General features: G+C 71.5%; 414 protein-coding genes and 11 pseudogenes (2 of these 425 cut by a window edge). 187 read left to right on the top strand and 238 right to left on the bottom strand.

Annotation, left to right across the window (positions count from 1 at the left end):
- The 4 genes and pseudogenes from rfbB to ACQEWB_RS46860 form a co-directional block, all read right to left on the bottom strand.
- Nucleotides 1-154, bottom strand: the 5' end (the start) of a protein-coding gene (gene rfbB / locus ACQEWB_RS46875; protein ID WP_432842585.1) for a dTDP-glucose 4,6-dehydratase. It extends 815 nt beyond the left edge of the window; 154 of the gene's 969 nt are visible here — the first part of the coding sequence; it begins with the start codon at nt 152-154; its stop codon lies beyond the left edge, outside the window.
- Nucleotides 151-1217: pseudogene (locus tag ACQEWB_RS46870) on the bottom strand (glucose-1-phosphate thymidylyltransferase). The gene rfbB and the pseudogene ACQEWB_RS46870 overlap by 4 nt, the downstream one beginning before the upstream one ends.
- Nucleotides 1218-1320: 103 nt before the next feature.
- The gene (locus ACQEWB_RS46865; protein WP_432842583.1) at nt 1321-1491 is read right to left on the bottom strand and encodes a hypothetical protein; all 171 of its coding nucleotides are present in this window, start codon (nt 1489-1491) and stop codon (nt 1321-1323) included.
- A 140-nt stretch (nt 1492-1631) separates the two neighbouring features.
- On the bottom strand, nt 1632-2600 hold the full coding sequence (locus ACQEWB_RS46860; RefSeq protein ID WP_432842581.1) for an alpha/beta hydrolase: 969 nt from the start codon (nt 2598-2600) through the stop codon (nt 1632-1634).
- A 140-nt stretch (nt 2601-2740) separates the two neighbouring features.
- On the opposite strand from ACQEWB_RS46860, the gene ACQEWB_RS46855 reads away from it, so the two are divergent.
- The gene (locus ACQEWB_RS46855; RefSeq protein WP_432842579.1) at nt 2741-3196 is read left to right on the top strand and encodes a MarR family winged helix-turn-helix transcriptional regulator; all 456 of its coding nucleotides are present in this window, start codon (nt 2741-2743) and stop codon (nt 3194-3196) included.
- On the opposite strand, the gene ACQEWB_RS46850 is transcribed toward ACQEWB_RS46855, so the two are convergent.
- Complete coding sequence (locus ACQEWB_RS46850; protein WP_432842577.1) at nt 3183-5624, bottom strand: SpoIIE family protein phosphatase; 2442 nt, start codon at nt 5622-5624, stop codon at nt 3183-3185. The two genes, ACQEWB_RS46855 and ACQEWB_RS46850, sit on opposite strands and share 14 nt — an antisense overlap.
- Nucleotides 5625-5820: 196 nt before the next feature.
- Between ACQEWB_RS46850 and lanKC the strand changes: the two genes are divergently transcribed.
- The 4 genes from lanKC to ACQEWB_RS46830 all read left to right on the top strand — a co-directional run bounded on the left by lanKC (nt 5821) and on the right by ACQEWB_RS46830 (nt 12600).
- Nucleotides 5821-8364 carry a class III lanthionine synthetase LanKC gene (gene lanKC, locus ACQEWB_RS46845; RefSeq protein ID WP_432842575.1) on the top strand — a complete coding sequence of 848 codons (2544 nt, stop codon included), beginning with the start codon at nt 5821-5823 and terminating at the stop codon, nt 8362-8364.
- Between the two features lie 73 nt (nt 8365-8437).
- Nucleotides 8438-8554, top strand: a complete 117-nt coding sequence (locus tag ACQEWB_RS46840; RefSeq protein WP_391689209.1) for a SapB/AmfS family lanthipeptide — start codon at nt 8438-8440, stop codon at nt 8552-8554.
- Nucleotides 8555-8669: 115 nt separating this feature from the next.
- The gene (locus tag ACQEWB_RS46835) at nt 8670-10376 is read left to right on the top strand and encodes an ABC transporter ATP-binding protein (protein ID WP_432842573.1); all 1707 of its coding nucleotides are present in this window, start codon (nt 8670-8672) and stop codon (nt 10374-10376) included.
- 190 nt (nt 10377-10566) lie between these two features.
- Nucleotides 10567-12600 (top strand): ATP-binding cassette domain-containing protein, encoded by a 2034-nt coding sequence (locus ACQEWB_RS46830; protein WP_432842571.1) that lies wholly within the window; start codon nt 10567-10569, stop codon nt 12598-12600.
- Here ACQEWB_RS46830 and ACQEWB_RS46825 read toward each other — a convergent pair.
- Nucleotides 12523-13104 (bottom strand): annotated as a pseudogene (locus ACQEWB_RS46825) (LuxR C-terminal-related transcriptional regulator); the annotation flags it as partial. The gene ACQEWB_RS46830 and the pseudogene ACQEWB_RS46825 sit on opposite strands and share 78 nt — an antisense overlap.
- A gap of 268 nt (nt 13105-13372) precedes the next feature.
- Between ACQEWB_RS46825 and ACQEWB_RS46820 the strand changes: the two are divergent.
- Nucleotides 13373-15516 (top strand): annotated as a pseudogene (locus ACQEWB_RS46820) (PP2C family protein-serine/threonine phosphatase).
- 83 nt (nt 15517-15599) lie between these two features.
- On the opposite strand, the gene ACQEWB_RS46815 reads toward ACQEWB_RS46820, so the two are convergent.
- On the bottom strand, nt 15600-16997 hold the full coding sequence (locus tag ACQEWB_RS46815) for a S1 family peptidase (protein WP_432842569.1): 1398 nt from the start codon (nt 16995-16997) through the stop codon (nt 15600-15602).
- A gap of 191 nt (nt 16998-17188) precedes the next feature.
- Here ACQEWB_RS46815 and ACQEWB_RS46810 point away from each other — a divergent pair, with 191 nt between their 5' ends.
- The 5 genes from ACQEWB_RS46810 to ACQEWB_RS46790 all read left to right on the top strand — a co-directional run bounded on the left by ACQEWB_RS46810 (nt 17189) and on the right by ACQEWB_RS46790 (nt 24236).
- Complete coding sequence (locus ACQEWB_RS46810; RefSeq protein WP_432842567.1) at nt 17189-17602, top strand: PaaI family thioesterase; 414 nt, start codon at nt 17189-17191, stop codon at nt 17600-17602.
- Nucleotides 17603-18053: 451 nt separating this feature from the next.
- Entirely contained in the window at nt 18054-18269 is a 216-nt protein-coding gene (locus ACQEWB_RS46805) for a type A2 lantipeptide (RefSeq protein ID WP_432842565.1), read from the top strand.
- 120 nt (nt 18270-18389) lie between these two features.
- Complete coding sequence (locus tag ACQEWB_RS46800; RefSeq protein WP_432842563.1) at nt 18390-19196, top strand: HlyD family efflux transporter periplasmic adaptor subunit; 807 nt, start codon at nt 18390-18392, stop codon at nt 19194-19196.
- Nucleotides 19193-21415, top strand: coding sequence for an NHLP family bacteriocin export ABC transporter peptidase/permease/ATPase subunit (locus ACQEWB_RS46795; RefSeq protein ID WP_432842561.1), 2223 nt, complete (start codon nt 19193-19195; stop codon nt 21413-21415). The genes ACQEWB_RS46800 and ACQEWB_RS46795 overlap by 4 nt, the downstream gene beginning before the upstream one ends.
- 1 nt (nt 21416) lies before the next feature.
- Nucleotides 21417-24236 carry an NHLP bacteriocin export ABC transporter permease/ATPase subunit gene (locus tag ACQEWB_RS46790; protein WP_432842559.1) on the top strand — a complete coding sequence of 940 codons (2820 nt, stop codon included), beginning with the start codon at nt 21417-21419 and terminating at the stop codon, nt 24234-24236.
- 4 nt (nt 24237-24240) lie between these two features.
- Here the strand turns inward: ACQEWB_RS46790 and ACQEWB_RS46785 are convergent, their stop codons facing one another.
- Together ACQEWB_RS46785 and ACQEWB_RS46780 are read right to left on the bottom strand one after the other, a co-directional pair.
- Nucleotides 24241-24768 carry an SRPBCC family protein gene (locus ACQEWB_RS46785; protein WP_432842557.1) on the bottom strand — a complete coding sequence of 176 codons (528 nt, stop codon included), beginning with the start codon at nt 24766-24768 and terminating at the stop codon, nt 24241-24243.
- 6 nt (nt 24769-24774) lie between these two features.
- The gene (locus ACQEWB_RS46780; RefSeq protein WP_432842555.1) at nt 24775-25119 is read right to left on the bottom strand and encodes an ArsR/SmtB family transcription factor; all 345 of its coding nucleotides are present in this window, start codon (nt 25117-25119) and stop codon (nt 24775-24777) included.
- 179 nt (nt 25120-25298) lie between these two features.
- On the opposite strand from ACQEWB_RS46780, the gene ACQEWB_RS46775 reads away from it, so the two are divergent.
- From ACQEWB_RS46775 to ACQEWB_RS46760, 4 genes are all read left to right on the top strand, one after another.
- Nucleotides 25299-26801: an MFS transporter gene (locus ACQEWB_RS46775; protein WP_432842553.1), complete on the top strand. Its 1503-nt coding sequence runs from the start codon at nt 25299-25301 to the stop codon at nt 26799-26801.
- An 82-nt stretch (nt 26802-26883) separates the two neighbouring features.
- Entirely contained in the window at nt 26884-27378 is a 495-nt protein-coding gene (locus ACQEWB_RS46770; RefSeq protein WP_432842551.1) for a methyltransferase family protein, read from the top strand.
- A gap of 41 nt (nt 27379-27419) precedes the next feature.
- Complete coding sequence (locus tag ACQEWB_RS46765; RefSeq protein ID WP_432842549.1) at nt 27420-28427, top strand: Ppx/GppA family phosphatase; 1008 nt, start codon at nt 27420-27422, stop codon at nt 28425-28427.
- Between the two features lie 137 nt (nt 28428-28564).
- Entirely contained in the window at nt 28565-28942 is a 378-nt protein-coding gene (locus ACQEWB_RS46760) for an STAS domain-containing protein (protein WP_432842547.1), read from the top strand.
- 136 nt (nt 28943-29078) lie between these two features.
- On the opposite strand, the gene ACQEWB_RS46755 is transcribed toward ACQEWB_RS46760, so the two are convergent.
- Nucleotides 29079-29510: a protease inhibitor gene (locus ACQEWB_RS46755; RefSeq protein WP_432842545.1), complete on the bottom strand. Its 432-nt coding sequence runs from the start codon at nt 29508-29510 to the stop codon at nt 29079-29081.
- Between the two features lie 334 nt (nt 29511-29844).
- Here ACQEWB_RS46755 and ACQEWB_RS46750 point away from each other — a divergent pair, with 334 nt between their 5' ends.
- The 5 genes from ACQEWB_RS46750 to ACQEWB_RS46730 all read left to right on the top strand — a co-directional run bounded on the left by ACQEWB_RS46750 (nt 29845) and on the right by ACQEWB_RS46730 (nt 35163).
- Nucleotides 29845-30396: a hypothetical protein gene (locus tag ACQEWB_RS46750; RefSeq protein WP_432842543.1), complete on the top strand. Its 552-nt coding sequence runs from the start codon at nt 29845-29847 to the stop codon at nt 30394-30396.
- Nucleotides 30397-30591: 195 nt separating this feature from the next.
- The gene (locus tag ACQEWB_RS46745; protein ID WP_432842541.1) at nt 30592-32184 is read left to right on the top strand and encodes a purine-cytosine permease family protein; all 1593 of its coding nucleotides are present in this window, start codon (nt 30592-30594) and stop codon (nt 32182-32184) included.
- 40 nt (nt 32185-32224) lie between these two features.
- Complete coding sequence (locus tag ACQEWB_RS46740; protein ID WP_432842539.1) at nt 32225-32917, top strand: alpha/beta fold hydrolase; 693 nt, start codon at nt 32225-32227, stop codon at nt 32915-32917.
- Between the two features lie 99 nt (nt 32918-33016).
- Nucleotides 33017-34186: a lactate 2-monooxygenase gene (locus ACQEWB_RS46735; RefSeq protein ID WP_432844357.1), complete on the top strand. Its 1170-nt coding sequence runs from the start codon at nt 33017-33019 to the stop codon at nt 34184-34186.
- Entirely contained in the window at nt 34183-35163 is a 981-nt protein-coding gene (locus ACQEWB_RS46730) for a 2-hydroxyacid dehydrogenase (protein WP_432842537.1), read from the top strand. Before ACQEWB_RS46735 ends, ACQEWB_RS46730 begins: the two co-directional genes overlap by 4 nt.
- Nucleotides 35164-35179: 16 nt before the next feature.
- Here the strand turns inward: ACQEWB_RS46730 and ACQEWB_RS46725 are convergent, their stop codons facing one another.
- The 3 genes from ACQEWB_RS46725 to ACQEWB_RS46715 all read right to left on the bottom strand — a co-directional run bounded on the left by ACQEWB_RS46725 (nt 35180) and on the right by ACQEWB_RS46715 (nt 37936).
- Entirely contained in the window at nt 35180-36793 is a 1614-nt protein-coding gene (locus ACQEWB_RS46725) for an RICIN domain-containing protein (protein ID WP_432842535.1), read from the bottom strand.
- Nucleotides 36794-37309: 516 nt separating this feature from the next.
- Entirely contained in the window at nt 37310-37687 is a 378-nt protein-coding gene (locus ACQEWB_RS46720) for a toxin Doc (protein WP_432842533.1), read from the bottom strand.
- A 3-nt stretch (nt 37688-37690) separates the two neighbouring features.
- Nucleotides 37691-37936, bottom strand: coding sequence for a hypothetical protein (locus tag ACQEWB_RS46715; protein ID WP_432842531.1), 246 nt, complete (start codon nt 37934-37936; stop codon nt 37691-37693).
- 146 nt (nt 37937-38082) lie between these two features.
- Between ACQEWB_RS46715 and ACQEWB_RS46710 the strand changes: the two genes are divergently transcribed.
- Nucleotides 38083-38589, top strand: coding sequence for a methylated-DNA--[protein]-cysteine S-methyltransferase (locus ACQEWB_RS46710; RefSeq protein WP_432842529.1), 507 nt, complete (start codon nt 38083-38085; stop codon nt 38587-38589).
- Nucleotides 38586-39308 carry a 2OG-Fe(II) oxygenase gene (locus ACQEWB_RS46705; protein ID WP_432842527.1) on the top strand — a complete coding sequence of 241 codons (723 nt, stop codon included), beginning with the start codon at nt 38586-38588 and terminating at the stop codon, nt 39306-39308. The genes ACQEWB_RS46710 and ACQEWB_RS46705 overlap by 4 nt, the downstream gene beginning before the upstream one ends.
- A gap of 36 nt (nt 39309-39344) precedes the next feature.
- Here the strand turns inward: ACQEWB_RS46705 and ACQEWB_RS46700 are convergent, their stop codons facing one another.
- The gene (locus ACQEWB_RS46700; RefSeq protein WP_432842525.1) at nt 39345-39956 is read right to left on the bottom strand and encodes a hemerythrin domain-containing protein; all 612 of its coding nucleotides are present in this window, start codon (nt 39954-39956) and stop codon (nt 39345-39347) included.
- A 185-nt stretch (nt 39957-40141) separates the two neighbouring features.
- Between ACQEWB_RS46700 and sigJ (ACQEWB_RS46695) the strand changes: the two genes are divergently transcribed.
- From sigJ (ACQEWB_RS46695) to ACQEWB_RS46685, 3 genes are all read left to right on the top strand, one after another.
- Nucleotides 40142-41062 (top strand): RNA polymerase sigma factor SigJ, encoded by a 921-nt coding sequence (sigJ, locus tag ACQEWB_RS46695; protein WP_432842523.1) that lies wholly within the window; start codon nt 40142-40144, stop codon nt 41060-41062.
- Entirely contained in the window at nt 41059-42546 is a 1488-nt protein-coding gene (gene qcrB, locus ACQEWB_RS46690; protein WP_432842521.1) for a cytochrome bc1 complex cytochrome b subunit, read from the top strand. The genes sigJ (ACQEWB_RS46695) and qcrB overlap by 4 nt, the downstream gene beginning before the upstream one ends.
- Before the next feature lie 101 nt (nt 42547-42647).
- On the top strand, nt 42648-43148 hold the full coding sequence (locus ACQEWB_RS46685; protein ID WP_432842519.1) for a hypothetical protein: 501 nt from the start codon (nt 42648-42650) through the stop codon (nt 43146-43148).
- 6 nt (nt 43149-43154) lie between these two features.
- Here ACQEWB_RS46685 and ACQEWB_RS46680 read toward each other — a convergent pair whose 3' ends face one another.
- Complete coding sequence (locus ACQEWB_RS46680) at nt 43155-45398, bottom strand: glycoside hydrolase family 9 protein (protein ID WP_432842517.1); 2244 nt, start codon at nt 45396-45398, stop codon at nt 43155-43157.
- Between the two features lie 155 nt (nt 45399-45553).
- Nucleotides 45554-48652, bottom strand: coding sequence for a glycoside hydrolase family 2 TIM barrel-domain containing protein (locus ACQEWB_RS46675; RefSeq protein WP_432842515.1), 3099 nt, complete (start codon nt 48650-48652; stop codon nt 45554-45556).
- Nucleotides 48653-48906: 254 nt separating this feature from the next.
- Here ACQEWB_RS46675 and ACQEWB_RS46670 point away from each other — a divergent pair, with 254 nt between their 5' ends.
- Nucleotides 48907-51294, top strand: coding sequence for a SpoIIE family protein phosphatase (locus tag ACQEWB_RS46670; RefSeq protein ID WP_432842513.1), 2388 nt, complete (start codon nt 48907-48909; stop codon nt 51292-51294).
- 3 nt (nt 51295-51297) lie between these two features.
- On the opposite strand, the gene ACQEWB_RS46665 is transcribed toward ACQEWB_RS46670, so the two are convergent.
- On the bottom strand, nt 51298-51867 hold the full coding sequence (locus ACQEWB_RS46665) for an RNA polymerase sigma factor (RefSeq protein ID WP_432842511.1): 570 nt from the start codon (nt 51865-51867) through the stop codon (nt 51298-51300).
- A 19-nt stretch (nt 51868-51886) separates the two neighbouring features.
- On the opposite strand from ACQEWB_RS46665, the gene ACQEWB_RS46660 reads away from it, so the two are divergent.
- The 3 genes from ACQEWB_RS46660 to ACQEWB_RS46650 all read left to right on the top strand — a co-directional run bounded on the left by ACQEWB_RS46660 (nt 51887) and on the right by ACQEWB_RS46650 (nt 55377).
- A complete protein-coding gene (locus ACQEWB_RS46660; protein WP_432842509.1) occupies nt 51887-53236 on the top strand; it encodes a serine/threonine-protein kinase in 1350 nt (449 codons plus the stop codon).
- A 117-nt stretch (nt 53237-53353) separates the two neighbouring features.
- Nucleotides 53354-54037, top strand: a complete 684-nt coding sequence (locus ACQEWB_RS46655) for a DUF4232 domain-containing protein (RefSeq protein ID WP_432842507.1) — start codon at nt 53354-53356, stop codon at nt 54035-54037.
- A gap of 83 nt (nt 54038-54120) precedes the next feature.
- On the top strand, nt 54121-55377 hold the full coding sequence (locus tag ACQEWB_RS46650) for an SLC13 family permease (protein ID WP_432844355.1): 1257 nt from the start codon (nt 54121-54123) through the stop codon (nt 55375-55377).
- Nucleotides 55378-55391: 14 nt separating this feature from the next.
- On the opposite strand, the gene ACQEWB_RS46645 is transcribed toward ACQEWB_RS46650, so the two are convergent.
- Both ACQEWB_RS46645 and ACQEWB_RS46640 read right to left on the bottom strand, forming a co-directional pair.
- The gene (locus ACQEWB_RS46645) at nt 55392-57335 is read right to left on the bottom strand and encodes a ricin-type beta-trefoil lectin domain protein (RefSeq protein ID WP_432842505.1); all 1944 of its coding nucleotides are present in this window, start codon (nt 57333-57335) and stop codon (nt 55392-55394) included.
- A gap of 427 nt (nt 57336-57762) precedes the next feature.
- Nucleotides 57763-58671: a helix-turn-helix domain-containing protein gene (locus ACQEWB_RS46640; protein WP_432842503.1), complete on the bottom strand. Its 909-nt coding sequence runs from the start codon at nt 58669-58671 to the stop codon at nt 57763-57765.
- Between the two features lie 62 nt (nt 58672-58733).
- Here ACQEWB_RS46640 and ACQEWB_RS46635 point away from each other — a divergent pair, with 62 nt between their 5' ends.
- Nucleotides 58734-59552: a phytanoyl-CoA dioxygenase family protein gene (locus ACQEWB_RS46635; RefSeq protein ID WP_432842501.1), complete on the top strand. Its 819-nt coding sequence runs from the start codon at nt 58734-58736 to the stop codon at nt 59550-59552.
- On the opposite strand, the gene ACQEWB_RS46630 is transcribed toward ACQEWB_RS46635, so the two are convergent.
- A complete protein-coding gene (locus tag ACQEWB_RS46630; RefSeq protein WP_432842499.1) occupies nt 59553-60524 on the bottom strand; it encodes an aldo/keto reductase in 972 nt (323 codons plus the stop codon).
- A 329-nt stretch (nt 60525-60853) separates the two neighbouring features.
- On the opposite strand from ACQEWB_RS46630, the gene ACQEWB_RS46625 reads away from it, so the two are divergent.
- The 6 genes from ACQEWB_RS46625 to ACQEWB_RS46600 all read left to right on the top strand — a co-directional run bounded on the left by ACQEWB_RS46625 (nt 60854) and on the right by ACQEWB_RS46600 (nt 67182).
- Nucleotides 60854-62137 carry an ABC transporter substrate-binding protein gene (locus ACQEWB_RS46625; protein ID WP_432842497.1) on the top strand — a complete coding sequence of 428 codons (1284 nt, stop codon included), beginning with the start codon at nt 60854-60856 and terminating at the stop codon, nt 62135-62137.
- Nucleotides 62138-62160: 23 nt separating this feature from the next.
- On the top strand, nt 62161-63126 hold the full coding sequence (locus ACQEWB_RS46620; protein ID WP_432842495.1) for a carbohydrate ABC transporter permease: 966 nt from the start codon (nt 62161-62163) through the stop codon (nt 63124-63126).
- Nucleotides 63123-63947 carry a carbohydrate ABC transporter permease gene (locus ACQEWB_RS46615; RefSeq protein ID WP_432842493.1) on the top strand — a complete coding sequence of 275 codons (825 nt, stop codon included), beginning with the start codon at nt 63123-63125 and terminating at the stop codon, nt 63945-63947. The genes ACQEWB_RS46620 and ACQEWB_RS46615 overlap by 4 nt, the downstream gene beginning before the upstream one ends.
- The gene (locus ACQEWB_RS46610) at nt 63944-64891 is read left to right on the top strand and encodes a carbohydrate kinase family protein (RefSeq protein WP_432842491.1); all 948 of its coding nucleotides are present in this window, start codon (nt 63944-63946) and stop codon (nt 64889-64891) included. Before ACQEWB_RS46615 ends, ACQEWB_RS46610 begins: the two co-directional genes overlap by 4 nt.
- Nucleotides 64891-66192 carry an alpha-glucosidase/alpha-galactosidase gene (locus ACQEWB_RS46605; protein ID WP_432842489.1) on the top strand — a complete coding sequence of 434 codons (1302 nt, stop codon included), beginning with the start codon at nt 64891-64893 and terminating at the stop codon, nt 66190-66192. The genes ACQEWB_RS46610 and ACQEWB_RS46605 overlap by 1 nt, the downstream gene beginning before the upstream one ends.
- A 138-nt stretch (nt 66193-66330) precedes the next feature.
- The gene (locus ACQEWB_RS46600) at nt 66331-67182 is read left to right on the top strand and encodes a hypothetical protein (RefSeq protein ID WP_432842487.1); all 852 of its coding nucleotides are present in this window, start codon (nt 66331-66333) and stop codon (nt 67180-67182) included.
- On the opposite strand, the gene ACQEWB_RS46595 is transcribed toward ACQEWB_RS46600, so the two are convergent.
- Nucleotides 67179-67703 (bottom strand): flavoprotein, encoded by a 525-nt coding sequence (locus ACQEWB_RS46595; RefSeq protein ID WP_432842485.1) that lies wholly within the window; start codon nt 67701-67703, stop codon nt 67179-67181. The two genes, ACQEWB_RS46600 and ACQEWB_RS46595, sit on opposite strands and share 4 nt — an antisense overlap.
- Nucleotides 67704-67712: 9 nt before the next feature.
- Nucleotides 67713-68174, bottom strand: a complete 462-nt coding sequence (locus ACQEWB_RS46590; RefSeq protein ID WP_432842483.1) for a nuclear transport factor 2 family protein — start codon at nt 68172-68174, stop codon at nt 67713-67715.
- Nucleotides 68175-68284: 110 nt separating this feature from the next.
- Here ACQEWB_RS46590 and ACQEWB_RS46585 point away from each other — a divergent pair, with 110 nt between their 5' ends.
- Complete coding sequence (locus ACQEWB_RS46585; RefSeq protein ID WP_432844353.1) at nt 68285-68833, top strand: TetR/AcrR family transcriptional regulator; 549 nt, start codon at nt 68285-68287, stop codon at nt 68831-68833.
- Between the two features lie 3 nt (nt 68834-68836).
- Here the strand turns inward: ACQEWB_RS46585 and ACQEWB_RS46580 are convergent, their stop codons facing one another.
- Both ACQEWB_RS46580 and ACQEWB_RS46575 read right to left on the bottom strand, forming a co-directional pair.
- The gene (locus tag ACQEWB_RS46580) at nt 68837-69043 is read right to left on the bottom strand and encodes a ferredoxin (protein ID WP_432842481.1); all 207 of its coding nucleotides are present in this window, start codon (nt 69041-69043) and stop codon (nt 68837-68839) included.
- A 13-nt stretch (nt 69044-69056) separates the two neighbouring features.
- Nucleotides 69057-70256 (bottom strand): cytochrome P450, encoded by a 1200-nt coding sequence (locus ACQEWB_RS46575; RefSeq protein ID WP_432842479.1) that lies wholly within the window; start codon nt 70254-70256, stop codon nt 69057-69059.
- Between the two features lie 276 nt (nt 70257-70532).
- On the opposite strand from ACQEWB_RS46575, the gene ACQEWB_RS46570 reads away from it, so the two are divergent.
- Nucleotides 70533-70985, top strand: a complete 453-nt coding sequence (locus tag ACQEWB_RS46570) for a nitroreductase family deazaflavin-dependent oxidoreductase (RefSeq protein ID WP_432842477.1) — start codon at nt 70533-70535, stop codon at nt 70983-70985.
- A gap of 89 nt (nt 70986-71074) precedes the next feature.
- Here the strand turns inward: ACQEWB_RS46570 and ACQEWB_RS46565 are convergent.
- Nucleotides 71075-71855 (bottom strand): annotated as a pseudogene (locus ACQEWB_RS46565) (cation diffusion facilitator family transporter).
- Between the two features lie 154 nt (nt 71856-72009).
- Between ACQEWB_RS46565 and ACQEWB_RS46560 the strand changes: the two are divergent.
- Together ACQEWB_RS46560 and ACQEWB_RS46555 are read left to right on the top strand one after the other, a co-directional pair.
- Nucleotides 72010-72661, top strand: a pseudogene (locus tag ACQEWB_RS46560) (hypothetical protein).
- Nucleotides 72662-72679: 18 nt separating this feature from the next.
- Nucleotides 72680-72988, top strand: coding sequence for a DUF4235 domain-containing protein (locus ACQEWB_RS46555; RefSeq protein WP_432842475.1), 309 nt, complete (start codon nt 72680-72682; stop codon nt 72986-72988).
- 208 nt (nt 72989-73196) lie between these two features.
- Here the strand turns inward: ACQEWB_RS46555 and ACQEWB_RS46550 are convergent, their stop codons facing one another.
- Nucleotides 73197-73898, bottom strand: a complete 702-nt coding sequence (locus tag ACQEWB_RS46550) for a TetR/AcrR family transcriptional regulator (protein ID WP_432842473.1) — start codon at nt 73896-73898, stop codon at nt 73197-73199.
- A gap of 146 nt (nt 73899-74044) precedes the next feature.
- On the opposite strand from ACQEWB_RS46550, the gene ACQEWB_RS46545 reads away from it, so the two are divergent.
- From ACQEWB_RS46545 to ACQEWB_RS46535, 3 genes are all read left to right on the top strand, one after another.
- Nucleotides 74045-75547, top strand: a complete 1503-nt coding sequence (locus ACQEWB_RS46545) for an APC family permease (protein WP_432842471.1) — start codon at nt 74045-74047, stop codon at nt 75545-75547.
- Between the two features lie 10 nt (nt 75548-75557).
- A complete protein-coding gene (locus tag ACQEWB_RS46540) occupies nt 75558-77192 on the top strand; it encodes an amidohydrolase (protein WP_432842469.1) in 1635 nt (544 codons plus the stop codon).
- A gap of 325 nt (nt 77193-77517) precedes the next feature.
- Nucleotides 77518-79248: a hypothetical protein gene (locus tag ACQEWB_RS46535; RefSeq protein ID WP_432842467.1), complete on the top strand. Its 1731-nt coding sequence runs from the start codon at nt 77518-77520 to the stop codon at nt 79246-79248.
- A gap of 69 nt (nt 79249-79317) precedes the next feature.
- Here the strand turns inward: ACQEWB_RS46535 and ACQEWB_RS46530 are convergent, their stop codons facing one another.
- From ACQEWB_RS46530 to ACQEWB_RS46510, 5 genes are read right to left on the bottom strand one after another with little or no spacing between them, the layout of a single operon-like run.
- Nucleotides 79318-80565, bottom strand: coding sequence for a cytochrome P450 (locus ACQEWB_RS46530; RefSeq protein ID WP_432842465.1), 1248 nt, complete (start codon nt 80563-80565; stop codon nt 79318-79320).
- Nucleotides 80562-81167: a GTP-binding protein gene (locus ACQEWB_RS46525; protein ID WP_432842463.1), complete on the bottom strand. Its 606-nt coding sequence runs from the start codon at nt 81165-81167 to the stop codon at nt 80562-80564. Before ACQEWB_RS46525 ends, ACQEWB_RS46530 begins: the two co-directional genes overlap by 4 nt.
- The gene (locus ACQEWB_RS46520) at nt 81148-81519 is read right to left on the bottom strand and encodes a DUF742 domain-containing protein (protein ID WP_432842461.1); all 372 of its coding nucleotides are present in this window, start codon (nt 81517-81519) and stop codon (nt 81148-81150) included. The genes ACQEWB_RS46525 and ACQEWB_RS46520 overlap by 20 nt, the downstream gene beginning before the upstream one ends.
- The gene (locus ACQEWB_RS46515; protein WP_030043913.1) at nt 81516-81926 is read right to left on the bottom strand and encodes a roadblock/LC7 domain-containing protein; all 411 of its coding nucleotides are present in this window, start codon (nt 81924-81926) and stop codon (nt 81516-81518) included. Before ACQEWB_RS46515 ends, ACQEWB_RS46520 begins: the two co-directional genes overlap by 4 nt.
- 5 nt (nt 81927-81931) lie before the next feature.
- Nucleotides 81932-83683, bottom strand: coding sequence for an ATP-binding protein (locus ACQEWB_RS46510; RefSeq protein ID WP_432842458.1), 1752 nt, complete (start codon nt 83681-83683; stop codon nt 81932-81934).
- 244 nt (nt 83684-83927) lie between these two features.
- Here ACQEWB_RS46510 and ACQEWB_RS46505 point away from each other — a divergent pair, with 244 nt between their 5' ends.
- Both ACQEWB_RS46505 and ACQEWB_RS46500 read left to right on the top strand, forming a co-directional pair.
- Entirely contained in the window at nt 83928-84290 is a 363-nt protein-coding gene (locus ACQEWB_RS46505; protein ID WP_432842456.1) for a DUF1304 domain-containing protein, read from the top strand.
- Nucleotides 84287-84850 (top strand): TetR/AcrR family transcriptional regulator, encoded by a 564-nt coding sequence (locus ACQEWB_RS46500; RefSeq protein ID WP_432842454.1) that lies wholly within the window; start codon nt 84287-84289, stop codon nt 84848-84850. The genes ACQEWB_RS46505 and ACQEWB_RS46500 overlap by 4 nt, the downstream gene beginning before the upstream one ends.
- A 4-nt stretch (nt 84851-84854) precedes the next feature.
- Here ACQEWB_RS46500 and ACQEWB_RS46495 read toward each other — a convergent pair whose 3' ends face one another.
- The gene (locus ACQEWB_RS46495; RefSeq protein WP_432842452.1) at nt 84855-85655 is read right to left on the bottom strand and encodes a hypothetical protein; all 801 of its coding nucleotides are present in this window, start codon (nt 85653-85655) and stop codon (nt 84855-84857) included.
- A gap of 62 nt (nt 85656-85717) precedes the next feature.
- Nucleotides 85718-86683 (bottom strand): GlxA family transcriptional regulator, encoded by a 966-nt coding sequence (locus ACQEWB_RS46490; RefSeq protein ID WP_432842450.1) that lies wholly within the window; start codon nt 86681-86683, stop codon nt 85718-85720.
- A gap of 71 nt (nt 86684-86754) precedes the next feature.
- Between ACQEWB_RS46490 and ACQEWB_RS46485 the strand changes: the two genes are divergently transcribed.
- Nucleotides 86755-87705: an NADP-dependent oxidoreductase gene (locus tag ACQEWB_RS46485; protein ID WP_432842448.1), complete on the top strand. Its 951-nt coding sequence runs from the start codon at nt 86755-86757 to the stop codon at nt 87703-87705.
- 7 nt (nt 87706-87712) lie between these two features.
- On the opposite strand, the gene ACQEWB_RS46480 is transcribed toward ACQEWB_RS46485, so the two are convergent.
- Together ACQEWB_RS46480 and ACQEWB_RS46475 are read right to left on the bottom strand one after the other, a co-directional pair.
- Nucleotides 87713-88819: an NAD(P)-dependent alcohol dehydrogenase gene (locus ACQEWB_RS46480; RefSeq protein ID WP_432842446.1), complete on the bottom strand. Its 1107-nt coding sequence runs from the start codon at nt 88817-88819 to the stop codon at nt 87713-87715.
- 40 nt (nt 88820-88859) lie between these two features.
- Nucleotides 88860-90314, bottom strand: coding sequence for an aldehyde dehydrogenase family protein (locus ACQEWB_RS46475; RefSeq protein ID WP_432842444.1), 1455 nt, complete (start codon nt 90312-90314; stop codon nt 88860-88862).
- Nucleotides 90315-90417: 103 nt separating this feature from the next.
- Here ACQEWB_RS46475 and ACQEWB_RS46470 point away from each other — a divergent pair, with 103 nt between their 5' ends.
- Both ACQEWB_RS46470 and ACQEWB_RS46465 read left to right on the top strand, forming a co-directional pair.
- On the top strand, nt 90418-90855 hold the full coding sequence (locus ACQEWB_RS46470; RefSeq protein ID WP_432842442.1) for a MarR family winged helix-turn-helix transcriptional regulator: 438 nt from the start codon (nt 90418-90420) through the stop codon (nt 90853-90855).
- A 231-nt stretch (nt 90856-91086) separates the two neighbouring features.
- Nucleotides 91087-91467 carry an anti-sigma factor antagonist gene (locus ACQEWB_RS46465; RefSeq protein WP_432842440.1) on the top strand — a complete coding sequence of 127 codons (381 nt, stop codon included), beginning with the start codon at nt 91087-91089 and terminating at the stop codon, nt 91465-91467.
- A 17-nt stretch (nt 91468-91484) separates the two neighbouring features.
- On the opposite strand, the gene tuf is transcribed toward ACQEWB_RS46465, so the two are convergent.
- Together tuf and ACQEWB_RS46455 are read right to left on the bottom strand one after the other, a co-directional pair.
- Nucleotides 91485-92678, bottom strand: coding sequence for an elongation factor Tu (tuf, locus tag ACQEWB_RS46460; RefSeq protein WP_432842438.1), 1194 nt, complete (start codon nt 92676-92678; stop codon nt 91485-91487).
- 55 nt (nt 92679-92733) lie between these two features.
- Nucleotides 92734-93687: a ribose-phosphate diphosphokinase gene (locus ACQEWB_RS46455; RefSeq protein WP_432842436.1), complete on the bottom strand. Its 954-nt coding sequence runs from the start codon at nt 93685-93687 to the stop codon at nt 92734-92736.
- 194 nt (nt 93688-93881) lie between these two features.
- Between ACQEWB_RS46455 and otr(A) the strand changes: the two genes are divergently transcribed.
- Nucleotides 93882-95744 carry a tetracycline resistance ribosomal protection protein Otr(A) gene (gene otr(A) / locus ACQEWB_RS46450; RefSeq protein ID WP_432842434.1) on the top strand — a complete coding sequence of 621 codons (1863 nt, stop codon included), beginning with the start codon at nt 93882-93884 and terminating at the stop codon, nt 95742-95744.
- Nucleotides 95745-95751: 7 nt separating this feature from the next.
- Here the strand turns inward: otr(A) and ACQEWB_RS46445 are convergent, their stop codons facing one another.
- On the bottom strand, nt 95752-96942 hold the full coding sequence (locus ACQEWB_RS46445; RefSeq protein WP_432842432.1) for a cytochrome P450: 1191 nt from the start codon (nt 96940-96942) through the stop codon (nt 95752-95754).
- A gap of 149 nt (nt 96943-97091) precedes the next feature.
- Between ACQEWB_RS46445 and ACQEWB_RS46440 the strand changes: the two genes are divergently transcribed.
- Together ACQEWB_RS46440 and ACQEWB_RS46435 are read left to right on the top strand one after the other, a co-directional pair.
- The gene (locus tag ACQEWB_RS46440; protein WP_432842430.1) at nt 97092-97754 is read left to right on the top strand and encodes a DUF4230 domain-containing protein; all 663 of its coding nucleotides are present in this window, start codon (nt 97092-97094) and stop codon (nt 97752-97754) included.
- 100 nt (nt 97755-97854) lie between these two features.
- Nucleotides 97855-98595 carry a VanZ family protein gene (locus ACQEWB_RS46435; RefSeq protein ID WP_432842428.1) on the top strand — a complete coding sequence of 247 codons (741 nt, stop codon included), beginning with the start codon at nt 97855-97857 and terminating at the stop codon, nt 98593-98595.
- Here the strand turns inward: ACQEWB_RS46435 and ACQEWB_RS46430 are convergent.
- Nucleotides 98592-98828 carry a hypothetical protein gene (locus tag ACQEWB_RS46430; protein WP_432842426.1) on the bottom strand — a complete coding sequence of 79 codons (237 nt, stop codon included), beginning with the start codon at nt 98826-98828 and terminating at the stop codon, nt 98592-98594. The genes ACQEWB_RS46435 and ACQEWB_RS46430 overlap by 4 nt on opposite strands.
- A 65-nt stretch (nt 98829-98893) precedes the next feature.
- Here ACQEWB_RS46430 and ACQEWB_RS46425 point away from each other — a divergent pair, with 65 nt between their 5' ends.
- Entirely contained in the window at nt 98894-99916 is a 1023-nt protein-coding gene (locus tag ACQEWB_RS46425; RefSeq protein ID WP_432842424.1) for a PHP domain-containing protein, read from the top strand.
- A gap of 285 nt (nt 99917-100201) precedes the next feature.
- Nucleotides 100202-101164 (top strand): SDR family NAD(P)-dependent oxidoreductase, encoded by a 963-nt coding sequence (locus tag ACQEWB_RS46420; RefSeq protein WP_432842422.1) that lies wholly within the window; start codon nt 100202-100204, stop codon nt 101162-101164.
- Here the strand turns inward: ACQEWB_RS46420 and ACQEWB_RS46415 are convergent.
- The 5 genes and pseudogenes from ACQEWB_RS46415 to ACQEWB_RS46395 form a co-directional block, all read right to left on the bottom strand.
- A complete protein-coding gene (locus ACQEWB_RS46415; RefSeq protein ID WP_432842420.1) occupies nt 101161-101817 on the bottom strand; it encodes a M15 family metallopeptidase in 657 nt (218 codons plus the stop codon). The genes ACQEWB_RS46420 and ACQEWB_RS46415 overlap by 4 nt on opposite strands.
- Before the next feature lie 173 nt (nt 101818-101990).
- Nucleotides 101991-103276 (bottom strand): annotated as a pseudogene (locus ACQEWB_RS46410) (ROK family protein).
- Nucleotides 103277-103367: 91 nt separating this feature from the next.
- Nucleotides 103368-104351 (bottom strand): phosphotransferase family protein, encoded by a 984-nt coding sequence (locus tag ACQEWB_RS46405; protein ID WP_432842418.1) that lies wholly within the window; start codon nt 104349-104351, stop codon nt 103368-103370.
- Between the two features lie 21 nt (nt 104352-104372).
- Nucleotides 104373-107600 (bottom strand): bifunctional cytochrome P450/NADPH--P450 reductase, encoded by a 3228-nt coding sequence (locus ACQEWB_RS46400; RefSeq protein WP_432842416.1) that lies wholly within the window; start codon nt 107598-107600, stop codon nt 104373-104375.
- Between the two features lie 127 nt (nt 107601-107727).
- On the bottom strand, nt 107728-108771 hold the full coding sequence (locus ACQEWB_RS46395) for a LacI family DNA-binding transcriptional regulator (protein ID WP_432842412.1): 1044 nt from the start codon (nt 108769-108771) through the stop codon (nt 107728-107730).
- Between the two features lie 135 nt (nt 108772-108906).
- On the opposite strand from ACQEWB_RS46395, the gene ACQEWB_RS46390 reads away from it, so the two are divergent.
- Nucleotides 108907-110553, top strand: coding sequence for a glycoside hydrolase family 13 protein (locus tag ACQEWB_RS46390; protein WP_432842410.1), 1647 nt, complete (start codon nt 108907-108909; stop codon nt 110551-110553).
- A 60-nt stretch (nt 110554-110613) separates the two neighbouring features.
- Complete coding sequence (locus tag ACQEWB_RS46385) at nt 110614-111318, top strand: PAS domain-containing protein (RefSeq protein WP_432842408.1); 705 nt, start codon at nt 110614-110616, stop codon at nt 111316-111318.
- A 290-nt stretch (nt 111319-111608) separates the two neighbouring features.
- Here the strand turns inward: ACQEWB_RS46385 and ACQEWB_RS46380 are convergent, their stop codons facing one another.
- Nucleotides 111609-112529: a DUF3626 domain-containing protein gene (locus ACQEWB_RS46380; protein ID WP_432842406.1), complete on the bottom strand. Its 921-nt coding sequence runs from the start codon at nt 112527-112529 to the stop codon at nt 111609-111611.
- A gap of 381 nt (nt 112530-112910) precedes the next feature.
- Here ACQEWB_RS46380 and ACQEWB_RS46375 point away from each other — a divergent pair, with 381 nt between their 5' ends.
- Nucleotides 112911-113987, top strand: coding sequence for a hypothetical protein (locus ACQEWB_RS46375; RefSeq protein WP_432842404.1), 1077 nt, complete (start codon nt 112911-112913; stop codon nt 113985-113987).
- Here the strand turns inward: ACQEWB_RS46375 and ACQEWB_RS46370 are convergent.
- Nucleotides 113918-114511, bottom strand: a complete 594-nt coding sequence (locus tag ACQEWB_RS46370; protein WP_432842402.1) for a TIGR03086 family metal-binding protein — start codon at nt 114509-114511, stop codon at nt 113918-113920. The two genes, ACQEWB_RS46375 and ACQEWB_RS46370, sit on opposite strands and share 70 nt — an antisense overlap.
- 116 nt (nt 114512-114627) lie before the next feature.
- Between ACQEWB_RS46370 and ACQEWB_RS46365 the strand changes: the two genes are divergently transcribed.
- The 3 genes from ACQEWB_RS46365 to ACQEWB_RS46355 all read left to right on the top strand — a co-directional run bounded on the left by ACQEWB_RS46365 (nt 114628) and on the right by ACQEWB_RS46355 (nt 118381).
- The gene (locus ACQEWB_RS46365) at nt 114628-115899 is read left to right on the top strand and encodes an FUSC family protein (RefSeq protein WP_432842400.1); all 1272 of its coding nucleotides are present in this window, start codon (nt 114628-114630) and stop codon (nt 115897-115899) included.
- Between the two features lie 55 nt (nt 115900-115954).
- Nucleotides 115955-117013, top strand: coding sequence for a hypothetical protein (locus ACQEWB_RS46360; RefSeq protein ID WP_432842398.1), 1059 nt, complete (start codon nt 115955-115957; stop codon nt 117011-117013).
- A gap of 117 nt (nt 117014-117130) precedes the next feature.
- Nucleotides 117131-118381 (top strand): lactonase family protein, encoded by a 1251-nt coding sequence (locus tag ACQEWB_RS46355; protein ID WP_432842396.1) that lies wholly within the window; start codon nt 117131-117133, stop codon nt 118379-118381.
- Here the strand turns inward: ACQEWB_RS46355 and ACQEWB_RS46350 are convergent.
- Together ACQEWB_RS46350 and ACQEWB_RS46345 are read right to left on the bottom strand one after the other, a co-directional pair.
- Nucleotides 118349-119074, bottom strand: coding sequence for a DUF2470 domain-containing protein (locus ACQEWB_RS46350; RefSeq protein ID WP_432842394.1), 726 nt, complete (start codon nt 119072-119074; stop codon nt 118349-118351). The two genes, ACQEWB_RS46355 and ACQEWB_RS46350, sit on opposite strands and share 33 nt — an antisense overlap.
- Before the next feature lie 87 nt (nt 119075-119161).
- Nucleotides 119162-119770: a TetR/AcrR family transcriptional regulator gene (locus ACQEWB_RS46345; protein ID WP_432842392.1), complete on the bottom strand. Its 609-nt coding sequence runs from the start codon at nt 119768-119770 to the stop codon at nt 119162-119164.
- Nucleotides 119771-119878: 108 nt separating this feature from the next.
- Here ACQEWB_RS46345 and ACQEWB_RS46340 point away from each other — a divergent pair, with 108 nt between their 5' ends.
- Nucleotides 119879-121474 carry a cytochrome P450 gene (locus ACQEWB_RS46340; protein WP_432842390.1) on the top strand — a complete coding sequence of 532 codons (1596 nt, stop codon included), beginning with the start codon at nt 119879-119881 and terminating at the stop codon, nt 121472-121474.
- Here the strand turns inward: ACQEWB_RS46340 and ACQEWB_RS46335 are convergent.
- Complete coding sequence (locus tag ACQEWB_RS46335; RefSeq protein WP_432842388.1) at nt 121436-122266, bottom strand: pentapeptide repeat-containing protein; 831 nt, start codon at nt 122264-122266, stop codon at nt 121436-121438. The genes ACQEWB_RS46340 and ACQEWB_RS46335 overlap by 39 nt on opposite strands.
- Before the next feature lie 150 nt (nt 122267-122416).
- Here ACQEWB_RS46335 and ACQEWB_RS46330 point away from each other — a divergent pair, with 150 nt between their 5' ends.
- Entirely contained in the window at nt 122417-122614 is a 198-nt protein-coding gene (locus ACQEWB_RS46330; protein WP_432842386.1) for a DUF5999 family protein, read from the top strand.
- 21 nt (nt 122615-122635) lie between these two features.
- Here ACQEWB_RS46330 and sigJ (ACQEWB_RS46325) read toward each other — a convergent pair whose 3' ends face one another.
- Nucleotides 122636-123529, bottom strand: a complete 894-nt coding sequence (gene sigJ / locus ACQEWB_RS46325; RefSeq protein WP_432842384.1) for an RNA polymerase sigma factor SigJ — start codon at nt 123527-123529, stop codon at nt 122636-122638.
- Between the two features lie 150 nt (nt 123530-123679).
- Between sigJ (ACQEWB_RS46325) and ACQEWB_RS46320 the strand changes: the two genes are divergently transcribed.
- A complete protein-coding gene (locus ACQEWB_RS46320; protein WP_432842382.1) occupies nt 123680-125839 on the top strand; it encodes a hypothetical protein in 2160 nt (719 codons plus the stop codon).
- A gap of 12 nt (nt 125840-125851) precedes the next feature.
- Here ACQEWB_RS46320 and ACQEWB_RS46315 read toward each other — a convergent pair whose 3' ends face one another.
- From ACQEWB_RS46315 to ACQEWB_RS46270, 10 genes are all read right to left on the bottom strand, one after another.
- The gene (locus ACQEWB_RS46315; RefSeq protein WP_432842380.1) at nt 125852-126454 is read right to left on the bottom strand and encodes an FxLYD domain-containing protein; all 603 of its coding nucleotides are present in this window, start codon (nt 126452-126454) and stop codon (nt 125852-125854) included.
- A gap of 101 nt (nt 126455-126555) precedes the next feature.
- On the bottom strand, nt 126556-127299 hold the full coding sequence (locus ACQEWB_RS46310; protein ID WP_432842378.1) for a PIG-L deacetylase family protein: 744 nt from the start codon (nt 127297-127299) through the stop codon (nt 126556-126558).
- A 28-nt stretch (nt 127300-127327) separates the two neighbouring features.
- Nucleotides 127328-128629, bottom strand: coding sequence for an alpha/beta fold hydrolase (locus ACQEWB_RS46305; protein WP_432842376.1), 1302 nt, complete (start codon nt 128627-128629; stop codon nt 127328-127330).
- Nucleotides 128630-128730: 101 nt separating this feature from the next.
- Nucleotides 128731-129756, bottom strand: coding sequence for a LacI family DNA-binding transcriptional regulator (locus ACQEWB_RS46300; protein WP_432842374.1), 1026 nt, complete (start codon nt 129754-129756; stop codon nt 128731-128733).
- 82 nt (nt 129757-129838) lie between these two features.
- Complete coding sequence (locus tag ACQEWB_RS46295) at nt 129839-131251, bottom strand: BNR repeat-containing protein (protein ID WP_432842372.1); 1413 nt, start codon at nt 131249-131251, stop codon at nt 129839-129841.
- 23 nt (nt 131252-131274) lie between these two features.
- Entirely contained in the window at nt 131275-131595 is a 321-nt protein-coding gene (locus ACQEWB_RS46290; protein WP_432842370.1) for an L-rhamnose mutarotase, read from the bottom strand.
- A 17-nt stretch (nt 131596-131612) separates the two neighbouring features.
- On the bottom strand, nt 131613-132695 hold the full coding sequence (gene rhaS, locus ACQEWB_RS46285) for a rhamnose ABC transporter substrate-binding protein (protein WP_432842368.1): 1083 nt from the start codon (nt 132693-132695) through the stop codon (nt 131613-131615).
- 30 nt (nt 132696-132725) lie between these two features.
- On the bottom strand, nt 132726-133718 hold the full coding sequence (locus ACQEWB_RS46280) for an ABC transporter permease (protein WP_432842366.1): 993 nt from the start codon (nt 133716-133718) through the stop codon (nt 132726-132728).
- Nucleotides 133711-134781, bottom strand: a complete 1071-nt coding sequence (locus ACQEWB_RS46275) for an ABC transporter permease (protein ID WP_432842364.1) — start codon at nt 134779-134781, stop codon at nt 133711-133713. Before ACQEWB_RS46275 ends, ACQEWB_RS46280 begins: the two co-directional genes overlap by 8 nt.
- On the bottom strand, nt 134778-136295 hold the full coding sequence (locus tag ACQEWB_RS46270) for a sugar ABC transporter ATP-binding protein (RefSeq protein WP_432842362.1): 1518 nt from the start codon (nt 136293-136295) through the stop codon (nt 134778-134780). Before ACQEWB_RS46270 ends, ACQEWB_RS46275 begins: the two co-directional genes overlap by 4 nt.
- Nucleotides 136296-136588: 293 nt before the next feature.
- Here ACQEWB_RS46270 and rhaI (ACQEWB_RS46265) point away from each other — a divergent pair, with 293 nt between their 5' ends.
- The gene (gene rhaI / locus ACQEWB_RS46265) at nt 136589-137749 is read left to right on the top strand and encodes an L-rhamnose isomerase (protein ID WP_432842360.1); all 1161 of its coding nucleotides are present in this window, start codon (nt 136589-136591) and stop codon (nt 137747-137749) included.
- Between the two features lie 106 nt (nt 137750-137855).
- On the opposite strand, the gene ACQEWB_RS46260 is transcribed toward rhaI (ACQEWB_RS46265), so the two are convergent.
- On the bottom strand, nt 137856-138698 hold the full coding sequence (locus ACQEWB_RS46260; RefSeq protein WP_432842358.1) for a LysR family transcriptional regulator: 843 nt from the start codon (nt 138696-138698) through the stop codon (nt 137856-137858).
- 162 nt (nt 138699-138860) lie between these two features.
- Here ACQEWB_RS46260 and ACQEWB_RS46255 point away from each other — a divergent pair, with 162 nt between their 5' ends.
- Nucleotides 138861-139736, top strand: coding sequence for an NAD(P)H-binding protein (locus tag ACQEWB_RS46255; RefSeq protein WP_432842356.1), 876 nt, complete (start codon nt 138861-138863; stop codon nt 139734-139736).
- A gap of 17 nt (nt 139737-139753) precedes the next feature.
- Here ACQEWB_RS46255 and ACQEWB_RS46250 read toward each other — a convergent pair whose 3' ends face one another.
- On the bottom strand, nt 139754-142387 hold the full coding sequence (locus tag ACQEWB_RS46250; protein ID WP_432842354.1) for a family 78 glycoside hydrolase catalytic domain: 2634 nt from the start codon (nt 142385-142387) through the stop codon (nt 139754-139756).
- Nucleotides 142387-143682: an MFS transporter gene (locus tag ACQEWB_RS46245; protein WP_432842352.1), complete on the bottom strand. Its 1296-nt coding sequence runs from the start codon at nt 143680-143682 to the stop codon at nt 142387-142389. Before ACQEWB_RS46245 ends, ACQEWB_RS46250 begins: the two co-directional genes overlap by 1 nt.
- Before the next feature lie 268 nt (nt 143683-143950).
- On the opposite strand from ACQEWB_RS46245, the gene rhaI (ACQEWB_RS46240) reads away from it, so the two are divergent.
- From rhaI (ACQEWB_RS46240) to ACQEWB_RS46215, 6 genes are all read left to right on the top strand, one after another.
- The gene (gene rhaI, locus ACQEWB_RS46240; RefSeq protein WP_432842350.1) at nt 143951-145111 is read left to right on the top strand and encodes an L-rhamnose isomerase; all 1161 of its coding nucleotides are present in this window, start codon (nt 143951-143953) and stop codon (nt 145109-145111) included.
- 58 nt (nt 145112-145169) lie between these two features.
- Nucleotides 145170-147209 (top strand): bifunctional aldolase/short-chain dehydrogenase, encoded by a 2040-nt coding sequence (locus ACQEWB_RS46235; RefSeq protein ID WP_432842348.1) that lies wholly within the window; start codon nt 145170-145172, stop codon nt 147207-147209.
- A complete protein-coding gene (locus tag ACQEWB_RS46230) occupies nt 147206-148654 on the top strand; it encodes a rhamnulokinase (protein ID WP_432842346.1) in 1449 nt (482 codons plus the stop codon). Before ACQEWB_RS46235 ends, ACQEWB_RS46230 begins: the two co-directional genes overlap by 4 nt.
- Before the next feature lie 72 nt (nt 148655-148726).
- Nucleotides 148727-149482: a (Fe-S)-binding protein gene (locus ACQEWB_RS46225; RefSeq protein WP_432842344.1), complete on the top strand. Its 756-nt coding sequence runs from the start codon at nt 148727-148729 to the stop codon at nt 149480-149482.
- Nucleotides 149479-150957: a LutB/LldF family L-lactate oxidation iron-sulfur protein gene (locus tag ACQEWB_RS46220; RefSeq protein ID WP_432842342.1), complete on the top strand. Its 1479-nt coding sequence runs from the start codon at nt 149479-149481 to the stop codon at nt 150955-150957. Before ACQEWB_RS46225 ends, ACQEWB_RS46220 begins: the two co-directional genes overlap by 4 nt.
- A complete protein-coding gene (locus ACQEWB_RS46215; protein WP_432842340.1) occupies nt 150954-151622 on the top strand; it encodes a LutC/YkgG family protein in 669 nt (222 codons plus the stop codon). Before ACQEWB_RS46220 ends, ACQEWB_RS46215 begins: the two co-directional genes overlap by 4 nt.
- On the opposite strand, the gene ACQEWB_RS46210 is transcribed toward ACQEWB_RS46215, so the two are convergent.
- On the bottom strand, nt 151595-151855 hold the full coding sequence (locus ACQEWB_RS46210) for an alpha-L-rhamnosidase C-terminal domain-containing protein (RefSeq protein ID WP_432842338.1): 261 nt from the start codon (nt 151853-151855) through the stop codon (nt 151595-151597). The two genes, ACQEWB_RS46215 and ACQEWB_RS46210, sit on opposite strands and share 28 nt — an antisense overlap.
- Before the next feature lie 60 nt (nt 151856-151915).
- On the opposite strand from ACQEWB_RS46210, the pseudogene ACQEWB_RS46205 reads away from it, so the two are divergent.
- Nucleotides 151916-152239, top strand: a pseudogene (locus ACQEWB_RS46205) (ABC transporter ATP-binding protein); the annotation flags it as partial.
- A gap of 43 nt (nt 152240-152282) precedes the next feature.
- Here ACQEWB_RS46205 and ACQEWB_RS46200 read toward each other — a convergent pair.
- From ACQEWB_RS46200 to ACQEWB_RS46180, 5 genes and pseudogenes are all read right to left on the bottom strand, one after another.
- Nucleotides 152283-152879, bottom strand: a complete 597-nt coding sequence (locus ACQEWB_RS46200; RefSeq protein ID WP_432842336.1) for a hypothetical protein — start codon at nt 152877-152879, stop codon at nt 152283-152285.
- Between the two features lie 54 nt (nt 152880-152933).
- On the bottom strand, nt 152934-153575 hold the full coding sequence (locus tag ACQEWB_RS46195) for a glycine betaine ABC transporter substrate-binding protein (protein WP_432842334.1): 642 nt from the start codon (nt 153573-153575) through the stop codon (nt 152934-152936).
- Nucleotides 153576-153577: 2 nt separating this feature from the next.
- Nucleotides 153578-153790 (bottom strand): annotated as a pseudogene (locus tag ACQEWB_RS46190) (ABC transporter permease); the annotation flags it as partial.
- On the bottom strand, nt 153766-154332 hold the full coding sequence (locus ACQEWB_RS46185) for an ABC transporter permease (RefSeq protein WP_432842332.1): 567 nt from the start codon (nt 154330-154332) through the stop codon (nt 153766-153768). The pseudogene ACQEWB_RS46190 and the gene ACQEWB_RS46185, both read right to left, overlap by 25 nt.
- Nucleotides 154333-154517: 185 nt before the next feature.
- The gene (locus tag ACQEWB_RS46180) at nt 154518-155087 is read right to left on the bottom strand and encodes a TetR/AcrR family transcriptional regulator (protein WP_432842330.1); all 570 of its coding nucleotides are present in this window, start codon (nt 155085-155087) and stop codon (nt 154518-154520) included.
- A 160-nt stretch (nt 155088-155247) separates the two neighbouring features.
- Here ACQEWB_RS46180 and ACQEWB_RS46175 point away from each other — a divergent pair, with 160 nt between their 5' ends.
- Complete coding sequence (locus tag ACQEWB_RS46175) at nt 155248-156105, top strand: AAA family ATPase (RefSeq protein WP_432842328.1); 858 nt, start codon at nt 155248-155250, stop codon at nt 156103-156105.
- A 59-nt stretch (nt 156106-156164) separates the two neighbouring features.
- Entirely contained in the window at nt 156165-157457 is a 1293-nt protein-coding gene (locus tag ACQEWB_RS46170) for a vWA domain-containing protein (RefSeq protein ID WP_432844351.1), read from the top strand.
- Here ACQEWB_RS46170 and ACQEWB_RS46165 read toward each other — a convergent pair whose 3' ends face one another.
- Nucleotides 157458-157823 carry a cupin domain-containing protein gene (locus tag ACQEWB_RS46165; RefSeq protein ID WP_432842326.1) on the bottom strand — a complete coding sequence of 122 codons (366 nt, stop codon included), beginning with the start codon at nt 157821-157823 and terminating at the stop codon, nt 157458-157460. It lies immediately after the preceding gene.
- A 133-nt stretch (nt 157824-157956) separates the two neighbouring features.
- Between ACQEWB_RS46165 and ACQEWB_RS46160 the strand changes: the two genes are divergently transcribed.
- Entirely contained in the window at nt 157957-158352 is a 396-nt protein-coding gene (locus ACQEWB_RS46160; protein WP_432842324.1) for a nuclear transport factor 2 family protein, read from the top strand.
- Here ACQEWB_RS46160 and ACQEWB_RS46155 read toward each other — a convergent pair.
- The 6 genes from ACQEWB_RS46155 to ACQEWB_RS46130 form a co-directional block, all read right to left on the bottom strand.
- On the bottom strand, nt 158347-159330 hold the full coding sequence (locus ACQEWB_RS46155; RefSeq protein WP_432842322.1) for a threo-3-hydroxy-L-aspartate ammonia-lyase: 984 nt from the start codon (nt 159328-159330) through the stop codon (nt 158347-158349). The genes ACQEWB_RS46160 and ACQEWB_RS46155 overlap by 6 nt on opposite strands.
- A complete protein-coding gene (locus tag ACQEWB_RS46150; protein WP_432842320.1) occupies nt 159327-160016 on the bottom strand; it encodes a helix-turn-helix transcriptional regulator in 690 nt (229 codons plus the stop codon). The genes ACQEWB_RS46155 and ACQEWB_RS46150 overlap by 4 nt, the downstream gene beginning before the upstream one ends.
- A gap of 102 nt (nt 160017-160118) precedes the next feature.
- Nucleotides 160119-161447 carry a hypothetical protein gene (locus tag ACQEWB_RS46145; protein WP_432842318.1) on the bottom strand — a complete coding sequence of 443 codons (1329 nt, stop codon included), beginning with the start codon at nt 161445-161447 and terminating at the stop codon, nt 160119-160121.
- A 78-nt stretch (nt 161448-161525) separates the two neighbouring features.
- Nucleotides 161526-162755, bottom strand: a complete 1230-nt coding sequence (locus ACQEWB_RS46140) for a 4-hydroxybenzoate 3-monooxygenase (protein ID WP_432842316.1) — start codon at nt 162753-162755, stop codon at nt 161526-161528.
- A gap of 38 nt (nt 162756-162793) precedes the next feature.
- Complete coding sequence (locus ACQEWB_RS46135) at nt 162794-163678, bottom strand: pirin family protein (protein WP_432842314.1); 885 nt, start codon at nt 163676-163678, stop codon at nt 162794-162796.
- A complete protein-coding gene (locus ACQEWB_RS46130) occupies nt 163675-165453 on the bottom strand; it encodes a PLP-dependent aminotransferase family protein (protein ID WP_432842312.1) in 1779 nt (592 codons plus the stop codon). The genes ACQEWB_RS46135 and ACQEWB_RS46130 overlap by 4 nt, the downstream gene beginning before the upstream one ends.
- Before the next feature lie 30 nt (nt 165454-165483).
- On the opposite strand from ACQEWB_RS46130, the gene ACQEWB_RS46125 reads away from it, so the two are divergent.
- Nucleotides 165484-166440, top strand: a complete 957-nt coding sequence (locus ACQEWB_RS46125; protein ID WP_432842310.1) for a DMT family transporter — start codon at nt 165484-165486, stop codon at nt 166438-166440.
- Here ACQEWB_RS46125 and ACQEWB_RS46120 read toward each other — a convergent pair.
- From ACQEWB_RS46120 to ACQEWB_RS46110, 3 genes are all read right to left on the bottom strand, one after another.
- Nucleotides 166376-167152, bottom strand: a complete 777-nt coding sequence (locus ACQEWB_RS46120; RefSeq protein WP_432842308.1) for a VOC family protein — start codon at nt 167150-167152, stop codon at nt 166376-166378. The two genes, ACQEWB_RS46125 and ACQEWB_RS46120, sit on opposite strands and share 65 nt — an antisense overlap.
- Entirely contained in the window at nt 167149-167952 is an 804-nt protein-coding gene (locus ACQEWB_RS46115; RefSeq protein WP_432842306.1) for a 3-hydroxyacyl-CoA dehydrogenase NAD-binding domain-containing protein, read from the bottom strand. Before ACQEWB_RS46115 ends, ACQEWB_RS46120 begins: the two co-directional genes overlap by 4 nt.
- Nucleotides 167953-168094: 142 nt before the next feature.
- Nucleotides 168095-169060 (bottom strand): pirin family protein, encoded by a 966-nt coding sequence (locus tag ACQEWB_RS46110; RefSeq protein ID WP_432842304.1) that lies wholly within the window; start codon nt 169058-169060, stop codon nt 168095-168097.
- Nucleotides 169061-169183: 123 nt separating this feature from the next.
- Between ACQEWB_RS46110 and ACQEWB_RS46105 the strand changes: the two genes are divergently transcribed.
- The 3 genes from ACQEWB_RS46105 (at nt 169184) to ACQEWB_RS46095 (ending at nt 170532) form a co-directional block, all read left to right on the top strand.
- The gene (locus ACQEWB_RS46105) at nt 169184-169675 is read left to right on the top strand and encodes a MarR family winged helix-turn-helix transcriptional regulator (RefSeq protein WP_432842302.1); all 492 of its coding nucleotides are present in this window, start codon (nt 169184-169186) and stop codon (nt 169673-169675) included.
- Nucleotides 169672-170115 carry a MarR family transcriptional regulator gene (locus ACQEWB_RS46100; RefSeq protein WP_432842300.1) on the top strand — a complete coding sequence of 148 codons (444 nt, stop codon included), beginning with the start codon at nt 169672-169674 and terminating at the stop codon, nt 170113-170115. The genes ACQEWB_RS46105 and ACQEWB_RS46100 overlap by 4 nt, the downstream gene beginning before the upstream one ends.
- 69 nt (nt 170116-170184) lie before the next feature.
- Entirely contained in the window at nt 170185-170532 is a 348-nt protein-coding gene (locus ACQEWB_RS46095; protein ID WP_432842298.1) for a tetratricopeptide repeat protein, read from the top strand.
- A gap of 69 nt (nt 170533-170601) precedes the next feature.
- Here ACQEWB_RS46095 and ACQEWB_RS46090 read toward each other — a convergent pair whose 3' ends face one another.
- Entirely contained in the window at nt 170602-172038 is a 1437-nt protein-coding gene (locus ACQEWB_RS46090) for a PepSY-associated TM helix domain-containing protein (RefSeq protein WP_432842296.1), read from the bottom strand.
- Nucleotides 172039-172184: 146 nt separating this feature from the next.
- Between ACQEWB_RS46090 and ACQEWB_RS46085 the strand changes: the two genes are divergently transcribed.
- Complete coding sequence (locus ACQEWB_RS46085; protein WP_432842294.1) at nt 172185-172829, top strand: peptide deformylase; 645 nt, start codon at nt 172185-172187, stop codon at nt 172827-172829.
- 60 nt (nt 172830-172889) lie between these two features.
- On the opposite strand, the gene ACQEWB_RS46080 is transcribed toward ACQEWB_RS46085, so the two are convergent.
- The gene (locus ACQEWB_RS46080) at nt 172890-174323 is read right to left on the bottom strand and encodes a dihydrolipoyl dehydrogenase family protein (protein ID WP_432842292.1); all 1434 of its coding nucleotides are present in this window, start codon (nt 174321-174323) and stop codon (nt 172890-172892) included.
- 121 nt (nt 174324-174444) lie between these two features.
- Here ACQEWB_RS46080 and trxA point away from each other — a divergent pair, with 121 nt between their 5' ends.
- Entirely contained in the window at nt 174445-174831 is a 387-nt protein-coding gene (trxA, locus tag ACQEWB_RS46075) for a thioredoxin (protein WP_432842290.1), read from the top strand.
- Nucleotides 174832-174840: 9 nt separating this feature from the next.
- Here the strand turns inward: trxA and ACQEWB_RS46070 are convergent, their stop codons facing one another.
- From ACQEWB_RS46070 to ACQEWB_RS46060, 3 genes are read right to left on the bottom strand one after another with little or no spacing between them, the layout of a single operon-like run.
- Nucleotides 174841-176277 carry a benzaldehyde dehydrogenase gene (locus ACQEWB_RS46070; RefSeq protein ID WP_432842288.1) on the bottom strand — a complete coding sequence of 479 codons (1437 nt, stop codon included), beginning with the start codon at nt 176275-176277 and terminating at the stop codon, nt 174841-174843.
- Nucleotides 176278-176312: 35 nt separating this feature from the next.
- Nucleotides 176313-177491: a 4-hydroxybenzoate 3-monooxygenase gene (locus ACQEWB_RS46065; RefSeq protein ID WP_432842286.1), complete on the bottom strand. Its 1179-nt coding sequence runs from the start codon at nt 177489-177491 to the stop codon at nt 176313-176315.
- Nucleotides 177492-177508: 17 nt separating this feature from the next.
- Nucleotides 177509-178555 (bottom strand): LacI family DNA-binding transcriptional regulator, encoded by a 1047-nt coding sequence (locus tag ACQEWB_RS46060; protein ID WP_432842284.1) that lies wholly within the window; start codon nt 178553-178555, stop codon nt 177509-177511.
- A gap of 95 nt (nt 178556-178650) precedes the next feature.
- Between ACQEWB_RS46060 and ACQEWB_RS46055 the strand changes: the two genes are divergently transcribed.
- The gene (locus tag ACQEWB_RS46055) at nt 178651-179322 is read left to right on the top strand and encodes a TetR/AcrR family transcriptional regulator C-terminal domain-containing protein (RefSeq protein ID WP_432842282.1); all 672 of its coding nucleotides are present in this window, start codon (nt 178651-178653) and stop codon (nt 179320-179322) included.
- A 21-nt stretch (nt 179323-179343) separates the two neighbouring features.
- Complete coding sequence (locus ACQEWB_RS46050) at nt 179344-180477, top strand: FAD-dependent oxidoreductase (protein ID WP_432842280.1); 1134 nt, start codon at nt 179344-179346, stop codon at nt 180475-180477.
- A gap of 7 nt (nt 180478-180484) precedes the next feature.
- Here the strand turns inward: ACQEWB_RS46050 and ACQEWB_RS46045 are convergent, their stop codons facing one another.
- The gene (locus ACQEWB_RS46045; protein WP_432842278.1) at nt 180485-181168 is read right to left on the bottom strand and encodes a TetR/AcrR family transcriptional regulator; all 684 of its coding nucleotides are present in this window, start codon (nt 181166-181168) and stop codon (nt 180485-180487) included.
- Nucleotides 181169-181267: 99 nt separating this feature from the next.
- Here ACQEWB_RS46045 and ACQEWB_RS46040 point away from each other — a divergent pair, with 99 nt between their 5' ends.
- Nucleotides 181268-181831, top strand: coding sequence for an NAD(P)H-dependent oxidoreductase (locus tag ACQEWB_RS46040; protein WP_432842276.1), 564 nt, complete (start codon nt 181268-181270; stop codon nt 181829-181831).
- Between the two features lie 86 nt (nt 181832-181917).
- Here ACQEWB_RS46040 and ACQEWB_RS46035 read toward each other — a convergent pair whose 3' ends face one another.
- A complete protein-coding gene (locus ACQEWB_RS46035; RefSeq protein WP_432842274.1) occupies nt 181918-182823 on the bottom strand; it encodes a LysR family transcriptional regulator in 906 nt (301 codons plus the stop codon).
- On the opposite strand from ACQEWB_RS46035, the gene ACQEWB_RS46030 reads away from it, so the two are divergent.
- Entirely contained in the window at nt 182822-183013 is a 192-nt protein-coding gene (locus tag ACQEWB_RS46030) for a hypothetical protein (protein WP_432842272.1), read from the top strand. The two genes, ACQEWB_RS46035 and ACQEWB_RS46030, sit on opposite strands and share 2 nt — an antisense overlap.
- Before the next feature lie 13 nt (nt 183014-183026).
- Here ACQEWB_RS46030 and ACQEWB_RS46025 read toward each other — a convergent pair whose 3' ends face one another.
- Entirely contained in the window at nt 183027-183908 is an 882-nt protein-coding gene (locus tag ACQEWB_RS46025; RefSeq protein ID WP_432842270.1) for an LLM class F420-dependent oxidoreductase, read from the bottom strand.
- 67 nt (nt 183909-183975) lie between these two features.
- Entirely contained in the window at nt 183976-184935 is a 960-nt protein-coding gene (locus tag ACQEWB_RS46020) for an ArsR/SmtB family transcription factor (protein WP_432842268.1), read from the bottom strand.
- Between the two features lie 56 nt (nt 184936-184991).
- On the opposite strand from ACQEWB_RS46020, the gene ACQEWB_RS46015 reads away from it, so the two are divergent.
- Nucleotides 184992-186278 (top strand): MFS transporter, encoded by a 1287-nt coding sequence (locus ACQEWB_RS46015; RefSeq protein ID WP_432842267.1) that lies wholly within the window; start codon nt 184992-184994, stop codon nt 186276-186278.
- Nucleotides 186245-187231 (top strand): FkbM family methyltransferase, encoded by a 987-nt coding sequence (locus tag ACQEWB_RS46010; RefSeq protein ID WP_432842266.1) that lies wholly within the window; start codon nt 186245-186247, stop codon nt 187229-187231. The genes ACQEWB_RS46015 and ACQEWB_RS46010 overlap by 34 nt, the downstream gene beginning before the upstream one ends.
- 7 nt (nt 187232-187238) lie before the next feature.
- On the opposite strand, the gene ACQEWB_RS46005 is transcribed toward ACQEWB_RS46010, so the two are convergent.
- Nucleotides 187239-188225: a TerC family protein gene (locus ACQEWB_RS46005; protein ID WP_432842265.1), complete on the bottom strand. Its 987-nt coding sequence runs from the start codon at nt 188223-188225 to the stop codon at nt 187239-187241.
- 215 nt (nt 188226-188440) lie between these two features.
- On the opposite strand from ACQEWB_RS46005, the gene ACQEWB_RS46000 reads away from it, so the two are divergent.
- Nucleotides 188441-189415, top strand: coding sequence for an alpha/beta hydrolase (locus ACQEWB_RS46000; RefSeq protein ID WP_432842264.1), 975 nt, complete (start codon nt 188441-188443; stop codon nt 189413-189415).
- Nucleotides 189416-189502: 87 nt separating this feature from the next.
- Here the strand turns inward: ACQEWB_RS46000 and ACQEWB_RS45995 are convergent, their stop codons facing one another.
- Complete coding sequence (locus tag ACQEWB_RS45995) at nt 189503-190969, bottom strand: FAD-dependent oxidoreductase (protein WP_432842263.1); 1467 nt, start codon at nt 190967-190969, stop codon at nt 189503-189505.
- 68 nt (nt 190970-191037) lie between these two features.
- Here ACQEWB_RS45995 and ACQEWB_RS45990 point away from each other — a divergent pair, with 68 nt between their 5' ends.
- Both ACQEWB_RS45990 and ACQEWB_RS45985 read left to right on the top strand, forming a co-directional pair.
- A complete protein-coding gene (locus ACQEWB_RS45990; protein ID WP_432842262.1) occupies nt 191038-191667 on the top strand; it encodes a TetR/AcrR family transcriptional regulator in 630 nt (209 codons plus the stop codon).
- A gap of 182 nt (nt 191668-191849) precedes the next feature.
- A complete protein-coding gene (locus tag ACQEWB_RS45985) occupies nt 191850-192851 on the top strand; it encodes a helix-turn-helix domain-containing protein (protein WP_432842260.1) in 1002 nt (333 codons plus the stop codon).
- 36 nt (nt 192852-192887) lie between these two features.
- On the opposite strand, the gene ACQEWB_RS45980 is transcribed toward ACQEWB_RS45985, so the two are convergent.
- From ACQEWB_RS45980 to ACQEWB_RS45970, 3 genes are all read right to left on the bottom strand, one after another.
- Nucleotides 192888-194183 (bottom strand): MFS transporter, encoded by a 1296-nt coding sequence (locus ACQEWB_RS45980; RefSeq protein WP_432842258.1) that lies wholly within the window; start codon nt 194181-194183, stop codon nt 192888-192890.
- Nucleotides 194180-194719 carry an ArsR/SmtB family transcription factor gene (locus ACQEWB_RS45975; protein ID WP_432842256.1) on the bottom strand — a complete coding sequence of 180 codons (540 nt, stop codon included), beginning with the start codon at nt 194717-194719 and terminating at the stop codon, nt 194180-194182. Before ACQEWB_RS45975 ends, ACQEWB_RS45980 begins: the two co-directional genes overlap by 4 nt.
- A gap of 98 nt (nt 194720-194817) precedes the next feature.
- The gene (locus ACQEWB_RS45970; protein ID WP_432842254.1) at nt 194818-195348 is read right to left on the bottom strand and encodes a 2'-5' RNA ligase family protein; all 531 of its coding nucleotides are present in this window, start codon (nt 195346-195348) and stop codon (nt 194818-194820) included.
- Between the two features lie 112 nt (nt 195349-195460).
- On the opposite strand from ACQEWB_RS45970, the gene ACQEWB_RS45965 reads away from it, so the two are divergent.
- Both ACQEWB_RS45965 and ACQEWB_RS45960 read left to right on the top strand, forming a co-directional pair.
- On the top strand, nt 195461-195919 hold the full coding sequence (locus ACQEWB_RS45965) for a MarR family winged helix-turn-helix transcriptional regulator (protein ID WP_432842252.1): 459 nt from the start codon (nt 195461-195463) through the stop codon (nt 195917-195919).
- 162 nt (nt 195920-196081) lie between these two features.
- Nucleotides 196082-197293 carry an MFS transporter gene (locus ACQEWB_RS45960; protein ID WP_432842250.1) on the top strand — a complete coding sequence of 404 codons (1212 nt, stop codon included), beginning with the start codon at nt 196082-196084 and terminating at the stop codon, nt 197291-197293.
- Nucleotides 197294-197415: 122 nt separating this feature from the next.
- Here ACQEWB_RS45960 and ACQEWB_RS45955 read toward each other — a convergent pair whose 3' ends face one another.
- From ACQEWB_RS45955 to ACQEWB_RS45920, 8 genes are all read right to left on the bottom strand, one after another.
- On the bottom strand, nt 197416-198246 hold the full coding sequence (locus ACQEWB_RS45955) for an NAD(P)-dependent oxidoreductase (protein ID WP_432842248.1): 831 nt from the start codon (nt 198244-198246) through the stop codon (nt 197416-197418).
- Nucleotides 198246-198773: a DoxX family protein gene (locus ACQEWB_RS45950; RefSeq protein WP_432842246.1), complete on the bottom strand. Its 528-nt coding sequence runs from the start codon at nt 198771-198773 to the stop codon at nt 198246-198248. The genes ACQEWB_RS45955 and ACQEWB_RS45950 overlap by 1 nt, the downstream gene beginning before the upstream one ends.
- Nucleotides 198770-199678 (bottom strand): alpha/beta fold hydrolase, encoded by a 909-nt coding sequence (locus tag ACQEWB_RS45945; RefSeq protein ID WP_432842244.1) that lies wholly within the window; start codon nt 199676-199678, stop codon nt 198770-198772. The genes ACQEWB_RS45950 and ACQEWB_RS45945 overlap by 4 nt, the downstream gene beginning before the upstream one ends.
- Nucleotides 199675-201333, bottom strand: a complete 1659-nt coding sequence (locus tag ACQEWB_RS45940) for a thiolase C-terminal domain-containing protein (RefSeq protein ID WP_432842242.1) — start codon at nt 201331-201333, stop codon at nt 199675-199677. Before ACQEWB_RS45940 ends, ACQEWB_RS45945 begins: the two co-directional genes overlap by 4 nt.
- 18 nt (nt 201334-201351) lie before the next feature.
- The gene (locus tag ACQEWB_RS45935; RefSeq protein WP_432842240.1) at nt 201352-202713 is read right to left on the bottom strand and encodes a cytochrome P450; all 1362 of its coding nucleotides are present in this window, start codon (nt 202711-202713) and stop codon (nt 201352-201354) included.
- 12 nt (nt 202714-202725) lie between these two features.
- Nucleotides 202726-202917 carry a ferredoxin gene (locus ACQEWB_RS45930; protein WP_432842238.1) on the bottom strand — a complete coding sequence of 64 codons (192 nt, stop codon included), beginning with the start codon at nt 202915-202917 and terminating at the stop codon, nt 202726-202728.
- A gap of 35 nt (nt 202918-202952) precedes the next feature.
- Nucleotides 202953-203813, bottom strand: coding sequence for a mycofactocin-coupled SDR family oxidoreductase (locus ACQEWB_RS45925; protein WP_432842236.1), 861 nt, complete (start codon nt 203811-203813; stop codon nt 202953-202955).
- A 61-nt stretch (nt 203814-203874) separates the two neighbouring features.
- Entirely contained in the window at nt 203875-204690 is an 816-nt protein-coding gene (locus ACQEWB_RS45920; protein WP_432842234.1) for an NAD(P)-dependent oxidoreductase, read from the bottom strand.
- Nucleotides 204691-204888: 198 nt separating this feature from the next.
- Here ACQEWB_RS45920 and ACQEWB_RS45915 point away from each other — a divergent pair, with 198 nt between their 5' ends.
- Nucleotides 204889-206100: a CaiB/BaiF CoA transferase family protein gene (locus tag ACQEWB_RS45915; protein WP_432842232.1), complete on the top strand. Its 1212-nt coding sequence runs from the start codon at nt 204889-204891 to the stop codon at nt 206098-206100.
- A 61-nt stretch (nt 206101-206161) separates the two neighbouring features.
- Here ACQEWB_RS45915 and ACQEWB_RS45910 read toward each other — a convergent pair whose 3' ends face one another.
- Nucleotides 206162-207076: a LysR family transcriptional regulator gene (locus ACQEWB_RS45910; protein ID WP_432842230.1), complete on the bottom strand. Its 915-nt coding sequence runs from the start codon at nt 207074-207076 to the stop codon at nt 206162-206164.
- Between the two features lie 143 nt (nt 207077-207219).
- Between ACQEWB_RS45910 and ACQEWB_RS45905 the strand changes: the two genes are divergently transcribed.
- The 3 genes from ACQEWB_RS45905 to ACQEWB_RS45895 all read left to right on the top strand — a co-directional run bounded on the left by ACQEWB_RS45905 (nt 207220) and on the right by ACQEWB_RS45895 (nt 210119).
- Nucleotides 207220-208461: an MFS transporter gene (locus tag ACQEWB_RS45905; protein WP_432842228.1), complete on the top strand. Its 1242-nt coding sequence runs from the start codon at nt 207220-207222 to the stop codon at nt 208459-208461.
- Between the two features lie 66 nt (nt 208462-208527).
- Nucleotides 208528-209364 (top strand): TauD/TfdA dioxygenase family protein, encoded by an 837-nt coding sequence (locus ACQEWB_RS45900; protein WP_432842226.1) that lies wholly within the window; start codon nt 208528-208530, stop codon nt 209362-209364.
- The gene (locus ACQEWB_RS45895) at nt 209361-210119 is read left to right on the top strand and encodes an SDR family NAD(P)-dependent oxidoreductase (RefSeq protein WP_432842224.1); all 759 of its coding nucleotides are present in this window, start codon (nt 209361-209363) and stop codon (nt 210117-210119) included. The genes ACQEWB_RS45900 and ACQEWB_RS45895 overlap by 4 nt, the downstream gene beginning before the upstream one ends.
- Nucleotides 210120-210202: 83 nt before the next feature.
- Here ACQEWB_RS45895 and ACQEWB_RS45890 read toward each other — a convergent pair whose 3' ends face one another.
- The gene (locus ACQEWB_RS45890; RefSeq protein WP_432842222.1) at nt 210203-210931 is read right to left on the bottom strand and encodes an enoyl-CoA hydratase/isomerase family protein; all 729 of its coding nucleotides are present in this window, start codon (nt 210929-210931) and stop codon (nt 210203-210205) included.
- A gap of 158 nt (nt 210932-211089) precedes the next feature.
- Here ACQEWB_RS45890 and ACQEWB_RS45885 point away from each other — a divergent pair, with 158 nt between their 5' ends.
- From ACQEWB_RS45885 to ACQEWB_RS45840, 10 genes are all read left to right on the top strand, one after another.
- Nucleotides 211090-212643 (top strand): AMP-binding protein, encoded by a 1554-nt coding sequence (locus ACQEWB_RS45885; protein ID WP_432842220.1) that lies wholly within the window; start codon nt 211090-211092, stop codon nt 212641-212643.
- Between the two features lie 38 nt (nt 212644-212681).
- Nucleotides 212682-213860, top strand: coding sequence for an amidohydrolase family protein (locus tag ACQEWB_RS45880; RefSeq protein ID WP_432842218.1), 1179 nt, complete (start codon nt 212682-212684; stop codon nt 213858-213860).
- A complete protein-coding gene (locus ACQEWB_RS45875; protein ID WP_432842216.1) occupies nt 213857-215290 on the top strand; it encodes a FadD3 family acyl-CoA ligase in 1434 nt (477 codons plus the stop codon). The genes ACQEWB_RS45880 and ACQEWB_RS45875 overlap by 4 nt, the downstream gene beginning before the upstream one ends.
- Nucleotides 215291-215339: 49 nt before the next feature.
- Nucleotides 215340-215606: a hypothetical protein gene (locus tag ACQEWB_RS45870; RefSeq protein ID WP_432842214.1), complete on the top strand. Its 267-nt coding sequence runs from the start codon at nt 215340-215342 to the stop codon at nt 215604-215606.
- A gap of 248 nt (nt 215607-215854) precedes the next feature.
- Complete coding sequence (locus ACQEWB_RS45865; RefSeq protein ID WP_432842212.1) at nt 215855-217060, top strand: MmgE/PrpD family protein; 1206 nt, start codon at nt 215855-215857, stop codon at nt 217058-217060.
- A complete protein-coding gene (locus ACQEWB_RS45860; RefSeq protein ID WP_432842210.1) occupies nt 217057-218247 on the top strand; it encodes a CaiB/BaiF CoA transferase family protein in 1191 nt (396 codons plus the stop codon). Before ACQEWB_RS45865 ends, ACQEWB_RS45860 begins: the two co-directional genes overlap by 4 nt.
- A 26-nt stretch (nt 218248-218273) precedes the next feature.
- Nucleotides 218274-219440 (top strand): acyl-CoA dehydrogenase family protein, encoded by a 1167-nt coding sequence (locus ACQEWB_RS45855; protein ID WP_432842208.1) that lies wholly within the window; start codon nt 218274-218276, stop codon nt 219438-219440.
- Nucleotides 219433-220179 (top strand): GntR family transcriptional regulator, encoded by a 747-nt coding sequence (locus ACQEWB_RS45850; RefSeq protein WP_432842206.1) that lies wholly within the window; start codon nt 219433-219435, stop codon nt 220177-220179. Before ACQEWB_RS45855 ends, ACQEWB_RS45850 begins: the two co-directional genes overlap by 8 nt.
- A 31-nt stretch (nt 220180-220210) precedes the next feature.
- Complete coding sequence (locus ACQEWB_RS45845) at nt 220211-220999, top strand: electron transfer flavoprotein subunit beta/FixA family protein (RefSeq protein ID WP_432842204.1); 789 nt, start codon at nt 220211-220213, stop codon at nt 220997-220999.
- 21 nt (nt 221000-221020) lie between these two features.
- Nucleotides 221021-221983 (top strand): electron transfer flavoprotein subunit alpha/FixB family protein, encoded by a 963-nt coding sequence (locus tag ACQEWB_RS45840; protein WP_432842202.1) that lies wholly within the window; start codon nt 221021-221023, stop codon nt 221981-221983.
- Nucleotides 221984-221999: 16 nt separating this feature from the next.
- Here ACQEWB_RS45840 and ACQEWB_RS45835 read toward each other — a convergent pair whose 3' ends face one another.
- Entirely contained in the window at nt 222000-223166 is a 1167-nt protein-coding gene (locus tag ACQEWB_RS45835; protein ID WP_432842200.1) for an acyl-CoA dehydrogenase family protein, read from the bottom strand.
- A gap of 73 nt (nt 223167-223239) precedes the next feature.
- Here ACQEWB_RS45835 and ACQEWB_RS45830 point away from each other — a divergent pair, with 73 nt between their 5' ends.
- Nucleotides 223240-224718 (top strand): class I adenylate-forming enzyme family protein, encoded by a 1479-nt coding sequence (locus ACQEWB_RS45830; RefSeq protein ID WP_432842198.1) that lies wholly within the window; start codon nt 223240-223242, stop codon nt 224716-224718.
- 5 nt (nt 224719-224723) lie between these two features.
- Nucleotides 224724-225488, top strand: coding sequence for an SDR family NAD(P)-dependent oxidoreductase (locus ACQEWB_RS45825; RefSeq protein WP_432842196.1), 765 nt, complete (start codon nt 224724-224726; stop codon nt 225486-225488).
- A 47-nt stretch (nt 225489-225535) separates the two neighbouring features.
- Here the strand turns inward: ACQEWB_RS45825 and ACQEWB_RS45820 are convergent, their stop codons facing one another.
- The 5 genes from ACQEWB_RS45820 to ACQEWB_RS45800 form a co-directional block, all read right to left on the bottom strand.
- Nucleotides 225536-226789 (bottom strand): amidohydrolase family protein, encoded by a 1254-nt coding sequence (locus tag ACQEWB_RS45820; protein WP_432842194.1) that lies wholly within the window; start codon nt 226787-226789, stop codon nt 225536-225538.
- On the bottom strand, nt 226789-227118 hold the full coding sequence (locus ACQEWB_RS45815; RefSeq protein WP_432842192.1) for a hypothetical protein: 330 nt from the start codon (nt 227116-227118) through the stop codon (nt 226789-226791). The genes ACQEWB_RS45820 and ACQEWB_RS45815 overlap by 1 nt, the downstream gene beginning before the upstream one ends.
- 12 nt (nt 227119-227130) lie before the next feature.
- The gene (locus ACQEWB_RS45810; RefSeq protein ID WP_432842190.1) at nt 227131-228399 is read right to left on the bottom strand and encodes an aromatic ring-hydroxylating oxygenase subunit alpha; all 1269 of its coding nucleotides are present in this window, start codon (nt 228397-228399) and stop codon (nt 227131-227133) included.
- 130 nt (nt 228400-228529) lie between these two features.
- A complete protein-coding gene (locus tag ACQEWB_RS45805; RefSeq protein WP_432842188.1) occupies nt 228530-229390 on the bottom strand; it encodes an NAD(P)-dependent oxidoreductase in 861 nt (286 codons plus the stop codon).
- Nucleotides 229387-229773, bottom strand: coding sequence for a carboxymuconolactone decarboxylase family protein (locus ACQEWB_RS45800; protein ID WP_432842186.1), 387 nt, complete (start codon nt 229771-229773; stop codon nt 229387-229389). Before ACQEWB_RS45800 ends, ACQEWB_RS45805 begins: the two co-directional genes overlap by 4 nt.
- Nucleotides 229774-229915: 142 nt before the next feature.
- On the opposite strand from ACQEWB_RS45800, the gene ACQEWB_RS45795 reads away from it, so the two are divergent.
- The 3 genes from ACQEWB_RS45795 to ACQEWB_RS45785 are packed head-to-tail and all read left to right on the top strand — an operon-like array spanning nt 229916 to nt 231725.
- Nucleotides 229916-231205, top strand: a complete 1290-nt coding sequence (locus tag ACQEWB_RS45795; RefSeq protein WP_432842184.1) for a cytochrome P450 — start codon at nt 229916-229918, stop codon at nt 231203-231205.
- A complete protein-coding gene (locus ACQEWB_RS45790; RefSeq protein WP_432842182.1) occupies nt 231202-231390 on the top strand; it encodes a ferredoxin in 189 nt (62 codons plus the stop codon). The genes ACQEWB_RS45795 and ACQEWB_RS45790 overlap by 4 nt, the downstream gene beginning before the upstream one ends.
- Before the next feature lie 23 nt (nt 231391-231413).
- Complete coding sequence (locus ACQEWB_RS45785) at nt 231414-231725, top strand: DUF1330 domain-containing protein (protein ID WP_432842180.1); 312 nt, start codon at nt 231414-231416, stop codon at nt 231723-231725.
- A gap of 59 nt (nt 231726-231784) precedes the next feature.
- Here ACQEWB_RS45785 and ACQEWB_RS45780 read toward each other — a convergent pair whose 3' ends face one another.
- From ACQEWB_RS45780 to ACQEWB_RS45770, 3 genes are read right to left on the bottom strand one after another with little or no spacing between them, the layout of a single operon-like run.
- Nucleotides 231785-232624: an SDR family oxidoreductase gene (locus ACQEWB_RS45780; RefSeq protein ID WP_432842178.1), complete on the bottom strand. Its 840-nt coding sequence runs from the start codon at nt 232622-232624 to the stop codon at nt 231785-231787.
- The gene (locus ACQEWB_RS45775) at nt 232621-233079 is read right to left on the bottom strand and encodes a VOC family protein (protein WP_432842176.1); all 459 of its coding nucleotides are present in this window, start codon (nt 233077-233079) and stop codon (nt 232621-232623) included. The genes ACQEWB_RS45780 and ACQEWB_RS45775 overlap by 4 nt, the downstream gene beginning before the upstream one ends.
- On the bottom strand, nt 233076-233801 hold the full coding sequence (locus tag ACQEWB_RS45770) for a TetR/AcrR family transcriptional regulator (RefSeq protein WP_432842174.1): 726 nt from the start codon (nt 233799-233801) through the stop codon (nt 233076-233078). Before ACQEWB_RS45770 ends, ACQEWB_RS45775 begins: the two co-directional genes overlap by 4 nt.
- A gap of 37 nt (nt 233802-233838) precedes the next feature.
- Between ACQEWB_RS45770 and ACQEWB_RS45765 the strand changes: the two genes are divergently transcribed.
- Nucleotides 233839-235140: an acyl-CoA dehydrogenase family protein gene (locus ACQEWB_RS45765; protein WP_432842172.1), complete on the top strand. Its 1302-nt coding sequence runs from the start codon at nt 233839-233841 to the stop codon at nt 235138-235140.
- On the top strand, nt 235137-236165 hold the full coding sequence (locus ACQEWB_RS45760; RefSeq protein WP_432842170.1) for a phosphotransferase family protein: 1029 nt from the start codon (nt 235137-235139) through the stop codon (nt 236163-236165). Before ACQEWB_RS45765 ends, ACQEWB_RS45760 begins: the two co-directional genes overlap by 4 nt.
- Before the next feature lie 73 nt (nt 236166-236238).
- Here ACQEWB_RS45760 and ACQEWB_RS45755 read toward each other — a convergent pair whose 3' ends face one another.
- The 13 genes from ACQEWB_RS45755 to ACQEWB_RS45695 are packed head-to-tail and all read right to left on the bottom strand — an operon-like array spanning nt 236239 to nt 249722.
- Nucleotides 236239-237387, bottom strand: a complete 1149-nt coding sequence (locus ACQEWB_RS45755) for an acyl-CoA dehydrogenase family protein (protein WP_432842168.1) — start codon at nt 237385-237387, stop codon at nt 236239-236241.
- 12 nt (nt 237388-237399) lie between these two features.
- Nucleotides 237400-238533 carry a thiolase family protein gene (locus tag ACQEWB_RS45750; protein ID WP_432842166.1) on the bottom strand — a complete coding sequence of 378 codons (1134 nt, stop codon included), beginning with the start codon at nt 238531-238533 and terminating at the stop codon, nt 237400-237402.
- Nucleotides 238518-239342, bottom strand: a complete 825-nt coding sequence (locus ACQEWB_RS45745; RefSeq protein ID WP_432842164.1) for an enoyl-CoA hydratase/isomerase family protein — start codon at nt 239340-239342, stop codon at nt 238518-238520. The genes ACQEWB_RS45750 and ACQEWB_RS45745 overlap by 16 nt, the downstream gene beginning before the upstream one ends.
- The gene (locus tag ACQEWB_RS45740; protein ID WP_432842162.1) at nt 239339-240523 is read right to left on the bottom strand and encodes a CaiB/BaiF CoA transferase family protein; all 1185 of its coding nucleotides are present in this window, start codon (nt 240521-240523) and stop codon (nt 239339-239341) included. The genes ACQEWB_RS45745 and ACQEWB_RS45740 overlap by 4 nt, the downstream gene beginning before the upstream one ends.
- The gene (locus ACQEWB_RS45735; RefSeq protein WP_432842160.1) at nt 240523-241290 is read right to left on the bottom strand and encodes an SDR family NAD(P)-dependent oxidoreductase; all 768 of its coding nucleotides are present in this window, start codon (nt 241288-241290) and stop codon (nt 240523-240525) included. Before ACQEWB_RS45735 ends, ACQEWB_RS45740 begins: the two co-directional genes overlap by 1 nt.
- On the bottom strand, nt 241290-242588 hold the full coding sequence (locus ACQEWB_RS45730; RefSeq protein ID WP_432842158.1) for an amidohydrolase family protein: 1299 nt from the start codon (nt 242586-242588) through the stop codon (nt 241290-241292). The genes ACQEWB_RS45735 and ACQEWB_RS45730 overlap by 1 nt, the downstream gene beginning before the upstream one ends.
- Nucleotides 242589-242613: 25 nt before the next feature.
- Complete coding sequence (locus tag ACQEWB_RS45725) at nt 242614-242931, bottom strand: hypothetical protein (RefSeq protein ID WP_432842156.1); 318 nt, start codon at nt 242929-242931, stop codon at nt 242614-242616.
- A complete protein-coding gene (locus tag ACQEWB_RS45720) occupies nt 242897-243334 on the bottom strand; it encodes a hypothetical protein (RefSeq protein ID WP_432842154.1) in 438 nt (145 codons plus the stop codon). The genes ACQEWB_RS45725 and ACQEWB_RS45720 overlap by 35 nt, the downstream gene beginning before the upstream one ends.
- On the bottom strand, nt 243331-244038 hold the full coding sequence (locus tag ACQEWB_RS45715) for an ABC transporter ATP-binding protein (RefSeq protein ID WP_432842152.1): 708 nt from the start codon (nt 244036-244038) through the stop codon (nt 243331-243333). Before ACQEWB_RS45715 ends, ACQEWB_RS45720 begins: the two co-directional genes overlap by 4 nt.
- Nucleotides 244035-244745: an ABC transporter ATP-binding protein gene (locus ACQEWB_RS45710; protein ID WP_432842150.1), complete on the bottom strand. Its 711-nt coding sequence runs from the start codon at nt 244743-244745 to the stop codon at nt 244035-244037. Before ACQEWB_RS45710 ends, ACQEWB_RS45715 begins: the two co-directional genes overlap by 4 nt.
- Nucleotides 244726-246837 (bottom strand): ABC transporter permease subunit, encoded by a 2112-nt coding sequence (locus ACQEWB_RS45705; RefSeq protein ID WP_432842148.1) that lies wholly within the window; start codon nt 246835-246837, stop codon nt 244726-244728. Before ACQEWB_RS45705 ends, ACQEWB_RS45710 begins: the two co-directional genes overlap by 20 nt.
- Nucleotides 246838-248223, bottom strand: coding sequence for an ABC transporter substrate-binding protein (locus ACQEWB_RS45700; protein ID WP_432842146.1), 1386 nt, complete (start codon nt 248221-248223; stop codon nt 246838-246840).
- A gap of 44 nt (nt 248224-248267) precedes the next feature.
- The gene (locus tag ACQEWB_RS45695) at nt 248268-249722 is read right to left on the bottom strand and encodes an aldehyde dehydrogenase family protein (protein WP_432842144.1); all 1455 of its coding nucleotides are present in this window, start codon (nt 249720-249722) and stop codon (nt 248268-248270) included.
- A gap of 168 nt (nt 249723-249890) precedes the next feature.
- Between ACQEWB_RS45695 and ACQEWB_RS45690 the strand changes: the two genes are divergently transcribed.
- From ACQEWB_RS45690 to ACQEWB_RS45670, 5 genes are all read left to right on the top strand, one after another.
- Nucleotides 249891-250322: a pyridoxamine 5'-phosphate oxidase family protein gene (locus tag ACQEWB_RS45690; RefSeq protein WP_432842142.1), complete on the top strand. Its 432-nt coding sequence runs from the start codon at nt 249891-249893 to the stop codon at nt 250320-250322.
- A 94-nt stretch (nt 250323-250416) separates the two neighbouring features.
- Entirely contained in the window at nt 250417-250989 is a 573-nt protein-coding gene (locus ACQEWB_RS45685) for a carboxymuconolactone decarboxylase family protein (protein ID WP_432842140.1), read from the top strand.
- Nucleotides 250979-251410: a nuclear transport factor 2 family protein gene (locus tag ACQEWB_RS45680; RefSeq protein WP_432842138.1), complete on the top strand. Its 432-nt coding sequence runs from the start codon at nt 250979-250981 to the stop codon at nt 251408-251410. Before ACQEWB_RS45685 ends, ACQEWB_RS45680 begins: the two co-directional genes overlap by 11 nt.
- A complete protein-coding gene (locus tag ACQEWB_RS45675) occupies nt 251407-252507 on the top strand; it encodes an acyl-CoA dehydrogenase family protein (RefSeq protein ID WP_432842136.1) in 1101 nt (366 codons plus the stop codon). The genes ACQEWB_RS45680 and ACQEWB_RS45675 overlap by 4 nt, the downstream gene beginning before the upstream one ends.
- A gap of 2 nt (nt 252508-252509) precedes the next feature.
- Nucleotides 252510-253271, top strand: coding sequence for an acyl-CoA dehydrogenase family protein (locus ACQEWB_RS45670; protein WP_432842134.1), 762 nt, complete (start codon nt 252510-252512; stop codon nt 253269-253271).
- 1 nt (nt 253272) lies between these two features.
- On the opposite strand, the gene ACQEWB_RS45665 is transcribed toward ACQEWB_RS45670, so the two are convergent.
- Nucleotides 253273-253980: an SDR family NAD(P)-dependent oxidoreductase gene (locus ACQEWB_RS45665; protein WP_432842132.1), complete on the bottom strand. Its 708-nt coding sequence runs from the start codon at nt 253978-253980 to the stop codon at nt 253273-253275.
- A 101-nt stretch (nt 253981-254081) separates the two neighbouring features.
- Here ACQEWB_RS45665 and ACQEWB_RS45660 point away from each other — a divergent pair, with 101 nt between their 5' ends.
- The gene (locus ACQEWB_RS45660; protein ID WP_432842130.1) at nt 254082-254927 is read left to right on the top strand and encodes a helix-turn-helix transcriptional regulator; all 846 of its coding nucleotides are present in this window, start codon (nt 254082-254084) and stop codon (nt 254925-254927) included.
- 154 nt (nt 254928-255081) lie between these two features.
- On the opposite strand, the gene ACQEWB_RS45655 is transcribed toward ACQEWB_RS45660, so the two are convergent.
- Genes ACQEWB_RS45655 through ACQEWB_RS45640 form a run of 4 tightly spaced genes read right to left on the bottom strand, consistent with a single transcriptional unit; the run spans nt 255082 to nt 258202 of the window.
- Nucleotides 255082-255864 carry an enoyl-CoA hydratase gene (locus tag ACQEWB_RS45655; RefSeq protein WP_432842128.1) on the bottom strand — a complete coding sequence of 261 codons (783 nt, stop codon included), beginning with the start codon at nt 255862-255864 and terminating at the stop codon, nt 255082-255084.
- Nucleotides 255865-255874: 10 nt separating this feature from the next.
- Nucleotides 255875-257050: an acyl-CoA dehydrogenase family protein gene (locus tag ACQEWB_RS45650; protein ID WP_432842126.1), complete on the bottom strand. Its 1176-nt coding sequence runs from the start codon at nt 257048-257050 to the stop codon at nt 255875-255877.
- A complete protein-coding gene (locus ACQEWB_RS45645) occupies nt 257047-258063 on the bottom strand; it encodes an acyl-CoA dehydrogenase family protein (RefSeq protein ID WP_432842124.1) in 1017 nt (338 codons plus the stop codon). The genes ACQEWB_RS45650 and ACQEWB_RS45645 overlap by 4 nt, the downstream gene beginning before the upstream one ends.
- Nucleotides 258053-258202, bottom strand: a complete 150-nt coding sequence (locus ACQEWB_RS45640) for a hypothetical protein (RefSeq protein WP_432842122.1) — start codon at nt 258200-258202, stop codon at nt 258053-258055. Before ACQEWB_RS45640 ends, ACQEWB_RS45645 begins: the two co-directional genes overlap by 11 nt.
- 135 nt (nt 258203-258337) lie before the next feature.
- On the opposite strand from ACQEWB_RS45640, the gene ACQEWB_RS45635 reads away from it, so the two are divergent.
- Nucleotides 258338-259003, top strand: coding sequence for a TetR/AcrR family transcriptional regulator (locus ACQEWB_RS45635; RefSeq protein WP_432842120.1), 666 nt, complete (start codon nt 258338-258340; stop codon nt 259001-259003).
- A gap of 18 nt (nt 259004-259021) precedes the next feature.
- On the opposite strand, the gene ACQEWB_RS45630 is transcribed toward ACQEWB_RS45635, so the two are convergent.
- Nucleotides 259022-260038, bottom strand: coding sequence for an alpha/beta hydrolase (locus ACQEWB_RS45630; protein WP_432842118.1), 1017 nt, complete (start codon nt 260036-260038; stop codon nt 259022-259024).
- Between the two features lie 157 nt (nt 260039-260195).
- Here ACQEWB_RS45630 and ACQEWB_RS45625 point away from each other — a divergent pair, with 157 nt between their 5' ends.
- A complete protein-coding gene (locus tag ACQEWB_RS45625; RefSeq protein ID WP_432842116.1) occupies nt 260196-261023 on the top strand; it encodes an acyl-CoA thioesterase in 828 nt (275 codons plus the stop codon).
- Complete coding sequence (locus tag ACQEWB_RS45620) at nt 261020-262051, top strand: NAD(P)H-dependent amine dehydrogenase family protein (protein WP_432842114.1); 1032 nt, start codon at nt 261020-261022, stop codon at nt 262049-262051. The genes ACQEWB_RS45625 and ACQEWB_RS45620 overlap by 4 nt, the downstream gene beginning before the upstream one ends.
- A gap of 84 nt (nt 262052-262135) precedes the next feature.
- Here the strand turns inward: ACQEWB_RS45620 and ACQEWB_RS45615 are convergent, their stop codons facing one another.
- Nucleotides 262136-263290, bottom strand: a complete 1155-nt coding sequence (locus tag ACQEWB_RS45615; RefSeq protein ID WP_432842112.1) for a thiolase family protein — start codon at nt 263288-263290, stop codon at nt 262136-262138.
- A gap of 99 nt (nt 263291-263389) precedes the next feature.
- Between ACQEWB_RS45615 and ACQEWB_RS45610 the strand changes: the two genes are divergently transcribed.
- Complete coding sequence (locus ACQEWB_RS45610; RefSeq protein WP_432842110.1) at nt 263390-264157, top strand: SDR family NAD(P)-dependent oxidoreductase; 768 nt, start codon at nt 263390-263392, stop codon at nt 264155-264157.
- An 18-nt stretch (nt 264158-264175) separates the two neighbouring features.
- Here ACQEWB_RS45610 and ACQEWB_RS45605 read toward each other — a convergent pair whose 3' ends face one another.
- Nucleotides 264176-265240: a LacI family DNA-binding transcriptional regulator gene (locus ACQEWB_RS45605; protein WP_432842108.1), complete on the bottom strand. Its 1065-nt coding sequence runs from the start codon at nt 265238-265240 to the stop codon at nt 264176-264178.
- Nucleotides 265241-265437: 197 nt separating this feature from the next.
- Between ACQEWB_RS45605 and ACQEWB_RS45600 the strand changes: the two genes are divergently transcribed.
- The 5 genes from ACQEWB_RS45600 to ACQEWB_RS45580 are packed head-to-tail and all read left to right on the top strand — an operon-like array spanning nt 265438 to nt 272236.
- Nucleotides 265438-267333, top strand: coding sequence for a glycoside hydrolase family 127 protein (locus tag ACQEWB_RS45600; RefSeq protein ID WP_432842106.1), 1896 nt, complete (start codon nt 265438-265440; stop codon nt 267331-267333).
- A 31-nt stretch (nt 267334-267364) separates the two neighbouring features.
- Entirely contained in the window at nt 267365-268633 is a 1269-nt protein-coding gene (locus ACQEWB_RS45595) for a sugar ABC transporter substrate-binding protein (protein WP_432842104.1), read from the top strand.
- A 15-nt stretch (nt 268634-268648) separates the two neighbouring features.
- A complete protein-coding gene (locus ACQEWB_RS45590) occupies nt 268649-269620 on the top strand; it encodes a carbohydrate ABC transporter permease (protein WP_432844349.1) in 972 nt (323 codons plus the stop codon).
- Complete coding sequence (locus ACQEWB_RS45585; RefSeq protein ID WP_432842102.1) at nt 269617-270426, top strand: carbohydrate ABC transporter permease; 810 nt, start codon at nt 269617-269619, stop codon at nt 270424-270426. Before ACQEWB_RS45590 ends, ACQEWB_RS45585 begins: the two co-directional genes overlap by 4 nt.
- A gap of 55 nt (nt 270427-270481) precedes the next feature.
- Complete coding sequence (locus ACQEWB_RS45580) at nt 270482-272236, top strand: RICIN domain-containing protein (RefSeq protein WP_432842100.1); 1755 nt, start codon at nt 270482-270484, stop codon at nt 272234-272236.
- On the opposite strand, the gene ACQEWB_RS45575 is transcribed toward ACQEWB_RS45580, so the two are convergent.
- From ACQEWB_RS45575 to ACQEWB_RS45560, 4 genes are read right to left on the bottom strand one after another with little or no spacing between them, the layout of a single operon-like run.
- A complete protein-coding gene (locus tag ACQEWB_RS45575; protein ID WP_432842098.1) occupies nt 272223-273002 on the bottom strand; it encodes an enoyl-CoA hydratase/isomerase family protein in 780 nt (259 codons plus the stop codon). The two genes, ACQEWB_RS45580 and ACQEWB_RS45575, sit on opposite strands and share 14 nt — an antisense overlap.
- A 1-nt stretch (nt 273003) precedes the next feature.
- Nucleotides 273004-274092 carry an acyl-CoA dehydrogenase family protein gene (locus ACQEWB_RS45570; RefSeq protein ID WP_432842096.1) on the bottom strand — a complete coding sequence of 363 codons (1089 nt, stop codon included), beginning with the start codon at nt 274090-274092 and terminating at the stop codon, nt 273004-273006.
- On the bottom strand, nt 274079-274972 hold the full coding sequence (locus ACQEWB_RS45565; RefSeq protein ID WP_432842094.1) for an acyl-CoA dehydrogenase family protein: 894 nt from the start codon (nt 274970-274972) through the stop codon (nt 274079-274081). Before ACQEWB_RS45565 ends, ACQEWB_RS45570 begins: the two co-directional genes overlap by 14 nt.
- The gene (locus ACQEWB_RS45560) at nt 274950-276383 is read right to left on the bottom strand and encodes a class I adenylate-forming enzyme family protein (protein ID WP_432842092.1); all 1434 of its coding nucleotides are present in this window, start codon (nt 276381-276383) and stop codon (nt 274950-274952) included. The genes ACQEWB_RS45565 and ACQEWB_RS45560 overlap by 23 nt, the downstream gene beginning before the upstream one ends.
- Nucleotides 276384-276482: 99 nt before the next feature.
- Between ACQEWB_RS45560 and ACQEWB_RS45555 the strand changes: the two genes are divergently transcribed.
- Nucleotides 276483-277484, top strand: a complete 1002-nt coding sequence (locus ACQEWB_RS45555; RefSeq protein ID WP_432842090.1) for a 2Fe-2S iron-sulfur cluster-binding protein — start codon at nt 276483-276485, stop codon at nt 277482-277484.
- Here ACQEWB_RS45555 and ACQEWB_RS45550 read toward each other — a convergent pair.
- From ACQEWB_RS45550 to ACQEWB_RS45535, 4 genes are read right to left on the bottom strand one after another with little or no spacing between them, the layout of a single operon-like run.
- Complete coding sequence (locus ACQEWB_RS45550) at nt 277461-278516, bottom strand: CaiB/BaiF CoA transferase family protein (RefSeq protein ID WP_432842088.1); 1056 nt, start codon at nt 278514-278516, stop codon at nt 277461-277463. The genes ACQEWB_RS45555 and ACQEWB_RS45550 overlap by 24 nt on opposite strands.
- On the bottom strand, nt 278513-279469 hold the full coding sequence (locus tag ACQEWB_RS45545; RefSeq protein WP_432842086.1) for a TIGR03564 family F420-dependent LLM class oxidoreductase: 957 nt from the start codon (nt 279467-279469) through the stop codon (nt 278513-278515). The genes ACQEWB_RS45550 and ACQEWB_RS45545 overlap by 4 nt, the downstream gene beginning before the upstream one ends.
- Nucleotides 279470-279516: 47 nt before the next feature.
- On the bottom strand, nt 279517-279918 hold the full coding sequence (locus tag ACQEWB_RS45540; RefSeq protein ID WP_432842084.1) for a cobalamin B12-binding domain-containing protein: 402 nt from the start codon (nt 279916-279918) through the stop codon (nt 279517-279519).
- Between the two features lie 22 nt (nt 279919-279940).
- Nucleotides 279941-281521: a methylmalonyl-CoA mutase family protein gene (locus ACQEWB_RS45535; protein WP_432842082.1), complete on the bottom strand. Its 1581-nt coding sequence runs from the start codon at nt 281519-281521 to the stop codon at nt 279941-279943.
- Nucleotides 281522-281605: 84 nt separating this feature from the next.
- Here ACQEWB_RS45535 and ACQEWB_RS45530 point away from each other — a divergent pair, with 84 nt between their 5' ends.
- Together ACQEWB_RS45530 and ACQEWB_RS45525 are read left to right on the top strand one after the other, a co-directional pair.
- On the top strand, nt 281606-282634 hold the full coding sequence (locus ACQEWB_RS45530; protein ID WP_432842080.1) for an enoyl-CoA hydratase/isomerase family protein: 1029 nt from the start codon (nt 281606-281608) through the stop codon (nt 282632-282634).
- Nucleotides 282624-284012, top strand: coding sequence for an amidohydrolase family protein (locus tag ACQEWB_RS45525; protein ID WP_432842078.1), 1389 nt, complete (start codon nt 282624-282626; stop codon nt 284010-284012). The genes ACQEWB_RS45530 and ACQEWB_RS45525 overlap by 11 nt, the downstream gene beginning before the upstream one ends.
- Here ACQEWB_RS45525 and ACQEWB_RS45520 read toward each other — a convergent pair.
- Genes ACQEWB_RS45520 through mftA form a run of 7 tightly spaced genes read right to left on the bottom strand, consistent with a single transcriptional unit; the run spans nt 283975 to nt 290247 of the window.
- The gene (locus ACQEWB_RS45520; protein WP_432842076.1) at nt 283975-285318 is read right to left on the bottom strand and encodes a CoA transferase; all 1344 of its coding nucleotides are present in this window, start codon (nt 285316-285318) and stop codon (nt 283975-283977) included. The two genes, ACQEWB_RS45525 and ACQEWB_RS45520, sit on opposite strands and share 38 nt — an antisense overlap.
- Nucleotides 285315-286721 carry a mycofactocin biosynthesis glycosyltransferase MftF gene (gene mftF, locus ACQEWB_RS45515; protein WP_432842074.1) on the bottom strand — a complete coding sequence of 469 codons (1407 nt, stop codon included), beginning with the start codon at nt 286719-286721 and terminating at the stop codon, nt 285315-285317. Before mftF ends, ACQEWB_RS45520 begins: the two co-directional genes overlap by 4 nt.
- Nucleotides 286718-287401 carry a mycofactocin biosynthesis peptidyl-dipeptidase MftE gene (gene mftE, locus ACQEWB_RS45510; protein ID WP_432842072.1) on the bottom strand — a complete coding sequence of 228 codons (684 nt, stop codon included), beginning with the start codon at nt 287399-287401 and terminating at the stop codon, nt 286718-286720. Before mftE ends, mftF begins: the two co-directional genes overlap by 4 nt.
- Nucleotides 287398-288576, bottom strand: coding sequence for a pre-mycofactocin synthase MftD (mftD, locus tag ACQEWB_RS45505; RefSeq protein ID WP_432842070.1), 1179 nt, complete (start codon nt 288574-288576; stop codon nt 287398-287400). The genes mftE and mftD overlap by 4 nt, the downstream gene beginning before the upstream one ends.
- A gap of 19 nt (nt 288577-288595) precedes the next feature.
- On the bottom strand, nt 288596-289819 hold the full coding sequence (gene mftC / locus ACQEWB_RS45500; protein ID WP_432842068.1) for a mycofactocin radical SAM maturase: 1224 nt from the start codon (nt 289817-289819) through the stop codon (nt 288596-288598).
- Entirely contained in the window at nt 289816-290112 is a 297-nt protein-coding gene (mftB, locus tag ACQEWB_RS45495) for a mycofactocin biosynthesis chaperone MftB (RefSeq protein ID WP_432842066.1), read from the bottom strand. The genes mftC and mftB overlap by 4 nt, the downstream gene beginning before the upstream one ends.
- 12 nt (nt 290113-290124) lie before the next feature.
- The gene (gene mftA / locus ACQEWB_RS45490) at nt 290125-290247 is read right to left on the bottom strand and encodes a mycofactocin precursor MftA (RefSeq protein ID WP_432842064.1); all 123 of its coding nucleotides are present in this window, start codon (nt 290245-290247) and stop codon (nt 290125-290127) included.
- An 82-nt stretch (nt 290248-290329) separates the two neighbouring features.
- Between mftA and mftR the strand changes: the two genes are divergently transcribed.
- On the top strand, nt 290330-290959 hold the full coding sequence (gene mftR, locus ACQEWB_RS45485) for a mycofactocin system transcriptional regulator (protein WP_432842062.1): 630 nt from the start codon (nt 290330-290332) through the stop codon (nt 290957-290959).
- Between the two features lie 55 nt (nt 290960-291014).
- Here the strand turns inward: mftR and ACQEWB_RS45480 are convergent, their stop codons facing one another.
- Nucleotides 291015-291710, bottom strand: a complete 696-nt coding sequence (locus ACQEWB_RS45480; RefSeq protein ID WP_432842060.1) for a type 1 glutamine amidotransferase domain-containing protein — start codon at nt 291708-291710, stop codon at nt 291015-291017.
- 86 nt (nt 291711-291796) lie between these two features.
- Between ACQEWB_RS45480 and ACQEWB_RS45475 the strand changes: the two genes are divergently transcribed.
- Nucleotides 291797-292750 (top strand): LysR family transcriptional regulator, encoded by a 954-nt coding sequence (locus ACQEWB_RS45475; protein ID WP_432842058.1) that lies wholly within the window; start codon nt 291797-291799, stop codon nt 292748-292750.
- A 79-nt stretch (nt 292751-292829) separates the two neighbouring features.
- On the opposite strand, the gene ACQEWB_RS45470 is transcribed toward ACQEWB_RS45475, so the two are convergent.
- Nucleotides 292830-293693, bottom strand: coding sequence for a fructosamine kinase family protein (locus ACQEWB_RS45470; protein WP_432842056.1), 864 nt, complete (start codon nt 293691-293693; stop codon nt 292830-292832).
- 283 nt (nt 293694-293976) lie between these two features.
- Between ACQEWB_RS45470 and ACQEWB_RS45465 the strand changes: the two genes are divergently transcribed.
- Nucleotides 293977-294150: a hypothetical protein gene (locus tag ACQEWB_RS45465; protein ID WP_432842054.1), complete on the top strand. Its 174-nt coding sequence runs from the start codon at nt 293977-293979 to the stop codon at nt 294148-294150.
- Between the two features lie 30 nt (nt 294151-294180).
- Here the strand turns inward: ACQEWB_RS45465 and ACQEWB_RS45460 are convergent, their stop codons facing one another.
- Nucleotides 294181-295473, bottom strand: a complete 1293-nt coding sequence (locus ACQEWB_RS45460) for a multidrug effflux MFS transporter (protein ID WP_432842052.1) — start codon at nt 295471-295473, stop codon at nt 294181-294183.
- A 91-nt stretch (nt 295474-295564) separates the two neighbouring features.
- Here ACQEWB_RS45460 and ACQEWB_RS45455 point away from each other — a divergent pair, with 91 nt between their 5' ends.
- On the top strand, nt 295565-296059 hold the full coding sequence (locus ACQEWB_RS45455; RefSeq protein ID WP_432842050.1) for a MarR family winged helix-turn-helix transcriptional regulator: 495 nt from the start codon (nt 295565-295567) through the stop codon (nt 296057-296059).
- A gap of 58 nt (nt 296060-296117) precedes the next feature.
- Here ACQEWB_RS45455 and ACQEWB_RS45450 read toward each other — a convergent pair whose 3' ends face one another.
- The gene (locus ACQEWB_RS45450; RefSeq protein WP_432842048.1) at nt 296118-296243 is read right to left on the bottom strand and encodes a hypothetical protein; all 126 of its coding nucleotides are present in this window, start codon (nt 296241-296243) and stop codon (nt 296118-296120) included.
- 281 nt (nt 296244-296524) lie between these two features.
- On the opposite strand from ACQEWB_RS45450, the gene ACQEWB_RS45445 reads away from it, so the two are divergent.
- Complete coding sequence (locus tag ACQEWB_RS45445) at nt 296525-297001, top strand: hypothetical protein (protein ID WP_432842046.1); 477 nt, start codon at nt 296525-296527, stop codon at nt 296999-297001.
- Between the two features lie 151 nt (nt 297002-297152).
- A complete protein-coding gene (locus ACQEWB_RS45440) occupies nt 297153-297593 on the top strand; it encodes an ATP-binding protein (RefSeq protein WP_432842044.1) in 441 nt (146 codons plus the stop codon).
- A 22-nt stretch (nt 297594-297615) separates the two neighbouring features.
- On the opposite strand, the gene ACQEWB_RS45435 is transcribed toward ACQEWB_RS45440, so the two are convergent.
- From ACQEWB_RS45435 to ACQEWB_RS45410, 6 genes and pseudogenes are all read right to left on the bottom strand, one after another.
- Complete coding sequence (locus ACQEWB_RS45435) at nt 297616-298317, bottom strand: SDR family oxidoreductase (protein ID WP_432842042.1); 702 nt, start codon at nt 298315-298317, stop codon at nt 297616-297618.
- A 90-nt stretch (nt 298318-298407) separates the two neighbouring features.
- On the bottom strand, nt 298408-298986 hold the full coding sequence (locus ACQEWB_RS45430; protein WP_432842040.1) for a PadR family transcriptional regulator: 579 nt from the start codon (nt 298984-298986) through the stop codon (nt 298408-298410).
- Between the two features lie 40 nt (nt 298987-299026).
- Entirely contained in the window at nt 299027-299821 is a 795-nt protein-coding gene (locus ACQEWB_RS45425) for an SGNH/GDSL hydrolase family protein (protein WP_432842038.1), read from the bottom strand.
- A gap of 45 nt (nt 299822-299866) precedes the next feature.
- Entirely contained in the window at nt 299867-300862 is a 996-nt protein-coding gene (locus tag ACQEWB_RS45420) for an MBL fold metallo-hydrolase (RefSeq protein ID WP_432842036.1), read from the bottom strand.
- Nucleotides 300856-301589 (bottom strand): annotated as a pseudogene (locus tag ACQEWB_RS45415) (enoyl-CoA hydratase/isomerase family protein). The gene ACQEWB_RS45420 and the pseudogene ACQEWB_RS45415 overlap by 7 nt, the downstream one beginning before the upstream one ends.
- Before the next feature lie 41 nt (nt 301590-301630).
- Complete coding sequence (locus ACQEWB_RS45410; protein ID WP_432842034.1) at nt 301631-302533, bottom strand: NAD(P)-dependent oxidoreductase; 903 nt, start codon at nt 302531-302533, stop codon at nt 301631-301633.
- A gap of 137 nt (nt 302534-302670) precedes the next feature.
- On the opposite strand from ACQEWB_RS45410, the gene ACQEWB_RS45405 reads away from it, so the two are divergent.
- The 5 genes from ACQEWB_RS45405 to ACQEWB_RS45385 all read left to right on the top strand — a co-directional run bounded on the left by ACQEWB_RS45405 (nt 302671) and on the right by ACQEWB_RS45385 (nt 307217).
- Complete coding sequence (locus tag ACQEWB_RS45405) at nt 302671-303267, top strand: TetR/AcrR family transcriptional regulator (protein WP_432844347.1); 597 nt, start codon at nt 302671-302673, stop codon at nt 303265-303267.
- A gap of 137 nt (nt 303268-303404) precedes the next feature.
- Entirely contained in the window at nt 303405-304796 is a 1392-nt protein-coding gene (locus tag ACQEWB_RS45400) for a Tat pathway signal sequence domain protein (protein ID WP_432842032.1), read from the top strand.
- Between the two features lie 74 nt (nt 304797-304870).
- Entirely contained in the window at nt 304871-305836 is a 966-nt protein-coding gene (locus tag ACQEWB_RS45395; protein ID WP_432842030.1) for an alpha/beta fold hydrolase, read from the top strand.
- A 45-nt stretch (nt 305837-305881) separates the two neighbouring features.
- Entirely contained in the window at nt 305882-306733 is an 852-nt protein-coding gene (locus tag ACQEWB_RS45390; RefSeq protein ID WP_432842028.1) for a helix-turn-helix domain-containing protein, read from the top strand.
- A gap of 58 nt (nt 306734-306791) precedes the next feature.
- The gene (locus ACQEWB_RS45385) at nt 306792-307217 is read left to right on the top strand and encodes a VOC family protein (RefSeq protein ID WP_432842026.1); all 426 of its coding nucleotides are present in this window, start codon (nt 306792-306794) and stop codon (nt 307215-307217) included.
- 21 nt (nt 307218-307238) lie between these two features.
- On the opposite strand, the gene ACQEWB_RS45380 is transcribed toward ACQEWB_RS45385, so the two are convergent.
- The 3 genes from ACQEWB_RS45380 to ACQEWB_RS45370 all read right to left on the bottom strand — a co-directional run bounded on the left by ACQEWB_RS45380 (nt 307239) and on the right by ACQEWB_RS45370 (nt 310801).
- Nucleotides 307239-308345 (bottom strand): NAD(P)/FAD-dependent oxidoreductase, encoded by a 1107-nt coding sequence (locus tag ACQEWB_RS45380; protein ID WP_432842024.1) that lies wholly within the window; start codon nt 308343-308345, stop codon nt 307239-307241.
- Between the two features lie 221 nt (nt 308346-308566).
- Nucleotides 308567-310021: an argininosuccinate synthase gene (argG, locus tag ACQEWB_RS45375; RefSeq protein WP_432842022.1), complete on the bottom strand. Its 1455-nt coding sequence runs from the start codon at nt 310019-310021 to the stop codon at nt 308567-308569.
- 111 nt (nt 310022-310132) lie between these two features.
- Nucleotides 310133-310801 carry a TetR/AcrR family transcriptional regulator gene (locus ACQEWB_RS45370; RefSeq protein WP_432842020.1) on the bottom strand — a complete coding sequence of 223 codons (669 nt, stop codon included), beginning with the start codon at nt 310799-310801 and terminating at the stop codon, nt 310133-310135.
- A gap of 162 nt (nt 310802-310963) precedes the next feature.
- On the opposite strand from ACQEWB_RS45370, the gene ACQEWB_RS45365 reads away from it, so the two are divergent.
- From ACQEWB_RS45365 to ACQEWB_RS45345, 5 genes are all read left to right on the top strand, one after another.
- The gene (locus tag ACQEWB_RS45365; RefSeq protein WP_432842018.1) at nt 310964-312472 is read left to right on the top strand and encodes an MFS transporter; all 1509 of its coding nucleotides are present in this window, start codon (nt 310964-310966) and stop codon (nt 312470-312472) included.
- A gap of 139 nt (nt 312473-312611) precedes the next feature.
- A complete protein-coding gene (locus ACQEWB_RS45360; protein ID WP_432842016.1) occupies nt 312612-313541 on the top strand; it encodes an ABC transporter ATP-binding protein in 930 nt (309 codons plus the stop codon).
- Nucleotides 313541-314374 (top strand): ABC transporter permease, encoded by an 834-nt coding sequence (locus tag ACQEWB_RS45355; RefSeq protein ID WP_432842014.1) that lies wholly within the window; start codon nt 313541-313543, stop codon nt 314372-314374. Before ACQEWB_RS45360 ends, ACQEWB_RS45355 begins: the two co-directional genes overlap by 1 nt.
- 27 nt (nt 314375-314401) lie before the next feature.
- Complete coding sequence (locus ACQEWB_RS45350) at nt 314402-315742, top strand: sensor histidine kinase (protein ID WP_432842012.1); 1341 nt, start codon at nt 314402-314404, stop codon at nt 315740-315742.
- The gene (locus ACQEWB_RS45345; protein ID WP_432842010.1) at nt 315739-316407 is read left to right on the top strand and encodes a response regulator; all 669 of its coding nucleotides are present in this window, start codon (nt 315739-315741) and stop codon (nt 316405-316407) included. The genes ACQEWB_RS45350 and ACQEWB_RS45345 overlap by 4 nt, the downstream gene beginning before the upstream one ends.
- Before the next feature lie 4 nt (nt 316408-316411).
- On the opposite strand, the gene ACQEWB_RS45340 is transcribed toward ACQEWB_RS45345, so the two are convergent.
- From ACQEWB_RS45340 to ACQEWB_RS45320, 5 genes are all read right to left on the bottom strand, one after another.
- The gene (locus tag ACQEWB_RS45340) at nt 316412-317740 is read right to left on the bottom strand and encodes an enolase C-terminal domain-like protein (RefSeq protein WP_432842008.1); all 1329 of its coding nucleotides are present in this window, start codon (nt 317738-317740) and stop codon (nt 316412-316414) included.
- A gap of 46 nt (nt 317741-317786) precedes the next feature.
- Nucleotides 317787-319124 carry a gluconate:H+ symporter gene (locus tag ACQEWB_RS45335; protein WP_432842006.1) on the bottom strand — a complete coding sequence of 446 codons (1338 nt, stop codon included), beginning with the start codon at nt 319122-319124 and terminating at the stop codon, nt 317787-317789.
- A 148-nt stretch (nt 319125-319272) separates the two neighbouring features.
- Nucleotides 319273-320040: a sulfite exporter TauE/SafE family protein gene (locus ACQEWB_RS45330; RefSeq protein ID WP_432842004.1), complete on the bottom strand. Its 768-nt coding sequence runs from the start codon at nt 320038-320040 to the stop codon at nt 319273-319275.
- Between the two features lie 97 nt (nt 320041-320137).
- A complete protein-coding gene (locus ACQEWB_RS45325) occupies nt 320138-320638 on the bottom strand; it encodes a cysteine dioxygenase (protein WP_432842002.1) in 501 nt (166 codons plus the stop codon).
- A 39-nt stretch (nt 320639-320677) separates the two neighbouring features.
- Nucleotides 320678-321568 carry an amidohydrolase gene (locus ACQEWB_RS45320; RefSeq protein WP_432842000.1) on the bottom strand — a complete coding sequence of 297 codons (891 nt, stop codon included), beginning with the start codon at nt 321566-321568 and terminating at the stop codon, nt 320678-320680.
- A gap of 191 nt (nt 321569-321759) precedes the next feature.
- Here ACQEWB_RS45320 and ACQEWB_RS45315 point away from each other — a divergent pair, with 191 nt between their 5' ends.
- On the top strand, nt 321760-322767 hold the full coding sequence (locus ACQEWB_RS45315) for a LacI family DNA-binding transcriptional regulator (protein WP_432841998.1): 1008 nt from the start codon (nt 321760-321762) through the stop codon (nt 322765-322767).
- A gap of 16 nt (nt 322768-322783) precedes the next feature.
- Here ACQEWB_RS45315 and ACQEWB_RS45310 read toward each other — a convergent pair whose 3' ends face one another.
- Complete coding sequence (locus ACQEWB_RS45310) at nt 322784-323965, bottom strand: FAD-dependent monooxygenase (RefSeq protein WP_432841996.1); 1182 nt, start codon at nt 323963-323965, stop codon at nt 322784-322786.
- A gap of 153 nt (nt 323966-324118) precedes the next feature.
- Nucleotides 324119-325072: a LysR family transcriptional regulator gene (locus tag ACQEWB_RS45305; protein ID WP_432841994.1), complete on the bottom strand. Its 954-nt coding sequence runs from the start codon at nt 325070-325072 to the stop codon at nt 324119-324121.
- A 168-nt stretch (nt 325073-325240) separates the two neighbouring features.
- Between ACQEWB_RS45305 and ACQEWB_RS45300 the strand changes: the two genes are divergently transcribed.
- The gene (locus tag ACQEWB_RS45300; RefSeq protein ID WP_432841992.1) at nt 325241-327541 is read left to right on the top strand and encodes an FdhF/YdeP family oxidoreductase; all 2301 of its coding nucleotides are present in this window, start codon (nt 325241-325243) and stop codon (nt 327539-327541) included.
- A 52-nt stretch (nt 327542-327593) separates the two neighbouring features.
- Here the strand turns inward: ACQEWB_RS45300 and ACQEWB_RS45295 are convergent, their stop codons facing one another.
- Nucleotides 327594-329096, bottom strand: a complete 1503-nt coding sequence (locus ACQEWB_RS45295) for an FAD-binding protein (RefSeq protein ID WP_432841990.1) — start codon at nt 329094-329096, stop codon at nt 327594-327596.
- Between the two features lie 185 nt (nt 329097-329281).
- Between ACQEWB_RS45295 and ACQEWB_RS45290 the strand changes: the two genes are divergently transcribed.
- The 3 genes from ACQEWB_RS45290 (at nt 329282) to ACQEWB_RS45280 (ending at nt 332012) form a co-directional block, all read left to right on the top strand.
- Nucleotides 329282-330493, top strand: coding sequence for a glycosyltransferase (locus ACQEWB_RS45290; RefSeq protein WP_432841988.1), 1212 nt, complete (start codon nt 329282-329284; stop codon nt 330491-330493).
- Between the two features lie 92 nt (nt 330494-330585).
- Nucleotides 330586-331164 (top strand): carboxymuconolactone decarboxylase family protein, encoded by a 579-nt coding sequence (locus ACQEWB_RS45285; protein ID WP_432841986.1) that lies wholly within the window; start codon nt 330586-330588, stop codon nt 331162-331164.
- A complete protein-coding gene (locus ACQEWB_RS45280) occupies nt 331161-332012 on the top strand; it encodes an RNA polymerase sigma-70 factor (RefSeq protein WP_432841984.1) in 852 nt (283 codons plus the stop codon). Before ACQEWB_RS45285 ends, ACQEWB_RS45280 begins: the two co-directional genes overlap by 4 nt.
- 17 nt (nt 332013-332029) lie before the next feature.
- On the opposite strand, the gene ACQEWB_RS45275 is transcribed toward ACQEWB_RS45280, so the two are convergent.
- On the bottom strand, nt 332030-332452 hold the full coding sequence (locus ACQEWB_RS45275; RefSeq protein ID WP_432841982.1) for an OsmC family protein: 423 nt from the start codon (nt 332450-332452) through the stop codon (nt 332030-332032).
- A gap of 107 nt (nt 332453-332559) precedes the next feature.
- Between ACQEWB_RS45275 and ACQEWB_RS45270 the strand changes: the two genes are divergently transcribed.
- From ACQEWB_RS45270 to meaB, 3 genes are read left to right on the top strand one after another with little or no spacing between them, the layout of a single operon-like run.
- Entirely contained in the window at nt 332560-334371 is a 1812-nt protein-coding gene (locus ACQEWB_RS45270) for a methylmalonyl-CoA mutase family protein (protein WP_432841980.1), read from the top strand.
- Nucleotides 334368-336542 carry a methylmalonyl-CoA mutase gene (scpA, locus tag ACQEWB_RS45265; protein WP_432841978.1) on the top strand — a complete coding sequence of 725 codons (2175 nt, stop codon included), beginning with the start codon at nt 334368-334370 and terminating at the stop codon, nt 336540-336542. The genes ACQEWB_RS45270 and scpA overlap by 4 nt, the downstream gene beginning before the upstream one ends.
- Complete coding sequence (gene meaB, locus ACQEWB_RS45260; RefSeq protein WP_432841976.1) at nt 336539-337525, top strand: methylmalonyl Co-A mutase-associated GTPase MeaB; 987 nt, start codon at nt 336539-336541, stop codon at nt 337523-337525. Before scpA ends, meaB begins: the two co-directional genes overlap by 4 nt.
- A 6-nt stretch (nt 337526-337531) precedes the next feature.
- On the opposite strand, the gene ACQEWB_RS45255 is transcribed toward meaB, so the two are convergent.
- Nucleotides 337532-338479, bottom strand: a complete 948-nt coding sequence (locus ACQEWB_RS45255) for an MIP/aquaporin family protein (RefSeq protein WP_432841974.1) — start codon at nt 338477-338479, stop codon at nt 337532-337534.
- Between the two features lie 177 nt (nt 338480-338656).
- On the opposite strand from ACQEWB_RS45255, the gene ACQEWB_RS45250 reads away from it, so the two are divergent.
- The 4 genes from ACQEWB_RS45250 to ACQEWB_RS45235 all read left to right on the top strand — a co-directional run bounded on the left by ACQEWB_RS45250 (nt 338657) and on the right by ACQEWB_RS45235 (nt 344878).
- Nucleotides 338657-339913, top strand: a complete 1257-nt coding sequence (locus tag ACQEWB_RS45250; RefSeq protein WP_432841972.1) for an EfeM/EfeO family lipoprotein — start codon at nt 338657-338659, stop codon at nt 339911-339913.
- Nucleotides 339910-341127 carry an iron uptake transporter deferrochelatase/peroxidase subunit gene (gene efeB / locus ACQEWB_RS45245; RefSeq protein ID WP_432841970.1) on the top strand — a complete coding sequence of 406 codons (1218 nt, stop codon included), beginning with the start codon at nt 339910-339912 and terminating at the stop codon, nt 341125-341127. Before ACQEWB_RS45250 ends, efeB begins: the two co-directional genes overlap by 4 nt.
- Nucleotides 341128-341340: 213 nt before the next feature.
- Nucleotides 341341-343218, top strand: coding sequence for a phospholipase C (locus ACQEWB_RS45240; RefSeq protein WP_432841968.1), 1878 nt, complete (start codon nt 341341-341343; stop codon nt 343216-343218).
- Between the two features lie 124 nt (nt 343219-343342).
- Nucleotides 343343-344878, top strand: a complete 1536-nt coding sequence (locus ACQEWB_RS45235) for an AMP-binding protein (RefSeq protein ID WP_432841966.1) — start codon at nt 343343-343345, stop codon at nt 344876-344878.
- 11 nt (nt 344879-344889) lie between these two features.
- On the opposite strand, the gene ACQEWB_RS45230 is transcribed toward ACQEWB_RS45235, so the two are convergent.
- The 3 genes from ACQEWB_RS45230 to ACQEWB_RS45220 all read right to left on the bottom strand — a co-directional run bounded on the left by ACQEWB_RS45230 (nt 344890) and on the right by ACQEWB_RS45220 (nt 347855).
- The gene (locus ACQEWB_RS45230; RefSeq protein ID WP_432841964.1) at nt 344890-345579 is read right to left on the bottom strand and encodes a M24 family metallopeptidase; all 690 of its coding nucleotides are present in this window, start codon (nt 345577-345579) and stop codon (nt 344890-344892) included.
- Between the two features lie 53 nt (nt 345580-345632).
- The gene (locus ACQEWB_RS45225; protein WP_432841962.1) at nt 345633-346910 is read right to left on the bottom strand and encodes a methyltransferase domain-containing protein; all 1278 of its coding nucleotides are present in this window, start codon (nt 346908-346910) and stop codon (nt 345633-345635) included.
- Nucleotides 346911-347057: 147 nt separating this feature from the next.
- The gene (locus ACQEWB_RS45220) at nt 347058-347855 is read right to left on the bottom strand and encodes a sulfite exporter TauE/SafE family protein (RefSeq protein WP_432841960.1); all 798 of its coding nucleotides are present in this window, start codon (nt 347853-347855) and stop codon (nt 347058-347060) included.
- A 102-nt stretch (nt 347856-347957) separates the two neighbouring features.
- Here ACQEWB_RS45220 and ACQEWB_RS45215 point away from each other — a divergent pair, with 102 nt between their 5' ends.
- Nucleotides 347958-348734, top strand: a complete 777-nt coding sequence (locus tag ACQEWB_RS45215) for an AraC family transcriptional regulator (protein ID WP_432841958.1) — start codon at nt 347958-347960, stop codon at nt 348732-348734.
- On the opposite strand, the gene ACQEWB_RS45210 is transcribed toward ACQEWB_RS45215, so the two are convergent.
- Nucleotides 348727-350112 (bottom strand): ABC transporter substrate-binding protein, encoded by a 1386-nt coding sequence (locus tag ACQEWB_RS45210; RefSeq protein WP_432841956.1) that lies wholly within the window; start codon nt 350110-350112, stop codon nt 348727-348729. The genes ACQEWB_RS45215 and ACQEWB_RS45210 overlap by 8 nt on opposite strands.
- Before the next feature lie 277 nt (nt 350113-350389).
- Between ACQEWB_RS45210 and ACQEWB_RS45205 the strand changes: the two genes are divergently transcribed.
- Nucleotides 350390-351508, top strand: coding sequence for a PP2C family protein-serine/threonine phosphatase (locus tag ACQEWB_RS45205; protein WP_432841954.1), 1119 nt, complete (start codon nt 350390-350392; stop codon nt 351506-351508).
- Here ACQEWB_RS45205 and ACQEWB_RS45200 read toward each other — a convergent pair.
- The 7 genes and pseudogenes from ACQEWB_RS45200 to ACQEWB_RS45170 form a co-directional block, all read right to left on the bottom strand.
- On the bottom strand, nt 351495-352421 hold the full coding sequence (locus ACQEWB_RS45200) for a GNAT family N-acetyltransferase (protein WP_432841952.1): 927 nt from the start codon (nt 352419-352421) through the stop codon (nt 351495-351497). The genes ACQEWB_RS45205 and ACQEWB_RS45200 overlap by 14 nt on opposite strands.
- A 49-nt stretch (nt 352422-352470) precedes the next feature.
- Nucleotides 352471-354348, bottom strand: a complete 1878-nt coding sequence (locus ACQEWB_RS45195) for a DUF2264 domain-containing protein (RefSeq protein WP_432841950.1) — start codon at nt 354346-354348, stop codon at nt 352471-352473.
- Complete coding sequence (locus tag ACQEWB_RS45190) at nt 354345-355364, bottom strand: hydroxyacid dehydrogenase (RefSeq protein ID WP_432841948.1); 1020 nt, start codon at nt 355362-355364, stop codon at nt 354345-354347. Before ACQEWB_RS45190 ends, ACQEWB_RS45195 begins: the two co-directional genes overlap by 4 nt.
- A 30-nt stretch (nt 355365-355394) precedes the next feature.
- On the bottom strand, nt 355395-356258 hold the full coding sequence (locus ACQEWB_RS45185) for a carbohydrate ABC transporter permease (RefSeq protein ID WP_432841946.1): 864 nt from the start codon (nt 356256-356258) through the stop codon (nt 355395-355397).
- The gene (locus ACQEWB_RS45180; RefSeq protein ID WP_432841944.1) at nt 356255-357235 is read right to left on the bottom strand and encodes a carbohydrate ABC transporter permease; all 981 of its coding nucleotides are present in this window, start codon (nt 357233-357235) and stop codon (nt 356255-356257) included. Before ACQEWB_RS45180 ends, ACQEWB_RS45185 begins: the two co-directional genes overlap by 4 nt.
- Nucleotides 357236-357261: 26 nt before the next feature.
- Nucleotides 357262-358589 (bottom strand): annotated as a pseudogene (locus ACQEWB_RS45175) (ABC transporter substrate-binding protein).
- A 98-nt stretch (nt 358590-358687) separates the two neighbouring features.
- Entirely contained in the window at nt 358688-359770 is a 1083-nt protein-coding gene (locus tag ACQEWB_RS45170; protein WP_432841942.1) for a substrate-binding domain-containing protein, read from the bottom strand.
- 261 nt (nt 359771-360031) lie between these two features.
- Here ACQEWB_RS45170 and ACQEWB_RS45165 point away from each other — a divergent pair, with 261 nt between their 5' ends.
- Nucleotides 360032-361489 carry an MFS transporter gene (locus ACQEWB_RS45165; protein ID WP_432841940.1) on the top strand — a complete coding sequence of 486 codons (1458 nt, stop codon included), beginning with the start codon at nt 360032-360034 and terminating at the stop codon, nt 361487-361489.
- A gap of 147 nt (nt 361490-361636) precedes the next feature.
- On the opposite strand, the gene ACQEWB_RS45160 is transcribed toward ACQEWB_RS45165, so the two are convergent.
- The 6 genes from ACQEWB_RS45160 to ACQEWB_RS45135 form a co-directional block, all read right to left on the bottom strand.
- On the bottom strand, nt 361637-362578 hold the full coding sequence (locus ACQEWB_RS45160) for an SDR family NAD(P)-dependent oxidoreductase (RefSeq protein ID WP_432841938.1): 942 nt from the start codon (nt 362576-362578) through the stop codon (nt 361637-361639).
- Nucleotides 362579-362667: 89 nt separating this feature from the next.
- On the bottom strand, nt 362668-363906 hold the full coding sequence (locus ACQEWB_RS45155; protein WP_432841936.1) for a cytochrome P450: 1239 nt from the start codon (nt 363904-363906) through the stop codon (nt 362668-362670).
- A gap of 31 nt (nt 363907-363937) precedes the next feature.
- Nucleotides 363938-364132 (bottom strand): ferredoxin, encoded by a 195-nt coding sequence (locus ACQEWB_RS45150; protein ID WP_432841934.1) that lies wholly within the window; start codon nt 364130-364132, stop codon nt 363938-363940.
- Between the two features lie 19 nt (nt 364133-364151).
- Entirely contained in the window at nt 364152-365357 is a 1206-nt protein-coding gene (locus ACQEWB_RS45145; protein ID WP_432841932.1) for an NAD(P)/FAD-dependent oxidoreductase, read from the bottom strand.
- Between the two features lie 54 nt (nt 365358-365411).
- Nucleotides 365412-366152 carry an SDR family NAD(P)-dependent oxidoreductase gene (locus ACQEWB_RS45140; RefSeq protein ID WP_432841930.1) on the bottom strand — a complete coding sequence of 247 codons (741 nt, stop codon included), beginning with the start codon at nt 366150-366152 and terminating at the stop codon, nt 365412-365414.
- 65 nt (nt 366153-366217) lie between these two features.
- On the bottom strand, nt 366218-366613 hold the full coding sequence (locus ACQEWB_RS45135) for a carboxymuconolactone decarboxylase family protein (protein ID WP_432841928.1): 396 nt from the start codon (nt 366611-366613) through the stop codon (nt 366218-366220).
- A 179-nt stretch (nt 366614-366792) separates the two neighbouring features.
- Between ACQEWB_RS45135 and ACQEWB_RS45130 the strand changes: the two genes are divergently transcribed.
- A complete protein-coding gene (locus ACQEWB_RS45130; RefSeq protein ID WP_432841926.1) occupies nt 366793-368433 on the top strand; it encodes a flavin-containing monooxygenase in 1641 nt (546 codons plus the stop codon).
- 66 nt (nt 368434-368499) lie between these two features.
- Here the strand turns inward: ACQEWB_RS45130 and ACQEWB_RS45125 are convergent, their stop codons facing one another.
- Both ACQEWB_RS45125 and ACQEWB_RS45120 read right to left on the bottom strand, forming a co-directional pair.
- Nucleotides 368500-368892, bottom strand: a complete 393-nt coding sequence (locus tag ACQEWB_RS45125) for a nuclear transport factor 2 family protein (RefSeq protein WP_432841924.1) — start codon at nt 368890-368892, stop codon at nt 368500-368502.
- A gap of 67 nt (nt 368893-368959) precedes the next feature.
- Nucleotides 368960-369358, bottom strand: a complete 399-nt coding sequence (locus ACQEWB_RS45120) for a nuclear transport factor 2 family protein (protein ID WP_432841922.1) — start codon at nt 369356-369358, stop codon at nt 368960-368962.
- A 166-nt stretch (nt 369359-369524) separates the two neighbouring features.
- Between ACQEWB_RS45120 and ACQEWB_RS45115 the strand changes: the two genes are divergently transcribed.
- Nucleotides 369525-370571 carry a cyclase family protein gene (locus ACQEWB_RS45115; protein WP_432841920.1) on the top strand — a complete coding sequence of 349 codons (1047 nt, stop codon included), beginning with the start codon at nt 369525-369527 and terminating at the stop codon, nt 370569-370571.
- A gap of 152 nt (nt 370572-370723) precedes the next feature.
- On the opposite strand, the gene ACQEWB_RS45110 is transcribed toward ACQEWB_RS45115, so the two are convergent.
- A complete protein-coding gene (locus ACQEWB_RS45110) occupies nt 370724-372718 on the bottom strand; it encodes an alpha-ketoacid dehydrogenase subunit alpha/beta (protein WP_432841918.1) in 1995 nt (664 codons plus the stop codon).
- Nucleotides 372719-372847: 129 nt separating this feature from the next.
- Between ACQEWB_RS45110 and ACQEWB_RS45105 the strand changes: the two genes are divergently transcribed.
- Complete coding sequence (locus ACQEWB_RS45105; RefSeq protein ID WP_432841916.1) at nt 372848-373555, top strand: TetR/AcrR family transcriptional regulator; 708 nt, start codon at nt 372848-372850, stop codon at nt 373553-373555.
- Nucleotides 373556-373595: 40 nt separating this feature from the next.
- Here ACQEWB_RS45105 and ACQEWB_RS45100 read toward each other — a convergent pair whose 3' ends face one another.
- From ACQEWB_RS45100 to ACQEWB_RS45090, 3 genes are all read right to left on the bottom strand, one after another.
- Entirely contained in the window at nt 373596-374750 is a 1155-nt protein-coding gene (locus ACQEWB_RS45100) for an acyl-CoA dehydrogenase family protein (protein ID WP_432841914.1), read from the bottom strand.
- A gap of 1 nt (nt 374751) precedes the next feature.
- The gene (locus tag ACQEWB_RS45095) at nt 374752-375819 is read right to left on the bottom strand and encodes a 2,3-butanediol dehydrogenase (protein ID WP_432841912.1); all 1068 of its coding nucleotides are present in this window, start codon (nt 375817-375819) and stop codon (nt 374752-374754) included.
- A gap of 92 nt (nt 375820-375911) precedes the next feature.
- Entirely contained in the window at nt 375912-376700 is a 789-nt protein-coding gene (locus ACQEWB_RS45090; RefSeq protein WP_432841910.1) for an enoyl-CoA hydratase/isomerase family protein, read from the bottom strand.
- A 171-nt stretch (nt 376701-376871) separates the two neighbouring features.
- Between ACQEWB_RS45090 and ACQEWB_RS45085 the strand changes: the two genes are divergently transcribed.
- Together ACQEWB_RS45085 and ACQEWB_RS45080 are read left to right on the top strand one after the other, a co-directional pair.
- Nucleotides 376872-378404, top strand: coding sequence for an acyl-CoA synthetase (locus ACQEWB_RS45085; protein WP_432841908.1), 1533 nt, complete (start codon nt 376872-376874; stop codon nt 378402-378404).
- Between the two features lie 3 nt (nt 378405-378407).
- Nucleotides 378408-379178: an SDR family NAD(P)-dependent oxidoreductase gene (locus ACQEWB_RS45080; RefSeq protein ID WP_432841906.1), complete on the top strand. Its 771-nt coding sequence runs from the start codon at nt 378408-378410 to the stop codon at nt 379176-379178.
- 47 nt (nt 379179-379225) lie between these two features.
- Here ACQEWB_RS45080 and ACQEWB_RS45075 read toward each other — a convergent pair whose 3' ends face one another.
- The 4 genes and pseudogenes from ACQEWB_RS45075 to ACQEWB_RS45060 form a co-directional block, all read right to left on the bottom strand.
- Nucleotides 379226-379984, bottom strand: a complete 759-nt coding sequence (locus ACQEWB_RS45075) for an IclR family transcriptional regulator (protein WP_432844345.1) — start codon at nt 379982-379984, stop codon at nt 379226-379228.
- Between the two features lie 255 nt (nt 379985-380239).
- A complete protein-coding gene (dmpG, locus tag ACQEWB_RS45070) occupies nt 380240-381256 on the bottom strand; it encodes a 4-hydroxy-2-oxovalerate aldolase (RefSeq protein ID WP_432841904.1) in 1017 nt (338 codons plus the stop codon).
- On the bottom strand, nt 381253-382215 hold the full coding sequence (locus ACQEWB_RS45065) for an acetaldehyde dehydrogenase (acetylating) (protein WP_432841902.1): 963 nt from the start codon (nt 382213-382215) through the stop codon (nt 381253-381255). The genes dmpG and ACQEWB_RS45065 overlap by 4 nt, the downstream gene beginning before the upstream one ends.
- Nucleotides 382212-383044, bottom strand: a pseudogene (locus tag ACQEWB_RS45060) (2-keto-4-pentenoate hydratase). The gene ACQEWB_RS45065 and the pseudogene ACQEWB_RS45060 overlap by 4 nt, the downstream one beginning before the upstream one ends.
- A 281-nt stretch (nt 383045-383325) precedes the next feature.
- Here ACQEWB_RS45060 and ACQEWB_RS45055 point away from each other — a divergent pair.
- Entirely contained in the window at nt 383326-384924 is a 1599-nt protein-coding gene (locus ACQEWB_RS45055) for an FAD-binding protein (protein WP_432841900.1), read from the top strand.
- A gap of 51 nt (nt 384925-384975) precedes the next feature.
- Here ACQEWB_RS45055 and ACQEWB_RS45050 read toward each other — a convergent pair whose 3' ends face one another.
- Nucleotides 384976-385566 (bottom strand): TetR/AcrR family transcriptional regulator, encoded by a 591-nt coding sequence (locus ACQEWB_RS45050; RefSeq protein ID WP_432841898.1) that lies wholly within the window; start codon nt 385564-385566, stop codon nt 384976-384978.
- A gap of 8 nt (nt 385567-385574) precedes the next feature.
- Nucleotides 385575-386444 carry an alpha/beta fold hydrolase gene (locus ACQEWB_RS45045; protein ID WP_432841896.1) on the bottom strand — a complete coding sequence of 290 codons (870 nt, stop codon included), beginning with the start codon at nt 386442-386444 and terminating at the stop codon, nt 385575-385577.
- A 163-nt stretch (nt 386445-386607) separates the two neighbouring features.
- On the opposite strand from ACQEWB_RS45045, the gene ACQEWB_RS45040 reads away from it, so the two are divergent.
- Complete coding sequence (locus tag ACQEWB_RS45040; protein WP_432841894.1) at nt 386608-387477, top strand: VOC family protein; 870 nt, start codon at nt 386608-386610, stop codon at nt 387475-387477.
- A 53-nt stretch (nt 387478-387530) separates the two neighbouring features.
- Here the strand turns inward: ACQEWB_RS45040 and ACQEWB_RS45035 are convergent, their stop codons facing one another.
- Genes ACQEWB_RS45035 through ACQEWB_RS45020 form a run of 4 tightly spaced genes read right to left on the bottom strand, consistent with a single transcriptional unit; the run spans nt 387531 to nt 389918 of the window.
- Complete coding sequence (locus ACQEWB_RS45035) at nt 387531-387719, bottom strand: ferredoxin (RefSeq protein WP_432841892.1); 189 nt, start codon at nt 387717-387719, stop codon at nt 387531-387533.
- A 15-nt stretch (nt 387720-387734) separates the two neighbouring features.
- Entirely contained in the window at nt 387735-388547 is an 813-nt protein-coding gene (locus ACQEWB_RS45030) for a mycofactocin-coupled SDR family oxidoreductase (RefSeq protein WP_432841890.1), read from the bottom strand.
- Nucleotides 388548-388554: 7 nt separating this feature from the next.
- Nucleotides 388555-388776, bottom strand: coding sequence for a hypothetical protein (locus ACQEWB_RS45025; protein ID WP_432841888.1), 222 nt, complete (start codon nt 388774-388776; stop codon nt 388555-388557).
- Nucleotides 388773-389918, bottom strand: a complete 1146-nt coding sequence (locus ACQEWB_RS45020; protein ID WP_432841886.1) for an amidohydrolase family protein — start codon at nt 389916-389918, stop codon at nt 388773-388775. The genes ACQEWB_RS45025 and ACQEWB_RS45020 overlap by 4 nt, the downstream gene beginning before the upstream one ends.
- 176 nt (nt 389919-390094) lie before the next feature.
- Between ACQEWB_RS45020 and ACQEWB_RS45015 the strand changes: the two genes are divergently transcribed.
- Nucleotides 390095-390958, top strand: a complete 864-nt coding sequence (locus ACQEWB_RS45015) for a mycofactocin-coupled SDR family oxidoreductase (RefSeq protein ID WP_432841884.1) — start codon at nt 390095-390097, stop codon at nt 390956-390958.
- 7 nt (nt 390959-390965) lie between these two features.
- Here the strand turns inward: ACQEWB_RS45015 and ACQEWB_RS45010 are convergent, their stop codons facing one another.
- The 5 genes from ACQEWB_RS45010 to ACQEWB_RS44990 all read right to left on the bottom strand — a co-directional run bounded on the left by ACQEWB_RS45010 (nt 390966) and on the right by ACQEWB_RS44990 (nt 396692).
- A complete protein-coding gene (locus ACQEWB_RS45010) occupies nt 390966-391952 on the bottom strand; it encodes an NADPH:quinone oxidoreductase family protein (protein WP_432841882.1) in 987 nt (328 codons plus the stop codon).
- A complete protein-coding gene (locus ACQEWB_RS45005) occupies nt 391949-393148 on the bottom strand; it encodes an acyl-CoA dehydrogenase family protein (protein WP_432841880.1) in 1200 nt (399 codons plus the stop codon). The genes ACQEWB_RS45010 and ACQEWB_RS45005 overlap by 4 nt, the downstream gene beginning before the upstream one ends.
- Nucleotides 393145-393912 (bottom strand): SDR family NAD(P)-dependent oxidoreductase, encoded by a 768-nt coding sequence (locus ACQEWB_RS45000; RefSeq protein ID WP_432841878.1) that lies wholly within the window; start codon nt 393910-393912, stop codon nt 393145-393147. Before ACQEWB_RS45000 ends, ACQEWB_RS45005 begins: the two co-directional genes overlap by 4 nt.
- A gap of 10 nt (nt 393913-393922) precedes the next feature.
- A complete protein-coding gene (locus tag ACQEWB_RS44995; protein ID WP_432841876.1) occupies nt 393923-395071 on the bottom strand; it encodes an acyl-CoA dehydrogenase family protein in 1149 nt (382 codons plus the stop codon).
- A gap of 148 nt (nt 395072-395219) precedes the next feature.
- The gene (locus tag ACQEWB_RS44990; protein ID WP_432841874.1) at nt 395220-396692 is read right to left on the bottom strand and encodes a FadR/GntR family transcriptional regulator; all 1473 of its coding nucleotides are present in this window, start codon (nt 396690-396692) and stop codon (nt 395220-395222) included.
- Between the two features lie 139 nt (nt 396693-396831).
- On the opposite strand from ACQEWB_RS44990, the gene ACQEWB_RS44985 reads away from it, so the two are divergent.
- From ACQEWB_RS44985 to ACQEWB_RS44975, 3 genes are all read left to right on the top strand, one after another.
- Nucleotides 396832-398031, top strand: coding sequence for an acyl-CoA dehydrogenase family protein (locus ACQEWB_RS44985; RefSeq protein ID WP_432841872.1), 1200 nt, complete (start codon nt 396832-396834; stop codon nt 398029-398031).
- Nucleotides 398032-398121: 90 nt separating this feature from the next.
- Nucleotides 398122-399363: a cytochrome P450 gene (locus ACQEWB_RS44980; protein ID WP_432841870.1), complete on the top strand. Its 1242-nt coding sequence runs from the start codon at nt 398122-398124 to the stop codon at nt 399361-399363.
- Between the two features lie 28 nt (nt 399364-399391).
- Nucleotides 399392-400429, top strand: a complete 1038-nt coding sequence (locus tag ACQEWB_RS44975; RefSeq protein ID WP_432841868.1) for a zinc-dependent alcohol dehydrogenase — start codon at nt 399392-399394, stop codon at nt 400427-400429.
- 54 nt (nt 400430-400483) lie between these two features.
- On the opposite strand, the gene ACQEWB_RS44970 is transcribed toward ACQEWB_RS44975, so the two are convergent.
- The 9 genes from ACQEWB_RS44970 to ACQEWB_RS44930 are packed head-to-tail and all read right to left on the bottom strand — an operon-like array spanning nt 400484 to nt 410364.
- On the bottom strand, nt 400484-401629 hold the full coding sequence (locus tag ACQEWB_RS44970; protein WP_432841866.1) for a thiolase family protein: 1146 nt from the start codon (nt 401627-401629) through the stop codon (nt 400484-400486).
- Between the two features lie 8 nt (nt 401630-401637).
- Complete coding sequence (locus ACQEWB_RS44965; protein ID WP_432841864.1) at nt 401638-402756, bottom strand: CaiB/BaiF CoA transferase family protein; 1119 nt, start codon at nt 402754-402756, stop codon at nt 401638-401640.
- 2 nt (nt 402757-402758) lie between these two features.
- Entirely contained in the window at nt 402759-403523 is a 765-nt protein-coding gene (locus tag ACQEWB_RS44960) for a crotonase/enoyl-CoA hydratase family protein (protein WP_432841862.1), read from the bottom strand.
- Between the two features lie 2 nt (nt 403524-403525).
- A complete protein-coding gene (locus ACQEWB_RS44955; RefSeq protein WP_432841860.1) occupies nt 403526-404791 on the bottom strand; it encodes an FAS1-like dehydratase domain-containing protein in 1266 nt (421 codons plus the stop codon).
- Nucleotides 404788-406287, bottom strand: a complete 1500-nt coding sequence (locus ACQEWB_RS44950) for a class I adenylate-forming enzyme family protein (RefSeq protein WP_432841858.1) — start codon at nt 406285-406287, stop codon at nt 404788-404790. The genes ACQEWB_RS44955 and ACQEWB_RS44950 overlap by 4 nt, the downstream gene beginning before the upstream one ends.
- Nucleotides 406288-406291: 4 nt before the next feature.
- Nucleotides 406292-407434, bottom strand: coding sequence for an acyl-CoA dehydrogenase family protein (locus tag ACQEWB_RS44945; protein ID WP_432841856.1), 1143 nt, complete (start codon nt 407432-407434; stop codon nt 406292-406294).
- A complete protein-coding gene (locus tag ACQEWB_RS44940; protein WP_432841854.1) occupies nt 407425-407901 on the bottom strand; it encodes a VOC family protein in 477 nt (158 codons plus the stop codon). The genes ACQEWB_RS44945 and ACQEWB_RS44940 overlap by 10 nt, the downstream gene beginning before the upstream one ends.
- A 5-nt stretch (nt 407902-407906) precedes the next feature.
- Nucleotides 407907-409106: a cytochrome P450 gene (locus ACQEWB_RS44935; RefSeq protein WP_432841852.1), complete on the bottom strand. Its 1200-nt coding sequence runs from the start codon at nt 409104-409106 to the stop codon at nt 407907-407909.
- Between the two features lie 25 nt (nt 409107-409131).
- On the bottom strand, nt 409132-410364 hold the full coding sequence (locus tag ACQEWB_RS44930) for a CaiB/BaiF CoA transferase family protein (protein WP_432841850.1): 1233 nt from the start codon (nt 410362-410364) through the stop codon (nt 409132-409134).
- 103 nt (nt 410365-410467) lie between these two features.
- Here ACQEWB_RS44930 and ACQEWB_RS44925 point away from each other — a divergent pair, with 103 nt between their 5' ends.
- Together ACQEWB_RS44925 and ACQEWB_RS44920 are read left to right on the top strand one after the other, a co-directional pair.
- Nucleotides 410468-411787 carry an acyl-CoA dehydrogenase family protein gene (locus ACQEWB_RS44925; RefSeq protein WP_432841848.1) on the top strand — a complete coding sequence of 440 codons (1320 nt, stop codon included), beginning with the start codon at nt 410468-410470 and terminating at the stop codon, nt 411785-411787.
- The gene (locus tag ACQEWB_RS44920) at nt 411784-412575 is read left to right on the top strand and encodes an SDR family NAD(P)-dependent oxidoreductase (RefSeq protein ID WP_432841846.1); all 792 of its coding nucleotides are present in this window, start codon (nt 411784-411786) and stop codon (nt 412573-412575) included. The genes ACQEWB_RS44925 and ACQEWB_RS44920 overlap by 4 nt, the downstream gene beginning before the upstream one ends.
- On the opposite strand, the gene ACQEWB_RS44915 is transcribed toward ACQEWB_RS44920, so the two are convergent.
- From ACQEWB_RS44915 to ACQEWB_RS44905, 3 genes are read right to left on the bottom strand one after another with little or no spacing between them, the layout of a single operon-like run.
- The gene (locus ACQEWB_RS44915; RefSeq protein WP_432841844.1) at nt 412550-413593 is read right to left on the bottom strand and encodes a phosphotransferase family protein; all 1044 of its coding nucleotides are present in this window, start codon (nt 413591-413593) and stop codon (nt 412550-412552) included. The genes ACQEWB_RS44920 and ACQEWB_RS44915 overlap by 26 nt on opposite strands.
- Nucleotides 413590-415125 (bottom strand): class I adenylate-forming enzyme family protein, encoded by a 1536-nt coding sequence (locus ACQEWB_RS44910; protein WP_432841842.1) that lies wholly within the window; start codon nt 415123-415125, stop codon nt 413590-413592. The genes ACQEWB_RS44915 and ACQEWB_RS44910 overlap by 4 nt, the downstream gene beginning before the upstream one ends.
- 14 nt (nt 415126-415139) lie before the next feature.
- Nucleotides 415140-415451, bottom strand: coding sequence for a hypothetical protein (locus ACQEWB_RS44905; RefSeq protein ID WP_432841840.1), 312 nt, complete (start codon nt 415449-415451; stop codon nt 415140-415142).
- A 102-nt stretch (nt 415452-415553) separates the two neighbouring features.
- Here ACQEWB_RS44905 and ACQEWB_RS44900 point away from each other — a divergent pair, with 102 nt between their 5' ends.
- Together ACQEWB_RS44900 and ACQEWB_RS44895 are read left to right on the top strand one after the other, a co-directional pair.
- Nucleotides 415554-416327 carry an enoyl-CoA hydratase/isomerase family protein gene (locus ACQEWB_RS44900; RefSeq protein ID WP_432841838.1) on the top strand — a complete coding sequence of 258 codons (774 nt, stop codon included), beginning with the start codon at nt 415554-415556 and terminating at the stop codon, nt 416325-416327.
- Between the two features lie 86 nt (nt 416328-416413).
- Nucleotides 416414-417424, top strand: coding sequence for an LLM class flavin-dependent oxidoreductase (locus ACQEWB_RS44895; RefSeq protein ID WP_432841836.1), 1011 nt, complete (start codon nt 416414-416416; stop codon nt 417422-417424).
- 79 nt (nt 417425-417503) lie between these two features.
- On the opposite strand, the gene ACQEWB_RS44890 is transcribed toward ACQEWB_RS44895, so the two are convergent.
- Nucleotides 417504-418778: an amidohydrolase family protein gene (locus ACQEWB_RS44890; protein ID WP_432841834.1), complete on the bottom strand. Its 1275-nt coding sequence runs from the start codon at nt 418776-418778 to the stop codon at nt 417504-417506.
- Nucleotides 418779-419015: 237 nt separating this feature from the next.
- Between ACQEWB_RS44890 and ACQEWB_RS44885 the strand changes: the two genes are divergently transcribed.
- Both ACQEWB_RS44885 and ACQEWB_RS44880 read left to right on the top strand, forming a co-directional pair.
- On the top strand, nt 419016-420494 hold the full coding sequence (locus ACQEWB_RS44885; RefSeq protein ID WP_432841832.1) for an aldehyde dehydrogenase family protein: 1479 nt from the start codon (nt 419016-419018) through the stop codon (nt 420492-420494).
- A 180-nt stretch (nt 420495-420674) separates the two neighbouring features.
- Nucleotides 420675-421343, top strand: a complete 669-nt coding sequence (locus tag ACQEWB_RS44880; RefSeq protein WP_432841830.1) for an ABC transporter ATP-binding protein — start codon at nt 420675-420677, stop codon at nt 421341-421343.
- Between the two features lie 88 nt (nt 421344-421431).
- Here ACQEWB_RS44880 and ACQEWB_RS44875 read toward each other — a convergent pair whose 3' ends face one another.
- On the bottom strand, nt 421432-422604 hold the full coding sequence (locus tag ACQEWB_RS44875) for a thiolase family protein (protein ID WP_432841828.1): 1173 nt from the start codon (nt 422602-422604) through the stop codon (nt 421432-421434).
- Nucleotides 422605-422702: 98 nt separating this feature from the next.
- On the opposite strand from ACQEWB_RS44875, the gene ACQEWB_RS44870 reads away from it, so the two are divergent.
- The 3 genes from ACQEWB_RS44870 to ACQEWB_RS44860 all read left to right on the top strand — a co-directional run bounded on the left by ACQEWB_RS44870 (nt 422703) and on the right by ACQEWB_RS44860 (nt 425550).
- Complete coding sequence (locus tag ACQEWB_RS44870) at nt 422703-423827, top strand: acyl-CoA dehydrogenase family protein (protein ID WP_432841826.1); 1125 nt, start codon at nt 422703-422705, stop codon at nt 423825-423827.
- Nucleotides 423828-424001: 174 nt separating this feature from the next.
- A complete protein-coding gene (locus tag ACQEWB_RS44865; protein WP_432841824.1) occupies nt 424002-424766 on the top strand; it encodes an SDR family NAD(P)-dependent oxidoreductase in 765 nt (254 codons plus the stop codon).
- Between the two features lie 28 nt (nt 424767-424794).
- Entirely contained in the window at nt 424795-425550 is a 756-nt protein-coding gene (locus ACQEWB_RS44860) for an SDR family NAD(P)-dependent oxidoreductase (RefSeq protein ID WP_432841822.1), read from the top strand.
- A gap of 18 nt (nt 425551-425568) precedes the next feature.
- On the opposite strand, the gene ACQEWB_RS44855 is transcribed toward ACQEWB_RS44860, so the two are convergent.
- Entirely contained in the window at nt 425569-426168 is a 600-nt protein-coding gene (locus ACQEWB_RS44855; RefSeq protein ID WP_432841820.1) for a TetR/AcrR family transcriptional regulator, read from the bottom strand.
- Nucleotides 426169-426225: 57 nt separating this feature from the next.
- Here ACQEWB_RS44855 and ACQEWB_RS44850 point away from each other — a divergent pair, with 57 nt between their 5' ends.
- Nucleotides 426226-426882, top strand: a complete 657-nt coding sequence (locus ACQEWB_RS44850) for an O-methyltransferase (RefSeq protein ID WP_432841818.1) — start codon at nt 426226-426228, stop codon at nt 426880-426882.
- Between the two features lie 65 nt (nt 426883-426947).
- Here the strand turns inward: ACQEWB_RS44850 and ACQEWB_RS44845 are convergent, their stop codons facing one another.
- The 7 genes from ACQEWB_RS44845 to ACQEWB_RS44815 all read right to left on the bottom strand — a co-directional run bounded on the left by ACQEWB_RS44845 (nt 426948) and on the right by ACQEWB_RS44815 (nt 431808).
- Nucleotides 426948-427685 (bottom strand): hypothetical protein, encoded by a 738-nt coding sequence (locus tag ACQEWB_RS44845; protein WP_432841816.1) that lies wholly within the window; start codon nt 427683-427685, stop codon nt 426948-426950.
- Between the two features lie 29 nt (nt 427686-427714).
- Nucleotides 427715-428245 (bottom strand): flavin reductase family protein, encoded by a 531-nt coding sequence (locus ACQEWB_RS44840; protein WP_432841814.1) that lies wholly within the window; start codon nt 428243-428245, stop codon nt 427715-427717.
- A gap of 32 nt (nt 428246-428277) precedes the next feature.
- The gene (locus ACQEWB_RS44835; RefSeq protein ID WP_432841812.1) at nt 428278-428760 is read right to left on the bottom strand and encodes a hypothetical protein; all 483 of its coding nucleotides are present in this window, start codon (nt 428758-428760) and stop codon (nt 428278-428280) included.
- Nucleotides 428667-429455: a hypothetical protein gene (locus ACQEWB_RS44830; protein ID WP_432841810.1), complete on the bottom strand. Its 789-nt coding sequence runs from the start codon at nt 429453-429455 to the stop codon at nt 428667-428669. The genes ACQEWB_RS44835 and ACQEWB_RS44830 overlap by 94 nt, the downstream gene beginning before the upstream one ends.
- Before the next feature lie 178 nt (nt 429456-429633).
- On the bottom strand, nt 429634-430458 hold the full coding sequence (locus tag ACQEWB_RS44825; RefSeq protein WP_432841808.1) for an SDR family oxidoreductase: 825 nt from the start codon (nt 430456-430458) through the stop codon (nt 429634-429636).
- 48 nt (nt 430459-430506) lie between these two features.
- The gene (locus ACQEWB_RS44820) at nt 430507-430980 is read right to left on the bottom strand and encodes a VOC family protein (protein ID WP_432841806.1); all 474 of its coding nucleotides are present in this window, start codon (nt 430978-430980) and stop codon (nt 430507-430509) included.
- Nucleotides 430981-431133: 153 nt separating this feature from the next.
- Complete coding sequence (locus ACQEWB_RS44815) at nt 431134-431808, bottom strand: response regulator transcription factor (RefSeq protein WP_432841804.1); 675 nt, start codon at nt 431806-431808, stop codon at nt 431134-431136.
- A 114-nt stretch (nt 431809-431922) separates the two neighbouring features.
- Between ACQEWB_RS44815 and ACQEWB_RS44810 the strand changes: the two genes are divergently transcribed.
- Entirely contained in the window at nt 431923-432963 is a 1041-nt protein-coding gene (locus tag ACQEWB_RS44810; RefSeq protein WP_432841802.1) for an LLM class F420-dependent oxidoreductase, read from the top strand.
- Between the two features lie 19 nt (nt 432964-432982).
- Here the strand turns inward: ACQEWB_RS44810 and ACQEWB_RS44805 are convergent, their stop codons facing one another.
- The 5 genes from ACQEWB_RS44805 to ACQEWB_RS44785 form a co-directional block, all read right to left on the bottom strand.
- Nucleotides 432983-433591, bottom strand: a complete 609-nt coding sequence (locus tag ACQEWB_RS44805; RefSeq protein WP_432841800.1) for a GTP-binding protein — start codon at nt 433589-433591, stop codon at nt 432983-432985.
- Nucleotides 433572-433946: a DUF742 domain-containing protein gene (locus ACQEWB_RS44800; protein WP_432841798.1), complete on the bottom strand. Its 375-nt coding sequence runs from the start codon at nt 433944-433946 to the stop codon at nt 433572-433574. The genes ACQEWB_RS44805 and ACQEWB_RS44800 overlap by 20 nt, the downstream gene beginning before the upstream one ends.
- Nucleotides 433943-434380 (bottom strand): roadblock/LC7 domain-containing protein, encoded by a 438-nt coding sequence (locus tag ACQEWB_RS44795; RefSeq protein ID WP_432841796.1) that lies wholly within the window; start codon nt 434378-434380, stop codon nt 433943-433945. The genes ACQEWB_RS44800 and ACQEWB_RS44795 overlap by 4 nt, the downstream gene beginning before the upstream one ends.
- Nucleotides 434377-437061 (bottom strand): nitrate- and nitrite sensing domain-containing protein, encoded by a 2685-nt coding sequence (locus ACQEWB_RS44790; protein WP_432841794.1) that lies wholly within the window; start codon nt 437059-437061, stop codon nt 434377-434379. Before ACQEWB_RS44790 ends, ACQEWB_RS44795 begins: the two co-directional genes overlap by 4 nt.
- A gap of 313 nt (nt 437062-437374) precedes the next feature.
- Nucleotides 437375-438199, bottom strand: coding sequence for an SDR family oxidoreductase (locus ACQEWB_RS44785; RefSeq protein ID WP_432841792.1), 825 nt, complete (start codon nt 438197-438199; stop codon nt 437375-437377).
- A gap of 249 nt (nt 438200-438448) precedes the next feature.
- Between ACQEWB_RS44785 and ACQEWB_RS44780 the strand changes: the two genes are divergently transcribed.
- Nucleotides 438449-439150, top strand: a complete 702-nt coding sequence (locus ACQEWB_RS44780) for a TetR/AcrR family transcriptional regulator (RefSeq protein ID WP_432841790.1) — start codon at nt 438449-438451, stop codon at nt 439148-439150.
- A gap of 56 nt (nt 439151-439206) precedes the next feature.
- Here the strand turns inward: ACQEWB_RS44780 and ACQEWB_RS44775 are convergent, their stop codons facing one another.
- Entirely contained in the window at nt 439207-440520 is a 1314-nt protein-coding gene (locus tag ACQEWB_RS44775) for a DUF3500 domain-containing protein (RefSeq protein ID WP_432841788.1), read from the bottom strand.
- A gap of 467 nt (nt 440521-440987) precedes the next feature.
- On the opposite strand from ACQEWB_RS44775, the gene ACQEWB_RS44770 reads away from it, so the two are divergent.
- Entirely contained in the window at nt 440988-442415 is a 1428-nt protein-coding gene (locus ACQEWB_RS44770) for an alpha/beta hydrolase-fold protein (protein ID WP_432841786.1), read from the top strand.
- 23 nt (nt 442416-442438) lie between these two features.
- Here ACQEWB_RS44770 and ACQEWB_RS44765 read toward each other — a convergent pair whose 3' ends face one another.
- Nucleotides 442439-443017, bottom strand: coding sequence for a TetR/AcrR family transcriptional regulator (locus ACQEWB_RS44765; RefSeq protein WP_432841784.1), 579 nt, complete (start codon nt 443015-443017; stop codon nt 442439-442441).
- A gap of 154 nt (nt 443018-443171) precedes the next feature.
- On the opposite strand from ACQEWB_RS44765, the gene ACQEWB_RS44760 reads away from it, so the two are divergent.
- A complete protein-coding gene (locus ACQEWB_RS44760; protein WP_432841782.1) occupies nt 443172-443537 on the top strand; it encodes a hypothetical protein in 366 nt (121 codons plus the stop codon).
- A protein-coding gene (locus tag ACQEWB_RS44755) for an MFS transporter (RefSeq protein WP_432841780.1) crosses the window boundary here: on the top strand, nt 443537-444014 show its 5' portion. The gene runs 1010 nt beyond the window's last position; 478 of the gene's 1488 nt are visible here — the first part of the coding sequence; it begins with the start codon at nt 443537-443539; its stop codon lies off the right edge, out of view. Before ACQEWB_RS44760 ends, ACQEWB_RS44755 begins: the two co-directional genes overlap by 1 nt.

Here is a 444014-nt window from a genome sequence, read left to right as displayed (position 1 = left end):
GGGGATGGCCGAGTTCGAGGTTGTCGAGGTTGCCGGCGTAGGTCAGCTTGTCCAGCACGGTGATCCGCGGTGCGTCGGGCGCGTCGGAGGCGAGCAGGGTGCGGACGTAGCAGGAGCCGATGAAGCCGGCGGCACCGGTGACGAGAAGGTTCATGTATGGATCTGCACCTTGCTGTGGTCGCCGAGGACGAGGCGGTGGGCGCTGGGCACACTGGGGGCCGGCGTCACCTCGACGTGCCGGCCGATCAGGGAGTTCTCGATCCGGCCCACGCCGAGGATCGAGGAGTCGCGCAGCACGATGGAGAACTCCAGCTCGCTGTCGGTGATCCGGCAGTTCTCCGCGACGGAGGTGAAGGGGCCGACGTAGGAGTCCTGGACCACGGTGCCGGCGCCGATCACCACCGGTCCGACGATGCGTGAGCGCTCGATGCGGGCGCCCTCCTCCACCACGACCCGCCCGATCGTCTCGGACTCCTCGTCCACCTCGCCGTCGATGCGGCGCTCGGCGACCTCCAGGACGGACCGGTTGACCTCGAGCATGTCGACGACGTTCCCGGTGTCCTTCCAGTAGCCCTTGATGACCGTGCAACGGACGTCGGCGTGGCTGTCGATGAGGTGCTGGATGGCGTGGGTGATCTCCAGTTCGCCGCGCCAGGAGGGGCGGATGGCGCGGACCGCGTCGTGGATGCGCGGCGTGAAGAGGTAGACGCCCACCAGGGCGAGGTCGCTCTTGGGGTGTTCGGGTTTCTCCTCCAGGCCGATGACCTGGCCGCTCGCGTCGAGTTCGGCGACGCCGAAGGAGCGGGGGTCGGCCACTTTGGTCAGGAGGATCTGGGCGTCGGGGCGGTTGCCGCGGAACTCGTCGACGAGGGCGGTGATGCCGCCGACGATGAAGTTGTCGCCGAGGTACATCACGAAGTCGTCCTCGCCCAGCCAGTCCCGCGCGATCAGTACCGCGTGGGCCAGCCCGAGGGGCCGCTCCTGGGGATGTAGGTGATCTCCAGACCGAACTTGGATCCGTCGCCGACCGCTTCCTGGATCTCGGCGGCGGTGTCGCCCACGATCACGCCGACCTCGGTGATGCCGGCGGCGGCGATGGATTCCAGTCCGTAGAAGAGCACGGCCTTGTTGGCCACGGGCACCAGTTGCTTGGCCGATGTGTGTGTGATCGGCCTGAGGCGTGTTCCGGCACCGCCGGACAGCACGAGAGCCTTCATCTGCTTCACCATAGCGTCGATCGGTGTAAAGCGACCGTTCGGCGATTGGCCGCCTGGTTACGGGAGCGCCGTGGCTGCGGTGTACGGGCGGTGAAGCGGCCGGTCAGTCCTCGCCGCGCACGATGTTCCACTCGGGGGCCGTTCGGGGGGTGCTGTCGTCCAGCACGGCCGGCACGCAGGTCCGCACGACGCCCTTGCCACGGCGGTCGCGGGTCTTCGCCCAACCGGTCCGGGGCCGGTGGATGACGAGCTTGTCGTCGATATGGGTCGTCACGGCGGGTCATCTTCCTTCTGCGTCGATGCTCGGGGACCGGGTCCCCGGCGGCGCCGAGATCAAACGCCGTGCGCGGCGCGGGCCGAAGTGGCCTGCGGGGCGGGCCCGTTGGGGTGCGCGCCCGCCCCGCGGCCGGGTGCTCAGGCGGTGCCGAGGGCCTCGCGCAGGGTGGCGACGGCCTGCCGGACGGCGGCCTCGGCGGCGTGCGTCCCGCGCAGGGCGTCGAGCATCACGAAGTCGTGGATGATCCCCTGGTAACGGACGGCGGTGACCGGAACCCCGGCCTCGCGCAGCCTGCCCGCGTAGGCCTCGCCCTCGTCGCGCAGCACGTCGGCCTCACCGGTGATGACGAGGGCCGGGGGCAGCCCGGCGAGCTGCTCGGTCGAGGCCCGCAGCGGGGACGCGGTGATCTGGGCGCGCTCCGCCTCGTCGGTCGTGTACTGGTCCCAGAACCACTGCATGGCGTCCCGGCGCAGGAAGTAGCCCTCTGCGAACTGGTGATAGGAGGGTGTGTCGAAGTTCGCGTCGGTGACGGGGTAGAACAGCACCTGCTGGACCAGCGGGACCTCGCCGCGCTGCTTGGCCATCAGGGTCAGAGCAGCGGTCATGTTGCCGCCGACCGAGTCGCCGGCCACCGCGATGCGGGTGGCGTCCAGGTCCTTGGCGGCGCCCTGCCGGACGACCCAGCGGGCGACGGCGTAGTTCTGCTCGATGGCGACCGGGTAGCGGGCCTCGGGCGACAGGTCGTACTCGGGGAAGACCACCGCGGCGCCGGTGCCGACGGCGAGTTCGCGGACCAGCCGGTCGTGGGTGTGGGCGTTGCCGAAGACCCAGCCGGCGCCGTGGATGTAGATGATCACCGGGAGGGTGCCGGTGGCGCCCGCGGGCCGGACGATGCGGGCCCGGACCTGCCCGGTGGGGCCGCCCTCGACGGTCACCCACTCCTCGTCGACGGCGGGCTTCGCGATGTCGCCGGACTGCACCTCGTCCACGGCCTTGCGGCCCTCGGCCGGGCCGAGGTCGAAGAGGTACGGCGGGTTGGCGGTGGCCTCGGCGAAGGCCTGGGCGGCGGGTTCGAGGACGGGGCGGGGTGCGGTGCTGCCGGTCATTTCGGGCTCCTCGGATCGGGTGAGACAGATAGTAGCGCTCGATTTAGTCGTGCACAACTAATTAGCCCTCGATAGAATAGGACGGACCCGAAGATAGAGTGGTGATCGTCGTGAGCAGCACAGCAACCGGGAGCCGAGCCATGAGCCCAGCCGCAGCCGAGCCGAGCGAGGGATCGCTCCTCCTCGACGACCAGCTCTGCTTCGCGCTGTACGCCGCCTCCCGCGCCGTCACCGCGCGCTACCGCCCACTGCTGGACGAACTCGCCCTGACCTACCCGCAGTACCTGGTGATGCTCGTGCTGTGGGAACAGGACTCGATCTCGGTGCGCGACCTGGGCGCCGCGCTCCAGCTTGAGTCCAGCACGCTGTCGCCGCTGCTGAAGCGGCTGGAGGCGAACGGGCTGCTGCGGCGGGAGCGCCGGGTCGAGGACGAGCGCTCCGTGGCGATCCGCCTCACCGAGGCGGGCGCCGGGCTCCGCGACCGGGCCGGCACGGTGCCGCTCGCCATCGGCGACGCGATGGGCCTGACGCCCGAGCAGGACGCCCTGGCGAAGCAGTTGCTGCGGCTGATCACCGCCAACGTCAGCGAGGGCTGAGCGCCAGCTCGGCCCACACCTGCTTGCCACCGCTCACCGGCACCGTCCCCCACACGTCCGACATGGCCTCGACGAGCAGGATGCCGCGGCCGCCGGTGGCCTCCCAGCTGATGCTGGTCGGCTTCACCGGGGTGCGGGGCGAGGAGTCGGCGACCGCGACGCGCATCCGGTCGTCGAGCAGGGTGAGGTCGAGGCGGACCTGTCCTTCGGTGTGCACCAGGGCGTTGGTGACCAGTTCGGAGACGACCAGCAGGACGCCGTCCATGTCGTCGCGGGGCACACCCCAGGCGCGCAGGATGCGCCGGGTGAACCGGCGGGCGTGTCCGACCGCCTCGGGGACGCGCCAGACCGTCCAGCTCTCGCGCAGCGGACGCAGCGCCATGCCGTCGTAGCGCAGCAGGAGCAGGGCGACGTCGTCGCTGCGCCGGGCGTTGCCGAGCAGGGCGTCGGCGACCAGACCGAGGTGGGCGGGGTCGGAGACGGCGAGTTCGTGGGCGACCCGGTCGAGGCCGTCGTCGATGTCGGCCTCGGCGGACTCGACCAGGCCGTCCGTCATCAGCGCGACCACGGTGCCGGGCCGGAGCCGGAGCAGGCTCATCGGGAAGTCGGCCTGCGTCAGCACGCCCAGCGGGGGTCCGCCGTCCGTCTCGGGGATCTCGGTACTGCCGTCGGGGTGGCGCAGCACCGGCGGCAGATGGCCGGCCCGGACGTACCAGGCGGAGCCCTCCTCCATGTCCACGTCGACATAGCAGCAGGTGGCGAAGAGGTCGGTCTCCAGGTCGGCCAGGAGGCGGTTGGCGTGCGAGACGACCACGTCCGGCGGGTGGCCCTCGACGGCGTAGGCGCGCAGCGCGGTGCGCATCTGGCCCATCAGGGTGGCGGCGCCCGCGTTGTGGCCCTGGACGTCGCCGATGACGAGGCCGACGTGGTTGTCGGGGAGCGGGATCACGTCGTACCAGTCGCCGCCGACCTCGAGGCCCGCCGTGGTGGGCAGATAGCGGGCGACGGCGACCGCGCCGGGCAGTTTGGGAAGGCGGCGCGGGAGCAGCTGGCGCTGGAGCATGCCGACGAGTTCGTGCTCGGCGTCGAAGGCGTGGGCGCGCATCAGGGCCTGCCCGGCGAGGCCGGCGGAGGCGGTGAGCAGGGCGCGTTCGTCGGGCCCGAACTCGTGCGGGGCGTCCCAGCCGATGAGGCAGGCGCCGGCCATACGGCCCCCGGCGGGCAGCGGCAGGACGGCGAGGCCGCCGGGGCCGACGTCCGCGAGGCCGGGCTCGAGGGCGGTGCCTGCGGGCCAGATCTGGGCGCGGCCCTCACGCAGGGCGGCGGCGAGGGTGGGCATGGCCCGCACAGGGGCGTCGGGCCACTCGGAGCGCCACTCCAGGCGCCACAGTTCGGGCCAGGACTCGGGTTCGGGCGGGTCGAGTACGGTCACGACGAGCCGCTCGTTCTCCAGTTCGGCGAGCGCGATGCGGTCGGCCTGGAGCGGCTTGCGCAGGGCGGAGACCACGGCCTGGCTGACGTCGCGGACGGTGCCGGCGGTGGCCAGGGCGGCGGCGAGCCGCTGGACGCGGGCCACGTCGGTGACGTCGGAGCGCAGCTTGGAGGCGTCGGCGACGGTGCCGACGAGTCGGGCGGGCCGGCCCTCGCCGCCCGGCAGCAGCCGGCCGCGCAGCCGGAGCCACTTCGGCGGACCGGACGGCTGGAGCACCCGGAACTCCAGCTCGCGCTCGCCGATGGACATGTGGTCCGCCTCGACGACGGACATCAGCGAGGGCAGGTCCTCCGGGACGGTCAGGCCCAGCAGGGTCTCGACCTTGCCGTCGAACTCGTCACGGGTGAGGGCGAACAACTCCAGGATGTCGTCGCCGACCTCGCCCCGGCCGGTGTCCAGGGCCAGCACGAACGCGTTCGCGGGCAGTTCGCCGCCCTCGGCGGCGGGGGCCCGGACGGGCGTGCCGACGGCGTCGGCGATCAGCTCCAGGCACTTGCGGTCCTCGGTGTCGAAGCCGTCCGGCCGCTCGGTCACCGCCAGCAGGCATCCGCCGCCGTCGTCCCCGCGCGCGGGCAGCACCGCCAGGGAGAACTCCCGCGACGGCGCCCGCCGCGACACGGCGAGCTCCTTGGACCCGAGCCACAGCGTCCGGCCGGCCCGACAGCCGTCGGCCACCGGCGAGTGCCCGGAGCGCGGATAGCTGTCCCGCACCCCGAACAGCGACCCCGGTACGCCCGCCGACTCCACCAGGCACAGCAGCTCGCCGTCCTCCCCCGGCGCGTACACGGCGACGAAGACCGCGCCGGCGAAGACGAGCGCCTGTTCCAGGACGCGGCGCACCCTTTCGGGCGAGGCCGGACCGTCGGTGAGCGCTTTCAGGGCACCTTCGGCACGCAGAGTCCTCGTTCTGCGTCCCTCGCCGCCCTCACTGACCACGTCCGCAATTACAGCGCGTATGAGGCGTCTGCGCAGCCCCTGTGAGCGTTTCGTGGAGGTCAGCGGGCGTGTCCGGTCGAAAGGCGCCGAACATGTCTTAACGCATGCGTACCGCACGGTGATCTCGTGACAGGCGTGACTGTCCCGGGCCTCGGCACGGCTGGAAGTCTCGTTGCCGGGCCACGGAGGGGGTTCGATGGACAAGCGGTACGAGGTGTACGCGCTCGCGGACAGACACTTCTACGAGACGCCGGACCGGCTGACCGCGGCCGGCCGGCAGGCGGCACCCCTGTTCGAGACCGCTCGCCGCGAGGTGCCCGAGGGGTGGCGGGCGGCGCGGATCGGGGACTGGCTGACGCTGACGCCGCCGGCCGCCCAGGGCGCCCCGGCGCAGGGCTGGAAGATCCACGCCTCGGCCACCCGGGCGAACGCCGAGCGGATCGCCGCGATCGTGTGGGACTACTGCGTGCCGCGCCGCATCCCGTTCAAGTTCGTCCCGGGCCCGCACCTGCTCCACCTGCGCAACACCAAGTACGCCGGCCGCGGCACCAGCGGCAAGTTCATCACCGTCTACCCGGCCGACGAGGACCAACTGCACCTCACCCTAAGGGAGTTGGGCAAACTACTGGAGGGCTTCGAGGGCCCGTACATCCTCACCGATCTCCGCTGGTACGACGGTCCGCTGTACGTCCGCTACGGCGCCTTCGCGCGCACCTTCACCGTCGACGAGCGGGGCTCGCTGGTGCCGGCGGTGCGGGACGGCGGAGGCCGGCTGGTGCCCGACCGGCGGGCGCCGTCCTTCCAGGTGCCCGAATGGGTGACCCTGCCCACCTTCCTCGAACCGCACCTCGCGGCGCGCAACACCACGACCGTGGGCGACCTGCCGTACCGCATCGAGAAGGCGCTGCACTTCTCCAACGGCGGCGGGGTGTACGCGGGCACCGACACCCGGGACGGACGCAAGGTGGTCCTGAAGGAGGGGCGGCCGCACGCGGGGCTGGCCTCCGACGGCGCGGACGCGATCGCCCGCCTCGAGCGGGAGAAGCTGGCGCTGGAGCAGGTGGCGGGGACCGGTGTGGTGCCCGAGGTGCGGGACTGGTTCATGCTGGGCGAGCACCGGTTCCTGGTCATGGACCTCGTCGAGGGGCGCCCGCTCAACTCCTTCTTCGCGCAGCGGCATCCGCTGCTCACCCCGGACCCCGATCCGCACGCCGTGACCGCCTACGCCGAGTGGGCGGTGCGCATCCACGGGGCGGTGGAGCGGGCGGTGGAGGCCGTGCACGCGCGCGGGATCGTCTTCAACGACCTGCACGTCTTCAACATCATGGTCGCGCCGGACGAGGAGTCCGTCTTCCTCATCGACTTCGAGGCGGCGGCCCCGGCGGCGGAGAACGGCCGCCAGGTCGTCGCCCACCCGGGCTTCTTCGCCCCGCCCGACCGCACCGGCGCCGACGTCGACCGCTACGCCCTGGCCTGTCTGCGGCTCGCGCTGTTCCTGCCGGTCACCACCCTGTTCGTGGTCGACCGGGGCAAGGCGGCCCACCTTGCAGACGTGATCGCGGAGCAATTCCCGGACGTACCACGGGAGTTCCTGGACGAGGCGGTCACGGAGATCACGCGGGGCGCCGAGCTGGGTGCGCCCGCCTTCGTGCGGCCCGGCGACTGGCCGCACAGCCGGGAGTCGATGGTCAAGGCGATCCTCGCCTCGGCCACCCCGGAACGCGACGACCGGCTCTTCCCGGGCGACATCGCCCAGTTCTCCGACGGCGGCGGCCTCGGCCTCGCCCACGGCGCGGCCGGCGTACTCCACGCGCTGGCCGAATCCGGCGAGCGTTACGAGGAGGGCGAACGCTGGCTGCTCGCCCACACCGCACCGCCTCCGGTCGGTACGCCGCTCGGTCTGTACGACGGTCTCGCGGGCGTCGCCCACGTGCTGGACCGGCTCGGCCACCGCGAACGGGCCCTGGACCTGATCGAAGGCATCCTGGCCGAGAAATGGCAGAACCTCTCCTCCGACCTGCACGGCGGCCTGGCCGGCCTCGGCCTGGTCCTCGGTGAACTCGCCCGCACGACCGGTGAGTCGGAGCTCGCCGCGCGGGCCGCCGAGGCCGCGGACATCCTCGTACGACGTCTCGCCGAACCACCCGCCCAGAAGCGCCGGCGCCGGGCCGGGCTGATGCGAGGGGCCAGCGGGCCCGCGCTGTTCCTGCTGCGGCGGTACGAGGAGACCGGTGAACCACGGCTGCTGGAAGCCGCCGTGGTGGCGTTGCGCCGGGACCTGGAGTGCTGTGTGGTGCGCGAGGGCGGGGCGCTGGAGGTCGACGAGGGGTGGCGGACGCTGCCGTATCTCGGCGACGGGAGCGCGGGCGTGGGGATGGTCCTCGACGACCACCTCGTCCACTCGGCCGACGTGAGCGGGGACTTCGCGCAGGTGCGCGAAGGGATCCTCACCGCGGCGACCTGCCGCTTCTATGCGCAGCCCGGCCTGTTCCAAGGTCGTGCCGGGATGATCCTGCACCTCGCCCGCACCGGCGCCGACCCGGGCCGGCTCGCCGAACAGATCGACGGGCTCGGCTGGTTCGCGATGGCCTACCAGGGCCAACTCGCCTTCCCCGGGCACCAGATGATGCGGCTCTCCATGGACCTCGCGACCGGAACGGCAGGCTGCCTCCTCGCGCTCGACGCGGCCACCGGGGGCACCGCCCACCTGCCGTTCCTCCAGCCGCTCCGGCGGCCCTGATGACGCGGCTCCGCAACCGGGCGGAGTCGTGACGCCACCCCGTCCCCACGGGTGAACACGGAAGGAAAACGAGATGGCACTGCTCGACCTGCAGACGATGGAGTCCGACGAACACACCGACGGCGGCGGCGCGAGCACCGTCAGCCTGCTCTCCTGCATCAGCGCGGCGAGCGTTCTGCTCTGTCTCTGACGCTCCATCGAGCACCGTGCGCATGCGGCTCCGGGCGGTCCGCTCCCTTCCGGGGAGGGGCCGCCCGGGGTCCTGCGCACCGCCCTTCTTCTCCTGACTGGGAGGCCGCGGCCGCATGACGACTCGTGCCGACACCGCACCGACGCCCCCATTGGCCAGTCTCGCCACCCGGCACAGCGCGAGCCGCTGCGCGGCCCTGTGTCTGGTGAGCACGGCCTCGACCGGGGTCGTCCTGCTGCTGCCCGCCGCGCTCGGCCGGACCCTGGACCTGCTGCTCGCGCACGCCCCGGCGGCCCGCTGGGTGCTGTACTGCGCGGGGCTCGTCCTGCTGGCGGCCCTCTTCGACGCCTGCGACGCGGTGCTGGGCGGCACCGTCGACGCGCGCACGACGGCCTGGCTGCGGGGCCGGCTGGCCGGACATGTGCTGGCCCTCGGTCCTCGGGCCGGCGCGCGCTTCGGGTCCGGCGACCTGGTAGCCCGGCTGGTCGGGAACGCGGCGCAGGCCGGAACGGCTCCGGCCGCCCGCGCCGCGCTGGTCGCCGCGCTCGCCGGCCCGCTCGGGGGCGTGGTGGCGCTCGGCCTCGTCGACTGGCGGCTCGCGGCCGTCTTCCTCGGCGGGGCGCCGGTGCTGACGCTGCTGCTGCGGGCGTTCGCCCGGGACACGACCCGGTGCGTGGCCGACTACCAGCGGGTGCAGGGGCGGATCGCGACCTCGCTCGCGGAGGCGGTGGGGGGCAGTCGCACCGTCCGGGCGGCGGGTACGGCCGACCAGGAGGCGGCGCGGATCCTGCGGCCGCTGCCCGAACTCTCCCGCGCGGGGCATCGGATGTGGCGCGTGCAGGGGCGGGCGGCCGGACAGGCGAGCGCCGTGGCACCGCTGCTCCAGCTCGGTGTCGTCGCCGTCGCAGGGGTGCTGCTCGCCCGGCACCGGCTGACGGCCGGCGAGGTGCTGGCGGCGTCCCGTTACGCGGTGCTGGCGACCGGAGTCGGCGTGCTGGTGGGCCAGTTCGCGAGCCTGGCCAGGGCTCGGGCGGCCACGACCCGCCTCGACGAGGTGCTGACGGAGCCCGCCCCCGCCTACGGCGACCGCCGACTCCCGCCCGGTCCAGGGATGTTGGAGTTCCGAGCCGTGACGGCCCGACGCGGCGAACGCACCGTCCTCGACGGCGTCGACCTGGTCGTCCCCGGGGGCACGACACTCGCCGTGGTCGGCCGCTCCGGCGCGGGCAAGTCCCTGCTCACCGCACTCGCCGGCCGCCTCACCGACCCCGACGCAGGGGAGATCCTCCTGGACGGCGTCCCGCTGCCCGCCCTCCCCCACGACCACCTGCGCCGAGCCGTCGCCTACGCCTTCGACCGTCCCACCCTCCTCGGCACGACCATCGAGGACACGATCGCCCTAGGCCTCCCGTCCCCCTCCCCCACCAGGATCCGCGAGGCGGCCCACAAGGCCCGCGCGGACGACTTCGTCCGCCGCCTCCCCCACGGCTACGCCACCCCCTGCGCCGACGCCCCCCGCTCGGGCGGCGAGTCCCAACGCCTGGGCCTGGCAAGGGCGTTCGCCCACAACGGCCGCCTCCTCATCCTCGACGACGCCCTCTCCAGCCTCGACACGGTGACAGAGGTCCAGATCGCGGACGCGTTACTGGCCGACGGCTCGGGCACCACGCGCCTGATCGTCACGCACCGGGCGTCCACGGCGGCGCGGGCCGACGCCGTGGCCTGGCTGGACGGGGGGAAGGTGCGGGCGGTGAGCTCGCATGCGGAGTTGTGGCGGGATGCCGGGTATCGGGCGGTGTTCGGGGACGGGGGGTGTGGGTGAGCGGCGGGGCAAGGCTGCGGCGCGACATCGGATCGGGCCGTCCAGGGCGGTGCGAGGCCGGAGCGAACGACGGGGAGAGGCGGCGGCGCAACGCCGGATCATGCCATCCACGGCGACGCGCGGCCGACGCGAACGACGGAGCAAGGTCGTGGCACGGCGTCGGGCCCGGCCGACGGCGACGGGGGCGGGCATGAGTGGCAGGAGCGAGCCGCGCGGGCCGCGATTCCTACGCGCACGGAAGGCTGACATTCGCGGCGACGACACCTTGCGCGAGCCGCAATCCCGACAGGCGCGGAGAGGCGGCACGAGCGGCAGCGTCGGCCGACGCAAGCCGCGAACCCTCTGGCCTCGGCGGAGCAGCACGAGCGACAGCATCGGCCCGCGCGGGCTGCGATTCCTGCGGGCGCGCCGGCGGGTTGTCGTGCGGCTCGGGGGGTGGTCCCTGGTGGAGGCGGGGCAGACCTTTCTCACCGGGTATGCCCCGGCGCGCGCCCTCGACGAGGGGTTTCTGGACGGGCGGGCCGGGGTCGGGCTCGGGTGGCTCGGGGTGGCCGGGATCGGCGTGGTCCTGGGGGCATACGGCACCGCGCGCGTGTACGCGGCCGTCGCCGCGCTGGTCGAACCCCTGCGGGACCGGCTCGTCGAGCGGGTCGTCCGGCGCGGGGTGCGGGAGGCCGACAGCGGGGCGCTGTCCGGGCTGACCCAACAGGTCGAGATCGCCCGGGACACCTTCGCCGGGCTGGTGATGATCTCGCGGTCGTTCGTGTTCACGGCCGTGGGGGCGCTGGCGGGGCTGGTCTCCCTCGATCCGCTTCTGCTGCTGGTCGTCGGGCCCCCGCTGCTCGCCGGCGTCGCCCTGTTCGCGGCGACGCTGCGGCCGCTGGCCCGCAGGCAGGAGCGATTCCTCGTGGCCGACGAGGCGCTGGCCGGTCAGTGGGGTGCCGTCTGCCCGGGCCTCCGGGACATCACGGCGACCGGCGCGGAGGAACGCATCGCCGCCGACACCGGGGAACGTATCGCCGCCGAATTCGGCGCCGCCCGTTCCCTCGCCCGCTGGGGCGTCCTGCGCGTGGCGTCCCTCGCGATCGGCGGCCAACTCCCGATCGTCCTCCTCCTCGCCGCCGCCCCCTGGCTGCTCGCCCGAGGCGTCACCACAGGCGCCCTGGTCGGCGCCCTCGCCTACGTCACCCAGTCCCTGCTCCCGGCCCTCCGGAACCTGGTACACGGGCTCGGCACGAGCGGCTCCCGCCTGACGGTGGTACTGCGCCGGCTCGCGCCGGGCGGCTCCGCTGACGCCGCCCGGTCCGACACTCCCGCCGAGCACCCTCGACCGAAGTCCGATGCACCCGCCCTCTCCCTGACCTCCGTCACCTTCGCCTACGGTCCCACCGCCGCCCCCGTCATCGAGGACCTCGACCTCGCCCTCCCGCCCGGCTCCCACCTTGCCGTCGTCGGACCCAGCGGCATCGGCAAGTCCACCCTCACCGCTCTCGTCGCCGGCCTGCTGCGACCCTGCTCCGGCACGATTCACGTCGGCGGGGCGCCGGTGCCCTCAGCCGCGGCCGCGACGCACCGCGTGCTCATTCCGCAGGAGGCGTACGTCTTCACCGGGCCCCTCGCCGAGAACCTCGGGCACTTCCGGCCGGACCCCGTGTCCGAGACGGAGTTGGGTGAAGCGGTGGAGGCGGTCGGGATGGGCGCGTTGGCCGAGCGGCTCGGCGGGCCGGAGGCCGACGTCGACCCGGCGGCGCTGTCGGCGGGCGAGCGGCAGCTCATCGCGCTCACCCGGGCCTATCTGTCGTACGCCCCGCTCGTCCTGCTCGACGAAGCTACCTGTCACCTGGACCCGCAGGCCGAGGCGCGCGCGGAGCGTGCGTTCGCGGCGCGGCCCGGCACCACCCTGGTCGTGGTCGCGCATCGGATCAGCTCGGCAAGGCGCGCGGACCGGGTGCTGGTGATGGACGGCACGGGGACCGCGTACGGGAGTCATGACGAGCTGCTGCGGGAATCGGCGCTGTACCGCGACCTCGTCGGCCGCTGGACGCCCGGCTCGGCGGGGCGTTCAGAGCCAGCCCTCCCCCTGCGAGATGCGGATCGCGTCGATGCGGTTGCGGGCCCCGGTCTTGCGGGTGATGGCCGCCATGTAGTTGCGCACGGTCCCGTGGGACAGATGCAGACTCCCCGCGATCTCCGCGACGGAGGCGCCCTCGGCGGCGAGGGATAAGACACTCAACTCCCGTCGGGTCAGCGGCATTTCGGCGGCCTTGAGGAAGCCGAAGCCGAGCGAGTCATGGACGAAACGTTTCCCCTCCGCGACCCGGCGGATCCCGTGCACCAGCTGGTCGGGCGAGCCCTCCTTGTCGACGTAGCCGAGCGCCCCCGCCTCGATCGCCCGCTTCAGCAGACCGGGCCGGTTCGCAGTGGCAAGGACGAGCAGCCTCGGCGGGATCCGGTCCGGGGTCCTCGGGCACAGGTCGCCGAGCGGTGGTATGCCGTACGCGTCCGAGCAGTCGAGGTCGACCGCGCAGACGTCGGGTCGCAGGCTCCGCACCCGGTGGGGTGCGCTGCGCCAGGGCGTGTCCTCGACCGCGAGGTCGGGTTCCCGGCGTAACCACTCCGCCAGGACCGATCGCACCAGACACGCGTCGTGCACCAGAAGTACCCGGATCACTGCCGCCGCCCCCTCAGCTCGCGTACGCCGGTTCCATGGTGTTGAACGCGTGCCCATTGTTCGCGCCCGTGACCGTTCATGGGCGCGAAGAACCGGCCATCGGGGTGCGCGGGGGCGCACGCGAGGTGCCCGTACACCGCCCCGCGCATCAACTGAGGGTGCATGGGTGCGGGGCTGCGGGGTACAGGGCGGTTCTCACCCGGTGCGGGCTCCCCTGCGCCGATGTCGAGCCGTTCCGCGCCCTCCTCCTCACCGCTCGCCGTGCGCGTCCGGCTCGCAGGGGGCAGATTTGATCCCTAGGACAGGGGACCGGCCGTGCGAGGAGGTGGTCGCCGTGTCCGACGGACGTACCTCCGCGCAGGGTCCGGTGGCCCCGCGGACGCGGGTGGGGCGGCCGCTGCTGTCCCTGGCGCTCGCCTCGATGATGGACGAGGTCCACGCGCACTCGGGCGCGGTGTACCTGCTGGCGGCCGAGGAACCGGTGCTGGAGATGGCCGTGATGGCGGGCCTGCCCCGGGCCTTCGCGGCGCCGTGGGAGCGGGTCGGGCTGAGCGCGCCGATCCCGGTGGCCCAGGCGGTGCGCGACCGGCGCCTGGTCTGGGTCGGCGGCGAGGAGGACATGGCCCAGCACTATCCGCGCATCGCGGTGGTGCTGCCGTATCCCTTCGCGCTGGCCGCGCTGCCGGTGGCGACCGCGTCCACGGCGTACGGCGCGGTCTTCGTGACCTGGCCGGGCTCGCATCCCCCGCAGCTGTCGGACCGGGAGCGGGAGCATCTGACGGCGGCCTGCGACCGGCTGGCGCTGCGGTTGGAGCGCGCCATGGAGGAGAGCCGTCCGCTGCTGCCGGAGCCGGATCTGCTCGCCGCGCCCACGGTGGGCGGGGTGGCCGGCACGCTGGGCACGGTGGAGGCGGCGCGGATGGTGGCCCGGCTGCCGTACGGGCTGTGCTCGCTGGATCTGCACGGCCGCGTCGCCTTCGCGAACGCGGCGGCGGCCGAGCTGATCGGCGTACCCGTCAGCCGGCTGCTCGGCACGCAGCTGTGGGCGTCGGTGCCGTGGCTGAACGATCCGGTGTACGAGGACCGCTACCGGGCCGCGCTGATCAGCCAGCACACCACCTCCTTCGTGGCGCTGCGGCCGCCCGGCGATTGGCTGTCGTTCCGGCTGTATCCCAACACGACCGGGCTGAGTGTGCGGGTGACCCGGGCGCGGGCGGTGGCGGAGATGGCCCGGGCCGGACCGCAGCCGGGTGACACCCCGTCCCGGCTGGTGACCATCTCCCAGGTGCTGACCCTGGCGGGGGCGCTCACCGAGGCGGTGGGGGTGCAGGACGTGGTGCAGCTGGTCGCGGACGAGGTCGCGCCGGCCGTGGGCAGCCAGGCGCTGGTCGTACTGGGGTCGCGGGCGGGGCGGCTGCATGTGCTGGGGCACCGGGGCTATCCGGACCCGCGGGTGGTGGAGCGGTTCGACGGGTTGCCGCTGGCCGAACCGACGCCGGGCGCGCACGCGTTGACCACCGGGGTGCCCGCGTTCTTCGACTCGCGGGAGGAGTTGGAGCGGCTGTATCCGTCCCGGCACGCCACCCCGGACGGCTTCGCGGCCTGGGCGTATCTGCCGCTGATCGCCTCCGGGCGACCGGTGGGCACGTGCGTGCTCGCCTACGCCGATCGGCACCCGTTCCCGGCGGACGAGCGCGCGGTGCTCACCAGTATCGGCGGACTGATCGCGCAGGCCCTGGAGCGCGCCCTGCTGTACGACGCCAAGCACCAGCTCGCGCACGGTCTGCAGGCGGCGCTGCTCCCCCACTCGCTGCCCCGGCTGCCCGGCATCGAGTCCGCCTCCCGCTATCTGCCCGCCACCCAGGGCATGGACATCGGCGGCGACTTCTACGACCTGGTGCCCACCCAGGGCATGGCTGCGGCCGTGATCGGGGACGTGCAGGGTCACAACGTGACGGCCGCCGGGCTGATGGGGCAGATACGTACGGCGGTACGGGCGTACACGACCGTCGGGCAGCCGCCGGAGGAGGTCATGCGCAGCACCAACCGGCTGCTGATCGACCTGGGTGTCGACCTGTTCGCCAGCTGCCTTTATCTGCGGCTGGATCCGGCGCGCGGGCGGGCCGTGATGGCCCGGGCCGGTCATCCGCCGCCGCTGCTGCGCCGCCCGGACGGGAAGGTGCGGGTGCTCGACCTGGCCGGGGGCCGCTGCTCGGCATCGACGGCCTGGCCGGCTATCCGACGACGGAGGTGGATCTCGCCCCCGGCTCCGTGCTCGCCCTGTACACCGACGGGCTGATCGAGTCGCCCGGCGTCGACATCGAGGACGCGCTGGCGGAGCTCGGGGAACGGCTGGGCGAGGCCGGGGAGCTGCCCCTGGACGAGCTGGCCGACCGTCTGATCAGGGACGGCGCGGGCACCCAGGAGCGGATCGACGACGTGGCCCTGTTGCTGCTCAGGGCCAGGTAGCCCGGCCGGACGCGACGACGGTCCGGCCCTCCCGCCGGAGGGCCGGACCGTCCACTGTCGACCGGAACCGCAGGCTCTGCCGATCAGTGGGTCTGGGTGAGGGACGAACCGTCGTCCGCACCGGTCCCGGACTCGTCGCCCGCACCGGACTGGTCACCGACGCCCGTGCCCGACTGGTCGTCGCCCGCCGTGGCGGACGGGTCGGCCGTGGCCGCGCCCTCGTCGCCGCCGCCGACCGCGTCGCCGCCGGCCTGGTCACCGGCGCCGTCGGTCGCCGAGGCGGACGGGTCGGCCGTACCGGCACCGTCGTCGCCGGCACCCGCGCCCGCGGCGCCGTCGCCCAGCGTGGCGCCCGTGGCCGTGAGGGCCGTGGTCACCGGCTGGAAGAAGGTCTCGCCGCCGCTGGTGCAGTCGCCGCTGCCGCCGGAGGTCATGCCGACCGCGCTGCCGTCCTGCGTGAACAGGGAGCCACCGCTGTCGCCGGCCTCGGCGCAGACGTCGGTCTGGATGAGACCGGTGACGGTGTCGACGCCGTTGGGGTCGGTCTCGCTCTGGAAGTTGACGGTGGCGTCGAGACCGGTGACCGTGCCGTCGTGCAGACCGGTGGTGCTGCCCATCCGGAAGACCTGCTCGCCGACGGTGGCGTCCGCGGCCCCGGTGATCTGGACGGTCTGGCCGCCGCCGACGTTGACCTCGCTCGGCGCCTGGGTGGCCGGGTCGTTGTACTTGACCAGGGAGAAGTCGCCGTCGCCGGGGAAGGTGGCCTGGTCGACGGTGGCGATGGGCTCGCCGTTCTCGGAGTCGGACCAGTCCTTGGCGGCGACACCGCAGTGTCCGGCCGTCAGGAAGGCCGGGGTGCCGTCGCTCGCGGTGACGTTGAAGCCGAGGGAGCAGCGGACCGTGCCGTCCTGCACCTGGGAGAAGATGGCGTCGCCGCCCGAGACCAGGGTCTTGAAGGTGCCGGAGGACTTCTTGACGGCCGCCACGTCCGAGCCGAGGCTCTTGACGGTCGACGTCAGTCTGTCCCAGTTGGAGCCGGTCACCGTGGAGTCGGCGGTAACCTGGATCTTGTTCGTCTTCGGGTCGAGGGCCCAGGCGGTGCCCGGGATGGTCGCGTCCGCCGCCAGGGTCTTCGCCCCGGCCTGCAGGGTGGCGAGGCTGTTCTTGACCTCGCGGACCTTCGCGCCGGCCTTCTCCGCCTGCACGACGACGTTGTTGTTGTCGCCGGATATGACGTTGACGACGAGCTGCTGGGTGCCGGAGTCGTAGTAGGAACCGGCGAAGGCCTGGCCGAGCAGGTCCTGAAGCTGCGCGGCGAGATCCGAGGCGTCGTTCGCCTTCAGGGTCTTGGGGGCGGCGTCCGTCGACGAACCGTCCTGCGAGGCGTTGGCGTTCGGCAGCAGGATTGCGGCTGCGCCGAGCGCCACGACGCTGCCTACCGCGATCGCGGCCTTGCGCTTCGGAATTCGCTTGTGACTCAAACTTCTCGACCTCCTGGGGGACCGGAGTCTGTGTGCCGCCGTTCGGCAGCGGTTCTGTTCGGGCGCCTGGATGGCTGTAGGTACGCAGGGGTCGCGTGGTGCGTTCAATTCCGTTTGCCAACTCGCTTTGCACGACGCCGAATCGGCCATGACCCGCGACTTACCGACGGGCGCCGGGAAGAATCCCCCATATGACGATGACCACCGCCGAAGCCGACAAGATCCTCTCCGCCAACTTCGCCCCTTGGGTGCTCGATCTGGGCCTGACCGTCGAGGAGTTGGGCGACGACCGCGCCACGCTGCGTCTGCCCTGGTCGGACCGGCTGTCGAGGGAGGGCGGCGGGCTGTCGGGACAGGCACTGATGGCCGCCGCGGACACCGCCACCGTGATCGCGGTGTCGGCCGCGCGCGGGGCCTTCGGACCCATGACGACGGTTCAGCAGTCGACGTCGTTCCAGCGCGCGGTGACGGGCTCGGATGTCCTGATCGAGGCGGTGCTCACCAAGCTGGGCCGCCGGATGGCGTTCGCCGACATCACCATGACCGCCGAGTCGACGGGCGAACTGGCCGCCCGGGCAAGCACCGTCTACGCCCTTCTGGGCTGACACGGTCCGCAGTCGGTCGACAACGGTCCGTTCCGAACCCGGAGCCGAAACGAAGCTCCAGAGAATCTGCACATTGAATACCCAACGAAGTCACCGCGCACGGAGGTTCTGCACAAGCCCGCGACGGCCATAACGCCATAGGGGCGGAGTGTCTGATTCGCCGAGCGATCAGCAAGGGGCCGGACGAGCCGATGCCGTGACGCATGTGAAGAACTCGCCATCGGGGCGTGACGGGACCTGCACGGATCGGGGCCTCTGGGACTCAAGTTGCCTGGTGAGACGGCTGGTTGATTGGAAGCGCCCGGCTGCACCGTGCTTTGATCCATCGCACCGCGGGGGCCGCGAAGGGTTCCCGGCAACGGGCGCCCGGCGCTCGCGGTCGCGGCCGTCGCTCTGTCCCCAGAGGGGGCCGCTCCCCCTTGTGAATATCCATATGAAGGGAAGTTCCATCATGAACTCCACCCCCCAGGTTGCGACCGTCGAGATCTCCGACGCCGAGCTCGACAACGTCTCCGGCGGCCTGGCCGTGAACGCCCTCGGCACCGTCACCGGCCTGGTGGACGGCGTCGCCCCGGTTTCCGGACTGGTCGACACGGTCGTCGGCACCGTCGAGGGTGTCACCGGTCTGAACACCGCCCCGGTCACCAACCTGGTCGCCGGTCTCTGATCGCACCTTTTGTGATCGTCGGGTCCCGGAGCCGTACAGCGGTTCCGGGGCTTGCGGTTGTCATAAACCAGCCGGCTCGCGCGAGCCGGTCCTCTCTCGTTTTCAGGTGAGGGAAGTTCCGTGCAGTTCCGCCAACAGGCCCTCGCCAAGCTCCAGTCGCCGGAGGAGCTCGACCTTCCGGTGCGCTTCGCCCGCCCCCAGGGCTGGCTGGTCCTCTCCGTGACGGTGGTCGCGGTCGCCGCCGCGTCCGTGTGGGCGGTGACCGGTTCGGTGGCCTCCACGGTCAGCGCGCCCGCCATCCTCACGCACGGCGAGGGCAGTTACATCCTGCAGAGCCCGGTCGCCGGCCAGGTCACCGCGGTCCTCGCCGAACAGGGCGAGCGGCTGCCGGCCGACTCCCCCGTCCTGAAGGTCAAGACGGCCCAGGGCGACACCGTCGTCCGTACGGTCGCCGCGGGCCGGATCACCGGACTCGCCGCCACCATCGGCCAGATCATCCAGACCGGCGCGAACGTCGCCGCGGTCGAGAAGGTCGCCAAGGCCTCCGACCCGCTGTACGCGACGGTCTACGTCCCCGCCGAGAACGCGGCCTCCATCCCCGCGGACGCGACGGTCGACCTCACCGTCTCCTCCGTACCGACCCAGGAGTACGGCGTGCTGCGCGGCCATGTGAAGTCGGTGGACCGCTCGGCGCAGTCGGCCCAGCAGATCGCCGCGTTCCTCGGGGACAGCCAGCTGGGCGAGCAGTTCACCAAGAAGGGCCGCCCGGTGGCCGTACTGGTGAAGCTGGACAAGTCGCCGGGCACCAAGAGCGGTTACCAGTGGTCGTCCAAGGACGGGCCGCCGTTCGTCCTCACCTCCATGACCACGGCCTCGGGTTCGATCCGGCTGGCCGACCAGCGTCCCGTCGATTGGCTGCTGCCGTGAGCACCGCACAGGAGACCCGGAGCAGACGCCGCTCCGCTCCGCCGAAGCGCCCGGTTCCCACGGGCAGGTCGAAGACCGTCCGTACCCCGACGGTCCTCCAGATGGAGGCCGTGGAGTGCGGCGCCGCCTCCCTCGCGATGGTGCTCGGCCACTACGGCAAGCACGTCCCGCTGGAGGAGCTGCGCATCGCCTGCGGTGTCTCGCGGGACGGCTCGCGCGCGAGCAACCTCCTCAAGGCGGCGCGGAGTTACGGCCTGACGGCCAAGGGCATGCAGATGGACACGGCCGCCCTCGCCGAGGTGAAGACGCCGGCCGTGCTGTTCTGGGAGTTCAACCACTACGTCGTCTACGACGGCATGGGGCGCCGCTTCGGCCGCCGCGGGGTGTACATCAACGACCCCGGCAAGGGCCGCCGTTTCGTCCCCATGGAGGACTTCGACGGCAGCTTCACCGGTGTCGTCCTGGTGATGGAGCCGGGTGACGGTTTCACCAAGGGAGGCCGCAAGCCCGGTGTCCTGGGCGCGATGCCGGCCCGGCTGCGGGGCACCGCCGGCACCATGCCGGCCGCGGTCCTCGCGAGCCTGCTGCTCGTGCTGGTCGGCGCGGCGGTGCCGGCGCTCAGCCGCACCTACATCGACATGTTCCTGATCGGCGGCCAGACCTCGCTGCTGACCGTGCTGTTCTCGTCGATGGGCGCCTGCGTCCTGCTCACGGTCCTGCTGACCTGGCTCCAGCAGACCAACCTGCTGCGCGGCCGCATCATCTCCTCCACCCTCTCCAGCGCCCGCTTCCTGCGCCATCTGCTGCGGCTGCCGGTGACGTTCTTCTCCCAGCGCAGCCCGGCCGACCTGGTCCAGCGCCTCCAGTCGAACGACCAGGTGGCCGAGACGCTGGCCCGCGACCTCGCCGCGGCGGGCGTGGACGCCGTGGTGGTCGTGCTCTACGCGGTCCTGCTCTACACGTACGACCCGCAGCTGACCTTCGTCGGCATCGGCGTCGCGCTCCTCAACATCGTCGCCATGCGCGTCGTCATCCGGCTGCGCGCGACCCGGACGGCGAAGCTGCGCGCCGACAGCGCCCGGCTCACCAACACCGCCTACACCGGCCTGCAGTTGATCGAGACGATGAAGGCGACCGGCGGCGAGGACGGCTACTTCCGCAAGTGGGCCGGGCAGCACGCCACCACCCTGGAGGAGCAGCAGCGGCTCGGAGTACCGAGCGCCTGGCTCGGTGTGGTCGCGCCGACGCTGGCCTCGCTGAACAGCGCGGTGATCCTCTGGATCGGCGGCATGCGCGCGGTCGAGGGCGGTATCTCGGTCGGCCTGCTGGTCGCCTTCCAGTCCCTGGTCACGCGCTTCACCGCACCGATCACCCGCCTCAACGGCGTCGCGGGCCGCATCCAGGACTTCGCCGCCGACGTCGCCCGCCTCAAGGACGTCGAGAACTTCCAGGCCGACCCGCTCTACGGCCGCCCCGGCGCCGGCGACTCCACGCGCCGCCTGCACGGTCACGTCGAGCTTCAGAACATCTCCTTCGGCTACAACCCGCTCGACAAGCCCCTGTTGACCGGCTTCGACCTCACCGTCGGCCCGGGCCAGCAGGTGGCGCTGGTCGGCGGCTCGGGCAGCGGCAAGTCGACCGTCTCCAGGCTCATCTCAGGCCTCTACTCCCCCTGGGAAGGCGTGATCCGCATCGACGGGCAGCGCCTGGACGACATCCCGCGCGGCACGCTCGCCGCCTCGGTCTCCTTCGTGGACCAGGAAGTCTTCCTCTTCGAGGGCTCGGTGCGCGACAACGTGGCGCTGTGGGACCCGTCCATCCCCGACGACGCCGTCGTGGACGCACTGCGGGACGCGGCCCTCTACGACGTGGTGATGCGCCGGCCCGGCGGCATCCAGAGCAGGGTCGAGCAGGACGGCCGCAACTTCTCCGGCGGGCAGCGCCAACGGCTGGAGATCGCCCGGGCGTTGGTCCGCCGGCCCAGCATCCTGGTCCTCGACGAGGTCACCAGCGCGCTGGACGCGGAGACCGAGCAGGTCGTGATGGACAACCTGCGCAGGCGAGGCTGCGCCTGTGTGGTGATCGCGCACCGGCTCAGCACCGTGCGCGACAGCGACGAGATCGTCGTACTCCAGCACGGCACGATCGTGGAGCGCGGGCGGCACGAGGAGCTGCTGGCGCACGGTGGCGCGTACGCGGCGCTGGTCAGGGAGCGATGAGATGACGACCGCACACGAAGGCGACCTGGTCCTGGGCGCCCTCGGCTCCATGGGCAGCTACGTCGACTGCTCCGGCCTGACCCGGCTCGACCTGGAGGGCCCGCAGGTGCTGTGGCTGGTCGCGGCGGGCAACCTCGACCTGTTCGCGGTGGACGCCGTGCAGCAGGGCCACTGGCACCACCTCGGCCGCCTGGAGGCGGGCTCGCTGATCCTCGGCCCGGTGCCGGGACCTCAGCACACCCTGGTCGCACGCCCGTTGCGCGACTGCGTGGTCCACCGCATCGGCCTGCGCGAGCTGTACCAGACGGCCGACACGCAGACCTGGTCCTACGACGAGTACGGCAACGCCCAGTACGTCCCGCCGACCACCAGCCCCCTCGAATACGCCCTCGCCCTCGGCGTCGGCCGTAGTCTGTCCGTCCTCTTCCAGGCGCCGATGGCGACCCAGGGGTCGGCCGCGGAGGTCACGGACGACGACGTCTTCTGGATGCAGGTGCCGCCGGGGAGTGTGCAGTACGGCTCGCTCTACGGCGCCGAAGCCGCCGCCGATCTGCTGATGGACCCGGCGGTCTGGCAGAGCATGGTCGACCAGCAGTACCGGCTGCTCACCACGCTGGACCGCTGGATCGAGCAGCTGGAGCGGACGCACGAGACGCGAACGGCCGCCGGGATCAAGGCCGGTGAGGCGGTCCGCGCCCAGGCCGACCGGACGCTGCTGGCCTCCATCGGCAAGTCCTCGGCGAAGCGCGCGACGGCCGCCGACGCGGACGCCACGTACGCGGCGTGCAAGCTGGTCGCCGAGGCGGCCGGGATCCAGCTCGCCGAGCACGCGCAGAACGGGACCGGCAGCGACCGGCTCGACCCGGTGGAGCAGGTGGCCATCGCCTCCCGGGTGCGCACCAGGGCCGTACGCCTGGACGGCCGTTGGTGGCGGGACAACGTCGGGCCGCTGGTCGGGCACCGGGCGCTGTCGGGTGCGCCGGTCGCGCTGCTGTGGCGGCGCGGCGGATATGTGGCCGTGCATCCGGCGACCGGGCGCGAGACGCCGATCGAGAAGGCGAACGCGGAGGAGTTCGAGCCGCGTGCGGTGATGTTCTACCGCCCGCTGCCGGAGCGGACGTTGAGCCCGCTGCGGCTGCTGCGGTTCAGCATGCAGGGCACCGGCAGCGACCTGCGCAACCTGTTGGCCGGCGGGCTGGTGACAGTGGCGATCGGTGCGCTGGTGCCGATCGCGACCGGCAAGGTTCTCGGCGAGTTCGTGCCCAAGGCCCAGACGCATCTGATCGTGCAGGTCTGTCTGGCGGTGATGGTGACCAGCGTGGTGGCGGCGGCCTTCATGCTCCTTGAGAACCTCACCATGCTGCGCCTGGAAGGCCGTATCGAGTCCACCCTTCAACCGGCCGTCTGGGACCGGCTGTTGAGGCTTCCGACGAAGTTCTTCACCGAGCGCTCGACCGGTGAGCTGGCGAGTGCGGCGATGGGCATCAGCGCGATCCGGCGCATGATGGCGGGACTCGGGCCCGTCGTCGCCCAGTCGGTGACCGTCGGCGCGATGAACCTGGGGCTGCTGTTCTGGTACAGCCCCTCGATGGCGCTGGCGGCGATCGGCATGCTCGTCGTCATCGCGGGTGCCTTCCTCGGGCTGGGTCTGTGGCAGGTGCGCTGGCAGCGCAAGCTGGTCGTGCTGAGCAACAAGCTCAACAACCAGGCCTTCCAGACCCTGCGCGGTCTGCCGAAGCTACGGGTGGCGGCGGCCGAGAACTACGCGTACGCGGCCTGGGCCTCGGAGTTCGCGCGCAGCCGGGAACTCCAGCAGAAGGTCGGCCGCATCAAGAACCTCACCACGGTGATGGGCGCGGTCTATCTGCCGCTGTGCACCCTGTTGATGTTCATGCTGCTCGCGGGTCCGGCGCGCGGTTCGATGTCGGCGGCCGCGTTCCTCACCTTCAACACCTCGGTGACGATGCTGCTGACCTCGGTCACCCAGCTGACCGGCGCCTTCGTGTCGGTGGTGGCCGCGCTGCCGCTGTTCGAGGAGATCAAGCCGGTCCTCGAGGCCACGCCGGAGGTGCGCACGGCGAGCACCCGGCCCGGCCCGCTGACGGGTGCGATCGAGTCGCGCCGGCTGTCCTTCCGGTACGCGGACGACGGCCCGCTCGTCCTCGACGACGTGTCCTTCGACATCCGTGCGGGCGAGTTCGTGGCGATCGTCGGGCCGAGCGGCTGCGGCAAGTCGACGCTGCTGAGGCTGCTGATCGGCTTCGACAAGCCGGTCTCCGGGAGCGTCCTGTACGACGGCCAGGACCTGGGCGCCCTCGACCAGTCGGCGGTGCGCCGGCAGTGCGGTGTGGTGCTCCAGCACGCGCAGCCGTTCACCGGCTCCATCCTGGACGTCATCTGCGGCACCGAGCCCTACACGCCGGAGGAGGCGATGGCGGCGGCCGAGATGGCGGGGCTCGCGGAGGACATCAAGCGGATGCCGATGGGTCTGCACACGATCGTCTCGGGCAGCGGTGCCGTCTCCGGCGGCCAGCGGCAACGCCTGATGATCGCGCAGGCGTTGATCCGGCGCCCCCGGATCCTGTTCTTCGACGAGGCGACCAGCGCCCTCGACAACGAGACGCAGCGCGTGGTCATCGAGTCCACCAAGGCCCTCAACGCCACCCGCGTCGTCATCGCCCACCGGCTGTCGACGGTCCTGGACGCCGACCGCGTCATCGTCATGGAGGACGGCAAGGTGGCCCAGCAGGGCCCGCCCGCGCAGCTGCTCGCGGACACGGGCGGGCGGCTGCACGAGCTGGTGCGCAGGCAGCTGGCGTGAAAGGTCAGTCCAGGCCGGGGACGGGGGCACCGGAGGGCACGCCGGCGTCGACGTATCCGGCGTAGAACTCCTTCCAGGGCGCGCTCGCCCCGGCATGCGGCCCCTCGAAACGCTCGCCCCGCGCCTTCGCGTCGAGTGCCGCCAGGCACACCTCCCAGCCGGCGCCGTTGCGCGAGGCGGTGTCGGCGGCCTGGAGGACGTTGGTGAGCGTGAAGCGGGTGCGCTTCTCGTCCAGTGCCTCCAGGTCGAAGCGGAGTTCGTCGCCGCCCCACTCGAAGGAGATGTGGCGCGGCTCGTCGAGGGCGAGCACCCGGCCCGTCGACTCCGGCATGTTCGGGTCGCCGCTGAAGGTGATCGTGCCGCCGGGGCGCGGGTCGATCTCGGCGCGGGACGGGAACCACTGGGCGAGCTCCTCGGCGTCGGTCACGAACTGCCAGACGCGCTCGACGGGATGGTCGTAGGTACGGCTGAAGCGGACGGCCGGGCGGCCGTCGTCCAGGGTCAGATAGGTGCCGGTGAGGTCAGCGGCCATGGTGGATCAGTCCTTCGGGGCGGGTTCCTCGGGATCGTCCGGCGCCGTCTCGTCGAGGCGGCGGCCCAGCTTGTCCAGGCTGCGGTTCCACAGTGCGCGGTACGGCGCGAGCCAGGCGTCGAGCTCGGCGATCGGGCCTGGATCGAGGGCGTAGACGCGGCGCTGCGCGTCCTGCCGGACCCGGACCAGACCGGCCTCCCGCAGCACCTTCAGGTGCTTCGAGGTGCTCGGCTGGCTCAGACCGCACGCCTCCACGATCTCCCCGACGGGCCGCGGCCGCTCCAGGAGCAGCGCGACGATGGCCCGCCGGTGGGGATCGGCGAGTGCGGTCCAGAGCGAGGCGTCGGACATGGCTTCAATATGCCTCGGTAGTTATATTCCCGTCAAGGAATAAGAGATGGAGGCCACATGCAGCGAAACGTTGCCGTTTCGCTCAGGAAGGGTCTAGGCTGCTTGCTGTACGAAACCGTTTCGTTCTTGGCTTCGGCACTCTCAGCAACCCCGAACGACTTCCCTGGAGTGGTTCTCCCATGTCCCAGAAGACCCTCACGGACGACACCTCCACAGGTGCCGTCGAGGCGCCCGCCTCGTCCTCGTCGAAGCGCTGGTGGATCCTTGCGGTCATCGCCCTCGCGCAGCTGATGGTGGTGCTGGACGCCACCATCGTGAACATCGCCCTCCCCTCGGCCCAGGCCGACCTCGGCTTCTCCGACGGCAACCGGCAGTGGATCGTCACCGCCTACGCCCTGTCGTTCGCCTCCCTGCTGCTGCTCGGCGGCCGGATCGCCGACCTGTTCGGCCGCAAGACGGCCTTCCTCGTCGGAGTCGTCGGCTTCGCCGCCGTATCCGCACTGGGCGGTGCCGCAGGCGGCTTCGGGATGCTGGTCACCGCGCGGGCCCTGCAGGGTGCCTTCGGCGCGCTGCTCGCGCCGGCCGCGCTGTCGCTGCTCAACACCACGTTCACCGACGCCAAGGAACGCGCGCGGGCGTTCAGTGTGTACGGCGCCATCGCCGGCGCGGGCGGTGCGGTGGGCCTGCTGCTCGGCGGTCTGCTCACCGACGCCTTCGACTGGCGCTGGACGCTGTACGTGAACGTGCTGATCGCCGTCGTCGCCTTCGTGGGCGGCTGGCTGCTGCTGACCAACCACCGCGACGACACCAGCGCCAAGCTGGACGTGCCGGGCACGGTGCTGGTCGCGTCCGGTCTGTTCGCCCTGGTCTACGGCTTCTCCAACGCCGAGACGCACGACTGGAGTTCGGGACTCACCTGGGGCTTCCTGATCGCGGGTGTGCTGCTCCTGGCCGCCTTCGCCTGGTGGCAGACGAAGGCCAAGCACCCGCTCCTGCCGCTGCGCATCCTGCTCGACCGCAACCGGGCGGCCTCGTTCCTGACGGTGATGATCTCCGCCGGCGGCATGTTCGGCGTGTTCCTCTTCCTCACCTACTACCTCCAGCTCAACCTCGGTTTCAGCCCGACCAAGACCGGCGTGGCGTTCCTGCCGATGGTCGGCGCCCTGATGGTGGCGGCGCAGGTCGGCACCACGGTCCTGCTGCCGCGCATCGGCCCGAAGGTGGCCGTCCCGCTCGGCTTCGCGGTGGCCGCGGTCGGCATGGCCTGGCTGACCGGGATCGGCACCGGGTCCAGCTACGTCAGCGCGGTACTGCCGCAGCTGATCATCACCGGTGTCGGCCTCGGCCTCGTGATGCCGGCGGCCATGCAGCTGGCCACCGGCGGGGTGGCGGCCGAGGACGCGGGTGTCGCCTCCGCCACGGTCAACGCCATGCAGCAGGTGGGCGGTTCGATCGGTACGGCGCTGCTGAACACCCTGGCCGCGAGCGCCGCGACCGACTACCTGGCCGGCAAGGACGCGACCAGCAAGCTGGTGCAGGCCCAGGCGACGATCGAGAGCTACACCACCGCCTTCTGGTGGTCGGCGGGCATGTTCGCCGCGGGCGCGCTGATCGCCTTCCTGCTCTTCCGCCGCGGGGTGCCCGAGCAGGACGCGGACGCCGCACCGGTCGTCCACATGTGATCACCCCCGACTGAGCCGCACGGACCGAGGGGCCGCCGTCTGCAGGGAGACGGCGGCCCCTCTTCGCTGGCATGGTGGGGATGTGCGCAGGGCGTCGGCGGCGCTGGGCAGCGCCGTGTTCCTCGTTCTCGTGTCCGGCAGCGCGGCCGTACTGGTGCCGTGGTGGCTGACGGGGTGGCGGGCCGGTGACTGGTGGCTGCCGGTGCGGCTGCTGGGTCTGGTGCCGCTGGTGGCCGGCGCCGCCGTGATCCTGGTGGCGTTCGGCCGGTTCGCCCTCGAGGGGCTCGGCACTCCGGCGCCGATCGCGCCTCCGGTGCGGCTGGTGGTGACCGGGCCATACCGGTACGTGCGCAATCCGATCTACCTCGCCGTGTCCGCGGTCCTGTGCGGCCAGGCCCTGCTGCTGGCCCGCCCGGTGGTGTTCGGGTACTGCGCCTGCGCCCTGCCGGTGATGTGGGCCTTCGTGCGCTGGTACGAAGAGCCCGGGCTGGTACGCCGGTTCGGCGCCGACTATGTCCGCTACCGGCAGTCGGTGCCCGGGTGGTGGCCGCGGTCCAGGCCCTGGCGCGGGGACTGACGGGCTTTTCGAACGGCACCGAACTGGGTACTCACGGGCCCATGCGAATCAGCGTGGTGGATGTGGGGTCGAACACGGTCCGGCTGGTGGTGGCGGATGCGGCGGGCGGGGTGCCGCTGCCGGTGCACACCGAGAAGTGGCGGCTGCGGCTGTCGGAGCAGGTGAAGCCGGGGACCGCCATCCCCGAGGAGGCCGTGGAGCGACTGGTCGCGGCGGTCGCCGAGGCGAGCCGCACCGCGGCCCGTTGGGGCGCGGCATCCCCGCTGGCCTTCGCGACCGCCGTGGTGCGGGCCGCCCCGAACCGCCTGGAGGTCCTGCGGACCGTCCGCTCGCGCACCGGGGTCCCGCTGTGCACTCTGCTGGGCGAGCTGGAGGCCGAGCTCACCTTCCTCGGGGCGCGCCGCTGGCTGGGGTGGCAGTCGGGTCCGCTGGCCCTGCTGGACATCGGCGGCGGTTCCCTCGAAGTGGCCTTCGGGCGGGGCCGGTTGCCGGAGTTCGTGGCCTCGCTGCCGCTGGGTGCGGGCCGGCTGACACACGAGTTCTTCCCGGCGGAGGATCCGCCGGCGCCGGAGCAGCTGAGGGCACTGCGCCGCAAGGTGCGGCATCAGCTGCGGGACGTGGCGGCGCGGATCCGCTGGGAGGGGCCGCGCACCGCGGTGCTCACCTCGCGTACGTTCCAGCAGCTGGGGCGGCTGTGCGGGGCGGCACCCGGGCGGCACGGCCCGTTCGTCGGACGGCAGTTGCGCCGCGCCGACCTGCGGACTGCCGTCGACCGGCTGGCCGCGCTGCCCGTCGCCGAACGCGCTCTGCTCCCCGGGATCTCCGCCCCGCGCGCCGCGCAGAGCCTGGCCGGTGCGGTGGTCGGCCACACCGCGCTGAAGCTGACCGGCCTCAAGACGGTGGACATCTGCCCGTGGGCGATCCGCGAGGGAATCCTGCTGCGCCACATCGAGGACGGAGCCTCCTGGTGGGCCGGGATCAACCGGCTCGACGACTCCCCCGCCGCCCCGGATCCGGTACCACTGCGCATCGCAACCGCGACCAACTGAGCGGGAAGTCAAGCAATTTCATTGCAATTCACCAGGTCGAGTGAACCAGATCTTACGCGCGGCGCGTCAGGGATGTTCGCCATCGCATCGGGGTAACTACCGAGATCGAATGCGCCCCTTGTCGAGGTGGAGCGGACATGACCCCCGACGCGGACGACCGTGCTTGCGAGACTCCCGCGGCGAACGCCCACGCCCGCACCCGGGCCTGCGGCCGGTTCACCGTGGTCGAGGTCTCGGGCGAGATCGACCTGGCGACCGCCGAGTCGCTCACCGAGCACTTGGACGCGGCGACCGCACGGGGGGAGCCGGACGTCCTGGTCGACCTGCGGCGCGTGGAGTTCTTCGACTGCTCGGGTCTGCGCGTGCTGTGCCGGGCCGCCGCCCGGGCCACTGAGCGCGGCGGCCGGCTGCGCCTCGTCTCCGACCAGCCGCGCATCCACCGACTGCTCATGGGCGCGGGACTGCTGGGACGGTTTCCGCCCCTCCCCGATGTTCCCGGGGAGGGGCGGGAGTGATCCCAGGGGTCGGCGGGCGGCCCCACTCCGCCCGACCGACCCCCGGTGCGAGATCGCCGGTGACCCCGCGACAGGGCCTCGCACTCCCCATCCGCGAGCCGCTGGATGTGCACGGGGGACCGTGCGATCCCGGCCCTCAGAACGTGAAGACGCTGGTCCCGTAGGAGGTCTTCACGCACTCGTTGGCGAAGGTCCGTTCGAAGGAGACGCGCTTGCCCTGCCAGACGCCGTCGACCGTGACGACGACGGGGTCGTACTCCTTCGTACACAGCACATCGGTTCTGGGCGCCAGGGCGTCGAGGCCGCCGGCGGCCCGGAGTTCGGCGCAGGCCAGGGCCGCGGCCGGGTGGGTGCCGGAGGGCGTCGGGGCGCAGTTGAGGGTGACCGCGCGCTGCGGCGCGGTGGTGGCGGCGCTCTCGCCGTGGCCGGTGGTGAGCACCAGGGCCGACGGGGCGTAGAGGGAGGCCGGCGCGGGGGCCGGGGTGGCGAGGGCGGTGCCGGTGAGCGGTACGCAGACGGCGGTGGCCGTGAGGGTCAGGGTCGCTGCCCAGCGCGCGGTGTTCCGCATTGTGTGCATCCTTCCGCTGGATTCGAGGGTGTGCCGGACCGTTCGGGTTGGTGCCGGACCGGCGAGCGCGAGTCTGCCGAGTCGGCGACGGAAACACACCTCGACCCCACGCGTTTCAGTAACATTGCGTGTTGAATCAGTGGCGTGAAGTCACGGAATCCGACCGGTCGAACCCCGGAGTTGAGCGGTTCTTGATCGCTCGAAGCAGCCAACTGGCCGGTTCCCACCGCTTCGTTAATAGGCCTGAAACATTCCGGTTGAGCTCTCGGCTGAGCTCTCGGCGGACTCCCCCGCACCCCTTGCGTTCATGGACGTACGGAGTAATCGTCATTACATGATTACGACAGAGCAGCACGAGAAACTGCGCGGCTGGTTCGCCGGCCGGCTGCCCGACGACCTCTTCGAGGAGGTCACCGAGTTCACGGTGGACCGCGAGGAGATCACGGTGATCGGCCGCATCCCGGAACCCCGGCTCGCCGAGGACGCCTCGGCCGCCGAGCGGGGGGCCGCGCTCAAGGCGCGGATCGAGGAGTTCCGGGAGCGCACCCGGGAGGCCCGGATCGAGGTGGCCCAGGAGGCGGAGCACCGGTTCCGCCGCAAGGTTTCCTGGGGCGTGGAGTGCGGCGGGGAGCGCGCGATGTTCACGCACATCGCCGCACCGGTCATGACCAGGCTGCGCCAGCCCGAGCGGCAGGTCCTCGACACCCTGATCGCGGGCGGCGTCGCCCGCAGCCGCAGCGACGCCCTCGCCTGGTGCGTGCGCTTGGTCCAGCGCCACACGGACGACTGGCTGACCGAGCTGCGGGAGTCCCTCGAACAGGTCCAGCGGGTACGGGCGCAGGGGCCGGACACCGAACCGGAGGACGCCACGCCGGACGACGAGTGATGGATGAATCGCACACACCCGACGCGAAAGATGGATGAACCGTCCTCTGGTGTGGCTCTTGACCGCCCCCGTACGGTCGGCAGACCCCCAAGAGGACGGCCACCAGGCACGCCGCACACCCCGCGGCGGCGACCGGCCGGCCACCCCGCCGCGCGCCACCCAGCGCTCCACCGCCCCGCCCCCGCTGGAGCCCCCATGACCTCGCAGTCGCCCGAATCCCCCGTCACGCCGCCGTCCCTCACCGAGGTCGAGGCGCACGGCGTCGAGCGCATCCCCGACGCGGACCGCACCGCGACCCCGCTCGACCTGTTCCGGCTCGCGTTCGGCGGCGCCAACACCTTCTCCACCTGCGTCCTCGGCGCGTTCCCGATCCTGTTCGGGCTCTCCTTCTGGCAGGGCCTCGCGGCCACGCTCCTCGGGGTGGTCGTGGGCGCGCTGATCCTGTGTCCGATGGCGGTGTTCGGCCCGGTCAACGGCACCAACAACGCCGTCTCGTCCTCCGCGCACCTGGGCGTGCACGGGCGCGTGGTCGGCTCGTTCCTGTCCCTGCTCACCGCCATCGCGTTCTTCTCGATCTCGGTGTGGAGCTCCGGCGACGCCCTGGTCGGCGGCGCGCACCGACTGTTCGGCCTGGAGCGCAGCAACCTGTCGTACGTCGTCGCGTACGCACTGTTCGCCGGTCTGGTGCTCGCGGTGTGCGTGTACGGCTTCCGGTTCATGCTGTTCGTCAACAAGGTGGCGGTGGCCTCGGCGACCGTGCTCTTCCTGCTCGGCGCGATCGCTTTCGCCGGTGACTTCGACCCGTCGTACGCCGGTGTCTTCACGGACTCGGCGGACGCGGCGACCCAGTCGCTGTTCTGGCCGTCGTTCATCGGTGCGGCGCTCATCGTGCTGTCGAACCCGGTGTCCTTCGGGGCGTTCCTCGGCGACTGGTCGCGCTACATCCCGGCGAGCACCCCACGCCGCCGGGTGGTCGGTGCCGCGTTCCTGTCGCAGATCGCGACGCTGGTGCCGTTCGTCTTCGGTCTGGCCACCGCGAGCATCATCGCGACCCAGGCCCCGAAGTACGTCGACCCGGCGGCCCCCGACTTCGTGGGCGGACTGCTGGCGATCTCCCCGGCCTGGTACTTCCTGCCGGTGTGCCTGCTCGCCCTGATCGGCGGCATGTCGACGGGTACGACCGCGCTGTACGGCACCGGGCTCGACTTCTCGTCCGTCTTCCCCCGGCTGTCGCGGGTGCAGGCGACGGTGCTGGTCGGCGTCCTGTCGATCGCGTTCATCTTCATCGGCCGCTTCGGGCTCGACCTCGTGCAGTCCATCTCGACCTTCGCCACCATGATCATCACGTGCACCACTCCGTGGATGGTCGTGATGACGCTGGGCTTCTTCACCCGGCGCGGCTGGTACGACCCGGACGCGCTCCAGGTCTTCAACCGCCGTCAGCGCGGCGGCCGTTACTGGTTCGCGCACGGCTGGAACTGGCGGGGCATGACCGCCTGGTGGGTCTCCGCGCTCATCGGCGTGCTCTTCACCAACATTCCGGGCCAGTTCGTCGGACCGCTGGGCGACCTGGCGAACGGCGTCGACATCAGCCTGCCGCTGTCGCTGGTGGTGGCCGCGGTGCTCTACCTGGCGCTGCTGCGGCTGTTCCCCGAACCCCGGGCGGTGTACGGGCCGCAGGGCGCCCGGCTGGCCCGGACCGTGGAGGTCCCGGTGCCGCCGATCACGGGGCCGGGCGCCGAGTCCGAGGGCGTCCCGGCCGCGTCGGCCGCCGGTCAGGGCGGCTGATCGCGGGGCGTTGTCAGTGCCTCCCGCTACGTTGGGCGGCATGACGAACTTCGTGCTGGTGGCAGGGGCCTGGCTCGGCGGGTGGGCCTGGGACGGGACGGCGGGGGCACTGCGCGAGGCGGGGCACGGCGTGCATCCGCTCACGCTGTCCGGGCTCGCCGAGAGACGAGGCGTGTCCGCCGGGCAGCAGACCCATGTGCGGGACATCGTCGACGAGGTCGAGCGGCTGGACCTGCGGGACGTCGTCCTCGTCGGGCACAGCTACTCCGGTGTGCCGGTCGGGCAGGCGGCCGGACGGATCGGGGAGCGGCTGGCCCGGATCGTGTTCGTCGACGCGATGGTGCCGGTCGACGGCGAGTCGGCGCTCTCGGGCTGGCCGAGCGACGAGGTGCGGGAGGCGATCGCCGCGACCGGCTTCTGGCCGCCGCTGACCGCCCCCGAATACGCGGGCCAGGGCCTGACCGACGACCAGATAGCCCGGATCGTGGCGGGCTCGACCCCGCACCCCGGCGCCACGGCGACCGAACCCGCTGTCCTGACAAGCCCGTTGAGCGAGGTCCCCGGCACCTACATCAAGTGCCTCTTGGACGGCGACGAGCCCTGGGGCGCCGCCGCCGAGTTGCTCAAGAGCGAGCGCTGGGAGCTGGTGAACCTGGACACCGGGCACTGGCCGATGTTCTCGCGGCCGGCCGAACTCGCCCGGATCCTCAATGAGTCCGTTTCCGGCCGCTGAGCAGGATCCGCGGGCCCACCCCGGTGGACGGACCTGCACTTACTCGCCAGTATCGTCGGGGTGCAACGCGTTCTCAGCGACGAGAGGCGGGACCTGGTCATGGCCAAGCACTGGGCGGACTTCCAGTACGAGATCTATCTCAACGGGATGTCGGGCGCGGTGCCGCGGCTGCCCACCGATCTGACCCGACTGGAGGAGCTGACCGAGCAGCGGCTCGGTCCCGGGCCCGTCGGCTATGTGGCGGGGAGCGCGGGCGACGGCAGCACGGCGCGGGCGAACCGGGCCGCCCTGGAGCGGCGCCGGATCGTGCCGCGCATGCTGCGGGACGTGCACGAGCGGGACCTGTCGGTCGAGGTGCTGGGCCGCGCCCTGCCCGCCCCGCTGGCCCTGGCACCGGTCGGCGTGCTGTCGATCATGCATCCGGACGCCGAGCCGGCCGCCGCCCGGGCCGCCGCCGCGCAGGGGGTGCCGTACATCCTGTCCTCGGCCTCCAGCACGCCCATGGAGCAGGTCGCGGCGGCGATGGGGGACGCCGAGCGCTGGTTCCAGCTGTACTGGCCGAAGGACGTCGAGGTGGCCCGGAGCTTCCTGAACCGGGCGAAGGCGGCCGGGTTCACCGCGCTGGTCGTCACCCTCGACACCCCGTTGCTGTCCTGGCGCCCCCGCGACCTGGACCAGGCCTATCTGCCGTTCCTGCACGGCGTCGGCACCGCCAACTACTTCTCCGACCCGGCCTTCCAGGCGGCCCTGGCCAAACCGGTGGCCGAGGATCCGAACGCGGCCGTGCTGCACTTCGTCGGCATGTTCGCGGACCCCGCCAAGACCTGGCCGGACCTGGCGTTCCTGCGGGAGAACTGGGACGGCCCGATCGTCCTCAAGGGCATCCTGCACCCGGACGACGCGCGCCTGGCCGCCGACGCCGGCATGGACGGCGTGGTCGTCTCCAACCACGGCGGCCGGCAGGTGGCCGGATCCGTGGCGGCCGCCGACGCGCTGCCCCGGGTGGCCGAGGCGGTCGGCGACCGGCTCACCGTCCTCTTCGACAGCGGCATCCGCACCGGCGACGACGTCTTCAAGGCGCTCGCGCTCGGCGCCGAGGCAGTGCTGCTCGGGCGGCCGTACGTCTACGGGCTCGGCCTCGACGGACAGGCGGGCGTCGAGCATGTGATCCGCTGTCTGCTCGCCGAGTTCGACCTCACCCTCGCTCTCTCCGGACACGCCGCACCCGCCACGATCGGCCCCGCCGACCTCATCGAGGAATCCGTATGACCACCGCCCCGAAGAACGTCCTCGCCGTCATCGCCCCGCACGTCGGCGGCCGCACCGCCGGCGCCGGACTCGCCACGCTCTTTCCGGGCGAGGCGAACGTCACCGTCGTGGAGGCGACGGACGAGCAGCCGTCCGCCCTGCGCGAGGCGCACGTCGTCATCACCGCGCTCGCCCCCGTCACCGCCGAACACCTCGCCGCCGCACCGGAGTTGCAGCTGGTGCAGTGCGCGAGCCACGGCTTCGACTACGTCGACCTGGACGCGGCGCGCGCCCGTGGGGTGCGGGTGGCGAACATCGGCTCCAGCGGTGCCGAGTCGCAGAACGTGGCCGAGCAGACCTTCGCGCTGATGCTCGCCCTGGCCAAGCAGCTGATCCCGGCGCACACCGCGCTGGTCGAGGCCGACTGGGCGCTCCCCCGCCTCCAGCGCTCGCTCACCGAGCTCTCCGGCAAGACCATCGGCATCGTCGGGCTGGGCAACATCGGGCAGGAGGTCGCCCGCCGCGCGGTCGCCTTCGACATGAGCATCGTCTACGCCGGCCGCCGACGCCTGCCGGAGGAGACCGAGGCCCGCCTCGGCGGCGCCCGCCATGTCCCGCTGGACGAACTCCTGCGCACCGCCGACTACATCACCCTCCACGCGCCCCTCACCGACGAGACCCGCGACCTCCTGAACGCCGAGCGCCTCGCCCTGCTCAAGCCGACGGCCTTCGTCGTCAACACCGCCCGCGGCGCCCTGATCGACCAGGACGCCCTGGCCGACGCCCTGGAGAAGGGTGCCGTGGCCGGGGCGGGCATCGACGTCTTCGACCCCGAACCGCCGACCGCGGCCCTGCGTCTCCTCAAGGCGCCCAACGTGGTCCTCTCACCCCATGTCGGGGGCGTCACCCGCGAGACCCTGATCCGTATCGCCCTGGCCGCCGTACAGAACGTGACCGGGTTTCTGACGGGCGGACAGCCGGCGGACGTCGTGAGCTAGTGCCCGGCCGGTGCCGCTATGCCGTCCCGTCGTCGAGACGCACCGGCCGGGCCGCGGGTCTCTCCGTTCCCGTGATCGACAGCGACCCCGGACTGGCCGTCGCCGACGGGTCGGCGAGCCAGCGCTGGGCGTCGGACCGGTCGCGCACCTTGACGACGATGGCGGCGCCCACGGACCCGGTGGTGGCGGCCAGGGCGAGCTGCTCGTCCCAGCGGGGCAGCAACTCCCCCTGCACGGTGATGTCGTAGCGCACGTCGGCGCCCCGCTTGTCCTTCTCGGCGGCGCACTTGCCGAGGACCACGACCCCGGCGTCCACGTGCGAGTCCAGACACAGCGCGGGATCCGCCTCGCTGCGCAGCAACCCGTCGGTCTCGTACGACCACTGCTGCGTCGCCGCGGACGAGCAGGCCGCCAGCACGGTCCCCGCACCGGCCTTCACCTCACCGGTGATGTCGAGGCACAGGTCGGCGGCAGCGTTGCGCAGCCTCGACCTGCCCGGCACCACGAGGTGTTGGGCCGTCGTGCCGGGCGAGGAGTCGGCCCCCGCGCCCGGTGTCGTACCGTCGCTGGCGCTGTTCGAGGCCGCCGGGTCGACGCCGTCGTCGTGGGACCAGAGCCCGGCGACGGCCACCGTGGCGATGAGGCCTGCGGAAGCGACACCCATCCCGGTCAGCAGCGCCCGGGAGTTGCGCGGCGAGCCCGGCGCACGGCGGCCGGGCAGCGGAATGCGGGGCAGGATGCGCGGCCGGCCGCCGCCGTGCCGGCCGGCGCTCCGCGGCAGCCGGGGCGACTGGCCCGAGCGCCCCGGGCGGGACTCCAGATAGCGGCGGGCGCCCCAGCCGAGTACCGACTCGGCCAGCAGCACACCCAAACCGCCCTCGAAATGGCTCAGTTGTTCAGCGGCGAAACGGCAGTAGCGGCACTCGCTCAGATGCTGCTGGACATCGGGCAGCAGCGCTCCGCCCCGGCGAATGGGAACGTCGAGGAGACGGTTGTAGAACCGGCAATCCTTGGTCGGCGCGAGTTCCCGATGGGCATGTACACAACCTTCGCGGAATTTTTCACGCGCCTGTTCGAGCGCCACCGACGCCGTGTCGGTGTCCATACCGAGCAGACCGGCGGGTATCGAAATCGGCTCGGCCTCCACCTCGGTGTGCCACAGCAAACACCGGGCGAGTCCGGGAAGAGCCTGGAATGAACGCTCGGCGAGCTTGCGGTTTTCGGGCGTCATGGACTTCGCGGTACGCATCCCGCGCCCGCCGGAGGGTTTCTGAAGTTCCGGCAGAACGGTTGATATTCGGTCCTCCGCGGACCACACCCGAACCGTTTCGCGCACGGCCACCAGAATGCGGGGGCGCAGGGCGAGACCGGTCTCGCCGAGCGCCAGCCGGTCCAGGACCTGATGAAAGGCGGCCGAGGTCACCATGGAGGCCAGCTCGGACGGGACCGTGACACAGATCGCCGCGTAGTCGCGGGCGGGCTGCCAGTGCCGCGTCATGAGCAGCGCGACGGAATGGGAGACCTCGCCGTCGGGACGGCCCCTCAGTCGGGCGGCGACGTTCTCGTCGGATTCTCCGGGAACCGCGCCGGCCGGCGGGTAAGGGGGACGAGGGGGGTGGGGGGTGGGCACTGAGCGGATTCCTTCCCACGCGCATGGGACACAAGGGAGTTGTGACCGCCGAAAAGGCCCCCTGGTTGGTACACACCTCTTGGACGGCCGGCGCGAGGACGGTGAATTCAGTCCGCCATTCCCCCCGCACGGCTGGTTCACCCTTGCACAACACACACATGCCCAACAAGGCACTTGAGCAACATCCGCCTCTTTGAAAGAAAGTCAGATACGGCGGCAACTCTCCTCACCCGTACGAGCTTTCCTCATTCCATGCGCCCCGTGTGAAACAGGCGCACGCGCCGGAGCGACGCGCACGCTCCCGGCGCGCACCACCCCGTAGTGCACTGGAGTCGGCCCTTCTCGAAAGGCCCCGCGCAGGACGGCGGCTCTCCTGCGCCGAACGGGCCGCCGACCTTGTTCCTCCCGCCCTCGGTCGGCGGCCCCGGGGCGGGTCGGCGCGCAGCGGGCGGCGGCCCCCGAAGGCGCGCCGACACCCCTCGGACACCGACGCCGCCCGGCGGAGGCCGGCGGCCGTCAGATCTGCCAGGAGCGCAGCCGGTCGGCCGCGCCGTACACGTCGACCTTGCCGTCGATCAGGTCACGGACCAGGTCGACGAGGGCGCCGTAGGGCGGGTCGATGCCGACGCCGCTGACGAACATGTACGCCACGGCGGTCGAGCAGGCGAAGCGGGCGTTGGCCGAGGGCAGCGGCTTGAGCAGCGCGAGGGTGTGCAGCAGCGCGGCGGCCCGCCAGGCCGGGTCGGAGTCGACCCCCAGGCGGGGCGGGTCGACGCGGTGCCGGGCGACGGCGGCGACCAGCGCGGAGAAGTCGTTGACGGTGGGCTGGTCCGGCAGGACCTCTTCGTGGCGCTGAAGCAGCCAGGGCACGTCGATGTGGATGACGGATGCCATCGGTCAGGCGACCCGCCCCTCGCTCGCGCCCGCTGGTTCGTCGTCGGGGAAGGCGGCCGCGAACTCGTCGGCGTGGGTGGCGAAGAAGCGGCGGAACTCCTCCGCGCCCTCCTGTAGCGCCCGGTGCCGGGCGATGTCGGCCGCGGCGGCCTCGCGCACGAGCGCCTTCATCGACGTACCGCGTTCCTTGGCGATCTGGCGCAGGTCCTCTAGTTCGCGATCGCTGAACTCCACATTCAGAGCTGGCATGCCTTCACGGTACCGCCGGGGTACTTACTCGTAAATACTCCCTGCTCAGAGCAGCCTTGCCGTGGTACCTTCCGGGGCTCGTCCGGGGCGAGGTCCAGGTCCGATTCCCGCCGGTCGCGGGCCGCGCGGCGCAGCAGACTGAAGCCATGACGACACAGACGACGTACGCGACGATCAACAGTCCACTGGGCGAGCTGCTGCTGACCGGCGACGGCACGGGCCTTCGGTCGCTGTCCCTGCCGGGGCAGCGGAAGGCGCCCGCCGTCGGTGCCGGATGGCGGCGCGACGACGAGGCCTTCGGCGAGGCCGCCCGGCAGCTGTCCGCCTATTTCGCGGGCCGGCTCACCCGCTTCGGGCTGAGCCTCGCGCCCGCGGGGACGGAGTTCCAGCAGCGGGTGTGGCGGGCGCTCGACGACATCCCGTACGGCGGCACGACCACGTACGGGGAACTCGCCGCGCGGCTGGGCGTGGAGCGGGACGAGATCCGCGCCGTGGGTGCCGCGGTCGGCGCCAACCCGCTTCTGCTCGTCCGCCCGTGTCACCGTGTGATCGGCGCCGACGGCTCGATGCGCGGGTACGCGGGCGGGGTCGAGGCCAAGGTGCGGCTGCTCACGCACGAGGGTGCACTACAGCCCATGCTGGAGCTGTCATGACGCCCACCCCCGCGCAGGCCCGCCGACGTGTCGCCGAGACCGACTGGGCGGCTCTCGCCGCCGAGCTCGACGTGCTCGGCAACTCGCCGACGGGGCGGTTGCTGACGCCGGCCGAGTGCCGTGACCTGGCCGCGCTGTACGAGAAGCCGGAGCTGTTCCGGACGACGGTCGACATGGCGCGGCACCGGTTCGGCTCGGGCGAGTACCGCTACTTCACCCATGACCTGCCGGCCCCGGTGGCCGCACTGCGCGCCGCGCTGTATCCGCGGCTGCTGCCGGTCGCCCGGGACTGGGCGGCCCGCCTCGGCCGTCCGGCGCCCTGGCCGGACTCCCTGGACGAGTGGCTGGAGCGGTGTCACGCGGCCGGGCAGGACCGGTCGGCGCAGATCCTGCTGCGCTACGCCGAGGGCGACTGGAACGCGCTGCACCGGGACGTGTTCGGCGAGCTGGTCTTCCCGCTCCAGGTGGTGATCGGCCTCGACGAGTACGGCGGCGACTACACGGGCGGCGAGTTCCTCATGGTCGAGCAGCGCGCCCGGGCCCAGTCCCGGGGCACCGCGACCGCGCTCCGGCAGGGGCACGGCCTGGTCTTCACCACCCGGGACCGCCCGGTGCGCACACAGCGCGGCTGGTCGGCCGGAGCGATGCGGCACGGTGTGAGCGTCGTACGCTCCGGGCACCGGCACGCGCTCGGCATCGTCTTCCACGACGCTTCCTAGCGGGGGCCGAGAGCCGGCCCGGGAACCCTGCGAGCGCTAGGCGCCGGCCCAGATCCCCTTGCGGCGGTAACTCCCCTCCCACAACAGCCGGTTGAGGACCCGCACGGGCGGTGGCATGGCGTCCAGGAACGCGGCGCGGTCGGCGGCCGGGGCGCCGTCCACGATCCACGGCACGAACACCGCGGCCCCGCGCAGGCCTTGGACCTCACGCATGCGGCCGGTGAAGGCGGACCAGTCGGCGGGCGTCAGGACGTCCTGCATCAGCGGCAGCGCGCTGTCCTCCTCGTGCCCCAGATGGTCGTCGAGGGTGGCCGTCAACGCCCGTACCAGGTCGGGCAGTTCGGGCGCCTGGTCGGCCAGCGCGGTGTCCACGGCCGCGAGCAGCGGGTCGATACGGGAGTGCTCGGACTCCATGTCGTCGAGCAGGGCCAGGTCGCGCGGGCGGCCGGCGGCGCGCTCCCGGGTGCGGGGCCACAGGTCGCTGTCCTCGGCGGTGTGGTGGATGTGCAGCTGATGCCTGAAGTTCTCCCAGCCGGCGCGGACTCCGGGGGTGTGCGCCCGGCCCTCGTCGACGGCCCGAGCGAGGCGCTCCAGGTCCCGTCGGAAGGCGTCGTGGGCGGCGTACATGGCGGTGAAGTCGATACTCATCGGACTGCTCCCTCGTTCGCGGTGCCGGACTCCTGGCTCCGGACTCGCGTTCAAGAGGGCGCTGCGGGCGGCGAGTGTGACGCGACCCGAAAATCATGAGACCTACGTCACATATCGGCCGTTCGTTGTCACATTCCGACCCCGCTGTCCCCTCCCAGTTGTGAGCGCGGCAGCGGGGAGGCCACATGTCAGAGAGCCAAGTCACCGACGGGGCGACCGATGTCTTCATGGACCATCGGGAGCTGTTGTTCAGCCTCGTCTACAACATGCTGGGGAGCGTCGCCGACACCGAGGACGTGCTCCAGGACACCTGGCTGTCGTGGTCGGCCCGGGGCACCGACGGCATCGCCCATCCGCGCGCCTACCTGGTCCGGATCGCCGTCAACCACGCCCTCCAGCGGCAGGCCACGATCAGCCGCCGCCGCGAGACCTACGTCGGCCCGTGGCTGCCGGAGCCCCTGGTCGCCGACGAGGAGACGCCGGACGACCCGGCCCTGCGCACCGAGTCCGTTTCACTGGCGATGCTGGTGGTCCTGGAGTCGCTGACCCCGCTGGAACGGGCGGTGTTCGTGCTCAACGAGGTGTTCGGCTACCCGCACACCGAGATCGCGGACATCGTCGACCGGAAACCGTCGGCCGTACGGCAGCTCGCGCACCGCGCGCGGACCCATGTGCACGCCCGGCGCCCGCTGTACCAGGCGCATCCGCGGGTCCGGCGGGAGGCGACCGAGCGGTTCGTGCGGGCGGCGCTCGGCGGGGACATCGGCGAGCTGATGGAGATCCTCGCGCCGGACGTCACCGTGTGGTCGGACGGCGGCGGCAAGCGCCGGGCGACGGGGCTGCGTCCCGTGCACGGCCGGGACAAGGTGGTCCGCCTGATCAGCTCGTTCACGACCCGGCGCGACCGGCCGCACCTCGACCTGAGCTACCGCCGGGTCAACGGCGACGACGCCGCCGTGCTGTTCGAGGGCGACTCCCCGTACGCCGTCATGGTCATGGACCTCACGCCCGAGGGCGACCGGGTCAGCGGCGTCTACATCGTCACCAACCCCGACAAGCTCACGCACGTGCACAGGGAAACCCAGGACCCCGAGGAGGCGGAGTGAGCACCACCGAGACCCCGGGCAGGGCGGCCGACCCCGGCAAGGGCGAGCGCGTCGCCGACTGGCTGGACGGCCGGCTCGGCATCCACTCGCTCGGCCGGAAGTACCTGCGCAAGGTCTTCCCGGACCACTGGTCCTTCCTGCTGGGCGAGATCTGCCTGTACAGCTTCGTCGTCCTGATCCTGACCGGCATCTACCTCACCCTCTTCTTCCATCCGTCGATGAACGAGGTGACGTACCACGGCAGTTACGTCCCGCTGAACGGCGTGCGGATGTCCGAGGCGTACGCCTCCACGCTGGACATCAGCTTCGACGTGCGCGGCGGCCTGCTGGTCCGGCAGCTGCACCACTGGGCGGCGCTGGTCTTCGTCGCCGCGATGCTCGTGCACATGATGCGGCACTTCTTCACCGGCTCCTTCCGCAGGCCGCGGGAGGTGAACTGGCTGTTCGGCTGGACGCTGCTGCTCCTCGGCCTGTTCGAGGGCCTGTTCGGCTACTCGCTGCCGGACGACCTGCTGTCGGGCACCGGACTGCGCTTCGTCAACGGCGCGCTGCTGTCGGTGCCGATCGTGGGGACGTATCTCTCGATGTTCCTGTTCGGCGGCGAGTTCCCGGGCCATGACATCGTGGCCCGCTTCTACTCGCTGCACATCCTGCTGATCCCGGGCATCATGGCGGCGCTCGTCGTGGCGCACCTGATCCTGGTCGTCCATCACAAGCACACCCAGTTCGCGGGCCCCGGGCGGACCGAACGCAACGTCGTGGGCACGCCGTTCATGCCGGTCTACCTGGCGAAGGCGGGCGGCTTCTTCTTCCTGGTGTTCGGCGCGCTGTCGATCCTCGCCGCCGTGGCGACCGTCAACCCGGTCTGGGTGTACGGCCCCTTCCGTCCCGACCGGGTCTCCACGGGCGCGCAGCCCGACTGGTACCTGGGCTTCGCGGAGGGCCTGGTCCGGGTGATGCCGGGCTGGGAGGTCAACGTGTGGGGCCACACCCTGGTGCTCGGTGTGCTGATCCCGATCGTGGTGTTCCCGCTGCTCCTGGTCTTCATCGGCGTCTACCCGTTCCTGGAGGCGCGGTTCACCGGTGACAGGCGCGAGCACCATCTCCTGGACCGGCCGCGCAACCGCCCGGTCCGCACGGCGATCGGCGCGGCCTGGATCAGCCTGTACCTGATCCTCCTGGCGGGCGGCGGCAACGACATCGTGGCGACCCGCCTGCATCTGTCGATCAACACGGTGACGTGGACGGTCCGCGTCGCGGTGTTCGTCCTCCCGGCCGTCGTCTTCGTCGTCACCCGCCGCGTCTGCCTCGGTCTCCAACTCCGGGACCGTGAACTGGTGTTGCACGGCCGGGAGACCGGCGTGATCAAGCGGCTGCCGCACGGTGAGTACGTCGAGGTGCACCAGCCGCTCACCCGGGCCGAGTTGCACACCCTGACGGCGCACGAGCGCCCCCGGGAACTCGTCGAGCACGAGCCGCAGTAGCGCGGAGGCCGGCGCAACCGCGGCCGCTCCCCCGGTGTCTCTCACACCGACAGCCGGGCATGCACCGACGTCCGCCCGTCGCTCCGCCTGGGGAGGCACCGATGGCCATGGTCGGCCTGTTCTGGATCACCGAGGACCGCGTGTACGTGGGGGCGGAGCCCGTCGGGACGGCGGCCGGGGTCAGACTGACCGAGCACGGCGTCGAGACCCTGGGCGTCGAGCACGGATCGTCCTGGGGCTGGGACGAGGTGCGGCGCATCGAGGCCACCGACGTGGCCGTGCGCTCGAGCGCACGGCGGCTGGCCTCGCTCGCGCTGGACTCGGTGCTCGTCCTGGTGAGCGGCGACGGCGTACTGCCCCCGGCCTTCACCGTACGGGTGGACACCACCGACGGCACCGAGGAGGTGAGTGTCTCCTCGGTCGTCGTCGGCGGCATCTACACACCCGACGAGCACGAGCTCTCCCGTGTCCTCCTGGACCGGATCACCGACCGGGGCGAGCCCCTCGACGACCTGCTCGCCTGGGGCCGCGCCCACGCCACGGAGGGCACCCCGCGCCGCGAGGAACGCGAGGCACTGCTCCGCAAGTGGGCCGGCGTCTAGACCCGGTCAGCCCTGGTCCGCGACGAAGGACGCCATCCGGGCCAGGGCCGCGTTCCAGTTGATCGCGGTCTCGTTGGTCGACCAGGACTGGATGTCGTCGATGTAGCAGAACTGGCCGACACAGCCCTGGAGTCTGCTCTGTGCGTAGGGGTCCTGGATGGAGGAGTTGGGGCCGCCCGCGAGTGTCCCGTGCGGTGGGTTCGGGAGGTTCGGGTCGAGCTCGTGGGCGTACCAACGGCTGTGCTCGTTGTGGGAGTTGACCTCCCCGTAGCCGGTGACGTACGAGATGTTCAGCGCGTTGCGGCCGAGGATGTAGTCCATGCTCTGGACCGCGCCGTCCCGGTACTTCGAGGCGCCGGTGATGTCGTACGCCGTCGCCAGCACGACCGAGTTGTTGAGGACCTGGTGGCTGGAGCCCCAGTCGTAGATGTTGTCGGGCGGGGAGTACGGCATGCCGTACGGCTGCGCCTTGAGCGTCGACAGGTAGGAGTCCGCGCCCCTGACGACCGACTCGCGCACCTTGTCCCGGCCGGGCAGCCTGCTCGGCACGGTGGCGAGGTCGAGGCGTCCCGCGGCCGCCGTCCGGCCCCAGTCGAAGCCGAGGGGGCCGAAGATGTCGGCCGTGTGCACCGGGGAGTTGAGGACGTGGTCCGCGAACTGCTTCTCGCCCGTGGTGAGATACAGCTCCGCCGCCGCCCAGTAGAACTCGTCGGTGGCGTTGGTGTCGTCGTAGGTGCCGCCTCCGGTGCCGTCGCTCGCGGAGGCGTACATGGCCGGGTGCGCGAGCGCCGCCGACCATGCCTTGCGGGCGGCCGTGAGGGCCTTGGCGGCGAAGGCGCGGTCGTAGGGGCGGTAGAGGCGGGCCGCCTGGGCCGCCGTCGCCGCCAGGTTGAGGGTCGCCTGCGTGGACGGCGGGTGCAGTTCGCGCTTCTGGGGGTCCTCGCTCGGCAGCAGGGGCAGGCCGGTCCACTGCTCGTCGTGGATCTTGTGGTGGGCCATGCCGGCCAGCGGCTGCCCGTCCGGCACCTGCATCTTCAGCAGGAACTCCAGCTCCCAGCGGGCCTCGTCGAGGATGTCCGGCACCTTGTTGCCGCTCTCCGGGATGGCCAGCGTGCCGTCGCGCAGTTTCTCCGACTCCCCTGTACGCGCGAGCAGTTCACGCTCGTACGTGCTCAGCAGCTCCCAGGTGGCGATGCCTCCGTTGACCACGTACTTGCCGTGGTCGCCGGCGTCGTACCAGCCGCCGGTGACGTCAAGCGTGTAGTCGCAGACGCCCGGCTGGCAGGGGACGTTGTCATCGCCCTGGTTCGGCGCGACGTTGAGGTGTCCGGCCGCCCTGCCGTACCCGGGGCGCAGGTCGTCGCTGATCGCGATGCCGCTGCGCTGTGTGTAGTAGTACTTCACCGAGTCGAGCCGCAGCTGCTTGTACGCGCCCGTGCCGATGTCGAACGGCCGGCTGGTCTCCCCGTCGGCCACCAGCGTCAGCCCCTTGCCCTGCTTGCGGTAGGCGCCGAAGTCGATCGAGTGCACGTTCTGCCCGGAGGAGACGTCCACCCCGCGCGGCGCTGTCCAGCCGTGCGCGACCGTGGCCCCGTCCGCATCATGAAGCTGCCAGGGCAGCTTGGCGGTGGCGTCCGTGACGAGGGTGGCGTTCTTCGGGCCGGACGGCAGATACGCGACCTGGTTGACGCGCACCCGCGGCCCGGTGTCCGGCTCGTAGACCTCCGGCGGGACCCCGCCGAGCAGTGACACGTCGTCCATGCAGAACCGCCAGGCGTCCACGCTGCCGCCGGCCTGGAAGGCGACCTGGCCCTGGGTCGTGTCGACGGGCGAGGTGAAGGTGTAGGAATAGGTGTCGCCGGAGACGCTCAGTTGCGGACTGACCTCGAAGTACGTGTCGTACGGCGCCACTTGCAGCCCCACGATCGCCCGCACCACATGGCCTTCGGGCGAGCCGGACGCCTTGAAGGCGAAGCGGTACGACTCCCCCTTGACCAGCGTGACGTCGTTCTGGCCGACGGCGGCGTCCCAGCGGTTGGCGGTGCCGCCGGGGACGTCCGCGCAGAGCTGTCCGCCGGAGAGACCGGCGGTGACGTTGCCGGTGGCCCACCAGGGGTCGGTGGTGGTGTCGAAGGTGCCGTTCTTCAGCTGCTCCACCTCGTCGGCGGCCGCGGGCCCTGCCGGGAGCGCGGTGAGCACGGCTCCCAGCAGGGCGGTCAGGGTCAGCAGCGCGGTTCTGCGTCGTTTCACGTCTGGGCTCCTCGGGAGGGAGGTACGGGTGACGCTCACCGGCACGCGCCGATGGGAGCGCTCCCAGATGCGGACGCAGCCATGCTTGTTGGAGCCATGACACCCCGTCAACGGTCCGGACGGGACTGGTTCCCGCCCGGACCGTCACGCCCTGCTCAGCTCGCGGGCGCCTCCAGCTTGCTGATGCGCGCCGCTCCGACGGCCTGCCCGGGATGCGCGCTGGTCAGCGTCAGCCGCAGCCGGGAGCCGCTCACCGCGTCGAAGGTGACGACGGTGGCCGCGTCCGAGGAGGTGGCCCAGTCGACCGCCGCGCCCGTGACGGGCACGTACGCGCGGCCGTCCCACACGGCCGCCTCCACCGAGGCGGGCAGGCTGTGCGTGGCGTCGACGGTGAAGGAGACCTCGACCCGGGTGAAGCTCCGGGTGCGCCCGTAGTCGACGGAGACCCAGTCCTTGGTCCTGGCTCCGCTGAAGGCGGGCAGCAGAGCCGTGGCCGACTTGGCGAAGCCGTTGGACCAGCCGGTGGCCGTGTCGCCGTCGAGCATCGCGGCGGGGAGGGTGTCGGGGCGGCCGGAGTAACTCGCGTCCACCAAGGGGTAGTTCGGGGCGGCCGGGTAATCCGGCTGGAACGGCGTCGGGGCGGTCGCCGCGACCGAGCGGGCATGCGTCGTACGCACGGTCGCCGTACCCTTCCGCAGCCCCTCCGCCCGCGCCGTCACCTTCAGCGCGCCCGCCTTGGTGCCGGACCGCACGATGGCGAGGGCCTTGCCGTGGAAGGCCGTCCGGGTGCTGGCCTGGTAGCGCTCGGCGCTCTCCTCGCGGCCGTTGTCGAGCCCGGCGAGGGAGCCGCCCGCGACGTCGAAGGTGATCAGGTGCTCGGCGTCCGGCACCACCACACCCCGGGCATCGACCACGTCCGCGGTCACGAAGACGAGCGAACGCCCGTCCGCGGCAAGGGACTTGCGGTCGGCGGTGAGCCGTACGGCATGGGGCTCCCCCGCCGTGCGCAGCACATCGGTGGCCACCACCTTGCCGTCGCTGCGCGCCACCGCCTTCAACTCACCGGGCACGTAAGGCACTTTCCAGATCAGGTGCAGCTTGCCCGCGCTGCCGTTGGGGCTGGTGTAACTGCCCGGGTAGGGGCCGCCGGTGAAGGTCTTGTCGTCGCCGGTCGCCTCGGTGGTCTCCAGGTAGGTGCGCCCGTCGGTGGTCTTCTTGGTGTCGAAGGTCCGCGTGCCGAGGGACTTTCCGTTGAGGAGGAGCTCGACGGTCCCGACGTTGGAGTAGGCCCAGACCTCGACCGTGTCGCCGTCCTCGTGGTTCCAGCTCATGGGCAGCAGATGGACCATGGGTTCGCCGATCCACTGGCTCTGGAACAGGTAGTACATGTCCTTGGGGAAGCCGGCCGTGTCGACCGCGCCGAAGAAGGACGCCTTGACCGGGAAGACGTTGTACGGCGTCGGCTCGCCGATGTAGTCGATGCCGGACCACAGGAACTGCCCGGCGAACCACTTCCGGTCCCGGTCCTTCTTGTGGCCGTACTCCCCGCTCATGGTCCAGGAGGCGAGGTTGTTGTCGTACGAGGAGGTGGCCCGCCTGCCCGGCGTGTAGTTCTCGCCGGTGTTCAGGTGCTCCGGCTCCTGGTACGTCGAGCGGGTCGAGGTCTCCGAGGAGGACTCGGACTCGAAGAGGAACAGGTGCGGGTAGGCCGCGTGCAGGGCGTCCACCGACTTGGCGGTGTTGTAGTTGAGGCCGAGGCCGTCGAGCTTGGCGAGCATCAGGTCGGAGGCCGAGCCCTTGGCGGGCACGCCCCGGTACTTGTCCGAGCCGATGACGAGGGGCCGGGTGTCGTCGGCCGCCCTGATCGCGCCGATGATCCGGTCGGCCATCGCGAGCCCGGCGGTGGAGGTGGAGTCGGGGATCTCGTTGCCGATGGACCACAGCACCACGGCGGGCGAGTTGCGGGCCGCGAGGACCATCTCGGTGGCGTCCTGCTCGCACCACTCGTCGAAGAAGCGGCCGTAGTCGTACTTGGTCTTGCCGGTCTTCCAGCAGTCGAAGGCCTCCACCATCATCACGATGCCCAGCTCCTCGCAGACCTGGATGATCTGCGGCGAGGGCGGGTTGTGGGAGGTGCGGAAGGCGTTGACGCCCATCGACTTCATGATGGTCAGCTGTCTGCGGACCGCGTCGACGCTGATGGCGGAGCCGAGGGCGCCCTGGTCGTGGTGGAGGTCGACGCCCTTGATCTTGGTGTGGGTACCGTTGAGGGAGAAGCCCTCGTCCGGGTCGAAGCGGTAGGTGCGGATACCGAAGGGGGTGCGGTAGGTGTCGACGGTCCTGCCGCCCACCCGGAGTTCGGTCTCCACGGTGTAGCGGTGGTCCGGGGTCGCGATGTCCCACAACTCGGGCTTGGGGACGGTGAGTTCGTGGGTCTCGACGGTCCTGTCGGTGACCGTGACCGTGCCGGCCGCGCGGGCCACCGTACGGCCGTCGGGGTCCTTCACCGCCGTGCGGACCTCGACCCGGCTCTCGGCTCCCGACTCGTTCACCACCGAGGTGCGCACCCGTACCACGGCCCGCTCGCCGGTGATGTCCGGCGTGGTCACGTACGTGCCCCAGCGCTCCACGTGCACCGGCTCGGTGATCACCAGGCGGGCCTCGCGGTAGATGCCGCTGCCCGAGTACCAGCGGCTGCTGGGGAGTTGGTTCTGCACCTTGACCGCGATGACGTTCTCGGTGCTGCCGTCCGTGTGCACCAGACCGGTGAGGTCGAGGGCGAAGCCGGTGTAGCCGTAGGGGTGACGGCCGACCTGGGTGCCGTTGCAGTAGACGTAGGAGTCCATGTAGACGCCGTCGAACTCCACCGAGATCCGCTTCCCGGCGAGCGCGGGCGGCAGGGTGAAGGCGAGGCGGTACCAGCCGAGGCCGCCGGGGAAGAAGCCGGTGCCGCTGGTGGTGCCGTTCTCGGTGGTGGGGGTCTGCTCGATGCTCCAGTCGTGCGGGACCGCGACCTCGCGCCACGCCGAGTCGTCGTAGCCGGGGTCGGGGGCGTTCGCGTACGCGCCGGTCGGATCGGTGATCCCGCCCGCGTTGACCAGCGCGAAGCGCCAGCCGTCGCGCAGGGCGACCGTGCGGCGGCCGGACGCGCTCCCGGCGGCCTCGGCGGCGCGGGCCGCCGGGGTGGCGAGGAGCGCTCCGGCCGCGGGCGCGGCGGTGGAGGCGATCAAAACCGATCTGCGAGTGACCGTCATGCGGCTCTCCCTCATCAGGGCCCAGAAGTACTCACAACTGATCGTGAACAAACAGATTCTGACGGGGCGCCGCACAGGCCCGTCAAGGGTGCGGCGGACGACTTCTGCCGCGTGCGTCACGACGACCGGAATTCCCCCTTGACCGTTCACACCCCCGGCCAGGGGTTCTCCGAACGTGGCGGGCTTTGACGCACTAGGCTGGAACCCAAGTGACCTGGCTGTTCACTGTGAGTGCGCGCGATGGAGTGGCGACGATGAGTCCGGTGTACCCGTTCGACGATGCCGCGACAGCGCGGGCGGTCATCGATGCGGGCGGCACGCTCGTCGAGTGGAACGACGGTGCTCAGCGGCTGCTGGGCTGGCCGGCGGCGGACGTCCTGGGCCGCCGGGCCACCGACCTGGTGATCGAGACGGCCCCGGGTCCGGAGTTCGATCCCCGCGACATCCGCTGGCACGGCATCGTCACGCTCCGCCACCGGGACGGCGACCCGGTGCCCGTCTGGCTGCTGGTGCACCGTGTCGAGGCCGAGGAGGGCGGACCGGTCCGCTGGCTCGTGGTGACGCCCCTGGAGGGTGACGCCCCGCGCGCGGCCGACGATCCGCTGGAGCAGGTCGGTCTCCTCCAGTCCCCCTGTGCCGTGGCGATCTACGACGAGCGGCTCCGGCTGCGGCGGATGAACGAGGTCATGGCGGACGTGCTGGGGCTGCCCGAGGAGCGGGTACGGGGGCTGCGCGCGTTCGAGATGACCGGCCGACGGCAGAGCGCAGACATAGAGCGTCATCTGCGGCGCGTCCTCACCACCGGCCAGGGCCACGACGTGCGCACCCATGTACCGGCCGGCGGGGACGTCCGCGCACACGCCTGGCTGGCCCGGATGGCCCCGGTCACCGACGCGACGGGACGGGTGCGGGGCGTGTGCGTCGCCGCCCACGACTTCACCGAGGAGTACATGGCCCGCGAGCGGCTCCAGCTCGTCAACGAGGCCAGTGTCCGTATCGGCACCACCCTCGACGTAACCCGAACGGCTCAGGAGCTCGCGGAGGTCTGCGTCCCCGCGCTCGCCGACTTCGTCAGCGTCGACCTGCTCGACCCGCCGGACTCCGGGGCCGAGCCCCTCGCCGGACCGCTGAGCGCCCCGATCAGCCTGCGCCGCGCCGCCCACCGCTCCCTCAACCCCGGCACCCCCGAGGCCGTGGTCAAGCCGGGGCACCTGGACCTCTACCCGGTCCCGTCCCCGCAGGCCGACTCGCTGCTGGCGGGCCACACCATCGTGGCCACGATCGAGTCCGACGACCTCGACGACTGGCTGACCTGGGACCCGGCCCGCCTCGAGCGGATCAAGGAGTACGGCATCCACTCCACGATGTCCGTGCCGATCCAGGCCCGCGGCCTCACGCTCGGCGTCGCCGTCCTGGCCCGCTTCAGACGCGAGGACCCGTTCACACCCGACGACGTACTGCTCGCCGAGGAGGTGACCGCGCGGGCCGCCGTGTGCATCGACAACGCCCGCCGGTTCTCCCGCGAGCGCGAGACCGCCCTCGCCCTCCAGCGCAGCCTGCTGCCGAGATCGCTGCCGCGCACGGCGGCCGTGGACGCCGCTTCCCGCTATCTCCCGGCGGCCCGGGCCGGGGTGGGCGGCGACTGGTTCGACGTGATCCCGCTGTCCGGGATGCGGGTCGCCATGGTCGTCGGGGACGTCGTCGGCCACGGCATCCAGGCCTCGGCCACCATGGGCCGGCTGCGCACCGCCGTCCGCACTCTCGCCGACATAGACCTCGCTCCCGACGAACTCCTCACCCACCTCGACGACCTGGTCGTACGGCTGTCCGCGGAGGCGGGCAGCGAGGGCAGCCCCGGCGAGGTGGGGGCCACCTGTCTGTACGCGGTCTACGACCCGGTCTCGCGCCGCTGCACGATGGCGCGGGCGGGGCATCCGCCGCCGGTCGTGATGGTGCCGGACGGCGAGCCGGAAGGGGTGAAGCTCCCGGCCGGGCCGCCGCTGGGCCTGGGCGGGCTGCCGTTCGAGTCGGCCGAGCTGGAGCTGCGCGAGGGCAGCGTGCTGGCGTTCTACACGGACGGTCTGATCGAATCCCGTGAGCGGGACGTCGACGCCGGCCACCAGTTGCTGTGCGACGCGCTGGCCACGTACGCCGACTCGCTGGACGAGACCTGCGACCGGATCCTGCACGCCCTGCTGCCGCCGGGCGGCGCGGCGGACGACGTGGCGCTGCTGCTGGCCCGCACCCGCGGGCTGCCCGCCTCCCAGGTCGCGACCTGGCACATCCCGGCCGACCCGGCGCTGGTCGCCCCCATCCGCAAGCAGGTCGTGGGGCAACTCGAGGTCTGGGGGCTGCTGGAGGCCTCCTTCACCGCCGAGCTGGTGGTGAGCGAGCTGGTCACCAACGCGATCCGGTACGGTGCCCATCCGATCCGGCTCCGGCTGATCCACGACGCGACCACGCTGATCTGCGAGGTCTCCGACACCAACCACACGGCGCCGCATCTGCGCCGGGCGAAGACCTTCGACGAGGGCGGCCGCGGGCTGCTGCTGGTCGCCCAGCTCACCCAGCGCTGGGGCAGCCGGCACACCACGGAGGGCAAGACGATCTGGGCGGAGATCGGGCTGCTCGACGACGAGTGAGCGTCAGGACCCGTCCGCGAGCCACGGCCTGACCTGCCGACGCGCCTCGTGCAGCCGCGACTTGAAGGTGCCCAGCGGCACACCGGCCCGTTCGGCGGCCTCGGCGTAGTCGAGCTGGCAGATGTCCCGGTAGACCAACGGCGCCACCAGGTGCGGGCGTTCGCGTTCCAGCCGGTCCAGGGCGTCGAGGAGGTCGAGGCGCGAACCGGCGATCACGCTGGTGGTGCGCGGATCGGCCTGCCGGTCGTCGTGGACCGGGACGGGCTGTTCGGCGGCCCGGCGTTTCAGCTCCCGGTACTTCTGCCGACAGCAGTTGGCGACGACAGTGTGCAGCCAGGTGCTGAAGCGGCTGCGCCCCTCGAAGGTGCCGATCCTGCGGGCGACTTGGAGCAGGACGTCCTGGGCCGCCTCCTCGGCGTCCTCCCGGCAGGGCAGGAACCGTCCGCAGCGCCGGAGGACCTCGGGCCGGATCGCGTGCAGCAGCTCCTCCAGCGCGGCGCCGTCGCCCGCCGCCGCGCCGCGGGCCAGCTCCTCGGCCGGCGGGACGAGCTGCTCTGCTCGGGATCGGTCCACGGCCAGGCATGATAGTCGTATGCACTCCGTCGAACGGATCGGGCGCTACCGCCTGGAGCGGCGCCTGGGTTCGGGCGCGTTCGGCACGGTCTGGCTCGCCCACGACGACGTGCTCGAAGCACCGGTCGCCGTGAAGGTCCTCGCCGACAACTGGTCCCACCGCCTCGACGTCCGCGAACGCTTCCTGGCCGAGGCGCGCATGCTGCGGCGGGCGGGTTCGGAGCGGGTGGTGCAGGTCTACGACATCGGTGAACTGCCCGACGGCAGGCCGTACTTCGTGATGGAGTACGCCGACGGCGGCACCCTCGCCGAGCTGCTGGACGCCGGTCCGCTGCCCGTGTCCGAGGCGCTGCGGCTGACGGCGGCGGCCGCCCGGGGCGCGGCCGCGCTGCACGAGGCGGGGATCGTGCACCGGGACATCAAGCCGACCAACGTGCTGCTGGCCGAGGGCGGTTCGCGGGTGCTGCTGGCCGACCTGGGGCTGGCGAAGAGCCTGGCGCAGGCGTCCGGGCTCACCCAGGCCGCGGGGTCGGCGGGCTACCGGCCGCCCGAGCAGGCGGAGGTGGGCGCGGGGATCGACGCGCGGGCCGACGTGTACAGCCTGGGGGCGGTCGGCTATCACCTGGTCACCGGGGCGGTGCCGGGTGCGCCGGGCCGGGTCGTACGGCCCGACCGGCTGCGGACGGGGCTCGACCCGGCGGTCCGGCGGGCCCTGATGCGGGCGCTGCAACCGGACCGCGGACGTCGCTGGCCGAGCGCGCAGGCCTTCGCGGAGGAGCTGGACCGCCTCGCCGCGGGACCGCGACCCCGGCGGCATCGGACGGTCCTCGCGCTGTCCGGCGTCGTCGCGGTGGCCGCGGTGGTCGGCGTGACGCTCACGCTGGCGCGCGGGGCGGCGCCGGCTGCCGAGCTGCGGGTCGCCGACAGCAGCGGCCGGGTCGTGGCCGACGTACCCGCCGCCTGGGATCGCCAACTGCGGGACTCGGGCTGGGATCCGCGGGCGCTCGGGCTGCCCGCCGGGCACGAGCCGGGGTTCGCGGTCGCGGACGACCTGGCGAAGTGGCAGGACCTGGGTGCGGGCGTCAACGGTGTGTTCGTCGGCCTCGGCGAGCACGGAGACCTCACGGCCGCCGTGAACGGTCTCGTCCACTCCGGCTGCCACTACGACGGCGGCCGGACCTACACCGGTCCGGCCTGGCACGGCAGGGTGCGCACCTGGAGCGGCTGCCCGGGTCCCGGGTCGGTGACCGAGGCCGCGCTGGCGCCGGCGGGCGGTGACGCGCGGCCGCAGGTGTACGTGCAGATCCGGGAGAGCGGCAAGGGTCCTTCGGCCGAGCGCATCCTCGGTTCCGTACGTCTCGGTGGCTGACGCGCAACACTCGCGAACTTTTCCGCCCCGTCGGGCATCGGACCTGTATGACGGGGCACAGAGCGCCGTACGCATACGCCGGGCGTGTGCGAGAAACCTCCGGGAGTGTTGAGGACCATGATGAAGAAGTCCCCCTCCGTCCGCCGGGCGGCCCTGCTCGCGAGCGCGGTCGCGGTGCTGGGTCTGCTGACCGCGTGTGGCAGCGGCGACGACACGGCGAGTTCGCCGAGCACCCTGCCGGGCACGGCCGCTCCCGCCACCGACGGGACCGCGACCGGGTCCACCACCGCGTCGCCGACCGGGACGCCGTCCGGCTCGGCCTCCGGCGCCGGGACGGGGACCAGTACTCCGTCCGAGGGCGTGTCGGCCTCCGGCAGCGTCAGCACCCGTTGTCTCACCTCCCAGCTCAGCGCGACGGTCGGGCGCAACAACCCCGGCGCCGGGCAGGAGAACTTCCCGATCGTCCTGACCAACAAGGCCTCCCACACCTGCACCGTGCGCGGCTACCCGGGCGCCGCGTTCACGGACGCCTCCGGCAAGCAGCTGGGGCCGGATCCCAAGCGCTCCTCGGGTACGCCGGAGACGGTCACCCTGGATCCGGGCCAGAGCGCCTGGGCCGGGCTGTCGTTCTCGAACCCGGACGTCAGCGGCGCACACCCCGCCACCCCGGCGACGCTGCTGGTGACCCCGCCGGACGAGCGGGACTCGCTCAAGGTGAAGTGGACCGGCGGCCAGGTGCCGGTCTCCGGGAACTCCTCGTCGGTCTTCCTGACCGTCTTCAGCCCCGGCACCGGGGCCTGAGGAGCCGGGGGCGGGGCAGGCGTCTTACTCCGACCTGTTTTCATTGACGGTTCCCGCCCTGAACCACTCCGAAGGACCCAGCCCTGAACACCCCGCTCGCCGAGACCCTGTCCGCCGTCCTGCTCGTCGCCGTCCTCGCCTTCGCCGTACTGCGCCCGAAGGGCCTGCCGGAGGCGGTGGTGGCCGTCCCGGCGGCGGGGATCGTGATCGCCACCGGGGCGATCTCGCTGGACCACGCCCGGGAGGAGGCGGCACGGCTCGGGCCCGTGGTCGGTTTCCTGGCGGCGGTGCTGGTGATCGCCCACTTCTGTGACGTCGACGGGCTGTTCCAGGCCTGCGGTGCGTGGATGGCCCGGCGCGCGGCCGGGTCCCCGACCCGCCTGCTGACCTCGGTGTTCGTGCTGGCCTCGGCGATCACCGCCGTGCTCAGCCTGGACGCCACGGTCGTGCTGCTCACGCCGGTGGTGATCGCCACCGCGGCCCGCGCGGGCGTACGGGCGAAGCCCCACCTCTACGCGTGCGCGCACCTGTCCAACACGGCCTCGCTGCTGCTGCCGGTCTCCAACCTGACGAACCTCCTCGCCTTCGAGACCAGCGGGCTGAGCTTCACCCGGTTCGCGGCCCTGATGACCCTGCCCTGGCTGGTCGCGATCGGCGCCGAGTACCTGGTCTTCCGGCGCTTCTTCGACGACGACCTCAGCGCCCGCGTCCACTCCCCCGAGCCCGGCGAGACGCCCGAGCTGCCCCTGTTCGCACTGATCACCGTGGGCTGCACGCTCGCCGGGTTCGTGGTGGCCTCCGCGGTCGGCGTCGAGCCGGTGTGGGTGGCCACCGCGGGCGCGCTGGTGCTGGCGGGGCGTGCGCTGGTACGGCGCAAGGCCGGCCCGGTCTCGGCGGTGCGGGCCTCGGCGCCGACGTTCCTGGCGTTCGTGCTCGCGCTCGGCATCGTGGTGCGGGCGGTGGTGGACAACGGGCTCGCCGACGCCCTCGACCATGTACTGCCCTCGGGCTCGGGCCTGCTCGCGCTGCTCGGCATCGCCGCGCTGGCCGCCATACTGGCGAACCTGATCAACAACCTGCCCGCGGTCCTGGTCCTGCTGCCGCTGACGGCCGCGGCCGGGCCGGGCGCGGTGCTCGCGGTGCTGCTCGGGGTGAACATCGGCCCGAACCTGACCTACGCCGGATCGCTCGCGACGCTGCTGTGGCGGCGGATCGTGCACCGGCACGGCGTGGACGCGGACCTCGGCGAGTTCACCCGGCTCGGCCTGCTCGCCACCCCGGCCGCGCTCCTGGCGGCCGTGGCGGCGCTGTGGCTGTCGCTCCAGACCGTCGGGGTCTGAGGCCGCCGACCGGATCAGTGGCCGTTACCGCCGCCGTAGCCCCCACCCCCGTAGCCGCCACCGCCATAACCCCCTCCGCCGGAACCGCCGCCCCAGCCGTCGCAGTAGGACGGGTTGTAGTAGCAGTAGGGGTTCGTGGTGGGGTACGCGTTCGACGGGGTCGGGGAGGCCGTCGTCGCGGTCGGCTTCGGCGTGGGGGTCTTCGACGGCGTCGGAGTGGCCTTCTTGACGGTGGGCGTCGGTACCGGGGTGCTGTCCGCGTCCCAGTTGACGACCTGCATCTGGAGGTCGGCCTTGGACGTGTCGAAGACCCAGCGCTGGGCGTCGCTGCCGTCGCGGTTCTTGACCACCAGGGCGCCCGAGCCGTCGGTGGCGGCGGGGCTCAGCGCAAGGTCCTGGTCCCAGCGCGGGACGACCGTGCCCTGGAGTGTGAAGTCGTAGCGGATGTTCTTCTGGGTCGTGGCCGCGCACGGGGCGAGCTGCACCGAGTAGCCGAGGTGGGAGTCCAGGCACAGGTCGGGGTCGGCGATGCTGCGCAGGCGGCCGTCGGTCTCGTACGACCACTGCTGGCTCGTCACCGCGGAGCAGGAGGCGAGTTCGGTCTCGGCGCCCTTGACGGCCTTGTTGCCGACGACGGCCACGCACAGCCCGGAGTCGATGTTGTGCAGCCTGCCTTGTACGTCGCCCTGGGCGGCCTCGCTCGCGCTGATCCAGGACGGGTCGCCGGCCACCGTGCTCTTGGACGGGGCCGGGGTCGGCGATGCGTGGCCGCCGTCGGCCGAAGGGGTGCTGTCGCCGGAGCCGAGGACCGTCCACAGGACGAGCGGGAGGACCACGAGCCCGCTCACCGTGAGGACGGCCGCGGTGAGGTTGCGGCGCCGGGCCGCGGCGCGCCGGGCGGCCGTCTGGGCCGAGCGGCGGGAGCCGGTACGGGGCTGGGGCGCGGGATGCGAACCGGTTCGGCTCCGGTCCGAGCGGCGGGAGCCGGGACGCCCCTCGGGTCTGGGTGGGGTGCCGGGCGGAAGGCCGATGGGGGCCATCGGGACGCCCGGGGTGCTGAACGGCTCGCCGGCCATCGTGGGGGGCTGCACCTCCGCCGGGAGGGGCTGGGAGATGCCCTCGACCGGTCCGGCCAGCCGCGCCTCCACATAGGCCTGGGCGCCCCAGCCGAGCACCGCCTCGGCCAGTGCGACGCCGAGCGCCTGGTTGAACTGGGCCAGCTGGTCGGCGGTGTGGCTGCAGTGCCGGCACCGGGCGAGGTGGGCGGCGAGGTCCGGGTCGATGTCGATTCCGCCGCGCCGGTAGGTCACGTCCAGCATCCGCAGGTAGCGGCGGCACTCCTGCTCGGGGGCGAGTTCGCGGTGGACCTGGAGGCACTCGTCGCGCAGCCGTTCACGGGCCCGGCCCAGCTCGACGCGCGCGTCCTCCACGTCCAGGCCGAGCAGGCCGCCGGGTATCTCCAGCGGCTCGGCCTCGACCTCCACGTGCCACAGCAGGCAGCGGGCCGACTGGGGCAGCCGCTGGAAGGCCCCCGACATCAGGCGCCGGTCGGCCGGCGGGAGCAGCCGGGCCGCGACCCGCTGCCCGCCCTCGGCGCCGGAGCGCAGGGCGGGGTGGAGGTGTTCGCGACGGTGGTCGTTGTCCCACTCGGCCGCGATCCGGCGCACGGTGACGAGGAGCCTGGGCCGCCAGGCGGAGGTCGGCCCGTTCTGCCGCAGGGTCTCCCCGAAGAGCCGGGTGAATGCGGCGGTGGTGAGCATTCCCGCGGCAGGGGCGCCGTCGGTGCACAGCCGGGCATAGGTGAACGCCGCTTCCCAGTGGCGGTCCAGGAGTTCACCGACCGGCTGCAGCGCGGGCGTCGTTCCCGTCCACTTCTTGAGTTCGGCGCTCAGTTGCTCGTCCGTCACGTCGAACCGGCGGGCAGGCGTGGGGGAATTCGACAGGCCGGCGTCTCTCACGGCTGCATTCCTCTCGGGGCCATGCGGCATAAAGTCCATACCAACCGGTATGGGGACCCGCCGACAAGGCGACGAGGTCCGCTCGTACAGGGTTCGGCGTCTCGAACGCCCGCCTGGGGCAGCTCTTTTGAAGCGTGGGGGCGAACGGGAGGCGCCTCGCGCACACAGAGTGAATAAGCATTCCCTGTGCGCCGACAGGCCACACCTTTGCACAGGTCAGGGAGGCCTAACAAGGGATCTCGCGGTTTTGTGCATTCCGCGCGGCACAGGATAAATTGACGATTCGTCAATCTCGGCGCCCGGCGATGTCCGGCTATCGGTCGGCCATTTGAGAACGGTATTCAGTTGGCCGCGCACGGACTCGATGCTCAACCATTGAACAACCTCTCCGACCACACAGGTGACCGGTCGCACCGGACGCCCCACGTCACGTCCCAACCATTGAGCCGCTCGTCCGGTACACGCCGGGCGGCACCCCGTAGCGCGCACGGAAGACCCGGTTGAAGTGGAACGGGCTGACGAACCCGGAAGCCGCGGCCACCCGGTCCACCGACAGATCGGTGCTTTCCAGCAGTCGCGCCGCGTGTCGCAGCCGCGCCTCGCGCAGGGCCCGCATCGGGGACAGGCCGAGCTGCCGGGTGAAGAGGTGGGCGAGGCGGGAGGGCGACAGGGAGACGCTCTCGGCGAGCGAGCGGACCGTGTGCGGGGCGCCCGGATCGGCGGCGATCAGCGTCTCCGCCCGAAGCACCCGCGCGTCGACACCGGGCACGGGCACCGGCGGACGTGCGGTCGCGGCCGTGAGCAGGACGACCTCCTCCAGTGAGGACAGGGCGAGTTCGCGGGCCGCGGTGCCGTGCGCCACGGCCACCCGGTCGTCCGCGGCTGCGGTGGTCGAGGGCGGCGGTTCGGTGCCGGTCCAGCGGGCGTCGGCGAGCATCCGCCGGAAGGCCGCCTCCACGCGGCCGTGCAGCGCGAAGGGGGTCGGGGTGACGACGTACAGGCCGTCGCCGGTGTCGTACGGGCGCAGCCACGGTGTCCAGGCGGGGCGGGCCTGGCAATGGGCCCACCAGAAGCGCCAGTTGGGCGCGCCGGGTTCGACGGCGTACTGGTGGCGGACGCCCGGGGCGAGCACGACGAGGTCCCCGAGGCCGGCCCGCGCCTCCGTGTCTCCCTGGCGGATCCGGCCGCTCCCGCCCGTGGTCCAGACGAAGAGCCAACTCTCGGCGCCGCCCGGCCGGTTGATGCCGTAACCCGGCAGCTCGTCGTAGCGGCCGACCACGACCAGCCCGGGTGGCGGTGCAGCAGCCATGGGCAATCCGTCAGCGTTCACGGGCATCCTCCTGGGGCGTGTGACGGCCTAGCGTTTCGGGTCGGGGGACCTGACCGAGGAGGGGAAGCATGACAGTCACGGACAACGGCGCCACCGGCGCTCCCATCCTGACGCAGGACGGACTGCGCCAGTTCCGGGAGGAGGGCTTCACGGTCGTACGCGGGCTGTTCGAGTACGAGGAGATCGACGGTCTCTGTGCCGAGTTCGCGGCGCTGCACGCGGGCGGGCCGGTGCCGGGGCACTTCCAGCCGCGCGACTCGGCGGACCCGCTCGCCGCGTATCCGAGGGTGATGCACCCGCACGAGATCAACGACCGGGCCCGGAGCGTCCTGCTCGGCGCGCGGCTGCGGACGGTGCTGGAGGTGCTGCTCGAGGAGGAGGTCCTGGCCGCGCAGAGCATGTTCTACTTCAAGCCGCCGGGGGCGCGGGGGCAGGCGCTGCACCAGGACAACTTCTATCTGCGGGTCGAGCCGGGCACGTGTGTGGCGGCCTGGGTGGCCTGCGACGTGATCGACCGGGAGAACGGCGGCCTCGAGGTCGTACCGGGAACGCATCTCATGGACGTGTTCTGCCCGGAGGAGGCGGACGAGGCGGTGTCCTTCGCGCGGGAGTACGTGCCCCCGCCGCCGGGGCTCGCGGCCGTGCCCGTCGACATGGCTCCGGGTGACGTGCTGTTCTTCAACGGCAGCCTGGTGCACGGGTCGGGGCCCAACCGTTCGGCGGACCGGTTCCGGCGGTCGTTCATCGGGCACTACGTGGGCCGCTCGGCCGAGCGCATCGGCGTGTACTACCGGACGTTGACGATGAGCGGCGACCCGGTCGCGCTGCCGGAGAGCGAGGGCGCCGGCCCGTGCGGCACGGAGTTCGCACCGCGCGGGCCGCACTAGTCAGCTGTGTCCGACGATCGGGTGCGGGGCGTAGGGCTGCTCCAGTTCCTCGATCTCCTTGTCGCTCAGCTCCAGTTCGACCGCGGCCGCCGCGTCCTCGATGTGGTGCGGCTTGGCGGCGCCGACGATCGGTGCCGTCACCGTGTCCTGGTGCAGCAGCCAGGCGAGGGCGACCTGGGCACGCGGGACGGCGCGGTCGTTCGCGATGCGGGTGACCGCCTCGACGATGGTGCGGTCGCCCTCCGGGTAGAGGCGGCTGCCGAAGTTGTCGCCCGCGCTGCGCTCGGTCACCGTGCCCCAGTCCCGGGTGAGCCGGCCGCGGGCCAGCGGGCTCCAGGGCAGTGCGCTGACGCCCTGGTCGGCGCAGAGCGGCAGCATCTCGCGCTCCTCCTCGCGGTAGAGGAGGTTGTAGTGGTTCTGCATGGACACGAACTTGGTCCAGCCGTGCCGCTCGGCGACGTACTGCATCTTGGAGAACTGCCAGGCGAACATCGAACTCGCCCCGATGTAGCGGACCTTGCCGGCCTTCACCAGGTCGTGCAGGGCCTCCATGGTCTCCTCGACCGGGGTGTGCCGGTCGAAGCGGTGGATCTGGTAGAGGTCGACGTAGTCGGTGCCGAGGCGGCTCAGGCTGTGGTCGATCTCGGCCATGATGGCCTTGCGGGACAGTCCGGCGGCGTTCTGCCCGGGCCGCATCCGGCCGTTCACCTTGGTCGCGAGCACGATCTCGTCGCGGTTGGCGAAGTCGCGCAGCGCCTTGCCGACGATCTCCTCGCTGGTGCCGTCGGAGTAGACGTTGGCCGTGTCGAAGAAGTTGATCCCGGCCTCCAGCGCCTGCCGGATCAGCGGACGCGACGCCTCCTCGTCGAGCGTCCACTCGTGCACGCCCCGGTCGGGCAGGCCGTAGGTCATACAGCCCAGACAGATCCGCGACACGTCCAGGCCCGTCGAACCGAGCTTCACGTACTGCATCGTTGCTGCTCCTGCCTTCCGGGTGGGGTACCAGTTCGGAGCGTACGTGGTTCCCTCCCGCGGGCCTCTGCTTTCCCGGCCCCCTCTTGACGGCGGGCGGCCCCTGGCGCTTTCATCCTGGACACGTGCCGCCGCGCGCAGCGGGGCACTCAGAGGTGCGCCCAGCCGGTAGCGGACGAATTCCAAGCCCGGCCAAAGTCGCCAGGACCGACGGACACCCGGTCCGAGGCGGGGTCGTACCCGCGATTGATGGAGCGGACATGCCCGTCAAGGGTGTCTACCGCGTCGGAAGTCCCGGGACGACCGGCGACGCCTGTTCTCCACCCGGAATGTCACGTCGTCGGCTGCTGCTCGGCGCGGCCTCGGCCGCCGCCGTGAGCGGCTGCGCGGGTGGCGCCTCGGGCGGGGTGGGGGCCGACGGCAGGGTGACCGTGGAGCTGTGGCACGGCCAGGCCGACACGGCGCGCAAGGCGGTGGAGGCGCTGGTCGCCGAGTTCAACCGCACGCATCCGGCGATCCGAGTCGACTCGGGCGGCGGCGGGGTGATCTCCGACGCGATGCTCCAGAAGGTGACCGCCGCCCTCGCCGCCGGGTCCTACCCGGACGTCGCCTACATCTTCGGCTCGGACCTGGCGAACATCGCGCGCAGCCCGCGCGTGGTCGACCTGACCGACGCGATGCACGACGGCCCGACTCCCTGGAACGCGTACTGGAAGCCGGTGCGGGACGCGGTCACCGTCAACGGGCGGGTCCGGGCGGCGCCCGCGCTGCTCGACTCGCTCGCCGTCGTCTACAACAGGAAGCTCTTCCGGCGGGCCGGCCTGCCCTTCCCGCGGGCCGGCTGGTCCTGGGACGAATTCGCCGCCACGGCAAAGGCGTTGACCGACCCCGGCCGCGGTGTCTTCGGCACCGGCTGGCCCGGCACCGGCGACGAGGACACCGTCTGGCGGCTGTGGCCGATGATCTGGGACCTCGGCGGAGACGTCGTCGCCCCCGACGGCAAGCACATCGGCTTCGCCGACGAGGGCGTACGGGCGCTCACGACCCTCGCCCGGCTCGCCACCGACAAGAGTGTGTACGTCGACCCGAAGCCCGGCGGCGAGCAGATGTACCAGGCCTTCCAGAGCGGCCGTATCGGCATGGTCGGGACCGGGCCCTGGAAGCTCCCCGACATCGTCGAGGCGAAGATCGACTACGACGTCGTACCGCTGCCGACGTACAGCGGGCGGCCGGTCACCATCTCGGGGCCGGACACCTGGACGGTGTTCGACAACGGCTCGGCCCGTTCGCGGGCGGCCGTGGAGTTCGTGCGCTGGATGACCGAGCCCGCGCAGGACGTGCGCTGGGACGCGTCGGCGGGCAGTCTGCCGCTGACCACGGCGGCCGCGAAGCTGCCGGGGTGGCGGCGGTACAGCGCCGGAACCACCGGCCTGGACGTCTTCACCGACTCGCTGACCTCGGCGCGGGTACGGCCCGTCCACCCCGCCTACCCGCAGATCTCCCAGCCGCTCGGCGAGGCGATCGTGTCCGTCCTGCTCGCCCAGGACTCCCCCGCACACGCCCTGCGCAGGTGCGCCGACAAGGCCGACGCGGCCCTGCGGATCCCCAGGTGACTTCCCCGGTACGGGAGACCGTCATGTCCACACTGCCCCGCCCCCTCACCCTCCCGCCGCCCACCGCGGCGGAGCTCCCCGTCGCGGCCCGCCGGGCCGCCCGCCGTCGTGCCCGCCGTGAACGGGCCACCGCCTGGGCCTTCATCGGCCCCTCGGTGGTGGTGATCCTCGGCCTGAGCGTCGTGCCCGTCGTCTGGTCCCTGCTGCTGTCCTTCCGAGCGGACGACCTGGTGACGCCCAGCCGCTGGGTCGGCCTCGACAACTACCGCGCCCTCGCCCAGGACCCGGGCTTCCGTACGGCGGTGGGCAACACGCTCCTCTACACCGCCCTGTACGTGCCGCTCAGCCTGGTCGGCGGCCTCGCCCTGGCCCTGGCGCTGAACCGCCGTATCCGCCTCATCGGCCTGTACCGCACGCTGGTGTTCATCCCGTTCGTGGTGTCGGCCACCGCGCAGGGCGTGCTGTTCTCCTTCATCCTCGACCCGGAGTTCGGGGTCGCCAACGCACTGCTGCACCACCTCGGCATCTCCTCACAGGGCTTCCTGACCGACCCGGGCCAGGCGCTCTACCTCCTAGTGCTGATCTCCCTCTGGAGCGGCGTCGGCTTCTGTGTCGTCGTCTACCTCGCCGCACTCCAGGACGTGCCGCCCGAACTCGTCGAGTCCGCCCGCCTCGACGGCGCGAACCGCCGGCAGGTGCTGCGCCATGTCACGCTGCCCGCGCTGACGCCGGTCACCGTGTTCCTGCTGCTGTGGGAGAGCATCACCGCCCTTCAGGTGTTCGACCTGATCTACGTGACGACCAAGGGCGGGCCGCTCGGATCGACGACGGTCGTCGTCTACTTCGTCTGGCAGCAGGCCTTCCAGATGTTCACCGCGGGGTACGGGGCGGCCGCGGCCTACGTCCTCGCGGTGGCGCTGCTGGTGGCCGGCGGCGCGCTGCGGGTCGTACGCCGTCGGCAGGGCCGTACGGAAGGAGCCGTCCGATGACGAGCACCCGCAGGTCGACCCTCGGTTGGCATCTGCTGCTCGCGCCGATCGCGCTGGCGTTCGCCGTGCCGTTCGTGTGGCTGGTGCTGAGTTCGGTGATGTCGGACGCCGAGATCAACCGGTTCCCGCCGGCGTTGTGGCCCAGGGGGATCCATCTGGACGGCTATCGCTACATGTTGGGCAACGCGCTCTTCCCGCGCTGGTTCGGCAACTCGCTGATCGTCGCCTCGGTGGCCGTGCTGTCGAACCTGCTGCTCGGGGCGCTCGGCGGCTACGCCTTCGCCCGGATGCGGTTCGGCGGTTCGCGGCTGATGCTCGGGCTGATGCTGGCGACGATGGTGGTGCCGTTCCAGCTGACGATGATCCCGACCTTCCTGGTGATGAAGTGGCTCGGGCTGATCGACACGCTGGGCGCGCTGATCCTGCCGTCGCTGGTGACGCCGTTCGCGGTGTTCCTGTTCCGGCAGTTCTTCCTGTCGCTGCCGCGGGAGATGGAGGAGGCGGCCTGGATCGACGGGTGCTCACGGCTGCGGGTGCTGTTCTCGATCGTGCTGCCACTGTCCCGGCCGGCCCTCGCGACGGTCGCCGTGCTGACCTTCCTGACCACCTGGAACGACCTGACCTGGCCGCTGATCGCCATCAACCACGACACGCAGTACACGCTCCAGCTCGGCCTGACGACCTTCCAGGGGCTGCACCACACCAAGTGGTCGGCGGTGATGGCGGGCAACGTCATCACGGTGCTGCCGGTCCTGGTCGCGTTCCTGCTGGCGCAGAAGACCTTCGTGCAGTCGCTCACGTCGAGCGGGATCAAGGGGTGAGCGGGGTGTCGTACGACCTGCTGGTGATCGGGGATGTCAATCCCGATGTGGTGGTCGGGCCGGTGAGGGGCGGGCTCGCCTTCGGGCAGCGCGAACAGCTCGTCGGGCACGGCCGGTTGGTGCTCGGCGGCTCCGGGGCGATCATGGCCTGCGGGGCGGCTCGGCTCGGGCTGCGGGTCGCCTTCGCGGGGCGGGTGGGCGACGATCCGGCGGGGGCGTTCGTCCGGCAGGCGATGGTGGCGCGGGGCGTGGACGTGAGCCATCTCGTCCAGGATCCCCGACTGCCCACTCCCCTCACGGCGATCGTGACCACCGCCGACGGCGACCGGGCGATCCTCACCTCGCCGGGCTGTCTGTCCGCGACCGGCCTCGAGGACGTGCCGGCCGGACTGCTGGCCGCCGTCCGGCATGTCCACTCCTCGTCCTTCTTCCTGATGCCACGCCTCGCACGCTCCCTGGCCGAGGTCTTCGCCGAGGCCCGCGCGCACGGGGCGACCACTTCGCTGGACACCAACGACGACCCGGCCGGCCACTGGGACCGCGCCCTCCTGGACCCGGTCCTGAAGGTGACCGACCTCCTGCTGCCGAACGCGGCCGAGGCCCGCGCCCTGTCCGGTGAAGTCCAACTGGCGCATGCTGCAGCCGAGTTGACCCGGTACGGCCCGACGGTCGTCGTCAAGGACGGGGCCGAGGGCGCCCTCGCCCACACCGGCGCGGAGTGGCTGCGTGTCGCCGCCGTTCCCGTCGAGCCGCTCGACACCGTGGGTGCGGGCGACAGCTTCGACGCCGGTTTCGTCGCCGCGCGGCTGCGCGGACTGGATCTGCGCGCGTCTCTGGCGGTCGCCGTCGCCTGCGGCTCGCTGTCGACGCGCGCCCACGGGGGTACGGCGGCACAGCCGACGTGGGACGAAGCCTGTGCCGCCACCGAGCCGGAAGGAACCTGATGAAGATCGTTTTCGTGGGGGCGGGCAGCGTGGTGTTCACGCAGGGCCTGCTGGCCGACCTGTTCGCCTTCCCCGAACTCGCCCACGTCCATGTCGCGTTGCACGACATCGACCCGGAGCGGCTGGCGACGGCGGAGGGCGCCGCCCGCCACATCGCGGACGTGCGCGGAGCGAAGCCGGTGATCTCCGCGCACCTCGACCGGCGGGCGGCACTGGCGGACGCCGACTTCGTCGTCAACATAGTCCAGGTAGGCATGGACGCGGCCACCCGCACCGACTTCGCCGTCCCGGCCCGGTACGGCCTGCGCCAGACCATCGCCGACACCCTGGGCGTCGGCGGCATCTTCCGCGCACTGCGCACTTTCCCGGTCCTCAAGGGCATCGCCGAGGACATGGCCGAACTCTGCCCCGACGCCCACCTGTTGAACTACACCAACCCGATGGCGATGAACGTCCTCTACCTGAGCCGCATCGCCCCACGGCTGAAGGTCACCGGTCTGTGCCACTCCGTCTACTGGACGATGCACGACCTGTCCGCCCTGGTGGACGTCCCCTTCGAGGAGGTCTCCTACCTCGCGGCCGGCGTCAACCACCAGGCCTGGGTGCTGCGTTTCGAGCGGGACGGTCAGGACCTGTACCCGCTGCTGGACAAGGCGATCGCCCGCGATCCGGGGCTGCTGCGCCGCGTCCGGGTGGACATGTACCGCAGGCTCGGCCACTACCCGACCGAGACGAGCGAGCACTCCTCGGAGTACGTGCCCTGGTATCTGCACCACGACAGCGAGATCGAGCGGCTGCGTCTGCCCGTCGGCGCCTACCTGGAGATCATCGAGGAGAACGCGGCGAGCTACGAGCGCACCCGCGAGGCCCTCGCCGCGGGCCGCCCGCTGCCCGTGGAGGGCACCCTGGAGTACGCCCCTCAGATCATCCACTCCATCGCCACGGGCACGCCCCGCACGATCTACGGCAACGTCCCCAACCGCGGCCTGATCGACAACCTCCCGGCCGACTCGGTGGTCGAAGTGCCTTGCCTGACCGACGCGTTGGGCGTCCAGCCGACCCGCGTCGGCGCGCTGCCGCCGCAGTGCGCGGCCCTGAACCGGGCGTACGTCTCGGTCACCGACCTGGTGGTCCGCGCGGCCACGGACGGCGACCCGCGGCACATCCGGCACGCGGCGATGGCCGACCCGGCGACGGCGGCCGCGCTGCCGGTGGAGCGGATCTGGGACCTGTGCGACGACCTCGTACGGGCGCACGGGGAGCTGCTGGCGCCGGAGCTGCGGGAGACGCTCGGGCACTGAGCGTGCCACCGGGTGTCGCCCGTTGCTGCCCTCAGGTGACCGTCCGGCGTGGGAGCCGCCGGGCGGTCGGCGCGCTCCCGCATCCTCGGCGCAGGTGACCGGCGCCCGGCCGGTCGCCCCGTACGGGAGGAACACCCGGTGCCGACGACGAAGCTGAGGACCCTGCTGGGGGCGACGGTGCTGCCGCTCGCCCTGATCACGCCGGCCTGGAGCAGCCCCGCCCCGGCATCGGCGCCGGTGACTGATGGACCGTCAACTCTTTGTGCTCCGGCGGGAGTTCTGCGTGGATCGTACGGGCAGAAGGCCTCGGTCAGCCTCTGTGCGGGCAGCGGCAGCCCGGTCATGGCCGTGTCGGCGCCCGCGGTCTGCCGACGGCTCGGGGCGGCCGACGGGCTCGGCTGTCTGACCTCGGGCACGTGGACCGCGCGGCGGGACGGCACAGTGGTGGCCTCCGGGCGGCTGCCGGGGTCGGGCGAGTATCCCGGTCCGGGGACCTACGAGGTCGAGGCCGACGTGCGGGTACGGTCGGCGCCGGCCGGCCTGGACCTGCACGGCACCGTCCGCGCCACGCTCACCCTGACCGCACCCAAGGCGCCGGCCACGCACCGCATCGAGGTCGACCGCGGCACCCTGCGGCGCGGGTCGGCGACCACTCTGACGTACCGGATCAGCCGCGACAGCGAACAGGGCGACGGCAGCGCGCGGTTCGGGCTGATCGCCGAGGAGGGCTCCGGGGCGACGCTGACGACCGCCGACCCGCGCTGCGTCAACCCGCTGATCGGCCGCTACCCGGCCACGGCCCGCCAGACCCACGCGCTCGACTGCGCCCTCACCGACCTCCAGCCGGGGCACCCCGCCACGGTCGTCGTCCGGGCGACCGTGAAGGGATCGTGCTCCACGGTCGTGTCGAAGCTGGGGTACTGGATGCCGCAGGGGCAGGCGCTGTACACGGGCGGCATGCTGGCGGGGCCGACGGTGGGCTGCGCCTAGAGCAGGTCCAGCGCCCGCCCCCAGCGGAACTCCGGCCGGACGCCGTCCTCCCCCGGCTCGCCGGAGTACGGCTCGCCGAACCGCACGCCCATCCCCGCCAGTCGTACCAGACTGTCCCGGTAGGCGGGGTGGGCGGCCAACGCGTCGGCCACGCACGGGAGTACGGCGACCGGGACGCCCAGGCCGTAGCTCTCGCAGAGGGTGGCGACGGCGAGGGTGTCGGCCAGCCCGTACGCCCACTTGTTGATGGTGTTGAAGGTGGCGGGCGCGACCACGACCGCGTCCGGCGGCGGGAAGGGCCGGGGTTCGCCGGGGGTGCGCCAGGCCGAGCGTATGGGGCGGCCGGTCTGCGACTGCACGGCGGCCGTGTCGAAGAAGCCGTTCATCGCGACCGGCGTCGCTATCACCCCGACCTCCCAGTCCCGCTCCTGCGCGGCGGTGATCAGCTTGCTGACGTCCGCTGCGATCCCGGCGGCGCAGACGACGACGTAGAGGAAGGGCTTCCCGGACTGTTCGATCATCCGGGAACCCTATGCGAGAGGGAAGGACGCCCCTCGCTCGGCATCCGGCCGGGGGCCGAGGATCCGGCGTTCCTTCTCCTCGATCGGTACGTCGTTGATGCTGGCCTCGCGCCGGGTCATCAGGCCGTGCTCGTCGAACTCCCACAGTTCGTTGCCGTAGGAGCGCCAGCACCGGCCGTCGGCGTCCCGGCACTCGTACTGGAAGCGGACCGCGATGCGGTTGCCGTCGAACGCCCACAGGTCCTTGCGCAGCGCGTACTCGTGCTCGCGCGCCCACTTGGCGGTCAGGAACTCGACGATCTCGGCGCGGCCGGTGACGAAGGTGTCCCGGTTGCGCCAGACCGAGTCCTCGGAGTAGGCGAGCGCGACCCTCCGCGGGTCGCGGGTGTTCCAGGCGTCCTCGGCGGCCTGGACCTTCTGTGCGGCGGTCTCCCTGGTGAACGGGGGCAGCGGCGGGCGGTCGGCGGCCATGGGTTCTCCTCGACTCGAGAGCACCGGAGAACGGGCGTTCTCCGATCCGGCTGCTACCGTAGGAGAACGCTCGTTCTCACGTCAAGGAGAGGTCGTACGGAATGGCCGTCATGGACAGCGCCGCCGCCCGGGAGCAGGCGCTGGACGCCGCCGAGGAGCTGTTCTACGGGCGGGGCATCCAGTCCGTCGGCATGGACGACATCCGTGGCGCGTCGGGGGTCTCGCTCAAGCGGCTCTATCAGCTCTTCCCGGCCAAGGAGCAGCTGGTCGAGGCGTACCTGGAGCGGCGCGACGTGCGCTGGCGGGGGCGGCTGGCCGAGTTCGTGGAGCTGCGCCAGGACCCCGAGGAGCGGATCCTGGCGGTCTTCGAGTGGCTGGAGGGGTGGTTCGGCGAGGACGGCTTCCGTGGCTGTGCCTGGATAAACTCGTACGGCGAGTTGGGCGCCACGTCGGCCCGCGTGGTGGCCCAAGTGCGGGCGCACAAGCAGGCGTTGCGCGACTACCTCGCCGGGCTGGTGGCGGATGCGGGGCTGCCCGGCGCGCTGGCCGGGCAGCTGCTCCTGCTGGCCGAGGGCGCCATGGTCACCGCCGGCATCACCGGGAGCGCCGAGCCGGCCCGCGAGGCGCGCGAGGCGGCCCGGACGCTCATGGCCTGCTGACCTTCACCCCTCCGACACCGTGATGGCGCTCACCGGGCAGGCCCGGGCCGCTTCCCGGACCATCGGGTCGCCGCCGCCGTCCTCGCGGCCCGGCAGCAGCATGCTGAATCCGTCGTCGTCCTGGGTGAAGACGTTCGGGGCCGCCATGGCGCACTGGCCGGCGCCGATGCAGACGTCCTGGTCGATCTCGATACGCGTGTCGGTGTGCATGGCCTCGAGCCTCTTACCAGGTCACGGGGAGTTCCAGCATCCCCTGGATCGTGTCGCCGGGCTTGAACGGGATCTCGTCGGCCGGAGCGGCCAGGCGCAGCGTCGGCAGGCGGTGGAAGAGCGTGCGCAGGGCGATCTCCATCTCGGCGCGGGCCAGGTTCTGGCCGAGGCACTGGTGGATGCCGAAGCCGAACGCGACATGGTGGCGGGTCGGCCGGTGCCAGTCGATGGTGTCGGGTTCGGCGTAGACGTCCTGGTCGCGGTTGATGACCGAGGTGGAGAAGACCACTCCGTCGCCCGCCCGGATCGTCGTACCGCCCGCTTCGATGTCCTCGGTGGCCCGGCGCAGCAGGCCGTCGGCGATGGACAGCATGCGCATCAGCTCCTCGACGGCCGAGGGCAGCAGCTCGGGGTCGGCGCGCAACTCCGCGAGTTTCTGCGGGTGTTGGAGGAGGGTGAAGGTGCCGAGGGAGATCATGTTGGCGGTCGTCTCGTGGCCCGCGACCAGCAGGATGGTCGCGAAGGAGACGACCTCCGTGCGGTCGAGGACCCCTTCGCGCAGCTGCTGGTGGACGAGTTCGTCGAGGACGCCCTCGCCGGGTTCCGGCTGCTTCTGCTTGCGGTCGATCAACTCCTCGAAGTACGCGTCGAGTTGGTTGCGCGCGTCCTGGACGTCCTCGACCGCCGGACCGCGCAGCAGGCGGCGCGACTGTGCCTCGAAGAAGTCGTGGTCGGCGTAGGGGACGCCGAGCAGGGCGCAGATCACCATCGAGGGGACGGGCAGCGCGAAGGCGTTCACCAGTTCGGCGGGCGGCCCCTGCGCGAGCATCGCGTCGATGCGTTCGTCGACGATCCGCTGGATCTCGGGGCGCAGGTCGACGGCGCGCCGGAGGGTGAAGCTGGGCACCATCATCCGCCGCTGGGTGCGGTGTTTCGGGTCGTCGACGCCGAGCAGCGCGACCCTCCGGTTCTTGACCGCCGAGAAGCGCTCGGTGGGTGCCGGGAAGTCGGGGTGGGTCCGGTCGGTCGACAGGCGCTGGTCGGCGAGCAGTTCGCGGGCGAGGCCGTGACCGGTCACCAGCCAGGCGGGACGGCCGTCGTAGAGGGTGATCCGGGCCAGTGGGCGGGCGGCGCGCAGCGGGTCGTAGGCGGTGGGCGGGTGGTAGGGGCAGGTCCGGTCCTGGGGGAAGGCGACGGGTTCCGTTTCCGTCATGGAAGACCTCGCAGACGAAGGCAGCGTCGTGCAGATCTTCATTAGATGCCCGGGGCATCTAAAGGGCACCGAGAAGTTCGGCCAGATCGGTGGTGCGGCCAATCTGGCCGGGGATGCTCGCTCACGCGCCGGAATCGGTCGTCGGCCTCGCCCGGTGCCGGGTGAAGCTGGCGCGATACGTGCGGACGGGGTTGCGGGGAGCGGATGAAACGCGTCCAGTTCGGTGTTGGGGAACAGTGGCGATGAGCCGTAAGACTCGACGATGGGACGGATGCCATGCCTCTTGAGGGCGAGTACGAACCGAGTCCGACGCAGTGGGTGCGGGACCAGGTGGAGCTGTACGAGAGCTCCGGCGGCACCAAGGGGACGACCCTGATGGACACCGGAATGCCCGTCATCGTGCTCACGACCCGTGGCGTGAAGAGCGGCAAGATCCGCAAGACGCCGCTGATGCGGGTGGAGCACGACGGCCGCTACGCCGTGGTGGCCTCGCAGGGCGGCGCGCCCACCCACCCGGTCTGGTACCACAACGTCAAGGGTGATCCGCGGGTGGAGCTCCAGGACGGGGCGGAGAAGCAGGACATGACGGCCCGTGAGATCACCGGCGCGGAGAAGGACGAGTGGTGGGAGCGTGCCGTCGCGGCCTACCCGCCGTACGCCGACTACCAGAAGAAGACCGACCGGCAGATTCCGGTCTTCGTCCTGGAACCGGCCGACGGGGGCGAGTGAGCCGGCGGCGCGTCGGAGCGTCGTAGGAAGTCTCCGGAAAAATCTTCCGGCGCGGGCGCATAAACCTGTTTTCGCCGGGAAGCCGTGCGTCAGGCCCCGCCGCGTTCCCCCGTCGCGGCGGGGCTCTCCCGTGCCTCCCCGGCCGGCCGCTCGGTGATGTCGGAGAAGATCTGGTCCGCCTCGGGGACGCGGGCGGCCACCAGGGCGGTGTCGAGGCCCGTCTTCATGGTGAACAGCGCCTCCACGCTGTCGATCTCGGGCTGCTCCGCGAGCAGGTCGCGGATCCGGCCGGTAGGCGACGTAGCCGAGCAGCGCGCCGATCGCGAGCGAGGCCGACGCCTCCCAGGCCACCTGCCCGGTGATCATGTGCAGGACCATGCCGGCGGCGGCCGGCGTCACGCCGATCACCGCGGTGCCGTCCTCGGCGACCACCGTGCGCAGCGCCGGGTCGCGCAGGCCGCCCGCGCCGCCCTCCCGGTGCACCTGGTGCAGGGCCCGCAACAGTGAGACACCCTCGACGACGAAGGCGACGCCGAGCACGATCAGGCCCGCCACATAGCCGCTGAGCTGCTCCTCGGCGCCGTTGCGCAGGGCCTCGAAGCCCTGGAAGCAGGAGAAGCAGCCGCCCATGACGAAGATGCCGACGGCCGCGAGCAGGGACCAGAAGAAGCGTTCCTTGCCGTAGCCGAAGGGGTGCCGTTCGTCGGCGGGGCGGCGGCTGCGGCGCAGCGCGGCCAGCAGGAAGACCTCGTTGAGGCTGTCCGCGACCGAGTGCGCGGCCTCCGAGAGCAGGGCCGGGGAGCCGGCCAGCAGACCGCCGACGGCCTTGGCCACCGCGATCACCAAGTTCGCGACGAGCGCCACCAGCACGGTGACCCGGGTGCGCCGGTCCCGCTTCGCGCCGGGCTTCTTCCTGGATGTCCCGCTCACCTTCGCCGACTGCCCCTCTCGGGTCGGCTCAGACCGTGCGCGCGGCGGAATTCGGGGAACGCGGCAGTCAACGGGCACATCGCAGGGAGGCGTCATGGGCGGCGGGGGCAACGACACGTGCGGCAGGAAGCCCCTCAAGCGGTCCAAGAGCCACTTCACGGACCGGATCACCGCGGACGGCCGGCACGGCCGACCGGTGTCGGCGGACCGTTACCGGCTGGTGGTCAGCCGAGCCTGTCCGTGGGCGAGCCGGGCCGTGATCTCCCGGCGGCTGCTCGGCCTGGAGGGCGTGCTGTCGATGGCGATCGCCGACCCGATCCAGGATCAGCGGCCCGGCGCCCCCGATCTGTATCCGCGGGCGCTGCGCGAGGAGATCGACACGGTGCTGGCGGACGTCCACGAGGACGTCAACAACGGTGTGTATCGGGCGGGTTTCGCCGCCGGCCCGCCATCTCGTCGGCGACACGATCACCGAGGCGGAGAGCCCGGCGCTGTGGGCGTACGCGCACGACCCCTACCAGACGCCCGGCTTCGGTGACACCGTCGACTTCGACCACATCAAACGGCACTACCACCAGGTCCACACCGGCATCAATCCGACCCGCAACGTGCCCCTGGGCCCGGACCTGTCCGGCCGGCTCGAATCCCATCACCGGGAGGAGCTGGGCGGCCGGCCGTTCGGCGAGGGGACACCGCCGGGGCCCGTGCCCGCGGGCGAGGAGGTTCCGGAGCGGGGGCGTCCCTGACCGACGGAGGAGACACACGTGGCCAAGAACAAGAAGAAGAAGCTGAAGCTCCCCCTCGCCTACAAGCCCCTCGGCTTCGTGCTGGGCTGGGCGAGCGGCGCCCTGGCGGGGCTCGCCTTCCGCCGGACGTGGCTGGCGCTGCGGCACGAGGAGGACGCGCCGGACGCCCTGGACCGGGACCGCGGCTGGGGAGAGATCCTGCTCGCGGCCGCGGTCCAGGGCGCCCTGTTCGCGGTGGCGCGCAGCGCGGCCGACCGCACCGGCGCGAAGGCGATCGAGCACTCGACCGGCGTCTGGCCGGTCGCCGACAAGGGTGGCCGGGACTGACGGCGGCGCGGGGTCCCAGCCCTGCTTGAGCGCCGCCGGGGTGACGCGGTCGGAGGGAGTTCCCGGGACGCGGCCGGCTCGGCGGCAGGCCGGCCGGCTGCCGTCGGCGCCCCTGATCTCCACAGGGTCGGCAGTCGCGCCCGTCTCCTCGGCCGCGAGGAACTCCGGTCCGGTCCATGGACCTCCCGGACAGCCAGGTCAGGCCGTTTCAGTCCGCGGCCAGTCGGGCCCGAGCCGCGCTCAGCAGGAGGTCGAGGGCGGCCGGGTAGGAGCTGTCCCGCATGTCCGCGACCAGGAGACGGGCGGTCGCGGCGATGTGCGGGTGGGTGTCGGCGGGCAGCCGGGCGTAGGTCGCCCGCCACACGTCGTCCTCCGCCTCCTGGGCCGGCCGCGGCATGGCGACGCTCGCCGAGTCCAGGGCGCCGAAGGCCAGGGCCTGGTCGACGAAGGCGTGGTAGATGCGCACCGCCTCGGCGTCGCGGAACCCGGCCCCGCGCAGTACCCCGAGGATGGTCTCGACGGCCTGGATCTCGTACGCCCGCCCGGTCACCCGGTAGGAGCTGAGGACCGCCGCCCGGGGATGCGCGAGGGCGCCGGCGTGCATGCGCAGGCCGAGGTCGCGCAGGTCGGCGACCCAGTCGCCGGTGGCCCGCCAGGTGCGCATCGTGCGGCCGATGAGCTCGTCCGCGATGGCCAGCATCAGGTCGTCGGTGTGCCGGAAGTAGCGGTAGAGCGAGCTGGGGTCGGCGCCCAGGGCGCGGCCGAGGCGGCGCACGGACAGGGCGTCGGCGCCGTGCTCCTCGATCAGCCGCAGGGCGGTCTCGACGATCAGTTCCTCGGACAGGACCACGCCCTGTTTGGTGGGGCGTCTGCGCCGCCGGTCGGCGGGCGGGACGACGCGCTCGCTCATGGACTGCCTCCCTGGGGCCGGTGTCCGCGCCGGAGCGCCGGTGCCCGCACCTTACGACAACACTGTTGACCTGTTAAGTCCCCGGGCAGTTTCATGTCCGTTCACCGGGGCCGACCAGGCCCCCTGGTGCGAGCGGAGACCCGCCCATGTCCGACCAGCCCTACGGCGCAGACCCTCCGGCCCGGCCCGTGCTGCGCAAGTCCCTCGGCGTCCTCGACAGCGTCGCCATCGCCGCGTCCAGCACGGCCGCGACCACCAGCATCGGCATCGGCCTGGGCGTCACGGCCGGTGTCGTCGGCCTCCATCTGCCGGCGATCATGCTGCTCGCGTTCCTGCCGGTGCTGGGCATCGCGGGCGCCTACTCCCGGCTCAACAAGGTGGAGCCGAACGCCGGCAACGGCTATGTGTGGGTGGGCCGTTCGCTCAGCCCGTGGCTCGGCTTCATGGTCGGCTGGGTGAACATCGTCGCGACGGTGGCGTTCCTGGCGTACACGACCGCGGTCACCGGCTCGGCCCTGATCCAGCTCGCCGGGAAGGCCGGACTGCACCGCCTCGCGGGGCTCGCCCTCGACCCCGGATCCACCGCGCAGACCACCGCCGTCGGCATCGTCGTGCTCATCGGGGTCACCCTCACCGCCGTCACCGGCATCCGCACCGCCGCCCGGCTACAGACGGGGCTGCTGGTCTTCGAGTACATCGTGCTGCTCGGCTTCTGCGGATACGGCATCATCCACGGCCCGCACGCCTTCAGCCTGAGCTGGTTCGACCCGTTCGCGATCCCGTCGGCCTCGGCACTCGCCCAGGGGATGCTGCTGTCGGTGTTCTGCTACTGGGGCTTCGAGGCCGCGTTCAGCGTCAACGAGGAGGTGCGCGAGCCGCGGGACGCCTCCCGCGCCGGGTTCATCACCCTGCTGACCATGCTGGGACTGTTCCTGCTGGGCTCGATCGCCTTCCAACGGGTGCTGTCGGAGGACGAGTTGGCCGGGCACGGCGCCGAGGGGCTGGCGTACTTCGGCGACCGGCTGGCATCCGAGCCGCTGGCCGCGCTGCCGCTGGTGGCCCTGATGTTCTCGGCCGTGGCCTCGCTGCAGGCAGGGGTGATCCCGACGGCCCGGGCGATGTTCGCGATGAGCCGGGACCGTACGCTCGGGCCGGTGTGGTCCAAGGTCAGCCCCCGGTACGGCACTCCGGCCGCCGGGACGCTGCTCATCGGCGCACTGGCGGTGGCCGTAGCCGCACTCGCCCTGGTCATCCCCCGGCTCGCGGACATGATCATGGCCACGGTGAGCGCCGTGGGCATCGTGGTCGCCCTGTCGTACGCGCTCACGGCGCTGGCGGCGGCCGTGCGCTTCCGCTCGCTGCTGCGCGAGGACTGGCGCGAGGGTGTACGGGCCGTCGTGCTGCCCACGTTGAGTGCCCTCGCCCTGCTCGGCCTCGGCGGCTATCTCGGCTGGTCCTTCTACACCTCCACCGACCATCTCGAACTCCGCGCGGACAACGGCTGGTTCCTGCTGATCACTCCCCTGGCGATGATCGCGTCCGGCTTCATGGCCGCCGCGTGGGCCCGGTGGGTGCGCAGGTCGCCGTTCTTCCGCACGGGTCAGGGCACCGACGCGGACGCCCCGGCACTCCTCCCGACACCCCACTAGGAAACGGAACATGCACGCAGACCTTCTGTTCACCGGCGGCCCCGTCCTCACCCCCGGGGGCCGCACCGCGACCGCCGTGGCCGTCACCGGCGACCGCATCACCGCCGTCGGCCACGACGAGGTCCTCGACCTCGCGGGGCCGCGGACCCAAGTGGTCGACCTGGCCGGGCGGTTGCTGCTGCCCGGCTTCCAGGACGCGCACGTCCATCCGATACCGGCCGGCCTGGAGCTGAGCCAGTGCGACCTGACCGGGACGCGGACGGCGGCGGAGACGGTCGCCGCGGTCCGCGCGTACGCCGACGCCCGTCCGGAGCGGGAGTGGGTCCTCGGCGGCGGCTGGTCGATGGAGGCCTTCGAGGGCGGTACGCCCACGAAGGAGCTGCTGGACGCGGTGGTGCCGGACCGGCCGGTCTATCTGCCCAACCGGGACCATCACGGCGCCTGGGTCAACAGCCGGGCCCTGGAACTGGCCGGGATCACCCGCTCCACGCCGGACCCGGCCGACGGGCGGATCGAGCGGGACGCCTCCGGCGAGCCGAGCGGCACGCTCCAGGAGGGCGCGATGCAGCTCGTCGGGCGGCTCACCCCGTCGGCCACCGCGGCGGACCGGCTGGCGGCCCTGCTGCACGCGCAGCGCCATCTGCACGCGCTCGGCATCACGGCCTGGCAGGACGCGCTGGTCGGGGACTTCCTCGGCATGGACGACCCGTCGGGCGCCTATCTCGCGGCCGTCCGGGACGGCTCGCTCACCGCGCGGGTGGTCGGCGCACTGTGGTGGGACCGGGAGCGCGGGGCCGAGCAGATTCCCGAACTCGTCGAGAAACGGGAGGCGTTGAGCCACGGCCGGTTCCGGGCGACCAGCGTCAAGCTGATGCTGGACGGGGTGGCCGAGAACGGCACGGCCGCGCTGCTCGACCCCTATCTGGACCGGTGCGGGTGCGCCACGGCCAACCGCGGCAAGAGCTTCATCGACGCAGGTCAACTCCCCAAGTACGTAACGGACTTGGATGCGCTTGGCTTCCAGTGCCACTTCCACGCGCTGGGCGACCGGGCCGTACGCGACGCACTGGATGCGATCGGGGCGGCGCGGGCCACGAACGGGCCGAACGACACCCGGCCGCATCTTGCGCACCTTCAGGTCGTGCACCCCGAAGACGTGCCGCGCTTCGCCGAGTTGGGCGCCACCGCGAACATCCAGCCGCTGTGGGCCGCGCACGAACCGCAGATGGACGAGCTGACCATCCCCTTCCTCGGACCCCAACGGGCCGCCTGGCAGTACCCGTTCGGCAGCCTGCTGCGGTCCGGCGCCACGCTGGCGGCCGGCAGTGACTGGCCGGTCAGCAGCCCGGACCCGCTCCAGGGAATCCATGTCGCGGTCAACCGCCTGGAGCCCGGCGCCGATCACGCCCCGGTCTTCCTGCCCGCCGAACGCATAACCCTCACCGAGGCGTTGACCGCCTACACGGCCGGATCGGCGTACGTGAACCACCTCGACGACACCGGCCGGATCAAGGTGGGCGCGCTGGCGGACCTCGTCGTACTGGACCGCGATCCGTTCGACGGGCCGGCCGAGGCGATCGCTGAGACGGGTGTGGCGCTGACCTATGTGGGAGGGGAGGCAGTGTACGCAGCTCAAGAGGCATAGGCAGTAACGGACATCACGGCGAGGTCACGCGTAGATCATTTACGCTCTGGGCAGCCTCGTATCGCTTCTCGGTTCAACTTTCGACCATGGAAGCTCAGTTCGAGGGCACGGGTGGCCATTTCGGCCACCCGTTCGCAGAGCCGGGGGGACTCTGCCTCGCCGTCTCCCGAAAGGAAGCGCATGCCTCAGGACGTCACGAACCTCCCCTCCGACACCCCATCAGGCGTGACCAACACGGTCGAGGCGGCGATCCGGGCGCCCCTCGCGTAAATCGAGTCAATCGAGTCCGTCCGTTGTCATGACCACAACCTGATGGGAAACCGCTGTGAAATCTCCAGTCGATGGTGCCGTTCCGAAGACGTCCGCCGACAGCCTGCTCCCGGCACAGCCGGGCGCCGAGCTCCAGCCCACGGAGGCGGGAAACGCCCTGGCCCGTCTGATGGCGCAACACGTCAACGGGAGCACGGAGCAGCACCGACGGAACCTGAGCGCAGCTCAGCAGCGGCTGGCCGCACTCGGATCCCCCGCCTACAGCACCACGTTGCCCGTGCAGGGAGCCCTCCATCTGGCACGCCCCGCGTTCCTCCCGCCCGATGAGGAGGGCCAGGCAAGGCTCAGGCGCCTCGACACCAGCCTGCGCCTGATCGAAGCAGCGTTCCCGCAGATCGGCACCGATATCGAGATCTGCCGACTGACCTGCACGATGCTGGAGGGGGCCTGGCGGAGCCGGGCACTCGCCCTGCCGCACGAGGAGGAACAGCAGACCGCCTGCACCTGCCCCCTGTGCCGTCGGCTGCCCACGCCCCCCGCACGCACGCTGGACGACTACCGCTGGCGGCAGAGCGCCGGTCGTCCGCTCACCGTCAAGGCCTGGCCGTACCGCCAGGAATTCGACAGCGTCCTGACCAGTGGATGGTCCTGGGCCCGGCACCTGAACGACGTTCAACTGGACCTCGGCCTCCGCCACCGCTTCGAGGACGACATCCTGGTCTTCCACGAATACAAACGCGTGATCGAGACCATCGACACCGCCGGCGTCACCCAGCACGTCGAGGGCCGCCTGGCCGAGAGCTTCAGCACCAACAGCGCACGGGCCCTGGTCGCCGGACTCTACGCGGCCCACAAGCGAGCCGCCGACGAGTACTGGCTCCAGCAGCACCACTCGGGCAGCGTCACGCTCCCCCAGGCCAACCCGCTCGGCCAGAGCACCTACTCACTCCTGCAGATGCTGGACTGTCTGTTCTGGCACGTATCACCCGACACCGAGCTCTGGCAGGAGGAACACCTCGCCTCCCTGCTGCTGTGCCGTGTCATCGACGACATGACCGATGTCCGGGTCGACGCCCTCACCGGCGAGATCAGCAACTTCTGGCTCGCCGACATACCCACCCACACCAAGGCGCTCTACGCGGCCAGTGCCATCGCCTTCGTCAAGTACGGGTGCACGCCCGAGGCGCATCACACCATGTGGAACACCTGGCTGATGACCAGCACCATCGTCTGGATGGGGCTGACGGGCCGGCACGCCCTGTGGTTCGACGGCATCACCGACGGCCTCCCCCCGGCCGACGGATGCCCGCTCTGCGACCTCCAGCCCGACCCGTGCTCCGGCATCCTCACCGGCGGCACCACCCTCACCATCGCCCCGCGGGCGACCGTACCGGCACTGAGCCCCCGGACCGCCGAGCTGTCCGCACGCTGCCGGGCCGAACACCCCCGTGCCTGGCCCCTCTTCGACACCGAACTCCATGCCTTCGAGGCACTGCACGGCCCCTGGTACGGCAACCCCGAGAGCACTTGGGAGATCCTGCGCCGCACCTACATCGCCGGCGTGGAGGCATCCAGCGCATCACCGTCCCCGGACCGCGCCCGTCAGATCCAGCAGGACGCCGGGGCGGTCGGATCCGAACAGTTCTACACGCTGTACGACGGGCGGACCGGGACGGAGGACACCGCGCTGCTCGCCTACATGTTCGGCTGCGCCCACCCGCACTTCCTCTGGAACGCCACGGGACACCGTCCCACGAGCGTCACGGGCGACTGGCTCGACGGCTGACGTCTGCGGCCTGTTCCGGCCGAGGAGACGGCGCTGCCCGGCCGGGGGTCCGGCCGGGCAGCGGTGGTGTCAGACGGAGAACTCGACCGGCAGGCTGTCGAGCCGGGACTCCCAGGTGGAGGCGGTCGACGTGAGCTCATCCGCCGGCACGGCCAGCCGAAGGCCCGGCAGCCGGTGCAGCAGGACGTCCACCGCGATCTCGATCATGGACTGTCCCATGCTCTGCCCGGGGCACTCATGAGGGCCCGAGCCGAACGCCAGGTGCGCCTGGTTGCCCTCCACCGAGGCACCCGCGTCGGGCCGGGCCTCGGGGTCGAAATTGCCCGGGGCGAGACCGAGCACGAGCAGGTCGCCCCCCTCGATGCGGTGCCCGCCCAGTTCGATGTCGCCGGCGGCGAAGCGCCCCGGCAGGACGGACAGCGGCGGAGAGTTCCACATGGCCTCCCCCATCACCGCCGAGATGTTCAGCTGACCGCCGATCAGCCCGGAGAGCCGGGACGCGTCGGTCAGGACCAGCCGCAGCACCCGGGCCAGCAGGTTGGTCGTGACGGCCGCGGCGATCATCACCATGCGCAGATGATCGACGACCTCGTCGTGGTCCAGAGCCGCGTGATGGTCCAGGAGGTCGGTGGCGAGGTCCGAGCTGGGTTCGGCCCGTCTGTGCTCGACGAGTTTGCCGAGGATCTCCCTGATGATGCCGTCGTGCTCCACGGCGTCCTCGCCGCCCTTGAGCAGCTGACCGCACGACTCGACCAGCCGACGCCCCTCCACCTCGGCGAGCCCGAGAACGCGGCTCATCACGAGCATCGGCACGAAGTCGGCGTAGTCCGCCACCAGCTCGGCGCGGCCGACGGCCGCGAACCGGTCGATCTGCTTGTTGGCGAAGTGCGTGGCATGGCGCCGGATGCCTCGGCCGACGGCGGCCTGCAGCACGTCGTTGACGGCGCCGCGCAGCCTGCGGTGCGGCTCGCCGTCCTGGGACACGCAGTCGGGACGCCAGGCGAGCATCGGAACCAGCGCGGACGTCTCCGCGATCCGTCCCTCCTGCCAGTCCCGCCAGGTCCGCGAGTCCCGCGGGAACTGGCTGGGGTTGTCGAGCACCCGCCGGCTGTCCCGGTAGCCCAGCACCAGCCAGGCCGGGACGTCACCCTCCAGCAGCACCGGTGCGACCGAGCCGTGCTCCTTGCGCAGTCGCTCGTAGATGCCCTGAGGGTCGGTGGCCGCTTCCGGGCCGTACAACCGCGTGAAATCCGCCCCGCCGTGTGCGACGGGGCACCCGCGGGGCACGTCGGGACCGTTTAAGGGCTGCTCGTTCATCGGGTCTCCAGTGCGACGGCGGAGCGGTCCTTCAGGTGGTGGATCAGCGCGACGAGCACGTCACGACTGGAGGCCCGGTCGCGGGCGTCGCAGGCCACGACCGGGATGTGCTCGGGGATGTCCAGCGCGTCCCGTATCTCCTCGACGGGGTAGTCCTTGGAGTCGGGGAAGACGTTCAGGGCGACGACGAACGGGACGTTCTGCCGCTCCATCTCCTCGATCGCCCGGAAGCTGGAGGCCAGCCGCCGGGTGTCGACCAGGACCACCGCGCCGAGCGCGCCCTTGAACAGGCCGTTCCACAGGAACCAGAACCGCTCCTGTCCGGGGGTGCCGAACAGGTACAGCATCAGGCTCTCGTTGAGGCTGATCTTGCCGAAGTCCAGGCTGACGGTGGTCTCCGTCTTGTCGGCGACGCCGATGAGGTGGTCGTCGGCGGCGCTGGCCTGGGTGAGGGTCTCCTCGGTGGTCAGCGGCTTGATGTCGCTGACCGAGCGGACCATGGTGGTCTTTCCGGTGCCGAAGCCGCCGGCGATCATCACCTTCACCGAGCGGGTGCCCCCGGCGGCCGGCCGGCCGGGATGGTCAAAGCCGTTCAAGTCCACTGAGTACCTCCTCAAGGAGCGCGAGGTCGGGCCCGCGACCGGCGCCGTGCACGGGGATCGGGTCACGGGCTTTGACGCGGCCTGCCTCGAGCAGATCCGCCAGCAGCACCGCGAGAATGTTGAAGGGCAGTCCGAGGTGGGCGCCGAGTTCGGCCACCGACAACGGGTCGCGGCAGCGCCGGAGGATGTCCTCGTGCTCGTGCTGCATGCCCGGTACGGGAGAGGCCACGGCGATGATGAGCGTCGCCACGTCGAGGCTCGACGCCGAACCGCCCGGTCCACTGCGTCCCCCCGTGAGGACGTAGTACCGCTCGAGACCGGACGGGTCCGTGGGCCGGCGAGGAGCACTCATCCAGAGTGCTCCTCCAGGCGCGGAGTGGTGCCGAGGAGCTCACCCATCCTGCGAGCCAGGTCCCTCATCTGGTGACCGAGCAGTCCCTGGTCCAGTCCCTCCCGGGCGAGGACACCGAGATACGTCTCCACACCGGCGCGTACGACGAAGAGGTGGCCGCCGTCGACCTCGATCATCGCCAGTCGCAGCTGCCCCGCGTACTTGGGGAACTGCTCGGCGACCGGCTGGGCCAGGGCCTGCAGACCCGCGACGACGGCGGCGAACCGGTCGACGTCGTCGGGGTCCTCGGCTCCGAAGGAGGTGATGGCCTTGCCGTCGCTGGAGGCCACCAGGGCGAAGCGGATCTCCGGGATGGACTCCACCAGATCGCGGAGCGCCCAGCTCACGTCGGTTCCCTGTTGCGTCATGTGGACTAGTCGCTCTCTTCAGTGCGGTGCTCGGCGGACTCACGGCCATGGGGCACCGCGTCCTCCGATGTGGTGGACTCCTCGCCGAACTCGCGGCCGGCGGTGGCGAAGGCTGCCAGGCCGGCGAACGACGCGTCCGGCGGGACGGCGGAGACCGTGGTCTCCTCGGTCCGTTCGGCACGCTCGGCCGGCTGGTGCCGCACCGTGTCATCGCCCTCGCTCCGCTTGCTGCGACGCCGTGGCAGTCCGCCGGGCGTCGTGTCCACCGTCTCCCCGTCGGGCACGGCCACCGGTTCCGGGGCCACCTCGGTGCGCACCGGGGCGGCCGCCGCGGCGGCGACCGGCGCGGCGGCGACCGATGCGGCCGCGGTGCCGGTCGCGGCAGGCCCGGGCAGCGGGCTGAAGTACTTGTGCGGGACCACGACCACCACCGACGTACCGAGCCAGGGCGAGTCCGCGAAGGTGACGCGGATGCCGTAGCGGCGGGCAAGTGCGCCGACGACGCGCAGACCGATGTTGGCGTCCTCGGAGATGCCGCCGATGCCCGGTCCGCCCGCGGTGCCGGTGAGGGCTTCCTCGGCCTCGCGCTTCTTCTCCTCGCTCAGGCCCTTGCCGGAGTCCTGGATCTCGATGCCGACGCCGTTGGGCACCTCCTTGCCGGAGACCAGCACCGGCTCGCTGGGCGGCGAGTAGCGGGCCGCGTTGTCCAGCAGCTGGGCGAAGATCAGCGTGAGGTGGTCCACCAGGCCGCCGTCCACGCCGAGTTCGGGCAGATGGCGGATCTCGACGCGGTGGAAGTCCTTGATCCGGCCGACACCGCCGCGCACCACGCTGAGCAGTCGCTGCGGCTCCTGCCACTGGCGTCCCGGGCGGTCCGAACCGCCGAGCACACCGATGCTCGCGGCGAGCGAGTCGGCGGGGCCGAGTTCCTGGTCGAGCTCCATCAGACCGCGGGCGACGGCCGGCAGCCGGCCGTGCTCGCCCTGCATCTCGTGCAGGCGACCGCGGAGCTTGCTGGTCAGCACGTGGATACGGTTGCCGATGCTGATGACGGCCTGTTCCGCGGAGGTCGAGCGGTTGAACTCCTCCTCGACGCCCATCAGCGCGGTACGCAGCACCTTGCGCAGCTCGGCCTGGAGGTCGGCGCCGACCTTGGCGCACTGGCTGGTCGGCAGGAGGTCGTCGATGGCGTCACCGGCGCGCAACTGCACGAGCGCCTCGGGGAGTTGCTCGTCGGCCAGCCGCGCGACGGCGGCCTGCTGGTGCGTGAGCTGCTCCTGCCAGACCTCGGCCTGGTCGGCGAGCTGGGCCTCGTACGACTTCACCTGCTCGGTGATTCGCTCCTCGAAGGCCCGGGCCTGCTCACCCAGTTGGGCCTCGTAGGACGAGCTCTGCTCGGCGAGCCGGGCCTCGTAGCCGCCCGAGTGCTCGGTGAGCTGGGCCTCCAGCGAGGCGCGCTCGGCGTTGAACTTCCGCTCCAGGCCCGCGACATGCTGCTGCCACTGCAGGGAGTGCTCGGCCTGCGAGCTGCGGAAGGAGCCCTCGGAGCGGGCCAGTTGGGAGCGGGTGCGGATCAGCAGCCGTACACAGACGGCACTGGCGGCGGTCGCCGCGACTCCGGCGATGCCGGCGAGTATTCGCTCCGAGCTCATGAACGTTGCGGCAACCGTTCCGCCTCCTAAGGCCAGCGGCATCAACCACCAGCTGTACCAGGCGACAGGGGCCCGCGCCGCCGGCGGCGGAGTGGCGAGTTCCATCTGCATCCTTCGAAGCAACACGATCGAACGGGGGGGTGTTCAGGGGGGTTCGCACTGATGTGTGCGCACCACAAGATGACCGAACGCAATCGCGTCAACTCGCAGCGCCGAACGGGAGCTTATCGGGTTTGAACCCGAAAGGATCAACCGTGAACACCCTGCGGAAGTGAGGGTTCCGTCACGGTCTGTTTCTTGGACAGGTGTCCAGCTATAGTGGACACCTGTCCAAGAAATGGAGCTCGGTATGGAGACGCTGGCCCAGGTGCTGGTCGGTCTGGTGGCCGTCCTGCACGCCTACATCCTGGTGTTGGAGATGTTCCTGTGGCAGAAGAAGCCCGGACGGGCGCTGCACGGGTTCGACCGGGAGATGGCTAAGGCGACCGCGCCGATGGCCGCCAACCAGGGGCTCTACAACGGGTTCCTCGCGGCCGGCCTGGTCTGGGGACTGATCGCGGCGGACCCGACCGGCTTCCGCGCCCAGGTGTTCTTCCTGTCCTGCGTCGTGATCGCGGGCGTCTACGGCGCCGCGACGGCCAACCGACGCATCCTCTTCGCGCAGGCCCTGCCCGGCGCGCTCGCCCTGGCCGCCGTCCTCGCCGCCCGGTGACCCGCCCCGCCCCGGAGGACCCGCGGGCCGCGCGCACCCGGGAGCGGCTGCGCGGGGCCCTGCTCGCGGAGTGCGCCGAGCGCCCGCTGGCCGAGGTCGGCGTGGCCGCGCTGGTGCGCCGGGCGGGGGTCGGCCGGGCCACGTTCTACGTCCACTACGACGGCCTGGAGGCGCTGGCGGTCGACGCCTGCGCGGACGTCGTACGCGAGGCCGTGGAGGCCCTGCACTCCTGGACGGGCCGGCCGGACCCGGTGCACGCGCCGCCCGCGCTCGCCGGGTTCTTCGACTCCCTCGCACCGCACGCGGGCCTGTACCGGGAGCTGCTGACCCCGGGCGGCGGCGGACCGCTGGGCCGCGTGCTGCACCGGGACCTGCGGGCCTACAGCCTGCGCGAGCGCACCCGCGCCGGCGCGGCGGACGCCCCGCTGGTCGCCTCCGCGGTGGCCGCGACCTTCGCGGGCGTAATGGCCGACTGGCTGCACGGCATGCTGGAGGGCGACGCGGCTCGAATCGCCGACGAGGTGTGGCAGTTGCTGGTCGCCCTGCACGCCAGCAGGTGACGGTTCACGCGCAGCCCGTGCCGTCCTTCACCAGCGGCCAGGCCTCCACGCCGTCGGAGGTGCGGACGTAGGCCTTCGATGGGCTGTCCGTCAGCCACAACTGCCAACCGTGGTAGCGATATCCGGTGTCGTGGGCGCCGGCGGGCATGCGGGCCTTGCCGTCGTACGGGGAGGTGAGCATGCCCGCGGGGAGCACGCCTTCGGGGTCGCGGGCGTAGAGCCTGGCCTTCCTCCCCTCCCCCAGCGACAGGAAGTGCGCCTTCTGCCAGTCGCAGTGTTCCGGGCCCACGTTGCTGTTCACCTTGGTGATCGGTACCCGTTTCCCGTGCCGGTCGGTCCAGATCTCGTACCACTGCTTGTCGGTGAAGCTCGCCGGGAGTTCGGACGGGTCGCAGGAGGCGCTGGTCTCCGGTCCCCAACCGGGCCTGTTCTTCTGGTCCTTGGCGACGACGACGGCGACCTTGGTGCGGCCGTTCACGTCGAAGGAGTACAGGACGCGGTCCGCCTCCGCGCGTTCGACGCGGTAGCCGTGGCGCGGGACGTCGGGCTGCTCGATGTCGAAGTACACCTTGAGGCCCTCTTCCGGCGTGGCACCTCCGTCGCCCTTGCTCCACGGGTCGCTGCGGCCGCCCGAGTAGATCTCCCCGTCGCACTCCAGGGCCCGGCTCGCGGGCACGTGCAGGGGCCCGCTGTACGGCACGGCCGGAGCCGTCCCGGGGACCACCAGGTCCTGGGCCTTCGCACCGCCGCACGCCACCGCCGCCGACGCGACCAGCACGGTCGTGGCCACGAGTCCTCCGCGCATCCCCCACCCCTTGTTCCGCTCGCCGTCCTACGGTCCTCCGACGCGAGGGCGGTGCGGAACGTTCACGGCTGGGTGGCGGCCGCCCGGAAGGTACGGCGGTACGCCTGTGGCGAGACGCCGATCGCCGCGTGCAGGTGCTGGCGCAGGGAAGCGCCGGTGGCGAAGCCGACGTGGCCGGCGATCTGGTCGACGGACAGGTCGCTGGACTCCAGCAGGTGCCGGGCGCGGGTGACGCGCTGCTGGACGATCCAGCGGCCGGGGCTGAGGCCCACCTCGTCGTTGAAGCGGCGGGCGAAGGTGCGCAGGCTCATCCGGGCGTGGCCGGCGAGGTCGGCCAGCGTGAGGTTCTCGTCCAGGCGCTCCAGGGCCCACGCGCGCGTGGCGGCCGTGTCCGCGGCGCCGCTGTCCGGGACCGGCTGCTCGATGTACTGGGCCTGGCCGCCGTCCCGGAAGGGCGGTACGACACAGCGGCGGGCGACCGCGTTGGCCAGCTCGCTGCCGTGGTCGGTGCGCACGATGTGCAGGCAGACGTCGACACCGGACGCGGCGCCGGCCGAGGTGAGGATGCGGCCGTCCTGGACGAAGAGGACGTCGGGGTCGAGGTCGACCTGCGGGTACCTGCGACGGAACAGGTCGGCGACGCACCAGTGCGTGGTGGCCCTGCAGCCGTCCAGCAGCCCTGCCGCGGCGAGGACGAAGGCGGCCGTGCAGATGGAGACGATCCGCGCGTCCGGGCGGATCGTGGCCAGCGCGGCGGCGACTTCGGCGGGAAGCTCGGTGGGGATGTGCGGGATCGACATGGAAACGACCACCACGGTGTCGGCCGTGGCCAGGATCTCGGGGCCGTGCTCGACGCCGATCGTGAAGTCCGCGTCGGTGTGCACCGGTTGACCGTCGACCGTGCAGGTCAGCACCTCGTACCGGCCGTCGGCCGCGCCGAAGATCCGGCTGGGGATTCCGAGCTCGAAGGGGTAGACGCCGTCGAGGGCCAGCACGACCACTCGTTCCACCCGCTGTTCATCACGCATGGCACGATCCTATCGGAGATTGGCAATCATGCCATTTCCTTGCCGGGTGACCCCCGGCAGGCTGGGTGACCATGAGCACTGTGAACACGATGCGAGCCATCAGTCAGGACGTCCTCGGCGGTCCCGAGGTCCTGAAGCCGGTAGAGCTGGAGCGCCCTGCTCCGCGGACGAACGAGGTACTGGTCCGGGTCCGCGCGGCCGGCGTCAACCCGACCGACTGGAAGCACCGCGCGACCGGCGGTTTCCTGGGCGAACCGCCCTTCGTCCTGGGCTGGGACGTCTCCGGCGTGGTGGAGGCGGTCGGCATCGGCGTCGCCCGCTTCAAGGCCGGCGACGAGGTCTTCGGCATGCTGTCCTACCCGTGGGGCCACGGCTCGCACGCCGAGTACGTGAGCGCCCCGGCGCGCTGGTTCGCGCACAAGCCGGCCGCGATCGACCACACGGAGGCGGGCGCGCTGCCGCTGGTCTCCCTGACCGCCTGGCAGGCGCTGGTGGAGTACGCCGACGTGCGACCGGGGCAGCGGGTGCTGATCCATGCCGCCGCGGGCGGGGTCGGTCATGTGGCCGTGCAGATCGCCAAGGCGCGGGGCGCCTACGTGATCGGCACGGCGAGCGCGGGCAAGCACGAGTTCCTGCGCGGGATCGGCGTCGACGAGGCGATCGACTACCGGGAGACGGACTTCACCGAGGCCGTCAAGGACGTCGACGTCGTGCTGGACACGATCGGCGGCGAGACGTCCGCGCAGTCGCTGCGGGTGCTGCGACCGGGCGGGCTCGTGGTGTCGATCCTGCCGATCGGCGGCAACGAGTTCCACGAGGAGGCCGAGCGGCTGGGTGTCCGGTCGCTACGGATGCTCGTGGACGCCTCGCACTCCGGCATGACGGCGATCGCGGAGCTGGTGGAGGCGGGGAAGCTGCGCCCCGCGATCGCCGGCACCTTCCCGCTGGCCGATGCCGCCGAGGCACACAGGCTCGGCGACACCGGCCGGACCACGGGGAAGCTGGTCCTGCTGATGGACTGACGGTCCGTCAGAACGTGAGCACGGGCTTGATCGCCTTGCCCGCGCCCATGTCCCGCACCGCCTGGTCGATGTCCGCGAACGGATACGTGCTGATCAGGCGGTGCAGCGGGAGCCGTCCCTCCTTCACCAGCCGGACCAGGGACGGGATGAAGGACTGCGTCTCGGCGTCGCCCAGGGTGAGGCCGACGATCTGCTTGCCGCCGAGCAACCCGTTGACGTCCAGGGCGACTTCGGTGCCGAACGGCGGAGCCCCTACGACGACGAGGGTGCCGCGGGCGGCGAGCGCGTCGACGCCCTGGCGCAGGACGGCGACGCTGCCCGTGGTCTCCACGGCACCGTCGGCGCCCTGGCCGCCGGTGATCTCCGCGAGGGACTCGGCGAGGTCGGCCTCGCCGACGTTGACGGTGTGGGTGGCACCCAACTCCTTGGCCAGGGAGAGGCGTTCATCCACCTTGTCGACGGCGACGATCCGGGTCGCGGGGGTGAGGGCGGCGGCCATCACTGCGGACAGGCCCACCGCGCCGGCGCCGAGGACGACGATCGTGCTGCCGGTCACCGGCTTCAGCACGTTCCAGACGGCGCCCACTCCGGTGAGCACACCGCAGCCCAGCGGCGCGATCGACTCCAGCGGCACGTCCGCGTCGACCTTGACCAGGCTGCGCTCGTCCACCAACGCCCGCTCGGCGAACGAGGACTGGCCGAAGAAGTGCCCGCCGAGGGGCTCCCCGTCCCGGCTGATGGTGCTGCTGCCGTCGGCACGGCGGCCGCCGATGAGGTTCAGCGGCAGCCAGGTCGCGCAGTAGGCGGGGTGGCCGCCGTTGCAGTTGCGGCAGTCGCCGCACGAGGCGAACGACAGCACGACGTGGTCGCCGGGCGCGATGCCGGCGACGGCCGAGCCCACGGCCTCGACGACGCCGGCTCCCTCGTGCCCCAGGACTCCGGGCAGCGGGAAGGGCAGGCCGCCGCTTGCGACGGAGAGGTCGGTGTGGCACAGGCCGGCCGCCGCCATCCGCACCAGTGCCTCGTGGGGTCCCGGCTCGTCGAGTTCGACCGCGGAGAAGGTGAAGGGTGCGCCGCCGGACTCGACCACAGCGGCACGGGTGGAGATGGACATCGTACGAACTCCCTTGGTTTTCTTGCGCGTTCAGCCGGGATCAGTCGAGCGAGACGACGACGGACTTGACCTTGGTGTAGGCGGCCAGGGCCTCGGGGCCGTACTCGCGGCCGAAGCCGGAGTCCTTGACGCCGCCGAAGGGCACCGCGGGGTCGAGCATGGCCCAGTCGTTGATCCAGACGATGCCCGCCTGGAGGCGGTCGGCGATGCGGTGGGCACGGGCGAGGTTCTGCGTCTGGATGCCCGAAGCCAGGCCGTACGGCGTGGAGTTGGCGAGCTCGACCGCCTCGTCCTCGGTGTCGAAGGGCTGCACGGTGAGGACGGGGCCGAAGATCTCCTCCTGGACGACTCGGGAGTCGTTCGAGAGGTCGGCGATCACCGTCGGCCGGTAGTAGTAGCCGCCGTCGAGGTCGAGGCGCTCGCCGCCGCAGACGATGCGGCCGCCCTCCTTGCGGGCGAGGTCGACGTACTCCTCGACCTTCTTGAGGTGCTTCTCCCCCGCCATCGGGCCGACGACGGTCTCGGGGTTGCGCGGGTCGCCGACCGGGACGCCGGGGACGGCGTCGCCGAGGATGCCGAGCAGGGTGGCGTGGACCGAACGGGCGACGAGCAGGCGCGGTCCGCCCATACAGAACTGGCCGGTGTTGAAGACGAAGGCCTTGATGATCGCGCCGACGGCCTTCTCCAGGTCGGCGTCCTCGAAGACGATGTGCGCCGCGTTGCCGCCCAGCTCCATGGTGACGGGCTTGAGGGCCTCCCCGGCGGTGCTCGCGACGTGGCGGCCGATCGCGGTGGAGCCGGTGAAGGCGACCTTGTCGATGTCCCGGTGGCGCAGCAGCGCCTCGCCGGTCACCGGGCCGCTGCCGGTGACGACGTTGACGACGCCGTCCGGGACGCCCGCCTCCTTGAACAGCCGGGCCATGTACAGGGCGCTCAGCGGGGTCTCGTCGGCCGGCTTGTGCACGACGGTGTTGCCGGCCGCGAGCGCGGGCCCGATCTTCGAACCGGCAAGGATCAGCGGGAAGTTGAAGGGCGTGATCGCGGCGACGACGCCGATCGCCTCGCGCTTGGTGTACGCGAGGGCGTTCATGGGGGTGTCGCGGATCGCGCCGTCCAGCGAGTACGCGAGCGCGGCGAAGTGCTCGTAGTCGTTGGCCGCGTTGGTGATGTCCACGGCGTGGCACAGCGAGATGGGCTTGCCGACGTCCAGGCTCTCCAGCCGGGCCAGCTCGTCCGCGTTCTCCCGGATCAGCGCGGCGACCCGGTGCAGGATCCGGCCGCGCTCCCGGCCGCTCAGCCCGGACCAGGCACCGCCGTCGAAGGCCTCCCGTGCCGCGCGCACGGCCGCGTCCACGTCGGCGGCGCCCGCCTCCGCGACGGTGGTGACGACCGCGCCCCGGGACGGGTCGACCACCTCGGTACGCGCTCCGTCGGCGGCATCGCGCCACTGGCCCCCGATGAACAGCCGTCCGGGTTCGATCTCGAAGGTGGTCATCACCACTCCTCAGCCTCATCGCCAAGATTTCAACCAACAGGATTCCTGTTGGTTCGCAGTTTCATTACAGACAGGTTTCCTGTCAATGCTCTAGGCTGAACTCATGCTCGACTCCCAGGCTACGAAGACATCCCCGTCCCTGCTCTACATGGTCAAGCAGGTGGAGCTGGTGGTGCGCTCACACCTGGACGAGCTGGTCCGGCCGTCCGGGATCACCGCGCTCCAGTACACCGCGCTCACCGTCCTGGAGCGGCACGACGGCCTGTCGGCCGCGCAGCTGGCGCGCGACTCCTTCGTCACCGCGCAGTCCATCGCCGACCTCGTACGGTCCCTGGAGAACCGCGGACTGGTGCGCCGGGAGCGCAATCCGCAGAGCCGGCGCGAGCTGCTGATCCTACTCACCGACGCCGGGCGGGAGCTGCTCGGGCAGTGCGCGGGGCCGGTGCGGGAGCTGGAGGAGCGGATGGTGAGGGAGCTCACGGCGCACCAGACCGAGCAGTTCCGCCAGGCCCTGTCCAAGGCCTGGCAGGCCCTGTCGTAGTCCGACCACGCCAGTCGCAGGAACGCTCCGTCGCAATTCGAAGACATATGTCAATCGAACATGCTCAAATTCACTCTATCGAGGGTAACTTGCAGGGCGGGGAACGGTTTTGCGCTCACTCGGGACCCGGGGGACAGGCCTGCGCTCATACGCTCGCTTCAACGATGTCACCCGGGCCCCCGGTGACCTGCAACACCGCAGCGGACGGAGCAGGTTGGAGGCGATGTCGTCGTGGAGCAGGAACCTGCGCCGCTCACCCGGCATCTGCGCGTCCACCGCGACCGGGGCCATACGGTGCTGGAGTTCCGGGGCGAGATCGACATCGCCGCGGCCATGGAGATCGCCCCCTATCTGGACCGCGTGACGGCGCACCCCGACGTCCGGCTGGTGATCGACCTGCGGCGGGTGGACTTCTTCGACTGCTCCGGACTGCGGCTGCTCTACCGGGCCCGCAGCCGGGTCCTCGACCAGGACGGGGAGCTGCGGCTCGTCTGCGCCCATCCGCTCACCCTGCGCATCATGCGGGTCACGGGCCTGGCCCGGCTGCTGCCCGCCCATCCGAGCCTGGACGCCGCCCTGGGCCAGCCCGAGGCGACGTCCGGCTCGTTATGACCGTCCTCTGACGGCCACTACTTGAGGATCTTCGTCACCTGCCCGGCGCCCACCGTCCGGCCGCCCTCGCGGATCGCGAACTTCAGGCCCTCCTCCATGGCGATGGGCTGGATCAGCACGACGTGCATACCGGTGTTGTCGCCCGGCATGACCATCTCGGTGCCCTTGGGCAGCGTCACCACGCCCGTGACATCGGTGGTGCGGAAGTAGAACTGCGGGCGGTAGTTCTCGAAGAACGGCGTGTGCCGGCCGCCCTCGTCCTTCGACAGGATGTACGCCTGTCCCTCGAACTCCGTGTGCGGGGTGACCGTGCCGGGCTTGATGACGACCTGCCCGCGCTCCACGTCCTCGCGCTTGACGCCGCGCAGCAGCAGACCGACGTTCTCCCCGGCCCGGCCCTCGTCGAGCAGCTTGCGGAACATCTCGATGCCGGTGACGGTCGTCTTGGTCTTGGCGTCGTGGATGCCGATGATCTCGACCTCGTGGTTGACGTGCAGCACCCCGCGCTCGATACGGCCGGTGACGACCGTGCCGCGGCCGGTGATGGTGAAGACGTCCTCGATCGGCATCAGGAACGGCTTGTCCACGTCGCGCTCCGGCTCGGGGACCGCGGTGTCGACCGCTTCGAGCAGGTCGAGCACCGACTGGGCCCAGCGCGGGTCGCCTTCGAGGGCCTTGAGGGCGGAGACCTGCACGACGGGGACGTCGTCGCCGGGGAACTCGTACTCGGTCAGCAGGTCGCGCACCTCCAGCTCCACGAGCTCCAGGATCTCCTCGTCGTCCACCATGTCGGTCTTGTTGAGGGCGACGACGATGTACGGCACCCCCACCTGCCGGGCCAGCAGCACGTGCTCCTTGGTCTGCGGCATCGGCCCGTCGGTGGCCGCGACGACCAGGATCGCGCCGTCCATCTGGGCCGCGCCGGTGATCATGTTCTTGATGTAGTCGGCGTGTCCGGGGCAGTCGACGTGCGCGTAGTGCCGGTGCTCGGTCTGGTACTCGACGTGGGCGATCGAGATCGTGATGCCGCGCTGCCGTTCCTCGGGCGCCTTGTCGATCTGGTCGAAGGGCGTGAACGGGTTCAGGTCGGGAAACCTGTCGTGCAGCACCTTCGTGATGGCCGCCGTGAGCGTCGTCTTGCCATGGTCGATGTGACCGATGGTGCCGATGTTCACATGCGGCTTGGTCCGCTCGAACTTCGCCTTCGCCACTGCAACCCCTCCTGAGCATCCCTGTGATGCCGAGCGTTGCTCCGCTACCTCATGTCTATTCGCTTCGCGGCGCGTCGAACAGGGCGCTGACCGACTCACCGTTGTGAATGCGTCGCACCGCCTCGGCCAGCGCCGGGGCGACGGTGAGGATCCGCAGCTTCTCGGTGCGCTCCTCCTCCGGCACCGGCACGGTGTTGGTGCACACGATCTCCAGTACGTCGGGCTGCTCGCCGATCCGCTTCAGCGCCCCGTCCGCGAACAGTCCGTGCGTGCAGGCGACCCGGATCGAGCGGGGCCCCAACTCCCGCAGCCGGTCCAGGAGTTCGAGGACAGTACTGCCCTTGGCGATCTCGTCGTCCAGCACGATGACGTCCCGGTCGGTCACCTCGCCGATCACCGAGCTGATGGAGACCCGGTCGTCCGCGAACCGCTGCTTGGCGCCGGCCGCCACCTGGGCGCCGATCATCCGCGCGAACGCGGCCGCCTCCTTGGCGTTGCCCAGGTCCGGCGAGACGACCGTGGTGCGGGACAGGTCGTAGCGTCGGAAGTGCGCGGCCAGTTCGCGCCGGGCGTGCAGATGGTCGACCGGCACCGAGAAGAAGCCGTGCACCTGCGGCGAGTGCAGCGTCATGGCGAGGACGCGGCTCGCACCGGCGGCCACCATCAGGTCGGCGACGAGCCGGCCGCCGAGGGAGATGCGGGGCGCGTCCTTCTTGTCTGAGCGGGCGTAGGAGTAGTGCGGCATGACCACGCTGATCCGCGCCGCCGACGCCCCGCGCGCCGCGTCGCACATCAACAGCAGCTCGACCAGGTGCTCCTGGACCGGCTTGACCAGCGGCTGGATCAGGAAGACGTCCCGCTCCCGGCAGTTGGCCTGGAGCTGCACCTCCAGACAGTCGTTGGCGAACCGGCTGACCCGGGTGGGGCTGAGCGGTACGCCGAGGTGGGCGCAGACCTCGGCGGCCAGCTCGGGGTGGGCACTGCCGCTGAACACGGAGATGTCTCGCACGATCCGCTCCTCGCATGATCATGACCAGGGGCTTCATGCTACGGGCCGTCGAAATTCGGTTGCGCCACGCCACCGTCCGCACGCCATCATGGCGCCGTCCGTGTTCCCTCACGTCAGGATCGATCGCATGCGCCGACTCCTCGGAATCCCCCAGCCCTTCCACAGGCCCACGGTTCTCGAGGACGCGACCCCGTATGCACACCCTGAACATCGGAATTCTGGCCCACGTCGACGCGGGTAAGACCAGCCTCACCGAGCGGCTGCTGTTCGACCACGGCGCCATCGACCGGCTCGGCAGCGTCGACGCCGGTGACACCCGAACGGACGACGGCGAGATCGAGCGGCAGCGCGGCATCACCATCCGCTCCGCGGTGGCCGCCTTCACCGTCGGCGACACCCAGGTCAACCTCATCGACACCCCCGGGCACTCCGACTTCATCGCCGAGGTCGAGCGCGCCCTGGAGGTCCTGGACGGCGCGGTCCTGCTGCTCTCCGCCGTGGAGGGCGTCCAGGCACAGACCCGCGTGCTGATGCGGACGCTCCGCCGGCTGCGCCTGCCCACGCTGGTCTTCGTCAACAAGATCGACCGCAGGGGCGCCCGATCGGGGGACCTGCTCGCCGACATCCGCCGCAGGCTCACTCCGTACGTCGCTCCGCTGACGTCCGTGACGGGCATCGGCACCGCGGGCGCCCGGGTGACGCCCTGCCCGCCCGGGGATCCCCGGCTGGCCGAGGCGCTCGCCGAGGTCGACCCGGACGTTCTCGCGGCGGTCGTGGACGGCCCCGAACCCACGCCGGACGACCTCCGCAAGGCCCTCGCGGCCCGCACCGCCGACGGCTCCTTCCACCCGCTCTTCTTCGGCTCGGCACTGGACGGACAGGGGGTGCCCGAACTCGTGGAGGGCGTGCTCCGGTTGATCCCGCCCGCCCCCGCGACCGGGGGCACCGACCCGCGCGGCACGGTGTTCGCCGTACGTCCGGGGCCGGGCGGCGAGCGGACGGCGTATCTGCGGTTGTACGAGGGTGAAGTGACGCCGCATCAGCGGCTGACCCTGCTGCGGCGCGAGGCCGACGGCCGGACCACCGAGGTCGCCGGGCGGGCCAACCGCCTTGCGGTGATCGGCCGTTCCGGACCGCTCACGGCCGGGAACATCGCGGCGATCACCGGTCTGGGCGGAGTGCGCGTGGGCGACCGCCTCGGCGAACTCACCGACCGCACCCCGCAGTTCGCCCCGCCGTCGCTGGAGACCCTGGCCCGCGCCCGCCACCCGAGGCAGGCTGCAGCCCTGCGCAAGGCCCTCCTCGCCCTCGCCGACCAGGACCCGCTGATCCACGCCCGGCCGGGACCCGCCGGCGCCACCGCACTGCTCCTGTACGGCGAGGTCCAGATGGAGGTGCTCGCGGCGACGCTGGTCCAGGACTTCGGCATCGAGGCGGACTTCGAGCCGGGGCGGGTGCGGTTCCTGGAGCGGCCGCGGCGCACCGGGGAGGCCGCGGAGGAGATGCCAAGGCACCTCGGCACCCGCTACTGGGCGACCATCGGGCTGCGCGTGGAGCCGGGACCGCGTGGCTCCGGCGGGGTGTTCACGTACGAGACGGAACTCGGCGCACTTCCCCGCGCCTTCCACCAGGCCATCGAGGACACGGTGCACGAGAGCATGCTCAACGGGCTGACCGGTGCGCCGGTGACCGACTACCGGGTCACCCTCGTCCGCTCCGGCTACTGCTCGCCGATCAGCACGGCCGCCGACTTCCGCGGCCTCACCCCTATCGTGCTGCGCCGGGCCCTGGAGGCGGCCCGCACCAGGCTCTACGAGCCGTACCACGCCTTCGAGACGGAGGTCCCGCTCGACGCCCTCGCGCCCGTGACGGCCCAACTGGCCTCGCACGGAGCGGAGTTCACCGGCACGACGGGCGGGTCGACGTCCTGGCTGATCACCGGCGAGCTGCCGGCCCGCCGGGTACGGGAGGTCGAGCTGCGGCTGCCGGGGCTCACGCACGGGGAGGGGGTGTGGTGGTCGCGGCCCTCGGGCGACCGGGAACTGCGGCCGCACTAGCGGTTGTTCACCAGGACACCGCCAGTCGGCGTGGGCTCCGTGTCATCTGGCCCTCCCGCCACTCGATCGTCTCCGCGGTGAACTCGGCGCGCAGGTCCGGGAAGCGGGCGGCGAGGCGGTGCAGGGCCAGGCCGAGTTCCAGGCGGGCGAGCCAGGCGCCGAGGCAGTGGTGGGGGCCGGCGCCGAAGATGACGCTGGGTGAGGACAGCGGGGTGAAGGGGTCCGGCGGGCCGGGCGGGAACACGTCGGGGTCGCGGCTGGCGGAGTTGGTCTGGACGGCGACCACGCTGCCCGCCGGGATGGTCACCCCGCCGACCTCGGTCTCCTCGACGGCACGGCGGATCAGGCCGGGTAGGACCCGCCCCTCGCTCAACGGCACGGCCCGCAGCAGCTGTTCGGCCGCTCCGGCCGCCGTCTCCTCGTCCTGGGCGAGGCCGGACCAGGCGTCCCGCGCGTCGGTGAGGAGGTAGACGACCAGGTTGCCGAGGGCCGTCATCGTCGTCTCGTGCCCGGCCACGACCAGCCCGCACACCAGCCGCACCAGCTGCCGCTCGTCGATCTCGAGCCCGTCACCCGCCGCCACCAGCCCGCTCACCAGGTCGTCGCCGGGAGACTTCCGCCGCTCGTCGATCAACCGGGCGCCGAACGACCCGAATTCGGTCATGGCGGCCACGACTTCGTCGCGGGTGTGCGCACCTCCCGAGAGCGCGTGGTCGGCCCAGTGGCGGATGCGCTCGCGGTCGAGGTCGTCGAGCCCCATCAACCGGCAGATCACCGACACGGGCAGCGGACGGGTGAACCCCTCGATGATGTCGGCAGGTTGCTCCTGAGCGGCGAAGTCGTCGAGCAGCACGTCGACCACGGAGGCCACCCAGGGCCGCCAGCGGGCGATGGCCCGGGGTGTGAACGCCCGCTGCACGGTGCCGCGCAACCGCTGGTGCGGCTCGCCGTCCATGTTGACGAGTCCGTTCGGATCGTCCAGCAGATTCGGTACGACGAGCAGCGGCGGGGCGTCCGGTGCGTGCAGGGAACTGCGGTCGAAGCGGGGGTCCATGAGCACCTGACGGACATCCGCGTACCGGGTCACCAGCCACACCGGGGTGCCGGTGGCGAGGGTGGCGGGCCGGGGCGGGGCCGGCTCGGGGAGGTCGAGGCGGTGCATGGGACACAGGGGCCGGGACGTGCTGTCTGTACTCATCCGGGACTCCAGGCATGCCGGTACGGACAGTTCTCCCACGCTAGTGCGCCCCGTCTGCGTCGACCAAGGGCGCCGTTCGGCCAACGCGGCGGTCTGCCACGGGGTTTGGCGGGCATTCGTTGAAGTAGTCAGGAAGGAGGACCGTCGCCATGACCACTCCCATCAGGCGCGTGTCCCGGCGTATGCCCGGCTGGGCGAAGGCGGTGAGCGCCGTCGTGCTGGTGATCGCGGTGTTCTTCGCCGGGATCCGGCTGGCCGTGCTGCCCGGCCTCAAGGACCTGTTCGGCACTCAGACGCACGACCGCTCGGGCCCCGCACTGCTCCAGTCCATCCAGGACATGAGCCGCTATGACGGAGCCTCCGGCAACTTCCAGGTCGTCGTGGACCTGGAGAAGGACACCAAGTACCTGCCCGACGCGATCCGCGGCTCCCGCGTCCTGTACGTCGGGGCGGGCACCGTCGACGCGTATGTCGACCTGGGCAAGGTCGGCAAGGACGACGTGACGGTCAACGGCGACCGCACGTCCGCGACCCTCCGGCTGCCGCATGCCGCCCTCGGCAAGCCGACCCTCGACCCCGACCGTTCCTACGCCGTCTCCAAGCAGCGCGGTCTCCTCGACCGGCTCGGCGACTTCTTCTCGGACAACCCCAACAGCGAACAGGCCGTCCAGAAGCTCGCGGTGAAGCACATCGGCGAGGCGGCCAAGGACAGCGGTCTGACGAAGCGGGCCGAGACCAACACCACGGACATGCTCGAGGGCCTGCTGCACTCCCTCGGCTTCAAGGAGGTGCACGTCTCCTACCAGAGCTGATCAGGCGTCGGCCGACCGGAACCGGTGGTACGGCTGCATCGTCGGCGGCTCAGCGGGTAACCGCCTTGGAACGCAGGGAAGTTGAAGACTGGAGGACCTGATGGCCCGTGCAGCCTTGCGCCCACGTTCGCCCCTACGCCTGCGTAGCGCGAAGTCCGGGAAGGCCGGGCAGCCGCCGGACGCCGGCAAGCCGGCGAAGAACGGCAAACTCGCGAAGAACGGCAAACTCGCGAAGAACGGCAAGGCCGCGAAGGGCGGGAAGGAAGACAAGGGCGGGAAGCCGGCGAGGGTTCCGAAGGCCGGGAAGGCTTCGAAGAACGCCAAGCCCGAGCGTGGGTCCCGATCGGCCCGCACGGATCGTCCGGTGATGGTCTGGCCGCTCCGGGTACTGGCGATGCTCTGCGCCTTCGGCTTCATGGTGGCGTTCGCCGTGGTGCTGGCCAAGCTGACCCTGGAGCCCTCCCCCGCCTCGGTCTCGATGGCGCACACGAACATGCATCCGGGCAGCACCTTGCGGGCCTATCTCGATCAGCCGGCGCTGCGGGACGCGGTGAAGCAGATCGGCGGGAACGTGCTGCTGGGCGTCCCGTTCGGCATCCTCGTCCCGGTCGTCGCACCGCGGGCACGCGGGCTGCTGCGGGTGCTGCTGCTGACCGCCGTGGTCATGCTGCTGGTCGAGTTCGCCCAGGGTGCACTGGTCGAGGGGCGCGCGTTCGACATCGACGACGTCATCCTCAACACCACCGGCGCACTCCTCGGCTACCTCCTCCTCGGCCGTCGCCTGGGCCGGGCCGTGCACGCGCGGGAGCGACTGCCGCGCCGGACGGCCGACAAGGGCTAGTGCAGCCGCCAGGTGTACTTGTCGCCGCCGACCCAGCGGACCACGTCCGGGTCGTCCATGTCGTGGATCGGGACGCCGAAGGCGGCCGCCGCCGCCAGGACGTCGGTGACCGTCCTGGCCTCACCGACCACGACGCCGTCGATCTCCATGATCCGGAAGGGAGGTGTGCCGGGCTGGACACCGAGCACCATGATCCGCGGGTGGGAGATGTGCGGGCTAGCGATTTCGGTCATGCAATAGAGCGTAGAACGCATTCGGCGCTCGCGAATCTCCCGATTCGTCCAGAAAGGAGGTCTCGATGGATCCCGTCGGGGCTCTGGACCGGATCGCCTTCCTGCTGGAGCGGTCGCTGGCGCCCACGTACCGCGTCCGCGCCTTCCGCACGGCGTCCCGCGTGCTCGCGTCCCTGCCCGCCGAGGAGGTGCGCGAGCGGGCCGCCGACGGGTCGCTGGAGTCGCTGAAGGGCATCGGCCCGAAGACGGCCCAGGTGGTGCGGGAGGCACTGGCCGGACAGGTGCCGGGCTACCTGGAGAAGCTGGAGGCGGAGCCCGCGGCCACGCTCCCGGAGGGCGGCGAGCGGCTGCGGGCGCTGTTGCGCGGGGACTGCCATCTGCACTCCGACTGGTCGGACGGCGGGAGCCCGATCGAGGAGATGGGCCGGGCCGCGGCGGCGCTCGGGCACGCGTGGGCGGTGCTCACCGACCACTCGCCCCGGCTGACCGTGGCCCGCGGCCTGTCACCCGAGCGGCTGCGCGAACAGCTGGAGGTGGTGGCGGAGCTCAACGCCACCTGGGCGCCGTTCCGGCTGCTGACCGGCATCGAGTGCGACATCCTCGACGACGGCTCGCTCGACCAGGAGCCGGAGCTGCTGGAGCGGCTGGACGTGGTCGTGGTGTCGGTCCACTCCAAGCTGCGGATGGACGCCCGCTCGATGACCCGGCGGATGGTGGCCGCCGTACGGAATCCGCATTCGGACATCCTCGGCCACTGCACCGGGCGGCTGGTGACCGGGCGGGGGCGGCCCGAGTCCGAGTTCGACGCGGACGAGGTGTTCGCCGCGTGCGCCGAGACGGGCACGGCGCTGGAGATCAACAGCCGGCCGGAGCGGCTCGATCCGCCGAGGCGGCTGCTGCGGCGGGCCGTGGCGGCAGGGGTGCTGTTCTCGATCGACACGGACGCGCACGCGCCCGGCCAGCTGGACTGGCAGGCATACGGCTGTGCCCGCGCGGAGGAGTGCGGGGTGCCGGCCGAGCGCGTGGTGACCACCTGGCCCCTGGACCGGCTGCTGACCTGGGCCAACAGGGAGCGGCACAGGGAGTGACACACGTCACCACGCTCCGTGGTCGGGAGCAGGAACACCCACGGGTGGTTCTCCGTTGAACCAGCCGTGGGTGCGGATGGGACAGTGTCCCCGGGCCTCACCTTTTGCCCACAGGGACGATCGTTCGGCTGAAGCCCTGTGGAGCCTTTCGCCGAGAGGCGACCGCCATCCGCGCCCACCGCTTGGCCGCCCCGACCGTGATCCCCCGTCCGGTCGGGGCTTTCCTCTGTGCGGGCGCGCATCGCCCTTGACTTCGAGAGCACTTCAATTCGTAGCGTTCCGGGTATGAGCACTGCACAGCACAAGATCGGGTCCGGTTTCGGCGCCACCAGCACCGCGGACGACGTCCTGGACGGCATCGACCTCACCGGCAAGCTCGCGATCGTCACCGGCGGCTACTCCGGCCTCGGCCTGGAGACCACCCGCTCGCTCACCAAGGCGGGCGCCCACGTGGTCGTCCCGGCCCGCCGCCGGGCCACCGCCGAGGAGGCGCTGGCCGGGATCGACGGCGTCGAGATCGACGAGCTCGACCTCGGCGACCTGGAGAGCGTGCGCGGCTTCGCCGAGCGGTTCCTCGCCTCCGGGCGGACCATCGACATCCTCATCGACAGCGCGGGCATCATGGCGTGCCCGGAGACGCGGGTCGGGCCCGGCTGGGAGGCCCAGTTCGCCACGAACCACCTCGGCCACTTCGCCCTCGTCAACCGGCTGTGGCCGGCGATCGAGCCGGGCGGCGCCCGCATCGTGTCCGTGTCCTCCCGGGGCCACCACTTCTCGGGCATCCGCTGGGACGACGTCAACTGGCAGCGGGGTTACGACAAGTGGGAGGCGTACGGCCAGGCCAAGACCGCCAACGTGCTGTTCGCCGTCCACCTGGACCGGCTCGGCCGCGACGCCGGGGTGCGCGCCTTCGCCCTGCACCCCGGCGGCATCCTCACGCCGCTCCAACGGCACATCCCCAAGGAGGAGATGATCGAGCGCGGCTGGATCGACGCGGACGGCAACGTCCTCAACCCCGAGGGCTTCAAGACCCCGCCGCAGGGGGCGGCCACCCAGGTGTGGGCGGCGACCTCCCCGCAGCTGGACGGTCTCGGCGGCGTCTACCTGGAGGACTGCGACATCGCCGAGCCCGCGGTGGACGGCGACGAGCGCGGCGGCGTCAAGACCTGGGCGACCGACCCCGAGCAGGCGGCCCGTCTGTGGGCCCTGTCGGCCGAGCTGACGGGCGTGAACGCCTTCGCCGCCTAGGAGTTGACGAGTTCCGCGGGACCGTAGAGCGCGGCGGGCTCGCCGTTCAGCAGCGCCCAGTAGCGGTCGCCGTAGGACCAATGCCACCACTCGGTCGGGTAGTTGACCAGCCCGGCCGAGTCCAGCGCCTCGCCCAGTACCGCGCGGTTTGCCCGGGCCTCGTCGGTGATGTTGCCGGCCCCGGTGTAGCAGGCGCCGTCGCTCTGCTCGGGGTCGGCGTTCATCGCCGTGCCCAGGTCGAGTTCGCGGCCGGCGGCGTCGGCGAGGGTCAGGTCGACGGCGGCGCCAGCGCTGTGCGGGGCGATCTCGGGCGGGGAGACATAGCGACTTGCGGCGCTGCGGACGCGGTCGGCCGGCCAGTCGGGGTGTGCGGTGCGCAGTTCGTCGGCGTACCGCTCGAAGTAGTACCGCTGGAGGGCCGGTGGCCGGTAGCCCTCGACGAAGAGCAGCCGCAGGCCGTCGGGCAGCAGGGCCTGCGCGGCGAGGAGACGTTCGAGGACACTCCGGCGCAGATGGACCTCGGCGCCCTGGGAGTCCTTGTGCTTGCGGTCGTCCACGAGTAGCGCGTCGCGTACGTCGACCAGGGGTTCGCCGTTCTCCTTCACCGGTACGGCGGCGACCCGGGCGTCGGACATCAGGATGATCTCGCTCATCTTCGAATCATCTCCGGTCGCCGATGGCAACGGTCAGACGGAGGACTCGTGCGGATCGGGGTGCACGGGGTGCACGGGGTGCACGGGGTGCACGGGGTGCACGGGGTGCACGGAACCCGAACGGGCAACCCCCACGCCACGATCCCGCACCCGGCCGACAACAGTCCGCGCAGCTACGGAGCCCGCTCCTCCAACGCCGTCTGCCAAGCCGGCGCCGGCCCCTCGGGCACCGGCTCGGGCCGCCGCCCCCGCGGGCGAAGAAGTCGGCAAGCGGCAGGATCGCCGCCCCGACGGTCACCGCATCCGGCCCCAACCGCCCGAGCTCGATCGCCACCTTCTCGGCCGGATACCGCAGCGCGTACGAAGCCGCATGCCGCCGCACGGCAGGCAGGAACCGCGCACCCAGCTGAAGCCCCGCCCACCCCCCGATCAGAATCCGCTCCGGCTGGAACAGATTGATCAGGTCGGACAGTCCGGCCCCCAGATACTCCGCGGTCTCCTCCAGCACGGCCAGCGCAACCGAGTCCGCCGAACCCCCGGCGGGATACGCAGCGGCCAGCATCGCCGTCAGCGCGGTCTCCTCGTCCGTCCCCTCGGGCGGCCGCCCGCCCTCCTCACGCCACCGGTCGAGCAGCGACTCCGCCCCGGCGTATGCCTCCAGACACCCGAGCGCACCACACCGACACCGCCGCCCCCTGACCCGTACCGTCAGATGCCCCCACTCGACGGCCCGCCCGTGCTCCACCTCCGGCGTCACCAGACACGCACCGACGCCGGAGCCGAACAGGACCACGATGGCGTTGCGCGCACCCCGCCCCCCGCCGAACCACATCTCGGCCTGCCCGAGAGTCTTCGCCCCGTTGTCGATGAAGTACCGCACGGACTCCGGAAGTTGGGACATGCCCCGCAGCAGACGCTCCAACGGAACCGCGTCCCATCCGATGGTCTGCCCGTGCACGACGGCACCCCGCTCCGGCGTGTACTCGACGATCCCTGGCACGCCGATGCCCACACCGAGAAGCTGATCCGCGGGGACACCGGCCTCGGAGAGCACCTCGTCGATGCCGTCCCGGATGTGCCCGACGATCACCTCGACCTCGTACCGCTGCTGCTCCAACGGCCGCTCCGCGCGGGCGAGTTCGGTGAGCGTGAGGTCGAACAGCTCGACGCGCACCCGCGTCTCGCCGACGTCGACACCGATCATGTGCCCGCTGCCGGGCGCGACCCGCAGCAGCGTGCGGGGCCGCCCGCCGTCGGAGTCGACGCTGCCGGCCTCCTCGACGAGGCCGTCGGCGACCAGGTCCGCGACGACGTTGCTGACCGAGCCGGAGCTCAGCCCGGTCGCCGGGCCGAGCTCGAAGCGGCTCAGCGGCCCGTCGAAGTAGAGTCGCTGGAGCACGGCCGTGCGGTTGGCCCGCCTGAGGTCGCGTACCGTGCGCCCGTTCCGCCCCGCAGCCATGTGGCTCCCTTCGCACCCTGTTCGACCTGCAACATACCTCCGACCGCAGGTCCGGCGCGACATTCCTCCAACCCTTAGTTCACGATGTGAGCTAAGACGCGGTCAACTCCTCGACCTCTTCCAGGGCGATGACGAGCTCCGGCGCGACCACCGCCTGGACCCACCGCTCCTGCTCCTGGTCGACCGCCCGCGGCACCGTCTCGGTGAGCATGATCAGGTAGAGATAGGCCCGGTAGAGGGCCAGCCGCACCCGCGCCGGTACGTCGAACTCCACCCGGCCACCCGCCTCCCGGTACCCCGCGAGGAACGCCTTGTCCTTCTTGATGTCGCCCAGCAGGGCCAGGGAGACGAAGTCCGCGAGGGGGTCGCCCCAGAACATCCGCTCCCCGTCGATGAGCCCACCGATGCGAGGCTCCTCCCCCGCCGGACGGTCCAGCAGGATGTTCCCGTCCCAGAGGTCGAAGTGGACCAGAGCGGGGGTCGTGACCTCGTCGAGCGCGGCGAAGCCGGTCTCAAGTGTGCCCGCCACTTTGTCGACGCACCGGGGCAGCCGGGCTCCGTAGTCCAGGGCGTCGTCCAGGACAGCCTCGACCATGCCGGCGAACGCGGTCCGCCAGTCGGGCGCGAGCGGGCCGAGGGCGCCGGAAGGATAGCCGAATCCCGGCCCGGTCACAGTGTGCAGCCGGGCCACCTGGCGACCCAACTCCGGTCGCAACCGCGCCCGTTCGGCTTCGGTGACCGCCCCGTCCCAGGGCTCGCCGGGGCAGGCGGTCATGAGCAGATGCGGTACGGCGGTGTCCTCGCCGACGGCCACGACGCATGGCGCGGCGACCTCGGCCACGGCGGCCGCGCGGTAGAACTCCGCCTCGGAGAGAAGGAGTTGGCGCTCGTAGCGCATGCCGGGGACGGTGGACGCGGGCGGGACCTTGAGGACGTAGCGGGTGCCGTCGAGGAGGCGGAGTTCCTCGACGGTGTTGTACGTGCCGCCGCTCAACGGCCGCACCCCGGCAAGGAGTTCGGGGTCGAGGCCTGCGCCCGCCAGTACCCGCCGAGCCCATTCCCAGGAGTCCACCAACGCCCCGCCCCTTCCGTCGCGTCACCCCGCGGCGTACACGTCCTCGACGTAACGCCCGTCCCGCACCAGCCCGTCGAGCCACTGCTCGGCGGCCGGCTCGTCGGCGTCCGGCGTGTGCTTCCGGAACAGGGTACGGAACGCCTCCCGCACGCCGGGGGCCATTCGTGATCCCTCGCCGCAGACGTACACGCGGGCGCCGGCGCCCAGCAGCTCCCAGACCTCGTCGGCCTCGGCGGCGATGCGGTGCTGGACGAAGGTGCCCGCGGTGCTGAAGGCCGGCCGGATCGAAACGGCGCCCGCGGCCTCGGCGGTGCGCAGCTCCTCGGCGTGCAGGAAGTCCGCGTCGGGGGCGTCGCAGCCGAAGTAGCAGAGAGCGGGGGCGAGTTCGGTTCCCGCGGCGAGGGCGGCCATGCGGTCGGCGACGGCTCCGCGGAAGGGGGCGAGGCCCGTCCCTGCCGCGACCATGATCACCGGGGTGGTGGGATCGTCGATGCGGAAGGCCTCGCGGCACGGCTGCACCCGGGCGTGGATCGTGTCGCCGGGCTCGACGGAGGCGAGGTGGCCGGAGCCGGTCCCCCGATAGACGCCCCTGCCGGAGCGTGCGGGCGCTTCGAGCAAGGAGACCATCAGGTCCGCGTGGCCGGGGTCCACTGCGGGCGAGGATGAGATCGAGTAGTGGCGGGGGCGCAACGGGGTCAGGATCTCGAGGAGTTGCGACCAGTCGAGAGATCCGCACAGTGCGGGATTGTCCTCGATGACCTCGACGAGGGTGCGTGGGTCGTCGGCGGCGTGGGCTTGGAGGGCGAGGCGCTCGGGCGGGCAGGGGTTGGCGGCGGCGAGGGCGGCCAGCTGGGCCGTGGTCGGACGCTCCTGCAACTCGACGTGGTGGGTCAGTAGTTGACGTACCGTCAAGGGCCGGTCCACCGCGATGCCGTCGCGCCGGGGGCGGATGGCGCGGATGTCCAGGACGGTGTCGGGGTCGACGCCGAGGGCGGTGGCGGCCCGGTCGACGAGGGACGGGGCGTTGACGGGGAGCACGGTGAGGTGGTCGGCCGTGCGGTAGGTGACGCCGTCGGGGAGGGCGACGCGGACGAAGCGCTTGCGGCGCGGGTGGCCGGGGGCGGTGAGGTCGTGGGCCTCGGTGACGGTCATGGGGACGAGGTCGTGGCGTCCGGCCAGCGCGTGCAGCGGGCCGCCGGTCAGGGCGCGGACCTCGTAGGCAACGGTCGGTTCACCGCCCGGCGCGGTGGCGTCCGGGTCGCCGTACCGCTCCAGGAGGGCGATACGGAGTCGGGTCGTGAACTCCCTTACGGTGCCGGTGAGATCGCCGGAGGCGTCGGCGGCCGCGCGGTCGACGAGACGGGTGGCGCCGAGTTCGGTGAGGCGCTCGTCGATACGGGTCGGGACGTGCTGGTAAGTGGCGGCCCAGTTGCGGTCGCCGACGCCGAGGACGGCGTACGTGACGTCCTCGAGGTCGTGGGTCTGCTCCAGCCAGGCGGCGAAGGCGGTGGCGTCGTCGGTGGGGCGACCGTTGTACGAGGCGGCGGCGATGACGACGGGACGGTCGGTGGGCAGGCCGTCGGCGTAGGCGTCCAGGGGCGCGACCTGGGTGTCGCAGCCGATCGCCGAGGCCTCGTCGGCGAGTTGGGCGGCGAAGTCCCGGCAGGTGCCGTAGTTGCTGCCGTGCAGGAAGAGGGCGGTGGTGCCGGGACGGACGCGGGCGGGGAGGGCGTGCGGGGCGCGGCTCCCGGCGGCTCCACCGGGCCGACTCCCGGTATCCGCGGCTCCGCCCGGCCGACCCCCGGTGGCAACGGCTCCGACCGAACCGGTCCCGGGAAGGAGACCGTGCTCGCGGTCGGCGGGTGTGCGCGGGGTGAGGGTCAGGGTGAAGCCCTCGGGCTTGAGGGTGAGGGTCTCCTTGACGTTCAGTGCGTAGTCGGCGTGGTCGTGCAGCCGGAAGCGGTGGACCAGCATCGCCAGCAGCATGGTCGCCTCGTGCAGCGCGAACTGCCGCCCGATACAGGCGCGTTCACCGGTGCCGAAGGGCTTGAAGGCGTGCACCGGGCGGGCCGCCTCCGCCTCGGCGGTGAACCGGGAGGGGTCGAACAGCTCGGGGTTGTCGCCCCAGACGGGCTGTCGGTGCAGCATCGGCGCGAGCACGGTGACGGACTGCCCGGCCCTCAGCGGCAGCCGCCCGCCGAGCAGCGTGTCCTCCAGCGCGTGCCGGCTGAAGACGGCGGCCGTCGGCCACAGCCGCAGCGCCTCGTTGAGGACCTGGCGGGTGTACGTCAGCCGGCCGACCTCGTCGTACGTCGGCTCGGGGTCGGCCTGGTCGCCCCACAGGGCGTCGGCCTCGCGCTGCACGAGCTGGAGCGCGGTCGGGTGCTTGGTGAGGTAGTGGAGGGCGAAGGACATCGCGCCGGAGGTCGTCTCGTGGCCGGCGATCAGGAAGGTGATGACCTGGTTGCGGATGTTGGCGGCGTCCAGGGTGGTGCCGTCGGCCGGGTGTGCCGCGGTCAGCATCAGGCCGAGCAGGTCCCCGGCGCCGGACCGGTCGATGCCGGTGCGGGAGGCGATGACGTCGTCGACGACCTGGGCGAGGTAGCCCGCGTCGTCCCGGAAGGCGGCGTCGGCGGCCGAGTGGTCACGGCCCGGGGTGCGGGCGAGCCGGGTCATGGCCCACTCCAGGCAGCGCACCATGGATTCGACGAAGGGGTGCGCCTCGTCGCGTCCGAAGGAACCGAAGTCGTAGCCGAATCCGGCGAGTCCGATGGTGTCGAGGGTCATCCGGGTCATGTCCTCGGGGACGTCGACCGGCTGTCCGGCGTGGGCGGCCCGGTCCCAGGAGCCGATGAGCCGGCGGGCCACCCGGAGCATCACGGGGTGGTAGGTGCGCATCGAGCCGAGCGCGAAGGCGGGCATCAGGATGTCGTGCGCCTTGGCCCAGTTGGGCTCGTCGTTGTACGCGGTGAACAGGCCGTCGGCGGCGAACTCGCGGACGTTCTCCAGGGCGGGCCCGACGTGCTTGGCGAACCGCCGCTCGTCGGCGAGGTCGGCCACCAGGTCGAGGTCGCCGACGAACAGCGTCTCCCGCCCGTGCAGCCGCCGCACGAGCACCGGCCCGTGCTCGCGCATCAGGCCCATGACCTGCTGGATGGGCGTCCGGCCGGGCCCGGTGGCGGAGATGTCGACGACGGGGACGCCGGGAAGGGCGCCGATGGTGTGGGGGTGCAGCGCGGTGGGGGGCATGGCGCGACAACTGCCTTTCGCGGTACGGGAGTACTGCGGTCAAGGCTGGTCGAGGCGGCCGGGTCCACCGCACCACGGCACTACATGATCCTGTAGTCAAGAATTCCCAGAGGGGCTTGCCAAACCCTCAGCAGGGATCCTTCTCCGGCGCGGGCGGCGGAGCGGTACTGGCCCGCGGGATGAGAAGAGTCGGCAGGACGACGTGCCGCCGGTGGTCCCCGTCGGGGTCGTCGATCAGCTCCAGGGCCAGTTCGCCGGCCACCCGTCCCATCTCCGACGGCGACTGGGCCACCGTGGACAGCTCGAACCACTCGGCGGCCGGCTGATCGTCGAAGCCCAGGACGGACATCCGCTCGGGCACCTCGATCCTCGCCCGGCGCAGCGTCCAGATCAGGTCGGCGGCGAGTTCGTCCTGCTCGGCGAAGACCGCGGTGGGCGGTTCACGCAGGCTCAGCAGCCGGCCGAGGGCCTCCGAGACGCCCCGCTTGCCGTCGGTCTCGGTGGCGACGACGAGGCTGTCGTCCAGGGGAACGCCCGCCTCGGTGAGCGCCTGCTGGTGGCCGAGCAGCCGCTCGCGCGAGCTGAACGCGAACCCGGTGGCGCCCGCCGTCTGCATGAAGGCGATGCGCCGGTGCCCCAGGTTGAGCAGATGCCGGGTGCCGTGCCGGGCCCCGGCCACGTCGTCGACGTACACACTCGGCCGCCCCTCGGCGTGCTGGCTGACGTAGACGACGGGCATGCCGAGGTCGTCCAGCCGTGCGCTCTCCTCCTCGGTGAGGTCGAAGGAGAACACCAGCAGCGCGTCGGCGTTGCGCCGGGCGGGCAACTGCTCGAAGAACGCGGCGCGTTCGGTCAGGTCGGGTATCACGTAGACCGCGAGCTGCATGTCCGCGGCGCGTAGCAGCGGGCCCAGGCTGGACAGGGCCGAGCCCATGAACCAGGAGTTCAGGGTGGGTACGAGGACGGCGACGACGCCGGTCCGGCCGGTCACGAGGCTCGACGCGTGCCGTGAGACGGCGAAGTTCAGCTCGCGGGCGGCCAGCTCGACCCGGGCACGGACCTCGGGCGAGACGTTCGACAGGCCCCGCAGGGTGCGCGAGACGGTGGAGGCGGAGACCCCGGCCCGTTCGGCGACATCGGCCATGGTGGGGTGCCGTTGAGCAGGTGGCATGCGCGGACGCTAGCACAGGCGTGCGCATGCCGTGGCAGCGCTGTCACGGATTCACCGCCAGGCAACCCATTGACGGCACCACCCGGGAGGATCCAAGCTTGCAAGCGTTGTCACAGCCGAGGAGTACGCACCCCTATGTCCAACAGCCCGGCGCCCTGGTGGCGCGACGCCGTGATCTACCAGGTCTACATCCGCAGCTTCGCCGACGGGAACGGCGACGGCGTCGGTGACATCGCCGGTCTCCGCTCCCGGCTGCCGTATCTGAAGTCGCTGGGCGTCGACGCCGTCTGGATCAACCCCTGGTACAAGTCGCCGATGGCGGACCACGGTTACGACGTCGCCGACTTCCGGGAGATCGACCCGCTGTTCGGCACGGTCGAGGAGGCGGAGCAACTGATCGAGGAGGCGCACCGGCACGGCATCCGCGTGATCCCGGACATCGTGCCGAACCACACCTCCGACCAACACGCCTGGTTCCGGGCGGCGTTGGCGGCGGGGCCGGACAGCCCGGAGCGGGAGCGGTACGTGTTCCGGGCCGGGCGTGGTGCGGACGGTGCCGAGCCGCCGAACGACTGGGTGTCCTGCTTCGGCGGGCCGGCCTGGACCCGGCTGCCCGACGGGGAGTGGTACCTGCACCTCTTCGCGCCCGAGCAGCCCGACCTCAACTGGCAACACCCGGAGGTGCGGGCCGAGTTCGAGTCGATCCTGCGGTTCTGGTTCGGCCGGGGCGTGGACGGCTTCCGTATCGACGTGGCGCACGGTCTGATCAAGCACCCCGAACTGCCGGACCTGCCGCCCCGCGGGGAATCGACGGCGACCGGGCAGCCCCGCCGGCATCTCGACCATCCGCACTGGGACCGGGACGAGGTGCACGACATCTACCGGGCGTGGCGTCGGGTGGCGGACGAGTTCCCCGGCGACCGGTCGTTCGTAGCGGAGGCGTGGGCGGACACCCCGGAGCGGCTGGCCGCCTACGTCCGCCGGGACGGGCTGCACACGGCCTTCAACTTCGACTTCCTGATGTCCAGTTGGGACGCCAAGGACCTGCGCGCCGTCATCGACGACTCCCTCGCCATGCTCGACGCGGTGGGCGCGCCCGCCACCTGGGTGCTCTCCAACCATGACGTCGTACGCCACCCCAGCCGCTACGGCCGCAAGGTCGCCCGGCGCTGGGTGGCGAACGAGCCGTACCGCCCCGAGGGCCCCCTCGACCTGGAGCTGGGCACGCGGCGGGCCCGGGCGGCCGCGCTGCTGATGCTCGCCCTGCCCGGCGGGGCCTACGTCTACCAGGGCGAGGAGCTGGGGCTCCCGGAGGTCGAGGACCTGCCCGAGGCGGTGTTGCAGGACCCCCAATGGAAGCGGTCCGGGCACACCGACCGGGGGCGGGACGGCTGCCGGGTGCCGATTCCGTGGTCGGGGCGGAGTGCGCCGTACGGCTTCAGCCCGGAGGGTGCGGAGGGCGAGCCGTGGCTGCCGCAGCCGCGGGGGTGGGCCGAGCTGAGTGTGGCGGCGCAGACCGGCGACGCGGACTCCATGCTGGAGCTCTACCGGACGGCGCTGCGCCTGCGCCGCGAGCATCCCGCCCTGGGCGACGGCACCCTCACCTGGCTGGACACCCCACCCGGCGTCCTCGCCTTTACCCGCACCCCCGGCTTCGTGTGCGTCGTGAACCTCTCCCCCGAGCCGCAACCCCTGCCCGAGCACACGTCGGTCCTGCTGACGAGCGGCCCGTTGGAGGACGGCCTGCTGGGGCCGGACCGGTCTGCCTGGCTCGCCCTGTAGAACAGCGCGTCCACCACGGAATTCTCAGTCCCCCGGCCAGCATGATTCTGTAGTGCAGGTATGCGCGCCGGGCGACAGGAGCGGTTGGTGGAAGAGGGCCGTAGGGAGGCCGTGGTCTGGCGCAACCGCGCCCTGCTCCTCTTCGACCGCGTCTCCGTACCGGTCGCGGTCTGCGATGTGTACGGCGATGTCCTGCTGGCCAATCCGGCGATGGCGGCCGAGTGCGGTACGACCCCGGGGCGGTTGCGCGGCCGGGATGTGCTGGAGCTGTTCCGGCCGCAGGAGGCCACGCAGGTGGAGCGGATCGCGGAGGCGTTGCGGCTGAGGCACCGGTCGCGGTACCAGGTGTCGGTGCGCTGGGAGGCGCCGGGCGGGGCGGAGCGCTTCGGCGAGCTGACGGCCGATCCGGTGAGCGACAACGTGGAGGACACCCCGACCCTGCTGGTCATGCTGCGCGTCCTGGGCGAGCGCGAGCCCCGGCCCGAGACACCCGCCCGGGTCGCACCGATCGAGGCCCGCATCCTGGCCCTGCTGGCCGGCGGCGCGACCACGGGGAAGGCGGCGAAGGAGACGGGCCTGACCGCGGACGGCGTCACGTACCACCTGCGACGCCTCGCGGCCCGCTGGTCCGCGTCGAACCGCACGGAACTGATCGCCCGCGCCTACGCACTGGGCGTACTCACACCGGGCGTGTGGCCACCGGCCGCGTCGGCGCCGGGCACAGAGACGGTGACATCACCCGGGGCACCGGCGAGGGACGCCTAGGCGCAACCTGCTCCCCGGACACGGGCACCCGCCGCGCGGGCCACACCGACTCCCGAGCCGAGGCGGTGCCGCCTCCCGGGACACCAACACCCGGCGCCAGGCGCGCCCCGCTCTCCCAACATCAGCACCCGCCGCGTCATTCACGCAGCAATCGGGCCCCAAGCGGCACCCGCTCCCGGGGCACCAGCCCCGACGCTTGGGCGCTCCACCGGCATGGACACCCGGCTCGGCGGCCACACCGGCTCCCGAGCCAAAGGCCGTGCCTTCTCCCCGGGCGCCGGCCCCGACGCTCAGGCGCGCCCCGCTCCCCCGACCTCGGCACCCGTCGCACCCTCGCCTTCCGCGCCCGGGGCACGAGCCGTCCCCGCCCCCTCCGGTGCGCCGAAGCGGGCGAGAGTGTGCCAGATCATCTTCAGGTCCTGGAGTTCGTGACGGCCGGTACGGGCCGCGTCGCCGATGATGCGGGGGTCGACGCGGTCGTCCTGGGCGATGCGGGCGCCCAGTTCCGCGTACTCCTGTCCGCGGTAGTCCCCGTGCCGCCGCAGTTCGGCCACGGTGAGGCGGTAGCCGGGGTGCCATTCCACCGGGCAGGACAGCAGCCCGGCCGCGGCCTCGACCGGCGTGCCGCGGTAGCTCGCGTCCAGGACGAGCGCCTCCACATGCCGGTCGAGGAGGACGCGTCCGTGGATCTGGGCCTCGATGTAGTCGTTGAGGGCGTCCTGCTCGTCGGCCTCGGCGAGCGCGATGAGGGACATGCCGGCGGCGACGCCGAAGTCGGTCGGCTCGGCAGCGCTGTCGGGGTAGCAGAAGGTGGTCCGGGCAAGGGCGTCGGCGGTGAGCCGGAAGTGCGAGGAGCCGAACCTCGGTGCGGCGCCCACGACTTGACGGCGGAAGTTCAGCGCGCCGTACACCGGCCGGTCCTGCGGACTCCCGTCGTCGTAGGCGCCGCCGAAGATCCGGCTCTCCCAGCGCCAGCGGTCGCCGCCGGGACGCGCGGTGAGTCCGCCGTTGCTGGTGCCGGTCACGAACTGCGAGTGGTAGACGCCGTCCTGGGCCAGTGCCTGGAGGATGGGCAGCCCGCCGATCAGCCGGTCCGGGTGGAGGTTGAGCGTGATCCGCAGCTCCGCTCCCACTGCCGGCCCCGCCGACCGGGCGGCGACATGCCGCAGCGCCGACCGCGCCCGCGCCGACTCGACGTGCCCGAAGTCCACTGGCTGCCCCTCCCATTGAGGCAGCCGCGAGACGACGCCGGCCACCGACGCGACGATCTTGCCACGCTTGCCCGATCACTCCGGCGAATTACGGGCGCCGCCGGCAACCGGTCCCGCAACCGGGCCGCCTCGACCCGGCGGGGATGGATCAGGACGTCATGGGTGCGGGCGAGGGCGACGCCGTACCAGCCGTCCGGGCACTCAGGGTCATGTGCAGGGTCGGGACGAGTGAGGTCCGACGCCTTTCGTGATCCAGGCTTGCGCGGCCGGCGAGTCGGGCACCATCCGGCAGTCCTCCGTCCCGGGGGTGCGCCCAGCCCCCTGCGATGACGGGGGTTTCCCTCATGGATCCCGGGTGCGTACGGCGGAGACGATGCAGGCATGACGACCTGGCGGCCCAGCTTGCCCTCGCGCACGGCCACGACCGGCACCGACCTGCGCGTGTTCCTGCTCGCGGGCATCGCCACCGTGCTGTTCACCCGCTGGCTGCTCGCCAGCACCGGCTACCCGAAGCTGGGCGGACACGGCACCGGACTGCACATCGCGCACATGCTCTGGGGCGGCCTGCTGATGGCCGCCGGACTGCTGGTCCTGCTCGTCTTCCTGGGCCGCCGGGTACGGCTGTGCGGCGCGCTGGCCGGCGGGGTGGGCTTCGGGCTGTTCATCGACGAGATCGGCAAGGTGGTCAGCGACGGCGGGGGCTATCTCTACCGGCCCGCCGCCGGGTTGATCTACCTCGCCTTCGCCGCGCTGGTCGTGCTCAGCCGATGGGTGGTACGGCGGCCGGGACCGCCTCAGGCGCGCACGGCACGGGCCGCCGATCTCGCGCTCACCGGTGTCGTGTCCGGGCTCACGGACGCTCAACGCCGGTCCGCGCTGCGGGCGTTGGAGGGTTCGAGCCGGCCCGTGGACCTCGCGCTGGTGCGGCTGCTGGAGTGCGTCGAGCCGACACCGGCGCGGCCACGCGTGCGCGTGCCGGACGCCGTACGCCACGCGATGGCGCGCGGGCGTACTGCCGTCGCCGCCCTGTGCGCGCACCGGGTGACGTTGTCGGCGGCGCTGACCTGGACCGTGCTGCAGGGTGCGGTGCTGCTGGTCGGCGTGGGCCGGGACCTGGTCGCGGGACGGCTGCGGCACGAACCGGAGTGGGGTGCGGTGATCGGGCTGGTCGTGTGCTCGGCCGTCATGCTGGGGCTGGCCGTCGCCGGCGCGGTGCGGCTGCGCCGGGACCGGGTGCGGGGGCTCGAACTGTTGCGCGCCTCGCTGCTGGTCGACCTGCTGGCGGGACAGTTCTTCGACTTCGTCGTCAACCAGTTCTCGGCGCTGACGAACTGGCTCGTCGGGCTGTTCCTGCTGGTCGTCGTCTCGGGCGCGCTGCGCCGCGCCCGTCAGGCGGACGCCGGGGTCCAGCGCGGATCGCGGCCGAGGAAGGCGAGCAGCGTCTCGGCCCTGTCGTAGCCGGCCCGGAGCTCACGGGCGGGTGCGAACACCTGGTACGCGTCCCGGAGGTGATCGACGAGCCGCTCCGCCACCGGCCAGATCCCCTCGGCCAGTTCCAGGGCCAGCGGCCGGTCCTGTCCGGTCGCGACCGCGATGTCCCAGGCGTGCACGGCCGCGTCCATGGCGGCCGCCGCCGCGGCGAGCGGCGCGGGCAGCGGGCCGAGCGGGGTCGGCACCTGCTCGTCGTCGGCGGACACCCCGGCATACGCGTCCGCGACCTGCCGGAGCACCTTGCCGAGCTCGGCCACCGGGTCCCCGTCGAGGGCGTCGGCCGGGTGGAACGGGTCGGAGTCCGGCCGTCCCCCGGTGATCGCGAGGCCGTAACCCTGCTGGTCGATGCGGGCGTGATTGAGGACCTGCCGTGCGGTCCACTCGGTGCACGGCGTCGGTGCTCCCCACGCCGGCTCCGGCACCGCGGCCACCACCTCGGCGAGATAGGCGTGTGCACGTGTGAGAACCTCGAAGTCCCGGGTGTCCGCCATCACCGTTCTCCCCTCTTGCCGTCCGTCGGCCGTTGCCAACAATCTAGGGGTCCTTGCGGACAGTTACGGTCCGCAACCAGCGTCCGACTGTGTCTGTGGAAAGGGAACGACCCGAGGTGCGAGAGGTACGTACGTGGACCGATCCCGTCGTCGAGTTCGTGAAGCGGCGCCGGGATCCCGTCGTGGTGCAGACGCTGCGGTCGGCGGTCGCGGCGACGGTCGCCTACGTCGTCGCCCTGCGCCTCAGCCCGGAAGCGGCCCCGCTGACCGCGCCGCTCACCGCACTGCTGGTCGTCCAGGTCACGCTGTACGCCACGCTGACCAACGGCATCCGGCGGGTCAACTCCGTGGTGGCGGGCGTCCTGGTCGCCATCGCCTTCAGTCAGCTGGTGGGCCTGACCTGGTGGAGCCTCGCGCTGCTGATCGTGGCCTCGCTGGCCGTCGGACGGCTGGTGCGGGTCGAGGAGTACGTCCCCGAGGTGGCGATCAGCGCGATGCTGGTACTCGGGGTCACCACGGTCGGGGACACGGCCTGGGCACGGATCGTGGAGACACTCATCGGCGCGGTCGTCGGGCTCGGCTGCAATCTGCTGCTCGCGCCGCCGGTGTGGGTGGACGAGGCGGGCGAGTCGATCGAGGGGCTGGCCCGGCGGGTACGGCAGCTGATGCTGCGCATGGGCGAGGAGGCCGCGGGCCGTACGCCGGTCGAGCACGCCACCGAGCGGCTGCACGAGGCGCGCCGGCTCGACCACGACATCGTCGAGGTGGACGCGGCGCTCAGCCAGGCCGAGGACAGCCTGCGGCTCAATCCACGCGTGCGGGAAGGCCTGTTGCACCGGGTGGTACTGCGGACGGGACTGGACACGCTGGAGATCTGCACGGTCGTACTGCGCGTGCTGGCGCGGACTCTCACCGACCTGGCGAAGGAGCGCGATCCGGAGCCGCTGTTCGCGCCCGAGACGGGGGCGGCCGTGGAGCGGCTGTTGTCCGAGATCGCCGACGCGGTGGTCAGCTTCGCGGTGCTGGTGACCGCCAGCGTCAGCGCCAGCGCCCAGTCGGCCGAGGCCCGGCTGGCCGCCGAGCTGCGGCAGGCCGCGGCCACCCGCGACAAGCTCGCCCAGCTGCTCCTGGAGGAGGTGCAGCGCGACGCCCGTACCTGGCAGCTGTACGGCGCCGTGCTGACCGAGGTCAACCGCATCCTCGACGAGATGGACACCGAGCACCGCTCGCGCCGGCTCCTCGAGGAGCTGGACCGCGCCTCGCTGGAACAGCGCGAGCGCATGCCGCGGATCACCCGGATGCGGGAGAGCCTGCACGACTCGGGGCTGCTGCGCGTGCCGGACGTGCTGCGCCGGAACCATGGCGAGGACGCCCGTCGTTCTAGGTGACGGAGTCACCGGGGGCGGCGTACGTCTCCGGCACCGGGAGCGAGGGGGCGGACGGATGACCGACAGCACCGTGCGGATCGACGGGAACACACTGCGCCTTCCGGGCGGCGTGGCGGTGCGGTTCGTCCGCACCCTGCGCCTGCCCGAGACCGGCACCCATCCGCTGCCGCCGGGGCTTGGCGAGTTCCCGGTCCGCCGGGTCTCCGACTACCCGGACACCGTGCCCGAGCAGTGGCGCGCGCGGGGCGGCGTGATGCTGCCGGTGTATCTGCGCGAGGCCATGTGGCTGAGCTTCGCGGGGACGACGGAACCGGCCGCGCTACAGGTCGGGGTGGGCAAGGTGTGCGCGGTCTCGGGGAAGAGGTGGAGCGACCGCCTGACCCGGAAACCGCAGAACTACGTCGTTCTGCCCCGCCAGCCCTGGCTGGACGGCATCAACTCCGGCAAGGGCACCGTCCGCCAGTTCGTGGCCGTCCCGCTGGGCCTGGGTGCGACCGTCGAGGGCCAGGTCACCGGCGAGGAGGTCTGGGGCGGCGTACAGCTCCAGGCCTTCCCGCTCCGCGAGCGGAAGCTGGCCGAGTGGCGTGCGGAAGAGCGTCGCCGCTCGGAGCGGACCCGCGCACTGACCATGCCGACCGGCGGCTACGGCACGGCGCTGCCGATGTCGATGTCGGCGCCGCCCGCTCCGGGCGCGGTGCCCGCACCGGCCGCGGCGGCGAGGCCGCGGGCCGCCGCCGCGATGGGCCTCGGGGTAGGCGGTTCGATGCGGCAGGAGGTCTACCAGGACGACCGCCCCCTCAAGGACTGGGCCGAGGAACCCGCCGGGCGCGTGTTCGTCCATCTGGTGACACCGCCGGAGTGGCGCCGCATCACGGGCGAGGCTCCCCCGCCGTCGCCGGTGGACCGGGCGGCGTACACCAAGGCGGGGCTGCCTTGGTACGACTACTACGACCAGGACGCCGAGGACCTCGCCCCGACGGACGCGCTGGAGGCCGTGAAGCCGGTCGGCGACTGGATCGGCGACGACCACGAGCCCTGGGCGGACCCCGCCCCGCACCAGGTGAAGCCGCTCAAGGACGCGCCGGGCAAGCCGGTGGAGGACGGCGACTGGTAACCACCACCGGACCCATTGCGCCCTCCGCAACACCTGTTGCCATTCTTGCGTACTCGGGGTGGTCCGGGCCATGGTGGCTTGTCACGACCGGGGCGAGCGACCACCTGAGGTGCGGACATGGGCAGTGGGACAGGAGCGACGGGCGGCGGCTGGAGCAGGCGCCGCTTCGTCGGCGCGCTCGCGGGAGCGGCCGCGGTCACAGCGCTGCCCGCGCCCGCACCGCCCAAGAGCACCTCGGGGCTCTCGGGGAGCGAGGAGGCCGCGGCCGCCGTATCCGAACAGCCCTCGGCCGAGCCCTCCACGGCGCAGCCGTCGCCGCGCCCGTCGAGCACACCCGCCGGTCCCCGCCCGCTCCACCTCGGCACCTACACCACGGTCGAGGGCGGCGGCACCGGCATCGGCCTCGCCACCTACGACACCGAGTCCGGCGGAATCACGAGCACCGGCACCCTCACCGGCATCGCCAACCCCTCATACCTGGCCCTGCACCCCGACGCCCGCACGCTCTACGCGGTGGACGAGCAGGACGACGGCGCCGTGACCGCCGTACGCCTCGCCGACCGCAAGGTCCTGGGCAGCCGCGGCACGGGCGGGGCCGGCCCGTGTCACCTCTCCGTGCACCCGAGCGGCCGCTGGCTGCTGAGCGCCAACTACACCTCGGGCAGCGTGGCCGTGCATCCGATCGATGGCAAGGGCGCCCTGGGCGAGCGCACCGACGTGGTCACGCACTCCAGCCCGGCACCCGGACCCGGTCAGCAGGGCCCGCACGCCCACCAGTTCATCACGAGTCCGGACGGCGGCCACGTGCTCGCCGTCGACCTCGGCACGGACACCGTCTACACCTACCGTCTCGACGAGCGCCGCGGCACCCTCACCGAGGTCGCGCGGGCGCAGACCCGGGCGGGCGCCGGTCCGCGCCACCTCACCTTCCACCCCGGTGGACGGCACGCCTATCTGGCCAACGAGGTCGACGACACGGTCGCGGTCTGCGGGTACGACCCGTCCAGTGGCCGGCTCACGATCGGCGAGCCGCAGTCCACGGGCTCCGGTCCGGGCACCAACTACCCGGCGCAGATCCTGGTGACGGCCGACGGCGCGTACGCCTATCTCGCCAACCGGGGCGACAACAGCCTCGCGCGGTACGCGGTCGAGGCGGACGGCGCCCGGCTGCGACTGCTGGACACGGTTCCGGTGGCCGGTGACTTCCCGCGGCAGATCGCCTTCTCGCCGGACGGGACGCTGCTGTTCGCGGCGAACCAGAAGTCGGGCACCGTCAGCGTCTTCCACGTCGACGGCGAGAGCGGTGAACTGCGGCTCGCGGGCGAGCCGTTCGCCTCACCCGTCGCCGTCTGTGCGCTGCCGCTGTAGGGCGCGCGGGCAGGAGGCGGTGCCGGCCTGGGTGAGCAGGACGTGCATGCGCTCGGTGAGCTGGCCGACGTCGTCCGCGGGCGTGTGGAACGGCAGTCGTACGTCCCCGTGGGCGCGGTTGCGCTCGATGCGCAGGGTCAGGCCGTGCCGGTCGACGGCGAGGGGCTGGACGCGGACCGCGCCGTGCAGGCTGGCGTGGTCGACGAGGCGGGTCAGCCGCTCGACCGCGTCGCCGTGGCAGTCGGCGAGGTGGGTCAGCAGATGCGACTCGGCGAGGGCCAGCGGGTCGGGCGCGGCGGCGGCGAACTCGTCGAGGTCGACGACCACCGCACCGGACGGCGGCCGCAGCACCACCCGCGTCGCCTGGAACACCAGATGGTCGTCCTCGGGGACGAAGTACCCGGCGAGCCAGAGCCGGCTGCGGATACGGTTGCGGACGGGGACGGGCGCCACGTCGGCGAACTCCAGCACGGCGGAGGGCTCGCCCCGGGGCGCGCAGATCGCGGCCGCGAGCAGGGCGCTGTCCTCGGGCACATGGACGTGCACCCGGCCGTCCTCGTCCACGGTGTGCGCGCCGACGAATTCCTCGCGACCGCCGTCCGCGGTCACCGCGCAGGACCATGCGACGGCGAGCACCGAGCGCGCCCGTTCCGCCGCGGAAGGCGCGGCCGCCCAGCTTTGGCTGTCACCCATCCCAGAACCTCCTTAGGTAAGCCTTGCCTAACCTATCGAAGATCGGGGTGTACGCCAACCATCTCCGGATGAGAGTTCCGGCAGGAATCAGGGAACGAGGACGCCGAGCAGCGCTCGGGAACACAGATCACGCACCTGCTCGCGCGTCAGATCCGAGCCTCGCAGCCACTCCAGGCAGACGGCCGTCGTGAAGGCCAGCCACCCGCGCACCGCGAGCTTGAGATCGGGCAACCGCCTTGCGGCCGGGCCGAGTTCGGGATCCTGGGCCAGTGCCGCCAGGATCTGCCGCTCCTGCGCGCCCAGCGCCCGCTGGTAGACCCGCCGCACGGCCTGGTCGCCGGCCGCGTCCGCGCGGTGGAAGGCACGGAAGCCGTGCGCGTGGGTCTCGACGTACTCGAGGAACGTGTCCAGCCCCGCGGTGAGCTGGTCGCGCGCCGGCACCCCCGGCACCGCCGCCGTCATCCGCAGCATCCGCTCGCTCTCCCGCTCGACGACCGCGAGGAAGAAGTCCCGCTTGGTCGGGAAGTAGTGGTAGAGCAGACCGCGCGACACCCCGGCGATCTCGGCGACCTGCTCGATCCACACGTCGTCGTACGGGCTCTCCGAGAACAGCCGCGCCCCCACCGAGAGCAGCTGCTCCCGGCGCTCCTCGGTGCTGAGCCGACGGCGGGTGCGCGCGCCCTGGTTCGCGGACATGACCGCACTTTACTTGACGTCGGTTCAACAACAGGATCAGACTGGACCGCGTTATTGAACCCACGTACAACAGGCTCAACCTGCCGCTGCTTCGAGGGAGATCGCGTCATGGCGGAGACGACGACCCGGACCCCGCTGCCGAAGGGGTTCCGCGGCGCCGAGCAGGGCTGGCCGGAGCTGCACCGCATCCCGCACCCGCCGCGCCGGGTCCCCCTGCTCGGGGACGTGCTCGGCGTGAACCGGGCCACGCCCGTCCAGGACTCCATGCGCTACGGCCGACAGCTGGGACCGGTCTTCCGGCGCAAGGCCTTCGGCAACGAGTTCGTGTTCGTGTGGGGCGCCGGGCTCGCGGCCGACATGGCGGACGAGACCCGCTTCGCCAAGCACGTCGGCCTCGGTGTCGCCAACCTCCGTCCGGTCGCCGGGGACGGCCTGTTCACGGCGTACAACCACGAGCCCAACTGGCAGCTGGCGCACGACGTCCTGGCGCCGGGCTTCAGCCGGGAGGCCATGGAGGCGTATCACCCGATGATGCTGGCGGTGGCCGGGCGGCTCACCGACCACTGGGACCGCGAGCTGGCCGCGGGCCGGTCGGTGGACGTGCCGGGCGACATGACCAAGCTGACGCTGGAGACGATCGCGCGCACCGGGTTCGGGCACGACTTCGGGTCCTTCGAGCGCGACCGGCCGCACCCCTTCGTCTCGGCGATGGTGGGCACACTGACGTACGCCCAGCGCCTGAACACCGTGCCGGTGCCGCTGGCCCCGGTGCTGCTGCGCGGCGCCACCCGTCGCAACGAGGCCGACATCGCGTATCTCAACCGCACGGTCGACGACCTGGTGCGGGCCCGCCGGGCGTCCAGCGGGGACGGCGACCTGCTGGACCGGATGCTGGAGACGGCCCACCCGGAGACCGGGGAGCGGCTGTCCGCCGAGAACGTGCGCCGCCAGGTGATCACCTTCCTGGTGGCCGGCCACGAGACGACCTCGGGCGCCCTCTCCTTCGCCCTGCACTACCTCTCCCGGCACCCCGATATCGCGGCACGCGCGCGTGCCGAGGTGGATGCCGTCTGGGGCGACGCGGACGTGCCCGGCTACGACCAGGTGGCGAAGCTGCGCTATGTGCGCCGGGTCCTCGACGAGTCGCTGCGGCTGTGGCCGACGGCGCCGGCCTTCGCGCGGGAGGCCCGCGAGGACACCGTGCTGGGCGGCGACCACCCGATGCGGCGGGGTGCGTGGGCGCTGGTCCTGACGATGCTGCTGCACCGGGACCCCGAGGTGTGGGGCGCGGACGCCGAGGGCTTCGACCCGGACCGCTTCGACCCGAAGGCCGTACGGTCCCGGGCCCCGCACACCTTCAAGCCGTTCGGGACGGGCGCGCGGGCGTGCATCGGGCGGCAGTTCGCGCTGCACGAGGCGACGCTGGTGCTCGGCCTGCTACTGCGCCGCTACGACCTGCGGGCCGACCCGGAGTACCGGCTGCGGGTGGCGGAGCGGCTGACCTTGATGCCGGACGGGCTGCGGCTGCACTTGGAACGACGGGCGGCGGCCGGACCGACGGCGGCCGAGGGCCCGGCCGAGCCGCACGCGGCAGCTGCCGCGGCACCGCCGAAAGCGGCCGAGGAGCCCACGGTCGGCGCCTCGGATACAGCTGGCGAGGCGTCCTCAGCCCCGCGCTGTCCAGTGCACGGGGCGCGTGACTGAGTCCGGGAGGCGGGTGCCCGCGCTGCCGCGGGCCGCGTTGAGCTGGGGCTGGGTCAGGAAGAAGGCGCCGGTCAGGTCGGCGTCGGTGAGGTCGGCGTCGCGCAGGTCGGCGCCGATCAGATCCGCGCCCCGCAGGTCGGCGCCGGTCAGGTCGGCGGCGATGAGGTAGGCCCCGCGGAGGCTGGCTCCGCGCAGGTCGGCGCCCTTCAGCCGGGCACCCATCAGATCGGCACCGCGACGGTCCTTCTTGCGTCCGCGGACACCGGCCCGGGCCAGTTCGCTGGTCTTCAGCAGCAGGGCGTTGACCTCCTGCCGGTGGGCCGGGACGTCCAACTCGGCCAGTTCGTCGGGGGTTTGGCGACTGAGCCCCTCGGTCCGGGCCAGGGCCCGGCGCAGCTCGGCGTGGAGCGGGCGGGCGGCGGCCAGGTCCAGTGCCTCGGCGAGATACCAGAGCAGTTCGTGCAGCTGCCGTACGACCGGGAACACGTCGAACATCCGCCGGGCGTCCTCGCGGGAAGCCGTGCGCCAGTCCGCCCCGCCGAAGGTGACCTGCGAGACCTTCTGTCCGGCGCCGAAGCAGTCGTAGACCGTGCAGCCGTTGAAGCCCTTCTGGCGCAGTTCGGCGTGGATACCGCAGCGGTGGTCGCCCCGGAGGTTCGGGCAGGGTGTGCCGGCCTGCTTGTCGAGGGCGAAGTCGGCGGAGGCGGCGAAGGGCAGGGCGACGCAGCACAGCCCGAAACACCGCTCGCAGTCGCCGCGCAGGTCGGCCCGGCCGACTGTCCGATCTTGCATGTCGCACAGCCTATCGAGGTGCACCGAAACCCGAACTCACCGATGAGTTTCCGGCGTTGTGGGGGTCTCCACATACAACTGAAAACAAGCTCGGCTACCACTGAGGTAGCAGCCGACGAGGCAGGAGCCGTTCGCGACGAGGAGACCGTCATGTGCACCCACCAGCCCCAGTGCCCCACCACCGACAGCACCGACCACCACTGCGCCGTCATCGTGTCGGCCCATCCCGAACAGGGCTGGAGTCTGCTGTGCAACGGCACCATCGTCTTCGACGACACCGGTGAACTCCTGCCCGACGGCCGGGTCGTGGGCCCGTGCCGCGACCGGCGACTGCTCGCTGCCGCCTGACGCGGTACGGGTCCGGTCCGGTCAGCCGTCCAGGGCGGGCAGCTCGAGCCGGGCGATGCGCTCGGGGTCGGCCAGGATGTACATGCGAGTGATCCGGCCCTCGGAGACCGTGGCCGCCATGACCGACACGGCCTTGCCTTCGACCACGTTGACCATGCCGATGTCGCCGTTGACCAGCGCGAACCGCGCGAAGGGGACGGTCTGCCGGAAGAACATCGCCTGCTCGGCGACGGTCCGCGCACCGTGTACCAGCTTGGACGCGGCCGGACCGACGGCCAGCGCCCCGGAGTCGGCCCGGAGCACGACATCCGGATCGAGTACGGCGACCAGCGCGTCGAAGTCGCCGGCCCGGGCGGCGGCCAGGAAGGCGTCGAGGACCTCGCGCTGCCGTCCCAGATCGGGCTCCGCCGACGGGGTGGCGCCCTTGACCCGGCGCCGGGCCCTGCTGGCCAGCTGGCGGGTCGCCGCCGAACTGCGCTCCACGATCGGCGCGATGTCGTCGAACGGCACGGCGAACATGTCGTGCAGTACGAAGGCCAGCCGCTCGGCGGGCTCCAGCGTCTCCAGGACCACCAGCAGCGCGAGGCCCACCGAGTCCGCGTGGAGCACCTCCTGCTCCGGGTCGATCTCCGACAGCGGCCGGACCACGGGGTCGGGCACGAACGTCTCGTCGATGGGCTGCTCGCGGCGGGCGCCGCGCGAGCGCAGCATGTCGAGGCAGACCCGTCCGACGACGGTGGTCAGCCACCCGCCGAGGTTCTGGATCCCGTCCGCGTCGCTGCGGCTCAGCTTCAGCCAGGCCTCCTGGACGGCGTCCTCCGCCTCGGCCTGCGAGCCGAGCATGCGGTAGGCCACCGCCTTCATCCGGCCGCGGTGCTCCTCGAACCGCCCGGCCAGCACGTCCGTCCCCGTCATGCCTCTCCCCCGTCCCGTTCCCGGTGCCGTGTCCGCGGCCCGTTGATCCAATCACGCGCCCGTCCGCCTCCCCACCCCGTTTTCCCCGTTTGCGGCGCCCATGCCGCAGGGGCGACGATGAGGGCGTCACCGATCCCCGAGGTGTCGGCCATGGCCCCGGTTCCGTCCCGTAGCGCGGCGCGTATCGCGGCCTTCGTGCTGGCCGTCCTGTGCACGGCCGTCTGCGTCGCCACGGCCACCGCGCGCAGCACACTCGTGTCGCCCGCCTTCTACCGCGCGGTCCTCAATGACGAGCGGGCGTACGACCGCCTCTACGACGAGGTCCTGGTCGATCCGCGCTCGGTCGCCGTCACCCGCCCGTTGCTGGCCCGGCTGCCGGTGCCGGAGGCCCAGGTGACCTCCAATCTCAAACTCGTGCTGCCCCCGGACTCGGTCCGTGATCTGACCGGCCGGCAGATCGACGCCGTGGTCGGCTACCTCAACGGCGACCGCGACACGCTCGTGCTGAAGGTGGACCTCACTCCGCTCCTCGGCAACCTCAACGATCTGGCGCAGGTCTACTTCGGCGACCTCGTCTCCGGGCTCCAGGACCGCACCGAGCCCGACTTCGCCGCGTTCTCGGCCGACCTGTCCGCCGCCCTGCGCGAGGTGTCCGCCGGGCACGTCCCCGACGGCCTGCCCAGCCTTCCGCTGACCGACGAACAGGCCGGCGCGGCGGCCGACGCCCTCCTGCGCGCCGTGCCCGACCAGGAGCGGGCGGCCCTGCGCACCGAGGTGCAGGCGGCGCTGGCCGACGGGGACGTCGCCACCGCCCTGGTCGCGGTGGCGCCCGCCGTGGTGACGGACCGCACCCGGGAGGCGGCCGCCGGCCTGCGGGCCACCGCGGGCGGCAGCACCTGGGACGTCACGCGAACCCTGGCCGCGTCCGGCAACGACCTGACGGCCCTGCACCGGATACGCCCGTACACCGCGGTCGGCCTCGGGCTGGCGGAGACCCTGGCCGCGGTACTCCTCGTCGGCTCCCTCCTCGCGCTCTGGTTCCTGAGCTCGGCACCGCCGGCCCGCCGTTTGACGCTGCTGGGCTGGGCGCTCGCCACCGGCGGCGCGGTCGGTGCGCTGGCCGCCGGGGTGATCCGCCTGGTCACCGGTGGACGGGTGGTCGACCCGCCGTCGACCTGGCCGCCGAGCCTGGCCCGGCTGGTCGGCGACCTCCAGCTGACCGCGGTCGACCGCTTCACGACCACGGCACTCGCCACCGCGCTGGTCCCGGTGGCGCTGGGCACGCTCCTGGCCGGGGCGGGCCTGCTCCTAGAGGTCCGCCCCCGGCCCGCCTTCTCGGTCCCCCGGATCCGCGGGCTGGGGCTGGTCGCGAGCGGCCTCGCCGTCGCCGGGATCCTGCTGGTGCCGCTCACGGTCGGTGCGAGCGCGCCGCGGGTGTGCGAGGGGCAGGCCCGGCTGTGCGACCGGCGCTACGACGAGGTCGCCTACCTGACCTCGCACAACGCCATGTCGACCACCGTCGACCGGTTCATCGGCCCGCTCCAGGACCCGGGCATCACGGCCCAGTTGGACGACGGCGTGCGCGCGCTTCAGCTCGACACCTACCGCTGGGAGCAGCCCGACGAGGTCACCGAGCGGCTGGCGGACTCCGACTTCACGCCCGAGCAGCGGGAGTTCATCGCGGCGGCCGTCGCCAAGCTGAACCCGCCTCGCGCGGGACTGTGGCTGTGCCATGCGGTGTGCCGGGCCGGCGCCATCGAACTGGTGCCGGCGCTGAAGCAGCTCGGCGACTGGATGCGGGCGCATCCGACGGAGGTCGTGACCCTCATCGTCCAGGACGCGATCAGCGCCGAGGACACCGAAAAGGCCTTCGAGCAGGCAGGGTTGACCGGTCTTGTGCACACTCCGGACGCGGATCCCGCGAAGCCCTGGCCGACGCTGGGCCACCTGATCGACAGCGGGCGGCGGCTGGTCGTGTTCGCAGAGGAGGCCGACGGACCGGCGCCCTGGTACCGCAACTTCTACCGCTACGGCATGGAGACCCCGTTCGCGTTCCGCACGCCGGGCGAGATGAACTGTGTGCCGCACCGGGGCGGCACCGGCAAACGGCTGTTCCTGCTCAACCACTTCATCACGGCCGACGGCGGCAGCCGCCTGGACGCGGGCGAGGTCAACGCCCGCCGCTTCGTGCTCGACCGGGTCCACGAGTGCGAGCACGAGCGCGGCAGGCCGGTGAACTTCATCGCCGTGGACTACACGACGATCGGCGACGGGCAGGGCGCCGTGGCCGAACTCAACGCCGACCGCTGACCGCCGTACGCCTCAATACCGTTGTGCCTTCACCAGCTTGGGGGTCAGCACCGGCTCGGGAGGCTTCCGGCTGATGGCCAACGGCTGGGCCTTCTCGCCGGGTTCGAGGTTCTCCGCGCCGACGTAGCGGGTCTCCACCGCCTTGCCCGAGGAGTCGAGGAAGTCGACCTGGACGGCGTAGGACGCCTTCTTGTCGGTCTTGTTGGTGATGGTGACGACGACGGCGAGCAGTCCGCCGGTCTGGGAGCGCGGTTTGCCGGTCATGGCGACCTCGGACATCGCGTTGCCCTGCCCCTGTACGTTCTTCAGCTCGCTCTGCGCGGCCTGGTCGGCGCGCTCGACCTCGGCCGAGACGGAGGCCTCGAAGGAGGCCGCGGCTGCCGAGGCGGACGCGGCGGCGGCGGAGGCCGCGGCGCGGGCCGACGCGACGGCGGAGGCGGCCTTGGACTCCAGGGCGGAGGGTGTGTTGCCCGAGAAGGAGGCGGTGTCGGGTGCCGTCGGCCGCGCGGACGGCGAGTTTGAGCCGCCGCTGTCGTCGTCGTTGCCGCACGACACCACCAGCAGGCCGGCCGCCAAGGTGACGGCCAGGGCGAGGGAGACTGTCCTCGTACTCATCGGGCGGTGTCCTCTCACGCAGCGGGGGCGCCGATGACCGGCGAAATGAACCATATGTCGGAACATTCCGCCGGGCATGTCGTCACCCGCGGCGCTTGGGCCTACCGGCCGAACACCTCGAAGGCCAGGGCCGGCGTGCCGCCGAACTGTTCGGCCATCCGCTCGGCGCCCGCCGTCAGGAAGCCGCGGACGTACGTCTCCGGGTCCTCGTCCGTCAACGCCTCGATGTAGCTGCGGTGTTCGAGCAGCGAGTGCACCGCGCGCTCCAGTCCGGGCGTCGCGTCCACCGCGTGCGTGGGCGATGCGGAGCCGGCGATGGCGACCCAGCGGACGCCGGTCCACGGCTGCAGCCCCTGCTCGACGAGCTCGGGGAAGATCCAGCGGTTGCCGGCGTCGGCCGCGGCGTCCAGGGTCGCCCGGCCGACCGCCACGTGGTCGGGGGTGTTCCAGGCGAAGCCGCCCCAGGTGTCCCGGTGGTTGAGGGTGATGACCAGTTCGGGCCGGTGCCGGCGGATCGCGGCGGCGACGTCCCGGCGCAGGCCGAGGCCGTACTCGATGACGCCGTCCTTGTGGTCGAGGAACTCCACCGTCGACACGCCCACGGCGGCCGCGCTGGCCCGCTGCTCCTGTTCCCGCAGCGGGCCGCACTTCTCGGGCTCCAGCGTGTCGATGCCCGCCTCCCCGCGGGTCGCCAGCACGTAGGCGACCTCGCGGCCCTCGTCGGTCCAGGCGGCCACGGCCGCCGCGCAGCCGTACTCGAGGTCGTCCGGGTGGGCGACAACGGCGAGGGCGCGCTGCCAATCGGTGGGCATGGGCTGGAGTTGAGTGATCTTCGGCTCGGTCATGGGCGCAGGTTAGCCCGGAACGGTGACTTCAGGCATCGTCGCGGGTGAGGGCCAGCAGCCGGTCCAGGACGCGGGGGCCGCCGGCCCGCAGGCCGTCGTGCTCGAACTCGTCCGTCACCCAGGTCCGCAGGCCGCGGATCGTGCGCGCCGTGCGCAGCGAGTGGGCCGCGTCGACGTACATGTCGTCGTGGTACACGGCGGCCGCGACCGGGACCTCGTTGGCGGCGAGGCGGGCGGGGTCGTACAGGGGCGGCCAGTCGGTCCGGGCGGCGAGGAGTTCGGCGGTCTCGCGCAGCGGGCGCAGGGCCGGGTCGACGTCGAACATCCAGGGGTGGATCGACTCGCCGGTGAACAGGAGCGGGCCGTCGCCGGCCAGCGCCTTGGCCGCGTCGAACTGCGGGAACTCGGCGCGCACCCGCTCGGCCGACCAGTCGGTGGGGCGCTCGTCCTGGCCGTAGATCGCCTCGTGGACGAGGGCGTAGAGGGGGTGGCTCGCGTACGAGAGGAGCCCCTGTACGTCCTCCTGGAAGGCGTCGGCGAGTGCCGTGCCCTGCGGGGTGCGGACGAAGGCCTGCTCCAGGAGGTGGTGCAGGCGGTGGCTGCCCTCGCTGCCGCCGAGGAGGATGCCGAGGGACTGGAAGGCCTCGGCGGTGAGGCGGTAGCCGTTCGGCAGGGTCACCTGGTGGCCGAGGAGGTGGTCGGCGACACGGCGGGCCCGCTCGACGTCCTGCGGGTAGCGGGCGTAGTGCGCGGCGACCTTGCGCTCGATGCGGGGGTAGGCGGCCCGGTAGACCTCGTCGGCGTGCGCGTCGAGGGAGGGCAGGCCGCCGGCGAGCACGGCGGCGGCCAGGCCCTCGGGCGCGGTGGAGAGGTAGCTGACCGTGCAGAAGCCGCCGAAGCTCTGGCCGAGGACGGTCCAGGGGGCACCGCCGGTGACCTGCGGGCGGATGGCCTCGCAGTCGCGGACGATCGAGTCGGCGCGGAAGTGGGTGAGGTAGCGGGCCTGTTCGGCGGGACCGCCGTGGAGCGGGAGGGTCTGCCGGTTGGCGGGGCTGGAGTGGCCGGTGCCGCGCTGGTCGAGGAGGAGGACGCGGTACTCCTTGAGGGCCCGGCCGAGCCAGGCCGGCCTGCCGACGAAACGGTTCGCCCCGAAGCCGGGGCCGCCCTGGAGGTAGATCAGCCAGGGCAGCTCCTGGTGCGCCTTCTCGCCGGCGACGACCTCGCGGGCGTAGAGCTCGATGCTCTCTCCGGCCGGGTCGTCGTGGTCGAGCGGCACGGTGAAGTGGCGGTCCGTGAGGACGACGCCCGGCTGGCGGTAGGTGGCGGTCAACAGGGCTCCAGGGACGGACGGTTTTCGGGCCGCGTCCCACTTCATCACAAGTTCGTCCGCCGGCCGAGCCCCGGGATCATGAAATCGTACTGAACGGCGGCTCAGCGAGCCGAGAGGCTGGAGCGGCGTACGACCAGCTCGGGCTGGAGCACGACCCTCCGGTGCTCGTGCCGTTTCGTGCCGGCCTCCGCCTCGGTCTCCTCCAGGAGGAGCTCCGCGGCCAGGGCGCCCATGGTGACGGCGGGCTGGCGTACGGAGGTGAGCGGGACGGCCGCGGCTGCGGCGAACTCGATGTCGTCGTAGCCGACGATCGCGAGGTCGTCGGGGACCGTTATCCCCGCCGCGTACATGGCCTGAAGGACGCCGAGGGCGAGGAGGTCGTTGGCGCAGAAGACGGCGGTGGGCCGGTCGGCGAGGCCGAGCAGACGGGCCCCGGCGTCGCGGCCCGCGGCCACGTCGAGGCGCTCGGTGGGCAGCTCACGCAGGCACTCGGGGCCGAGCCCGGCCTCGGCGAGCGCGTTCCGGGCGCCGGTGCGCCGGTCCCGGACCTGGTTGAGGCCGGGCGGACCGCTGACGTAGGCGATGGAGCGGTGCCCGGCGTCGATCAGATGGCGGACGGCCAGCGCACCGCCCGCCACGTCGTCGACGGAGACGGAGCACTCGGTGGTGCCCTCGGCGACCCGGTCGACCAGCACGAACGGAATGTTGTGGCGGCGAAACGTGTCGATGTTGCGGCCGGAGGCGTCGGTGGGGGTGAGCAGTACGCCGCGCACCCGCTGCTCGGCGAAGAGCGACAGGTAGTCGGCCTCCTCGCCCGCACTCTGCGCGCTGTTGCAGACCATCACGCCGAGGCCGGCCTCGCGCGCGGCGCGCTCGGCACCGCGCGCCACGTCGACGAAGAACGGGTTGCCCATGTCCAGCACGAGCAGTCCCATGATCCGGCTGCGGCCCGCGCGCAGCTGGCGCGCGGACTCACTGCGGACGTACCCCAGCCGGTCGATCGCGGACTGCACCCGTGCCCGGGTCTCCGTGGCGACCGTGTCCGGACGGTTGATCACGTTCGACACCGTGCCGACGGAGACTCCGGCGGCACGGGCGACGTCCTTGATACCCACCGACTGGGCCATCAGGCAGGGACCTCCAGTAGAACGCGGGGCGGCGGGAAGAGGACCTTCACATTACCGTCATCGCCCCGCACGTCGGCGCCGGTCACGCGGGCAGTGCGAAGTCGACGACATGGAGTGCCGAGGGGGTCGTACCGCTCGACGTCTCCTGGTACATGAACGACAGCACGTTGTCCGCCTTGACCCTCAGCTCGTCGATGACGACCTCGCCGAAGGCGTTGAGGTCGCTGCCGTCGTACAGCAGGGTCCAGTCGGTGTACCCGGAGGACTTCGACGCGGCGGCGATCCGGCCGAAGGGGAAGACCGCGTAGGCGTTGTCGTACTTGTCCAGGACCAGCTTGGTGCGCTGGCTGGAGCCCAGGGCGACCGGGATCTCGGTCTTCGTCCAGGTGCCGGAGGAGTTCTTGCGGACGTGGAAGGCGCGGCCGTTGGCGGTGCGGTCGCTCACGTAGTTGGTGGTGCACTGGCCGAAGCGGCCGGGGACGTAACTGATGATCGCGTGCGGGAGGCCGGAGGAGTCGGTGAACTGGCTCTCCTGGTTCATCAGGGAGTGGTCCGGGTTGAGCGAGTCGACGACCAGGCCGGAGTCGGTGACGGCGACCGTGTCCGAGGTGCCGGTGGTGGCCACCAGGGTGCCGGCGTCGTTGCGCCAGGTGCGGCCGCGGTCGGTCGAGTAGACGTAACCGGTGTCGTGGTTGGTGATGCCGCCGCTGTTGCACATCACGGCGGCGCTCTGCTCGCGCCAGGTGAAGAAGGAGTGCAACCGGCCGTTGACGTCGTAGTCGATGCCGTGGAGGTACATGTTGCGGGCGGTCGAGGAGCCGTGCGAGCTGGTGTACGTGCCCGTGGAGCTGGACCACTCCCCCAGTGCCGTCCACGTCGAACCGTCGTACTCCGCGAGGGCGTTGCGGCCGTTGCCGGAGATGCCGACCCGGTAGCTGAGCTGGAGCTTGCCCTCGGGGGTGGAGACGAACTGGGGGTACGTGAACTGTGTGGTGAGCGCGAGCCCGTCCATCGAGGTCTGGACGGAGCCGAAGACGGACGAGGTCCAGGACGTTGAGCCGGGGTTGTCGAGCAGACCCGCCACCGACTTCACGTAGAAGTAGCCGTCGCTGTGGGAGTCCATGTTGATGTGGAGGCGGCCGTCGACCTTGGAGACGCCCATGGAGATGACGTTGTGCGAGTCGCTGCTCTTGAGCTGGTGGGACAGGGTGACCGTGGACCAGCTCGAACCGCCCAGCACCCGGCGGGCGATGACGGCGTACTTGGTGGAGGTGTACCAGGCGGCGTACTGGTAGCCCTTGTATGTGAACAGGCCGTTCTTCTGGAACGAGTTGTTGTTGACCAGTCCGTCGTAGGAGACGAAGAACACGGCCTGCGAGTCGAGTTGAGTGCTGCCCGTCTTGCTGACGGAGGGGCCGGGATCGGCGGCCCGTGCGATGCCCGGCGTTGCCACGGCGGCCAGTATGGCCGACGCGAGCACAGTGCGTCTTCTCATGAGCGGCTCCGGAAAAGGGGACGTCAGGCGAGGTGGAACACTTCGGTGAGCGGTTTCATGGCCTCGTCGGGCCGGGCGCCGTCCAGCGACTCGAAGAACGGCGCCATCTCGGCCTGCCAGCGGGCGTTGACCTCGGCGGCCTCCATGCCGGCCTGGGCGGCGGCGAAGTCCTCGGTCTCCAGGTAGCCCACGAGCAGGCCGTCGTCGCGCAGGAAGAGGGAGTAGTTGTGCCAGCCGGTGGCGGAGAGCGCATCGAGCATCTCCGGCCACACGGCGGCGTGTCTTTCGCGGTACTCGGCGAGCCGGTCCTCACGGACCTTGAGGAGGAAACACACGCGCTGCATGAAGTACCGCTCCCCTGCTAGAAGTTGAACTGGTCGATGTTCTTCGCGGTGAACACGGTCGGCTTGCCGAGGGTGATCACGCCGTCCGCGCCGATGGTGTACTCGGTGGAGCCGGCCTTGAAGGTCTCGCCCTCCTTGCCGGTGATCTGACCGGAGGCCAGCGCGACGGCGGTACGGGCGGCGAGGTCGCCGAGCTTCGCCGGGTCCCACAGCTCGAAGCCCTCGACGGTGCCGTTCTTGACGTACTTGCGCATGTCGTTCGGGGTGCCGAGGCCGGTCAGCTTGACCTTGCCCTTGTACTTGGAGCCGGACAGGTACTGCGCGGCCGCCTTGATGCCGACGGTGGTCGGGGAGATGATCCCCTTCAGGTCCGGGTACTCCTGGAGCAGGCCCTGGGTCTGCTGGAAGGACTGCTGGGCGTCGTCGTTGCCGTAGGCGGTCTTGACCAGCTTGATGTTCTTGTACTTCGGGTCCTTCAGCTCGTCCTTCATGAAGTCGATCCAGGTGTTCTGGTTCGTCGCCGTCTGGGCGGCGGACAGGATCGCGATCTCGCCCTTGTAGCCGATCTGCTCGGCGAGCAGCTGCACCTCGGTGCGGCCGAGGTCCTCGGCGGAGGCCTGCGAGACGAAGGCGTTACGGCAGTCGGCCTTGGTGTCGGAGTCGTAGGTGACGACCTTGATGCCGCTGCTCATGGCCGTCTTGAGCGCGGTGCACAGGGCGCCGGGGTCCTGCGCGGAGACGGCCATCGCGTTGACCTTCTGCTGGGTCAGCGTGTTGACGTAGGCGACCTGCCCGGAGGTGTCCGTGGCGCTGGAGGGCCCGACCTCCTTGTACTTGTTGCCCAGCTCGGTCAGCGCCTGCTCGCCCCCCTTGTCGGCGGAGGTGAAGTACGGGTTGTTGACCTGCTTGGGCAGGAACCCGACGGTCAGCCCCTTCTTGAGAGCCGCGTTCGGGTCGGCCTTGGCGGTGGAGGTGGCCGCCGCGGAGTCGTCACTCTTGGAGTTGTTCTTGGTGGTCCCGCCGCAGGCGGTGAGAGCAAGGGCGAGGGAGGTCCCGGCGGCAAGCGCCGCACAGGCACGACGAAGCGATGACTTACGCATGGTGGAGGTCCTTTACGAGGGAGAGCGGAGTTACGACGTCGGAGTCGAGGCGGCGGCTCTGCGTCCCGCCCTCGCTACGGAGATTTGCCGTGCGACCCGGGGGCCGAGCACGGAGATGACGAGCAGGACGCCGGTGACGACGATCTGCGACTGGGCGGAGACGTTCAGGAGGCTCATCACGTTCTGCAGCGCCCCGAGCAGGAAGACGCCCGCGACGGCACCGCCCAACGTGCCCTTGCCACCGTCGAAGTCGATGCCACCGAGCAACACCGCGGCGACGACGGAGAGTTCAAGACCCGTGGCGTTGTCGTACCGCGCACTGGCGTAGTGCAGGGCCCAGAAGATCCCGGTGAGCGAAGCCATCAGCCCGGTCACCGTGAAGAGAATCAACTTGTGGCGCTTGACCCGGATCCCGGCGAACCGCGCGGCCTCCTCGTTCGCCCCGATGGCGAACAGCGACCGCCCGAACGGGGTGGCATGCAGGACCACGACGGCGATGACGAGCAGCACCAGGAAGGGCAGGAAGGCCTGCGGAAGGAAGCTGTTCCCGAGCCGGCCGGCCGCGAAGTCCAGGTACTGGGTGGGGAAGTCGGTCACCGCGTCCGAACCGAGCACGATCTGCGCGATGCCCCGGTAGGCGGCGAGGGTGCCGATGGTGACAGCAAGGGAGGGCAGTCCGAGCCGGGTCACCAGCAGGCCGTTGACCAGTCCGCACACCACACCCAGCAGCAGACAGAGCGGGATGATCGTCTCGATCGCCATCCCCTCGTTCCACAGCTTGCCCATCACCGCACCCGACAGACCCGCCGTCGACGCGACCGACAGATCGATCTCACCGGCGACGACCAGCAGCGTCATCGGCAGCGCGATCAGGGCGATCGGCAGGGTGTTGCCGATCAGGAAGGACAGGTTCAGCGAGTTCCCGAAGCCGTCGACCGTGCCGAACGACAGCAGCAGGAGTACGACGAGGAGCGCGCCGACGACCGTGTCCCAGCGGATCGCGCGCGTCAGGGAGTCAGGCATGGCGGACGTTCCCCTTCTTCACTGCCGAGTTCTTGGCAGCCGATTTCTTCAGTGCCGAGGCCACCCGCAGCGCGACGATCCGGTCGACCGCGATGGCGAGGATGAGCAGGATGCCGTTGATCGCGAGCACCCAGACGGAACTGACGCCGAGGGCGGGCAGCACGCTGTTGATGGAGGTCAGCAGCAGCGCGCCCAGCGCGGCCCCATAGACGCTGCCGGAGCCGCCGGTGAAGACGACACCGCCGACCACGACCGCGCTGACGACGGTGAGTTCGTAACCGTTGCCGGTGCTGGAGTCGACGTTGCCGAACCGGGCCAGGTACATGGCACCGGCCAGCCCCGCGAGGCCACCGCAGAAGGTGTACGCGACGAGGATCCGCTTCCGCACCGGGATGCCGGCGAGCCGCGCGGCCTCCGGGTTGGAGCCGAGCGCGTACAACTCCCGCCCGCTGCCGAAGTGTTTGAGGTAGTACGCCGTCGCCACCAGCACCGCCAGCGCGATCATCGCCAGCCACGGCACCGCGGAGACTCCGCCGGAGCCGAAGTCGACGAATCCGCCGGGCAGGTCGGCCGCGGTGATCTGGCGGGAGCCGACCCAGATGGAGTCGATGCCTCGGATGATGTAGAGGGTGCCCAGGGTGACGACGAGGGCCGGCACCTGGCCGAGGCTGACGAGGAGGCCGTTGAGCAGGCCGAAGCCGATGCCCATCAGCACGGCCAGGACGACGGCCACGACCGCGTTCCCGCCGCCGTGCAGATAGTCACCGGCCGCGAAGGCGCTGATGCCGAGGGTGGAGCCGACCGACAGGTCTACGTTCCTGGTGATCACGACCAGGGACTGGCCGGTGGCGACCAGGACCAGGATGGTCGCGTTCAGCAGCAGGTCCTTGATGCCCTGCTCGGACAGGAACTCGCTGTTGCCGGCCTGGGTGATGCCGATCATCACCAGGAAGACGACCAGGATGGCGAGTTCGCGCATCTTGAAGACGCGGTCGACGAGCCGGGTGCCGCTGGATTTGGGCACTTCGGCGACGGGGGCTTCGTCGGTAGTGGTCACCGTCATGCGGCGGCCCTCCCGGTGGCTGCGGCCATCACGGTTTCCTCGGTGGCTTCGGCGCGTGGGATCTCGGCGGTGAGGCGGCCCTCGTGCATCACCAGCACGCGGTCGGCCATGCCGAGGATCTCGGGCAGGTCGGAGGAGATCATCAGGACGGCCACGCCGTCCGCGGCCAGCTCGCTGAGCAGCCGGTGCACCTCGGCCTTGGTGCCGACGTCGATACCGCGGGTGGGCTCGTCGACGATCAGCACCCTGGGCCCGGTGGCGAGCCACTTGGCGAGCACGACCTTCTGCTGGTTGCCGCCGGACAGCGTGTTGACGGTGTCGGCGATCCGGGCGTACTTCACCTGGAGCTTGACCGCCCAGTCGAGGGACCGGCTGCGCTCGGCGCCGCGGTCCATCAGTCCGGCCCTGACGGTGGTACGGAGTCCGGTGAGGCCGATGTTGCGCTCGATGGACATGTCCATCACGAGGCCCTGGGCGCGCCGGTCCTCGGGGACGAGCGCGAGCCCGGCGGCCATGGCGGTGGAGGGCGCGCCGTTGGTGAGCTTCCGCCCCTGCACCTCTACCTCACCGGCGTCCCACCGGTCGATGCCGAAGACGGCCCGTGCCACCTCGGTGCGGCCGGCGCCGACCAGTCCCGCGAGACCGACGATCTCGCCGTGCCGCACCTCGAAGGAGACGTCGGTGAAGACTCCCTCGCGGGTCAACCGCCGCACGCTCAGGGCGACTTGACCCGGCTTCACGTCCTGCTTCGGGTACAGCTCGTCGAGGTCGCGGCCGACCATACGGCGGACCAGGTCGTCCTCGGTCATGCCGTCGATGGGCTCGCTGGAGATCAGGGCGCCGTCGCGCAGGGTCGTCACCCGCCGGCAGATCTCGAAGATCTCCTCCAGCCGGTGCGAGATGAACAGCACCGCGGCGCCCTGCTCGCGCAGGGTGCGGACGACTCCGAAGAGCCGGGCGACCTCGCTGCCGGTGAGGGCGGCGGTCGGCTCGTCCATGATCAGGACGCGGGCCTCGAAGGAGAGGGCCTTGGCGATCTCGACGATCTGCTGGTCGGCGATCGAAAGGCCGCGGGCCGGGCGGTCGGGGTCGAGCTCGACGCCGAGGCGCTGCATCAGCGCCAGGGTCGCCGCATGGGTGGCCTTGTGGTCGATCCGGCCGAGGGCGCGCCGGGGCTGGCGGCCCATGAAGATGTTCTCGGCGATCGAAAGGTCGGGGAAGAGCGTGGGCTCCTGGTAGATCACGGCGATGCCGGCGTCGCGGGCGTCGCCGGGGCCGTGGAAGACGACGGGTTCACCGTCCAGCAGCACCCGGCCGGCGTCCGGCCGGTGCACGCCGGCGAGGGTCTTGATGAGGGTCGACTTGCCCGCGCCGTTCTCGCCGGCGAGTGCGTGCACCTCGCCGGGGAACAACTCCAGGGACACGTCGCGCAGGGCGCGAACGGCTCCGAAGGACTTGGAGATGTCCTCCAGCGCCAGCACCGGGGCCGTACCCGCGTCGGACGGGTGGGTCATGAGGGGCTCCTCGACGACGCCCGGGAGGCCTCCGGGAGGCGTTCACGGCGTCGTGAAAGGTTTCAACTTGGTTGCCGGGACGTTAGGCGCGCGGGAGATGTCACGTCAATGGGTCGAGCCCGAAAAAGTTTCGAGACTCCTTCGAGAGCCAAAGGTCACGGTCAGGATACGGGCAACAGGGCGTGCGCGAATGCTTGACACTCCTTCGGGAGGCTCTTAGCTTGCCCTTCTGAATCGATTCATCCAGAGGCAGCGCTGAAGCTGTTCCGGACCGACGTCACAGGAGCCCTGAAGTGACCGAGCTCGCCGCGGTGAAGGCCGCGCTGAAGACCCAGGCAGTCGAGACGCCGTCGTGGGCGTACGGGAACTCGGGCACCCGGTTCAAGGTGTTCGCCCAGCAGGGCGTTCCTCGCGATCCCCGGGAGAAGCTCGCCGACGCGGCGCAGGTCCATGCGGTGACCGGGGTGGCGCCGACGGTCGCCCTGCACATCCCCTGGGACAAGGTGGAGGACTACGACGCCCTGGCGAAGTACGCCGAGGATCTCGGTCTGAAGCTGGGGGCGATCAACTCCAACACCTTCCAGGACGACGACTACAAGCTCGGCAGCATCTGTCACGCGGACGCCGTGGTACGGCGCAAGGCGCTGGATCACCTGCTGGAGTGCGTGGACATCATGGACGCCACGGGCTCGCGTGATCTGAAGCTCTGGTTCGCCGACGGCACCAACTATCCCGGCCAGGACGACATCCGCGAGCGCCAGGACCGCCTCGCCGAGGGGCTGGCGGAAGTGTACGAGCGGCTCGGGGACGGGCAGCGGATGCTCCTGGAGTACAAGTTCTTCGAGCCCGCCTTCTACGCCACGGACGTACCGGACTGGGGGACGGCCTACGCGCACTGCCTCAAGCTCGGCGACAAGGCACAGGTCGTGGTGGACACCGGGCACCACGCACCCGGAACCAATATCGAGTTCATCGTCGCCACGCTGCTCCGGGAAGGAAAGCTGGGCGGGTTCGACTTCAACTCCCGCTTCTACGCCGACGACGACCTCATGGTCGGCGCCGCCGACCCCTTCCAACTGTTCCGGATCATGTACGAGGTCGTGCGCGGCGGCGGATACGGCCCGGACGTCGCGTTCATGCTCGACCAGTGCCACAACATCGAAGCCAAGATCCCCGCCATCATCCGCTCCGTCATGAACGTCCAGGAGGCTACGGCGAAGGCGCTGCTCGTCGACCGGGAGGCGCTTGCGGTCGCTCAGCGTGAGGGTAACGTGCTGGAGGCGAACGCGGTGCTGATGGATGCATACAACACGGATGTGCGGCCGCTGCTGGGCGAGGTGCGCGAGGAGATGGGGTTGGACGCGGATCCGATGGGTGCGTATCGGCGTTCCGGGTGGGCTGCGAAGATCGTTGAGGAGCGGGTAGGGGGGCAGCAGGCGGGATGGGGGGCCTGACGGCAGCTCGTCTGCCGTGTTTTGTTGGTCGCCGGGTGCGGGTTGGGTGTGGCTTGTCGCGCAGCTCCCCGCGCCCCTGGAGGGCGCGTGCGGTGGGCGGGCGTTTTCAGGTCACCGATGTGGCCGCGCGGACCAACGCCGCTGTCGCCGTTGAGCAGGAGTGTTGGGGCCAGGCGATCGACAGGGTGGCCGGTGGGGCGTCCGGGAGGGTGCGGTAGGTGACTCCCGGTCGGGGGTAGCGGGTCGTGACCGACTTCGGGAGGAGGGTTACGACCTCGCCCAGTTCCACCAGGGTGAGCAGTTGCGGTAGGTCGGCTATCCCATGGCGTTCGACGATCGTGTCCAGGTAGCGGGCCAGGCCGTGCGGGTTGCCCTCTTCGACGCCCGGGAGGGCGAGGTCGGCGAGGGTCAGGTCGGTGCGGGACGCGAGGGGGTGGGTGGTGGGGATGGCGGCGATCCTGGGTTCGACGGTCACCGTCTCCGCGTCCAGGCCGGTGCGGTCGAAGGGTTCGTAGAGGAGGGCCGCGTCGGCCTCGCCCGCGCGGAGGAGCCGTGCCTGTTCGCCCCAGCCCGAGAGGCGGATCGTCACCGGGAGGGCGGTGGGCTCCGTGGCGTAGCGGGCCAGGATGGATTCCAGCAGGCCCGCCTCGCCGTCGGCCTTCACGGCCAGGACCAGTTTGGGGTGCGGGTCGGCGGCGCGCTGGGCTCGGCGGGTGGCCGCGTGGAAGGCGTCCAGGGCGAAGCGGGCCTCCGTCAGGAGGACGGTGCCCGGCGGGGTGAGAGTCACGCTGTGGGTCGTGCGCTCGAAGAGGGTGACGCCCAGGTCCGTTTCGAGCTTGCGGATGGCGCGGGAGAGGGGCGGGGCGGAGATGCCCAGGCGTTCGGCGGCGCGGGCGAAGTTGAGTTCCTCCGCGACGGCGACGAAGTAGCGCAGTGACCGGGACTCCATGGCCTGGCACCTCCCGTTCGGTATTACCCAGAGGGTAACAAGCGGGATCCGGTCGGTCCTTCCGTGCCGGAGGGGCGGAGCGGAGGATCGGAGCAGGCGGTTCCCGGGCTTATGGCCCCGTCTGTCAACCGCCTTCCCCGCCAAGCCTTTTGGAGTTTCCGCATGCTTGTCATCACCACTCCCACCGGTCAGATCGGCGGGCAGGTCGTCGACCTGCTCCTCGCCTCCGAGGAGCCGATCCGCGTGATCGTGCGGGATCCCTCGCGACTCTCCCCCGAGGTGCGTGAGCGGGTCGAGGTCGTCCAGGGCTCGCATCGTGACCACGATGTCGTCATGAAGGCCTTCGCCGGTGCGGACGCGGTGTTCTGGCTGGTGCCGCCGGACCCGCGCGCGGAGAACGTGGACGGCCACCTCCTCGATCCCACCCGGTCCGCGTGCGAGGCGATCGCCGCCCAAGGCGTCCGACGGGTCGTCGCCGTCACGAGCATGGGCCGCGGAATCGAGAAGGGCGCAGGCCAGTTGTCGGCGGCTCACGTCAGTGAGGAACTGATCGCGAGGACGGGCGTGCGGTTCCGGGCGCTGCGGCCCGCCGGGTTCATGGAGAACCTGCTGTGGCAGCTCGACGCGATCCGCGGTCAGGGCGCCTTCTTCTGGCCGCACCCCGGGAATCGGGCCTTCGCGATCGTCGCCACCCGGGACATCGCGGCCAAGGCCGCCGAGCTGCTGCTCGACGACTCCTGGAGCGGACGGGACGGCGTGCCCCTGGTCAGCCCCGACTCCCTCTCCCCCGACGGCATGGCCCGCATCCTCTCCGAGGTGCTGGAGCGGCCCGTGCGCTACCAGGAGGTCCCCGTCGACGCCTACCGGGCGACGATGCTGGAGCACGGCGCGAGCGAGGCGTGGGCGCAGGGGCTGGTCGACATGGCGGTCGCCCAGAACGAGGGCGCCTATGACGAGGAACACCGCACCGCGCGACCGGGCCCGACCGGCTTCCGCCAGTGGTGCGAGGAGGTGCTCAGGCCGGCCTTCCTGGCCTGAGCACCTCCCGCGCCCGGTCACTCGGAACCGGCGAACGGATGCCGGACCGCAGGCGGCGGCCAGGCGGGTGCGGTGTACGGCCGCCGGAAGGTGCGGCGACCGGAGCCGACCTCGAACGGCCCCTCGTCGCCCGGGAGTTGGACCTCGGCCCGGGTGTTCGGCGGCACGAGCACCTCGACCACCAGCGTCCCGTCCTCGATCCGCCAGCCCGCCTCCGCCCGGCCGTACGGCGTCTCGTGTGCCGCTGCCGCATGGGTGAGGTCGCCGCCGGGAACGGGTGCGATGCGCAGCCGGCGCCAGCCGGGCTCGGCGGCCCCGAGTCCGGCCACCGTGCGGTGCAGCCAGTCGGCGACGGCACCGAGGGCGTAGTGGTTGAAGGAGGTCATCTCACCGGGGTTGACGCTCCCGTCGGGCAGCATCGAGTCCCAGCGCTCCCACACCGTCGTGGCCCCCATGGTGACCGGGTACAACCAGGACGGACAGCCCTCCTCGAGCAGCATCCGGTAGGCCAACTGCGGCTCCCCGCCCGCGCACAGCGCGTCGCAGATCAGCGGCGTACCGGCGAACCCGGTGGCGATCCGGAAGCCGGCCTTGCGCACGACATACGCCAACCGCCGGGCGGCACCGGCCCGTTGACGCTCCGTCGGCAGCAGCGCGAAGCACAGCGCCAGGGCGTACGCGGTCTGCGCGTCGCTCGACAGCCGCCCGCCCGCGGTCACGAACTCGTCGGCGAACGCCGCCCGCACGGACCGCGCCAGCTCCTCGTACCGCTCGGCGTCGTCCTTCTCCCCCAACAGCCGTGCCGTCTCGGCGAGTACGTCGGCGGAACGGGCGACGTAGGCGTTGGCGACCAGGTCACCGTCGGTGCGGGCCGCGCCGGGGTTCTCGGGCGGGGCGGCCGGGTCGAGCCAGTCGCCGAGCTGGAAGTCCTGCCGCCACAGCCCACCGCCCTCCGCGGTGAGCCGGGCGGCGGTCTCCATCCAGGCACGCATGCTGGGGTACTGCGTGCGCAGCACCTCCGTATCGCCGAAGCGCCGGTAGAGCGTCCACGGGAGCAGTACGGCGACGTCGGCCCACACCGCGTGCGGAGTGCCGCCGAAGTCGAAGGGCAGGACGTCCGGAACCACCAACGGCGGTGCCCCGTCGGCCCGTTCGAGCTGCTCGGCGGCCAGGTCGCGCAGCCAGCCGGCGAGCATGCCCGAACAGTCGTAGAGGAAGGAGGCGGTGGGGGCGAAGACCTGGATGTCGCCGGTCCAGCCGAGGCGCTCGTCGCGCTGCGGGCAGTCGGTGGGGATGTCCAGGAAGTTGCCTCGCATGCCCCAGACGACGTTCTCGTGAAGCCGGTTGACGAGTTCGTGCGAGGACTCGAACCAGCCCGTGCGGGCCATGTCCGTGTGCAGGACGACCGCTTCGACGGCGGCCGGGTCCAACTCGCCCGGCCAGCCGTCCACTTCGGCGTAACGGAAACCGTGGAAGGTGAAGTGCGGCTCGTACGTCTCCACGCCCCGGCCGGAGAGCGTGTACGTGTCCGTCGCGGCGGCCTGCCGCAGGGGGCGCACCCCGAGCTCGCCGTGCTCCAGCACCTCGGCGTGGCGCAGGGTGACCGTGTGCCCGGCCGGACCGGACAGGCGGATGCGCAGGCGTCCGACCAGGTTCTGGCCGAAGTCGAGGACGGTCCTCCCGGCAGGGGTGGTGACGACCTCGACCGGAGTCAGGGTCTGGGTGCGGCGCACGGGCGGGCCGGTCGGTGCCACCAACTCGGCCTCGGGCAGCGGGAGTTCGGACACCGGAGACCAGCCGGAGACGTCGTGGCCGGGTTCCGACCAGCCGGTCCGGGCCAGCCGGGCGTCGTACACCTCACCGTCGTACAACTCCGAACGGAGGATCGGGCCGGTCGTGGCGCGCCACGACTCGTCGGTGCCGATGGTGGTGAGGGTGCCGTCGGGGTGGGTGATCTCCAGTTGGGCGAGGAGGGCGCGTCGGTCGCCGTAGAGGTTCCGGCGGCCGCCGTGGAAGCCGAGGCGGCCGGTGTACCAGCCCTCGCCGAGCAGTGCGCCGATCGCGTTGTCGCCCTGGCGCAGGAGGTCGGTGACGTCGAAGGTCTGGTAGCGCAGGCGGTGGTGGTAGGAGGTCCAGCCGGGGGCGAGGACGTGGTCGCCGACGCGGGTGCCGTTGATCTCGGCCTCGTGGACGCCGTAGGCGGTGATGTGGAGGCGGGCCGTGGCGACGGGACGGTCGAGGGTGAAGGCGCGGCGCAGTAGCGCCACCGGGAGCGGGGTGTCGGCGGCCGAGCGGTCGGGGGTGACGGGACGGGCGGTCCAGTCGGTACGGGTGAGCAGTCCCGTCTCCGCCCGGGTGACCGGTGACCAGGGCGACGGTTCGGGGCCCTCGCCCCAGACCTGGACGCGCACTCCGACCCGGCTGCGGGAGCCGAGCGCCTCGCCGGGCCACTCCACCAGCACCGCGTCGGCGCTCTCCACGCGCCCGGTGTCGGTGCGGACGGTTCCCTCGGCGTCGGTGATCTCTATCCGGTACGCCTGCTGGATCCAGCCCGGGGCGTCGGTCTCGGTGCGCCAGCTCAGGCGGGGCCGGGGCTCGCCGATGCCGAGCGGTTCGCGGTGGTGTTCCAGGACGGGAGCGGTGACGCGCATCAGATCGCTTCCTTCTCGAGAACGGCGGACCGGGCACCCGTCACGCTCCGGCCCTGCGGGGCGATGCGGCGGACGATCCACACGCCCAGCACGCCGGAGACGGCCACGCAGGCGGTGGTGCTCCACAGCACCGCGGAGCCGCTGGCGCTCATGAGGGTGGGGGTGGCGAGTCCGGCGAGGCCGCACAGGGCGCGGCTCAGACCGTAGGTCAACCCCTGGGTGGTGGCGCGGAGTTCCTCGGGGAACGCCTCCTGGGACCAGATCTTGTAGTTGGCCTCGCCGGCGAACTGGTTGACGACGTTGTAGAGCAGCATGAAGAACACCATCGCCGCCATCACGGCGCCGCCGGTCGCCGCGGCCACGGCGAAGGCCAGGACCTGGAGGGCCGCGCAGACGTAGAAGAGGCGGTCGCGCCAGGGGGTGTCGGCGAGGCGCACGAAGGCAAGCGAGCAGACCAGGCCGAGCGGGAGGGTGGCCAGGCCCAAGCCGGTGGCGAGGGTCTGGGAGGCGCCGCTGACCGTGGTCAGGAAGTAGGTGCCGTACTGGCCCATGGTGTTGGCGGCCAGGTTCCAGGCCAGGTAGAAGCCGCCGGTCGCGACGAGCGGGACGAGGATCGGCCGGGCGCCCAGGCGGCGCAGGGCGCGTGCGTCGATGCCCTCGGCGCCGCCGCCCCGCTCGGCCTCCTCCAGGGCCGGGGACAGGATGAGGCGGTTGCGCAGCACCCAGCTGACCAGGGCCACGACGGCGAGGTGCGCGAAGAGGAGCTGCGCCGAGAGGTAACCCAGCATGGAGGTGCCGAAGCCGATGACGATCGCGGCCGTGATGCCGAGGACCCACATGGTCTGGGTGGCGCCGATCAGCCGGCCGCGTACCGAACGCGGGGAGTGCTCGGAGACCATGGCCAGGGAGGTCGGCAGATCGGCGCCGGCCGCGAGACCTCCGATGATCATGCCGGCGAAGAGGACGGTGCTGTTGGGCGCGAAGACCAGCAGCGCGGCGCCTACGGCGTAGACCAGGATGTCCACGCCGTACACGCGCTTGCGGCCGAAGCGGTCGGCGAGGCGGCCGCCGACGAGCGAGCCGACGGCGATGGAGAAGGTCAGGGCGGCGCTCAGTGCGCCGAGGCCCCAGGACGACAGGTGGAAGCGGCTCTGCCACAAGCCCAGTGACAGACCGGAGGAGACGATGATGCCGGAGTCGAGGTAGGAGGCCATGCCGGACAGGACGGCCAGGCGCCACTGGGCGCGGGTCACTCGGGGCTTGCCGGGTCCGCTGGGGATGGCGTCGTTGCTCATCGGGGCGGCCTTTCGGAGCGGGGGACGGGGATGGAGGCTGGTTGCACTTCGGGGATTGACACGTGTAACCAGCCATAGCGCTGGCCCGAAACAGGCCATGAAACGTTTCACGGCATCGTGGGGCCACGGCGGCGGCGCGTCAAGGGTTGCCGCACAAATTTCGCCCACCCACCGGGAAGTCGAGGGGGTCCGGCCCGGACATCTTGACGCCGTCCCGGCGATGCGACTACGTTCCCTGAAACGATTCAACCCGTGTTCAGAGGTGGTCATGCCAGACCCGTCCGCCGTGCAGGCAGCACTCGCGACGCAGCACATCGAGACCCCGTCGTGGGCCTACGGCAACTCCGGTACGCGCTTCAAGGTGTTCGCGCAGCCGGGCGTCCCCCGCGACCCCTGGGAGAAGCTCGCCGACGCGGCGCAGGTGCATGCCGTCACCGGGGTGGCGCCGACGGTCGCCCTGCACATCCCCTGGGACAAGGTCGACGACTACGGCGCGTTGGCGAAGTACGCCGAGGAGCAGGGTGTCGCGCTCGGGGCCGTCAACGCGAACGTCTTCCAGGACGACGACTACATGCTGGGCAGCGTGACCAACGCGGATCCGGCGGTACGGCGCAAGGCGATCGGTCATCTGCTGGAGTGCGTGGACATCATGGACGCCACGGGCTCGCGTGATCTGAAGCTGTGGTTCGCCGACGGCACGAACTATCCCGGCCAGGACGACATCCGCGAGCGCCAGGACCGCCTCGCCGAGGGGCTGGCGGAAGTGTACGAGCGGCTCGGGGACGGGCAGCGGATGCTCCTGGAGTACAAGTTCTTCGAGCCCGCCTTCTACGCCACGGATGTACCGGACTGGGGGACGGCCTACGCGCACTGCCTCAAGCTCGGCGACAAAGCACAGGTCGTGGTGGACACCGGGCACCACGCACCCGGAACCAATATCGAATTCATCGTCGCCACGCTGCTCCGGGAAGGAAAGCTGGGCGGGTTCGACTTCAACTCCCGCTTCTACGCCGACGACGACCTCATGGTCGGCGCCGCCGACCCCTTCCAGCTGTTCCGGATCATGTACGAGGTCGTGCGCGGCGGCGGATACGGCCCGGACGTCGCGTTCATGCTCGACCAGTGCCACAACATCGAAGCCAAGATCCCCGCCATCATCCGCTCCGTCATGAACGTCCAGGAAGCCACCGCGAAGGCCCTCCTCGTCGACCGGGAAGCACTCGCGGTCGCCCAGCGCGAAGGTGACGTGCTGGAAGCCAACGCCGTGCTCATGGACGCCTACAACACCGACGTACGACCGCTCCTCGCCGAAGTTCGCGAGGAGATGGGGCTCGACCCCGACCCCATCGCCGCCTACCGCCGCTCCGGATGGCAGCAGCAGATCGCCATCGAGCGTGTCGGTGGTACCCAGGCCGGCTGGGGCGCCTGACTCCCCCGCCACGCGCAGACCCGCAAACGTTCCCACGACGCAAGGAAGAGAACCGATCATGGCACCCCACCCCAAAGCCGCCGCTCTCCTGGCCCGTTCCCATCGGCTCGGCTCCGACCCCCGTAACACCAACTACGCCGGCGGCAACACCTCGGCGAAGGGCATCGAGACCGACCCCGTGACCGGGGGTGACGTCGAGTTGATGTGGGTCAAGGGGTCCGGTGGTGACCTCGGGACGCTCACCGAGGCCGGGCTCGCCGCGCTGCGGATCGACCGGCTGCGGGCGCTCCAGGGCGTGTACCCGGGCGTCGAGCGCGAGGACGAGATGGTCGCCGCCTTCGACTACTGCCTGCACGGGAAGGGCGGGGCGGCGCCGTCCATCGACACCGCGATGCACGGGCTCGTCGAGGCCGCGCACGTCGATCATCTGCACCCGGACTCCGGGATCGCGCTCGCCTGCGCGGCCGACGGGGAGAAGCTGACCACCGAGTGTTTCGGCGACACGGTGGTGTGGGTGCCGTGGCGGCGGCCCGGTTTCCAGCTGGGGCTGGACATCGCGGCGGTCAAGGAGGCGAACCCGCAGGCCATCGGGTGCGTTCTGGGCGGGCACGGGATCACCGCGTGGGGTGCGACGTCCGAGGAGTGCGAGCGGAACTCGCTGCACATCATCCGGACCGCCGAGGCGTTCCTTGCCGACCGGGGCAAGGACGAGCCGTTCGGGCCGGTGATCGAGGGGTATGCACCGCTGGAGCCAGCGGAGCGTCGTGACCGGGCCGCGGCCCTCGCGCCGTACGTCCGCGCGATCGCCTCCCAGGACAAGCCTCAGGTCGGGCACTTCACGGATACCGAGGTCGTGCTGGACTTCGTGGCGAGCGCCGAGCACCCGCGGCTGGCCGCGCTCGGTACCTCCTGCCCGGACCACTTCCTGCGCACCAAGGTGCGGCCGCTCGTCCTCGACCTGCCCCCGACCGTGCCGGTGGAAGAGGCCGTCGCGCGGCTGAAGGAGCTGCACGCGGAGTACCGCGAGGAGTACGCCGCCTACTACGAGCGGCACGCGCTGCCCGACTCCCCCGCGATGCGCGGCGCCGACCCGGCGATCGTGCTGGTGCCGGGCGTCGGCATGTTCTCCTTCGGCAAGGACAAGCAGACCGCCCGGGTGGCCGGCGAGTTCTACGTCAACGCCATCAACGTGATGCGCGGGGCCGAGGCCGTGTCGACGTACGCGCCGATCGAGGAGTCGGAGAAGTTCCGCATCGAGTACTGGGCCCTTGAGGAGGCCAAGCTCCAGCGAATGCCCAAGGCCAAGCCGCTGGCGACCCGGGTGGCGCTGGTGACGGGGGCGGGCAGCGGGATCGGCAAGGCCATCGCGCATCGGCTGGTCGGTGAGGGCGCCTGTGTCGTCGTCGCCGATCTGGACGCCGAGAACGCGGCCGCTGTCGCCGAGGAGCTGGGCGGCCCGGACAAGGCCGTCGCCGTGACCGTCGACGTGACGTCCGAGGAGCAGATCACCGAGGCGTTCAAGGCCGCGGCCCTCGCCTTCGGCGGGGTGGACCTGGTGGTCAACAACGCCGGCATCTCCATCTCCAAGCCGCTGCTCGAGACTTCGGCCCGCGACTGGGACCTTCAGCACGACATCATGGCCCGCGGCTCCTTCCTCGTCTCGCGGGAGGCGGCGCGGGTGATGATCGCGCAGGGGCTGGGCGGCGACATCGTCTACATCGCCTCCAAGAACGCCGTGTTCGCCGGCCCCAACAACATCGCCTACTCCGCCACCAAGGCCGACCAGGCCCATCAAGTACGTCTGCTGGCCGCCGAGTTGGGCGAGCACGGCATCCGCGTCAACGGGGTCAACCCGGACGGCGTGGTGCGCGGTTCCGGGATCTTCGCGGCCGGCTGGGGTGCGCAGCGGGCGGCCGTCTACGGCGTCCCGGAGGAGAAGCTCGGCGAGTTCTACGCCCAGCGGACCATCCTCAAGCGTGAGGTGCTGCCGGAGCATGTCGCCAATGCCGTGTTCGCGCTGACCGGCGGCGAGTTGACGCACACCACCGGGCTGCACGTACCGGTCGACGCCGGCGTCGCGGCCGCCTTCCTGCGATGAGCGCGCTCGTGAAGTCGTACGCCGCGGTCGACCTCGGCGCGTCCAGCGGGCGCGTCATGGTCGGCCGCGTCGGCCCCGAGGGCCTGGAGCTGACCGAGGCCCACCGCTTCCCGAACCGGCCCGTTCGGCTGCCCGAGGGCCTGCGCTGGGACATTCTCGGGCTCTACTGCGGTGTCCTGGACGGCCTGCGGGCCGCAGGTCCTGTCGACTCGGTCGGCATCGACAGCTGGGCCGTGGACTACGGGCTGCTCGACGCGGACGGGGCGCTGCTCGGCAACCCCGTGCACTACCGGGACTCCCGTACCGAGGGGATCGCGGAGAAGGTCTGGGCGGCCCTGCCCGCGGAGCAGCTGTACGCGGCGACCGGTCTTCAGTACGCGCCCTTCAACACCCTGTACCAGCTGGTCGCGGCCCGGGATTCGGCCCAACTCGCGCACGCCGAGCGGCTGTTGCTGGTTCCGGATCTGCTGTCGTACTGGCTGACGGGCGAGCAGGGCACCGAGCTGACGAACGCCTCGACGACCCAGCTGATCGACCCGCGGACGCGCGACTGGTCGTACGACGTGGCCTCCCGGCTCGGCATCGACCTCGGTCTGTTCGCGCCCCTGCGGCAGCCCGGCGATCCGGCGGGGTTCCTGCGGCCCGAGGTGCTGGAGGAGACCGGGCTCGCGGGTCCGGTGCCGGTGACGGCGGTCGGCTCGCACGACACGGCCTCCGCGGTGGCCGCCGTGCCGGCCGGCGGCGAGCGGTTCGCGTACATCTGCACCGGGACCTGGTCGCTCGCGGGCCTCGAGCTGGACGCGCCGGTGCTGACCGAGGAGAGCCGGGCCGCCAACTTCACCAATGAGCTGGGGCTGGACGGCACGGTCCGGTATCTGCGCAACATCATGGGGCTGTGGCTGCTCCAGGAGTGTGTACGGGCCTGGGGCGAGCCGGAGTTGGGGGCGCTGCTGCTGGACGCCGCCAAGGTGCCGGCGCTGCGGTCGGTCGTGGACGCGGGGGACTCCACGTTCCTGGCGCCGGGCCGGATGCCGGAGCGCATCGCCGAGGCGTGCCGCGCCTCGGGGCAGCCGGTGCCCGAGTCGCCCGCGGAGATCACCCGCTGCATCCTCGACTCGCTGGCCCTGGCGCACCGCAGGGCCGTCGAGGACGCGCAGCGGCTGGCCGACCACCCGGTGGATGTCGTGCACGTCGTCGGCGGCGGCACCCGTAACGGGCTGCTGTGCCAGCTGACCGCCGACGCGTGCGGGCTGCCCGTGGTGGCCGGCCCGACGGAGGCGGCCGCGCTGGGCAATGTGCTGGTCCAGGCGCGGGCCCACGGACTCGTCGGCGACCTGGCGGGCGGCCGGCAACTGCTCACCCGTACCCAGGCACTCACGCGGTACGAGCCGCGCGGCGACACGGCACCGTGGCGCGCGGCGCAGGCCGCACTCGCCGCGCGCTGAGCCAGGGTCTCCCCGGGACTCCCTGGCCCGACTACGCTGCACTCATCCGATGATCGATCACAAGGAGCCGCGATGCGTGTCGCCCTGTTCCTGACCTGTGTCAACGACACGCTCTATCCGGACACCGGACGCGCCGTGGTGAAACTGCTGACCAGGCTGGGCGTCGAGGTCGACTTCCCGATGGCCCAGACCTGCTGCGGACAGGCCCACTACAACACCGGCTACCGTCATGAGGCCGAGCCGCTCGCCCGGCATTTCTCCGATGTCTTCGGGGAGTACGAGGCGATCGTGACGCCCTCCGGATCGTGCGGGGCGATGGTGCGGGAGCTGTATCCGCGGATGGGTGAGCGGGCCCGGGCCGAGGGACGCGGGGACACCCTCGCGGCGACGCTGGCGCCGGTGGTGCCGAAGACGTACGAGCTGACGGAGTTCCTGGTGGACGTGCTGGGGGTGACGGACGTCGGCGCGTACTACCCGCACCGGGTGACCTACCACCCCACCTGCCACGGCCTGCGCGGCCTCGGGCTCGGGGACCGGCCGCGCCGCCTGCTCCAGGCAGTCAAGGGGCTGGAGTTGGTGGAGCTGCCGGGTGCCGACGAGTGCTGCGGCTTCGGCGGCACCTTCGCACTGAAGAACTCCGACGTCTCCGCGGCGATGGGTACGGACAAGGTCCGCAACGCCGAGTCGACCGGCGCCGAGGTGCTCTGCGCGGCCGACAACTCCTGTCTGATGCACATCGGGGGCACGATGACGCGGCTCAACGTGGACATGCGGCCGGTGCACATCGCGGAGATCCTGGCGAGCACGGAGGAGGAACCGGCGGTATGAGCGGGACGTTCGTGGGGATGCCGGCCTTCCCGAAGGCCGCGCACGAGGCGGTCAACAACCAGACGCTGCGCGGGAATCTGCGCCACGCCACACACACCATCCGCGCCAAGCGGGCGAAGGCCGTCGCGGAGGTGTCGGACTGGGCGGCGCTGCGGGACGCCGGGAAGCGGATCAAGGACCACACCCTCCTTCATCTCGACCGTTATCTGGAGCAGTTGGAGGAGTCGGTCACGGCCGCGGGCGGCACCGTGCACTGGGCCGCCGACGCCGACGAGGCCAACCGGATCGTCACCGAACTCGTGCGCGCCACCGGCGAGTCGGAGGTCGTCAAGGTCAAGTCGATGGCCACGCAGGAGATCGGGCTCAACGAGGCACTGGAGGCCGAGGGCATCCGTGCCTACGAGACCGATCTCGCCGAGCTGATCGTGCAGTTGGGCAAGGACCGGCCCTCGCACATCCTGGTCCCGGCGATCCACCGCAACCGCGGTGAGATCCGGGACATCTTCGAGCGCGAGATGAGCGAGTGGGGCCGCCCGGCCCCCGAAGGTCTCACCGACACGCCCGCCGAACTCGCCGAGGCGGCACGCCTGCACCTGCGCGAGAAGTTCCTGCGCGCCAAGGTCGGCGTCTCCGGCGCCAACTTCATGGTCGCCGAGACCGGCACGCTGGTCGTCGTCGAGTCCGAGGGCAACGGCCGTATGTGCCTCACCCTCCCCGAGACGCTGATCTCGGTCGTCGGCATCGAGAAGATCGTGCCGACCTGGCGGGACCTGGAGGTCTTCCTCCAGACACTCCCCCGCTCCTCGACGGCCGAGCGCATGAACCCGTACACGTCCATGTGGACCGGCACCACCGACCAGGACGGTCCGCGCGCCTTCCACCTGGTCCTCCTCGACAACGGCCGCACCGACACCCTCGCCGACGAGGTCGGCCGCCAGGCCCTGCGCTGCATCCGCTGCTCGGCCTGCCTCAACGTCTGCCCGGTGTACGAGCGGGCCGGCGGCCACGCGTACGGCTCGGTCTACCCGGGCCCGATCGGCGCCATCCTCAGCCCCCAACTCCGGGGCACGGCAAGCGAGATCGACGCCTCCCTGCCCTACGCCTCGTCGCTGTGCGGTGCCTGCTACGAGGTGTGCCCGGTCGCCATCGACATCCCCGAGGTGCTGGTGCATCTGCGCGAGCGGATCGTGGAGGGCGGTCCGGTGGTCCGCGAGGGCAACAAGGTGGTGCTCAAGCCGGCCAAGGGACATGCCGCCGAGCGGGCGGCCATGCGCGCGGCACGCTGGGCGTTCGCGCACCCGGGCGCCCTGCGCGGCGGTCAGCGGCTCGCCTCGCGCACCCGCCGGCTCCATCCGCGCTCGCTGCCGGGTCCCGGCAAGGCGTGGAGCGGGACGCGGGACCTGCCGGCCGTGCCGGCGGAACCGTTCCGCGACTGGTGGCAGCGGACGCAGGGCGGAAAGGACGGCGCGAAGTGAGCAGCAGGGAACGGATCCTGGGCCGGGTGCGGCGCGCGCTGGCGGAGGTACCGAAGGACGACACGCCGTACGAGCAGGCGGTTCCGCGCGGGTATCTGCGGGAGCACGGGGTGCGGAGTGTCGCGGAGACGGTGGATCTGCTGGCGGAGAACCTCGCGGACTATCGGGCGATCGTGCACCGCACGACGACGGACGAACTGCCGTACCTCATCATGCGATTGCTCGCCGAGCGGGGACCTCAGTACGTGCTCGTGCCGCCGGGGCTGCCGCCTGAGTGGATGTCGGCCGCGGACCCTACCCGGGTCCACGACCGTGCCGTAAGCACGCCCCACGAGCTGGACAAGGTGGAGAGCGTGGTCACGGGTTGCGCCCTCGCCATCGCCGAGACCGGCACGATCGTCCTCGACGGCTCCCCCGACCAGGGCCGCCGCCGCATCACCCTCGTGCCCGACCACCACATCTGTGTCGTACGGGTCCCGGAGCAGGTCGTCTCCTCCGTGCCCCAGGCCCTCGAACGCCTCGACCCGGCACGCCCGTTGACATGGATCTCCGGTCCGTCGGCGACCAGCGACATCGAGCTGGACCGGGTCGAGGGGGTGCACGGTCCGCGCACCCTGGAGGTGGTGCTGGTGGGCGATCAGGCGAGCGCGGAGGTCAACTCGTAGCTCCCTGAGGGGAGTTCGTACGACGCCGCGCCGTCCGTGAAGCCCGTGAACTTCACGCCGGGGACGCGGGACAGGGGCGTCCGGCCCTCACGGACGGTGTCGGGGTCGGTCGTCGGGATGCGCAGGGTCGCCGTGCTGCTGCCCGGCACGGTGGCCCGGTAGGTGAGGCGCCGGTCCCTCGCGGTCCACTCGCCGGCGATCTCGCCGTACGGCGAGACGTGCGAGCCGGACACGTGCCTGATCCTGCCGGTCGGGTCGAGGTGGGGCTTGAGGAAGAAGTGCCTGAGCGGGGGGCGGGGGCGCGCTGGGCGGTCGCCCTCGACACGCGGGGTGACCCGCACAGTTGGGTCGGGATCGGCGACCTCGGCGCGGGCGGTTCGGTCGGCGACCGCGCCCGCCGGATGAACGCCTGGGTGCCGGTGGGCGCGCCCTTGAAGCAGGCCTTCGGGGTGATGCTCCAGCATGACGCCGGATGGGTCGCGGTGCTGGACGGGGCCCGCTTCCTGAGGGTGCTGACGCCGGGCAAGCTGCACGAGGCGCTGCCGCGGTCGGTGGACGCGGCCACGCTGGGTGTGTCGCGGGACCAAGTGGAGTTCGACTCGGTGGCGGACGCCTGACCGGTGCAGTGAGCAACAGCCGGTACGCAGTCCCGCCGGTCCGTCAGCAGTAGACCATCGGGCAGCCGCGCCGCAGCGAGTGCTGGGCGGCGCGCAGATACAGCGCCACGTAGAAGGCCGCGTCCAGGTCCTCGGCCCACGGTCCGGGGCGCACTGCGGCCAGCTTCTCGGCCGCACCCTCAAGGAACCAGAACGTCAGGTCGAGGTTGTCACAGGCCGCCGGTATCTCGTCCACCGGCAGCTCGACGGCCGCCGCCAACCGCTCGGCGAGCGCGAGCGCTTGGGGAGCGCCGACGACCACCGTCTCGTCGGTGTACGAGGAGCCGACAGGCAGCACTATCTCCTCGTCGAGCGAGAGCGGCACCAGCACCGTCCAGCCGCAGAGCAGGTCCCAGTCCGCCTGCGACAGGTGCGCCCGGCACAGCGCGCCGAACCCGTCCATGGGTGGCGCCAGCTTCTCCTCGAACGACTGCCCCGAGCCCCGTACCAACTTCGCCGCCTCGGGCACGGACGTGTACGGCGGCAGCCCGCGCCGCCCCAACTCCTCGTTGAGCAAGGCGGCGACGGCTCCTCGGCCGCCCTCCTCCTCGTCCTCGTCGAACCAGTCCTGCGCATTGCTGCTGACCAGATAGATCCCCATGCCCGCAAGGTACAAGGCACCGCTGACAACCGGCGCCGACCACCGCCCCCGCCCTCACTTCAGCAGGCCCTTGTCCCGCAGACAGTTCCGTGCCACGTCCGATGCCGGCCTCAGTACGTCGTTGAGCTGGTCCAGCGCCTTCGTCATCCCGGCGCCGCCCGCACGGGAGCGGTTGACGACCGGCACGACGTAGTCGGCGTTCTGATGCCGTAGGTCTTCTTCAACCCCGGTTCGCAGTACGGCCGTCCGTTGCACCCATTCGTCGCCCGCGGCGAGCCGCACCTCCAGTCCCGACGCGCCGAGGTCGCTGAGCGTCCTGAGTCCGTGCTGCCGAGCGTAGGACGCGCTGGTCTTGGCGTTGAGCCAGGCGGCGAAGGTGGCCGCGCACTCGGGGATGACCTCGATCTGGCCTGATTCCAGGGCGGGTTCGTAGGGTTCGCGGTTGGCGACGGTGAGCAGGGACGTCTTGTAGCCGGCCTGGTTCAGCAGCTGTGCGTACATCTGGGCGAGCAGATCGCTCTCGGTGAATCCGGCCGAGCCGATGGTCGGATGATGGCTGTCGCCGGGTGGTGCGGTGACCTCGCGCTGGGTCTCCAGGGACGGTCCGGTGGAGCAGCCCGCGAGCAGCAGTACGGCGGCGATCCGCACCCCGTTCGGGATCATCGGGAGCGAAAGGGGCAGTTCCACGTGAAACATCAGTTGACCGCCAGGGCGCCACCGTTGCCGAGGCCGCCCAGGACGAGGGCGACCGGCAGGGCGACCAGACAGCTGATGGCCAGGCAGACGACGGTGCGGGCGAGGCGTTGGAGGAGCCGGTGCCAGATGCCGTCGTCGCCGGACCAGTGGGCGGGGTCGGTGAGCCAGTCCCAGGTGTCGGTGAGGGTCGTCATTCGCGGGCCGCCCGGGTCCACGGTGTGATCAGACGTCGTACGGCGAGGAGCAGCACGTCGGCCGCGATCGCGATCAGCACGCACAGCACGGACGCGGTGAGCACCTGCGCCTTGAGGTAGGTGTTCATGCCGGCGTAGACGAGGTTGCCCAGGCCGCCGAAGCCGACGATGGCGCCCACCGTCACCAGGGAGACCGCCGAGACGGTGGTGATGCGCAGTCCGGCCAGGATGTTCCGTACGAGCAGGGTCGGCGAGTACAGGACGAGTCCGGCGACGACGAGGCTCACCGAGAGGCCGTAGACGGGCAGGAGCAGCGAGAACATCGCCAGTGACGGGACCGTGTAGAGGATCGCCGTGACCTCGAGGACGGGACCGGCCGCCCGGCCCCGGCGTCGGGCCGGCACGGCCGGCGGCAGGGCGAGCGCGAGGCCGATGAGCACCGAGACCGCGGTGAGCTGGAGGGGCTGGACGCCCGCGTCGACGAGGATCCGGCGGCGGCTGGTCAGGTAGGCGCCGCAGATCCACTCGTTGCGGGCGAGGCAGTCGTCCGGGGGCGCGGTCACGGGTCCATCGCACCGGGTGGCCCGCGGGGTCGGCTCGTTGTGGTGACCCGTCCGGGATGTCGCTGACCACACCCCGCGACAGGGGTTCTGCGCCCCATGTGGCCCGACCGTGCTCTCCGTACGACAGCACGACAGCACGGCGGGCGCCGCTTCAGCGGTCGCCCCTGCTGAAACGGCGTCCTTCCCTACCGCACGCCCGCCGCGTCCAGCAGCGTCGTCACGGTCGCCGTCGTGAGCCCGTCCAGCGTCTCGATCCGAGCGCCGGCGCGGGCGCTCGCGCCGTCGAAGACCAGCATCAGCTGGCGGGCGAGCAGCTCCGGGTCCGGTGCACCACCGAGCTCGGCCTGGGCTCGGAACGCCTCCTTCAGGCTCTCTTTGGCCGCGGCGGCGACCTGGCTCGCCGGGTGCTCGGGGCTCTTCAACTCGACCAGCGCCGCCAGGAAGGGGCAGCCCTGGTAGTCGGGCGCGGTCGAGAGCTTCTCCGCCTGCTCGAAGACGTACAGAATGCGTTCGCGTGGAGTGCCGGCGTCGTCCGGGCCGGGCATGAGCTGGGCCGCGTAACCGGGCGCGCGCCGCTCCAGGCTCGCCGCAAGGACCTCGTCCTTGCTCGCGAAGAGCTGGTACATCGACCGCTTCGAGACGCCGGCGGTCCGGCACAGCGCCTCGACGCCGATGGAGACGCCGTCCCGGTAGAAGAGCTCGGACGCCGCGTCGAGCAGCCGGTCCCTGGTCGACGCCTTGTCTGTCGTGGTCATACGGCGAGGGTACCTCCGCCGCCGAACCCGGGAAAACCGATCGGTATACCACCGGAAACCGGTCGCTCTACCGGCGGGAGCAGCAAGATTCCGCGTGACAGAGGTGGTGAACAAGCGCTTAGATAGTGAGCCAGGTACCGCCGCCGACCTGGAGGCCCCGTTGTTCACATCCGTCGACGACGTTTCCGCGCGTCTCGCCGCGACCGGCTATCTCGCCTCGCCCGCGGTCGCCACCACCGTCTTCCTCGCCGACCGCCTCGGCAAGCCACTGCTGGTCGAGGGCCCGGCCGGGGTCGGCAAGACGGAGCTCGCCAAGGCCGTGGCCGAGGTGGCCGGGGCGAGCCTGGTCCGGCTCCAGTGCTACGAGGGCGTCGACGAGTCCCGCGCGCTGTACGAGTGGAACCACGCCAAGCAGTTGCTGCGCATCAGCGCCGGCCGCGACGAGACGTGGGACGAGACACGGACCGACATCTTCAGCGAGGAGTTCCTGCTCTCGCGCCCGCTGCTCACGGCGATCCGCGGCGACGACCGCAAGGTGCTGCTGATCGACGAGACCGACAAGGCGGACGTCGAGGTCGAGGGCCTGCTCCTGGAGGTGCTGAGCGACTTCCAGGTCACGGTGCCCGAGCTGGGCACGATCGCGGCGACCCGCCGCCCCTTCGTGGTGCTGACGTCGAACGCGAGCCGCGAGCTGTCCGAGGCGCTGCGCCGCCGCTGTCTGTTCCTCCACATCGGTTTCCCCGACGAGGAGTTGGAGCGCCGGATCGTCCGGCTGAAGGTGCCCGAGCTGGACGAGGCGCTGGCCGGCTCCGTGGTCCGGGTGGTCGGCGCGCTACGGGCGATGGACCTGCGCAAGGTCCCCTCGGTCGCCGAGACGATCGACTGGGCGCGCACCCTGCTCGCGCTCGGCGCCGACACCCTCGACGAGACCGTCGTACGGGACAGCCTGGGCGTCCTCCTCAAGCACCAGGACGACATCCAGAAGGCGGCGGCCAAGCTCGACCTGGACGCCGTGTGACCGCGCCCGGCGTCACGGAGCGACTCACCTCGCTGGTCGGGGCGCTGCGGGCGCACGGCATGCGGATCGGCACGGGCGAGACCGTGGACGCGGCCGAGGCGATGGCGGCGCTGGGCCTGGCCGACCGTGAGCTGCTCCGGGAGGGACTGGCGGCGACGCTGTTGCACGGCCCGTCCCAACGGCCCGTCTTCGACCCGGTCTTCGACCTCTACTTCCCGCGGGGAATCGGCGCGCCCGAGGGCGAGGCGGGGGGCCGTGAGGACCTGCGCGAGCGGCTGGCGGCGGCGCTGGCGGCGGGCGACATCATGCTGATGGGGCAGTTGGCGGCGGAGGCGGTTGAAGGCTTCGGCGGGTACGGTTCCTCACCCGACACGGCGGGCTGGTCCTCGTACCAGACCCTCGAACAGCTGCGTCCCCAGACGCTGTTCGCCCGCGTGCGCGACAGCGTCCGGGCCCGGAACGGGGCTTCGGGGTTCACCGACCGGCTGCTGGAGGACGAGATCCGGCGGCGGATCGAGGTGTTCCGCAGGCAGGTGGCGGTCGAGGCGCGGCGGCGGGTGGCCGAGCGGCGCGACCGGGACATGCTCGCCCGGCGTGCGGTGGCGACGACTCCCGACCGGCTCGACTTCCTGTACGCCGGGAAGCTCCAACTCGCCGAGCTGCGCAGGACGGTTCAGCCGCTGGCCCGCAAGCTGGCGACCCGGCTCGCGGCGCGTCGCCGTAAGGCCGCGCGGGGCAGCATCGATCTGCGCCGGACGCTGCGCGGCTCGCTGTCGACGGGCGGGGTGCCGATGAAGCCGGTGCTGCGCCGGCGCCGGCCCGCGCGTCCCGAACTGGTGCTGCTGTGCGATGTGTCGGGGTCGGTGTCCGGTTTCTCGGACTTCACGATGCTGCTGGTGCAGGCGCTGCACGACCAGTTCAGCAAGGTGCGGGTGTTCGCCTTCGTCAACCGGATCGACGAGGTGACCGGGCTCCTGGAGCACGGCGCGGCCGACGCGGAGGGTCTCGGCGCCCGCATCCGCGCCGAGGCGACGCTCACCGGCTGGCACGGCAGCAGCGACTACGGCGTCGCCCTGGGCGAGTTCGCGGAGCGGTACGCCGACGCGGTGGGCCCGCGCACGACCGTGTTCGTGCTCGGCGACGCCCGTACGAACATGAGCGATCCGAACCTCGCGGCGGTCCGGCAGATCGCCGAACGGGCCCGCCGCTTCTACTGGTTGAACCCCGAACCGCGCGCCCAGTGGGGCACCGGTGACTCCGCGGCACCCGAGTACGCCGACGTGGTCGGCATGCACGAGTGCCGCAACGCCCGCCAGCTGAGCGAGTTGGTCGCCCGGCTGCTGCCGGTCTGACTACTGGTCCTTCGCCTTCGCGTACTCCGTGGCCATGGCGCCCGCGAAGTCGTACACCACGCACGCCTCGTCGCTGACCACCCATGCGTCGTGTCCCGGCGTTATGACGAACACGTCGCCCGGTCCGACCTCCTGCTCCGCGCCGTCGTCCATGCGGACGCGCATGCGGCCGGATACGCAGTACCCGTTGTGGTGGACCTGGCAGCTCTCCGTGCCGGCTATGGGTGCCACGGACTCCGACCAGCGCCAGCCCGGTTCGAAGGTGCCCACGGCGAAGTCCAGTCCGGTCATATGGACCGCTTCGAGGTGTCCGCGCGGGAAGTCGCGGCGCTCGTCGGGCTTCTCGACAGCCTTGATCTCGATCATGACGGCTCCCTCCATTGCGAGCCCCGCCCACGACACCATCGTCCGCCCGTCCACTCGACACCGCCATTCGGGTGAGCGGAAAATGGCGCCTGGAGGCCGCAATCGCCGAACCACCAGAAAGGTGGCGATCAACGTGGCTGAACACCCTCATGCCCAACTCATCCGCAAGGGCTACGAAGCCTTCTCCCGTGGTGACATGGACACCCTTCGCTCGATGATGACGGGCGACGCCACCCACCACGTGCCCGGCAGCCACCCGCTGTCCGGCGACTTCAAGGGCATCGACGCCGTCCTCGGCTACTACGGCCAGCTCTACGAGGCAACCGGCGGCACGTTCAAGGTCGAACTGCGCAACATCCTCGTGGACGGCCGCGGACACGCCGTCTCCATCCACCGCTTCACGGCCCAGCGGGGCGACAAGCGGATAGACGAGACCGGAGGGATCGTCTTCCGGATCGTCGGGGACAAGATCAGCGATCTCGACGAGTGCGTCGAGGACATCGACAAGGACAACGAGTTCTGGTCATGACGGCGTCGCCGGGCCGCACAGCTCGGCGAAACGGTCCGCGTCCACATTGCCGCCGGAGACGATGACCCCGATCCGGCGCGGAAGGGAACCCGCCCGCCCGGCGAGCAGGGCGGCAAGCGGGGTGGCCCCGCTCGGCTCGACGACGATCTTCAGGCGTTCGAACGCGAACCGCATCGCGGCGCGGATCTCGTCGTCGGACACCAGGGCGATCCCGTCGACCAGCCTCCGGTTCACGGAGAAGGTCAGCTCGCCGGGCGTGTGCAGGGCCTGTCCGTCGGCGATGGTGCGCGGCACGGGGATGCTGACGCGCCGGCCGGCCTCCAGCGACCGCTTGGTGTCGTCCCCGGCCTCCGGCTCCACGCCGATCACCCGGATCCCCGGGTGCAGTCCCTTGGCCGCAGTGGCACTGCCGGCGATCAGCCCGCCACCACCGACGGGCACCACCAGGGCGTCCAACTCTCCGACTTCCTCGAGGAGTTCGAGAGCGGCGGTGCCCTGCCCGGCCATGACGTGCGGATGCTCGTACGGCGGGATGAGCGCGAGGCCCCGCTCGGCGGCCAGGGTCTCGGCCACGGAGACGCGGTCCTCGGTGTAGCGGTCGTACGTCACGATCTCGGCGCCGTAGCCCTCCGTGGCCGCCCGCTTGGACCTCGGGGCGTCCGCGGGCATCACGATGACCGCGGAGGTGCCGAGTTCGCGGGCGGCCAGGGCGACGGCCTGGGCGTGGTTGCCGGACGAGTAGGCGGCGATGCCGCGGGACAGTTCCTCGGGGGTGAGCCGTGAGGCGGCGTTGTAGGCGCCGCGGAACTTGAAGGCGCCCACCCGCTGGAAGTTCTCGCACTTCAGGTGGACCTCGGCGCCGACGAGGGCGTCGAGGGTGCGCGAGCGCAGCACGGGGGTGCGGTGCGCGACGCCCTTGAGCCGGGCCGCGGCCTCGCGGACGTCGTCGAGGGTGACGGGTGGGCGAGTGGTCGTCACGCGGATCCTCCAGCGGTGGTCGGGGCGGTGTCGGCGCGGGCCTGGGAGAGGTAGCTGTAGGCGGAGGCGCGGGAGATGCCGAGCCGGGCGGCGACCTCTTCGACGGCGCGGCGCACGGCGAAGACGCCGTGTTCGTCGAGACTGCGGAAGAGGCCCAGGCGCTCGGTGCGGTCGAGCCCGGCCCAGGCGCGGTGCTGTCCCAGGTGGTGGGCGTCGAGGATGGCGTCCACGACGGAGTCGATGTCGTTGCCGAAGGTGGTGACCGGGACTTCAGTCGTGGCGGCGCCGAGCCCGGCCAGCGCGCCGAGCAGGGCGTGGGCCTCGCCGACCGCGGTGACGTCGACGTTGACGCACAGGGCGCCGAAGACGGCTCCGCCGGAGTCGCGCAGCACCATCGTGGACGCCTTGACCAGCTTGCCGTTCCGGGTGCGGGTGACGTAGTTCAGCTCGTCGGCCGCCCGGTCGCCGCGCGCGAGGACCCGCATGCCGATCTCGCTCATCGCCCCGCCCACGGCCCGCCCGGTCACCGAACCGGCGACGGCGACCACCGACTCCTCGGGCCGCCGGTAGTCGTGCAGCACCACCTCGCACAGCGGCCCGAAGGTCGCCGCGATCCCGTCGACGACCGGCCGCAGCGCGGCGAGGATCGCGTCCCGCTCGGCATCACGAGCTTGCTCAGCAGCCATACTCTTTAGACTACTCGTCCAATTCTTGGACTGGAAGTCCAGACGGCCAAGGGCCGCTCGTGCGGGGAACCAAGAACCGAACCTGGACTCGGAGTCCGGGATCTAGGTCATCGTGTCGTGGGTCGCCGCGTAGGTCAGCGCCTCGCGTGCGGCGGGACGGTTGCCGACGGTCCCCCACCAGGGATGGGCGTGCATCTCCTCGGCGAGCCGCCGGCAGCGCCCGCGCGCGTCCGCCAGGCGCTCCCGCTGCTCGCCGGTGATCTCGGCACGGCCCGCCGCGATATCGGCTCCGCTGGGCAGGTGCGAGACGATGTCGGCGCAGTGCTCCAGCGCCCTGGTGAAGGTCCGCCGGGCGGCGACGAGGTCGCCGGGTATGACGAACTCGCCGACGGTGAAGGGCCGGGAGAACTCGGACGCCCCGGGCTCGGTGTGCCACAGCGAGGCATCGATGGGCAGTCCGTCGTCCCGCGCCCGGGCGAGCTCGGCGGCGGCACCCGGCCGCACGCCGTCGCGGCCCGTCTCCCACACTTCCGGCCGGACATCCGTCCCGCTCGCACGGCGCTGCGCCGGCACACCGGGCAGAGGCTCGGGGCGCCCTTCGAGGAACTCCTCCTTGTCCGTCGGCGTGACCCACATGTGCCAGCCGCGGCGGCCCGCCGGATGCGGCAGGTACAGCGAGACGAGTTGGCCACTAGCCGTGCTCCGGATGACGTCGTCGTAGTAGAGACCGCGTACGGGCTCCCAGAGCGCGTGCCTGCCGCCGCAGCGGCCCGCGCCCTGCTGCGGGCAGGGCACGGGGTTGCTCCAGTCGCAGCGGGACATGTTGAGCTGTTTGACCCCGCCGCGTACCGGGAGGGCCGTGCGGTCTGTGACGTCCCGCCAGCTCTGTACGTTCAGCCGGGCCCAGGGGGCTCGGTCTATGGGAATCGCGTTCTCGTTGTTGACGAGCCACAGCGGAGTGAGCCCGGCCCGGCGGGCGAGGCGGGTGCGCTCGTCGACGGAACCGCCCGCTATCGCGGCGAGTTGGATTTCGTAGGCGAGCCGGCGATCGTCCGCACCCTCCACCGTCACATCGACGCGGCCCTTTCCGGACTCTCCGCCCTCGGACCGGCTCACCCGGAATCCCTCGCCCGTGGCGACCTTGGCCGTGTATTCGCCGAGCGCCTTGTGGAGATCGGTTTCGGCCTGCGTTTCGGGGCGCTCCCCTTTTGCCACATGCATCGCGTGCGGACGGCCGTTGACCTTGCGGATCGCCATGAAGCCGGGGCAGATGAAGCCTTCGGCCTCATGGGCTTCCAGGCAGTACAGAAGATCCGGCTGGTAATTGCCGTAGATCTCGTCGAGCAGCCGCGGGTATTCGGGGTGGCCGAGATCAGCCTCGGTCAGGTCGAGCGTGATTCCGAGGCCCCTGTGCCAGACGCTGTAGGTCATATGGCGAGAGTAGGACGCGCCACTGACAATGGGTCCGGCGAAGATCGTCAACGGCCGCGGAATGCACGCCGGCTGATATCAGGGGCTGACGGAATCGGGCTCGGGATCCAGCCCGGTCATGAGTTCCGCGAAAGCGCCCGCGGCGGCCGTGGACGTGAACAGCCGGTCGAGACGGGCGCGCGCCAGGCTGCGGAGGAAAGGACCGGAGCGGGTGTCGTCGCCGGCGTCGTGGACGGTCCGGGTCAGCCAGTGGGAGAACTCCTGGTCGTTCCAGACCCGCCGCAGGCAGCGCCGCGAATACTCGCGCAGACCGGTCCCGTCCTGGTCGCGGACGAAGTCCCGGACGGCCCGGGCGAAGAGGTCGGCGTCGTAGAGGGCCAGGTTCATGCCCTTGCCGCCCATGGGGGACACGATGTGGGCGGAGTCCCCGACCAGGAACAGACGGCCGTACTGCATGGGGTCGTGGACGAGGCTGCGGAGTCGGAAGATCTCGCGGTCGGTGATCGGCCCGTCGGCGAGGGCGGGGTCGCCGAGGCGTCCGCGCAGGGCGTCCCACACGCGGGCGTCCTGCCAGGCGTCGGGGTGGTCGTCGGGCGGGCACTGGAGGTAGTAGCGGCTGCTGTGCGGGCCGCGCGGGAAGTGGGCGGCGAAGCCGTGCGCGCTGACGGCCAGGAGCGGATACGCCGGGGGCGGGGCGTCGGCCAGGACGGTGAGCCAGCCGATCCCGTGGTCGAAGGCGTGCGCGGTGAGGGCGCCTTCGGGTACGGCGGTGCGGCTGACGCCGTGGTCACCGTCGCAACCGGCGACGAAAGTGCAGGCGAGGGCGTGGCGGGTGCCGTCGGCGGTGCGGTAGCGGACGGTGGGGCGGTCGCCGGTCAGGTCGTGCAGGGAGACGTCGAGTGCCTCGAAGCGCAGGTCGCCGCCGTCCGCGAGGTACGTCTCGGTGAGCTTCTGGACCAGCACCTGCTGAGGACAGAGGCGGGCCCCGGGTCCCTCGGAACCGTCGCTGTCGGAGACCAGGTGGCTCTCGCCGTCCACCCGGACCTCCAGGATCCCGCCGTGCGGCGGACCGCCGAGGACGCGGTCGGCCAGCCCCCAGGAGTCGAACATCCGCACGGCACGGGTCTCGACGATGCCGGCCCGCTGGCGCTGCGTCACGTACTCGCGCGACTGACGCTCCAGCACGACACAGTCGACCCCGCTGCGCCGCAGCAGGTTGGCGACGGTGAGCCCGGCCGGGCCCGCGCCGATCACCACGACGGTCGTGGATTCGGGCGACTCCCCCAACTCCCCAGCATTTTCCGCCACTTGGCCACCTCCGGGGTCAGGGTAGCCGAGCGGCACCCTCAGCGGTCGTACGCGAGACGGGCCAGGCGCGGTACCGGGCCGAACGCCCCGGACCGGAAGTCGTTGAACGCCTTGGTGATCTCCACCTCGGTGTTCATGACGAACGGGCCGCCCAGAGCGACGGGTTCGCGCAAGGGCTCGCCGCTGTAGACCATGACGCGGGCGGACTCGTCGGGATCGACGGCGGCGAGTTGCAAGGTGGTGTTCTCCGGGCCGGCGACGGGGTCCGACCAGCCGGTCCGGCCGGCCCGCAGTTCACGGCCGCCGACCAGCAGTCGACCGTTCATCACGTAGGCGAACAGGCGGTGTTCGGCGGGGACCTGGAGGTCGTACGAGGAACCGGGGTCGAGGGTGGCGACCAGGCCCTGTACCGGGTGGTGGGTGTCGGCGGCGCCGGTGACGCCGTCGACGGTGCCGGCGTGGACGTCGATGCGCACGCCGGGTGCCTGCAAGCGGGGCATGGCCGCGTTGGTGAGGTCCTGGTAGCGGGAGGGCGTCAGCTTCTTCGCGGCGGGCAGGTTGAGCCACATCTGGAGTACGTGCGCGTGCTCGTCGCGGTAGGCGAGCTCGCGGTGGACGATCCCGTGCCCGGCTGTCATCCACTGCACCTCACCGGGCTCCAGGGCCCCGGCATGGCCGAGGTTGTCGCCGTGTTCGAGGACACCGTCGATCACGGTGGTGACGGTCTCCAGGCCGCGGTGGGGGTGCCATTCGAAGCCGGGCGTCGAGAACCAGTCCTCGACCAGGACGAGAAAGGGGTCGGTCAGCGCCGGGTCGGTCGGCACGAAGACCAGCGCCTTGTCGTCGACCTGCGCGTCGGGTCCGAGCTGCTGCTTGTCGGTGACGCGGTTCAGGATCCGCTGGTCGGCCAGTGGTGTGGTCATGGCTGCTCCTTGAAGGGGTCGGGCGACCCGGGACCGGGACCGGCGGCGTCGGTCGGCGAGGGATCCGGTGCCATGTCTTCGAACATGCCACGAGCCGTGCCCGCGTCCAACCGGTCGGCCGACGAGGCCGCTGCCCGGACCAGGGCCTCGCCGACCAGGGCGATGCCCTCGTCGATCTCGTGGGCGGGGCCCGCCGCATAGCCGAGGACGAGGCCTGGCGGGCCGGCGCCGAGACGGTGCCAGGACAGGGGGTGCACCTTGACGCCCCGGGCGAGAGCCTCCGCGGCCAGGTCGGTGTCGTGGAAACCGCTCCCCCGGTCGTCGAAGGTGAGCATGAGGTGCAGGCCCGCGGCGGCTCCGTGTACACGCGCGCCGGGCAGGCCCCGCTCGATCGCCCGCAGCATCACGTCCCGGCGCCGACGGTGGCGGAGCCGGACGTGGCGCAGATGCCGTTCCAGATCCCCGGAGTCCATCAGCCGGGCCAGGACCAGCTGGGTGAGGATGCCGTTGCCGAGGTCGGCGTAGCGTTTCGCCGCCACGACGGCGTCCAGCCGGTCCGGCGGTACGAGGAGCCAGCCCACCCGGAGCGCGGGCGCGAGCAGTTTGGAGACGCTGCCCGCGTAACAGACCCCCTCGGGCATCAGCGAGCGCAGCGCCGGCACCGGCGGCCGGTCGTAGCGATGCTCGGCGTCGTAGTCGTCCTCGATGACCACCCCGCCCTCGGCCGCCCAGCTCAGCAGGTCACGCCGGCGCTCCCCGTCCAGGACCACACCGGTGGGGAACTGGTGGGCCGGCGTCGTCAGCACCGCCCGGGCGCCGCTCGCACGCAGCGCCTCGACGTCCAGGCCGCCCGCGTCCACCGGGACGGGAACGATCGTGTGGCCGCCGTACTCCAACTGCTGGCGCGCCCCCAGCGATCCGGGGTCCTCGACGGCGATACGGCGGATCCCCTCCGCGCGCAACAGTTGCCCGAGCAGGGCGAGCGCCTGGGCCACGCCGGCGACCACCACCACCTCGTCCGGGTCGGCGCGGATACCGCGGTTGCGGGCCAGCCAGCCGACGACGGCCCGGCGGAGGGCGGGGGCGCCACGGGGATCGCCGTAGCCGAAGTCGGCCGGGGTGACGCCCGAGAGGACCGCGCGTTCGGCGCGCAGCCAGCCGGTGCGGGGGAAGGCGGCGAGGTCGGGGACGCCGGGGGAGAGATCGATGCGGCAGGGCAGGGACCGGAGGGTGTCGATGACGCCCTCGCGGTCGGCGGAGCCGAAGAACGCGGGTCCATGGCCGGGGCCCATCGGGCCGAGGGCGGGACCCGGGATGCCGAGGGCTGGGCCCGAGGTGCCGGAGGCTGGGCCCGGAGTGCCAGGTGCGTGGCCCGGAACTCCGAGGGCATGGCCCGGAACTCCGACGGCGTTGTCGCGCAGCGTCCCGGGGGCGCGGTCGCGGGGTGCGGCGGGCGCCGCCACGACCACCGTGCCGAGTCGGCCGCGACCGGCGATCTGACCCGACTCGCCGAGCCGCCGGTACGCCTCGGTGACCACACCCCTGGTGACCTGTAGCTCCTCGGCCAGTACGCGGCTGGCGGGCAGCCGTGTCCCGACCGGCAACCGGCCGTCGGCGATGGCCGAACGCAGCCGCTCGGCGAGCCAAGCGGTACGCCCGCCGACGGGCGCCTGACCGATGTCCAGCTGGAGGAAGTCCGAGCCGACGGCCGAGGTGCCGTCCGCCGAACCCGCCGTTTTGGACCCCTCGACCGGTGTCTTCGTGGACCTGCCCATGACATCCATTGTGCGGGCAGGGTGGACGGCATGGACACACCTTCCGCTTCGTTCGTCCAGCTCGTGCCCGGCATGGTCGGGATGGTGCTGGTCGGCAGCAGCGTCACCGTCTCGCACACGCTCGTCGACGCCCCGCTCTTCACCAGCCAGGCCGTGCGGTACGTGGCCGCGACCGCGATCCTCATGGTCATCGCCCGCCTCGCCGGTGCGCGCCTGGTGTGGCCGCGCGGCCGGGAGTGGCTGTGGCTGACCGGGCTCGCCGTCACCGGCCTGGTGCTGTTCAACGTGGCCGTGGTCCGCGGCGTCGCCCACGCCGAACCCGCGGTGATCGCCGTCGCGGTGGCGTGCGTACCGCTGGTTCTCGGGGTGGTGGGCCCGCTCCTCGAGCGGCGCGGGCCGAGCCGGCAGGTCCTGCTGGCCGCGCCCGTCGTCATGGCCGGCGCAGTGCTGGTGGAGGGGACGGGTCGCACCGACGCGGTCGGGGTGGCCTGGGCGGGGCTGGCCCTGGGGTGCGAGGCCGCGTTCACGCTCCTCGCGGTGCCGGTGCTGGGGCGGCACGGGCCGTGGGGAGTGTCCGTGCACGCAACCTGGCTGGGCGGAGTGCTGCTTGCCGTCCTCGGTGCGACCGGTGAAGGGCCCTCTGCCGCACGGGAGTTGACCACGGCCCAGTGGGCCGCCGTCGGCTACCTCGCGTTGATGGTGACGGCCGTCGCCTTCGTTCTCTGGTATTCGACGGTACGTTCCGTGGGGGCCGGCCGGGCCGGGCTGCTCACCGGCATCGCGCCCCTGGCCGCGGCGGTCGTCGGCACCGTGTCGGGCGCCGGCGTGCCAGGGCCGTCGGTCTGGCTGGGCATCGTCGTGGTCATCGCGGGTCTGGTCGTCGGACTGCGGCCGCAACCGGCCAAGTGGCGCTCGGCGCCGGTCACTTGCCCGCCAGACGACAGGAGCCGATTGCCACACCTTCGGCGGGCCCTCCGTAGAGGCTGATCCCGGTGATCCCGGTGATCCCCGGAGCGCCTCCGCCGTGCACGCGGATCGAGCCGCTCGGCCAGGTGTACTCCATCGAACCGTCCCGCTCGCTCACCTGCGCGCCGAGGACGTCCTCGAACAGGCGGCGCGAGAGAGCCGGGTCGCCGGAGCCGAGGTGTGTCGGTCCCAAGCTCGCGGGGCTCACCTCGACTGCCGTGTCCCAGAGGGGCGTCCACCACAGTGGCTCCGTCGCTCCGGCCACGTCCGGCATGGCCGAGGGGTCCCGGACGGAGCTCTCGACGAGTTCGCGGGGATCGGGGTAGGCCTTGTCGGACTGCGCGAGTTGGATGACCGTGCGATGGACGGCATCCGGCAGCACGAAGGCCTCGCGCCAGGCCGGATGGTCGTAACTCTCCCCCACCACGGTCAGTCCGAGGGACCGGACTTGGCGCACGGCCGTCGCGAGGTCGGGCACGGTGAAGGTGAGATGGTGCGGGCCCTCGCCGCGAGCCGAGAGGAAGCGGCTGAGGAACCCGGCGCCGACGGGTTCCAGCAGCTCCAGCCGGCCGCCTGCGTCGGCTGTCCCCACGTACAGGAGCAAGTAGCGGAATTCCGCGAGGACTTCACCGCAGACGGGCACTGCCCCGAGCTCCCGGCGCAGCCGTCTCGCCCAGCCCATGGCGTCTTGCACCGCGAACGAGGTGTGGTCGATGTCGAACTCCGGCTTCACGCCCCGGTTTCCTCTCTTTTGCCGCGTCCAGTTCCGTGCGTGGCGGCGACGACCGCGGTCAGGAGCGCGTCCCGCCGGGCGGCCGGGGTCCTGATGTCGTCCTGGTCCGCGACCACCGACAGACCTTCTACCAGGCGCGCCGCGGTCGCGTCGTCGAGGTGGGGTCGGCCGAGGTCGTCCCACCAGCGGTTGAAGCTGTCGCCGTAGCGCTCACAGAAGGCGGCGAGGCCGCCGCCGTCGCCTCCCAGATGGAACAAGGACGTCGGGCCCATGACGGTCCACCGCAGTCCCGGGCCGGACGCGACGGCCGTGTCGATGTCGGTCACCGTCGCGACGCCTTCGTCGACGAGGTGGATGGCCTCGCGCCAGAGAGCGGCCTGCAGTCGGCTGGCGACATGGCCGGGCACCTCGCGCCTGACCTCGATCGTCACCTTGCCGACCGCCTCGTAGTACCGGCGGGTCCAGGCGACGACGCCCGGGCCGGTGCGCTCGTTGCCCAACACCTCGACGAGAGGGATCAGATGGGGTGGGTTGAACGGATGTCCGAGCACGAAACGGTCCGGTCGCCGCCCCCCTGCCTGGAGTTCACCGAGGGTCAGGCCGGAGGCGGACGAGGCCACCACCGTCTCCCTCCCCCAGGGCCGGCTCGATGGTCGGTACAGCTGGTGCTTCAAAGCGATCCGTTCAGGAACGCTCTCCTGGACGAACTCCGCCCCCTCCACGGCCTCGCGCGGGTCCTCGCAGACGACGATCCCCGCCTCCGGAGCACCGGTCCGCGCGAGGCCGAGAGCGGTGAGCACGGGCCAGGCCTCAGCGACCGTCTCCCTCACCCGACGGCACGCATGCTCACACCGGAGATGCCGTGCCGCGAGAGCAGGCTGAGCACGGCATCCAGAATGCGCTCCTGCCGGTCCTTCTCCGGAACCTCGGCGGGAACGCCGGTCAACGCGCCCTCCCCCGCGGCTTCAACGGCACCGGCGGCAGTTCCGGAGCCGGCAGCGGAGCACCGTCGTACCCCTTCACCTCACCGAAGCGGGAACCCGTCATCCAGTCCTCGCGGGCCTGGACGATCTCCTCCTGGGTGCGGCCGATCCAGTTCCAGAACATGACCAGTTCCTCCTCGAACGGCTCGCCGCCGAGGAGCATCAGACCGGCGTCCGACTCGGCGCGCAGCGGCAGTTCGCCGCGACCGCAGCCGAGGTAGAGCATCGAGCCGGGGAGAAGGGGCACGCCGTCGACGTGGGCCTCGCCGGACATGGAGAGGACGGCGTACTCGAAGTCCGGTTCCAGCGGCAGGCGTACCTCCGCGCCGCGGGTGAGCGCGAGGTCGGCGCCGACGATCGGGGTGTACGTCGTGCCGGGCGAGCTCGCGCCGTCCAGGTCGCCCAGGATCAGCGTGGCGTCGAGGCCGGGGGCCGTCACGACCGGTAGTTCGGCGTGGTGTTCGAAGCGCGGGTCGGTGTGGCGGTGACCGTCGGGGAGGGCGACCCACAGCTGGGCGCCGTGCAGGAGACGGGCGTGCGGACGGGGGCTCTCCTCGGAGTGGCTGATGGCGCGGCCCGAGGTCATGAGGCCCAGTTCGCGGGGGCGGATCGTCTGGAGGCTGCCGGTCGAGTCGCGGTGCAGGACCTCGCCCTCGTGCAGCCAGCTCACCGTCTGCAGGCCCATGTGCGGGTGCGGCGGGACCTGCATGCCGGGCTCGTCGGCGATGTCGTCGGGGCCGTAGTGATCGACGAAGCACCAGGCGCCGACCATGCGGCGGCCCAGGTTGGGCAGCAGCCGGCGGACCTCGGTCGACTCGCCGAGCTTGACGCGGCGCGGGCTGAGGAGTTCGCGTACGGGTTCCGCCACCACGAAGCCACGGCCACCGCACAGGGCGGGGACCGCCTCGCGATCAAGATTGCTCATGGCGCACAACCTAGTCCCGCCGCGGCCGCCCCGTCAGTCCGTCACCGCGCTGTCACTCGGCCCGGCTCGATGCCGTTCGAAAAATAGTAGCCATGTACATAGTAGCCATGTACTGTATTCACCATGAGCAAGGGTTCCGAGATGGCGACGCCCGGGTTCCTCGTGTGGCGTCTGTCGATGAAGTGGCGGGTGGCGGTCGACCGTGCGGTGGCCCCGCTCGGGCTCACCCACGCGCAGTACTCGCTGCTGGCCTCGCTGTACGGCATGCAGCGCGGCGGTGAGCGCCCCAGCCAGCGCCGTCTCGCCGACCACACCGGCCTGGAGCCGCTGTACGTGTCCAAGCTGGCCCGCGCCCTGGAGTCGTCCGGCCTGCTGGAGCGGGCCCGGGATCCCCGGGACCCGCGGGCCGTACAGCTGGCCCTCACCGAGCAGGGGCACGAGGTCACCGGGCGCGCCGTGAAGGTCGTGCACGGACTGCTTGAGCAGCTGCTCACGCCCCTCGGCGGTCTCGACAGCCCGCGCGCACGGGCGTTCACGGGCGAACTGGCGACCCTGCTCGACGCACCTCTTGATCCGTCCATCGAGCCCGAAAACAGCGAGAAGGAGCAGTCATGACGACCACCGCACCCAAGGCCGACGCCCGCGCCCTCGGCCTGGCCCACTACGCCGCCCGCGCCGCCCTGGAGAGCGTCCTGGCCCGGCACGGCGCCACCTTCCAGCAGCAGATCACCCTCCGGCTCGCCGTCGTGGCCGAGGCACCCCTCGCGCGTGCGGAGCTCGTCGCGCAGGTCGTCGGCTCGCTCAAGGCCGACGCGGACGAGGTCGAGCAGGTCGTCGAGGAGCTGACCGCCAAGGGGCTGCTCGCCGCCGAGTCGTCACGGATCCGCGTCACGGACGCGGGCCGGGAGTTCTACGCCGGGGTGACCGCCGAGTCCTCGCGGATCTCCGCGCGGGTCTGGGGCGGCATCCCGGAGGAGGACCTGATGGCCGCCGGTCGCGTCCTGGCCCTGGTGACCGAGCGGGCCAACGCGGAACTGGCCGGGACGGCCGTCTGAGCCGCAGCCCACGACTCGTGGAATGTTCAACCAATTGTCTTGGTTGCAGTACGCCGAAGGAGGTCGACAGTGGACACGACGTACTACGACCACGGAACACCGGCGGAGCGCTGGGAGCGCGCCCAGCTGTTCTTCGCCGCCAAGGACTACGCCGCCGCGGCGCGCGTGCTGGGCGGGCTGGTCGAGGAGGTGCCGGAGCAGACCGGACCGCGCCTGCTGCTGGCCCGCGCCTACTACCACTCGGCCCAACTGCGGCGCGCGGAGACCGAGTTGCTCACCCTCGTGGAACGCGACCCGGTGGAGCACTACGCCCGCCTGCTGCTGGGCCGCACCCTGGAGCGGCAGGGCCGACAGGAGGAGGCGGACTCCCACCTGCGGATCGCCTCGGCGTTGGCCGGCGACTTCGAACAGGTCTGAGCGACAGGGTTACGACGGGACGGCCGGGCCCGGTTCCACACAGGAGCCGGGCCCGGCCGTTCCGCCGTGTCATCCCCGCGGCGAGGTGCGCTGCTTCGCGGCCGGTTCAGCCGCGCCCTTCCGTCGCCGGTGCGCGATCTCGCCGAGCACGACGTCCGCGACCAGGAAGCCGGCCAGGGGGATGCCGAGCAGCGGGACGAAGTAGCCGAGGACGGCGATCACGGCGACGCCCGGCACCAGGATCTGGGGCGGCACCTGCTGCCAGGCACCGCGCGGGATCGGGCGGCCGAAGGAGGAACCGCGACCGCGCTGCCACCACATGCGGTAGCCCCAGACGATCAGCAGGATCAGGGAGAGCGCGAGCGCCATCAGGGCGAGCTGGTTGACCAGGCCGAAGAGGATGCCGGTGTGCAGGTCGATGCCCCAGCGGGTCAGCTTCGCCAGCAGCGGGTAGTCGGCGAACCGCAGCGTGTCGGTGACCTCGCCGGTGGCCGGGTCGACCGCGACCGAGTCCTGCTTCTCGGGCCAGCTGCGCTGGACCTGCTTGACGACGTAGGCGGACTCGGCGTCGGCGGGCGGCACGATCTCCACGGGGTCGGTGAGGCCCTCGGAGCGGGCCGCGGCGAGCACCTTGTCGAGGCCGACACCGTGCTCGGCGTTCCCGGAGGAGGTGGCGGCGCCGTGGCCCGCGTGGTCGCCGCCGGCCGCCGCGGAGACGGACGGGGTGGCCTGGCCGAGCGAGGTGCGGAGGGTGTCGATGTTGGCGCCGGCGTAGGTCGACCAGGTCAGGCCGGTCGCCGACAGGAAGACGAAACCGGCGGCGGCCCAGACGCCGACGGTGCCGTGCAGGCCGAGCGTGCGGCGACGGCCGCTCGTCCCGCGCACCTTGCGCAGGGCGCGGCGGCGGGAGAACCACAGCACCAGACCGCCGCCCGCGATGACCCACAGCCAGCTCGCGGCGAGCTCGCTGTAGAGCCGGCCGGTGTCGCCGAGGTGCAGGTCGCGGTGGAAGTCGTCGATCCAGGTGCGCAGCGGCAACGCGCCGGTGGAGCCGTACTGTTCGAGGGCGCCGCGTACCTTGCCGGTGTACGGGTCGACGAAGACCGCGAGGGTGTGGTCGGGGTCCACGCCCTTGACGCCGGACAGCAGCACGCGGGTGGTGGCGTCGTCCGCCGGGGCCGGGCGGACGGCGGAGACGGTGCCCTCGGGGTGCGCCTTGCGGGCGGCGGCCACCTGCTCGGAGATCGGCAGCTCGGTGTCGCCGACCTTCGCGACGGTCATCTCGTGGGCGTACACGAGCTTCTCGGCCTGGAACGCGCCGGCGTAGAGGAAGCCGGTGACGGCGGCGACCAGCAGAAACGGGGCGACGAACACACCGGCGTAGAAGTGCAGCCGCAGAACGAGCGGCCGCAGCGAGGCCCACGGGCCGGGCGACGGCGCCGGGGCGGGGACCGGCGGTTCGGATTTCGGAGCCTCGTCCTTGGTGGACGAGGGAGCGGTGGACATCGGCGGGCATCTCCGGGGGACGGGGGCGGCATGTGGTGCTAGCGGTCCAGTAGTCGGACCGGAAGTGCACCGAGTTCCCGGAGGCGCGAGTGGCGTACGTCACACACCGAGACGTCTGTCTCCGGGCGCCGTGGCATCCTGGCCCGATGGCAACTCCCCGTGACCACGCCTCCCTTGCCGACCAGGTCGAGGAACTCCTCGCCACGGACGGCCCGCTGCCCATCGTCGCGGCCGGCGACCCGGTCCTGCGCCGCGGCACCGAGCGCTTCGACGGCCAGCTGGACGCCCCGCTGCTGGCGCGCTTCGTGGAGGCGCTCCGCATCACGATGCACGCGGCACCGGGCGTGGGCCTCGCCGCACCTCAGGTCGGCGTGCCTCTGCGCATCGCCGTGATCGAGGACCCGGCGCCGGTCCCGGACGAGGTACGGCTCGCCCGCGGCCGGGTCCCGCAGCCCTTCCGGGTCCTGGTCAACCCCTCGTACGAGCCCGTCGGTCCCGCCCGCGCCGCCTTCTTCGAGGGCTGTCTGAGCGTGCCGGGCTGGCAGGCGGTGGTGGCGCGGGCCACGGAGGTGCGGCTGACGGGCGAGGACGAGCACGGCCGCGCGGTCGACGAGGTGTTCCACGGCTGGCCCGCACGGATCGTGCAGCACGAGACGGACCATCTCGACGGGATGCTCTACCTCGACCGGGCGGAACTGCGGTCGCTGTCCTCGAACCAGGCGATGGCGGAGCGGTGGGGGCAGGCGACGCCGGAGGAGGCCGCGAAGGCGCTCGGCTTCGAGCTGCCGTAACCCCTTGGGCGGCCCCGCCCGTCAACCGGCCCCTAACCGTCAACCGGCCTCAGCCGTACGTCAGTTGTCCCGGTAGGCCTCCAGCAGCCGCAGCCACACCTCGCTGATCGTCGGGAACGACGGGACCGCGTGCCACAGGCGGGCGATCGGGACCTGACCGGCGACGGCGATCGTGGCCGAGTGGATCAGCTCGCCGACGCCGGGGCCGACGAAGGTGACTCCGCGGAGGATCTCCTCGTTGAGGTCGACCACCATGCGGGCGCGGCCGCGGTAGCCGTCGGCGTACAGGCCCGCGCCGGACGCGGAGGACATCTCGACGTCCACGGCACGGACCCGGTAGCCGGCCTGTTCCGCCTCGGCGAGGGAGAGGCCGACGGCCGCGGCCTCCGGGTCGGTGAAGACGACCTGGGGGACGGCGTGGTGGTCGGCGGTGGCCGCGTGGGCGCCCCAGGGGTCGGACTCCAGGATCGGTACGCCGGAGGCACGGGCGGCGATGGCGGCGCCCGCGATGCGTGCCTGGTACTTGCCCTGGTGGGTGAGGAGGGCGCGGTGGTTGACGTCGCCGCACGCGTAGAGCCAGTCGCTGCCGGTGACCCGGAGGCTGTCGTCGACCGGCAGCCAGCCGCCCGGTTCGAGGCCGACCGCGTCCAGGCCGATGTCGGCGGTGCGTGGCCTGCGGCCGGTGGCGAAGAGGATCTCGTCGGCCTCGATGCGGTCGCCGGAGTCGGTGACGACCACGACCGTGCCGTTCTCGCGGGTGACCGACTCCACCGACGTGCCGGTGCGGACGTCCGCACCGGCCTCGGTGAGGGCCTCGGCGACGAACTCCCCGGCGAAGGGCTCCATACGGTTGAGCAGGCCCTTGCCGCGGACAAGGAGGGTGACCTTCGAGCCCAGGGCCTGCCAGGCGGTGGCCATCTCGGTGGCGACCACTCCCCCGCCGACGACGACGAGCCGGCCGGGCACCTGCTGCGCGCTCGTCGCGTTCCGGCTGGTCCACGGCTCGACCTCGGCCAGGCCCGGCAGGTCGGGCAGCACGGCATCGGTGCCGGTGCAGACGGCGACGGCGTGCCGGGCGGTGAGCACCTTCCGCCCGCCGTCCGAGCCGGTGACGGTCACCTCACGGGTGCCGGTGAGGCGGCCGTGGCCGCGGTGGAGGTCGGCGCCGATGCTGTCCAGCCACTGCGCGGCGCCGTCGTCGTGCCAGTCGGAGGTGTAGTAGTTGCGGTGTGCGAGGACCGCCTCGGCGTCCAGCGGGCCCTGCACCGACTGGCGCAGGCCGGGCACGCGGCGGGCGTCGGCGCGGGCGATGACCGGGCGCAGCAGGGCCTTGCTGGGGATGCAGGCCCAGTACGAGCACTCGCCGCCGACCAGCTCGCTCTCCACGACCGCGGTGGACAGGCCGGCCGCGCGGGTGCGGTCGGCTACGTTCTCCCCCACGGGCCCGGCCCCGAGCACCACGACGTCGTACGCGATGGTTTCCGTTTCCGTCATGGGGTCAGTCTGGTGGGTGGTGTGCCTTCGGGCCACACGGGTAGGGGCGCGGAATACGTGTCCGGTCGGCCGTGTTGTGCGGACGGCTTCGCCCCGACAGCAGGAAGAGGGATTTCAGGTCATGAGCAGCACCGTGGAGCTCACCAAGGAGAACTTCGACCAGACGGTCACGGACAACGAATTCGTCCTGATCGACTTCTGGGCGTCCTGGTGCGGGCCGTGCCGTCAGTTCGCGCCGGTGTACGAGAAGGCGGCCGAGGAGAACCCGGACCTGGTGTTCGGCAAGATCGACACCGAGGCGCAGCCCGAGCTGGCCGCCGCCTTCGGCATCCAGTCGATCCCGACCCTGATGATCGTGCGCGACCAGGTCGCCGTGTACGCACAGCCGGGCGCCCTGCCCGAGGCCGCCCTGACGGACGTCATCGGACAGGCGCGCAAGCTGGACATGGACGAGGTCCGCAAGGCGGTCGAGGCCCAGCAGGCCCAGGCCGAGCAGAACGGTCAGTAACAGCCGGTTCTAGAACGGGTACGGCGCCACGTCACCCCGCACCGTCGTCCAGCGCACGTCGGTGAAGGCCTCCAGGTTGGCCTCGCCGCCGAAGCGGGCGCCGGTGCCGGACGCGGCGATGCCGCCGAAGGGCGCCACGGCCTCGTCGTTGACCGTCTGGTCGTTGATGTGGACGATGCCGGTCGGAATGCGCTCGGCGAGGTCGAGGCCGCGGGCCGTGTCCCGGGTGACGATGCCGAGGGACAGGCCGTACTCCCCCGCCGAGGCCAGGGCGGCCGCCTCGTCGGCGGTGGCGAAGGAACGCACGGGCGCGACCGGACCGAAGACCTCCTGTGCGTACGCCGGACTCTGGTCGTCGACGCCGGCGAGGACCGTCGGCCGGTAGAAGAGCCGCTCGTGGCTGCCGCCCGCGGCCAGCTTGGCGCCGCGTGACGTGCTCGCCTCGACCAGGCCGTGCACCTTGGCGAGCTGGGCGTCGTCGATGATCGGGCCGAGGTGGACCTGCTCACGGTGCGGGTCGCCGACGGCGAGGGAGTCGGCCTTGGCGGCGAGCGCCTCGACGTACTGCTCGTACAGCGACTCGTGCACCAGGTGGCGGCCGGTCGTCATGCAGATCTGGCCCTGGTGGAAGAAGGATCCCCAGGCGGCCGTCGAGATCACGGCTTCGATGTCGGCGTCCTCGAGGACGACCATGGCGGAGTTGCCGCCCAGTTCCAGGTGCACGCGCTTGAGATGGCGGCCGCCCGCCTCGCCGACCGCGCGGCCGGCCGCGGTGGAGCCGGTGAAGGAGATGACCGGCACGCGCGGGTCGGCGACCAGCGCCTGGCCGACGTCCGGGCCGCCCGGCAGCACGTGCAGCAGCCCCTCGGGCAGGCCCGCCTCGGCGAAGATCGCGGCCAGGGAAAGGCCTCCGCAGACCGCGGTGCGCGGGTCCGGCTTCAGGACGACGGCGTTGCCGAGCGCGAGGGCCGGGGCGACCGAGCGGATGGAGAGGATCAGCGGGGCGTTGAAGGGCGAGATCACGCCGACCACGCCGACCGGGACCCGTCGGGTGTACGACAGCCTCGGCGCCTCGCTGGGCAGGATCTGCCCGGCCGGGCGGGAGGCGAGGGCGGCGGCCTCGTAGCACTCCTGGGCGGCCACGTGCAGCTCGAAGTCCGCCTTGCCGGCTATGGAGCCGGACTCCCGGACGATCCACTCGCGCAGCTCGTCGGCGTGCGCGGCGAACAGATCGCCGGCCTTGCGCAGCACGCCCGCGCGGACGAAGTGCGGGACGCGGGCCCACTCGGTCTGGGCGGCGCGGGCGGTCTCGGCGGCCGTACCGACGTCCTCGGCGGAGGCGAGGGTGACGGTGGCGAGGGTGTCCCCGGTGGCGGGCTCTGTCACGGCGTACTCCGGCCCCGAGAGGGGGCGGGACTGCCAGGTCTTCGGGTCGAGCAACGGCATGACGGCTCTCCGTTTCGTCACCGGCGGGCCTCGGCTCAGGTCATGAGCGGAAGTCCCGAGTAATTTGCGGCCAGTTCGGCCGCAGCGTGGCGGGATGCGGTGATGCGGCGCAGACGCGCGAGCTGCAGCCGGTTCTCGAACGCATCCCCGTTTGGTTGAGCGTGCAACATCCTAGTCATGTCGTACGAGAAGCGCGTGGCCTGCCACACCCGGCCGAGGCACATCTCCGAGTAGGCGTCGAGGAGTTGCTCGGATCCGGTGCGGTGCAGTTCGGCGAAGGCGCGGGCGAGGACCCGGACGTCGGAGACGGCGAGGTTGAGACCCTTGGCGCCGGTCGGCGGCACGATGTGGGCGGCGTCCCCGGCGAGCAGCAGCCGTCCGTGCCGCATCGGCTCGTGGACGTAACTGCGCATCGGTGTCACGGACTTGGCGGTGATCGGGCCTCGCTCGAGAGTCCAGTCGCCGTCGACCGCGAAGCGGGCGGCGAGTTCGTCCCAGATGCGGTCGTCGGGCCAGTCGTCGGGGTCGGTGTCGTTGGGGACCTGGAGGTAGAGGCGGGAGACGTGCGGGGAGCGCATGCTGTGCAGGGCGAAGCCGTGCTCGCCGCGCGCGTAGATCAACTCCTCGCAGGAGGGGGCGACATCGGCCAGGATGCCGAGCCAGGAGTACGGGTAGTCGTGGGCGTAGGAGCGGCTGCCCGCGGCCGGGAAGGTGTCGCGGGAGATGCCGTGGAAGCCGTCGGCGCCGACCACCCAGTCGCAGCTCAGCGTCTGCTCGCGGCCCTCGTGCAGGAAGCGCACGACCGGTGACTCGCTCTCCGGCTTCTCGACGGCGAGGGCCTCGGCCTCGAACAACAGCGTTGGCCCGTCGGCCAGTTGGAGCGCGACGAGGTCCTTCACGATCTCGGTCTGGGCGTAGATGGTGACGGTGCGGCCGCCGGTGAGGGTCGGGAAGTCGATGTGGTGGCGTTCCCGGTCGAAGCGCAGCTCGATGCCCTGGTGGACCAGGCCCTCGGCGGTCAGCCGCTCGGCGGCGCCGGCCTCGCGCAGCGCGTCGACCGTGCCCTGCTCCAGCATTCCGGCGCGCTGCCGGTGCTCGACGTACTCGCGGTTCCTGGCCTCAAGCACGACGCAGTCGACGCCCGTGCGGTGCAGCAGCCGGGCGAGGAGCAGCCCGGCCGGGCCGCCGCCGATGATGCCGACCGTCGTGCGCATGGGCGTCTCCCCACGGTTCAGCTGGAGTCGCGGTGGACCACCGAGGCTCCGAGCACCTTGTGCGTCTCGGGCGCGGCGCCGGGGTTGCGCACCGCGCGGTCGACCAGTTCGGCGAGGTCGCGGCCGGACGGCAGCTCGATGTGGACCGTGCTCAGCCGGGGCCTGAGCAGCCGGCCGAGCATGAGGTCGTCGGCACCGATGACGGCCGTGTCCTCGGGGATGCGCACGCCCTCGTCCTTCAGGGCGCGCATCACCAGCATCGCGTACTCGTCGTTGTATGCGAACACGGCGTCGAGGTCGAGGTCGCGCCAGCGGGCGGCGAGGCGGGCGGCGGCCTCCTCCTCGTAGGCGAGGGGCAGCTCGGTGGCGGTCGCGTCCGTGCCGTGCAGAGCGCGCCGGACGCCTTCGAGTCGGGGCTGGGCGAAGGCGTCCAGACCGGCCTCCGCGGGCATGACGACACCGATGCGGCGCCGGCCGCGGTCGAAGAGGTGGCTGCCGGCGCAGTGGCCGACGGCCTCGTGGTCCATCAGGAGCGAGTGGGCGCCGTCGACGATCTCGGGGCCGAGGGTGACGACGGCCCGGGCGCCGGAGCGCTTGAGGACGGTCACGCCCTGCGGGCCGAGTCCGGCGCCGGGTATCAGGACGGCGACCGGGCGCAGTTCGGCCCAGGCGCGGGCGGCCTCGTCGCCGTGCACACCGACCGAGCCGTACTGCACGACCGTGTAGTCGAGGCGGCCGAGCGCCCACTGCAGCTCGCTGATGAACTGGCTGTAGAGCGGGCCGACGGGGAAGTCCGGCGCGGGCATCAGGACCATACGGCTGTGTCCGGCGCGCAGGCTGCGGGCGGCCGCGTGGGGCACGTACCCGAGTTCCTTCGCGGCCTCGTGGACACGGCGGCGGGTGGGTTCGCTGATCCGTACGGCGCTGGTGTTGTTCAGCACGTAGGAGACGGTCGCGCGCGAGACGCCGGCCAGGCGGGCCACATCGGCGCTCGTCGGCACCGGGCTCGGTGCGGGGGACGCGTGCGGGGGCGTTTTCGGTATCTGCACCATGACGTACGGCATCTTTGCAGAAGCTGTGGCCGAGGCCACACCCGGGATCTGGCGAACATGTTCGTCCCAAACTTGTTCGCAACGAACATGTTCGTTACCGTGGAGGCATGACAGACCGCCCCGAGACTTCCCGCAGTCGCCGCGAGCGCCCGGCCAAACCCGCTCTGACCAGGGCGGGCATCGTGGCCGCCGCGGTCGCGATCCTGCGTGCCGAGGGCCTGCAGAAGGTGACCATGCGGCGCCTGGCGCAGGAGCTCGACACCGGGCCGGCCTCGCTGTACGTGTACGTCCGCAACACCGCGGAGCTGCACGCGGCCGTCCTCGACGAGCTGCTCGGGACGGTCGGGCCGGCCCCGGCGGAGGGCTCGTGGCGGGAGCGGCTCGAGCGGGTGCTGACCGCGTACACCGCGATGCTCTTCGAGTACCCGAGCCTGGCCCGTTCCGCGCTCACCGCCCGGCCGAGCGGCCCGCACTACCTGAACCTGATCGAGACGCTGCTCGCGTTGCTCGACGAGGGCGGGGTCCCGCCGGCCCAGGCCGCGTGGGGCGTGGACCTGCTGCTGCAGCACGCCACCGCGACGGCGGCCGAGCACAGCGCCGAGGCCTCCGAGGAGGACTGGGACGCGCTGCACGGCGCCCTGCGCTCGATCTCGGACCGCACCCATCCGCGGATCGCCGCGCTCGGCGACACCCTGCTCGCGGGGGCCCCCGAGGCCCGCCTGTCGTGGGGGCTGCGGGCGCTGATCGCGGGCATCGAGCGGACCGCCGTATCCGACTGACCTCACCTCCAGGAGTACGCCATGACCACGCACCACCCCATAGCCGTCGTCGGCGCCGGACTCGGCGGCCTCACCCTCGCCCGTGTGCTGCATCTGCACGGCGTCGAGGCGGCCGTCTTCGACCTGGACGCCTCCCCCGCCGCCCGTACCCAGGGCGGCATGCTCGACATCCACGACGACTCCGGGCAGCCGGCGCTGCGCGCCGCGGGCCTGTACGAGGAGTTCCGGGGCCTGGTCCACGAGGGTGGACAGGCCATGCGGATCCTGGACAAGGACGCGGTCGTCCGTCGCGAGGAGGCCGACGACCCGGCACGCGGCCGCCCCGAGATCGACCGTGGCGACCTGCGCGACCTGCTGCTCGACTCACTGCCGGAGGGCACCGTCCGCTGGGGCGCGAAGGTCACCGGCGCCCGGCCGCTGGAGGACGGCCGACACGAGGTGACGCTCGCCGACGGCGCCGTCTTCACCACGGACCTGCTGGTCGGCGCGGACGGCGCCTGGTCCCGGGTGCGGTCTCTGGTGTCCGGCGCGCAGCCCTCGTACACCGGGATCTCGTTCGTCGAGGCGGATCTGCGCGACGCCGACCTGCGGCATCCGGTGAGCGCCGAGGTGGTGGGCGGCGGCATGCTGTTCGCGCTCGGGGCGGGCCGGGGCTTCCTCGCCCACCGGGAGACCGACGGCAGCCTGCACGTCTACGCCGCTGTGGAGGCCGCCGAGGAGTGGCTCGACTGCATCGACTTCACCGACACCGAGGCGGCCAAGGAGCGGGTCCTGGAGCACTTCGCCGGCTGGGACAAGAGCCTGCGGGCGCTGGTGGCGGACGCCGACGGCGCTCTGGTGCCACGGCGCATCCACGCCCTGCCCGTCGGGCACCGCTGGGAACGGATCCCGGGCGTCACGCTGCTCGGCGACGCCGCGCACCTGATGTCCCCGTTCGCCGGCGAGGGCGCCAACCTCGCGCTGCTCGACGGCGCCGAGCTGGGGCTGGCCCTGGCGACACACCCCGGTGACACCGAGGCCGCACTGGCCGCCTACGAGGAGAAGCTGTTCCCGCGCAGTGAGCAGGCGGCGCGGGAGTCGGCCCGTGGCGGTGAGCTGCTGTTCCGTGCGGACGCGCCGCTGGGCCTGGTCGAGATGTTCGCCGCCCACGACTGAGCGGGGTTCAGCGGGGCGGTTCGGTGCCCGTCACGCGGGCGACCAGGTCGACCCAGCCGGTTTCGAGCCGGTCCATCGGCATCTCGCACTGCCGTACCAGGTGATGTATCAGCGCCGGGTCGAGATAGCCCATCAGGGTCTGCGCGAGGAGCTCGCAGTCGGCGTCCCGCACGATCTGCCTCAGCAGGATCGTGACGTGCGTGTGCAGCGCCCGGTAGGACGGGTGGGCGAACCGCCGGGTGGGATCCGGCTGGGCGGCCAGCTGGAGGTCCAGCTGCTCGACCAGGCGGTAGAGCACCGCCACGCCGAACGCCCGCAGCCGCTCGACCGGCGGCGCCCCGGGGCCCAGCGGCGGGGGGCCGCCCATGAAATCCGCCTGAAGCGTCTTCGCCGAGTGGTCGAGCAGCGCCATCAGCAGCCCGGTGCGATCGCCGAAGCGCCGGAAGACGGTCCCCTTGCCGACCTGTGCGGCCCCGGCCACCGCCTCCATCGTGACCCCCGCCACACCGTGCTCCGCGATCAGCCGGGTGGCGGCGTCCAGCAGCCGGGCCCGGTTGCGCGCCGCGTCGGCACGCAGGCAGGGCTCGTCCTCGACGGAGCTCAGCTGGAGCAACTCGGGCTCACCGACGGGCTCTTCGGGCTGCGTCGGGAAGGGCGGCAGGGTGGCGGACATGAAGCCAGCGTAAAGCATGGGGAACAAAACTGGACCGCGGTCCGCTTAGGGTGCTAGAACTTTAAACGGACCTCGGTCCGGATCGTAACGGCAATGTTTCAGCACCTGGGAGTTCACATGTCTGTTCGCATCCTTGCGCTCGTCGGCAGCCTTCGCGCCGGTTCGCACAACCGCCAGCTCGCCGAGGCGGCCGTCAAGCTCGCCCCGGAGGGCGCGGACGTGGAGCTGTTCGAGGGTCTGGCCGAGATCCCCTTCTACAACGAGGACATCGACGTCGAGGGCAGCGTCCCGGCCGCCGCCGCCAAGCTGCGTGAGGCCGCGCAGGCCGCCGACGCCTTCCTGCTCTTCTCCCCCGAGTACAACGGCACCATCCCGGCCGTCCTGAAGAACGCCATCGACTGGCTGTCCCGCCCGTTCGGCGCCGGCGCCTTCGGCGGCAAGCCGGTCGCCGTGGTCGGCACCGCCTACGGCCAGTTCGGCGGCGTGTGGGCGCAGGACGAGACCCGCAAGGCCGTGGGCATCGCCGGCGGCAAGGTCCTCGATGACGTCAAGCTGTCCATCCCCGGCTCCGTGGTCCGCTTCGCCGAGACCCACCCGGCCGACGACGCCGAGGTCGCCGCGCAGGTCACCGAGGTCGTCGCCCGACTGCACGGCCACGCCGGCGAGGCCGTCGCCGCCTGACGCCCGACGGGCGCGAACATGAGAGGGCCGGAGCCGAGGGGGCTCCGGCCTTTCCGTATGCCCGGCCACTGCGGTCTTCCCGTATGTCAGGCCACCGCGTGCGGCGCCAGCTCCCGCAGTTCCTCCAGTGCCGCCGCGACCGCGGGCCGTTCCCGGCCGCCCCGGCGGGTGACGGTGAGCAGCTTGCGGTGCGGGTTGCCCGTGCAGCGCACGCGGGTGATCGGGAGGTGCGGGGTGAGGTGGGCCAGCCGCGGGATCAGGGCGACGCCGAGGCGGTTGGCGACCAGGTGGGCCGTGACGTTCCAGTCGATCGCGTGATGGACGACGTCGGGGCTGAAGCCGGCCTTGCCGCACGCGGACATCATGTGCGTGCGGCACGGACTCTCCGGCATCGGGGCGACCCACTCCTCGTGCGCCGCGTCCGCGAGGTCGACCAGCGCCCGCCCGGCCAGCGGGTGGTCGTCCGGTACGACGAGGTCGAACGGGTCGTCCAGCAGCGGCTGTTGGTCGAAGCGGGCGTCGCCGAGCGGTGGGCTGTGCGGGGTGGCCTCCACGATCGCCAGGTCGGTCTCTCCCGCGAAGAGCAGGTCGAAGCTCTCCGGCACGCCCGTCTCCTGGATGTGCACCGACAGTCGCCGGTGACGCCGCTGCAGCCGTGCCGCCATGGGCGCGAGCAGCACCAACACCGCCACCGCGAGACCGGTCACGCGCAGTGGTCCGGTGGGGTCGCCGTGGTCGGCACGCAGGTCGAGTTCGGCCAGTTCCCAGCGGGCCGCGATGGCGTCGGCGTGCGTGAGGAGGCTCTCGGCGGCCGGGGTGAGCCGTACCCCTCGACCCTGTGGTTCGAGCAGGTCGACGCCGAGGTCGCGGGCGAGCTGGTGGATCTGCTGGGAGGCGGCGGACGGGGTGAAGTGGAGGGCGTGGGCGGCGGCGGTGACCGTGCCGTAGTGAGCGACCGCCCGCAGGACGCGGAGCCGGCGCAGGTCAATCATGACCAGCACCACGGGTACCGTCTGCCCGCACTGCGGCTGGCCCGACGCCGCCGAGCCCTACCGGGTGGTGTCCCGGCACGCCACGGCCGCGGGCAGCACGCTGTGGACCCGTTGCGCCTGCGGTTCGCTCCAGGTCCGGACGGTCGACGGCCGCGGGACACGGATCGTCTCCCGCAGCCGACCGGCCTGAACCCGGCCCGTACTCAGTCCAGTTCGGCCAGCCGCGGCACGACCGGCGCGACGAAGCGCTCCATCCAGGCCGCGGTCTCGCCGAGGCGCGGCGACAGGATCAGCGTGTCGATGCCGAGCTTCGTGTACCCCGAGACGTCGTTCAGGAAGGCGTCGAGGTCGCCGTCGGTGGCGGCCTCCCCTCCGTAGGCGACGGTCTTGCGGATCGCGTCGTAGTCGCGGCCCTCGGTGTCGCAGTGTCCGCGCAGCACGTCGAGCTTGTGGCGGACCTCCTCCGGCGTGGTCGCGAAGAGGTTGCAGGCGTCCCCGTAGCGGGCGACCAGGCGCAGTGTCTTCTTCTCGCCACCGCCGCCGATCATGATCTCGGGGTGCGGGCTGCTGACCGGCGCCGGGACGCACAGGGTCTCGGCGAGTTGGTAGTGCTTGCCCGCGAAGGGGCCGTTGTTCTCCGGGTCCCACATCTGGAGACAGATCCGCAGCGTCTCCTCCAGCCGCTCGAACCGCTCGGCCAGCGGCGGGAACTGCACGCCGAGCCCGGCGTGTTCGCGGTCGTACCAGGCCGCCCCGATGCCGAGGGTGGCGCGTCCGCCGGACAGCACGTCCAGGGTGGTCGCGATCTTGGCGAGGAGTCCGGGGTGGCGGTAGGTCACGCCGGTCACCAGTGCGCCGAGCCGGAGCGTGGAGGTCCGGCCGGCGAGGTAGCCGAGGGTCGTGTAGGCCTCCAGCATCGGGTCCTCGGCGCCGCCGTTGAACTCCATCTGGAAGTAGTGGTCCATGACCGACAGCCAGCTCACCCCGGCCGCCTCGGCGGCGGCGCCCGCGGCGGCCAGTTCGGCGCCGAGCGCGGGTCCTCCCCCGCTGTGGTCGAACTTGTTGATGTGTACGCCCACCCGCATGCCCGTCTCCGTTCGCCCGGACCTTCACCGTCCGTGGACGACGCTAGATCCTGGAGCGCTCTCGAAGTCAAGCGCCGGCGGCCAGTCGGTCGCCGAGCGCGCTGCGCCGGTACAGCACGCGCCGCCCGTCCCGGGCCCGGGTGACCAGCCCGGTCGCGTGCAGCACCCGGAGGTGCTGGGAGACGGCGCTGGGCGTCACGCCGAGCCGGCGCGCGAGCTCCACGGTGGGCAAAGGTTCGGCCAGCAGCCGCAGGACCGTGCTCCGGGGCGCGCCGAGCAGCGCGGTGAGCGCCGACGAGTCGGGGTCAGGGACCGGTTCCCACAGGGTCGCGGCGCCTCGGCTCGGATAGGCCAGCATCGGGGCCTCACCGGCGCCGACCGGCGGCGCGGGCTTGTGCGCGAAGAGCGACGGCACCAGACGCAGACCCCGCCCCGAGCCGTCGATCCGGTGTCGGCCGATCATCTGCGCGACGCGCAGCTCGCCGTCCCGCCAGGTGAGGTTGCGATGCAGGTCGGAGAAGAGGAGCCGGGCCCCGCCCATCGTCAACTGCCGTGCCCGGTGGGTGATGTCGGCCTCCAGCACGAGCCGCATCCGCGGCCAGTCCGGCAGGACCGCCAGCCTCCAGTACCGGAACAGCAGTTCGCCCAGCTCCTCCAGTAACTCCTCGACGGGCGGCCGTAGTTCGGCGGGCAGCGGGCGCGGCGCGTGGGTCGCGTGCAGATCCCGTCGTACGACGTCTTCGGGCGTCGCGCGTACGACGGCGAGCTGGTCCTCGATCGTGGGCGCGAAGGTCGTCGGTCTCGGCGTCAGGAAGTCGGGCAGGGTGAGGTTCTCGCCGACCAGTGCGGCGAGCAGCCGGGCGTCGGCCGGGTCGAGGCGGGTGAGCACGGACCGGCGCCACGCCGTGTGCAGGGGGAAGAGGGCGGGGGCGCGCAGGGCCCGCAGGCTGCCCATGACCTCGCGCAGCGGGGAGATGGCGAAGCGGGTGTCCGCGAGGTCCTCGACGTCGAGCAGGAAGCTGATCATTAAGCCTCCCGCTACATCCTTTGGCAACCGCCAGCCAGTGCCCTGGACTTGGGGCCATGACGGATCACTACCCGAGCCAGCGTACCGCCGGCCACCAGTTGACCTGGCTGCTCGCGCTCACCTGCGGGGTGGCCGTGGGCAACGTCTACTTCCCGCAGGCGATCAGCCCGTTGGTGGCCGCGGGCCTCGGCGTCTCCCCCGGTACGGCCGCCTCCGTGGTGACCGCGACACAGTTCGGCTACGCGGCCGGCATCTTCCTGCTGGTCCCGCTCGGCGACCGTCTGCCGCCGCGCCGGCTGATCGTCACGCTGCTCGCTCTGACCGGCCTCGGCCTGCTCGCCGCGAGCCTCGCGCCCGCCCTGCTGCCGCTGGCCGCCGCGAGTGTCCTGATCGGCCTGACGACGGTGGTCGCGCCCCTGGCCGGGCCGCTCGCCGCCGGGCTGGTGCCCGCCGAGCGGCGCGGGGTGACCGGCGGCCTGCTGCTGAGCGGCTCGATCGCGGGCATGCTGCTCTCCCGCACCTTCGGCGCCGCCCTCGGCGACCGGCTGGGCTGGCGGGCCCCGTACGTCCTGTCGGCGGTCCTCTCCCTCACGGCCGCCGCACTCCTGGCCCGCGCCCTGCCGACCCTGACCCCGCCCTCCGGCCGGCGCTACCCGGCGCTGCTCGCCGAGCCCCTGCGGCTGCTGCGCACCGAGCCGCGACTGCGCCGCTCCTGCCTCTACCAGGCCACGGTGTTCGCCGGCTTCTCCGCGGTGTGGACCGGCGTCGCCCTGCTGCTGACCGGTCCGGTGTACGGCATGTCCGCGCGCGCCGCCGGGCTGCTCGCGCTGGTCAACGCGGCGACCATGCTGTGCACGCCGGCCGCGGGGCGGCTGGTGGACCGGCGGGGGCCGGATCCGGTGAACCTGGTCTGCCTCCTCGTGGTCGGCGCCTCGGCCGTGGTGCTGGCGTTCGGCGGGCTCGGCGGCACGAGCGGGCTGGTGGCCCTGGTCGTCGGGACCCTGCTGCTCGACGTCGGCATGCAGTCCGGGATGGTCGCCAACCAGGTGCGGATCTACGCGCTGGCGGACGACGTCCGCAGCAGGCTCAACACCGCGTACATGACCTGTGGCTACCTCGGCGGCACCGCGGGCTCCTGGTTGGGCGCCCGCGCCTACGCCCGGTTCGGCTGGTCAGGGGTGTGCGCGCTGGTCGGGGCGCTCACCGCCGTGGCCCTCGTCCGCCACCTGTCGGCATCGGGACTTCACAGCGATGACCAAGTTCGTTCAAAGCCAGGATCCCTTCCGGTCAGGTCTGGAAGGGTGACCGGATGCAGACCCTTTACCGACGACTGCTCAAGCTGATGCCGAAGTTGGGCATGCAGGTGACCGACCTCGGACCCGGGACGGCGGTGGTCTCCCGGCGCGGCGGACGGGTCCGTACCCCGCTGGGGCCGGGCGCCGATCTGCTCACGCGGGACGACGGCCGGTACGCCGTGGCCGACGCCGGCCGGGACACCTGGGTCGTGGCCCGGGGCAAGCGCCTCGGCAGGTGGCGCTCCGAGCGGCTGGGCGACAGCGCACGGCTCCTGTTCGACGAACAGGCGGGGAAGGACGAGCGCAAGCTGCAACTGGCGGCCGCCGAGTACCTGTGCGCCCAGCACGTCACCGGGATGCTGGACCTCTACGGCGTGAACTGCGTGTTCGACGTCGGGGCCAACGCCGGGCAGTACGCGAAGCGGCTGCGGCGGCTCGGCTACACCGGCCGGATCGTCTCCTTCGAGCCGACCGCGCACGCCTTCGAGCGGCTGAGCAAGGCGGCCGCCGACGACCCCGAGTGGCAGGTGCACCACCTGGGCCTCGGCCGCGAGGACACGGTGACCACCATCCACACGGGCTGGAACACCATGAACTCCCTGCTGCCGCCCAGCGACTACGGCCGCGGCCGCTACCAGCGGTTCAACGAGACCCGGACGGAGGAGATCCGCATCCGGCGCCTGGACGGGATGCTGGACGAGGCCCTCGCCGGCATCGACGGGCCGCGCCCGTTCCTGAAGATGGACACCCAGGGCTACGACCTTGAGGTGTTCGCCGGCGCCGGGGAACGGATCGGCGAGTTCGTGGGCCTCCAGTCCGAGGTCGCCGTGCTGCGGCTGTACGAGGGCAGCCCCCGGATGAGCGAGGCGGTGGCGGCGTACGAGGACGGCGGTTTCGAGATCACCGGCATGTATCCGGTGACGCGGGAGGCGGCCACCGGGCGGGTGGTCGAGTTCGACTGCGTGATGATGCGCGCGAAGGCCGCTCCGGAGCGGGACTGAGCCCCGGCTAGGCCGAGCGTTCCACCTGGGCCACGTCCCGGTTCTCCTGCTCCTCCTGCTTCTTGGCGGCGCGCAGGCTGGTGAGCGTCGTGACGGTCAGGACGAGCACGATGAAGCCCAGCGAGAACGGAATGCTGATCTCCGGGACGTGGACCCCCGACTCGTGCAGCGCGTGCAGGACCAGCTTGACGCCGATGAAGCCCAGGATGATCGACAGACCGTAGCTGAGGTGGACCAGCTTCTTGAGCAGGCCGCCGATCAGGAAGTACAGCTGACGCAGACCCATCAGGGCGAAGGCGTTCGCCGTGAAGACGATGTACGGGTCCTGGGTCAGCCCGTAGATGGCGGGGATCGAGTCGAGCGCGAACAGGACGTCCGTGGAGCCGATCGCGAGCATCACGACCAGCATCGGGGTCATGACCCGCTTGCCGTTCTCCACGATCCACAGCTTGGTGCCGTGATAGCGGTCGGCCACGCCGAAACGCTTCTCCACCATCTTGAGCAGCTTGTTCTCCTGGTACTCCTCCTCGTGCTCCTCCTTGCGGGCGTCCTGGATCAGCTTCCAGGCGGTCCAGATCAGGAAGGCGCCGAAGAGGTAGAAGACCCAGGAGAAGGCGGAGATGATCGCCGCGCCGGCCGCGATGAACCCGGCACGCAGCACGAGCGCCACCAGTACGCCGACCATCAGCACCCGCTGCTGGTACTGCGAGGGCACCGCGAACTTGCCCATGATCAGGACGAAGACGAAGAGGTTGTCGACGCTGAGCGACTTCTCCGTGATGTACCCGGCGAAGAACTCACCCGTCGGTCCCGTCCCGCCGAACATGAGCAGACCGAGCCCGAACACGCAGGCCAGGACGACCCAGACGACCGTCCAGACCCCGGCCTCCTTGATGGACACGTCGTGCGGTTTGCGGCCGATGAAGAAGTCGACGGCGACGAGCGCGCACAGGGCCGCGACGGTCAGCAGCCAGACGGAGAGGGAGACGTTCACTGGTGGTACTCCTGGTGCAGGTGGGGGTCTTGACAGCGTTGTCGCCGTTCGTGATCCCTTCCACCTCTCACAGGTGAACAACAGGCAATGGACTGGTATCGCGGGGCGACCCGCCGTTCGGCGGGCAGGTTCCGCCGGACGGCGGCGGTCCGCAGAGGCGGTGGTGCGTGAATCATGACGGCCCAGAGCCGCCGCACCCCGCGCAAGGAGTTGCCATGAGCCAGGTTCCGCCCCCGTTCGACCCCGAGCTCGCCGCCGCCCTGGAACTGATCAAGGACATGATCTCGCCCGGCCTCACCATGGACGAGATCGACGCCGTGCGCCAGGGGCCGGGCATCGAGTTGCTGGCCCAGCTCGACCTGACGGTCGACGGCTACTTCGAGGTCGAGGACCGTGTCGTGCCCGGCCCGCAGGACGCGCCCGACATCTCGCTGCTGATCTGCCGCCCGGCCGCCCCGGCGACGGCGGGTCCGCGGCCGGTGATCTACCACGTGCACGGCGGCGGCATGATCCTCGGCAACAACCGCGTAGGTGTGGACGTCCCGCTGGCCTGGGGCAGGGAACTGGACGCGGTCGTCGTCTCGGTCGAGTACCGGCTGGCGCCGGAGCATCCGCACCCGGCGCCGATCGAGGACGTGTACGCGGGCCTGGTGTGGACGGCGGAGCACGCGGCCGAGCTCGGCGCGGATCCCGAGCGGATCGTGATCGCGGGCGCCAGTGCGGGCGGCGGCCTTAGCGCGGCGCTGGCCCTGCTGACCCGGGACCGCAAGGGGCCGCGGCCGATCGGACAGGTGCTGATGTGCCCGATGCTGGACGACCGCAACGAGACCCCGTCCGCGCACCAGATGGCCGGGCTCGGCGTCTGGGACCGTACGGCGAACGAGACCGGCTGGACGGCGCTGCTCGGCGCGGACCGTGGCGGCCCGGACGTCTCGCCGTACGCGGCCCCGGCCCGCGCCGAGGACCTGACCGGCCTGCCGCCGGCCTTCCTGGACGTCGGCTCCGCGGAGACCTTCCGGGACGAGGTCGTCGCCTACGCGTCCCGGCTCTGGCAGGCGGGCGGAATCGCCGAACTCCACGTCTGGCCGGGCGGCTTCCACGGCTTCGACGGCTTCGCCCCACAGGCGGCCCTGTCCCAGGCGGCACGCTCGGCGCATCTGGGGTGGCTGCGCAGGCTCATCGGCGGCTGAGCGGCCGGGACCCCGGGTCGGGGATCCCGGGGGGACCATCGAGGGGCCCAAGGCTCGAAGCCATGGGCCCCGGGCTCCCGTCCGGCCTCAGCCGAACCAGCGGGCGAGGGCCGTGTCGAGCGGTGTGTCGTCAGTGTCGGTCCAGGCGAGATAGCCGTCGGGGCGGATCAGGAGGGCTCCGGCGCCGTCGACGTCCTCCTCGGTCTTCGCCATGACGTGCTCGACACGGTCGGTACGGTCGCCGACCGAGCGTCGGCGGCCGTCGAGGGAGAGCAGCACACCCCGGCCGGAGTGCATCAGCCGGCTCGCGCGGGTCGGACCGTCCTCGGTGGTCAGGTCCACGTCGATCAGGCGGGGGCCGACGCCGGGGTAGCGGAGGTCCAGGCCGGACATCATGCCCGACACGTACCGGTTGGTGTCGGGCAGGCGCAGCAACTCGGTCACCAGTTCACGGACCGCGGCGACCTCCTCGTCCCGGCCGGGGTTCATGATCACGCCCTGGGCGCGGGTGAGGCTCAGTACGCGTGCGGCGACCGGATGCCGCTCCTCGTGGTAGCTGTCGAGCAGGCCGTCGGGCGCCCAGCCGCGCAGGGCACCGGCGAGCTTCCAGCCCAGGTTGACCGCGTCCTGGACGCCCAGGTTGATGCCCTGACCGCCGATCGGCATGTGGATGTGCGCCGCGTCCCCGGCGAAGAACACCCGGCCCTCCCGGTAGCGCTCGACCTGGCGCACGGCGTCGCCGAACCGGGAGGCGGCGCGCAGTTCACCCAGTTCCGTACCGGGGCCGTACACCGCGTGGAGCGCCTCGCGGACCTCGTCGGCGGAGACCGGCACCTCACGGTCCGGTCCGTCCCCGGAGGACCTGCCGAACAGCAGCCGGTACTGGTCGCCGTCCATGGGGTGCAGGATCGTGAGGAAGTCGCCGGCCGACCGGGGGTAGCGGCTGAAGTGCCCCTCCCCGGTGGGGACCGCCTCGGACCGGGCGGCGAGGGTGAGGTCCGCCGCGACCATGGATGTCCGGCTTCCCCGGCCGGGGAAGGGCACGTCCAGCAGCCGACGGACCGTGCTGTGTCCGCCGTCGCACGCGACGAGGTGGCGGCCCCGGATCTCACCACCGCCGGGAGTGCCGTCCGCGCGCCACTCGACCGTGACGCCCTCCGCGTCCTGCGCGAGCGCCGTCACCTCGCGGCCCCGGAGCACCGGGACGCCCCGCTCGCCGAGGATCCCTTCGAGGTGGGCCTCCAGCCTGGTCTGCGCAAGCCTGACCGGGTGGGGGTAGCGGGTGCGCCAGGGCCGGCAGTCCAGCTCGACCGGCAGCATGGCGAAGTGCCCGCCGCTGGTGTTCCCGGACGGCTCCTGCGCCAGCAGCGGCTCCAACAGGCCGCGCAGGTCGAGGACTTCGGCGGTGCGCGGCTGAAGCCCGCCGGCCCGGGACTGGGTGCCGCGGGCGTGCTGTTTCTCCACGACGACGACCGGTATCCCGGCCAGGGTCAGCTCGTACGCCAGCATCAGGCCGGTCGGGCCCGCTCCCACGACGATGACCTCGGTCCGCATGACGACCTCCAGAAGAAGGGAACTGAGTGCAATTCTGCACCGAGTCTACCACGAGGTAGACTGAGTGCATGGATCAGCAGATGGGCCTGCGGGAACGCAAGAAGGAACGCACCCGGGAGACGGTTTCGGCGACGGCGATCCGCCTCTTCCTCGACCGGGGCTTCGACCAGGTCTCGATCACCGAGATCGCGCAGGCGGCGGAGGTGTCCCGGCGGACCCTCTTCGCGTACTTCCCGACCAAGGAAGACCTCGTGCTGCACCGGTTCGCCGACCACGAGAGCGAGGCGGCCCGGATCGTGCGGGCCCGGCCGGCCGGGCGGCCGCCGCTGGAGGCGCTGCGGGCGGCCCTGCTGGCAGCGTTGGCGCGCCGCGATCCGAACACCGGCCTGTGCGACGACCCCGAGGTCATGGCCTTCCTGCGCATGATCTTCGAGACCGAGAGCCTGGCCGCGCGGCTGAGCCGGTACACGGAACGCGGGACCGAAGCGCTGGCCGAGGCGCTGCGGGAGGCGGGCGTCGATCCGCTCACCGCGCGTCTCGTGGCCGCCCAGGTGATCGTGGTGCAGCGGGAACTGGCGGTCATGAACCAGGAGCGCCTGGCGGGAGGCACGTCCGCCGACGACCACTACCCGGAGGCCGTCCGCGCGACCGAGCGGGCGTTCGACCTGCTGTGCGACGGGTTGGGGCGGCACGGCTGACGCACGATCGGATGGAGGGGCGGCCGGAGCGGGCAGCCCGGAGGGACGGTACCGGCAGTGCGCGCGCCGGACCGGGCTCCTCCTCACAGGCACCGACAGGCACCGTCGGGCTGCCGTGCGAGGTGGTGCGGAGCCGGCCGCCGGGCTCCCCATCGGGTGCCCTCGTGCCGCACCATGTGCGTATGAAAGAGCTGGCGGGACGGCTGACCGCGCTGGACCCGGATGCGGGTGCCGCGGTGCAGGTCATCTCCTACTTCGACCGGCTGGCCGAGAGCAGGGCCGGGCTCGAGGCCCTGGTGCGCGGGGCCGCCGTGCTGGCCGGGTGTCCGGCACGGCTCGTCGACGACGGGCGGCGGGTCCGGGTGCGGGTCGAGCCCGACGGTACGCGGCGGGACAGCGAGGCTCCGCCGGACGCGGACTGGCCGTGCGCGGGGCTTGAGCCCGGTGGGGTTCCGGCCCTGTGGCTGGAGCGGGCGGGCACCGGGCCGAGCGTCGTGGACGCGGTGATCCTGGAGCGGGCCGCCGGTGCGATACGGCTGGTTCTCGACCGCACCCGGGGCCGCGCCCCGGCCTCCCCCGTCGACGATCCGGCGCTGGTGGAGGCGCTGCTGGACGTCACGACACCTGAAGCGGCCCGGCTGCACGCGGCCCGCGGCCTCGGCATCGACACCGCCGACCCGGCCGTACGGGTCCGTGCCCTGGCCCCGTCCGACGGGCGGGCCCGTGTTCTGCCGGCCGGGGCGGACCTTCCGGCGGGGCGGCTCGGCGTGGGGCCGGCGGTTGCGGTGCCCGACCTGCCGGACTCCTTGGCCGCCGCGCGCACGGCGCTGCGGTTCACGGCCGACGGCACCGCGCAGGATCCCGGCCCCCGGGTGGTGTACGCCGACGAGCTCGGCGGGATCGCGCTCCTCGCCGACCTGGTCGTGCCGGGTGCCGAGCCGCCGCCCGACGTACGGGCCGTCGAGGCGGCAGTGGCGGCGGTGCCGGGACTGCTGGCCACCCTCCACGCCGTGGCCGCCACGGCCAGTCAGCGGGCGGCGGCCGCGGAGATCAACGTGCACCACTCCACGCTCCAGGACCGGCTGACCCAGGCGGAGCATCTGCTGGGCTGGCCGGTCCGCACCCCACAGGGCCGACTGAGGCTCCAACTGGCGCTGACCATGCGGCACTTGGCACGGTCGTAGCTCTGACTCGGTGGAGCGTCGGGGGGTCGGCGGTCGTCACACCAAGTCGGGGGTACGGTCCTGGCCGGGTTCCTTGGACGCCGGGTGATCCGGACCGTCCGCCGGGGCAGCGGCACGCAGGGCCGCCTCGACCCGGCGGTTGTCGGTCATGGATGCCGTGACGGCCGTCATCGCGAGAAGGAGGACGGCGGCGGCGTACAGCGGGGTGCGGATGTCGTAGGTGGTGGCCAGCCAGCCGCCGAGGAAGGCCCCGAAGGGGGCGGCGCACATGGCCAGCATGCGGGAGGTCGAGGCGACCCGGCCCATGAGGTGGGCCGGGACGATCGCCTGCCGGAGGGAGGGCCCGAGCACCATCGTGGCGCCCATGCCGGCCCCGCAGACGGCGAGCGCCAGCCCGGCCACGTACGGGTTCGGGGCGGCGGCGAGGCCCAGGACGGCGAGCCCTTCGACCGCGGCCGTGCAGGTCAGCGCGGTGCCGGTGCCGAGTCGTCGGCCGAGGTACGAGGCGATGCCCGCACCGAGCAGACCGCCGGTGGCCTCCGCCGTGAGGAGCAGGCCGAAGCCGTAGGTGTCGATGCCGAGGCGGTCGTGCGCGAAGAGGGCGAGGACGGTCTCCACGGCGATGAAGGCGATGTTCCCGACCGCCGGGCGGAGCGCGAGCCCGAGCAGCACCCGGTCCCGGAAGACGTACGAGGCCCCGGCCCGCGCCTGCCGTAGCAGCGACTCGCGGTTCTCCGGCACGGGCCGGGGCTTGGCGGGCAGCGACCGTACGAGCAGTGCGGAGAGCAGGAACGACACCGCGTCGGCGAGCAGCGGAACCGCCCTGCCGAGCGCGAGCAGCGCACTGCCGGCGGGCGGCCCGGCGAAGCCGGACATGGCGGTCTGGGCGCCGCGCAAGCGGGAGTTGGCCCGCTCCAGGAGTGCGGGGTCGCGGCCCAGCAGATCCGGCAGATAGGCGGTGGCGGCCGTGTCGAAGAAGAGTCCGCCGAGGCCGAGCAGGAAGGCGACGGCCGCGAGCAGCGGAATGCTCAGCACGTCGAGGGCGGCCGCGGCCGCCGGTATCGCGAGCAGCACCGCACGCGCCGCGTCCACGACCCACATCGTGCGCCGACGGTCCCAGCGGTCCACCAGCGCACCGCCGAGCACCCCGAAGAGCAGCCACGGCAGCGTCCCGGCGGCCGTGACGACGGCGAGCGCCATCGGATCCCGCGTCAGCGTCAACGCGAGCAGGGGCAGCGCGGCATGCGTCACCCCGTCACCGAGCGAGGACACCGTCTGCGCGGTCCACAGCCGTCCGAACCCGGTCGGCAACCTCCGTATGTCCGAGGTCACTTGGCGCTCCCCTCGGCCTGCTCGCGCGATGCCGGGTGGAACAGCGCGAAGACGAGCGACGTGTCCGGCAGCGACGGATCGGACAGCTCCCGGTATTCGTCCGCCAGGGCCTGAAGCCGCGCCCCCAACTGCGCGAACTGCTCGTCGGTGAGCCGCAGATGCGCCATCCGTACGTGCCGCTCGCCGCCCACCGGCGACGCCTCCAGGTCGGCCACCGCATGCCGCATCAGTACGTCCGGACCGCCCTCGCCCGGGTCCGGCAGCTCGATCGACCGCGCGGCCATCGCGTAGTACCGCTCGGTGACACCCCGCACCTTCCGCGTCCGTACCACCTTCACCAGGCCGGCCCGCTCCAGCAGCCGCACGTGGTAGCTGGAACTCCCCTTCGCGAGGCCGACCCGCCCCGCGATCTGCGTGATCGTCGCCGGCTCGAAGCGGAGCACGGCCATGATCCGGTGGCGCGTGAGATTGGAGACGGCGCGCAGCTGCTCGTCCGTCGTGACGTGAAACGTCTCGGGAAGCTCATCGGCAGGCATGCGAGCAATGGTCAACGATCCTTGACCATTGAGCAAGGGGTTCGACACGAACCCGCCGGAACACCTTCATCGAGTTCCACGCCACTCGATGGGGCGCCTCATCGGAGGGCGAAGGACGCCCGCTGCCCCCACTCCCTGCCGTCGTAGGTGACGAGGTCGACCGATGACACGCGGGAGGTGATGGGGAGGCTGGGGCGGAGGTCCGTCGCGAGGGTGTCCAGGATCGTCTCGTCCTGGATCTGGGCGACCGTCAGGTGCGGGACCGGTTCGTACTTGCCGCCGTACGGCGGGGTCTCCGGCCAGCGTTCGACGATCGCGTCCGTCAGGCGGCGGAAGGGGATGTCCGGGACCGGGGCCAGGTAGAGGACGCCCGGGAAGCGGCCGCAGGTCTCGAAGCGGACGTCGAAGGGGCTGTGGCGGCCGACCAGATCGCCCAGCGCGGCACAGGTGGCCGTGTCGATGAGGTCCGCGTGGAGGAAGGGGAAGAGCACGGTCACATGGGCCGGGACGCCCGCACGGGCCGCGGGGTCGTAGCGGTCGCGCCAGGTCCGGACCGCCGGTTCGGCCTCGGGGATCCGCACGACGAGGCCCGATTGTCCTGCCTGGAAACCGCTGGGGTCGTTCGTCACGGAACGTGTATAGCAAGAGGAGGCGGTGGTTGCGTACGCCGCTAACATGCCTCCGCCGACTATTTCAACCATGCCCTATCCTGGATCGCAGCCACTTCGGGACGGAGGATCCATGACCGCGACGGACCCGGCGCTCACCGCGCTCGCCTCGGGCTGGTCCGCCCTCTCGCTGCTGCACGGCCGGATCGAGGCCCACATCGAGCGCGCCCTGCAGGCGGGGCACGACCTGAGCGTGCGGGAGTACTCGCTGCTGGACGTGTTGAGCCGGCAGCACGACGGCGACGGCGGGCATCTCCAGATGAAGCAGGTCGCCGACGCGGTCGTCCTCAGCCAGAGCGCCACGACCCGGCTGGTCACCCGCCTCGAGGACCGCGGACTGCTGACCCGGTACCTGTGCCCGACCGACCGCCGCGGTATCTACACCAACGTCACCGACCCCGGCTTCAAGCTGCTCGAAGAGGCCCGCCCCACCAACGAGGCCGCCCTGCGCGAGGCCCTCGACGAGGCCGCCCGGAACCCCGAGCTTGCCCCGCTGGTCAAGGCCGTCGAGACACTCCGTATCCCCGCATAACAGGGGCTTTGCCGTGCCAGGGTGCCTGCGGACACCTCTACTCAGATGCTTGCACGCGCCGACTACCCGCTTACCAGCCTCAGTGCACTTGCATGTATCCAGCGTCTGCAACTATTGTCGACGCTCGTAAGCGTCCCACGCAATCCTCTGGAAGGTTCTCCCATGCCTCTCGCCCTTCTGGCCCTGGCCATCGGGGCCTTCGGGATCGGCACCACCGAGTTCGTGATCATGGGTGTGCTGCCCGAGGTCGCGGGCGACTTCGGGGTCTCCATCCCCACCGCCGGATGGCTGGTCTCCGGCTACGCCCTCGGTGTCGTCCTCGGCGCGCCCCTGCTGACCGTGCTGGGCACCAAGGTCTCCCGCAAGAAGATGCTCATGTTCCTGATGGGCGTCTTCGTGGTGGGCAACGCCCTGTCGGCCGTGGCCCCCGCCTTCGGCGTCATGCTGATCGGCCGGGTGATCGCCTCGCTCGCGCACGGCGCGTTCTTCGGTATCGGTTCCGTCGTCGCGGCCGGGCTGGTCGCGCCGGAGAAGAAGGCCTCCGCGATCTCCCTGATGTTCACCGGCCTCACGGTCGCGAACATCGTGGGCGTGCCGCTGGGCACATACATCGGCCAGGCCGCCGGCTGGCGGGTCACGTTCGCCGGTGTCGCCGCGCTCGGGATCGTCGGCTTCCTCGGGGTGGCCCGGCTGGTGCCCGAGCCGGGCCGGCCCGAGAGCCACACCATCCGGACCGAGTTCGCCGCCTTCCGCAACGTCCAGGTGTGGCTCGCGATGGCGATGACCGTCCTGGGCTACGGCGGTGTCTTCGCCGCGATCACCTACATCACGCCGATGACGACCAAGGTCACCGGTTACTCGGCCGGTGCGGTCACCTGGCTGTTGGTGCTGTTCGGTATCGGGATGTTCCTGGGCAACCTGGTGGGCGGCCGGTTCGCCGACCGGGCGTTGCTGCCCATGCTCTTCACCGCGCTCGGTGCGCTGTCCGTGACGCTCCTGCTGTTCACGGCGACCGCGCACGACAAGGTACTGGCCGCGATCACGCTGACGCTGATCGGCGCCCTGGGCTTCGCGACCGTGCCGCCACTGCAGAAGTGGGTGCTCGACCAGGCCTCGGCCGCCCCGACCCTGGCCTCCGCGGCGAACATCGGCGCGTTCAACCTCGGCAACGCGCTGGCCGCCTGGCTGGGCGGTCTCGCCATCTCCGCGGGGCTCGGCTACACCTCGCCCAACTGGATCGGCGGCCTCCTCGCGGGCAGCGCACTGCTGCTGTCCTTCCTGGCCGCGTTCCTGGATCGCCGTAGCCGCCCGGCCGGGCGAGTCATGGCCGGGTCGGCGCGGGCCGAGAGCCTATCGGTCGCGGCCGACCACTGAAGTCAGGTGCGGTTCGGCAGTGTCTTCAGGGGCGCGGATCTGTGCCGATATGCGGCTCCGCCGCGTGGGCGCGACCAGCCACAACGAGCCCGCAGACGATCAGCGGCCCACCCCGGCCACCCTCAACCGACCTTCGGGCGCTCCTGGTTCATCAGCGCCAGCGCGGCACCGGCCGCCGAGGTGACGATCTCCGCCTCGGCCCCGGCGGACGCGGCCACGTCGGTGACCAGCCGGACGTCCTTCCGCAGCAGGGGCGCGGCGTGGGTGGCGAAGCGGTCCAGGGTGCCACCGGCGGCCGCCACCCTGTTCATCGCGAAGCTGCCCGCGCTCCCGTTCGCGAGGACCTGGGCCAGCGCGGCCTGGTCGATCGCGAGGTCCCGCCCGAGGGAGAGGGTGTCGGCGGCGGTGGCCAGGTTGGCCGTGAACAACAGGTTGTTGAGAAGTTTGGCCAACTGGCCCGTGCCCAGCGGGCCCATGTGGACGACCGGGTTGCCGAAGGTCGCGAACACCGGCCGGCAGTAGGCCACCGTGCCGGACTCGCCGCCGGCCATCACCACGAGCTTCCCCTCGGCCGCCGCCGGTCCTCCCCCGCTGACCGGCGCGTCGATCAGCGTGACGCCGTGGGTGCGGGCCCGGTCGGCGAGGCGACGGCAGGTGTCCGGGTGGACGGTGCTGTGGATGGCGACGACTCCGCCCTTGCGCAGTCCGGCCAGGACGCCGTGCTCGCCGGTGAGCACCTCCTCGACGTCCGCGTCGTCGACGACGCAGACGCACACCAGGTCGCTGTTCACCGCCAGTTCGGCGGGCGAGGCGGCCCGTTTGGCGGCAGTGTCCGCGAAGGGGACGAGGCTCGCGGGGCGGCGGGCCCACAGGGTGGTCTCGTAGCCCGCGTCGATGATCCGGCGGGCCATGGGAGCACCCTGACTGCCCAGTCCGATGAAACCGACGCGCATCAACTGGCCTCCTGCTCAACGGGGTTCGGGGCCGGCGCGGGCTTCGGGCGCCAGAAGGTGGCGAGCAGACCGGCGGTCCCGGCCACGCCCACGCCGAGCGCGATGCCGCCGCCGGCCCAGCCGGTCATGTCGATGCCGGCCGCCTCGTCCAGCGACGCGCTCCCCGGGCCCAGTACGGCCAGCGCCAGGGACACCACGGCGAGCGTGAGGACGTACTCGTAACCCTCTTTGAAGACGAAGAAGCCGTTGGGGCGGTGGGCGAGGACCCCCGCCACCAGCATCACCGAGATGACGGCCGCGCAGGCCAGCGGGGTGAACAGGCCGATCAGGAGGAGGGCGCCCGCGCCGACCTCGGTGAGGACGCTCAGCCAGGCCTGGAGGGTGCCGTGGGTCAGGCCCAGGCCGGTGAACCAGCGGGCGGTGCCCGCGATACGGCCGCCGCCGCGCCAGTGGTTGAGGCCGTGCGCGATCATGACCACGCCCAGTACCACGCGCAGCAGCAGTGCGACGGTATCCGTCTCGTTCATCCCGCTCTCCCTTGTCGTGGAGATGCGGCGAGGTCGGCCTCCCGGACCACCGCGCACTCCTCGGCGAACGACAGCACCCTCAGGTGATAGGCCCGGGCCGAATGCCCGACGCTCAGATTGTGCCCGCCGTCCGGCTGTTCGTTGACCCGCACGCGTGGGGAGGCGGTGAACAGGGAGGCGATGTCGGCCAGGGCCTCGGGACCCGAGCTCCACACCTCCTCGTGCTCGCCCAGGCTGAACTGCACGGGCACCCGCACGCGTGCGGCCAGTTCCGGGAACTCGTACCGCCAGCCGCGCGCGGCGGACTCGTAGGCGGGCGAGGCGGCGGCGATGGCGAGGCCGCCGTGGATTCCGGGCGGGTACAACTCGCCCGTTCCCCACAGCGCGTGCCGCAGTCGGGCGCGCGCCTGGCGCAGGTCCTCGTCGCCGAGTTCCAGGAAGCTCACCGAGCGCGGGTGGTGGTGTCGTCCGGTGCCGGCGATCTCCAGGCCGAGCAGCCCGTCGCCGCGCGCGTCCGCGGCCATCCGCACGGCCAGTTCGCTGCCCGCCGAGTGGGCCAGCACGAACACGCCCGCGCCCGTGGGGCGGGAGGCGAGCAGGCGGTCGAGGGCCGCGTAGGCGAGGTCGACCCGCCGTGCGGGGTCGGTGAGTTCGCGGGCGTGGGGCAGTGAGGCACCGTAGCCGGGCCGGTCCAGGGCGATGACGGTGAAGCCGAGGCCGGCGCCGGTGCGCAGGAGGGAGAGCCGTGGGTGGCCGGGGCAGTCGAAGTACGCCGAGTCGGTCGCTCCGCCGTGCAGGGCGAGGACGACGGCCCGGGGCTGTCGTACCCAACTCGCCCGGTACGACAGCGGGATGCCGTCGATGTCGACCGCGCCGGGCACCACGTCGTGGTGGTTCTCTGTCACGTGTCCGTCCTGAGGAGCAGGACCCCGCTCGGCGCGAGCCCGCCCGTGCTGACCACCGCGACGCGCGCACCGGGCACCTGGCGTGGGCCGCCCTCGCCGCGCAGTTGGACGATCGCCTCGTGGATGAGTCCCATGCCGTGCGTGCGGCCGTGCGAGAGCTGGCCGCCATGGGTGTTGAGGGGCAGTACGCCGTCCCGGGCGATGTTCTTGCCGCCGTCCAGGAAGTCCTTCGCCTCGCCGATCCCGCAGAAGCCCAACGCCTCTATCCAGGACAGGCAGTTGAAGGAGAAGCCGTCGTAGAGCTCGGCGACGTCGACGTCGGCGGGGCGCATCGAGGTACGGGTCCACAGGTGGGCGGACTGGCCGACCGTCTGGGGTTCGTGGGTGAGGGTGCTCTGGTCCCATTCGACGCGCTCGACGAGCTGGGTGCCGACGGCCTCGACGAGGACCGGCGGCTTGGCGAGGTCGGGTGCGGTGTCGACGGCCGAGACGACGACGGCGACGGCTCCGTCGCAGGGGACGTCGCAGTCGTAGAGGCCGAAGGGTGTGGTGATGGAGCGGGCGCCCAGGTAGTCGTCCATCGTCATCGGGTCGCGGTAGATGGCGGTGGGGTTCAGGGCCGCGTTGGCGCGCTGGTTGAGGGCGATCCAGCCGAGGGTCTCGCGGGTGGTGCCGTAACGGTGCATGTGGCGCTGGGCGTTCTGGGCCAGGGTGTGGGCCGCGGAGGTGGCGCCGAAGGGCTTGAGATAGCCGGCGTCCCCACCGCTGGGCAGCGGGATTCTGCCCTGCTTGACCAGTTCGCCGTAGGTCGACTCCCACACGGTGCGGAAGCAGAGCACGTGCCGGGCGAGGCCGCCGGCCACCGCCAGCATCGCCGCGACGAGGGAGCCGCCGGGGCCGAAGGTCTCGCTGCCGCCGTTGTACCAGGTGGGGCGGATGCCGAGGGCCGATTCCAGGGCGAGGACGCCGCCTTCGGCGAAGCCGCCGAAGGCACCGGCTCCCGGGTAGGCGGCCATACCGTCGATGTCGTCGAGGGTGAGGCCGGCGTCGGCGACGGCGGCCTGGCAGGCCTGGACGGTGAGGGACAGCGGGGGCACCATCAGGCGGCGGCCGATCGGGGAGGCGCCGACGCCGGTGAGGGCGACCTTGTCCTCGAACTTCTCGGTGGTGAGCATCGGGCGTACGTGGCGCCCTACTTGCTCGGGTTCGACCTCGTCGGCGGGCAGCGGCGCCGGCTCCCCCTGTTCGGCCGTGGGGCGGAACAACGGCAGCCACACCTCCCTCGCCTGCTCGAAGACGACCTCCATCCGCATGCCGAGGGCGAGTTGCTCGGGTTCGCACTCGACGGTGTTGGTGGTAAGCCGGATCCGGGGATCGTCCTCGAGCGCGACCTGGGCGACGACGTACGGCGACGGGAGGCCGGGCGCCTTGAAACGGTGGCTGACGGTGAAGCCGATGAGCGTCGCGTACCCGGAGACCGCCCGTACGCCCAGCTCCCGTCCCCGGCAGTAGCGGCAGACCGGCTGCGGCGGGTGGATCAGGGAGCTGCACGAGGTGCACTCCTGGATGCGCAGCCGGTCGTCCGCCCCCGAGGTCCAGAAGAACTCGTTCTGGTCGGTGATCAGGGGCAGCGGGCGTCCTGGGTTTTCGGCCACCACTCGTCCTCTCCTCTTTCAGCGTGCGGTGTCGGCGCGGGCCGTCCGTACGACGGGTTCGGCCAAACGCTGTTCGTCACAGGCCCGTTGGAGTTTCTCCAGCGTCTCGTCGAGGGAGGGGCCCAGCCGCTCGCCCGGGGTGAAGGTCGCCGGAAGGTGGCGCATCCCCTGGATGATGCCGATCGTCTCGTAGTGGACGGTGCCCTCGGGGTCGCAGCGGTAGTCCGGCATACGGTCCAGCACGGCCGTCACCATCCGCTTGAACACCGTACGGGCCACGTTCGAGCCGATGCAGCGATGGATGCCGAGGCCGAAGCTGCTGTGCCGGTTGCCCTTGCGCTCCATGTCGACGCGGTCCGGGTCGGGGAAGACGGAGGGGTCGCGGTTGGCCATCGCCCAGGAGAGCCACAGTCGTTCACCCTCTTCGAAGCGTTGGCCGGCGATCTCGCAGTCCGCGGAGATCGTGCGGCCGTCGCCCGGTGCGGGGGCGTAGAAGCGCAGGAACTCCTCGGTCGCCGAGTCCAGCAGAGTGGACCGCTCGCGGCTCAGGCGGTCCCGCTCACCGGGATTCTGCCCGAGCCACTCCAGGGCGTGCGCGGTGAGGGCGGTCGTGGTGTCGAAGCCGCCGCCGATGAGCAGGGCGAGTACGCCGATGAGCTCCTCGTCGGGCGGGTTCTTCCCGTTGATGTCGGCGCGCACGAGGGCGTCGATCAGGCCGGGGCGGGGGTTCTGGCGGATCTCCACGAGCGACCCGTAGAGGGACATGCCCATGTTCCGGCTCAGTTCGGCGACCCGGGGCATGTCCGGGGAGTCGGGCGGGGTGTAGACGGAGGCGTGGGCGGGCTCGTTGTAGACCGTCCAGTCCTTGAGCGGGATGCCCATCATGGCCAGGGTGAGGACGGCCGGGACGATGTTGGCGAGGTCGTCGACGAAGTCGATACGGCCTTCCTCGATCTTCTCGTCGAGACAGGCGCGGACCACCTCGTCGACGAAGGGCACCCAGCGGGCGACGGCGGCCGGGGAGAGGTAGGGGTTGAGGGTCTGGCGGTAGTGGCGCTGCTCGGGCGGGTCCATCTCCAGGAATCCGCCCTGCGCTTCGGCGGCGCGCGGCGGGGTGGGGATGGTGATGCCCTTGTAGCCGCGCCGCTCGCCCTTCACGTCGTGGTCATTGGAGAGGAACTCGGCGGACCGGGCCAGTTCGAAGACCTCCCGGTTGCCGCTGGCCACCCAGTGGCCGCCGTGGGTGTCGGTCCAGGCGATGGGGCACCGGCTCTGCAGTTCGTGGGTGATCGCCTCGAACTCGTGACGGTATTCGGGGGTGTGCCGGTCGAAGTGCACCTGGTGCTTCTTGCGGTCGTCGTCGCTGAGTGCCTCGCTCATGGGGTTCCCTTTTCAGAAGATCTGGATGGCCCGTTCGGGGCACGAGTGCACGGCTTCCCGCACGTCCTCTTCCTGATCGGCCGGTACGTCCTCACTGACGGCCGAGGAGTGGCCGTCCACCTCGTCCAGCTGGAACGACTTCGGAGCGGTCATCCAGCAGAGCGTGTGGCCCTGGCAGCGCTCCGGATCGACGCGGACCTTCACTGCTTGCCTCCCTGTGACGGTGGGGTTCCTTCGGTTCAGCGGCGCCAGTCGTACCACTTGAGGTAGCCGCCGGCGTCCACCCGCAGCTGGGTGCCGGTGATGTAGCGGGCCTCGTCGGAGGCGAGGAAGAGCACGGCGTTGCTGATGTCGCGCGGCTCCACGAACCGGACCGGCATGGCCTGCTGGACGGCGAAGGCCGGCTCTGCGTCCTCGCGGGTGGGGTGTTCGAGGTCGGGCCGGAAGGACTCGTACATCGAGTCGTTCTGCAGCATGTGGGTGTCGACGTTGGTGGGGTGCACGACGTTGGCCCGCTGGTTCAACGGGGCCAGGTTGCGGGCGAGTTCGTGGACGTACTCCGACAGGGCGCGCTTGGCGAAGGCGTATCCGGCGCCGCCCGGGTTGTTGCCCGGCTCCTGGACGATGCCGAAGTCCATGAGGGCGGCGGTGGAGCCGGTGGCGATGACGGAGGCGAACTCGCGCAGGTGGGGCAGCGAGACCTGGATGGTGTTGATGGTGCCGATCAGGTCGACGTCGATGGCGTCGCACCAGGCCTGCATCTTGGGCTCGCCGCGCAGCGGGGCGATGCCGGCCTGCGCCACCACGATGTCCAGGCCGCCGAACTGGTCGAGGCCGGTCTGCAGCGCGTCGCGCAGCTGGGCGGTGTCCCGGACGTCGGCCTGGAGGGCGACGACCTTGCGGCCCTGCTTCTCGACGAGCCGGGCCGTCTCCTTCAGGTCCTCGGGGGTGGCCATCGGGTAGCGGACCGTCTCGAAGTCGCGGCAGATGTCGACCGCGATGATGTCGGCGCCCTCCTCGGCCAGCCGTACGGCATGACTGCGCCCCTGCCCACGTGCCGCGCCGGTGATGAACGCGACCTTCCCATCGACTCGTCCCATCGGGGGTTCCTTCCTTTGTGGTTGTTCCACGGCCCCGGGGTGTTCCTCCGGGGCCGCAAGCTCAGCCCGTGCCGGCCGGTGCGACGGCGTCGGACAGGGCGTCGAGGGCGGGGGCGAGGGCGCCGAAGTCCGCGCCCAGCTGTTCCGCGACCGCGCGCACCACGTCGAGGTCCTTGCCGAGGAACTCCCTTGTCGCGCGGGCGAATCCGGTGACCGAGCCATGGCGTACGACGCCGGCGAGCGCTCGACTCGAGGCGCTGCCGTGCGTGAGGGCGTCCAGCAGCAGGCTCTCGTCGAGGCCCAGCTCTCCGCCGAGGCGGACCGCGTGGGCCAGCAGTCCGATCTGGGCCGCGAAGACGGTGTTGTTGACGAGCTTCACCCGCTGTCCCGCGCCGAGCGGGCCGACGTACAGGACGGGGTCGCCGTAGCTGCCCAGCACGGGCCGGACGCGGGCGACGGTGTCCTCGGCGCCACCGACGAAGAGGGTGATGCGGCCGGCGGCGATGTCGTGCGGGCCGCCGCTGACCGGTGCGTCGACCACCTCGACGCCGCTGCGCTCCCCCCGGGCGGCCACGGCTTCGGCGGTCTGTGGGCTTCCGGTGGTGTGGAGGACCAGGACGGCTCCGGCGGGCATGGTGTCCAGCAGTCCGCTGTCGAGGCAGACCTCGCGCACCTGCTCGTCGGTGTGCACGCATACCAGGACGGCGGCGGCGCCTTCGCCGACCTGCGCGACCTCCGGGACGACCAGGGCGGGTTCCCGCTCCAGCGAACCGCGGGACTCGGCGGTCCGGCCCAGGACCCGGACCTCGTGACCTGCCTCGGCGAGCCGACGCACCATGGGCAGGCCCATGCGGCCGGCGCCCACGACTCCGATCACAAGAATCTCCCTTCCGAATGCGAGAACCATACTTTCACCGATGGGCGGCCGGAAGTCCCGCGCGGAGACTTTGTGTCACGGCGCGACACATGATGACGCGGCGGTTCCGAGGCCGTGACGCCAATCAGTCGCGCCGCTATGGTTCTCAAATCGGAGAACTTCATTTTCACGGCAGGGACGGGAAAGGGAGTGCGTCGGATGAGCAGTGGCCCGCTGGACGGCATACGGGTCCTGGAAGTGGCGATGTACGGGTTCGTCCCGTCCGCCGGAGCGGTGCTCGCCGACTGGGGCGCGGACGTCGTCAAGGTCGAGCACGCCGTCAACGGCGATCCGCAGCGCGGGCTGCGGCAGACCGGCGCGTTCAAGGTGGAGGGGGATCCCAACCCCAACATCGAGCACGCGAACCGGGGCAAGCGCAGTATCGGCATCGACATGGCACGGCCCGAGGGCAAGGAGGTCCTGTACGACCTGGCCCGGGGGGCGGACGTGTTCCTGACCAGCTTCCTGCCGTCGGCGCGGCGGAAGTTCGGCATCGACGTGGACGACATCCGCGAGGTCAATCCGCGGATCGTGTACGCCCGCGGCAGCGGGCTGGGCCCGCGCGGCCGGGAGGCGGACAAGGGCGGGTACGACATGACGGCGTTCTGGGCCCGCGCGGGTACGGCGGCCAGCCTGACGCCTCCCGGTGTCGAGGGCATGGTCCCGCCCCCGGGGCCCGCCTACGGCGACACCATCTCCGGCACCAACCTCGCCGGGGGCATCGCGGCGGCCCTGCTCAAGCGCGAGCGGACCGGCGAGGCCCCGGTCGTGGACGTCTCCCTGCTCGGCAGCGGCGTGTGGGCCCTGGGGCACGGCATCGCCCTCTCCCTCCACCTCGACAAGCCCATGGTCGCGCCGCCGCTGGGCGGCCACGGCTCGCCCACCAACCCGCTGTCGGGGCTGTACCGCACGGCCGACGGCCGCTATCTGGCGTTCGTGATGATGCAGCCGGGCAAGTTCTGGGCGGACGTGTGCCGGCACATCGACCGGCCCGAGCTGGCCGAGGACCCGCGTTTCGCGAGCGGTGCGGACATCGCGGCCAACACCGAGGAGGCGGTCAAGATCCTGCGGGAGGTGATCGCCACCCGCACGCTGGCCGAGTGGAGCGAGCGGTTCGCCACGCTGGCGGGGCCGTGGGCCCCGGTGCAGGACTCACTTCAGGTCGGCTCGGACGCCCAGGTCAGGGCGAACGAGTACCTCGTCCGGGCCGGGGAGCTCGAACTGGCCGCGAATCCGGTGCAGTTCGACGTGACCGCGCCGCAGCCGGGCCCCGCGCCGGAGTTCGCGGCGCAGACCGAGGAGATCCTGCTGGAGCTGGGGCTGGACTGGGAGCGGATCCTGGCGCTGAAGGCGGCGGGGGCAGTGACATGACGGCCGCGTACGGCATGACGTAGGGCTGATGTACAGCCTGATGTACGGGTCGGCGTAAGAGCTATTGCGCCCACTTCGGCGTCCAGGTGTCCTTGCCGGACCGTGGTGAGCCGAGGTGGGCGCGGAGCAGGGCGAGCGCCGGGTGCGGGTTGTCGGTGCGCCAGATCAGTGAGTGCGGATACACCGGCGTCGGGCCGTGCATGGGGATGCGGCGCAGGTCGTGGCCGGCCGGCCAGACCATGCGGGTCTGCTCGCCAACGAAGGTCGCGAGGTGCGGGGAGTCCGCGATCGTGTCGAGGAGCGGCTCGGCGCCGAAGTCGGGGCCGGTGACCTCGATGGTGATCCCGAACTCGGCCCCGAGATCGTCGTAGAAGTCGGCCCACTCGGTGCCGGCGTCGTTGCCGGGCATCCAGAGCCGGTGCCCGGACAGCTGCGCCGGAGTGATCGTGCGGGCGGCGGCGAGCGCGTGGGCGGGGCCGGTGAGGAGTTGCACGGGTTCGTCGTGGACGCGGGCGCTCTCGACGCCGTCGGGAAGCCGGCGTGCCGTGAGCGCCCGGAAGGACGCATCAATCGTGCCGGAGCGGACCGCGGAGATCGCCGCGTCGGCGTCGAAGAGGGTCACCACGTCGAGAGCGGCCTCGGGGTGGGCGCGGTGGAAGTCCCGTACCAGGTCGGCCGGTGCGAGCCGGCGGCCGATAACGTCGACCCGCAGGGCCCGGCGGCCGGGGCGCACGGAGGCCGCGGCCCGCTCCTCGGCACGTAGGAGCTCGCGGGCGTGCGGCAGGAAGACCTGTCCGTCGACGGTGAGCCGCGCCCCGCGCGCGGTACGCGTGAACAGCCGCGCCCCGAGGTCCTTCTCCAGCGCGGCGACCCGCTTGGAGACGGCCTGCTGGGTCACGTCCAGGGCGAGGGCGGCCTCCCGGAACTGTCCGGCGTCCGCGACGGCCACGAAAGTGCGCACTGCGTCGAGATCCACGGGCCCCTTTCTACACGTCCGCCGAGCCCCCGGCCTCACAACTTGTAGTTGTACGGCGCCGAGTGTGTCGGTTGTTTGCCCGCGCGCCTCGCGACCGGCTTTGATGTCGCCGGTCGGCATTCGGGCGGGGTGGGGAGACGGGCATGCGGGGCGGGCGATCGCTGGGGCGGCGGTTCGGTTGGCTGTGGACGGCGTACGCCGTGAGCGCGCTCGGGACCTGGCTCGCCTTCGACGCGTTCTCGCTGATCGCGGTGATCGTGCTGCACGCCGGGGCGACCGAGGTGGCGGTGCTGTCGGCGGCCGGGCTCGCGGTGGGGGCGGTCGTGGCGACGCCGCTCGGGCCGTGGATGGAGTTCCGGCGCAAGCGACCGGTGATGATGACCATGGACCTGGTCCGTTTCGCGGCACTGCTCACCGTCCCGGCCGCCTTCGCGCTCGGCGGGCTCACCTTCGTACAACTTCTGGTTGTGTCGGTGGTCGTCGGAGCGGCCGACATCAGCTTTACGGCGGCCGGCGGGGCCTTCCTCAAGTCGCTGCTGCCGCCGGAGGACCTGCTGGCCGCGAACGCACGCTTCGAGGCGACCCAGTGGACCGCGACCATCCTGGGGCCGCCGCTGGGCGGGGCCGCGATGGGGCTGCTGGGACCGGTGACGACCGTGCTGGTCAACGCGGTCAGCTTCGTGCTGTCGGCGCTCGGCATCCGGGCCATCGGCGGGACCGAGTCGCATCCTGAGCGGAAGGGCCGGGCACAGGCCGGCGGGCTGCTGGAAGGCTGGCGGTACATCCTGGCCCATCCGGTGCTGCGGCCGCTGTTCTTCAACACCGCGCTGTACAACGCCCTGATCATGGTGTCGCTCCCGCTGCTCGCCGTGCTGATGGTGGGCGATCTCGGGTTCAGCGCCTGGCAGTACGGCCTGGCCTTCTCCGCACCCAGCCTCGGCGGCCTGGTCGGCTCGTGGCTGGCCCGCCGGCTCGTGCCGCGCTTCGGGGAGCGCCGGGTGCTGCTCACCTCGGGGTGGCTGCGCGCCTGCTGGCCGATCGGCCTCGCCTTCGTCGGGCCCGGTACGGCGGGACTGGTGCTCGTCATGGTCGTGGAGCTGGGCGTGATCACGTCCTGCGCCGTCTTCAACCCGGTGTACGCCACCACGCGCCTGCGGCGGACGGACCCGGACCGGGTGGCCCGCACGCTCTCCGCATGGTCGGTCACCAACAAGGCGACGACCGCGGGGATGACCGCCCTGTGGGGCGTGCTGGCGGGGGTGACCGGCCCCCGCGCGGCGATCGCGATCGCGGGTGTCCTCGTCCTGGCCACACCGCTGCTGCTCCCCCGCCGGATCGAGCCCGTCCCGGAGATGGCGCAGCTGCGGGCGGACGGAGTACGCTGACCCGAAAACGCCATTCTCTATTACAGAGAAGGCGCTTGACGGAATCGAGAGAAGGGCCGCACCCGAATGCCCGTCACCGTCACCGAACCCACCCCCGCCACCGGCGTGGAGATCACCGGGCTCTCCGGGAGCCGGCTGGTCGACCGGGGCGTCGCCGAGGAATGCCTGGCCGCGCTGGAGCGGCGCGGGGTGGTGATCTACCGCGAGGCGGACATCGACGACGACGATCTGGTCGCCTTCAGCCGCCTCCTCGGCGAGGTCGTCCCGCTGCCGATGGGCGGCCATCCGACCCACCAGGAGATCCAGCGGATCACCCGAGACCCGTCGAAGAGCCCGCTGGCCGCCTACCGCGAGTCCACCTTCCACTGGCACATCGACGGCACGACGGAGGAAGTGCCCAACAGGGCCACCCTGTTGACGGCACGGCAGATATCGGGCGAGGGGGACGGCGACACCGAGTTCGCCAACACCTTCGCCGCGTACGAGGCGCTGTCGGAGGCGGAGCGGAAGGAGCTGGACGGGCTGCGGGTCGTGCACAGCTTCACCGCCTCGCAGTTGCTGGTGACGCCGGATCCCTCACCCAAGGAACGGGCGGCCTGGGACCGGAACCCGTCCCGCGAGCACCCGCTGGTGTGGACCCGGCGCAGTGGCCGCAAATCGCTGCTCATCGGCGCGACGGCGGGTGAGGTCGTCGGCCTGCCCCCGGACGAGGGCCGCAAGCTGCTCGACCGGCTCCTCGACCACGCGACCCGGCCGGAGTTCACCCTGCGCCACCGCTGGCGCCAGGGCGACCTCGTCATCTGGGACAACACCGGGATGCTGCACCGCGCCCTGCCCTACGGCCAGGCGTCCTCCCGGCTGATGCACCGCACCTCGCTGCTCGGCCAGGAGGCGGTCGCATGAGCGAGCGGCGTACGGCCGTCGTCACGGGCGGCGGTTCGGGCATCGGGCGGGCGATCGCGCTGCGGCTGGCGGAGGACGGCTTCGCCACCGCCGTACTCGATCTGAACGGGGACTCCGCCGAGCAGGTCGCCGCGGAGGCGCGGCAGAAGGGGCACGAGGCGGTCGCCTTCGGGGGCGTCGACGTGTCCGACCGGGCGCAGGTGAACACGGCCCTGGAGCGGGTGCGGGAGACGCTGGGCGGGCCGGTGCTGGTGCTCGTCAACAACGCCGGGGTCAGCGACGTCGGGCGGTTCCTGAAGGTCAGCGACGAGACCTGGAACCGGGTCATGGCCGTGAACCTCAACGGGCCGTTCTATCTCTGCCAGGCGGTCGTGCCCGACATGCAGCAGGCCGGGTGGGGGCGGATCGTGAACATCTCCTCGTCGAGCACGCACTCGGGGCAGCCGTACATGTCGGCCTACGTCGCCTCGAAGTCCGGGCTCGTCGGGCTCACCAAGTCGCTCGCGCTGGAGCTCGGGCCGGACGGGATCACGGTGAACACCATTCCGCCGGGCTTCATCGACACCCCGATGCTGCGCGACTCGGAGGAACGCGGGCTGCTCGGCGGGTCGGTGGACCATCACGCGGAGCTCACGCCGGTACGGCGGCCCGGGCGGCCCGAGGACATCGCGGCCGCGTGCTCGTTCCTGATCTCCGAGGAGGCCGGGTACATCACCGGGCAGGTGATCGGGGTCAACGGGGGCCGGAACACCTGATCGCACCGGGCGCCCGCCCCTTCACGCGGGGCGGGCGCCGGGTCGGCCGCCGGATTCCGCGGGGAGCCGGCTTCACGCGAGGCTCATCGCCCGCTCCGCCCCCGGTTCATCACCCGGTCCGCGGCCTCCCAGTGGGCGTCCGCCGCCCACAGCCGGGCGAAGGCGTGCACCGCCTCGTCCGCCGAAGTCCCCTCGTCCATCACGCGTTTGATCTCCGCCGCCGGTCCGGTGGCGAGGGCCCGGGCGAGGGAACGCCACTCCTCGTCGAAGTCCTCCCGCGGCACGACCCGGTCGACCAGTCCGAGGCGCTGCGCCTCGGCGGCGTCGAGCACGGTCCCCGCGCCCGCGAGCATCAGCGCCCGGCCGCGTCCGACCAGGGCCGCGAGCCGTTCGGCGCCGCCCCAGGCGGGCATGATCGCGAGCGTCACCTGGTTGAAGCCGATCCTGATGTCGTCGGCGGCCACCCGGATGTCGGCGGCGACGGCGACCTCGGCCCCGCCGCCCAGCGCATGGCCGTTGAGGGCGGCGATCACGGGCGCCGGGAAGGCGGCGATACGATCGCATATGCCCCGCATCCTCCAGGCCATTGCGGCCGCGTCCTCCTCGGTGCGGATCGCGGCGAGCTCCTTGAGGTCTCCCCCGGAGACGAACGCCCGGTCCCCCGCGCCCCGGATCACCAGCGCCCGGGCGCCGGCCGCCGCGTCGAGCACCTTCTCCAGTTCGTCCATCGTGGCGAGCGAGATGGCGTTGCGGGCGTGGGGGCGGTCGATCGTGAGGACGGCCAGGCCGTCGTCCAGCGTCAGGTCGATCACTCGGCTACCCCCGCGATCAGTCGACTATCCCCGAGGGATATTGGCATTCTCCATTTTGGAGAATAGCGTATGCGCCGCTGGTCGCCGCAAGCCTCAGAGCCCGTGACATACGGCTCTCAGCCTCGAAGAGCCGCCCGCTGCACCGGAGGTAGCCGCAGATGCGAAAGATCCCCGTCGAGCTGGTCGAGCGCTATGAAGCCGAGGGCTGGTGGACCCGGGACACGATCGGTGACCTGCTGGCCCGCGGGCTGGCCGCGGCGCCGGACGTCGAGTTCCGGGTGCACTCGGCCGCCCGGCCCTGGTCCGGGACCTTCCGGGACGTGGAGCTGGTCGCCCGCAGACTCGCGGGCGGCCTGCGCGAGCGGGGCGTGGGTCCCGGTGACACGGTCGCCTTCCAGCTGCCCAACTGGATGGAGGCGGCCGCGGTGTTCTGGGCGTCGGCCTTCCTGGGGGCGGCCGTCGTGCCGATCGTCCACTTCTACGGGCGCAAGGAGGTCGGCTACATCCTCAACGCGGTCCGGCCGAGCGTCTTCGTGACCGTAGAGCGGTTCGGGCGGCTGGAGTTCCAGCCGGACCTGTGCGCCGAGGTGCCCGTCGTGGGCGTGGTGGGCCGGGACACGCCCCACCGGCAGTCCTTCGACGACCTCCTGAGCGACAAGCCCCTCACCGGCACCCTCCCCACCGACCCGGCCGGCCCGACCCTGATCGCCTTCACCTCCGGCACGACCCGCGACCCCAAGGGCGTCGTGCACAGCCACCGGACGCTCGGCCACGAGACCCGTCAGCTCGCCGCGAGCTACCCGCCGGGCCGCGGCAAGCAGCTCACCGCCGCCCCCGTCGGCCACTTCATCGGCATGGTCAACGCCTTCCTGATCCCGGTCCTGGAGGGCACGCCGGTCAACCTCACCGACGTATGGGACCCGGCCCAGGTCCTGAAGCTGATGTCCGCCCACGGACTCCACATCGGCGGCGGCGCCCCGTACTACCTCACCAGCCTCCTCGACCACCCCGACTTCACGGAGGCCCATCTGCGCCATATGCGCCACGCGGGCCTGGGCGGCTCGTCGGTGCCGGCCGCCGTCACCACCCGGCTGGCCGGCCTCGGCATCCACGTCTTCCGTGCGTACGGCAGCACCGAGCACCCCTCGATCACCTCCTCCCGGCACACCGCGCCCGAGCCCAAGCGGCTGTTCACGGACGGCGACGCGCTGCCGGGCGTGGAGATCCGGCTCGAGGAGGACGGCGAGATCCTCAGCCGCGGCCCGGACCTCTGTCTCGGCTACACCGACCCGGCCCTGACGGCGCGGGCGTTCGACGAGGACGGCTGGTACCACACGGGCGACATCGGGGAGTTGGACGAGGATGGCTACCTGACCATCACCGGCCGCAAGTCCGACATGATCATCCGGGGCGGCGAGAACATCAGCGCGCTGGAGGTCGAGGAGGTGCTCCTCGGGATGCCGGGCGTCGCGGAGGCCGCGGTGGTGGCCGCGCCCGACCCCCGGCTCGGCGAACACGCGGCCGGATTCCTGCGAATGCTGCCCGGTCACACCCTCCCCACCCTCGACGGGATGCGCGCCCACTTCGAACGGGCGGGCCTGGCCCGGCAGAAGTGGCCCGAGGAGCTGCACGGGGTCGAGGACTTCCCGCGGACCGCGAGCGGCAAGGTGCAGAAGTTCCGTCTCCGTCAGGACATTGCCGTACGCAACTGATGAGAATATGATTCTCCCAAATCGCAAAGGAGGGTCTCATGTCTTCGCGTGTGCTGCCGTATCCGCTCTTCGACGCGGACAACCACCTCTACGAGACAGAGGAGGCGCTGACCAAGTTCCTGCCGAAGCAGTACGCGGGCGCGATCGAGTACGTGCAGGTGCGCGGGCGTACGAAGATCGCGATTCTCGGTCAGATCAGCGACTACATCCCGAATCCCACCTTCGAGGTGGTCGCCCGGCCCGGCGCCATGGAGGAGTACTTCCGCGTCGGCAACCCGGAAGGCAAGTCCCGCCGGGAGATCTTCGGGGAGTCGATGCGCTCGATCCCGGCCTTCCGTGAACCGGGGCCGCGGCTGGAGCTGCTGGACGAGCTCGGCGTGCAGCGCACGCTGATGTTCCCGACGCTCGCGAGCCTCATCGAGGAGCGGATGCGGCACCATCCGGAGCTGATCCACGCCGTCATCCACTCGCTCAACGAGTGGCTGCACGAGACCTGGTCCTTCAACTACAAGGACCGCATCTTCACCACCCCGGTGATCACCCTGCCGATCGTCGACAAGGCGATCGCGGAGCTCAACTGGGCGGTGGAGCGCGGCGCGCGGGCCATTCTCGTCCGGCCGGCGCCGGTCCCGGGGTACGGCGGCTCGCGGTCGTTCGCGCTGCCGGAGTTCGACCCGTTCTGGAAGCGTGTCGTGGAGACGGGCGTGCTGGTCGCGATGCACTCCTCGGACAGCGGGTACTCGCGGTACGCCAACGACTGGGAGGGCAGCTCCGGCGAGATGCTGCCGTTCAAGTCCAACGCCTTCCGGCAGATCAACGAGTGGCGGCCGATCCAGGACGCGGTGGCGTCCTGGGTGTGCCACGGGGCACTGTTCCGCCACCCGGAGCTGAAGATCGCGCTGATCGAGAACGGTTCGTCGTGGGTGGCGCCGCTGCTGGACCAACTCGCCGACGCCTACAAGAAGATGCCGGAGCAGTTCCTCGGCAACCCGGTGGAGGCGGTCAAGAACAGCATCCACGTCAGCCCGTTCTACGAGGACAACCTGAGCGACCTCGTGGACCTCGTCGGCGTGGACCGGGTGCTGTTCGGCTCGGACTACCCGCACCCCGAGGGCCTCGCCCAGCCGACCTCGTACGTCGACGCCATCCAGGACCTGAGCCAGATCGACCAGGCCAAGATCATGGGCGGCAACCTGTCCCGGCTGATCCCGGCATGACCTGGGACACCATCCCCCGGATGGTGCTGAGCGCGGCCGACCGCTTCGGTGACGCCGAAGCGGTCGTGGACGGTGAGCTCCGGCTCACCTTCACCGGGCTCGTGGAGCGGGTACGGGTGGCGGCGGGCGCCTTCGCCGCGCTGGGGGTCGGCAGGGGCGACCGGGTGGCGATCTGGGCGCCCAACTCGGCCGAGTGGATCGTGGCCGCGTTCGGGCTGCTGACCGCGGGCGGGGTGCTGGTGCCGGTCAACACCCGGTTCAAGGCGGACGAGGCGCACGACATCATCGTCCGCAGCGGCGCCAAGGCGGTCCTGGTCCAACAGGGCTTCCTGGGGCTGGAGTTCACGGCCCCGCCGGGTGTTCCGGTGATCGACCTCAAGTCCGGCTTCCTGGCGAGCGGTTCGCCGTTCGAGCGCGAGGTGGGCGGCGACGACGTGGCCGACATCGTGTTCACCTCGGGCACCACCGGCCGGCCCAAGGGCGTCCTGATGACGCACGCGCAGACGCTCCGGCTGTACGCGGAGTGGTGCGACCTGGCCGATCTGCGGGAGGGCGACCGCTACCTGATCGTCAACCCGTTCTTCCACATCTTCGGCTACAAGGCGGGCGTCATCACCTCGCTGATCCGGGGCGCCACGATCCTGCCCGTGCCGGTCTTCGAGGTGGACCGTGTGCTGGACCTGGTCGAGCGCGAGCGGGTGACGATGCTGCCGGGGCCGCCGACGCTCTACCACTCCCTCCTCCAGGCGCAGGAGAAGGGCGGCCGGGACCTGTCCTCGCTGCGGTCCGCGGTGACCGGCGCCGCGGACATCCCGGTCGAGCTGATCCGCCGTATCCGCGAGGAACTCCCGTTCCGGTCGATCATGACGGGTTACGGCCTGTCCGAGGCCGGCACCGTCACCGCCTCCCGCCCCAGTGACTCCTTCGAGGACATCGCCACCACCGTCGGTACCCCCTGCGAGGGCGTCGAGGTGGCGATCGCCGACGACGGCGAGGTGCTGGTGCGGGGGTACAGCGTGATGCGCGGCTACCTCGACGACCCCGAGGCGACCGCGGAGGCGGTCGACGAGGACGGCTGGCTGCACACCGGTGACCTCGGCGCCCTCGGTGATCAGGGGCATCTGAGGATCGTGGGCCGCAAGAAGGACATGTTCCTGGTCGGCGGCTTCAACGCCTACCCGGCCGAGATCGAGGGCTTCCTGCTGAAACACCCGGCCGTGGCGCAGGTCGCGGTGGTCGGGGTGCCGGACGAGCGGATGGGTCAGGTCGGCAAGGCCTTCGTCGTCCGGCACGGTCCGGTGACCGAGGGAGAGCTGATCGCCTGGAGCCGTGAGCGCATGGCCGGGTTCAAGGTGCCGCGATCCGTGGAGTTCCGGGAGGAATTGCCGCTCAACGCCACGGGCAAAGTGATGAAGGACCAACTGCGATGAGGACGACGGGGGCGGCCACCACGCCCCCGCAGGCGAACGGAGATCTCCCGTGACGACGAACCAAGCTGCCGATGTTCCGGCGGACCTGTCACTCGACCGGATCGAGCGCCTCGACGACGAGATCATCGCGCTCCTCGCCCGCCGCCGTGCGATGGCCCAGGGCCTCCCGCACCCGGGCCGCGCCCGGGCCGCCGATCCGGCCTTCGCGGAGACCGTACGGGGCATAACCGGCCGGTACCGCAAGGAACTCGGCGGTGCCGGAGAGCTCGTCGCCCGGGCCGTGATGGTCCTCTGCGACCCCAGCAGGGAGTCCTGACCGGCCGCGCCCGTCACGCGCAGCAGGGAAGCCCACGCCCGCCCCGGCGTGGGCTTCCCTGCTGCGCGGCCCCCGCATTGGTGCGTACAAACCCTCGGCCGCGCGCCGATGTCGGCTGCGCCACATCCAGAGAGTGCGGCAAAACACAGTTCACCGCCGTGGGCGTGCCGTTGACCGGCTCGCGCATTTGGCCGTACAAATCTGAGAGGTCGTACGACGACCAGGCGCCGAACCTCCGGAGGGGACCCTTGACCGTCGCCCGAGCCCTCGCTCAGTGGGCCCGCGACTTCCGCGCGACGCCGGAGGACCTGGCGCTCGCGGACCGGGCCCTGGCCGACACCCTCTCCGTCGCACTGGCCGCCCGCACGCACCCGCTGCACGCCGTCACCGCTCCCCTGCCGGACGCGGCCCGCTGGGCGGCCATGGCCCATGTGCTCGACTTCGACGACCTGCACACCGACACCACCACCCACATCTCCGTGGTGACCGTCCCGGCCGTGCTGGCCGTGGGCGGGGACGCCCGTGCCTATCTGGCGGGCGCCGGGGTCATGGCCCGGCTCGGGGCGATGCTCGGCTGGGATCACTACGCGGCCGGCTGGCACGCGACCTGCACGGCCGGTGCCCCGGCCGCCGCCGTCGCGGCCGGGATCGCGCTCGGCCTCGACACGGACGGCCTCGCCACCGCGATGGCGCTCGCCGTGCCCGCCGCCGGTGGCCTCCAGGAGGCCTTCGGAACGCACGGCAAGTCGCTCCAGGTCGGTTTCGCGGCGGACGCGGGCGTACGGGCGGCGCGGCTGGCGCGGGCGGGGGCATCGGCGGAGCCGCGGGCGCTGGAGGCCTGGCTGGAGCTGGTCGGCGGGACGCCCACCACGGACTTCCCCGCCGAGCCCGCGATCCCCGGCGGACTGGCGGTCAAGCTCTTCCCCTGCTGTTACGCCATGCAGCGCCCGATCGCCGCCCTGCGCGCGGTGCGCGACCAGGTGCGCGGCGAGGTCACCGGGGTCACGGTGACGACTCCGGCCGGGACGGTTCAACCGCTCGTCCACGACCGGCCGTCGACCGGTCTGGAGGGCAAGTTCTCGCTGCCGTACGCGGTCGCGGCGGCGCTGCTGGACGACTGTCCCGGCTTCGACAGCTTCACCGATGCGGCGGTGCGCCGGCCCGAGGCGCAGAAGCTCGTCGACCTCGTGCGGGTGGAGCTGCTGCCCGGAGAGGTCGCCACCCTGCTGGACGGCCAGGTCGCGGTGAGCGTCGAGTCGGCGGGCGGCGGCGAGGTGTACACCGAGCTTGCGGTGCCGCCCGGCGCACCCGAACGGCCGCTGTCCGCCGGAGACCTGCGCGCCAAGGCCGCCGCCTGCGGCGCGGACGTACCGGCGCTGCTGCACGGACTCACCTGGGCGAGCGCGCGTGACGTGCTGCAGCGGCACTTCCCGTACGAGACCGAGGAGGCATGACCGTGCAGCGACTCCCCCTGTCCGGCATCACGGTGGTCAGCCTCGAACAGGCCGTGGCCGCCCCCTACGCCACCCGGCAGCTCGCCGACCTCGGCGCCCGCGTGATCAAGGTGGAGCGGCCGGGCGAGGGCGACTTCGCTCGCCGGTACGACACGACCGTGCACGGACACTCCAGCTACTTCGTCTGGCTCAACCGGTCCAAGGAGTCGCTCACCCTGGATCTCAAGGACCCGCGTGGGATCGAGGTCCTGCACCAACTCCTCGACGGCGCCGACGTGTTCGTACAGAACCTCGCGCCGGGCGCCGCGGACCGCCTCGGCCTCCGTGTCGACGCGCTGGCCGAGCGCTACCCGCGGCTGATCCCGTGCACGATCTCCGGATACGGCACGACCGGGCCGTGGGCCGACCGGAAGTCGTACGACCTGCTGGTGCAGTGCCAGACCGGCCTGGTCTCGCTCACCGGCACGGCCGAGGAGACCGCTCGGGTCGGCATCTCGGTCGCCGACATCGCGGCCGGGATGTACGCGTACAGCGGCATCCTGACCGCCCTGTACACGCGCGCCACCACCGGCCGGACACACCCCGTGGAGGTCTCCCTCTTCGAGGCGCTGGCCGAGTGGATGGGCCAGCCCGCCAACTACACCCGGTACGGCGGCAGTCAGCCCGCCCGCCTCGGCACCCAGCACGCGACCATCGCCCCGTACGGCGCGTTCCCCACCGCCGACGGCAGACAGGTGCTCTTCTCCATCCAGAACGAGCGCGAATGGGCCGTCCTGTGCCGGGAGTTCCTCGGCCGGCCCGAGCTGGTGGCCGATCCGCGCTTCGCCACCGGCTCCGAACGCGTCGCCCACCGCGACGAGTTGAACGCGATCGTCGCCGAGCGCCTCGCCCGCTCCGACGCCGAGGAGATCCTCAAGGACCTGGAGGAGATCGGTGTCGCGGGCGCCGGGGTCAACGACGTCGCCGCGTTCCTCGACCACCCGGTACTGGCCGCGCGCGAACGCTGGCAGGAGGTGGCCGTGCCCGGCGCCACCGTCCAGGCGCTGCTGCCGCCCGCCGACCTCGCCGGACTGCCCGCCCGGATGGACCCCGTGCCGGACGTGGGCGAGCACACCGAAGCGATCCTCACCGAGCTCGGCCGTACCCGCGACGACATCGAGGCGCTCCGCGCCGACGCCGTCATCTGACCACCACCGACTGGGAGTTGCGTGCGATGAGCGTCCTGGACATCCTCTCCGACGACGAGCGGCTCGTCGTACGGACCGTGCGCGACTTCGTCGACAAGGACGTCAGGCCGGTCGTCCAGGAGCTGGAGCACGCCGACACCTATCCCGAGCACCTCATCGAGCGGATGAAGGAACTCGGCGTCTACGGCCTGGCGATCCCCGAGGAGTACGGCGGCAACCCCGTCTCCACGCCCTGTTTCGTCCTGGTCACCGAGGAGCTCGCGCGCGGCTGGATGAGCCTGGCCGGGGCGATGGGCGGCCACACCGTGGTCGCGAAACTCCTTCTGCTGTACGGCACTCCGGAGCAGCGGGAGCGCTATCTGCCGAGGTTGGCCACCGGGGAGATCCGGGCGACGATGGCGCTCACCGAACCGGGCGGCGGTTCGGATCTTCAGGCCATGACGACCGTCGCCCGACGCGAGGGCGGCGAGTACGTCGTCAACGGGGCGAAGACCTGGATCACCAACTCCCGCCGGGCCGGCCTGATCGCGCTGCTGTGCAAGACCGACCCGGCCGCCGAGCCGCGCCACGCCGGCATCTCCGTCCTGCTGGCCGAGCACGGCCCGGGCCTGGTCGTCTCCCGCGACCTGCCCAAGCTCGGCTACAAGGGTGTGGAGAGCTGCGAGTTGTCCTTCGAGGACTACCGGGTGCCGGTCGACGCGGTGCTGGGCGGCGCCGAGGGGCAGGGCTTCGGCCAGATGATGAAGGGGCTGGAGACCGGAAGGCTCCAGGTCGCGGCGCGGGCGCTGGGGGTGGGGCGCGCGGCCCTTGAGGACTCGCTGCGCTACGCCCAGGAGCGCGAGAGCTTCGGCAAGCCGATCTGGCGCCACCAGTCCATCGGCAACTACCTCGCCGACATGGCGACCAAGCTCACCGCCGCCCGCCAACTGGCGTTGTACGCGGCGCGCGAGGCCGACGCCGGGCGCCGGGTCGACATGGAGGCGGGCATGGCCAAGCTCTACGCCTCCGAGACCGCGATGGAGATCGCGCTCAACGCCGTGCGCATCCACGGCGGTTACGGCTACTCGACCGAGTTCGACGTCGAGCGGTACTTCCGGGACGCGCCGCTGATGATCGTCGGCGAGGGCACGAACGAGATCCAACGGAACGTGATCGCGGCCCAGTTGGTGGCAAGAGGTGGGCTCGATGCCTGAGCAGACACAGCGCGAGAGCACCTACTTCCGGCTCGCCCGGGAGTTGCGGGCGGCGATCCTGCGGCACGACTACCCGGACGGGGTGCGGCTGCCGACCGAGGCCGAGCTGGCCGAGCAGTACGCGGTGAGCCGGCAGACCGTGCGGCGGGCGTTCCAGGACCTCGTCGCCGAGGGGCTGGTCTACCGGGTGCCAGGGCGCGGGACGTTCGCCACGCCCCGGGAGGAGCAGTATCTGCGGCAGTTCGGCTCGGTGGACGACCTGATGGGGCTGTCCATCGACACCCGTATGGACGTCGTCACCCCGCTGCACCGGCGGGTCGACGTCGACGCGGCGGGCCGGCTCGGTCTGCACACCGACCGGGTGCACAAGCTGGCGTTCCTGCGGCTGCACGAGGACGTGGCGTTCTGTCACACCTCGGTGTGGCTGCCGCCCACCGTCGGCCGACTCCTGGAATCCGTACAGGAGTTGATGCTGCCCGGCACGCCCAACGCCTTCACCGTCATCGGGCTGCTCGACCAGCGGCTGCCCGAGCCGATCGCGGAGGCCGAGCAGAGCATCACCGTCGCCGAGGCGACACCGGAGCTGGCCAAACACCTGGGCTGCGAAGAGGGCCGGGCCCTGCTGCGCATCGACCGTGTCTACCAGACGGTCAACGGCCAGCTCGTCGAGCTGGCCAGCAGCCACTTCCTGCCCGAGCACTACTCGTATCGCGTGCGGCTGCGGCGCAGCGGCCAGTGATTTCCATGAACACACGTAAGGAGAAAGAGTCTTGAGCTTGAGGATCGTTGTCACTGTGAAGTACGTGCCCGACGCCACTGGCGACCGGCACTTCGCCGATGACCTGACCGTCGACCGGGACGACGTGGACGGTCTGCTCTCCGAGCTGGACGAGTACGCGGTCGAGCAGGCGCTGCAGATCGGGGAGAACTCCGACGACGACGTCGAGGTCACCGTCCTGACGGTGGGTCCGGAGGACGCCAAGGACGCGCTGCGCAAGGCGCTGTCCATGGGCGCCGACAAGGCCATCCACGTCGAGGACGACGACCTGCACGGCACGGATGCGATCGGCACCTCGCTGGTGCTGGCGAAGGCGATCGAGAAGGCCGGCTTCGACCTGGTGATCTCCGGCATGGCGTCCACCGACGGCACCGCGGGCATCGTCCCGGCACTGCTCGCCGAGCGGCTGGGTGTGCCGCAGGTGACGCTGCTGTCCGAGGTCAAGGTGGAGGACGGTGTCGTGAAGGGCCGCCGCGACGGCGATGCCGCGTCCGAGCAGCTGGAGGCATCCCTGCCGGCCGTGGTCTCCGTCACCGACCAGTCGGGTGAGGCGCGGTACCCGTCCTTCAAGGGCATCATGGCGGCGAAGAAGAAGCCGGTGGAGTCCTGGGACCTGTCCGACCTGGAGATCGACGCGGAAGAGGTCGGTCTGGAGGGTGCCTGGACGAAGGTCGACTCCGCGGCCGCGCGTCCGGCCCGTACCGCCGGCACGATCCTCAAGGACGAGGGCGAGGGCGGCAAGCAGCTCGCCGAGTTCCTCGCGAGCCAGAAGTTCATCTGATCCAACAGGAGTTGCTTTCTCATGGCTGAAGTTCTCGTCTACGTCGACCACGTGGACGGTGCCGTCCGCAAGCCCACCCTGGAGCTGCTGACGCTCGCACGTCGGATAGGTGAGCCGGTGGCTGTGGCGCTCGGCGCCGGTGCTCAGGAGACGGCGGGTGTGCTCGCCGAGCACGGCGCGGTCAAGGTCCTCACGCACGAGGCGTCCGAGTACGCCGACTACCTGGTCGTCCCGAAGGTCGACGCCCTGCAGGCCGCGGTCGAGGCCGTCTCCCCGGCCGCCGTGCTGGTGCCGTCCTCCGCGGAGGGCAAGGAGATCGCCGCCCGCCTCGCGCTGCGCACCGGCTCGGGCATCATCACCGACGCCACCGACCTCGAAGCCGGCGACGACGGCCCCATCGCCACCCAGTCCGTCTTCGCCGCGTCCTTCACCACCAGGACCCGCGTCTCCAAGGGCACCCCGGTCATCACCGTCAAGCCCAACTCCGCCGCCGTCGAGGCCGCCCCCGCCGCCGGCACCGTCGAAGCCCTGACCGTCTCCTTCTCACAGCAGGCGACCGGCACCAAGGTCACCGCCCGTACCCCGCGCGCCTCCACCGGCCGTCCGGAGCTGACCGAGGCCGCGATCGTGGTCTCCGGCGGCCGCGGCGTCAACGGCTCCGAGAACTTCGCGATCATCGAGGCCCTCGCCGACAGCCTCGGCGCGGCCGTCGGCGCCTCCCGCGCCGCGGTGGACGCCGGCTGGTACCCGCACACCAACCAGGTCGGCCAGACCGGCAAGAGCGTCTCCCCGCAGCTGTACATCGCCAACGGCATCTCCGGCGCCATCCAGCACCGCGCCGGCATGCAGACCTCCAAGACCATCGTCGCCGTCAACAAGGACGCCGAAGCCCCCATCTTCGACCTCGTCGACTACGGCGTCGTCGGCGACCTCTTCGACGTCGTCCCCGCCCTCACCGAAGAGATCAACACCCGCAAGGGGTAGGCGTGTCACGGGCTGCTCAGTACGACCTGGGCAGCCCCAGCACGTGCTGGGAAACGTAGTTGAGGACCATCTCCTGGCTGATCGGCGCGAGCCGCAGCAGCCGTGACTCACGGAAGTACCGCTCCACGTGGTACTCGCGGGCGTACCCCATGCCGCCCAGCGTCTGCACGGCCCGGTCCGCGGCCTGGAAGCCGGCGTCGGCGCACAGGAACTTCGCCATGTTGGCCTCGCGGCCGCACTCCAGCCCCCGGTCGTAGCGCCAGGCCGCGTTGCGGGCCATCAGGCGGGCGGCGTCGAGGCGGGTGAGGGCCTCGGCGAGGGGGAAGGCGATGCCCTGGTTCTGGCCGATGGGGCGGCCGAAGACGACCCGGTCGCGGGCGTAACGGGTGGCCGCGTCGAGAGCCGCCCGGCCTAGGCCCAGCGCTTCGTGGGCGAGGAGGATGCGCTCCGGGTTGAGGCCGTCGAGGAGGTACCGGAAGCCCTCGCCCTCCTCACCGATGCGGGCGCTCGCCGGGACGCGCAGGCCGTCGATGAAGATCTCGTTGGACGCGACGGCGTTGCGGCCCATCTTGGGGATCGGCCGGATGTCCATGGCCTCGCGGTCGACGTCGACCAGGAAGACGGAGATGCCCTTCGTGGGCTTGTCGACCTCGTCGCGAGGGGTCGTCCGGGCGAGGAGCACCATCTTCTGGGAGTCGCCCGCCTTGGTGATCCAGATCTTGCGGCCGTCGATGACGTAGTGGTCGCCGTCGCGGCGGGCGAAGGTGGAGATGCTGGTGGTGTCGGTGCCGGCGTCGGGTTCGGTGACTCCGAAGCAGACGTGCAGGTCGCCGGAGGCGGCGTGCGGGAGGACCTCGCGGCGGAGTTCCTCGCCGCCGTGCCTGGCCAGGACGTTGAGGCCGAAGATGGTCAGGTGCATGGTGCTGCACCCGTTCATGCCGGCGCCCGACGCGGCGACCTCCTCCAGCAGGAGCGAGGCCTCAAGGACGCCGAGTCCGCCGCCGCCGTACTCCTCGGGGACGGCGATCCCCAGCCAGCCGGCCTTGGCGAAGGCGTCGTAGAAGCTCCACGGGAACTCGGCCCGTTCGTCCTGCCCGGCCCAGTACTCGGGGCCGAAGGAGGACGCCAGCTCGCGGACACCCCGGCGGATGTCCTCCTGCTGCTCGGTCAATGCGAAATCCACGGCGACTCCCTGGAGAATAAGGTTTCCCTATACGTAGAATAGCGTTCGCGTACGTCGAGAAAGGAAGACCGCCTTGAACATCGCGACGCTGCTCGACATGGCCGCGGCCGGTGACCCCGACCGGGTGGCGATCGGCCCGCACGCCTCCGGTACGACCTGTGCGCTGCTGCGCCGGACGGCGGCCGGGGTCGCCGCCGTCGTCCACGCCTCCGGTGCCCGGGAGTTGGTGTTCGCCGGGCTCAACGGTCCCGCGTTCCCCGTGATGTTGTTCGGTGCGGCACTGGCCGGTGTGCCGCTGGTCCCGGTCAACTACCGCCTGTCCGCAGACGCGTTGACCGCACTGCTCGCACACACCGAGAGGCCGTTGGTGGTGGCCGACAAGGCCTTCACGGACGGATTCGACGGGTTCGACGTGCGCACCCCCGAGGCACTGCTGGCGGAAGCCGGGGCCGTCGAGCCGGCGTCCGGTCTCGAGGCGTCGCCGGACGATCCCGCGGTGCTGCTGTTCACCAGCGGGACGACGGCGGCCCCCAAGGCGGCCGTGCTGCGGCACCGGCATCTGGCCAGCTACATCCTCCAGACCGTGGAGTTCGCCTCGGCGGACCCCGCCGACGCCGTCCTCACCAGCGTGCCGCCGTACCACGTGGCCGGTGTCGGGTCGGTGCTCAGCAATCTGTACGCCGGGCGCCGCATGGTGCATCTCGGCTCCTTCACTCCGGAGGCGTGGCTGGCGCTGGTGCGCACCGAGGAGGTCACCTCGGCGATGGTGGTGCCGACGATGCTGGCGCGGATCGTGGAGCACCTGGACGGACGCCCGGCCGAGGTGCCGACGCTGCGGGCGCTGGCGTACGGGGGTGCGCGGATGCCGCACACGGTGCTGGAGGCGGCACTGCGGGCGCTCCCGGACACCGGGTTCACCAACGCGTACGGGCTGACGGAGACCAGTTCCACGATCGCGTTGCTCGGGCCGGAGGACCATCGGGCGGCGTCGGCGTCGGAGGATCCGGCGGTACGGGCGCGGCTGGGCTCGGCCGGGCGGATGGTCCCGGGTGTCGAGGCGGAGATCCGGGACGCTCAAGTTCCGGGCGGACCGGGCGAGTTGTGGGTACGCGGGCCGCAGGTCTCCGGCGAGTACAAGGGGGCCGCCGCCCTGCTGGACGCGGACGGCTGGTTCCACACCCGCGACCTCGCCCACTTCGACGCCGAGGGTTATCTGTTCATCACCGGCCGGACCGACGACACGATCATCCGCGGCGGGGAGAACATCGCTCCCGCGGAGGTCGAGGACGTCCTGCTGCGGCATGCCGCCGTGCGGGAGGCCGCGGTGGTGGGGGTGCCGGACGAGGAGTGGGGCGAGCGGATCGCCGCGTTCGTGGTCACCCACGAGGGCAGCGCCGTGGACGCCGAGTCTTTGCGCGGCTGGGTGCGCGGGCATCTGCGCGGTTCCAAGACGCCGGACGTGGTCGTCTTCCGGGACGAACTGCCGTACACGCCGACGGGAAAGCTGCTGCGGCGCGAGCTGCTGACGACGATGACGACAGGGAAAGGCTGACGCACGTGACGTCCTTCGCGGAGCTTCATGATCTGACGGGCAAGGTGGCGGTGGTCACCGGCGGTTCGCGCGGTATCGGGCGGGCCATCGTGCAGACGCTGGCCGAGGCCGGCGCCGATGTGGTGATCGCCTCGCGGAAGGCGGACGCGTGCCGGGCGGCGGCCGAGGAGGTGCGCGAGTCGACGGGGCGCCGGGCCGTGGGGGTGGCCTGCCATGTGGGCCACTGGGGGGACTGCGAGCGGCTGGTCGCGGAGACGGTGGAGCAGCTCGGCGGGCTGGACGTGCTGGTCAACAACGCGGGTATGTCGCCGACTTACGAGAGTCTCGACGCGGTCAGCGAGGAGCTCTACGACAAGACCCTCGCAGTGAACCTCAAGGGGCCGTTCCGGCTGGCGGTCCTGGCCGCCAAGCACATGGCGGACCACGGCGGGGGCTCGATCATCAACATCGGTACGGCGGGTTCCCTGATGGCGAGCGTCCACGAACTCCCGTACGCCTGCGCGAAGGCGGGCCTCAACGCCCTCACGGTCGGTCTGGCGGAGGCGTACGCGCCGAAGGTGCGGGTGAACGCGATTCTCCCGGGACCGGTCCTGACGGACGCTCACCAGGCCTGGGCCGCCGAGGACTTCGACGCGTCGTTCGTCCCCCTGGGCCGGATCGGTCGCCCCGACGACGTGGGTCCCCTCGCCCTGCACTTCGCGAGCGCGGCGTCGAGCTACACGACCGGGGCGATCGTCCGGGTGGACGGCGGGATCACGCGCAAGGTGTGAGCACGCACGAAAGGGGCCCTCCCGGTGGAGGGCCCCTTTTCCGCGGCTCAACCGTCCTCGTGCCGGTACACCTGCCCGCCCTTCATCACGAACCGCACGTCCTCCGTCACGCCGATGTCCGTCAGGGGGTCTCCCGGTACGGCGATGACGTCGGCCAGCAGGCCCGGCTCCAGGCGTCCCCGGTCGTCGGCGTCGATCAGGTCGGCGGCGGTCGTCGTGGCGGCCCGGAGTGCGCCCAGCGGGGTCATGCCGCGGTCGACCAGGGCGAGGAGCTCGCGGGCGTTGCGGCCGTGCGGGATGGCCGGGGCGTCCGTGCCGCAGGCGACGCGGACGCCGCGTTCGATGGCGCGCCGGGTCGTCGCCTTGGCGCGGGGGAAGACTTCGGCGGCCTTGGCCTGGAGTTCGGGCGCCGCCTTCGAGACGTCCATGCCGTCGGCTATGTACGTCGTCGCGACGAGGAACGTGCCCCGCTCGATCATCAGGTCCAGCGTCTCGTCGCCGGCCAGGAAGCCGTGCTCGACGCAGTCGATACCCGCGGCCAGCGCGGCCCGGATCGCCCGGTCGCCCATGCAGTGGGCGGCCACCTTGAGGCCGGCGCGATGGGCCTCGTCGGCGATCGCGTGCAGTTCCTCGTCGGAGTACTGCTGGGCGCCGGCCGGGCCGGTGTGCGACATGACACCGTTGGAGGCGCACACCTTGATGACCCGGGCCCCGTGCTTGATCTGGTAGCGGACCGCCTTGCGGACCTCGTCCACCCCGTTGGCGATGCCCTCCTCGATGGTGAGGGGCATGATGTGCGGGGCGAACGCCTGGAACATCGTGGGGTCCAGGTGCCCGCCGGTCGGGGTGATGGCGTGCCCGGCCGGGACGACCCGGGGGCCCTCGACCCAGCCGAGGTCGATCGCCTTCTTCAGCGCCACGTCCAGGAGCAGCCCCCCGGTCTGCACGAACAGACCGAGGTTGCGTACGGTCGTGAAGCCGGCCCGCAGGGTGCGGCGGGCGTTGGCGACGGCGCGCAGCGTGCGCACGGCCGGGTCGTCCTGCACCGGGTTGAGCGGACTGCGGTGGTCGGGCCCGCCGAGCAGCAGGTTGACCTCCATGTCCATCAGGCCGGGCAGGAGCGTCATGTCACCGAGGTCGATCACCACCGCGTCGTCGGGGACCTTGGCCGGGGCGAGGGCGACGATGCGCTCGCCCTCGATCAACAGGTCGCCCGGCTCGACCAGTTCGCCCTTGTCGATGTCGAGCATGCGGGCGGCGCGCAGGTGGACGGGCGGCTGCGGGGCGCGCGGACGTGGCATCAGACGGCCGGTTCGAAGACGGCGTCGATGCTGGCCGCCCCCGTGTCGGGCACCTTGGGCTGCCGCCAGGCCTCGACCGAGAAGGCGACGGTCACCAGCGCGCAGAACGCCCACAGCAGATGCTTGTCGGGTTCGGAGATGTCGTCCATGGAGACGGCCTTGAGGTACTCCGTGCCGTCCTTCAGCAGGGGGAACGCCGTGTTGTAGAAGGCGTCCAGTTCATCCATGGTCGAGCCGATCCGCTTGGCGTAGCGGGCCTTCTCGGTGGCCACCGCCCAGTCGGCGAAGGGCTCCAGGGCGGCGAACTCGGGGGGAAAGACAGTGGCCATGCTCGGGTCCTCCTAGGCCGTGCGCTGCGCGTTGTCGCGGACGTACTGACGGGCGGTCTGGTGCAGATGGCGCAGCAGGACCTCCTGGTCGTTGAGCGGGAACTCGCCCACCGCACGCGACTCGAGCATGCTCTGCGTCGCCTCCAGGGTGTTGCCGTCCTGCAGGCCGTACTCCTTGAACGACACGACCGCCAGCTCCTGCTGAAGTCGCTCGAAGGCGTTCTCCGGCGGCACGAAGTAGCAGGTCGCCTCGAAGATGTGCGTGTTGTACGAGGTCGGCCAGTAGTGGTACGTCAGCACCCAGTTCGGCCGCCAGATCAGCAGCATGAAGTTGGGGAAGAAGACGAAGGAGTCCATGCCCCAGCGCTTGTCGCGGGTCGGGTTGATGGCCGGCGGCAGGTCTTCGGTCGCCACGCCGATGTCCGGGAACTCCCACGGGCCGAACAGGCCGCTGCGCAGGGCGCCTTCGATGGGCTTGACCATCGCGCGGTCGTGCGGCGGGGCGATGCCGCCCCAGGACGAGACCATGCTGTGCGGGCCGTCGATGTCGTAGTGCAGTGCCTCGTACCCGTACTTCTGGATCTTGCGGGCCTCGTCCGAGACGTACTGGCCGGCGTGCAGGATCGGCGCGTGGTAGAACTCGGCGAACGCGTCGATGAAGAGCTTCCAGTTGGAGCCGATCTCGGCGCGGTACTTGTGCGCCTGCGTCATCTTGTGGAACGGGTAGCCCTCGATGCCCTTGGCGAACTCGCCCAGGAACTCCCGCAGCGGAGTGGTGTTCTCGGGGTCGAGGTTCACGAAGATGAACCCCTCCCACACCTCGGTCTGCACGCCCTTGAGGCCGTACTGCGACTTGTCGAGGTCGAAGAACTCCTGCTCCTGCTGGACGAAGGTGAGCTTGCCTTCGAGGTCGTAGCGCCAGGCGTGGTACTTGCAGGTGAACTGGCGGCAGACACCGCCGGTCTCCTCGCGCGGGAAGTCGTTCCACACCAGCTTGTTGCCGCGGTGCCGGCACACGTTGTGGAAGACACGGATCTCGTCGTCCATGCCGCGCACCACGATGACCGACGCGCCGGCCGCGTCCAGCTCCTTGGTGAAGTAGCTGCCGCGCTTGGGGAGTTGTTCGACGCGGCCGACGTTCAGCCAGGTCCGGCGGAAGATCGCGTCCCGTTCCAGCTCGTAGTGCTCGGGGGAGATCGAGTCCTCGTACGACACCGGATCCGTGCCGATCTTGAGGTGCTCGGTCCAGCTGCCCGCCTCGGGCTTCTTGAAGTGCGCCATGGGGTCCGGCCTCCAGTCGCTTGTGCGGAGGGCACTCACGATAATCTCAGTCTCTCCGAATGAGAATGCTATTCTCATCAGAGTTCGGGCGTCAAGCAAGCGGTTGGTCGGGAGCCGTGCGCGAAGTCGGTCAGGAGCCGTGCACGAAGGGGAAGATCCGGGTGAAGTCGGCCCCGGGTTCGGCCTCGGCGAACCGCTCCCACAGCGCGCCGATCACCTCGCCGACCGACACCGCTCCGCCGCGCTCCCCCACCTCGCGCAGATAGAGCCGTACATCCTTGTCCATCAGGGAGTTGGTGAAGCCGGCGGCGTAGCGGCCGGTCAGGACGTGCTGCGGGAACTTGTCGGAGGTCGCGGCGCTGCGGCCGCTGGACTCGTCGAGTACGGCGAGCATGGTGGCCATGTCTAGTCCGGCGGCGAGCCCGAAGGCGACGGCCTCGCTGGTGGCGGCCAGGGTGGTCGCGGACAGGAAGTTGTTGGCGAGCTTGAGAGCCTGGGCCATGCCGGGCCGGTCGCCGACCCGGCGGCGGCGGTCGCTGAGGCCGGCCAGCACCGGCTCGACGTGGGCGCAGGCCTCGTCCTCCCCGGCGTACATGACGGTGAGGGTGCGGGCGCGGGCCCCGGCGACACCGCCGGACACGGGGGCGTCGACGTAGCCGACCTTGCCGTCGGCGAGGAGCTCGGCGACCCCCTGGGCGGCGCTCACGCCGACAGTGGAGGTGTCGACGACATACCGGACGCGGCGGTCGGGAACCTCCAGCATGGCGCGGGCGACCTGCTCGGACGCGGTCCCGTCGGGGAGGCTGAGCACCAACACCTCGGCGCGGCGGGCGACTTCGGCGACCTCGGGGACGTGTACGGCTCCCGCGGGCGACCGCTCCGGACCGGACACGTCGTGCGTCACGACCGTATGCCCTGCTCCTACGAGGTTCGCGGCGAGGACGCTGCCCATGTTGCCGAGCCCGACGAAACCGACGCTCTCCGCGCTCACCGCCCCGCCTCCCGGTCGGCGCGTGCGTTCTGCACCGCGCGTCGGGCCGCGCTGCCCGCGGGGACTCCGCAGTAGGCGGCGATCTGGAAGAGCAGTTCGTCGATCTCGGCGTCGGTGACGCCGGTGCGGGGTGTGGTGCCGGCGTGGATGCGGAACTCGTCCATGCGGCCGAGCGCTGCGGTCATCGCGAGCACCAGGAGGCTGCGGTCGCGGGGGCTGAGGGCGCCCTCGCGGGCCCAGACGCCCCAGGCCGTCGCGGTGAGGTAGTCCTGGAACTCGACGGCGGTGGGGGCGGGGTCGGCGGTCGCGGCGTCGACGTAGGCGTCGCCGAGGATCTTGCGGCGGACTCCGCGTGCGGCACGCAGCTCTTCGGTGTCTTCCATGGGTCTCCCTGTCCGGTCGGCTGATGGCCCTGAGCGGTGAGAATGCCGCTCTCCGAGAGTGAAGCCAGCATTCCAGCAGTGGGAGAATTGTGCTACCGTCCACGATCGTCGGGGCGCTGACCGAGAGGGAGCCGAACAGACCGTGGACGACTTCGAGGCGATCGACTTCTTCCGGGACGAGGCCCTCGTCGCGGACCCCTATCCCTACTTCGAGGCCCTGCGCGGACAGTGCCCGGTGCACCGCGAGAGCCATCACGACGTGATGATGGTGACGGGCTACGACGAGGCGGTGCAGGTCTACAACGACACCGACTCGTTCTCCGCCTGCATCTCGGTCACCGGCCCCTTCCCCGGGTTCCCGGTCCCGCTGGAGGGCCTGGAGCGGGACGAGGTCGGCGAGTTGATCGCGCGGCACCGGGACGAGCTGCCGATGAGCGACCAGCTGCCCACCATGGACCCGCCCACCCACACGGACCACCGTGCGCTGCTGATGCGGCTGATCACGCCGAAGCGCCTCAAGGAGAACGAGGCGTCCATGTGGCACCTCGCCGACGGCCTGCTGGACACCTATCTCGCCCCGGGCGAAGGGGAGTTCATCGGCGGGTTCGCCGGGCCGTTCACGCTGCTCGTCATCGCCGACCTGCTCGGGGTGCCCGATGAGGACCGCGAGGAGTTCATGCGGAAGCTCCAGCACCGCCCGCAGGACGAGGCGGGCATCGGCAGCACCGGCGACGACACGCTGCACCACTCGCCGCTGGAGTATCTGTACGGCCGTTTCACCACGTACATCGAGGAGCGCCGCCGGGAGCCGCGCGAGGACGTGCTGACGGGCCTCGCCACCGCGACCTTCCCCGACGGGTCGGTCCCCGAGGTCATCGACGTGGTCCGGGTCGCCGCCAACCTCTTCGCGGCCGGGCAGGAGACCACCGTCCGGCTGCTCAGCTCGGCGCTCCGGATCCTCGCCGAACAGCCGGAACTCCAGAGCCTGTTGCGGGCCGAGCGCGACCGCATCCCGAGCTTCGTCGAGGAGACTCTGCGCGCCGAGAGCCCCATCAAGGGCGACTTCCGGCTGTCGAAGGTGGCGACCTCGGTGGGCGGTGTCGACATCCCGGCCGGGACCACGCTGATGGTGCTGAACGGGGCGGCGAACCGCGATCCGCGCCAGTTCGAGGACCCGGCGGCCTTCGACGCCGGCCGGGCGAACGTCCGCCGCCACCTCGCCTTCGGCCGCGGCGTCCACTCCTGCCCGGGAGCCCCGCTGGCCCGCGCCGAGGCCCGGGTGACCCTGGAGCGGCTCCTGGACCGCACCTCCGACATCCGCATCGCCGAGCAGGTGCACGGCCCCGCCGACGCCCGCCGCTACGACTACGTCCCCACCTTCATCCTGCGCGGCCTCACCCACCTCAACCTGGAGTGGAGCGCGGCCCGATGAAGGTCTCCGTCGACGACGACCGCTGCCGCGGGCACGGGGTGTGCTGCACCTACTGCCCCGAGGTCTTCGACCTGGGCGAGGACGGCTACGCCGTGGTCGACTCGCCCGACGTCCCCGCCGAGCACGAGAACGCGGTGCGCACGGCCGCCGCCATGTGCCCCGAGCGGGCCATCACCGTGATCTGAGCACTCTGAGCACGAGGAGAGCCATGCCCAAGGGGTACGTCATCCTGACCGAGGCCATCAACGACCCCGCCGGCATGGCCGCTTACGGCAGGGCAGCCGCGGCTTCGATGGCCGAGAGCGGCGCGTCCATCCTCGCAGTGGACGCCAACCCGCAGCTACTGGAAGGCGATTGGCACGGTAACCAGACCGTGGTCCTGGAGTTCGAGTCGGTGGAGGCGGCCCGCGCCTGGTACGAGTCGGCCGCCTACGCGAAGGCCAAGCCACTGCGACAGGCGGCGGCCGAGGCCAACGCGGTGATCGTGTCGGGCTTCGAGATGCCGTCGGCGTCCGGGTGAGCCCGTCGGCCGCGCACCGACAGAGCGTGTGACGCTTCTGTCGGTGCGGCCTGCCGCTCTCATCCACGAGCGGCCAGCGCGGCCCGTACTCCCCCGTCGACCAGGATGTCCACGCCGGTGAGGAAGGACGCCTCGTCCGACAGCAGGAAGGCGACCACCGCGGCGAGTTCCTCGGGTCGGCCCTCGCGACCGAGCGCCGACCGGTCCACCAGCGCCTTCATGGACGGGTGGTGCTCGGCTTCCTGCCTGCCCTGCGGGGTGGCGACGATGCCGGGTGAGACGGAGCAGACCCGGGCGCCGGCCGGGCCGACCCGGACCGCTTCCCGCTGGACGAAGCGGTGGACTCCCCGCTTGGCCCAGGTGTACGCCATGCCCGGGTCCTCGATCTCCGGTCCCACGGCCTCGCGGATGCGCTCCACGAAGTGCTCGTCGAGCGGGTCGGCCAGGGCCGCCTCGACCGCGGGCTGCGGCTCGGTGTTGCCGAACATCGCGGCCATCGAGGCGAAGTGCACCATCGCCGTGCCCCGGGTCGCGAGCGGGCGCAGGGCCTCGGCCAGCAGTGCGGTGCCGACGAGGTCGACCGTGAGGATGCGGCGCCAGTCGGCCATGGTCGGGGAGATGCCGGCCGCGTGCGCGACGGCGCGCAGGGTGCCGAGTTCGCGGGCCCGGGCGGCGAGCCGGGCCAGGCCCTCGCGGTCGGTGACGTCGAGGACGAAGGGCTCGGCGAGGGTCCCCTGTCCGGAGAGTTGCCCGGCCGCCTCGGTCACCGCCTTCTCGTCCAGGTCGACCAGCAGCAGTCGGTCCACCGTGCCGACGAGACGCCGGGCGCACTCCAGGCCCATTCCGCGCCCGGCGCCGGTCACTATCCCCACCGTCGCCGTGTGAGCCGGCTCCGTCATGACGGCCTCCTGCCGGTCTCCCAGTACTGCTCCAGGAGCGGCTGTAGCGCCCGGCTCACCAGCTCGATCCGCGGGCCGGTGCCGCTGCGGTGGAAGGCCCAGTACGGCGTCCCGTCCGGGCGCTTGCCGAGCGCCTCCATCCGGTGGCCGCGGCGGGAGAGTTCGGCGGAGTCGGCGGCCACGTCGTCGGACCAGTAGCCGAGGTGGTGGACGCCGGAGTCGGCGGCCGGTTCCCACAGCGTGCCCGGGACGCGCTGGACGAGTTCGACGCGGGGCACGGACATCGAGTACGTCGCCCTCAGGTCGAGCACGGCGTCGCCGCCGGGCAGGGTCACCTGGGCCGGCCCGCCGAACTCCTCGCACCACTGGTAGCCGAACACCGCCGACAACTCGGCCGCGGCCGCCGCGACGTCGTCGACGACGATCCCGACGTGGAACTGATCGCTGCTCTTCACTCTTCCCCTCCCTGGGGTGTGACCGTGCGCAGGCAGAACCGGGTGACATGGTCGACGTCGGCCCCCGTCGGAGGCACCCGTCCCCACAGGTGGTCGGCGAGCTTCCCGACCGTCGCGTGGGCGGCGAGGGACGCGTCCAGGTCCGGGTCCGCGCTGCCGAGTTCGGTGTACGGGGCGCACAGCAGATCCGCCAGCAGACCGGCGATGGTGGGCTGCCCGGCCAGGAACCCCTCCCCCACGCTCTGGGCGTTCCACATGACGGCCAGCGTGGTCGCCGCCGTGTCCTCGTCCATGGCCTGGGCGAGGACGCCCTCGACCCAGCGGCGCACCTTGCCCTGGGGCGTGGGCTCCTTGGCCATCTGGTGGGCGAGATAGCCGCAGAGCCGCTCGGCACCGTCGTCCATGATCGCGGCGACCAGGGCGTCCTTCGACCGGAAGTGCCGGTAGAAGGCCTCGTTGGAGAGTCCGGCCGCCGCGACGATGTCGGCGACCCGCGGGCGTGAGCCGGTGCCGCAGCGCCGCATGACCTCCCGCGCCGCGTCGAGGAGTGCGCGCACCTCGCTCGCGTAGTGGGCACCGCGGCGGGCGAGCGCGCGCCTGGCGATGCGGTCGGCGACCTCGTCGGACGGCTCGTCCGACGGGCGTCCGGCTCGGTCCGGCGGCTTCCCGGGAGGCCGGTCGGAAACATCGTTCCGAGACTGGGGAATTGTGTTCTCCTTCATGAGAACGCTATTCTGGCATCCGCCGGAAGGAGACACAATGCCGTGGGACTTCGAGACCGAGCCGGACTACCAGGCGCAGTTGGACTGGGCCGACCAGTTCGTGCGCGAGGAGGTCGAGCCCCTCGACCTGCTGTGGGACGGCCTGCAGTTCACCCCGCCCGACGAGAACCTCCGTCGTGTCCTCGACCCGCTCAAGAAGGAGGTGCGGGCCCATGGATTGTGGGCGACCCATCTGGGGCCCGACCTGGGCGGTGAGGGACACGGGCAGGTCAAGCTCTGCCTGCTGAACGAGATCCTGGGCCGCTCCTCCTGGGCCCCGATCGTGTTCGGCTGCCAGGCCCCGGACACGGGGAACGCCGAGATCCTCGCCCACTACGGGACCGAGGCGCAGAAGGCGCGCTATCTGCGCCCGCTCCTCGAAGGGGAGATCTTCTCCTGCTACTCGATGACCGAGCCCCAGGCCGGCTCCGACCCCAAGGAGTTCACCACCCGCGCGGTGCGGGACGGGGACGAGTGGGTCATCAACGGCTGGAAGTACTTCTCGTCCAACGCCAAGACGGCCGCCTTCATCATCGTGATGGCCGTGACCGACCCGGACGGGGACCCGTACAAGAGCATGTCGATGCTCCTGGTCCCGGCCGAGACGCCCGGTATCCGCATCGAGCGGAACGTGGCCCTCGCCGGTGAGCCGGAGGAGAAGGGCACGCACGCGCTGGTGCGGTACGAGGACGTCCGGGTGCCGGCGGACGCGCTGCTCGGCGGTGAGGGTCAGGCGTTCGTGATCGCGCAGACCCGGCTGGGCGGCGGGCGGATCCATCACGCGATGCGCACGATCGGCCTCGCGACCAAGGCCTTCGACATGATGTGCGAGCGGGCGCTGAGCCGGCACACCCAGGGCACGGTCCTCGCGGACAAGCAGTTCGTGCAGGGGCACATAGCCGACTCCTGGGCGCAGATCCAGCAGTTCCGGCTGGCCGTGCTGCACACCGCGTGGAAGATCGACAAGTACAACGACTACCGCAAGGTCCGCAAGGACATCGCGATGATCAAGGTCGTGCTGCCGAGCGTGCTGCACGACGTCGCCCACCGCTCGATCCAGGTGCACGGCGCGCTCGGCGTGAGCGGTGACATGCCGCTGTTCCGGATGCTCCTGGGCGCCAGTGTCCTGGGCATCGCGGACGGCCCGACCGAGGCGCACAAGGTGACCGTCGCCCGGCAGGTGCTGCGGGACCACAAGGCCAGCGACGCCCTGTGGCCGAGCGGCTATCTGCCCACGCGGGTCGCCGCGGCGCGCGCCAAGTACGCGGAGTTCCTGGAGCCGGAGACGGAGGCCCGATGATCGACGTCGAGCGGCTGGCGGGCTGGCTGGACGAGTCCGGGCTGCCCGGGAAGGGCGAACCGATCGAGCAGCGGTACGTCTCGGGCGGCGCCCAGAACGAGATCTACGAGGTCCGGCGCGGCGAACTGCACTGCGCGCTGCGCATCCCGCCGTCCACCGCGCCCGCCGCCCGTGACGAGGGCATCCTGCGGGAGTGGCGGATCACCGAGGCGCTGAACGGCACGGACGTCCCGCACACCGAGGCGATCGCGGTGTGCACGGACACCGCGGTGCTGGGCCGGACCTTCTATCTGATGGAGTTCGTCGACGGCTGGTCGCCCATGTCCCACACACAGGGACGCGGCTGGCCGGCGCCCTTCGACAAGGACCTCACCGGGCGGGCGGGTCTGGCATTCCAACTGGCCGAAGGCGCCGCCCTGTTGGGCAACGTGGACTGGAAGGCGAAGGGGCTGCACGACCTCGGCCGCCCCGAGGGCTTCCACGACCGCCAGGTCGACCGCTGGACCCGCTACCTGGAGAAGGTCAAGGGGCGGGAGCTGCCCGGCTTCGACGAGGCCTCGGCCTGGCTGCGCGGCCACAAGCCGCTCGACTACGTCCCCGGTCTGATGCACGGCGACTACCAGTTCGCCAACGTCATGTTCCGGCACGGCGGGCCGGCCCGGCTGGCCGCCATCGTCGACTGGGAGATGGGCACGGTCGGCGACCCCAAGCTGGACCTGGCCTGGATGCTGCGCGGCTGGCCGGAGGACACCAGCGCCCCGGAGGCGGCCACGGCGTCCTATGTCGACCTGTTCGGCATGCCGTCACGCCAGGACCTCATCGACCACTACGCCGAGGTGTCCGGCCGTCAGGTCGACGACATGGACTACTACGACGTCCTCGCCCAGTGGAAGCTGGCCATCGTGCTGGAGCAGGGCTTCCAACGGGCGGGCGACAACGAGAAGTTGCAGGCCTTCGGTCCGATGGTGCTGCAACTGATGAAGTCCGCGGCCGACCTGGCGGAGACGACGCGATACGGGGCGTGAGCCCTGATCGGCACAGAGCCGCGGCCGGGATCCCCGGCCGCGGCTCTGTCACATCCCGGCGGACGGCCCCGGCTCACAGCCCCAGGGACTTGGCGATGATCACCTTCATGACCTCGCTGGTGCCCGCGTAGATCCGGGTGATCCGGGCGTCGGCGTACAGCCGCGATATCGGGTACTCCGCCATGTAGCCGTAGCCGCCGAAGAGCTGGAGGCAGCGGTCGACGGCACGGGCCTGCATCTCGGTGCAGAACAGCTTCACCTTGGCCGCGTCGGCGCCGGAGAGTTCGCCGTCGACCAGGTCGAGCACGGCCCGGTCCAGCATCGTCTGCGCGGCCTCGATCTCCGCGGCCACGGCGGCGAGTTCGAACTTGGTGTTCTGGAAGGACGCCACGGCACGGCCGAAGACCTCGCGCTCCTTGACGTACTCGATGGTGGTCTCCAGCGCGGCGCGCGCCTGCGCGACCGCGCCGACGGCCACCGTCATCCGTTCCTGCGGGAGGTTGTGGCCGAGGTAGCCGAAGGCCGCGCCTTCCTCCCCCAGCCGGTTCGCCACGGGCACGCGTACGTCGTCGAAGGCGAGCTCGACGGTGTCCTGCACCTTGATGCCCATCTTCTCCAGCACCCGCCCCCGGGTGAACCCGGGCATACCGTCCTCCACGACCAGCAGCGTCAGGCCGGCGCGCCGGTCGTCCGGATCGCTGGAAGTGCGGGCGACCACGATCACCAGGTCGGCGAGGAGTCCGCCGGTGATGAAGGTCTTGGCGCCGTTGAGGACGTAGGTGTCCCCGTCGCGTACGGCCGTGGTGCGGATGCCCGCCAGGTCGGAGCCGGTGCCGGGTTCGGTCATGGCGACGGCGGTGAGCAGCTCGCCGGCGGCGAGGCCCGGGAACCAGCGCCGCCGCTGCTGCTCGTCGGCGTAGGCGAGGAAGTACGGGAGCACGACGTCGAGTTGGGTGCGTACGGTGCCCAGCGTGACCAGGGCCCTGGCCGCCTCCTCCTGGAGGACGACGTTGTAGCGGTAGTCGGCGAGGCCCATCCCGCCGTACTCCTCGGGAATGGCCGTGCCCAACAACCCCAGCGCACCGAGCTGTTCGAAGAACTCGCGGGGCAGGCGGCCCGCCTTCTCCCAGTCGGCGTAGTTGGGGACGACTTCCTTGGCCACGAACTCCCTTGCCAGCTTGCGGAATTCCTCGTGGTCGGCGGTGAAGATCTGTCGGCGCAACGGAACCCCCGGTCAGGAGATGAGTTCGACGAGCGTGGCGTTGGCCGTGCCGCCGCCCTCGCACATGGTCTGCAGGCCGTAGCGGAGTCCGTGGTCGCGCATGTGGTGGATCATGCGGGTGGTCAGGACCGCGCCGGACGCCCCGAGCGGATGGCCCAGGGCGATCGCGCCGCCCAGGGGGTTGAGCAGTGCCGGGTCGGCGCCGGTCTCCGCGAGCCAGGCCAGCGGGATCGGCGCGAACGCCTCGTTGACCTCGAAGACACCGACCTCGGAAAGGCCGACGCCGGCCTTGGCGAGCACCTTCTCCGTCGCCGGGATCGGGCCGGTCAGCATCAGCACGGGGTCGGCGCCGACCACGGCGCCCGCGCGGTAGCGCACGATCGGCGTCAGGCCCAGCTCGCGCGCCTTCTCCGGTGTCGTCACCAGGAGGGCCGCCGCGCCGTCGGAGATCTGGGAGGAGTTGCCGGCGTGGATCGTCCCGTCGTCGAGGAAGGCGGGCTTGAGCGCGGCCAGCTTCTCGACGGTACTCCCCCGCCGTACGCCCTCGTCGGCCGTCACCACGCCCACCGGCACGATCTGCGCCTCGAAGGCCCCGGCGTCCTGCGCGGCGGCGGCCCGCTCGTGCGAGAGCACCGCGAACTCGTCCAGCTCGGTCCGCGAGAAGCCCCACTTCTGCGTGATCTTCTCGGCGGAGATGCCCTGGTTGAAGGAGAAGCCCTCGTAGCGGGCGAGCACCTTCGGCCCGTACGGCATCCCGGTCGCGCGCGCCGAGCCCAGCGGCACCCGGCTCATCACCTCGACACCACCCGCGACCACCACGTCCTGCTGGCCGGACATGACGGCCTGCGCGGCGAAGTCGAGGGCCTGCTGGCTGGATCCGCAGGCCCGGTTCACCGTGGTGCCCGGGATCGTCTCGGGCCAGCCGGCGGCGAGGACGGCGTAGCGGCCGATGTTGCTGGACTGGTCGCCGACCTGGGAGACACAGCCCCAGACGACGTCGTCGACGAGCGCCGGGTCGATGCCGGTCCGCTCGGCCAACGCGCCGAGGACGACGGCGGACAGGTCGGCCGCGTGCTGGTCGGACAGGCCGCCGTTGCGTTTGCCCACCGGGGTGCGGACGGCCTCGACGATCACTGCTTCGCGCATGAAGGGTCCTCCCCAGGGGGCTGTCGGTACCAGCGGCCGGTGAAGTGCGGCTCGCGTTTCCCGGCGAAGGCGGCGTACGCCTCGGTCACGTCCGTCGAGGCGAAGTTGACGGTCTGGGCGCGGGCCTCACCGGCGAGTGCCTCGCGCAGGGTGCGGTCGGCGCCCTCGTTGAGGAGCGCCTTGGTCTGGGCGAGGGCGACCGGCGGGCCGGCCGCGAGCCGGTCGGCCAGGTCGGTGACGTACTTGTCGATCTCCTCGGCGGGCACCACCCAGGTCACCAGGTTGAGCGACCGCGCCTCCTCGGCGTCGATCGTCTCGGCCAACAGGGCGAGCCGCTTGGCCTGTTGGAGTCCGGCGAGCTTGGGCAGCAGCCAGCTGCCGCCGCAGTCCGGGGACAGTCCGCGGCGCGCGAAGATCTGCGAGAAGCGTGCTTCCGGTGTCGCCACGACGAAGTCGCAGCCGAGGGCGAGGTTCCAGCCGGCACCGACCGCGACGCCGGTGACCTTGGCGATGGTCGGGACGGGCAACTCGTGCAGAAGCAGGGCGACTTCGTTCAGGTCGCGCACCTTGTCCAGGGGGTGCCGGGTGTCGTCCGCGGCGGCCGTGAGGTCGGCGCCCGAGGAGAAGGCTCCTCCGGCGCCGGTGAGGACGAGTGCCCGTACGTCGTGGTCGCGTGCGACCCGCGCGAGGGCCTCACGCAGGTCTGTCCACAGGGCGCGGTCGATGGCGTTCCTGCGGTGCGGGCGGTTCAGGGTCAGGGTCCGTACGCCGTCCCGGTCGTCGGTCAGCAGTGCGGGGGCGCCGGTCACGCGCCACCCCGCAACTCCTGCTCGGTGACTCCGAGTTCGGCCAGGACCGCTTCCGTGTGCTCACCGAGCGCCGGTACGGCGCCCATCGGGGGGTCGTAGCCGGAGATGATCGGCGGCGGCAGGAGCGCCGGTACCGGGCCGGCCGGTGTGTCGATGGTGCGCCAGCGGTCGCGGGCGGCGAGGTGGGGGTGGGCGAGGACGTCCTTCGGGGTGTTGTAGCGGGAGTTGCCGATGCCGGTGTCGTCGGCGCGCCGCTGGATGTACGCCAGGTCGTGCCGGGCGCACCAGGCCGCGATCTCGGCGTCGAGAAGGGCCCGGTGCTCGACGCGGTCGGGGTTGGTCCGGAAACGCTCGTCGTCGGCGAGGTCGGGCCGTTCGAGCAACTCCCTTGCCAGGCGCTGCCATTCGCGGTCGTTGATGGTGCCGAGGACGACCGTGTGTCCGTCGGCGGTGCGGTAGTCGCCGTAGGGGGCGACCGCGGGCGAGCTCATACCGATCGGGTCCGGTTCCTGGCCCGAGTGCCGGGTGTACGTCAGCGGGTAGCCCATCAGCTCGGTCATGGTGTCGAACAGGCTGACCGCGACGGCGCCGCCGCGCCCGCCCCGGCGCTCACCGGCGTACAGCAACGACACGATCGACAGCGCGGTGTACAGGCCGGTGCTGGCGTCCGCGATGGGCGGGCCCGGTTTGGCCGGGGCGCCGGGGTGGCCGGTGATGGCGCACACCCCGGACTCGGCCTGCACGAGGAGGTCGTAGGCGCGTTTGTGGGAGAGCGGGCCGCCCTGGCCGTAGCCGTCGATCTCCACCGCGATCAGCTCGGGGTGCCGGGTCGCCAGGTCCTCCGGGGCGATGCCGAGTTTGGCGGTCGTGCCCGGGGTGAGGTTGGAGACCAGGACGTCGGCGCGGTCCAGCAGGCGATGCAGGATCGCCATCCCCGCCTCGGACTTGAGGTCGAGGGCGACGGACTCCTTGCCGCGGTTGGTCCACACGAAGTGCGCGGCGAGGCCGTTCACCACGTCGTCGATGTGCCGGGCGGAGTCGCCGCCGTCCGGGTTCTCCACCTTGATGACCCGGGCGCCCAGGTCGCACAGGACCCGGGTGCACAGGGGCGCGGAGACGGCCTGTTCCAGGGCGACGACCGTCACCCCGGAGAGCGGTCCCTCGTTGTGCGGAGGTGCCATCAGATCACCAGGCCGCCGTCGACCGGCAGGACCTGGCCGGTGACGAAGGAGGCCGCGTCCGAGGCGAGGAAGACGAAGGCTCCGGCGACCTCCTCGGGCTCGGCCCAGCGGCCGAGCGGGATGCGGGCGAGCATGGTGGCGGCGAACTTCTCGTTGGTGCGGATGGTCTCGGTCATCGGGGTCGCGGCCAGCGGTGCCAGGGCGTTGACCTTGATCTGTCTGCGGGCGAGTTCCCGGGCCAGGGACTTGGTCATGCCGATGATCGCGGCCTTGGCGGCGGAGTAGTTGACCTGGCCGAGCGTGCCGGTCAGGCCCGCCGAGGAGGTGACGTTGATGATGCGTCCGGTGCCGTCGGTGGGCAGGAACGGCAGCGCTGCCTGCGAGCAGGTGAAGGTGCCGAGGACGTGGATGTCGAGCAGCCGGCGGAAGGCGTCCTCGTCCAGGTCGGCGAACATGGCCGGCGCGGTCACGCCGGCGTTGTTCACCAGGACGTGCAGCGTCCCGTCGGCCAGGGCGGCGGCCCGGGACACCGCGGCCTCGGCGGCGCCCCGGTCCCGGACGTCGAGGCCGGCGCTGTCGGCCGTACCGCCGGCCGCGCCGATCTTCCCGGCGACGGCCGCGGCCGCCTCGGCGTCGACGTCCGTGACGAGGACGGCCGCGCCGGCCCGGGCCAGGGCGTGCGCGACGGCCGCGCCGATGCCGCCCGCGGCGCCGGTGACCAGCGCGGACCGTCCCGTCAGGTCGAACAGCCCGTTGTCGTGGGCCACTACTTGCTCGCCGCCGCTACGGCCGCGCGGGCCCGTTGCCGGAATGCCTCCAGCTTGTCGACGGGCTCGGTGAGCTGGCGGCTGCGCGGGCGGATGCTGACGTCGTGGCCCTCGGCGGCCTTGCGCAGCGCGCCGACCGTGCACTGCTCGCGCGGGATGTGCGAGAACGGGTCGAACGAGTACCAGCGCATGGCGTTCTCGTGGGTCATCTTCACGATGTCCGCGTCCGGGACCTCGCACTCGCCCAGCACCCCGTGCAGCTGCTCGGGGGCGTCCGGCCACAGCGAGTCGCTGTGCGGGTAGTCGCCCTCCCAGCAGATGTTGTCGATTCCGATGTCGTGCCGCAGCTTCACACCGAGCTTGTCGGTGATGAAGCAGGTCAGGAAGTGCTCGCGGAAGACCTCGGAGGGGAGCTTGCCGCCGAAGTCCTGGAGGGTCCAGGCGGCGTGCATCTCGAAGGTGCGGTCCACCCGCTCCAGGAAGTACGGGATCCAGCCGGTGCCGCCCTCGGAGAGGGCGATCTTCAGGTCGGGGTACTCCTTGATGGTGCGCGACCACAGCAGGTCGGCGGCGGCCTGCACGAGGTTGATGGGCTGGAGCGTGATCATCACGTCGGGCGGCGAGTCCACGGCCGGGATGGCGAGCCGGCCGGAGGAGCCGATGTGCACCGACAGCACGGTGTTGGTGTCGCAGGCCGCCTGCCAGACCGGGTTCCAGTACGGGTCGTGGAAGCTCGGGTAGCCCAGCGCGGCCGGGTTCTCCGGGAAGGTCATGGAGTGGCAGCCCTTGGCCGCGACCCGGCGGATCTCGGCCGCGGTGAGCTCGGCGCTCCAGATGGCCGGGAGGGCCATCGGGATGAAGCGGCCCGGGTAGGCGCCGCACCACTCGTCGATGTGCCAGTCGTTGTACGCCCGTACCAGCGCGAGCGAGAAGTCGGAGTCCTCGGTGGCGAACATACGCGCCGAGAACCCGGGGAAGGACGGGAAGTTCATCTGGGCGAGGACGCCGCCCGCGTTCATGTCCTTGATCCGCTCGTGGACGTCGTAGCAGCCGGGCCGGATCTCGTCCATGGCCTGCGGGTCGAGGCCGTACTCCTCCTTGGGCCGGCCCGCGACCGCGTTGAGGGCGGCGTTGCCCACGCTGTTGTCCCGGAACTGCCAGCGGTCGCTGCCGTCCTCGCGGCGGATGAGCTTGGGCGCGTCGTCCAGGTACTTCTTCGGCAGGTGGTTCACGAAGATGTCCGGCGGCTCGATGATGTGGTCGTCGACGCTGATGAGGATCAAGTCGTCCTTGTTCATGCGAGGTCCCTTTCGCTGAGGGGGGTCAGTCGGAGGCGGGGAGGGGTTTGGCGGCCTTGAGGGTCATGGGGACGCCGTCGCAGGCGAGTTCGCCGGCTCCGGGACTGGTGCAGAGCAGCTCCAGGGCTCCCTCGGCGTCGACATAGCGCTTGCCGAGGAGAGTGACCGGGTCCGCGCCCGTGACGGGTGCGGGGGGTGCGGTGGCGGCGGGCACCATGGGGGCGCCGCCGCAGGTCAGGGCCGGCTGCCGGTCGGCTGGGGCACGCACCACGACCACTCGGGTGGTGCACACCGTGCTGGCGAACTGGTCACCTGGGCGCGGCGTCGGTGCTGGTGAGGTCATGGTTCAGGTCCCTTTCCGACAGGCGGTCGGCGAGCACGGCGAGGTCGTAGGACTGGCGGGCCATCCAGAAGCGGAGGAACCCGGTGAGCGAATAGCGCAGGAAGAGGGCCGCGCCGACGACCGTCCCCGCGATGCCGACGAGGCCCAGCGCGAGCCCGTCGCGCTGGTCGAGCGGGTTCTCGGTGTTGTGCGTGACGAAGTACGCCGACACCGCGAGGACCAGGCCGACGACCATCAGGGCGACGCCGAGGCGCAGCCACAGACCGGCGCGGGCGGCGGCCGGGTCGGGGATCTTCAGGTCGGCGAGCTCACGGACGAAGCGGTCCGCGCGGGAGTCCGAAGGGCGCTCGCCGCTGTTCCTGTGCGGCTCGCGCGAGTCCGTGTGCGGCTCGGTCGGTGTCATGCGGAACTCCCCAGATAGAGGGCGGACAGTTCGTCGCGCAGCCCGCCGTCGGGGCGGCCCTGGCGTTCGATGCGGCCGCGTACGAGGACGGCCGCGTGGTCGGCGATGCCGAGGACGGCCGCCGCGAACTGCTCGACGACCAGGACCGCGACGCCCTGCCGGGCGATCTCGGCGACCTGCTCGTAGAGCCGGGAGACCACCAACGGGGCGAGTCCCATGGACAGTTCGTCGAGAAGCAGTACGGCGGGGTCGGTGGCCAGGCCGCGGGCGAGGGCGAGCATCTGCTGCTCGCCGCCGGAGAGGGTGCCCGCCACCTGGCCCGCCCGCTTCCCCAGGACGGGGAAGCGGGTGAAGGCGATCTCCTCGATCTCCTCGCGGCTGCGGCCCGTGAAGGTCATCATCAGGAGGTTGTCGCGCACCGAGAGGTTCGGGAACACCCCGCGCCCCTCGGGGATCAGGCAGACCCCGGCCCGGGCCAGGCCGCGCGGGTCGGCGCCGGTCAGGTCCCGTCCGCCGAGCACGAGTCGGCCGGACTGCACCGGGTGCAGCCCCGCCGCGACGTGCAGGGTCGTGGTCTTCCCGGCGCCGTTCGGGCCGAGCAGCGCGACGACCTGCCCGGCGCCGACGCTGAGGTCGACGCCGTGCAGGACGGTGATGCCCTCGTGGGCGGCGCGGATGGCGCGCAGTTCGAGCAGAGCGTTCACACGTCCCCCAGATAGGCCGCGAGCACCGTCTCGTCGTTGCGGATCACCTCGGGCGGTCCTACGGCGATGACCTTGCCGAGGTCGAGCACGTACACCTCGTCGCACACGCCCATCACCAGCCCCATGTCGTGTTCGACCAGGACCACCGCGGTGCCGTCCGCGGCGAGCGACCGCAGCAGCGCCGCGAACCGCTCGGTCTCCTCGCCGTCCTGTCCTGCGGCGGGCTCGTCGAGGAGCAGGAGTTCGGGGCGTACGGCCATGGCGCGGCCGACCTCGACGAGGCGGGCGACGCCGGTGGGGAGGTTGTCGGCGCAGGTGTCGGCGATGCCGGTCAGTTCGAGCCGGTCGAGGAGCCCGTCGGCCACCTGCTGCGCCCGGCGTCGCTCGGGGCCGAGTTCCGCGGCGACCAGGAGGTTGTCGCGGACGCTCAACCGGCCGAAGAGTTCCAGGCGTTGGAAGGTCCGGGCCAGTCCGTGCCGGCAGCGCCGGGCGGGCCCGAGCCGGGTGACGTCGCGGCCGCCGAGCACCACGCGTCCGGCCTGGGGCCTGCGCAGTCCGGACACGACGTCGAACAGGGTGCTCTTGCCCGCCCCGTTGGGTCCGATGAGGCCGGTGACCGCGCCCTTGTCGGCGCTCATGGCGACGCCGTCCAGGGCCCGGTTGCCGCCGAAGGCGACGGTGACTCCGCTAACTTCCAGCAGTGGCACGGACCAGCACCTCCCCGTCCTGCGGACGCCATGGGCGCCGTACACCCCACCACTCGACGGGAACGTCCGGCTCGGTCTTCGGAGCCTGGCGGGCGGCCGCCCAGGCGCGCAGTGCGAACGCCACCACCACTGAACCGATCAGGAACGTCCAGCCGTTGATGGCGTCGGTCAGCCGCAGGACCCAGCCCAGCGCGAGCAGGCCCAGCAGTGCGGGCAGGGCGATCAGGTCCCGGCCCAGGGGCTCCCAGTCGCGGCGGAATCGGGACACGATGCCCTCGGGGCTGTGGCCGAGGCCCATGCCGGCCAGAGCCGGCAGGACGGTGATGATGTTCTGGGTCCAGGAGGCCACGCCGATCAGGATGTTGGGTCCGAGGTAGGCGGTCCCGGCGAAGAGGCCGTTGCCGACCGCGCCGAGGCCGCCGATGACGGCGACCAGGAAGATCGGCAGTCCGGCTACCAGGTTGAACTGCTCGGCGGTGATGGTGCGTTGCTGCATGCCGTAGAGGGCGCCGCCGAGTCCGGCGATGCCGGCCGACAGCGCGAACACGAGCACCTTGGTCACCAGCAGGTTGCCGCCGAGCGTCGCGTACGCCGCCTCGCTGTCCCGCAGCGCGATCAGCCGCCGCCCGAAGCCGCCGCGCCGCAGCCAGGCCACGGCGAGGGAGGCGAGGCCGAGGAACACGGCTGCCAGGACAGTGAGTTCGGCGGTGGAGTCGAGGTGCAGGCCGAAGAGGTTCGGCCCGTTCATCTCGACCGAGCCCTGGTCGAAGAGCGAGATGCGGATGCCGAACAGGTCGAAGGCCGGCAGGGTGAAGATCCACCGGTCCAGGATCACCGCGAACGCCGCCGTCCCCAGCGCCAGGTACACGCCGGAGAAGCGCAGCGCGGGCACCGCGATCAGCGCTCCGGCCGCCCCGGACACGGCGACGGCGACGGCCAGCGCCCACAGCTCGCCGTGTGCGCCCAGGTGCCCCCAGACGACGGCGCCGAGTCCGGCCATGCTCAGCTGGCACAGGGAGATCTGTCCGGCGTACCCGGCGAGGGGTACGTATGACAGGGCGACGATGCCGAGGGAGAAGATCGGCCCGTAGGTGACGAGGTCGGCCTCGTCCAGCACGGTCGCCAGGACCACCCCGAACAGGACGGTCGACGCGGCGAAGACGGCCGTGCCGCGCAGGCTGGGCGCCGGGACCTGGACCAGCCGCCGGTCCCGGCCGCGCAGGCGCGGGTGGCGGAAGAGCAGCAGGGCCAGGAAGAGGAGCAGGGCGGGCGCGGCCAGCCGCAGCCCGGGCAGGTACTGGTTCTGCGGGAGGTAGCCGGTGAGGTAGCTCTCCAGGCAGCCGACCACGATCGCGCCGGCGAAGGTGAGCGGCAGGTTGCGCAGCCGGCCGAAGACGGCGGCGGTGTAGGCGCTGACGATCAGCAGGGAGAGCTGCGAGGCGTCGAGGGCCACGGTCGGGGCGATGAGGATGCCGCCGATCGCGGCGAGCTGGGTGCCGAGGATCCAGGCCACCCGCCCAGCCCGGATCGGGTCGGCGCCGGTGAGCCGGACCAGGGCCCGGTCGTCGACGGTGGCCCGCATCTCGGCGCCGGTGCGGGTGCGGTTGAGCAGGAACCAGAGGCCGGCGGCGACCGCCACCGCGACGGTCATGGTGATGGCCTGGTGCCAGGTGATGGTGGCCGGGCCGAGGTGGAAGGGTTTCCTGTCGGCGAAGAACACCGACAGCGGGCGGGGGACGTTGGGGTCCCAGATCCAGCGGGCGGCGGCGATGGCGCCGCTGAGCAGCGCCACCGTCATCACCAGCCGTTCGGCCTCGCCGAGCCGCTGCACGGGCCGCATCAGGACCCGTTCCACGGCGAGGCCGAACCCCGGCGCCAGTACCAGGAGCACCGCCGCCAGGGCCACCGGGACCGGCCAGCCCCAGCCGACGGTGAACTGCCAGTAGCAGAACGCCGCCAGCATGCCCGCCGCCCCGTGCGCGAAGTTGAACACGCCGGTGGTGACGTAGGTGAGCACCAGGCCACTGCCGATGACCGCGTAGATGGCGGCGGTGCTCAGGCCGACGATCCCGAAGGTCAGGAACTGCTCCATCTACTTCACATCGCTCATGCTCTTGCCGACGTCGGCGAGGGTGAGGGGCTTGCCGTAGTCGCCCTTGAACTTGTACGGGGCCTCGTTGCAGCGGTAGGCGCCGTCATTGGGCTGGAAGTCCGCGGGCTCCCACCCCTTCGAGGTGGCCTTCTCGATGTTGAAGCAGGTCAGCGGGGCGTCGGCCTTGGACAGGTCGACGGGTGCAAGGAGTCCGCCGCCGGTCCATGCGGTCTCCTTGCGGGCCGCGTCGTACAGGCAGGTGCGGGTCAGCTTGTCGCCGCAGGAGGAGGCCGCTTTGGCGAACAGCAGCCAGGACGCGAAGCTCCGGACTCCGGGCAGCGTCGGCTGTGCGCTCGGGTCGTACTTCTTGAAGAGGGAGACGAGTTGCTCGGTCGCCGGGTTGTCGGCGGCCTTCTCCAGCGGATAGACACCGCTGAGGTCGGCGAGGTTGTTCTGGTAGTCGAGGGACTTACCGGCCAGCTGGAGGAAGGCGGGGCCGTAGGCGTTGTTGTTCGTGTCGATCCAGTCCAGCTTGTAGTCCATGCCGGTGAGGACCTGCTCCAGCTTGGACAGGCTCGCGAAGTCCCCCAGGAACACCAGGCCCTTGACGCCCTTGCTCTTGATGGACTGCGCGTACGGCGTCCAGTCGGAGACGCCGGCGGCCGGGTAGAGATCGTGGTACGTGATCTTCGCGCCGGCGGCCTTGAGGCTCTCCTGGGCCCGCGCGTCGATGACCTTGCTGACCGCCGCGTCGCCCGCGATGGTGCCGACGGCTCCCGCGGACTTGGGGTAGGCGGTCTTGAGGAGCCACTGGTAGTAGCCGGGGTAGCGGTCGTAGGAGGCGCCGCCCGTCGCGTTGAGCTGGAGGTCGGAGCCCTGGTTCTGGATCTGGCTGACCTGCGCCGGGAAGTCGGGCAGCAGACACTTCAGCCGGTCCTGGACGCCCAGGGCGTCAAGGGCGGAGCCGCCGCCGACCAGTGCGAAGTCCGACTTGCAGGCCTCCAGGATCCGCTGGCGGACCTCCATCAGCTTGGAGTCGCGGACGGTGGCGACGACCTTGCGGCCGTTGATGCCGCCGGCCGCGTTGCACCAGGAGGTGAACACCTTGGCGGTGTCGCCGAACTCGGAGTTCTTGGTGAAGCCGACGTCGGACATGACGCCGAGGTTGATCGTGTCGGCGGTGACGCCCTGGGCGGTCGCGCTCTTCGCGTCCCCCGGTCCGCAGACCTTCTTCAGGTCGCCGAAGTCGCCGCCGTCGGCCTGCTGGGCCGCCTTGGTGGGGGACGCGTCGTCGCTCGCGTCCCCCGCGCTGTCGTGACCGCCGCATCCGGCGACGGCCAGCAGCGCGGCCGCCGCCAGGGCGGCCGGTATTGCCTTGACTCTCACGGGGTGCCTCCTCGGTGGTGTTCCCCGGACTACCGCGCGATCGGTCAACCGACCGGCACGGCAAAGGTCTTGAGCTCGAGGAACTCCTCCAGCCCCGCCACACCCATCTCCCGTCCGATACCGGACTCCTTGAATCCCCCGAACGGGGCGTCGGCGGCGAAGTAGTTGCCGCCGTTGATGCTGAACGTGCCGCTGCGGATCCGCCGGGCCACCGCGATCGCCCGGTCCTCGTCGGCCCCCATCACCGCGCCGGACAGCCCGTACGCCGTGCCGTTGGCGATCCGGACGGCGTCGTCCTCGTCGTCGTACGCGATGACGGCGAGCACCGGCCCGAAGACCTCCTCCTGGGCGATCTCGGCGTCCGGGTCGACACCGGCGAGCAGCGTCGGCTCGTAGAAGAAGCCCTCCCGCTCGGCGGGCTTCCCGCCGGTCACCAGGCGGGCCCCGGCGGCGACGGCCCGCTCGACCATGGCGTGCACCTTGGTGCGCTGCTTCTCGCTGATCAGCGGGCCCATGTTCATCTTCGGGTCGGTCGGGTCGCCGTAGCGGACCTTGCCGAACATGGCCGCGAGCAGGCCGACGATCTCGTCGTGCTTCTCGCGCGGGACCAGCAGCCGTGAGGTGAGCGCGCAGCCCTGCCCGGAGTGGGAGCAGATGGTGAACGCGGCGAACATCGCCGCGCCGGCGAAGTCGGCGTCGTCCAGGAGGATCATCGCGGACTTGCCGCCGAGCTCCAGGAACACCCGCTTCAGACTCGCGGAGGCCGCCGCCATGATCGCCTTGCCGACCGGTGTCGACCCGGTGAAGGTGATCATGTCGATGCCGGGGTGCGTGGTCAGCAGCTCGCCGGTCTCGGGTCCGGCGGAGGTGAGGATGTTGACGACACCCGCGGGGATGTCGGTCTTCTCGGCGATGATCCGGCCGAGCGTGAGGGTCGTCCACGGGGTGTCGGGGGCGCCCTTGAGCACGACCGTGCAGCCCGCGGCGAGCGCGGGGGCGAGCTTGGCGATCGCCAGCTGGTTGGGGAAGTTGTACGGCAGGATCGCCGCGACGACCCCGGAAGCCTCCTTCTCCACCCAGCGGCGGTGGAGCATGCCCCGGCTCTGCAGCTCGGGCAGGTCCTCGCGGAACTCGTAGCCTTCGAGCAGGTCGGCGTAGTACTTGACCATCTCGATCGGGTCGTCGAGCTGGGGCCCGTGGGTGAGCTGACGCGGCGCGCCCACCTCGGCGATGGTCAACTCCCGCAGTTCCTCGCGGTGTTCGTGCAGCGCGTCGTAGAGCTGGCGCAGGCAGCGCAGCCGCAGGTCGCGGTCGCGCGTCCAGTCGGTCGTGTCGAAGGCCCGGCGGGCGGCCGCAACGGCCGCGTCGACATGGCCGGCCTCCGCGTCGGATGCCGTCCCCAGCACCTTCCCGGTGGACGGATCGACGGTCTCGAAGCTGCGCGACGCAGCCACGAGTTCCCCGTCGATCAACAGCCGGTCCTCATGGAAAAGACTCACGGCTCCCCATCTCTTCTGGGTGTCACAGCTTCTGCTTGCCACGGCCCTGCCTGCGGTGGAAAGTAGCTTCTCGCTAGATGAGAAGCAACCTGTCGTGCAGGAGAATTAGGCATTCACACGAGAGCGGGAGGAAACATGCCCGGTCAACGCAGGGGTACCGCCATCGCCATGTCCGGCGAAGAACAGGACACTTTTCTTCGCGGCCAGCCCGTCTGCCGCGTCGCCACCGTGGGCCCCGGCGGGCATCCGCACGCCGGCGCGCTCTGGTTCGTCTGGGACGGCACGGCGCTCTGGCTCAACTCACTGACGCGCAGCCAGCGTTGGACCGACCTGGGCCGGGATCCGCGGCTGAGCGTGCTGGTCGACGACGGCGGCTTCGAGTTCCTGGAGCTGCGGGGCGTCGAACTGCTGGGGAAGGCCGAGGTGATCGGGGAGACGCCCCGGAAGGGCGCGCCGGTGCCCGACCTCGCCGAACCCGAGCGGCTCTTCGCCGACAAGTACATGAAGGGCGCGGACTTCCGGTACGACGGGCGGCACGGATGGCTGCGGCTGCGCCCGGAGAAGATCGTCAGCTGGGACTTCCGGAAGCTGCGGGCCTGACGGTTGACGGGGCGGTCGGCGGGGTGGAAATCTTGTCACCCAGAATTGAGAACGCCATTCTCGGATTGTCATTCCCGGATCGAGGGAGCCCCGCATGCCGCCCCGTCTCCCCCCACTCCCGGCCGACCAGTGGAACGACCGCACCCGGGAGGTGCTCTCCGCCCTGCTCCCCCGGAGCATGCGCAACGCGGAGGCGGCCGGCACCATGCTCTCCACGCTGGTCCGCCACCCCGAGCTGACCGGGGCGTTCCTCCCCTTCAGCACGTACTTCCTGGTCCGCTCGACGCTTCCGGACCGCCTGCGCGAGCTGGTCGTCCTGCGCGTCGCCAAGCGCCGGGACTGCGCCTACGAGTGGACCCACCACGTCCACGCCGCCCAGCAGCTGGGCCTCACCGAGGCCGAGATAGAGGCGGCCGGGCAGGGCAAGGCGGCCGATCCGCTGGAGAGCCTGGTGCTGGGCGCGGTCGACGAGCTGGAGGACGGCTACGACGTCTCGGACGCCACCTGGACGGCCCTCGCCGGGCACCTCGACGAACACCAGCTGATGGACCTGGTGTTCACCGTGGGGGCGTACGGCCTGATGGCGACGGCCTTCAACACCTTCGGCATCCGGCCCGAACACGACGCACGCGAGCGTGCGGAGAGAAGGAGTGCTCGTGGCAAGTGACGCCACCACCGACGACCTCGTGGAGATCCAGCAGCTCCTCGCCCGCTACGCGGTGACCATCACCCGGGGCGACATCGACGGGCTGCTGAAGGTCTTCACCCCGGACGGCACCTACAGCGCGTTCGGCGACACGTACCCGCTCGCCGACTTCCCCGCCCTGGTGGCCGCCGCCCCCAAGGGCCTGTTCCTCACCGGCACACCGCTCGTCGAGCTGTCCGGGGACGGGGACGAGGCGAGCGGCACCCAGCCGCTGTGCTTCGTCGACCACGCCACGCACGACATGCGGATCGGCTACTACAACGACACCTACGTCCGCACCGCCGACGGCTGGCGGCTGCGCACGCGGGCCATGACCTTCATCCGCCGCAGCGGGGTGCACGACTCGGGGCGCCCGCACGCGTTCGAACTCCCCGGCGTATGAGCGCCTTCAGCACGGCGGCGGAGTTCCGCACCGCCGTCCGGACCTGGCTCGACGAGCACGACCTCTCCCCCGGCCCCGAACGCTCGCTGGACGCCCAGGTCGCCCAACTGGGCCGGGTGCGCCGGGCGTTGTTCGACGGGGGCTGGATGCGCTACGGCTGGCCGGAGCAGGTCGGCGGGCTCGGCGGCCCCGCCGTCTTCCGGGCGGTGCTGGGCGAGGAGGTGGCCACCCGCGGCCTCGCCGAGCCCGGCATCTACTCCATGGTCGAGGTCCTCACCCCGACCCTCATCTCGTACGCCAGTCCCGAACTGGCCGCCGAAATGGTCCCGCTGCTCCTGAACGGCAGCGAACAGTGGTGCCAGGGCTTCTCCGAGCCGGGCTCGGGCAGCGACCTCGCCTCCCTGACCACCCGGGCCGTCCAGCAGGGCGACCACTGGGTGGTCAACGGCCAGAAGGTGTGGACGAGCCTCGCCCAGTACGCGGCCCGCTGCGTACTGCTCACCCGCACCGCGCCCGGCCACGACGGCATCACCGCCTTCTTCGTCGACATGGACACCCCGGGCATCACCGTCCGTCCACTGCGCACGATGCACGGCGTGGACGAGTTCGCCGAGGTCTTCTTCGACGACGTGGTGGTGCCCGCCGACCGGATGCTCGGCCGCCCCGGCGACGGCTGGCGCCTGGCGATGGACCTGCTCCCGCACGAGCGCTCCACCTGCTTCTGGCACCGCGTGGCCCACCTCTACACCCGCCTCGACCGGCTGCTCGACCAGACCGACGTCCAGGACGACGCGGCCCTCGGCGCCGCCTACCTCGCCCTCCACACCGTGCGCTGCCGCTCGTACGCCACCCAGCGGCGACTGGCCGACGGGGCCAGGCTCGGCCCGGAGACCTCGGTGGACAAGGTGCTGCTGGCCACCGCCGAGCAACAACTCCTGGAGACGGCACGGGACTTGCTCCCCGGAGTCCTCGAGCTCACGGACTCGCCCTGGCGCTCGGAGTACCTCTACTCCCGGGCGGCCACCATCTACGGCGGCACCGCCGAGATCCAGCGCAACATCATCGCCCGCCGGCTCCTCGGCCTGGGGAAGGACTGACCATGGACCCCGCCGAGGTGGAGCTCCTCGCGGAGACACTCCGCAAGACGATGACGACCGTCGCTTCCGGCCCCGCGCTCGACGCGGCCCTCGTGGAGCTGGGGTGGCCCGAGCTGCTGGCCGAGTATCCGGAGGTGGCGGTACCGACCGTGTTCCGGCTGCTCGGCGAGACGGGAGCGCACGCCTCGGTGCTCACCGATGTGACGGGTGCGGTGCCCCTGCCGTACGCGGGCGGCCGGTGGGTGGTGTGGGAACGCGGCGACACGGCACCGGCCACAGGGCTGGACGAGGAGCTTCCCCTACGGCCCGTGCCCACGGGCACTCCCCTACCCGTCGCCGCGGGCCGCCGCGCCGTCGGCTGGTGGCTCGTCGGCACCGGGCGGGCCATGCTCACGCTCGCGCGGGGGCACGTCCTGGACCGCGTCCAGTTCGGCCGGCCCCTCGCCTCCTTCCAGGCGGTACGGCACCGGCTCGCGGAGACGCTGGTGGCGCTGGAGGGCGCCGAGGCCACCCTGGCGGTCGCGGAGGACGGCCTGGGTTCGCTGCTGGCCAAGGCCGCGGCCGGTCAGGCGGCGCTGACGGCGGCCCGGCACTGCCAGCAGGTGCTGGGCGGCATCGGATTCACCGCCGAGCACCCGCTGCACCGGCATGTGCGCCGGGCCGTCGTACTCGACGGACTACTGGGCAGCACACGGGAGTTGACGCGGCAGGCCGGGGCGATGTTGCGCGAGGAGGGCGCGGCGCCCCGGCTGGTTCAGCTGTGAGTCACCAGGGCAGCGGGCCGTTGATGTCGAAGTAGCCGCCGGTCGGGTCGTCGGGGGCGACCGTGGCCATCCGGACGACGATCTCGGCGGCCTCCTCGACGGTCTGGGTGCCGGTGTTGCCGTTCAGGTCGGTCTTGGTGAATCCGGGCTCGACGGCGTTGATCCGCATGCCCGGGAAGGCCTTGGCGTACTGCACGGTGAGCATGTTGACCGCGGTCTTCGAGGTCGGGTAGGCGATGCCCGGGTAGAAGTGCGCGGGGTGGTCGGGGTCGGAGAGGTGGGTCAGCGAAGCCAGTCCGCTGCTGATGTTGACCACGACCGGCGCGGCCGAACGCTCCAGCAGGGGCAGGAAGGCGTGCAGCACCCGGACGACGCCGAAGACGTTCGTCTCGAAGGTGTTCCGCATGTGGTCGGCGGTGACGGTCGCGGCGACCGGCACGCTGTTGTCCTCGGTCCTGGTCTCGATACCGGCGTTGTTGATCAGTACGTCGAGTCCGCCGGCGGCCTCGATCGTCTTGGCCGCGGCCTCGACCGTGGCGTCGTCGGTGACGTCCAGGAGGACGAACCGCGCGCCCAGCTCCTCGGCGGCCCGCCGTCCGCGTTCGGCGTCACGGGCGCCGACGTACACGGTGTGGCCTGCGGCGACGAGTCGGCGGGCGGTCTCGCGGCCGATGCCCTTGTTGGCTCCGGTGATCAGTGTTGTCGTCATGCGTCCAGCCTGCGTCGGGCCGCCGCGAGCAGCCAGAAGACCCTTCTTCCTGGGACTGGCGGTACCAGGCACCCGGGCGGCCGGCGGTGTTCACTGGGGGCATGGCTGCGACGGAACTGGGACAGGCGCTGCGACGCTGGCGCGACCGGGTCTCCCCCGACGCCGCGGGACTGCCCACGGGTGGTCAGCGGCGCGCTGCCGGGCTGCGGCGCGAGGAGCTGGCGCTGCTGGCGGGGATCTCCGTCGACTACGTCACGCGGATCGAACAGGGCCGGGCGGTGAACCCGTCCGTGCAGGTCGTGGAGGCGCTGGCACGGGCGCTGAGGCTGTCGGGGGACGAGCGGGAGTACCTGTTCCGGCTGGCGGAGCTGGTGCCGCCGGGCCCGGACATGGTGCCGGGGTATCTCACGCCGAGTGTCCAGCGGCTGCTGGACCGGCTGGTGGGCACGCCCGTCGGCGTGTCCGACGCGGCGATGAACCTCCTCGTCGCCAACCCGATGTACGCGGCGCTGATGGGCGACCCGTCGGGCCTGCGCGGCTTCGAACGCAACGGTGTGTGGCGCAACTTCACGGGCTGGCCGACCCGGGTCCGGCACACGCCGGAGGAGCACCGAGCCTTCGAGACCGGCCTGGTCGCGGAGCTGCGGGCCGCGGCCGCCCGCTACCCCGCGGACCGCCAACTCCAGCGGCTGATCGCGGAGTTGCGCACGAAGAGCGAGCGCTTCGCCGAGCTGTGGGACGAGGGTGTGGTCGGCCGTCTGGAGGCCTCCCGCAAGACGATCGAGCATCCGCAGGTGGGTCTGCTGACGCTGGACTGCGACCTGCTCCGGGTGGACGGCAACGGCCTCCACATCCTCGTCTACTCGGCCGAGCCCGGCACCGAGGCCGCCGAGAAGCTGGAGCTGATCTCGGTACTGGGCACACAGAGCCTGGTCGAGAAGGGCTAGGGTCCGTACCTTCGGCGGATCTCGCCGCCCTGTACCAGCCGACCCGGGCCGCGACCGAGGAATTCAACCTGTTGCAGGCGGAGTTCGAAGCGGCCGGGAGCGATATCTAGACGGTTGCCCGCGAGGCGATCGGGACTGGTGAGCCACGACGCCTCTAGCGGAGCTTCTCCTTCATCTCGTCCAGTTTCGCCAGGATCGGGTAGCCGCTGACGCTCAGTGCGTTGCCGTGTCCGGTCTGGTGGATGTCGAAGATCGACTGGATGGCGGCGTAGAAGCCCTGCACGTCGAGGGTCTGGTTGACGGCTCGCTTGGCCTGGCGCAGCCCGAAGGCCGGCATCCCGGCGATCTGCTCGGCGAGTTCACGTGCCGCGCCGTCCAACTCGGCGCGCGGGACGACCCGGTTGACCATGCCGACCTTCTCCGCCTCCTCGGCGGTCAGCGGGCGCCCGGTGAAGAGGATCTCCTTCGCCTTGCGCGGCCCCAACTCCCAGGTGTGACCGTGGTATTCGACACCGCCGATGCCCATCGTCACCACCGGGTCGGAGAACAGGGCGTCCTCGGCGGCCACGATCAGGTCGCAGGGCCAGCACAGCATCAGCCCGCCCGCGATACAGCGCCCCTGCACGGCGGCGATCGACGGCTTCGGCACGTTGCGCCAGCGCAGCGTGTACTCCAGGTACCGGCGGTTCTCGGCCCGGTAGATCCACTCCAGGGTGATCTCCTTGGGGGCCGGCCAGCGGTCCTTGAGGTCGTGCCCGGCGGAGAAGTGCTTCCCCTCGGCCCGCAGCACGATCACCTTCACCTCCTCGTCCTCGGCGGCCCGGGTCCAGGCGGCGTCGAGTTCGTCGAGGAGGTCCATGTTCTGGGCGTTGGCGACCTCGGGGCGGTTCAGGCTGATGGTGGCGATGCGGTCCTTGACCTCGTACAGGATGTGCACGGGTGTCTCCTCAGCGTCGGGGCAGACCGAGCACCCGCTCGGCGATGATCGTGCGCTGGATCTCCGACGTGCCGCCGGCGATGGTGCCGCCGAAGCTGCGGGCGAAGCGGTTGAACCAGCTGGCGGAGTCGTCGTCGTAACTCATGTGGTTGTACGGCGCCGTCCGCGCCGGATGCGTCAGCCCGTCCGGGCCGGACGCCTCCAGGACGCGTTCCAGGGCCCGTTGGGCCGCCTCCGAGCCGAACACCTTCAGCACGGACAGCGCCGGTACGTCCTGTTCGCCGCGGGCGGCCCGGGCGAGGGCCGCGGAGCCGAGCAGCCGTAGCGCCTGGAGGTCCATGACCAGCGTGGCGTACCAGTCCTTCTCCAGCGGGCCCTCGGGGCGGAAGTCCCGCAGCACCTCGCCCATCCGCTCCGCCTCGCCGTGCCACATCAGGGTGCGCTCGTGGCCCAGCGAGCCGTTCGCGACCCGCCAGCCCTGGTTGAGGGGGCCGACGAGGTTCTCGGCGGGGACCCGGACGTTCTCGAAGAAGACCTCGTTGAAGTCCTTGTCGTCGGGGCTGGTGTAGGAGGCGAACGGGCGGCGGGTCACGCCGGGCGTGTCGGTGGGGATGAGCACGACGCTGATCCCCTTGTGCTTGGGGGCGTCCGGGTCGGTGCGGACGAAGGTGAGCAGCACGTCGGCGTCGTGCGCGCCGGAGGTCCACACCTTCTGCCCGTTGACCGTGAAGTGGTCTCCGTCGAGTTCGGCCCGGGTGCGCAGGGAGGCGAGGTCCGAACCGGCGCCGGGCTCGCTCATGCCGAGCGCTGCGGTGATCTCGGCGCGCAGGATGGGCACGGCCCAGCGGCGCTTCTGCTCCTCGGTGCCGAAGGAGATGAGCGAGGCCGCGATGATGCCCACGCCCTGGGGGTTGAAGCTGTGGTAGATACGGCGCCGGGACAGCTCCTCGCGATGGACGTACTGCTGGATGACGTTCGCGTTCCGCCCGCCGAACTCCGGCGGATAGCCCGGCAGCAGCCAGCCCTGGTCGAACTGGAGCCGCTGCCAGCGCCGGGCCCACTCGGGGATGTGCCCGGTGGAGCGGGAGCGCTCGGCGGCCTCGGCCTCCGCGGGCAGGTTGGCCTCCAGGAACGCCACGAACTCGGCGCGGAAGGCCTCGACTTCGGCGTCGAAGGTCAGCTTCATGACACCACCTCGGCAAGCGACGTCTCGGCCAGGTACGCGTCGGCGATCAGCGCCCGGTGGTGGGTGGCGCCGCCCAGCATCAGCTCGCCCGCCTTGGCCCGCTTGACGGCGAACTGCAGGTCGTTCTCCCAGGTGTGCCCCATCGCGCCGAACAGCTGCACGGCGTTGCGGAACACCACCGCCTGGCACTCGCCGGCCGCCGCCTTGGCCATCGAGGCGGCAATACGGCGCCGGGGGTCGTCCTCGGCGATGGTCAGCGCGGCGAAGTAGGCGAGCGCGCGGGCCCGTTCGAGGGCCACGTGCATGTCCGCCGCCTTGTGCTGCACGGCCTGGAAGGAGCCGATGGGAGCGTCGAACTGCTGCCGGGTGCGGACGTGGTCCAGGACCAGGTCGAGGGCCCGGCGGCAGGCACCCACCATGGTCAGCGCCATGCCGGTGAGGGCGATCTGCCGGGCCTTTTCCGGGTCCGCCGCGCTCCTTGCACTCTCGCCGACCCGCACCTGGGAGAGGGTGACGTCGGCGATGTGCAGGACGGGGTCGAAGGCCGGGGTGCGTACGGCGGTCGCCTCGGTGGCGGGGACCACGAAGACGCCGGCGTCGGTGACCACGGCGAGCAGGTCGGCCCGGTCCCCGTCGAGGACGTGGCGGGCGGTGCCGTCCAACAGCCAGCCGTCACCCTCGGGTTGGGCGGTGATCCCGTTGTAGACGGCCGCGCCGGACTGCCCGGCGTCGGCGGCCCCGGGGGCGAGCGGGCCGAACTGGGTCAGCGTGGCCAGGTAGGGCGTCGGGTCGGTGGCCCGGCCGAGTTCCTCAAGGACGATCGCCAGCTCGACCGCGTCCGCCGGATCGGTCAGCTCGGTCCAGCCCTGGTCGGCGTAGACGCGCCACAGGGGGTACGGGTCGGCGCCCGCGTCGGAGACGGCCCGCACCAGCGTCGGCGGGCACTCCTTGAGGACGGCCTTGTGCACGGTGTCCTGCCACAGCCGCTGCTCGGCGTCGAACTCAAACAGCATCCGGGCCCCCGAGCACGAAGACCCCGGCCAGCACCGCTCCGACCAGCACGACTCCCGTGAGGAGAGCCCCGACGAGCAGGCCCTCGACCACCGGCCTCAACTGCCCGACCTCGTGGTCGGTCCGCACGTCCCTCGCCACGAACGGCCTCCTCGTTGGAGAAAGTGATGGAGAATGCGATTCTCGCTATTGGGAATCCATAGTCTCCTCCACAACGTCGGAGGTGTCCAGCGTGAAGGCAGCATGCTGCCGCTACACTGCAGTAATGTTCTCCCCATGGCACAGAAGGCGGACCAGCCCGTGAGCACCCCGACCGAGGAACCGGCCTGGAAGCAGCGCGCGGTCGAGCGCTCCACCCAGGCGGCGAAACGTCGGGCCGAGCAGAGGGTCGAACGCTTCCTCGACGCGGCCCAGGCGATCATGGCGGAGAAGGGCACGACGGACTTCACCGTGCAGGAGGTCGTCGACCGGTCGAAGCAGTCGCTGCGCAGCTTCTACCAGCACTTCGACGGCAAGCACGAACTGCTGCTCGCGCTGTTCGAGGACGCGATGAGCAAGTCGGCCGACCAGCTGCGCGCGAGCGCGGCCGAGCAGTCGAACCCCCTGGACCGGCTGCGGGTCGTCATCCAGGAGCTGTTCGACAGCTCGCGCCCGGACCCGTCCGGCCGACAGGGGCCGCTGTTCAGCGACTTCGCGCTGCGCCTGCTGGTCTCGCATCCGAACGAGATGCGGGTGGCGAACGCACCGCTGCTCGCGCTGTTCACCGAGCTGATGGTGGAGCTGGAGGAGGCCGGTCTGCTGCGTGCGGGCTTCAAGGCGCGGCGGGTGGCGGCCCTGACCATGCAGACCGTCATGTTCAACGCCCAGTCCAGCGGCCAGGACCACCCGCTCACCGCCGAGGAGATCTGGGACTTCTGCGCGAAGGGCTTCACGCTCAGCTAGAGCGCGCCCCGCCGGTGGCTACACCGGCAGCCCGTGCAGCAGGTCGACCACGCGCGTGGGGTCCGCGGGGCCGAGGTGTCCCGCTCCGGGCGTGTCGTGCACGGTGAAGCGGTTGTCCGGCGTCAGGGCGTCGGCTTCCGCGATCATGCGGTCCTGGAGCGCGGTGGCGACGGTGCGGTCCTTGCCGAACCGCAGATAGGTGCGCGGGATCCGCCCCCAGGTGTCGGCTCGCCCGACGGCCCGGCCGTCGTAGACGGTCATCGACTCGTCCGTCTGAAGGTCCTCGAGCACCCGCAGGAACGCGAGGTCCGAGTAGTCCGCGCAGATCATCTCCTTGAAGACCGCGAGTGCCCTGCGGTCCGAGGTACGCCAGTTCAGGCGCAGCACACCGAGCCCGCCCGGGTCGCCGGCCATGTATTCCACCGGCGTCACGGCCTGCCGCCCCTCAGGCGAGTCGGAGCAGTCGTTGATCGAGGGCATGGTGCGGCTCGGACAGAAGGCGGCCATGTAGCAGATGTGCGCGAGGAGTTCGGGTACGGCATCCCCGACCCGGCTCACCGAGGCGCCGCCGAGGCTGTGCCCGACGAGCACCACCGGCCCGCCCAGCCGAGCGGCGCGGCGCACGACACCGGTGACCCGGCGTTCGAAGTCGTCCAGGGTGAGGGCGGCGACCGGGGAGGGCTCGGTGGCGAGGGCGCGCAGGTCCTGGGTCTGGTAGGACGCGGGGACGAACCGCTCGGTCCCGTGCAGGGGTTGGTCGACGGCGACGACCCGGTGACCGCGCAGCGCCAGCTCCCGCCCGATCGCCGTCCAGAAGGCACCGGCGCTGTGCGTGCCGTGGACCAGGACGTACGTACGGGTCCCGGCCTGCCGCTGCCGCCCGCTCCCGGCGCGCTCGTCCGCCCGCGCGACCGGCGCGCCGAGGGCGGCGGCGAGTCCGACGCCACCGATCCCGGCCCCTAGGCGCAGCGCCTGCCGCCGGGACGAGCCGCCGGCGGGGGTGTTCGTCTCACGGATGTTCTCGTTGTCAGCCATGTCCACGACGCTACGAACGGCGTCGCCGCCTCGACATGGCCCTGTACCCCCGGCCGCCGGTGTACCTGTCGCCACCCCGGATCCGCTTCGAATCCCCTCCGAATCCGCTCCGAGAGTGCCATTCTCGTATACATAGATTTCCATTACCCTCGCTGACATGCCACTTGCCGTGAGTGAACTCTGGGACGACCTCCTCGACTGCCTCGATCTTCGAGGTCACGACGAGGGAGCCGGTCTCGTCTACGAGGCGGGCAACCAACGCCTCGGCTACCACCGCCTGTTCGGCGGTCAGCTGCTGGCCCAGTTCGTCCGGGCGGCGCACCTGTCCTGTCCCGACAAGGGCATCAAGTCCCTGCACGCCCTGTTCGCGCGCGCCGGCCGGCCCGAGGAGCCGGTGCGCTACGAGGTGGAGCGCCATCACGACGGCGGTTCCTTCGCCGCGCTGACGGTGGTCGCCCGGCAGTCGAAGGGCGTGGTGGCGATCGCGTCGGTCTCGCTGCACGCCGCGGAGGACGGCCCCGCGCACCAGGTGGTCGCGGAGGTCCCCGCGCTCCCCGGGCCCGAGCACCGCACCGACCTGCACCCGATCCCCTGGGAGACGCGTAGCCTGGCCGACCTGGACACCCCGGGGTCCGAGCCGCCCGAGTTCGACGTGTGGATGCGCGCACCGTCGTCGGAGCCCGAACTGGCCCCGGCTCTCACCGCGTACGCCACCGATCTGACCCTCATCGGCACGGCCCTGCGCCCCGTCGCGGGCGTCACCCAGCACGACTCGGGCAAGGCGTTCACCTCGGCCGTCACCTCGCACACGGTGTGGTTCCACCGCCCGTTCGTGGCCGACGAGTGGCTGCTGCTGCGCCAGCACAGCCCGATCGTGGCCCACGGCCGCTGCTTCGGCCGCGGCGACGTCCTCACCGAGCGGGGCTCGCTCGTGGCGTCCTACGCCCAGGAGGCCCTGCTGCGCTTCACCCAGGAGGCGGCATGAGCACGTACCGGGTCGTCCAGTGGGCCACCGGCACGATCGGCTCGCGGTCGCTGCGGGCCGTCGTGGAGCACCCGGGCCTCGAACTGGCCGGGGTGTACGTCCACTCGGACGCCAAGCAGGGCCTGGACGCGGGCGAGTTGTGCGGGACGTCCCCGACCGGTGTCACCGCCACCGCCGACATCGAGCGCATCCTGGAACTGGGCGCGGACTGCGTGCTGTACATGCCGCTCGCCTGCGACCTCGACGAGGTGTGCCGGCTGCTGGAGTCGGGCGCGAACGTCGTGACGACCCGCGGCGAGTTCCATCACCCGGGGAGCATGGATCCCGACATGCGCAAGCGGGTCGAGGCGGCGTGCGAGCGCGGCGGCACCTCGATCCACAGCACCGGCAGCAGTCCCGGCTTCATCACCGAGGCGGTGCCGCTGGTACTGACGTCGATCGCGCGCCGCGTCGATCTCCTGACCATCGAGGAGTCCGCCGACCTGTCCCAACGCCCCTCCCCCGAGCTGCTGTTCGACGTGATGGGCTACGGCGTCGCACCGGCCGCCTTCACCGAGGAACGGCTCTCCAGCGCACGTACCAGCTTCGGCCCGTCGCTCCACCTGATCGCCGAGGCACTGCACCTCCCCCTCGACTCCCTGGAGGCGACCGGCGAGTTGGCGACGGCTCGAAGCCGTGTCCGCATCGCAGCGGGTGAGTTGGCGCCGGGCACGGTCGCCGCCCAGCGCCTGACGGTCACCGGCCTGCGCGCGGGCCGCCCGCTGCTCCGCTTCCGCGCCACCTGGTACTGCACCAGAGACCTAGAACCGGCCTGGGACCTCCACGAAACCGGCTGGCACGTCTCGGTCGAGGGCGACGCACCCCTCGAGGTCGGCATCCGCCTGCCGGTACCGCTGGACCGGATGGCCGAGATCTCACCGTCGTACACGGCCAACCGGGCCGTCAACGCGGTGCCGTTGGTGGTCGCGGCGGAACCCGGGATCCGCACGACGGTCGATCTACCGCAGGTGACGGCGGAGTTGGGCTGAACCGGCCTGCTGCGAGCAGGCGTTACGGCGGTGTCGGCCGGCCACGCCCCTGCGTTCGGGCGCGACCGGCCGGCGCCGCCCGTTCTACGGCGCCGCCACCTCCACGACCATCGCCGACCCCATCCCCCCGCCCGCGCACATCGACGCGACCCCGATTCCGCCGCCCCTGCGCCGGAGTTCGTGCACCAGCGTGACGAGCATGCGGGCGCCGGTGGCGGCGACCGGGTGGCCGAGGGAGCAGCCGCTGCCGTTGACGTTGACCTGGTCGGGGTCGAGGTCGAGGAGGCGGACGGCGGCCACGGCCACCGAGGCGAAGGCCTCGTTGATCTCGTAGAGGTCGACGTCGGCGGTGGTGAGGCCGGCCCGGGCGAGGGCCTTGGGGATCGCCTTGACCGGCGAGAGCCCGGTCTCCGCCGGGTCGACGCCCACCGACGCCCAGGACCGCACGGTGGCCAGCACGGGCAGCCCCTCGGCGGCCGCCGTGGCATCGCTCGCCACCACCAGGGCGGCCGCACCGTCGTTGCCGCCACAGGCGTTGCCCGCGGTGATGCTGAAGCCCTCGATCTCGGGGTGCAGCGGCTTGAGGGCGGCCAGCTTCTCCAACGAGGTGTCGCGGCGCGGGTGTTCGTCGACGGAGAAGAGCCCGCCGGCGACCTCGACGGGGACCAGCTCGGCGTCGAAGCGCCCCTCGTCGATGGCGCGCACCGCGTTCCGGTGCGACCGCAGGGCCCAGGCGTCCATGTCGGCGCGGCTGATGTCGGCGCGCTGGGCCACGTTCCAGCCGATGGTGATCGACATGTCGTTGTTGGGGGCGTCGGCGCGGTCGGGATGGGTGGGCGACATCCAGGGCTCGACCCACTCGCCGTCCACCCGGAAGGCGGACTTCGGCGCCGTGGAGGCCGAGTTGACGCCTCCGGCGATGACCAGGTCGTCCATGCCGGCGCGGATGGAGCCGGCGGCGCCGGCCACGGCGGAGAGGCCGGCGGCGCAGTGCCGGTTGAGGGCGAGGCCTGGGATCGAGGTGAGCCCGGCGGTGAGCGCCGCGTGCCGGGCGAGGACGCCGCCGCCGTAGAGGCCCTCGCCGAGGATCACGTCGTCGACGCGGTCCGGGTCGAGCTCTTTCGCGGCGGCGCCGACGATGTGCCGGGCCAGGTCGAAGGCGGTGGTGTCGCGCAGGGTGCCCTTGAACGCGGTGCCGACGGGGGTGCGCAGGGCGGACACGATGACTGCCTCGGGCATGGGGGTCTCCAACTCGGCGGGCCGGACGGGATCACATCACCAGATGAGAATGCTACTCTCGCCATACTAGAACCATGTATCCCTGGGAGGGGAGTCACGATGCAGGTTCAGGGCACTTCCGCGGTCGTGGTGGGCGGGGCGGGCGGTCTGGGCGAGGCCACGGTCCGCCGACTGCACGCGGCAGGAGCGGCCGTGGTCGTCGCCGACCTCGCCGACGAGAAGGGCAAGGCCCTGGAGTCCGAGCTGGGGATCCGGTACGTCCGCACCGACGCCACCGACGAGGCCGACGTGGGGGCGGCCATCGCCGAGGCGGAGTCCCTCGGCCCCCTGCGCATCTCGGTGGACACGCACGGCGGCCCCGCCGCGGGCGGACGTCTGATCGGCCGCGACGGCGAGCCGCTGGACCTGGCCGGCTTCCGCCGGACGATCGACATCTACCTGACCGGCGTCTTCAACGTCATGCGCCTGACCGCGGCCGCGATGGCCCGCCAGGAGCCGGTCGACGAGGACGGCGGCCGAGGCGTCATCGTCAACACGGCGTCCATCGCGGCGTACGAGGGCCAGATCGGCCAACTCCCCTACGCCGCCGCCAAGGGCGGAGTGACCGCCATGACCCTGGTGGCCGCCCGCGACCTCTCCCCCCTGGGCATCCGCGTGGTCACGATCGCCCCCGGCACCTTCCTCACCCCGGCCTACGGCAAGTCGGGCGACCAGCTGGAGGCGTACTGGGGCCCGCAGGTCCCGCACCCCAGGCGCATGGGCCGCTCCCCCGAGTACGCCGCCCTCGTCCAGCACATCTGCGAGAACGACTACCTCAACGGCGAGACCATCCGCCTGGACGGAGCACTGCGGTTCCCGCCGAAGTGATTCCTCAGGGCCCGGACCTCACGTCGATTCGCGGACAACCAGTCGGCACGGCACCGTGTGCACCCCCGCCACCGGCCCCTCGTCGATGGCCTCCAGCAGCTTCAGCGCGGCGATACGGCCGATCTCGCCGAGGCTCATGTCGATCGTGGTGAGCGGCGGCCGGCACGCCAGGGCCATGGTGTCCCAGTTGTCGTAGCCGACCACCGCGATCCGGCCGGGCACGTCGACGCCCCGCTCACGCAACGCGTCCGCGACCCCGCGGGCGATCTGGTCGTTGCCGCAGAAGACGGCGTCCGTGTCGGGCGCCGTGCGCAGGACCGCGTCGGCGGCCCGGCGACCCCAGGCCTCGCTCCACTCCCCGAAGTGCACCCGCCCGGTGGCCAGTCGGAGCGATGAGCGCTCCAGGAGGTCGACCGCGTGGCGGGCCCGGTCGCGGGCGGCCGCGTGGTGTTCCGGGCCCGTGACGTGGGCGATCCGGGTGCGGCCCGTGGCTATCAGGTGCTCCACGGCGAGATGGGCGCCGCCCCGGTCGTCCGAGGCCACCGAGGTGTCGGACGGGTCCGTCGAGGGGGACAGCGCGTAGACGATCGGGATGCCGTCGACGCCCCGCAGCGGCGGGCGCGGGTCCGTCCGGCGGCCGGTGACGATGATGCCGTCCACCCGGCGGTCCATGAGGTTGCGCAGGTGGTGCTGTTCGCGGATGGTGTCGCCGCGCGTGTCGCAGAGGAGCACGGAGATCTTTCCGGCACCCAGCGCGTCCTCGGCACCCAACAGGACCGGCGTACTGAAACGGCCGATGCCGTCCGTCGTCATCAGACCGACCGTCCAACTGCGGCCCGTGTGCAGGCTCTGGGCGTGCTGGTTGGGCCGGAAGCCGAGCGCCTCCACCGCGTCCAGCACCCGCTGCCGGGTCTCCGGACGCATCCGGCCGCTGCCGCTCAGCGCCTTGGACGCCGTGCCCACACTGACACCGGCGAGCGCGGCGACATCGGCGAGCTTCGCGCGACCGGCGGCAGCGGACGGGGCGGCGGGAGCGGAGGGGGAACGCGGAGCGGCTTCCGTCACGGGCAATCCTTTTCTCATACCGGCTGTGCGATATCTCGACAGAGCTGTTCGACGGGTCGATCCCGACCATGGTCGCAGGCGGTCGCGGTAAGTACCAGTCCTTGAGTACGGCGAGAAATCCGGTGCAGCACCCTTGACCGCGATTCCCCGCTTCCCCTCTACTCTTCGGCGAGGAAAACGATTGCTCATTTCGTTGCTCACACCCCCGGAGAGCCATGCCCCGCACCGGTCCTGTCCGCCCCGGCCCCGATTCCCACGCCGCCCTGCGCCCCGCCGACGTCCGGGTGACCGACGGCTTCTGGCACACCCGCCGCGAGGTCAACGCCCGGACCTCCGTCCCGCAGGGCCCCAGCCTCCTGGAGTCCGCGGGCAACCTGCACAACCTGCGGCTGGCGGCAGGCACCGCCGAGGGCGAGTTCCAGGGCGCGTACCCGTTCGTCGACACGGACGTCTACAAGTGGCTGGAGGCCGCGGCCTGGCAGCTGGCCCAGGGCCCCTCGGCGCAGCTGGAATCGGACGTCGACCGGATCGTCGCCCTGGTCGCCGCCGCCCAGCAGTCCGACGGCTATCTCAACACCTGGTTCCAGCTGGTCAAGGGCGGCGAGCGCTACCAGGACCTGCGCTGGGGCCACGAGTTGTACTGCGCCGGCCATCTCATCCAGGCCGCCGTGGCCCACCACCGGGCGACCGGGCGCACCGAACTCCTCGACGTGGCGCGGAAGTTCGCCGACCACGTCGACTCGGTCTTCGGGCCGCCCGGCAGCGGCAGGGAGATCGACGGCATCGACGGCCACCCGGAGATCGAGACCGCCCTGGTCGAGCTGTACCGGGAGACCGGCGAGCGCCGCTACCTCGACCTCGCCGGGTACTTCGTGGAACGGCACGGCCACGGCCTGCTCGGCGGCGAGGCGTACTGCCAGGACCGCGTCCCGGTGCGCGAGGCGACGAACGTCGAGGGGCACGCCGTACGGCAGTTGTATCTGCTGGCCGCGGTCGCCGACCTCGCCACCGAGACCGGGGAGACCGAACTGCGGTCCGCCGCCGAGCGGTTGTGGCAGGCCATGACCACCACCAAGACCCATCTCACCGGCGGCCTCGGCGCCCATCACGACTGGGAGGACTTCGGCGATCCGTACGAACTCCCCAACGAGCGCGCCTACTGCGAGACCTGCGCCGCCATCGCCTCGGTCCAGTGGAGCTGGCGCATGGCCCTGCTCACCGGCGAGGCCCGCTACTCCGACCTGGTCGAACGCACCCTCTTCAACGGCTTCCTGGCCGGTGTCTCCCTGGACGGCGAGCGCTGGCTGTACGTCAACCCGCTCCAGGTCCGCGACGGCCACACCGACCCCGGCGGCGACCAGTCGGCCCGCCGCACCCGCTGGTTCCGCTGTGCCTGCTGCCCGCCCAACGTCATGCGGCTGCTGGCCGGACTCGAGCACTACCTCGCCACGAGCGACGACGGCGGACTACAGATCCACCAGTACGTCACGGGCCGCTACTCCGCCGGCCCGATCGCCGTGCGCGCCGAGACCGACTACCCCTGGCACGGCACGATCGCCCTCACCGTCGAGGACACGCCGGCCGACGGCCCCTGGACGCTGTCGCTGCGCATCCCGCGGTGGTGCCGCGAGTTCCGGGTGCGGTGCGGGGAGGAGACGTACGACTCGCCGGTGGTCGAGGACGGCTGGCTGCGGCTGGAACGCACCTGGGCGCCGGGCGACCGGGTCGTACTGGAGCTCGGCCTCGAACCCCGGCTCACCGCGGCCGACCCGCGGGTGGACGCCGTGCGCGGCTGCGCGGCCGTCGAGCGCGGGCCGCTGGTCTTCTGCCTGGAGCAGGCCGACCACCCCGGCGGCGGCCTGGACGACATCGTCCTCGACCCCACCCGCCCGCTCGCCGTGAAGCACCGTCCCGACCTGCTCGGCGGTGTCACGACGGTCGTGGCGGCCGGGCGCCGGCGCCGTATCCCCGACGCGGGCTGGTGGCCGTACACCACGGCCGACGAGCCCCCGCGGCAGGACGGCGATCCCGTCGAGCTGACCGCCATCCCCTACTACGCCTGGGCGAACCGCCAGGACGGCGCCATGCGCGTCTGGCTGCCCACCTCCTGAGCCTTCTCTTCTACGACAACGAGGTCACCCCGTGATACCCACCCGCCGCAGCGCCCTCGCCCCCACCCACCGCACCCTGCTCGCGGCCCTCGCCGCCGTCGGCACCCTCGCCTCCCTCACCGCCTGTGGGGGCGGCTCCGGTTCCTCCGACTCCTCCGCCGGCTCCGGAGGGTCGTACACCTTCTGGGACCCGTATCCGCAGTTCGACGCCTCCTCGGCCTGGGGCAAGCTCGTGAGCTCGTGCGGGACCAAGGCGGGGGTGAAGCTGAAGCGGACCGCGTACGACACGACCGACCTCGGCAACAAGGCCCTGCTCGCCGCCCAGCAGGGCAACGCGCCGGACGTCATGCTCGTCGACAACCCGGTCGTCTCCACGCTGGTCGAGGCGGGGATCCTCAACAAGACGAGCGATCTGGGCCTGGACACCAAGTCGATCCAGCAGAACATCATCGGGGCGGGGACGATCGACAACGCCTCGTACGGGGTGCCGATCGGCGCCAACACCCTTGCGCTCTACTACAACAAGAAGATCCTGTCCGCGGCCGGCGTGGACGCTGCGTCCATCAAGGACTGGAACTCCCTGACCGCCGCCCTGAAGAAGGTCAAGTCGGCCGGGAAGAAGGGCATCACCTTCTCCGCGATCAACACCGAGGAGGGCAGCTTCCAGTTCCTGCCCTGGTTCTGGGGCGCGGGCGGGGATCTCACAAAGCTCGACTCCGCCAAGGGAGTTGCTGCCCTGTCGCTGTGGAAGCAGTGGGTCGACGACGGGTACGCACCCAAGGACGTGCTGCAGAACACGCAGACGACCAGCTGGCAGGAGTTCGCGACCGGGGACTACGCGTTCAGCGAGAACGGCACCTGGCAGCTGGGCAACGCGGACAAGGCCGGATTCGACTACGGCATCATCAACATCCCCGGGCAGAACGGCGGTTCGGCGCCGGTGCCGACGGGTGGTGAGTTCGTGACGGTGCCCGTGCAGAAGGACACCGGGCGGTACGACGTCACCAAGAAGATCGTGACGTGTCTGACCAGCGACGCGAACCTGTTGCCGACCGACACGACGTTGCAGTACGTCGCGCCGACTGCGGCGGTGCAGGCCGAGCAGGTGAAGCAGAACCCGAAGCTGAAGCCGTGGGTGTCGGCGGTGGCTGCCGCTCGGGGCCGGACCAGTGGCGGTCTCGGTACCAAGTACCCGACCATTTCGCAGCCGATGTGGACGGCCGTCCAGGCTGCGCTGTCGGGGAGCAAGAGTCCGCAGGATGCGATGGATGCGGCGCAGGCTGCGGCGGGGAAGGGGTGACCGGTGGCAGTCAATCTGCGGGTGGGTGGGAGCTTGTCGCGCCCCGCGGCGGAGCCGCAATTCGATGCAGCCCCGCGACCCTTTCGGGGCGCTGTACACCAGGGAGTTCGTTTGCGGCGTCGGCTCACCGCGCTTGCCTTCGTGGCGCCCCTGCTCGTCTACCTCGGCGCCTTCTACCTCTATCCGCTCTACCGCAACCTCGACCTGAGCCTGCGCGACTACACCGTGCGGTCGTTCGTCGCCGGGGACGCGCCGTTCTCCGGATGGGACAACTTCCGGAAAGTCATCGACGATCCGACCTTCGGGCCGGCCCTGCGGCACACCATGGTCTTCACCTTCGTGTCGATCGCCTTCCAGTACGTCATCGGGCTCGCCCTCGCGGTCTTCTTCAACCGGCACTTCCGGCTCGCGCCCACCCTGCGCGCGCTGTTCCTGATCCCGTGGCTGCTGCCGCTGATCGTGTCGGCGTCCACGTGGTCCTGGATGTTCAACAGCGAGTCGGGGGTGGTCAATTACTTCCTGCACCTCTTCGGCGTCGACCCGGTCGGCTGGCTCACCTCGCCGGACTGGGCGCTGACCTCGGTGATCGTCGCGAACATCTGGATCGGCATCCCGTTCAACCTGGTCATCCTCTACAGCGGGCTGCAGAACATCCCGGGTGAGCTGTACGAGGCGGCGGCGCTGGACGGCGCCGGTGGCTGGCAGCAGTTCCGGCGCATCACCTTTCCGCTGCTGCGGCCGGTGTCCGCGATCACCCTGCTGCTCGGGCTGGTCTACACGCTCAAGGTGTTCGACCTGATCTGGATCATGACCAAGGGCGGTCCGGGTGACGCCTCGTCGACCCTGGCGACCTGGTCGTACCAGCTCGGCTTCGGCACGCTGCTGCCGAAGTTCGGGCCGGGGGCCGCGGTCGGCAACATCCTCATCCTCATCGCGCTCGTCTTCGGGCTGCTGTACATCCGCGTCCAGAGGAGGCAGGAGGCATGAAGTCACGCGGCTACACCCTGGCAGGCCTCGTCCTCACCGCGCTGATGCTGTTCCCGGTGTACTGGATGCTGAACGTGTCCCTCACCCCACAGCAGGACATGCGCAAGGACCCGCCCGACCTGCTCCCGCTGCACCCCACCTTCGAGGGCTACCGGGCCGTCCTCGACGACCAACTCCCCTACCTGGGCACCAGTCTGCTCATCGGCCTCGGCACGGTCGCCCTCACCCTCCTGATCGCGGCCCCGGCCGGCTACGCCCTGGCCAAGCTGCGCCCGCGCGGCGGCGGCGCGCTCGGACTCGCCCTCCTCATCGCGCAGATGATCCCCGGGATCGTGATGGCGATGGGCTTCTACGGCATCTTCCTCGACCTCGGCCTGCTCAACTCCTGGTGGGGACTGATCATCGCGGACTCCACCATCGCCGTGCCGTTCGGCGTCATGATCTTCACGGCGTTCATGTCGGGCATCCCCGGTGAGCTGATCGCCGCCTCCCGCATCGACGGCGCCGGAACCTTCCGTACCTTCTGGTCGATCGTGCTGCCGGTCAGCCGGAACGCGCTCGTCACCGTCTCGCTCTTCAGCTTCCTGTGGGCCTGGTCCGACTTCGTCTTCGCCAACACCCTCGACGGAGGCGGCGATCTGCGGCCGATCACCCTCGGCATCTACAAGTACATCGGCAACAACAACCAGGAGTGGAACGCGATCATGGCCACCGCCGTCGTCGCGTCCGTCCCCGCGGCCGTCCTGCTGGTCCTCGCACAGCGCTACGTGGCCGCGGGTGTGACCGCGGGCGCCGTGAAGGACTGACCCGGGCAAGGACCGGCATCCCCATCCCCCCTTCCTCCATGAGGAGAACTTTGTCATGAGCCGCACAAGACCCCCCGTTCCGCCGCGCCTGACCGCCGCCCTCGGCGCCGCCGCCCTGACCGTGGCCGCGCTCGCCACGACCGCGACCCCCGCCCAGGCGGCCCCCACCGCTTCCACCACCCTGGTCGTGAACGCCAACCAGATCCTGCGATCGGTCACGCATGTCGCCACGGGCAGCCTGTACGGCCTCGACACGGCGAGCGTGCCGGCCGACAGCCTGGTCCAGCCGCTGAAGCCGAACACCTTCGTGCAGATGGCGCCGGGCGGCAGCCAGCTGCCCAACGGTGAGCCCGCCCCCGGCGGTGACGCCCTCGTCGTGGCCCCGGAGGCGGCCAAGGCGGGCGCCAAGGTGGTCGTACGGATGCCCGACTGGTATCCGGACTTCCCCTACAAGTGGGTGAGTTGGAGCGACTGGCTGTCGGCGGTGGACAAGCAGGTCGCGTCGGTGAAGTCGTCGGGGGCGACGAACATCGCCGCGTACGAGCTGTGGAACGAGCCGGAGGGCACCTGGGACACCACCAACGCGGGCGCCTTCGACACCGGCTGGTCACGGACGTACAAGGAGGTCCGCTCGAAGGACACCTCCACCCCCATCCAGGGGCCCAGCTTCGCCACGTACACGAACAGCAAGATGAAGACGTTCCTCCAGGACGCCATCGCGAACAGCGCCGTGCCGGACATCATCGCCTGGCACGAGCTCCAGACCAGCGCGGACATCGCCGCGCACGTGGCCGACTACCGCGCCCTGGAGTCGAGCCTCGGCCTCAGTCCCCACCCGATCGCCATCGAGGAGTACGCCACCCCCAGCGAGGTAGGCGTGCCGGGGCCGCTGGCGAGTTATGTCGCCAAGTTCGAGCGGGCGGGCGTGCACGACGCCGAACTCGCCTTCTGGAACCACTACGGCACCCTCGGCGACACCCTGACCGACACCGGCGGATCGCCCAACGGGTCGTACTGGCTGTACAAGTGGTACGGCGACATGTCCGGGAGCATGCTGGTCACCACGCCTCCGGCGCAGACCGGCATCGACGGCTTCGCCGCGCGCAACGCGGCCGGAAACCAGATCAGTGCCGTCGTGGGCGGGTGCACCGGCTCCTGCGCGGTCACCGTGAACGGGCTGTCCTCGCTGTCGGCCTTCGGCAGCACCGTGCACGTCAAGCTGGAGTACACCCCGTCGAAGGGCCGGACGACCGCCGTCTCCGGGCCGGTCACCGTCTCGGACACCGACTACACGGTCAGCGGCGGGTCGATCACCGTGCCCGTCACCATGAACGCCTCCGACGGCTACCACCTGACCGTCACACCCAGCGGCAGCTCCACCTCACTCGCCGGCCGCTACCAGATCACCAACAGGAACAGCGGTCTCGCGCTGGACACCAGCGGCGCGGGCACCGCTCAGGGCACCGCCGTCGTGCAGGCCACCTCGACCACCGGCACCGACCAGAACTGGACCCTGGTCTCCGCCGGAAGCGGCCTCTACAAGATCCAGCAGCAGGCGAGCGGTCTGCTCCTCGGCATCAACGGCATGAGCACCAGTGACGGCGGCACCGCCCTGATCTGGGGCGACAACGGCACCGCCGACCACCTCTGGCAGCTGATCCCGTCCGGCGACGGCTACTACAAGATCGCCAACTACAACAGCGGCCTGCTGCTCGGCGTGAACAACATGAGCACGTCGACCGGCGCCCAGGTCCTCCAGTGGGACGACAACGGCACGGCCGACCATCTGTGGAAGCTCACTTCTCGGTGAGCCTGGCGAGGGTGTCGCGGAAGTCGTCGGTCTGGAAGGACTGCTCCTCGGCGCTCGTGGCGTAGTCGAGGGTGGCGAGCACCGCGCGTTCCAGGTGCATGTTCAGGAGGCGTTTGGTGCTCTCCGCCGCCTGCCTCGGCAGTCCGGCGATCCGTTTCGCGCAGGCCGTCGCCTCGGCCAGCGGGTCGGCCACCACATGGTTGGCCAGCCCCAGGGCGACGGCCTTCTCGGCCGGGATACGGGCGCCGGTGAGGGCGTACTCCTTGGCGAGCAGCAGGCTGGTGTGCAGCGGCCAGGTGAGCGGGCCGCCGTCGGCGGCGACCAGGCCGACCTGTACGTGCGGGTCGGCGAGGTAGGCGGTCTCGGCCATGTAGACCATGTCGCTGAGGGCGAGCAGGCTGCAACCGAGGCCCACTGCGGGGCCGTTGACGGCGGCGACCACCGGGACGCGGCAGCGGACCATGCCGAGGACGATCCCACGCCCGTCGGCGATGGTCTTCGAGCGCAGCTCGGGGTCCTGCCTGATCTCGTCGAGGTAGGCGAAGTCGCCGCCGGCCGAGAACGCCTTGCCCGCCCCGGTCAGTACGGCCGCGCGGGCCTCCCGGTCGGCGGCCAGCCGGGGCCAGAGCAGGGCGAGCCCGGTGTGCAGCGGGTCGTTGACGGCGTTGTGGACGGCGGGCCGGTTGAGGGTGATGATCCGCAGCGGGCCGTCCGCGCGGACCTCGATCTCCTCCGGCATGCCGTACAGGTTCTGATCGTCCGTCATGTCAGGCTCCCAGGCCGAGGATTCGCGAGGCGATGATGTTCTTCTGGATCTGCGAGGTGCCGCCCATGACGCTCTGCGCGCGGCTGTAGAGGTAGGTGTGCAGGAGGTCCGGGTCGCCGGTGCCGCCGACGGCCAGGGCCGCGTGGCCGACGGTCTGTTCCGTCCAGGTCATGAGGAGCTTGTCGAGGGACCCCTCGGGGCCGTGCGAGACGCCGTCGAGCTGTTCGGAGAGGCGGCGGCGGACGTGCAGGCGGAGCATCTCCGTCTCGACGACCGCCCAGGAGAGTTCGGGGGGCGGGGGGCCTTCGGTGCGGGCCAGGAGTTCGCGGACGACCTTGCCGTAGCGGGCGGTGAAGCCGAGGGTGGAGGGTTCGCGTTCGTGGCCGACGACCGTCATGGCCAGCGCCCAGCCTTCGCCGGGTGCGCCCACCATCTGGTCCGCGGGGACGGTCGCACCGTCGAAGAGGACCTGGCCGAACTCCTTCGTGACCCCGCTCATCATCTTCAACGGGCGCTGTTCGATGCCCGGTTGGTCCATGGAGACGATGAACGCGGAGATGCCCTTGTGGCGGGGTGCGTCCGGTTCGGTGCGGGCGAGGAGGAGGCACCAGTCGGCGACGTCGGAGTAGCTGGTCCAGATCTTGTGGCCGCGGACGGTGTAGGTGTCGCCGTCGCGGGTGGCGGTGGTGGTGAGGGAGGCGAGGTCGGAGCCGGCGCCGGGTTCGCTGAAGCCCTGGCACCAGCGCTCGGTGCCGTCGATCATGCCGGGCAGGAAGCGTCGGCGCAGTTCCTCGCTGCCGTGCCGGCCGAGGCCCTGGACGAGGTAGCCGAGGCTGGGGCGGGCCGGGGTTCCGGCGCGGGCGAGTTCCTCATCGAGGATGACGTCGTAGACGGGCGGGAGGTCGTGGCCGCCGTACTCCTGGGGCCAGGAGAGGCCGAAGAAGCCGGCCGCGTGCAGGGCGCGGTGCCATTCGCCCTGGCGGGCCCAGTACTCGTCGCCCGTGGTGGGGAAGGCGCCGGCCTGTTCGGTGAGCCAGGTGCGCAGGCGGTCGCGGAAGGCGGCCTCCTCGGGCGAGTCACGAAAGTCCACGGTCGATCTCCTCCAGGCGCACGGGGAACAGCTCGGCGGACGTCAGGGCCCGGCGCAGGTGTACGTGGGCGAGGCACTCCCAGGTGTTGCCGATGCCGCCGTGCACCTGGACGGCGGTCTCGCAGACGGTCCGGGAGGCGCGGGCGCAGTAGAGCTTGGCGATGCGGGCGGCGTGCAGCGCCTCGGCGGGCGGCAGTTCGTCGACGGCCCAGGCGGCGTGCCTCAGCACGCTGACCGAGCCCTCGATCAGGGCCAGTCCTTCGGCGAGGAGGTGGGCGACGGCCTGGTAGGAGCCGATCGTACGGCCGTACTGTTCGCGGATCCTGGCGTAGTCGCAGGCGAGGGCGTGGGCGCCGCGGGCGGTGCCGAGGAGGTCGGCGGAGGTGGCGACGAGGGCCAACGCCCGCCAGCGGTCGGCGGTTTCGTCGGTGAGGGTGCCTATCTCCTGCGGGGTGCCGCGCAGTTCGGCGCTGTGGCGGGTCAGGTCGGCGCCGACGGCGGGCGGGCCGATCTCCGTGGACAGCACCCGGTTGTCCTCGATCTCGACGGCCTGCCGCATGCCCCGCGCGTCCCGTGCTTCGCCGTCCACGGCCACGGTCGCCGCCGAGATGCCCCAGGCGAGGTCGTCGGCGAGTACGGGTCCGAGCAGTGGTACGTCGACCAGTCCTCGCCCGAACTCCTCGACGACCAGGGCCACTTCGACGCCGGACGCGCCGTCGGACCGCAGCGCCCGCCAGCCGGTCGCCCCGACCGCCTTCTCCAGCCGCGCGATCCGGTCGGTGTCGTCCAGGTCCAGGACCGAGCCGGGTCCCAGATCGTCGGCCAACCGGGCTGCCGCGTCCCGGAGTTGGCGCTGCTCAGCTGTCAGACGTACGTCCATCGCGCTCCTCGGTGAGCCGTTCGCGGAGGATCTGTTCCTTGAGGACGCGCCTCAGGACCTTTCCGGAGGGCAGGCGGGGGATCTCGGTCACGAACTCGATGCGGCGGGGCCGTTTGTAGGAGGCCAGCCGGTTGCCGACCAGGTCGGCCAGCTCGTCGGCCTCGACCGGGGCGGCCCGCTGGACGGCCGCGACGACCGCCTCGCCGTCCGCTCCGTCGGGGACGCCGAACACCGCGCAGTCGGCGACCGCGGGATGCCCGTGCAGCACGGCCTCCACCTCGGCCGGGGCGACCTGGAAGGCCCGTACCTTGATCATTTCCTTCGAGCGGTCGGTGAGCCGCACCCAGCCGTCCGCGTCGAGGCTGCCGACGTCGCCGGTGCGGTACCAGCCGTCGTGCAGGGCGTCCGCGGTGGCCTCGGCGGGCAGGTACCCGGCCATCAGGGACGCCGAGCGCACCTCGATCTCGCCCGTCTCGCCCGGCCCGACCGGCTCCCCGGTCTCCAGCGAGACGACGCGCATGCTCACCCCGGGCACGGGCCGGCCGGGTGAGTCCAGGCGGGCTCCGTCGAGCGGGTTGCAGGCGATGACGGGCAGTTCGCTGGCGCCGTAGGCCGGCACCCAGGGCACTCCGGTCCGCCGGGTCACCGTCTCGGCGATGCTCGGGGTGACCGGGGTCGCGCCCCACATGATGTAGCGCAGCGAGGAGAGGTCGTAGCGCTCCAGCTTGGGGTGGGAGGCGATGGCGAGCGCGATCGGGGCGACGGCCATCTCGACGGTGATGCGGTCGAGTTCGATGTGGTGCAGCAGCCGGTCGAGGTCGAAGCGGCGGTGCAGCCGCAGCCAGGCGCCGGCCTCCAGGGCCGTCACGATGTTGAGCAGCCCGAGGATGTGCGAGGGCGGGGTGGCGATCTGGATGCGGTCGGCGGAGGTGAGCCCGAGGGCGTCCCGCCAGTGGATCACGGCGGCGGCGAGCGAGCCGTGCGTGTGCCGGACCGCCTTGGGCATGCCGGTGGTGCCGGAGCTGAACACCAGGACGGCGTCGGCCTCCGGGTCGTACGCAACCTCGTCGCCGTGCCCCGGCTCGATCGGTTCGTCGAGGTGCAGCATCGGCATGAGCCCGGCGAGCACCGGGTGGTCGCCGATCGCATGCGCGGGCCCGGTGATCTCCAGGGCGTGCTCGACCTCGCCCCGCTTCCATGCCGGACTGAGCAGTACTACGGCGGCGCCGAGCCGCCAGACGGCCAGCACCGCGAGCACGAACTCCGGCCGGTTGGACGACATGAGCGCGACCCGCTCCCCCGCCCGCACGCCCCGCAGGGCCAGCGTCCCGGCCAGCCCGTCCGCGAGTGCCGTCAGCTCGGTCCGGCCGTACTCCCGGTCTTCGAAGACCAGCGCGGCCCGTTCGGTCATATCCCTGCCCCCGCCTGTTGAGAGGGTCCCATCTACTGAGCGAGAATAGTATTCTCGCTTTGTTAGAACCTTGATACCAGAGGGAGAAGGAGGGCGTCCATGGCGAGCCCCGCCCTGTTCCGGCGCGCGACCGTCGTCAAGATCATCGAGGAGACCGCCGACGCCCGGACGTTCGTGCTGGACCCGCACGACGGCCCGTTCACCTATCAGGCGGGGCAGTTCTGCGTCTTCCGGGTGCATGTCGACGGCCGGGACCTGCTCCGCTCGTACTCGATGTCGAGCGCCCCGGAGGCCGACGCCGAACTGACGACCACGGTCAAGCGCGTCCCGGACGGCAAGGTCTCCAACTGGCTGATCGATCACGTCGAGGAGGGCGACGAACTCGAACTCACCCAGCCGCGCGGCCTGTTCTGCCTCCGCCCGGCCGACTCGCCGCTGCTCGGCTTCAGCGGCGGCAGCGGCATCACGCCGATCCTCTCCCTGGCCAAGAGCGCGCTGGTCACCACCGACCGCGACGTCCGGCTGCTCTGCGCCGACCGGGACCGGGACGCGGCGATCTTCCGCTCGGTGCTGGAGGACCTGGTCGCGCACCATCCGGGACGGCTGACCGTCGTACGGCATCACGACGCCGAGCGCGGGTTCCTCGACCCGGCGGCCATACGGGAGTTCGTCGGAGCGGACGCCGCCGGGGACGCCTATGTGTGCGGGCCCGAGCCCTTCATGGAGCTCGTGGAGTCGGCGCTGCCCGGTCCTGGACGGGTGTTCAGCGAGCGGTTCGGCGGTGGTGCGCCGGCGCCCGTGGTGAACGGGACCAAGCCCCCGGAGGTCTCGGGCACCGTCACGATCCTGCTGGGCAACAAGCGTGTGTCGGTGCCCAAGCACCCGAACGAGACCCTGCTGCAGAGCGCCCGCCGGGCCGGGCTCACCCCGCCGTTCTCCTGCGAGGCGGGCAACTGCGCCAGCTGCATGGCCAAGTTGACCGAGGGCAGCGCGACCATGCGCGTGAACGACGCCCTGACCGAGGAGGAGGTGGCCGAAGGCTACGTCCTCACCTGCCAGGGCGTCCCGGACGAGGGGTCAGTCACCGTCCACTACGAGTGAGCCGTGCTCCCCGAGGCGGGGCGGCGGCCGGTACTCGGGCTCGTATCCGGCGATCCGGAGCGGGCCCGCGACCAGCCTGAAGTCACCGGCCCGCACGACCATCTCCGGTGTGGCGTCCAGGGCTTCGGGCAGCGTGCGGACGGCCGCCGCCGGGACGCCGAGGGGGCGCAGCCGCGCCTCCCAGCCGCGGGCCGTGTCCGCGGCAAGGGCCCGCGTGACGGCGTCCAGCACCTCGTCGCGTCGAGCGGCGCGCTCGGCCATGGTCGGGAAGCCGTCGATCCGGGCCTCGCCGGCGAAGGTCTTCCAGAAGCCGTCGTGCGTGACGAACAGCGCCAAGTGCCCTTCCGCCGTGGGGAAGAGCTGGGCCGGCACGTAGTAGGAGTGCGCGCCGCCCGGCATACGGCGTGGCTCGACCCCGTCGTTGAGGTAGGCGGAGGCCCGGTAGTTGAGCTGGGCGAGCATCACGTCCCGCAGCGCGACGTCGACTTGACCGCCGTTGCCGGACACGATCTGGGCGAGCAGGCCCAACGCGGCTGTCAGGGCCGCCGAGTTGTCGACGGACGAGTATCCGGGCAGCGTCGGCGGCCCGGCGGGATCGCCGGTCAGCGCGGCGACGCCGGTGGCGGCCTGGATGACGTAGTCGAAGGCCGGGTCGTCACCGCCGTCCAGTCCGTAACCGGTGACGGCGACGCACACGATCCGCTCGTTGAAGCGGCGCAGACTGTCGTACGTCAGCCCGAGCCGCCGTATCACCGAGGGTTTGAGGTTGACCAGCAGCGCGTGCGCGTCGGCGGCCAACTCCCCCAGTTCTGCCCGCCCTTCCTCGCTGCCGAGGTCCAGGCAGATGCTGCGCTTGTTGCGGTTGATGCTGGCGAAGTAGGCGTCGCCCACCTGGCGGGAGAGGTCGCCGCCCGGTGGTTCGACCTTGGTGACCTCGGCGCCGAGGTCGGCCAGGAGCATGGTGGCGAACGGGCCCGCGAGGATGTGGCCGACCTCCAGGATGCGCAGGCCCGCGAGGGGTCCCGCGGTCACCTGAACTCCGCGGCGAGGTGGGAGATCATCTCGCGGGTGCGGCGCTTGGAGGCGACGAGTTCGTCGCGGCCCTCGCCGATGGGCAGCAGCCGTACGGACAGGTCGGTCACCCCGGCCTCCGCGAACCTCTTGAAGCGGGCCGCGATGGCCGCCTCGTCGCCCGCCGCGCACAGGTCGCCGATGTCCCGGGCGTCGCCGTAGTCCAGCAGCCGCTGGTAGTTGGGCGAGATCTCGGCCTCGCCGAGGATGCGGTTTGCGCGTTCGCGGGCCGCGTCGACCTCGGCGGGCCGGCACAGGCAGACCGGGATACCGGCGACGATGCGCGGGGCGGGCCGCCCGGCCGACTCGGCGGCCTTGGTGATGCGGGGGACGACATGTTCGGAGACGGCCCGTTCGTCGGCCATCCACAGCACGGTCCCGTCGGCCCGCTCCCCCGCCAGCTGGAGCATCACCGGCCCGAGGGCGGCGAGCAGGATGGGCAGCGGGGCGATCGGGGCGATGTCGAGGGGGTTGTGCACGGTGTAGGTGCGGTTCTCGACGTCGATGGGACCGGGGCCGTTGCGGGCCGCGTCCAGGATGTCGAGGTAGTCGCGGGTGAGGCCGGCCGGGCGCTCGTAGGGCAGGCCGAGCATGTCCTGGATGATCCAGTGGTGCGAGGGCCCGACGCCCAGCGCCAGCCGCCCGCCGGCCGCGGCCTGCGCGGACAGGGCCTGGCGGGCGAGGGCGATCGGGTGCTGGGCCTGGAGCGGTACGACCGCGGTGCCCAGCTCGATCCGCGAGGTCCGCGCGCCCATCAGCGCGACGGCCGTCAACGCGTCGAAGTCCGTGGGTATCTGGGGAATCCAGGCGGTGTCCATGCCCGCCGACTCGGCCCACTCCACGTCCGCGATCATCCGCGAGACCTTGCGGGTGGAGTCGCCCCGCTCGGGGCCGATCATGACGCCGATCCGCACGTTCCCTCCAGGGTCCGGGGTTTCGAAGGCTCCGCGCGTGCGGAGGGTCAGGGTGAGGCGGGGGTGGTCGTCAGCGCGCGCACCTCGGCGACGAGGACCTCCAAGGGGGTGCCGGTGGGGAACACGCCCGCGGCGCCCGCGGCCTTCAGCCGGGGTACGTCCGCCGGGGGGATGGTGCCGCCGACGACGACCGTGATGTCACCGGCGTCGGCGGCCCGCAGGCCCTCGACGGTCCGGGCGGTCAGCGCGAGATGCGCGCCGGACAGCATGCTCAGGCCGACCACCGCCACGTCCTCCTGGACGGCGGTCGCCACGATGTCCTCGACCCGTTGCCGGATGCCGGTGAAGACGACCTCGAAGCCGGCGTCGCGCAGCGCCCGCGCCACGATCTTGGCGCCCCGGTCGTGCCCGTCGAGCCCGGGCTTGGCGATCAGGATCCTGGTCCCCATCAGAACACCACCGTCGTCCCCATCAGAACACCACCGGTTGCTGGAACTCGCCCCACACGTCCTTGAGCGCGCCCACCATCTCGCCGACCGTGCAGTAGGCGTTGGCGCAGTCGACGAGGGGGCCCATCAGGTTGTCGCTGCCCTCGGCGGCGCGCGACAGGGCGGCGAGACAGTCGCGCACGGCGGCCGGATCGCGTTCGGCCTTGACCCGGGCGAGCCGCTCGAGCTGGGTCTCGCGCCCCTTGGCGTCGAGCTCGTAGGTGGCTACGTCGGGGGCCGGCTCGTTCTCGTCGACGTACCGGTTGACCCCGACGACCGGCCTCGTGCCCGCCTCGACGTCCTGGTGCACCCGGTAGGCCTCGTCGGCGATGAGCCCCTGCAGATAGCCGTCCTCGATCGCCCGGACCATGCCCCCGTGCGCCTCCAGGTCGGCCATGATCTCGACGATCCGCTCCTCGGTGGCGTCGGTCAGTGCCTCCACGAAGTACGAGCCACCGAGCGGGTCGGCCACGCGGGCGACCCCGGTCTCGTGGGCGAGGATCTGCTGGGTGCGCAGAGCCAGTGTCGCCGACTCCTCGCTGGGCAGCGCGAAGGGCTCGTCCCAGGCGGCCGTGAACATCGACTGGACGCCGCCGAGCACCGAGGCCAGCGCCTCGTAGGCGACCCGGACGGTGTTGTTGCGGGCCTGCGGGGCGTACAGCGAGGCCCCGCCGGCGACGCACCCGAAGCGGAACATGGCGGCCTTGTCGGACGAGGCGCCGTACCGCTCCCGCACGATGGTCGCCCAACGCCTGCGCCCGGCACGGTACTTGGCGACCTCCTCGAAGAAGTCGCCGTGCGTGTAGAAGAAGAAGGAGACCTGCGGGGCGAACTGATCGATCGTCATCCGGCCGCGTTCCAGCACCGTGTCGACGTACGTCACCCCGTCGGCGAGCGTGAACGCCATCTCCTGCACGGCGTTGGCGCCCGCGTCCCGGAAGTGCGCCCCGGCGACGGAGATCGCGTTGAACTTCGGCACCTCGGCCGCGCAGAACTCGATCGTGTCCGCGATCAGCCGCAGGGACGGCTCGGGCGGCCAGATCCAGGTCCCGCGGGAGGCGTACTCCTTGAGGATGTCGTTCTGGATGGTGCCGGTGAGCTTAGCCCGGGGCACGCCCCTGCGCTCGGCCGCGGCCACGTAGAAGGCGAGCAGGATCGCCGCGGTCCCGTTGATGGTGAAGCTGGTACTGATCCGGTCCAGCGGGATGCCCTCGAAGAGCACCTCGGCGTCGGCGAGGGTGTCGACGGCGACACCGACCCGCCCGACCTCCTCGCTCACCTCCGGATCGTCGGAGTCGTAACCGCACTGGGTGGGCAGGTCGAGCGCCACCGAGAGGCCGGTGCCGCCCTGCTCCAGCAGATAGCGGTAGCGCCGGTTCGACTCCTCGGCGGTGCCGAAGCCCGAGTACTGCCGCAACGTCCACAGGCGCCCGCGGTAGCCGGAGGCGTAGTTGCCGCGCGTGAACGGGAACACGCCCGGTTCGGGCGGCTCGGCAGCCCGGTCGGCCGGTCCGTAGACCGGCTTGAGCGGGATGCCGGACGAGGTCTGGGCGAAGTCATTCATCGCCGGATACGGTACTTGCGGAAAATGAGAATGCCAATACCGGTAGGGAGAATACCGCTGAGAGGAATCGATTACCCTTGATGGATGAACGGAACGGGCGTCGACGAAGGGCTGCGGCTCTCCCCTGACGGGCGTCCGCACGCCCCGGTGCGCTGCCTGGTACTCGACGACTGGCAGGGCCCCGACCCGGCCACCGCCGCCGAGCAGGTACGCGACTCCCTGTCCCTCACGATCGGGCTGGCGACACAGCAGCCGCCCGAGCGGCTGCGCCCCCTGCTGGACGCGCTCACGCTGACGCTGGCGGGTCCTCAAGTGGCGCCGGACGACCGGGCGTTGGTGCCGGCGGAAGACCCGGAGAAGGCGTACGCGACCCTGACCCAGGCCGTCGAGCGAAACCCGCAGGCAAGCCTCGCCCTGGGCCAGCTCCTGCGCCAGACCCCGTCCCTCGGCACTCTCCAGGGACTGGCGGCCGAGGCGTCGGCGTACTCGATGCTCCTGGGCGGAACCGAGTTCGCGGCCTGGCTGGACGGCCGGACGACGATGCCCGCCACCGCCGGGGGACCCTTCGTCCGCCTCGAACGGAACGGCGGTCGGCTGTCGATCCTCCTCGACCGCCCCGACCGCCGGAACGCGTTCAGCTTCCGGATGCGCGAGGAGTTGTACGAGGCCCTTGAACTGGCCGCTCTCGACGCGACGATCGACGAGGTCGAACTCACCGGTGCCGGGCCGGTGTTCAGCAGTGGGGGCGACCTCGCCGAGTTCGGCAGCGCGCGGGATCTCGTGGCCGCGTACCTGGTTCGCCTGGACCGGGCGCCGTGGCGCTTGATCGACCGGCTCCGGGAACGGGTGACGGTCCGGGTGCGGGGCGCGGCGGTCGGCGCGGGCATCGAGATGGCCGCGTTCGCCGGCCGGGTGGTCGCCGCCCCCGACACCTTCTTCCTGCTGCCCGAGGTGGCCATGGGGCTGGTGCCGGGCGCGGGCGGCACGGTGAGCGTGCCGCGGCGGATCGGCCGGTGGCGGACGGCGTGGATGGTGCTGAGCGGGGCGCGGCTCGATGCGGGTACGGCCCTCCGATGGGGGCTCATCGACGAGATAGACGACCATGAACGGTGACGGCCACCTGCTCCTGCGCGGCGTCGAGCGCTACCCGGCGGAGGGGCTGATCGACGTCCGGATCCGAGCGGGGTTGGTGACGGAGATCGGGCCTCGACTCCCGTCACTGGCCGACGAGTTCCTCGTACGAGGTGGTGGTGGCGCGCTGCTGCCGGGGCTGGCCGATCATCATCTGCACCTCGCGGCGATGGCGGCGGCCGAGACCTCGGTCGATCTGGCGGGTGTCGCACGGGAGGGTCTGGCGCCGGTGTTCTCGGAGGCTCGGGCGGCCGAGGACGGGTGGGTGCGTGCGGTCGGGTACGACGACGTGGTCCACGGTGAGCTGGACCGGGATGTGCTGGACGGGTTCGGCGGCGGGGTGCCGGTGCGGGTGCAGCATCGGTCCGGGGCGCTGTGGGTGGTGAACTCCGCGGGGCTGGCGCGGCTCGGGGACCACGAGGGCGTCGAGCGGGATGCCGGTGGCCGGCCGACGGGACGGTTGTGGCGGGCGGATGCGTGGCTGCGCTCGGCGATCGGGGGGCGGCCGCCGTCGCTGCGGGCGGTGGGGGCGCGGCTGGCCGCCTGGGGGGTCACGCATGTCGCGGACGCGACGCCGGACGCCGGCGCGGGCGAGGTGGTCGCCGATGCGGTACGGCGGGACGAGCTGCCCCAGCACGTCATGGTGATGGCCGCGGATGCCGCCGCCTCCACCCACCCTCGCCTGACCGTCGGCCCGGTGAAGCTGGTCGTCGCCGATCACGCCCTCCCCGACCTCGACGACCTCACCGAGCGGATCCGCCACGCGCACGCCGACGGCCGTGCCGTGGCCGTGCACTGCGTGACCCGCACGGCCCTGGCGCTGACGCTGGCCGCGCTGGAGACGGCGGGCGTGGTCGAGGGCGACCGCGTGGAACACTGTGCCGTCGCCGATCCGGCCGCGGCGAAGGAACTGGCGGCACGGGGCGTCCGGGTCGTCACCCAGCCGACGCTCGTCATCCGGCGCGGCGACGACTACTGGGCCCGCGTCGAGCCCGAGGACCGACGGGATCTGTGGCGGTACGGCGGGCTCCTGCGGGCGGGCATCCGGGTGGCGCCGAGCAGCGACGCACCATACGGGGATCCGGATCCGTGGGCCTGTCTGCGGGCGGCGACGGAGCGGACGACGCCGTCGGGGCGGGTGCTGGGTCCCGAGGAGCGGGTGCCCGCGGAGACGGTTCTGCGCGGACTGCTCTGCCCCCTGCACGACCCCGGCGGTCCGGCGCGCCGGATCGTGGAGGGCGCGTCGGCGGACCTGGTCCTGCTGGACCGGCCACTGGGCGAGGTGTTGCGGGCGCCTGATGCCGGTCAGGTGCGGGGGACGTTCATCGGGGGGCGGGTCGTGTACGGGGATCTTGGTTGACGGGCGTTTCCGCCAGCACACGGGCTGTGTCGGCGCCCATCGTGGGTGCTCGACCCGTGGGGGCCGGTACGCGCGGCGGGCGTATCGGCACAGTCCGCCCGAGCGCGGCACATTCCACCGCCCCCTCGCTCACCGGATGCGGCCCGTGCTCCACCGCCCCCGCCCCCGCAAACGCCCCCGCCACATCCCGCATCGCCACGTCGATCAACATCCCGCCCCCCACCGCCACCGCCCCCATCACCCCGAGCGCGGCGACAACTCCCGTCAGCGGATCGCCCACCGCGTCGGCGCAGAACACCGGCTCCCCGTCGGACCAGCCCACCAGCCCGCCCGCGACGGCCGCGTCATCGCCGAAGGCGACCCGGTCGGGATGGCGGCGCCCGTACCCCGTGATGCTCACCCACACCTTGCCCGCACGGTGCCGAAGCTCCTCCGGCGCCGACCCCAACTGGGCCAGCGCGCGCGGCCGGGAGGCCTCGATCACCACGTCCGCGGCACGCACCAACTCGGCGAGAGCGGCCCGCCCCTCGGCCGTGGTGAAGTCGACGGCGACGCTCTCGTGTCCGGCATGGAGCCAGTCGTAGAAGCTGCGGCTCCCGGACCGTGCGCCGTCGGGGCGCCGGGTGCTCTCCACCTTCACGATCCGGGCGCCGGCCCGGCCCAGCAGCTGGGCGCACAGGGGTCCGGCCCAGAGCGAGGAGAGGTCCACGACGAGGGCGCCGTCGAGTCGCAGGGCGGGCTCGGGCGGGGCGATGCGGGTGACCCGCCAGGGGGCGTCGACGGCAGGGGGTTCGGGTGGGAGGGCGGCGACCGGCAGCCCGAACTGCCGTACGTGCGCGGCGAATTCACGTGCCCGTGTGCCGCTGACGGCTGTGGTGAGCGCCTGCCAGGGGTCGGTGACCTCGGCGCGGCCCAGGATGGCGGGGACGAGTTCGAGGTCCTCGGGGCGGCTCAGGGTCAGGGCGCACCAGCCGTCGGAGGCGTGCAGCAGCCTGGTCGCGCCGCCCGCCGATGTACGGCCCTGACGGGTGAGATTCCTTGCGCCCGCTCGGCCGGTGAGCAGGAGCGCCGGGTCGGTGTGGACGGGACGGCCGGTCCGGCCGCTCAGCCAGGTGAGGGCGGCTCCCGTCTCCCGCAGCAAGGGCCACATCGAGCCGGGCGAGAGCACGGGCGGCCCGTTCCCGTGACCGGTGAGGGCCATGGCACCGGACTCGGCCCAGTCGAGGAGAGGGCACCCGGCATCAGGGACCGGGACCGTCGGACGAGTCACCTCGCCCAGCACCCGCAGCCACCGGCGGACGCTCACCGTTCCCGCCGCCCGCGGATCTCCGGCAGCAGACAGCGAGCCGACCGCCCCCGAACCGCCCCGGCCCACAGCCCGGCCCCATAGGCGAGGTCATCCACGCGCCGCGCCAGGACGAAGCGCACCGGGTCCAACTCCGGTGCGCAGCGCCGGTGTTCGAGGAGACCGTCCACGACCGCCGCCAACACGGTCGCGCGCCGCACCCGACGGGACACCACGCACCCGGCAGCAGCCAAGGGCCACCAGTGCCGCAGCAGCAGTGCCGCCGTCTGCTCCGCGGTGGCCGCGATGCCCAGCCCCGTGAGGGAGGCCGCGAGCCGCCGTGGATCATCGGTGCCCGCGGTGATGTCACGGGCGTAGCCACGGGTCACCGTCGCCGCCACCGCACCGGCGACCGGTACGGACCAGGCACGTTGCGCGAGCAGGGCGCCCGCGACGGTGGCGGCCCAGGGCGTGAGCGTGGCCGGAGCGATCGCGGCACCGTGGCGCTGCGCCAGCGCGTGGGCCCCGCTGCCGTAATAGGCCTTGCGCGCAACCCACTTGGTGAAGCGGGTCCGGTGGTCGTGCCGGACGGTGACCGCGGGGTCGTAGCGGATACGTCGCCCCTCGGCGGTCAGTCGCCAGACCAGGTCGACGTCCTCGCCGACCCGCAGGCGTTCGTCGAATCCCTTGCCGAGCGCGTCGACCCGGGCGACCAGGCAGGCGCTGGGGATCCACGAAACCCGTGAGCGGGGGTGGACGAGGGCGGGCTGCGGGCCGAGGTCGAGGGAGGAGCGGGCGGCTTCGTAGCGCGACAGCCAGCCGGGGGCCTGGGTGTCGAGGCCCAGCACGCGGGGAGCGACGACGGCCAGTTGAGGGTCGTTGAAGTGGCGGAGGAGGGTGCGCAGGGATTCTGGCGTGAGGACGACGTCCGAGTCGGCGAAGGCGACATAGGGCGTACGGACCTGGCGCAGGCCTGCGTTGCGGGCCGCCGCCGGGCCGCGGTTCTCGTCGAGGGCGATGAGCCGGGCGCCGTGGCGGGCGGCGACGCGGGCCACGGCGAGCGGGGCGCGTGAGCCGTCGTCGACGACGATGACCGGTGTCAGGCCGCCGACACCGGTGAGCAGCCGGTCCAACTCCAGGGCCCGGTCACGGACCGGGACGACAACGGTCGTCAATTCAACATCCACGGGCGGGAGTTCGGCCGCGACAGGGTGGGCCATGCCGAGCGCGACGAGTCGGTCCGCGAGGCGGGCGGCCGGGCGGGAGTCGAGTCGGATGCGGCGGTTCTTCAGCAAGGGCCCGGCGGCTGCCGCGAGGCGGACGAGTCGGGGCGGGGAGCCGCCGACGAGGACGCGTCCGCCGTCGTACTGCCTTACCTGGGGCCCGAGTTCGACGACGGAGCCGTAGGCGTCGCGCCCGGTCACCGTCGCACCCCCTCGGTCTGGAGGCGGGCGGCCACGTCGGTGACCAGCGCGTCGAAGAGGCGCGCCCCTTCCTCGGCCGTCGCGGTCGTCGGGTCGCCGAGGACTCCGGAGGCGGACGCGGCGGCGACGCCTCCGGCGAGGAGGGTGGGCATCAACTCCCGTATCGGCGCCGTGTTTCCGCGCCAGGCTCGGTCCATGTGGACCAGTTCCGGGGCGAGATGGAGCATCAGGGAGGTCTCGGTGTGTCCGGCGTGCGCGTCGCCGTCCGGGGGAAAGCACGGCACGTTCGCGACGTCCCGCCCCTCGCCCGCCAGCAGACGGATCGCACCGGCCAGACAACTGGCGTTCCCGCCATGCCCGTTGAGGAACACGACCCGCCCGGACCAGAGGGTGAGCGAGCGCACGAGTTCCACGAGCACGAACCGGAGCGCCTCGTTGCCGATGGAGATCGTGCCCGGGAAGCCCTGGTGCTCGCCGCTGGCCGCGTACCCGACGGGCGGCGCCAGGACCACCTCTCCCGGCAGCCGCTTCGCCACCGCGTGCGCGACGGCGTCCGCGATCCGCGTGTCCGTGTCCAACGGCAGGTGCGGCCCGTGCTGTTCGAAGGACCCGAGCGGCACCAGGACGAGGGGCCGGTCCGGTACGTCGGTCCAGGCGAGCCTCGCCAGCTCGGCCGTCACGTCCGCTCCGGGACGCTGCGGGTGAAGCCCTGCGGGACGAGCACGTCATCCGGGGTGAGGTCGTGGACGGAGCCGCGGCCGAGGCCGCGCAGGGCCGAGTCGATGCCGCCGGCCAGGACGTCGAGGACGTTCTCGACACCCGCCTGGCCCCCGGCCGCGAGCCCCCACAGATAGGCGCGGCCGATGAGGACCGCCCGGGCGCCCAGCGCCAGGGCCTTGACGACGTCACTGCCCCGTCGGACACCGCCGTCGAGCAGTACCTCGATCTGCTCACCGACCGCGTCCGCCACCGCGGGCAGCAGACGGATGGGCGCGGGCGTGGTGTCGAGGTTGTTGCCGCCGTGGTTGGAGACCGAGAGCGCGGTGGCGCCGATGTCGACGGCCCGGCGGGCGTCGTCGACCCGCGAGATGCCCTTGACGAGGAAGGGACCCTGCCATTCGTCGCGCATCCAGCGCACGTCGTCCCAACTGGCCGGCGGGGTTCCCATCCACTGCCCGTACGCGCCGAAGAAGCCGGGGGCGACCCCGTTCTCGTCGGACAGGTTGGGGGTGGTCAGGTCGGGGAGGCTGCCGGAGCGGACGTAGTCGAGGAGCCAGCCGGGCCGGGACAGGCCCTGTGGGGCGAGCTTGGCCATCGCCTTGAGGTCGAGGCGCTCCGGGATCCAGGGGCTGCCCCAGTCACGCCCGTGCGAGAAGGACCAGTCGAGGGTGACGATCAGGCCGACCGCCCCGGCGGCACGGGCGCGCTCCATCGAGCGGAGCATCGAGTCCTTGGAGCCCATCCAGTACATCTGGAAGAAGGTCTTCGGATTCGCCGCCACGACCTCCTCGACCGGCTTGCTCGCGAAGGAGCTGAGCCCCATCGCCGTGCCTCGCGCGGCGGCGGCCCGCGCGACCGCCGACTCGCCCTCGGGATGCACGGCTTGGACACCGGTCGGGGAGATCACCACGGGCAGCGCGATCTCCTGGCCCATCACCGTCGTCGCCGTGACCCGCTCGGCGGCGAGGTCGGCCACATGCGGCGCGAAGCCCAACTCCTGGAACGCGGCGGTGTTGTCCCGGTAGGACACGCCCGCCTCGGACCCGGCGAGCAGGGCGCTGTAGACGGACTTGGGGAGCCGTCGCTTGGCCCGCTGCTGGGCGTGTGCGACGGTCTCGAACCAGCGGTGGCCCATGGGTGCCTCTCACAAGGGGTTACGGGAGTTCGGCGGGCCGGAATCCGGCCAGCGGGTGTTCCTCGCACGCGGAGACGGGCGGGGTGCGGGACTCTTCCGGGCGCCCGCCGATCGAGACGAACACGGGCTTACGGCCGCGGTGCGAGTGGTCCTGGCCCTGGGCGGGGACGGTGCGTGCCGGATCCGCCAACGCCGTTTCGCCGTAACCCTGTACGCACTCCGGGTCGGGGCCGTCGAGGGGCAGCCCGGTGAAGAACTTCGCCGCCATGCAGCCGCCGCGGCAGGAGTCGTACGCCGAACAGCTGGTGCACGCGCCGCCGGTCTGCGGGCGGCGCAGGTCGGTGAAGAGTTCGGACTCCCGCCACACCCGGGTGAAGCCGCCGTCGTCGCGGACGTTGCCGGCCTTGAAGGTGTCGTGGATGGCGAACGGGCAGGCGTAGACGTCCCCGACCGGGTCGATCAGGCACACCACCCGTCCGGCGCCGCACAGGTTCAGGCCGGGCAGCGCGCCGCCGAAGGCGGCGAGGTGGAAGAAGGAGTCGCCGGTGAGGACGTTCTCGCCGTGCGCCAACAGCCAGTCGTAGAGCTGCCGTTGCTGTGCCGCGGTCGGGTGGAGTTCGTCCCAGACGTCGGCGCCGCGGCCGGACGGGCGCAGCCGGGTGAGGCGGAGCTGGGCGTCGTAGCGGTCCGCGAGGGCCTTGAACTCGTCGAGCTGGCCGATGTTGTGGCGGGTGGCGACGACCGAGATCTTGAAGCCGCGGAAGCCGGCCACCCGGAGGTTGGTCATGGCGCGCAGGGCGGTGTCGTACGAACCCTTGCCGCGCACCGCGTCGTTGACCTCGGCCGTGGCACCGTCCAGGGACAGCTGTACGTCGACGTAGTCGGAGGCTGCGAGTCGGCGGGCCGCCTCGGGGGTGATGCGGATGCCGTTGGTGGAGAACTTCACGCCGACGCGGCGGGCGGTGGCGTAGTCGACGAGTTCCCAGAAGTCGGGGCGGACGGTGGGTTCGCCGCCGCCGATGTTGACGTAGAAGACCTGCATCCGTTCGAGCTCGTCGATGACGGCCTTGCACTCTTCGGTGCTCAGCTCGTGCGGGTCGCGGCGGCCGGAGCTGGAGAGGCAGTGGACGCAGGACAGGTTGCAGGCGTAGGTCAGTTCCCAGGTCAGGCAGATCGGTGCGTCGAGGCCGTACTGGAAGTGGTCCACCAGCCGGGCCGGGCGCGGGGGTGCGGAGGATGTCATGAGGCCTCTGTCGGCGAAGGGGGCGTGCGCTGCACGATCATGTGGGACGTCGCCAGCGTCGCCAACGCGGCCCGGTAGCGGGCCAGTTCGTGGTCGTGGATGCCCGCGGTGCGGCAGGCGTCCGCGGCGCTGGGTTCGTCGGTCAGGAGCCGGACCGCGGCCAGCAGCCGGAGGTCCTTGAGGAACGACAGGCGGCGGGTGCCGAAGTGGTAGAGCAGGGCCCCGAAGGGTTCCGGGCGGACCGCGACCTGCGGGTGCAGGGTCCACGGTCCGGCCATGTCGAAGGTCGGCATCGGACGGCCGGCTCAGTACACGCCGCACATGCCGTCGATGGAGACCTCCTCGACGAGCAGGTCCTCCTCCACCAGTTCCTGCTCGGTGGGTTCCTGCTCGGCCGTACGCTCTTCGGTCTGCACGTCAACAGTCATGAGAAGCTCCCTCTCACCGCGAGATATGCAAGTTCTGTACCAGGGGGACCATAATGGCACCCGGTGCCGAAAGGAAGAGTGCGTGCTGAAGTCCTCGGACCCACCCTCCACCGAGCCGCCCTCCCGCGTCGGCCGACGGCCGTCCACGTCCCGCTCCGAGCTGGAGCGGCACGCCCTGCGGCTGTTCGCCGAGCGCGGGTTCGACGAGGTGACCGTGGAGGACATCGCGGCCGCCGCCGGGATCGGCCGCCGCACCTTCTTCCGCTACTACAGGTCGAAGAACGACGCCGTGTGGGGCGACTTCACGGGCGAACTGCGGCGGATGCGGGAGGTACTCGACGGCCACCCGCCGGAGACACCGATGATGGACGCGCTGCGCGAGGCGATCGTCGACTTCAACCGGCTGGACGCCGCCCAGATCCCCTGGCACCGGCTGCGCATGCGGCTGATCCTCGAAGTGCCCACGCTCCAGGCGCACTCGACCCTCATGTACGCCGAATGGCGTGCCGTCGTCGCCGAGTTCGCGGCCCGACGGCTGGGCCAGGCCGCGGACGCCCTGCTGCCGCAGGTGATCGGCCACGCCTGCCTGGGAGCCGCCGTGGCCGCCTACGAGCAGTGGCTGCGCCAGGACGGCTCCGACCTGGCCGGTTTCCTGGACGAGGCGCTGCGGGTGCTTGCGCCCGGGTTCGGGGAGCCGCCACCCGAGGGCTGATCATCCGCCTGCGAGCCTGGCGACTCCCCTTGCAGGAGCGACAATTGACGGTGGATCAGGCGATCTTCTTCAGCAGTTCCGCGGCGAGCGGCGCCGAGGAGGCCGGGTTCTGGCCGGTGACGAGGTTGTCGTCGACGACGACCTTGGGAGCGAACGGCTCGCCCACCTGGACCCGCACGCCGGCCTCGGTCAGCCGGTCCTGGAGCAGCCACTTGGCCTTGTCCGCGAGACCGGCCAGGGTCTCCTCGACGTTGGTGAAGGCGGCGACCCGCCGGCCGGCGAAGCTGTTGGTGCCGTCGGCCCGGGTGGCGGCGAGCAGCGCGGCCGGGGCGTGGCAGACGACCCCGAGCGGCTTGCCGGAGTCGAGGGCGAGGGTGAGCAGCTCCCCGGAGTCGGTGTCGACGGCCAGGTCCTCCATGGGGCCGTGGCCGCCGGGGTAGAAGACGGCGGCGTAGTCGTCCAGGTGCACGTCCTCCAGCCGGATCGGGTGCTGGAGTTCGGTCGCGGCGGCGAGCACCCCCGCGATCCGGTCGGCGTTCTCCTGCCCGCCGTTGGCCTCGGCGGCGAGGCTGCCCTTGTCGACGGTCGGGACGACGCCGCCCGGGGTGGCGACGACGATCTCGTGACCGGCGGCCTTGAACGCCTCGTAGGGGGAGACGGCCTCCTCGGCCCAGAAGCCGGTGGGGTGCTTGGTGCCGTCGGCCAGGGTCCAGTAATCGGCGCCGGTCATCACGAACAGGATCTTCGACATGAGTCTCTCTCGCAGGCGGATCGTCGGGAAGTGACGCCCTCGACGGTATCCCCGCCCACTCATAGGAATCCAATAGGCTCCTCCATATGAGGAATAGGGAAACCAATGCCCGGGAGGTGGGCGCCCAGGTCGGCGGTGCCGCCGCGCTGGACCTGAACCTGCTGCGGACCTTCCTCGCCGTGTACCGCACCGGCTCGTTCACGGCCGCGGCCCGGCTGCTGGGGCTGTCGCAGCCCACGGTCACCACTCAGGTCCGCGCGCTGGAGCGGCAGCTGGGCCGGGAGCTGTTCGAGCGGCAGGCCCGCGGTGTCTCCCCCGCGCCCCACGCCGACGAGCTCGCCGCCCGGATCGTGCAGCCCCTCGACTCCCTCGCCCTGCTCACGGGCGGAACCACCGACGACCGTCCGCCGGAGCCGGTGCACCTGGCCGGCCCCAACGAGCTGCTGACCCGCCAGGTCCTGCCCGCTCTGGCACCCCTCGTGGATCGCGGCGTACGGCTGCGCATCACGCCCGGCCTGACCGAGCCGCTCCTGGAGGACCTGCGTGCGGGCCACCACGACCTCGTCATCGCGACCTTCCGCCCGCGAGGCCGCGCCCTGACCGCCGTACCCCTCTCGGACGAGGAGTTCGTGCTGGTCGCGTCCCCCACCTGGGCCGAGCGCATCGGCGGCCCGGCGCGCATCACGGCCGACGGTCCCGCAGCCCTGCACGGCGTCCCGCTGGTCGCCTACGCCGAGGACCTGCCGATCGTCCGCCGCTACTGGCGGCACGTCTTCGGCAGGCGCCTGGTCCGGCAGGCGGCGGTCACGATGCCCGACCTGAACGCGGTCAAGGCGGCGGTCCTCGGCGGTACGGGCTTCACGGTGCTCCCCCGCTACCTGTGCGCGGACGAGCTGGCCTCGCGCGCGCTGGTCCTGCTGCACGAACCGGACGACCCGCCGATCAACACAGGGTTCCTGGTCCAACGCCCCGGCGCCTCCGCCAACCCGCACGTGGCGCTCGTACGAGACCATCTGCTCGAAGCCGCGCGCGACTGGTAGGCATGGGCGTCGGAAGTCCTCTCGTCGGGGCTTCCTTCTCAAAACCCTTTCTGAAATGGCCCGTTCGCGTTCCTCGCCCTCAAGCCACGAGCGCCGCCCGGGCCGCCGCGAGCGCCTGCTCCGCGTAACCGCGTCCGAACAGCACGGCGTGCACCAGCAGCGGGAAGAGCTGGTGCAGTCCGGTCCGCTTCCGCCGACCGTCGGCGAGCGGCGCCACCTGCCGGTAGCCGTCGAGGACGGCCCCCAGGTGCGGGCAGCCGAAGAGGTCGAGCATCGCGAGATCGGTCTCCCGATGCCCGCCGTGCGCGGCCGGGTCGATCAGCCAGGCGTGTCCGTCGGCACCCCACAGGACGTTGCCGTTCCACAGGTCCCCGTGCAGCCGGGCCGGCGGCTCGGCGGGCCCGGCCAGCTCGGGCAGCCGTTCGCAGACCCGCTCGACGACGGCCGCCTCGGCGGGGCGGACCGTGCCCCGGTCCACGGCGGCGCGCAGATACGGCAGCACGCGGTGCTCGGCGTACCAGTGGGGCCAGTCGGTGCCGGGCTGGTTGCGCATCGGGGCCAGCCCGATGTACGCGTCCACGGGACCACCGGGCGGCGGCGCCCCGAACCCGTCCGCACCGGCGGCATGCAGCGCGGCCAGCTCACGCCCGAACTCCTCGGCGGCCCGCGCCGTCGCCCGCCCCTGCGGAACCAGGTCGGTGACGAGCCAACGCCCGTCGTTTCCCAGCACGTTGGGCACCCGGACCGAACCGGCGCCCGCCAACCATCGCAGTCCCGCCGCCTCGGCCTGTACGGCGCCGGGCTCGTCCGCCCGCTTCGCCACCACCAACCGCCCGCCGTCCAGGCCGACTTCACACACCGCACCGGACAGTCGCCGCTCGCTCCGCACCGTACGCCCGGTGATCCGCGCGACCGCCGCGCCGGGCCCCTCGATGGCGCTCATCCGACGCTCCCCCGCCGAGGCACGGCGGGCGCCGAGGACGACCGGGACGGGCTGCTGATACGACGGAGGCACACGGGCACCAGCGTACGGCCGCGCTGTCCGCGTACACCGGTCGCGCGGAGTGTCCGCATGGCCTCCTCCTCGCGGTCACCGCTCCGTCCGGCCCGCCCCGTATGCCCTTCCGGGGCGGGGGTACCCGTACCGGCGAAGACCTCTTTCGAGGAGATGGCTCGGCTGCCGCTCATCGGACTGCGTGTCGGTGCTCGATCACCCCGTCGCGACCATGAACACCCTCGCCGTCTTCAGCTCGGGGCTCGCGCTGGCACTGATCTTCTGCCTGGCCCTCGCCATGGCCGTGAGCGGCGCGACGCATCGTCGTCATCGCAGGCCACGGGCGTACGACAGCGCCGAGACCACGCGCGTCGACAAGATGTCGGGCCGGGACGCGCACGCCTGACCCGCGCTGCTCATGCCATCAAATCCGGCGTCAGGCCGCGTGACCGTGCCCCGGTTCACCTTCCCCGCGCCAAGGCCGGCCCAGCGCGACCAGGGCAACTCCCGCCCCCGCCACGGCGATCAGCATGATCAGGGCCATCGGCAGGGAGCTGTCCTCCCCGAACAAGCCGACCAGCGGCGAGGCCAGGGCGCCGAAGAGGAACTGGAGGCCGCCGAGGAGGGCGGAGGCGGCGCCGGGGGTGGCGCGGCCCAGCGTCTGGCCGATGCTCATCGCCGCCGGGAAGACCAGGCCGATCGCACCGACCGTCACGAAGAGCGTGGCCCAGGTGCCGGCGAGCGTCTCGCCGACGGTGACCACGAGCAGCACCTGGCCCAGTGCACCGAGACCCGCGAGGCAGATCCCGGCGCCGAGCAGCGTGTTCAGCCGCACGCCCCGCCCCACCAGCCGGGAGAAGGAGGCACCGGCGACGAGCATGCCGACGGCGTTGCCGGCGAAGACGAGGGAGTACGTCGTCGACGACACGCCGTGCAGGTTCTCGAAGACGAAGCTGGAGCCGCTGATGTAGGCGAACAGCGCCGCCGAGGCGAGGGCGAGCGCGAGGACGTACCCCATGAAGGCGCGGCGGGCGAGGAGTCCGCCCATGGCCCGGAAGGTGCCGGCGACACCGCCGCCGTGGCGCCGCTCGGGCGGCAGGGACTCCGGCACCGCCCGCACCACGGCCAGCAGGAGCAGAACGCCCAGCACGGTCAGTACGGCGAACACCGCGCGCCAGGTCGACACGGTCAGGATCGCCCCGCCGAGCACCGGTGCGGCGATCGGCGCGACACCCATCACCTGGGACAACACCGCGAAGTAGCGCGGTAGTTCGGCGCCCTGGAAGCGGTCGGTGAGCACGGCGCGGGCCAGCACCATGCCCGCCGCGCCGGCGACGCCCTGGAGGAAGCGCGCGGCGGTCAGCAGGCCGAGGCTCGGGGCGAACGCGCAGACCAGCGAGAAGACGGCGAACCCGGTGACCCCGCCGATCAGCAGCTTCCGCCGCCCGAGCCCGTCACTGATCGGCCCGATCAGCAACTGCCCCACCACCAGTCCCGCCAGGAACGCGGTCATCGTCAGCTGCACTGCCGAACTGCTCGCCCCGAGCGCGTCCCCCATGGCGGGAAAGCCCGGCACGTACATGTCGGTGGCGAGCGGGGCCACGGCCGTGAGGGAACCGAGGACGGCCAGCAGCGCCATGGCGGAACCGCGGGGAGCGGCGGGGACGGCGTCCGCGCCGGTGAGTTGCGAGGCGGTGGAGCGGGAGGGAGAGGGGGACGGGGATATCATGGAACAGAACGATAACCGATAGTTCACTGGTTAACAAAGAGTCCTCGGCCCCGATACGAGCCGTCCGCCGAACCACGAGAAGGCGAGCCGCATGACCTCCACCCCCGGCGACATCCGCGCGCAGTGGGCCGAGCACAACCCCGACCTGGACACCTCCCCCATGGAGCTGGTCGGCCTGCTCAAGCACGCCACCGGTCTGCTCAGCGCCACCGTCGAACCCCTCTACGCGGGCGCCCCGCTCACCGCCCCGGAGGTGGACATGCTCATCCCGCTGCGCCACGCCACGGACCCGTTCATCGCCCGCACCCTCGCCCGGCGGATGGGCCTGTCCCGGGCGGGCGTCAGCAAGACCCTCGCCAAACTGGAGCGCCGCGGCTACATCGCCCGCACCCCCAATCCCGCCGACCGCCGCGCCGCCCTGGTCACCATCACACCGGCGGGCGCGGCCGCCGTCGACGACCTCTTCCCGCGCCAACTCGCCGCCGAGGTAGACCTGTTGTCCGGTCTGGGCGACGACCGGGAGTGGGTGCTCGAGGCGCTGGGCCGGCTGGTGAAGGCGATGGAGGGCCGGGCGAGCCGCGAGTGACCCGCCGCCCCGCCTCTTCCCGCACGGTCGCCGGGCTGCCTGGCGTTCCGGCCATGGATCACCAACAGCAGCCGTCCGTACGGCACTTCGACCACTGCCCGTGGCTGTTCGCCGACGCGGCGACGGACGAGCAGCGGCGCGCCCAGCGGGAGCGGCAGCGGGAGATCGGCGGGGACAGCAGCATCGGCGAACGTTGCTACGTCGCCGAGTCGGCGGCGGTGTTCCCGGACCGGCTGCGGCTGGGCGACGACTCGTACATCGCCGCGAACGCCTATGTCACCGGAGAGTTGACGACCGGCGCCCACTGCACGCTGAATCCCTTCACCACCGTGCGGGGCGATGTCGTACTGGGCGACGGCGTGCGGATCGGCGCGCACACCTCACTGCTCGGTTTCAACCACGGACGGTGGCGCGCCGGAGGCGCTGTTCGGCTGGTTGTCGAGCCGGGCCGATCCATGGACGGGGATGTGGGGAGGTCCGTCGGCGGAGGACGGGCGGTTGCAGGTGGTCAACGGCTACTACCAGCTGACGCGGGGCTCGTTCGCCCAGTTCGGACTGCCGGTGCCGTATCCGGAGCGGGTCGTGGACGCGGTGCTGGACCACGGGACGGGCGCCGGGGGTGACGGCTACCGTGCGGCGGAGATACGGAGCTGGGCCGAGCGGCAGGTGGCCCTGGCGCTGCCCCGCTGGCGGGAGGGCCGGGGGTTCGGCTTCGGGCCCGGCACCGCGGGACCCGGGCCGGAACCGGGGCTCCAGGGCACCGAGATGTGGCTGGCGATCATCTGGTACCTGGCCGACCTCCTGGGCCGCTCCGACGAACTCGCCTACCGCCCGCGCGGCGTCCACCGTCCCGAGCCCGCCCGTACGGGTCTGAGCCCGGAGCCCGCCGGTACGGGTCTGAGCCCGGAGCCCGCCCACACGTGCCCGCACACCGGCTCCTAACGCGGCGGCGCCGCCAAGGCGGGGAGGGCTCCCCTCCCCATCCGAGCATGGCCTGATTTCGACCCTCCCCATGTGCGGAGTGACATCTATCTGTCACAGTGCGCTCTTAGCAGTGGGGGAAGGTCTTCGGCAGCGTATGGGGAGGACGCTTGTGCTGAGACGTGAGGCGTTCCGGGTGCCCCGGCATCCGGCTTCGGTGGGGTTCGCACGGCACCGGGTACGACAGCATCTGGCCACCTGGGGGCACGGCAAGGACGACGCGATCACGCAGGACGTCGTATTGCTCGCCTCAGAGCTGGCGGCGAACGTGGTCCGGCACGGGCCCATCCTGGAGCGGGAGTTCGAGATCTCGGTGACGGCGCGGGCGGACGGCTCCTGCTTCATCGCGGTCTCCGACGAGAGCCACGAGCAGCCCGTTCTACAGACCGCGCAGAGCACGGACGACGAGCGGAGCCGCGGCCTGCACCTGGTCGACCAGCTGGCCCAGACGTGGGGTGTACGGCACCGCGGGCGCAACGGCAAGACGGTGTGGGCCCTGGTCTCCACCCCCGCCCACGGCCCGGGACCGGCCCGCCGTCACCGGGATCAGTGACGGCGATCGGCCGACCCGGTCACTACCGCGCGAGTTCGGGGTAGAGCGCCGGGAGGTCGGCGGCCAGTCCGGCCTTCACCTGGCGTGAGATGTCGTCGGCCAGCACCTCGGGCGCGCCGGACTCAATGCCGTCCAGCGCCAGCCCGGCGACGGTACGGGCATCGGTCTTGGGCGCGTCGATCCGCGCGGTCAGGTCGGTGTCGACGTACCCGACATGCAGTCCCGTGACGTCGATGCCGCGCGGGAGCAGCTCCAGGCGCAGGGAGTTGGTCTGCTGCCAGAGGGCGGCCTTGGAGGCGCTGTAGGAACCGGCGTTGCCCAGCCAGGACAGCACGGAGTGGACGTTCAGGATGTGTCCGCCGCCGTTGCCCTCGATGACCGGCACGAAGGCGCGGGTGACGAGCAGGGGCCCGTAGAAGTTGATGTCGAACTCCCGGCGCACGTCGTCGACCGGGGTGTCGAGGAAGGTCCCGCCGACCGAGGCCCCGGCGTTGTTGATCAGCACGGTGACGTCCTGCGCCTGCGCCGCGGCGGCCGCCACCGACTCCGGGTCGGTGACCTCCAGCGCCAGCGGTACGGCGTCGGGGTGCGTCACGGTCCGCGGGTCGCGGGCGGTGGCGTACACCTTGGCGGCGCCGCGCGCGTACAACTCCTCCACCAGCGCCTTTCCGATGCCCCGGCTGCCGCCGGTGACGAGGACTACGGCGCCCTTGATCGCGGTCATGATGAGCTCCCATCGCAGTAAACCGATCGGTTTCAAGCACTGTAAACCGATCGGTTTCCCGAACTCAAGGGGAGCCGGATTAGCCGCCCGTCACACCTCGGACTTCGCGAGCGCCGCGGCGCGCTGGTCGAGCCGCTTCAGGGCGGTCTCGCCCCAGCGGAGGTTCCCCCGCTCCAGGGCCAGGCCGCCCAGCAGCGTCAGGTACGGGCCGATGCGCTCGGCGTTCGTGAAGTACTCGTCCTCGGTTCGCCCGTCGAGCAGCCGCTCCTGGAGGCGTTCGTAGCGGGCGAGCTTGGCGGCGGACCGCTCGACGCGCTCGGCGATCGCCGCCCGTACGGGCTCGATGTCGCCGACGTCGACGCACTGCACCTTGACCATCAGCTCGTCGCGGATCGCGAGGGGCTTGGCCGGCGTGTCGAGGACGTAGTCGCGCAGGACCTCAAGACCGGCCTCGGTCAGCGAGAACAGCCGTTTGTTGGGCCGGCGTTCCTGCTGGACCACGCGGGCGGAGACGAGCCCCTCGCTCTCCATGCGCTCCAGTTCGCGGTAGAGCTGCTGGGGTGTGGCCATCCAGAAGTTGGCGACCGAGGCCTCGAACCCCTTGGCGAGGTCGTAGCCGGACGCCTCGCCCTCCAGAAGCGCGGCCATCACCGCGTTGCGCAATGCCATTCGCCCAAATTAACACCGTGTTGATTAGTCAATACGGTGACTACGTGCCGTCGGTGAGCACGGTCACCGGCAGCAGGGCGGGCCGCTTGGCCTCCCGCCCATCGCCGGAGGAGCGCCCGCGCACCCGGCGTACCAGCCAGGGCCCCAGGAAGGCGCCGGCCCAGCGCAGTTCGGCCGCGACGGCGCTCAGGCCCGTGCGGGCGGCCGGGTCGGGCGGGAGGGGCCGGGTCCAGCTGTCGTCGCTGCCCGGGAGGGCGAGGGCGTGGGCGACCGCGGCGGCGATACGGGCATGACCGTGCGGGCCGGCGTGCAGTCGGTCGGCGCTCCACAGCCGGGGGTCGGTCACCGCGGGGTGGGGCGCGGAGTCGGCCACCATGACGTCGTGCCGCGCGGCCGCCTCGCGGATGCGGTGGTTGAGGGCGAGGACGCGGGGCGCGAGCGGCCGGGCCAGCGGGGCGATCCGGGCGAGGTCGGGGAAGGTGACCGTCGCGACGCGGGCGCCCTGCGCGGTGAGCGCGGCGAACATCGCCTCCAGGTGGCCGGCCACCTCGTCCGCGTCGAAGCGGGGCCGCAGCACGTCATTGAGGCCGGCGACGACCGTGGCGAGGTCGGGCCGCAGCTCGAGGGCGGGCGCGAGCTGCTCGGCCCGCACCTGTCCGGCGAGCCGGCCGCGTATCGCGAGGTTGGCGTACAGCAGATCGGGGCTGTCCCGGGCGATCTGCTCGGCGAGCCGGTCCGCCCAACCTCGCAGCCCCAGCACCTCGTCGCCGTCGCCGAGCCCTTCGGTCTGGCTGTCGCCCAGGGCGACGTACCGCAGATATCCGCTGCCTGCCACGAGCCCCCACACCCTTCAGAACCACCACACAAGCCAACTAAGCACCTATTCGTTTCGTTGACTATAGAGGTTCGGCCATGCGCGAGGGAACGGCACTCGCAGGGCCTCCGCGTCGACCTGCGTGTGCTCGGCGGCGGCGTGCAGGCGGCCGTCGCGGAGGACGATCGTGCCGCTGCGGAGCATGGTGTCGATCAGTTCGGCGGCGAGTGTCTCGGGGGTCAGATGGAGGAGCCGGGCCGCGTCCGTGAGCCAGGCCCGGGCGTGCAGATAGGGCTCGGCCTCGGTGGCGGGGATGCCGTCGCGGATCATCAGGGCGAAAGCGAAGACGCGGCGGGCGCCGTACCGGACGGCGCCGTCCGGGTCCTCGACGAGGCGCCGGGCGCGGCGCAGTGCGGTGGCGAAGGCGGCGCTCGGGTCGGCGGGGAGCGGGCCGTGGGCGGGCAGCAGGGTCTTCGGGGCGAGGGCGGCCAGGCGGTGCAGGGAGGCGAGTGCGGTGGTGGCGGCTTCGGGGCCGTCGAGGGCGAGGTCGACCCAGCCGACGTCGTAGTCGGACAGGGCGTCGCCGACCGCGAGCAGTCGTTCCTCCGGCTGCCAGAGGGCCAGGTGGCCGGGGGTGTGTCCGGGCGTGGCCACGACCTGCCAGTCGGCGTCGCCGAGGCGCAACAGCTGTCCGTCGTGGAGGGGTTGGTCGACGGTGTAGGGGGCGACCGGCTGGTCGAGGTACTCCGCCTGGCAGCAGCCGGGATCGCGGCGCGCGACGGCGGCGGCCTCCGGTGCGCCGGCCGCGACGGCCGAACCGGCCGCCTGGAGCAGTGAGTTGCCTCCGACGTGGTCGGAGTGCCAGTGGGTGTTGACGACCAGGGCGATGTGCCCGGCGCGGGCGTGGGCCCAGGCTGCCGTCTCCTCGGCGTGGCCGACGAAGCCGCTGTCGACGAGGGCCAGCCGACTCCCGTGCAGCAGAAGGAGGTTGGCGTCCGGGAAGGGCCTGGGCCGCCAGGTCACCCAGGCCGGCAGCCGCTCGCCGTCGGCCCCGCTCACCACGGCGCCGGGCTGCCCTTGAGCTCCTGCCAGTAGCGTCGGTGCGCGTGCCGGGCGTCCTCGCTCGTCATCCCGGCCGGCAACTCCTTGTCCAGCGGATCGGACAGCTCGGCGATGTCCCGCAGCGCGGCCGCCTGTCCGGCCCGTTTGGTGAACGCGTACTGCTCGATGCAGTCCGCCGGTGTCGCCCCGGCCACCGCCACCGCCCGCGCCACCAGCTCCTCGGCCGGCACCAGCTCGTGGACCATGCCGAGGGCGTGCGCCTCGGCGGGGCCGAAGATCTCGCCGCGCAGACAGGTCCGCGCCGCCACCGGCTCGCCCCACGCGTAGGCGAGCATCCGTACGTACACCGCGGGCATCGGGATGCCGATCGGCACCTCGTTGAGCCCGTACCGCGCCCCGTCGGCCACCGACACCCGGTGGTCGCACACGGCTGCCGTGATCAACCCCCGGCGAAGGCATGCCCGTTGACCGCCGCGACCGTCGGACGCGGATACGTGAACAGCCGCATGTTCGTGGCCCGGTACTCCTGGAACCAGGAAGCCACGGCCGCCGTGTCGCCGGCGAACAACGGGAAGTGCTCCCCCAGGTCGAGGCCGGCGGAGAACCGCGTGCCGGTGCCGGTGAGCACCACCGGACACTCCGCGTGCTCGCGCTCCAGTCGGTCGAAGGCCTCGTGCAGATCGGCGAAGAAGGCGCGGTTCTGCGCGTTGACCGGATTGGTCGTCATCGTCACCACGGCGACGCGGCCGTACCGTTCGATCGTCCAGCTCATACTCGGTCCTCCGTCGCAACCCCGGTCCGGGTTCCGGTGCGCATCTCCAGTGCGTGCAGTACGGCCACCATGTCCTCGTGGCCGTACCCGTGGGCCACGGTCTCGCCGAAGAGGGCGTGGCAGATGTCGAGCAACGGGGAGGCCAGACCGGCCCGGCGGGCGGCCTCCGCGATCAGCCGGTTGTTCTTCAGTACGTCCGCCGCTCCGGCCTGCACGGTGAAGTCCCGGTCCAGCAGCTTCGGCGCCTTCATGCGCGAGACGGCGCTGGCCATCGGACCGGCGTCCAGGACGTCCAGGAAGAGGCGGCGGTCGAGCCCGTGCCGGTCGGCGAAGTGGAAGGCCTCGGTCAGTCCGGTCACCTGGGTGATCAGGAACAGGTTCACCGACAGCTTCATCAGCAGCGCGTCCGGCACGGGACCGCAGGCGAACGCCTCGCGGCACATGGGCGCGAGCAGCGGCCGTACCGTCTCCACGGCCTCGTCGTCGCCCGCCAGCATCGCCACCAACTGCCCCTGTTCCGCCGGGACTCGGGACCCTGACACCGGCGCCTCGACATATCCTCCGCCCGCGGACCGGACGGCGTCCTGAAGACCGTCCGAGTACTCCGGCGAGGTCGTCCCCATGTGGACGACGACGCGGCCCGCGACCCGCGCGGCGAGGTCCGGTGTGCCGCGCCCCAGGACCGCGTCGATCGCTTGCTCGTCGGCCAGCATCAGGAACACCACGTCGGCCCGCTCGAAGACCTCGGCGGCACTGGCCGCGACCTCGGCCCCGGCGGCACGCAGAGGTGCGCAGCGCTCCGCGGTGCGGTTCCACACGACGAGGGGGGTGCCCGCGCGGGCGAGATTGATGGCCATGGGCTGACCCATGACGCCCAGGCCGATGAAACCGACGTACACGACGCACCACCGTTTCCGGCCCGCGGGGAGGACGGACCGTCGCCACTCACGACTATGACCACGGTCATACTAGCTGCCACTATGACGGTGGTCATAAGGTGGGTTCCGGAATGTTTCATCGCATGGGGAGGTCGGGAATGGCGGCGGCCGAGCACGGGCCACGCGAGCGCATGGTCTTCAGCGCGGCGCAGCTCATCCGGCGTGACGGGGTCGCGTCGACGGGGATGCGCGAGGTCGCCGCGCACGCCGGGGCACCACGCGGCTCGCTCCAGCACTATTTCCCCGGCGGCAAGGAACAGCTGGTCAACGAGGCGGTGGGCTGGGCCGGCCAGTACGCGGGCAAGCGGATCGCACGCTTCCTGGCGGCTCTGCCCGAGCCGACGCCCGGCGGGCTGTTCGCCGAGATGGTGCGCCAGTGGACCGCCGAATACGAGGCGGCGGGCTTCGCGGGCGGATGCCCCGTGGCCGCCGCCACGGTGGACTGCGCGGAGTCCACCGAGTCCACGCGCGAGGCCGCGGCGGCCGCCTTCACCACCTGGACCGCCCCGGTGGCCCGGGCCCTGACGGACATGGGCGTACCCGAGGCCCGCTCGACACCCCTCGCCACACTCATGATCAGCGCCCTGGAGGGCGCGATCCTCATCGCCCGAGCCGAACGGGACACCCGCGCCCTGACGACCGTCGCCCGGGAACTCGGCCCGCTACTGGACGCGGCGGCCGACCGGGCCGACTGACCCCCTCCCCTTCGGCTGTCACCTCCAACAGCCCCGTACATCACAGACGTTGACCGGGACCCGGCCCGACAGCACAATGAGCGCACGTTCTTGAGAGCGCTCTCAAGCGGTGCCCCGATCACCTCCCGAGGAGACCCATGTCCGGCAGCAGCCAAGGCCCGGTACTCAGTCGGCGCGCGCTCATCGGGGCCGGGGCCGGTGTCGGCGCCGTGGTCCTCGGCGGCGTCGGTGCCGCGTCGGCCCGGGCCGCGGAAGGGGAGGCGTCGGCTCCGCGCCGGGCGGCCGGTTTCCTCGCCGCCGCCATGGACGCGTACCCGGATCACGGCCCGATCCGGCTGGCCCAGAGCTACACCGACCAGGCCGGGCTGTTCAGCACCGCGTTCACCTACGACAACGCCCTTGCGGTTCTTGCCCACTTGGCGTCGCGTACGGCGGACGGGCGAGCGCGGGCCGTGGTGCTCGGCGACGCGCTGCTGTACGCGCAGGCACACGATCCCGGCTATGCCGACGGGCGGTTGCGGCAGGCGTACAACGTCGGGCCGTACACCTTCTACGACGGCTCGGCCCAGCCGCACGGCTTCGTGCGGGCGGACGGTTCGGCGAATGTCGGGACCCAGTTCGGCTTCACCGGGACCGCGGTGGGTGACATGGCCTGGGCCGGCATCGCGTTGGCCGCCCTCGCCGAGCGGACCGGTGAGCGGCGTTTCCTGGCCGGTGCCGTGCGGATCGGGGAGTGGATCGAGCGCACGGGGCGTACCGACGAGCCCTTGGGCGGCTACAAGTTCGGGGTGAACGGGGCGAACGAGAAGCTGCCCTTCACCTCGACCGAGCACAACACCGATCTGCTCGGGCTGTTCGGGCGGCTGGCACGGCTGACCGGGGACCGGGTGTGGCTGGAGCGGCGGGCCCGGGCCGAGGCCTTCGTCGAGAAGATGTGGGAGCCTGCCGGGGGGTTCTTCTACACCGGCACCAATGACGGGGTGACGGTCAACAAGTCGCCCGTTCCCGAGGACACCCAGACCTGGACCCACCTCGCCCTCAACTCCCCTGCCCACGCACGGTCGTTGGACTGGGCCGCGGCCGAACTCGCGGTCCTGGACACGGCCGACCGCCGCAACAGCACGGTGCCGGCCGGGCAGTCGTACGAAGGGGTCTCCTTCAGCTCGGCCGGTCTGCTCGCGAACGAGGACGCGCCGATCGCCGACGGGCAGCCCAAGCCGGACCGCAACGGCGTGTGGTTCGAGGGGACGGCCCATCTGGCGCTCGCCCTGCGCGTCCGACAGGCGCGGGGCGACGAGGCGCGGGCCCGGCGGCTGCTCGCCTCCGTCGAGCGCGCCCAGGAACTGCTCGGCGGTGCCCAGACCTTGGGGGCGAAGGCGGTTCCCGAGCGGTCGGGGGTCGTGTCGGCGAGCAGTCCGCTCGACACCGGTTTCGGCTTCGGCTACTACCCGTACCGGCACACCGGGGCCACCGCCTGGTACCTGCTGGCCGTCTCATGCGCAAACCCGCTGCGGGGCCGGAGCGTCTGAGCGTCACCGCCGAGCTGCCGGTCGGCCAACTGGCGGGCGACTGCCGGAAGATCTTGACACGTATGCTCCTGCACATGGTTGAGCATCGGATGATCGACGTGAACGGGATACGGCTGCACATCGCCGAGGAGGGCGAGGGTCCGCTGGTCGTGCTGCTGCACGGCTTTCCCGAGTCGTGGCACTCCTGGCACCACCAGTTCGCCCCGCTGGCCGCCGCGGGCTTCCGGGTGGTCGCGCCCGACCAGCGCGGCTACGGCCGCAGCGACCACCCCGAGGACGTGACCGCGTACAGCATCCTGCACCTGGTCGGGGACGTCGTCGGGCTGATCCGGGCGCTGGGCGAGGAGCGGGCGTACGTCGTCGGGCACGACTGGGGTGCGCCGGTCGCCTGGCACACGGCGCTGCTGCGGCCGGACGTGGTGCTCGGGGTGGCCGGGCTGAGTGTGCCGCCGCCGTTCCGGGGCTCGGCGCCTCCGCTGGGTGTGATGGAGGAGCGGTTCGACGGCCGTTTCTACTGGAACTACTTCGCCCGGCCCGGTGTCGCCGATGCCGAGTTCGGCCGGGACCCCCGCGCCGCGCTGCGGAAGTTCTTCTACATGGCCTCCGGTGACGCTCCCGGCGCGGGCGAGGGCAGGCAGCCGCTGGTCGATCCCGAGCGGGGGTGGCTCGCCGACCTGACCGACCCCGAGGTGCTGCCCGAGTGGTTCACCGAGGAGGATCTCGACGTGCTCACCGAGAGCTTCTCCGGCGGCTTCACCGGGGCGCTCAACTGGTACCGCAACCTCGACCGCAACTGGGAGCTGACCGCAGCCTGGCACGGCGCCGTCGTCAGCACGCCCGCGCTGTACGTGTACGGCGACCGGGACCTGGTCCCGGCCTTCCCCGGCACACCCGAACTCATCGGGAAACTCCCGGAGTTGATGCCGAACCTGCGGCGGGATCCGGTCAGGCTGGCCGGGTGCGGGCACTGGACGCAGCAGGAGCGGCCGGACGAGGTGAACGCGGCGCTGATCGACTTCCTCACCGAGCTCAGGGGCTGAGCCGACCTCGCTGCGCGATGCGGGGCGGGGCGGGAGAATGGCCGTATGGGTGCCGAGATCGTGGACGAGGGCGTGCGGGTCGCTCCCGCGCCGCCCCTGCGCGGGCTGGTCGGCTGGTACACCGGCTACCGCCAGCGCGGCGTCCCGGAGGGCGTCCACCGGGGGCTGCCGTCGCCGTGGCTCACGCTGATCCTCACCCTCGACGAACCGCTGACCGTCACCGCCCACCCCGACCCGGGCGACACCCCCGGCGACTACGCCACTCTCCTCGGCGGCCTGCATCTCTCGCCCGCCCTGATCCACGTCCCGGGACGGCAGTCCGGCATCCAGGTCGGATTGAGCCCGCTGGGCGCCCGCGTCCTGCTGGGGCTGCCCGCCGGGGAGCTGGCCGGGATCGACGTCCACGCGGACGACGTGCTGGGTGCGGGCGTACGCGAGGTGCATGAGCGGCTGCGGGCGGCCGGCGACTGGACGGCACGGTTCCGGGTCGTCGACGACTGGCTGCTCCGTCGTATGACGCGCGACGAGAGCACCACGACGGCCTTCGCACCGGTCGCCGTCGCGTGGCAGCGGCTCCTCTCCTCCGGCGGGCGGCTGCGGGTCGACCGGCTCGCCGCCGACGCCGGCTTCAGCGACCGGCATCTGCGCAACCGCTTCCGCACGGAGATCGGCATCACGCCCAAGGCCGCCGCCCGGGTCATCCGCTTCGACCTGGCCCGCCGTCGCCTCGCCGCGCGCCCTTCCCTGCCCGACCTGGCGGGGCTGGCCGCCGACTGCGGTTACGCGGACCAGTCGCACCTCGACCGCGAGTTCGCGGCGCTCGCGGCCTGTACGCCGAGCGGCTGGCTCGCGCAGGAGTTCCGAAACATCCAATCCGGGCGGCACCCGACGGCCTGACGCTGATGGTGTCAGCCGGCCGACGGGGCCGGACACCGCGAGACGGAGGCACATCGCCATGACCGGCACACCCGACACCGCCAAGCAGCCGCCCGCCCCGCAGGTCTGGCCGACGCTGCGGGCCCATGACGCCCGCGCCCTGATCCGGTTCCTCGTCGAGGCCTTCGGTTTCGAGGAGACGGTGGTCTACGGCGACGCCGACCTGGTCCAGCACGCGCAGCTCAGCTGGCCCGAGGGCGGCGGCGTCATGCTCGGCTCGGTACGCGAGGAACAGGAACCGGGTACGGGTCCGACCGCGCCCGGTGCGTTCAGCGCGTACGTCGTCACCGCCGACCCGGACGCCGTGCACGCCCGCGCCAAGGCGGCCGGCGCGGACATCACCGACGACCTGCACGTCACCGACTACGGCTCGCGCGACTTCGCGGCCCGCGACCCCGAGGGCAACCGCTGGTACTTCGGCACGTATCGCGGCGAGCCGCGCTGAGCCGGCCTTCCGGACGGCGGTTCAGCCGGCCGTGTAGCCGAGCTGGCGTCTCATGTACGGCGTCAGCAGCTTCTTCGCCTTGGCCAGTACCGAGGTGCGGGCGCCCAGGACCGCGCTCTCGCCGCCCAGCACCGGCACGACGGTCACGCCGTCGGCGGAGCCGAAGGGCACGATCATCGGGGTGCGCTGGACCGGACGGTAGAAGCGGGGCTGCTTGCGGTGCCGGTGGGCGCCGTTGAGGTGGGCGCGGATGTTCCAGGCGGCGAGGTCGGCCTGGGCGAGCGCGGCCGGGGTGATCTTGTGCTCGGTGGCGTCGTTGACGTCGCCGACCGCGAAGACGTCCGACCGGCCTTCGACCCGCAGGGCCCGGTCGACCTTGATGTGGCCGCCGGCGTTGAGCCAGTCGCCGTGGCCGCCCAGTCGCAGCCAGAGGGTGTTGGGTGTGGTGCCGGTCGCCCAGAAGGAGAGGTCGGCGGCGATGACGTTGCCGTACGCGTCCCGGTAGGTGCCGAAGTCGTTTCCGGGCGACATGAAGGAGTCCAGCCGTACCTCCACGTCGTGGGACTCCAGCCACGTCTGCGCCCGGCGGCCGGCCCGCTCGACGCCCGTGGAGTTGAGCAGGGACCGCCCGGAGTGCGCGAGGGTGACCCGGGCGTCGGGGCGGGCCAGCCGGATCTCGGCGCTGAGTTCGACGCCGGACGGGCCGCCGCCGACGACCAGGACGTGCTCGGCGCGGGCGATCTTCTGCTGGTGCCCGGCGAACGACTTGAGCGCCTCGTCCGTGGTGGTGCCGGTGAAGCGGGCCGGTTCCGGGTAGTCGGCGCCGGTGGCGATCACCACCACGTCGTACGGGAGCCGCTCGCCCGTCGCCAGGACGACCTCGCGTTCGACGGTGTCGACGCGGAGCGCCTTGCCGACCACGACCCGGCCGTTGCGCAGCAGTCGGTCGTACGGGATGAACGGGATCACCGACCAGTCCGGGCGGACCCCGGCGCGCAGCGAGGCTATGCGGTGGAAGAAGACGTCCTTGCGGTCCACGAGCGTGACCCGCGCCGTCTCGTCCAGTCGTTTCGCCACGCGGACGCCCGCGTAGCCGCCGCCGATCACCACTATCTCGCCGTCGCGCACAACGCTCTCCCGGGCCGTGTGAGGGGATGCGAGCGCCGTGGCGCGTGGGGCTCCCTCGGCCACTCGACTGCCGACGACCCTATCGCTTGAACTCTAAAGTTGATGTGAGCATGTGTGGGTTTCCCGTGAAGCCTGGTGCGGTTGTTGCCAGTTGACCTACCCGCACGAGGAAGAGGCCGCCCGGTGCCGGGCGGCCTCTTCCTCGTGCGGGCGGTGCGGGGTCAGTCCGTGCCGGCCTCCATCGCGGCGCGGTCGAGCAGCGCCTCGTCCTCGGAGACCTCGCCGCGGGAGGCGATGGCCTCGGCGCCGCCCTCGGGCAGCTCCGGCATGGTGCCGATGAGGCCGGTCGCGGCGGCCTGGGAGGCGCCGAAGGCCGGGCTGCCGGTGCCGATCAGACCGAGGCCGACGTACTGCTCCAGCTTGGCGCGCGAGTCGGCGATGTCGAGGTTGCGCATGGTCAGCTGGCCGATCCGGTCGACCGGGCCGAACGCGGAGTCCTCGGTGCGCTCCATCGACAGCTTGTCGGGGTGGTAGCTGAACGCCGGGCCCGTGGTGTCGAGGATCGAGTAGTCCTCGCCGCGCCGCAGCCGCAGGGTGACCTCACCGGTGATCGCCGAGCCGACCCAGCGCTGGAGCGACTCGCGGATCATCAGGGCCTGCGGGTCCAGCCAGCGGCCCTCGTACATCAGGCGGCCGAGGCGGCGGCCCTCGGTGTGGTACTGGGCGACGGTGTCCTCGTTGTGGATCGCGTTCACCAGGCGCTCGTACGCGGCGAACAGCAGGGCCATGCCCGGGGCCTCGTAGATGCCGCGGCTCTTGGCCTCGATGATCCGGTTCTCGATCTGGTCGGACATGCCCAGGCCGTGGCGGCCGCCGATGGCGTTGGCCTCCATCACCAGGTCGACGGCGGTGGCGAACTCCTTGCCGTTGATCGTCACCGGGCGGCCCTGGTCGAAGCCGATCGTCACGTCCTCGGTGATGATCTCGACCTCGGGGTCCCAGAACCGTACGCCCATGATGGGTTCGACGGTCTCGACGCCGGTGTCCAGGTGCTCCAGGGTCTTGGCCTCATGGGTGGCGCCCCAGATGTTGGCGTCCGTGGAGTACGCCTTCTCGGTGCTGTCCCGGTAGGGCAGCTCATGGGCGACCAGCCACTCCGACATCTCCTTGCGGCCGCCGAGCTCCGTCACGAAGTCCGCGTCCAGCCAGGGCTTGTAGATGCGCAGCTGCGGGTTGGCGAGCAGGCCGTAGCGGTAGAACCGCTCGATGTCGTTGCCCTTGAAGGTCGAGCCGTCGCCCCAGATCTGGACGTTGTCCTCCAGCATCGCCCGCACCAGGAGCGTGCCGGTGACGGCGCGTCCCAGCGGGGTGGTGTTGAAGTAGGCACGGCCGCCGGAGCGGATGTGGAACGCGCCGCAGGTGAGCGCGGCCAGGCCCTCCTCGACCAGCGCGGCACGGCAGTCGACCAGGCGCGCGACCTCGGCACCGTAGGTCTTCGCACGGCCGGGCACCGAGGCGATGTCGGGCTCGTCGTACTGGCCGATGTCGGCGGTGTAGGTGCACGGGACGGCACCCTTGTCGCGCATCCACGCGACCGCGACGGAGGTGTCGAGGCCGCCCGAGAAGGCGATGCCGACGCGCTCGCCGGCGGGCAGGGAGGTGAGGACCTTGGACATAGGAAGAGTATGCACGATTACGCATGACCATGCAAAGCCCCTGTGGTGAGCGTGACTCGGAGAAGGCGGGCGCCGCCGACCGTGTGGCGCACACGGCGATCGTCCGCCCCCTCAGCCGCGACCCCCCGGCGCCGTCGCCAGCAGCCCGTTGATCACCAGCGTCGCCAGGGTCTCGGCCCTGGCGGTGAGTTCCCCGGGCGACTCCGCCTCGGGCGAGCGGCCCAGGCGGCGGGCCAGCGGCACCTCCACCATGCCGCCGATGGGGCCGATGATGGCGAAGAACAGCACGTCCATCGGGACCGGTGCCATGCGCCCGGAGGCCACCAGGCGTTCGATGTTCGGCACCACGGTCTTCAGGGCCGGCGCGATGTAGCGCTCGTAGACGTAGTCCAGGCGCTCGGTGTCCCGGGAGAACTCGTCGACGAAGACCCGGCCGAGCTGGGGCCTGACCACCGAGGTGCGGTAGAGCGCGCTGACGAACCGGCGCAGCTGGTCGGCGTCGTCGGCGGTGGGATCCGTCTCGGGCATCAGCGCGAACTGCGCGCCCATCGCGGAGTCGACCACGGCGCGCCAGAACGCCGCCTTGGACCCGTACCGGTCGTTGATGAAGTTGTGGCTGACGCCCAGGCGGCGGGCCAGCTCGCGGGCGGAGGCCCGGTCGTAGCCGAGTTCCGCGAAGGCCTCGAGCCCGCGCAGCAGGATGCTCTCCTCGTCGGGCACCGCGGGCGAGTCCGCGCCCGGACGTCCGGGCCGCCGTGCGGATTCGGCTCGTGCTCCCACTGATACCTCCATGACTCCTGGCGGGGCGGTCCCGCGACCATCGTAGGGATCCCGGAACCCACTTGACACCTGTCAGATTAAATCTAATCTGACAGGTGTCAGACAGTCGCGCACCGCTTCCGGTGCTCCCTCTTCCCTTCGCGCCCTCTCGGGAGATCCGCCATGTCCCAGACCTCCGCCGACACACCGGGCACGGCCGCCGTGTCCACGCTCCCGTCCACGGATCCACCGCCCCGGCACCGCTGGTGGATCCTCGCCGTCATCGGCGTCGCCCAGCTGATGGTCGTGCTGGACGCGACGATCGTGAACATCGCCCTCCCCTCGGCCCAGAAGGACCTGGGCTTCTCCGACGGGGACCGGCAGTGGATCGTCACCGCCTACGCGCTCGCCTTCGGCAGCCTCCTGCTGCTCGGCGGACGGATAGCCGACCTGTTCGGCCGCAAGGTCACCTTCCTGGTGGGCCTGGTCGGCTTCGCCGCCGCCTCCGCGGTGGGCGGCGCCGCGGCGAGCTTCGAAATGCTGGTCGCCGCCCGCGCCGTGCAGGGGCTGTTCGGCGCGCTGCTCGCGCCGGCCGCCCTGTCGCTGCTGACCACGACCTTCACCGACGCGAGGGAACGCGCCAAGGCCTTCGGGGTGTACGGCGCCATCGCCGGCGCGGGCGGCGCCATCGGGCTGCTGCTCGGCGGGGTGCTGACCGAGTACCTGGACTGGCGCTGGACCCTGTACGTCAACCTGGCCTTCGCCGCCGTCGCCTTCGTCGGCGGCGCCCTCCTACTGAAGCGCGCCACCCGCGACAGGTCCGCCACGATCGACGTCCCCGGTGCCGCGCTGGTCGGCGGCGGACTGTTCTGCCTGGTCTACGGGTTCTCCAACGCCGAGAGCCACGACTGGGGTTCGGTGGCCACCTGGGGCTTCCTGGTCGCCGGAGCCGTACTGCTCGCCGCGTTCACCTGGTGGCAGACCCGTGCCGCCCGTCCGCTGCTGCCGCTGCGCGTCCTGCTCGACCGCAACCGCGGCGCCTCCTTCGTCTCGGTCCTGATCATCGGCGCCGGCATGTTCGGTGTCTTCCTCTTCCTCACCTACTACCTTCAGCAGAGCCTCGGCTACACGCCGATCAAGACCGGTCTGGCCTTCCTGCCCATGGTCGCCGGGCTGATGCTCGCCTCCACGCTCGCCTCGACCGCGCTGATCCCCCGCTTCGGCCCCAAGCCGGTGGTGCCGCTGGGTATGGGCGTCGCCGCCGCCGGCATGGTCTGGCTGACCGGCCTCGACCTGAACAGCACCTACGCCACGAGCATCCTGCCGCCGCTGATCGTGGCGGGCCTCGGGCTCGGCCTGGTGATGGCCCCGGCGATGAGCCTGGCCACCGCGGGCGTGGCCGCCGAGGACGCCGGTGTCGCCTCGGCCGCCGTCAACACCATGCAGCAGGTCGGCGGCTCCCTCGGCACCGCCCTCCTCAACACCCTGTCCACCAGCGCCGCCGCCGACTACCTGGTCGGCCGCAACCCCAAGGACCCCGCCGTCCTCGCGCAGGCCGGACTGCACGCCTACTCCACCGCGTACTGGTGGTCGGCCGCCTTCTTCGCCGCCGGTCTGCTCGTCAGCGTGCTGCTGTACCGGCGCGGTGTGCCGGACACCGACCCCGACGCGGCGCCCGTCGTGCACATGTGAGGACGACTGGTACCGCGGTACCACTGGGGCGCCGAAGTGTCCCCCGTGGTCCCAGGGCCGCCGTCGGCCGCGCTCGTAGCTTCGGAGACGGAAGCCGCGGCGCGGCCGCGGTCTTGCGAGAGTTCAGAAGGGGCCACCCATGATCGAGGCACGCGAACTGACCAAGCGGTACGGGGACAAGACGGTGGTCGACCACCTGAGCTTCACCGTGAAGCCCGGCGAGGTGACCGGCTTCCTCGGCCCCAACGGCGCCGGCAAGTCCACGACCATGCGCATGGTCATCGGCCTGGACTCCCCCACCTCGGGCTCCGTCACCGTCAACGGCCACACCTACGCCAGGCACTCCGCGCCGCTCCAGGAGATCGGCACCCTGTTGGAGGCCAAGTCCGTCCACCCCGGACGCACCGCCTTCAACCACCTCATGGCGCTGGCCCACACGCACGGCATCTCGCGCGGCCGGGTGGACGAGGTCATCGAGCTGGCCGGCCTCACCAGCGTGGCCGGCAAGCGGGTGGGCGCCTTCTCCCTCGGCATGGGCCAGCGGCTCGGCATCGCCGCGGCCCTGCTCGGCGACCCGGCGATCGTGATGCTGGACGAGCCGGTCAACGGCCTCGACCCGGAGGGCGTGCTGTGGGTGCGCAACCTCCTGCGCGGCCTCGCCGACGAGGGGCGGGCGGTCATGCTCTCCTCGCACCTGATGGGCGAGACCGCGCTGATCGCCGACCACCTGGTGATCATCGGACGCGGGCGGCTGCTCGCGGACACCACCGTGGACGACTTCGTCCGCGAGGCCGGGGGCGGGGGCGTGAAGGTCGCCACCGCCGAGGCCGTGCGGCTGCGTTCGCTGCTGGCCGGTCCGGAGGTGACGATCACCTCCTCGTCCGACGAGGAGCTGCTGGTGCTGGGGCGGGACGCCCGGGAGATCGGGGCGATCGCCGCCCGGAACGGGGTGGCGCTGTACGAACTCACCTCGCAGTCCGTCTCGTTGGAGGAGGCCTTCATGCAACTCACGCACGACGCCGTGGAGTACCAGAGCGCTCCCGCCGAGACCGCCCGGAGGGCCGCCTGATGACCGCCGCCGACCTCACCGCGGTGCCCGCCCCCAGGACGGCGCACAAGGTCACCGCCCGCCGGGTGCTGCGCTCGGAGTGGGCCAAGTTCTGGTCGCTGCGCTCCAGTTGGATCACCCTCACGGTCGCCGTGGTCCTGCTGATCGCCTTCGGTGCGATCGCCGCCGCCACCTACAGTCCCGACGCCACCGCGACCAACGGGCCGCCCGGCCCGCGCTCCGGCGACCAGGACGCCGTCAGCCTGGCCCTGCTCGGGGCGACCTTCGCCTCGCTGGCCGTGGGCGTGCTCGGGGTGCTGCTGTCCGCGGGCGAGTACACCACCGGCATGATCCGCTCCACGCTCGCCGCGGTCCCGCGCCGGCTGCCGGTGCTGTGGTCCAAGGCCGCCGTGATCGGGCCGATCGCGCTGGTCCTCACCACGCTGGCCGCGCTGGCCGCGTTCCAGCTGGGCACGCTCGGCCTGGACGGCGAGAAGATCGCGCTCTCGCTCGGCGACGACGGTGTGCTGCGCAGCCTGGCCGGGGCCGGTGTCTACCTCGGCCTGGTCGCGGTGTTCGGCGTGGCGCTCGGCATGCTCCTGCGCTCCTCGGCCGGGGCCATCGCCGTCCTGGTCGGCGTCCTGCTGATCCTGCCCGGTCTGGCCTCGCTGCTGCCCGACTCCCTGTACGACAGCATCAACCCCTACTTCCCGAGCAACGCGGGATCGGCGATCTACGCCCTGCACCAGTCCTCGGACGCGCTCTCGCCCGGGGCGGGCCTCGCGGTCTTCGCCGGCTGGGTGGCGCTGGCGCTCGCCGGAGCGGCCGTCCGGCTGCGGCGGACCGACGCCTGACCTGCCCGTACGAGCACAATGGAGACCATGAGCCGGGACCACAGCCCCCGGGGGACGGTGGATGCGCCGTCCCCCGGGCTCGACGATGCCTGGGACCACCCGGTGCTCGGCCGGCTGTTGCGCGGCCAGAGCCGTCACCGGCTGATGGACAGCCGGTATCCGTGGCTGATCGACACCGTGGTGGTGCTGGTCGTCGCCCTGGTGAGCCTGCCCGACCTGCTCGCCCACAGCAGCAAGGGCCCGTTCGGGGAGGTGGACAACAGCGGCGGTCTGCCGACCGCCGTGCTGTGCCTCTTCGCGGCCGCGCAGATCGCGCCCTTGTGGTGGCGGCGCAGAGCCCCGGCCGTCACCTTCTTCACCATCCTGTCGGTCTCCGTCGTCGAGTGGTCGCTGGGCGTGTGGCAGCAGGCCGGACTGAGCGCGCTGGTCGCCCTGTACTCGCTGGCCCTGCGCGGCTCCCTGCGGGCCCTGGGCTGGGCCGCCGCGCTGACGGCGGCCGGGCTGACCATGGCCGTCTGTGTCCTGGTGCCCGTCCAACACCCGGTCCTCGGCCTCTTCTTCATGCTGTGCACCGCTACGGCGGCCATCGCCACCGGCCTGACGCTGCGCATCCGCCGCCTCTACCTGGCGGCCCTGGAGGACCGCGCCACCCGCCTGGAGGTGGAACGGGACCAGCGGGTACGGCTCACCGCGGCCGCCGAACGGGCCCGCGTGGCCCGCGAGATGCACGACATCGTCGGCCACAACCTCTCCGTCATGGTCGGGGTCGCCGACGGCGCCGCGACCCTCGCCGCCAACCGGGGCGAGAGGTCCACCGAGGCCCTGCGCATCCTCGCCGACACCGGGCGGCAGGCCATGGGCGAACTGCGCCGGGTGCTGGGCGTCCTGCGGGAGGACCAGGAGTCGGAACGGCCGCTGAGCCCCCAGCCGGGCATCCGCGACCTGGACCCGCTCCTCGCCCGGGTGCGCGCGGCCGGACTGGCGGTGACCTACCGGACGGTTGGCGACCTCGACGCGCTGGGCAGCGGCGTGCAGCTCACCGTCTACCGCATCGTGCAGGAGGCACTCACCAACACGCTCAAGCACGCCGGCCCGGGCGCCGCCGCCGAGGTCACCGTGGCCGCGGACGCCGGCGCCCTGCGCATCCGGATCACCGACACCGGCGTACCGCCCGACACCCGAAGAGAGACGGAGCCTGCGGGCGAGCCCGGGCACGGTCTGGTCGGCATCCGTCAGCGGGCCGCCATGTACGGCGGAGACGTCACCGTCGGCCCGCGCGCGGGTGGACCCGGCTGGCTCGTGGACGTCGTACTCGACGTACCGTCCCAACGCCCCCTGCCGCCCGAAGGAGAAGAAGTCCTGCCGTGACCACCGTCCTGATCGCCGACGACCAGCCCCTCCAGCGGCTCGGCTTCCGCATGCTCCTGGAGGGCACTCCCGGTCTGACCCCGATCGGCGAGGCCGGGCACGGGGCCGAGGCCGTCCGGCTGGCCGCGGAACTGCGGCCCGACGTCGTCCTGATGGACGTCCGTATGCCCGGCATGGACGGGCTCGAAGCGACCCGGCGGATCGTCGCGGGCGGCGGCCGTACCCGCGTGCTCATCGTGACGACCTTCGATCTCGACGAGTACGCGTACGCGGGGCTTCGGGCCGGTGCCAGCGGGTTCCTGCTGAAGGACGCCCGCCCCGAGGAGCTCGTCGCGGGCATCCACGCGGTCGCCACCGGCGACGCCGTCGTCGCCCCGAGCCTGACCCGGCGGCTGCTGGACGCCTACGCCCACCAGGTCCTCGCACCGTCCGACACGTCCCTGCCGGAAGACCCTCGCCTCCAGACCCTCAGCGACCGCGAGCGCGAGGTGCTGGTCGCCATCGGCCGGGGCTGGACCAACGCCGAGATCGCCGAACGGCTCGTGCTCACCGAGTCCACCGTGAAGAAGCACGTCGGACGCGTCCTCGCCAAGATCGGGGCACGGGACCGCATCCAGGCCGTGATCCTGGCCTACGACGCCGGGCTGGTACGGGCGAAGCCCTAGAGGTTCAGCGGACCAGGCAGGGGCGCTTGGCGTCGAAGGTCCAGTCCTCGATCAGGTAGCGCATGCCGGTCGCGTCGTCGCGGCCCGACAGCGCCTTCGCCCGGTACAGCTCGTGCGCCGCGAGCAGCCGGTCCGTGTCGAGGCGGACGCCCAGGCCGGGGGTGTCCGGCACGGCGACCTGGCCGCCGGTGATGCGCGGCGGGTCGACGGTGAGCCGTTCCGTGCCCTCCTGCCAGATCCAGTGCGTGTCCAGCGCGTTGTACTCGCCCGGGGCCGCGGCCCCGCACTGCGCCATCATCGCCAGGGAGATGTCGAAGTGGTTGTTGGAGTGACAACCCCAGGTCAGACCAAAGGAGTTGCAGAGCTGCGCCACCCGGACCGAGCCCTGCATGGTCCAGAAGTGCGGGTCCGCGAGGGGGATGGAGACGGACTGGAGGGCCAGCGCGTGGGTGAGTTGGCGCCAGTCGGTGGCGATCATGTTGGTGGCCGTGGGCAGTCCGGTGGCGCGGCGGAACTCCGCGAGGATCTCGCGGCCGGAGTAGCCGTCCTCGGCTCCGCAGGGGTCCTCGGCGTAGGCGAGGGTGCCGACGAGGGGGCGGCACAGTTCGACGGCCTCGCGCAGGGACCAGGCGCCGTTGGGGTCGAGCGTGATGCGGGCCTCGGGGAAACGGTCCTTGAGGGCCCGTACGGCCTTGACCTCCTCGGTGCCCGCGAGGACTCCGCCCTTGAGCTTGAAGTCCCGGAAGCCGTAACGATCGTAGGCGGCCTCGGCCTGGCGGACGATCGCCTCCGGGGTCAGCGCCTCCTCACGGCGGATGCGGTACCAGGGCACCTCCGAGTCGGGTTCGCGGACGTAGTCCAGGTCGGTGCGGTCGGGATCGCCGACGTGGAAGAGGTAGCCGAGGACGCGGACGGAGTCGCGCTGTTTGCCGTCGCCCAGGAGTGCGGCGACCGGGACCTCCAGGTGCCGGCCGAGCAGGTCCAGGAGGGCGGACTCGACGGCGGTGACGGCGTGGACGGTGGTGCGCAGGTCGAAGGTCTGGGCGCCGCGGCCGCCGGTATCGCGGTCGGCGAACGTCGCCCGGAGGGTGCGCAGGACGCGTTTGTAGTCGCCGACACGGGCGCCGAGGACAAGGGGTTCGGCCTCGCGCAGGGTCTGAGTGATCTTCTCGCCGCCGGGCACCTCGCCCAGGCCGGTGCGCCCTTCGGAGTCCTCGAGGACGACGACGTTCCGGGTGAAGTACGGGGCGTGCGCGCCGGAGAGGTTGAGGAGCATGGAGTCGCGGCCGGCGACCGGATATACGGCGAACTTGGTGACGACGGGCTGGCTCATGGCAAGAAGTGCCGTTCCTGTGAGGGGGGGGTTGAGGGGTGGATGGTCAGACCTTGAGGGCGTCCAGCACCTGTTCCAGGAGCAGTACACCGCCGAGGCCCAGGACGGCGAGGACGGTCGTGTAGGTCGTACGGGCCTTGATGGCGTCGATGACCGACAGGTTGAAGTACTCCTTGAACATCCAGAAGCCCGGGTCGTTCACATGGGAGAACGCGATCGATCCGCAGGAGACGGCGAGCACCATCACCTCGGGGTGGACGCCGCTGCCGGCGAGCAGCGGGAGGGCGACGCCGGAGGCGGTGACGACGGCGACGGTCGCCGAGCCCAGGGCCACCCGCAGGATCGCCGCGATCAGCCAGGCCAGGATGATCGGCGAGATCGACCAGTGCTCGGTGGTGTCCTTGATGTAGTCGGAGATCCCGCCCTCGACGAGGACGTTCTTGAAGGCTCCGCCGGCGCCGATCACGAGCAGGATCATCGCCATCGCCTGGGCGGCCTCGCGGCACGACGCGGCGACCTCGGCGAGGCTGCGGCCGATGCGCGGGCCGAGCGCCCAGATCGAGAGAAGCAGGGTGAGCAGCAGGGCGATCGGCGCGGAGCCGATGAAGGCCACGAAGTGCAGGAACGGGGTGGACGAGGAGGTCGCCAGGTCGGTGACCGCGGCGCCCGCGATCAGCACCACGGGCAGCAGGGCAACTGCCAGCGACCAGCCCATGCCGGGCGTCTCCTCGTCCTCGAAGACGCGCTCGCCGACCAGGCCCTTGGGTATCTCGGGGTTCATCGCGCGGACGAAGGGCAGGCGCGGCCAGGTCAGGGCGATCAGCGCACCGACCGGGACGGCGATGAACAGGCCGTAGAACAGGGTGAGTCCGGCCGAGGCGTGGAAGGTGGCGGCCACCGCGGTCGGGCCGGGGTGGGGCGGCAGGAAGCTGTGCATGGTGGACAGGGCGATGGACATGGGCAGCCCCACCCACAGCAGGTTGGAGCGGGTGACCCGGACGAGGGTGAACGCGACCGGCACGATGATGACGAACGCGACCTCGTAGAACATGGTCACGCCGATCAGCATGGCGGTCAGCACCATCGCGACCTGTACCCAGCGCGGCCCGCAGATGTCGAGGAGTCTGGTGGCGATGCGCTGGGCGGCGCCCGAATCCCCCATCACCCGGCCGACCATGGCGCCGAGACCGATGGTGAGCATCGTGTCGCCGATCTGGCCGCCGATGCCCTCGGCGAGGACGTCCGAGATCTTCTCCAGGGGGATGCCCCGGACCACGGCGACGCCGACGGCCACCAGGAGCAGGGCGGCGAAGCCGTTCAGCCGGAACTTCGTCATCAACAGGAGCAGGACCAGCACGCTGATCCCCACCACCACGAGCGGCATGTGTCAGTTCTCCTTTGAACTGCCGTTCATTCCCTCGAACGAAGTCCCCACATGAGGACGTCGTCTACATATGAGGACGGAGGCTAGGTTGATCGACACAGCCGGGTCAATGGGTGTGCAGAGGTCGGCCCGAAAGCGTCCGACGCGGTCAGCCCGCCCGCAGCCACAGCGAGACGGCCAGCCCCAAGCCGGCCAGCGCGATCGCGATCCGCAGCGGCTTCTCGGGCAGCCGCCGCACCACGACCGGCCCCACCCGGCTGCCGACCAGGCAGCCGAGGCCGAGCGCCGCCGCGGCCCGCCAGTCGACCGGCGCGAGGAAGGCGTAGGCGATCGCCGCGGTGAGGTTGGCCGCTCCGGTCACGACGTTCTTCACGGCGTTGGTCACACGCAGCGGCTCGTCAACGGACAGGGACAGCACCGCGAGCATCAGCACCCCGGCCGCGGCACCGAAGTAGCCGCCGTAGAGCCCCACCAGAAGCACCGCGCAGATCAGCGGCAGCGTCATGCGCGGACCCCGGCCGTCGTGAGGGGCCCGCCGTTCGATGAGCCGCCGCAGCGGTTCACGTACGAGAATCAGCACCGAACCCAGCGCGATCAGCCAGGGCACCACACGCTCGAAGGTCGACGAGGGCGTGCCGAGCAGCAGCGCCGCGCCGACCGATCCGCCGACGGCGGCAAGGGCCGCCAGCCGGCCCAGTCGACGACCCTGCCCCCTCAACTCCTCACGCGAACCGGCCGCGGTTCCGGCGGTGTTGGCGAACAGCGCCACGGTGTTGGTGACGTTGGCGGCCACCGGCGGCAGCCCCGCGGCCAGCAGCGCCGGATAGCTGAACAGCGAGGCCAGTCCGGCGATCGACCCGGCCAGCCCGGAGGCGACACCGGCCACGACGAGCAGCAGCAAGGACTCGCCTGCCACGCGGACCCCCTTCGTTCGACGCACGAAGGACCCATCCTGCACGGCGGGCATCCCGTATGTAAGACGGTGTCTACATAGGGAGACAGTTCGTCACGGGTCAGGCGGCCGGGGTGTCCAACGGCCGCAGTTCGTCCGCGTACGAGACGGAGATACGGCGCATCAGCCCGTCCCCCGTGATGTCGTACTGGCCGAGTCGCCACAGCGGCGGTGAGTAGGCGTGGATCGAGACGGCGTCGTCGGTCGCGCCGGTCAGCCGGTGGATGTGCTCCGGGCCGAAGCAGAAGGACTCGCCGGTCTCGAAGGTGAGGGACAGATGGGTGCCGCCGATCCGCAGGGCGGACTCGTTGAGCGCGCCCTGGACGACGGTGACGGCACCGGCGGACAGGTCGTGGTCGTGCCAGCCGGTGTCGTTCCGCCGGGTCCAGCACAGCAGCCAGACGTCGACGAACTCGTCGCGGTACAGGGACGCGTAGTGCCGTTGCCGGTCGTCGAAGGCCACGTGTTCGCGCCAGACCTCGGGCCGGGCGGCGAGATCGGTGACGAGTGCCTGGAGTTCGCGCCTGTCGAGGGTGCGCTCGGGCAGGGACTCGTAGGTCATGGGTGGCTCCTTCCGGTGCCGGTTCCGACAGGGCACGGCTCAGGTACGGCCGTGGAGCAGACGCGCCGGGTTGGCGGCGCGCAGGGCGTGTTCGGCGGCGGGCGCGCCGAGGTCGGGTATGACGGGGGGTGCGTACGGGCGGTCGCTGCCGCTGACGACCACGTCTATGCCGACGGCTCGGACGAGTGCGTCGGCGGCCTTGGTGCCGTACGAGGAGGTCTCGTAGAACACGTCGAAGTCGATCTCCCCGCGACCGCCGCCGCGCGCGGTGAGCCGCTCGCCGTGCAGCGGCGCGAGCCCGGCCAGGGCGGCGAAGCAGACGCGCAGGCCCGGGTGGCGGGAGCGGCCGTGGGCACGGAAGGCGAACCAGGAGGCGTGCAGCTGCTGGAGGTAAGGGACCAGGGCGGGCCACCACGGTGGGGCTCCGGGGGTGGCCGCGGCGGGACCGGGGTGGACGAAGAGGGGTTTGTCGTGGCGGGTGAGGACGTCGAGGAGGGGCGCGCAGTGATCCCATCCGGCGGCGTCCACGACCGCCGTGGCGGGGAGTTGGAGGCCGACGCAGCCGCGACGGAGTTCCTGCTCGACGGTCTCGGGGTCCGGTGCGGACAGGCAGGTCGAGGCCCAGACACCGAAGGGCGGCGGGAGGGCCAGGGCGCCGTCGTGGAAGGCGGTGAGGAGTGGGGCCGCCTCGGCGGGCGGGAGGTACTCGATGCCGAGGGGACTGGAGAGGGACACCAGGGCGAGGTCGAGTCCGTCGGCGGCGGCGAGACGGGTGCGGGCCGCGATGTCGTGGTCGGCCGGGTCGACCTCGTAGGGCGGCTCACCGGTCAGGTGCAGGGTGGAGCCGTCCAGGTACGGCGGTGTCGTGCGGGAGCGCAGCAGCTCGGTGAAGGCGGGCGGCCAGATGTGCTGGTGGACGTCGGTGAGCACGCGGGGCGTTCCTCTTGGGGACAGGTTAAGCGGTTCACTTATGCGGTTAACTTAAGCGCTTAACAAGGTGAGGTGTCAAGACATGCCCTGGGGATACGACGGTGACGCCGACACGATGCGAGGGGCTCCCGGCGCGGGTGTCGGCGGGCCGTGCGCCCGCTGGGCACGGCCGTCCCGGTAGGCTTCCCGGCATGGCCAGGCCCAACAAGCGCACCACCCTTCGGGAGGTGGCCGAGGCCACGGGCCTCTCCACCGCCGCCGTGTCGTACGCCCTGCGCGGCAAACACGTCTCGAAGGAGACCGAGGAACGGGTGCGCAAGGCCGCGGCCGAGCTCGGTTACGAGGCCGATCCGATCGCCCGTGCCCTCGCCAGCGGCCGTACCAGCATGGTCGGTGTCCTCGCGGGCGACCTCCAGGACCTGTGGCAGCAGCAGCTGATGGCGGCCATCGGCCGGGAGCTGCTGGCCGGCGACCGCTACGCGCTGATCCTGGACGCGGGCGGCGATCCCGACCGCGAGCTGGTCCTGGCCAAGCAGCTGCGCGATCAGCGGGTGGACGCGCTGCTGGTGTCCCCGGTGAATCCTTCGGCGAAGGGCTGGGCGGCGATCGCCGAGGCGCTGCCGGTGGTGGCCGTAGGCGACTCGCTGAGCCGGGCCCGCACGGCGGGGCAGGTCATCTTCGACAACCGGGCCGGGATCGACGCCGTACTGGACTATCTGCACGGGCTGGGGCATCGCCGGGTGACGGTGCTGACGCCGACCCGGCCGAGCACGCCGGACCGGCCGGCCGACGTCTACGTCCGTGAGGCGGCCGACCGGCTCGGCCTTGAGGCCGAACTGGTGCCGTGTCCGCAGGAGTTGGGCGAGGCGACGGCGGTGGCGCGCCGGGTGCTGGACGGCGGCTCGCGTGCGGCGACGGCCGTGTTCTGCTTCTCGGACTCCCTCGCCTACGGGGTGTACGCGGCCGCGGCGGAGGCCTCGCTGAAGGTGGGGCGGGACGTCTCCGTGGTCGGCTTCGACGACCATCCGGTGTCGCGGGTCCTCACGCCTCCGTTGACCACGGTGGACTGGGGGTTGACCGAGATCGCGGCGGAGGCGGCACGGCTGACGGTCGCGGCGATCGAGGGGAAGCGGGTGCGGAAGAAGCGGGTGTTGTGCGCGCCGCGGATGAGTGAGCGGGGGTCGGCGGTGCGGGTGTGAGGTCCGTGACCGACGCTTACGTCTGCTCCTTGTCGTCCAGCACGTCGACCGCCCACGCCGTCGCCACCGGCATGAACCTGTGCTCCGCCGCGTACGCCGCCATCCGCGCGTTGCGGGCCTGGGCCTCCGGCCCGTCCGGCAGGTGGAACTCCTCGCCCGCCCGGGCCGAGCGGGCCTGCATGCCCGTGGCGGTCCCCAGCCGTCGGCGTACATAGCGTTCCAGCGCCTCGGGTACGCCGTCCGGTGTCACGTCGGCGAGGGAGTCGCCCAGTACCGCCGCGTCCAGGATCGCCTGGGCCGCGCCCTGGGCCTGGAACGGGACCATCGCGTGGGCGCTGTCGCCGAGCAGGGTCACCCGGCCGACGTTCCAGCGGGCGAGCGGGGCGCGGGTGTGGATGCCGTAGCGGAACACCTGGCCGGCGCGTTCCAGGACACTCAGCACCGGGGCGGCCCACCCCTCGAACTCGCGCAACTGCTCCCCCGGTTCGGCCCGTGCGGTCCACGACTCCTGTGCCGCGACCTCGGTGGTGAACACCGCGACGACGTTGAGCAGTTCACCCCGGCGCACCCGGTAGTGGACGAAGTGGCGGCCGGGGCCGAGCCAGACGCCGGTGTCCGGGAGGTCCAGGTCGGCCACCTCGGCGGCCGGGAGCAGGGCGCGGTACGCGGCGGTCCTCGAGAAGATCGCCTCGTCCGTGCCGAAGAGCCACTGGCGGGCGGCGGAACGTATCCCGTCCGCGGCCACCACCAGGTCCGCGACCAGTCGTTCGCCGTCGGCCGTCGTCGCCCAGGCTGAGGCGTCGTCCTGGCCGATGCCCACGACCTGCGTGTCCAGCCGCACCGCCCCGGGCGGCACCGCGGCGGCCAACGCGCGCTGCAGATCGGCCCGGTGGATCTGGAGATACGGCGCCCCGAAGGCGTCCTCGGCCTCGCGCCCCAGTGCGTAGCGGCAGATCTCGGTCCCGTCGGACCAGGTGCGGAAGCTGACGTCGGCGGGCCTGGCGGACTGTGCGGCCACCTCGTCGAGCCGGCCGAACCGGCGCAGCTCGCGCGTGGCGTTGGGGGCGAGCTGGATCCCGGCACCGGTCTCGGTGAGCCGCGGGGTCTGCTCGACCAGCGTGACCTCGTGCCCGGCCCGGCGCAGGCTCAGGGTCGCGGCCAGTCCCCCGATGCCCGCTCCCACGACGATCGCCCGCATGGCACGGCCCCTTTCGCCCACGCGCGAGGCTACCGAAGACAACTCCGGTGCTCCACAGGGCATTTGGGACGCGGTGGGCCGGGGTGCCGCGCCCGCCGGCGTCGAGCGTGCGTGCCGAACGCCGCCGGGCAGGCGAGAACCGTCGGACAGGCCCTACCGTTGCGCCCCGAACGCCGTCCCGCCGCCCGGCGCCTGATGCGGCAGCCGCTCCAGCGTCGCGGCGATCCCGGCCCGGTCGACGACGTCGATCAGGGCCTGGCCGATCACCGGGACGGGTTCGCGGGCCGGGAGGACCAGGCCGATGCGCTCGGTGCGGACCGGGCTGACCAGGGGGACGGCGTGCATGCCGACGGGGACACCGAAGACGTGCAGCCAGGCGTACGGCACCACGCTCGCCCACTGGCCGGCCCTGACCTGCGCGAACAGGGAGGCGATCGAGTCGGTCTCCACGCGCGGGGTCACCGCGACGCCGACGGCCTCGAACACCGCGTCCAGCACCTGGCGGCCCTGCATCATCGGGTGCAGGAGGCACAGGGGGTACTGGGCCGCGTCCTCCCAGGAGATCTCCGCCGGACCGGAGTCGGGGGCGGAGCGCTGGGTCAGCAGGACGTAGCGCTCCTGGTAGAGGGGTACGAACTTGAAGTCGTGCGCGGCGACGGAGCTGTGGTAGGTCACGGCGGCGTCGAGTTCGTACGCCCGGAGTCTGTTCACGATGTCCTCGGCCTGGAGGTCGGCGAAGACCTGGACGGCGGCGAGGGGGTTGGCGGCGCAGAACGGCTGGGTGAGGAGTGCGACCGCCGTGGAGGCGGTGGGGACGGTGCCGATGCGCAGGCGGCCGGTCAGGCCCGCGCGCAGGGCCTGGATCTCGCCCTCCATGGCGTCCCGGTCGGCGAGGATGCGCTGCGCCCAGACGACGACCCGCTCGCCCTCCGGTGTGAGCCCGTCGAACCTGCGGCCGCGCTGGACGAGGGGGATGCCGAGCTCCTCCTCCAGCTTGCGGATGCCCTCGGACAGGGCGGGCTGGGAGACGTAGCAGGCCTGCGCCGCCTTCGCGAAGTGGCGGGCGCGGGCGAGGGCGACGAGGTACTCGAGTTGGCGGAGCAGCACGCTCCCATGATCCCCCGGATCCGGCCGCCCGGCACCGACGGCCCGCCCCGGCCGTCCGGCACTGATCGGCGCTGCTTCTCAAGCGATCGGAAACTCCGCTTTGACCTGGCCGGACGCACTGCCGAAGAGTGGGCCTGTTACGAGCGGACGGAGAGGGCGGGGCACTCGATGCGGGACCTGGAAGAGCCGGACGAGGCCGAGCTGTCCGTGACGGCGCCCAAGACGTGGGCCACCGGTGCTCCCGCGGTCGTGCACGCGCTCCAGTACGCGCTGGGCCAGACCTCGCCGAAGCGCACGGCCCTGACGCTGCTCAACATCAACCAGACCAAGGGCTTCGACTGCCCGGGCTGCGCCTGGCCCGAGCCCGCGCCGGGCAAGCGGCATCGCAACGAGTACTGCGAGAACGGCGCCAAGCACATCGCCGACGAGGCCACCTCCCGGCGGGTGACCGCCGACTTCTTCCGGCGCCACACGGTCGACGAGCTGAACCGGAAGTCGGACTACTGGCTCAACCAGCAGGGCCGGCTGACCGAGCCGATGGTGCTGCGCGAGGGCGCCGAGCACTACGAGCCGATCGGCTGGGACGAGGCCCTGGACCTGCTGGCAGGCGAGCTGCGCGCCCTGGACCACCCGGACGAGGCGCTGTTCTACACCTCGGGGCGGCTCGCCAACGAACCCGCCTTCCTGCTCCAGCTGTTCGCGCGGGCCTTCGGCACCAACAACCTGCCGGACTGCTCCAACATGTGCCACGAGTCCAGCGGTTCGGCCCTCAACGAGACGCTGGGCATCGGCAAGGGCAGCGTCAGCCTCGACGACATCTACGACTCCGACCTGGTCTTCGTCGTCGGCCAGAACCCCGGCACCAACCACCCGCGCATGCTGTCCGCTCTGGAGGAGACCAAGCGGCGCGGTGGCCATGTCGTCGCGGTCAACCCGCTGCCCGAGGCCGGTCTGCTGCGCTTCAAGCACCCGCAGAAGGCGCGCGGGATCGTCGGCCGCGGCACCGACATAGCCGACCAGTTCCTGCAGATCCGCCCCGGCGGCGACCTCGCCCTGTTCCAGGCGCTGAACCTGATGCTCCTGGAGGCGGAGGACAAGGAGCCGGGCACCGTCCTGGACCGGGAGTTCATCGAGGCGCACACCACGGGTTACGAGGCCTTCGCCGAGCACATCCGCAAGACGTCCTGGGACGAGGTCCTGGAGGCCACCGGGCTGAGCAGGGACGAGATCGAGCAGGTCCACGCGCGCGTGCTGGAGAGCAAGAGCATCATCGTCTGCTGGGCGATGGGCCTGACCCAGCACAAGCACGGCGTGCCGACGATCCGGGAGGTCGTCAACTTCCTTCTGCTGCGCGGAAACCTCGGCCGTCCGGGCGCCGGCGTCTGCCCGGTCCGGGGGCACAGCAACGTGCAGGGCGACCGCACGATGGGCATCTTCGAGCGCATGCCCCAGCCGTTCCTGGACCGGCTCGGCGCCGAGTTCGGCTTCACCGCGCCGACGGCGCACGGCCTGGACTCCGTCGACTCGATCCGCGCCATGCGCGACGGACTCGCCAAGGTCTTCGTGGGCGTCGCGGGCAACTTCGTGCGGGCCACCCCCGACAGCGACGTCACCGAGCGCGCCCTGCGCAACTGCCGTCTGACGGTGCAGATCTCGACCAAGCTCAACCGCTCGCACGCGGTGTGCGGCCGTACGGCGCTGATCCTGCCGACGCTCGGCCGCAGCGACCGCGACGTGCAGGCGACCGGCGAGCAGTTCATGACGGTCGAGGACTCGATGAGCGAGGTCCACTCCACGCGCGGCCGGCTGGCACCGGCCTCCGAGCACCTGCTGAGCGAGGTGGCCATCATCGGCCGGCTGGCCCGCCGGGTGCTGGGCTCCGAACCGGGCATCCCCTGGGAGGAGTTCGAGGCCGACTACGACCGTGTCCGCGACCGGATCGCCCAAGTCGTCGACGGCTTCCACGACTTCAACGAGCGGGTGCGCGAGCCCGGCGGCTTCCGCCTGCCCAACCCGGTCAACAGCAAGGTGTTCCGCACTCCGTCCGGCAAGGCCGTCTTCACCGCCAACGACTTCACGATGCTCCAGGCACCCAAGGGCCACCTGGTCCTTCAGACGCTGCGCTCGCACGACCAGTGGAACACCATCCCCTACGCCATGGACGACCGCTACCGGGGCATCAAGGGCGGCCGCCGCGTGGTCCTCGTCAACCGTGCCGACCTCGATGAATTCGGCCTGGAAGACGGCGAGTCGGTCGACCTGATCAGCATCTGGTCCGACGGCTCGGAACGCCGAGCCGACGCCTTCCGCCTGGTCTCCTACCCCACCCCCCGGGGCTCGGCCGCCGCCTACTACCCGGAGACCAACGTCCTGGTCCCCCTCGACAGCGTCGCGGACATCAGCAACACGCCCACGTCGAAGAGCGTGATCATCCGCATGGAACGGGCGGCCGACCGAACCCCGGCGTGACGTAGCCGGTCTGCCGCTTGCAGCGGTCGCGGCGCACCGACGCCGACGTCCCTCAGTCTGTCGCCCCCGAGGCGGACCATGCAGGGAAGACGCCCTGGCCCGGGACCAGGATCCCTCGTGGGTCGTACGTCCGTTTCGCCGCCGCCAGTTGCGGCCACTCCGCACCGAAGTGGGTGCGCCAGTCGGCCTGGGTGAAGGGGATGCTGCCGACCGGGTACTGGGTGCCGCCGGCCGCCGCGGTGGCCTCGTACGCCTCGCGGTTGACGGCCAGGAGACGGTCGACGGTGGCGGTGTCCTCGGGCGGGGTCGTGCGCAGGATGGCGAAGAGGTACGGCACGGCGTCGTCGGGGGCGCGGAAGAGCGGGGTGGTGAGGCGCTCGCGCAGGATCGGGTACACGAGGACGACGCCGGGGCCGAGGTCGGCCGGGGTGAGGGCGTCCAGCATCCGCGCGGTGAGGGCGGCGGCGGAGTCGCCGGGGAGCAGCAGGTTGAGCCACGGGTGCGCGTACGTCCAGAAGCCGGCCTCCTTCAACGCGGCGACTGCGGGGGCCAGTCGGTCGAGGAAGTCGTAGTAGGCGAGGTCGGTCTTCTCGACGCCGGAGGGGTCGTGGCGCAGGCCGCGCAGCAGGGCCGTGTCGTCCGGGGCGGGGCCTGCCGGCGGCCCGTAGGCGACCGCCTCCAGGGTGAAGACGCGGAACGCTCCGTCGGCGTCCGCCGAGACCAGGCCCTCGACGTAGTCGAAGCGGCCCTCCTCGACGAGGGTGCGCTGGTCGGCGAGGAAGGTCTCCAGGTCGTCGTAGGGCAGGAGGTAGTGGCGTACGGTCTCCGGCGCGCGCACCAGGCGGACGGTGGCGCCGACGACGATCGCGCACTGGCCGAGGCCGGCCAGGACGGCGTGGAAGAGGTCGGGGTGCCGGGACGGGGAGCAGCGGACGAGTTCGCCGGCGCCGGTGACGACCTGGAGTTCGGTGACGTTGTCGACCTGTGCGCCGTGCCGGTGGGTCTGGCCGCCGAGACCGCCGACGGACAGGGTGCCGCCGACGGAGAGTTCGAGGTAGTCGGTGAAGACGGGCGGGGTGCGGCCGTGGGCGAGCGCCGCCTTGGCGACCTGGCTCCAGCGGGCGCCCGCGCCGACGGTGATCGTGGTGGCGACCGGGCCGACGGGGCCGATGTCGGCGAGGGTGGCGGTCTCGATGACCAGGCCGCCCTGGACCTGTGCCTGGCCGTGGGTGGCGTGTCCCTGGCCGCGGGGTGCGACCGGCACGCGGTGCTCGTTGCAGAACCGGACCATGACGACCACGTCCTGTACGGAGCCCGGGCGCAGTACGGCGACCGGGCGCCGGTGCAGTATGTGGCCGTAGTCCTCGGCGGCGGCCGTGAGCGACGGGTCGTCGGTGACGAGCGTTCCGTCCAGGTGTGGGATCCGCGCGAGGCCCGGGGCGGTCCCGGTGCCGGACGCGGCCCAGCTGCGAGCCTCGGGGTCGAAGCCGATCACGGCCGCTCCGGAGACGGTGAGTCCGCGCAGGACGGTACGTCGTGACGGAGTGCGGGGCATGCGGGCGTCCACCTCACAAAGTGCCTGGAATGACCAACTTCAGGCAACTGTAAGGGAGTTGCACTCCGGGGAGCCGCTCCTTCCCACCCTCAACGTATAGCCCACCGGGGGGCTTGCCACAAGGCCCGGGTCGTACCGCAGAATCACTCGCCGAGGCCATCACCTGCGGAAATGGGAGTCACCAGATGCGTGTGCTGTTGTCGACGTACGGGTCGCGCGGGGACGTCGAGCCGATGGCGGGGCTCGCCGTGGCGCTGCGGGAGCTCGGCGCGGAGGTGCGGGTGTGCGCGCCGCCGGACGAGGACTTCGCGCGGCTGCTCGCCGGGGTCGGGGTGCCGCTGGTGCCGGTCGGCCCGTCGGCCCGCGCGCTGACGAAGGCGGCGCTGCCGGCGGCGGGCCTGCCGCAGCGCGCGGCCCAGCTGATCGCCGGTCACCTCGAAGTGGTCACGGAGGCGGCCGAGGGGTGCGATGCGCTGGTGGTGGCGGCAGGCCTGCTGCCGGCCGCGGCCGGTGCGCTGTCGGTGGCCGAGAAGCTGGGCATCCCCGCCGTGTCGGCCGCCTTCCAGCAGGTCACCCTGCCGTCGGCGCTGCGTCGGCCGCTGGAGTATCCGGGCCGCCCGCTGCCCGCGGACGAGACCGACAACAAGGTGCTCTGGGACCTGGACGCGCAGAACATCAACGCGCTGTTCGGCGAGGCGCTCAACGTCAACCGTGCCGAGATCGGCCTGCCGCCGGTGGAGAGCGTCCGCGACTACGTCATCGGCGACCGGCCGTGGCTGGCGACGGATCCGGTGCTCGACCCGTGGCCGGGCGCGTCGGAGCTGGACGTCGTACAGACCGGGGCGTGGGTCCGGCCGGACGAACGCCCGCTGCCCGCCGACCTGTTGGCGTTCCTGGAGGCCGGTGAACCGCCGGTGTACGTGGGCTTCGGCAGTATGCCCCTGCACGAGTCGAAGGACGCCGGTCAGGTGGTCGTCGAGGCGGTCCGTGCGCACGGGCGCCGGGTGCTGGTCGCCCGGGGCTGGGCCGACCTGGCGCTGACCGACGAGCGGGACGACTGCTTCGCCGTCGGCGAGGCCAACCACCAGGCGCTGTTCCGCCGGGTCGCCGCCGTAGTGCACCACGGCGGCGCGGGCACCACGACGACCGCGACCCGGGCCGGCGCGCCCCAGGTGGTGGTACCCCAGCTGGCGGACCAGCCGTACTGGGCGGGCCGGGTCGCCGAGCTGGGCATCGGCGCGGCCCACGACGGCCCGACCCCGACCTTCGACTCCCTGTCGGCGGCTCTGGGCATCGCCCTGGCCCCCGAGACCGGCGCACGGGCGAAGGCCGTGGCCGACACCGTCCGCGGCGACGGGGCGACGGTGGCGGCGCGGCTCCTGCTCGACCGGGCGTAGGACCCCGCCTGTCACACGCGAGCGTCCGCCGGTGTCTTCATGCCGGACGGCCGGACCGGCCGTCGTACAACTCCAGACGCAAGGAGAACGCCATGACGCCGCGCGTCCCGAAGGCCGAGCTCGACGCCGAGCTCCGTGACAGCCTGATCAAGCAGCTCGGTACCGTGCCCGAGCCCGTCGAAGTGCTGTGGAACCATCCCCGACTCGCCTTGGACAACCAGGAGTTCTCGGCCAAGGTGGGCCGGTGGGACGCGGCCGACGCGGGGCTGAAGACGTTCGCGCACATGGCCGTCGCCGCGCGGGTCGGTTGCAGTTGGTGCCTGGACATCAACTACTTCCTCGCGCTGAACCAGCACCTGGACCCGGCCAAGGCGAGCCAGGTGCCGCGGTGGCGGGAGTCGGCGGTCTTCACGCCGCTGGAGCGAGACGTCCTCGAGTACGCCGAGGCGATGACGGACACACCGACGACCGTCACCGACGAGCTGTCGAAGCGGCTGCTCGACGCGCTCGGGCCGGCCGCGCTGGTCGAGCTGACCGTGTTCATCGGCTACGCCAACCTGGCGGCCCGCTGCAACACGGCGCAGGGGATCACCTCGCAGGGCTACTCCGACGCCTGCGAGATCCCCCTCGCCACACGTCCCGGGCCGTCCCGCGTGGCGTCGACGGCATGAGCGAGGACCCCTTCGTCGCCCACCGCAGCCTGCTGTTCACGGTCGCCTACGAGATGCTCGGCTCCGCGGCCGACGCGGAGGACGTTCTCCAGGAGTCCTGGCTGCGGTGGGCCGGCGTCGACCGGGCCCAGGTGCGCGACCCGCGCGGCTACCTGGTCCGCACCGTCACCCGCCAGGCCCTCAACCGGCTGCGCACGATGTCCCGCCGCCGCGAGGAGTACGTCGGCGAGTGGCTTCCGGAACCACTGCTGACCAGCCCGGACGTCGCCGAGGACGTCGAGCTCGCGGAGAGCGTGTCGATCGCGATGCTGACGGTGTTGGAGACGCTCGGGCCGACCGAGCGGGCGGTGTTCGTGCTCCGTGAGGTCTTCGAGGTGCCGTACGAGGAGATCGCCGAAGCCGTCGGGAAGTCCGCGGCGGCGGTGCGGCAGATCGCGCGGCGGGCCCGCGAGCACGTGGCGGCCCGGCGGCCGCGGGTCGCGGTGAGCCGCGCGGAGCAGCAGGCCGTCGTAGAGCGGTTCCTGGCCGCGTTGCGTACCGGCCGCCTCCAGGAGCTGCTGGACGTGCTGGCACCGGACGTGGTCCTGATCGCCGACGGCGGCGGGCTCGCGGGCGCCGCGCCTGCTCCGGTCCACGGGGCCGCGATCGTGGCCCAGCTGCTGGCCCGTCCGGACCGGGTGGTGTCGGCCGTATGGCTCAACGGCGAGCTCGCGGGCCGGATCGAGATGGACGGTCGGCCGGCCGCGGTGAGCCTCGTGGTGGCGGACGGGAAGGTCACCCGGATCCACGCGGTGGCCAATCCGCACAAACTGACCCGGATGGACGAACCGGCCGAACTGAGCCGGTAGGCAGGGCCATTCGGGTGTCAGGCCACCGTCACGGTGACCGGCGTGCCCGCCTCGATGGTGCGGCTCACCGTGCAGAGGGCGTCGTGGGAGGTCTTTGCGGCCCGGGGCAGGATCGCGCGGGCACGGTCGCCGGTCGGACCGTCCGGAAAGGAAACGGTGAAGCTCACGGCGAGGTCGGTCATCCGGTTGCCGGCCTCGTCGGCGACCTTGTTGCCGGTCACCGTCACGGTGAACTCGGTGGGCTCCACGTGCCGCGCCGTGGCGACGTCCACGTCGGCCGCGCTGCACCCGCCGAGTGCGGCGAGCAGCAGCTCCACCGGGGTGAAGGCGCTGCCGTCGCCGGTGCCGAAGTCGATCGTGCCGCCGCGGGCGTTCTCCGCGGTGAAATGGCCGGTGGCGGTCCGCCGGACGGTGACCGAGCGCAGCGTTTCGTCTGTCATGCCACGACACTAATACGGCAGGGAGGCCGAGGTCACAGCCGCGGAGAGGGCAAGGTCACAACCCCTCCCCCTGCTGCTCCTTTGCCGCTCTGACCTAACATCCGAGCATGACGGTCCTGCCTGACGACGGGCTCGAGTTGGCCGGCGAGTTCCCTGACGTGTCCCATGAGCAGTGGCAGCGCCTTGTGGCGGGTGTCCTGCGCAAGGCGGGCAAGGACGTCGAGGGTGCCGCGGCCGAGGAAGCCCTGTCCACCGCGTTGGAGGACGGGTTGCGCACCCGTCCCCTGTACACCTCGCGCGATGCCGCGCCCGAGCCCGGCTTCCCGGGGTTCGCGCCCTTCGTGCGCGGCAGCCGCCCCGCGGGGAACACCGCCGGCGGCTGGGACGTACGGCAGCGGCACGCCACGGTTGACGGCGGCTCGGTCCTCGCGGACCTGGAGAACGGCGTCGGGTCGCTGTGGCTCGTGGTCGGAGAGGGCGGCATCCCCGTCGCCTCGCTCGCCGGGGCCCTCGACGGCGTCTACCTCGACCTCGCGCCCGTCGCCCTCGACGCGGGCGCCGAACTCGAGCCCGCCGCACAGGAGTTGCTGCGGCTGTACGAGGAGCGCGGTGTCGCCAAGGAGGCGGCGCGCGGCAACCTGGGCGCCGACCCACTCGGGCACGAGGCCCGCACCGGGCGGGCTCAGGATTTCGCGCCGGTGCTCGGGCTCGCCCGCCGGTGCGCCGAGGAGTACCCCGGGCTGCGCACGCTGACGGTGGACGCGCTGCCGTACCACGAGGCCGGCGGCTCGGCCGCGCAGGAGCTGGGGGCGTCGCTCGCGACCGGCGTGGCCTACCTGCGGGAGCTCACCGAGGGCGGGCTGAGCCTCGAACAGGCCTGTGCCCAGCTGGAGTTCAGGTACGCGGCGACCGCCGACCAGTTCCTGACCATCGCCAAGCTGCGGGCCGCGCGTCGGCTGTGGGCGCGGGTCGCCGAGGCCTCCGGCGCGCCGGACGCGGGGGCGCAGGTGCAGCACGCGGTCACCTCGCCGGTGATGATGTCGCGCCGCGACCCGTGGGTGAACATGCTGCGCACGACGATCGCCACGCTGGCCGCCGGGGCGGGCGGCGCCGACGCGGTCACCGTGCTGCCCTTCGACGACGCCCTGGGCCTGCCGGACGCGTTCGCGCGCCGCATCGCCCGCAACACCTCGACGATCCTCATCGAGGAGTCGCATCTGGCCCGGGTGATCGACCCGGCGGGCGGCTCCTGGTACGTGGAGCGGCTCACGGACGAACTCGCCCACGCGGGCTGGGAGTTCTTCCGGCGGATCGAGCGACTCGGCGGTCAGGGAGCGGCGTTGCGCTCCGGCGAGCTCGGCCGGATCCTGGCCGACACCTGGGCGGCCCGCAGCGCCAAGCTGGCCAAGCGGCGCGAACCCATCACCGGGGTGAGCGAGTTCCCGTTCCTCGCGGAGAAGCCGGTGGTCCGCGAGAGCGCGCCCGAGCCGCGTTCCGGCGGTCTGCCGCGGGTGCGCCGCGACGAGGCGTACGAGGAGCTGCGCGCCCGCTCCGACGCCCATCTGGCCGCGACCGGCTCCCGGCCCCGGGTCTTCCTGGCCGCGCTCGGCCCGGCCGCCGCGCACACCGCCCGGCTGACCTTCGCCTCCAACCTCTTCCAGGCCGGCGGCATCGAGCCCGTCACCGAGGGCAGCTTCGAGGAGAGCGGCGCCGCAGAGGCCTGTCTCTGCTCCAGCGACGCCCTGTACGAGGAGCAGGCCGAGTCGGTGGCCGCGCAGCTGAAGGCCGCCGGCGCCGCGCACGTGCACCTCGCCGGGCGCCCCGGTGAGCACGCCGGTGTCGACTCGTACGTCTTCGCGGGCTGCGACGCCGTCTCCGTACTGACCGACGCTCTCGACCGCTTGGGGGTCTCCCGATGACCGTCCCCGACTTCTCCGGGATCGAGCTGGGGACCCCGGCCGCGGCCGGCAACGCCGACGAGTGGCGGACGGCCGTCAAGCGGGCGGCCGGTGGCGACGACCTGCTGTGGGAGACCCCGGAGGGCATCCCGGTCAAGCCGCTCTACACCGGACAGGACCTGGAGGGCCTGGACTTCCTGGACACCCGCCCGGGCGCCGCGCCCTACCTGCGCGGCCCGTACTCGACGATGTACGTCAACCAGCCGTGGACGATCCGGCAGTACGCCGGCTTCTCGACCGCCGAGGAGTCCAACGCGTTCTACCGGCGCAACCTCGCCGCCGGTCAGAAGGGCCTGTCGGTCGCCTTCGACCTGCCCACCCACCGGGGTTACGACAGCGACCACCCGCGGGTGACCGGTGACGTCGGCATGGCGGGCGTGGCGATCGACTCGATCTACGACATGCGGCAGCTGTTCGACGGGATCCCGCTGGACAAGATGACCGTCTCCATGACGATGAACGGCGCGGTGCTCCCCGTACTCGCGCTCTACATCGTGGCGGCGGAGGAACAGGGCGTCGCGCCCGAGAAGTTGGCCGGGACCATCCAGAACGACATCCTCAAGGAGTTCATGGTCCGCAACACCTACATCTATCCGCCGAAGCCGTCGATGCGGATCATCTCCGACATCTTCGCCTTCACCTCGCAGCGGATGCCGCGCTACAACTCCATCTCCATCTCCGGCTACCACATCCAGGAGGCGGGCGCGACGGCCGACCTGGAGCTCGCGTACACCCTCGCGGACGGCGTGGAGTACATCCGCGCGGGACGTGAAGCGGGCCTGGACGTCGACGCGTTCGCGCCACGGCTGTCCTTCTTCTGGGCGATCGGCATGAACTTCTTCATGGAGATCGCCAAGCTGCGGGCGGCACGGCTGCTGTGGGCGAAGCTGGTGAGGCAGTTCGACCCGCAGAACGCCAAGTCCCTTTCCCTGCGCACCCATTCGCAGACCTCCGGCTGGTCGCTGACCGCGCAGGACGTGTTCAACAACGTCACGCGTACGTGTGTCGAGGCGATGGCGGCGACCCAGGGCCACACCCAGTCGCTGCACACCAACGCCCTCGACGAGGCGCTCGCGCTGCCCACCGACTTCTCCGCGCGCATCGCCCGCAACACCCAGCTGCTGATCCAGCAGGAGTCCGGCACCACCCGGGTCATCGACCCGTGGGGCGGCAGCGCCTACGTGGAGAAGCTGACGTACGACCTCGCCCGCAAGGCCTGGCAGCACATCCAGGAGGTGGAGGCGGCGGGCGGCATGGCCAAGGCGATCGACGCCGGCATCCCCAAGCTGCGCATCGAGGAGGCCGCGGCCCGCACCCAGGCCCGTATCGACTCCGGCCGCCAGCCGGTGATCGGCGTGAACAAGTACCGCGTGGAGAACGACGAGGCGATCGACGTCCTCAAGGTCGACAACTCCTCCGTACGCGCCCAGCAGATCGAGAAGCTGCGGCGGCTGCGCGCGGAGCGGGACGAGACCGCCTGCCAGGACGCGCTCGACGCGCTCACCCGGGCCGCCGGCGGCGAGGGCAACCTGCTGGAGCTGGCCGTGCGCGCGGCTCGCGCCAAGGCCACCGTCGGCGAGATCTCCGACGCCCTGGAGAAGGTGTACGGGCGGCACGCGAGCCAGATCCGTACGATCTCCGGCGTGTACCGCAACGAAGCAGGCGAGTCCCCGACCGTGGACCGCACCCGGGCCCTGGTGGACGCCTTCGACGAGGCCGAGGGCCGGCGCCCGCGCATCCTGGTCGCCAAGATGGGCCAGGACGGCCACGACCGCGGCCAGAAGGTGATCGCCACCGCCTTCGCCGACCTGGGCTTCGACGTGGACGTCGGCCCGCTGTTCCAGACCCCGGCCGAGGTGGCCCGCCAGGCCGTCGAGGCGGACGTGCACATCGTCGGGGTGTCCTCGCTGGCCGCGGGGCACCTCACCCTCGTACCGGCGCTCAAAGAGGCGCTGGCCGAGGAAGGCCGCGAGGACATCATGATCTCGGTGGGCGGGGTCATCCCGCCGCAGGACGTGCCCACGCTCCTGGAGATGGGCGCCGCGGCCGTGTTCCCGCCCGGGACGGTGATTCCGGACGCGGCGTACGACCTGGTCAAGCGGCTCGCGGGCGACCTCGGGCACGACCTGTGATCGATGTCGACGCGTATGTGAAGGGCGTACTCGACGGCAAGCGGGCGGTGATCGCGCGGGCGATCACCCTCGTCGAGTCCACTCGGCCCCAGCACCGTGCGCTCGCGCAGGAGCTGCTCACCGAGCTGCTGCCGCACAGCGGACGGGCCCGGCGGATCGGTGTCAGCGGGGTGCCGGGCGTGGGCAAGTCGACGTTCATCGACGCGTTCGGGACGATGCTGACCTCGCTCGGGCACCGGGTGGCGGTGCTCGCCGTCGACCCGTCCTCCACCCGGACCGGCGGCTCCATCCTGGGCGACAAGACCCGCATGGAGCGCCTGGCCGTGGACCCGGCGGCGTTCGTCCGCCCCTCCCCCACCTCGGGCACGCTCGGCGGGGTCGCCAAGGCGACCCGCGAGTCGATCGTGGTGATGGAGGCGGCCGGTTACGACGTCGTCCTGGTCGAGACGGTCGGCGTCGGCCAGTCCGAGACCACCGTCGCCAACATGGTCGACTCCTTCCTGCTGCTCACCCTCGCCCGCACCGGCGACCAACTCCAGGGCATCAAGAAGGGCGTCCTGGAGCTGGCCGACGTCATCGCCGTCAACAAGGCGGACGGCCCGCACCAGCGGGACGCCCAGGCGGCCGCGCGCGAACTGGCGGGCGCCCTGCGGCTGATGCACGGCAAGGACCCGGTCTGGACCCCGCCGGTGCTCAGTTGCAGCGCCCGTGAGTCGGCCGGCCTGGACACCGTCTGGGAGCGCCTCGAACAGCACCGCACGCTCCTCGACTCCACCGGCCGGCTCACCGCCAAGCGCCGCGACCAGCAGGTCGACTGGACCTGGGCGATGGTCCGCGACGAACTGCTGGGCCGCCTGCACGCCGATCCCGCGGTACGGGCCCTGGCACCGAACCTGGAGCGGGAGGTCAGGGAGGGCACGCTGACGGCCACGCTGGCGGCCGAGCGGATCCTCGGCGCGCTCGGCAGCTCCGAGACCGGCTGAGCGCCGCTACTCCTCGTCCGCGCTGGTCACCGGGCGGGTCAGACCCGGCTCCGCCTCCTCGTCCTGCTGTGCCCGGATGTGCAGTACGTCGCCGATGAACAGGTCGTACACCAGCACCCCGATCACCCCGCCGACCAGCGGCCCGACGATCGGTATCCAGAAGTAGTTGCTGAAGGCACCCGACAGGGTGCCCGGCATCGCAAGGTCCTGCCACCCCGCCGCCCACGTGAACAGGCGCGGACCGAGGTCGCGCGCCGGGTTGATGGCGTACCCGGCATTCGCCCCGAAGGACATGCCGATCGCGGCGACCGCGAAGCCGATGATCAGCGGGCCGAGGTTCGCCTTCACGGCTGTGTTGCGCAGGTCGATCACCGCGACGACCAGCAGCACCAGGAAGGCCGTGCCGACGATCTGGTCGATCAGCGGCCCCCAGATCCCGCCGTGGAAGTACGGCGCGGGGAAGGTGGCGAAGATCGAGAAAGTGGCGAGCGTGTGGCCGTTGGTCTTCGGGCCCTTCATCGCGTCGTCGAAGGTGTTGATGGCGTCGTGGTAGACGGCGTAGACCAGCGCGGCCCCGGCGAAGGCCCCGAGGAGCTGGGAGATCCAGTACGGGACGACCTTGGCCCAGGCGAACTTCCGGCGCACGGCGAAGGCCAGCGTCACCGCCGGATTGAGGTGCGCGCCGCTGACTCCGCCGGCCACGTACACGCCGAAGACCACGGCCATCGCCCAGCCCCAGGTGATCAGCAGCCAGTCGCCGGCGCCCAGGAAGAACGTGGTGGGCCCGGCGGTACGGCCGGACCCGGGCAGTGCCGCGACCGCCATGGCCACCACACCGCACCCGAAGGCGATGAGGACGAAGGTCCCCAGGAACTCCGACAGGCATTCGCCCCACAGCCCGCCCCGGCGCCTGAGCCGGGAGGGTTTCACCAGGGGAGGTATTTCCACGGCCATGACGGCCCCCTAGAGAGTGAGTCCGATCAGCACCACCATCGTCCCTCGTGGGTGAACCGCTGACGAACTCTGGCTTTTCCTCTGGTCAGGAGCTGGTCAGAAAGCCGGATGCGGCTCCCGCGGCTGCCTAGGATCGGCTGTGCCGCCTCATTCGTACGACCTTTCAGGAGGCCCGGCGTGCCCGAAGCCGCGGTCGGCTCCGACACCTCGACCGGCCACATACCGCCCCCACCGCCCGCCCGCCGCAGGCGCACCGTCCTGATCGCCGGTGCCTCCCTCGCGGTGGTGGCCGCGACGGTCGCCGGAGTGCTCGTGGCCAGGGGCTCCGGCGGGAGCACGCGCCCGACCGCGGCCACCGACGGCCCGCGGCACACCACCGTCGGCGTCACCTCCGCCGACTGCGGGCACGGCTGGACCCGGCCCCAGGGCGGCAGCCAGGTCTTCGACCTGCGCAACACGTCCGGTGCGCCCACCGAGGTGTATCTGACCGACCCGCGGACGGGCGCGGTCTACGGCGAGGTCGAGGGGCTCGCGCCGGGCACCGTCCGCCCGCTGCGGGTCACGCTCGGCAACGGGACGTACGCCTTCAAGTGCCTGCCCGACGACGCGGACGCCGTCACCGGCCCGACCGTCCACATCACCGGTGCCAAGGTGAAGAGCGGCCCGGCCGCCGTGCCGGTGACCCAGCAGGACCTCATCCCGCCGACGTTGGCGTACCAGAAATGGATCCAGGCCCGGACGGTCGAGCTGGTCCGGAAGACGGACGTGCTGCGCGAGGCCGTCGACCGCGGGGACCTCGCGGCGGCCCGTGCCGCCTGGCTGCCCGCCCATCTCGTGTACGAGCGGATGGGCGCCGCGTACGGCACCTTCGGGGACGCCGACTCGGCGATCAACGGGACCACGGCCGGGCTGTCCGGCGGGATCCACGACCCCGGCTTCGCCGGGTTCCACCGGGTCGAGTACGGCCTGTGGCACGGCGAGTCGGCGGGCGGGCTGCGCGGCCCGGCCGACCGGCTCGACAAGGCCGTACGGTCCCTGCGCGACAGCTGGCCCGACGAGCGGATGGACCCGGCCGACGTCGGTCTGCGCGCCCACGAGATCCTGGAGAACACCGTGCAGTTCGAGCTGACCGGCCGCATCGACTACGGCAGCGGCACCAACCTGGCCACCGCTCGGGCGAACCTCGACGGCACCCGGGTGCTTCTCGGTCATCTGCACCCGCTCCTGAAGACCCGGGACACGGGCCTGACGGGGCTCGACTCGTGGATGGACCGCGCACAGAGCACCCTCGACTCCTTCCAGCACGGCCGGAAGTGGACGCCGCTCGCCCAACTCACGCGCCCCCAGCGGGAGAAGGTCGACGCCGACCTCGGCGGGCTGGTGGAGCGGCTGGCCGACGTGGCCGCCCTGACCGACGTACGGAGGACCGCGTGAAGCCCGCAGGAGTCGGCCGCCGAGGGTTTCTGACCGGTGCGGCCGCGGTGGCCGGGGCCGGTCTGGTGGCCGCCGATCACGGTGCCGCCTCCGCCGCGCCCGCCCAGGAGAGCACCCGGGTCCCCTTCCACGGCTCCCACCAGGCCGGGATCGTCACTCCGGCGCCGCGGGCCACCGCCTTCGTGTCCTTCGACGCGACCGCCGAGAACCGCGCCGAGCTGACCGAGCTGCTGCGCACGCTCACCGACCGGGCCCGGTTCCTCACCACCGGCGGCAGCCCGGACGAGTTCGGCATCACCGCGCCGCCCGCCGACTCCGGCACCCTCGGCCCGGACCTGCCCACCGACCGCCTCACCGTCACGGTCGGCGCCGGCGCCTCCCTCTTCGACGACCGCTACGGGCTCACCGCGCGCAAGCCGCGCCGGCTCACCGCCATGCCGTCCTTCCCCGACGACGACCTGGACGCCGCTTGGTGCCACGGCGACCTCAGCGTGCAGTTCTGCGCCGGGAGTTCGGACACCGTGCTGCACGCGGTGCGCGACATCGCCCGGCACACCCGGGGCGGGATGCAGGTGCGGTGGCGGATGGACGGTTTCATCAGCCCGCCCCGGCCCTCCGGAACCCCGCGCAACCACCTGGGGTTCAAGGACGGCATCGCCAATCCGGACGCCGGCAGCAGCCGTGAGATGGACCAGCTGGTGTGGGTGGGCGCGGGTGACGGCGAGCCCGAGTGGGCGACCGGCGGCAGCTATCAAGTCGTCAGGCTGATAAGGATGTTGGTCGAGTTCTGGGACCGGGTCTCGATCACCGAGCAGGAGCGCATGTTCGGGCGGGCCCGTGACACCGGCGCACCGCTGGACGGTCGCCACGAGAAGGACACCCCGCAGTACGCTCAGGATCCCAAGGGCGACATCATCCCGCTGGACAGCCACATCCGGCTGGCCAACCCGCGTACGTCCGCCACCGCCGGGCAGCGCATCCTGCGCCGCGGCTACAACTACGACCGGGGCGTGGACGACAACGGCAACCTCGACATGGGGCTGCTGTTCTGCTGCTACCAGCAGGACCTGGCGCGGCAGTTCGAGACCGTGCAGCAGCGGCTCGCCGGGGAGCCGCTGGTCGACTACGTCTCCCCGTTCGGCGGCGGCTACTTCTTCGCGCTGCCCGGGGTGCGGGACGGCTCCGACTGGCTCGGCCGCACGCTGCTGGCGTGAATCCTGGACGGCGTAGGTCAAAGGCACCTCAAGAGGCCATGAGAATCCCCTGACCCAACCTGAGGGTTTCCTGACCGAACATTCGCACGCCCGCCACTGCCATTCCCTCGCCCCGCCGCGAGCATTGCGGAGGATCCGGACGTGGTCGCCACGGGCCCTGATGCCGTGGCGGCGGAACGCAGAGTTCGCAGTGTTCTCGGAAGGCGAGACAGCATGATCGGCACAGGAAGAAGCTCAAGTGTGCGGCGCGGTCTGAGTCGGGTGGGCGCCCTGCTCGGCGCGGCCGCCCTGGCCGCGGCGGGCGGCGCGGTGCCCGCGTCGGCGGCCCCGGCGCACGCCCACCCCGGCACCCGCACCACCACCCCGATCAAGCACCTGGTGGTGCTCTACGACGAGAACGTCTCGTTCGACCACTACTTCGCCACCTACCCGCAGGCCGCCAACACCGACGGCACCAAGTTCAAGGCGGCGGCCCACACCCCGAAGGCGGACAACCTCCTCAACTCCGGGCTGCTGACCAGGAACCCGAACCTGTACACGCCGGGGCGGCTGGCCAGTTCGCAGGCCATGACCTGCGACCAGAACCACTCCTACGGCCCCGAGCAGTACGCGGCCGACGGCGGCAAGGCCGACAAGTACGTCGAGAACACCGAGGTCAGCAAGTGCAGCGGCGGGCTGTTCGGCGAGCCCGGCCTGGTGATGGACTACTACGACGGCAACACCGTCACCGGCCTGTGGAACTACGCCCAGCAGTACGCGCTGAACGACCACTCCTTCAGCTCGGTCTACGGGCCCTCCACGCCCGGCGCGCTCAACCTGATCTCCGGATCGACGCACGGCGTCATCTCCGTGGACCCGGCCTCCGGCACGGAGAACCCGAAGCAGACGTCGACCCCGGACTCGTACACCGTGCTGTCCCCGAACGCCAAGGGCGTCGGCACGGTCGTCAACGACCCCGACCCGGCCTTCGACGACTGCTCGGACAAGGACCACACCGCCACCAGCGCGCTCGCGGTGATGCAGGGCAGGAACGTCGGTGACCTGCTCAACTCCAAGGGTGTGAGCTGGGGTTGGTTCCAGGGCGGCTTCCGGCCGTCCACCGCGTGGGACGGCAACAGCGGCGACTACGCGAAGTGCGACACCACGCACACCAATGTCGGCGGCGCCTCGGCGGTCGACTACAGCCCGCACCACTCGCCCTTCGAGTACTACAAGTCGACGTCCAACCCGCACCACCTGGCGCCGAAGAACGTCGCCGAGATCGGTCACAACGGGCGCGCGAACCACAACTACGACCTGACCGACTTCGACGCCGCCCTCAAGGCCGGCAACCTCCCGGCGGTCAGCTTCCTGAAGGCCGCCGAGTACCAAGACGGTCACGCCGGTTACTCCGACCCGACGGACGAACAGCACTTCCTGGTCAAGGAGATCAACGCGCTCCAGAAGTCGCCGGAGTGGAAGTCCACCGCGGTAGTGGTCGCCTACGACGACTCCGACGGCTGGTACGACCACGTCACCTCGAAGGTCCTCAACGGCTCCAAGGACTCGACGCTCGGCTCCAACAGCAAGGCCCTCGACAGCCCGGCCTGCCAGTCCGGCCCGGCTCCCGCGGGCGGCTACGCGGACCGCTGCGGCCCCGGCACCCGGCAGCCGCTGCTGGTCATCTCGCCCTACAGCAAGGTGAATTCGGTCGACCACACCGCCACCGAGCAGGCGTCGATCACCCGGTTCATCGAGAACAACTGGCGTACCGGCCGCGTCGGCGACGCCTCCTTCGACCAGCGGGCGGGCAGCCTGACCGGCATGTTCGACTTCAAGCACCTCAACAACAAGCAGGTGCTGCTGAACACGGACGGCTCGGTCAAGTCGGTGAAACCGATCCCGCACCACTACGCGCAGACCGCGTCCTCGGCCTCCACCCACGCCCCGTACCCGGCGTACATCCACGACCTCAAGGCCCAGAACGTCGCCGCCAGCACCTCCACCTCCCCGGCCCTGCCGATCGCCCTGACCGCCGGTGTGGTCAGCGCGGGCGCGGTCGCCACGGCCTTCGCCCTGCGCCGCCGCAAGGCGCACACCACGGCCGGCTGACGACCGGCCGGCCGAAGAACATCGGCGGCCCCGGCCTGGTGAAGGCCGGGGCCGCCGACTGTCTCGGCCAGGATGGGGGTACGACCCACCGAGCAGCGCCACGCCGTGACGCAGGGAGGCATCGATGTTCGTTCCCTTCGGAGCCCGCGATTTCCTGGACCGGGCCGCCATCGTCTACCCGGACCGCGTCGGCGTCGTCGACGAGCCGGACCAGCCCGCCGTCCCCTGGCAGGGGCTGACCTACCGCCGTGTGGCCGAGCTCGCCCGGGCCCAGGCCGCGGGCCTCGACGCGCTCGGCGTGCCGCACGGGGCGCGGGTGGGGGTGGTCTCGCACAACAGCGCGCGGCTGCTGACCTCGTTCTTCGGCGTGTCCGGATACGGGCGGGTGCTGGTGCCGGTGAACTTCCGGCTGTCGCCCGCCGAGGTGGAGTACATCGTCGGCCACTCCGGGTGCAGTGTGCTCCTGCTCGACCCTGAGGTGGCGGACAGCCTGTCCGGGATCGACTGCGAGCACACCTTCGTCCTGGGCGCGGAGTCCGACGAGCGGCTGTACGCCTTCGACGCCGAGCCGGTGCCGTGGAAGGCCGCGGAGGACGCCACCGCCACCATCAACTACACCAGCGGCACCACCGCGCGCCCCAAGGGCGTGCAGATCACCCACCGCAACATCTGGGTGAACGCGGTGACCTTCGCGCTGCACGCCGGCGTCACCGACCGGGACGTCTATCTGCACACCCTGCCGATGTTCCACGCCAACGGCTGGGGCATGCCCTTCGCCATGACCGCGCTCGGCGTGCGGCACATCGTGCTGCGCAAGGTGGACGGCGCGGAGATCCTTCGCCGGGTCGCCGAGCACGGGGTCACGGTGATGTGCGCGGCTCCCGCGGTCGTCAACGCGGTGCTGGCCGCCGCGGAGACCTGGAAGGGCGAGATCCCCGGCCGGGACCGGGTGCGGATCATCTGCGCGGGTGCGCCACCGCCGACCCGGACCATCGCGCGCGTGGAGGACGAACTCGGCTGGGAGTTCATCCAGATCTACGGCCTGACCGAGACGTCACCGCTGCTCACGATCAACCGTGGCCGCGAGGAGTGGGACGGCCTGGACACCTGGGAGCGCGCGGAGAAGCTGGGCCGGGCCGGCGCGCCCGCCTTCGGCGCCACCCTGCGCGTCTCGGACTCCGGTGAGGTGCTGGCCCGGTCCAACGTCGTGATGGAGGGCTACTGGCAGCAGCCCGAGGAGTCGGCCGGGGCGTTGGAGGACGGCTGGTTCCACACCGGGGACGGTGGGACGATCGCCGACGACGGCTATCTCACGATCAGCGACCGCAAGAAGGACGTCATCATCACCGGCGGCGAGAACGTCTCCTCCATCGAGGTCGAGGACGTGCTCTTCAGCCACCCCGGGGTCGCCGAGGTCGCCGTGATCGGCGTCCCCGACGACAAGTGGGGCGAGACGATCAAGGCCCTGATCGTCCTCGCCCCCGGAGCCGAGGCCACCGCCCCCGAGCTCATCAGGTACTGCAAGGAGCGCCTCGCCGGTTTCAAGGCGCCCACCTCCATCGAGTTCCGCACCGCGCTGGAGCGCACGGCCACCGGCAAACTCCAGAAGTACAAGCTGCGCGAGCCCTACTGGAAGGGGCACGAGCGCAAGGTGAACTGACGGTACGTCGGTCAGAGAGTGAGCAGTTCCTCGTGGAAGCCGCCGAACTCCCGCTCCCGGTCGATGAGATGGATCTCCAGGATCCAGTGGCAGCGGCGGCCGGCCTTGTCGGTGCGGCGCAGCGGGGTGTCGTTGGCGGGCGTGACGTACGACTCGACGTCCGCTCCGTCGATCCACTCGTGCGGGAACTCACCGACCAGGTGCCCGGCGTGCCAGCCGCCCAGCTCCCAGCCCGCGTCGGCGGCCAGCCGCTCGACCTCGGCGTACAGGCCCTTGCCCGTGATGTCGGGGTCACTCTCGAAGAAGCTCCGGCCCGCCGCGAACACCTTGGGCAGTTCGTCGCGGAGCCGGAGCTTGACCGGGTCGTCGCCGAGGACGAAGGTGCGGCCGAAGTCGGCCTCGTACTCCTCGAAGATGGGTCCGAAGTCGGCGAAGACGATGTCGTCCGCGCCGATGACCCGGTCCGGCGGGTTCTCCCGGTAGGGCGCCAGGGTGTTCGGGCCGGAGCGCACGATCCGCTTGTGCCAGTGCCGGGTGGTGCCGAACAGCTCGTTCGCCAGGTCGCGGATGCGGTCGCTCACCGCACGCTCGCCCTCGCCGGGGGCCACCAGTCCGCGTTGCTCGATCTCGGTGAAGAGCCGGGCGGCCTTGGCCTGGGCGTCCAACAGGCGCGCGGCGCGGGTGGGTTCGTCGTCAGTCATGGCCGTGTCCTATCAAATATCGCGGTACGACGTGTTTCATCCGCCGACGTGTTTCATCCGCCGACGCGGAGTGCGCGTGCCAGGAAGTGGTGGGGGGCGTCCTCGTAGCAGGCCAGGTCCCAGCCGGCCGCCCTTAGCGCTGGCCGAAGGTTCTCTTCGGCCAGCGGGTCGGCGGGGTCGAGGGGGCGGCCGTGGCGGGCGGCGCGTTCGGCGCGGCCGGAGGGGTGGTAGAGGAGCAGGACGCCGTCGGGAGCGGTCACCCTGGCCCATTCGCGCAGGGCCGTGGCGGGGTCGGGGACGTGGTTGAGCAGGCCCGCGCTGAAGATGCCGTGCACCGCACCGGTCGGCAACGGCAGCCGGCAGGCGTCGGCCAGCAGCAACTGCCCGTCCCCGGCCCGGCCTTCGCGCAGCGCCGCCGTCAGCATCGCGGGCGTGAGGTCGATACCGGCGACCACGCCCTGGGAACCGACCTGCGCGCGCAGTGCGGGCAGCGCGCGGCCGGTGCCGCAGCCGAGGTCGAGAGCACGTTGCCCGGGGCGCAGGCTCATTCGCTCGACCGCTGCCTCGTACCGGGGGTTGTCGTCGGCGAAGCGCTCCTCCCAGGTGGCCGCGCGTCGGGTGAAGAAGGCGCGGGTCGCGGTCTGTTCGGCGCGGGTCGCGACGAAGGCGGCGAAGCGCTTGAACACGCCGTCGCGGTGCCGGGCGAGGGCGGCCAGCTCCGCCGGTGCGGACTCCACGAGACCGGGCTCGGTGGCCGCCTCCTCCGGGAATGCGGCGGCGAACGCCTTCACGCCCTCCTCGTCGAGCTCCAGATGGAACTGGATGCCCCAGGCCGAACCGCCGACCCGGAACGCCTGCACCGGGTAGCGGTCGCAGGACGCCAGCAGCGTCGCCCCGGCCGGCAGATCCATGGTGTCGCTGTGCCAGTGCAGCACCCGCAGCCGCTCGGGAACGGCCGTGAACAAGGGGTCGGCGTGCACGGCCTCGACTGTCCGGACCTCACCCCAGCCGACCTGCGCTCCGCTGCCGGGCTTGGCCGCACCGCCCGCCGCGATCGCCAGCAACTGCGCGCCCAGACAGATGCCGAGCACCGGCACCTCGGCGTCCAGTGCGGCCCTGAGCAGCGCCAGTTCCGCCGTACGGCCGGGAAAGTCCTCGTAGGCGGCCATCGCCCCGCCCATGACCACCAGGGCCACGATGTCGTCGGCCGTCTCCGGTACCGGGTCGCCCGCCCAGGTGCGGCACACCCGCGTCGGCAGCCCGGCCGCCTCCAGCGCGGTGCCGAGTGCGTACGGCCCTTCCTGCGGTGCGTGCTCCACGATCTGGATCACGGGCGACCACCTCCCGGACGACCGTACCCGGACAGCGGCTCCGGGGAAACGCAAATACGAGAGCTACACCCCAGCTCACGCCGTATGTGCAACCGAATTCCCTTGTACACCTCGCACATGCGATCACCTCCGTCGGGCGTCGGCGGGTCAGGCGCCCATGACCAGCATCGCGACAAGGACGACCAGCAGCAGCACGAGGTAGGCGACGGAGTGGACGCGGTCCGGGACGCGGCCGGTGATTCGTCGTGTCACGGCGATGGTGGGCAGCGAGCCGAGGAGCAGGGCCGCGGCCGCCGTGAGGTCGAGGTAGCCGAGCTGTCCGGTGCCGGTGGGGGCCAGGGCGTAGACGAGGGTGCCGGAGACGGCGACGGGGACGCTGAGGGGGTTGGCCATGGCGGTCGCCTCGACCATGGGGAGGCCGCGGCGGCGCAGGAGCGGGACCGTCATGACGCTGCCGCCCACGCCGAGGGCGGCGGCGACGAAACCGATGCCCGTGCCGCCGAGGGTGACGGTCGCGCGGGTCAGCGGCTCGGGCCGGGTCCGGTCCGGCATGGCCAGGAAGCCCTTCCGCAGCAGGCTGTCGGCGATCGTCACCAGCAGGTAGGCGGCGAAGAGCAGACGCAGCGCCGTGCCGCCGATCAGGGTGGCCGAGAAGGATCCGGCGACGGCACCGATGGCGATGTAGCCCGTGAGCGGCCAGACGTACGCGCGCCGCAGTCGGCCCTCGCGCCACTGGGCCAGCGCCGCCGCCACGGCGTTCACGACCATCACCGCCGCCGAGGTGGCCACCGCGACATGCATGGCGTCCGCTCCCGGACGCGCCGTGGCGGTCAGGACGCCGTAGACCACGGGGACGGTGATGAAGCCGCCGCCGAAGCCGAAGAGCACGGTCGTGACGCCGGTCAGGCAGCCGAAGAACAGAAGGGCGAGGAAGGAGGTCAGCACTGGTCAGACGTTAGGGAGCAGGGAGCGTGGCCGACAATCGATGATTCGCCGACCTCCTACGCGGAGCAGACAGCGGCCTGTGGGTCGACGTAGCCTCACGGCATGCGCAACATCCCGGTCGCGGAGGTGGACGGCCTCGATCGTGCCGTGCTGGCCATCGGCACCGACTACCCGCGGGACCACCTGCTGGTCTGGCACGCGCACCGGCGGGCCCAGGTCCTGTACGCGGCCACCGGTGTCATGCGGGTCGAGACGGCGGACGGCAGCTGGACGATCCCCACCGCCCGCGCGGTGCTGATCCCGCCCACGGTCCGGCATCAGGTCACGATGACCGGCGTCAGCACCCGCAGCCTCTACATCGAACCGGCCGCGGTGCCGTGGTTCCCGGCCCGCTGCCAGGCCGTCGACGTCTCCGCGCTGCTGCGGGAACTGATCCTGGAAGCCGTCGAGATGGCGCCGCGCTACCCCGAGCACAGCCGCGACGCGGCGGTGGCCGCCCTCGTGCTGCACGAGCTCCGGAACCTCACCCCGCTCCCCCTCGACGTGCCACTGCCGTCCGATCCACGCCTGCGCGAGCTGTGCGAGGCGTTCCTGCGGAAGCCCGACATCCATGATCCGCCCGGGCGTTGGTGCGCCGCCCTCAACATCAGCGAACGCACCCTCGCGCGGCTGTTCCGGCGCGGCACCGGCCTGAGCTTCTCGCAGTGGCGCCAGCGTGCCTGCGTCCTGCACTCGTTGCGGCACCTCGCCGCGGGCCTGCCCGTCACCCGTGTCGCGGCCATGCTGGGTTACGACAACCCCGCCGCCTACACGGCCGCCTTCGGGAAGCTCCTCGGGCGGCCACCGACGGCTTACCGGAACGCCAAGGGCCTCATGTGACGTCGGCCATGGACTTGCCGACGGCCTTGAGGGTGAGCGGTTTGCCGTAGTCGCCCTTGAACTTGTAGGTCGGGGCGTCGCAGCGGTAAGGGCCCTGGTCGGCTCCGAACTCGGCCGCCTTCCAGCCGCTCGTCGTCGTCTCGACGATCGAGAAGCACTTGGGCGGGATGTCGATCCGGCTCAGATCGGCGGGGGCCTGGAGTCCGCCGCCGGTCCACTCGGTCTGCTTGACGGCGTTCTGGTAGGCGCACTTGCGGGTGAGCGTGGCGCAGTCCCGGGCGGCCGTGGCGAACAGCAGCCAGGCCGAGAAGGCGCGCAGCACGGGGTAGGTGACGGCCGCGTCGGGGGCGTACTTCTTGAAGAGGTCGACGACCTGCTGGGTGGCCGGGTTGGACGAGGCGCTCTCCAGCGGGGCGGTGGCGGAGAGTTCGGCGTAGTTGTGCTGCTTGGCCAGGGCGGGGCCCGCGAGTTGGACGAACGCCGGTCCGTAGGCGTTGCTGTTGGCGTCGATCCAGTCGGGGGCGTACCCGATGTTGGTGAGCGCCTGCTCCAGCTTGGCGAGGCTCGCGAAGTCGCCGAGGAAGGTCAGGCCCTTGACGCCTTTGCTCTTGATGGCCTGGGCGTACGGTGTCCAGTCAGAGACGCCGACGGCCGGGTAGAGGTCGGTGTAGGAGACCTTGCCGCCGAGGCCGGCGATGCTCTCCTTGTACTGCGCGGCGAAGGTCTTGCTGACCGGGCTGTCGCCGGCGATGATGCCGACCTTCTGCGCGGAGTCCGGGTACTTGTCCTTGATCAGCCAGGTGTAGTAGCCGGAGTAGGGGAAGTAGCCGACGCCCGCGCCGGTGGCCAGGACCTGGAGGTCGGAGCCGACGGCCTGGGTGGACTGGGCGGGGAAGTCCGGCAGCAGGCACTTGAGCCGGTCGGCCACGCCGAGGCCGTCGAGCGCGGCGCCGCCGCCGACCAGTGCGAAGTCGGACTTGCAGGCGGCCAGGACGCCCTCGCGGGCCTGGAGCAGCTTGGTGTCGTGGGTGACGGGGACGAGCTTGCGGCCGTTGATGCCGCCGGCCGCGTTGCACCAGGCCGTGAACACCTTGGCGGCGTCCGGGAATTCGGAGTTCTTGGTGAACCCGATGTCGGACAGGACGCCGACCTGGACGGACTTGTCGGTGACGCCCTGGACGGTGGAGGACTTGGCGGTGCCGGGGCCGCAGACGTTCTTCAGTGTGCCGAAGTCCGCCGACTTCACGGCGGCTCCGGCGGTCGAACTCGCACTCGCGTCCTTCGCGTTCTCGTCGCCGGAGCCGGAACCGGAGTGGCCGGAACAGCCGGCGAGCATTACGGCGGCCGCGGTGACCGCGCCCATGAGCAGCCTGCGCAAGGTGCCTCCTCGGGGAGGTCGGACGTCGTCGTCCGAGGGAGGTGGGAGGGAAGGGCTCTGCTCGTCGGGCGGAAAGTACATTCTCCAAATCAGCGAAGCAACCCCTCGCGCAAGAGAACAAGATGCTCTCCTGGTCACGGGCCCGACCGGACGACGGCGCTACGACGACCGTCCACCGGCCGGGCGCGCGGGGGCCGACCCGCGGGTGTATGCCTGGGGTATGCGTAGTGCGGCTCGCGGAGGCGTCGGCCGGTGGCGGTGGCCGAGCCGGGGTCTCGTGGCCATCCCGGTCGCGCTGATCGTCGCCATCACGGTCGCCGACGTCCTCTCGCCCGAGAACGTCCATCTCGGGCCGCTGCTCGTGGTGGCCCCGGCCCTCACCGCCTCGTTCGGCAGCTCCCGGCTGACCGCGCTGGTCGGTGCCCTCGCGGTGACGGCCCTGGTGGCGATCTCGGTGGTCCGCAACAGCGTCCTGACCCTGAACCACGAGACCCAGATCGCCGCGCTGCTGATCGTCTCCGCCTTCACCGTGCTCTTCTGCCGTCTGCGCGAACGCCATCTCGCCGAGCTGGCCCAGGTGCGGTCGGTGGCCGAGGCGGCCCAGCGGGTCCTGCTGCGCCCGCTGCCGGAGCGGATCGGCGACGTGCGGATCGCCAGCGCGTACCGGGCGGCCACGGACCAGGCCCGGATCGGCGGCGACCTGTACGCGGCCCTGCGCACCGGGCACGGCACCCGGCTGCTGATCGGCGACGTCCGCGGCAAGGGGCTGCCGGCCATCGAGGAGGCGGCGCTGGTCCTCGGCGCGTTCCGCAGCGCGGCGCACCGCGAGCCCTCACTGCCCGAGCTGCGCACCGAGCTGGAGGAGACCGTCTGCTGGAACCTGCTCCAGCCGCCCGCCGACTCCACCGCCGCCGACGAGTCCTTCATCACGGCCGTGCTGGTCGACATCCCCGACGACGGATCCGGCATCGAGGTCCTCAACTGCGGCCACCCCGCCCCGCTCCTGGTGCACGCCGGCCAGGTCACCGCCCTGGCGCCCCGGCAGTACGCCACCCCCATCGGCATGTGCCTGCCCCAGGCCCCGAACGGAGACGTGGACGCCTTCCCCTTCGCCCCCGGCGACACGCTGGTGCTCTACACCGACGGCGTCTCCGAGGCCCGCGACCACACGGGCCACTTCTATCCCCTCGCCGACCGCCTCGCGGCCTGGACGGACACGGAGAGCCCCGAGGAACTCCTCACCCATGTCCGGGGCGACCTGAACGGCTTCTGCAAGGGCACCTTCGACGACGACGCCGCCATCGTCGTGCTCCGCCGCGAGGCCGTCTCCGGTGACGAGCGTCCGCCGGGTCACACGGCACGGCAACAGACCCGCAGCGGGGTCAGCCCAGGGTGATCTCCCAGGTGTCGACGGCGTAATGCACGGTCATTCCGTTACGGCCGTACAGCCGGGGCGCGCCCGTGCTGTTCGCGGTGTCCACGCCGAGGCCCACCTCGCCGCGGCCCCGGGCGGCGAAGGCCGCGAAGGCGTGGCGCAGCAGGAATCCGCCCAGTCCCCGGCCGCGGGCCTCGGGCAGGACGCCGATGCTGCGGATCCACCCCATGGCCTCGCGGTCGTCGCGGGCCAGCAGGAACCCGGCGTCGCCCAGGTCGTCGGTGCCGACGATCCACACCGTCGACCAGTCGAGGCCCTCGGCGCCGATGTCGTTCAGCCACTGCCCGTATTCGCGGGGCTGGAAGTCGAAGTGGGCGGCGAAACCGGCCTGGTACAGGGCGTGCACCCGTTCCCGGTCGGCCTCCGTCGCGCAGGCCCGCACCCGCACCCCGGCCGGCGCCTCCGGACGCGTGTCGCGCGCCCGGTCCAGCGGTCGGCGCAGCACGTGATAGCGCCGTACGACCTCCCATCCCCGGGCCGCGACGAGCCCGGTGTCGAGGGTGGGCTGGACGTTCAGATGCAGATGGACGACGGCGCGCTCGGCGCCGTTCTCGCGGGCCTTCTCCAGCGCCCGGACCTCCAAGGCGTCCAGGACGCGCTCCCCCGCCTCCTGTCGGTCGGGCAGCACATAGTGATCGACGTCGATGCGCTCGCTCCCGGACTCGTCCCACAGCAGCCCGTAGGCGACCAGCCGGTCCCCCTCGAAGGCCAGCCACGAATCCCGCGCGAGATCGATGTCGGGGTTCTTCAAGTCGGCCTCGACCGTGTGCAGATCGGTCTCCGGGCGGCCGATCTCGATCGTGTCGATCTCGTTCAGCAGAGCCGTGACGGCGGGCGCGTCGCCGAGGGTCGCGGGGCGCAGACGAGAAGCCATGGCCTCAGCGTCTGCGCCCCACCACCGGGCCGCAACGGATTTTCCCGCCCTACGCCTCGAGGGACACCGCCAACGGCTCCCACTCGACCCGCGTCCGCGCCCCGTCCAGCGCCCAAGTGACCTCGACATCACCGTCGTTGACCTGCACACCCGAGACGGCTTCACCCAAGGCGACCGGCTCCGCGGTGAGCGCGGCCAGGCTCACGTGCGTGCTCGTCCCGCCCGCGTGCCCGCCGAGGCGCGGGACCCGGGCCCAGCGGGTGTACGCCGTTCCTTGAGGCGCGCGCATGAGGGCGTCCTCGTCCCAGCCGTGGAGTCCGTGCAGGGCGGAGACGAGGGGTTCCTCGGGCCCGGTGGCCCAACCGGTCTGCGTGACACGGGAGTTGGGGGGAGCGCCGATCACCCGGTGGACGCGCAGCTCATAGGGCCCCCGGGCCACCGTCACGCTCTCCACGCGCAGCCCCGGCATCATGGGCGGGCCCGCGGCGAAGACCGGCCGGTGCCAGGAGGCGGCCCAGCCCCAGCCGTCGCCGCCACCCGCCCCGAGCGGATGGACCCGGCACCGCACACTCCCCCGGCCGTTCACCTCGACGGACAGATGATTGTCGGCGACATTCGCCTTCGCCGTCGGTCCCGTGTGCGTCGAGTACGCCTGCCGCCCGTAGAGCGGATCGTCCGCGGCGGCCGACTCGCCTTCGGGGAGCCGTACGTGGTCGCTGCCGTGGTTGTGCAGTCGTACGATCCCGTCCGCGCGGGTCGTCTGGACGAGCAGGCCCGGGGCGGACAGGGCGAGGACGCGGTCGGCCCGCTCGACCGGTGCGGGTTCCTCGGAGGCCGTCCAGAGCGGGTGGTCGGGCGGGGCGAGCAGGGCGACGAATGCCTTCGACGCCCAGTACGGGGACGAGGGGCCGGAGTAGGTCTGCAGGGTGGCCTGGTGCGGGCCGTGCCAGCCCAGGCTCAGCAGGCCGTCCTCGGTGAGGGCGCCGCGGTCCAGGAAATACCGCAGGCTGCCGCTGATCAGGCGGCGCGAGGTGCCCGGGGTCAGCGGGGTGTGGCCGGTGACGGCGCCCAGACCGACGGCCGCGGAGGCGGCGAAGCGATACGTCAGGGAGCGGCCGAAGTGCAGGGGCGCGCCGTCGCCGCCGAACAACAGGGAGAAGCCGTCGAGGTGTTCACGCAGTCGGGGGCCGTACGGTCCCCGGTCCGTCCCGGCGAGATGCGCGTCCAGCACCGGATACAGGTGCAGGGCCCACCCGTTGTAGTGGTCGAAGGCGCGTCCGTCGCCGTCGGTGTACCAGCCGTCACCGACGTACCAGCCCTCCAGCAGCTCCCGGGCACGCTGCCGGACGGCGGCCGTCTCGGCGTCGCCTCGGCCCACCGACTCCAGGAAACCGGCGACGGTGTACGGGAAGAGGTACCAGTTGTTCGGCGCCGGGACGTGCCGGAGCGCGCCGCGCAGCCATGCCTCGGCGCGGTCCTGGACGTCAGCGTCGAGGTTCTTCCACAGCCAGGGCGCGGTCAGGCGGAGGCCGAGCGCGACGGACGCCGACTCGACCATGGGCTGGCCCTGGACATGGTGGTCGAGGATGAGCGGCCAGGACTCGATGTCCTCGCGACCGGGGTTGCGGGTGCCCGCGTCGAGGCCGCGGGCGTAGCGGTCGAGCCAGCCGTGCGGATCGTCGCCGCCGGCGCCGGCGACCCGGAAGGCCGCGGCGAGGAACGTACGGGCGTAGCCCTCGAGTCCGTCGGAGCGGACGCCCGAGCGGGAGGGGCGGCCCGGCAGGTCGAGCAGGGCGCACTCCGGGGTGGACCAGCGCCAGGCAGAGGTGAGCAGGCCGTCGGCGACGGCTTCCCAGTGGGCCCGGGTGTATCCGGTGTACGGGCTCGACTCCCGGTCCTCCGGGGGCAGTCGGAAGGGTGCGGTCATGCCGTGTACGCCAGCCTTTCGCGTCGGACGGGGTGCAGGAAGCCGACACCGGAGACCCAGCGGGCGGTCTCGGCGACGGCGAGTTCGGCCAGCCGACGCCATTCGTTGCCCTGGGATCCGGCCAGGTGCGGGGTGAGGACGACGTTGTCGCAGTCCCACAACGGGTGTTCGGGGGGCAGGACTTCGGGGTCGGTGACGTCGAGGACGGCGCGAATACGGCCGGCCCGGGCGGCGTCGGCGATGGCGTCCTGGTCGACGACCGCGCCGCGTGCGGTGTTGATGAGGACCGCGTCGGGGCGCATCGCCCGGATCAGGGGGCGGCTGACCAGGCCCCGGGTGGCGGGCAGCAGCGGGGTGTGCACGCTGACGGTGTCGCTGCGGGTGAAGAGTTCCTTCAACTCGACGCGAGTAGCGCCGAGTTCGGCGGCTTCGGCATCGGTGACACAGGGGTCGTACAGGAGGATCTCGACGTCGTGGGGGCGCAGCAGTTCCATGACGCGGCGGCCGGTGAGCGAGGCGGAGAGGATGCCGATCGTGCGGTGGTGGTTGCCGACGGTGTGCGGGGTGCGCAGCCAGGGGGCGCGGGTGCGGGTGACCTGGAACTCGCGGGCGCGTTCGAGGACTCGCTTGCCGGTCAGCAGGATCATGGCGACGGTGTACTCGGCGACCGGGAGGGCGTTCGCGGCGGCGGCCGAGGAGACCTCGATGCCGCGCTCCCAGCAGGCCTCGGTGATGTGCGCGCGCACGCTGCCCGCGGTGTGCACGACCGCGCGCAGCCGTGGTGCCGCCGCCAGCACGGCCGCGTCCAGGGGTGGGCAGCCCCAGCCGGTGACCAACAGGTCGACGTCGGCGAGGACTTGGCGGGCGCGGGGTGTGGTGAGGTCGTCGAGGACAGGCGGCGGGGTGAGCCGGCAGATGGCGGCGAGGGCTTCGAGGGACTCGGGGTCGAGGACGGCCGTGGCCGCGTCCTGGGACATGGCGAGGGCGGCTCGGGGGCGGTGCGTCACGTCGGTCATCTGGGTGCGTGAACTCCTCAACGGGCCGGGTTACTTGACGGATCCCGCGGTCAGTCCGCTGCGCCAGAAGCGTTGCAGCAGGGCGAAGGCGAGGATCAGCGGGAGGACGGCCAGCAGCGAGCCCATGATCACCACCGGGTAGTAGTCGGGGGTGACGGTGGCCGAGCTGTTCCACGTGTACAGGCCGAGGCTGACGGGATACAGGTCCTGGTTGGAGAGCATCACCATCGGCAGGAAGAAGTTGTTCCAGATCGCGGTGAGTTGGAACAGGAACACGGTGACCAGGCCGGGGCCGAGCATGCGCAACGCGACGCGGGCGTAGGTGGTCAGCTCCCCTGCGCCGTCGATGCGCGCGGCCTCCAGGACCTCGTCGGGGACGTAGCCCTGGCTGAAGATCCGGCCGAGGTAGACACCGAAGGGGTTGAACAGGACCGGGATGAACACCGCCCAGAAGGTGTTGACCAGGCCGGTGCCGGAGGCCATCAGGTACAGCGGCAGGGCGAGGACGGTCTGCGGGACCATGACGGCCGCGAGAACGAGCCCGAACAGCTTCTCCTTGTGCCGGAAGCGGTACTTGTCGAAGGCGTAGCCGCAGGCCACGCTCACCAGTGCGCCGATCGCGGCACCGAGGACGGCGTACAGCAGGCTGTTGAGGTACCAGCGGCCGTACTGGCCGTCGTCCATGACGAAGAGGTCGTGCAGGTTCTGTCCGAAGGAGAAGTCCTTGAAGGACAGGATGTCGCTGCTGAACAGGGCGTCGCGGGTCTTGCCGGCGGCCAGCACCAGCCACAGCACGGGCAGCAGGGTGTAGAGCACGGAGAGGGCGACCACGACGTTGACGGTGGCCCGGCCGAGCAGCCGGGGGCGCAGCAGGGTGCTGTCGGCTGTGCTCATCGGGACGCCTCCTCGGCGCGGTCGAGCCGGCTGGTCCAGCGGGTGACGCCATAGGACAGGGCGATGGTGAAGAGCAGCAGGATCACCGAAGCGGCCGCGGCCAGGCTGTAGTTGTTTCGGGTGAAGGCCGCGTCGTAGATGTACATGCTGGGCGAGAAGCGGGAGTTGATCATCGGGGAGGACTGGCTGAGCAGCATCGGCTCGGTGAAGAGCTGGAGGCCCCAGACGAGGGTGAACATGGCGACCGTGACGATCGAGGCCCGGACGAGAGGGGTCTTGACCTGGAGTGCCGTGCGCACGGGTCCGGCGCCGTCGACGACCGCGGCTTCGATCACCTCGCGGGGCACGGCCTGGAGGGCGGCGTAGAAGACCACCATGTTGTAGCCGAGGTTGCTCCACAGGGCGATGTTCACGATCGACGGGAGCACGGTGTGCAGACCCAGGAAGTCGATCGTGATGTCGGCCTTGGCGAACAGTTCGATGACCGGGCTGATACCGGGCGTATAGAGGTAGAGCCAGATCAGGGCGGCGATGATGCCGGGCACGGCGTGCGGCAGGAAGAGGCCGAGTTGCGCCGAAGCTCGCAGGCGTACGACGCCCGAGTCCAGCAGCAGGGCCAGGGCGAGTGAGCCGAGCACCATGAGCGGGATGTAGAGCAGGCAGTACAGGGCGACCGTGCCGAGTCCGGACAGGAAGGTCGGGTCGGTCAGGACGGCCGTGTAGCTGCGCACTCCGACGAAGACCGTGCGGGCGTTGCCGAAGCCCAGGCCGGGGTGGTCGTCGCTGTGGAAGCTGAGGTAGACGGCAGTGCCGACCGGGATCAGGAAGACGGTGACGAGGAGCGCGAAGAAGGGCGCCATGAGGGCACCGCAGGCGCCGAGTTGACGGCGCCGGGCCGCCTTGCGGGTGCGGCGGGCGGCTGCCGGGGCGGCGGCGGGGAGGGCCGTGGACGGGGCGTGCTGGGTGGTCGCGGTCATGGGGGTTCACCTGCCTTTCGGGCGGCTCAGGTGCTGTGCCGGGTGGTGGACAGGCCCAGGGCCTTCAGGTCGGGCATGGTGCCGTCCTCGGCGGCGCGCACGGAGCCGATGAGGGTGCCCTGGCCGCCGCTCACCCGGGCGAAGCCGTCCTGCATCACCTTTCCGGTGGCGGTCATCCGCGGGCCCCACACCCAGCCGTCGCGGATCTTGTGGGCCTCCTCGTCGAAGAGGGTGTAGATGTCCTGGCCGCCGTAGTAGGAGGCGTCGAAGGCCTTGCGGTCGACGGGGACGAGTCCGGGGCGGCCGGGTACTGGCTGCTGGCGCCGCTGGAGAGGCGGGCGCGCAGCGCGTCCGGGTGCGAGACCTGCCACTCGATGAACTCCATGGCGGCCTCGGGGTGCCGGCTGTCCTTGGTCACGGCGAAGGTGGAGCCGCCGTGCGTGCCGACGTGCGGGCTGCCCTCGTCCCACTGCGGCAGCGGGGCGATCCGCCACCTGCCCTTCAGCCCGGGCTGCGCCCGCATCTGCGCACCGGCGTCCCAGGCGCCGCTGAGCCGGGTCAGGACCAGGCCGTTCGCGATCTGTGCGTCGGACTGCCGGCTCTCGACACCGTTCATGAAGACCACGTCCTCGTCGACGAGCTGCTGCCAGTACGAGGCCACACGCCGGGTGGGCGCGTCCGCGAGGGACACGTTCCAGGCGCCCTTGGAGGTGTCGAACCACTGGGCGCCGGCCTGCCAGCTGTAGGCGGCGAACTGCATCGCGCCGTCCGTGGGGAACAGGACGAGACGTCGCTTCGGCGCCTTGTGCCGGACCGTGCGCGCGAGTTCGGCGAACTCGTCCCAGGTACGCGGTACCTGGAGGCCGTACTGGTCGAACAGGTCGGTGCGGTAGTGCATGACCATCGGCTCGACGTCGAGCGGGACGCTGTAGGTGCGGCCCTGGAAGGTGGTGAGGCCCAGGGCCTGGGGCAGGGTCTTCGCCTTGAGGGTGTCGCTGACCATGTCGGTGATGTCGCGGGCGACGCCGTCGATGGCGAAGCCGGGGACCTGGGGGTACTCGATGGTGGCGACGTCGGGCGCGTTGCCGGCCCGGGCCGCGTTGCTGAGTTTGGCGTAGCCGCCCTGGTTGCCGGACGGGATCTGCTGGAAGTCGACCTGGATGCGGTCGTGCGTGCGGTTGAACTCGTCCACCACCTCCTGGCTGCCGCGCAGGGCGGACCAGAAGGTGATGCGCGTGGTTCCACTGGTGCCGCTCGCGGTGGACGCGCCCTTGCTGCAGGCGCTCACGGCCCCCGCAAGCGGCAGGGCGGCCAACGCGGCGAGCACGGATCGACGGCTCTGTCGACCAGGCATGGCGCCTCCCTGTTCGAGTCACGGGAATCCTCCGCGGCCGACAAGAAACGGTCAATAGAGCGATCAGAAGAAAATAAAGCGGTCAAACGCTCATAGCCTTAGAGGGGCCTGGTCGAGCCGCGCACCTTCAGCGTCGGCAACAGTTCCACGCGCCGCACCGAACCCGACCCCTCCGCCTGCGCCCGGTCGAGCCGCCGCAGCATCAGCTCCGCCGCCACCTTCCCGACCTCGCCCTTGGGCGGTGACACCGCCGTCAGCGGCGGGCTGGCGAGTCCGGCCACGACGTCGTCGTAGGCGACCACCGAGCAGTCCTCAGGCACCCGCACCCCCTGCTCGGCGAGTTGCTGCACCAGCATCACCGCGTCCACGTCGCCGTGCAGGACGGCGGCCGTCGCGCCCACCTTGCGCAGCAGCGCGACCAGGTCCGGTACGTCGGTGGGCTCGTGGTCGAGGCCGCCGCGGGAGGAGCTCAGCGCCCAGGTCCACTCCTCGACGAGCGGGTGGGCGCCGGCGATCCCGGTGAGGGCGGCGCGCAGCGTGCGGGCGGTGGGGCTGTCGTCGCGGGTCGCGAAGACCAGCCGCCGGTGGCCGAGGCCGACCAGGTGCTCGACGGCGAGATGGGCGCCGTACCAGTGGTCGGAGCAGACCGAGTCCATGGCGTGCAGCGCGCTGCCTCTGGGCGGCCGACGCTCCATCAGCACGGTCGGCACGTCCAGCTCGGCGAGCCACCGGTAGTCGGCCTCCTCGGCGGCGGGGCTGCGCCAGCGCGGAGCGAGCAGGACACCCTTGGCGCCGTCGGCCAACGCCCGTTCCACCTGCGGGCGTTCGGCGCCGGGCACCTGGGGCGCGATGTGCAGGGCGACGCGCAGGCCGGCCGCGTCGAGGACGGTGCGGGCGCCGTGCAGGGCCTCGTAGAGATACGAGTGCCGCTCGGGCACCACCACGGCCACCGTGTCGCCGTCACCGGCGTCGCGTTCGGGCAGCTCCTGTGCGGGCAGGGTCGAGCGGACGACCCCGTGCCCGCGCCGCAGCCTGCCCTCCCGCATCAGCTCCTCGACGTCCCGGCGCACCGTCACCACGGACACCTGGAGCTCGGCGGCGAGGTCCCGCACCCGCGCCGTGCCCCGCGCCTGCACCGCGGCGAGAATCCGCCGCCGCCTGAGATCGACCGGCTCCCGCATACGGCCTCCGCCCCCGGAATGTTCGTTTGAGCGATCGGGTCATCATCATACGATCGCCCGCCTCGCCGGACATCCCCGAGGCCCCCGTCGACGCACAACCGACGCGCCGGCGTGGGCGGAAGTCCCGCTCAGCGGGATCCGTCCCTATTTCTGCCGATCTCATTGATTGTACCGACCGTTGGGTCTATCTTTCCGGCAGCTCTCATCACGGACCAGAGCCGCTCTCCGGTTCGCCCCCGCTCACCCATTGGAAGGCCCGCGATGTCCCAGACACGTACCGCCGCCCCACCGGCCGAAGAGTCCTCCCTCTCCACCTCGCGCAACGTCCTCGTGGTCGTCGCGCTGCTGTGGACCGTCCAACTCGTCGCGCTGGTGGCCGCGTTGTCCGGCATCGCACAGGCCGACGTCGCCATCCACTTCCGGACCACGGAGATCGCGTGGTTCACCCTGATGACCCTGCTGACCGGCACCTTCTTCCTGCCGTTCGCGGTCAAGGCCGCGGCCCTGTTCGGCAAGAAGAAGGTCCTGCTGGTCGCCACCGGGCTCGGCTTCGTCGGCGACCTGGTGGCCGCCCTCGCCACCGACTACCGCACCCTGCTGATCGGGCGCGGGATCGCCGGCATCTACGCGGCCACCGCGCCGATCGCCTACGCGATCACCCGCGACATCTTCCCGCGCCGCTGGGTCGGTCTCGCCAGCGGCATCCTGGCCGGCGGCATCGGTCTCGTCGCCTTCGGCGGGCCGTTCCTGGCCGGCTGGCTGCTGGACGACTACGGCTTCCGCGGCGTGCTCTGGTTCATGGCCATCAGCACCTGCGTGAGCTTCGTCCTGGTGGCCCTCTGCGTGCCCGAGAGCCCGGTCACCCAGAGCGGTGGGCGGATGGACTGGGTCGGCGGTCTGCTGCTCGGCGGCGGCATCACCGCGATCGTCTACGCGGTCGGCGAGGGGTCGACCTGGGGCTGGGGCAGCGGCAAGTTCCTGGCCTACGTCGTCGGTGCGGCGATCGCGCTGCTCGTCTTCGTGCTCGTCCAGCGCAAGGTCGCCGAGCCCCTGTTCCCGCCGGCCATGACGAAGCGCCGCCCGGTGTGGACCGTCCTGCTGGCCACCTCCGTGGCGGCCGGCTCGCTCAACGCGGTCGGTGTGGTCGTCCAGCTGCTGGTGCTGATGCCGGCCATCCCGACCATCTCCGACGGCCTCGGCTGGTCCGGTGAGCACAACGCCATCGTCACCAGCCCGATCAGCGCCATGATCATCGTGGGTGCGGTCGGCACCGGCTGGCTCGCCCGCCGGGTGGACACCCGGATCCTGCTGGGCATCGGCGCCTCGCTGGCCGGCATCGGCTACGCGATCGGCACCCATCTGCACCACAGCGCGGCCCAGATCGTCGAGATGGGTCTGATCGCCGGCCTCGGTACGGGCATCGTCGCCGCCATCGCCCCGATCATGATCATCGAGGTGGTCACCCCCGAGGAGCAGGCGCTGGCCAACGGCGCCCAGACCCTCGGCCTGGGCGTCGCCCAGATCATCGTGTCCCAGCTGGCCTTCGTGGTGATGGCGCAGCACGGCGCGATCATGAAGGGCACCCAGTTCTACCTCGACAAGGGCTTCACCAACGGCCTCTGGCTGGTGGTCGGCTGCGTCGCGGCGGGCGCGCTGCTCGTCCCGCTGATCCCCAGGACCAAGCGGCTGGCGGAGGCCGAGGTCGGTCAGGCGGCCTGACCGCAGGGGCCGTAACGCCTCGAAGGGCCGGGCATCGCGCCCGGCCCTTCGCTCGTGCCCGTCGCCGTCCGCGGCCCGGGCACGACTACGGCGGCGACACGCCCCCTCCGCGTGTCGCCGCCGTCCCTGTGTGTCGCCGCCGTCCGGCTACGCGTTCTCGGCGCCGCCGAGCCCGGAGAGCTGGTGCTGGAGGAACGCGCCCGACCAGGCCATCAGATCCGAGGGGACGTAGTAGCCCTTCTCGTCGTTGATGGCGTCCCAGTTGGCGGCGACGTCCTCGACGGTGGCGGGGCCGCCCTCGTGGGCGTAACCCTCGGTCGAGGCGATGAAGAGGCGGGCGAAGCGGCCCGCGCCGGCCGTGTAGATCTCCCCGTTGACCGGGCAGCTCTCGTGGGCGAGGTAGGCCACCATCGGCGCCACCGCGTCCGAGGGCATGTACGGCATGCCGGGGGCGGCCTCGGCGGGCTCCTCCTCGGGGCCGCCGCCCATCCGGGTCATGGCGGCCGGGGCGATCAGGTTCACCTTGATGTTGTGCGGCTCGCCGGCCAGCTTCGCGCTGCGGGCCATGCCGACCGTGCCGGCCTTGGCCGCCGCGTACGACAGGTTGTTGTCCATGCCGAACATGCCGCTGGAGGTGGTGTGCACGATCCGGCCGTACCGCTGCTCGACGAAGTGCGGCCAGGCCGCGCGCATCGTGTTGAAGGAGCCGAGGAGGTGCACCGCGAGGTGGCGCTCCAGGTTCTCCGCGTCGATGTCGGGCAGGCCGGCGTACCGGATGATCCCGGCGTTGTTGACGAGGATGTCGATGCGGCCGAAGTTCTCGATCGCGGTGTCGATGATGGCCTTGCCGCCGGCCGGGGTGGAGACGTCGTTGGTGTCGGCGACGGCCGTACCGCCTGCCGCGGCGATCAGGTCGACGACCTTCTGCGCGGGGCCCGTGTCCGAGCCGTCGCCCTCCATGGATCCGCCCAGGTCGTTGACGACGACCTTCGCCCCCCGCTCCGCCAGGAGGCGGGCATGGGCCCGGCCGATCCCGCGGCCCGCGCCGGTGACGACGGCGACGCGTCCTTCGAAGCTGAACTCGCTCATGCCTGACTCCTGTTGTACTGCGGTTGCGGATGCTGCTGCGGGTCCCTCCCGAACGGAAGGGACCCGCAGTGAGGTGGAAGGGACCCCGACTACCAGGTGACCGGCAGCTCGGCGACACCGAAGGCGAGCGCGTCGGCCGGACGGAACACGAGTTCGTCGCGGTCGACGGCGAGCCGCAGGGTCGGGACCCGCCGGTAGAGGGTGCTGTAGACGACCTGGAGCTCGATACGGGCGAGCTGCTGCCCCAGGCACTGGTGGATGCCCCAGCCGAAGGCGTGGTGCTGGCGGGCGTCACGGGTGAGATCGAGCTTCTCCGGCTCGGGGAAGGCGTCGGCGTCCCAGTTGCCCGCGGGCAGCGGAACGACGATGCCGTCCCCGGCCTTGATCTGCACGCCCTCGAACTCGAAGTCCTCACGGGCGATACGGCGCTGGCCGAACATGGCGACGGTCAGGTACCGCAGGAGCTCCTCGACGGCGGGGGCCGCGTCCTTCGAGTCCTCGAGATTGCGCAGCCGGGCCAGCTCGTCCGGGTTGTCCAGCAGCAGGCCGGTCCCCAGTGTGATCATCGTCGCGCTGGTCTCGTGACCGGCGATCAGCAGGATCATGGACAGCAGGGTGGCCTCGGGGAGGGTGAGGTCGCCGTCCTTGACACGCGCGGCGAAGTCCGAGAGCACGTCCTCGGCCGGCTCCTCGATCTTCTTCTGGATCAGCCCCGCCAGGTACCCGCCCAGCGCTTCGTTCGCCGCCGCCTGTTCCTCGTGGGTCTTGTCGCTCCTGGTGGCGAGGGAGGCGTGCTTCTGGAAGAAGGCGTGGTCCTCGTACGGCACTCCGAGCAGCGCGCAGATCATCAGCGAGGGAAGCGGCAGCGACAGCGCGTGGGCCAGGTCGACCGGCTTCGGACCGGCGAGCATCTCGTCGATGAGCTGGTCGGTGAACCGCTGGATCTCCGGCCGCAACGCCTCCATCCGGGCGCGGGTGAAAGGGCGCGTCATCATGCGGCGGATCCGCGTGTGGTCGGCGCCGTCGGCGTTGAAGATCGTGAGGGGGTAGTGGGGCGCCGCCTCCGCCATGGACGCGTTCGGGTAGGGGAATCCGGGCTGTTTGTCGTCCGAACTGACCCGGGGGTCGGAAAGGATCGCGCGCTGCGCGGCATGCCCCGTGACAAGCCAAGGGGTGCTGCCGTCCCAGATCCGCGCCCGGCTGACGGGCGCCTCGTCGTTCAGGGCGCGCAGTCCGGGCGCCGGGGCGAAGGGGCACTTGGCGTCCCGCTCGTCCTGGTAGTAGTAGATCTGCTCGTCGGGGGCGGTTCGGGTGGCTGCCTCAGCCATGTTCTTCCTCCTGCTGTGGGGGGCGGTGGGCCTATTCCTCGATGCGGATGGCCAGGGCGGGGCACACCGCAGCGGCGTTGCGCACGTCGTCGGCCAGTTCGGCCGGCGGGTTCTCGTTCAGGACGATGACGATGCCGTCGTCCTCCCGCTGGTCGAACACGTCCATGGCGGCCGCCACGCACTGTCCGGCGGCGACACACTTCTCCTCGTCGACGACAACCTTCATGGGGATCTCTCCTGATCGTTCAGTGGGTGGGGGCGGGAGCGTCGAGACCGTCGACGATCTCCTGACGGCGCAGGCGGGCCTGCTTGGGCATGTTCCAGCCGAGAACGCCGGTGACCCGGCCCTCGCTGCGGTACCGGGCGACGAACCGACGGGCCGTCAGATCGCCTTCCACGACGTCCACTTCGGCGTCAGTCGGCAGGAAGCCGTGGACCTGGAGCTTGGCGTCGTACTGGTCGGTCCAGAAGTACGGCACCGGCGCGTAGGGCCGCCCCTCGCCGAGGATCTCCCCGGCGACGGCCATGGCCTGCTCGGTGGCGTTGGTGCGGTTCTCCAGCCGGACCAGCCGGCCGAGGCCCTCGTGGTGCCAGCGGGCCACGTCGCCGACGGCGTAGATCCCCTCCTCCGCCCGGCAACGCGAGTCGCACACCACGCCGTTGTCGAGCTCGAGCCCGCTGTCGGCGAGCCACTCCGTCGCGGGGATCGCGCCGATCGACACGACCACCACATCGGCGGGCAGCACCTCGTCCGTGGCCAGCCGCACGCCGTTGACCCGGCCGCCCTCGCTGGTCAGGCCGACGACGCCGTTGCCGAGCTTCAGCCGTACCCCGCGCTCGGTGTGCAGCTCGGCCAGGACACCGGAGACCAGCGGACCCACCTGGAGCGCCATCGGCCCCGACAGCGGTCCGGTCAGGGTGACGTCCAGGCCCAGCGTCCGTGCGGTGGCCGCGATCTCGGAGCCGAGCACGCCCTCGCCGACGACGACCAGGCGCGAGCCGGCCAGCAGGTCCTCGCGCAGGGCCAGGCAGTCGTCGAGGGTGCGCAGCACGTGCACGCCGGCCAGGTCCTGCTGCCCGGGCAGCTGCCGGGCTCGTACCCCGGTGGCGATGACGACGGCGTCGGCCGGCAGTTCCCGGCCGGACTGGGTACGGACGCTGCGCGCCGCCGTGTCCAGTCCGACCGCCGGGTCGCCGAACACGAACTCGGCGTCCAGCGCCGACAGCACGTCCTGGGTGCGCAGCGCGGCGCGCTCCGGGTCCCAGGCGCCGGAGAGGACCTGCTTGGACAGCGGCGGCCGGTCGTAGGGGGCGTGCGGTTCGTCGCCGAGCACCGTGATCCGGCCCTCGTAACCCTTGCGGCGCAGGGCCTCCACCGTGGTCAGTCCGGACGCGGATGCGCCCACTACCAGGACGTGGGCGGGGGCCCGGACGTCGTCGTCGATGCTCATTCGTGGCTCCAGTGCAGCGTTTCGTGCGGTGTTCGGTGCGGGAAGGCCGGCCGGTCAGTAGACGTAGCGCCCGCCGTTGACGCCGAAGGTCTGGCCGGTCACGTAGCCCGCCTCCTCCGAGGCCAGGTAGGCGACCGCGTGCGCCACGTCCTCGGGGCTGCCGGCCCGCTTCATCGGCATCGTGGCCGCGGCCGCCTCCACGTCGATCGGGCCCTGGCGGACCAGCGGGGTGTCGATGAACCCCGGCGGGACGTGGTTGACGGTGATCCCCTTCTCGATGTACTCGACCGCGAGCGCCCGGGTGAGGGCGATCACGCCGCCCTTGGAGGACGCGTAGTGCGCCATGGCCGGCGCGCCGGTCTGGGCGGACGAGGAGGAGATGTTGATGATCCGGCCCCAGCCCGCCTCCACCATGTCGGGGATCAGCTGCTGGGTGACCAGGAACGGGCCCTTGAGGTTGATCCCGATCATGCGGTCCCAGGAGGCCTCGCTGATGCTGGTGAACGGCTCGTAGGCGGTCGTCCCGGCGTTGTTGACCAGGATGCTGACCGGCCCGAGTTCGTCACGGGTGCGGGCCGCGGAGCGGGCCACCGCCTCGGCCTCGGCGGCGTCACCGCCGACGGCGATCGCCGTGCCGCCGGCCGCCTGGATCTCGGCGGCGGTCTTCTCCGCGCCCTCGGCGTTCAGGTCCCAGACCGCCACGGAGGCTCCCTTGGCGGCCAGCACCGTCGCGATCCCGCGTCCGATGCCCCGCGCGCCGCCCGTGACGACGGCCACCTTTCCCTGCAGTGACATAAGTGCTCCTCGTGTGCTGTGGTGTGCAGTGGGCCGGTGGCCGACGCCACCGGACTGGGCCGTGGTCAGCCCTCCAGCGCCTCGCGGGCGGCGGTGCGGGCGGCGACCGCCCGGGGGAAACCGGTGTAACCGCTGGAGTGGTAGATGACCTCGGCGATCTCGTCCTGGCTCAGTCCGTTCGTCACCGCGACACGGACGTGGGTCTTCAGCTCGGTCTCCGCCCCGAGGGCGATGAGGATGCCGAGCGTGACCAGGCTGCGATCGCGCGGAGCGAGTCCCTCGCGCCCCCACAGTGCCCCCCAGACACTGGTCAGGCCGATGTCGACGAGCTCCTCGCCGAGGCGCCCGTCCCGCATGTCGACGTCCTCGTCGGGAACGATGCCCGGCAGGGCGGCCCGCATGGCCTTCCAGCCCGCGGCCCGCAGATCGATGACCTCGTCGACGCCGTTCTTCTCGCTCATGCCTGACTCCCGTTGCGCTGCTTCGCGTCCCTGAGCGAAAGTTAGACCAGACGGTCGGTACAATCAATCTCTCGGGCGAGATTCACATCCATTGAATGAATCCGGCCCCTCCTCTACTCTCACCTCAATATTCGACTGACCGGTCGATAGATGAATCAAGGCTCACGCGGGAGAGCAACATGAGCGAAACGACGAAGACGAGCCCGGCGGACCAGGGCCTCGTGGACGTACTGGTCATCGGCGGCGGCGTCACCGGCATCTACCAGCTGTACCGGGCCCAGGACGAGGGCTTCTCGGCGAAGCTGCTCGAGGCGGGCAGTGGCGTGGGCGGCACCTGGTACTGGAACCGCTACCCCCAGGCGCGCTTCGACTCCGAGAGCTACACCTACGGCTACCTGTTCTCCAAGGAGCTGTGGGAGGAGTGGGAGTGGTCGGAGCACTTCGCCGGCCAGCCGGAGATCGAGCGGTACTTCAACTACGTCGTCGACCGGTTCGACCTGCGCCGGCTCATCGACTTCGGCGCGAAGGTGTCCTCGGCGGTGTGGGACGAGTCGGCCGCCGTCTGGACGGTCACCACGGAGGGCGGCACCGAGTACCGGGCCCGCCACGTCGTCGCGGCGACCGGCATCCTCTCCGTGCCGTTCATGCCGGAGATCCCGGGCCGCGCGGACTTCCGCGGCGAGCAGCACCACACCGGCCGCTGGCCGAAGACGCCGGTGGACTTCACCGGCAAGCGGGTGGCGCAGATCGGCACCGGCTCCAGCGGTGTGCAGATCGTGCCCGCGATCGCCGACGAGGTCGCCCACCTGGCGGTCTACCAGAAGGTCGCCGACTGGCTCACCCCGCTCAACAACCGGCCGATCACCGACGAGGAACAGGCCGCCCTCAAGGGTGACTTCGAGAACATCCGGGACACCCTCAACACCTCGCCGAGCGGCTTCCTGCACCAGATCACGATGCGCTCGGGTCTGGAGGACACGCCGGAGCAGCGCCAGGAGTTCTACGAGCAGAAGTGGAACAGCCCCGGCTTCACCAAGCTCTCCGAGCACTACTACGACATGACCACGAACCCCACGGTCAACGAGGAGTTCTGCGAGTTCATCGCGAACAAGATCCGCTCCATCGTCAAGGACCCGGCGACGGCCGAGAAGCTGGTCCCCAAGGGCCACGGTTACGGCGGCCGCAGGCCTCCGTTCGGCACCGGCTACTACGAGGCGTACAACAAGCCGAACGTCGAGCTGGTCGACATCAACGAGACGCCGATCGTGCGCATCACCGAGACCGGGATCGAGACCTCCGAGGGCCACCAGGAGTTCGACATCATCATCTGGGCGACCGGCTACGACTTCGGCACCGGCGCGCTCAACCGGCTGGGCGTGCACGGCCGCGCGGACCTGGGGCTCAAGGAGTACTGGTCGGACGGCCCGTCCACCTACCTCGGCATCGCGACCGCCGGCTTCCCCAACTTCTACTTCCCGGGCGGCCCGCACGGCGCCCTCGGCAACAACCCTCGCTACTCCGGCGACCAGGTCGACTACGTCATGGACCTGATCGTGCACGCCCGTGACTACGGCCACGACGTCGTCGCGGTCACGGACGAGGCCGAGCAGGAGTGGACGGACCTCGTCAACGGCAACGAGGCCCAGCTGTCCTTCAACAAGAGCAGCTACTTCTACGGCGCCAACATCCCCGGCAAGGCCGTCAAGCAGCTGCTGAACCCCATGGGCCGGTACAAGCTCCAGGAGCTGATCCGCGAGTCCGTCGAGAACGACTTCCCGGCCTTCGCCTTCACCAAGGCTCAGGGCCCGGCGCAGGGCTGAACAAGCGGAACGCCGGTGCCGCCCGTGGAACGGGGGCACCGGCGTCCGGTCGTTCGCAGTGCGTTCCTACAGGAACTTCGTGACGCGCCTGCGGAACTTCCACTCGCCGTCCACGAGGACCGCCGTGTCCTCGTAGGTCCCGACCAGCTGAACGCCCCAGCCCTCCTCGCCGCGCGCGAAGAAGACCAGGCTGCTGGTGGCCGTGACCTCCTCGCCGGGCTCCGAGGTCAGCACGGTGTTGCCGACCATGTGCAGCTGCGGGGCCTGCGGCGAGAACTGCCCGTAGACCTTGCGGATGGTCTCGCGGCCCTCGAAGGTGCCCTGGCCCTCGATCTCGGCGACGCCGTCCTCGGTGAACAGGTCGGCGACGACGTCGGTGTTCCCGGTGTCGATGTTCTGGGCGTAGGTGGCGATGATCGACTGGACGCCGGCGAGTGCGGCTTCTGCGGAGATGCTCATGTGTATGTGTCTTCTCTCTCGGTGGTCGTGAACGGAGGCTGACGGAGGAGCGGGACGGGGTCGGCGGCTAGACCTGGTAGGTGGTCACGCGCCGCTGGAACATCCAGTTGCCGTCGACGCGGCGGAAGGTGTCCTCGTAGTGGCCCGCCACCAGCGGCGCCCAGCCCGCCTCGCCGCGCTGGAAGAAGAGCACGTCGCTGGAGGCGGTCGCCTCGTCGGGACCGGCGGAGCCGACGATCGTGTTGGTCACCATGTGCAGCTGCGGCTGCGTCGGGGCCCAGCCCTTGAAGGCCTCGCGCAGGGCGTCGTGCCCCTGGACGGGGTCGGTGCCCGGCAGCTCCAGGACCCCGTCGGGCGTGTACAGCGCGACGATGTCGTCGGTGCGGCCCGCGTCCTGGGCATGGGTGTGCGCCCCGATCACGGCGCGCACCCCCGCCGCGACCCACGCCTGTGTGGATTCGCTCATTGCAGCTCCAAGTGGTAGGTGTTTCGACCAGTCAGTCTATTGATCCTGGCGCACAATATGAAGGCCCGAATGGAAAGCCGTCCGAGTTGTTGACCGATCGGTACATTAGAAATAGCATGCGGGCACGACCGTCGACGGGGACCGTCGTCTAAGGAGGCGTTTTATCGTGACGAAGCGTTGGAAGCAGCGGCCGCCCGGTTCGACCTGGGGCGAGTGGGGCGACGACGACGAGCTGGGCCGCATCAACCTGCTGACGGCCGAGAAGGTGCTGCAGGGCGTGCGTGAGGTCGAGCACGGTGTGACCTTCAGCCTGAGCCTGCCGCTCGACTATCCCGGCGGTACGGCCCTCAACCAGCGCCGCTACCCGCCGATCCTGCGGCCCACCGAGGACCTCCAGCACAAGCAGGACGTCTTCTACAACGTCGTGGCCCGCGACCAGATCGATCCCTCGCTGATCGACGTCTGGTCCGACGACGTGGTGACCCTCTGGCTCCAGTACTCGACCCAGTGGGACTCCCTCGCCCACCAGGGCGCCGAGTTCGACGCCGACGGCGACGGCGAGGCCGAGCCGGTCTACTACAACGGCTACCGGCCCGGCACCGACCTGGTCGGCCCGCAGGAGGACGCCAAGGGCGACGGCAGCGGAAGCATCAGCTTCGCCCGCCACCTCGGTCTCGAGCACATGGCCGAGCACGGCGTCCAGGGCCGCGGTGTCCTCATCGACATCGCCCACCACCTGGGCACGGGCTACCAGCCGGTCAGCTACAAGCAGCTCCGCGAGATCATGGACGCGGACAACGTGACCGTGGAGCCGGGCGACATGGTCCTGCTGCACACCGGTTTCGCCACCCAGGTGCTCGCCTGGAACAAGAACCCGGACCCGGTGGCGATCCACCAGACCGCCGCGTACCTCGACGCGGATGACCCCGACATCCTGAAGTGGATCGAGGAGTCGCAGATGTCGGCGCTGATCGCGGACAACTACGCGGTCGAAGGCGTGGCCACCACGAAGGCCCAGGGCCGGCACACCCTGCTCCCGATCCACCACCTGTGCCTGTTCAAGCTGGGCGTCCCGCTCGGCGAGCTGTGGTACCTGCACGACCTGGCAGCGTGGCTGCGCGAGCACAACCGCAGCCGCTTCCTGCTCACCGCTCCCCCGCTGAACCTGCCCGGCACCCAGGGCAGCCCGCTCACTCCGGTCGCGACCGTCTGACACCGGCCGGAACCGGCTCCGCCGCCGGCCCATGCCCGGTCCTGCCGATTTGGCCGGGCCGGCGGCGGATTCCAAGCGGACTCGCGAGAACCCGAGCAACACGGATGGCCCCGGGACCTGGTCCCGGGGCCATCCCCCTTGTTCAGTGCCGTTCACACCGCCGCGATGCGGCGCACCGTGTCGGCGATGGTGTCCCGCGAGGGCAGCCACAGCCGCTCAAGGGAGGGGGCGTACGGAGCGGGCATCGGCGGCGGCGCGACCCGGGTGACGGGCGCGTCCAGGTGCCAGAAGCCCTCGTCGACGGCGAGCGCGGACAGCTCGGCGCCGACACCGAAGTCCCGTACCGCCTCGTGCGCGATGACGAGGCGGTTGGTCTTGGCGAGGGAATCGAGGACTGTCTCCCGGTCCAGCGGGGCGATCGTACGCAGGTCGATCACCTCGACGCTGACGCCCTCCGCGGCGAGCAACTCCGCGGCGGCCAGGGCGTCCTGGACCATCCGCGACCAGGAGACGAGCGTGACGTCCGTGCCCTCGCGGACGACCTTGGCCTTGCCCAGCGGCACCAGGTGGTCGACCGGCGGCTTCGGCCCCTTGAGGCCGTACTGCAGCCGGTTCTCGACGAAGACCACCGGGTTCGGGTCCTGGATGGCCGCCCGCAACAGGCCGTAGGTGTCGGCCGGGTTGGACGGCATCACCACGGTCAGCCCGGGGATGTGCGCGAGCAGCGCCTCCAGGCTCTGCGAGTGCTGGCTGCCCGAGGAGCGTCCGGCGCCGAACTGGGTGCGCACCACCAGGGGCATGGAGGCCCGGCCGCCGGTCATGAAGCGCAGCTTGGCGGCCTGGTTGAGCAGCATGTCGAGGCAGACGCCGATGAAGTCCATGTACATCACCTCGACGACCGGCTTCATACCGGCCATGGCCGCCCCGACCGCGGTCCCGAGGATCGCGCTCTCGCTGATCGGGGTGTCGCGGACCCGGCCCGGGAAGGCCTGGGCCAGACCCCGGGTGAGCCCGAAGACGTTGCCGCCCGCGCCGACGTCGATGCCGGCGACGAACACGCTGGGATCGGCGGTCAGTTCGTGCTCCAGCGCCAGGCGTACGGCGTCCATGGACCGGAAGACCTCGCCGGCCGCCGGGGCGGGCTCGGGAATGGCGGGACGGGGGGCCGAGACGAAGTCGTACAGGGTCTCGGGGGCCGGCTCGGGCAGGCCCCTGGCCCACTGCACCGCCGACTCGATCTCCTTGTCGATCTCCTCGTCGACCGCGTCGGCCAGCGCGGCCGGCACCCCGGCGTCGGCCAGGTGGCGGCGGGCCACCAGCAGCGGGTCGCGCTCCTTGGCCTCGGCGACCTCCTCGGCGCTGCGGTAGCGCTCCGGGTCACCCTCGTAGTGGCCGTGCCAACGATAGGTCTCCGCCTCCACCAGGACCGGGCCGCCGCCCGCCCGCAGCCGCGCCACCACGTCGGTCATCAGCCCGGCCACGGCGAGTACGTCGTTGCCGTCGACGTGCGCGTATCCGATGCCGTAACCCGCAGCGCGCGCGGACAGCGTGGCGCGGTGCTGCTCGGAGGCGGGCGAGAACTCGGAGTAGTGGTTGTTCTCGCACAGGAAGACGACCGGCAGATCCCATACGGCGGCCAGGTTGACCGCCTCGTGGAACATGCCCTGCGCGACCGCGCCGTCGCCGAAGAAGGCCACCACCACGTCGCCCGCGTCGCGCAGCTTGGCCGCGGTGGCCACGCCGGCGGCGATCGGGAGTCCGGCGCCGACGATGCCGTTGGCGCCGAAGATGCCGAGACCGGGGTCGGCGATGTGCATCGAGCCGCCGCGGCCGTGGCAGGTTCCGGACTCCTTGCCCATCAGCTCGGCCATCATCGGCGCCGAGTCCAGGCCCTTGGCCAGCACATGGCCGTGGCCGCGGTGGGTAGAGGTGATGCCGTCGCGGGGGCCGAGGGGCCAGCAGGCGCCCACGGCGCTCGCCTCCTGGCCGATCGACAGATGGAGGAATCCGGGTATCTCCGTCGCCTTGTACAACTCGGACGCCCGCTCCTCGAAACGCCGGATACGGCGCATCCGGCGATACATCTCCAGAAGCTGATCCGCGTGCGCGGATCCGGTCGTGGCCTGCTGTGCTGCATCGGTCGTCATGCGCGTCCTCGCATTGCTCGCGCGGGCGGCACACGGCCGCGCCGCCTGAGTCCTACTTTTAATGTACCGTCTGGTCTAGCAAACTACTTGAGGCAGAGCAGAAAACGATGTCGGGCGGGGAGAGAAGCAATGCCCAGACCACCGGGCCACGGGCCGGACTACCAGGTCCGGCGCCAGAAGATCATCGACACGGCCGCCGAGCTGTTCGCCCGCCGGGGCTACGCGGCGACCTCCGTCAACGACCTGGGCCGCGCGGTCGGGCTCGCCAAGGGAGCGCTGTACTACTACATCGGCTCCAAGGAGAACCTGCTGATCGAGATCCAGTCCCGGGTGATGTCCCCGCTGCTGTCCCGGGCCCGGGAGATCGTGTCCCTCGACGCCGATCCGCTGGTACGGCTGCGTCTGCTGTCCGAGTCGCTGCTGACGACGATCTTCCACCGGCTCGATCACATCTGGGTCTACGAGCACGACTACCGCAGCCTGAGCGGACCCGAGCTGAAGACCCTGCTGGGCCAGCGCGCCGAGTTCGAGCGACTGGTCCGGGGACTGCTCACGGAGGCCGTCGAGCAGGGCACCTTCCGCGCGATGCCGCCGCGGCTGGCCACCCTCCAGTTCCTCAACCTCCACAACCACACCTACCAGTGGGCGAAGCCGGGCGGCCGCTGGGACGCCGCGCAGCTCTCGCGCGAGTACTGCGACACCCTGCTGCGCGGCTTCGGCGCACCCGGGGCCGTCCTGCCGGACGTGGAGGAGCAGGCGGCGGCGTTCAAGCGGGACCGCCCCGACCTGCCGCTGGACCCCGAGGCCGAGTGGCGGTCCGATCCACTGGCCAGCTGAGCCCGGGGCCCGCGGTGCACACCGCGGGCCCCTTCGCCTCTCACGCCTGCTTCACCAGCGCCCGGGCGATGACGTCGCGCTGGATCTCGTTCGTGCCCTCGCCGATCTCCAGGATCTTGGCGTCGGCGTAGAAGCGCGAGATCTCCGACTCCCGCACATAGCCGTAACCGCCGTGGATCTGCACCGCCTGCGAGGCGGCCCGGTTGGCCACCTCGGAGGCGTACAGCTTGGCCATGGCGGCCTCGGTGCCGTACGGGCGCCCCTGGTCGGCGAGCCAGGCGGCGCGGTAGACCATCCAGCGCGCGGCCTGGTACTCGGTGCCGATGTCGGCGATCTTGTGTGCCACCGCCTGGAAAGACGACAGCGGCCGGCCGAACTGGTGCCGTTCCGTGGCGTGCTTGACGGCGAGCGCGAGCGCGGCCTTGGCCAGCGACAGACCCAGCGCGGCGACGCTGACCCGGCCCGTGTCGAGCACGGAGAGGAACTGGCGCAGTCCGTTGCCCTCCTCGCCGATGAGGTGCTCGTCGGAGACCCAGCAGTCGTCGAAGACCAGTTCCCGGGTGTCCATGGCGTGCCAGCCGAGCTTCTTCAGCCTGGCCCCGCAGCTGTAGCCCGGAGTGCCGGTCGGGACGTAAAACGTGGCGAACCGTTTCCGCCCGTCCTCGTCCTTGCCGGTGGTGGCGAGCAGGGTGACGCCCTGGCTGATGTCGGTGCCGGCGTTGGTGATGAACATCTTGGTGCCGTTGATCACCCAGCCCCCGTCCGCCCGACGCGCGGTGGTGGCGATGCCGGCGGCGTCGGACCCGGCGCCGGGCTCGGTCAGACCGAAGGCACCGAGGGCCTCACCGCGCGCCAGGGGCGCCAGCCAGCGGTGCTTCTGCTCCTCGGTGCCGTAGGCGAGCAGCGGCATGGTGCCGATGGTCGAGTGGGCGTTCCAGGTGGAGGCCACCGACTGGTCGGCGGCGCCGAGTTCCTCCATGACGGCGACGTAGGAGACGGCGTCGGAGCCCGCGCCCCCGTACTCCTCGGGCACCAGCATGCCCATCAGGCCGAGTTCGCCGAGCTTGGTGAAGATGTGGGTCGGGAACTCCTCGTTCTCCGACCACTCGGCCGCGTTGGGCGTGATCTCCTTGGCCGCGAACTCGCGGACCATGTCCTGAAGATCCCGCGTCTCCTCCGGCAGGTCGAAATCCATGTCACAGTCCCTTCGGGGTCAGCAGCACCTTCAGGTGCCTTGCGCGGTCGGCCGCCAGGTCCGCGAAGACCCCGGCTCCTTCCGAGAGCGAGAAACGTCCGGTGATCAGGGGCGAGGCGTCCAGGCGCCCGGTGCTCATCAGGTCGATCACCCGGGGGATGTCGAAGTTGTAGCCGAGCGTGCCGAGCACGGAGCGCTCGTAGAAGACGAGTTGGCCCATGTCGAACTCGACGCTGCCGTGCCCGACTCCGGCGAGCACGACCTTGCCTCCGCGGCGGACGGTGGCAACGGCCTGGCCCGCCAGCGCGGGGACACCGGTCGCGTCGATGACGACGTCCGGGCCGATGCGGTTGGTCTTGAGGAACACCTCTCGGCGTACGTCGGTCTCGCGCGGGTCGTAGGCCTCGGTGACGCCGAGGCCGAGGAGCAACTCGCGGCGCCCCTTGAGGGGTTCGCTCACGTAGAGACCGGCCGCGCCCGCGATGCGGGCCGCGAGGACGACCGCGACGCCGATCGGGCCGCCGCCGACGACCAGGACGTTGTCGCCGGGGCGGACACCGGCCCGGGTGACCGCGTGCAGGCCGACGGCCAGGGGTTCGGCGGCGGCCGCCATGTCGTCGCTGACGTTGTCGGGGAGTCGGGTCAGGCCGGCGATCGGCACGGTGACGCGGTCGGCGAAGGCGCCGGGTGAGGCGAGGCCGACGGAGCCGCTCTTGGGGCAGATGTGGTACTCGCCGCGGGCGCACCAGAAGCAGACGCCGCATCGCCATACGGGGTCGGCGGTGACGCGGTCGCCGACCGCGATGCCGGGTACCTTGGTGCCCAACGCGACCACCGTGCCGCTGAGTTCATGGCCGAGGGCGAGGGGCGGGGCCGCACCGGTGAGGGGGTGCGGGCCCTCGCGGATCATGTGGGGGCCTTCGAGGAACTCGTGCAGATCCGTGCCGCAGACTCCGCACCAGGACACGTCGACGAGTGCTTCGTGGGGCCTGGGCTCCGGGGGGTCCGGGACCTCCTCCAGCCGGAGGTCGCGGGCGCCATGCCAGCGCAGTGCCTGCATCTTCTTCATCCCCTTCTTCGTGCGTCGTCTGCGGGTTCGTCGTGGCTGGTCGCGCAGTTCCCCGCGCCCCCAAAAGCGCTGCAGGACCGCGCCTTGCCCACTCAGGCGTCCTTTGCGGGTCCCTCGAAGCGGGCCCTGCCGGGACCGTGCTCCAAGAAGGACTGGATGCCTGTGGCGGCATCTGCCGTGCCGAACACACCGGTGAACAGGGAGCGTTCGAGGGCCAGGCCGGTGGAAAGGGACGTGTCGGCGCCGTGGTCCACGGCCTCCTTGATCGCCTCCAGGGCGGCTGCCGGGCCCGCGGCGAGGCTGCGGGCGTAGCGCAGGGCGGTCTCGTACACCTCGGCCGTGGGGACGACCTCGTCGACCAGGCCCAGGCGGAGTGCCTCCTCGGCGCCCACCCGGCGGCCGGTCATCAGCAGGTTCTTCGCGCGCGAGGGACCGATCAGGCGGGTCAGGCGCTGGGTGCCGCCCGAGCCGGGCATGATGCCGAGCTGTACCTCCGGCTGGCCGAGGACCGCGTCGCCGGCGGCCACCCGGTAGTCGGCGGCGAGGGCCAGTTCGAGGCCGCCGCCGAGCGCGTACCCGGTGATCGCGGCGACGACCGGTACCGGCAGCCGGGCCACCTCGTCGAAGGTCCGTTGCAGCGCCCGGTTCCAGCCGCGGACCTCTTCCGGGCTCATCACGGCGAGTGCCTTGACGTCCGCCCCGGCCGCGAACAGCCGCTCCCCTCCGTACAGCACCACCGCCCGCACCGCGGGGTCGTCCGCCAGTCTGCGCACGCCGGCGCCCAGCTCACCGCGCTGGGCCGTGTCGAAGGCGTTCATCGGCGGGTTGGTCAGTCGGACCGTGACGACGGGTCCGTCCGTGTCGAGGCGGATGCGAGGCAAGGGGCCCTCCTCCGGGTGGAAGCGACATCGGGGCCGCCTGGATGGTTGTCGACCAGTGGGCTCCGTCGTAAAGTGCGGCTCAACGTTTTATAGACCAAGAGGTACACTAAATCTTGGTAACGGGCAACCGACCGGTCGGGACATTCCCGGCCGCCGAGCCGGAGAGTCGCCGTGCACAATATTTCGAGCATCCTCGATTACCACCTGGCCCAGCGCCCGGACGCCGTGGCCGTGACACAGGAGGACCGCCGCCTGACGGTGCGCGGGCTGCATGAACGGGTGAACCGGCTGGCCGCCGGTCTCACGGAGCTGGGCGTCGGGCGCGGCGACGTCGTGGCTCTGCTCCTCTACAACCGGCCCGAGTTCATCGAGCTGGTCTATGCGACCAATCGCATCGGGGCGGTGTTCCTGCCGTTGAACTACCGCCTGTCCGAGGAGGAATGGGCGTACATCCTGGAGCACGCCGAGGCGAAGGTGATCGTCACCGAGCCGGAGTTCCTGCGCGCCACGGACCGCATCGCCGCCAAGTTCGCCGGCCTGGAGCGGCGGATCCTGGTGGACGGCGAGGCCCCCGCGCCCGAGTGGACCGGTTACGAGGCGCTGCTCGACCGGCACCAGGGGGCCGAGGTCGCCGCCGTGGACGTCGAGCCGGACGACCTCCAGCGGCTGATGTACACCTCCGGCACCACCTCGCGGCCCAAGGGCGTGCGCATCACGTACGGGAACGTGCAGGCGAAGAACCTGGCGCACATCGTCCACTTCGGGCTGACCGCGGCGGACACCACGCTGGTCTGCGGCCCGCTCTACCACGTGGGCGGCCTGGACATGCCGGCCCTCGGCGTCCTGTACGCGGGCGGTGGCGTGGTGCTCCAGCGGAAGTTCGACCCCGAGGGCGTGCTGCGGGCGATCCAGGAGCACGGGGTCACCAACGCGTGGCTCGCGCCCGCCATGGTCAACGCGGTCCTGGAGGTCCCGGACCGGGACTCGTACGACACCTCCTCGGTCCGCTTCATCCTGGGCGGCGGCGAGAAGACGCCCGAGCCGGTGCTGCGGCGCATCATGAACGCCTTCCCCAACGCCTGGTTCGCCGACGCCTACGGGCTGACCGAGACGGTCTCCGGCGACACCTTCCTCGACCGCGAGCACGCGCTGTCCAAGCTGGGCTCGGTCGGGCGTCCCGTGCCGCACACGCGCGTGCGGATCGTCGACGACACCGGCCGGGAGCTCCCGGCGGGCGAGCTCGGCGAGATCACGCTGCGCGGCCCGAAGGTCTTCGCCGGCTACTGGCGCGACGAGAAGGCCACCGCCGCCGCCCTCCAGAACGGCTGGTTCCACACCGGGGACATCGGGCACCTCGACGAGGACGGCTTCCTCTTCATCGACGACCGCAAGAAGGACATGATCGTCTCGGGAGGGGAGAACATCGCGACTCCCGAGGTGGAGCGGGTGCTGTACGAGCACCCCGCCGTGCTGGAGGCCGCGGTGGTCGGTCTGACCCATCCGCGCTGGGGTGAAGTCCCGCGCGCCTTCGTGGTGTTCCGGCCCGGGGCGGACGCCGGGCCGGAGGAGTTGCGGGAGTTCTGCGCGGGACGGCTGGCCAAGTTCAAGGTGCCGGTCCGCTTCGACGTCGTCGACGAACTCCCCCGTACCCCCTCGGGCAAGGTCCTCAAGCGGACCCTGCGCGACATCCCCGTGGAGGACTGAGCCATGGCCGACGTCAACACCGACCTGCGCCTGGACGGCCGTACCGCCTGGGTCACCGGCGCGGGCAAGGGGCTCGGCCGGGCGGTCGCGGTCGCGCTGTCCCAGGCCGGGGCGGACGTGGCGGTGACCGCCCGTACCACCGCGGACCTGGAGAGCTTGGAGGCCGAACTCGCCGGGCACGGCGGCAAGGTGCTGGTCCTGCCGGCCTCCGTCGCCGACTCGGACGCGGTCCGTACGACGGTCGAGCGGATCACCGGCGCGACCGGGCGGCTGGACGCCGTCGTCAACTGCGCCGGCATCAGCCCGCACTTCACCCGTACCGAGTACGTCACCGACGAGGACTTCGGGCGGGTGCTCGACATCAACCTCCAGGGCACCTTCTACTGCTGCCGTGAGGCCGGGAAGGTGATGCTGGAGCAGGGCTCCGGATCGATCGTCAACGTCTCGTCGGTGCACGCGCGTACCGGTTTCGAGCGGATCGCCGCGTACGCGGCGAGCAAGGGCGGGGTCGAGGCGCTGACCAAGGCGCTGGCCGTCGAGTGGGCCGGCCGCGGGGTGCGGGTCAACTCCCTCGCGCCGGGCTACTTCCGTACGGACCTCAGCTCCGGGCTGCTGGACAGCAAGTGGGGCGAGCGGATCGTGCGAAGCACTCCCCTGGGCCGGGTGGGCGACGTCGGGGAACTGGGCGGCGCCGCGGTGTTCCTGGCCTCGGACGCCTCCCGCTACGTCACGGGTACGACGGTCACGGTCGACGGGGGCTGGACCGCCTGGTGATCCGGGAACGGAGAGCCGCCCCAGGTGTCCCTGGGGCGGCTCTCCTGTCAGGCGATCACTTCCGGCAGCTCCCGGCGGTGCGCCTCGGGTGTCCCGAAGAGGTCGTCCGAGACGGCCCGTACCGTGTTGACCACCAGCGGGGCCACGAGCTCCAGCGAGGAACGGCCGTCCCCCACCACCGAGATCGCGCCGACCGGCCCTTCCGGACCGCGCAGCGCGAGCCCGACGCAGCCGAGATCGGGGAAGCACTCCCCGCGGTCGATCGCCAGCCCGTTGCGCCGGCGCACCTGTCCGAGCTCGCGGTGGAGTTGGTCGAGGTGGCCGATGCTGTCCTGGGTGCGGCGCTCGATGGACTGCGCGTACCGCGCGTCGATCTCCTCCGGGCTCAGCCAGGCCAGCATGGCCTTGCCGAGGCCGGTGCAGTGCGCGTCCGCCCGGCCGCCGACCCGGGAGGGTATGTCGACGGCGGCCCGGCCGCCGATCTTGTCCAGGTAGTAGATCTGCGGCCCGTCGAGCACGGCCAGGTGGACGACCATCCTGGTGCGTACGGCCAGATCCAGCAGGTGCGGCGCGGCGGCGGCCCGCAGCGCGCTGTGCCCGATCTCCCGGCCGCCCAGACCGAGCGCCCGGGTGCCCAGGGTGTATCCGGCCACCGTGTGCCGCAGCCAGTCCAGCCGGACCAGCTGATCAAGAATCCGGTGCGTGGTCGAGCGGGGCAGATGGGTCCGGCGGGATACCGTCTCGAGCGTCAGATGGATCTGCGGACTCTCGAAAAGATCCATGATCAGCGTCACGCGCTCCATCATCGACGGCGGCAACGCAGGCCCGTCGACCTCGGAAGACCGTGTGGTCAGCTGAAGGGCAGACGTCATCGTCGGTGCCTCTCTGCTCAAACTGAAATCAATTCTAGTTCGGCGCCTGCGTCAAGGTATCAACGCATCGGGCCCCAGAGAAAGAGTCGTGCACCGATTAATTGGTACGAGCGGTCTATTCTACGTCGGGCACAAAAATGTACCGCTCCCCGGGAGAATGTTTCCGGGGAGCGGTACGTGGCGTACGGGTCAGCCCTGGTGGGTGAGGTCCAGGGCGATGTCCACGATCATGTCCTCCTGGCCGCCGACCAGGCCGCGCCTGCCGACCTCCTCCAGGATCGTGCGGGCGTCGAGGCCGTACTGCTCGGCCGCGGTCTCCGCGTGGCGCAGGAAGCTGGAGTAGGCGCCCGCGTAGCCGAGGGTGAGGGTCTCCCGGTCGACGCGGACCGGGCGGTCCTGGAGCGGCCGTACGAGGTCCTCGGCGGCGTCCTGAAGGGCGTACAGGTCGCAGTCGTGCTTCCAGCCGTAGAGGTTGGCGACGGCGACGAAGGGCTCGATCGGGCAGTTGCCCGCACCCGCGCCCTGTCCGGCGAGGGAGGCGTCGACCCGGGTCACTCCCCCCTCCACGGCCACCACGGAGTTGGCGACCGAGAGGGAGAGGTTCTCGTGGGCGTGGATGCCGATCTGGGTGGCCGGGTCGAGGACGTCCCGGTAGGCGCGGATGCGGTCGCGGACGCCGTCCATGGTGAGGCGGCCGCCGGAGTCGGTGACGTACACGCAGTGCGCGCCGTAGGACTCCATCAGCTTGGCCTGTCCGGCGAGGACTTCGGGGGACGCCATGTGGGCCATCATCAGGAAGCCCGAGACGTCCATGCCGAGTTCGCGGGCGGTGGAGATGTGCTGGGCGGCGACGTCCGCCTCGGTGCAGTGGGTGGCGATGCGCACCGAGCGGACGCCCATCGCGTACGCCCGCTTGAGCTCCACGATGGTGCCGATGCCGGGCAGCAGCAGAGTGGTGAGGACCGCGCGGTCGATGGCGTCCGCGGCCGCCTCGATCCACTCCCAGTCGGTGTTGCTGCCGGGCCCGTAGTTGAGGCTGCCGCCGGCCAGTCCGTCGCCGTGCGCGACCTCGATGGCGTCCACGCCGGCCCGGTCGAGCGCGGCGGAGATCTTCGACACGAACTCGGGGGTGATCCGGTGCCGGATGGCGTGCATGCCGTCCCGGAGGGTGACGTCCTGTACGTAGAGCCTGGGGGTGTCGGTCACTTGGTCACCTCGGTGGTCTGTCGCCCGGCGATGCGCTCGGCGACGCGCAGGGCGGCCGAGGTCATGATGTCGAGGTTGCCGGCGTAGGCGGGCAGGTAGTGGGCGGCGCCCTCGACCTCCAGGAAGACGGAGACCTTGGTGGTCGGCTTCTCGGAGACGTCGTCGGGCAGCAGCGTGTGGACCGGGTCGCCGGCCGGAACCGGGGTGAACTGGACCTGCTGCTTGAGCCGGTAGCCGGGCACGTACTCGGCGACCGCGGCCACCATCTCCTCGACGGAGGCCCGCACCGCCTCGTGGTCGGCGTCGCCGATCAGGCAGTACACCGTGTCCCGCATGATCAGCGGCGGTTCGGCCGGGTTGAGGACGATGATCGCCTTGCCGCGCCGGGCACCGCCCACCTTCTCGATGGCGCCGGACGTGGTCTCGGTGAACTCGTCGATGTTGGCCCGGGTGCCGGGCCCGGCCGACTTCGAGGCGATGGACGCGACGATCTCGGCGTAGGGCACCGGGGTGATCCGGCTGACCGCGTGCACGATCGGGATGGTCGCCTGGCCGCCGCAGGTGACCATGTTGAAGTTGTCGACAGCGTTGTCCCCGGCCGAGAGGTGCTCGTCGAGGTTGACCGGCGGCACCACGAAGGGGCCGATGGCCGCCGGGGTGAGGTCGACCAGCCGCTTGCCGTACGGGGCGAGCTTCTTGGCGTTCTCCACGTGGGCCTTCGCGGAGGTGGCGTCGAAGACGATGTCGATGTCCTCGAAGCCGTCCATGCCGATCAGTCCGTCGACGCCCTCGTGGGTGGTCGGCACCTTCAGCCGGGCGGCGCGCGCCAGGCCGTCCGAGTCCGGGTCGATGCCCACCATCGCGGCCATCTCCAGGGTCTCGGACAGGCGCAGGACCTTGATCATCAGGTCGGTGCCGATGTTGCCGGAGCCGATTACGGCCACCTTGGTCTTCGTCATCCTTTGTGTTCCTCGGGTGAGAAGGTCGCGGTCACCGAACCCAGGACCGACATCTCGGCCCTTACGGTGATGCCTGGCGGGGTGGGGACGAGCGGGCCGAGGGCGCCGGAGAGCACGATCTGTCCGGCGCGCAGCGGGTCGCCGAACTCGCGGGCGGTGCGGGCCAGCCAGAGCAGCGCGGCGAGCGGGTCGCCGAGACAGGCCACTCCCTCGCCCTCGGAGGCGAGTTCCCCGTCCGCGTAGAGCCGCATGGTCACGTCCCGCGGCTCGAACTCGTCGAGGCCGAACCGCTGTCGGCCCAGGACGAACAGCCCGCTGGAGGCGTTGTCGGCGACCGTGTCGGTGATCGCGATGTCCCAGTCGGCGACCCGGCTGTCCACGATCTCCAGCGCGGCCACGGCATGTCCGACCGCCGACCGCACCCGCGCGATGTCGAGATCGTCGCCGTCCAGGTCCTCGGCGAGGACGAACGCGATCTCCGCCTCGACCCTCGGCTGGAGCAGCCGGTCGCTGGGGACGGCCGCCAGTCCGGTGACGTCCATGTCGTCCAGCAGGACGCCGAAGTCGGGCCGGTCGACGCCCACTTGGCGCTGGACCGACTCGGACGTCAGCCCGATCTTGCGGCCGACGACCCGCGCCCCGGCGGCGATCCGTTCGCCGACGATGCGCCGCTGGACGGCGTACGCGAGGCTGATGTCCTTCGCCCCAGCAGGTCCCGTACGGGCCCGCAGGGCTTGTGGTCTTGGGCCGCGCGGGTGAGCCGTGCGGCCGCCTCGGCCACCGCGGTCTCACGGTTCGCGACGGCCGCCGGTTCCCAGAGGTCTGTCATCGCCATCCTCAACTCGTGCCGGCCTTCAGCCTGTGCCGACCGGCCCGAGGGCAGCTCCGGACGTTCCGCTCACCGGGACTCGACGGCGGCGGCCCGGGCGGGTCTCGCTGAGCGAGATGTCGTAACGGCTCGCCCGCGCCGTCTCGTTACCGTCGTCCGGCGAACTGCTGAACGGCCGGTGGCGGCATGCCACAGAGCGCCCCGCGGCCTCCGACTGCAGGCGCGTTCCTCAGCGGTCCCCACCCCCCACACAGGACGTCGGCACTCATGAAGGGGTTCGGATGAGCATCAACGAGGATGCCTACGACGTGATCGTCGTGGGGTCGGGCGGAGGCCTGGTCGGGGCTTACGTCGCGGCCTCGCGCGGACTGCGCACGCTGGTCGTCGAGAAGGCCGACAAGGTCGGCGGCACCATGGCCTATTCGGGCGCCGGTATCTGGTACCCCGGTTCGGCCCCGCTGGCCAGGGCGGACCTCGCGGACGACGTCGAGGCCGTCCGGGCCTATCTGCGCGAGATCGTCGACGACCCCGCGCGGGACGCCCGGCAGGACGCCTATCTGGCGGCCGGGCCCCGGGTGATCGACGAGCTGGAGCAGAACCCCTGGTTCCAGTCGTTCGTGCACGGTCCGGTGCCGGACTACTTCGGCTGGGTCGAGGGCGCCTCGCCCACCGGGCACACCGTTTTCCCGCCCCCGCTCGAACTGGCGGAGATCGGCGAGCACGCCGACATCGTCCGCAGGTCGATCCCGACCGAGCGGTTCGGCTTCGACGAGGGCCCGGTCGTCTCGGGCGGCCGCGCGCTGGTCGGCCGTGCCCTGGCCGCGTTCCTGGAGACGGGCAACGGCACGCTGCTGCTGAACACCGCGCTCACCGAGCTGATCGTCGAGGACGGCAAGGTCGTCGGGATCGAGGCCGTCCAGGACGGGGAGCCTGTCTCCTTCCGGGCCTCACGGGGTGTGCTGCTCGCGGCCGGCGGCTTCGAGCGCGATCGTGAGCTGCGCGAGAAGAACCAGGCGCCGCTCACCGGTGAGTGGTCCAACGGCGTCGCCACCAACACGGGTGACGCGCTGCGGGCGGGCATCGCCGCGGGTGCGGACACCGACCTCCTCGACGAGGCCTGGTTCGTGGCCGGACTGGTCTGGCCGGACGGGCTGCCGATCTTCCACACCGGCACCCGGGGCGGCATCTGGGTCAACGCGGCGGGCGAGCGCTTCGTCAACGAGAGCCGGCCGTACGACCAGGTCGGGCACGAGATCATGCGCCTGCACCACAGCACGGGCGTCAGTCACATCCCGGCGTACTGGATCTTCGACCAGCGGCAGCTGGAGCGGGACAGCTTCGGCGGCCCGCCGGACGAGCCGCTGCGCCCCGAGTGGCTGGAGTCGGGTGCGCTGCGCAAGGCCGACACCCTGGAGGAGCTGGCGAAGCTGATCGACGTGCCGTTCGAGGCACTGAGCCGCACCATCGAGGAGTTCAACGGGTACGCGGCGACCGGTGTGGACGAGAAGTTCAACCGCGGTACGAGCGTGTGGGACCAGATGTTCCACCACATCGTCCCGTTCGCGGCCGACCCCCGGCAGAACTTCCCGGCGGCGCCGGAGACCGAGTACCCCAACCCGCTGGTGGTGCCGATAGCCACCGCGCCCTTCTACGTGGCGACCGTCGTCCCGTCCGACATCGGTACCAAGGGCGGTCTGAGGACCGACGACCACGCGCGCGTGCTGCGGCCGGACGGCAGCCCGATCGAGGGGCTGTACGCGAGCGGCAACACCATGGCCGCGATGTCGGGGCGGGTCTACCCGGGTGCGGGTACCCCGATCGGTTCCAGCATCGCCTTCGCCTACCTCGCCGTGCTGGACATGGCCGGGGCGACCGACTGACCTCATGAAAGTGCCCGGGACACCCACGGTGTCCCGGGCACTTTCACGTCTTCAGACCGCCGCGATCAGCCGCGCGGCCAGCCTCAGGTCCGCCTCGCCCCGCTCGGTGGAGATCTCCTCGGTGAGCATGCCGACGAACAGGCCCCACCAGGTGTAGACGAGCAGCCGCACCCGGCTGCGGGCGTCCGTACGGTCACCGAGCAGGCCCAACAGCCGTTGTCCCAGCGGACGTTCGACGATGTCGATGCGGGCCGGCACAGCACTCGCGTACTCCGTGAACGAGGCCAGTGCCACCGCGGAGGCCAGCTGCCGGTTGCCGAGCAGCTTCCCGCTGAGCGCTACGAGCGTGTCCCCCACGTCGGCCACGGGGTCCGCCGGGTCGGTCACGGCGTCGGCCACCGGGCCGCCCTCGCCGCCCCTGAGGAACTGCTCGATGTGCCATTCGAGGACGGCCAGGAACAGGAAGGGCTTGGACGGGAAGTAGCGGTACAGGGTGGCGATCGCGACGCCCGCCTCCTTGGCCACGTCGTGCATCTGGACGGCGGCCAGCCCGTCACGGGAGCCGAGTTCGGAGGCGGCGCGCAGGATGCGGACCCGGCGGGCGGCCTGGCGGGCGGAGGTGGGAGCGGCAGGTGGACGCATGGGCGTCCTCAGGAGGCGTCCGGGCGGGTCAGGAAGGCCAGCACCGTGCTCTCCCAGGCCTCCTTCTGCTCGATCATCGCCCAGTGCCCGCAGTCCGGCAGCACGTGCAGCTCGGCCTTGGGGATGGTGCGCATCGGAATGAGCGCGCTCTCCAGCGGCGTGACCCGGTCGTCCCGGCCCCAGGTCAGCAGGGTGGGCGCGGTGATCTTGTGGAGGGCGGCCCAGATGGGCTGGTCGGACTGGGACTGGGCGGCCTGCATCGCGGCCATCGCCTGACGGCCGTAGATCCGGCGGGAGGCCTCCAGCGTCGCCGGCTCGGTGGCGCTCGCCCAGCGCTCCTCGATCAGTTCCTCGGTGAGCAGGGCCGGGTCGTGGACCATGGAGCGCAGCCACTGCACGAGGTTGTCCCGGGTGGGGTTCTCGGCGAACTCGACCAGCAGGTTGAGGCCTTCGCTGGGGCCCGGGGAGAGGATGTTGCGGCCGACGCCGCCGATGGTGACGACCCTGCGGAAGAGGTCCTTGTGGGCGACCGCGAGTCCGGCGGCGATGAACCCGCCCATGGAGTTGCCGATGACGTCGACGCGGTCGAGGCCCAGTCCGTCGAGGAAGCGCAGTACGGCCTTGGGGCCGGCGGCCATCGGGTTCTCGGCGGTCGGGTCGCTCACACCGAAGCCGGGGAACTCCAGTGCCAGGCAGCGGAAGTGCTGGGCCAGCACGGGAAGGTTGTACCGGTAGTTGCGCCAGCCGGTCACGCCCGGGCCCGAGCCGTGCAGCAGGAGCAGCGGGGGCCCGTCGCCGGCCTCGTGGTAGCGCAGGGTGCCTTCGTCGGTGGGGAGTTCGCGAAGGGTGTCCTCGTAACCGAGTGTGCTGAGTGTCATGACGGTCACCGTGGCACCGGCGAGGAGCCCTTCGTCGTACGTCTCCCGATCAGTGGGACGCTCCCGGCGGCGGGTGGGCCGGGCTGTCTAGCGTCACGGACGTACCGATACCGGGGGCCCGACGGGCCACCTGGGACCTGACCAAATGTGAGGGGAGGGCCTGATGGGAGTTCGCTCACTCGGGTACCTGCGTCTGGAGTCCAACGACCTCGACAAGTGGAAGGCGTTCGGAGCCGACTTCCTCGGCCTGATGTCCGTCGAGAGCGACTCCGAGTCACTCACCTTCCGGATGGACGACCAGCCGTCCCGGATCGTGGTCTCGCCGGGCGCCCAGCCCGGGATGACGGCGCTGGGCTTCGAGGTGCTGGACGAGCGGGAGCTGGCGAAGCTGGTCGCGGACGTCGAGAAGGCCGGCATCAAGGTGACGGTCGGCACCGAGGCCGAGGCGGCGGAGCGGAAGGTCACGGGCTTCGTCAAGTTCAACGACCCGGGCGGCAACCCGGTCGAGCTGTACTTCGGCCGGACCCTCGACCATGTGCCGGTGCACACCCCGCTGGTCTCCGAGTTCGTCACCGGCGACATGGGCTTCGGGCACGCCATCATCTCCGCCGAGGACGCGCGGACCACCTTCGAGTTCTACGTCAACGTCCTCGGCTTCATCGAGCGGAACACGATGCGCTCGCCGGGCGGCACGACCTGGTTCATGGGCTGCAACCCCCGCCACCACACCCTCGGTGTCACCCCGATGCCGGGTCCCGGGCGGCTGCTGCACTTCATGGTCGAGGGCGCGACCCTGGACGACGTCGGACGGGCCCTGGACCGGGCCGCCAAGTACGAGGTGCCGATGATGCACTCGCTCGGCAAGCACACCAACGATCACATGGTGTCGTTCTACGTGTGGTCGCCGGAGAACTACGCCGTCGAGTTCGGCTGGAACGGCCTGAAGGTGCCGGAGCCCGTGCCCGTCTACGAGATCACCGACGGCGCGTTCTGGGGCCACCACTTCACCCCGCCGCCGCAGCCGGCCGGCTGACCGGTCCGGACACGATTGAGCCCCACGGCCAGGGACCGTGGGGCTCAGTCGTGTCACTGGACGGTGATCGCCCGCTCGGGGCAGGCCGACTCACCTTCGTAGGCCGCCTGTTGGAGCTCCTCCGGGATCTCTCCGTCGATGGGCAGCGCATAGCCGTCGTCGTCGAGCCGGAACAGCTGCGCGGCCGCCGCGGCGCACCGGGCGTGTCCCGAGCACGACGCCGTGTCGATCGTGACCTTCATTCAACCCACTCCGTTCTACGGCTTGTTGGTCGAGCCGGCGTCGACGGTGAACTGCAGTCCGGTGACGTACCGCGCCTCGTCGGAGGCGAGGAACAGGACCGCGTTCGACACGTCCCGCGGCTCGACGTACGGGGCCAGGGGGTTCATCGCGACGAGTCCGAACAGCGGCTCCCGCGCGGCGAGTTCCTCGATCGGCACGCCGACCGTGATGCCGGTCTCGCTGACGCCGGTGGGATGGACGGTGTTGACCCGGATCCGGTGCGGGGCGAGTTCGTTGGACAGGGCCTTCATCAGGCCCACCACCCCGTGCTTGGCGGCCACGTAGTGCGCGTACGGCACATGGCCGCGGATGCCTGCGGCCGAGCTGGTGATGACGATCGAGCCGCCCTCCCCCTGCTCGATCAGCCAGGGGGCCGTGGCACGCACCGTGTTCCAGGGGCCCTTGAGGTTGACGTCGACGTTGACGTCCCAGGCCTCCTCGGACAGTTCCCAGGCGGCCCCGATGCTCATCACGCCGGCGTTGGCCACGACGATGTCGAGCCGCCCGAACTCCGCCCGGGTCGCGTCGACCGCGGCGCGCATCTCCTCGATCGACCGGACGTCGGCCTGTACGGCGACACACCTGCGGCCGGTCGCCCGGACCAGCTCGGCGGTCTCCTCCAGATCTTCCTTCGTCGCGAGCCGGTACGGCAGTTCGTCGCTGATGCCGTGGCAGACATCGGTCACGACGACGTCCGCCCCTTCCTCGGCCAGCCGCACGGCATGGGAACGGCCCTGACCCCGGGCCCCTCCCGTGATGAGCGCGACCTTGCCCGCTACCCGCCCCATGGGCACCTCAGTTCTTCCTCGCGTGGTCGATCAGGTCCTCGGCGGCCTCCCGCAGGGCCCGCAGCCGCGACTCCAGGAGTTCACGCTCGGCCCCGTCCGACTCACCGAGTTCACCGAGGCGTACGTCCGTCTCGGCGATCTCGGCGACCAGCCGGCCGTGGGCCTCCTCGCGGGTGAGCAGGTCCAGGTCGGTCCAGTCGGAGCGCTCGGACTCCGGGCGGCGGCTCATGCGGGGAGGTTGTAGAGGCGGCGGGTGTTGAGCTCCACGATCTGGTGCACCTCTTCGTCGGGTACGTCGGCCAGGACCTCGGCCGCGTAGGCGCGGGACTTGGGCCAGTAGGAGTCGGAGTGCGGGTAGTCGCACTCCCAGGTGATCTTGTCGATGCCGACGTGGTGACGGACCTCGACGCCGAACCGGTCGTCGATGAAGCAGCCGTGGAAGTGCTTGTTGAACAGCTCCGAGGGCCGCACGCTCTGGTTGACGTTCTGGTAGAAGCGATGCCGCTCCCAGGTGCCGTCCGCACGCTCCAGCAGATACGGGATCCAGCCGATGCCGCCCTCGGACAGACCGATCTTCAGCTTGGGGTGCTTGTGCAGCACCGGGGAGAAGAGCAGGTCACCGGTGGCGTACATGGCGTTGCAGCCGAACAGGGTGATGGTCACCGCGAACGGGGCCTCGGGGGCCGTCTTCGGGGCCTGGCCCGAGGTGCCGAAGTGCAGGCACAGGGGCATGTCCGTCTCCTCGGCCGCCGAGAACATGGGATCCCAGTAGTCGGTGTGGAAGGAGGGCAGGCCTCGCGGGGCGGGGTTCTCCGGGAAGGAGATCGCCTTGGCGCCCTTGGCCGCGGTGCGGTGGATCTCCGCGACGCAGGCGTCCACGTCCCACATCGGCATGATGACCAGCGGGATCAGCCTGCCCGGCGCACTGGCGCACCACTCGTCGAGGACGAAGTCGTTCCACGCCTGCACGCACAGCAGGGCGAGTTCGCGGTCCTTGCCGTCCAGGAAGACATGGCCGGAGAAGCCGGGGAACGACGGGAAGCACAGGGCGCCCCACACCCCGTCCAGGTCCATGTCGCGGATCCTGGCCTTCGGGTCGTAGCAGCCCGGGATCATCTCGTCGTAGCGCGTCGGTTCGAGTCCGAACTCCTCGGGCTTCTTGCCCGCGACGGCGTTGAGGCCGATGTACGGGTAGATGCGGTCCTCGTACACCCACACCTCGGCGGGTGCCTGTCCTTCGCCCCGCGACTGCTCGATGATCCGCGGACCGGCCTGCCGGTACTTCGCCGGCAGACGATCCGTCCACAGTCGCGGGGGCTCGATCAGATGGTCGTCGGTCGACAGCAACTTCATCCACGGCTGCAACGGCATCCTTGCGCTCCCTCGGGTCTCGGGACTCTCTAGCACCCGGCGCATTGCGTGCACTGAACTGATCCCACTCAGCGGAAGGGATCGCCAAAGTCCCGCACAGCTCGGCGATCATCGAGAATCGTCAGGCCTCTGCGCCGATATTCAGGCTACTCTTTTATCCGACGGAAGGAGACCCCATGGGTCGAGTGCAGGACAAGGTCGTCTTCATCACCGGGGCCGCGCGCGGCCAGGGCCGGGCCCACGCGGTGCGGCTCGCCTCGGAGGGTGCCGACATCATCGCCGTGGACCTCTGCGCGGACATCGCCACCAACGCGTACCCGCTGGCGACGGAGGCGGACCTGGACGAGACGGCCCGGGAGGTCGAGAAGCTGGGCCGGCGGATCGTCGCCCGCCGGGCGGACGTGCGGGACGCGGGCGCGCTCAAGGCGGTCGTGGCCGAGGGGGTGGCCGAGCTGGGGCGGCTCGATGCCGTCGTCGCCCAGGCCGGAATCGCGCCGCTGGGCCCGACGCAGACCGCGCAGGCCTTCATCGACGCCATCACCGTCGACTTCAACGGGGTGGTGCACGCCGTCGAGGCGGCCCTGCCCCATCTGCCCGACGGCGCCTCGATCGTCGCGACCGGCTCGATCGCCGCCCTGATCCCGGCCAGCGTCGACAACCCGGCCAACGGGCCCGGCGGCCTCGGCTACTCCTTCGCCAAGCGCCAGGTGGCGTCCTTCGTCCACGATCTGGCGACGGTCCTCACCTCCCGGAAGATCCGGGTCAACGCGGTGCACCCGACGAACGTCAACACCGACATGCTCAACAGCGACATCATGTACCGGTCGTTCCGGCCCGACCTGGAGAACCCGACCCGCGAGGACGCCCTGTCGTCCTTCCCGGCGACGACCGGATTCGGTATCCCCTATGTCGAGCCGGAGAACATCACCGACATGGTGCTGTTCCTGGTGTCGGACGAGTCGAAGTACGTCACCGGCATGCAGATGCGGGTGGACGCCGGCGGTTACGTCAAGAAGCGTCCGCAACTGCCCACGTTCTGAGCGGAGTTCAGGCCCCGCCACCGGTCAGGTCGATGACCACCTTGCCGGTGGTGCGCCGCTCCGCCACGTCGGTCAGGGCGGCGGCCACCTCGGTGAGGGGGTGGACGCGCGAGACGAGCGGGCGCATGCCGTCCCGGACCATCCCGGCGAGCGCCCGGTCGCCGGCAGCCACCGCGTCCGGGGCGTACTGGCGCAGCATGCGGATCTCGAAGCCCCGTACGACCGCGTCCTTGAGCAGGACGAGGTTCAGCGGGATCCGGGGGATCTTCCCGTCGGCGTACCCGACTGTGACGAACCGGCCGCCGCGGCGCAGTGCGCGCAGGGCGGCCTCCGCGTGGTCGCCGCCGACCGGGTCGACCACGAGGTGGGCGCCCTCGCCGCCGGTCAGTTCACGGATCCGGGTCTTGAGGTCCTCGTGGACGTAGTCGACTCCGGCCTCCGCGCCCAACTTCCGGGCGACCGTGAGCCGTTCCGCGCTGGACGCGGCCGCGACGACGCGCATCCCGAGCCGGGTCGCGATGTCGACGGCGGCGCTGCCGACCCCGCCCGCGGCGCCGAGCACGGCCACCCACTCCCCCGCCGCGCCCTGCCCGACGGTGACCAGGGAGTGGTAGGCGGTCGCGTACGTCACGTGGAACGCGGCCGCGTGGACCATGTCGAGGCCGTCGGGGACGGGGCGCAGGCCCGTGACGGGCACCACGACCCGCTCGGCGAAGGCGCCGGTCATCACCGCACCGGCCACCGGCGTGCCGACCGCGGGCCCGGTGACGCCGGGCCCGAGGGCCTCCACCACTCCGGCGAACTCGCTGCCGGGGGTGAACGGCAGGGGTGCGGGGACCTGGTAGCGGTTCGAGATGAACAGGACGTCCGGGAAGTTGACGGCCGCGGCGTGCACGCGGACCAGGACCTCGCCCGGGCCGGGTTCGGGGTCGTCCAGTTCCACGACGTCCAGACCGTCCGGAGGCCCGTACTGCGTACAGCGTGCGGCTCTCATCGTGCCCTTCCCGTGGTCGGCATCGCCGGGTCGCGGGGCAGACCCAGGACCTGTTCGGCGATGGTGTTGCGCTGGATCTCGGCGGTGCCCGCGCCGATGGACGAGGCCCGGGTGCGCAGGAAGCCCCACACCCAGCGGCCGCGCTGTACCGCATGGGGGTCGCGGCGGCCGAGGATGCCGTACGGCCCGAGCAACTCCAGGGCGAACTCGTGCAGTTCCTGCTCGAAGGTCACGATGAACAGCCGTGAGGTCGAGGAGGCGGGCCCCGGTTCACCCTTCGCCATGATGTCGGCGATGGTCCGCATCCCGGTGAGCCGCATGATCGTCACCCGGATCTCGAAGTCCGCGAGCCGGTCGCGGACCAGGGGGTCGGCGGTCGCCCCGCGCTCATGCGCGAGCGCGATCAGCTCGTCGAGGACGCGCCGGTAGAGGGCCGCCTGGTTCATCGCTCCGGCGGCGCGTTCGTGGCCGAGGCTGGTGCGGACAAGGGGCCAGCCGCCGTTCTCCTCGCCGATCCGGTCGGCCACCGGCACGCGTACGTCGTCGAAGAAGATCTCGCAGAAGTGCGCGTCGCCGGTCAGGTCGCGCAGCGGGCGCACGGTGATGCCCGGGGCGTGGGCGTCGATCAGCAGGTAACTGATGCCGTCCGTGCGGGAGTCGGGCGGGCCGGTGCGGACGAGGGTGAACAGGATGTCGGCGATGTCGGCCGAACTGTTCCACACCTTCTGGCCGTTGACGACGTACTCGGCGCCGGGGTCGTCGGGGCCGCCGCCCTCCCGGCGGGCTGTCGTGCGCAGGGCCGGGAGGTCCGAGCCGGCCTCCGGCTCGGAGTAGCCCTGCGCCCATACGGCGTCGCCGCGCAGCATGGGGCGCAGGAAGCGCTCCTTCTGCTCGGGTGTGCCGTACTTGATCAGGGTGGGGGCCGCGATACCGAGGCCGGTGCCGAGCGGGCCGGGGACCCGGGCTCGCGCGTACTCCTCCTGGTAGATGACCTGACGGGCGAAGGGCAGGTCCATGCCGCCGTACTCGCGCGGCCAGCTCGGGCCCGCGTATCCCGCGTCGTGGAGCGTCGCGAGCCACTTCTTCTGCCAGGTGAGGCGCTCGGCGGGGTCCTTGGGGCGGCGGCCGGGGTGCTGCTCCGACAGGAATGCGCGCAGGCGGGTGCGGAACTCCTCGTCGGTCTCGGCCGCCGTCATCGGGGGGCCATGCGGATGGCGCCGTCGAGGCGGACGGTCTGACCGTTGAGGTAGGGGTTCTCCAGCATCTCGACGGCGAGACGGGCGTAGTCGTCGGGTTCGCCGAGGCGCTTGGGGTGGGGCACGGAGGCGGCGAGTCCGTCGCGGATGTCCTCGCGGAGCCGGCCGAGCATGGGGGTGTCCATGATGCCGGGGGCGATGGTGTTCACGCGGATCTGCCAGCTGGCCAGGTCGCGGGCGGCGACCAGGGTCAGGCCGTGCACGCCCGCCTTGGCGGCGGTGTAGGAGGTCTGGCCGATCTGGCCGTCGAAGGCGGCGACCGAGGCGGTCAGGACCACGGCTCCGCGGTCGCCGTCGACGATGTCGTTGCCGGCGAGGCGGGCGGCGGCGAGGCGGAGGACGTTGTAGGTGCCGATGAGGTTGACGCGGATGACCTCGGCGAAGGTGTCCAGCTCGCCGGGGGTGCGCTCGCGGTCGATGATGCGGGTGCGGTCGCCGCCGCGGCCCGCGCAGTGCACGACGAAGCGCAGCGGACCGAGGTCCTGCGCGGCGTCGAGGGCGGCGGTGACCGAGGCCTCGTCGGTGACGTCGGCGCGGACGAAGCGGGCGTTGTCGCCGAGGTCGGCGACGGCCTTGACGCCCTGCTCCTCGGAGATGTCGGCCAGCACGACCCGGCCGCCGCGGTCGAGTATGCGGCGGGCGGTGGCCAGTCCCAGGCCGGAGGCGCCTCCGGTGACGAGCGCCGAGGAACCGTCGATGTTCACATCAAACTCCTTACAGGCCGAGGGACTTGCTGATGATGGTCTTCAGGACCTCGCTGGTGCCGCCGTAGATGCGGGTCACCCGGGCGTCGGCGTACAGCCGGGCGATCGGGGACTCGAGGATGTAGCCGTAGCCGCCGTGCAGTTGGAGGCAGCGGTCGATCACACGGCCCTGTGTCTCGGTGCAGAACAGTTTGGTCTTGGCCGCGTCCGCCGGGCTGAGTTCACCGGCGACGAGCGCTCGGACCGCCGCGTCGAGGAGGGTCTGGGCGGCCTCCGACTCGGTGGCCATGGCGGCGAGTTCGAACTTCGTGTTCTGGAAGTGGGCGACCGGCTTGCCGAACACCGTGCGGTCCCGGACGTAGGCGATGGTCAGGTCGATCGCGTTGCGGGTCTGGGCGACGGCGCCGACCGCGATGGCGAGGCGTTCCTGAGCCAGGTTGCGGCCGAGGTGGGTGAAGGCGGCGCCCTCCTCGCCCAGGAGGTTGGCGGCCGGGACCCGGACGGCGTCGAAGGACAGCTCCACGGTGTCCTGGACGGCGAGGCCGATCTTCTCCAGCTTGCGCCCGACGGTGAAGCCGGGCGAGCCCTTCTCCACGACGAGCAGGGACAGTCCGGCGCGCCGGTTGTCCGGGTCGGTGGCGGTGCGGGCCACCACGATCACCAGGTCGGCGTGGTGGCCGCCGGTGATGAAGGTCTTGGCGCCGTCGATCACCCAGTGGTCGCCGTCGCGGACGGCCCTCGTGGTGACGCCGGCGAGGTCGGACCCGGTGCCCGGTTCGCTCATCGCTATCGCGGTGTAGAGCTCGCCGGAGGCCAACCCCGGGAACCATCGCTGCCGTTGCTCCGCGTTTGCGAGGCCCGTGAAGTACGGGACGACGATGTCGAGGTGGGTGCGCAGACCGCCGAGGGTCACGCCCGCACGGGCGCACTCCTCCTGGATGACGACGTTGAAGCGGTAGTCGTCCTGGCCGCCTCCGCCGTACTCCTCGGGGATCTCGGTGCCGATGATGCCCAGCTTGCCCAGCGCGGTGAACAGTTCACGGGGCACTAGTCCGGCGCGGCGCCAGTCCTCGTACTCCGGAAGCACTTCGCGGGCGATGAAATCGCGGACCAGGAGGCGGAAGTCCTCATGGTCCTGCTCGAACAGGGTCCGGCGCATCGGAGCTCCTTCGACTCGACCCTATTCAGTATACGCAATTACCCTCGCCGCATACAGCAAAGCGCCCCATGCCGTAGGTCACGGCACGGGGCGCCTCTAATCAGTGTCAGTAAATCAGTGCCACCGAACGATGAGTGTCACCGAACGATCAGTGCCACCAAGGGATCAGCGCGTCCAGGTGGCGGCGCATCCGGTGGCGGGCCACGCCCGCGTCACCCTGCACGATCGCGTCGAGGATGCGCTGGTGGACGTGTCGGACCTCGTCGGCCGCGGCGTCTCCGGGCAGCGGCCGGTCCTGGCCGGAGGCGTGCCGGCGGAACAGCTCGGTGATGATGGAGAGGAACAGGGACAGCACGGGGTTGTCGGCGAGGGCCGCGAGTTCGGAGTGGAACAGGTCGGCCTTGCGGAGGTCGTCGGCCGGGCCCTCGGTGGCCCAGCGGACCGCCTTCGTGAGCCGCTCGGCGACCTCGGTGTCGCCCTCGGCGTGCCGGGCGGTCACCCGGGCGACGATGCCCAGCTCCATGGCGTTGCGGACGATCCGCAGATCGTCGGCCGTGACGCCCTGGTACTCCAGGAAGAGCGCCATCGTGTCGATGCTGGCCTGCGGTTCGGGCTCGGTGACGACGAGGCCGCCACCCGGGCCGCGGCGCATCCGGGCGACCGAGTGGTACTCCAGCAGCCGGACCGCCTCGCGCAGTACCGCCCGGCTGATCTCGTAGCGGGCCAGCAGATCGGTCTCCGAGCCGAGGACCATGCCGGTCTGCCAGCCGCGGGCGGCGATGTCGTCGTGGATCCGGGCGGCCACCACCTCGGCGAGCTTGGCCCGCGGCCCCTCGGCCAGTTCGGGCTCGACCACGTTCCCGGAGATGCGCTGGCCGCGGCGCACCCGGTGCTTCTCGATCCAGGCGGCCACCGACTCCAGGTGCAGGGAGAGTTCGGTCTGCGCGCGGGCACCGTCGTCGGCGATGACGGCGTCGACGACGGCCTTGTGCTCGCGGTGCGAGACCTGCTTCGCCGCGTGCATCTCCGCCTTGGAGATACGGCGGGACAGGTGCGCGTACCGGGCGGTGAGGCGGGTGAGCACATCGATGAACAGGTGCAGGACCGGGTTGCCCGACAGCTGGCCGAGCACGGGGTGCAGCGGGTCCTGGGCGTGCACCGACGGGTCGTCCCAGTGGGCGAGTTCCTCCTCCAGCGCGGCCCGGAGGGTGGCGATGCCCTCCTCGGTGATGCGGTCGGCGGCGAGGCCGGCGGCGATCGGTTCGAGGAGCTGGCGGGCCTGGAGGAGGTCGGTGACGCTGGTCCCGACGTACTCGAGGTAGATCACCATGGCGCGGGTGGCCGGTCCCGCGTCGGGGGCGCTGACGATGAGGCCGCCGCCGGGGCCGCGCCGCATCCGGGCGACCTGGTGGTGCTCGACCAGCCGTACCGCCTCGCGCAGCACCGCGCGGCTGACACCCAGCCACTCCCGCAGATCCGCCTCGGAGCCCAAGGACTCGCCCACCGGCCACCCTTGGCGGATCACGGACGCCTCGATGCGCTGCGCGGTCTGCGCGGCCAGCTTGCCGACCAGGGCGCCACTCTCGCCGTCGGCGGGCTCGCGGTCGACGGCAGTCGCCATGGGCCTACTCCTCTGAGGGGAAATTGCGGATCCCCAGTCTATTGGGCATGGGCACCGAGCACTGGCAGACAGGCCAACGCCATGGTTAAAGTATACTCATTTCGAGCCAAGCCCGCAGGACGACGAGGAGCCGGCAGCGATGCGACTGGAGTCCACGCCCGAGCTGGAGGCGTTCCGGGGGAAGGTGCGCGCCTTCGTGGCGGAGCACGCGCCCGGCGTCAAGGCCCATTCCGGGGTGCGCGCACCCGATCCGGCGCTGATGCCGGCGATCCGCGAGTGGACCGCGAGTCTGTACGAGGCGGGATTCCTCGGCATCGACTGGCCCGTCGAGTACGGCGGCCGGCCCGGCGCCCATCCGCTCGAACCGTCGGTGGTCGCCGAGGAGATCGCCCGGGCCCGCACCTGGCCGCCGGTCGGCGCGGCCTCGCTGGCCTCGGCGGCGGTCATCGACTTCGGCACCGACGAACAGCGGGCGCGCTTCCTGCCCCGCATCCGCAGCTGCGCGGACGTGTGGTGCCAGCTGTTCAGCGAGCCGGAGGCGGGCAGCGACCTGGCGGCGCTGCGGACCAGGGCGCGCCGTGAGGGCGAGGGCGAGGACGCGGTGTTCGTCGTGGACGGCCAGAAGGTGTGGACGACCAACGGTCAGCACGCCGACATGGGTTACCTGCTGGCGCGCACCGACCCGGACGCCCCGAAGCACAAGGGCATCACGGCGTTCGCGCTGGACATGCGCAGCCCGGGGGTCGAGGTGCGGCCGCTGCGCGAGCTCACCGGGACCACCGACTTCAACGAGGTCTTCCTCGACGGGGTCCGGATCCCGGCGGCGAACGTCATCGGCGCGGTGAACGACGGCTGGCGGGTGGCGATGAGCAGCCTCGGCCGGGAGCGTTCCGGAGTGGCGGCGCGCGGCGCCGAGCTGTCCGCCGTACTGGACGATCTGGTACGGCTGGCGGAGACGGCGACCGTCGACGGGCGGCCCGCGCTCGACGACTCCGCGACCCGGCAGGCCCTCGGTGAACTCGCCGCGCGAGTGCAGGTGAACGCGGCGATGATCGGGCTGGCGCAGTCGCGGATGCTGCACGGAACCGAGCATGCGGCCGACGCTCTGCTCGGGAAGATCTTCTTCAGCGAGCTCAACCACGACCTGGCCGACTTCGGGCTGCGGATGCAGGGCACGGACGGCCTGCTGACCGAGGAGGATCCGGGGGCCCTGGCCGACGGCTGGTGGCAGGACGCCCATCTGTACTCGCGGGCGTACACGATCGCGGGCGGGGCGAACGAGGTGCTGCGGACCCAGGTGGCGGAGCGGGGGCTGGGGCTGCCGCGCGAGTCCCGTTGATCTCCTTCCAGCCCGCACCCTGCGGGAACCGTTGATTGTACCGACCGGTCGACGTAACATTCCGGCGACGCCACGCGAAGGTGAGGAACCATGGCCGAGAACGTGTCCGGAACCGACGTCGCCGAGGAACTGCCGGAGTTTCCCGCACCCCGATCCAGCCAGTGCCCCTTCGCGCCGCCGCCGGGGCTGCTCAACCTGCACGACACGGAGAAGCCGCTGCAGCGCGTCACGACCTGGGACGGCACCACCCCCTGGCTCGTCACCTCCCACGCCGCCCAGCGCCAGCTGCTGACGGACCCGCGGCTCAGCGCGAACATCGGCGCACCGGGCTACCCGCACACGACCGAGGCCATGAAGGCGCACGCCGCCGAGATGCAGCCGTCGATCAACAACACCGACGGTACCGAGCACACGCGATGGCGCCGGATGCTGACGAACTCGTTCACCCGGCACCGGATGGAGAAACTCCGTCCGGAGATCCAGCAGATCACGGACGACCTGATCGACAAGATGCTGGCCGGCCCCAACCCGGTCGACCTCAACGAGGCCCTGTCGCTGCCGCTGCCCTCGCTGATGATCTGCGCGCTGCTCGGGGTGCCGTACGAGGACCACGACTTCTTCCAGGAGCACGCCGGGGTCACCAACGCCCGTTTCAAGACCCCGGAGCAGGCGGCGAAGTCCACGGCGGACATCCGGCGCTACATCGCCGGCCTCATCGAGGCCAAGATGGACAACCCCGGTGAGGACGTCCTCTCCGACCTCGGCGCCAAGATCAAGGAGGGCGTGCTCTCCATGGCGGAGGCCGCCCCGCTGGGTCACATCCTGCTCGTGGCGGGCCACGACACCAGCGCCAACATGATCACGCTGGGTACCGCTCTGCTCCTGGAGAACCCGGGGCAGCTCGCCGCCCTGCGGGAGCACGCGGACGACGAGAAGTTCGTGCAGAACTCGGTCGAGGAGCTGCTGCGCTACCTCACGATCCCGCATCTGCTGGCCCGGCGGGCGGTGCTGGACGACATCGAGATCGAGGGCGAGACGATCCGCGCGGGCGAGGGTGTCATCGCCTCGCTGCCGGCCGCCAACTGGGACCCGGAGGCCTTCCCGGAGCCGGAGCGGCTCGAACTCACCCGCAAGGCCTCGCACCACCACGCGTTCGGCTGGGGCCCGCACCAGTGCGTCGGCCAGCAGCTGGCCCGTATCGAACTGCACGTCGTCTTCAGCACCCTGTTCCGCCGGATCCCGACCCTGCGGCTCGCGGTCGACGTCTCGGAGCTGAAGTTCAAGGAGGACTCCCAGGCGTACGGCATCTACGAGCTGCCGGTCGCCTGGTGAGTCGCGGTCAGCAGAGGAAGGCGGCCACATGGCCACGATGAAGTCCGTCCGAACCGGCGCGAAGAACGCGGTCGAGGTCGTGGAGATCGAGCGCCCGACGCCCGGTCCCCGGGACGCGCTGCTGCGGATCCGGGCCTGCGGCATCTGCGGCACCGACACGTTCTTCGTGCAGTCCGGCGGCACCCCCTACACGCCCGACGGCTCGGTGGTGCCGCTGCCGCTCGGGCACGAGCCGGCCGGTGAGGTCGTCGCCGTGGGCGCCGAGGTCACCGACCTCAAGGTGGGCGACCGGGTGGTCGTCAACCCGCAGGGCGCGCCCTCCGGCATCATCGGCTGCGGCGGCGAACTGGGCGGAATGGACGAGTACCTGATCGTCGAGGACGCCGAGGTGGGCCGGAGCGTGGCCGTCTTCCCGGACGAGCTGCCCTTCGACGTGGCCGCGCTGAACGAGCCGATGGCGGTGGCCCGGCACTGCGTCAACCGCTCCGAGGCGCAGCCCGGCGACAAGGTCCTGGTCTTCGGTGCCGGGCCCATCGGGCTGGGCGTCACCATCTGGCTCAAACTGCGCGGGATCGAGCATGTGGTCGTCGCGGACGTCGTGCCCGAACGCCTGGAGACCGCGCTGGCCGTGGGCGCCGACGCCGTCATCGACTCGGCCGAGGAGGACGTCACCGCGCGGCTGACGGAGCTGCACGGCGAGGCCGCCAACGCGCTGGGGCAGCCCCGTCCCGGCACCGACGTCTACATCGACGCGGCCGGGGTCGCCGCCGTCTTCAACGCCACCGTGGACGCCGCCAAGTGGGGCGCCAGGCTGGTCATGGTCGGCGTACAGAAGCCGTCCTCCGAGATCGACCTGGGCGGCATGCTCCGCAGCGAGCTCACGCTGATCGCCTCGCAGGGCTATCCGACCGAGATCTTCGAGGTGACGGCCGAACTCGCCGAGCACCAGGACCGGTTCGCGCGGCTGATCAGCCACTGGGTGCCATTCGCCGAGGTGCACCGGGCGTTCGAGCTGGCGCTGACACCCGGGGCGGCGGAGAAGGTCGTCGTCACCTTCGAGGACTGAAGGAGAAACAGCAGAGCGTGGGCGGGCCCTCGGCGGGGTCCGCCCACTTCGTGTTCAGCGCAGCAGTTCGATGATGGTGGCGTTCGCGGTGCCGCCGCCCTCGCACATGGTCTGGAGTCCGTAGCGGAGGTTCTCTCGCCGCATCTGGGCGAGCAGCCGGGTCATCAGGATGGCGCCGGAGCCGCCGAGCGGGTGGCCGACGCCGATCGCCCCGCCCAGCGGGTTGAGCCGCTCGGGGTCGGCGCCGGTCTCGGCGAGCCAGGCCAACGGCACCGGTGCGAAGGCCTCGTTGACCTCGTACACGCCGATGTCCTCGATGGACAGCCCGGAGCGGCGCAGCACCTTCTCGGTCGCCGGGATCGGGCCGAGCAGCATGGTGATCGGGTCGGCGCCGCTGACCGCTCCGTGGTGGTAGCGGGCGATCGGGGTGAGGCCGAGTTCGCGCGCCTTCTCCGGGGTGGTGATGAGCAGGGCGGCCGCGCCGTCGGAGATCTGGGAGGCGTTGCCGGCGTGGATCACGCCGTCCTCCTTGAACGACGGCTTGAGCTTGGCCAGCGTCTCGACCGAGGTGCCCCGCCGCAGCCCCTCGTCCACGGTGAACTTGGTGCCGTCGACCTCGATCGGCACGATGTGGTCGTCGAAGACACCCGAGTCGATCGCCGCGGCGGCCTTCGCGTGGGACTCGGAGGAGAACTCGTCGAGCCGGGTACGGGTCAACCCCCAGCGTTCGGCGATGAGTTCGGCGCCCGTGCCCTGGCTGAACTCGAAGCCGTCGTAGCGCGCGATGGCCGCGGGCCCGTACGGCTGTCCGGTGGTGCGGTGCGAGCCGAGCGGCACCCGGCTCATGGTCTCGACGCCGCCCGCGACCACGATGTCGTACTGGCCCGCCATCACGGCGTGCGCGGCCTGGTCGACCGCCTGCTGGCTGGAGCCGCAGGCCCGGTTGACGGTGACGGCGGGGACGTGTTCGGGCCAGCCCGCGGCGAGCACCGCGAACCGGCCGACGTTGCTGGACTGGTCGCCGATCTGGGTCACACAGCCCCAGATCACGTCGTCCACCGTGCCGGGGTCGATGCCGGTGCGCTCGACGAGCGCCTTGAGCACCTCGGCCGACAGGTCCGCCGCGTGCACCGAGGCCAGCGAGCCGTTGCGCTTGCCGATCGGGGTGCGTACGGCGTCGACGATGACGGCGTCTCGCATGACAACTCCTAGGTCTGGTCGGTCGGTTGCCGCACGCCCCAGTCGTGGAACACGGCTCGGGTGTCGGCGCCGACGGCCGGTGCCGTGCGGCCGGGACTCGACGGGGTCGCCGAGAAGCGGGGGGCGGCGGCGGGCTGGACCACGCCGTCGCGGGTGAACAGGCTTGCGCGCGCGGCGAGATGGGGGTGCGCGGCGGCTTCGGTGAGGGTCAGTACGGGTGCCACGCAGGCGTCGGTGCCCTCGAACAGCTCGGCCCACTCGTCGCGGGTGCGCTCCGCGAAGCGCTTGGTCAGCAGCTGCCGCAGCTCGGGCCAGGTGGAGCGGTCGTGCTGCCGGTCCGGGTCCACGTCCAGGCCGAGCAGTCGTACGAGGCTGCCGTAGAACTTGCGCTCCAGGGCGCCGACGGCCACATGGCGGCCGTCCTTCGTCTCGTACACGGCGTAGAAGGGCCAGCCTCCGTCGAAGCGGTTCACGCCCCGCTCGTCGGTCCACTCGTCGCGGGCGAGTTTGGCGAAGGTGCTGGCGAGGAGGTGGGCGGTGCCGTCGACGATGGCCGCGTCGACGACCTGGCCGCGGCCGGTGCGCTGGGCCGCGTGCAGGGCGGCGAGCACGCCGATGACGAGGTAGCAGCCGCCGCCCCCGAAGTCGCCGACGAGGTTCAGCGGGATCTGCGGTGGGCCGTCGGGGTCGCCGATCGCACCGAGGGCGCCGGTCAGCGCGATGTAGGTGATGTCGTGTCCGGCCGCGGCGGCGAGGGGGCCTTCCTGGCCCCAGCCGGTCATGCGGCCGTAGACCAGGCGGGGGTTGCGGGCGAGGCAGTCGTGCGGGCCGATGCCGAGCCGCTCGGTGACACCGGGGCGGAATCCCTCGGTCAACACGTCGGCCCGCTCGACGAGTTGGAGGAGGGCGGCGGTCGCGGACGGATCCTTCAGATCGAGTACGACCGACCGCTTGCCCCGGTTGAGCACGTCCGCAGGACCGCCCGCGTCGGGTTCGTCGGCCCGTCCGGGCCGGTCGACGCGGACGACCTCCGCGCCGAGGTCGGCGAGGAGCATCCCGGCGAAAGGTCCGGGGCCGATGCCGCCGAGTTCCAGGACGCGGACACCTGAGAGGGGTCCCTCCCCCATTCTCAGCGTCCCTTCCAGACCGGCGCCCGCTTCTCCGCGAAGGCCACCGCACCCTCCTTGGCGTCCTCCGACTGGAACACCGGCTCGGCGACGTCGAACTGCTTGCCCCAGGCCTCGTCCAGGGTCCAGTCGGCGGTCGAGCGGGCGATCTCCTTGGTCGCCGCGACCGCCAACGGCCCGTTCTTCGCGATGGTCCCGGCGAGTTCGAGCGCCCCGTCGAGCGCGCCGCCCTCGTCGGTGAGGCGGTTGATCAGGCCGTACGCGGCGGCCCGTTCGGCGTCGATCGGCTGGCCGGTGAGCAGGAGTTCGACCGCGATCGCGTACGGGATCCGGCGCGGCAGGTGCAGTGCCGCGCCGGCGCGGGCGACCAGCGAGCGCGTCACCTCGGGCACGCCCAGCCGTGCCGTGCGGGCGGCGACGACCAGGTCGCAGGCCAGCAGGAGTTCGAAGCCGCCGGCCAGGGCCCAGCCCTCGACGGCGGCGATCAGCGGCTTGCGGGGCGGGGTGATGCTGATCCCGCACAGTCCGCGGCCCTCGATCGCGGGCGTCTCGCCGCGCAGCCACGCCTTGAGGTCCATCCCGGCCGAGAAGGTCCCGCCCGCTCCGGTGAGGACGCCGACCCGCAGCTCGTCGGACTCGTCGAGCTCGTCCACCGCGGCCGCCACTCCCTCGGCGACCGCGGCGTCCAGGGCGTTCTTCTTCGTGGGGCGGTTGATCGTGATGACCTGGACCGCGCCACGGCGTTCCACCAGTACCTCGTCGGACACGCCTACCTCCTGGCTGCTTGCTGTTGTTCGCCGGTCACGGCGAATCGGGTCAGTTCATGGGCGACCATGCCGTCGAGGTCGGCGGCGGGCGGCGCCGGGAGTTCGACCGGGCGGTCGCGGGTCGGCAGCAGGACGACGGCCGTGCCGGGGGTGGTGACCTCGCCGCGCTGGTTCTCGCACCGCACCTCGACGTCCACCTCGTACCGCCCGTCGGTCTCCCGCTTGCCGACGACCGTGCCGCGCACCCAGGTGGTGTCGCCGAGGTAGTTGAACTTGCGGTGCTCGCAGCGGAGTCTCCACAGCCAGCCCTCGTCGCCGATCCAGTCGGTGAGCAGGTGGCAGAGCCAGGTCTCGCGCATGCCGCCGTAGTCGTAGGGGTTCGGCAGGCCCAGCTCCCGGGCCCGTTCCGGTTCCCAGTGCAGCCGCTGCACGGTGTCGGGAATGTTCATGGGGTTGGGCGGATAGAGGCCGGGCGCCTTGCGCCGGACCTTCGCGGCGATCCCGAACACCCCGGGCGGGGTGAGCTGCATGCCCCAGCCCAGGTGCCACACCACCACGTCGGTGGTGGTCAACGGGCCCTTCACGCGCGGCTGGAGCTCGTCCCCGATCTGCACGTCCTCCCAGTACCGCGGCGCGGCGCCGCGTCGGCTCTCGGCCGCGTAGGCCGCGTCGATCTCGGCCAACTGGTCCGCCGTATAGGGCTGTTGGACGAGGTTCTCCTTGGCCTTCTTCTTCGAGGTGTGCCGCTCGGCATTGATCCAGGTGCCCCGCCGCAGCGCGTGCATCTCGCCGCGTCCGTTGGCGTAGAGGTAGTCGCGGACCACGTGGGCGGTGCGCCCGCCGAAGCTGCTGGGCTTGAGGTGCACGCCCACCTGGGTCTGCAACACCCGGCAGCGGTCGGCGAGTTGCAGCGGACGCCACCACTCGAACTCCATCACCGCCTGGTAGGAGCCGAGCCCGGCGAAGGGGTCGCCCTTGAGCAGCGCCTTGGTCTCGGCGTCCGGCTTCGGGGCGGCGTCCTCCCCCATCGTGTAGAGGAAGGTGGGCGGTGCGATCAGCGAGCCCCAGCGGGTTTTGGCCGCGTAGTCCGGGTCGCAGTAGAGGGGGTTGTCGTCGCCGTAGCCGTAGGCGAAGTGGCGTACGCCGTCCTGGGACACCTCGTAGTTGTGCGGGGGGTTGCGCTGGGGCTCGGGGATGCCGAGGCGGCGGCGCGAGCGCTCGACCGCCTCGTCGGTCAGCACGCCGAAGCGCTCCTTGGTCTCCGTCACCTCTGTTCCTCCTTCTGTCCCAGCCGGTCACGGACCAGGCCCAGCAGTTCCACGCGGCTGACCTTGCTCGACGGGGTGCGGGGCAGGGCGTCCAGGACGACGATGTGTGCCGGGACCTCGTACGGGGTGAGCCGCGAACGGCAGAGGGCGATCAAGTCGTCGACGTCCGGGACGAGTTGGTCCGGCTCGGCCTCGACGGCCGCGACCGGCACCTCGCCGAGGCGGGCGTCCGGGAGTCCGGCCACGGCCGCCTCCCGCACGGCCGGGTGCGACTCCAGCACGCGTTTGACCGTCTCCGGCTGGACCTTGAAGCCGCCCCGGATGATGGCGTCGTCCGCGCGTCCCTCGATCCAGACGAAGCGGTCGGCGTCGACGCGGGCGAGATCGCTGGTGCGGGTCCATGCCCCGCCGCCCCGGGTGCTCTGCTCGGTCCGTACTTCCAGTCGGCCGGTCCTGCCGACGGGCAGCTCGGCACCGTCGTCGCCGGTCACCCGCAGCTCGACCCCGTCGAAGGCACGCCCGGCGCTGCCCGCCTTGCGCTGCCACCACCGGTCGTGCAGGGGCAGCGTCCAGCCGACCACCGCGCCGGCGAACTCCGTTGCCCCGTAGGTCATCAGGACCGGGATGCCGTAGGTGCGGAAGAACCGGTCGGCGAGCTCGGCCGGGCAGGGCGCGGTACCGGAGGTGACGACCTGGAGGCTCGTCAGCCGCTCCTTCGGCACGTCCGCGTCGAGCACGGCGCGGATCGCTGCCGGCACCAGGCTCGCCGCCCGCAGCCGGTGCCGCTCCACGACGTCCACCCAGGGGTCGACGGCGAACTTGGCCATCAGGATCATCCGGCGCCCGGTGGCGAGGCAGGCGAGCGCCCGCCACAGTCCGCCGATGTGCACGAGCGGTGCGGCCACGAGGGAGGACGACGAGGACAGCAGCCGCTCGGCCTTCGGGATCTGGCCGCCGGAGACGAGCGCCTGGTCGAGCTGACCGGTGCGCAGATGGACGCGTTTCGGCGGGCCGGTGGTGCCGGAGGTGAGCATCTCCACGGCGACACCGGGGTTGCCCGGGGCGTCGGCGGGTGCCGTGCCGCCGACGGGGAGCAGGGTGCCGTCGGGGGCGAGTTCCAGAGCCGCGCCGTGCGCGGTCACCGCTTCCGACACGCCCTCGCGGGCGAGGATTTCGGCGCCGGCGACGACGACGGGCGGCGTGCAGCGGGCGATGTCGGCCGCGAGGCGCGCGGCCGGCTGCAGCGGGCTCAGCATCACCAGGCAGCGTCCGGAGGCGATCACGGCGGCGACCACCGCGACATGCTCGGGCCGGTTCTCCAGTACGACACCGACGCGGGCGTCGGCAGCCAGGCCCGCCGCGTCCAGGGCATCGGTGACCTGCCGGGCGGTCTTCTGGACCTGGCCCCAGGTCCACCACTCGCCCTGGTGCTCGATCGCCTCCGCGTCGGCGGCCGCTTCGGTCAGCAGCCGGGACAGGCGGTCGCGAATTCCCACGTACTCAGCCCTTCGTCGCGGTGGCCGGAGCGATTCCGACCAGCTCGGCAAGCCGCCCGCGGTGTGTCGCCGGGCTGCCGAAGAGCTGCTCGGACGACTTCGCGCGCTTGAGATGGAGGTGCGCGTCGTGCTCCCACGTGTAGCCGATGCCGCCGTGGATCTGGACGTTCTCCTTGGCCGCGTGGGTGTACGCGTCCGCGCAGTACGCGGCGGCGATGGCGGCGGAGACCGGCAGCTCGCCCGGCGTTTCGCCGGCCACGGACAGCGCGTGGTACGCCGCCGAGCGGGCCGCCTCGACCTTCAGCAGCATGTCGGCGCACTTGTGCTTGATCGCCTGGAACGACCCGATGGGGCGGCCGAACTGCACCCGGGTCTTCGCGTACTCCACGGACGCGTCCAGGCAGGCCTGCGCCCCGCCGACCTGTTCGGCGGCGAGTGCGACGGCCGCGAGATCGGTGACGGTGCGCAGATACGCGGTGGCGTCCCCCTCGGGGCCGACCCGGACGGCCGGTACGCCGTCGAAGTCGACGCGCGCCAGCCGCCGGGTCGGGTCGAGGGTCTCCAGACGGGTGCGGGAGACACCGGTCGCGGTGCCCTCCACGGCGAACAGTCCGGGGCCGCTGTCCGAGCGGGCCACGACGAGGAGCAGGTCCGCGCTGTGGCCGTCGATCACGAACATCTTGGTGCCCGACACCCGCCAGACCGCGGTGTCGCCCCGGACGGCCTCGGCGGCCACGTCCGCGATCTTCCACGACCCGCTCTCCTCGGCCGACGCGAGCGTGCCGGTGAGCGAGCCGTCGGCGATCCCGGGCAGCCAGCGGGCCATCGCCGTGTCGTCGCCGGACGCGGCCAGGGCCTGTCCGGCGAGGGCCACGGTGGCGAAGTACGGCGAGGGCAGCAGGACTCGTCCCAGTTCCTCCAGGACGATGCCCAACTCGACCGGGCCGCCGCCGAAACCGCCGTATTCCTGTGGCAACGAGAGTCCGTGCAGGCCGAGTTGATCCGCCATCTGGCGCCAGAGCCGAGGGTCGTGTCCCTCGTCCGACTCCATCGAGCGGCGGACCGCCTCGCTCGGTGCCTTGTCCGTGAGGAGGCGGCGCAGGGTCGAGCGGAGTGCCGTGTGCTCCTCGGTGAACGTCACTGCCACGTCGGCGCCTTCGAGCGGAGATAGGCGTCGAAGTCAGGGATCACGGTCCGTTCCACGATCTCGATCCGGATGCCGGACGGAGCGAGGTGGTAGGCGAAGATCGACGGGGCGCCGTCGACGATCGCACACGCCTCCAGGGCGAAGCCCGCCTCCTCCAGCCGCTTCGACGTCGCCGTGAGGTCGTCGCAGAAGTAGCCGAGGTGGTGCGTGGCGTTGTGCGCGGACGCAGTCCAGGGTGTCCCGGGGATCTCCTGCACGAGTTCGATGTGCGGGGCGTCCAGGGAATAGGTGTAGCGCAGCTTCAGTACGCGTTCGCCGTCGGCCAGCCGGACCGGGAGCTCCGCCGACATGGTCTCGGTCCACCGGTGGCCGGCGACCTCGCTCATCCGGATCTTCCAGGCCTCCAGGTCCGGGACCACGATCCCGGTGTGGTAGAGGTCCGTCGCGCTGAGGGGAGAGGTGGTCATGCCGGTCACCACTCCAGACGCAGCGACTTGATGCCGTACATGTTGCCGTGGGCCCACAGCTCCTGCCCGTCGGCGACCCGGTACTCGGGGATGCGGCGGTGCCACTCCTCGATCGCCACGTTGAGTTCGAGGCGGGCGAGGTGCGAGCCGAGGCAGCGGTGCGGGCCGGAGCCGAACGCGATGTGGTTGGTGGTCTTGCGGTGCAGGTCCACTTCCAGCGGGTTCTCGTACCGCTCGGGGTCGCGGTTGGCGACCACGATCGGCAGCATCACCATCTCCCCCGCCTTCACCGGGCAGCCGCCGATCTCCACGTCCCGGGTCGCCTTGCGCGCCGGGACGACGGGTGAGTACACGCGCAGGATCTCCTCGACCCCGGTCGCGATGAGCGAGGGGTCGGCGACGATCTCCGCGCGCTGCTCGGGGTGTACGGCGAAGTGGTAGAGGGCCCAGCCGACGGAGATCGGCACCGTGTCGAAGCCAGCCTGGAACATCAGGACGCAGAAGGCGAGCATGTCCCGGTCGTCGATCGGTTCGCCGTCGATCGTCCAGGCCATGGCGGTGGAGAGCAGGTCGTCGCGCGGTGTCTTGCGGCGCAGGGCGATCTGCTCCTCGAAGTAGGCCGACACCTCCGCGATGGCGGTCAGCTGCCGTACGCCGTCCGGGTCCTCGCGGTGCGAGAGGTGCAGCAGTTCGTGGGTCCACGCGAGGAAGGTGCCGAGGTCCTCCTCCGGCAGGCCCATCAGGCGCATGAAGATCAGGGTGGGGAAGCGGCGCGCGAACTCGTCGAGCACCTCGGCCCCGTCGCGGGTCCTGAGCTCGTCGATCATCTCGCCCGCGACCTGGCGGACCTCCGGCTCCCGGGCGGCGACGGCGCCCGGAGAGAAGAAGCGGCCCAGCAGGCGCCGCCACACGGAGTGCGTGGGCGGGTCCAGCATCTCGGGAATCCACAGGAACTTCGGGTCCGGTTCGAGCACGGTCACCGAGGTGTTGGAGAAGGTCCGCCAGTCCTGGAGCGCCTTCTGCACCTCGGGGCCGTCCGTGACGACCCAGAAACCGCGCGCCACGGTGGAGCGGAAGCCGGCGCGGGTGCCGGCCATCTCGTCCCAGCGCTCGTGGTGGCTGAGGACCGGGCCGCCGAGCCGGTTGTCGAAGTGGTAGGCGGGCAGCCCGTCGTGGGTTCCGTCGGGTTCGAGCGTCGTACTCATCACGGCTCCTCTCTTCGTACGTCCGTCAGGTCGCCGCGCCGTCGATCTTCAGGGCGATGAGCTCCTCGTCATTCAGCCCGAGGGAGCGCAGGACCTCGTCGGTGTGTTCCGCGAACTGGGGTGCCCGGGTGAGGTCGACCGGGGTCTCGTCGAACTGGACGGGGTTCGTGACCAGTTCGCGGTCGACCCCGTCGGCGTCCACGACCGGGGCGATGAGCCCGTTGGCCCGCAGGGCGGGGTCCTGGCCGACCTCCCAGGAGTTCTGTACGGCCGCCCACTGGCCTTCGCCGCGGGCGAGGATCGCGGCCCACTCGTCGTAGGGCCGGGACGCGATGATCCCGGCGACGATGTCGGCGGCCTCGGACGCGTTGGCCATCAGCTTCTCGGTGCTGTCGAAGCGTTCGTCGGCGGCGAGTTCCTCGCGCCCTGCCAGCTTGCAGAACTCGCCCCAGTACCGGCCGGGTTGCAGCATGGACAGCTCGATCCAGCGGCGGTCGGAGGTGCGGTAGGCCCCGATCAGCGGGTTGGTGGCCGAGCCGTAGCGGGGCGCGGTGGCCACCGGGAGCGGGCCGCCGTTCATCAGCGCCAGGTTGACGGTGAACTGCGTCGCCCAGGCGCCGACACCGATCAGCGACACGTCCACCACGGACGGCTCGCCGGTGGTGGCCCGGGAGTACAGGGCCGCGGCGATGCCGCCGGCGATCGTCATGCCGCCCATCGCGTCGCCGTAGGCGCCGGCGGGCATCCGGGTCATCCGCTCCGCGCCGGGCGGGGTGACGCCGGCGGCGCTGCCGCCCCGGGCCCAGAAGGCCGTGCTGTCGTAACCGCCCTTGTCGGCCTCGTCCCCGCGCGCGCCGAAGCCGCTGCCGCGGACGTAGATGATGTCCGGGTTGATGGCCCGGACGTCCTCCAGGTCGATGCGCAGCTTCGCCCGCGCCTCGGGCAGGAAGTTGGTCAGGAACACGTCGCTGCGGCGGATCAGTTCCTCCAGGACCGGCCGGGCCGACGGCTTCTCCAGGGCCAGGCCGACACTGCGCTTGCCGCGGTTGGGCCCCTCCATGATCGGGAAGAAGGAAGATCCCTCGCTGGTGGCTGCGTAGCCGAGCACCCGGCTCAGCCCGCGCTGCGCGTCACCTCGTTCGGCGTGCTCGATCTTGATCACGTCGGCACCCCAGTCGGCGAGCACGGCACCCGCCGCCGGGACGAAGGTGAACTGCGCGACTTCGAGCACCCGCACGCCCTCCATCGGCCTCTGCATCGAACCAACCCCTCCAACGGCTCATCGCTATTGCGCATACCCAATGCGCCAAGTCTGCCCTCGAGTATGGACCGTGGGCCTCAAAAAGTATACTGTTTTCGTCATGCTGGATTTCACGATCGAACCCGACTTCCAGGCGAAGCTGGACTGGGCCGCGGCCTTCGTCCGTACGGAGGTCGAGCCGCTCGACCTGCTTTTCCCGCACGGCGGCGACCCGTACGACACCCGCAACGAGAAGGCCCGCGCCATCCTGCGACCGCTCCAGGACCAGGTACGCGAACAGGGTCTGTGGGCCTGCCATCTGGGCCCCGACCTCGACGGTCCCGGCTACGGCCAGGTCAAGCTCGCCCTGCTCAACGAGATCCTCGGCCGCTCCTACTGGGCCCCGACCGTCTTCGGCACGGCCGCCCCGGACACCGGGAACGCCGAGATCCTGGCCATGTTCGGCACCGCCGAGCAGAAGGCCCGCTACCTCCAGCCGCTGCTGGACGGCGAGATCGTCTCGACGTTCTCGATGACCGAGCCGCAGGCGGGCGCCGACCCCAAGGAGTTCGTCTGCCGTGCGTGGCAGGACGGCGACGAGTGGGTCATCGACGGGGAGAAGTGGTTCTCCTCGAACGCCCGGTACGCGGCCTTCCTCATCGTCATGGCCGTCACCGACCCCGACGCGCCGCCGCACAGGCGCATGTCGATGTTCATCGTGCCGTCCGAGACGCCCGGCATCGAGATCAAGCGGAACGTCGGCACGATGGACGAGCGGGAGAACCTCGACGAGGGCATCCACGCGTACATCCGCTACCACCAGGTCCGGGTCCCGCTCGACGCGATGCTCGGCGGCCCCGGTGAGGGCTTCAAGGTGGCCCAGGCCCGCCTGGGCGGCGGCCGGGTCCACCACGCGATGCGGACGGTCGGCAAGTGCACCCGCGCCTTCGACATGATGTGCGAGCGCACGCTGTCCCGCCGTACTCAGGGCACTCTGCTCGCCGACAAGCAGGCGGTGCAGCAGTTCATCGCCGACTCCTGGGTGGAGTTGCAGCAGTTCCGGCTGCTCGTGCTGCACACCGCGTGGATCATCGACACCCAGCCGCACGGCGCCGCCCGCACCCAGATCGCGATGTGCAAGGTGCAGACGGCCAAGGTGCTGCACGACATCATCCAGCGGGCGGTGCATGTGCACGGCTCGCTCGGCACCACGAGCGAACTCCCGCTCGCCAAGTGGTGGATGGCCGCACCGAACCTCGCGCTGGCCGACGGCCCGACCGAGGTGCACCGCACCACGATCGCCAAGCAGGTCCTGAAGAACTACGAGCCGGCCGAGGGCCTGTTCCCCAGCGAGCACATCCCGCCGAAGCTCGAAGCGGCCCGCAAGCGGTACGCGGACATCATCAACGACGACAGTCTGTCCGGCCGGGTGGACGCATGACCGGCGAGCACGGGACAGGCACCCGCGACGCCAAGTCCATCGCCCCGGCCGACCTGTTCGACCTGTCCGGCAAGGTCGCGCTCGTCACCGGGGGCAGCCGGGGCCTCGGCCGGGAGATGGTGCGGGCCTTCGCCACGGCGGGCGCGGACGTGGTGATCGCCAGCCGGAAACTGGAGGCATGCGAAACGGCGGCGGCGGAGGTACGGGACCTGGGCCGCCGCGCGCTGCCGGTGGCGGCCCACGTGGGCCACTGGGACGACCTGACCCGTCTCGCGGACCTCGCCTACGGCGAATTCGGCAAGGTCGACGTCCTCGTCAACAACGCCGGGATGTCCCCGCTGGCCCCGTCCTCGGCGGAGACCAGCGAGGAACTCTTCGACAAGGTGATCGCCGTCAACTTCAAGGGCCCGTTCCGCCTGGCCTCACTGATCGGCGAACGGATGGCGGAGGGTGAGGGCGGCTCGATCATCAACATCTCGTCCTCCGGCGCCCTGTTCCCCCAGCCCCGCTTCGGCCCGTACGCCGGCGCCAAGGCCGCGCTGAACACCCTGACCACCGTCTTCGCCCTGGAGTACGGCCCGAAGGTGAGGGTCAACACCATCTCGGCGGGCCCGTTCCTGACGGACATCTCCAAGGCGTGGACGGAGGAGAAGAGACAGACCACGCGTAGCGCGGTGGGCAGACCGGGCCGCCCGGAGGAGATCATCAGCACGGCGCTGTATCTGGCGAGCGACGCGTCGAGCTATACGACGGGTTCGCTGATCAGAGTCGACGGTGGCCTGTACTGAGCAGTTCCATCGCCTCTGCCAACAGCACCGGCAATGCGGGCAGCATTCGCCGGTGCATGTCCGTCAACTGCCCTGCCTTCCGGCCCCGCTTGATCAGCAGGGCGGTCGCGGCGGACTCCTTGTACTTCGTCAGCGCCTCGAACCAGGCCATGTCGGGAAGGGGTTCGCCCCGCGCCTCCTGGTACGCGTCGATCAGCTCCGCCTTGGTCGGCATTCCCGTCGGCTCGTCCGAGAGCGACGCCGGGTGGCGGGCCTCGTCCGTGAAGAACGTCAGCCAGGTGATGTCGACCCGGGGGTCGCCGAGGGACCAGATCTCCCAGTCGATGACCGAGTTGACCCCGTCCCCGTCGCACAGCGTGTTGCCGAGCCGGTAGTCGCCGTGGGTGAACACCGGCATCATCGCCGCCGGCTGTGTCGCCCGCAGCCGCGCCTCGACCCGCTCGCAGCCGGCCCGCAGATCCTCGGGAACGGTCGTGAAAGCGCGGGCCCAGCGGTCGATCTCGGCGCCGGGCGTGACGACGGGCTCCACGGCCAGCGGCGTCCGCTTGGGGTCCGCCCGGTGCAGCTGGGCGAGCATCCGCGCCGCGTCGAGCGCACGGGCCCGCACCTGCCCGGCCGGCACCCGCCCTCGCGGCACGAGCACCGGCTCCACGCACTCCCCCGCCACCAACTCCATGGCCATGAACGGCTGTCGGCCCGGCGGCTCCCCCGCATCGGAGAACAGCACCTTCGGCACCCGCACCCCGGGCACGCCCGCCAGCACCCGCATCAGCCGCGCCTGCCGCAGCACGTCCCGGTTGCGGACCGGTTCCAGACCGGGCGGCGCCACCTTGAGGACGACGCGCTCGTACGGCGCCGGGACGCCCGCGAGCCGGGCCACGTACGTGAGGCTGGAGGTCCCGCCGGTGAGCGGCTCGACCGATTCCACGGTGGCCCCGGGGATCCAGCCCCGCGCCGCGAGGGCCGTCCGCTCGGTCAACTCCGCGATCGGATCAGCACTGTTGACGACGATGCTCATGTCCTCACCTCTGTGGGCCGTTGCCCTGGCGTTGTTCCACGGTCCGCGGTCAGCGCCCGGACGATGTCCCGGCGGATGAGCTTGCCGGTGGGCGTACGCGGCAGTTCGGGCCACGGCGTGATGCGCTCCGGTGTCTTGGAGCCGCGCAGCGTGCCGCGCACCTGGGCGCGCAGGTCGTCCGCGTCGATCACGACACCGTCGCGCAGCACGACCACCGCCTCGATCCGCTGACCCCACTCCTCGTCCGGAACGCCCACGACGACCGCGTCGAGCACGTCCGGATGCCCCAGCAGTACGTCCTCGATCTCGGCCGGCGCGATGTTCTCCGCACCGCGGATGATCGTGTCGTCGGCCCTGCCCTCGATGTGCAGATAGCCGTCGGCGTCGACGTACCCCTGGTCACGGGTGTGGAAGAAGCCCCGCTCGTCGACCACGGGCCCGTGTCCGGCGTACTCCCCCGAGACCTGCTCGCCCCGCACCCAGATCTGGCCGCTCTCGCCGGCCGCGACGACCGCTCCGAACGGGTCGCGCACCTCCAGCTCGATGCCCGGCACCGGCTGCCCCGCCGATCCGAGCCGGGCCCGCACCTCGGGGTCGTCGCTCGCCACGGCCGTGCGGTGTTCCTGCGGCCCGAGGACGGTGATGGTGGACGAGGTCTCGGTGAGTCCGTACGCGTTGACGAAGTCGACGTGCGGCCACTCGGCGAGCGCGGTCTCGATGACCCGCACCGGCATCCGGGCGCCGCCGTAGGCGAGGCCGCGCAGCGAGGGCACCGAGCGGTCCAGGCCGTCCGTGTCCATGATGCGGGCGAGCATCGTCGGCACCACCATCGCGTTGGTGATCCCCTCCTGCCGTACGAGACCGAGCCAGCCGTCCGGCGTGAACTGCTCCAGCGTCAGGGCCCGACGGCCCGCGTAGAGGTTCGTCAGCACGTTGGAGATGGCGGCGATGTGGTACGGGGGGACGCTCACCAGGGCCGCCTCGTCGGGGTCGGCGGCGGCGAACTCCACCGTGCCGAGCACGTACGAGACCAGGTTGCGGTGGCGCAGGACCACGCCCTTGGGCGCGGAGGTCGTGCCGCTGGTGTAGATGAGGGCGGCGGGCGCGTCGGGCTCCGCCGCTTCCTCGTCGGCGGGGAGTCCGGTGTTCTCCGCGGTCTGGGCCAGCCACTCGGCCGGGGTGCACACCGGCAGCCCGGCGCGGCGCAGCGCCCCGGCGTGCTCCGCGTCGGCGATGCCCAGCGCGCGCGGGTGGTTGGCCAGCAGCGCGTCCAACTGCGCCTCGCCCAGGCGGTAGTTGACCGGGACGAGCGGGATCCCGGCGCGGGCCGCGGCGAACAGGGCGACCGGGAGGGCCGGGCCGTTCACCGCGAGGTAAAGGATCGCGTCGGCCTCGGCCGCGCGCGCCAAGTGCGCCCCGCCGACGGCCAGTTCACGCAGTCGCCCGGCGGTCAGCCCCGCGTCCCTGCGTCCGATGACGATCCGGTCGCCGAAGCCCTCGGCGGCCATGTCCAACAGCATCCCTATGTTCACGGGCCGCCCGCCCCTCAGTCCGAGGCCGGGAGCGGCTTGGCGCTCTTCAGCGGCAGCGGCGCGCCGTTCACCGCCAGGGTGCCGGGACCGGCCTTCGTGCACAGGAGCTCGATGCCGAGGTCCTCGTCGGCGTACCGCTTGCCGAGCAGCGCGCCGCCCATCAGGCCGGGGTCGGGGGTGCCCGTGGCACCGGGCCCCGGTCCGTTCCCCTCGGCCATGGCGGCGCCGCCGCAGCTGATCTCCAGGTCCTCGTCCGGGCACCGCACGACGATCACCGCCGTGGTGTCGACCGTACTGGCGAGCATCTGCCCAACGCGTGGCCTCATCGCAGTGTCCTCCGCGGCTCTCGTGGTGCCGAGTCAGTGGCACCGAGTAACCAGAGAAAAGTATACTACTTTCCACGATCGCGTCGAGAACGGAGCTGCTGGATGGAACTCAAGACCGTGCTGTACGAGGTCGTCGATCACGTCGCCACGATCACCCTGAACCGGCCCGAGGTCATGAACGGCTTCAACCAGCGGATGCTGGAGGAGTTCTCGGCCCTCTGGAACACCGTCAAGACCGACGACGACGTGCGGGTCGTGGTGCTGCGCGGCGCCGGTGACCGGGCGTTCAGCACGGGCATGGACGTGAAGGAGGGCATCGACCGGCACCCCAACGTCTGGTCGCAGACCGACCCCGGGGAGTACCTGTCGCCGAAGCTCAACCAGGTGTGGAAACCCCTGGTCTGCGCGGTGCACGGGATGGCCGCCGGCGGCGCGTTCTACTGGCTCAACGAGGCCGACATCCTGATCTGTTCGGAGGAGGCGACCTTCTTCGATCCGCACGTCAGCTACGGCCTGACCGCGGCCCTGGAGCCCATCGGCCTGGCCCGCCGCATCCCGCTCGGCGAGACCCTGCGGATCGCCCTGCTCGGCCTCGACGAGCGCGTGTCCGCGGCGCGCGCCCTGCAGATCGGCCTGGTCAGCGAGGTGCTCCCGCGTGAGCAACTGTGGGACCGGGCCGACGAGATCGCCCGCATCATCGCGGCGAAACCGCCGGCCGCGATCCAGGGCACGGTCCGTGCGATCTGGGAGTCCCTCGACGCCACCCGCACCCAGGCGCTGCGCACCGGACTGTCGTACACCCAGCTCGGGAACCCGATCGGGAAGGCCGAGGTCGACCGCTCGGCGGTGCCCCGCGGGCGGTGGACCCTGCGCTGAGGCTTCAACCGCCCACTCCCCAGCCCACCCAAATAAGTGTACTGTTTTACGGTATTCGACTTCAGGGTGACCATCGGGAGGCTCTCATGCGGTTCGGCATGCCCTGGCCCGGCCGGGACGTCGGGCGGGAGGCCGAGCAGGCCGGCGTCGGCGCGTTCTGCGCCGGGGAGTTCGTCGACCACGACTCCTACCTGACGGTGGCCGAGATCGTGGCGAACACGGAGCGCGCGCTGGCGGGCCCGGCCATCGCCTACGCCTTCGCCCGCACGCCCTACGCGCACGCCACGGCCATGCGTCAGCTGCACGCCCAGGCGCCGGGCCGGCTCTTCCTGGGGCTGGGCAGCGCGGCCTTCCGGATCAACCGGGACTGGCTCGGCGTGCCCGCGGAGCGTCCGGTGGCCCGGATCGCGGACACCGTCGGCGCCGTACGGGCCTGGCTGCACGCGGAGAACGGGGAGCGCGTCCGCTACACGGGCGAGTTCCACACGCTCGACGCCGACGTGCGCGCTCCGGTGCTGGGCCGGCTCGACATCCCCGTCCTGCTGGCCGGGTTCAACACGCGGATGGCCGCCACCGCGGGGCGGGTCGCCGACGGGGTGATCGGGCACGGGCTGTTCACCGCTTCCTGGTGGAACGAGGTCGTACGGCCCGGGGTCGAGCGGGGTGCGAGCGAGCGCGATCCGGCCGAGGCGCGGTCGCTCGAACACGGCTGGATCATCACGGCGGTCGACGACTCCGCGCCCGAACGCGCCGTCGCCGACGCCCGGCGCATGATCGCCTTCTACCTCACGGTGAAGACGTACGACCCGTTCGTCGCCCACCATGGTTGGGAGGAGCCCGTCGAACGGCTCCGTGCGGCGTTCAAGGTCGGCGACACGGACGCCATGGCCCGGGCGGTGACCGACGAGATGCTCACGGAGATCGCCGTCTGCGGCACGACCGCCGACGCGAAGGACGCCCTCGCCCGCCGGGCGGACTCGCTCCCCCGCGACGTCGGCTACTTCGCGCCCCCGAGCTTCATGGTGAGCCGCAGGCGCCGAGCCGCGTATGCGGCGTCCAGCCTCGCGTTGATCGGCGCCGTACCGGATTCGGACTGAACCGGGCCCGGCCATGCGAATCGGCCCCGGAGTGGAATTCACTCCGGGGCCGGTCCGCGTCCAGTGGCTCTCGGGCCGGTCAGACCTGTTCGGTGACCGGGGCCAGCTTCTTGCTGGTGTCGAAGCCGACGACCTTCGCGAGCGTGCCGCCCAGGATGGCCGCGCGGTCCTCGTCGGAGACCGTGGCGTCGATGTTCTCGGCGATGCACTCGGCGCTGTTGCGGAAGGTGCCCTCTGCATGGGGGTAGTCGTTGCCCCACATGATCGTCGAGAGGCCGGTGATGTGCCGGGCCTGGACGGCGATCGGGTCGTCCGCGAACTGCACGTGGATCTGGCGCCGGATGTAGTCGCTCGGCTTGAGCGGGTAGGGCCACTTGTCGTTGACCAGGAACAGGCGCCCCATCGCGGGCTGGTCCTTCGGCCCGCGCTCGTCGTCCCAGAAGCCGAGCCACCAGTCGGCGTCCTGACCGGTGCCGGTCCGCCAGGCCTTGTCGATGTAGCCCATGAAGGAGACGAGCCAGCCGGCGCCGTACTCGATCAGGTTGAAGTGCAGGTCCGGGAAGCGCTCGCAGACACCGCCGCCGACCAGGTTCGCGACGATGCGGCGCGGGCCGCCGTCACCGCCACCGCCGGCCAGGAGCCGACCCGAGACCATGTCGTCGGTCAGCTGGCCCTTGCCCATGTTGACGGCCGTCATCATGCCGCGGACCGTGACGGCCGTCTCGGACACGGCCTCCTTGACGCGCACCCCGCCGGTGGCGACGTGAATGAAGACCGGCATCCCGTGCGCCTGCGCGGCCGCCCACACCGGGTCGTACTCGCGCGAGTAGTACGGGAGCGGCGGGGTCTCCGGGAGCAGGATCGCACCCAGGCCCATGCGGGCGCAGCGCTCGATCTCGGCGACGGCCTCGGGGACGTCGGTCAGCGGGATCGCGGCGGTCGGGCGCAGGCGGTCCTTGTACTGGAGGAAACGCTCGGCGATGTAGTCGTTCCACACCCGCGCGTGCGCCATCGACAGCTCGTGGTCGTCGGTGAACAGCACGAACAGCGAGAGATTGGGGAACATCACCGACGCGTCGACCCCGTCGAGATTCATGTCCCGGATGATGTTCTCGGGCACGCCGTCCGGGGTCTCGCCGCCGAACTGCCGGTACTTGGAGATGGTCCAGCCGTCGAAGCCGATGGTGTGCAGCTTCTTGAACTCGGTGTGTCCACCCTCGACGATCGGCTCGTCGAGCGTGAACTCCTCCTCCCACAGGGCCCGCTCGCGCAGGTTCTTGGGGAGCCTGTCCCTGAAGAGATCGGCCGGCTCGATGATGTGCGAGTCGCCGGATACGACAAATTCCTTGAACACAGGTGGTACCTCTTTCGAACCTCGTCGTCCGTGACGGAACCCCAACCCGTAACTAAGGCCGAAGTTAGCTGTACCGACCGGTCGAGTCAATAAATGCGCATACGGAATATGGGGATGCTTTGCTACAGGAACCTGACAGACCCCTGACCCGTCACTGACCCACCCATCACCCTTCTCCGGAAGTCGTAATTCAGTACACTTAAATTGACGTACTGGCTGGTGATCAGGAGACGGCACATGACGACTGCGTACTCGTTCTCTGCGCAGCTCTACATCGACGGGCGCCGGACCGACGGCCGGGCGGACGCCCCGATCCTCGTCCGCAACCCCGCTACCGAGGAGACGATCGCCGAGGTCCCGGGCTCGGCGGCGGCGGACGTGCGGCAGGCCGTCGAGGCGGCCCGGCGCGCCTTCGACGAGGGGCCCTGGCCACGGATGAGGCCCGCCGAACGGGCCGCCGTACTGCTGCGCATGGCCGACGAGATCGAGCGCAGGCTGCCCGAGCTGGTGGCCGTCAACATGGCCGAGGCGGGCTCGGTCCGGGCGCTGGCCGAGACCCTGCAGACGCGGGTCCCGCTGACGCATCTGCGGGACATGGCCGAGCGGGTGATGCCGACCTTCGCCTGGGAGCGCCCGATGGACCCGACCGTCGCGCCGGGCACCGGCATCACCCAAGGGGTGCTGCGCCGCGAGGCGTTCGGGGTGTGCGCGCTGATCTCCGCCTACAACTTCCCGTTCTTCCTCAGCATGATGAAGGTGATCCCGGCGCTCGCGGCGGGCTGCACCGCCGTACTCAAACCGGCGCCCACGACTCCCCTGGAGTCCCTGCTCATCGGGGACTTCGCGGATGCGGCCGGGCTGCCGCCGGGCGTGCTCAACATCGTGACCGGTGACGTGGAGGCGGGCCGCGAGCTGACCACCCACCCCATGGTGGACCTCGTCAGCTTCACCGGGTCGGACACGGTCGGGCGGATGGTCTACGCGCAGGCCGCGGCCTCCCTGAAGAAGGTCGTCCTCGAACTCGGCGGCAAGTCGGCCAACATCGTGCGGGCCGACGGCGACCTCGACGGCGCCGTCCGCGCGGCGCTCATGGGCATCACCGCCCATGCGGGTCAGGGCTGTTCGCTGCTCACCCGCACGATCGTGCACGAGTCCGTCCACGACGAACTGGTCGACCGGCTGACCGCGGCCCTCGCGAAGGTGAAGGTCGGCGATCCGGCCGACCCGGCCACCACGATGGGTCCGCTGATCAGCGAGGCGCAGCGGGACAAGGTCGAGAAGCTGATCCGGGTCGGCGAGGAGGAAGGAGCCCGTCTCGTCTGCGGCGGGCGGCGGCCGGCCGGTCTCGACCGCGGCTACTTCGTCGAACCCACGCTCTTCACCGGCGTCGACAACTCCATGACCATCGCGCGCACGGAGTTCTTCGGCCCGGTCGGCGTCGTCATCCCCTTCGCCGACGACGAGCAGGCGGTGCGGATCGCGAACGACAGCCCGTACGGCCTGGCCGGCGCGGTGTGGAGCGCCGACACCGTGGCCGCGAACGAGATGGCGTCCCGTATCCGGACCGGAGCGGTCGCCATCAACGCGAGCAGTGCCGGAGTGATCCCCCGGGCCGCGTTCGGCGGGTACAAGCAGAGCGGACTCGGCCGGGAGTGGGGCGAGTTCGGGCTCGACGAGTACCTCCAGACCAAGACGGTGAGCTGGACCGCGCGCTGAGTGGCGTCGACGGAGACTTCAGCGGGTTGGCGCCGTAACCGGTGGCGTACTGCTCCTCGACGAGCCGTCGTCGGGGCTCGACGCGCGCGAGACCGACGAGCAGGCGGCGACTCTCTTGGGAGGACCGCCGTACGTACGGCCTACCCGGGCGCAGGCCACGGCGAGGAAAGGACCGTCCGCATGACCGTCATCGCCCCTCCCCTGCTCACCGTCCGCGATCCGACCGTCCGCTACGGGACGGCCCAGGCGCTGCTGGACGTGAGCTTCGAGGCGCCGCGCAACAGCGCGCTCGCCGTACTGGGTCCCAACGGGGCCGGCAAGAGCACGCCGGCCAGGGCCCTTTCGGGGCTGGTGCCGACCGCCGCCGGGTCCTTCGCGCTCGACGGCCGGGATCTGACAGGGCGCCCGCCCGACTCGATCCGCCGGGCCGGGCCGGTCCATCTCCCGGAAGGCCGCGGGGTGTTCCCCACGCTGACCGTCCTGGAGAACCTGCGGATGGCCACCGCCTGCGACCGGCGCGGACGGCAGGCGGCGGGGACGCTGTCGGGCGGCGAGCAGCAGATGCTGTCCCTGGCCCGGGCGTTGATGGTCGATCCCCGGCTGGTGGTCGCCGACGAGCTGCCCTTGGGCGTGGCGCCGAAGATGGTCGACGTGGTCTTCGAGAGCCTGCGCCGGGCCAGGTCCGCGGGCGTCGCCGTCATCGTGATCGAGCAGTTCGCGAGCCGGGCGCTCGACTTCGCCGACCACTGCCTGGTCCTGCGGCGCGGCCGGATCGCCTGGGCAGGCGACGCGGCACTGGCCGGGCCGGAGCTGCTGCGCCGCCATCTCGGGGAGGCGACGGCGGCCTGAGCGGTCCGGGCCGCACGAGCGGGCGGGGCAGCGGTCAGGGCGCGAAGCTCGCGCCCTGACCCTCAACTCCCGCCTTGGTCAATACCGTTCACACCGTCAGGACCATCGCCGACCCCATGCCCCCACCCGCGCACATAGCCGCGACCGCGGTCCCGCCACCCCGGCGACGGAGTTCGTGCGCCAGGGTCACGACCATGCGGGTGCCCGTGGTCGCGATCGGGTGGCCGAGGCTGCAGCCGCTGCCGAAGGGATTGACCCGCTCGGGGTCGAGGCCCAGTTCCCGGGTGGTGGCGACGGCGACCGCGGCGAAGGCCTCGTTGACCTCGAACAGGTCGACGTCCTCGATGCCGAGGCCGGCGCGGTCCAGGGCCTTGCGGATCGCGGCGATCGGCGCGAACCCCGTCTCCACGGGGTCGACGCCCACGCTCGCCCAGGACCGGACGGTCGCGATCGGGGTGAGTCCGTGCTCGGCGGCCAGGTCGGAACCGGCGACGACGACCGCGGCCGCCCCGTCGTTGACGCCGCTGGAGTTGCCGGCCGTGATGGAGAAGCCCTCGATCTCGGGGTGCAGCACCTTCAGCGCGGCCAGCTTCTCCAGGCTGGTGCCTCGGCGCGGATGCTCGTCGGTGTCGAAGACCGAGCTCGCTCCGTCCCGGCCGGTGACCTTGACCGGCACGATCTCGTCGGCGAACCGGCCGTCGTCGATGGCCCGTACGGCCCGCTCGTGCGAGCGCAGCGCCCAGGCGTCCATCTCCTCGCGGGTGAGGCCGGCCAGCCGGGCGGTGTTCCAGCCGACGAGGATCCCCATGTCGTTGTTCGGGGCCTCGGGCGTGGAGACATGCGTCGGCGCCATCCAGGGGTCGAGCCAGTCGTCGGTGCCCGGGATCCGCCGTCGGCCCACCGGCGCGGTCGACGACGAGTGCGTGCCGCCCGCGATCACCGCCCGGTCCATCCCGGCCCGCACGCTCGCGGCGGCGGTCGCCACGCTCGCGAGTCCGGAGGCGCAGTGCCGGTTGTGCGCCAGGCCGGGGACGTGTGTCAGGCCCGCCTCCAGCGCCGCGTACCGGGCGATGTCGCCGCCCCCGGCGAGGGATTCGCCGAGGACGACGTCGTCGATCGTCCCGGGCGGCAGCCCGCAGCGCTGCGCGGCCTCCCGGACAACGACGGTGGCGAGTTCGAAGGCGTCGGTGTCCCGCAGGGTTCCCCGCCGGGCGGTTCCGATCGCGGTGCGGCACGCGGAGAGAAGAACGGCATCAACCATGTAATTCAGAGTACTTAAATGAAGGAGCGGCCGGTAGATGGGCTGCAACATCGCACCAGCATCTCGACCGGGGAGGCAAAAGAGGATACCTTGCTTGGGTGAACTTCGAGCTCAGCGAGGAGCAGGACATGTTGCGCGAGGCCTCGCGCGACCTGCTGTCGGACCGCGCCCCGATCGAGCATGTACGGGCCTGGGCGGATCGCGACGAGGACGTCGATCCCGAGGTGTGGCGGCTGACGGCCGACCTCGGCTGGCCCGGTCTGGGTCTGCCCGAGGAGTACGGCGGCGCGGGACAGGGTCTGGTGGAACTGGCGCTGGTCGCCGAGGAGATCGGGCGGGCGCTCGGGCGGGGCCCGTTCGCGCCCACCGGGGTCGTCGGCCGCGCGCTCGCCGCCGCCGGATCGCCCGAGCTGCGGGCCGAGGTGCTGCCCGCGCTGGCCGCCGGATCGGAGTGGGCCACCTGGGCCTTCGCCGAACCGCGCGCCCCGTGGTCCCTCGACGGCATCCGGGCCACCGCCCGGACCGACGGGGACACGGTCGTCCTCGACGGGGTGAAGACCGCGGTGCAGGACGCGGGCGGCGCCCGCCTGCTGCTCGTCACCGCACTCCACAACGGGGTCCCGGCGTCGTTCCTGGTCGACCGGACGGCCCCCGGTGTCACCGTCCGTCGGCAGCGGGTCCTGGATCTGACCCGGTCGTTCCACGAGGTCCGGTTCGCGGGTGTACGCGTCCCGCTCACCCACCGGCTCACCGGCGGGCCCGAGGAGATCCAGCGGTGGCTCGACGAGGCCTCGTTGTTGCGGTGCGCCGACGCGCTCGGGGTGATGGAGCGCATGCTGGAGCTCACCGTCGAACACACCACGTCCCGTGTGCAGTTCGGGCGGCCGATCGGCACCTTCCAGGCCGTCAAGCATGCCTGCGCCGACATGGCGCTGCTGGTGCACGGCGCCCGCGCCGCCACCGCCCACGCGGCGATGGCCATCGACGCGGACGCGGACGACGCCGACCGGGCCGCCTGCGCCGCGGCCTCGTACGTCGCGGCCGGGGCCCCCGAAGTCGCCGCCCGCGCGCTCCAGTTGCACGGCGGCATCGGCTTCACCTGGGAGCACGACCTCCACCTCCACCTGCGCCGCGCCCGCGCCGACAGCGTGCTGTACGGCGACGCGGCCGTGCACCGCGACCGGCTGTGCGACTTGCTGCAGCGGCCGACGGCCTCCGCCTGAGCGCGCGAAGGGGCTCGCGCGCTCGACGGGGTTCCAGCACACGGTCCGACGTGTGTGCCGGAGCCGTCGTGGGAGCGCCGGAACCGCCCCGGCAGTGACCGAGTCGGCCTGGCGGTGCCCGGGCCCGACAACCGCGAACGATCCGTCCTGAGCGAACGATCCGAAGGGTTCCCGATGGAGATCAAGGGCAAGAAGGCCGTGGTGTTCGGCGGCGCCTCGGGCATGGGCCGGGCCACCGCCGAGCTGCTCGCGGCCCGCGGCGCCGAGGTCGCCGTACTCGACCGTCCGGCGTCGGCGGGCGCCGAGGTGGCGGCCGCGTTCGGCGGGAGCTTCCACCCCGTGGACGTGATGGAGTTCGAGGCGACGGAGAGCGCGCTGGCCGAGGCCGTGGAGGCCCTCGGCGGGCTGCACGTGTCGGTCACCACGGCGGGCGGGGGCAGTGTGCGGCGCACGCTCGGCAAGGACGGGCCGCACGATCTGGAGACCTTCCGCCGGGTGCTCGACCTCAACGCCGTCTCGACCTTCAACATCAGCCGTCTCGCCGCCGCGCACATGAGCCGCAACGAGCCCGAGGAGCCCGACGGCGAGCGCGGTGTCATCGTCAACACCTCCTCGATCGCCGCCTTCGAGGGGCAGATCGGCCAGGTCGCCTACTCGGCGGCCAAGGCGGCGATCGCCGGCATGAGCCTCACCATGGCCCGCGACCTCGGCTCGCTCGGCATCCGCGTCGTGGCCATCGCGCCGAGCCTGTTCGAGACGGGTGCCACCGAGAAGATCCCCGCCGACGTGCGGGCCGCGTTGGTGAAGGACGCCGCGTTCCCCCGGCGCCTGGGCCGCCCCGAGGAGTACGCCAAGCTCGCCCTGGCCGTCGTGGACAACCCGATGCTGAACGGCCAGTGCCTGCGTCTGGACGCGGGCCAGCGGTTCGGCCCCAAGTGAGGTTCCCGTGGCGGACAAGGAGGCTGTGATGGACAGCGCGGAGCACCGGGGCAAGGTCGCCCTCATCACGGGTGGCGGCCGGGGATTCGGCAAGGCGTTCGGCGAGGCGCTGTCATCGCTGGGCGCGCATGTCGTGCTCGCCGACATCGACGGCGGGGCCGCGGCGGAAGCGGCCGCGGAGATCAACGCCGAGGGCGGGAGCGCGACCGGGGTCGCCTGCGACGTGGCCGACGAGGACCAGGTCGGCGCCGTGATGGGCGGGATCACCGATCGCCATGGCGGACTCGACGTCCTGGTCAACAACGCCGGTCTGCACGCCGCCTACAACAGGCCGTTCACCGAGCTGGGCCTGGCCAACGTGCGGCGGGTGCTCGACGTCAACGTCATGGGTGTCGTGATCTGCTCGCTCGCGGCCCAGGAGGCCATGAAGGGCCGGGCCGGCGCCTCCATCGTCAACATCTCCTCCTCCGCGGCCTACGCGAACCGGAGCATCTACGGCGTCTCCAAGCTCGCCGTGCGCGGCCTGACCGTGTCCTTCGCACGGGAGTTCGCCGCCCACGGCATCCGCGTCAACGCGATCGCGCCGGGCCTGATCTTCACCGACACCGTGCGCGCCCAGCTGTCCGAGGCAGAGGCCGAACGCGTCCTCGGAGAACAGATCCTGCGACAGGAGGGCACCGAACAGGACATCGTCGAGGCCCTGTTGTACCTGGTCTCGTCGAGGGCGTCGTTCGTGACCGGGGAGACCCTGCGGGTGACGGGCGGGTTCGCACTGTCGGTCTAGGGCCGGAGGCCGGAAGGCTCAGCCGCCGTGGCGACGCAGGAAGGCGTCGACGAGGGTGTCGGTGAACCCCTCGTCGACCGGCCCGGACGACACCAGGACGCGGTAGTAGAGCGGGCCGACCAGCTGGTCCGTCTCGATGTCGAGGTCGAGCCCGGCGGGCAACCGGCCGTCGGCCACGGCCCGTTGGAGCAGCAGCCGGTCGCGCTCGCGCTGCGGGGCCAGACAGCGGGAGCGGAACTCCTCGGCGAACGCCGCGTCGTGCTGGGCGTGCGCGAGCAGCGCCCGGAAGACGGCACCGGGATCGGACTCGCCGATGAACAGGGCGAGCCGGCGCAGGTAGGCGCGCAGGTCGGCGGCGAGGTCACCGGTGTCGGGCGCGGTCAGGTCCTCGACGGCGTCCTGGAGGAAGGTGTCCATCAGCACCTCGGTCTTGGTGCTCCACCACCGGTAGATCGTCTGCTTGGCCACCCCGGCGCGCGCGGCGATGCCCTCCATGGTGACGCCGGCGAAGCCCTTCTCGACGAGCAGGTCGTCGGCGGCCTCCAGAACGGCCAGCCGGGCCTCTTCGCTGCGGCCGTGCCGGTTGCCGTGGTGACGCCGTACCGCAGCGGGTGTCATGTCGCCGCCTCCGTGATCCTCTAGAGCTGACGCAACGTTGCGTCTACTCTAGCGCGTATGACGCATACACACACGCTGGCCGACCCCCGGGTCGAGACCGCCCTGCGCCGGATGTTCGCGCAGGCCGAGCAGGACGACGCCGTCGCGGACCGGGTCGACTGGGGACCCGGCTCGGCGTCGATGTCCCCGCAGGAGCACGCGGACGCCGCCGCGGGGATCTACATGCCGATCTCGGCGGCGGGCGGAGACCTCCTCTACAACCTGGTCCGGGCCGTCCGGCCGGCCACGGTCGTCGAGTTCGGGATGTCGTACGGCATCTCCACGCTGTATCTGGCGGCCGCGGTCCGGGACAACGGCACCGGACGGGTCGTCACCACCGAGCTCAGCAAGGAGAAGATCGCCGCCGCGCACCGCACCTTCGCCGAGACCGGCCTGGACGACCTGATCACCGTGCTGGAGGGGGACGCCCGGGACAGCCTCAGCGCTCTCGACGCGCCGGCCGACCTCGTGCTCCTCGACGGCTGGAAGGACCTGTGCCTGCCGGTGCTGCGGCTGCTGGAACCGCGCCTGGCGCCGGGCACCCTCGTCGTGGCCGACGACGTGACCTTCGCGAGCATGCGGCCGTACCTGGAGTACGTAAGGGATCCGGCGGGCGGCTATCGCAGTGTCAACTTCCCCGTCGAGGACGGGATGGAGATCAGCTGCCGTCTGTGACCGGGAAGCGGAGCGGCCGTGCCCCACGAGTCCGACTCGGGGCACGGCCACGGGGTTACACCCGGCTACACGGTCGCCGGCGCGGCCTCCGTCTTCGCGGCGAGCTCCTGCTCCTCCTGCTTGATCGCCTTGAGGAGCACATAGGGAGTGGCGACCTTCCACACGAAGTAGGTGAACGAGGGGATGACGTTCGCGAGCAGGCCGTTCCAGGCGAACGGACCGCTGTGCACGACGAAGACGAAGGCGCCCGGGATGAGCAGCACGCCCAGCACGATGCTCAGCCAGCCGTACCACTTGGGGAACACCTGCTTCTCCCGGTGGTCGATGAAGGCCGTGTAGCCGATCGACCAGACCTGGAGGACGAAGATGCACGCGTTGCCCACCAGCATGAGGTTGAAGGTGTCGGTCAGCGCGGACAGGACGTCCGGCGAGTGGATCTCCGGCCGGTACGCGGCGGCGGAGAGGATCGCCAGGGGGAAGAAGAAGCCCAGCGGGGCGACGACGCCCGTGGTCAGCTGGATCATGGACAGGAGTCCCCAGCCGCCCTCGACGCGCTTCATCTGAAGGCTCGTCACGACGACGTACGGGTACTCGAAGGGCACGGCCAGCACCATGATCACGGTGCACCACAGGATCCCGGTGCGGTGGTCGTGCAGGAACGTGACGAGGTCCGCGGGGCTCATGTCCGGGTCCACCGGGGTGAGCAGGTGGCCCGCGCTGAAGGCGACGATGAAGCCCACCATCAGGACGACTCCGCACCATGCGGAGATGCGCGAAAGTCTTATGTAGAGGTCGTTTCTCACTGCGGCTCCCTAAGTGTGCCGACCGGTTCCTACCGGCCTATCTCGTCCCAGCCAACGAGCCTGTCGAGCAGCTGAGCGGCGCTCGACAGGTAGTCGCCGTATCCACCCCGGAAGAACAGCAGCGGGGTCTTCAACGACTCGACGCGCAGGTCGTGGACCCGCCCGACGACCAACAGGTGATCCCCGATCTCGACGACCTGCTCCACCGCGCAGTCGACCCAGGCGACGACCCCGTCGAGGACGGGACTGCCCAGGGGCGAGGCCTCCCAGGTCATGCCCTCGAACCGTTCGCCGGCGGGGCCCGAGGCCATCCGCCGGGACAGCCGCTCCTGGTCGCCCGCGAGGGCGTTGGCGCAGAATCGGCCGGCCGCCCTGATCGTGCGCAGGGTGGTGGAGGAACGGTCGGCCAGGAAGGACACCAGGGGCGGATCGAGGGACACGGAGGTGAACGTCCCGACGACCATCCCGTGCGGCCGCTCCTCGGCGTCCGTGGTGGTCACGGCGACAACGCTGGTGGGGAAGTTGCCCAGCACCTCGCGGAACCGGCGCCCGTCGATCACGTCCACCTCCTGGTGCCGGACCGCGCCCTCGCTCATATGACGGCGCGCATCGACTCGGGCAGGTCGAGCCCCATCTGGGCCAGCGGGTACGCGTGGTACGCCGTGCCCGGCACGTGGATCATGTGCGAGAGGCCGACGTGCGCGTCCCGCCAGTACCGCTGGATGGGGTTGCTCCTGCGGATGGCGTTGCCGCCGGACCGCGCGAAGATCTCGTCCAGGGCGGCGACGGCCCGCCAGGCACACCGGACCTGGTTGCGTCGTACGGTCGCCCGGTCCTCCATGGTCACCGGCTGACCGGCCTCGATCTTGTCGTACATGCGGCTGATGCCGTCGATGAGCTGGACCCGGGAGGCGGCGATCTCGGCGGCGGCCTCGCCCGCGGCGTAGAGCACGTACGGGTCGTCGCGGACCTGGATGCCGGTCACGGCGACCCGGTCCTTCTGCTGGGAGAGGTGGTGGGCGAGCGCGCCCTCGCAGATGCCGATGACCGCCGCGGAGATCCCGAGCGGGAACATCGAGGCGAACGGCAGCCGGTAGAGCGTGTCGAGCCCGGCGGCCTCCGCGGCGGCCCCGCCTGGACCTCCTCCTGCCGGATGGTGCGGTACTCGGGGACGAACGCCTTGTCGACGACGACGTCCTTGCTGCCGGTGCCGGAGAGTCCGACGACGTCCCAGGTGCCGTCGATGATCTCGTAGTCCGACCGCGGCAGCACCACGTGCATCACCTGGATCGGGCCCGCGGGCCTGCCCTTGCCGTCACCGACGAGCGCCCCGAGGAAGTCCCACTGACAGTGGTCGCTGCCCGAGGAGAAGGGCCAGCGTCCGCTGAGGACGAAGCCGCCGTCCACCGGGTCGGCGATGCCGTTGGGCATGTAGGGCGAGGCGATCCAGGTGTCCGGGTCGGCGTCCCACACCTCGTGGGCGAGCCGCGGGTCCATCTGGGCCAGCTCCCACGGGTGGACGCCGACCACGCCGCAGACCCAGCCGGCGGCACCGTCGTGCCGCGCCACCTCCATCACGGCTTCCGCGAAGTCGCGGGGGTGGGCGGCGAATCCGCCGTACTCCTTGGGCTGCAGGAGCCGTATGACACCCGCGGAACGGAGCAGTTCCACGGTCCGGTCGCTCAGCTTGCCGAGTGACTCGTTCTCGTCGGCGAGCCCGGCCAGTTCGGCGCCCAACTCCTCGACACGGCCGACCACTTCATGCGTCACTCCGCACACCTCCTGGTCACTGTTCCCACGCTGGGCCGCACGTCGCCGGCGGCCAGACGGCCTCAGTGTCGGGGCGGGCGCGGGGGCCCCGCCGGGTGCTTTCCGCTGACCGGGACATGAACGAGGGCGGGCGAGTCGTACGACTCGCCCGCCCTCGTTCATGTCCGGATTCTTTTGGTCACCTGTCCCGTACGGCGGCGAAGACACCGCCGTCGACGAGGATGTCGATGCCGTTCAGGAAGCTCGCCTCGTCGGAGAGCATGAACGCGACGACGGCCGCGACCTCCTCCGAGCGGCCGGTCCGGCCCAGCGGTGTCGCCTGGATCAGCCGCTGCATGGACGACTGCTTGGCCGCCTCCTGGCGGCCCTGCGGGGTGTCGATGATGCCGGGCGCGAGCGAGCACACGCGGGCCCCGACCGGTCCGAGCCGCACGGCCTCCTTGCGGGCGAACCGGGCGACGCCGTGCTTGGCCCACGGGTAGGCGAGCGTGGACTGTTCGAGGTCCGGGCCGACGGCCTCGCGGATCCGGTCCAGGAAGTCCTCCCGGAGCGGCTCGTCCAGGATCTCGCCGACGGCCGGATCGGGGTCGACCTTGGCGAGCAGCGGCGACATGGAGGAGAAGTACACGTGCGCGGTGCCCTCGGTGGCGAGCGGGCGCAGGGCCTCGGCGAGCAGCGCGGTGCCGACGAGGTCGACCTGGAAGATGCGGCGCCAGTCGGCCATGGTGGGCGAGATGCCGGCCGCGTGGGCGACGGCGCGCAGCGTGCCGGCTTCGGCGACGCGTGCGGCGAGCCGGGCCAGTCCCTCGCGGTCGGTGACGTCGAGCCCGAACGGCTCGGCGGTGGCCCGCGGTCGGGCCTCGTTGAGGTCCTTGGCGACCTTCGCGGCGGCCTCGGCGTCCAGGTCGACGAGCAGCAGCACGTCCACCGTGTCGGCGAGGCGCCGCGCGCACGCCTCCCCCATCCCGCGGCCCGCGCCGGTCACTATCCCTACGGTCGTCATACGTCGCTCCTTGGTGATGCGTGTTCCTTGAATTCGGGCGGGCCAGGGCTACTCGGCGGCCCAGACGCGCTCCAGGGAGGGCTGGGCGGCCCGGCTGACCAGCTCGACCCGGAAGCCCGTCGTGTCGCCGCTGCGCAGGAAGGCGAAGAACATCCCGCCGTCGGGCCCCTTGCGGTACGCCTCGGTCACATAGCCGTGGCTTTCGAGTTCGGCGACGTCGGCCGCGACGTCGTCGGACCAGTAGCCGAAGTGGTGGATGCCGGAGCCGGGGGTCGGTTCCCACAGCGTTCCGGGCACCTTCCGGACGATCTCCAGGCGGAGCGCCGTGCTCGACGAGCGCGCGTAGGCGCACTGGAAGTCGATGACGGTGTCGCCGTCGGGCAGGGTGACCTCGGTGGCCCCGCCCATGTCCGCGCACCACTCGAACCCGAACAGCTTGGAGAGCTGTTCCTTGGTCGCTTCGAAGTCCTCCGCGACGATGCCCACGTGGAACTGGTCCGCGGGGCGCAACGTGCCGGCCATGGTGTCTCCTCGCTGCCGAGCTCCGGACGCGTGGCGGCCGGAAACGGGCGGTCAGTGCATGGCGCTCAGGTAAGCGAGGAGGGCTGACGCTTCACGGACGGCCTCCCGACAATTCCCGGACGTGACGGGCGTCACACCACGAATCGGGGCGGCTCAGCCGCGGGCGTGCCCGAGCCAGTAGCCGAACCCGCGGCTGGTGTGGATCAGCGCGGCCCCGTCCCGGTTCACCTTCTGCCGCAGCCGTGAGACGAGCTTCTCGATGGCGTCGCTCGCCCGGAAGTCGCCCCAGACGTGCCGGCTGATCTGCTCCTTCGACACCACGCACTCCGCGTTGGCGAGCAGGTGCCGCAGCAGCCGGTACTCGGCGGGAGTGAGGCCGAGCGGCCGGCCACCGCGCCGGGCCTGGCAGGTGGCGTCGTCGAGGACCAGGTCGCCGTAACCGGCCGTCCCTGCGCCGCCCTTGGACGACCGCCCGCGCAGCAGGACCTCGGCCCGGGCCAGCACCTCGGTGGTCCGGAAGGGCTTGGTGACGTAGTCGTCGTTCCGCTTGCCGAGTCCGGGGAGGAGGGTGTGCAGGTAGTCGCAGGTGATCAGGAAGAGCACCGGCGGCAGCTCGTCCGAGGCGAGTCGCGGACCCCGCGCCACGTCCTTCAGGTCGGGGAGCGTGGCGTCCCAGACCACGAGGTCGAACCGGCGCCGCCGGATCCGGACGATCCCCTCCACGCCGGTGCCCGCCGTGTCGGCCACGTTGTAGCCGGCCAGCTGGAGTGTCGTGGTCAGAAGATCGGTTTCGCCGGTGTCGCCCGCCACGATGAGGACGTCGCGCATGAGGCAATCATAGCATTTCACTTGCTTAACTCAAGTAATACGAGACGTCATCGAACTCGCGGCGAATAGAGTGTACTTTATTGAGGCTATCGTGGACGGAAGGGTGGGGTCAGGATGCGCATCGGTATGCCCTTGAGCTACAGCGGCGGCTTCAAGGAGGCCGTCGACGAGCTCGGCGACTACGAGAAGGCCGGGCTGGACATCGTCTTCGTGCCCGAGGCGTACTCCTTCGACGCGATCAGCCAGCTCGGCTTCATCGCCGCACGCACCGAACGGCTGGAGATCGCCTCCGGAATCCTCCAGATCTACACCCGCACACCCACCCTCACCGCGATGACGGCCGCCGGCCTGGACCATGTCTCCGACGGCCGGTTCACCCTGGGCATCGGCGCCTCCGGGCCGCAGGTGATCGAGGGCTTCCACGGGCAGCCGTACACCGCTCCCCTGGCCCGGACCCGCGAGATCGTGGAGATCTGCCGGTCGGTCTGGCGCCGGGAGAAGGTCGTGCACGAGGGCCGGCACTACCAGATCCCGCTGCCGCCCGGGCAGGGCACGGGACTTGGCCGGCCGCTGCGGCTCATCAACCACCCGGTGCGCGAACGTATCCCGATCGTCCTGGCCGCCATCGGGCCGAAGAACGTGGCGCTGGCCGCCGAGATCGCCGAGGGCTGGATGCCGATGTTCTTCCATCCGGAGCGGGCGGCCGAGGTGTGGGGCGAGGCGCTGGCCGAGGGCTCGGCCCGGCGGGACCCGGCCCTCGGCACCCTCGACATCGTGGTCTCGCCACCCCTGGCCATCGGCGAGGACGTCGACGACCTGATCGACCTCGCCCGGCCACAACTCGCCCTGTACATCGGCGGGATGGGAGCGCGAGGCCACAACTTCTACAACGACCTCGCCTGCCGTTACGGCTACGAGTCCGCCGCGGCCACCATCCAGGACCTGTATCTGTCCGGCCGGAAGGAGGAGGCCGCGGCCGCCGTGCCCGTCGACCTGCTGCGGGCGATCTCCCTCATCGGGCCCGCCTCCTACGTCGCCGAACGGATCGCGGCCTTCCGCGCCGCCGGAGTGACCACCCTCCAGATCCGCCCGCTGGCCCCCACCACGGCCCGGCGGCTGGCCGACGTGGAACGGCTCAGGACGATGGTGTCCTGAGCCGTTCCACGCGCTGTCCTCACCAGGTCGCCGAAGCCTCGACCGCCAGGCCCCGCATGACGTGTTCGAGCAGGGCCAGCAGCACCGACTTCACCGACTCCCGGTCGCGGGCGTCGCACAGCACCAGGGGTACGTCGGGACTGAGGTCGAGCGCCGCGCGGATCTCCTCCTCGTCCTCCTCGCACCGGCCGTCGAAGCAGTTGACGCCGATCGCGAAGGGGATCCCGCGGTGCTCGAAGAAGTCGACGGACGGGAAGCAGCTCTCCAGCCGCCGGGTGTCCGCGAGCACGACCGCGCCGAGCGCGCCGCGGGAGAGGTCGTCCCACATGAACCAGAAGCGGTCCTGGCCGGGGGCGCCGAAGAGATAGACGATCAGCGCCGGGCTGAGGGTGATCCGGCCGAAGTCCATGGCGACCGTGGTCGTCGTCTTCCGCTCCACGCCCGCCAGGTCGTCGATGCCGACGCTGGCCTCGGTGATCAGCTCCTCGGTGCGCAGCGGCTCCGTCTCGCTGATCGCGCCGACCAGGGTGGTCTTGCCGGCCCCGAAGCCGCCTGCGACGAGGATCTTGGCCGTCGCCGCGTCGGGTGCGAGCGCGGTGCGGCCGGGGTCAGATTCTGCGTATGCCATCGATCACTGCCTGGATGAAACGGGCGTCGGTGGAACCGACCGCGGAGGGCTGGGAGACGGAGACGAGCTGATGGTCCAGCAGGTCGTCGAGGAGGACCCGGACGACCGCGACGGGCAGGTCGAGCCGGGCGGCGACCTCCACCAGTGCCGTCGGGGTGCGGCACAGCGCGAGCAGCCGGTTCTGTTCCGGTTGCAGCCGCTGGTCCCGGGTCGGTGGCCGGACGGTGCTGATCAGCGAGATCAGTTCGAGGCCGGGGCGGGCGGACGAGGTCCGGCCGCGCGTGACGGTGTACGGGCGGACGAGCGGACCGGGGTCGTCTTCCGCCCAAGGGTCTTCCTCCGACCAGTGCCTCATTCATGCTCACCCACGAAGGCCGCGCCGTCGTACTCGGGGAACCGCGGGGCGGCGCTGAGGAACTGGCCGACCTGGCGGACGAGCATGGTCATCTCGTAGCCGACGTTGCCCACGTCCACCGCGGAGGTGGCGAGCACGGCGAGCCGGGCACCGCCGCCCGCGGTGGTGACGAAGAGGAAGAGGTCGTCCATCTCGATGACCGTCTGCTGCACCCGGCCCCCGCCGAAGTGCCGGCTGGTGCCCTGCGCCAGCGAGTGCACACCGGAGGCGATGGCCGCGAGCTGCTCGGCGTCGGCCCGTTCGAGGTCCGCGGAGCTGCCGACGAGCAGGCCGTCCTCCGACAGGACGATGGCGTGCAGGGTCTCGGGGATCCGTTCGATCAGGCTGTCCAGGAGCCAGGCCAGTCCGCCGTGCGTGGTGTTGGTCGCTGTCATGGGGTGTTCCTTGTCGGGCGGGTACGGGTGGGCAGCGGACGCCGCTCGGTGGGGGCCGAGGGCCAGACGGGTGCGGGGACTTCTTCCTGGGCCCGGGCCCGGCGGGTGCCGTCCCGCAGGGCGGCGAGCATCGAGCGCGCCTGCTCGGGCCTGCGCTCCGGCGCCGGGCGGGCGGCCTCCGAGGCGCCGTCGGGGTCCCGGGGCCGCTCCCTCAGCTGCGGCGCGAGACTGGCCTGCCGCACCCGGCGCGGGAGGCGGCCGCTGCGGCCGGCACCGGGGTTGCCGGACAGCTCGGCCGGATGCGGATGTGCGGACTCACGGAGCGGCGACGGGGCGGAGGGCCGGCCACCGGCCGTGAACACTCCGTCGGAAACGGACGGCGTGGCGGCGAGGCCGCCGAGCGTGGGTATGTCCTCGCGAACCGGCTGCGCGGTGGCGAAGCCGCCGGGCGCGGGTACGGCATCACGGACGCGGCGGGCGGCGGTGGCGCGGTCGCCGGGCCGGGACTCGGCAGGGCGGACGGACGGCCCGGCGGGAGCGGGAATGTCGGCCGTGCCGGCGGATTCGTGGACGGGCGACGGAGTGGGGGCGGCTCCCCAGTCCGTGGCACCGGTCTGGGGGCGCCCCGCCGTGCGGGTGCGCCTCGGCAGTCCGCCGGTCGGCGCGCCCACGCCGTCCGACGGGTCGGTGACCGAGGCCAGATGGCGTTCCGCCCGGGGGTCGAGCGGCTCCATCGTCTCGGTGACCGGCTCGGTGAGCGTGTGCGGGAGCACGACGACGGCCAGGGTCCCGCCGTACGACGAGGCCTGGAGGCCGGCCGTGACGCCGTGCCGGTGTGCGAGGTGGCCGACGGTGAACAGGCCCAGGCGGGGGTCCTGGCCCAGCGCGGTGAAGCTGAAGTCCTTGGGGTCGTGCAGCAGTTCGTTCGCCGCCTCGTACTCCTCCGCGGACAGGCCCAGACCTCGGTCCTCCACCTCTACGGCGTACCCCTGCGCCACCGGCAGGGCCTTGACCCGCACTTCGGTGTGCGGCGGGGAGAACGTGACGCCGTTCTCGATCAGTTCGGCCATCAGGTGGATCACGTCGCCGACCGCCGGCGCTGCCACCGCGATCGGCGGCATCGGCTCGACCACGACCCGGGCGTAGCCCTCGATCTCGGAGACCGCGCTGCGCAGCACGTCCGCCAGCGGGACCGCCTGCTTCCAGCGGCGCCGCGGCGGTGCGCCGGACAGCACGGTCAGGCTCTCGGCGTTGCGCCGCATGCGCGTGGCGAGGTGGTCGACGCGGTAGAGGTCGGCCAGGAGCTGCGGATTCTGCTCCTTGCGCTCCATGCCGTCGATGACCGTGAGCTGGCGGTGCACCAGGATCTGGATGCGCCGCGACATGTTGTGGAACACCAGCCGGGCGCCCTCGCGCAGCGAGGCCTGCTCCAGCGCGACGCTCACCGCGGTCCGCTGGGCGCTGTTGAAGGCCTCCGCGACCTTGCCCAACTCGTCGGTGCCGTAGTCGAGTTCCGGCAGCTCGTCGATGTCGGCCCGGCTGCCCTCGGAGCGCAGGCGGGTGATCAGCTCGGGCAGCCGGTCCTGGGCCAGCTCCAGCGTCTCGGCGCGCAGGCCGGTCATGCGGCCGATGAGCGACCGTGTGATGCGCCAGGACATGAGGCCCACCGCGACGACCGCGACCAGGGCGAGGGCGCTGCCCCCGAGCACCCTGGCGAGCAGCTCGTCGGTCCGGTCCGTGGCGTTCTGGGTGACGGTGGGCAGATACCGGTTCTGCACGGCCTGCACCGCGCCGGACACCCGCCCGGGTGCGGCTGCCCGTTCGGTGACGGCACGCGGGACGTCGATGGTGCCGCCCTTCGCCACGGCCGCCTCGTTCAGTGCCTTCTCGGCGGCCGCCATGGCGGCCCAGTCCTGTCCGCGCATGGCCTTGTCCAGCGCCGCCCGCAGGTCGGTGGGCAGGTACGGACCCACTTCGTTGGAGAGGACGGAGCTCCGTACGGCGGCCGCGGCCGCCAGGTCCGTGCGTTCCGGGACGGTCAACCGTCCGGTGGCGACGGCGCCGTCGAGGATCGCCCCCTCCTGCGAGAGCGACTCCGTCCCGCGCATGAACGCCAGGGCGTGGGCGCCCTCGGCCGCGGTGGCGGCGTCGCCGTTGTCCACGTCGAGCGTCCCGAAGAGGTTCAGCGCGGAGGCCACGACGTCGGAGTAGACCTCGTAGGCGTGCTGCCGGGTGCTCTTCCCCTTGTCGACGGCGGTCCGTTCGGCGGTCAGCGCGGTGAGCTGCTTGCGCACGACGGCCAACTGGGCCCGGTACTGCGCCGATCCCTGGCCGGCCGAGGCGGCGTCCGCCTTGCGGAAGACGGCGAGGACGGCGTCGGTCCGGCCCCGCTGAGCCTCCAGCGCGTCGTCACCGCCCGACGAGGACAGTTGGCGGATCGTCAGCAGTCGTTCCTCCTGGAACGCGCCGACGGCGGGGATCAGGGCGTAGGTGGTCTTGGCCGCGTCCCCCTCGTTCGACGCCTTGTGCCACTGGTCGAGCTGCAGAGCCGAGCCGCTGGCCCACAGCAGGGCCATGCCGGCCGCGGGCACCACCGCGAGGGCGATGAGGGAGGCCCGGATACTGCGACCACGACCGGCGTTCTGCTTGGTCCGGGCGGCTCGGACCCGGTGTCGGCTCACCTTGTCCACCCGCATCGGAGGTCACGGCTATGGGGACGAACTCGCGCGGGAAACGGGGGCACCGAGGTGTTTCCTTTCGGGGTGGCGCGTGATACGGCGAAGCGTCCGGGCATGCGGAAACGCGCCAGGAAGTGCTGGGGATTTGACAGACGGTTAGGTATGAAACCGAGCCACGCGACCAGGGTCAAGAGATCGCGTAAGTGGACTGAACCTTTCGATTGGGACGTTCAGTCCACTACGCGCGTAGAATCCCTGATGACATCAAACCGGAAGCCCAGGGATGTGAAAGAAATCACACAGGGGAGTGGGTTGGTCACTCGTCCCGGACGGCGGCGAGCAGGCCGCCGTCGACGGCTACGTCGATGCCGTTCACGAAACTCGCCTCGTCGGACAGCAGAAACGCGACGACGGCGGCGACTTCCTCGTACCGGCCGGTACGGCCCAGCGGTGTACCCCGGATGAGCTCCTTGACCGATTCGTACCGGGCCGTCTCCAGGCGGATCTGCGGGGTGTCGATCGCGCCCGGCGACACGGAGCACGCACGTGCGCCCACCGGGCCGAGCCGGACCGCCTCGGCGCGGGCGAACCGGTGCACTCCGTAGGTGGCCCACGGGTAGGCCCACGCCGCGTCCTCCAGGGCCGGGCCGATCGCCGCGCGGATCCGGTCGACGAAGTCCTCCTCCGGCGGTCCGTCAAGGACGGCCGCGACCTCCGGGGCGGGGTCGATGTGGGCGATCAGCGGGGACACCGAGGCGCAGTACACGAAGGCCGTACCGGCCGTGGCCAGCGGGCGGAGCGCCTCGGCGAGCAGGACGGTGCCGACGAAGTCGACCTCGATGATCCCGCGCCAGTCGGCGTCCTCGGGTTCCACGTTCTCGGCGTGCGCGACGGCACGCAGGGTGCCGAGCCCGGCGACCCGGTCGGCCAGGCGGGAAAGGCCCTCCGGGTCGGTGACGTCCATGCCGAGCGGCTCGGCGACGGCCCGGTGACCGGAGCCGGACAGGTCCTTCGCGAGCGCGGCCACCGCGGCCTCGTTCCGGTCGGTGAGCAGCAGCACGTCCACCATGTCGGCGAGGCGCCGCGCGCATGCCTCGCCCGTCCCTCGACCGGCACCGGTGGCGATCCCTACCGTGGTCATGCGCCGCTCCTCACTCGAGACACTCGTCACAGGAAGAGTGTCTCGCGGCTGTCGGTGTCCGGACCCCTGTTCGCGCGGGCAGCGCGCCCATGTCCCGCCCGGGCTTCACCCCTTAACGTACCGTTGGGTCCAGCAAACCAGGTGACGTCCCCGGAGACCGCTTCCCCCGGATGTGCGCAAGCCGTCCGACGTGGTGCCGGGAGTCGGTTTCAGTCAACAGCTCGAGAACATCGAGCGGGGAGAGGATCCATGCCACGACCGCCGGGCCACGGACCGGGCTTCGAGGTCAGACGACAGAAGATCATCGACGTCGCGGCGGAACTGTTCGCCAGGCAGGGGTACGCGGCGACGTCGATCAACGACCTGGGCCGGGCGGTCGGCCTCGCCAAGGGGGCCCTGTACTACTACATCGGCTCCAAGGAGAACCTGCTCGTCGAGATCCAGGGGCGCGTGATGGGTCCGCTGCTGACCCGCACCCGGCAGATCACCGAGCTCGACACGGATCCCCTGCTGCGGCTGCGGCTGCTGTCGGAGTCGCTGCTGACGATCATCTTCCGCAGGCTGGACCACATCTGGGTCTACGAGCACGACTACCGCAGCCTGAGCGGGCCCGAGCTGAAGACGCTGCTGGGCCAGCGTTCGGACTTCGAGCAGCTGATCTCCGACCTGCTCGCGGAGGCCGTCGACCAGGGCACCTTCCGTGCCATGCCGCCGCGGCTGGCGACCCTTCAGTTCCTCAACCTCCACAACCACACGTACCAGTGGGTCAATCCGGAGGGGCAGTGGGACGCGGCGTTCCTGGCCCGTGAGTACTGCACGACCCTGTTCCGCGGGTTCGGCGCGCCGGACCACGCGCTGCCGAAGGTCGAGGAGCAGGCGGAGGAGTTCAAGCGCGACCGCCCCGAGCTGCCGCTGGACCCCGAGGCGGAGTGGCGGGCCACGGCCGGCTGACGGCCACGGACCCGGACGCGCGCGCCTGAGGCATGCGCGCGTCCGGGCCGCGGGGATCACCGGTGGTGCGGTGACGTCAGGTAATGCTGCCGGAGCAGTTCCCGGCCGTAGTCGTTGCCGTTCGGCGTACGGATGACGGAGTGGACGTGCATCTGGCTGGGGCCGTCGGCCCGGGTCTTGCCGTACGCCCCGCCCAGCGGGCCCGCCGCCTGGCAGTCGACCTCGATCCATACGACCGGGCTGTGCACCCGCATGTAGAACGGGTCGTCGTCCCCGGTGCCGCCCATCCACGCGGCGTACGTGTCGTCCAGGTGGGCGTGGATCTCGGCCATGCGCGCCTTCGCCACGTCGGCCTTCGCGCGGTTCACGAACGCCTCGGCGACCGCGAGGAGTTTGCGCTTCTGGGCCGCGGTCAGCGCGGTGGCACGGATGCCGGCGTACGCCTGGACGGCGTTGTCGGCGAAGGCGCCCGCCTTCATGTCCTCGTCCGCCTTGGTGGCCGAGATGATCGCGGTCGTCCGCTGGGTCTCGGTGAGCGACTGGATGAACGCCAGGCTCGCCCCGACCTCCTCCTGGCAGACCGAGACGGTCTCGCCGTCGATGTCGAGCGAGGTCGGCTCCGACCCCCAGAAGCAGGGGCTCATGACGACCTGGCCGCCCAGGACGAAGTAGTTGACGACCAGGTGGTGGCCGTCGAACTGGAAGCCCCACGGCTCCGTGGCGGAGGGCGTGCCCATCACCGTCCAGTAGAACAACTCGTCGTTGAAGTTGTCGTTCTTGCCGACCAGCTTGCCCGCGGCGTCGTTGATACGGCGGATCTTCTCGGTGGTCTCCAGACCGTCCGCACTCAGCGCCGCCGTCATCAGCGCGGTGCCCAGCGCGTTCTGGGCGTCCGTCAGGTCGGCCAGGGACACGCCCTGCCGCGCGAACTCGCCCGGGTCCAGGTTGCTCCACTGGCGCCATTCGGTGGAGCGGACGGTGAACTGTGTCGCCTTCTTCTGGGTGTCGGTGAGCCCTGCCAGGAACGCGTTCGCGGCCGTGACGACCGGCGCGGTGTCGACGCCCTGGGAGTGGATCGTGAACAGGTCGTCGAGCTGCCTGCCGTCGGTGGTCAGGCCGTAGAAGTCCTCGGTGATGGTCTGCGCGCCGGGTCCGCCGCCGCCGGGCGCCCGGGTGGGGCTCGCACTGGGTGACGGGCTCGCGCCGTCGGTGGGGGTGGCCGAGGCAGTGGTGGTGCCGTCGTCGGCGAAGGCCAGCGCGCCGGCACCGCCCATGGCGGTGAACGCCGTGGCGCCTGAGGCCAGGAACACCCTGCGCATGAAACTGCGCCGATCCGCCTCTCTGTTTCCGCTCGTCTCGCTGTCGGTCATCTCGCTGCACCTCGCAAATTGTCGGTACCGGGCGGTTCTTGTCAGCGGCTGCGGATGACTATGACCGAGAAGAATGAGAGACCCATGAATCTCCGATGGCACGGCAAAGCCCGGGGCCGAAAATATTTCGGGCGCTTTGTACTGTCCGCCCGAATGAACCACGTGTTTCAACTCCCTGTGAATTCTGTGCACTTGCTCAGAGTCTCCACAGAAAGTGGGAGCATCCCGCAGGTGGGGGCGGTGTCGTCATTCCGCGCAACCATAGGTCCCGCACCGCCGTCGTTGACCGTCCACGGCACGGGTGCCACGCTCACGGAACGCCGGCTCGCCATTCGCTTTCTCGCCCCGCCGGCTCGGAAAAGTGGCTCATTATCGCCCGCCGAATACCGAGGGGGCGAATTCGGCCAGGCCGTCTCGTCGCCCCACCGATGCCCCCACCGATGCCCCCACCGATGAAGGAGCTTGTTTTGGTCACCAGGCGTACGCTCATCGCCGGATCCGCCGGGATCGGCGCCGCGGCCGTGTTCGGCGGTGGTGCCGTCGCGGTCGCCTCCGGCTCGGACGACCCCGCGTCGCGGAGCGGGCACATCACCGGCGCCACGGCGATCACCAAGGTCTACGGCGAGGGCCAGAAGCTCATCGCCGTCACGGTCGAGTACGACCACGACATCGCCGACTCCTCGCTCACCGTTTCGGCGTTCGCAGTCGCAGACCGGACGGTCACCAAGGTCTACGCGAACCGGTCCGCCGAACTCGCCGACCGGGGCCGGGACGGCCGGTATGTCGTGGTCGAGCTCTCGCCCGACGACAAGGCGGCCCTGCTGTGGGGCAAGGACGCGGTCGGTGCGTCGCCCACCCCGAGCGCGACCGCGTCCACGTCGGCGTCCGCGTCCGCGTCCGCCCCTGCCTCCGCCGAGCCGAGCTCGTCGGGCAGCACCGACCCCGGTCCGGGCGCGGGCGGACCGCAGGCCGGCGACACCACCCCGGGTGGCCCGATCGTGCCCGCGCAGGCCACCGTCACCCAGACCGGCACGATCACCACCAGCCGCGGCGCGCGCTACGCCGCGAGCGACGCGGTGGCCACCAGCGCGGTGGTGAACCTGATCGTCGACGACTTCGAGCAGTTCACCTTCGAGGATCCGGCCACGGGGCGCACGCTCAAGTACAACCTCTTCATCCCCCGCGGCCACGACCGGCGCAAGAAGTACCCGTTGGTGCTGTTCATGCACGACGCGAGCGTCGTCAACGTCGACACGATCGGCCCGCTGGTCCAGGGCGTGGGCGCGGTCTGCTGGGCGAGCCCCGAGGACCAGGCCAGGCACGAGGCCTTCGTGCTCGCGCCCGAGTACGGCGAGGTGGTGATCGACGACAACTACAAGCCGACCAACCTCTTCGAGACCACCGCCCATCTCGTCGAGGCGGTGACCGAGAAGTACGCCATCGACCCCAAGCGGCGCTACACCACCGGCCAGTCGATGGGCGCGATGCTCTCCCTCGGACTGAACATCCACTACCCGGACCTGTTCGCGGCGGCCTACATCGTCGCCGGACAGTGGCCGGACAGCGAGGCCGCGCCCCTGGCGCGGAAGAAGCTGTGGATCCTCGTCTCGCAGGACGACACGAAGGCGTTTCCCGGCGAGAACGCCATCACCCAGGTCATCAAGGCGGAAGGCACCAAGGTCGGCACGGCGGTGTGGGACGCGGGATCCACCGCCGCGCAGTTCGCCGCGGACGTACGCAACCTGGAGAAGCAGAAGGCGCCGGTGAACTACGCCACCTTCCGGACCGGGACGGTCACCGACACCACCGGCGCCTCGAACGCGCACATGGGCACCTGGCAGATCGCGTACTCGATCCCCGGCATCCGCGACTGGCTGATGAAGCAGTCCCTCTGAACACCGGCGCCCGTGCCGAGCGGCTACTCCGGAGGACGCGGATAGCGGGGTGAGGGGCGGGCGGGCAGGCCGCGCAGCAGTACGTCGAGGAAGAGGTCGAAGCGCGGTGCCAGGCCGTGGAGTTCGCCGGCGGACTCCACGGTGCCGACCCACTGCACCACGCCCAGCCCGAAGATGGTCCAGCTCTGCTCGGCCACGGCCTCGGTGCAGCCGGCGACGCGGAACGCCCCGACGACCCGGTCGCGCAGCCGCCCGAACGAGGCCGCGTTGTGCCGGTGCGGGCGCGCGACGTGCGTCGCGTACCCGGGGACGGCCAGGAAATGGTCGTGCATGGACCAGGCCAGCTCGGCCAGCCACTCCCGCCAGGTGTCCTCGGTCGGCTCGCTCTCCGGCAGGATCCGGTCGACCATGGTCTCGCTGATCAGGTCGAGGAGCTGGTCGCGGTCGGCGACCCAGCGGTACAGCGCCGAGTGCGAGACGCCCAGGCGTGCGGCGAGGTCCCGCATGGTGAGCGTGGCCAGGTCGCTCTGGAGGGCGGCGGCCACGATCAGCTCGTGGCTCAGGCGGGCGGGGCGTCCGATCTTCGGGGGGCGGGACTGCATGATCCGACCCTAACGGCCAGGAGGTGATGCTTGCCGGAGTACTTAGTGACCACTGGTCACTATTCTGTTAGGGTCACCTAACCACGCGAGTGATGGAGGTGGACGGGTGACTCCTGACCCTGAACCGGCATTCCCCACATGGCCGTTGGTGGTCGTGGACGTATCGGAACTGACCGGCGACGAAGCGCCGGCCGCGGTGGCGGACGCGCTGGGCACGGCCGTGGAAACGGCCCGGGCCCGGGGTGGCGGTTTCGCCGCCGTCGTACGAATGCCGCCGACCGTCCGTCGAGGCCCGCGCCTTTCCGCCGCGACGGAACGGGTGCGCCTGCTGAGGCGGCTGCGTCCGGGCCTGGCCGTGTCCTGTCGGGGGCTGGCGTTCGTCGTGTCCGCCGAGGTGCGACAGGCCAACGCGAAGGCGATCCGCGCGGGCGCGAAACTGTGGGGTTGCCCCACGCACACGGCGGAGACCGTGACGGCCGCCCGGGCATGGGCACAGGGACGGCTGGAGGCCACCTCCTGATGTGGATCCTCATCGCGGTGGGCGGTCTGATCCTGTCCGCACGCCGTTCGCTTCGACGACCCGGTACGGTTCGCGCACCCCAGGAGACGGCCGGCAGTCAACTGGCCGTGCCCGTCCTCCTGTTGGCCGCCTTCGGGGTGGCCGCCTCCCAGACGGTCGTCCTCGCCGCGCTGCCCGTTCTGGCCCGGGACCTCCAGGTGAGCGCACCCTCGGCCACCTGGCTGCTAACCGCCTTCATGCTGGCCTCCGCCGTGGCCACACCGATCGCCGGCCGGCTCGGGGACCAGTACGGGCACCGGACCGTGATGGCCGTCGGCCTCGGTTGTCTGGCCGTCGGCAGTGCGCTGGCCGCGTTGGGCGCGAACTCCGGCTGGTTCGCCGGGATGTTGACGGGCCGCGCGGTCCAGGGGCTGTCCGGTGGAGTGTTCCCGGCCGCGTTCGGCCTGGCCCGAACCACCGTTCCGCCGGAGCGACTTG

This window comes from Streptomyces sp. CA-249302 (assembly GCF_050936785.1).
Classification (GTDB): domain Bacteria; phylum Actinomycetota; class Actinomycetes; order Streptomycetales; family Streptomycetaceae; genus Streptomyces.
This window is presented reverse-complemented; position numbering and strand designations above follow the sequence as displayed.

Coding starts and splice junctions, on each gene's coding strand:
- ACQEWB_RS46480 (WP_432842446.1), bottom strand. CDS start 88,819: ATGTCCATCTCCACCCGTGCCGCTGTGGTCGAGTCCGGCGGCGCACCC.
- ACQEWB_RS46050 (WP_432842280.1), top strand. CDS start 179,344: ATGACCACGCACCACCCCATAGCCGTCGTCGGCGCCGGACTCGGCGGC.
- ACQEWB_RS46355 (WP_432842396.1), top strand. CDS start 117,131: ATGGGCAGTGGGACAGGAGCGACGGGCGGCGGCTGGAGCAGGCGCCGC.
- ACQEWB_RS45235 (WP_432841966.1), top strand. CDS start 343,343: ATGTTCGTTCCCTTCGGAGCCCGCGATTTCCTGGACCGGGCCGCCATC.
- scpA (WP_432841978.1), top strand. CDS start 334,368: ATGACCGTCCCCGACTTCTCCGGGATCGAGCTGGGGACCCCGGCCGCG.
- ACQEWB_RS45075 (WP_432844345.1), bottom strand. CDS start 379,984: ATGATGGAGCGCGTGACGCTGATCATGGATCTTTTCGAGAGTCCGCAG.
- ACQEWB_RS46145 (WP_432842318.1), bottom strand. CDS start 161,447: ATGACCTACAGCGTCTGGCACAGGGGCCTCGGAATCACGCTCGACCTG.
- ACQEWB_RS45105 (WP_432841916.1), top strand. CDS start 372,848: ATGCCCAGACCACCGGGCCACGGGCCGGACTACCAGGTCCGGCGCCAG.
- ACQEWB_RS45620 (WP_432842114.1), top strand. CDS start 261,020: ATGAGCACGTACCGGGTCGTCCAGTGGGCCACCGGCACGATCGGCTCG.
- ACQEWB_RS46840 (WP_391689209.1), top strand. CDS start 8,438: ATGGCACTGCTCGACCTGCAGACGATGGAGTCCGACGAACACACCGAC.
- ACQEWB_RS45015 (WP_432841884.1), top strand. CDS start 390,095: ATGGGTCGAGTGCAGGACAAGGTCGTCTTCATCACCGGGGCCGCGCGC.
- ACQEWB_RS46345 (WP_432842392.1), bottom strand. CDS start 119,770: ATGTCCGCGAACCAGGGCGCGCGCACCCGCCGTCGGCTCAGCACCGAG.
- rhaI (WP_432842350.1), top strand. CDS start 143,951: ATGCCAGACCCGTCCGCCGTGCAGGCAGCACTCGCGACGCAGCACATC.
- ACQEWB_RS45150 (WP_432841934.1), bottom strand. CDS start 364,132: ATGAAGGTTGTCGTCGACGAGGAGAAGTGTGTCGCCGCCGGACAGTGC.
- ACQEWB_RS46545 (WP_432842471.1), top strand. CDS start 74,045: ATGTCCGACCAGCCCTACGGCGCAGACCCTCCGGCCCGGCCCGTGCTG.
- ACQEWB_RS46730 (WP_432842537.1), top strand. CDS start 34,183: ATGACCACCGCCCCGAAGAACGTCCTCGCCGTCATCGCCCCGCACGTC.
- ACQEWB_RS46015 (WP_432842267.1), top strand. CDS start 184,992: ATGACGGATCACTACCCGAGCCAGCGTACCGCCGGCCACCAGTTGACC.
- ACQEWB_RS46150 (WP_432842320.1), bottom strand. CDS start 160,016: ATGGCTGCTGAGCAAGCTCGTGATGCCGAGCGGGACGCGATCCTCGCC.
- ACQEWB_RS46195 (WP_432842334.1), bottom strand. CDS start 153,575: ATGTTTCACGTGGAACTGCCCCTTTCGCTCCCGATGATCCCGAACGGG.
- ACQEWB_RS46060 (WP_432842284.1), bottom strand. CDS start 178,555: ATGCCGTACGTCATGGTGCAGATACCGAAAACGCCCCCGCACGCGTCC.
- ACQEWB_RS45740 (WP_432842162.1), bottom strand. CDS start 240,523: ATGGCACCTCCGCACAACGAGGGACCGCTCTCCGGGGTGACGGTCGTC.
- ACQEWB_RS46085 (WP_432842294.1), top strand. CDS start 172,185: ATGGCAACTCCCCGTGACCACGCCTCCCTTGCCGACCAGGTCGAGGAA.
- ACQEWB_RS46330 (WP_432842386.1), top strand. CDS start 122,417: ATGTGCACCCACCAGCCCCAGTGCCCCACCACCGACAGCACCGACCAC.
- ACQEWB_RS45295 (WP_432841990.1), bottom strand. CDS start 329,096: ATGCCCCGCACTCCGTCACGACGTACCGTCCTGCGCGGACTCACCGTC.
- ACQEWB_RS46640 (WP_432842503.1), bottom strand. CDS start 58,671: ATGCCCGTGAACGCTGACGGATTGCCCATGGCTGCTGCACCGCCACCC.
- ACQEWB_RS46335 (WP_432842388.1), bottom strand. CDS start 122,266: ATGCAAGATCGGACAGTCGGCCGGGCCGACCTGCGCGGCGACTGCGAG.
- ACQEWB_RS46110 (WP_432842304.1), bottom strand. CDS start 169,060: ATGAGCAATCTTGATCGCGAGGCGGTCCCCGCCCTGTGCGGTGGCCGT.
- ACQEWB_RS45040 (WP_432841894.1), top strand. CDS start 386,608: ATGGGAGTTCGCTCACTCGGGTACCTGCGTCTGGAGTCCAACGACCTC.
- ACQEWB_RS45275 (WP_432841982.1), bottom strand. CDS start 332,452: ATGACAGACGAAACGCTGCGCTCGGTCACCGTCCGGCGGACCGCCACC.
- ACQEWB_RS45915 (WP_432842232.1), top strand. CDS start 204,889: ATGAGCAGTGGCCCGCTGGACGGCATACGGGTCCTGGAAGTGGCGATG.
- ACQEWB_RS45900 (WP_432842226.1), top strand. CDS start 208,528: ATGCCCGTCACCGTCACCGAACCCACCCCCGCCACCGGCGTGGAGATC.
- ACQEWB_RS45020 (WP_432841886.1), bottom strand. CDS start 389,918: ATGCCGTTGCAGCCGTGGATGAAGTTGCTGTCGACCGACGACCATCTG.
- ACQEWB_RS44895 (WP_432841836.1), top strand. CDS start 416,414: ATGCGGTTCGGCATGCCCTGGCCCGGCCGGGACGTCGGGCGGGAGGCC.
- ACQEWB_RS46785 (WP_432842557.1), bottom strand. CDS start 24,768: ATGGCCGCTGACCTCACCGGCACCTATCTGACCCTGGACGACGGCCGC.
- ACQEWB_RS44825 (WP_432841808.1), bottom strand. CDS start 430,458: ATGACGACCGTAGGGATAGTGACCGGCGCGGGCCGCGGGATGGGGGAG.
- ACQEWB_RS46055 (WP_432842282.1), top strand. CDS start 178,651: ATGACAGACCGCCCCGAGACTTCCCGCAGTCGCCGCGAGCGCCCGGCC.
- ACQEWB_RS46180 (WP_432842330.1), bottom strand. CDS start 155,087: ATGACCACGACAGACAAGGCGTCGACCAGGGACCGGCTGCTCGACGCG.
- ACQEWB_RS46675 (WP_432842515.1), bottom strand. CDS start 48,652: ATGACGGTCACTCGCAGATCGGTTTTGATCGCCTCCACCGCCGCGCCC.
- ACQEWB_RS44810 (WP_432841802.1), top strand. CDS start 431,923: ATGCGCATCGGTATGCCCTTGAGCTACAGCGGCGGCTTCAAGGAGGCC.
- ACQEWB_RS45335 (WP_432842006.1), bottom strand. CDS start 319,124: ATGCCGCTCGTGGTGGTGGGGATCAGCGTGCTGGTCCTGCTCCTGTTG.
- ACQEWB_RS45660 (WP_432842130.1), top strand. CDS start 254,082: ATGGCTGCGACGGAACTGGGACAGGCGCTGCGACGCTGGCGCGACCGG.
- ACQEWB_RS45300 (WP_432841992.1), top strand. CDS start 325,241: ATGCGGGACCTGGAAGAGCCGGACGAGGCCGAGCTGTCCGTGACGGCG.
- ACQEWB_RS46090 (WP_432842296.1), bottom strand. CDS start 172,038: ATGTCCACCGCTCCCTCGTCCACCAAGGACGAGGCTCCGAAATCCGAA.
- ACQEWB_RS45535 (WP_432842082.1), bottom strand. CDS start 281,521: ATGAATGACTTCGCCCAGACCTCGTCCGGCATCCCGCTCAAGCCGGTC.
- ACQEWB_RS46550 (WP_432842473.1), bottom strand. CDS start 73,898: ATGAGCGAGCGCGTCGTCCCGCCCGCCGACCGGCGGCGCAGACGCCCC.
- ACQEWB_RS45395 (WP_432842030.1), top strand. CDS start 304,871: ATGGTTGAGCATCGGATGATCGACGTGAACGGGATACGGCTGCACATC.
- ACQEWB_RS45810 (WP_432842190.1), bottom strand. CDS start 228,399: ATGGCGCACTTCAAGAAGCCCGAGGCGGGCAGCTGGACCGAGCACCTC.
- ACQEWB_RS44920 (WP_432841846.1), top strand. CDS start 411,784: ATGACCGGCGAGCACGGGACAGGCACCCGCGACGCCAAGTCCATCGCC.
- ACQEWB_RS44865 (WP_432841824.1), top strand. CDS start 424,002: ATGGAGATCAAGGGCAAGAAGGCCGTGGTGTTCGGCGGCGCCTCGGGC.
- ACQEWB_RS46485 (WP_432842448.1), top strand. CDS start 86,755: ATGAGCACTGTGAACACGATGCGAGCCATCAGTCAGGACGTCCTCGGC.
- ACQEWB_RS45340 (WP_432842008.1), bottom strand. CDS start 317,740: ATGAGCCAGCCCGTCGTCACCAAGTTCGCCGTATATCCGGTCGCCGGC.
- ACQEWB_RS45365 (WP_432842018.1), top strand. CDS start 310,964: ATGTCCCAGACCTCCGCCGACACACCGGGCACGGCCGCCGTGTCCACG.
- ACQEWB_RS45855 (WP_432842208.1), top strand. CDS start 218,274: ATGAGCGTCCTGGACATCCTCTCCGACGACGAGCGGCTCGTCGTACGG.
- ACQEWB_RS45630 (WP_432842118.1), bottom strand. CDS start 260,038: ATGGCTGACAACGAGAACATCCGTGAGACGAACACCCCCGCCGGCGGC.
- ACQEWB_RS45095 (WP_432841912.1), bottom strand. CDS start 375,819: ATGAAGAAGATGCAGGCACTGCGCTGGCATGGCGCCCGCGACCTCCGG.
- ACQEWB_RS45045 (WP_432841896.1), bottom strand. CDS start 386,444: ATGACACTCAGCACACTCGGTTACGAGGACACCCTTCGCGAACTCCCC.
- ACQEWB_RS46860 (WP_432842581.1), bottom strand. CDS start 2,600: ATGACCGGCAGCACCGCACCCCGCCCCGTCCTCGAACCCGCCGCCCAG.
- ACQEWB_RS45820 (WP_432842194.1), bottom strand. CDS start 226,789: ATGCCACGTCCGCGCGCCCCGCAGCCGCCCGTCCACCTGCGCGCCGCC.
- mftC (WP_432842068.1), bottom strand. CDS start 289,819: ATGACATCCTCCGCACCCCCGCGCCCGGCCCGGCTGGTGGACCACTTC.
- ACQEWB_RS46580 (WP_432842481.1), bottom strand. CDS start 69,043: ATGCACACCGACACGCGTATCGAGATCGACCAGGACGTCTGCATCGGC.
- ACQEWB_RS44880 (WP_432841830.1), top strand. CDS start 420,675: ATGACCGTCATCGCCCCTCCCCTGCTCACCGTCCGCGATCCGACCGTC.
- ACQEWB_RS46025 (WP_432842270.1), bottom strand. CDS start 183,908: ATGCGGGTGGGCGTACACATCAACAAGTTCGACCACAGCGGGGGAGGA.
- ACQEWB_RS45780 (WP_432842178.1), bottom strand. CDS start 232,624: ATGACGGAGCCGGCTCACACGGCGACGGTGGGGATAGTGACCGGCGCC.
- ACQEWB_RS44990 (WP_432841874.1), bottom strand. CDS start 396,692: ATGGCGACTGCCGTCGACCGCGAGCCCGCCGACGGCGAGAGTGGCGCC.
- ACQEWB_RS46125 (WP_432842310.1), top strand. CDS start 165,484: ATGGACACACCTTCCGCTTCGTTCGTCCAGCTCGTGCCCGGCATGGTC.
- ACQEWB_RS45195 (WP_432841950.1), bottom strand. CDS start 354,348: ATGACCGCACCCTTCCGACTGCCCCCGGAGGACCGGGAGTCGAGCCCG.
- ACQEWB_RS45670 (WP_432842134.1), top strand. CDS start 252,510: ATGGACCCCGCCGAGGTGGAGCTCCTCGCGGAGACACTCCGCAAGACG.
- ACQEWB_RS46805 (WP_432842565.1), top strand. CDS start 18,054: ATGAACTCCACCCCCCAGGTTGCGACCGTCGAGATCTCCGACGCCGAG.
- ACQEWB_RS46080 (WP_432842292.1), bottom strand. CDS start 174,323: ATGACGGAAACGGAAACCATCGCGTACGACGTCGTGGTGCTCGGGGCC.
- ACQEWB_RS46540 (WP_432842469.1), top strand. CDS start 75,558: ATGCACGCAGACCTTCTGTTCACCGGCGGCCCCGTCCTCACCCCCGGG.
- ACQEWB_RS46835 (WP_432842573.1), top strand. CDS start 8,670: ATGACGACTCGTGCCGACACCGCACCGACGCCCCCATTGGCCAGTCTC.
- ACQEWB_RS45860 (WP_432842210.1), top strand. CDS start 217,057: ATGACCGTGCAGCGACTCCCCCTGTCCGGCATCACGGTGGTCAGCCTC.
- ACQEWB_RS45360 (WP_432842016.1), top strand. CDS start 312,612: ATGATCGAGGCACGCGAACTGACCAAGCGGTACGGGGACAAGACGGTG.
- ACQEWB_RS45955 (WP_432842248.1), bottom strand. CDS start 198,246: ATGCGCGTCGGTTTCATCGGACTGGGCAGTCAGGGTGCTCCCATGGCC.
- ACQEWB_RS45310 (WP_432841996.1), bottom strand. CDS start 323,965: ATGCGGGCGATCGTCGTGGGAGCGGGCATCGGGGGACTGGCCGCGACC.
- ACQEWB_RS45065 (WP_432841902.1), bottom strand. CDS start 382,215: ATGACGAAGACCAAGGTGGCCGTAATCGGCTCCGGCAACATCGGCACC.
- ACQEWB_RS46440 (WP_432842430.1), top strand. CDS start 97,092: ATGACCACTCCCATCAGGCGCGTGTCCCGGCGTATGCCCGGCTGGGCG.
- ACQEWB_RS46520 (WP_432842461.1), bottom strand. CDS start 81,519: ATGAGTGCTCCTCGCCGGCCCACGGACCCGTCCGGTCTCGAGCGGTAC.
- ACQEWB_RS45405 (WP_432844347.1), top strand. CDS start 302,671: ATGGCGGCGGCCGAGCACGGGCCACGCGAGCGCATGGTCTTCAGCGCG.
- ACQEWB_RS45935 (WP_432842240.1), bottom strand. CDS start 202,713: ATGAGCGAGGCACTCAGCGACGACGACCGCAAGAAGCACCAGGTGCAC.
- ACQEWB_RS44970 (WP_432841866.1), bottom strand. CDS start 401,629: ATGCGAGACGCCGTCATCGTCGACGCCGTACGCACCCCGATCGGCAAG.
- mftA (WP_432842064.1), bottom strand. CDS start 290,247: ATGACTGTTGACGTGCAGACCGAAGAGCGTACGGCCGAGCAGGAACCC.
- ACQEWB_RS46250 (WP_432842354.1), bottom strand. CDS start 142,387: ATGCGCGTCACCGCTCCCGTCCTGGAACACCACCGCGAACCGCTCGGC.
- ACQEWB_RS45215 (WP_432841958.1), top strand. CDS start 347,958: ATGCGCAACATCCCGGTCGCGGAGGTGGACGGCCTCGATCGTGCCGTG.
- ACQEWB_RS46340 (WP_432842390.1), top strand. CDS start 119,879: ATGGCGGAGACGACGACCCGGACCCCGCTGCCGAAGGGGTTCCGCGGC.
- ACQEWB_RS46715 (WP_432842531.1), bottom strand. CDS start 37,936: ATGCCAGCTCTGAATGTGGAGTTCAGCGATCGCGAACTAGAGGACCTG.
- ACQEWB_RS46530 (WP_432842465.1), bottom strand. CDS start 80,565: ATGAACGAGCAGCCCTTAAACGGTCCCGACGTGCCCCGCGGGTGCCCC.
- ACQEWB_RS45665 (WP_432842132.1), bottom strand. CDS start 253,980: ATGACGACAACACTGATCACCGGAGCCAACAAGGGCATCGGCCGCGAG.
- ACQEWB_RS46395 (WP_432842412.1), bottom strand. CDS start 108,771: ATGCCACCTGCTCAACGGCACCCCACCATGGCCGATGTCGCCGAACGG.
- ACQEWB_RS45575 (WP_432842098.1), bottom strand. CDS start 273,002: ATGACGGACGATCAGAACCTGTACGGCATGCCGGAGGAGATCGAGGTC.
- ACQEWB_RS45790 (WP_432842182.1), top strand. CDS start 231,202: ATGAAGGTCTCCGTCGACGACGACCGCTGCCGCGGGCACGGGGTGTGC.
- ACQEWB_RS45030 (WP_432841890.1), bottom strand. CDS start 388,547: ATGGGGCGGGTAGCGGGCAAGGTCGCGCTCATCACGGGAGGGGCCCGG.
- ACQEWB_RS44985 (WP_432841872.1), top strand. CDS start 396,832: ATGCGACTGGAGTCCACGCCCGAGCTGGAGGCGTTCCGGGGGAAGGTG.
- ACQEWB_RS44915 (WP_432841844.1), bottom strand. CDS start 413,593: ATGAGCATCGTCGTCAACAGTGCTGATCCGATCGCGGAGTTGACCGAG.
- ACQEWB_RS45645 (WP_432842124.1), bottom strand. CDS start 258,063: ATGCTGTTTGAGTTCGACGCCGAGCAGCGGCTGTGGCAGGACACCGTG.
- ACQEWB_RS45895 (WP_432842224.1), top strand. CDS start 209,361: ATGAGCGAGCGGCGTACGGCCGTCGTCACGGGCGGCGGTTCGGGCATC.
- ACQEWB_RS46445 (WP_432842432.1), bottom strand. CDS start 96,942: ATGAGTACAGACAGCACGTCCCGGCCCCTGTGTCCCATGCACCGCCTC.
- ACQEWB_RS46235 (WP_432842348.1), top strand. CDS start 145,170: ATGGCACCCCACCCCAAAGCCGCCGCTCTCCTGGCCCGTTCCCATCGG.
- ACQEWB_RS45610 (WP_432842110.1), top strand. CDS start 263,390: ATGCAGGTTCAGGGCACTTCCGCGGTCGTGGTGGGCGGGGCGGGCGGT.
- ACQEWB_RS44995 (WP_432841876.1), bottom strand. CDS start 395,071: ATGCGCCGGACCCTGTTCGAGCAGGACCATGAGGACTTCCGCCTCCTG.
- ACQEWB_RS44850 (WP_432841818.1), top strand. CDS start 426,226: ATGACGCATACACACACGCTGGCCGACCCCCGGGTCGAGACCGCCCTG.
- ACQEWB_RS45950 (WP_432842246.1), bottom strand. CDS start 198,773: ATGAACGAGACGGATACCGTCGCACTGCTGCTGCGCGTGGTACTGGGC.
- ACQEWB_RS45600 (WP_432842106.1), top strand. CDS start 265,438: ATGCCCCGCACCGGTCCTGTCCGCCCCGGCCCCGATTCCCACGCCGCC.
- ACQEWB_RS46595 (WP_432842485.1), bottom strand. CDS start 67,703: ATGATCGAACAGTCCGGGAAGCCCTTCCTCTACGTCGTCGTCTGCGCC.
- ACQEWB_RS45705 (WP_432842148.1), bottom strand. CDS start 246,837: ATGGAGCAGTTCCTGACCTTCGGGATCGTCGGCCTGAGCACCGCCGCC.
- ACQEWB_RS46420 (WP_432842422.1), top strand. CDS start 100,202: ATGAGCACTGCACAGCACAAGATCGGGTCCGGTTTCGGCGCCACCAGC.
- lanKC (WP_432842575.1), top strand. CDS start 5,821: ATGGACAAGCGGTACGAGGTGTACGCGCTCGCGGACAGACACTTCTAC.
- ACQEWB_RS45625 (WP_432842116.1), top strand. CDS start 260,196: ATGCCACTTGCCGTGAGTGAACTCTGGGACGACCTCCTCGACTGCCTC.
- ACQEWB_RS45460 (WP_432842052.1), bottom strand. CDS start 295,473: ATGATATCCCCGTCCCCCTCTCCCTCCCGCTCCACCGCCTCGCAACTC.
- ACQEWB_RS45960 (WP_432842250.1), top strand. CDS start 196,082: ATGCCTCTCGCCCTTCTGGCCCTGGCCATCGGGGCCTTCGGGATCGGC.
- ACQEWB_RS46000 (WP_432842264.1), top strand. CDS start 188,441: ATGAGCCAGGTTCCGCCCCCGTTCGACCCCGAGCTCGCCGCCGCCCTG.
- ACQEWB_RS44775 (WP_432841788.1), bottom strand. CDS start 440,520: ATGACCGACAGCGAGACGAGCGGAAACAGAGAGGCGGATCGGCGCAGT.
- ACQEWB_RS45480 (WP_432842060.1), bottom strand. CDS start 291,710: ATGTCGAAGATCCTGTTCGTGATGACCGGCGCCGATTACTGGACCCTG.
- ACQEWB_RS45990 (WP_432842262.1), top strand. CDS start 191,038: ATGGATCAGCAGATGGGCCTGCGGGAACGCAAGAAGGAACGCACCCGG.
- ACQEWB_RS45465 (WP_432842054.1), top strand. CDS start 293,977: ATGAACACCCTCGCCGTCTTCAGCTCGGGGCTCGCGCTGGCACTGATC.
- ACQEWB_RS46630 (WP_432842499.1), bottom strand. CDS start 60,524: ATGCAGTACGTGAAGCTCGGTTCGACGGGCCTGGACGTGTCGCGGATC.
- ACQEWB_RS46135 (WP_432842314.1), bottom strand. CDS start 163,678: ATGACCACACCACTGGCCGACCAGCGGATCCTGAACCGCGTCACCGAC.
- ACQEWB_RS45785 (WP_432842180.1), top strand. CDS start 231,414: ATGCCCAAGGGGTACGTCATCCTGACCGAGGCCATCAACGACCCCGCC.
- ACQEWB_RS44965 (WP_432841864.1), bottom strand. CDS start 402,756: ATGGGGGAGGGACCCCTCTCAGGTGTCCGCGTCCTGGAACTCGGCGGC.
- ACQEWB_RS45725 (WP_432842156.1), bottom strand. CDS start 242,931: ATGACCTCACCAGCACCGACGCCGCGCCCAGGTGACCAGTTCGCCAGC.
- ACQEWB_RS46375 (WP_432842404.1), top strand. CDS start 112,911: ATGACGACCTGGCGGCCCAGCTTGCCCTCGCGCACGGCCACGACCGGC.
- ACQEWB_RS46470 (WP_432842442.1), top strand. CDS start 90,418: ATGCTCGACTCCCAGGCTACGAAGACATCCCCGTCCCTGCTCTACATG.
- ACQEWB_RS45190 (WP_432841948.1), bottom strand. CDS start 355,364: ATGACCGACGTGACGCACCGCCCCCGAGCCGCCCTCGCCATGTCCCAG.
- ACQEWB_RS46605 (WP_432842489.1), top strand. CDS start 64,891: ATGAAGATCGTTTTCGTGGGGGCGGGCAGCGTGGTGTTCACGCAGGGC.
- ACQEWB_RS45050 (WP_432841898.1), bottom strand. CDS start 385,566: ATGCGTCCACCTGCCGCTCCCACCTCCGCCCGCCAGGCCGCCCGCCGG.
- ACQEWB_RS45035 (WP_432841892.1), bottom strand. CDS start 387,719: ATGAAGGTCACGATCGACACGGCGTCGTGCTCGGGACACGCCCGGTGC.
- ACQEWB_RS44975 (WP_432841868.1), top strand. CDS start 399,392: ATGGCCACGATGAAGTCCGTCCGAACCGGCGCGAAGAACGCGGTCGAG.
- ACQEWB_RS45985 (WP_432842260.1), top strand. CDS start 191,850: ATGAAAGAGCTGGCGGGACGGCTGACCGCGCTGGACCCGGATGCGGGT.
- mftD (WP_432842070.1), bottom strand. CDS start 288,576: ATGGGCCACCGCTGGTTCGAGACCGTCGCACACGCCCAGCAGCGGGCC.
- ACQEWB_RS46700 (WP_432842525.1), bottom strand. CDS start 39,956: ATGAGTATCGACTTCACCGCCATGTACGCCGCCCACGACGCCTTCCGA.
- ACQEWB_RS46360 (WP_432842398.1), top strand. CDS start 115,955: ATGACCGACAGCACCGTGCGGATCGACGGGAACACACTGCGCCTTCCG.
- ACQEWB_RS46270 (WP_432842362.1), bottom strand. CDS start 136,295: ATGACCCACCCGTCCGACGCGGGTACGGCCCCGGTGCTGGCGCTGGAG.
- ACQEWB_RS46475 (WP_432842444.1), bottom strand. CDS start 90,314: ATGACCACCTTCGAGATCGAACCCGGACGGCTGTTCATCGGGGGCCAG.
- rhaS (WP_432842368.1), bottom strand. CDS start 132,695: ATGCGTAAGTCATCGCTTCGTCGTGCCTGTGCGGCGCTTGCCGCCGGG.
- ACQEWB_RS45120 (WP_432841922.1), bottom strand. CDS start 369,358: ATGAGCGAATCCACACAGGCGTGGGTCGCGGCGGGGGTGCGCGCCGTG.
- ACQEWB_RS45605 (WP_432842108.1), bottom strand. CDS start 265,240: ATGAGAAAAGGATTGCCCGTGACGGAAGCCGCTCCGCGTTCCCCCTCC.
- ACQEWB_RS46320 (WP_432842382.1), top strand. CDS start 123,680: ATGGCCCCGGTTCCGTCCCGTAGCGCGGCGCGTATCGCGGCCTTCGTG.
- ACQEWB_RS46745 (WP_432842541.1), top strand. CDS start 30,592: ATGACCTCGCAGTCGCCCGAATCCCCCGTCACGCCGCCGTCCCTCACC.
- ACQEWB_RS46315 (WP_432842380.1), bottom strand. CDS start 126,454: ATGAGTACGAGGACAGTCTCCCTCGCCCTGGCCGTCACCTTGGCGGCC.
- ACQEWB_RS45880 (WP_432842218.1), top strand. CDS start 212,682: ATGTCTTCGCGTGTGCTGCCGTATCCGCTCTTCGACGCGGACAACCAC.
- ACQEWB_RS46280 (WP_432842366.1), bottom strand. CDS start 133,718: ATGCCTGACTCCCTGACGCGCGCGATCCGCTGGGACACGGTCGTCGGC.
- ACQEWB_RS46660 (WP_432842509.1), top strand. CDS start 51,887: ATGCACTCCGTCGAACGGATCGGGCGCTACCGCCTGGAGCGGCGCCTG.
- ACQEWB_RS44885 (WP_432841832.1), top strand. CDS start 419,016: ATGACGACTGCGTACTCGTTCTCTGCGCAGCTCTACATCGACGGGCGC.
- ACQEWB_RS46760 (WP_432842547.1), top strand. CDS start 28,565: ATGACCCCCGACGCGGACGACCGTGCTTGCGAGACTCCCGCGGCGAAC.
- ACQEWB_RS46510 (WP_432842458.1), bottom strand. CDS start 83,683: ATGGAACTCGCCACTCCGCCGCCGGCGGCGCGGGCCCCTGTCGCCTGG.
- ACQEWB_RS46310 (WP_432842378.1), bottom strand. CDS start 127,299: ATGACCGAGCCGAAGATCACTCAACTCCAGCCCATGCCCACCGATTGG.
- ACQEWB_RS46100 (WP_432842300.1), top strand. CDS start 169,672: ATGACGACCACCGCACCCAAGGCCGACGCCCGCGCCCTCGGCCTGGCC.
- ACQEWB_RS45165 (WP_432841940.1), top strand. CDS start 360,032: ATGTCCCAGACACGTACCGCCGCCCCACCGGCCGAAGAGTCCTCCCTC.
- ACQEWB_RS46740 (WP_432842539.1), top strand. CDS start 32,225: ATGACGAACTTCGTGCTGGTGGCAGGGGCCTGGCTCGGCGGGTGGGCC.
- ACQEWB_RS46070 (WP_432842288.1), bottom strand. CDS start 176,277: ATGCCGTTGCTCGACCCGAAGACCTGGCAGTCCCGCCCCCTCTCGGGG.
- ACQEWB_RS45585 (WP_432842102.1), top strand. CDS start 269,617: ATGAAGTCACGCGGCTACACCCTGGCAGGCCTCGTCCTCACCGCGCTG.
- ACQEWB_RS45005 (WP_432841880.1), bottom strand. CDS start 393,148: ATGACGGCGGCCGAGACCGACGAGGAGTTCCGCACCCGCCTGCGCGCA.
- ACQEWB_RS45470 (WP_432842056.1), bottom strand. CDS start 293,693: ATGAGCGCCATCGAGGGGCCCGGCGCGGCGGTCGCGCGGATCACCGGG.
- ACQEWB_RS45445 (WP_432842046.1), top strand. CDS start 296,525: ATGTGGGGAGGTCCGTCGGCGGAGGACGGGCGGTTGCAGGTGGTCAAC.
- ACQEWB_RS46105 (WP_432842302.1), top strand. CDS start 169,184: ATGAGCAAGGGTTCCGAGATGGCGACGCCCGGGTTCCTCGTGTGGCGT.
- ACQEWB_RS44900 (WP_432841838.1), top strand. CDS start 415,554: ATGGAACTCAAGACCGTGCTGTACGAGGTCGTCGATCACGTCGCCACG.
- ACQEWB_RS46720 (WP_432842533.1), bottom strand. CDS start 37,687: ATGGCATCCGTCATCCACATCGACGTGCCCTGGCTGCTTCAGCGCCAC.
- ACQEWB_RS45615 (WP_432842112.1), bottom strand. CDS start 263,290: ATGCCCGAGGCAGTCATCGTGTCCGCCCTGCGCACCCCCGTCGGCACC.
- ACQEWB_RS46775 (WP_432842553.1), top strand. CDS start 25,299: ATGTCCCAGAAGACCCTCACGGACGACACCTCCACAGGTGCCGTCGAG.
- ACQEWB_RS46490 (WP_432842450.1), bottom strand. CDS start 86,683: ATGCGTGATGAACAGCGGGTGGAACGAGTGGTCGTGCTGGCCCTCGAC.
- ACQEWB_RS45170 (WP_432841942.1), bottom strand. CDS start 359,770: ATGCGGGAGCCGGTCGATCTCAGGCGGCGGCGGATTCTCGCCGCGGTG.
- ACQEWB_RS45185 (WP_432841946.1), bottom strand. CDS start 356,258: ATGAGCACAGCCGACAGCACCCTGCTGCGCCCCCGGCTGCTCGGCCGG.
- ACQEWB_RS46765 (WP_432842549.1), top strand. CDS start 27,420: ATGCGAATCAGCGTGGTGGATGTGGGGTCGAACACGGTCCGGCTGGTG.
- ACQEWB_RS45080 (WP_432841906.1), top strand. CDS start 378,408: ATGGCCGACGTCAACACCGACCTGCGCCTGGACGGCCGTACCGCCTGG.
- ACQEWB_RS46505 (WP_432842456.1), top strand. CDS start 83,928: ATGGAGACGCTGGCCCAGGTGCTGGTCGGTCTGGTGGCCGTCCTGCAC.
- ACQEWB_RS46435 (WP_432842428.1), top strand. CDS start 97,855: ATGGCCCGTGCAGCCTTGCGCCCACGTTCGCCCCTACGCCTGCGTAGC.
- ACQEWB_RS46290 (WP_432842370.1), bottom strand. CDS start 131,595: ATGCAGCGCGTGTGTTTCCTCCTCAAGGTCCGTGAGGACCGGCTCGCC.
- ACQEWB_RS45650 (WP_432842126.1), bottom strand. CDS start 257,050: ATGAAGCTGACCTTCGACGCCGAAGTCGAGGCCTTCCGCGCCGAGTTC.
- ACQEWB_RS45965 (WP_432842252.1), top strand. CDS start 195,461: ATGACCGCGACGGACCCGGCGCTCACCGCGCTCGCCTCGGGCTGGTCC.
- ACQEWB_RS45720 (WP_432842154.1), bottom strand. CDS start 243,334: ATGACACCGACCGAGCCGCACACGGACTCGCGCGAGCCGCACAGGAAC.
- ACQEWB_RS45565 (WP_432842094.1), bottom strand. CDS start 274,972: ATGGACGTACGTCTGACAGCTGAGCAGCGCCAACTCCGGGACGCGGCA.
- ACQEWB_RS45815 (WP_432842192.1), bottom strand. CDS start 227,118: ATGGCCACTGTCTTTCCCCCCGAGTTCGCCGCCCTGGAGCCCTTCGCC.
- ACQEWB_RS46400 (WP_432842416.1), bottom strand. CDS start 107,600: ATGCCCCCCACCGCGCTGCACCCCCACACCATCGGCGCCCTTCCCGGC.
- ACQEWB_RS45200 (WP_432841952.1), bottom strand. CDS start 352,421: ATGGCTTCTCGTCTGCGCCCCGCGACCCTCGGCGACGCGCCCGCCGTC.
- mftB (WP_432842066.1), bottom strand. CDS start 290,112: ATGCCGACCTTCGACATGGCCGGACCGTGGACCCTGCACCCGCAGGTC.
- ACQEWB_RS45290 (WP_432841988.1), top strand. CDS start 329,282: ATGCGTGTGCTGTTGTCGACGTACGGGTCGCGCGGGGACGTCGAGCCG.
- ACQEWB_RS46065 (WP_432842286.1), bottom strand. CDS start 177,491: ATGCGCACGACGGTCGGCATCATCGGCGGCGGCCCGGCCGGGCTGCTC.
- ACQEWB_RS46030 (WP_432842272.1), top strand. CDS start 182,822: ATGACCAGCACCACGGGTACCGTCTGCCCGCACTGCGGCTGGCCCGAC.
- ACQEWB_RS45635 (WP_432842120.1), top strand. CDS start 258,338: ATGGCACAGAAGGCGGACCAGCCCGTGAGCACCCCGACCGAGGAACCG.
- ACQEWB_RS46275 (WP_432842364.1), bottom strand. CDS start 134,781: ATGACGGTGACCACTACCGACGAAGCCCCCGTCGCCGAAGTGCCCAAA.
- ACQEWB_RS44855 (WP_432841820.1), bottom strand. CDS start 426,168: ATGACACCCGCTGCGGTACGGCGTCACCACGGCAACCGGCACGGCCGC.
- ACQEWB_RS44940 (WP_432841854.1), bottom strand. CDS start 407,901: ATGACCACCTCTCCCCTCAGCGCGACGGACCTCTACCACACCGGGATC.
- ACQEWB_RS45690 (WP_432842142.1), top strand. CDS start 249,891: ATGTCCGGCGAAGAACAGGACACTTTTCTTCGCGGCCAGCCCGTCTGC.
- ACQEWB_RS46045 (WP_432842278.1), bottom strand. CDS start 181,168: ATGCTTTACGCTGGCTTCATGTCCGCCACCCTGCCGCCCTTCCCGACG.
- ACQEWB_RS46830 (WP_432842571.1), top strand. CDS start 10,567: ATGAGTGGCAGGAGCGAGCCGCGCGGGCCGCGATTCCTACGCGCACGG.
- ACQEWB_RS45760 (WP_432842170.1), top strand. CDS start 235,137: ATGATCGACGTCGAGCGGCTGGCGGGCTGGCTGGACGAGTCCGGGCTG.
- trxA (WP_432842290.1), top strand. CDS start 174,445: ATGAGCAGCACCGTGGAGCTCACCAAGGAGAACTTCGACCAGACGGTC.
- ACQEWB_RS45750 (WP_432842166.1), bottom strand. CDS start 238,533: ATGCGCGAAGCAGTGATCGTCGAGGCCGTCCGCACCCCGGTGGGCAAA.
- ACQEWB_RS45925 (WP_432842236.1), bottom strand. CDS start 203,813: ATGGGACGAGTCGATGGGAAGGTCGCGTTCATCACCGGCGCGGCACGT.
- ACQEWB_RS45770 (WP_432842174.1), bottom strand. CDS start 233,801: ATGAAGGAGAACACAATTCCCCAGTCTCGGAACGATGTTTCCGACCGG.
- ACQEWB_RS45130 (WP_432841926.1), top strand. CDS start 366,793: ATGAGCGAAACGACGAAGACGAGCCCGGCGGACCAGGGCCTCGTGGAC.
- ACQEWB_RS45800 (WP_432842186.1), bottom strand. CDS start 229,773: ATGGAAGACACCGAAGAGCTGCGTGCCGCACGCGGAGTCCGCCGCAAG.
- ACQEWB_RS45145 (WP_432841932.1), bottom strand. CDS start 365,357: ATGAGCATCGACGACGACGTCCGGGCCCCCGCCCACGTCCTGGTAGTG.
- ACQEWB_RS46620 (WP_432842495.1), top strand. CDS start 62,161: ATGTCCACACTGCCCCGCCCCCTCACCCTCCCGCCGCCCACCGCGGCG.
- ACQEWB_RS46585 (WP_432844353.1), top strand. CDS start 68,285: ATGGACAGCGCCGCCGCCCGGGAGCAGGCGCTGGACGCCGCCGAGGAG.
- ACQEWB_RS45530 (WP_432842080.1), top strand. CDS start 281,606: ATGAACGGAACGGGCGTCGACGAAGGGCTGCGGCTCTCCCCTGACGGG.
- ACQEWB_RS45525 (WP_432842078.1), top strand. CDS start 282,624: ATGAACGGTGACGGCCACCTGCTCCTGCGCGGCGTCGAGCGCTACCCG.
- ACQEWB_RS44785 (WP_432841792.1), bottom strand. CDS start 438,199: ATGACCACGGTAGGGATCGCCACCGGTGCCGGTCGAGGGACGGGCGAG.
- ACQEWB_RS45255 (WP_432841974.1), bottom strand. CDS start 338,479: ATGGCCGTGGAAATACCTCCCCTGGTGAAACCCTCCCGGCTCAGGCGC.
- ACQEWB_RS45540 (WP_432842084.1), bottom strand. CDS start 279,918: ATGGGGACCAGGATCCTGATCGCCAAGCCCGGGCTCGACGGGCACGAC.
- ACQEWB_RS44780 (WP_432841790.1), top strand. CDS start 438,449: ATGCCACGACCGCCGGGCCACGGACCGGGCTTCGAGGTCAGACGACAG.
- ACQEWB_RS46710 (WP_432842529.1), top strand. CDS start 38,083: ATGACGACACAGACGACGTACGCGACGATCAACAGTCCACTGGGCGAG.
- ACQEWB_RS45885 (WP_432842220.1), top strand. CDS start 211,090: ATGCGAAAGATCCCCGTCGAGCTGGTCGAGCGCTATGAAGCCGAGGGC.
- ACQEWB_RS45010 (WP_432841882.1), bottom strand. CDS start 391,952: ATGAGAGCCGCACGCTGTACGCAGTACGGGCCTCCGGACGGTCTGGAC.
- ACQEWB_RS46350 (WP_432842394.1), bottom strand. CDS start 119,074: ATGGGTGACAGCCAAAGCTGGGCGGCCGCGCCTTCCGCGGCGGAACGG.
- ACQEWB_RS45055 (WP_432841900.1), top strand. CDS start 383,326: ATGAGCATCAACGAGGATGCCTACGACGTGATCGTCGTGGGGTCGGGC.
- ACQEWB_RS46625 (WP_432842497.1), top strand. CDS start 60,854: ATGTCACGTCGTCGGCTGCTGCTCGGCGCGGCCTCGGCCGCCGCCGTG.
- ACQEWB_RS44765 (WP_432841784.1), bottom strand. CDS start 443,017: ATGCAGTCCCGCCCCCCGAAGATCGGACGCCCCGCCCGCCTGAGCCAC.
- ACQEWB_RS44800 (WP_432841798.1), bottom strand. CDS start 433,946: ATGAGGCACTGGTCGGAGGAAGACCCTTGGGCGGAAGACGACCCCGGT.
- sigJ (WP_432842384.1), bottom strand. CDS start 123,529: ATGACGGGGACGGACGTGCTGGCCGGGCGGTTCGAGGAGCACCGCGGC.
- ACQEWB_RS44980 (WP_432841870.1), top strand. CDS start 398,122: ATGGCCGAGAACGTGTCCGGAACCGACGTCGCCGAGGAACTGCCGGAG.
- ACQEWB_RS44875 (WP_432841828.1), bottom strand. CDS start 422,604: ATGGTTGATGCCGTTCTTCTCTCCGCGTGCCGCACCGCGATCGGAACC.
- sigJ (WP_432842523.1), top strand. CDS start 40,142: ATGTCAGAGAGCCAAGTCACCGACGGGGCGACCGATGTCTTCATGGAC.
- ACQEWB_RS45905 (WP_432842228.1), top strand. CDS start 207,220: ATGCGGGGCGGGCGATCGCTGGGGCGGCGGTTCGGTTGGCTGTGGACG.
- ACQEWB_RS46165 (WP_432842326.1), bottom strand. CDS start 157,823: ATGATCGAGATCAAGGCTGTCGAGAAGCCCGACGAGCGCCGCGACTTC.
- ACQEWB_RS46430 (WP_432842426.1), bottom strand. CDS start 98,828: ATGACCGAAATCGCTAGCCCGCACATCTCCCACCCGCGGATCATGGTG.
- ACQEWB_RS46300 (WP_432842374.1), bottom strand. CDS start 129,756: ATGGCCCAGTCGGTGGGTATCAAGGACGTCGCCCGTGCCGCCGGAGTC.
- ACQEWB_RS45400 (WP_432842032.1), top strand. CDS start 303,405: ATGTCCGGCAGCAGCCAAGGCCCGGTACTCAGTCGGCGCGCGCTCATC.
- ACQEWB_RS45840 (WP_432842202.1), top strand. CDS start 221,021: ATGGCTGAAGTTCTCGTCTACGTCGACCACGTGGACGGTGCCGTCCGC.
- ACQEWB_RS45355 (WP_432842014.1), top strand. CDS start 313,541: ATGACCGCCGCCGACCTCACCGCGGTGCCCGCCCCCAGGACGGCGCAC.
- ACQEWB_RS46040 (WP_432842276.1), top strand. CDS start 181,268: ATGTCTGTTCGCATCCTTGCGCTCGTCGGCAGCCTTCGCGCCGGTTCG.
- ACQEWB_RS44925 (WP_432841848.1), top strand. CDS start 410,468: ATGCTGGATTTCACGATCGAACCCGACTTCCAGGCGAAGCTGGACTGG.
- ACQEWB_RS44860 (WP_432841822.1), top strand. CDS start 424,795: ATGGACAGCGCGGAGCACCGGGGCAAGGTCGCCCTCATCACGGGTGGC.
- ACQEWB_RS45140 (WP_432841930.1), bottom strand. CDS start 366,152: ATGTCACTGCAGGGAAAGGTGGCCGTCGTCACGGGCGGCGCGCGGGGC.
- ACQEWB_RS46685 (WP_432842519.1), top strand. CDS start 42,648: ATGGCCATGGTCGGCCTGTTCTGGATCACCGAGGACCGCGTGTACGTG.
- ACQEWB_RS46515 (WP_030043913.1), bottom strand. CDS start 81,926: ATGACGCAACAGGGAACCGACGTGAGCTGGGCGCTCCGCGATCTGGTG.
- ACQEWB_RS45025 (WP_432841888.1), bottom strand. CDS start 388,776: ATGAGCCGCCGCCCGGAGTCCGAGCGCTCCGACTGGACCGACCTGGAC.
- ACQEWB_RS45580 (WP_432842100.1), top strand. CDS start 270,482: ATGAGCCGCACAAGACCCCCCGTTCCGCCGCGCCTGACCGCCGCCCTC.
- ACQEWB_RS46415 (WP_432842420.1), bottom strand. CDS start 101,817: ATGAGCGAGATCATCCTGATGTCCGACGCCCGGGTCGCCGCCGTACCG.
- ACQEWB_RS46495 (WP_432842452.1), bottom strand. CDS start 85,655: ATGCGCGGAGGACTCGTGGCCACGACCGTGCTGGTCGCGTCGGCGGCG.
- ACQEWB_RS45240 (WP_432841968.1), top strand. CDS start 341,341: ATGATCGGCACAGGAAGAAGCTCAAGTGTGCGGCGCGGTCTGAGTCGG.
- ACQEWB_RS44795 (WP_432841796.1), bottom strand. CDS start 434,380: ATGACAGCGACCAACACCACGCACGGCGGACTGGCCTGGCTCCTGGAC.
- ACQEWB_RS45850 (WP_432842206.1), top strand. CDS start 219,433: ATGCCTGAGCAGACACAGCGCGAGAGCACCTACTTCCGGCTCGCCCGG.
- ACQEWB_RS46590 (WP_432842483.1), bottom strand. CDS start 68,174: ATGGCCGCCGACCGCCCGCCGCTGCCCCCGTTCACCAGGGAGACCGCC.
- ACQEWB_RS45315 (WP_432841998.1), top strand. CDS start 321,760: ATGGCCAGGCCCAACAAGCGCACCACCCTTCGGGAGGTGGCCGAGGCC.
- ACQEWB_RS45280 (WP_432841984.1), top strand. CDS start 331,161: ATGAGCGAGGACCCCTTCGTCGCCCACCGCAGCCTGCTGTTCACGGTC.
- ACQEWB_RS46735 (WP_432844357.1), top strand. CDS start 33,017: ATGGCCAAGCACTGGGCGGACTTCCAGTACGAGATCTATCTCAACGGG.
- ACQEWB_RS46810 (WP_432842567.1), top strand. CDS start 17,189: ATGACGATGACCACCGCCGAAGCCGACAAGATCCTCTCCGCCAACTTC.
- ACQEWB_RS45730 (WP_432842158.1), bottom strand. CDS start 242,588: ATGAACAAGGACGACTTGATCCTCATCAGCGTCGACGACCACATCATC.
- ACQEWB_RS46780 (WP_432842555.1), bottom strand. CDS start 25,119: ATGTCCGACGCCTCGCTCTGGACCGCACTCGCCGATCCCCACCGGCGG.
- ACQEWB_RS46855 (WP_432842579.1), top strand. CDS start 2,741: ATGAGCCCAGCCGCAGCCGAGCCGAGCGAGGGATCGCTCCTCCTCGAC.
- ACQEWB_RS45975 (WP_432842256.1), bottom strand. CDS start 194,719: ATGCCTGCCGATGAGCTTCCCGAGACGTTTCACGTCACGACGGACGAG.
- argG (WP_432842022.1), bottom strand. CDS start 310,021: ATGTCCAAGGTCCTCACCTCCCTGCCCGCCGGCGAGCGCGTCGGCATC.
- ACQEWB_RS46670 (WP_432842513.1), top strand. CDS start 48,907: ATGAGTCCGGTGTACCCGTTCGACGATGCCGCGACAGCGCGGGCGGTC.
- ACQEWB_RS46255 (WP_432842356.1), top strand. CDS start 138,861: ATGCTTGTCATCACCACTCCCACCGGTCAGATCGGCGGGCAGGTCGTC.
- ACQEWB_RS45135 (WP_432841928.1), bottom strand. CDS start 366,613: ATGAGCGAGAAGAACGGCGTCGACGAGGTCATCGATCTGCGGGCCGCG.
- ACQEWB_RS45270 (WP_432841980.1), top strand. CDS start 332,560: ATGACGGTCCTGCCTGACGACGGGCTCGAGTTGGCCGGCGAGTTCCCT.
- ACQEWB_RS46220 (WP_432842342.1), top strand. CDS start 149,479: ATGAGCGGGACGTTCGTGGGGATGCCGGCCTTCCCGAAGGCCGCGCAC.
- ACQEWB_RS44905 (WP_432841840.1), bottom strand. CDS start 415,451: ATGAGGCCACGCGTTGGGCAGATGCTCGCCAGTACGGTCGACACCACG.
- ACQEWB_RS45285 (WP_432841986.1), top strand. CDS start 330,586: ATGACGCCGCGCGTCCCGAAGGCCGAGCTCGACGCCGAGCTCCGTGAC.
- ACQEWB_RS46575 (WP_432842479.1), bottom strand. CDS start 70,256: ATGACGGAAACGGAACCCGTCGCCTTCCCCCAGGACCGGACCTGCCCC.
- ACQEWB_RS45435 (WP_432842042.1), bottom strand. CDS start 298,317: ATGACCGCGATCAAGGGCGCCGTAGTCCTCGTCACCGGCGGCAGCCGG.
- ACQEWB_RS44815 (WP_432841804.1), bottom strand. CDS start 431,808: ATGCGCGACGTCCTCATCGTGGCGGGCGACACCGGCGAAACCGATCTT.
- ACQEWB_RS46020 (WP_432842268.1), bottom strand. CDS start 184,935: ATGATCAGCTTCCTGCTCGACGTCGAGGACCTCGCGGACACCCGCTTC.
- ACQEWB_RS44935 (WP_432841852.1), bottom strand. CDS start 409,106: ATGAGTACGACGCTCGAACCCGACGGAACCCACGACGGGCTGCCCGCC.
- ACQEWB_RS45995 (WP_432842263.1), bottom strand. CDS start 190,969: ATGCGGACCGAGGTCATCGTCGTGGGAGCGGGCCCGACCGGCCTGATG.
- ACQEWB_RS45765 (WP_432842172.1), top strand. CDS start 233,839: ATGCCGTGGGACTTCGAGACCGAGCCGGACTACCAGGCGCAGTTGGAC.
- ACQEWB_RS45230 (WP_432841964.1), bottom strand. CDS start 345,579: ATGACTGACGACGAACCCACCCGCGCCGCGCGCCTGTTGGACGCCCAG.
- ACQEWB_RS46615 (WP_432842493.1), top strand. CDS start 63,123: ATGACGAGCACCCGCAGGTCGACCCTCGGTTGGCATCTGCTGCTCGCG.
- ACQEWB_RS46370 (WP_432842402.1), bottom strand. CDS start 114,511: ATGGCGGACACCCGGGACTTCGAGGTTCTCACACGTGCACACGCCTAT.
- ACQEWB_RS45100 (WP_432841914.1), bottom strand. CDS start 374,750: ATGGATTTCGACCTGCCGGAGGAGACGCGGGATCTTCAGGACATGGTC.
- ACQEWB_RS46010 (WP_432842266.1), top strand. CDS start 186,245: ATGCAGACCCTTTACCGACGACTGCTCAAGCTGATGCCGAAGTTGGGC.
- ACQEWB_RS46035 (WP_432842274.1), bottom strand. CDS start 182,823: ATGATTGACCTGCGCCGGCTCCGCGTCCTGCGGGCGGTCGCTCACTAC.
- ACQEWB_RS46230 (WP_432842346.1), top strand. CDS start 147,206: ATGAGCGCGCTCGTGAAGTCGTACGCCGCGGTCGACCTCGGCGCGTCC.
- ACQEWB_RS44820 (WP_432841806.1), bottom strand. CDS start 430,980: ATGGCCGGCACGTTGCGCCCCGCGGACCAGTTCCACGTGGGCATCGTC.
- ACQEWB_RS46705 (WP_432842527.1), top strand. CDS start 38,586: ATGACGCCCACCCCCGCGCAGGCCCGCCGACGTGTCGCCGAGACCGAC.
- ACQEWB_RS46635 (WP_432842501.1), top strand. CDS start 58,734: ATGACAGTCACGGACAACGGCGCCACCGGCGCTCCCATCCTGACGCAG.
- ACQEWB_RS46260 (WP_432842358.1), bottom strand. CDS start 138,698: ATGGAGTCCCGGTCACTGCGCTACTTCGTCGCCGTCGCGGAGGAACTC.
- ACQEWB_RS45685 (WP_432842140.1), top strand. CDS start 250,417: ATGCCGCCCCGTCTCCCCCCACTCCCGGCCGACCAGTGGAACGACCGC.
- ACQEWB_RS45180 (WP_432841944.1), bottom strand. CDS start 357,235: ATGACCGCGACCACCCAGCACGCCCCGTCCACGGCCCTCCCCGCCGCC.
- ACQEWB_RS46750 (WP_432842543.1), top strand. CDS start 29,845: ATGATTACGACAGAGCAGCACGAGAAACTGCGCGGCTGGTTCGCCGGC.
- ACQEWB_RS45555 (WP_432842090.1), top strand. CDS start 276,483: ATGGCGAGCCCCGCCCTGTTCCGGCGCGCGACCGTCGTCAAGATCATC.
- ACQEWB_RS45390 (WP_432842028.1), top strand. CDS start 305,882: ATGGGTGCCGAGATCGTGGACGAGGGCGTGCGGGTCGCTCCCGCGCCG.
- ACQEWB_RS45475 (WP_432842058.1), top strand. CDS start 291,797: ATGAGGAATAGGGAAACCAATGCCCGGGAGGTGGGCGCCCAGGTCGGC.
- ACQEWB_RS46295 (WP_432842372.1), bottom strand. CDS start 131,251: ATGAGAAGACGCACTGTGCTCGCGTCGGCCATACTGGCCGCCGTGGCA.
- ACQEWB_RS45325 (WP_432842002.1), bottom strand. CDS start 320,638: ATGACCTACGAGTCCCTGCCCGAGCGCACCCTCGACAGGCGCGAACTC.
- ACQEWB_RS45450 (WP_432842048.1), bottom strand. CDS start 296,243: ATGCTGCTGTCCCCGCCGATCTCCCGCTGCCGCTCCCGCTGGGCGCGC.
- ACQEWB_RS46570 (WP_432842477.1), top strand. CDS start 70,533: ATGCCTCTTGAGGGCGAGTACGAACCGAGTCCGACGCAGTGGGTGCGG.
- ACQEWB_RS46390 (WP_432842410.1), top strand. CDS start 108,907: ATGTCCAACAGCCCGGCGCCCTGGTGGCGCGACGCCGTGATCTACCAG.
- ACQEWB_RS46245 (WP_432842352.1), bottom strand. CDS start 143,682: ATGAGCAACGACGCCATCCCCAGCGGACCCGGCAAGCCCCGAGTGACC.
- ACQEWB_RS46200 (WP_432842336.1), bottom strand. CDS start 152,879: ATGGGGATCTATCTGGTCAGCAGCAATGCGCAGGACTGGTTCGACGAG.
- ACQEWB_RS46385 (WP_432842408.1), top strand. CDS start 110,614: ATGCGCGCCGGGCGACAGGAGCGGTTGGTGGAAGAGGGCCGTAGGGAG.
- ACQEWB_RS45455 (WP_432842050.1), top strand. CDS start 295,565: ATGACCTCCACCCCCGGCGACATCCGCGCGCAGTGGGCCGAGCACAAC.
- ACQEWB_RS46655 (WP_432842507.1), top strand. CDS start 53,354: ATGATGAAGAAGTCCCCCTCCGTCCGCCGGGCGGCCCTGCTCGCGAGC.
- ACQEWB_RS45160 (WP_432841938.1), bottom strand. CDS start 362,578: ATGAGCGAGTTCAGCTTCGAAGGACGCGTCGCCGTCGTCACCGGCGCG.
- ACQEWB_RS45155 (WP_432841936.1), bottom strand. CDS start 363,906: ATGGCTGAGGCAGCCACCCGAACCGCCCCCGACGAGCAGATCTACTAC.
- ACQEWB_RS46755 (WP_432842545.1), bottom strand. CDS start 29,510: ATGCGGAACACCGCGCGCTGGGCAGCGACCCTGACCCTCACGGCCACC.
- ACQEWB_RS46225 (WP_432842344.1), top strand. CDS start 148,727: ATGCGTGTCGCCCTGTTCCTGACCTGTGTCAACGACACGCTCTATCCG.
- ACQEWB_RS45560 (WP_432842092.1), bottom strand. CDS start 276,383: ATGACCGAACGGGCCGCGCTGGTCTTCGAAGACCGGGAGTACGGCCGG.
- ACQEWB_RS46425 (WP_432842424.1), top strand. CDS start 98,894: ATGGATCCCGTCGGGGCTCTGGACCGGATCGCCTTCCTGCTGGAGCGG.
- ACQEWB_RS46790 (WP_432842559.1), top strand. CDS start 21,417: ATGACGACCGCACACGAAGGCGACCTGGTCCTGGGCGCCCTCGGCTCC.
- ACQEWB_RS45125 (WP_432841924.1), bottom strand. CDS start 368,892: ATGAGCATCTCCGCAGAAGCCGCACTCGCCGGCGTCCAGTCGATCATC.
- ACQEWB_RS44835 (WP_432841812.1), bottom strand. CDS start 428,760: ATGTTCCCGCTCGGGATCTCCGCGGCGGTCATCGGCATCTGCGAGGGC.
- ACQEWB_RS45675 (WP_432842136.1), top strand. CDS start 251,407: ATGAGCGCCTTCAGCACGGCGGCGGAGTTCCGCACCGCCGTCCGGACC.
- ACQEWB_RS46130 (WP_432842312.1), bottom strand. CDS start 165,453: ATGGGCAGGTCCACGAAGACACCGGTCGAGGGGTCCAAAACGGCGGGT.
- ACQEWB_RS45385 (WP_432842026.1), top strand. CDS start 306,792: ATGACCGGCACACCCGACACCGCCAAGCAGCCGCCCGCCCCGCAGGTC.
- ACQEWB_RS44930 (WP_432841850.1), bottom strand. CDS start 410,364: ATGCAGAGGCCGATGGAGGGCGTGCGGGTGCTCGAAGTCGCGCAGTTC.
- ACQEWB_RS45350 (WP_432842012.1), top strand. CDS start 314,402: ATGAGCCGGGACCACAGCCCCCGGGGGACGGTGGATGCGCCGTCCCCC.
- ACQEWB_RS45430 (WP_432842040.1), bottom strand. CDS start 298,986: ATGGCATTGCGCAACGCGGTGATGGCCGCGCTTCTGGAGGGCGAGGCG.
- ACQEWB_RS45875 (WP_432842216.1), top strand. CDS start 213,857: ATGACCTGGGACACCATCCCCCGGATGGTGCTGAGCGCGGCCGACCGC.
- ACQEWB_RS44805 (WP_432841800.1), bottom strand. CDS start 433,591: ATGGCATACGCAGAATCTGACCCCGGCCGCACCGCGCTCGCACCCGAC.
- ACQEWB_RS46170 (WP_432844351.1), top strand. CDS start 156,165: ATGCGGATCGGCACGGGCGAGACCGTGGACGCGGCCGAGGCGATGGCG.
- ACQEWB_RS45110 (WP_432841918.1), bottom strand. CDS start 372,718: ATGACGACCGATGCAGCACAGCAGGCCACGACCGGATCCGCGCACGCG.